This window comes from Agrococcus sp. TSP3-2-1, assembly GCF_049897585.1.
In the GTDB taxonomy this organism is placed as follows: domain Bacteria; phylum Actinomycetota; class Actinomycetes; order Actinomycetales; family Microbacteriaceae; genus Agrococcus.
The window spans coordinates 56,083-417,471 of sequence record NZ_JAFCWN010000003.1; the positions used below are offsets into that span (position 1 = coordinate 56,083).

The window sequence follows — 361,389 nt, forward strand, 5'->3', positions numbered from 1 at the left end:
CGCGACGTCCTCGCTGCCGTCGGCAGCGGTGACGACGCGGCCCGCGACGACCATGTTGAACACGGCCTGCTCGAGCTGCGAGTGCTTCGGGAACGCGACCCACTGGCCGTCGATGAGCGCGACGCGCACGCCGCCGATCGGGCCGTCGAAGGGCAGGCCCGAGAGCTGCGTCGACATGGACGCGGCGTTGATGGCGAGCACGTCGTAGAGCTCGTCGGGCTCGATCGCGAGCACCGTGATGACGACCTGGACCTCGTTGCGGATGCCCTCGACGAACGAGGGGCGCAGCGGCCGGTCGATGAGGCGGCACGTGAGGATCGCGTCGGTCGACGGACGGCCCTCGCGGCGGAAGAACGAGCCGGGGATGCGGCCGGCGGCGTACATGCGCTCCTCGACGTCCACCGTGAGGGGGAAGAAGTCGAACGAGTCCTTGGGGTGCTTCGAGACGCTCGTGGCGCTCAGCAGCATCGTCTCCTCGTCGATGTACGCGACGGCCGAGCCCTGCGCCTGCCGCGCGAGGCGGCCGGTCTCGAAGCGGACGGTGCGGGTGCCGAAGCGGCCGTTGTCGATGACGGCCTCGGCGAATGTGATCTCAGGACCTTCCATGAAGGGCCTCTCCTCTCCTGTGCCCTGCGGGGGCACGACATGTCAGTCGTGCGCCAACGCCTGCGCGGAGTGGTCATCAGTGGAGAGCGTCGAAGGATGCTTCGCCGCCCTCCACCAACGACCAGCTCAGAGCGGGTGCGAATGGGCGCACGACGACCGCGACTCGCGGTCTCGGCAAGGCTACCGCACGGATCCCCGAAACGGCAGGAACGCGCTGCGCATGACGAAGGCCGCCCCGATCGGGACGGCCTTCGCGTGAAGCGCTCGAAGCGGACTAGCGGCGGAGCCCCAGTCGCTCGATCAGCGAGCGGTAGCGCTCGATGTCGACGTCCTGGAGGTAGCCGAGCAGGCGACGGCGCTGACCCACGAGCAGCAGCAGGCCACGACGCGAGTGGTGGTCGTGCTTGTGCGTCTTCAGGTGCTCGGTGAGGTCCTTGATGCGGCGCGACAGCATCGCGACCTGCACCTCGGGGCTCCCGGTGTCACCCTCGTGGGTGGCGAACTCCTCGATGATGGACTTCTTGATCTCTGCATTCAGGCCCATGCGGAACCCCTCTCTCGTCGCAGCGCGGTGCCCATGCCCGATGCATGAGCGCTCTGGATCCGCGGCCGGTCAACGGCAACCTCACGATGCTACCAGGTCAGGGGCGGGGTGGTCGAGGCGGCATGGCGCCGTACCGCTGCACCGGCCCTTGCCCGACGGGCATCCGCTCGCCCGCGGTGAGCGGCACCGGCTGGCCGATCGCGGCGCTCGCCATCGTGCGGCGATGGTGCATGAGGTCGGCGAGCAGCGTCGCCTCGTCGGCGACGAGGCGCGAGCGGGCACGCTCGCGGCCGAGCAGCGCGTGCTGCCGGTGGTTGGCGAGCCGCGTCGCCGTCTGGATGTAGTCGCGCATCGCCCTGCGGAGGCCGCGCGAGCGCGCCCACTCCATGAGCGCCGCTCGGCCCTCGCTCGAGGCGAGCCGGTCGACCTCCTCGCTCGAGAACCAGCCGGCGCGCCCGTAGTCGTCGAGCCGCAGCCGCGTGAGCTTGATCTCCTGCCGCAGCAGCAGCCACACCGCGACCGCCGCGAGCACGCACAGCGGCACCTGCACGACGAGGTAGTAGACGAAGAAGCCGACCGTGTCGCCCGGCACCCACCAGCTCGCGGAGTTCCAGAGCGCGTGGAGCGCCGCCGAGACGAACCAGCCGGCCGGGCCGGCGACGAGGATCCACCAGCGCGAGCGCAGCCGCGCGGCGAAGCCGAGCGCGAGCCCGATGCCGACCGCGGTGAAGATCGCGTGCGTGAGCGGGCTCATGATGCCGCGCAGGAAGAAGATGAACGAGCCGTCGCCGCTCTCGGCGAGCGAGGTGCCGAAGTAGAGGATGTTCTCGGTGAAGGCGAAGCCCGCCGCCGACAGCGCCGCGATCACGACGCCATCGACGGGGCCGTCGAAGCTGCGCCGGAAGAACAGGAACATGATCGCGACCGGCACGCCCTTCCACAGCTCCTCCGTCACCGGCGCCTGGATGACGGTCGCGTAGAGCTCATACTGCTCGGGCGTCCGCAGGAAGGGCGCGACGAGCGGCTCGAGCACGAAGCCGTTGAGCGCGAGGGTCAGCAGCACGGCCGCGATGGCGCCCCACAGCGCCGCGAACCACAGCGCGACGCGCGGCTCCGGCTCCCAGCGGTCGATCGCGAGCACCGCCCACAGCACGAAGCCGAGCGGCACGAGCGCCATGACGCCGGAGAGCGCGACGAGCAGCGGGCTGCCGATCGCGCCGCCGAGGAACCAGATGACGACGAAGGAGGCGAGCGCGAGCACGCCGATGCCGACGAGGCCGAGCACGAGCCCGGCGCTCGGGCCCTCCTGGCGTCGCAGGGGCGAGAGCGACGAGGTGGCGTTCACCCCGCGACCGTACCGAGCGGCGACCTGCGGATCAGCGCTGCTCGTCGGGCACGATCACCGGGATCGCCGCGGTCGCCGGGTGCAGGCCCGACAGTCGCGCCGGCTCGAGCAGCTTCTCGACCCGCTCGCGCTCCATGAGGCCCGCCTCGACGACGAGGTCGGCGATCGACTTGCTGCCCGTGAGCGCCTCCTTCGCGAGCTGCGCGGAGGCCGCGTAGCCGAGGTAGGGCGTGAGCGCGGTCACGACGCCGACGGAGCTGCCGACCATGAGGTCGAGCCGCTCGTGGTTCGCCTCGATGCCGTCGACGCAGTTGACGCGCAGCGTGAGGCACGCCTGCGTCATCCAGTGCAGGCTCTGCAGGATCGAGTGCGCGATGACGGGCTCGAACGCGTTGAGCTGCAGCTGGCCGCCCTCGGATGCCGCGGTCACCGTCGCGTCGGAGCCGATGACGGCGAACGCGACCTGGTTGACGACCTCGGGGATGACCGGGTTGACCTTGCCGGGCATGATCGACGACCCGGCCTGCTTCGCGGGCAGGAAGATCTCGCCGAAGCCGGCCTGCGGGCCCGACGAGAGCAGCCGCAGGTCGTTGCAGATCTTCGAGAGCTTCACGGCGGCGCGCTTGAGCGTGCCGGAGACGAGCATGAACACGCCCGTGTCGCTCGTCGCCTCGATGAGGTCGGCGGCGGGCACGATCGGCAGGCCCGTGAGCTCGGCGAGGTGGCGCGAGGCGGCCTCGGCGTAGCGCGGGTCGGCGGTGATGCCGGTGCCGATCGCGGTCGCGCCGAGGTTGACCTCGCCGAGCCACTTGATGGTCTCCTCGAGCCGGTCGTAGTCCTCGCGCAGCGTCACCGCGAAGCCGCGGAACTCCTGCCCGAGCGTCATCGGCACGGCGTCCTGCAGCTGCGTGCGGCCGACCTTGAGCACGTCCCGGAACTCGACCGCCTTGCGGTCGAACGCATCCGCGAGCCTCGCGAGCTCGTCGAGCAGGCGCCGGAGCGTGAACGCCATCGCGACCTTGATCGACGTCGGGTAGGTGTCGTTCGTCGACTGCGAGCGGTTGACGTCGTCGATCGGGTGGAAGTGCTCGTACTGCCCCTTCTGGTGGCCGAGCTCGACGAGGCACGCGTTCGCGATGACCTCGTTCGTGTTCATGTTCGTCGAGGTGCCCGCGCCGCCCTGGATGACGCCGACCTTGAACTGGTCGTGCAGCTCTCCGCCGCGGATGCGGATGCAGACGCGGTCGATGAGGTCGGCCTTGTCGGGGTCGAGCACGCCGATCTCGCGGTTGGCGCGCGCGCACGCCTGCTTGACGACCGCGAGGGCGTTCACGAGGTCGGAGTAGACCGAGATCGAGCGGCCCGTGATGGGGAAGTTGATGAGGGCGCGCTCGGTGTGGATGCCCCAGTAGGCGTCGGCGGGCACCGGCAGCTCGCCGAGCGAGTCGCGCTCGAGGCGAGTGGGGCCGGCGTAGTGGCGCTCGCCCTGCGGGGCGGGGTCGAGCTTGTACTGGGGCGTGTCGGTCACGGTGGCTCCTTTGCCGTGGCGGCGCGCCGATCGGGCGCGGTGGCGTGCGTGGGGGCGGGGTTCTCCCGCTCCCCCGAGCCTAGCCCGCGACCATGGGCGGCGCGGGTATCGTGCTGGGGTGCATCGCCTGACCCTCCCCCTCGCCGCCCTCGCCGCGCTCGCGCTCGTCGGCTGCTCGTCGCCCATCCCGGAGTCGAGCGTCGAGCCGACCATGCCGACGGCGTTCGGTCCGCTACCAGGTGCGGATGAGCCAGCGGCGAGCGAGTCGCCGGTGACGGCCGAGGGCGACCCGAACGCGCCCGAGGGCTACCCGATCGCGCCGCCGACCGAGTTCCCCGAGTGCGCCGAGATCGAGGGCGCGGTCGCCGAGCTCACGAGCGGCCTCTCGTTCGACCAGGCGGCGAGCGACGCGCAGGACCAGGAGGACATCGCGGTCGAGCGGCAGTGCGCGTGGACCGCTGGCGACGACACGCTGCGGCTCACGCTCAGCGGCATCACCTTCGCGCCCGACGAGCTCATCGCGCTCTCGAGCTCGCGCCTCATCGTGCCCGACGCGGGCGCGAACGAGCGCGGCCTGTTCGTGATGGGCGTCGGCGAGCCGCCCGTGCTGAGCGAGCGGTTCGCGGGCACCGTCAACCTCTTCGACCAGTTCGAGACCGTCTCGGTCGGCTGGGACGGCGGCGAGGCCGCGTTCACGGGCCAGCAGGCCGTCGACGCCGCCGTCGCGGTGCACGAGGTCATCCGCGACTAGCGGCCCTCGCCCGGCTACGACAGCGCGCGCCGCAGCTCCTCCCCGAGCGCGGCGACGCCGAGCTCGACCTCCGCGAAGGTCGTCGAGAGCGGGGAGAGCCCGATGCGGATGCCGTCGGGCGCGCGGAAGTCGCCGATCACGCCCCGCTCCCACAGCCTCGCGTTGACCTCCCGGAACGACGGATGCGTCACCGTGAGGTGGCTGCCGCGGTGCGGCCCGGCGGGCGGGCTCGCGAGCCGCGCCCCGAGCGGCAGCACGTGCTCGGCGAGCGCCGCCTCGGCGAAGTCGGTGAGGGCGACGGACTTCGCCCGCACCGCGTCGATGCCGACGGCTTCGACGAGCTCGACCATCGCCTCGAGCGCGACGGTCGCGAGCACCGGCGGCGTGCCGCTCAGGAACCGGCCGAGGCCCGCGGCCGGCTCGTAGCGCGGCCCCATCGCGAAGACGTCGGCGGCTCCCATCCAGCCCTGGATCGGCTGCGCGAGCCGCTCGTGCAGGTCCGCTCGCACGTAGCCGAACGCCGGCGCGCCCGGCCCGCCGTTCAGGTACTTGTAGGAGCAGCCGACCGCGAGGTCGACGCCGTGCTCGTCGAGGCCGACGGGGATGACGCCGGCCGAGTGGCACAGGTCCCACAGCACGAGCGCTCCCGCATCGTGCGCGGCGCGCGTGATGCCCGCGACGTCGGCGACGAAGCCCGAGCGGTAGGCGACGTGGCTCAGCAGCACGAGCGCTGTGCGCTCCCCGACCGCCGCCTCGACCTGCTCGAGCGTCACGCCCGCTGCGGGGTCGGCCTCGATCCAGCGGATCGAGCAGCCGCGCTCGGCCGCGATGCCCTCGACGATGAACCGGTCGCTCGGGAAGTTGTCGTCGTCGATGACGACCTCGGTGCGGCCGCGCTCGGCTTGCGCGTCGACCGCGGCGCGCGCGAGCTTGTAGAGCAGCACGGTCGTCGAGTCGCCGACGAACGCCTGCCCGGGCGCGGCGCCCACGAGCGCGCCGATGCGGTCCCCGAGGTCGAACGGGCGACGCATCCACTGCTCGTCCCACGAGCGGATGAGCCGCTCGCCCCAATCCCGCTCGATGAAGTCGAGGTAGCGCTCGGGCAGCGACGCGAGCGGCCGGCCGAGCGAGTTGCCGTCGAGGTAGGCGACGACATCGCCGCCGCGGACGAAGCGCTCGACGTGCTCGGCGAGCGGGTCGGCGGCGTCGAGCTCGGCGGCGCGGCGGGCGAGATCGGTCATGCGGAGCCTTTCAGGTCGAACCACGTGTAGGGCAGCGATCGAGCGCGGTGCAGGTCGGCCAGCAGCGACTCGTCGTCGACGACGTCGGCCGCGACGACGCCGATCATCGGGCCGGGCGGGAGCAGCCGCTCGGAGAGCAGCGCATCGACGAGCGCGGTGCCGTCGATGCCCGCTCGGCGGAGCGCGGCGACCTCCGTCGGATCGAGGTCGAAGCGGTCGAGCCCGTTGCCGAGATCGGTGCCGTAGGCGACGGTTCCTCCCACAGCGGCGAAGCGGGCGAGGTTGTCGGTCGCGCGAGCGAGCGCGCCCTCGACGCCGTCGCGCTCGTGCATCGCGAGCGTCGAGATCCACGTCTGCCGGGTCGCGGCCTCGCGGATGACCGCGTCGTCGAGCCGCTCGCTCCACGGCGCGTGCGCGAGCACGGCGACGCCCGCCGCGATCGCGCGCTCGACCTGTCCCGCGCCGCGCGCGTGGGCGACGACCGGCAGCCCCGCCTCGCGCGCCTCGGTGAGGATCGCGCGGAGCACATCGTCGTCGAGCACGGGTCCGTCGTCGCTGCTGAGGGTGACCTTGATCGCGGCCGCACCGGCCCTCGCTTGCGCGCGCACCGAGCGCACCGCCTCCGCCGCGCTCGCGAGCTCGACGACGGCCCCGGGCGGCGCCCACGCGCGATCCGAGGGGTAGCCGCCGACAGCCGCGTGGAACGGCCCGGCGAAGCGCGCCTCGACGCCGCGATGCGCGGTCTCGACCGCGTCGACGAGCGCGGGCAGCTCGCTCGGCGCCCAGCCGAGGTCGAGCACGCGGCCGAGCGCGGTGGGCTCGCCCCGCGTCGCCGCGCACAGCCCGAGGTGCACGTGCGCGTCGGTGAGCGGCGGCAGCAGCGCGCCCTCGACGCGCACGACTCGCCGCGGCGCCTCGCCGTCGGGCACGAGCCGCATGCCGGTCGCGCTCAGCTCGACCACCGCATCCGTCACCCACCGACCGCCGAGGCGGGCGTGCGCGACTCGGGCGACGACGGGTGCCGTCACGTGCCGATCCGCGTGCGGATGGCGTAGAGCTCGGGGAAGAACGTCAGGTCGAGCGCGCGGGCGAGGAAGTCGACGCCGCTCGAGCCGCCCGTGCCGGTCTTGCGCCCGATCGTGCGGGTCACGGTGCGGAGGTGCCGGAAGCGCCAGAGCTGGAAGTTGTCCTCGAGGTCGACGAGCTCCTCGCACGTCTCGTAGGCGCGCCAGTCGGGCGCTCCCGGCTCGGCCGCGCCCTCGTAGATGCGCTGGAGGACGGGCACGAGCGACTCGGTGTAGACGTGCGCCTTCGTGACGTCGCGCTCGAGCACCTCGGCGGGCACGTCGTGGCCGTGGCGCGCGAGCAGCCGCAGGAACTCGTCGTAGAGGCTCGGCCGCTCGAGCTCGGCCGCGAGCGCCGCGTGCTCGTCGGGGCTCGACTCGAAGACCTGCAGCATGCGCTCGTGCTTGTTGCCGAGCGCGAACTCGACCATGCGGTACTGCGCGCTCTGGAAGCCTGATGCGCCCTCGAGCGCGCCGCGGAACTGCGCGTACTCGGTGGGCGTGAGGGTCGCGAGCACCGACCACTGCTGCGTCAGCACCTCCTGGATGTGCTTGACGCGCGCGATGCGCTTGAGCGCCGCGCCGAGGTCGTCGGCCGCGAGCAGCCGCCGCGCGTCGTCGAGCTCGTGGATGACGAGCTTGAGCCACAGCTCGGTCGTCTGGTGCTGGACGATGAAGAGCATCTCGTCGTGGTGCTCGGGGCGGCTGCGCGGATGCTGCGACGCGAGCAGCGTGTCGAGGCCCAGGTAGGAGCCGTAGGTCATCTGCTCGCGCAGGTCGGTGACGACCCCGTCCTCGATCGCTCGAGTGTTGTGCTCGACGGACACTGCAGGCCTCCTTCGGCTCGGCCTCCACGGTAGTGGCAGGGGGCGCGGTCAGCGGGTCGCGACGAGCACCGTCGCGCCGAGCTCATCGTCGGTGCGCACGCTCGAGCCGCGGAAGCCCGCCTCGGCGACGATCGCGGCGGCGGTCTCGACCTGGTGCGGCGCGAGCTCGACGAGCGCGATGCCGCCCGGCGCGAGGTGCCGCACCATCGCCGGCGCGTGCTCCGCGAGCGGGTCGAGGCCGTCGCCGCCGCCGACGAGGGCGAGCAGCGGCTCGAACTCCGCCGCCTCGTGCGGAAGGTGCACGAGGTGGGCGGTCGGCACGTAGGGCAGGTTCGCGGCGATGACGTCGAAGGCGGATGCGTCGAGGCCGTCGAGCGCGTCGAGCGAGCGCGCCTGCACCACGAGCGCGCCCGGGAGGTTCTCGCGCGCGCACGCCACCGCATGCGCGTCGGCATCGATCGCGACGACGTCGACGCCCGGCACGCGGTGCCTCGCGAGCGCCGCGATCGCGCCCGAGCCGCAGCCGAGGTCGAGCAGCCGCGGCGCACCCCCGCCTCGCGCGGCGACCTCGCGCAGCCGCTCGGCCGCGAGCGTCGCGAGCAGCTCGGTGCGCCGGCGCGGCACGAACACGCCCTGGTGCACGACGATGCGCAGCTCGGCGAAGCGCGCACTGCCGACGATGTGCTCGATCGGCTCGCCGAGCGTGCGCCGCTCGACCATCATCTCGATCGCCCACGGGTCGTCGATCCTCGCGGCGCGCTGCAGCTCGGCGAGCTCGCGCGCGGGGAAGACGCTCCCCGAGTCGCGCAGCGCCGCCAGCAGCTCCTCCGGCTCCCGCAGCTCCATCGCTCGCGACGATAGCCTGCGCTCGTGCTGATCGCCGAAGACGCCGTCGACCACCTCGTCGCGCTCGTGCGCGAGCCGACCGAGCTGCCAGGGCAGCTGCCCGCGTTCCGGGCCGCGCTCGAGGAGCGGTTCCCGCGGCTCTTCGCCGCGCTCGAGGTCGAGCTCGTCGGCGACACGATCCTCGCGCGCTGGCCGGGCCGCGGCGACGGCGGCGCGGCGCTGCTCATGGCCCACCAGGACGTCGTGCCCGCCCCCGAGTCGGGCTGGACGCATCCGCCCTACTCCGGGCACCGCGACGGCACGCACGTGTGGGGTCGCGGCACTCTCGACGACAAGGGCTCGCTCGTCGCGATCTGCGTGGGCGTCGAGGCGCTGCTCGAGGCCGGCTTCACGCCGGAGCGCGACGTGTGGCTCGTCTTCGGGCACGACGAGGAGACGATGGGCTCGGGCGCAGCCTCCGCGATCGCCGAGCTCGACGCGCGCGGCGTGCGGCCCGCGTGGGCGCTCGACGAGGGCGGCGCGATCATCGAGCCGCCCATCGCGGGGCTCTCTCGCGACGTCGCGGTCGTCGGGGTGGCCGAGAAGGGCTTCGCGAACATCCGGTTGCGCGTGGCCCAGGTCGGCGGGCACGCGTCGACGCCGCCGCGGCTGCCGGCGACGTCGCGGCTCGCGCGGGCGATCCGGCGGCTCGACCGCTCCCCCTTCCCCCGCTCGCTGCCGGAGCCGGCGCTGCGCATGCTCGAGCTGCTCGGGGCGGATGCGCCGGGCGCGCAGGGTGCGGTGCTGCGGCGGGTGCGGCGGGCGCGGCCGCTCGTCGAGCGCATCCTCGCGCGCGGCGACGAGACGCGCGCGATGCTCGCGACGACCGCGGTCGTGACGCAGCTGCAGGGCGCGGCGGTGCCGAACGCGCTCGCGGAGGAGGCGACCGCGGTCGTGAACGCGCGCATCGCGCTCGGCTCCTCGGTCGACGAGACGCTCGAGCACGTGCGGCGCGCGATCGCCGACCCGCGCGTCGAGCTCGAGGTGCTGCACGGGCACGGCCCGAGCCCCGAGAGCCCGTCTGCCGGGCCCGGCTGGGACGCGATCGAGGCGACCATCGCGCGGGCGCGGCCCGATGTGCAGACCGTGCCGTACGTCATGCTCGGCGGCACCGACGGGCGCCACGCGCACCGCATCACCGATCGCGTCTACCGCTTCGCACCGTTCGAGATGACGCGCGAGGAGCGGCTGACGCTCCACGCGCGCGATGAGCGCATCCGCGTCGACACGTGGCTCGCGGGCTGCCGCTGGTACGCCGACCTCATCGAGTCGAGCTGCTGATGACGCGCTTCGCGATCGACGCGCCGACGGCCCTGCGGATCGTGCGCGAGCGCGTCGACGTCGGCGAGCACCAGCTCGTGAGCACCGGGGCGCTGCGCTCGCACGCGATGCAGCTGCTCTACGACGAGGTGCGCGCGGGCGCGCTCGACGAGGCGGAGGGGCGCGCGCAGCTCGAGGCTGTCGCGGCGCTCAAGGTGCGACTGCTCGCCGATCGCGTCTCGCGCTCGGTCGCGTGGCGCATCGCCGCGCGGCTCGACTGGGCAGAGATCGGTGCTGCGGAGCTGCTCGCGGTCGCGTCGCTGCGGGCCGACGTGCTCGTGACCGACGACGAGCGGCTCGCGGCGGCGGCCGAGGGCGTCGCCCCGCGGATGCGGTGGGTCGACCTCGCGAGCGCGCTCCGCTGACCCGCTGCAGCAGCGCTGCGGCGACGACCATGACCATCGGCTCGCCCGCGGCGATCGTCCACGCCGTGGCGATGACGATCACGAGGAGCTGCACTCGCTGGCTCACCTGCCACGCACCCCATGGCGGGCTCCGCCACCACGAGCCGTTCGCTCGGGCAGAGAGCGGCAGCACGACGAGCGCGTACACCGCGAGCGGCGCCCAGCACGCAGCTGGCTCGCGGTCAGGAACGCCGCGGCGAATCCGACGGGCAGCAGGATCGACATCGCGTAGCGGCACAGCACCATGAGCGTCGTGACCGGTCGCTCGTCGCAGCCCGCGTCGCTGCGCCCCGAGACGGGATCGGTGGTACCGAATCGTCGCTCGCGCCCGCGTCCGAGCGACACATCCGTACCACCCAGCCGCGACGGTGGTACCGAATCGTCGCCGCTGCCCCTCGGCGAGCGGCACTTCCGTACCACCCAGCCGAGACGGCGCTCAGGCGTGGAGGTGCGGCTCGTGGTCGGCGTGGCCGGGCGGCTCGAGCTGGAACGTCGCGTGCTCGAGCGAGAGCGGGAAGTGCTCGGCGGCGCACTCCTGCAGCAGGTCGAGCACGCGCGGCGCGTGGCCGTCGGCGAAGCACGACTCCTCCACCACGACGTGCGCCGTGAGCTGGTGCAGGCCCGTGCCGAGCGTCGAGGCGTGCAGGTCGTGCACCGAGATGACGTGCTCGACCTCCATGAGGTGCGCGCGCACGTCGTCGAGGTCGAGCTCCTGCGGCGTCGACTCGAGCAGGATCCGCCCGCTGTCGCGCAGCAGCGCGATCGAGCGCGGCACGATGAGCACGGCGACGAGCGCGCTCGCGATGAGGTCGGCCTGCTGGAAGCCCCACAGCCAGATCGCGACCGCCGCCGCGATCACCGCGACCGAGCCGATCGCGTCGTTCACGACCTCGAGGAACGCCGCCCGCAGGTTGAGGCTCGAGCCGCGGCCGCCCGCGAGCACCGCGAGCGCGACGAGGTTGCCCGCGAGGCCGACGGCACCGAAGACGAGCAGCAGCGGCCCCGGCACCTCGGTCGGCTCGGCGATGCGGCGCACGCCCTCGACCACCACGACGAGCGCGACGATGAGCAGCGCTGCCGCTTGCGCGGCCGCGGCGAGCACCTCGACGCGCACGAGCCCCCACGTGCGGCGCCCGCTCGGGGCGGCGCGCACGAGCCGCTGCGCCGCGAGCGCGATGCCGAGCCCCGCGACGTCGGTGAGCATGTGCACGGTGTCGACGAGCAGCGCGAGCGAGCCCGTGACGATCGAGCCCACGACCTGCGCCGCGAACAGCGCAGCCGTGATGCCGAACGCGACCGCGAGCCGGCGCGAGCCGGCCGCGGCCGCGTGGCCGTGCCCGTGCGACGACATGCCCGCCGCTACATGCGCGACTTGGTGTGCCAGACGGTCTTCGTCTCCGTCAGGGCGAGGATGCGCTGCGGCGTCTCGGGCGCGATGCCCGGCTCGGGGCGGATGACGCGCTTGAGCGTGTCGGCCGCCGCGACCTCGAGCGCGACCCAGTCGAGGTCGCCCGCGCCCGTCAGGTCGAGCGCGTTGACGTCGGCGTGGCTCGCGAGCCACGGCGCGAGCTCGGCCGGGTCGCCCGTGAGCACGTTGACGACGCCGCTGGGGAGGTCGCTCGTCGCGAGCACCTCGGCGAGCGAGATCGCCACGAGCGGCGACGACGCGGCGGGGACGACGACGACCGCGTTGCCCATCACGAGCGCGGGCGCGACGACCGACGTGAGGCCGAGCAGGCCCTGCGACTGCGGCGCGACGATCGCGACGACACCGGTCGGCTCGGGCACCGAGATGTTGAAGTAGGGGCCGGCGACGGGGTTCGCGGAGCCCGCGACCTGGGCGATCTTGTCGGTCCAGCCGGCGTGCCACACCCACAGGTCGATCGCCTCCTCGACCTGCGCGCGAGCGCGCGCGGCCGAGAGGCCCTCGGTGCGCTGCAGCTCGTCGACGAACTGCGCCTTCCGGCCCTCGAGCACCTCGGCGACGCGGTAGAGCACCTGGCCGCGGTTGTACGCGGTCGCGCCCGCCCAGCCCGGCTGGGCCTTGCGGGCCGCGCGCACCGCCTCGCGCGCATCCTTCCGCGACGCCTTCGCGACGTTCGCGACGAAGCGGCCCTCGACGTCGCGCACCTCCGTGACGCGCCCCGACTCGCTGCGCGGGAACGCGCCGCCGATGAAGAGCTTGTACGTCTTCGGCACGTCCAGGCGCGTCGTCGTCTTCGTGGTGGTGGTCATCGCTCGCCTGCCTTCAGGTACGCCTGCATGCCCTGGACGCCGCCCTCGCGGCCGTAGCCCGACTCCTTGTAGCCGCCGAACGGGCTCGCGGGGTCGAACTTGTTGAACGCGTTCGTCCACACGACACCCGCGCGGAGCTTGTCGGCGATCGCGAGCACGCGCGAGCCCTTGTCGCTCCAGATGCCGGCCGAGAGGCCGTAGGGGGTGTTGTTGGCCTTCGCGATCGCCTCGTCGGGCGTGCGGAAGGTGAGCACCGAGAGCACGGGCCCGAAGATCTCCTCGCGCGCGATCGTCGACGACGCCTCGACGCCGGTGATGACGGTCGGCGCGAACCAGTAGCCCTCTTGCGGCAGCTCGCACGCGGGGCTCCAGGCCTCGCCGCCCTCCGCGATGCCGCGCTCGACGAGCCGCGTGATGCGCTCGAGCTGCTCGCTCGAGTTGATCGCGCCGACGTCGGTGTTCTTGTCGAGCGGGTCGCCGACCCGGAGCGTCGCCATGCGCTCCTTGAGGCGATCCATCACGGCGTCGTGCACGTTCTCCTGCACGAGCAGTCGGCTGCCGGCGCAGCACACCTGCCCCTGGTTGAAGAAGATGCCGTCGACGATGCCCTCGATCGCCTGGTCGAGCGGTGCGTCGTCGAAGACGATGTTCGCCCCCTTGCCGCCGAGCTCGAGCGTGAGCTTCTTGCTCGTGCCCGCGAGCGCCTTCGCGATCTCGCGGCCGACGGCGGTCGAGCCGGTGAAGGCGACCTTGTCGACGTCGGGGTGGCGCACGAGCGCCGCGCCCGTCGCGCCGTCGCCCGTGACGAGGTTGACGACGCCGGCAGGCAGCCCGGCCTGCTCGCAGACCTCGGCGAAGAGCATCGCCGTGAGCGGCGTCGTCTCGGCGGGCTTGAGCACGACGGTGTTGCCCGCGGCGAGGGCCGGCGCGACCTTCCACGCGAGCATGAGCAGCGGGAAGTTCCACGGGATGACCTGCGCGGCGACGCCGTGCGGCCGCGGCGCGGCGCCGAGCCCGAGGTGGTCGAGCTTGTCGGCCCAGCCGGCGCAGTGGAAGAACCACTGGGCCACGAGCGGGATGTCGGCGTCGCGCGTCTCGCGGATCGGCTTGCCGTTGTCGAGCGACTCGGCGACCGCGAGCTCGCGGGCGCGCTCCTGCAGGATGCGCGCGATGCGGAACAGGAACTTGCCGCGGTCGCGGCCCGACATCGGGCCCCACGTGTCACGGAACGCGGCACGCGCGGCACGCACCGCCGCATCCACGTCGCCCTCGTCGGCGTACGCGAAGGTCGCGATCTGCTGCTCGGTGCTCGGGGAGACGGAGGCGAACGGCTCGCCGCCGCCCGTCACCCACTCGCCGCCGATCCAGAGGCGGTAGTCCTCCCGCAGCGAGAGGATGGACGTCGACTCGGGAGCCGGCGCGTAGTCGAGGAATGCCATGGTGCCTTCAGTCGATCGTGACGTAGTCGGGGCCGGAGTAGCGGCCGGTGGTGAGCTTCTGGCGCTGCAGCAGCACGTCGTTGAGCAGGCTCGAGGCGCCGAAGCGGTAGAGCTTCGGGTCGAGCCACGCCTCGCCGCACGTCTCGGCGACCGCGACGAGGTGCTTGATGGCGTCCTTCGCGGTGGAGATGCCGCCGGCGGGCTTGACGCCGATGCGCTCGCCCGTGAGCCGCTCCCAGTCGCGCACGACCTGCAGCATGAGCAGCGTGACCGGCAGCGTCGCCGCGGGCTGCACCTTGCCGGTCGAGGTCTTGATGAAGTCGCCGCCGGCGAGGATCGAGAGCCACGAGGCGCGGCGCACGTTGTCGTAGGTGACGAGCTCGCCGGTCTCGAGGATGACCTTGAGGTGCGCGTACGAGCCGTCGCCACGGCGGCACGCCTCCTTCGTCAGCACGATCTCGTCGAAGACCTTGCCGTAGCTGCCCTCGAGGAATGCGCCGCGGTCGATGACCATGTCGATCTCGTCGGCGCCCGCGGCGACGGCATCGCGGGTGTCCTGCAGCTTGACCTCGATGCTCGCGCGGCCGGCGGGGAACGCGGTCGCGACGGCGGCGACGTTGATGCCGTCGTCCTTGCCGGCGCTCCACGCCGAGCCGAGCGCCTCGACGGCGTGGCCGACCATGTCGCCGTAGACGCACACCGCTGCGGGCCGGGGCGTCGAGGGGTCGTTCGCGTCGGGCACGAGCGCCTTCGCGACGAGCGAGCGCACCTTGCCGCGCGTGTCGGCGCCCTGCAGGGTCGTGAGGTCGATCATGCGGATCGCGAGGTCGAGCGCGGCCGCCTTCGACGAGGTCTTGATCGAGCGGGTGCCGAAGCGCGCCGCGCGGGCTTCGAGCCCGACCGCGTCGACGGCCGGCAGGCCCTCGAGGTGCTGGCGCAGCGCGACCTCGGAGAGGTCGCTGCCGAGCAGCTGGACGGCGCGCTCTGCGGGCGCGAGCGCTGCGCTGGTCGATGTCACGCTGTTCCTTCTTGCCCTGCCTGGCCACTCCCGCGGATCGGGGTGGGCGGATGGGTGCACGGCAGTCTACCGAGCGGCGCGCAGTCGCGTCCCGCGGTGGGCGCCGCCGCTCAGGCCGTCGCCGCGGCGACGAGCTCGCGCGTGCGGTCGACGTCGCGGCCCATCTGCGCGACGAGCTCGTCGAGGCTCTCGAAGCGGTGCATCGGGCGCACGAAGTCGATGAGCTCGAGCTCGATCGGGCGGTCGTAGAGGTCGAGGTCGACGTCGAGCAGGAAGGCCTCGACCGTCTTCGCCGCCACGCCGTCGAACGTGGGGTTGTCGCCGATCGAGACCGCCGCCGGGAAGGCCCCCGCGTCGACCCGCGCCATCGCGGCGTAGACGCCGTCGGCGGGCACGAAGCCCTCGACCGGCGAGCCGAGGTTGGCGGTCGGGTAGCCGAGCGCGCGGCCGCGCTGGAAGCCGCGCACGACGTCGCCGCGCAGCAGGTGCCGGCGGCCGAGCATCGCGTTCGCCTCCTGGATGCGGCCGAGGCCGAGCGCCTCGCGGATCCAGGTCGACGAGACGCGGCGGCCGTCGGCGAAGCAGATGTCGTCGATCGACTCGACGCGCGCGCCGCGCGGCTCGGCGTGCCTGCGCAGCATCGCCGCGTCGCCCGCCCCCCGGTGCCCGAAGCGGAAGTCGTCGCCGACGAGCAGCACGCGGGCGCCGAGCCCGTCGAAGAGCACGCGCTCCGAGAACTCCTCCGCGGGCTGCGCGGCCGTCTCGGCGGTGAAGGGCACGACGATGACGCGGTCGGCGCCCGCATCGTGCAGCAGCTCGACCTTGTGGCGCAGCGAGACGAGCGGCAGCGGCGCGCGGTCCGGTCGCACGACCTCGAGCGGGTTGCGGTCGAAGGTGACGACGGTCGACACGAGCCCCTCGGCCTCGGCGATCGCGCGCAGCTGCTCGAGGATGCGCCGGTGGCCGATGTGCACGCCGTCGAACTTGCCGATCGTGATGGCGCTCGGCAGCGCCTCGAGCTGCTCGACCCAGCCGAGCCCGCGCGCGGCGAGGTCGCTCACGCCGCCACCCGCTCGCTGCTCGCGCGCAGCCACCACAGGCCGAGGAACGGCAGCACGGCGGGGATGAAGAGGTAGCCCATGCCGAAGTAGCTCCACACCGAGTCGTGCGCGAAGAGCTCCGGGGCGACGAGCGAGAGCGCGCCGACCACGAGCACGCCGACGAGCTCGAAGCAGACGGCAGCGAGCGCGACGCGACGCCACGCATCCCTCGGGCTCGCGAGCGCGACGGTCGCGACGATGTAGACGACGGCGGCGACGGCGCTCAGCGAGTACGCGAGCGGCGCCTCGTCGAAGCGCTGCACGATCTGCACGAAGGAGCGGCCGGTCGCGGCCATCGCGAGCACCGCGTACACCGCGATGAGGACTCGACCGATGCCGGCGTGCTTGCGCTCATTCACTCGGTCGAGTCTAGCGATCCCGCGCCGCCGACCCTGCCGCGGGGGGCCCTCACCCGACCTGCACGAACCAGATCTGGTGCATGCGGTAGACCATCACGGCGCACGCGAGGATGCCGATGCCGACGATGAGCGTCGACCACCGGCCCTGCTTGTCGACGAGCGCCCACAGCACCGCGCCGGGCGGGATGACGAGCGCGGTGAGCAGGTAGGTCCAGTACTCGAGCAGGTCGCCCGTCGGGCCGTTGCCCGTGAACGGCGCGATGAACGACACGACCGCCTGCACGACGAGCGTCAGCAGCGAGAGCGCGGCGGCGCCGAGCACGAAGTCGTTGAACGGGCGCTTCGTGAGCCCGATGATCGCGACGATCGCGCCGATGACGCCGAGCGCGATCGCCTGCGCGAGCATGAGGGCGCTGATCACGACGCACCGCCGGTCGGGAAGTTCGTGACGGGCAGCAGCCGCCGTCCCTCGACGCGGGCGATGCCGACCAGCCGGTCGCCGTGCACGGCCGCGACGAGGCCCCGCTCCCCCTCGAGCGCGACCGTGCGGCGGCCGTGCGCGAGGTTCGCGGCCCGCTCGTCGTCGAGCTCGGCGACGGGCAGGATGCGTGAGGCGGCCAGGGCGGGCGGCTCGAGCAGCGCTCGAGCGCCGTCGGGCAGCGCGTCGGCGATCGGCGCGTCTTCGACGACGAACGGCCCGATGCGGGTGCGGCGGAGCGCCGTCAGGTGCCCGCCGACGCCGAGCGCGGCGCCGAGGTCGCGGGCGAGCGCGCGGATGTAGGTGCCGCTCGAGCAGTCGACGACCACGTCGACCTCGGCGCGGGCGCCGGGCCGGAAGCCGAGCACCTCGAAGCGCGAGACCGTCACGGGCCGGGCCGAGAGCTCGACCTCCTCCCCGGCGCGGACGCGGGCGTAGGCACGCTCGCCGTCGACCTTGATCGCGCTCACCGACGACGGCACCTGCTCGATCTCGCCCGAGAGCGCCGCCATCGGGGCCGTGAGGTCGTCGCTCGAGAGGTGGGACGCATCCGCCGTCGTCGTCACCTCGCCCTCGGCGTCGTCGGTCGTCGTCGCCGCGCCGAGCGCGATCGTGGCGGTGTAGGTCTTGTCGAGCCCGACGATGTGCGTCAGCAAGCGGGTCGAGGGGCCGACCCCGAGGATGAGCAGGCCCGTCGCCATCGGGTCGAGCGTGCCCGCGTGGCCGACCTTGCGGGTGCCGAGGGCGCGGCGCGCGCGGCTCACCGCGGTGTGGCTCGTGATCCCCTGGGGCTTGTCGACGAGCAGGATGCCGTCGGGGGCGTCGGGATCGGAGGGCACCGGATGAGTGTAGACGCCCGTCCCGGTCGGCTCCTGGGTGCTGACGGTCGGCACGGCCGGCGCCGCGCGCGGCGATAGCCTCTCGGCATGGCGATCGACGAGGCCCCGCCCGCGCGGCAGCGCGTCGCGGTGATCGGTGCGGGCGCGATCGGCGGCACGATGGCGGCACTGCTCGAGGCTGCGGGCCACGACGTCACCGTCACCGCGCGCGGCGCGAACCTCGAGGCGATGCGCGAGCACGGGCTGCGGCTGCGCGGCGGCTTCGGCACGCGCACGGCCGCCGTGACGGCGCTCGAGCGGCTCGAGGAGGCCCCCGACGTCGCGATCCTCGCCGTGAAGGCGACCGGCACCGCCGACGCGCTCGAGGCCAATCGCGCGCACCTCGCCGACGTGCCGCTGCTCGTCGCGCAGAACGGGCTCTACGGCGAGCGCGCGGCCGCGCGGCTGCTGGGGCACGAGCGCGTGGCGGGTGCGCTCTCGCTCATCGCGGCGAACTCGCTCGAGCCGGGCACGGTCACCGTGACCGCCGCGAACGCGACGATCGTCGGCGGCCCGGAGGGCGAGCGCTTCGCGGCGCTGCTCGGCGAGGTCATGACGGTCGAGCCGACGGCCGACCTCGAGGGCTCGCAGTGGACGAAGCTGCTCATCAACATGGTGAACGCGATCCCGGCGATCGTCGGCCACTCGGTGCAGGACGTCATCGCCGACCCGGGGCTGCGGCGCGTGATGGTCGCGTCGATGCGGGAGTGCGCGCGCGTCGGGCTCGCGAGCGGGGTGCGCTTCCAGCCGATGCAGGGGCTCTCGCCCGTGCTCGTGCGGCTGCTCGCGTGGGCGCCGCACCGCGTCGCCCAGCAGGTGCCGCTGCGCATCCGAGCGCGGCTCGGAGAGGTGCCCAATCTCGGCTCGACGCAGCAGTCGATCCGGCGCGGCCAGCCGACCGAGGTCGACATGATCAACGGCGCGGTCGTCGAGGCGGCGACGCGTGCCGGTCGGGAGGCCCCGGTCAACGCGGCGCTCGTCGAGCTCGTGCACGAGGTCGAGCGCTCGGGTCGCTTCCTGCCCGCGTCGGTCGTGCGGCAGCTCGCCTAGTCAGCAGGAGTCGGCGAACACCTGCACCGGGCGGCGCCAGTCGCTGTTCTCGACGATGAAGGCTGCCCGCCTCCGCGGGTTCACCGCCCGCTCGTACAGGTCGTGCGCCTCCCGGTAGCGGCGGTGCGACTCGTGGCGGAGGTCGGGATGCGCGCCGTCGCGAGCGCGCATCCGCTCGCCTCGCGTGCGGTCGTCGGCGTCGAGGTAGACGACCGCGTGCCACTTGCCCGCGAGCGCGGGCCGCTGCAGGAAGACGCCGTCGACGATGAGCACGATGTCGGGACCAGCGGTCTCCCACTCCATCTCGACGCTGCGGTCGGCGTGGAGGTCGAAGGCGCGCGTCACGAAGCCCGTCGAGCCGCCCATCCGGAACGGGTGCAGCAGCACGCGGTCGAGCAGCTCGACGTCGAAGGCGTCCTCGAAGTAGCCCTTCGGCGAGTCGCGCCCCTGCCGGTAGCGGAACGCCTGCGGCCGATGGAAGTCGTCGGCGCTCGCTCGGAACGCCTCGACGCCCGCTCGCGCGAACGCGACCTGGAGCGCATCCGCGAAGTGCGTCTTCCCGACCCCGTCGCGGCCCTCGACGGCGATGAGCCGGCGGCCGCGCGGATTGCGCCGCAGCAGCTGGTCGACGAGGTCGGTGTAGAGCGCCTTCTGCTCGGGCGTCCAGGCGGCGGCCTTCATGAGCAGCGAGCGGTCGATCATGGCGTCAGCCTAGGCGCTCACGCGACGGGCGTCGGCGGAGCGACCGGCCGCGAGCCGTAGGCAAGGCGCCGCAGCAGCGCTTCGGCGGGGCCGCGCTTGCCGCGCACGTCGAGCACGAGGGCGATGGCGACGCTCACGAGCCACACGGCGACCGCGACGCCCGCGGCGGCGAGCGGCGCCAGCGTCGCACCGAGCCCGAAGCCCCATGCCGCGAGCGTCGGCACGAGCAGCACCGACTGCAGCACGTAGCTCGAGAGCGAGCGCTTGCCGACCGCCGTGAGGGCTCGCACGACGACGCCGCGCCGCTCGCCGATCGCCGCGGCGAGGAGGGCGAAGAGCGCGGCGTAGCCGATGCCGCCCGCGACGCCCGCGAGGCTCGAGACGCCCATCGTGGCCCACGAGAGCGCCGGGTCGAGCAGGAGCCCGGCGAACTGCGCCGCGGCGAGCGCCCCGCCCGCCCAGCCGACCGCGATGCCGACGACCGCGAGCGACAAGAGCGCGCGGCGGTGCTCGCGCGGGCGGTCGAGCAGGCCGCGGCGAGCCGCGAGCATGCCGAGCACGACCGCGAGCGGCACGGTGAGCGAGAGCAGCTGCCCCGGGGTCGCGAGCAGCCAGAAGCCGATGCTCTGCAGCGCGAACCACGCGTAGCTCGGCTCTCCGGCTGGCGTCGGGAGCGCACCGCTGCCGAAGGCGGCGACGTCGCCGGCGATGCCGGAGCCGAGCAGCAGCCCGCTCGCGAGGGTGAAGGCCGCGAAGACGGCGAGCACACCGGCGAGCACCCACGCGACGATCCGGAGCACCCGGTCGGAGCGGCGCAGCAGCAGCGCGACGACGATGAGGCCCGTGAGCCCGTAGGCGCCGACGATGTCGCCGAACCACAGCAGCAGCGCGTGCACGGCGCCGATCGCGATCATCCACGCGTGCCGTCGCTGCAGGATGCGCCGCGCCTGGCGCCACGGCGTGCCAGCCGCCGACTGGCGGCTGTAGAGCTGCCAGATGCCGTAGCCGAACAGGAACGCGAACAGCGGGTAGGAGCGCCCGTCGATCGCGACGAGCGAGAAGAGCTGGTAGCCGAGGTCGGCGCCCTCGTGGCCGGGCTGGTGCGCGTTCGTGAGCGTGTGCTCGCGGCCGTAGAGCAGCCACGGCACGTTCGCGAGCGCGATGAGCAGGAGCATGAGCCCGCGCGCGAGGTCGGGCGCGAGGCTGCGGCCTCGCGGGGCGGTCGCGGCGGCCGCGAGATCGACCGCGGGCTCCTGCCACGGCGGCGGCGCAGGCCACCCGGCCGTCAGCCGAGGCCCGCCGGCCGGTGATGGCTGCAGCGGATGCGGCTGGGGCGGATGCGGCTGCGACGGCTGGGCGGGCGGCGGCGGCGGCTCAGCGTGCGTCATGCCTCGACGGTATCGAGGCGGCAGCCGACCGGTGACGACCGGCCCGCGCGTCTACGCTGGCAGGATGCTCGGCGACCGCTCCACGACCGCGCTCGCGGACTGGTATCGCTCGAGCGCGCGCGACCTGCCGTGGCGGCGGCCCGACTTCGACGCGTGGGGCACGCTCGTGAGCGAGGTCATGCTGCAGCAGACGCAAGCCGCGCGCGTCGCGGTCGAGATCGACCGCTGGCTCGCCCGTTGGCCCACGCCCGCCGACCTCGCCGACGCGCCGACCCACGAGGTGCTGCGGCAGTGGGGCACGCTCGGCTACCCGCGACGGGCGCTGCGCCTGCAGGACACGGCGCGCGCGATCGTCGAGCGGCACGGCGGCGAGGTGCCGCGCGACGTCGCGTCGCTGCTCGCGCTGCCGGGGGTGGGCGACTACACGGCGCGCGCGGTCGCCGTCTTCCACTTCGGCGACCGGCACCCCGTCGTCGACACGAACGTGCGCCGCGTCGTCGCGCGCGCCGTGCACGGCCGGGGCGAGGCGGGCCCGGCCGCCAAGCGCGACCTCGCCGACGTCGAGGCGCTGCTGCCCGAGGACTCTGCCGACGCATCCGTCATCTCCATCGCGCTCATGGAGCTCGGCGCGCTCGTCTGCACCGCCCGCGCGCCGCGCTGCCCCGAGTGCCCGATCGCCCACGCGTGCGCGTGGCGAGCGGCGGGCTACCCGCCGTTCGAGGGACGGCGCGCGCCGCGGCAGCCGAGGTTCGAGGGCAGCGACCGGCAGGCGCGCGGCACGGTGCTGCGCGCGCTCCGGGCCGTCGACGTGCCGCTCTCCCCCGCCGAGCTGCACGCGCGGTGGCACGACGCCGACCAGCTCGAGCGCGCGATCGCCTCGCTCGCCGCCGACGGCCTCGTCGTGCGCGAGGGCGACGCGGTGCGGCTCCCGCATTGACGCTCGGGCTCGCTCGGTAGGTTGAGCGGCATGCCAGCTCGACACCAGCGCGTCACCGCCCCGAGCGACGACCTCGCCGCCGCCCTCGAGGCGATCCGCGACGAGCTCGGCCTCGACGCGAGCTTCCCGCCCGCCGCGATCGCCGAGGCGGAGGCCTTCGCCGCCGAGCCGCGGCTGCCGGACGCCGACCGCACCGGCATCCCGTTCATCACGATCGACCCCGAGGGCTCGACCGATCTCGACCAGGCGCTGCACCTCGAGCGCGACGGCGACGGCTTCCTCGTGCACTACGCGATCGCCGATGTGGCCGCCTTCGTCGAGCCCGGCGGCGCGATCGACGCCGAGGCGCGCCGCCGCGGGCAGACGATGTACGCGCCCGACGGCCGCGTGCCGCTCCACCCGGCGGTCGTGAGCGAGGGCACCGCGAGCCTGCTCGCCGGCGAGGTGCGCGGCGCGTACGTGTGGTCGTTCCGGCTGGATGCGTCGGGCCGGGCCCTGCGCGTCGGTCTCGAGCGCGCGCGGGTGCGCTCGCGCGCGCAGCGCAGCTACGCCGAGGCGCAGCGCTTGCTCGACGGCGGCGACGCCATGCTCGGGCTGCTGCGGGAGGTCGGCGAGCTGCGGATCGCGCTCGAGGCGGAGCGGGGCGGGGCGAGCCTCGACATGCCCGAGGAGGAGATCGAGCGCGACGGCGACGAGTACCGCTTGACGCGCCGCGAGCTGCTGCCCGTCGAGCGCTGGAACGCGCAGCTCTCGCTCATGACCGGCATGGAGGCCGCGACCCTCATGCTCGGCGCGGGTGCCGGCATCCTCCGCACGATGCCGCCGCCGCCCGAGGGCGACGTGCGCGCCTTCCGCGCGGAGGTCGCGGCGATCGGCGAGCCGTGGCGCGAGGACGAGCACTACGGCGACTTCCTGCGGCGCCTCGACCGCTCGGAGCCGTCGACGCTCGCGATCCTGCAGGCCGCGAGGCGGCTCTTCCGCGGCGCCGCGTACCGCGTGATCACCGAGGGGGCGGATGCGTCCGACTGGGTGCAGGCGGCGATCGGCGCCCCGTACGCGCACGCGACCGCGCCGCTGCGGCGGCTCGTCGACCGCTACGTGCTCGCGCACTGCGAAGCGATCGCCAACGGCCGTGAGATCCCGGCGTGGGCCACCGAGGGGCTCGAGGGGCTGCCGGAGATCATGCAGGAGTCGAGCCGGATCGCGGGCACGCTCGAACGCGCATCGGTCGACGCCGTCGAGATCGCGGTGCTGCGCCATCGCGTCGGCGAGGAGCTCGACGCGGTGGTCGTGGAATCGCGGAAGGAGGGCGCGACGATCCAGCTCATCGACCCGCCCACCGAGGCGAGGTGCGACACGGCTGCGTCGCCGGGCGAGCGCATCCGGGCACGGCTCGTGGAGGCCGACCTCGCCGAGCGGAGCCTCCGCTTCGCTGACGCCGCCCTCGCCGGCTGAGCCGCCGTAGGACGGCTCAGCCGGCGGGAGGCGTCAGCTCGCGGCCGACTCGTCCTCGTCGGCGTCCTTCGGCTTGCGGTACGGGTCGGGCTCGCCCGCGTACTGAGCGCTCTCGGCCGCCCGCTGCGCCGCGAGGTCGCGCTGCCGCGCCTCGTCGAGCAAGTGGTCGATCGACGCCGCGCTGTCGGGCAGCGCGTCGAGGTGGAACTCGATCGTCGGGGTCAGTCGCAGCGAGAGTCCCTTGCCGATCTCGCGCCGCACGACGCCCTTCGCGCTCGAGAGTGCCTTCGCCGTCTCGTCGCGCTCCTCGTCGGTGCCGTACACCGTGTAGAAGATCGACGCGTGCTGCAGGTCGCCCGTCACCCGCACATCCGTGATCGTGACGAAGCCGAGCCGCGGGTCGCGCACCTCGCGCTCGAGGGCGCGCACGGTGATCTCCTGGATGCGGTCGGCGATCTTCCTCGCCCGGGGGTTCTCTGCCATGGGTTCCTCCTCTTGAGACGAGTGTGGGGCGGCCAGCAGCCGCCCCACACCGTACTGCGCGTCAGACGCGCGGCTTCTCGACCATCTCGATCGTCTCGATCTCGTCGCCGACCTGGATGTCGTTGAACCGGCCGAGCCCGATGCCGCACTCGAAGTCGGTGCGGACCTCGGTCACGTCGTCCTTGAAGCGGCGCAGCGACTCGATGGCGAGGCCATCGGCGAGCACGACGCCGTCGCGGATGATGCGAGCCTTGGCGTTGCGGGTGATCGTGCCGGAGCGGACGATGCAGCCCGCGATGTTGCCGAACTTCGAGGAGCGGAACACCTCGCGGATCTCGGCGACACCCGACTGGACCTCCTCGAACTCGGGCTTGAGCATGCCCTTGAGCGAGTTCTCGACATCCTCGATCGCCGCGTAGATCACGTTGTAGAACCGCACGTCGACACCCTCTCGGGCGGCGCGCTCGCGAGCCTTCGTGTCCGGGCGGACGTTGAAGCCGATGATGACGGCCGAGTCGACGGTCGCGAGGTTGACGTCCGACTCGGTGATCGCGCCGACGCCTCGGTGGATGATCCGCAGGTCGACGGTGTCGTCGATCTCGATCTTCATGAGCGACTCCTCGAGCGCCTCGACGGCACCCGACACGTCACCCTTGATGATGAGGTTGAGCGTCTCGACCTTGCCCTGCTCCATCGCCAGCTTGAAGTCCTCGAGCGAGAGGCGCTTGCGGGCCTTGGCCAGCTGGGCGTTGCGCTCGACGGCCTCGCGCTTCTCGGCGATCTGCCGAGCCGTGCGGTCCTCATCGGTGACGATGAAGGTGTCGCCGGCGCGCGGCACGCTCGAGAGGCCCTGCACCTGGACGGGCATCGAGGGACCGGCCTCGTGCACGAGCTCGCCGCGGTCGTCGACCATGGCTCGCACGCGGCCGTAGGCGGTGCCCGCGACGATCGCGTCGCCGACGCGGAGCGTTCCCGACTGGATGAGCACGGTCGCGACCGAGCCGCGGCCCTTGTCGAGCTTCGCCTCGATGGCGACGCCGCGCGCCTCCTTGTTGGGGTTCGCACGCAGGTCGAGACCCGCATCCGCCGTGAGCAGCACGGCCTCGAGGAGGTCCTCGATACCGGTGCGCGCGAGCGCCGAGACGTCGACGAACATCGTGTCGCCGCCGTACTCCTCGGTGACGAGTCCGTACTCGGTGAGCTGCTGGCGCACCTTCGCCGGGTTGGCGTCGGGCTTGTCGACCTTGTTGACCGCGACCACGATCGGCACGTTCGCCGCCTGGGCGTGGTTCAGCGCCTCGATCGTCTGCGGCATGATGCCGTCGTCGGCCGCGACCACGAGGATCGCGATGTCGGTCACCTGCGCACCACGGGCGCGCATGGCGGTGAACGCCTCGTGACCCGGGGTGTCGATGAAGGTGAGCGCGCGGTCCTCGCCCTCGTGCTCCTGCCAGACCTGGTAGGCGCCGATGTGCTGCGTGATGCCGCCGGCCTCGCCGTCGATGACGTTGGCGCCGCGGATCGCGTCGAGCAGTCGCGTCTTGCCGTGGTCGACGTGACCCATGACGGTGACGACCGGCGAGCGGTACTCGAGGTCCTCGTCCGTCTCGTCCTCGAGCTCCTGCGCGATGTCGATGTCGAACGACTCGAGGAGCTCCTTGTCCTCGTCCTCCGGGCTGACGATCTGGATCTTGTAGCCCAGCTCGGCGCCCAGCAGCTCGAAGGTCGTCTCGTCGAGCGACTCCGTCGCCGTCGCCATCTCACCGAGGTGGAACAGCACGGTCACGAGGTCACCGGGCATCGCGTCGATCTTCTCGGCGAAGTCGGCGATCGATGCACCGCGACGCATGCGGACGGTCTCGCCGTCGCCGCGCCGGACCTTGACGCCACCGATCGACGGCGCCTCGCGCATCTCGAACTCGAGCCGCTTCGTGCGCTTCGACTTGCGCGACTTGCCCTTGGCGCCGCCCTTGCCGAACGCACCGGCCGTGCCGCCGCGACCGCGACCGCCGCCGCCGGGACGACCCGCGAACGCGGGACCGCCGCGGCCGGGAGCACCGGGAGCCGGAGCGCCGGGGCGCTGGAAGCCGCCCGGACGACCGGGACCGCCGGGACGACCGGCGCCGCCGGCACGGGGAGCGCCGGGTCGCGGCGCGCCGGGACGCGGCGCACCCGGGCGCGGGGCACCGGGACGGGGAGCCGCCGGTCGCGGACCGGCCGCGCCCTGCTTGCTCGTGAACGGGTTGTTGCCGCCGCGCGGGCGGCCCATGCCCTGGGCCGACGCGAAGGGGTTGTTGCCGGGGCGCGGAGCGCCCGGGCGACCCATCGGGCGCGGGATGGCGCTCGGCGACGGCGCGGCCGCGCCGCCCTCAGCGGGCTTCTCGGGGGTCGCCGGAGCGGCCGGAGCCTCGGCGGGGCGCGCGGGCGCGGCCTGCGGGGCCTCGGCTGCCGGTGCGGGCGCTGCCGCGGGCGCGGCGGGCGCTGCTGCCGCTGCGGCGGGAGCCGCGGGCGCGGCAGGGGTCGCCTTCGCGGCGCCCGGCTTCGCGGCCGACTTGGCCGGGGCCTTCGCCGCCGGCTGCTCCTTCGCCGCCGCGGGAGCGGCGACGCCTTCCGCCTCGAGGGCGGCCTTGAGCTTGCGGGCGACCGGCGGTGCGATCGCCGAGGCGGGTCCCTTGACGAACTCGCCCATCTCCTTGAGCTTGGCCAGAGCGACCTTGCTCTCGACGCCGATCTCGGCGGCGATCTCGTGAACGCGTGGGTTTGCCACTTCTCTCCTGTCCTGGTCCGCCCAGGACAGGGCGGACGTCAATTGCTGACGGGTCTCATTTCGAGCCGCTCATCAGTTGTCCATGTGCCGTTCATTCCTTCGTTCAGGGCTCAGGCGAGCCCGTCCGCCCACCGTGCGATGGGCGAGGTGTCGAGGTGCCGCTGGCGCAGTGCCCGCGGGAGCGAGCGGATCGCGCGCTCCGCGCACTGCTGCGTCGGATGCACCCACGCGCCTCGGCCCGGGAGCCGTCGACCCTCGTCGACGACCGCGGTGCCGCCCGGTGCAGCGATCCGCACGAGTTGTGCGGGTTCGGTGCGCGCGCGACAGCCAAGACACGTTCGGATGGGTTCCACTCTACAGCACGACACGCCCGGGCGCTGGAGTTGAAGGCGTCGTCAGTCCTCGTCCATGACGGAATCCGGCTGGATGTCGATCTCTCGCTCGCGGAAGGCCCACCGGGCCTTCCGCTCCCGAGGGCTCAGAGCGACATCCGGCCGGATTCAGTCATCCATGACGGAATCCGGCTGGATGTCGATCTTCGCCCCCGTGAGCTTCGCCGCGAGGCGCGCGTTCTGCCCCTCGCGGCCGATCGCGAGCGAGAGCTGGAAGTCGGGCACGAGCGCCCGGACGGCCTTCGTCTTCGCGTCGAGCATGAACGCATCCGACACCCGAGCCGGGCTCAGCGCGCTCGCGACGAACGCGGGCAGGTCCTCGGAGTAGTCGACGATGTCGATCTTCTCGTCGCCGAGCTCGGCCTGCACGGCGCGCACGCGCGCGCCGAGCTCGCCGATGCACGCGCCCTTCGCGTTGATGCCGGGCTGCGTCGCCCGCACGGCGATCTTCGAGCGGTGGCCGGCCTCGCGCGCGATCGCGACGATCTCGACCGCGCCCGAGGCGATCTCGGGCACCTCGAGCGCGAACAGCCGGCGCACGAGCGACGGGTGGGTGCGGCTGACGGTCACCTGCGGGCCGCGCGGGCCGCGTTCGACCTTCGTGATGAACACGCGCAGGCGCTGGCCGTGCTTGTACTCGGCGCCCGGCACCTGCTCCTCGGGCGGCAGCAGCGCCTCCATGTCGTCGCCGAGCTTGACGTGCACCATGCGCGGGTTCGTGCCCTGCTGCACGACGCCGGCGATGATGTCGCCCTCGCGGTCCTTGTAGGCGCCGAGCACCGACTCGTCGCTCTTGTCGCGCAGCGCCTGGAAGATGACCTGCTTCGCGGCGGTCGCGGCGATGCGGCTGAAGTCGTCGGTCGTCGCGACCGACTCGCCGATGCGGTTGCCGTCCTCGTCGAGCTCGGGCTCGAAGAGCGTGACCTCGCCCGTGCGGCGGTCGACCTCGACGCGCGGCTGCGGGGCGGCCGGGTCGGGCTTGCCCTCGCCCGAGCGGACGTGGGCCTGCAGGATCGCCTGCTCGATGATGCGGATCAGCTCGTCCGAGGAGATCTCCCGCTCGCGCTCGACGGTCTTCAGCACGGTCAGATCGATCTTCACTTGTGGGCTCCTTGGTTCACGACTCATCCGGCATGCGATGCCGACCCAGCAGTCTACCGCCCGGGGGGCTCGGAGGAGGGCTCTCATAGGCTCTGCGCCATGGCAGCCCTCGACGACGCGATCCTGACGGCCGGCGACTTCTGGTGGACGTGGATCGTCCTGCCGGTGCTCGCCCTGCTCGGCGTCTACTTCACGATCCGCTCCGGCGTCGTGCAGCTGCGCCTGTTCCCGGCGATGCTCCGCGTGCTGACCGACAGCACGCCGCTCGCGCGCGACGGCAGCACGCAGTCGGTGTCGTCGTTCCAGGCGTTCACGATCTCGGCGGCGAGCCGGGTGGGCGTCGGCAACATCGCCGGCGTCGCGACCGCGATCGCGATCGGCGGGCCGGGCGCGGTGTTCTGGATGTGGACGATGGCCTTCGTCGGCGGCGCCTCGTCGTTCATCGAGTCGACCCTCGCGCAGCTCTACAAGCACCGCGACGCCGACGGCTTCCGCGGCGGGCCCGCGTACTACATGCAGCGGGGCCTCGGCGCCCGCTGGATGGGGATCCTCTTCGCGATCATCCTCATCGTCTGCTTCCCGTTCGCGTTCTCGTCGCTGCAGGCGAACACGATCGTCGCGACGGTCACCTCGACCGTCGGCACCGACGCCGCGTGGCTGCCGTGGGCCATCGGCGTCGTCGTCGCGGTGCTCACGGGCCTCATCGTCTTCGGCGGCGTGCGCCGCATCGCGAAGGTGACGCAGTCGCTCGTGCCGGCGATGGCGCTGCTCTACCTCGTCCTCGGGCTCGTCATCGTGGGGATGAACATCACCGAGGTGCCGCGCGTGCTCGGCGAGATCTACGCCGGCGCGTTCGGGTTCCAGCAGGTCGCCGGCGGCGCGATCGGCACGATCATCATGCAGGGCGTCAAGCGGGGCATGTTCTCGAACGAGGCTGGCCTCGGCTCCGCTCCCAACGCCGGCGCATCCGCCGCCGTCACCCACCCCGCGAAGCAGGGCCTCGTGCAGACGCTCGGCGTCTACTTCGACACGTTCCTCGTCTGCTCCATCACCGCATTCATCATCCTCGTCTCGACGCCAGACCTCGCGGGTGCGGAGGGTGGCATCGACCTGACGTTCCAAGCGGTCACGGGCGAGCTCGGCGCGTGGGCCGGCATCGCGCTCTCGCTCATCGTCTTCCTGCTCGCGTTCTCGTCGATCATCGGCAACTACTACTACGGCGAGTCGAACATCGAGTTCATCACCGAGAGCCGCGCCGTGCTCACGACCTACCGCGTGCTCGCGGTCGTCGCGGTGCTCGCCGGCTCGGTCGTCGCGACCGCGACGGTGTGGAACACCGCCGACCTGCTCATGGGCATCATGGCGATCGTCAACCTCGTCGCGATCGGCCTGCTCTCGGGCGTCGCCTTCAAGCTGCTCGAGAACTTCGACGAGCAGCGCCGCGCGGGCCAGGACCCCGTGTTCACGCGCGACATGCTGCCCGAGCTGCGCGGCGTCGAGGAGTGGCGCGACGTCGAGTCGGTCACGGGGCAGTGGACGACGGTGCCGCCGGCCGAGGAGGAGCGCCCGGCGCGCAGGCCCGGCGCCTGACCCGTCAGCGGCCGAGCGCTGCCTCGAGCTCGTCGAGGCGAGCTTGCTGCCGCTCGCCCGTCGCGCGGTCCCAGACCTCGACGACACCCTCGGCCGCGTCGCGGCCGACGACGACGATCTGCGGCACGCCGATGATCTCGGCGTCGCCGAACTTCACGCCCGGCGAGACCTTCGGGCGGTCGTCGTAGAGCACCTCGAGACCGCGCGACTCGAGGCTCGCGACGACGCCCTCGGCGATCTCGAACACGCCCGCGTCGCGGCCGGTCGCGACGACGTGCACGTCGAACGGCGCGACCTCGCGCGGCCAGACGATGCCGCGCTCGTCGCGCGACTTCTCGACGATCGCGGCGAGGTTGCGGGTGACGCCGATGCCGTACGAGCCCATCGTCACGGTGACGAGCTTCCCGTTCTGGTCGAGCACCTTGAGGCCGAGCGCCTCGGCGTACTTGCGGCCGAGCTGGAAGACGTGGCCGATCTCCATGCCGCGCTCGAGCGTGACGGGACCCGACCCATCCGGGGCAGGGTCGCCCTCGCGCACGTTCGCCGCCTCGACCCAGCCGTCGCCGACGAAGTCGCGCCCGGCGACGAGCCCGAAGACGTGCTTGCCGGCCTCGTTCGCGCCGGTGATCCAGCTCGAGCCGTCGACGACCCGCTTGTCGAGGAGGTAGCGGATGCCCGTGGCACCCTCCTCCCCCAGCACGGCGCCCGAGGGCGACCACGGGCCGATGTAGCCCTTCACGAGGGCCGGGTTGGCCTTGAAGTCGTCGTCGTCCGCCGCCGAGACCTCGGCGGGCTGGAAGGCGACCTCGACGCGCTTCTCGTCGACGTCGCGGTCGCCGGGCACGGCGACGACGACGAGCTCCTTCGAGCCGTCGAGGTGCGTCAGCCGCAGCACGACGTTCTTGAGCGTGTCGGCGGCCGTCCACGCGCGGCCGTCCTCGCGCGGGAAGCGCGCGTTGGCGTCGGCGACGAGCGTCTCGATCGTGGGGGTGTCGGGGGTGTCGCGCACGAGCGCCTCGGGCAGTCCCTCGATCGGCTGCGGCTCGGGCGCGAGCGTCTCGAACGCCTCGACGTTCGCGGCGTAGCCGCCCGCGGAGCGCACGATGGTGTCCTCGCCGACGGGCGTCGGGTGCAGGAACTCCTCCGACTTCGAGCCGCCCATCGCACCGGCGTCGGCCGAGACGATGACGTACTCGAGCCCGAGGCGCGCGAAGATGCGCTCGTACGCGTCGCGCTGGCGCTGGTAGCTCGCCTCGAGCCCCGCGTCGTCGACGTCGAACGAGTACGCGTCCTTCATCGTGAACTCGCGCGCGCGCAGCAGGCCCGCGCGGGGCCGGGCCTCGTCGCGGTACTTGTCCTGGATCTGGTAGATCGTCAGCGGCAGCGACTTGTAGCTCGAGACGAGGTCCTGCACGAGCAGCGTGAAGACTTCCTCGTGCGTCGGCGCGAGCAGGTGGTCGGCGCCCTTGCGGTCCTGCAGTCGGAAGATGCCGTCGCCGTACTCCGTCCAGCGTCCCGTGCGCTCGTAGGGCTCGCGCGGCAGGAGCCCGGGGAAGAGCACCTCCTGCGCGCCCGCCGCGGTCATCTCCTCGCGGATGATGCGCTCGATGTTGCGCCGCACCCGCAGGCCGAGCGGCAGCCACGAGTACAGGCCGGCGCCGGCGCGGCGGATGTAGCCCGCGCGCAGCAGCAGTCGGTGGCTCGCGACCTCGGCCTCGGCCGGGTCCTCGCGAAGCGTGGTGAAGAAGAGCTCGGAGAGGCGGATCACCCAGCGATCCTATGCGCGGAGCGGGGTGCGGGCCGACTCACCAGGGTCGCTCGACGTCCGAGCCGCCGCCCGGCTCGTCGCCGCCCTGGTCGTACTGGTCCTGCTGCTGCTGCTCGGTCTGGGCGCCCTGGTTCTGCTCCTCGAGCTGCTCCTCGGGCGTCTGCGGCTCGTTCCCTTCGCCCTCGCCCTCGCCCTCGCCCTCGCCCTCGCCCTCGCCCTGCTCCGAGTCCTCGATCTTCTCCTCGATGCGGGGCACGGCGGCCTCGAGCTGCGCCGCGGTGTCGGCCTCGCCCTCGCGCGGCTCATCGTGGCAGCCCTCCGGCGTCGCGGCGATGAGCGCGAGCGCCTCGTTGTAGAAGGCGTTCGCGCCCTCTCGGTCGTCGCCCTCGCGAGCCGCGTCGCCCTGCTTCTCGATCGCGGTCGCGAGCGACGCGACGATGACGCAGTGCTCGTGCGTCTGTCCCGCGGTGACGGGCTCGCCGTGCAGCCGCAGCGACTCCTCGAGCTTCGCCCTGCCCTGCTCGAGCTCGCCGCTCATCGTGAGCGAGACGCCGAGGCCGAAGGGCGCCTTCCACGGCTCGACCCAGTTCCAGAGCTCGAGCCCGCGCGCCGCCTCGGCGGCCTGGCCGTACGCGCGGCTCTCGAAGCGGTCGACCGCGGTCTGCGAGAGCGCGCTGACGCTGATGAGCTTCGCCGAGACGACGAGCACCGCGAGCGCGACGGGGATGAGCCCGAGCATGAGCCACCAGCGCAGCCTGCGGCGCTGGCGGTCGGTCAGCACGCGACGCGGCCTCGGCGGGATCGGGACGGTCACGGCGCCTCCGTCCGCAGGATGCCGCGAGTGGAGCGGAGGGAGCGAGCGAGGCTCAGCCCCTCCCACGCGAGCAGCAGCGCGATCGGCAGGCCGAGGATCCACGCGACCTCGAGCCGCGCCTCCTCGGTGCGGTCGAGGTTCGCGGCGCCGTCGAGCGCGGCCATGGGCCCGAGCGCGTCCGAGAGCGGGAGCCCGGGCTGCCGGTGCAGGTAGCTGATGCCGAGCTCGCTCGCGATCGACTGCAGCTGCCCCTCGTCGATGCGGCTGATCGCGTCGCCGCCCGCGGGATCCTGCAGGTAGCGGTCCTCGTTCGGGTTGAAGCTCGAGATGCGCATCCGCCCGCCCTGCTCCGTGCCGTAGCCGAGCACGAGGCCGCGGTCGACGAGCCCGCCGACGTCGGCGAACGACTGCGGCGGCTCCTCGGCGGTGTGCTCGCCGTCGCCGAGGTAGAAGACGATCGCGGGCGAGCCGGGATCGGCCGCCGCGGAGCGCTCGAGCTCGGTGCGCAGCAGGTCGTGCGCGGCCGCGACCGACGTGCCGCGCGACTGCTGCGCGATCTCCGGCCGCAGCGCCCGCACCATCTCGATGACCGCGGAGCCGTCGTCGGTGAGCGGCACGCGCAGCAGCGCCTGGGAGTCGAAGGAGATGACCGAGATGTCGGCGCCCGCGAACGAGCGGGCGATCTCGACGACGTCCTCCTGCATGCCCGCGAGCCGCGGCTCGCTCCCCCAGTCCTCCGCCGCGACGGACTGGGAGGTGTCGACGACGACGAAGATGCGGGCGGAGATGGATGCCGTGGGCACCTCCCCGCCGGGCAGCGCGGGGCGGAAGGCCATGGCGACCGCGAGCGCGACGAGCAGGGAGCGGCGGAGCCACGCGACCCGGCGGCCGCGCACCGCGACGAGCTGCCACACGCACAGCGCGAGCGCGAGCGCGCCGACGATCGCGACGAGCACGGGGAGCGTGGGGTGGAACGTGATCACAGCCTCGCCCTCCACGCCATCCCGACGACGCCCGCGACGAGCAGCAGCACGACGAGCGGGAGCGCCCCCGGTCGGTCGACGACCTGGATCTGCGGGGGCGTCTCGATGTAGCCCGCCTCGATCGCGTTGACGCGGTCGACGATCTGCGGCACCGTCTGCGCGAAGTCGAGCGCGAAGTACGCGCCGCCGGTGCCCTCGGCGATCTCGCGCAGCTCTTGCGACGCCATGTCGCCGCCCCAGTCGAAGGGGTTGATCGCGTACACGCGCACCTCGTTGTCGACCGCGAGCTGCCCGGCTTGCGGGAGGGTGAAGATCTGCTGCCCGTTCACGACGTTGTCGGTCGCGAGGATGATCGACCGCGGGCGCTCGCTCGCTTCGAGGTCGGCGAAGTCGAGCACGCACGACGCGAGCCCGTCGCCGACGAGCGAGGCGCCGAGGCCGCTCGCGGTGCCTGCGAGGTAGTTGAACTGCTCCTCGGGGCCGAGGGTGCCGTTCAGCGCCCGCACGTAGCGGCCCAGCTGCTCCTGGATGTAGTCGTAGTCGCTCGTGAGCGGGAACGCCATCACGCTCGAGGCGTCGAAGATGCGCATGCCGATGCGCTCGCCGTCGAGCGACGCGGCGATGTCCCGGTAGACGCCGAGGATCTCGGCGTCGACGTCGACCATCGACCCGGAGACGTCGAGGCACAGCACGATGTCGCGCTTGTAGTCGTCCTCCTGGTTCGCGTGGACCCCGGAGGGACGCGAGGCGACCGCACCGGCGACCGTGAGCCCCGCGAGCGCCGCGACGAGCGCGGCGCCGATCCAGAGCCGGTAGCGGGTCAGCGCGCCGCGGAACGCGGGCAGCGCCGTCATCCGGTCGACGTGCGCGACCGGCAGGCCGCGGTCGCGGCGACGCTTCGGCAGCAGCAGCCCGACGATCGCGAGCGCGAGCCCGACGACCACGACGATCGGCAGCAGCCACGGCCAGAGCAGGCTCACATCCACGTGGCCACCACCTGCCGCGCCGCGCCGAGCGCCGCCTCCGGGTCGTGCTTCGCCGCTCGCCGGAACGACGCCGGGTAGTACTGCGCGACCGCGCCCTCGACCGCGGGGAGGTCGGCGTCGCGCAGGTCGCGGAGGGTCATGACCTCGGCGACGACGCCGGTCGACTCGTGCGCGAAGAAGCGCAGCACGAGGCTCAGCCGCTGCGCGAGCTCGCGCGGGCCGATGTCGCCGGCCGCGTGCTCGGCGGCGACCTCGTCGATCATGCCGAGGTACTTCTCCTTGACGCTGCGCACGTCGATCGGGACGACGGGCGGGGGCGGCGGCTCGAGGATGCCCCGCGGGCGCGTGAAGAGCCAGGAGAAGGCGTAGGCGGCGGCGATCGCGGCGATCGCGAGCGCGCCGAGCAACCACCACGGGCCGTAGCCGAACGGTCCGTAGGTGTCGGGCGCGGGCAGGCCGCCGAGCTCAGCGACGCGCACGCCGGTGCCTCTCGAGCAGGCGGAAGAGGCCGCCGATCGCGGTCGCGCTCGATCCGATGCGCACCGAGGCGATGCCGAGCGAGCGCAGCCCCGCCTCGAGCCGCTCGCGCCGCAGCGCCGACTGCTCGTCGAATGCGCGGCGCAGCCCCTTGTCGCGGCGCAGGAACGACGGCAGCCCGAGCCCCGTGTCGACGCCGACGAGCTCGCGGTGGTCGCCGGCGCGAGCCATGAGGTCGGCGTCGCCGACCGAGACCCACAGCACCTCGTGGCGGGTGTGGAGGCGGCCGAGGTGCACGTCGAGGTCGTGCGTGTACGCGAGGTCATCGGCGATCACGACGATGAGCGAGCGACGACGCATCCGCCGCACCGCGTGCTCGAGCACCCCCTCGAGCCGCGAGAGCGGCCCGTCGATCGAGACCGCCTCGCCGATGCGCCGCAGCATGCGCTCGAGGTGCGCCTCGGAGCCGCCTTCCGGCATGCTCTCGGTGCGCTCCGCGTCGCCCATGAGCAGCGCGACGCGGTCGCCGTGCCGGGTCGCGAGGTAGCCGAGCACGCCAGCGACGAGGATCGCGATCTCGCGCTTCGACTCCCCCGACTCGGCGATCGCAGCCATGTTGCGCCCCGAGTCGACGACGAGCAGCACGTTGTGCTGGCGGGAGGCGATGTAGCGCTTGACGAGCGGCACGTGGCTGCGCGCGGTCGCCTTCCAGTCGATGTCCTTGACGTCGTCGCCCGGCTGGTACTCGCGCAGGTCGTCGAAGTCGTGGCTGCGGCCGTGGTGGATCGACTGGTACTCCCCCTCGAGCAGCTCGAGGGTGCGACGGTGCGCGTGAATCGACATGGTCGTCTTCACCTTGCGCAGCCGTCGCTCCACGACCGGTCCTACGGGGTCCGCACGGCGCCGAAGATGGCGTCGATGATCTGCTCGGTCGTCACGCCGTCGGCCTCGGCCTCGTAGCCGAGGATGAGGCGGTGCCGCAGCACGGGGTGGCGGAGGTCCTTGACGTCCTCCGGGATCACCCAGTCGCGGCCCTGCACGAGCGCGATCGCGCGCGCCGCTTGCGAGAACGACAGCGAGCCGCGCGGGCTCGCGCCGTACTCGATGTAGCCCGCGAGCTGCGCGCCGATGTAGTCGGCCGCGTGGCGCGTCACGTACATGAGCTGCACGACGTAGTTCGTGATCGCCTGGTCGACGTAGACGCGCTTGACGAGCCCCTGCAGGAACCGCACGTCGTCGAGCGTCGCCACCGGCTCGCCGTGCCCGTGCTCGAAGACCCCCGACTCGGCGCGCCGCACGATCTCGGCCTCCTCGGTCGGCGACGGGTACGTGAGCAACTCCTTGAGCAGGAAGCGGTCGAGCTGCGCCTCGGGCAGCGTGTAGGTGCCCTCCTGCTCGATGGGGTTCTGGGTCGCGAGCACGAGGAACGGCTGCGGCAGCGGGTGCGTCTCGCCGCCGATCGACGTCTGCCGCTCCTGCATCGCCTCGAGCATCGCCGACTGCGTCTTCGCGCTCGAGCGGTTGATCTCGTCGAGCAGCACGAAGTTCGCGTGCACGGGGCCGAGCTGGGTGCGGAACTCGCCCGTGTGCTGGTCGTAGATCTGCGTGCCGACGATGTCGCTCGGCAGCAGGTCGGGGGTGCACTGGATGCGGTGGAACGAGGCCGAGACGGATCTCGCGAGGGTCGCGGCCGCGGTCGTCTTCGCGAGCCCGGGCACCGACTCCATCAGCACGTGGCCACCGGTGAGCAGCGCGACGAGCAGCGAGCGCAGCAGCTGGTGCTGGCCCACGACCGTCGACTGGAACGACTGCTCGATCGAGCGGATGATGCCCTTCGCGCGCTCGAGCTCCTCGGGCGTGATGGGGTCCCGGCCGGGGACTGCTGTGGACACGCGCGCTCCTATCGGTGGCGGTCGGTGGGTGGCCGTCGTCGGGTGGGCCGTCGTCGGGTCTGCCGATGCTGGTCGGCGGTGCCGCCTCGGTCACGCTACCGGCTCGCGCCGTGCGCGGCCGATGACATCGCCGTGCCTACGCGGGCTGCGGCACGCGTCGCCCGGTCGCGGCGATCGCCGCGATCGCGATCGCCGCGATGAGCGGCAGCATCGCGAGGTTGAGCCCCGCGTAGCCGACGAGCCCGAGGATCGGTCCGGCCGTCGCGCCGGCGCCCGCGCCCGCGAGCCCCATCACGAGGTCGGAGCGGCCCTGCAGCGCGGGGCGCAGCGGCGGCTCGACCGCGGCGGCGACGAGCGTCGAGCCGGCGACCGTCGCCGCGCTCCAGCCGAGCCCGAGCAGCGCGAGGCCGACGGGCGCGAGGTCGACGGGCAGGGCGAGGTTCGAGGCGATCGAGAGCAGCAGGATGCCGGCACCGACGAGCACGGTCGTGCGGGCGCCGACGCGGTCGGTGAGCCAGCCGAAGACGGGCGAGAGCGCGTACATGCCGGCGGTGTGCGCGCTCATCGTGAAGCCGATGACGCCGAGGTGCTGGCCCGCGTGGTCGAGGTGCACGGGCGTGAGCGCCATGACGCCCACCATCGTCGCGTGCGCGGCGGCGACCGCGATCACGGCGGCGAGCGCGCGCGGGTGCTGGGCGAGGCGGAGGCGCGGCGCAGCGCCCCGGACGGGCACCCCGATGCGGCTCTCGAGCAGCGGGTCGGGCCGCAGCAGCGTCCAGAGCACGACCGCGACGACCGCCATCGCGGCGGCGCTGATGAGGTAGGCGCCCACGAGCGGCGGCAGCCCGAGCCCGGTGCCGAGAGCATCGCCCGGGCCGATGAGGTTCGGGCCGACCACGACGCCGATCGTCGTCATCCAGACGACGAGCGAGAGGTCACGACCGCGACGGTGCGGGGTCGAGAGGTCGGTCGCGGCGAAGCGCGACTGCAGGTTGACCGCCATCGCGCCGCCGAGCACGAGGAAGCCGGGCAGCACCATCACCGCCGAGCCGAGCGTGCCGCCGATCGCGAGCGTCAGCGCGCCGGCGAGCGCGAGCAGCGCGCCGCTCGTGAGCGCGATGCGGCGCCCGCGCCGCTGCGCGAGCCGCGCGAGCGGCACCGCGAGCGCCGCGCCGCCGAGCGTCAGGAGCGTCGCGGCGAGCCCCGCGAGCTCGTCGCGGCCCGTGACCTGCGCGACGAGCAGCGAGCCGACGCCGAGCGCGACGCCGTTCGAGAGCCCCCCGAGCGCTTGCGCGAGCGAGAGGACGGCGAGCGTGCGGCGCTGCGCCGGGTGCTGCGGCTCGCGCTGCAGCGGCTCGCCGGCCTGCTGGGGCGCGCCCACCTCAGGCGGTGACGACCTGGGCCTCGCCCGCGGGCAGGCCCTCCTCGTCGGCGATGCGGCGAGCCTCCTCGATGAGCGTGGCGACGATCTCCGCCTCCGGCACGGTCTTGACGACCTCGCCCTTGATGAAGATCTGCCCCTTGCCGTTGCCCGAGGCGACCCCGAGGTCGGCCTCGCGCGCCTCGCCCGGACCGTTCACGACGCATCCCATGACCGCGACGCGCAGCGGCACCTGCACGTCCTTGAGCCCCTCGGTCACCGAGTCGGCGAGCGAGTAGACGTCGACCTGCGCGCGGCCGCACGAGGGGCACGAGACGATCTCGAGCTTGCGCTCGCGGAGGTTCAGCGACTGCAGGATCTGCATGCCCACCTTGATCTCCTCGACCGGCGGCGCCGAGAGCGAGACGCGGATCGTGTCGCCGATGCCCTCGGAGAGCAGGATGCCGAACGCGGTCGCCGACTTGATCGTGCCCTGGAACGCGGGGCCGGCCTCCGTGACGCCGAGGTGGAGGGGCCAGTCGCCCCGCTCTGCGAGCTGGCGGTACGCCTTGACCATCACGACGGGGTCGTTGTGCTTGACCGAGATCTTGAAGTCGTGGAAGTCGTGCTCCTCGAACAGGCTCGCCTCCCACACCGCCGACTCGACGAGCGCCTCGGGCGTCGCCTTGCCGTACTTCTCGAGCAGGCGCGGGTCGAGCGAGCCCGCGTTGACGCCGATGCGGAGGCTCACGCCCGCGGCCTTCGCGCGCTTGGCGATCTCGCCGACCTGGTCGTCGAACTTGCGGATGTTGCCCGGGTTGACGCGCACGGCGGCGCAGCCCGCGTCGATGGCCTGGTAGACGTACTTCGGCTGGAAGTGGATGTCGGCGATGACCGGGATCTGGCTCTTCTTCGCGATGATGTGCAGCACATCCGCGTCGTCCTGGCTCGGCACGGCGACGCGCACGATGTCGCAGCCGGTCGCGGTGAGCTCGGCGATCTGCTGGAGCGTCGCGTTGATGTCGGTCGTCTTCGTCGTGGTCATCGACTGCACCGACACGGGCGCGTCGCCGCCGACGAGCACCTTGCCGACCTTGATCTGCCGGGTCTTGCGTCGGGGCGCGAGCGTGAGCGGCGCGGGGCTCCCGAGGTTGATGGCTGCCATGCGCTCAGCCTACGCGGCGGGGCTACGACGATCGCCTGGCGCGCTGGCAGGGGCGGGGGTGCGGCGGAGCGGGCTGCGCGCGGCTGGCAGGATCGTCGGGTGATCACGGCAGCGGCAGACGGCTCCTCCCTCGGCAACCCCGGCCCCACCGGCTGGGGCTGGTACATCGACGACGCGCGCTGGGCCGCGGGCGGGCAGCGCATCGGCACGAACAACATCGGCGAGCTCTCGGCCGTCGTCGACCTGCTGCGGCAGACGCGCGGCGTCGACGAGCTGCTCATCCTGTGCGACAGCCAGTACGTCATCAACTCGGTGACGAAGTGGATGGCCGGCTGGAAGCGCAAGGGCTGGCGGAAGGCCGACGGCAAGCCGGTCATGAACCGCGAGCTGCTCGAGGAGCTCGACCGGCTGATGGCCGAGCGGAAGGCCGACGGCGGCACGGTGCGCTTCGAGTGGGTCAAGGGCCACGCGGGCCACCCGCTCAACGAGGCGGCCGACCGGCTCGCGAACGGCGCGGCGGCCGCCTACCAGCGGGGGGCGGTGCCGGATGCGGGACCCGGGTTCGGGGGCGTGACCCCGGCGGCGGTGCCCGCGCCGCGCGCCGCCGAGGCGACCGGCGCGCGGGAGCCCGCCGACGCATCCGCCGCCACCGAGGCCCCCGCCTCGCCCGACCTCTTCGACGGCTTCGACTTCCTCACCGACACGCCCGTCGAGGCCGAGGTCGTGCGGCTCGAGCGCTCGCTGCTGAGCGACGAGGTGCGCGCCGATCCCGCGAGCGTCGCGGCGCTGCTGCACCCCGAGTGGGAGGAGATCGGCGCCTCGGGCCGCCGCTGGAGCCGCGACGAGCTGCTCGCCGAGATCGCGCCGCTGCCGGAGCGCACCGAGCTCGAGGTGCTCGCGACGCACGAGCTCGGCGACGACGCCCTGCTGCTCGTGTGGCGCTCGGTGGGCGGTCGCGGGAGCGCGCTGCGCAGCTCGCTGTGGGTGCGCGTCGGCGGGCGCTGGCGGCAGCGCTTCCACCAGGGGACGCCCGAGGCCTGAGCCCCGCTACCCGCCGAACAGCGCGATCGGCTTGACGATGTCGGCGTAGATGAGCAGCGCGCTCATGATGCCGAGCAGGCCCGTCACGACGAGCGTGACCGGCACCCACTTCGCGGTGTCGAGCGGCGCCGCGACCGTGCCGCGCAGCCTCGCCCAGCCGCGCCGCACCGCGTCGACGAGCGCGCCGAGGATGTGGCCGCCGTCGAGCGGCATGAGCGGGATGAGGTTGAAGACGAACAGCGCGACGTTGAGGCTCGCGAGCAGCTGGAGCATCGCGCTGATGCGCTCGAGCACCGGCACCTGGTCGAGCGCCGCGATCTCGCCCGCCATGCGGCCGACGCCGACGACCGACATCGGGCCGTTCGGGTCGCGCTCCCCCGGCCCGAACGCGGCCGCCGCGACGTCGACGAGCCGCTGCGGCAGGTTGACGATGAGCTGCCCGACGCGCCAGACGTTGTCGCCGACCGCCGGCAGCACCGCCGACGCGGGCTGCTGCGCGACCTCGTACTGCGGGCCGACGCCCGCGAAGCCGACAGTCTCGGTGAGCTGCCGCCCGTCGACCTCGACCGGGTCGCCGCGGTCGTCGAAGACGTAGCGCTCGGTCGCGAGCGGCGTGAGCTGCAGCGCCTGCCGGGCGCCGTCGCGCTCGACGACGAGCTCGACCCGCTGTCCCGCGAGGTCGCGGATCGCGGCCTGCACGTCATCCCAGCTGCTCGCGGGCTGCCCGTCGATCGAGACGATCGTGTCGCCGGGCTGCACGCCGGCCTCAGCGGCGGGCGCGAGCGGATCGCCGGGCTCGCACTCCGCGCGCTCCTCCGAGGCGGCGATGACGCACTCCGAGACGCTCGCGACGGTCGTCGAGGGCACGGCGATGCCGAAGCCGCACAGCACGATCGCGTAGAGCACGACCGCGAGCACGAGGTTCATGAGCGGCCCGCCGAGCATGATCGCGATGCGCTTCCACGTCGGGAGGCGCCAGAACGCCCGCTCCTCCTCGCCCTCATGGATCGTCTCGGCGCTCGAGTCGCGCGCATCCTGGACGAGCGTGTCGAAGAAGCCCGTCGACGCATCCCTCGACTCGCCGCCGACCCTGAGCGGCGGGAACATGCCCGACATCGAGATGTAGCCGCCGAGCGGGATCGCCTTCACGCCGTACTCGGTCTCGCCGAAGCGCTTCGAGAACAGCGTCGGGCCGAAGCCGATCATCCACTGGCCGACGCGCACGCCGAAGAGCTTCGCGGGCACGAGGTGGCCGATCTCGTGCAGGCCGATCGAGACGGCCAGGCCGATCACGACGACGAGCACGCCGACGAGGTACAGCAGCACGGCTTCCATATCGCCCGCCAGGCTACCGCCGGTGCCTATCAGCCGTGCACGCGGATGCGGTGGCGCGCATAGGCGACGCGGCTACCGTCACTCGCATGCCCGCTCGAGCCCGCCGCGCCGTCGCCGAGCGCGTCGCGCCCGGCGGCGACGCGCTGGGCCTCATCGCGGGACTCGTCGGCGTCGCGCTCGTGGTGCTGCTCGTCTTCGTCGCGACTCGGCCGCCCGCCGAGCCCGTGCCGCCGCCGCAGTCGGCCCGCGTCGAGGGCGAGCTGCCCGCGCGGGTCGGCGAGTGGCGCGGCGCGCAGCTCGAGAGCGCCGCGATCGTCATGCGCGCGGGCCGCGACATGGGCCTCGGCGAGCGCGACGTGCAGCTCGCGGTCATGACGGCGATGGGCGAGTCGAGCCTGCGCGTGCTCGATCGCGGCGACGAGGCGGGGCCCGACTCGCGCGGCCTCTTCCAGCAGCGCGACGGCTGGGGGCCCTACGAGGTGCGCATGGATGCGTACGGCTCGGCCGTGCTCTTCTACCGGGCGCTCGCGCGCGTCGAGGGGCGCGACGCGATGGCGCCGACGCGCGTCGCGCACGCGGTGCAGATCAACCGCGACCCCGACCACTACGCGCGCTGGTGGGACGACGCCGGTGAGGTCGTCGCGGCGATCGACGCCGCCGAGGTGCGCGTCGTGCTCGACCGCTCCGGCTGACTCCCGCCCCGTGCGCCGCGTTCAACCCCCGCTCGATCCTCCTTGGCTCGACGCAGGCGCATACCTGGACCCCATCTCCCGAACGGGACCCGAGATCTCGGGTCCGATTGCCGAGATGGGGTCCGTTGCGCGCGGCGCGGCAGCGCCGCGTCAGCCTCGCAGCCGCTGCCGCATGTGCACGTCCGTCTCCGTCGCGGCGCGGCGCACGCCGTCGCGGTCGACGTACTCGTACGTCGTCGTCGAGCGCTCTCCCGTCTCGACGTAGCCCAGGCGGCGGTAGAGCGCGGCCGCTCTCGGGTTGTCGACGCCCACGCCGAGCTCGACGAGCGTCGCCCCCATCGCCGCCGCCTCCCGCTCGGCAGCGCCGATGAGCGAGGCGCCGATGCCACGGCCGCGCGCGACCTCGTCGACGAAGAGGTGGCGCAGCTCGGGCACGTCGCCGAGCACGAGCACGCCAGAACCGAGCGGCACGCCGTCCTCGAGCGCGACGAGGAAGAGCACCTCGCCCGCCTCCTGCCGGCGCAGATGCGACGCGGCCACAGCGGCGCCGGGAGGCTCCGCCGCCGCGAGCCTCGACGCATCCGCCGCCGTCGCTCGTCGGACCTCGACCGTCACCGGCCGACGCCGCAGATCTCGTCCGCGGCACGGCGCGCCCAGCGCTCCGCCTGCAGCACGTGCTCGACCGTGAGCTCGCCCGGCTCGTGCTGCTCGAGCACGCGCTCGACCGCCGGCAGGATGTCGAGGAAGCCGATCTCGCCGAGGTGGAAGGCCTTGACCGCTTGCTCGTTCGCGGCGTTGAAGACGGCAGGGAACGTCGAGCCGGCCCGCCCCACGCGCTTCGCGAGCGCGACCGATGGGAACGCATCCTCGTCGAGCGGCTCGAACGACCACGTCGACGCGCGCGTCCAGTCGAGCGGCACGCCGACGCCCGCGACGCGGTGCGGCCAGTCGAGCCCGAGCGAGATCGGCAGCCGCATGTCGGGCGGCGAGGCCTGCGCGATCGTCGAGCCGTCGACGAACTCGACCATCGAGTGCACGATCGACTGCGGGTGCACCGTCACGTCGATGCGATCGAAGGGCACGTCGAACAGCAAGTGGGCCTCGATGACCTCGAGCCCCTTGTTCACGAGCGTCGCGGAGTTCGTCGTCACCATCGGGCCCATGTCCCACGTGGGGTGCGCGAGCGCATCCGCGGGGCTCACGGCCGCCATCCGCTCGCGCGACCAGCCTCGGAACGGACCCCCGGATGCCGTGAGCACGAGCCTGCGGACCTCGAGCGCGTCACCCGCGAGCAAGCACTGCGCGATCGCCGAGTGCTCGGAGTCGACCGGCACGATCTGCCCGGGCTCCGCGCGCTGCATGACGAGGTCGCCGCCCGCGATGAGCGACTCCTTGTTCGCGAGCGCGAGCACCCGGCCCGCGTCGAGCGCGGCGAGCGTGGGCGCGAGGCCGACGGAGCCGGTGATGCCGTTGACCACGACGTCGCACTCGACCGCCTCGATCATCGTCACCGCCGCGTCGGCCCCGAGCGCGGCCTCGCCGCCGAACTCCGCCTGCTGCGCCTCGAGGCCCGCGCGGTCGGAGCCCGCGACGAGCCCGACGACCTCGAAGCGGCCCGGGTTCGCGCGGATGACGTCGAGCGTCTGCGTGCCGATCGAACCGGTCGAGCCGAGCACGATCACGCGCCGGCGCATCAGCGCACCTCCTCGGCGTCGGCGGCCCGCTCGTGCTGCGCGACGACCTCGCCGCCCGCCACGATCGTCGGCTCGTGCAGCACCGGGAAGGCGACGGAGGATGCGATGAAGCAGTCGCGACCCGCTTGCCCGTGCGCGTCGAGCGCATCCGCCGCCTGCGTCGCGTCGGCGATCGTCACGACCGGGCGCAGCACCGCGCGCGTGAAGCGGCCGCCGGTGCCGCTCGTCTCCATCTCGCCCGTCGCCGCATCGCGGTAGGCGGTCACGACGATGCCGCGACTCGCCGCCTGGTGGAGGTAGCTGAGCATGTGGCACTGCGCGAGCGCGGCGAGGAGCAGCTGCTCGGGGTTGTGGCGCCCGCGGTCACCGCGGAACGTCGGATCGGCGGAGCCGAGGATGTCGGGGAGGCCCTCGACGCGCACGACGTGGTCGCGCGTGTAGGAGCGGTAGGTCGCGGTGCCGTCGGCTCCCGCTCCCGTCCACTCGACCTCGACGGCGTAGGCGTGGCGCATCGGCATGGCTCCAGCGTAGGCGCGGCCTGCCGGGAGCGCCCGCTCGCGCGCGCTCGGGCGTAGGATCGGCGGCATGACTGACACCGTCGCCACCGCGCCCTCCCGCTCGATCGTCACGGAGATCCCCGGCCCGAACAGCCGCGCGCTCCTCGAGCGGAAGGCAGCGGCCGTCCCCCAGGGCATCCCGCACCAGCTGCCCGTGTTCATCGCGGAGGCGCATGACGCGATCATCACCGACGTCGACGGCAACCGCTTCATCGACCTCGGCTGCGGCATCGGCGTGACGACGATCGGCCACACGAACGACGCCGTCGTCGCCGCGGTGCGCGAGCAGGTCGGGAAGCTCACCCACTCGCTCTTCGGCACGACGCCCTACGAGCCCTACGTGCGCGTCGCCGAGTACCTCGGGAAGCACACGCCCGGCGACTTCGAGAAGAAGACGTTCTTCGTCAACTCCGGCTCGGAGGCAGTCGAGAACGGCGTCAAGATCGCCCGCAAGTTCACGGGCCGCCGCGCGGTCGCCGTCGTCGAGCACGGCTACCACGGCCGCACGAACCTGACGATGACGATGAACTTCAAGCCGGCGCCGTACGCGACGGGCATGGGGCCGCTCGCCTCCGACATCTTCCACGCGCCGGGCTCCTACCCGCTGCACGACGGCCTCGACGGCGCCGAGGCGGCCGAGCGCACCCAGTACTACCTCGAGAAGCACGTCGGCGTCTCCGACCTCGCGTGCCTCGTCATCGAGCCCATCCAGGGCGAGGGCGGCTTCATCGTGCCCGCCGACGGCTACCTGCCCGCGATGCAGGAGTGGTGCACCGAGCACGGCGTCGTGATGATCGCCGACGAGGTGCAGTCGGGCATCTCGCGCACCGGCGCGACGTTCGCGTCGTCGCTGTTCGGCTGGGAGCCCGACATGGTGCTCTCGGCGAAGGGCATCGCGGGCGGCATGCCGCTCGCGGGCGTCACCGGCCGCGCCGAGATCATGGACTCCGTGCACACCGGCGGCATCGGCGGCACCTTCGGCGGCAACCCCGTCTCGTGCGCCGCGGCCGTCGCCGTCTTCGAGCAGATCGAGGAGCACGACCTCAATGCGCAGGCGCAGCGGGTCGAGCGCGTGCTGCGCCCGCTGCTCGACGAGCTCGCCGAGCGCCACGAGGAGATCATCGAGGTGCGCGGTCGCGGCGCGATGCTCGCGATCGAGCTCATCGACGCCGCCTCGGGCGCCCCGATCCCGACCGCGCCCATCTCGAAGGCGTGCGGCGAGGACGGCGTGCTCGTGCTCACCGCCGGCACCGACTACAACGTGCTGCGGTTCCTGCCGAGCCTCGCGATCACCGACGACCAGCTGCGCGAGGCGGTCGACGTCATCGATCGCGCGATCGCGAGCACGAAGGCCGCGTGATGCTGATCGGCGTCCCGCGCGAGATCAAGACCGACGAGGCGCGCGTCGCGCTCACCGCCACCGGCGCGACGGAGCTCGTCGCGCGCAGCCACGAGGTGCTCGTCGAGACCGGCGCGGGCGTCGGCAGCGGGATCACCGACGAGGCGTTCGAGGCGGCCGGAGCCCGCATCGTGGCCACGGCCGAGGAGGCCTGGAGCGCGCAGCTCGTGCTCAAGGTCAAGGAGCCGGTCGGCCCCGAGCTCGACCTCCTGCGCGACGACCTGACGCTCTTCGCCTACCTGCACCTCGCGGCGGCACCCGAGCTCGCGCAGGCGCTGCTCGACCGCGGCACGACCGCGATCGCGTACGAGACGGTGCGCGCGCCCGACGGCTCGCTGCCGATGCTCGCGCCGATGAGCGAGGTCGCCGGCCGCCTCTCGGTCGTGCAGGGCGCCTCGCTGCTCACCGCGCCGCAGGGCGGGGCCGGGCTGCTGCTCGGCGGCGTGCCGGGCACCCGCGCGGGCCACACGGTCGTGCTCGGCGGCGGCGTCGCTGGCACCGCAGCGGTCGAGATGGCGGTCGGGCTCGGCTCGCGCGTCACGGTGCTCGACGTCTCGCTCCCGCGGCTGCGCCAGTTCGACACCATCTACGGCGGCCGCGTGCAGACGCTGCACTCGAACCGCGTGACCGTCGACCAGGCCGTCGTCGACGCCGACCTCGTGATCGGCTCGGTGCTCATCCCGGGTGCGAAGGCGCCCAAGCTCGTCACGAGCGAGATGGTCGAGCGGATGCGTCCCGGCTCGGTGCTCGTCGACATCGCGATCGACCAGGGCGGCTGCTTCGCCGACTCGCGGCCGACGACGCACGGCGACCCGACGTTCGACGTGCACGGCACCGTGTTCGCGTGCGTCGCGAACCTGCCGGGCGCCGTGCCGCGCACCTCGACCGAGGCGCTCACGAACGCGACCCTCGCCGCGACGCTGCGGCTCGCCGACCTCGGCTGGCGCGACGCGCTGCAGGCCGACTCGGGGCTCGCGGCTGGCCTCAACACGACCGGCGGGCGGGTCGCGCACGAGGGCGTCGCCTCGGCGCTCGGGCTTCAGGCCGCATCGGTGGCGTCCCTGCTCGGGTAGCGCAGCCTCGCGAAGCGCCCGTCCTGCAGCAGCCAGGCGGGCGCTTCGCGCATCGGCGGCGCGGGCGGCGCGTGCCGCAGCACTTGCCGCAGCGCCCGTTCGTCGACCCCGAGCACGACGACCGGCCGCTCGGCGCGCAGCCGGTCGAGCTCGCCCCACGCCGCCTCCCACTCGGCGACGGAGCCGACGACCGCGGTCGCGCTCGTGCCGGGCGCGGGTCGCGGCGCGCCGGCGAGCGCGAGCGGGAGCTCGACCCCGGCGCCGCGCACGACGGCGATCGGACCGATCGGCATCGACACCCACGCCGGCTCGCGCCGCGGCGCTGGCGCGTCGGGCAGCGCGAGCTGGACGCGCTCGTCGGCGAGCCACCCGGCACCCGGCGGCAGGCTCGCGTCGTGCAGGGCGCCCGCACCGCCCGCGACGATGTGCTCCTGGCGGCTCGCGATGCGCAGCAGCACGCGCGTCTCTGCGAGGGCTGCGACCTGGCTCATCGCGCTCGAGACGCGCCGGGCGGTGAGTGCGACCGCGCCGCCCTCGCGCATGCGGCGCAGCAGCAGCTGCACGACGATCGCCTGCTGCGCCTCGCCGAGCCGCGCGAGCTGCAGGTCGAGGTCGTCGACGACGAGCGCCCCGTGCCCTCCCGGCGCTGCGGCCCCCTCGAGCGCATCCCACAGCGCGTCCTCGCGGTCGACGACGGCGGTCCCGAGCTCGCCGGCGATGAGGTCGGCGAGGCTCGAGCGGCCGCTGCCAGCACCGCCGATCGCGAGCAGCGGTCCGTCGGCCGCGGGTCGCCACCGCACGGGATCGATGGCCTGCCGCGCGGGCCGGTCGACGAGACCGAGCCGCACGCTGACCGCTGCGCGATCCCCGCGCGCGTCCGCACCGTCGAGCGCCACGGCAGCGAGCCGCACGCGGGCCGGTAGCGGCTCGCGCCACGGCCGCGGCGGCCTCGCCATCGCCGCGGAGGCAGCGACGAGCCGCTGCAGGAGCGCGGGCGAGGCGAGCGCCGCTTGCGCGAGCCGGGTCGCGCCACCGCTCACGCGCACGACGCAGCGGCCGCGCGCCTCGAGCGGGATCGCCGCCGCCTCCGGGCTCCCGGTCACAGCGACGGCGTCGGCCTCGGAGGTCACGCGCAACGAGATGCGGATGCCGCAGTTGGCGAGCAGCGCGTCGCGCACCGCGTCGGCGGGTCGCTGCGTGCACAGCACGAGGTGCACGCCGAGCGAGCGGCCGCGCGCCGCGAGGTCGACGAAGAGCCGGTGCAGGTCGGGCAGCTCGTCGAGCATCGCGGCGAACTCGTCGACGACGATGACGAGCCGCGGCAGTCCCGTCGCCTCCTCGATCGAGCGCGCGCCTCGCTCGGCGAGGGCGCGCTCACGCCGCCGGAGCTCTGCTCGGAGGCTCTCGATCGCGCGCCGCGCGCCCGCCTCGTCGAGGTCGGTCATGACGCCGACGACGTGCGCGAGCGCGTGCAGCGCGGCGAACGACGCACCGCCCTTGAAGTCGACGAGCAGGAACGACACGTCCTCGGTCGAGCGGCCCGCCGCCATCGCCGCGACCCACGCGACGAGCAGCTCGCTCTTGCCGGCGCCGGTCGTGCCGCCCACGACGGCGTGCGGCCCGTCGCGCACGAGGTCGAGCGGGATCGGGGCATCGGCGACGAGGAACACCGCCTCGAGTCCGCCCTCCCCCGGTGGCAGCGCGTCGAGCTCGACGCGGCCGGGCAGCCCGCTCGCGCGGCGGAGCCCAGCGTGCTCGGCGGCGAGCGCGAGCGTGCGAGCGACGCTCGCGGCCTCCCTCGCGCTGAGCGCCGTCGGCACGACCTCGCGCCCCGCGAGCCGCGCGGCGTCGAGCGCGGCGCGCACGACGACCCGGCACTCGCGCGGCAGGAGCGCCGGCGCCGGCGCGATGGCGAGCGTGACGTCGACGTCGTCGCCGACGACGCGCACGTGGTGGCCGGGCTCGCGGTGCACGGGGTGCGGGAGGGGCGCGAGCCAGTCCCAGGCCTCGTCGTCGGGCGCGATCACCTCCGCCTCGTCGGGCGCGACGGCGTCGAGCACCTGCACGAGCGCCGCGCGCGCGAGCGCGATCGCGATGACGGGCGGGCCGACGAAGCCGATCCCCTCGCGCGCGTCGACCGTCACGGGTCCCTCGACGACCGATGCTGCCGAGCGCAGCCGCGCCGCCTCCTCGGCCGCGCCCACGCGCAGCGCGGCGGGGTCGGTCGCCGGGACGACACCCTCGACGACGATCCCCGAGGGCAGCGCGCCGACGCCCAGCACGATGTCGAGCGGCGCCCCGCGCTCGCGCCGCCAGCGGTGCGGGTTGTGCGGCGGGCGCGCGGCGATCCGGCGGGCGTCGGGATGCGCGACCTCGAGCTCGCGCCGCCGCTCCGCGACCGCGCGGTCGATGCGCTCAGCGACATCAGCGACCTCCGCTCGCCAGCGCGCCGCCTCGCGGCGAGCCCGCGCCCTGCGCACGCGCCGGCCGTCGCCGAGGCTCGCGAGCGCGATCACCGGTCCGAGGAGCGCGAGCACGAGCACCGTCGGCGTCTGCTGCAGCAGCCACATCGCGATCGCACCGAGCACCGGGGCGAGGCTCGCGAGCAGCGGGAACGACGCGGGCTCCGGCTCGACGGGCGGGCGCGGGAGGTCGATGCGCGTCTCCATGGCGGCAGGGTGCCGCTCGAGCGCGGCACCGCGCACCGCCACGGCGCGGGGCTGTGGAGACGGCTCCCGGCTACCGCTTCGCGAGCGATGCGGGGTTCAGGCGCGCGAGCACCGACCGCAGTCGCCCCTCCCCCTCGTCGCGGCGCTCGAGCACCGCGTCGCTCAGCGCCCAGGCGGCATCGACCTCCGGCTCGGTCGGGGGCCTCGGCGCGAACACCGCGCGGTCCACGCGGTGCGCGAGCTCACGCATCCGCTCGTCCTCGCCGGCTTGCTCGACCCGCGTGCCGCCCTCCGGCGCCGCGTCGCCGCGGTCGCGGAGGCCGTCGACGACCTCCGCCCACGCGCCCTCGGCCCGGTCGCGCGGCTCGTCGGCGCGACGGCGGCGCCTGCGGCGCACGACCTTCGCGACCACGAGCCCGACCGGCAGTGCGGCGACGAGCGCGAGCAGTCCCAGCACCGCCGCGGCGGCGCCGAGCGCCGCGAGCAGCCTCGAGGGGCCGTCCTCGCTGCGCTCCGGCGCGTTCGGCGCCGCAGCGTCGGCGCCCTGGCGCTGCCCGCCGGGCGCTGGCGCGGGCGCCTGCTGCGCGGGCGGCTGCTCGACGATCGCCGGCGCGCCCTGCTCCTGCTCGGGGATCGGGCGCGGCGCGGGTGAGACGTCGATGCCGACCCAGCCCGCCGACGTGCGCACCTCGATCCACGCATCCGCATCGGCGCCGACGACCGCGGTCGGGAGCCCCGGCTCGATCGCATCGGGGGTGAAGCCCACCACGACGCGCGCGTCGAAGCCGAGCTGGCGCGCGAGCAGCATCGCCGCCGTGGAGTACTGCTCGGCGTCGCCGATCATGGGCTCGGTGAAGAGCTCGATGAGCCGCTCGCGCGAGTGGCCGGGGCGGGAGGGCGCCTCGTCGTCGAGCACGCCGTGGCTGATGTAGCCGCTCGCGCGCATGCCGTCGACCATCGCCTGCAGGCGCGCGCCGGGCGTCTCTGCGTCGCCCGTCCAGGCGGCGAGCGCGGTGAGCATCTCCTCCGGCAGCTCGATCGCCGCCCGCCCGGGGTCGCCGGGCACGAGCTCCTGCACCCGCTCGGGCGGGACGATCGGCGCGCCCTGCTCGACCTGCATCTGGAAGCCGTCGCCCGGCCGGAGCCCCGCCTCGACGATGAGGGTGCGGAGGCCCCGGTCGCGGTGCAGCGTCGAGCGGAGCTGCTCGGCACGCTCGCCGACGAACCGCACGCCGGTCGGCACGCCGACGGTGGGCAGCCACGCGCTCGAGAGCTCGTCGATCGTGATGCCGACGAGCCGGCCGCTGCCCTCCTCGGCGCTCGCGACGCGCTCGAAGCCGGCGCGCTCGACGGTGAGCACCTCCCCGTCGTAGCCGTCGAGGGCGGCGATGCGGATGCGGTCCCCCGGCACGAGGCCCGTGGCGGTGAGCTGGCGGGCACCGCGCCGGTCCTCGGCCCAGAACGAGCGGTAGGAGGCCATCGGCGAGGCGCCCGGCAGCTCGACGGACGACGTGCTCCCGCCGCGCAGCACGACGCGCTCCGGCAGCTCGACGAGCGCGCCCGCCGTGCCGGCCGCGATCGCAGCGACGACCGCGACGGCGACGCCCGCGCCGACGCGGCGCGCGAGCGACGAGAGCGCGCGCGGCGCGCGGCTGCGCCTCCTCGCCTGCCGCACGACGGTGATGTAGGCGCCGATCGGGACGAGCGCGATCATGCCGAGCAGCCACGGGACGGGCATCGCGAGCGGCCCCCACAGGATCGACCAGACGCCGATCACGGCGGGCACGAGCGCGGCCGACTCGGCGGTGCGCGACCGCAGCGCGATCGACACGCCGATTAGGGTGCCGAAGAGCACGAGCAGCACGGGCGCGATGAGCAGCGCGTCGCTCGTGCCGACCGGCAGCCCGATCGTCAGCAGCCGCCGCCACGACAGCACGGTCGCGGCCGCGGCGTCGAGGAGCCCCTCGCCCCACTCGCCGCGCCCTATGCGCTGCGGGGCTGTGAGCGGCACGGCGAGCACGGCGAGGGCGGCGAGCGCGACGAGCAGCATCGAGAGCGAGCCCCAGCGGCGCACCGCGCCGAGGACGCCGATGCCGGCGCCGACGAGCAGCGAGACCGACACGGCGACGACGAGCTGCAGGGTGCCGAAGATCCACCACATCGGCACGCACGCGGCCGCGATGGCGAGCATGAGCAGGCCGACGCTCGGCGCGCGGCGGATCACGCGCGCCCCGCGTCGCCGATGCCGCGCGAGAGGTCCTCGATCGCGCCGACGGTCGCGACGTCGGCGTCGCCGAGCCGCGCCCTGGTCGGCACCGCCCCGACCGCGGCGCGCACGACGACCGAGACGACGCCCTCCGGCATGCCGTTCGCCGCGGTGCGGAGCTCGCGCGGCGGCACGGTCGACCCGGTCACGAGCCACGCGACGCTGCCGCGCGCCGTGCTGCGCGCCGCGCGCGCAGTGGCCGCGATGCCGACGCCGCTCCGCGCCTCGAGCACCGCGAGCGCGTCGAGCAGCCGGTCGCGCGTGACCGCGTCGATCGGCCGCACCGGGCCGCGCTCCGCTCGCGGGCTCTCGACGATGCGCAGCGAGCGGCGGTCGGCGATCGCGGCGAGGCCGAGGGTGCCGACGATCGAGAGGGCGAGCTCGAAGTCGTCGCCGTCGTACTCGCGCGGGTCGGTCGAGAGCACGATGAGCGTGTCGGCGCGCCGGGCGGGCTCGAACTGCCGCACGAGCAGCGAGCCGTGGCGAGCGCTCGAGCGCCAGTGCACGAGCCGCCGGTCGTCGCCCGGCGCGTACTCGCGCAAGCTGTGGAACGAGACGTCGTCTGCCGTGCGCTCGGCGGCCGCCTCCCCGTCGACGTCGCGCACGATGCCGCCCGCGCCGCCGGGCAGCCGCACGACGCGCGGGTGCACGACGAGCGTGCGCGTCTCGGTGAGCCGGTGGCGCCGCTCGAGCACGCCGAACGGATCGGTGCGCATGATCGTCGCCGGCCCGATCGTGCGCAGCCCGCGACGGCTCGTGTCGAGCGGCACCGAGCGCAGCACCTTGCCGCCGACGGCGAGCGACGGGATCTCGAGCACCGCCTCCTCGTCGCCGATGTCGAGGTCGATCTGGCGCGGCGTCGCGGCGCGCGTGGGGCGCGAGACCTCGATGAGCGCGAGCGCGTCGGCGCCGACCGGCACGCGCTCGGCGCTCAGGCCGATGCGGGCGCGCGCCCAGCGCTCGCCGACGATCCACGGGATCGCGCCGAGCAGCAGGGTCGCGGCGGCGACGGCCGCGACGAGCGCCTCCGCCCAGCCGAGCGAGCGGGCGAGGAACACGCCGAGCGCGACGACCGCGAGCAGCGCCCAGCCCCACGGGGTGATGGCGCGCAGGGCGGCGTCGAGCCAGCGCATCGTCAGCGCCTGGGCGGCGCCACGGTGAGCATGAGCTGCTGCACGATGCTCTCGGGCCGGACGTCGTCGAACTCCGCCTCCGGCTGCAGCACGAGGCGGTGCGCGAGCGCCGGCACGGCGAGCGCCTTCACGTCGTCGGGCGTGACGTAGTCGCGGCCGTGGATCGCGGCCCACGCGCGCGCCGTCCGCACGAGCGCGAGCGCGCCGCGCACCGAGACGCCGAGTCGCACCTCGTCGGCCTCGCGCGTCGCGTCGACGAGCCGCGCGACGTAGTCGACGATCGACGCCTCGACGTGCACGGCGCGCACCTGGCGCGCGAGCGCCTGCATGAGCCGCACATCGGCGACCGGCTCGACCCCCTCGGGCGAGAGCTCGTCGCCCGAGTCGGCGAGGATGCGCAGCGTCGAGGCGTGGTCGGGGTAGCCGATCGACGCCTTGAGCGCGAAGCGGTCGAGCTGCGCCTCGGGCAGCTGGTAGGTGCCCGCGTGCTCGACCGGGTTCTGCGTCGCGATCACCATGAACGGCTGCGGCACGGGATGCGCGATCCCGTCGACCGTGACGCGCCCCTCCTGCATGACCTCGAGCAGCGCCGACTGCGTCTTCGGGCTCGCGCGGTTGATCTCGTCGGCGAGCACGATGTTCGCGAACACCGGACCGGGACGGTACTCGAACTCCCCGGAGCCCTGGCTCCACACGCTCACGCCCGTGATGTCGCCCGGCAGCAGGTCGGGGGTGAACTGGATGCGGTTCGACGTCCCGGAGATCGCGGTCGCGAGCGCGCGAGCGAGCGACGTCTTGCCGGTGCCGGGGTTGTCCTCGATCAGGAGGTGCCCGTTGCTCAGCATCGCGGTGAGCGAGAGCTGCACGACGTGCGGCTTGCCGACGAGCACGCGCTCGACCTGCTCGACGACCCGCTCGGCGAGCTCCTGGATGGTCGAGACGTCGACGCCCGCGTCGACCGCGCTCGCGTCTGCCGCCGCCCTCGCGTTCAGCACTGTGGGCTCCTTCCTGCCGGTCATAGCCCGCACGTCATCTCGCTCGGCAGCGGGTCAGTGTACGGTCCCGCCTGCCCATAGGTTACGACGCCCCACGCCCGCACCGCGGTCGCGCCGATCGGGACGATGCCTGGAGGCTCCGGTTCCGTCCAGGCACCGCGAACCTGGAAGCTCACGCGCACGTCGTTCTGCGCGAGAGCATTCGCGGGAGGCTGCACACCGAGCGGCAGCAGCGGCCGACACTCGGTCAGCGTCGCGACGAGGGTCAACGGCACGGCGCTGCCCGCGGCGGTCGGCGTCGAGCACGTCACATCGCCAGGCGGCGCACACGCCCGGACCTCGACCGCCACGCTGCGCCCGTACGGGAACGCTCTATCCGTCGGCGTGAGCCAGCTGCCCCGTGCCGCACGCTGCCAGTCGCTCGACGAACCGCCGACCACCACGCGTGCCTCGAGCCAGCTCTGCTGAGCTGGCTGCGGCGCCCGCACGAGACGCACGTCCACAGCGTCGTCGCGCGCGGCGTCGAAGACCGCCTCGACCGCGAGCGAGGCCGGATCGACTGGCGCCTGCCTGCCGAACACCTGCTCGGAGATCGAGACCGAGCAGTGCCAGCCGTTGTCGGCGGTGACGGCGACGACGGCGCGCGCACCCTGGGCGACGGGCAGGGTCGCGCTGAGCGCGGCGCTCCCCGCGGGGGTGCCGCCGCCCGAGCTGGCGCACGACTGCGACTCTCCGGGCGAGAGCACCCGCGCCGAGTAGCGCACGCTGGCGGCGCCCGCGCGGTCGACCTCCGCCCAGGTCACGGTGACGCTCCCGCCGTCGTGGCCCGTCACGAGCACCGGCGTCGTGCCCGGCACGCCGACGGCCGTGAACGGCACGGGTGCTGCCGGCCAGCGCCAGGCGGCATCGGGCACGCCGGCGCGGTTCGCGGCCGCGACCTCGATCGAGTAGGCGCGGCCGGGCGTGAGCCCCGTGATGACGCTCTGGCGCTCGGCGGCACCGACGCGCACGAGCTGGTCGAGGCCCGAGCCCGAGACGCGCACGAGGTACGCCTCGATCGGGGTGCCGCCCGGCGGCTGCGGCACGCCCTGCCACACGACGCGCACCGAGCCCGGTGTGCTCGCGGGCATCGCCTGCACGCCGGGCACGACCGCGGGCAGCCGGTCGGCGTGCACGGGCTCCGAGGGCTCGGACGGGAGGCTGTCGCCGACCGCGTTCGTGGCGATCGCCTGCAGCCGCAGGTCGACGCCGGCCGGCAGCCCCTCGATGCGGCAGCGGGGCGTCGGCCCGCACGCGACGTCGATGCCGCTCGCGACGTTGACGACGCGGTAGCCGGTGATGGGGCTGCCGTTGCTCGCGGGCGGCTCGATCGACATCATCACGACCCCGTCCACGTGCTCGTCGAACGCCTGCACGGGCGGGGCCGGCGCGTCCGGCACGTCCTGCACCGTCACGGTGATCGGGCTCCACACGCCGCGCTCGGGCACGCCGGCGGCATCGAGCACGAGCACCTGCACGATCGTCGTGCCGATCGCCGCGGTGGACGACGCCGCGATGCGCACCGTCGTGCCGTCGACGACCGCGGTGATGCCGCGCTGCTCGGCGCCCGTCACGCGCAGGCCGCCGATCCGCAGCGGCGTCGCGGGGAACGGGTTGGATGCCTCGTCGTTGACGAGCGGCTGCACCTCGGCGCTCGTGCCGCGCCGCACGGTCACGGCGTCGGGCTCGGGCGCGACGAGCGGGGCGGTCGTCGAGATCACCGCGAGCGAGACGGTGCCGGGCACGCCCTCGCCCGCCGCGTCGCGCACGCCGATGCGCAGCTCCGCGCGCGTGCCGCGGTCGGTGCGGTCGAGCGCCCGCACCGTGAGCGTCGAGCCCTCGATCCTGGCCTGGAAGCCGGCTGGCACGTCGTCGAGGATCGACCACGACGCGCCCTCGATCCGCGCCGGGTCGGGCGCCCGCGTGACCCGTGCGAGGTCGATCGTGCGCTCGGTGCCGGGCTCGAGCTGCACGAAGGAGCCGAGCACGGTGAGCGGCACGCCGTCGCCGGGCAGCACCTCGATCGGCAGCACGATCGTGCCGATCCGCCCCTCGGGATCGGTGGGGCTGTCGCCGTCGGTGACCTCGAACGTGATGCTCGCCGGCCCGAAGTACCCCGGCTCGGGCACGAACCGCAGCGTCTTCTCGTCGATCACCGGGTTCGAGCCGTCCGTCGGCGCGGCGCGCACGGCGCTCGCGTCGGTCAGCATCGCCCCCTCGCCGTCGACGGTGTCGACGACGTCGTCGATCGCGATCTCGAGCGTCTCGCCCGCGCGCGCCGCGAGCGGCGCGACGCCGGGCTTGAGCTGCGGCAGCGCGTCGAGGCGACCGGGCACCGCGATGACGGCCGTCGCGCTCGCGCCGCCTGCGTCGTCGCGCTCGACCGTGAACGGCACGAATCGCGTGCGGTCGGCGATGGGGATCTCGATGGTGCCGTCGTCACGGAGCGTCACGCCCTCGGCGGGCAGCGGGAGGCTCGCGCGCAGCACATCGGTGCGGCCGTCGCGCACCGTCGCCTGCGCGAGCGGATCGATGCGCACCGCTTCGGCCGACGCGATCGACTGGATGGGCACCTGCACGTCGGTGACGTCGGGCGCGGGCGGCGGCGCGTCGGGGTCGACGTCGATGCGCAGCCAGCTCGCGGCAGCGGTGCCCGCGGAGTTCTCGACCGTGACGACGATGCCGAGGTCGGATGCGTCGGGCGCGGCGGAGACGAGCACGGCACCGTCGCGGATGGACGCGGTCGCGCCCGGCGAGGCGGTGTCGACGTCGACGATCTCGAGCGGCAGCCCCGCGGGATCGCGGTCGTTGTCGAGCACCGGCACGACGAGCGTCGAGTCTGGCCGCATCGCAGCGGAGTCGGCGCCCAGGACGGGCGGGAGCGCGGGCCCCGGCTCGACGACGATGACCCGCACGACGCCCTCACCGGTCGCGCCGAGGTCGTCGGTGACGCGGTAGCGGAACTCGTCGGTGCCGCGGGAGTAGTCCCCCGCCTGGTAGCGGAGCGTCGAGCGCCCGAGCTGCGTGACGAAGCCGAGCGTCGGCGCGGTCGAGGGGCCGAGCAGCTGCACGGGATCGCCGTTCGGGTCGGCGTTCGAGAGCGGCAGCGCGAGGTCGACGGTCGCGCCGGCGACGACCCGCGCCTCGATCGGCGGCACCGCGGGAGCCGCGTTCGTCGTGCGCGCCGCCTCGGCGACCTGCAGCGTGATGCCGGCCGTCGACGACTGGCCGTCCGGTCCGCGCACGGCGTAGGTCGCCGTGAAGGTGCCGGGCTCGTCGGGCGCGACGAACCGCATCCGGTCGCCGTCGACGAACAGCAGGCCGGCCTCGGGCGGTGCGACGATCGCGGGGTCGAGCTCGAGCGCGAGCCCGTCGGGCTGCTCGTCGTTCACGAGCACCGGGATGTCGACGAGCCCGCCGGGGCGCACGGTCACCTCGTCGTCGCGCGCGATGGGCGCCTGCACCGACGCCGTGCCGGTCGACGAGACGCGCAGCTCGCCCTCGGCGCTCTGCACGCCGTTGGTGGCGGTGTAGCGCACGGTCGCCTGCTGCGCGAGCTCGTCGGTGAGCGTGAGCCGCAGCTGCTCGGCGTCGACGACCTCCGCGCGCACGGCGCTGTCGTCGCTGTCGGCAGCGGTGAGCGCGACGACGCCGCCCGAGGGGTCGAGCGCGAGGTCGTCGACGTCGAGCTCGACCGTGCCGAGCGCCGGCAGCGCCGCGCGCGCCGGCATCGTGATGGGCGGGCTCGACGCGTCGGCGGCCTCGAGCACCCGCACGACGACGCGCCCCTCCTGCGTCGCGGTGCCGTCGGTGACGACGTAGGAGAAGCGCATGAGCCCCGCCTCGGTCGGCTGCACGCGGATGGTGCCGTCAGCGAAGCTCGGCTCGACGGGGTAGTTCGGCGCGACGACGTTGTGGAGGCTCAGCTCGCCCGCGCCGCCCTGGGCCGCGAGCAGCGGCTCGAGCACGAGCTGCTGCCCGACGCGCGTGACGGCCGTGACGGGCTGCGCCGAGATCGGCACCGCGCCGGCGTGCACGGTGAGCACGATCTCCTCGGTCGCCTCCGCTTGCCCGTCGGTGACTGTGACGAGCACCCGGCGCTCGGTGCCCGTGCCGCCGTCGGTGAACTCCAGCCGGCCGTCGGCGCGCACGCTCACGCGGTCTGGGGCGGCGGCCTCGGCACTGACGAGCGCGAGCGAGTCGCCCTCGGGGTCGACCCAGCCGTCGAGGGCGTCGAGGGCGATGGTCGTGCCGGCCTCGAGCGTCGCGCGCACGGGGCGCTCGAGCACGGGCGGCTCGTTCCCCTCGCGGAGCGTCACCGTCGCGACCGCGCTGTCGCTCTCGGCGCCGTCCGAGATGCGGTAGTCGATGCGGGTCGCCCCGGCCGCGGGCGCCTCGAAGCGGATGCCGCGCCCGTCGGGGGTGATGGCGGCGGATGCGTCGGCCCGGTCGAGCTCGACGTCGGTGATGAGGATGGGGTCGCCGTTCGCGTCGCTGTCGTTGAGCAGCACGGGCAGCACCGTCACCTCCCCCGCGCGCGCGCCGAGCTCGTCGTCCTGCGCGACGGGCGGCTCGGGCGCCGCCTCGACGGCCTCCTCGACGGCCTCGCCGTCGAGCGGCGCCTCGGGCGCGGGCTCGTCGTCCTCGAGCTGCCAGCCCGTGATGCGCCGGCCGTCGCGGTCGATCGACCACGCGTCGCCGGAGCCGACGTCGGTGACCGCCGTCGCGCTCCCGCGCTGCATGATCCGCAGGCTCGCGCCGATCGGCACGCCCTGCAGCGAGAGGACGACGGGCTCCTCCCCCTCGCACGAGCGCCAGCCGGTGCCGCCCTGCCAGGCCGCGTACGCGCATCCGTCGCTCGCGACCGGCCTCGCCGGCTCGCCGCTCGCGCCCGACGCGAGGGTCGTCGCGGCCGGGACGCCGAGCTGCTGCCGCACGAGCGAGGTGTCGGTCGCGTAGAGCACGGTGGATGCGCTCGGCCCAGGCTCCTGGAGCCGCACGCCCGTCTCGTCGAGGGCGCGCTGCCACGTGCTCGTCGAGAGCACGCCGGAGCCCGCGTCGTAGAGCACCCAGTCGTCGCCGAGCGCGGTGAGCTGCAGCTCCGGCGCGGCGGGCGAGACAGGGGCGCGCTCGCTCGAGATCGTCTCGCCCTCGTCGTCGACGCGCAGCACGCGGCCGAGGCCCGGCGAGGCGGCGAGCAGGCTCTCCTCGCCGAGCACGGCGACGCCGCCGCGGCCGAGCGCCACGACGGGCTCGTCGAGCGGCGTGCCCTCCGCGATCGCGCCGGTCGTCGTGCGCCACACGTCGCCGGTCGCGGGCGACGTGATGACGACGCGGTCGTCGCGCGCTGCGACGGCGGCGCCCGCGACGATCGGCACCGCAGGGCCGGCCTGCGCCTCCCCCTCGCGCACGACGCGCACGGTCGACGCGCTGCGGTCGACGACGACGGTGCCCGACGGCGTCTGCAGCACCTCGTCGACGCCGCCGACCTGGACGGTGCGCTCGATCGTGCTGTTCGCGGTGTTGGCCAGCCCGATCGCGCCCGCGCTCGAGTTCGCGATCCACACGCTCGAGCCGTCGAGCTCGGGCTCGAGCGCCTGGTAGCCGGGGGCGAGGACGGCGCCCGCGACGATCCCCGCGGTGAGGAGTCCGCCGAGGACGAGGCCGGCCCGCGTCCTCACGGCAGCGGCTCTCCGCAGGCCTCGGTCGGCTCCCCGGTCGAGCCGTCGCGGTTGACGGCGACCCAGATGCACAGCCGCTCGCCAGCCGCGCCCGTGAGGGTGAACTCGCGGCCGCCCTGGATGACCGCATCCCCCGTCGAGGTGCGCACGTGGTAGGTGTCGGTGTCGACGAGGCCCGGGTCCTCCCAGCCGAACGCGACCCGGCCCTCCGCGGGGCTCACGGCGATCTCCTGCACGACCGGGATCTGCGACGAGACGCTCGAGAGCGCGAACGCCGCGACGGTGATGAGGCCGAGCACGACGACGGTCGCGGCGGCGATGCCGAGGCCGATCGCGAAGCGCTTCGGCTTCGGCGGCTGGCGACGGCCCGTCGACTGCGAGATGTCGACGCGGCTGCCCGTGATGCCCGGAGCGCGACGCGACCTGCGCTGGCGCAGCCGCAGCGCATCCGAGTCCTCCTCGACCTCGTCGCCGTCGACGATGGGCTCGGCGGCCCACGCGTCGACCTCGACCTCGATGGGCGTGACGTCGAAGCCGAGCTCGCGCTGCACGCGCTGCAGCTCGCCCAGCAGCTCCTCGACGCTCCCGTGCCGGTCGCCGGGCCTCGCCGCGAGCGCCTTGTCGAGCACGGGGCGCAGCGCCGCGGGGATCGCGCGCGAGGGCAGCAGGTCGTGGGCGATGATGCGGCCGGAGAGCGCGGCGTGGTCGTTCGCCCGGCCCGGCTGCTCGGCGGGGCTGCGGCCCGCGATGAGCGAGAAGAGCGTCGCGGCGAGCGACCACACCTCGGTCGCGATCGTGCCTCCCGTCTCGCCGCGCAGCACCTCGGGCGCCGCCCACGGCACCGAGACGCCCGCGGCCTCGCTCGCGTCGTGCTGGAGGCCGGCGATGCCGAAGTCGCTCAGCACCGGGTGCCCGAACGAGGTCGTGAGGATGTTGGCGGGCTTGATGTCGCGGTGCAGCACGCCGGCCCGGTGCGCGGTCTCGACCGCCGCGCCGATGCGGATCGCGACGCGCAGCGCCGCCTCGGGCGCGAGCGGCTCGGTGCGGAAGCGCTCGCCGAGCTCGGGGTTCGCGAGCTCCATCACGAGGTAGGGGCGGCCGTCGCTCGCGACCGAGGCCCCGTAGACGGTGAGGATGCTCGGGTGCGACGAGAGGCGACCCATGAGGTTGACCTCGGTGCGGAACGACCGGCGCACGTCCTCGTCGACGAGCTCGGCGAGCAGCACCTTGACCGCGACGGGTCGCCGGGGCAGCGCTTGCTCGTAGAGGAAGACGTCGGCGTACCCGCCCGTGCCGAGCACGTGGAGATGCGAGTAGCCGGGCAGGACCGGCGGCGCGGAGGGGAGCCGCCTGGCCATCAGGACCGCCGCGGCTCCTCGTCGCGGAGCGTCGTGCGCGGCACGGTCCGGTCGACGTCGTCGACGCTCGGCGCGCGTGTGACGTCGATGACGATCACCGAGACGTTGTCGCGCCCGCCGGAGTCGAGGGCCGCGGCGACGAGGGCCTGCGCGGCGGCCGCCGGGTCGTCGTGCTCCCACAGCAAGCGCTCGATGTCGACGTCGTGCACTTCCTTCGTGAGGCCGTCGGAGCACACGAGCAGGCGCAGCTGCGGCATGATCGGCAGCAGGAAGTAGTCGGGCACGGGGTCGATGCCGGCGCCGACGCCTCGCGTGACGACGTTCGCCTCTGGGTGCGTCTCGGCCTCCTCCTCGGTGAGCAGACCCGCGTCGATGAGCTCCTGCACGACCGAGTGGTCGACGGTGATGCGCGTGAGCCGCTCGCCGAGCATCGCGTAGGTGCGCGAGTCGCCGACGTTGAAGACGGCGAAGTGGGGCGCGCCCTCGTGCAGCGCGAACGCACAGCCCGTGACCGTCGTGCCCGCGGAGCCCTCGCCGACGCCGAGCAGCTCGATCGCGTCGGTCGCGCGGCGGAGCGCGTCGACGACGTCGATCGGCTCGACGGCCGGGAGCTCGCGGAGGTCTGCGAGCTGCTCGACGACCGCCTTGCTCGCGAGGTCGCCGTGCGAGTGCCCGCCCATCCCGTCGGCGACCGCGAAGACCGGCGGCTGCGTGATGAGCGAGTCCTCGTTGTGCTGGCGGCGGAAGCCGGTGTCGGTCATGCCTGCCCAGCGCACCGCGAACTGCTGGGCCTCTGGCCCCTGTGTCGCGTGCTCGCCGCTCGCCGCTCCGATGTGGGTCACGTCCTCCAGTCTCCCACGCCGCGCGCCCGCTCCTCGCACCGCGCGCTCAGCGGGAGCGGCCGAGGAGCGCTCACAAGCCGCCCTTGAGGATGCGGTGCCAGTAGATCTGCGGGAGCGCGTGGCGATCGAGCAGGTACCAGAGCGGGCTCGAGCGGATCTCGCCCCGTGCCGGGATCGGGAGCGAGCGGCGCAGGCTGAGCGCCCGGTCGTACTCGCCGAACGAGAGGCTGCGGCGCGAGGTGGCGATCGGCGCGACGGTGTAGCCGTCGTAGCGCTCGAGCGGCTCGCCGGCGCGGGCGCGACGGATGTTCTCGACCGCGATCTTCACCTGCTCGCGCAAGCCGCCGCCCGTGCGCGCGTCGCCGATGTCGGCGACGTCGCCGATGACCCAGACGCGCGGATGCGCGGGGTGGCGGAGCGTCTCGGGGTCGACGGCGGCGAATCCCCCGGTGCCGTCGGCGTCGAGGCCGGAGGCCCCGATGACGTCGGGCGCACGGTACGGCGGGTGCAGGTGGACGAGGTCGGCGCGCTCGGCGATCGCGCCGCGCGGCCCGGCGAGGTCGACCTCGTCGCCGCGCAGGGCGACGACGTGGGTCGAGGGGCGCGCCTCGATGCCGTAGCGGTCGAGGTGGCGGCGGATCTCGACCGCGATCGCGTCGACGGGGTGCAGCTCGTCGCCGTCGTGCACGAGGATCACCTCGATCGCGTCGAGCACGCCGTTCGCGCGCCACGTGTCGCATGCGATGAAGAGCGGCTTGAGCGCCGTCTCGCGACCCGAGACCGGCTGCCCGCGCAGCTCGAAGATCGCGCGGCCCGAGGTCAGGCCCGCGATGCGCTCGCGGGTGCGGGCGAGCTCGGTGTCGACGTAGGTCGTGATGGCGAGGCCGCTCGCGAGCGCCTCCGCCGCGCCGGGCAGCAGGCTCCAGTCGATGACCGCGCCGGTCGCGATGATGAGGTCGCGCCCACGGACGACGGAGCCGTCGGCGCAGCGCACCTCGCGCCGCGCCGGGTCGATCGCGACCGCCGCTGTGCGATGCCACTCGACGCCGTCGGGGATGAGCGACGCCTGCGGCCGGGACAGCTCGTCGTCGCTCGCGAGGCCGGTGCCGACGTAGTTCTGCAGCGGCTTGTAGACGTGCCGCTCGGAGGGTTCGATGAGCCCGACGTCCGGAGAGCCGCGCCGCCGCAGGTGCGCGGCCGCCGAGAGTCCGCCGTTGCCCCCGCCGACCACCAGGACGTCGTGCACTCGCTCTGCCGCCATGGCCCGACGCTACTCCCGAGTGGCTGGGCGTGCACCGGCCTCCCCGCCCGACCACAGCACCCAGTCCGGCGCGCCCTTCGCATCGACGATGTCGCGCAGCAGCGGAGCCATCGTGAGCGCGGGGTCGATCGCCATCGCGAGCTCGGCGCACCGCCCCGCGGACCGGCCGCGACCGAGGAAGAAGTGCAGGAAGCCGACGATGACGAGCACCGGCGCGCGCAGCTCGAGCGGCGTCGCCTCGGCGATCGCCGTCCAGCGGTGCAGCCGGTCGCGGAGCCGATCGACGTCGGGAGCCGGCCCCACGCCGAGGAAGCGGTTCGCGGCGGCCTCCGTCGCCGCGTCGCCCTCGATCGCGTCGAGCGTGCGCTCGGCCGACGAGGTGCCGTCGATCGCGAGCTCGATCGCGAGATCGCGCTGCGCGGGGCTCACGACGAGTGCGATCGCGAGCGCCGCTGCCTTCGTCGGGTCGATGCCGAGCGCGCTCGGCCCCTCCTCGAGGCGGTCGGCGAGCGAGACCGCGAGCTCGAGCGCGGCGATCGGGTCGTCTCGCGCGGCAGCGACGTCGCCGCCCTGCAGCTCGCCGAGCCACGCGGCGACCTCGAGCGCGGCAGCGCTTCCCCGGCCCTCGGGCACGCCGGGGATCGGCGGCGGCTCCGGCACGCCCGGCGCGGGGTCGTCGAGCAGCTCGAGCTCGGCGAGCGGACCGCGCGCGCCCGCGGGCGCCGAGTAGTCGCCCCACGCGTCGGGCGCGAGCGCGAGCACCTCGAGCACGCGCATGCCCGCCCGCTCGAGCCGTCGGGCGACGTCCCCGAGCTCGTCGGCGAGCGGCAGCCGGCCGGCACCGAGCGGCTGCGCGAGGCACGCGACGAGCACGACCGCGTCGGCCCCGCGCGCGCCGCGGCGCACCGCGTGGGCGATCGGCGCGGCCGAGCGGCGGTCGGGCAGGTCGAGCGCCATGGGCATGCCCGAGCGGCCGCGCGAGAAGGGCAGGGCGACGAGCGACGGCGCCTCCGTGTGCCCGACGAGTCGGGGCAGCATGCGCAGCAGCGACTGCGGGGTGCGGATCTTGACGGTCTCCATGCGCGCAGGGTGCGGCATCGCGCAGTCGGGCCGGGAGCGTCCCCCGCGGGCCTGTGGAGAGCCGCCGCGAGAACGCCTTGCCATATACCCCCAGGGGGTATATGTTCGCAGCATGAGCGGGACTCGACGAGACGAGCACGAGGCGCACGAGCACGGGAGCGCGCCGCTGCCGCACGAGCGTCACCAGCATCAGCACGCGGCCCACCAGCAGCACGAGCACGCGGCGCACGCCGAGCACACGCAGCACGCCGAGCACGCCGAGCACGGCGGGCACGGCGATCACGGCAGCCACGGCGATCACGCCGGCCACGCCGACCACGCCGACCACGCCGGCCACGTCGGTCACGGCAGCCACGGCGGCCACGGCAGCCATGCCGGCCACGGCGATCACGGCAGCCATGCCGGCCACGGCGACCACGTCGCCCTCTACCGGCGCCTGTTCTGGTGGATGCTCGCGCTCGCGATCCCGACGGTGCTGCTGAGCGACATGTTCGCGTCGATAGTCGGGTACGCCCTCCCGGACGCGCCCGGGCTGCGCTGGGTCTCCCCCGCGCTCGGCACCGTCATGTTCGTGGTGGGCGGCCGGCCCTTCCTGACCGGTGCGGTCGACGAGCTGCGCTCGCGCCGACCTGGCATGATGCTGCTCGTCGCGCTCGCGCTCACGACCGCGTTCATCGCGTCGTGGGCGGCGTCGCTGGGCTTCGCCGACCACCACCTCGACTTCTGGTGGGAGCTCGCGCTCCTCGTCGTCATCATGCTGCTCGGCCACTGGCTCGAGATGCGCTCGCTCGCGCAGACCTCGTCGGCGCTCGACTCGCTCGCGACGCTCCTGCCGGACGAGGCGGAGCGCGAGACGCCGACCGGCATCGAGCGCGTCTCCCCGGCCGAGCTCCGCATCGACGACGTCGTGATCGTCCGCCCCGGCGCGCGCGTGCCGGCCGACGGCGCGATCGTCGAGGGCGGCGCGAGCTTCGACGAGTCGATGATCACCGGCGAGTCGCGCGCGGTCGCGCGCAGTGCGGGCGACCGCGTCGTCGCGGGCACCGTCGCGACCGACTCGGGCGTGCGCGTGCGGGTCGACGCCGTCGGCGAGGGGACGGCGCTCGCGGGCATCCGACGCCTCGTCGCCGACGCGCAGGCGTCGACCTCGAGGGCGCAGCGGCTCGCCGACCGGGCTGCGGGCTGGCTCTTCTGGTTCGCGCTCGGCGCCGCCGCGATCACCGCCGTCGCGTGGAGCGCGCTCGGCGCCCCGGACGACGCGATCGTGCGCACGGTGACGGTGCTCGTGATCGCGTGCCCGCACGCGCTCGGCCTCGCGATCCCGCTCGTCGTCTCGATCGCGACCGAGCGCGCCGCGCGCGGCGGCGTCCTCGTCGCCGATCGGCTCGCGCTCGAGACCATGCGCCGCGTGGACGTCGTGCTGTTCGACAAGACCGGCACGCTCACGGCCGGCGAGCCGACGGTGCTCGACGTGCTCGCCGTCGACGGCGACGCCGACCGGGTGCTCGCGCTCGCCGCCGCGGCGGAGCGGCCGAGCGAGCACCCGCTCGCCCGCGCGATCGTGCGCGCGGCCGAGCGAGCCGCGCTCGACGTGCCCGACGCATCCGACTTCTCCTCCTCCCCCGCGGTGGGCGTCACCGCTGTGGTGGAGGCAGCGCGCGTGCGCGTGGGTGGCCCGCATCTGCTCGACGAGGAAGGTGTCGCCGAGCTGTCCGCCGTCGATGCGTGGCGCGCGGAGGGCGCGATCATCCTGCACGTCGTCGTCGACGGGGAGGTCGTCGGCGCGCTTCGGCTCGCCGACGCGATCCGGCCCGAGTCGAGGGAGGCCGTGGATGCGCTCCATCGGCTGGGCGTCGAGGTCGCGATGGTCACGGGCGACGCCGACGCGGTCGCCCAGTCGGTCGCGCGCGAGCTCGGCATCGACCGCGTCGCCGCGAATGTGCGCCCCGAGCACAAGGAGCGCGAGGTCGCCCGGCTGCAGGACGAGGGGCGCACCGTCGCCTTCGTCGGCGACGGCGTGAACGACGCGCCCGCGCTCGCGCGCGCCGATGTGGGGCTCGCGATCGGCGCCGGCACCGACGTCGCGATCGCCTCTGCCGACGTGATCCTCGCGAGCTCGGATCCGCGGAGCGTGCTCTCGGTCGTCGAGCTCTCGCGCGCGAGCGCCCGCAAGATGGTGCAGAACCTGTGGTGGGCGGCGGGCTACAACCTGCTCGCCGTGCCGCTCGCGGCCGGCGTGCTCGCTCCCTTCGGCTTCGTGCTGCCGATGTCGGTCGGAGCGCTCCTCATGTCGCTCTCGACGATCGTCGTCGCCCTCAACGCGCAGCTGCTCCGCCGCCTCGACCTCGACCCGGCCGCGAGCGCCGCCCGCGTGCTCGACGCAGCGCCCTCGGCGCCCGCTCGGCAGGAGGCGGATACCGTGTCGGCATGATGCGCACCCGACCGCCGCTGCAGGGATCGTTCGGAGCCGTCGCCTCGACGCACTGGCTCGCATCGTCGAGCGGCATGTCGGTGCTCGAGCGGGGCGGCAACGCGGCCGACGCGGCCGCGACGGCGGGCTTCGTGCTCCACGTCGTCGAGCCGCACCTCAACGGCCCCGGCGGCGACCTGCCCGCGATCGTGCGCGTGCCGGGCCGGGAGCCGCGAGTGCTCGCCGGGCAGGGCCCGACGCCCGACGCCGCGACGATCGAGCGGATGCGCGCCGAGGGCATCGAGCACATCCCCGGCACCGGCCTCCTCGCGGCCGTCGTGCCCGGTGCGGTGCCCGCGTGGCTCACCCTGCTGCGCGACCACGGCACGTGGACGCCCGGCGACGTGCTCGCCTACGCGATCGAGCTCGCCGAGCGCGGCCACCGGGTGCTGCCGCGCGTCGCTCGCACGATCGCCGGCCGCGCCGAGTTCTTCCGCGAGCACTGGCGCGCCTCCGCCGAGCTCTGGGCCGACCCGGCGCCCGAGCCGTGGGACGTCATCCGCAATCCCGTGCTCGCCGGCACGTACCGCCGGCTCGCCGACGCGGGCAGCGGCCTCTCGCGCGCGGCCGCGTGCGACGCGGCGATCACCGCCTGGAGCGAGGGCTTCGTCGCGGAGGCGATCGACCGGCACTCGCGGCACGCGGCGATGGACTCCTCGGGCGCGGCGCACGCGGGGCTCCTCACGGGCGACGACCTCGCCGCGTGGCGCCCCTCGTGGGAACCGACGACGTCGATGCCGTGGCGCGGCACCACCGTGCACAAGGCGGGCGCGTGGTCGCAGGGCCCCGCGATGCTCGAGGCGCTCGGCATCGTCGAGCCGCTCCTGCCCGAGCGGGCGGATGCGTTCACGGCCGACCTCGTGCACGTCGCGGCCGAGGCGATGAAGCTCGCGCTCGCCGATCGCGACGCGTGGTTCGGCGACGGCGCCGACCTCGACCGCCTCCTCGACCCCGCCTACCTCGCCGAGCGCCGCGCGCTCATCGGCGACCGGGCCTCGCTCGAGCTGCGGCCCGGCGCGCTGCGCGACGAGCCGCGCCTCGCGGCCGTGCGGGTCGCCGAGGAGGCGCCCCGCACGCCCCGCTCCGGCACGGGCGAGCCGACGCGCGGCGACACGTGCCACATCGACGTCGCCGACAAGGACGGCATGGTCGTCTCGGCGACCCCGTCTGGCGGCTGGCTGCAGTCGAGCCCGACGATCGCCGAGCTCGGCTTCTGCCTCGGCACCCGCGCCCAGATGCTCTGGCTCGAGGAGGGCCTGCCCACGAGCCTCGCCCCGCGCATCCGCCCCCGCACGACCCTCTCGCCGACGATGCTCGTCGACGACGACGGCGCGGTCGCCGCGCTCGGCACGCCCGGCGGCGACCAGCAGGACCAGTGGCAGTTCGCGATGCTGCTCGGCATGCGCGTGCTCGGCCTCGATCCGCAAGCGGCGATCGACGCGCCCTCGTGGCACCTGACGCACCTCGTGTCGTCGTTCGAGCCGCGCGTGTGGGAGCCGGGCGGCCTGCACGTCGAGTCGCGACTCGGCGAGGCGGTCATCGACGACCTGCGCTCGCGCGGGCACGTGGTGACGGATGCGGGGCCCTGGTCCCTCGGTCGCCTCTCGTTCGCGTCGCACGAGCCGGGCGGACCGGGCGAGGGCGGCACGATCCGCGCCGCCTCGAACGCGCGCGACGAGCAGGGCTACGCCGCGCTGCGCTGAGCGCTAGGCGAAGATCTCGGAGATCGCCTCGACCGTCGCGGCGTCGAGCCGGCCTTCGCCGGCCGCCGCGTTCTGCGCGACCTGCTCGGGCTTCGTCGCGCCGGCGATGACGCTCGTGACCGCCTGCTGCGCGAGCAGCCACTGGAAGGTCACCACGAGCATCGAGCGACCGGTGCCGCGCACGACCTCCTCGTAGCGCTCGAGGCGGGCCCAGTCGGCCTGCTCGAGCAGCTGCGGCTTGAGGCGCGTGAGGCGCGCGTCGGCGGGCGACGACTCCTGCGAGTACTTGCCGGTGAGCAGCCCGTTCGCGAGCGGGAAGTAGGGCAGGAAGCCGAGCCCGGCCTCGAGCACCGCGGGCAGCACGTCGCGCTCGACGCCGCGCTCGACGAGCGAGTACTCGTCCTGCGCCGTCGAGAAGCCGTTGGGGGTCGCGACGGCGGCCGCCTCGCGGATCTGCTCGGCGGAGAGGTTCGAGTGGCCGTAGGCGCGGATCTTGCCCTCGGCGACGAGCTCGTCGAGCGCCTCGACGGTCTGCTCGATCGGCGTCACCGGGTCGGGCGTGTGCAGCTGGTAGAGGTCGATGTGCTCGACCTGCAGGCGGCGCAGCGACGCCTCGACGGCCTTGCGGATGTAGCCGCGGGCCCCCTTCGCGCCCCACTCCTCGGTGCCCTCGATCGCGAAGTCCTGGTGGCCCCACTTCGTCGCGAGCACGATCCTGTCGCGTGCGGCGCTCCCGGCCTTCGAGAGGGCGACGCCCATGAGCGACTCGGAGGTCGTCGCGGGGTTGCCGTAGATGTCGGCGGTGTCGAAGAGCGTGATGCCGTGGTCGATCGCGGCGTGGATGACGGCGTCGGTGCCCGCTTGGTCCTCGGTGACCGTGCCCTTGCGGCCGAAGTTGTTGCAGCCGAGCCCGATGGGCGAGACCTCGATGCCGGAGTTGCCGAGAGTGCGCGTCATGCGCTCAAGCCTAGATCGCGCGCGGGCGGCGATCCTGCACGGCTACCGGGCGGGCTTCGCGCTCCGCGCCGCCGACGGCTTGCGCGGCTTCGGCACCTGCGTCGCCGCGATCGTCTGCACGGTCTCGTGCAGCCACTCGAGGTCGCCGAGCCGGTCGACGTCGACGATCCCGTAGGGCTTCGAGCCCGGGTACGCCTCGCCGCGCGCGAGCGGCTCGGTGAGCTCCGCCGCCTCCGGCACGAGCTTCAGCAGCAGCGTGTCGTCGCACACGAACGCGAAGATGCGGTCGTCGCAGTAGAGGGCGTGCTCCCCGAACATCGGCTGCAGGCGGATCGGCAGCGGGTCGAGGGCATCGAGGATGCGCTCGAGCGTCTCGGGCCGGTTCGGCATGCGTCGATCATGGCACCGGCCGCTGCCGGGTGTCAGACCTGCTGGAGCACTCCGGAGCGCTCGACGACCTCGAGCGCGAGGGTCTTGTAGCCCTCCTCGTCGAAGAGCACCGTGATGCGGTCGCCGTCGTCGCTCACGACACCGCCCTCACCCCACGACTCGTGCCGCACGCGCTGGCCCACGGCCCAGTCCCCTGCGGAGTCGGACGACGCATCCGCCGACTCGCGCGCCTCCTCGATGCGCTCGGCCGAGCCCGAGCGGCACGTGTCGCACGCGCCGCACAGCTCGGGCAGCTCCTCGCCGAAGTAGCCGAGCAGGAACCGCCGCCGGCAGCCGCCCGTCTCTGCGTAGCCGCGCATCATCTCGACGCGCGAGCGGTCGACGCGGCGCCGCGCCTCGGCGATGCGAGCCGCCTCCTCGACCGCGGGCTTGACCGTGCCCTCCCGCCACACGAGGTCGCCGTCGTCGGTCGTCTCGACCGCCCCCGCTTGCTCGAGGAGGTTGACCGCCGAGGTGAGCCGGCTCGCGCCGACGTCGAGCCGCTCGCGCAGACGCTCGGGTGGCACGGGCTGCTTCGCGCGCCGGACGCGCGAGGCGACCGCCGAGAGCATGTCGACATCGGCTCCGCCGCCCGTCCGGAAGCGGTGCACGCCGAAGTCCTCCTGGCGGTGGAAGAGCGCCGCGAGGGCTGGTTCGCCGTCGCGGCCGCCGCGCCCGATCTCCTGGTAGTACGAGTCGAGGGAGTCGGGCGGCGCGGCGTGCAGCACGAAGCGCACGTCGGCCTTGTCGATGCCCATGCCGAACGCCGACGTCGCGGCGACGACCTCGGCGCTGCCGTCGCTGAACGCGTCGTGGACGCGCTCCCGCTCGACCCGCGACATCCCCGCGTGGTACGACTCGGCGCGCACGCCGGCCTCGGCGAGCGCAGCGGCGTAGCGCTCGGCGTCCTTGCGCGTCGCGACGTAGATGAGCCCTGGCTTCGCCTCGGCGATCGCTCGCTCGACGATCGCGTCGCGCTTGGCGTCGTCGTCGCTGTGCCGCTGCACCTCGAGGAAGAGGTTCGGGCGGTCGAAGCCGCGCACGACCTCGCGCGGCTCGCGCATGCGCAGCCGCTCGACGATCTCCTCGCGCACGGGCGGCGCGGCGGTCGCGGTGAGCGCGACGGTCGTCGGGTGCCCGAGCGCCTCGACGACGTGGCCGAGCCGGAGGTACTCGGGCCGGAAGTCATGGCCCCACGCCGAGACGCAGTGCGCCTCGTCGACGACGAGCAGTGACGGCTGCAGCTCGCGCAGCCGCTCGAGCACCTCGTCGCGCGCGAGCTGCTCGGGGGCGAGGAAGACGAACTCGGCGTCGCCCGCCTCGAGCTCCTCCCACGCCTCGCGGTTCTCGCCGACGCGCTGCGAGGAATTGACGGCGACCGCTGGGTCGGCGCCCATCTCCTCGAGCTGCTCGACCTGGTCGCGCTGCAGCGCGATGAGCGGCGAGACGACGACCGTGAGCCCCTCGAGCAGGTTCGCGGCGAGCTGGTAGATCGCCGACTTGCCGTGACCCGTCGGCATGACGGCGAGCACGTCGTTGCCCTCGAGGGCGGCTTCGACCGCCTCGCGCTGCCCGGGCCGGAGGTCGTCCCAGCCGTACTCGCGGGCCGCGGCGAGGATGCGGTCCCCCGCCCTTCCCCGATCGGTACCGGCGGCCTGAGCGGTGCGCGAGGTGCGGGAAGGCATGCGGCGATGCTAGATCGCCCGCCTGATCGCGAGCCGCGCGGCGGACGGTCAGGGGCCCGCGCGCCGAGTCAGAACGGCGCTGGCGGCTGGTCGCCGGGCCAGGGCTCGGGCGGCGGCGGCGGGTCATCGCCACCGACGGGGGTGAGGAAGTACGCCATCCACTCGTCGAGCGGGACCTTGCCCGACATCATGCGGAGCAGCTCGGGATCCGGCGGCGGTCGATCGGCCCACGGGTGCCGAGACGGTGGCCCCGCAGGCGGCGGCAGCGCGGGCTCGAGCTCGGCGAACGTCGGCCCGATCGGCCGAGGCTCGTCGACGATCACCTCGCCGAGCGGCGACGTCCACTCGATGACGCCGTGGTCGAGCTGGCGCATGCTCCAGCGCGAGGCGTGCTTGAGCATGTGGTCGCTGCGGCACAGCGTCGCGAGGTTGTCGATCGACGTCTGGCCGCCCTGCGCCCACGCGATCGTGTGGTCGAGGTCGGCGCGACGCCCGCTGCACGCGCAGCCCGGCGTGCGACACCCGCCATCGCGCGCACGCAGCCAGCGCAGCTGCTCAGCGCTCGGCCGCCGGGAGTCGACCGTCACCGCGACGCCCGAGACCGGGTCGGTGAAGAGCCGCTCCCACATCGTCGCGCCGAGCGCGAGTCGCCGCGCGGTCTCGGGGTCGACGAGCACCCGGCCGTCGAGCGCCGCGGGGAACCGCAGCGCGGCCGGGTCGAGTGCCGGGCCGTCGCCGGGTCCGCCCGCGGCGATGAGCGTCGTCGCCGGGATGAGCACCGAGACGTTGCCGGTGAGGTTGTCGAGCCCGTGCACGCCATCGGGCACGACGCCGCCCATGACGACCTCGCACAGCGCATCGGCGCAGAACTGGTCGAACGTGCGCGGGTCGTCCTTCGGCTTGCTCCGCGCGGCCTGCGCGAGGCGGTCGACCATCGCCATGCCGCGCACGACGGGCAAGCGCGCGATGAGGTCACCCATGCCGTCGCCGACGTCGACGAACCGGACGCTCCGCTGCTCCCTGGCTCTGTCGTAGCGCTGCTGCAGCGGCTCGGTGAGCGCCGAGTCGACGATGCGCTTCGAGCGAGCCCGCAGCCGGCCGGGCGAGGTGGTCTCGGCAAGCGCGACGAGCTCTCGCTCGACCCGGCGCCGGTCGCCCTCGGGGGTGTCGCCGCTCGCGCGGAGGCCGCGCGTCTCGCCCTCGATCGCCCGCAGGTGCGCGAGCGTCATGCGGCCGGCAGCCGCCGACTCGTGAGCGGCAGGCAGCTCGGTGACGACCTGCCACGCCTCCTGCATGCGGGCCTCGACGCTCCGCCGCGACAGTCCCAGGGCGACGGCTGCGATCGACGCGAGCTCGCGCACTGCCATCGCGGTGTCTCCCGGGCCATCGAGGGCCCGCTGGACGTGCCGCGCCATGAGCGCGCGGCGCTCCCCCTCGATGCGAGCCGAGCGCAGCTCGATCGTGCGCATCCGGTGCGCGAACTCGTCGTCGGCGGCGAGCCGCGCGAGCTCCGGCGGCAGCGGCTCGTCGACGTGCGACAGCTCCCACGCGAGCATCGCGACGAGCTTGCCGCTGCGCACGAGCCCGAACGAGGCGCGCATCACGCGGAAGCCGCGTGCCTCCGCGTCGCGCTCGCGCAGCTCGAGCGCGAGCTCCTCGCCCGACCGCCCGAGCGGATCGAGCACGGCGCCGGCCCGGATGAGGGCGATCACCGCCCGGGCATCGACGCCGGCCGCAGTGAGCGCGGCGGCATCGAAGATGCCCTCCTCGTGCTCGGTGCCCTCGTGCATGCGCGCATCACATCACGGGCCACTGACATCGCCTCGAGCCTGTGGAGGACCGCCTCAGCCGGCCGCGACGAGTCGCGGATCCTGCACGACGAGCCGCAGCCCGCGCTCGCCGCGCGTGAGCGGCACGGACGCCGACGCCGCCCACTCGAGCAGCGCATCCGCCGTCTGGGCCTGCACGCCGGCGAGCGCGAGCGAGCGCACGAGCGCGCCCTTGCCCGCCTTGTTCCAGTGGTTGAGCGCCTTGCCCTCGGGCGAGACGATCTCGACCGGCTCGGCACCCGGCACGGGCGCGATCGCGGCGTACGCCTTCGAGCGCAGGTCGAGCGCGAAGCCCTCGATCGCATCGCCCGCGCACGACCACAGGTCGCGCATCCGCTCGCCCGGGAGCTTCGAGTGCTCCGACACCTTGTAGGCGGGGATGGCGTCGGGTGCGCGCACGAAGCCGAGCAGGGCCGACTGGATGACGACGTGGTCGTCGACCCATCGCCGCGCGGCAGCGGGCAGGTCGGCGGCGCCCAGCGCGTCGAAGAGCACGCCCGTGTACCGCTCGATCGCGGGCATCGTCGGCGCCGAGCGGACGGCGGCGTTGTCCGCGGCGGCGCGCGCCTTGGCGGGCGTCGAGACGTCCTGCCCCTCGGCGACGAGGCGGTCGAGGGCGGCGAGCGCCCGGGAACGGCCGACGGCCAGCCCGGGGAATCCCAGACTGGCCGTCGAGAGCGGCGCTCCCGTCCCGCCTGCCGCCTTCGTCTCGCTGGGCGGCAGCAGGACGATCACGCGAGCTTGGCGTTCCGCGCGACGATCTCGACCCGGTCGTGGTCGACCGAGAGGAAGCCGTCCTCAGCATCGACCGCGTGCACCGTGCCGGAGGCGTCGGTGACGCGCACCTGGCCCTCGGCGAGCACGGCGAGCACCGGCTCGTGACCCCGCAGGATGCCGATCTCGCCCTCGGTGGTGCGGGCGATGACCTGCGTGGCCTCGCCCGTCCACACCTCGGCCGCGGCCGACACGATGCTGACGGTCAGAGCCATCAGCCGTTCTCCTTCTGGATCTGCGCCCACTTGGCCTCGACGTCCGAGATCGCGCCGACGTTGAAGAACGCCTGCTCGGCCACGTGGTCGAACTCGCCCTTGGCGATCGCGTCGAACGACTCGATCGTCTCCTTGAGCGGCACCGTGGAGCCCTCGACACCGGTGAACTTCTTCGCCATGTAGGTGTTCTGCGAGAGGAACTGCTGGATGCGGCGCGCGCGGTTGACGACGATCTTGTCCTCTTCCGAGAGCTCGTCGACACCGAGGATCGCGATGATCTCCTGCAGCTCCTTGTTCTTCTGGAGGATCTGCTTGACCGTCGTCGCGACGCGGTAGTGGTCCTCGCCGAGGTAGCGGGGGTCGAGGATGCGGCTCGTCGACGTGAGCGGGTCGACGGCCGGGTAGAGGCCCTTCGACGCGATCTCGCGGCTGAGCTCCGTCGTCGCGTCGAGGTGCGCGAACGTCGTGGCCGGAGCCGGGTCGGTGTAGTCGTCGGCCGGCACGTAGATCGCCTGCAGCGAGGTGATCGAGTGGCCGCGCGTCGAGGTGATGCGCTCCTGCAGGATGCCCATCTCGTCGGCGAGGTTCGGCTGGTAGCCGACGGCGCTCGGCATGCGGCCGAGCAGCGTCGAGACCTCCGAGCCGGCCTGCGTGAAGCGGAAGATGTTGTCGATGAACAGCAGCACGTCCTGGCCCTGCACGTCGCGGAAGTACTCCGCCATCGTGAGCGCCGAGAGGGCGACGCGGAGGCGCGTGCCCGGGGGCTCGTCCATCTGGCCGAAGACGAGGGCGGTCTTGTCGAAGACGCCCGCCTCCTCCATCTCGTGGATGAGGTCGTTGCCCTCACGGGTGCGCTCGCCGACACCCGCGAAGACCGAGACGCCGCCGTGGTCCTGCGCGACGCGCTGGATCATCTCCTGGATGAGGACCGTCTTGCCGACGCCCGCGCCGCCGAAGAGGCCGATCTTGCCGCCCTGCACGTACGGGGTGAGGAGGTCGATGACCTTGATGCCGGTCTCGAACAGCTGCGTCTTCGACTCGAGCTGGTCGAACGAGGGCGCCTTGCGGTGGATCGACCAGCGCTCGGTGACCTCGAGCGTCTCGCCCTCGCCGAGGTTGAGCGGCTCGCCGATGACGTTGAAGACCTTGCCCTTGGTGACGTCGCCGACGGGCACCGTGATGGACTCGCCGGTGTCGCGCACCTCCTGGCCGCGGACGAGGCCGTCCGTCGGCTTGAGGGCGATGGCGCGGACGAGGTCGTCGCCGAGGTGCTGCGCGACCTCGAGCGTGATCTCCTGCGGCTCGGAGCCGTCCTGGAAGTCGACGGTCGTCTTGAGCGCGTTGTAGACCTCGGGGAGCGAGTCGTGCGGGAACTCGATGTCGACGACGGGCCCGGTCACTCGAGCGACGCGGCCGACGGCAGCCTGCTGCTGCTCGACGGGGGTGTCAGTGATGGTCATGTGCTTGCCTTTCGTGGCTACTTCGCCGAGGCGAGGGCGTCCGCGCCGCCCACGATCTCGGAGATCTGCGTCGTGATCTCGGCCTGGCGCGCGTTGTTGCGCAGGCGGGTGTAGTCGATGATGAGCTTGTCGGCGTTGTCGGACGCCGACTTCATCGCCTTCTGCGTCGCGGCCTGCTTGGCGGCGGCCGACTGGAGCAGCGCGTTGAAGATGCGGCTCTCGACGTAGACGGGCAGGAGCGAGTCGAGCACGAGCGCGGGCTCGGGCTCGAACTGGTAGAGCGGGAAGTGCTCAGCCGAATCGGCGCTCTCGGCCTCCACGATCTCGAGCGGCAGCAGCCGCACGGTCGTCGGGTCCTGCGTCATCATGCTGACGAAGCGGTTGTAGACGACGTGGATCTCGTCGACCTGCTCGGAGACGTAGGCCTCGAGCACCGCCTCGGCGATCTCCTGCGCGAGCTCGGGCGACGGCACGTCCGACTGCCCCGTCCACTCCCGGATGTACGGGCGCTGGCGGAACTTGAAGTAGCCGACGGCCTTGCTGCCGACCAGGTAGTGGTCGACCTCCTTGCCCTCCGCCTCGAGCTTCGCGCGCAGCTCACCCGCCTCCTTGAGGATCTGCGAGTTGAACGCGCCCGCGAGGCCGCGGTCCGACGTGACGACGACGATCGCCGCCCGCTTGAGCTCGGTGCGCTCCACCGTGAGCGGGTGCGGCTCGTTCGAGAACGTGGCCACCGCGCTCACGGCGCGCGTCAGCGCCCGTGCGTACGGGTTCGACGCCTGCACGCGGGCGAGCGCCTTCTGGATGCGCGACGCAGCGATGAGCTCCATCGCCTTCGTGATCTTCTTGGTCGACTGCGCAGACTTGATCTTCTGCGTGTAGACCCGGAGCTGGGCTCCCATTCCGCCTCCTCAGCGATCTCGCGTCAGCGACGGCCCTTGACGATCTGCTCCTGGTTGACGTCCTCGACCATCGGATTGTTCGCCTCGGTGCCGGGGTCGGTGATGCTCGACGCATCCTTGCCCTGCCAGTTGCGAGCGAACTCGTCGACCTCGGACTCGAGCGTCGCGAGCGTCGCGTCGTCGAGCACGTTGGTCTCGCGCAGCGTCGCGAGCACCGTGCTGTTGCCCCGCAGGTGCTCGAGCAGCTCGCTCTCGAACTGCAGCACCTGGTTGACCGGCACGGCGTCGAACTTGCCGTTCGTGCCGGCCCAGATCGAGACGACCTGCTCCTCGACGGGGTACGGCGAGTACTGCGGCTGCTTGAGCAGCTCGGTCAGGCGCGCACCGCGCTCGAGCTGACGGCGCGAGGCCGCGTCGAGGTCGGAGGCGAACATCGCGAACGCCTCGAGCGAGCGGTACTGGGCGAGCTCGAGCTTGAGCGTGCCGGAGACCTTCTTGATCGACTTGACCTGCGCGTCGCCACCGACTCGCGAGACCGAGATGCCGACGTCGACCGCGGGACGCTGGTTGGCGTTGAAGAGGTCGGACTGCAGGAAGATCTGGCCGTCGGTGATCGAGATCACGTTGGTCGGGATGTACGCCGAGACGTCGTTGGCCTTCGTCTCGATGATCGGGAGACCCGTCATCGAGCCGGCACCGAGCTCGTCCGAGAGCTTCGCGCAGCGCTCGAGCAGACGCGAGTGCAGGTAGAACACGTCACCGGGGTAGGCCTCGCGGCCCGGCGGACGACGGAGGAGCAGCGACACGGCGCGGTACGCCTCGGCCTGCTTCGACAGGTCGTCGAAGATGATGAGGACGTGCTTGCCCTCGTACATCCAGTGCTGGCCGATGGCCGAGCCCGAGTAGGGCGCGAGGTACTTGAAGCCAGCCGGGTCGGATGCCGGGGAGGCGACGATCGTCGTGTACTCCATGGCGCCGGCGTCCTCGAGCGCGCCCTTCACCGAAGCGATGGTCGAGCCCTTCTGGCCGATCGCGACGTAGATGCAGCGCACCTGCTTGTTGACGTCGCCCGACTCCCAGTTCGACTTCTGGTTGATGATCGTGTCGATCGCCAGCGCGGTCTTGCCGGTCTGACGGTCGCCGATGATCAGCTGGCGCTGGCCGCGGCCGACCGGGATCATGGCGTCGATCGCCTTGATGCCCGTCTGGAGCGGCTCGTGCACCGACTTGCGCTGCATGACGCCGGGCGCCTGCAGCTCGAGGGCGCGGCGGCCGCTCGAGGCGATCTCGCCGAGGCCGTCGATCGGGTTGCCGAGCGGGTCGACGACGCGGCCGAGGTAGCCCTCGCCGACGGGGACGGAGAGGACCTCGCCCGTGCGGGTGACCTCCATGCCCTCCTCGATGCCGTCGAACTCACCGAGCACGACGACGCCGATCTCGGTCTCGTCGAGGTTCTGCGCGAGGCCGAGCGTGCCGTCCGCGAAGCGGACGAGCTCGTTCGCCATGACGCCGGGCAGGCCGGAGACGTGCGCGATGCCGTCGGCGGCGTCGACGACGTGGCCGACCTCGGCGGTCGTCGAGGTCGACGCCTCGTAGGACGAGACGAAGTCGGCGAGGGCGCCCTTGATCTCGTCGGGGCTGATGGTGAGCTCTGACATGTGTCTTCCTGTTCGGGTTTCTTCGACCTAGGCGAGCGACAGGCGCAGGTCGGTGAGCTTGGAGCGGACGGTGCCGTCGATGACGTCGTCGCCGATCGAGACGCGCAGCCCGCCGAGCACGGCCGGGTCGACCACTTGCTGCAGCTGCAGCGTGCGGCCGTACTGGCGCTCGAGACCGGCGCGGAGCCGGTCGAGCTGGTCGGCGGGGATCTCGCGAGCCGTCGTGACCGTCGCGAGCGAGCGACCGGCCGCGGCGGCGACCTGCGTCGCAGCGGAGCGCAGGCGCTGACCGATGCGGCGGCCACGAGGGGCGCGCACGAGGTGGTCGAGGATCGCGAGCGTCGTCTCGCTCGCGCGGCCCGCGAGCAGTCGCTGCACGAGCTGCGCCTTCTCGTCGACCGAACCCTGCAGGCCGCCGAGGGCCAGCTCGAGCTGCGCGTCGGCCGAGACGATGCGGCCGAAGGAGGCGATCTCCCCCGCGACGTCGTCGCTCGTCGAGCGCACCGCGACCCGCACGGCCGCCTCGTCGATCGCGGCGAGCAGGTCAACCGGCTCGGACCAGCGCTGGCGCGCGAGGTGCGCGACGATCGAGACCGCCGCTCCACCCAGCTGCCCGAGCACGCGCTGCGCGAGCGCGGCGCGGGAGTCGGGCGTCGAGACGGGGTCGCCGAGCGAGGAGAGCACCTGCGGGCTGCGCTCGAGTGCGCGCGATGCCCGGAAGAGATCCCGCGCGTCCTCGAGCCCTGCCTGCGGCTGGGCCCGGACGGCCTCGTCGATGCCGGCTCGCGCCTGGCTGGTCGCGCTGCCCACTAGCGGTTCGCTCCCTCGCGCTCGAGGTCGGCCAGGAAGCGGTCGACGATCGCAGCCGAACGGGCGTCGTCCATCGACTCGCCGACGACCTTCTCGGTCAGGTCGAGGGCGAGCGAGCCGACCTCGGTCTTGAGCGACGAGAACGCGGCCTGGCGCTCAGCCTCGATGCGCTGGTGCGCCTGCGCGGTGATGCGCTCGGCCTCCTCGTTGGCGCGAGCCTTGAGGTCGGCCTCGATGCGCGCGGCGTCGGCGCGAGCCTGGTCCTTGATGCGAGCTGCCTCGGCGCGAGCCTCGGCGAGCTGGGTGTTGTACGACTCGAGCGCCGCAGCCGCCTCGGCCTGCGCCTCCTCGGCCTTCTTGATGCCGCCCTCGATCGCGGCAGCGCGCTCGTCGAGCAGCGCCTGCACGCGAGGCAGGACGACCTTCCAGAAGACCAGCAGGAGGACGACGAAGATGACCGCCGACCAGATGATGTCGTACGGGGCCGGAAGCAGCGGGTTCTGAGTGGTCTCCCCCGCTTCTTCCGCGAGGAAGAGAGGAGTGGTGAGCATCAGGGCGTCAGACCATGAAGAAGAACGTGGCGATGCCGATGAACGCCAGTGCCTCGGTGAAGGCGATGCCGATGAACATGAGGACCGTCAGGCGGCCCTGCAGCTCGGGCTGGCGAGCGACGCCCTCGATCGTCTTGCCGACGACGATGCCGACGCCGATGGCGGGGCCGATCGCCGCGAGGCCGTAGCCGACGGTGCCGATGTTGCCGTTGATCTCGGCGAGGATGGTCGTGGCGTTGTCCACGGTCGTTCCTTTCGGTTGTCCGGAGAGTCCGGGGTCAGTGCTCTTCAGCCAGCGCGAGCTGGATGTAGACGGTGGTCAGGATGGCGAAGACGTAGGCCTGCAGCACCGCGACGAGGATCTCGAAGACGGTGAAGGCGAAGCCGAAGGCGAGCGTGCCCACGCCGAAGAGCGTGTAGAAGCCGCCGGCCGAGAAGAAGAAGAAGTGCGTCGAGGCGAAGAACAGCACGAGCAGCAGGTGGCCGACGAACAGGTTCATCATGAGTCGCAGCGTCAGCGTGACGGGGCGCAGCACGAAGGTCGAGACGAACTCGATCGGCGTCACGATGATGTAGAGCGGCCACGGCACGCCCGAGGGGAAGAGCGAGTTCTTGAAGAACGCGCCGGGGTGCTTCTTGACGCCCGCGTAGATGAACGCGATGTACGACACGATCGCGAGCACGAGCGGCACGCCGATCACTGAGGTTCCGGCGATGTTGAGGAACGGGATGATGCCCGTGATGTTCATCGCCAGCACCATGAAGAAGATGGTGGTGATGACCGGCAGGAAGCGCCGGCCGTCCTTCTCGCCGAGGAGGTCGTAGACGATCCCGTCGCGGACGAAGCCGAGGCCGAGCTCGACGATGCTCTGGCCGCGCGTCGGGACGAGCTTCATCTTCCGCGTGCCGAGCACGAAGATCAGGATGATCGCGAGCGCCGCCAGGATGCGGATGAGCATGATGCGGTTGATGCCGAAGATCGGCTCATCGCCCCCGACCCAAGCGATCGTCGGCTCCATGAACAGGAAGACCTGCGGGAAGAACTCCGCGATCGACGGCGGGTGGAACGGCTCTGGCTCGTTGGCAGCGGAGGCCAGCATCGACAACACGGCGTTCAGCGTCTCTTCCTCAAGCTCGTGGCGCCTGGCGCCTTCTTGACGTCGGTGCGCCCCCTCACGCAGACACGCTCGGAGACGAGCGGCGCAGCTGGGGGAACGTCAACGACTCTATCAGAGGGGATCGGGATGGCTCGACGTCCTGCGGCGCTCACGCCCGGGCGCCGGAGGCCGGCCGGCCCTGGGTCTCGTCGTCGGCGGCGCTGTCGATCAGGGGCTGCCGGCTCGTCGCGATCACGACGCAGTCGATGACGAGCGAGCCGATGACGGCAGCGACGAGCGCGCCGAACGCGACGCCCCGGTGCAGCCAGTCCTGGTCCCCGAGCACGAAGACCAGCACGATGAACAGCACGAACTTCAGCAGCCAGCCGCCGAGCACGATCCCGAAGAACGCCCCGGAGACCATCTGGCCCCTCGAAGCCTTGAGCGCGAGCAGGATGCTGCCGGCGGTGAGCATGCAGAAGACGATCGCGAGCGCGGTGCCGACGAGCGCCGAGGCGAGGCCCGCGCCCTGGGCGAGCAGCCAGCCCGCGAGGCCGCCGACGACCGCGACCGCGGCCGCGAGGACCGCGCCCCACACGAGGATCCGCTGCATGATCTGGGTGGTGTTCACCGGGGGTCCCCCTGGGAGTCGATGCTGGCGCTGGTCGGCTGGAGTCCGGAGCGGCGAGCGCGACGTTCGCGCATCACCCGCAGGAACGTGCGCCAGACCCTGCGACCGACGGGCGCGGCCGTGAGCAGGGCGCACGCGAGGAACCCGAGCACCATGATACCGACGGCCACCCACCACTGGACGATAAGGAAGAGCAGGCAGCCGATCGAGACGACGGCGGTCCACGAGTAGAAGATGAGCACTGCGCCGAGGTGCGAGTGGCCCATGTCGAGCAGCCGGTGGTGCAGGTGGCGCCGGTCGGCTGCGAACGGGCTGTTGCCGTTCGCCACGCGGCGGATGACGGCGAGCGCGAAGTCGGTGAGCGGCAGCAGCAGGATCGCGAGCGGCAGCAGCACGGGGATGAAGGCGGGCAGGATCTGGCTCCGGCCGCCCATCGTGCCGACGTCGATCTGGCCCGTGACGGCGATCGCGCTCGCCGCGGTCAGCAGCCCGAGCATGAGGGCGCCGCCGTCGCCCATGAACATCCGCGCGGGGTGCCAGTTGACGGGCAGGAAGCCGACGCAGACGCCGACGATGATCGACGTGATGAGGCTCGCGAGCGAGAAGTAGGCGTTCTGCTGCGCGAAGTTCTGGCTGATCATCCAGATGTAGCCGAAGAACGCCGTCGAGCCGATGATCGTCGTGCCCGCCACGAGCCCGTCGAGGCCGTCGATGAAGTTCACCGCGTTCATGACGAGCACGATGATGAGCACGGTGAGCGAGATCGCCATGGTCGCCGATGGCACGACGATGCCGGCGATCGGCAGGCTGACGATCTGCACCCCGAAGAGCGCGACGCCCGTCGCGACCAGGATCTGGGCGCCGAGCTTGAGCATCCAGTCGAGGTCGACGAGGTCGTCGAGCACCCCGATGGCGCAGATGGCGATCGCGCCGCCGAGCAGCGTCCACACCCGCACGGGCTCGGCGAACACGCCCGCGAACTCGGGCACGAACGACGCGACCGCGAGCGCGGCGATCACGCCGATGCACATCGCCGCGCCGCCGAGCCGCGGCGTGGGGCGCGAGTGCACGTCTCGCTCGCGCACCGGCGGGTGGATGCCGTGGCGGAGCGCGAGACGGAGCACGACGCGGCTCGCGACGAAGGTCACGACGGCCGCGACCGCGGCGATGAGCAGGAAGATCACGGCATCACCCCGAGGCGAGCAGGTCGCCGAGCGCGGCGGCGATCGTCGCGCGCGGCAGCACCCCCTGGCGCACGATGCGGGCGACGCCGTCGGTCGAGCAGTCGAGGATCGTCGAGCCGTTCTGCTCCCCCGGCGCTGCAGCTCCGCCGACGGTGCCGGCGTCGAGCACGAGCGCGACGCGGTCGCCGAGCATCTCGGCGGCCGCCGCGGCCTCGGTCGGTGCGGGCATGCCGTGGAGGTTGGCGCTCGAGACGGCGAGCGGGCCCGTCTCGCGCAGCAGGCCGATCGCGATGGGGTGGTCGGGCACGCGGATCGCGACGGTGCCGCCGGTGTCGCCGAGGTCCCACGTCAGCGAGGGCTGGGCGCGGAGGATCACCGTGAGCGGCCCCGGCCAGTGCGCGTCGAGCAGCGGCTCGAGCTCGGCAGGCACGTGCTCGGCGAGCGCCGCCGCCATGTGCCGGTCGGCGACGAGCACGGGCGGCGGGAAGCCGCGGTCGCGGCCCTTCGCGGCGAGCAGCCCCGCGACGGCCTCGTGCGAGAACGCGTCGGCCGCGATGCCGTAGACCGTGTCGGTCGGGATGACGATGCTCTTCCCCGCGGCGATGGCCGTGCGAGCCGCGCGGATGCCGTCGAGGAGGGACGCGGGGTCGGAGCAGTCGTAGAGCGCGGGCACGCTCCCATGGTAGTTCGCGCGGTGGAGCTAGAAGCGGAGGCCCTTTCGGGCCTCCGCCGCGACCCCAGCGCCGAGGCCCGTCCCGGGCCTCGGAACGAGGCACCCCGCCGCCTCAGCGGATCGCGGTCGTCACCCGGTCGCGACCGGCGAGATCCTGGAGCGTCCTCGCCTGGGTGAAGCCGGCATCCGCGAGCATCTCGCGGATCGCCTCCCCTTGGTGCTCGGCGTGCTCGAACGCCACGAGCCCGCCGGGAGCGAGCAGGTCGGCGGCGAGCGGCGCGAGGCTGCGGATGAGGTCGAGCCCGTCGGCACCGGAGTAGAGGGCGGTGTGCGGGTCGAAGCCCCGCACCTCGTGGTCGAGGGGCACGGATGCGTCGGGCACGTAGGGCGGATTGCTCACGAACGCCGTGAGGGAGCCGGGCGTGACGCCGACCGAGGCGAGCGCGGCGAGATCGCGCGCGTCGGCGTGCACGAGCGCCGCGTCGGGCGCGAGCTCATCGAAGTTGCGGCGCGCCCAGACGTACGCCCCGGGGCTCCGCTCGACCGCCACGACGCGAGCGCCCGACTCCCGCGCGATCGCGATCGCGACGGCGCCGCTGCCCGTGCCGACATCGAGCACGAGCGGTGCCTCGGCTCGGCGGAGATGGCGGAGCGCGACGTCGACGAGCAGCTCCGTCTCCGGTCGCGGCGTGAAGACGCCGGGGCCGACGAGCAGGTCGACGTGGCGGAACGGCGCGGTGCCCGTGATGTGCTGGAGCGGCTCGCGGGACTCGCGACGCGCGACGGCGCGCGCGAACCGCGCCAGCGCATCCGCCTCGAACGCACGGCCCATCGCCATCTCGACGCGCAGCTCCCCGAACGACGAGCCCGACGCCCACGCCGCGAGCAGCTCGGCGTCGGGACCATCGATGCCGACCGCGGAGAGCCGGGCGCGGGCGTCGCGCACGGCGTCGGAGACGGAGGAGGGATGCACGCCATCACGCTAGCCCGAGCAGCCATCAGCGACGTACGGGAATGCGCAGGGCGATGCGAGCGGTTGCTCAGCGTGAGGCCGATACAGTGAGAATCCTGGCTTCCACCCGATGAAAGGAAAGCGAATGGCGCGCATCTTCGACGACATCACGGCCACGATCGGCGGCACTCCCCTCGTGCGGCTCGGCCGCACGAACGACACGCACGCGACGGTGCTCGTCAAGATGGAGTCCTTCAACCCCGCGGGTTCCGTGAAGGACCGCATCGGCCGCGCGATCATCGACGCCGCCGAGGCGTCCGGCGAGCTGCAGCCGGGTGGGACGATCGTCGAGGGCACGAGCGGCAACACGGGCATCGCACTCGCCTTCGTCGGCGCGGCCCGCGGCTACCGGGTGATCCTCTCGATGCCGGAGACGATGTCGGTGGAGCGGCGCAACATCCTCAAGGCCTACGGCGCCGAGCTCGTGCTCACGCCCGGGCCCGACGGCATGCGCGGCGCCGTCGAGCGCGCGCAGCAGATCGTCGCCGAGACGCCCGGCGCGATCCTCGCCCGCCAGTTCGAGAACGAGGCGAACGTCAAGGTGCACCGCGAGACGACCGCCGAGGAGATCTGGGCCGACACCGACGGCGACGTCGACGTCTTCGTCACGGGTGTGGGCACGGGCGGCACGGTCACGGGCGCGGGCGGCCGCCTCAAGGAGCTCAAGCCCGAGCTGCACCTCGTCGCCGTCGAGCCCGCGGACTCGCCGCTGCTGACGAAGGGCCAGGCGGGCCCGCACAAGATCCAGGGCCTCGGCGCGAACTTCGTGCCGGCGCTGCTCGACACCGACGTCTACGACGAGGTGATCGACGTCGAGCTCGACGACGCCGTGCGCGTCGGCCGGGAGCTCGCGGCGCGGGACGGCATCTTCGCCGGCATCTCCTCGGGCGCGATCGTGTGGGCCGCGCTCGAGATCGCGCGCCGCCCCGAGTCGGCCGGCAAGACGATCGTCGCGGTCGTGTGCGACACGGGCGAGCGCTACCTCTCGATGCCGATCTACGCCGACCTGGCCTGAGGAGCACGGTGGGCCTGCTCAACATCCGCGAGGACATCGAGAACGCGAAGCGGCACGACCCCGCCGCTCGCGGCGCGCTGACGATCGCGCTCACCTACTCGACCCTGCACGCGGTGTGGGCCCACCGCATCCATCACCGCCTCTGGCACGCCGGTGCGCGCTCGCTCGCGCGCGCCGGCAGCCAGCTCGCGCGGTTCATGACCGGGGTCGAGATCCACCCGGGCGCGCGGCTCGGGCGGCGGTTCTTCATCGACCACGGCATGGGCGTCGTGATCGGCGAGACGGCCGAGACCGGCGACGACGTCATGCTCTACCACGGCGTCACGCTCGGCGGCACGGCGAACGCTGCGGTCAAGCGCCACCCGACGCTCGGGCACCGCGTGCTCGTCGGGGCGGGCGCGAAGATCCTCGGGCCGATCGCGCTCGGCGACGACGTCAAGGTCGGCGCGAACGCGGTCGTGCTGAAGGATGCGCCGTCGGGCGTCACGCTCGTCGGCGTGCCGGCGAAGCCCGTGGGCGGCACCGCGCCCGCGGAGCTGCCGCAGATCGAGTACTCGATCTAGCCGCTCCCCCGAGCGGTCACTCCCGCGCCTGAGCGGTCACTCCCGCGCCTGAGCGGTCATCGCCGCCGGTGTTGTGGCGCTCGGTGAGCGCGAGTCCCGCGACGGCGATCAGGATCCCCGCGAGGAAGACCAGCATGAGCGGGTTCCACGGCTGCGCGCCGGTCAGGAGCGCCCACAGGACGGTGAGCGCGCCGCCCAACCCCGTCCAGACGGCGTAGCCGGTCGCGAGCGGCACGACGCGCACGGCCCGCTCGAGCCCCAGGAAGCTCAGCACGGCCGCGACGGCGAACACGGCGGTCGGCACGGGCTCGCTGAAGCCCGCCGACTCCCCCAGCGCCGTCGCCCAGACGGCCTCGAGCACGGCGCTGCCGAGCAGCAGCGCCCACGCTGTCCCGCGGCCCACGTCAGCTCACCAGCTTCAGGCCGACGAGGCACGCGACGAGCAGCACGAGCAGCAGCGAGCGCACGAGCGTGAGCCGCTCCTTGCCGCGGGCGACCTGCAGCACGACGGTCGCGACCGCGCCGACGCCGACCCACACGGCGTATGCCGTGCCGGTCGGGATCTCGAGCATCGCCCACGCGAGGCCGCCCATCGAGGCGAGCATCGCGACGACGAACAGCACGGTCGGCCGCCACTTGCGGAAGCCCTCGGACGCCTGCATCGCGGCCGCCCAGACGGCCTCCAGCAGGCCGGAGGCGATCAGGATCACCCAAGCCATGACGAGTCCTTCGCTGGCCGTCTTGTCGCGCTGCGGGTACGGCTCCCTCGTCCGCGGACCCTGCTCCGGATCCGCGAGCCAGGCTACTGAGCGACCCTCTGCGCCGGCTGTGCGGCTCGAGCCCGCAGCGCGCGCGAGCGCGTCCGGCGCGCGGCGCCGTCGCCCGATCTGCCCGCCCGTCCGTAGACGAGCCACAGCACGACGCCCTGCACGACCATGAGCAGCACCGTCATGACGAACGTGATCGACATCGCGTCGAGGTTCGCCTCGCCCTCGGTCGAGCGCTTGATCGCGATGCCGAGTGGCTCGGCGAGCGGGTGGTACAGGAACACGGCCGCGTCGTAGTCGTCGAGCAGGCTGTTGAAGTTCAGCGCGGTGATGGCGGCGACGGTCGGCGCGATCATCGGGACGACGACGCGCGCGAGCGTCTGCAGCTGCCCCGCGCCGAGGATGCGCGCGGCATCCTCGAGGTCCTGCGGCACGGATGCGAACGCCGCCTTCAGCAGCCGCAGGGTGAAGGGGAGCTTGATGATCACGTACGCGATCCCGAGCAGCACGACGGTGCCGGTGAGCACCTGCCCGCCGACGAGCCACTGGGGGCTGTCGAAGGCCATCACGAGCCCCAGCGCGATGAGGATCGTCGGCAGGATCCACGGGATGTGCAGCACGTACTCGATCGCGCTCGAGAGCCAGCCGGGGTGGCGGGTGATGACGCGCGCGACGAACACGAGCCCGACGACGGCGATGACGGATGCGACGGCGGAGTACGCGACGGAGACCAGGAAGGGCCGCAGGGCGTCGGGGTTCGTCAGCACGGTGACCCAGTGGTCGAGGGTGAGGTCGCCGAGGCCGATGCGCCCCGCGGCGATCGCGCGCGCGTCGACGAAGGAGAAGAGCAGCACGCACGCGACGGGGAAGACGTAGACCGCCCACAGCGCCCACGCCGCGACGTGGGTGAGCGCCGAGCCCCAGCGGGTCTGGAAGCGCTGCGGCTCGAGCGGCGCGGCGACCTTCGCGACGGCGAAGTAGGTGCCGCTGCGCTCGACCCGGTTCATGATCGCGAGGAGCAGGATCGTGGCGAGGCCGAGGATGATCGCGAGCAGGGCCGCGACGTCCCGCGACGTCTGCGACCGCGAGAACGTCAGGATCATCGGCGACACCGTCTGGAAGTCCTCGCCGCCGAGCACGAGCGGCGCGGTCAGCGCGCCGAGCCCGGTGAGGAACGTCAGCACCGTGACGGCGAAGATCATCGGCCGCAGCGTCGGCAGCACGATGCGGCGCAGGATCGTCCCGGTGCTCGCGCCCATGAGCCGCGCCGCCTCGACCGCGTGCCGGTCGACCTTCGCGAGCGCCGCGGAGAGGAACAGCATGTGGTTCGTGGTGGTCGCGAAGGTCATGACGAGCACGACGGCGAGGAAGCCCGAGAACCACGCGCGGTCGAGATCGGGCACCCACGTCGCGAGCCAGTTCGTGACGAACCCGAAGCGGCCGTAGATGAAGTTGTAGCCCGCGGCGAGCACGATGCCGCCGTACACGAACGTCGTCGCGTAGCCGAGCCACAGCACTCGCCGCGCGCGCATCCGGAACCACTGCGTCACGAGCACGATGAAGATGCCGACGACGTTGACGGTGATCGCGAGCGTGCACGCGAGCAGCACGCTGTTGCCGAGCGAGCGCAGGGCGCGCTCGCTCGAGAGGAGCCGCTCGACGGACGAGAGCGAGAGGGTCCCCTCGGGCGCGAACGTCTCGGCGAGCAGCGCGAGGTTCGGCAGCACGAGGAACGCGGTCGCGAACCAGATGACGGCGGCGACCACGACGAGCGCGAGCGGCGAGCGGAGGATGCCGCGCGTGCCGGCGCTGCGGCTCATGCCGGCTGCCCGTAGCGCAGCAGCGCGCCCTCGTCGATCGCGACGCGCACCTCGTCGTCGATCTCGAGCGCCGCGGCCTCCGCGCTCGTGCTCGCGGTGAGCAGCGGGGCGCCGGCGAGCTCGAGCTCGAGCAGGGTCGACGCGCCCCGGTAGGCGTGCGAGCGGACGGTCGCCGGGGCGCCGCCCTCGCGCAGCAGCACGTGCTCGGGTCGCACCCAGACGTCGCCGTGCCCGAGGCCGAGCGCCTCGAGCTGCTCGGTCGAGAGCCGCGTCGCCTCGCCGATGAAGTCGCACACGAACGGCGACGCGGAGCGCTCGTAGATGTCGCGGGGCGTCCCCACCTGCTCGAGGCGCCCGTCCGAGAGGACCGCGACGCGGTCGCTGAGCGCGAGCGCCTCCTCCTGGTCGTGCGTGACGTACAGCGTCGTCACCCCGACCTCGCGCTGGAGCCGCTGCAGCTCGCCCCGCAGCTGCACGCGCAGCTTCGCGTCGAGGTTCGACAGCGGCTCGTCGAGCAGCAGGATGCGCGGCTCGAGCACGAGCGCGCGGGCGATCGCGACGCGCTGCTGCTGGCCGCCCGAGAGCTCGGCGACGCCTCGCTCGAGCTGGCTCGCCGCGAGCCCGACCTGCGCGGCGACGCGGTCGACGAGGTCCCGCCGCTCGCGGCCCGCGCGCCGCTGCACCCGCAGCCCGAACGCGATGTTCTCGCGCACCGACATGCTCGGGAACAGCGCGTAGCTCTGGAACACCATGCCGACGCCGCGCTTCTCGCTCGCGACGCGCGTGACGTCGCGGCCGTCGATCTCGAGCCGCCCGGCGGTCGGCTCGGCGAACCCCGCGAGGGCGCGCAGCGCCGTGCTCTTGCCGCAGCCGGAGGGGCCGAGCAGGGTGAAGAACTCCCCCTCGCGGATCTCGAGGTCGAGGCCCTCGAGCGCGACGTGGCCCTCGTACTCGACACGGACTCCGTCGAACCGGATCATCGTCGTTCCTTCGCGGTGCGGGCGCGGCGGCGCCGGGGTGCGGATGCGCCGGGCCGCGCGAGCGGGCGGGCCCGGCAGGGCGGGGGCGCGGTCGGCGCCCCCGCCCCGGGGGTCACGGCAGGTACTCGAGCTCGATGCGCTCGACCCAGCTGCCCATGTGCTCGCGCAGCAGCGCGAAGTCGATGTCAGCCCGCTCGACGGACTCGACGAGCTCGACGATCTCGGGGTTCGCGCGCTCCTGCGCGACGGTGTTGACGGGCATCGAGTTGAACTCCTCGGCGAAGGCGCCCTGCACGTCGGCGGAGCCGAACCAGTCGATGAAGGCCTGCGCCTGCTCGGTCTGGTCGGTGCCGGCGATCACGCCGATCTGCTCGGTCACGAACGGCACGCCGTCGGCCGCCGGCACGATCGCGGTCGTGGTGCCGTACTCGGCGTCGCGCTTGATGATGCCGCCGGAGGGCGTGATGCCGTAGTCGACCTCGTCGCGGTCGAAGCGCGCATACAGGTCGGTGCCCTCGATCGCGGGGCTGCCGTTCGCGAAGTACGCCTCGACCTGCGCCCATCCCTCGTCCGAGACCTCGCCCGACTCGTCGACGTACGGCGCGAGGATGCCCGCGATCACGAGCTGCGGCGTCGCCTGCCCGAGCGCGGTGTTCACCTCGTAGGTGCCCGCGTAGGCCGGGTCGTTCCAGAGCTCGGTCATGTCGGCGGGCGGCGAATCGACGGCCGCCTCGTCGTAGACCATGACGATCGCCTGATCGACGAGCGGCCAGTAGGCGCCGTCGACGGGGTCGCCCGCCTCCTGCGGCACCTCGCCCGACCACGCCGGCTCGTACGCCTCGATCGCGCCCTCGGCCTTGAGGGTCTCGAAGAACATCGTGTTGAGGCCGAACACCACGTCCCCCACCGGGTTGTTCTGCTCGGCGATGATGCGGTTCGTCAGATCGGCGCCGCCGAGCCCGACGATCTCGATGTCGAAGCCGGCCTCGGCGGCCTGCGCCGTCACCCACTCGCCGCGGCCGTCGGAGTTGGAGTTCGTGTAGACGATGAGCGTCTCGCCGCTGTCGCCGGCGGCGCCCGAGCTCTCGCTCGCCGGCGCTGCGCTCGAACAGCCCGCGAGCAGCACTGCGCCTGCGCCGAGCAGGCCGGCGGCCCGGAGCGCGCGGTTCTTCGATGTGGTCATCTGGTGCCTCTTTCCAACGGGACGGATCTCGTGGATCCACGACCTTCGCGTCGCACGCACGATTGCGGGCGAGCATCGGCTCACGGTAACCCGGATCGGTGAACGGCGCGCTGTGAGGAGGTGAACCGAGGGCGACCGGCGATGGTCAGAGCGCCGCGTGCGCCCGCCAGGTCGCGAGCGAGAGCCCGACGACGAGCACGACGGCCGCGAGCACCGCGAGCACCGCCCACTCCGCGACCCCGGCTGCGAGTCCGGCGACGAGCGCGCCGAGCGCGGCGACCGCGGCGACCGAGCACGTCAGCCACGTGAGCGGCGTCGCCGCCCGGTGCGTGCGCGCGTACACGTCGGCGTCGGCCCGCAGCCGCCGCCCGGGCAGCCCGAGCGCGCCCACCCGCGCGACGCGGCCGAGGCCGATCGCGTGCACGGCGAGCGCGAGCGCGATCGCGCCGAGCGCGAGCAGCAGCGCGCCCGCCGACATCGCCACCTGTTCCATGCGGTCATCCTCGCACGCGCGCCGCGGCGCTCCGCGAGGCGGCCCGCGCTCACACCGCGGGCAGTCGTCCCCAGGTGATGGCCTCGCGCACGGCCTCGGGGGCGGATGCGTGCAGCTCGGCATCGGGCGTCGCGCCGAGGGCCGCGTTGACGGTCGAGAACGCGATCCGCGACGCGATGTACGCGGTGAGGCTTACGATCTCGGTGTCGTCGAGGCCGGCGCCGCGGAGCGCCGCGACATCCGCCGGCGTCGTGCTGCCCGGGTCGCGCGCGACGCGCCGAGCCCACGCCGCGACGACGCGCTCCGCCGGCTCGAGCTGCGCCTCCGCATCGTCGCCGAGCAGCACCGCAGCCGCCGTCGCGGGCCCGGCGACTAGCGCGAGCCGGCTGCCCCACGCATACGAGCAGTAGGAGTCGCCGAAGGCGCCCGCGAGCGCGCTCACGATCACGCCCTTCATGCGGAAGGTCAGCCCAGCCGCCTCGGCCGACGCCATCGCGAACGCCGTCCACGCGTCGTGCACGGCCGGCGCGTGCGCCCACACGCGCGTGAGGTTCATGACGTAGCCGTCGCTCTCGCGATCGCCCGCGTACATGCGCTCGACGTCGTCGCTGCGCTGCGGCTCCTCGAGGAACCCCGCTCCGCCCATCGTGCTCCCCTCGCTCGGCGCCAGCGTAGGGCGGGGGCGGATGCGTCGCCCAGGCATGCGGTCGGGTCCGACTGCCGCCGTGCCCGCTCAGGCCGTCTCGACCACCCGGTGCCGCTCCCCCGGTCCCGGCCACTCGAAGCCGGCCACGTAGGCACGCAGCTCATCCGGGTCGAGCACGACCGATTCCGGCCCCGGCTCCCGCTCGCGCAGCCGCTCGAGGAGCGTCTCGAGCGGCGCGCGGACGACGACCAGGTCCGGGTCCAGCCCCATCGCGCCGCAGCGCATCCGCCACCGGTCGCGCATCGCGCGAGTCGACAGCGACGCGTCGAGCACGACGTCACGCTCGTCGAGCACGGCCTGCTCGAGCAGCCGCAGGAAGTCGGCGTCGATCTGCTCGACGAGCTCGCGGGCCGGCCTGCCGTCGCGCACACCGCGCGCCCACGCCTCGCGGTCGTAGGAGAGCACGAGGGCGCCCGCGGCCTCGAGCTCGCGCGCGATCGTCGTCTTGCCCGCGCAGACCGGGCCGCACAGCAGCGTCATCCGCGCCATGGCGGGAGCCTACGCCCGACGCTGCTGGCTCTCCCGGGCCGGCGGCGTCGTGAGCGGCGCTCGCGCCATGCCGATCGCGGTGACGGCGAAGCCGACGGCGACGGCGAGCAGCACCGGGCCGACCCCGAGCGCGTCGGCGGCGAGGCCCGCGACGGGCGCCGCCACGACGATCATCGCGCGGTTCACGGTGCGCATCGTCGCGTTCATGCGCGACTGCATGCTGTCGGGCGTCGCCCGCTGCCGCAGTGCCATCTCGCTCGGGTTGCCGATGCCCATCGCGATGCCCGCGACCGCCAGGCCCAACAGCACGAGGGCGAGGCGGGCAGTCGGCGCCAGCTCGAGCAGCGCTGCGACCGCGATCGTGCCCCACGCCGCCGGCAGCAGCGCGTGCTCGAGCACGATCGTGCGCGCGATGCCGAGTCGCGCCGCGACCCGCCCGGCGAGCGCCGTGCCCACGAGGGTCGCCCCGCCGAGCACACCGAGGGCCAGTCCGAGCCCGCCCGGCCCGGCATCGAGGTCGAGCAGCACGAGCGGCACGAGCAGCGTCATGGCGGCGCCGTTGCAGAGGAACCACGCGTGCGTCCACCGCGCGAACGGCCCGAGGCGCGGATGCCGGTGCACGTAGCGCAGTCCGCTCGCGATCGACGCCCTCAGGTCTCGCACGAGCCCGTGCCGACGCGCTCGCTGCGGCGCCCGCCGGTCCGGCGGCAGCGTCGCGAGCACGATCGCCGAGACGAGGTGCGCGGCGGCGGCCGCGAGCAGCGAGACGGGGGCGCCGAGCCACGCGATCACCGCGCCCGAGGCGGCAGGGCCAGCCGACTGGGCGGCGTTCGAGCCGGCGTCGAGGCGCTGGTGCGCGGCGAGCAGCCGGTCGCGCCCGACGAGCCGCGGCACGAACGCCTGCGACGCGGCGTCGTTCACGAGGCTTGCCGTGCCCAGCAGCGCGACCGCCGCGAGCAGCACCGGCAGCGTGCCGACGCCCGCGAGCCACAGCGCCGCGAGCCCGCCGAGGATCACCGCGCGCGCGAGGTCGCTGACGATCATCGCCGTGCGCCGTCGCATCCCCTCGACGATCGCGCCCACGAGCAGCCCGAGCACGAGGTACGGCAGCCAGCGCGCCGACGAGAGCCAGCCGACCTCGGCCGCTCCCCCGCCGAGGTCGAGCACGACGAGCGCCTGCAGCGCGATCGCGGCGAGGCCGAGCCCCGTCTCGGTGGCGAGCTCGACGCTCCAGAAGCGCCAGAAGGCGGCCCCGAGCGGTGCGGGCCGCGCTCGCGCACGCCCGGGACGCATCCGCCCGGACGTCATGCGTCCGGCTGTCGGTCATGGTGCGCTCAGGCGTCGCCGCCGAGGGCCGCGAGCCGCGCCTCCTCGTCGGCCTGGATGCACGAGTCGATCACCGGCTGCAGCGCGCCGTCCATGACGGAGTCGAGGTTGTAGGCCTTGAAGCCGGTGCGGTGGTCGGCGATGCGGTTCTCGGGGAAGTTGTAGGTGCGGATGCGCTCGGAGCGGTCCATGCCGCGGATCTGCGAGCGGCGCGCGTCCGACGCGGCCGCGTCGAGCTCCTCCTGCTGCTTCGCGAGCAGGCGGGCGCGCAGCACGCGCATCGCAGCCTCGCGGTTCTGCAGCTGGCTCTTCTCGTTCTGCATCGACACGACGATGCCGGTCGGCACGTGCGTGATGCGCACCGCCGAGTCGGTCGTGTTCACCGACTGGCCGCCGGGGCCCGACGAGCGGAAGACGTCGATCTTCAGGTCGTTCTGGTCGATCTGCACCTCCTCGGGCTCGTCGACCTCGGGGAAGACGAGCACGCCGGTCGTGGAGGTGTGGATGCGTCCCTGCGTCTCGGTCGCGGGCACGCGCTGCACGCGGTGCACGCCGCCCTCGTACTTGAGCGACGCCCAGACGCCTTCGGCGGGATCGTTCGACGAGCCCTTGATCGCGATCTGCACGTCCTTGAAGCCGCCCATGTCGGAGGGCGTCGACTCGAGCATCTCGACCTTCCAGCCGCGGCTCGTCGCGTAGTGCGAGTACATGCGCACGAGGTCGGCCGCGAAGAGCGCCGACTCCTCGCCGCCCTCGCCGCCCTTGACCTCCATGATGACGTCGCGGCCGTCGTCGGGGTCGCGCGGGATGAGGAGCCGGCGCAGCCGCTCCTCCGCTTCGTGCGCGGCTTCCTCGAGCGCGGGCACCTCCTCGGCGAACGCGTCGTCCTCGCGGGCGAGCTCGCGCGCCGCCGCGAGGTCGTCGACGCTCGCGCGCCAGCGCTCGTGCGCCGCCTTGACCTGGCTGAGCTCGGCGTAGCGCCGGTTCACCCGGCGCGCACGCCCGGCATCGGCGTGCAGCGCCGGGTCGGCGAGCTGCGACTCGAGGTCGGCGTGCTCGGCGAGGAGGCCCGAGACCGACTCGAACACCTCAGTCCTTGTCGTGCTGGCCGGGCACCGACTTCGAGACCTTCATGAGGAACTCGACGTTCGACTGCGTCTCCTTGAGCTGCTTGAGCACGAGCTCGAGCGCCTGCTGCGTCTCGAGGCCCGCGAGCGCGCGGCGCAGCTTCCACATGACCTTCGTCTCCTCGACGCCCATCAGCATCTCCTCGCGGCGCGTGCCGGAGGCGTTGACGTCGACGGCGGGGAAGATGCGCTTGTCGGCCATGTTGCGCGAGAGGCGCAGCTCCATGTTGCCGGTGCCCTTGAACTCCTCGAAGATCACCTCGTCCATCTTCGAGCCCGTCTCGACGAGCGCGGTCGCGAGGATCGTGAGCGAGCCGCCGTGCTCGATGTTGCGCGCGGCGCCGAAGAACTTCTTCGGGGGGTAGAGCGCGCTCGAGTCGACGCCGCCCGAGAGGATGCGTCCCGACGGCGGCGCGGAGAGGTTGTAGGCGCGGCCGAGGCGCGTGATGCCGTCGAGCAGCACGACGACGTCGTGGCCGAGCTCGACGAGCCGCTTCGCGCGCTCGATCGCGAGCTCCGCGACGATCGTGTGGTCCTCGGCGGGCCGGTCGAACGTCGACGCGATGACCTCGCCCTTGACGGTGCGCTGGAAGTCGGTGACCTCCTCGGGGCGCTCGTCGACGAGCACGATCATGAGGTGCACCTCGGGGTTGTTCTCGGCGATCGCGTTCGCGATGGCCTGCATCACGAGGGTCTTGCCGGCCTTGGGCGGCGAGACGATGAGGCCGCGCTGGCCCTTGCCGATCGGCGAGACGAGATCGATGACCCGCGTCGAGAGCTTGTTCTGCGTCGTCTCGAGGCGCAGGCGCTCCTGCGGGTAGAGCGGCGTGAGCTTCGAGAACTCGACGCGGTTCAGCGCATCCTCGCTCGACATGCCGTTGATCGAGTCGACGCGCACGAGCGCGTTGAACTTCTGGCGGCTCGAGTGCTGCTCGCCCTCGCGCGGCTGCTTGATGGCGCCGACGACGGCGTCGCCCTTGCGCAGGCCGTGCTTCTTCACCTGCGCGAGCGAGACGTAGACGTCGTTCTGCCCCGGGAGGTAGCCGGAGGTGCGCACGAACGCGTAGTTGTCGAGCACGTCGAGGATGCCCGCGACGGGCAGGAGCACGTCGTCCTCGCGGATCTCGGGCTCGGCGTCCTGGCCCTGCGTGCGCTGGCGGTCGCGACCGCGGCCACGGCCGCGGCGCGAGCCCTCGTCGTCCTGCTGCTGCTTGGGCTGCTGGCCGCGCTGGTTGTTCTGGCCGTTCTGGCCGCGGCCCCGACCGCGGCGCGACGACTCGTCGTCGTCGTCCGAGTCCTGCTCGTCCTGCTGCTGCGAGCCCTTGCCGCGCGAGCGGCGACGGCGCGAGGTGCCCTCTCGCTGCTGCTCGCCGTCCTGACGGCCCTGCTGCTGCTCGTCGGCGTCGGATGCGTCGTCGGCCGTGCCGCTCCCGGCGTCGGGGCGGGGGGCGGCCTGCTCCGCGTCGCCCGCGGGTGCGTCGGCCGGCTCGGCGGGCGCGTCGGCGGACTTGCGCGAGCGGCTCGCGCGCGGCGAGCGGCGGCCGCGCGCGGGCGCCTCGGCCTGCTCGTCGGCGGACTGCTCGGTGGACTGCTCGGCAGCGCTCTGCTCGGTCGCCTGCTCCGAGCCCTGCTCGGCGGGCGCCTCGGTCTGCTGCTCGGTGGCCTGCGCGTCCGAAGCTGCGGCCTCGGCGGGCGCGGCCTCGGCCGTCGCCTCCTCGGCGGCGGGAGCCGCCTTCTTGCGGCGTGCGGGCGCGCGGCGCTTCGTCGCGGCGGGCGCCTCTGCCTCGCCGGTCGGCTCGGCAGCGGGCTCGGCGGCCGGCTGCGCGTCAGCGGCGGGCGCCTCGGCGGGCGCGTCGTCGGCCTTCGCCGGCTCAGCGGTCACGGTCGCCGTCGACGCGCGACGCGAGCGGCGCTTGGGCGCGGCGGGCGCCTCGGCGGACTGCTCGGATGCGGAAGCCTCGGGTGCGGCCTCTGCCGCGGCAATGCTGTCGGTGATCTCGCTCGTCATGTGCGAGTGCTCCTTCGATGTCGGCCCGCGCGCGATGCTCGCGGGCGTGGGACCATGTCTCGCGCTGCGCTCACGGCCGGTTCGGTCGACGGGCGCTTCAGATTGCGGAGAGTGGAGTCAGGAAGTCCCCCGGCGCGGCTAGGCCGCGGCGCTGCTGGGGATGGGCTCCACTGTACCACCGCGGATGTCGACGGCCAGCAGGCGCGCGTGCCAGCCGGCACCCGGCGCGGCGGAGCGCTCCTCGACGATCCGCGCTGCCTCGAGCCGGGCCGTGGGGTCGGAGGCGAGCACGAGCACCGAGGGTCCCGCGCCCGACACGACGGCCGCGTGGCCGGCCGCCCGCAGCTCGCCGATGAGGGCGCTCGTCTCGGGCATCGCGCTCGCGCGGTAGGTCTGGTGCAGCCGGTCCTCGGTCGCGTCGAAGAGCAGCTCGGGGCTCTGCGTGAGCGCCGCGACGAGCAGTGCCGAGCGCGAGAGGTTGAAGACGGCGTCGGCGTGCGGCACGGCCTCGGGCTGGAGGCTGCGCGCGAGCTTCGTCGACATCGTCGCGTCGGGCACGGCGACGAGCAGCGAGACGCCGCGGTGCACCGCGAGCTGCTTGTGGCGCGGGCCGGTCTCGTCGACCCAGGCGATCGTCAGGCCGCCGAAGATCGCCGGCGCGACGTTGTCGGGGTGGCCCTCGAGCTCGGTCGCGAAGCGCAGCACGTCCTCGTCGGAGACGTCGACGATGCCCTCGAGGAGCCCCTTCGCGGCGAGCACGCCCGAGACGATCGCGGCGCCCGAGGATCCGAGGCCACGACCGTGGGGGATGCTGTTGGTCGCCGTGAGCGCGAGGCCCGGCGCGGGCACGCCCACGCGGGCGAAGACGTGCAGCGCGGCGCGCGCGACGAGGTTCGACTCGTCGGTCGGCACGGCGCCCTCCCCCGAGCCCTCGCCGACGCCCGAGACCTCGACGGTCACGCCCGACGCCGTAGCCGTGACCTCGAGCTCATCGTGCACGTTGAGGGCGAGCCCGAGCGTGTCGAAGCCCGGCCCGAGGTTCGCGCTCGTGGCGGGGACGCGCACGCGCACGGCCCGACCCAGAGGCACCGTGGCCGCAGGCACGACGCCACCCGACGCATCCGCCATGCCCGAGACCGCGTCGCTCACGACAGGCCCAGGAGCGCCGCGACCTGCGCGGTGTCGGCGTCGGCCGACTCGGGCGCGGCGTCGGAGCCGTCGTCGAGCTTGAGGCCCCACTGCGCGTCCTTCAGGCCGTGGCCCGTGACCGTGAGCGCGACCGTCGAGCCGGCCGGGATCTGCCCAGCGGCGTGGCGCTCGAGCAGGCCCGCGACCGAGATCGCCGAGGCGGGCTCGACGAAGACGCCGGTCGAGGAGGCGAGCAGCCGCTGCGCGCGGAGGATCGCGGCGTCGTCGATCGCACCGATGTGGCCGCCCGAGGCGTCGCGCGCCTCGAGCGCCTGGTGCCACGAGGCGGGGTTGCCGATGCGGATCGCCGTCGCGACCGTGTCGGGCTCGCGCACGACCTCGCCGCGGACGATGGGGGCGGCGCCGGCGGCCTGGAAGCCGAGCATCCGCGGGCGCTTCGTCGCCCAGCCCTCGGTCTCGGCGAGCGAGTAGCCGCGCCAGTAGCTCGAGATGTTGCCGGCGTTGCCGACCGGGATGCAGTGGATGTCGGGCGCGTCGCCGAGCACGTCGACGATCTCGAGCGCGGCGGTCTTCTGCCCCTCGATGCGGTCGTCGTTCACCGAGTTGACGAGGTGCACGGGGTAGCGCTCGGCGAGCTCCTTCGAGATCTCGAGGCAGTCGTCGAAGTTGCCGCGCACCTGGACGATGCGCGCGCCGTGGACGACCGACTGGGCGAGCTTGCCCATCGAGATGCGGCCCTCGGGCACGAGCACGATCGCCTGGATGCCCGCGGCGGCGGCGTAGGCGGCGGCCGAGGCCGACGTGTTGCCGGTCGAGGCGCACGCGATCGCCTTCGCACCGCGCTCGATCGCGCGCGAGATCGCGACCGTCATGCCGCGGTCCTTGAAGGAGCCGGTCGGGTTCAGGCCCTCGAACTTCACGAACACGCGCGCGTCGGTCATCGCCGAGAGCGCCTTCGACTCGATGAGCGGGGTGCCGCCCTCGCCGAGCGTCACGACCGTCGACGCATCGCCCACGTCGAGCACGTCGGCCCATTCGTGCAGCACGCCGCGCCACTGGCCTCGTTGGCCCTGCTTCGCCATCGTCATTCCTCCTAGTCGATGAGCCGGATCACGCTGTCGATCCGCTCCACGTCGGGGTGCGCCTCGAGCGCGTCGAGCACGGCCGCGATGCGGGCCTCGCTCGCGGTGTGGGTGCCGAGCACGAGCGATGCCTCGCCGTCGGCCGGGTCCTGCCGCACCGACTCGACCGAGACGCCGTGCTCGGCGAAGAGCCCCGCGACGCCCGCGAGCACGCCGGAGCGGTCGGCGACGGTGAGCGCGAGCTCGTGCCGCGCGAGCACGTCGCCGAACGGCGCGATCGGCAGGTCGGCGTGCGTCGACGCGGCCGCGCCCGGGCCGCCGAGCACGTGCCGCCGGGCGATCGAGACGAGGTCGCCGAGCACGGCCGAGGCTGTCTCGGGGCCGCCCGCGCCCGCGCCGTAGAACATGAGGTCGCCCGCCGACTCGGCGGTGACGAAGATGGCGTTCTTCGCCTCGCGCACGGCGGCGAGCGGATGCGTCGCCGGCAGCGAGACGGGATGCACGCGGGCCGAGACGGCCTCGCCGCCCTCGCCCGCGAGCCGCTCGCAGATCGCGACGAGCTTGAGCACCCGGTCGTTCCGCTCCGCCTGCTCGACCATCGCATCCGTCACGCCCGTGATGCCCTGCCGGTGCACGACCTCGACGGGCACGACGGTGTGGAAGGCGAGCGAGGCGAGGATCGTCGCCTTGCTCGCCGCGTCGAAGCCCTCGATGTCGGCGGTCGGATCGGCCTCGGCATAGCCGAGCTCGGTCGCGATCGCGAGCGCCTCCTCGAGCGTCGCGCCCTCGGTGTGCATGCGGTCGAGGATGAAGTTCGTCGTGCCGTTGACGATGCCCATGACGCGCATGACGCGGTCGCCCGCGAGCGACTGCTCGAGCGGGCGGATGATGGGGATCGCGCCGCCGACCGCTGCCTCGTAGTTGACCTGCGCGCCGACGGTCTCGGCGGCTCGGAAGAGCTCGGGCCCGTGCGCGGCGATGAGCGCCTTGTTCGCGGTGACGACGTCGGCGCCCGCGGCGAGCGCGTCGAGCAGCAGCGAGCGGGCGGGCTCGATGCCGCCGAGCAGCTCGACGACGATGTCGGCGCTCGCGACGAGCGTGCCGAGGTCGTCGGTCAGCAGCGCTGCGGGCAGGTCGACGTCGCGCTTCGCGGCGACGTCGCGCACGCCGATGCCGACGAGCTCGAGCGGCGCGCCGACGCGCGCGGCGAGCTCGTCGCGGTGCTCGAGCAGCAGGCGCGCGACCTGGGAGCCGACGCTGCCGGCGCCGAGCAGCGCGATGCGGAGCGATCGGTAGTGGTCGGTGCGGTCGTGGTTCATGCGGATGCGGCTCCGGTGGTGTCGTCGTCGGGTCGCGGGGCCTCGCTGCCGGCGGGCGGCGAGGCGGCCAGTGGCGCCGACGGGTACAACCCCTCGTCGCGCGAGAGCACGTCGTCGATCGACTCGCGGCGCACGAGCACGCGCACGGCACCGTCGGCGACGGCCAGCACGGGCGGGCGGGGCGTCGCGTTGTAGTTCGAGGCGAGCGAGTGGCAGTAGGCGCCGGTCGCGGCGACGGCGAGCAGGTCGCCGGGCTCGACATCGGCGGGCAGCCACTCGGCGTCGACGACGATGTCGCCCGACTCGCAGTGGTGGCCCGCCACCCGCACGAGCGTCGGCTCGGCGTCGGAGACCCGATTCGCGAGCCGCGCGGAGTACTGCGCGTCGTAGAGCGCAGGGCGCGCGTTGTCGCTCATGCCGCCGTCGACGGCGACGTACGTGCGAGCGCCGTCCGCGAGCCGCACGGGCTTGATGGTGCCGATCGAGTAGACGGTGACGCCCGCGGGGCCGACGATCCAGCGGCCGGGCTCGATCGCGATCCTGGGCACCGGGATGCCGAGCTCGCTCGCGGCCGTGCGCACGGCATCCGCGAGCCTCGACGCGATGGCCTCGATCGGCTCGGGGCTGTCGGCGGCCGTGTAGGCGATGCCGAAGCCGCCGCCGAGGTTGAGCTCGGGGAGCGGTGCGCCCTCGCCCAGCTCAGCGTGGAGCGCGAGCATGCGGCGCGCCGACTCGGCGAAGCCGGAGTGGTCGAAGATCTGCGAGCCGATGTGCGTGTGGAGGCCCGCGAGCTCGACGCTCGGCAGCTCGCGGATGCGCGCGACGATCGCCGGCGCCTCGTCGATCGGGATGCCGAACTTCTGGTCCTCGTGGCTCGTCGCGAGGAACTCGTGCGTCGAGGCGTGCACGCCGACCGAGATGCGCAGCCGCACGCGCTGCACGCGGCCCGCGCGCTCGGCGGCGGCGGCGATGCGCTCGACCTCGATGGCCGAGTCGATGACGAAGGTGCCGATGCCGGCGGTGACGCCCGCCTCGATCTCGGCGAGCGACTTGTTGTTGCCGTGCGAGCCGATGAGGGCGGGCTCGACGCCCGCACGGAGCGCGATCGCGAGCTCGCCGCCCGTGCAGACGTCGATGCGGAGGCCCTCGCCCTGCATCCAGCGGGCGACGTCGCCGGTCAGGAGCGCCTTGCCTGCGTAGTAGACGTCGACGCCGGCGCCGCCGGCCTCGGGCGAGAAGGCGGCCTCGAAGGCCTCGCGGATGCGTCGGGCCCGGGCACGCACCTCGGTCTCGTCGACGAGCAGGAAGGGGGTGCCGTGCTGCTCGGCGACGCGTGCGAGGTCGACGCCGCCGACGCGGAGCGCGCCGTCGACGCGCTCGGCCGACGCGGGCCAGACGCCCTCGGCGAGGGCGTTGGGGTCGCCCGCGTCGGTGAGGTGCGGGGCGAGCGGATGCGGCACGGGACTCCGTCCGGGTGGGGGCTGTGGGCCTGACGGGCAGGCGGCGTCGGCGCTTGTGGCGCTCTCCCTCCATCCTAGGAGGCGCGCGCGTGCCGCTCGGCGCCCGGGGTGCGGCTCGGCGCCCGCGCGCCGTCGCGAGCAGCGGCGATCCTGCGACTCGGCCGCGAGCAGCGGTCGGGCTGCAGCCGCGCCGGCGATCGAACCGCGGCTCGCGACGAGCCGACCGGCTGGCGCGCACCCAGGGAGTCGATTCCCGGCGTCTGCCCCGCAAGGAGGCGATTCCCGCCTCCCTCCGTGACATCGACTCCCTGCGTGACCCACCGCATCCGCAAGCCGACGCTCGGGCGCGCCCGCTACGGTGCCGGTCGTGCCCACTCCTCCCCCGAGCTGGTTCGAGCGCGACCCGCTCGAGCTCGCGCCGCTGCTGCTCGGCGGCGTGCTGCGGCGGGCGGATGCGTCGGGCGCCGTCGCGGTGCGGATCACCGAGGCCGAGGCCTACCGCGGCAGCGACGACCCGGGTGCGCACACCTTCCGCGGGAGGACGGCGAGGAACGCGACGATGTTCGGGCCGGGCGGCCGCGTCTACTGCTACTTCACCTACGGCATGCACCACGCGGTGAACATCGTCGCGGGGCCGGAGGGCCACGGCTGGGGCGTGCTCGTGCGCGCGGGCGAGGTCGTCGAGGGGCACCGGCTCGCGCTCGAGCGGCGCTCCGCGCGGCGCCGCACGACGCCGACCGGCGAGCTCGCGCGGGGCCCGGGGAACGTCGCGCAAGCGCTCGGCGCGACGCTCGTCGACGACGGCGCGGCGCTCGGCGACGCGGAGCTGGGCGACGGTGTCACGGGCGCTGACGGCGTCGAGGCGGCGACGTGGTCGTTCGCGCCCGCCGAGGTGCCGCCGCCGTACCGCACCGGGCCTCGCGTGGGGGTCAGCGGGCCGGGTGGGGACGCATCCGCCTATCCCTGGCGCTTCTGGGTGCCGGGCGAGCCGAGCGTCTCGGCCTATCGGCCTGCCGTGCAGCGGCAGCGCTGAGCGAACCGTCGCCGAATCGGCCCCTGTCGCGCGGCCGTCGCTCCCCCGTGCGCGGGGAGGCGACGTGACGGCGCTCGAGACGGCGGAGGCACCCGCGACCCTGCCGGTGCCCGCCACAGGCGCACACCGAGTCGAAGGGCAGCGACCGGGGAGGCTACATGCGCTCCGGCGCCGACACCCCGACCGTCGACAGCGCCGTGCGCAGCACCTGACCCGCCGCGTCGTTCAGCCACAGTCGCGTGCGGTGCAGCGCCGTGACCTCCTCGTCGCCCTGCGGCGCGACGCGCGTCGCGTCGTACCAGCGGTGGTAGAGCCCGGCGAGCTCCTCGGCGAAGCGCGCGACCCGGTGCGGCTCCCGCAGCTCCGCGGCCTGCGTCAGCACGCGCGGGAAGTCCGCGAGCGCGCCGAGCAGCGCCGACTCGGTCTCGTGCGCGAGCAGCTCCGGCTGGAACTCCGAGCGGTCGACGCCCGCCGCGACCGCGTTCCGCGCGACCGCCGACATCCGGGCGTGCGCGTACTGCACGTAGTAGACGGGGTTGTCGTTCGTGCGCTGCGTCAGCAGCTCGAGGTCGATGTCGAGCGGCGTGTCTGCACTCGAGCGCACGAGCGCGTATCGAGCGGCGTCGACACCCACCGCATCCACCAGGTCCTCCATGGTCACGACGGTGCCAGCGCGCTTCGACATGCGCACCGGCTTGCCCTCGCGCAGCAGGTTGACCATCTGGCCGATGAGGATCTCGAGGTGCTCGTGCGGGGTGTCGCCGAACGCCGCGCACATGGCCATCATGCGGCCGACGTAGCCGTGGTGGTCGGCGCCGAGCATGATGATGTTCTGCTCGAAGCCGCGCTCGCGCTTGTTCTGGTAGTAGCCGAGGTCGCCCGAGAAGTAGGCGGGGGCGCCGTTCGAGCGCACGATGACGCGGTCGCGGTCGTCGCCGAACGTCGTGGTGCGCAGCCAGAGCGCGCCGTCCTCCTCGAAGACGTGCCCGCGCTCGCGCAGCACCTCGATCGCGCGCTGCACCGAGCCGTCGGACTGCACCTGGTGCTCGTGGAAGAACACGTCGAAGTCGACGCCGAAGTCGTGCAGGTCGCGCTTGATCTCCTCGAACATGAGCTGCACGCCGCGCTCGCGGAAGGTCTCCTGCAGCGCGGCGTCGTCGAGGTCGAGCAGGTCGCCGTCGTAGCCGTCGTCGACGCGCTTGGCGATCTCGGCGATGTAGGCGCCGCCGTAGCCGTCCTCGGGCGTCGGCTCGCCCCGGAAGGCTGCGACGAGGCTCTTGGCGAAGCGGTCGATCTGCGCGCCGTGGTCGTTGAAGTAGTACTCGCGGGTGACGAGCGCGCCCTGGCGCTCGAGCACGCGGCCGAGGCTGTCGCCCACCGCGGCCCAGCGCGTGCCGCCCATGTGGATGGGTCCGGTCGGGTTCGCGGAGACGAACTCGAGGTTGATCTTCACGTCCTTGAGCGCGTCGCCCGAGCCGTAGGCGTCGCCCGCCTCGACGATCGTGCGCGCGAGCTCGCCCGCGGCGCCGGCCGCGAGCGTGAGGTTGATGAAGCCGGGGCCCGCGACCTCCGCCTTCGCGATGCCGTCGACGCCCGCGAGCTCGGCCGCGACCTCGTCGGCGAGCTCCCGCGGCGAGGTGCCGACGCGCTTCGCGAAGCGCATCGCGGCGTTCGTCGCCCAGTCGCCGTGGTCGCGGTTGCGGGGGCGCTCGAGCACGATGTCGGCCTCGCGCACCTCGACCTCGTCCGTTCGTCGGCCCACGGCGCCCTGGACGGCGGCGAGCACGGCGGACGAGAGCGAGGAGGGCTGCATCCCTCTAGGATACTGCGCGCGCCTCGACCGCCCGGGCCCCCGACCGCCCGTAGTCTGACAGCATGCCGAGCCGTACCCAGAGCATCCGCCGTCTCCTGCCCGTCGCGATCATCGCCTCGGCGACCGCGCTCGCGCTGACCGGGTGCGAGCCGGGCGTGTTCGCGCCGAGCGACTCGCCGTCGCCATCGGCGTCGAGCTCGCCCACCGCGTCGCCCTTGCCCTCGGCGACGGCGACGCCGGTCGAGAGCCCCGAGCCGACGCCCGCGCCGACCGGCTCGGCGCTGCCGACGACCCCGCCGGTGGCGGGCGACGTGCCGTGCTCGCAGGTCTACACGGCCGACCAGCTCTACGCGTTCAACCCGAACTTCGCTCCGTCGAGCGACGCGGGCACCCTCCCCGGCGCGATCTCGGACATCGTGGATGCGGGCGGCACCGTGTGCGCGTACCAGCACGTGACGGGCGGCGACCGGCTCGTCGTCGCGGTGCTGCAGGAGGCCGCCGGCTTCCAGGCGCCAGCGTTCGAGACGGTCGGCGACCTCGGCGTCGCGACGGCGCCGTCGGGCGGCACGGTCGTGAGCGTCGCCTCGCAGTACTTCGCGAGCGAGCAGGACGCGCGCGAGGTGCTCGACCAGGTGCTCGCGAACCTCGGCTGAGCCCCTCCGACCCTCCCCGTTGGTCGAGTAGCCCGCGCAGCGGGCGTATCGAGACCGCCCCCACCCGTTGGTCGAGTAGCCCGCGGCCCCACCCGTGGGTCGAGTAGCCCGCGGTCCCACCCGCTGGTCGAGTAGCCCGCGCAGCGGGCGTATCGAGACCACCCCCACCCGTTGGTCGAGTAGCCCGCGCAGCGGGCGTATCGAGACCCGTCAGCCGATCCTGACGAGCGCCCGCACGTCGTCCACGGCACCCTCCTCGAGCGCTTCGTCCTCCGCCCGCACCGCCACCGACTGCAGCGTGATCGGGTTCCGAGCCGTCGTCGCCCAGGCCGTCTCGAGCGCATCCGCCCCGGTCGCGATGCGGATGAGGCTCTGCCGCGGCGCGAGCCCTGTGGGGTCGACGACGAACCACTCCCCGTCGATGAGCACCTCGGCGACGGCGTGGAAGTCGGGCGGCTGCAGGCGGGGCGCGTAGACGCCGACGTAGCGCGCCGGGATGCCGGCCGCGCGCGCGAGGGCGATCATGACGTGCGCGTAGTCGCGGCACATGCCGCCGCTCTTGCGGATCGTGTCGACCGCGGTGTCGTCGATCTCCGACAGCGACGGCGAGTAGGTGAAGCCGCGGGCGATCCAGTTGCGCATCGCCGCGATCTGCTCGTGGCCGCTCGCGCGACCGAAGCGCTCGTCGACGAAGCCGCGCAGCGCGCTGCCCTCGACGTAGCGCGAGTCGTCGAGGTAGCGCGCCGGGTCGCCCTCGTCGATCGGCCGCTCGAGGCCAGAGACGGCCGATCGGATCTCGACCTCGAGCTGCCCCGCGGGTGCGGTGAAGACGAGCTCGCGGGTGTCGTGGGCCGCGGGCTGGATGCGCCACTCGACGGGCGCGTCGTCGACGGTCACGTCGATGCGCTCATCGGATGCGTAGGCCGCCGCCGGGAGCACGAGGAGCGTGACGTCGGTCTCACCCACGAGCGACATCGAGAAGGTGGCGTGGGCGGTGCGCATTGCACCGATCCTCCCACACCGTCCTCTCGGAGACGGGTCGATCAGGGGCTGATACCGCTCGGCTGGAGGACATAGAGGTAGCCGACAATCTCGGCCTTGCCGGGTTCGGCGTCGGTCTCCGTAGTGATGTTCGCACCGGTGATCGAGATGAGCCGCGTGCCGAGCTGCATGCGCTGCAGGAAGTCGCGCAGCTGCGCGGTCTCCCCCGAGGCATTGACCGTGACCTGCACGGCGGCGAGGTTCTGCCCGGTCACGAGCGGGTCGCTGTACGGCATCGGGGCACTCGGGGCGGCGGCCGGGTTGGCGGGCGCCGGCGCGGCGGCGCCCCCCTCGCCGGCGGTCGCCTCCTCGCCGGTCGCCGCGTCCTCGACGACCGGCGCGCTTGACTCGTCCGCGACCGGCGCGACGTAGGGGACCGCGTCGATCGAGGCGACGGCGTCGATCGTGACGCCCGCCTCGACCGCGAAGGCGTCGAGCTGGCGCAGGAAGTCGGAGTACGCCAGCTCGCTCGGGATGCCCTGCGCGAGCTCGTCACGGGTCGCGAGGTACTCGTCCATGAGCGAGGCCGACTGCTCGAGCGCCTCGAGCCGTGCTCCGTGGATGACGTTCTGCTGCTCCACCATCGCGAGGTCCTCCCGGGCCGTCGAGGCGGTGCGGAGGTCGGGCGAGATCACGCCGAACCACGCACCGACCGCGATGCCGGCGGCCAGCACGCCCGCGCCGAGGCTCCAGAGCCGATCCGCGCCGTTCATCCCTCATCCTCCTCAGCGCCAGCGTCGGCATCCGTCGAGGGATCCTCGCTCGCCTCGGCGCCCGCCTCCGCCTCGGGCGGGAAGCGGTTGGCGTACGCCTCCTCGCCCACGTGGAGTACGAAGATCGTCTCGATCCTCCCGGTCTCGAGGGCGGTCACCACCGGCACCTGCGCATCGACGAACCCGGGCAGCGTCGCGAGCGCGTCGAGCACCTGTGGCAGCCGCGCATCGCTCTCGACCGCGAAGGTCAGTGTCGCGACTCGGGCGCCCTGCAAGGGCGCGATCGGCTGCGCGTGCAGCGCCATGGGCGAGCTGCCCTCCGCAGCGACACTTGTGAGCGTCGCGTCGGGCGGGAGCGTCGCGAGGAAGGCGTCGATCATCGACCGCCACTCGATCTCGGTGCTCGTGACGACGTGGCGGGCCGCGACCCGTTCGGCGATCTCGGCCTCGACGGCGAGCACGTCGCCGAACTCGGCCTGCTGCGCGACCAGCGCGGAGGTGCGGGCCTGCGCAGCGGCCAGCTCGACCTCGGCCGCGACCGCTTGCACCTTCGCGGCCGCCACCCCGCCACCCGCGCCGACGATGAGCACGACCGCGACCGCCACGACAGCGTGGCGCACTCCGCGGCTTCGGCGGGCTGCGAGCACCTCAGGCGGCAGCAGGTTGACGACCGGTTGCGCACCGAGCATCAGCGGCTGCGGGTCCCCGCCCGCGCCTACGGTGATCCCGAAGACCTTCATGCTGCGCTCCGCATCGCCAGCCCGAGCGCAACGGCCGACCGGTTCGCCTCCGCGCTCGTGCGCTGCCTGTCCCGCTCCCGCACGGCGATCGATGCAAGCGGGTCGCCCCAGTCGATCGGCATCCGCATGACCTCCCCGAGCGCCGCCGAGAAGCCGCCGAGGCTCGCGCCGTCGCCGGTGAGCACGACGCGGCGCACGGGCAGGTCGGGCCGTGCGCTCGCGAAGTAGGAGACGGTGTTGCGCACGCCCGTCACGAGCTCGCCCGTCACCTCGCGGATCGCCTCGATCACGGGCTGTTCGTGCGGCATGAAGCCCTGTATACCGAGCCCGAGCGCGCGCTTCGCGTCCTCGGCGACGGGCCGCTCGAGCTGCAGGCGGGAGTGGAGGGTCTGCGTCACCTCGTCGCCGCCCGTAGGGATGATGCGCACGAAGTGCGGCACACCCTCGCGGGAGATGACGACGGTGGTCGTGTGGGCGCCGACGTCGACGACCGCGATCGCGTCGCGGTCGTCGAGGCGCTGGGGCAGGGCGCGCGTGAGCGCGAACGGTACGAAGTCGACCGCGACGGGCTCGAGCTTCGCGCGCCGCACGGCCTCGATCGTCGAGAGCACGCCTTCCTTGACGGCCGCGACGAGCAGGCCGTGCACCTGCCCCTGCCCGGCGTCGCTGATCGGGTAGAAGTCGAGGATCGCCTCGGAGATCGGCACGGGCAGCAGGTCCTGCACCTGGAACGGCAGCGACTCGCGGATCATCGGCAGCGGCGCCGCTGGCACTGTCAGCTCGCGCGCGAGCACGCGATCGTTCCCGACCCCGAGGACGACGCGCTTGCTCGAGAACCTCCCGCGCTTCCAGAGCTCGCGCAGCGCGCCGGTGACGACGTGCGACTCGTTGACTTCACCGCGCACGACTGCGCCGGGTGGGAGCGCGATCGAGTGGTAGCGAGCGAGCGCGAGGCCCTTGCGGCCGCGCGTCACCTCGGCGGCGCGGATGCCCGTCGCGCCGATGTCGAGCCCGACCGTGCTATTCGCCATCGGTTCCCCCTATCCGAGTCCTACGAGGTGCAGGTAGCCGTGCCAGATCGGCACGCCTGCGAAGACGGCCACGGCGGCCGCGAGCAGCATCCACGGGCCGAACGGGATGCCGCTGCCGCGCCCCGCGCGGCCGAGGGCGACGAGCACGAGGGCGAACGCGCCGCCCAGCAGGAACGCGCCGAATCCGCCCACCGCGAGCTCGCCCCAACCGAGCCAGCCGAGCGCCATGCCGAGCAGCCCCGCGAGCTTGACGTCGCCGAGCCCCATGCCGGCCGGGTACGCGAAGGCCATCGCGAAGTACGCGATCAAGAGGATTCCGGCGCCGGCAGCCGCGCGGAGCAGCGAGCCCCACTCTCCCGTGGCCGCGGCGGCCGCCGTGAGCAGGAGCCCGACCGCGGCGTACGACGGCAGCACGATCGCGTCGGGCAGCCGCTGCGTGTCGATGTCGATCCAGGCGAGCGCGATCCCGACGGCGGCAAGCGCCGCGAACGCGAGCGTCTCGGCCACCGCCCCGATCGCCGCGAGCGACGGGGGCTCGAGCGCTTCCCACGGCGCGAAGCGCAGGGCGACGGCAGCGAACACGATGCCCGTGAGCAGCTCGATGAGCGGGTAGCGCGGCGAGATGGGCGCGCTGCAGGCACGGCAGCGGCCGCGCAGCAGCAGCCAGCTGAGCACCGGTACGTTGTCGAACGGCCGGATGCGCACGCCGCAGCCGCCGCAGCTGCTCGGCGGGCGCACGATCGAGCGTCCGGCCGGCACCCGGAAGATGACGACGTTGAGGAACGACCCGATGAGGAGCCCGAAGCCTCCCGTCACCGCGGCGGCGGCGATCATCGGAAGGCCCCGTTCGCGTCGATCGCGGGCGGCGTCTCGATCCAGGTCGTGACGCCGTAGGCGATCGACACGGGATTGAGGAAGTGCGGCGGCGACCGGTGGAGCAGTCGCGGGTCGTACTGGTAGTCCTTGATGTAGCCGCTGCCAGGGTTGCGGAAGACCACGCCGCGGAAGCGCTGCGCGATCGAGCCGCGCACGGTGAGCGTCGGCGACGAGTAGCCCGACGCGTTCTCGGTCACGGTGTTCTGCACCGTGAAGCTGCGCAGCGAGAGGATCGCAGCGTCGATGGTGAGGCTCGTCGGCCGCGTGCGGCTGCTGATGACCGGGTTGTAGACCCACACCATGTTGTTGCCGATGAGGCCGAGCATGTCACGGTCGCGGTCGGCGTACCGGGTGTTGCCCACGACGTAGACGTAGTTCTCGGCCGCGAGCGTCACCTCGCCGCGCAGCGTGCCCTGCACGAAGATGTCGCCGTTCCGGCAGCCGTAGGCCGCCACGCCGTCGATCGCGGCGGGCGCCGTCTCGTTGTTGGCGGGGTAGCCCAGACCATTGCCGGTGGTCCGCCCGTCCGCCCCGCGGCAGTTCGTCGCATCCGCCTCTCCTGCGAGGCGGCCGTTGGGGTCGCTCGACGACGCCGGGACGTTCTGCACGTAGACGGCGCCGCGATCGGGCACGGGAACGGTGACGCCGGGACCCAGCCGGTTCGTGCCCGTGCCCGGCAGGCCGCACTCGCTCGGCGTCGGGTTGGCCGCCCCCGGTCGAGTCTGCTTCGTCCACGGCGAGCGCACGGTCATCGTGCCGCCGGAGTTGAAGGTGATCGTCGTCGGGCCGGTGTAGAGGCAGCCCCCATCGAGCGCCGCGGTGCGGATCTCGGAGTTGGTCTCCGGCATGCCGAGCACGCCCATGAGCGAGGGGGAGTTGTTGCGAGCGGGATCCTTGACCCGGAAGTCAGGCGTCGAGCCGCAGCCGCTCGGCCGCAGGTAGCGCGGTCCGGAGCCCGGGTTGTACGGCGTCGTTACACGGCCGTGGAAGGTGGCCTGGCACGCATAGATGGTGTCGTTCGAGTGCACCTGCCCGCGGATCTCGTCGCCGCCGCTGAAGGCGATCGCGGTCGCGCAGGTCGACGTGCGCCCCGCCCACGCGTGCTTGACGCAGCTGCTGGAGCGGCCGTAGATCGCGGGATCCTCGATCTCGTAGTCGGTGAAGTAGAGGTAGGCGAGGAAGTCGGACTGCCGCAGGTCGGTCACGATCGTGCGCGTCTCGGTGCCGACTCGACCGGTCGAGCGCAGGCGCAGCGTGCCGTCCATCGCGTAGGTGCTCGAGTCGACCTCGTAGCGGAAGCTCGCGGTGCCGTCGCTGCCCGGTACGGTCGCCCAGCTCCCGGCGAAGCCGAAGGCCGGGTTGGTCGCGTCGTCGACCACCGTGCTGGCGGCGGTGAAGGGCGCGGCGGAGTTGCCCTGCAGCACGTAGGAGGGATCGGCGGCGAGCCGGCTCTGGTACTCCTCGACGCCCGCGTAGGCCGCGGCGAGCGCGCCCTGCCAGTCGGCGTCGTCGCGAGCGTGGCGCGTGCTCGACACCGCGATGACGATCGCGGTGGTCAGCAGGGCTCCGACCAGCGCCCCGATGCCGATGACGAGGATCAGCGCGACGCCGCTGTCGCGCTCCTCGATCATCATCCTCAGCTGCTTGCGCATCAGATCCCCGTTCTCGTGAGGCCCAGGTTGGGCAGCGACACCGTGCTCACGAGCTGCGCGGGCGCCGCGTCGGTGCCCGCGGCGGTCTGCACGACGAGCGAGACCCGCACCGCGACCACCTCGCGGCGCTGCACCTCCGTGAGCTCTCCGCTCGCCGGCAGAGCGATCGGGGCGCCCGTGGCGCCGAGGTACGTGAACAGCTCGGGCGACGGGCTCCCGCCCACCGACGTCCCTCGAGGGGCCACGTCGCGCACGACGACGCGGTTGAGGCTCGGCGTCGTGTCGTAGACCCAGTCCCCCGCCGAGCGCCTCGCGACCCAGCGGGTCTCGACGAGCTCGCCGGCGGTGTTGACCGCGAGGCGGACGCGCGTCGGGCCGACGGTGGCCGTCGCGGGATCGAGGTAGGCGTTCACGATGAGCGAGTCGGCGCGCGCGGATTCGAACGCCGGCAGCGGCTGCCACGTCGACGAGCGGGGCACCTCGGTACCGGCCCGGATGACGGTGCTGATCCGCTGCATCGCGGCGGCGGCGGTGCGCGAGCTGTCCTGCTCCGACTCCTGACGCGAGAACGTCTGTGCGAGCGCCACGATCATGGTGGTGACGAGCGTCGTCACGATCGCGAGCAGCGAGATCGCCACGAGCAGCTCCATGAGCGTGAATCCCCGGTCGCGCTCGCCTCCGCGGCGCTCGACTCCCCCGCTCACGGTGCCGGCTGTCTGGGGTCGAGGGTGACGACGTCGAGCAGCGACGAGCCGCGAGAGACGACCGTCGCGGTGACGGCCCCCGAGCTGCTCGTCAGGCGCCAGGTGCCGTAGGGCAGCGCGATCGTCGTGCCGCTCGCGACCGAGCCGAACGTGTGCGTGAAGGTCGGACCGCAGGTCGGCTCGCCGGGGCCGCCGGGGGCGGGCGTCGCCACGAGGTTGTTGGCGGTGCTGCCGATGCGCACGAGGCCGAGCGGAATGTCTCGCACAACGGCGCTGCCGGGGTCGGCGCTGACCTCGGGTGCCGCGCCGGCGCTCAGCTCGATGTCGAGCAGCGTCGTCTCCGGCCATGCGTTCGGATCGGAGGCCGTGCACTCGGATCCCGTCTCGCGTCCGTAGTTGCCCCCGAGCAGCCGGTAGGTCACGCGAGGATGCAGCGGCACGGTGAAGGTCGGGTTCGACCGGGCGGTCGTGGAGCCGCCGGTGAGGGGCGCGCTCGTCACGCCGTAGGTGCTGATGAACGACAGCCGGAAGTCACGAGGCAACAGCACCGGCCCTTCGCCGGGCGCGAGCGTCGCGCTGAGCGACGCCGCCCGGTCGTACTGGAAGCCGATGCTGGAGGTGGTGCCCGGCTGCACGCTGACGTCGGGCTTCTTCGGGGTCGTCTCGAGCGACACCCCGATGTGGTTGCTCTTGGTGATCGTCACGTCGTAGACGCCACGCGTCACTTGCAGGAAGTAGGCGCAGCCCTGGGCATCGGTCGTGGTCGCCGGCACGGGCGCGCCGTCGGACGTCGCGGTGAGCGAGACCGTCGTGCCCGGCACGCCGGCACCGGATGCGTCGATGACCGAGACCAGGATCGTGCCCTTCGCGGGGTCGTTGAGGCGCTGCGACGGGTCGACGACGGTGTCGGCGCGCACGGGAGGGACGGACGCGGGCATGTTCTCCCACGACACGGTCACATTGACGCGCTTGAAGCGGAGGTTGCCGCCGCCCGTGCCGCACGCCTCGTCGGCGGAGCTGTCGGTGACCCAGGCGGTCTCGCGGCGGATGGTGAAGGTCGTGCCGTTCACGACCTGTGATCGGGTCTCATCGACGAGGTCGAAGAGGTCGGGTACGTCGTGCGCGAGCTCGATCTCGGCCGCCGCGAGGTTGGCGGCGACGTGCTTGGCCTCGGAGGTGCGGTTGGCCGTCAGCACCTGCAGCAGAGAGGAGAGCACCATGGTCGAGATGATCGCGAAGACGAACATGGCGACCATCACCTCGATGAGCGTCATGCCGCGGTCGCCGCTGGTGGCGATGCGAAGACGCTCTCGGAGGCTGCGCATGGTGCTCTCCTCTCTGCCGTACTCGGGGGCGGCGCCTCGCCGTCCGCCCCTTGCCGACTACGGCGTGGTCGGTGCCTCAACCCACGGCTGAAGGCCGCCTGCTGCGCTGTTGTAGACGAGCGAGTCGCCGCCCAGGTCAGGGTGCAGACCAGTGATCGTGAAGTTCCGGCCCGAGTCAGTGACGGCGACGACGATGTACGTGTCGGTCGCCACACCGCGCGACTGCTGGAAGCCCTGCGCCGCAAGCGCGGTCTCGTCGAGGCCCGTGTACGTGCCTCCCTTCTCAACGCTGAAGGTCTCAGCCGCCAGTGCCGCGTTCTTGAGGTCCGACTCGACCTCGGCACGCCACGCGCTCTCGCGCTGGTTGAGGAAGACGGGGATCGCGATGCCGGCGAGGATGCCGATGATGATGACGACGACGAGGAGCTCGACGAGGGTGAAGCCGCGCTGCGACTTGCCCTCTTCCTGCAGCATTGCGCGGCGGTCGCCGAGCAGCTGAAGCATCTTCTGCATGATGGGTGGTTCCTTACTGGTTGGGGGTTGGGGTGAGGGACAGGGGTCGGATACGTGTGGGACGAGCGCGTCAGTTGATCTGCTCGAAGATGGAGAAGACAGGCATGTAGAGGGCGATGATCATGCCGCCGATGAGCGCACCGACACCCGCGATGAGGATCGGCTCGATGATCGACGTCATCTGCGCGGTCGTCGACTCGATGTCGCTGTCGTAGGAGTCGGCGATCTTCGAGAGCATGAGCTCCATCGAGCCGGCGTCCTCGCCGACCGCGACCATCTGCACGACCATCGGCGGGAAGACGGGCTCCAGCGCGAGCTGCTCGGCGACCGGACGGCCTTCGCGCACGGCGTCGGCGATGCGGTTCGAGGCTTGCAGGATGACGCTGTTGCCCGAGATCTCGCCGACGACCTGCAGCGCGAGCACGATCGGCACACCGGCCTTCAGCAGCGCCGAGAAGTTGCGGGTGAAGCGCGCGAGCGCGATCTTGCGCAGCAGGTCGCCGAAGACGGGGAGCTTCAGCAGCGCGGGGTCGAGCACCGCTCGCACCTCGGGCGCGTGCTTGTTCTTGCCCCACCAGACGCTGCAGGCGATCGCCGCGACGAAGAGCAGCGGGCCGAGCCACACCATGTTCGCCGAGATCGTGACGAGGATCTGCGTGGGCAGCGGCAACGCTCCCCCGAGGTCGGCGAACATGCCCTCGAAGATCGGCACGATGAACCAGATCATTGCGATGACGGCGACGATCGCCATGCCGACGACCACGATCGGGTAGGCCATCGCCGACTGCACGGTGCTCTTGAGCTTGACCTCCTTCTCGAAGGCCGTGGCGACCGCATCGAGCGCGTCGTCGAGGAAGCCGCCCGTCTCGCCCGCGGCGATGAGGTGGATCATGAGCGGCGGGAAGACGTTCCGGTGCTTCGCGAACGCCTGCGAGAGCGTGCCGCCCGTCTCGATGTCGCTGCGCACCTCGGTGAGCACCTTCGCGAGCGTCTTGTTGTCCGTCTGCTCCGAGAGGATGTGGAGGGTGCGGAGGAGCGACAGTCCGGCGCCGATCATGGTCGACATCTGCCGCGCCATGACCGAGAGGTCCTTGAGCTTGACCGCCTGACCGAAGCTGAGGTTGATCTCGCGGTTGAGGCCCGTGCCCATCGCCGCCTCGTCGACGCTCACGGGCGAGAGGCCCATGTCGCGCATCCGGGACAGCGCCGCCGCTTGGGTGGGCGCGTCGAGCTTGCCCTTCACGAGCCTGCCGTCGCGCTCGCGGCCCTTGTAGGCCCACGTCTTCGTCGAGGTCATCGCTGCCCCCTCGAGAAGGAGTCGCCGAAGTCGACGCCCGTGTCGAGCGCGGGCGCCATGCCGCCTGTCGCGAGCATCCCGCGCAGCTCGTCGACGTTGTGGGCCTTCTCGCGCGCCGCATCCTCCTTGATGACCCCGCGGTTCACGAGGTCGGCGAGGTGCTGGTCGAGCGTGCGCATGCCGAGCGAGGCGCCCGACTGCAGCGCGCTGCCGATCTGATGGATCTGGCCCTCGCGGATGAGGTTCGAGACGGCCGAGGTGGCGATGAGGATCTCGCTCGCGGCGACCCGGCCCTTGCCGCTCGCGCGCGGCACGAGCGTCTGGCAGACGATGCCCTGCAGCGTCGCGGCGAGCTGCGCCCGCACCTGGCCCTGCTGGTGCGGCGGGTAGACGTCGATGATGCGGTCGATCGTCTGCGCCGCCGACTGCGTGTGCAGGGTCGCGAAGACGAGGTGGCCGGTCTCGGCGGCGGTGAGGGCGACGGAGATCGTCTCGAGGTCGCGCATCTCGCCGACGAGGATGACGTCGGGGTCCTGGCGCAGCACGTGCTTGAGCGCCGCCGCGAACGAGTGGGTGTCGTGCCCCACCTCGCGCTGGTTGACGACCGCCTTCTTGTGCTGGTGCATGAACTCGATCGGGTCCTCGACCGTCACGATGTGCTCCGCGCGCGTGCGGTTGATGAGGTCGATGAGCGCCGCGAGCGTCGTCGACTTGCCCGAGCCGGTCGGTCCGGTGACGAGCACGAGCCCGCGCGGCAGGGTCGCGAAGCGCGTGATGCCCTGCGGCAGGTCGAGCTCCTCCACCGTGCGGATGCGCGTGGGGATGAGGCGGAAGGCCGCGCCCCGAGCGGAGCGCTGCTGGTAGATGTTGACGCGGAACCGCGCCTCGGCGCTCAGGTCGTAGGCGAAGTCGAGCTCGAGCTCCCGCTCGAAGATCTCGCGCTGCTCCGGCGACATGATCGCGGTGAGTGCCGCCTGCACCCGCGCGGCGGACCAGACGCCGTACTCCTCGAGCGGCAGGAGCTTGCCGTCCAGGCGCATCGTCGGATGCGCATCCGCCGTCACGTGCAGGTCGGACGCGCCGGCGCGCACGACGGTCTCGAGCGCGAGCAGCAGGTCGCCGTCGCTGCCGGTCGGGGTCGGGAAGGCGGTCGAGGCGGCAGCGGGCGCCTCGGTCTGCGCCCACTGCTGGCGCAGCGCCGCGCGCGTCGGCATGCCCTCGACGTCGATGCTCATACGATCACCCGCTGCACTTCCTCGACCGTCGTGAGGCCGAGCGTCGCCTTCTCCCACGCGTCCTGCCGCAGCGAGCGCATGCCCTGCTGCGAGGCGACGCGCGCGACCTCGGAGGTCGAGGCGCGCTCGACAGTGAGCCGCTCGATCTCCTCCGAGACCGTCATGACCTCGTGGATCGCGATGCGGCCGCGGTAGCCGGTGCCGGAGCAGTGGGTGCAGCCGACCGCGCGGTGCACGCCGAGCTGGCCGCCGATCTCGAAGCCCATCGCCGCGAACTGCTCGGGGCTGCGGAGGTCGGGCTCCTTGCAGCGGTCGCAGAGGCGGCGGGCGAGGCGCTGGGCGACGACGCAGTCGAGGGCCGAGCCGACGAGGAAGGGCTCGATGCCCATCTCGGTCAGTCGGGTGACGGCGCTCGGGGCGTCGTTCGTGTGCAGGGTCGAGAGCACGAGGTGGCCGGTGAGCGACGCCTCGATCGCGATCTGCGCCGTCTCGTGGTCGCGGATCTCGCCGATGAGCACGACGTCGGGGTCGGAGCGCAGGATCGAGCGCAGCGCGGCCGCGAACGTGAGGCCCGCCTTCGCGTGCACCTGCACCTGGTTGACCCCGGGCATCCGGTACTCGACCGGGTCCTCGACCGTGATGACGTTGACCTCGGTGCGCGCGACGGCGTGGAGGGTCGTGTAGAGCGTGGTCGACTTGCCGGATCCCGTGGGCCCGGTGACGAGGATCATGCCGTAGGGCTTCTTGTACGACGCCTGGTAGCGCTCGAAGTTGTGCGGCAGCAGGCCGAGGTCGGAGAGCTGCAGCTGCGTGCCGCCGGTGTCGAGGATGCGCATGACGACCTTCTCGCCCCACACCGTCGGCAGCGTCGCGACGCGGAGGTCGACCTTGCGGCCGCCGTGCATGACCGACATGCGGCCGTCCTGCGGGCGGCGGCGCTCTGCGATGTCGATGTCGCTCATGATCTTGAGCCGCGAGATGATGCCCTGCTGCATCGTCTTCGGTGCCGACTGCATCTCGTGCAGCACGCCGTCCACACGGAAGCGCACGCGCACCGACGACTCGCCGGGCTCGATGTGGATGTCGCTCGCGCGGTCCTGCACGGCCTGGTTGACGAGCAGGTTGACGAAGCGCACGATCGGGGCATCCTCGTCGGCGGCGTCGGCCATGCCGAAGCCGAAGGGGTCGGCGGCGGCCGCCTGCTCCTGCTCCTCCTGGATCGTGGAGGTGATGTCGCTCAGCTCGGAGTCGGCGCGGTGGAAGCGGTCGATCGCCGCGAGCAGGTCGCCGCGCTCGGCGACGACGGGCTCGACGGCGAGGCCCGAGGCCTGGCGCACGTCGTCGATCGCGAGCACGTCGGCCGGGTCGGTCATCGCGACGACGAGCCGGCCCTCCTCGTGCGCGACGGGGAGGAGGATGTGCCGGCGCGCGATCGCGCTCGGCACCCGGGAGGCCGCGACGCGGTCGACGTTCATCTCGCTCACGACGACGAACGGCAGGCCCGCCTGCTCGGCGCGCACTCGCGCTGCCTGGGCGCCGGTGATCGTGCCGTCCTCGACGAGGGCCCGCACGGCGCTCTCGTCGTCGAGGCCGGCGGCGAGCAGCTGGTCGCGGCGAGCTATCGAGAGCTCGCCGCGACGAGCCAGCAAGTACGTCAGCGACGCCATGGCGTCCGCGCATTCTTGCGCGCCGAGCGGTCGGCGCAGAGCGCAACGGCCGCACACGACTGTGCGTACATCTCAGGGACCTTCGTGACAGGGCCTTGGAGCTGGGGGCTCCGGTGCTGGGGTGCTTCGATCGATCCTGGGGAGATCGACTGCGGTGAGAGTGGCACACCGATTGCTCGCCACGCAACATTCGGGATGCTCAAGGAAACCTCAGGAAAGGGGTGCTCCCTCAGCATTCGTGCGCATCGAGCACGTTCGGCTTGACCGGCAGGCGCGCCACGCGCAGACTTGCGACGCCGTCGCGCCCGCGTCGGCACCGTACCGACGGAGCACGACTGCGCATCCGATCCCGGCCGTGCCCCAGTGGGCGGGTCGACGCGCACGAGCTGCCGATCCTCGCCCCAGTGAGGCCCCATGTCCCCGACAGCCCAGACCGGCGCCGACGATGAGCCGATGCTCGGCCTTCGCGAGCGCAAGAAGCGCCTGACCCGCCGCACGATCGCCGAAGCGGCCTTCGAGCTCTCGCTCGAGCGCGGCCTCGACCACGTGACGATCGACCAGATCGCCGAGCGCGCGTTCGTGTCGCCGCGCACGGTCTCGAACTACTTCCCCTCCAAGGAGGCGGCGGTGCTCGCCGTCGACGGCACCGCGCCGCTCGACCTGCTGCACGGCGTCGAGTCGCGGCCGGCCGACGAGCCCCCGCTGCAGTCGCTGCGCGAGACGCTCGTCGCGCACATGCGCGGCATGAGCAAGGCCGAGGCCAAGGTGCTGCGGCGGCGCGAGGAGCTCATCGACCGGCACCCCACGCTGCAGCTGCAGCGCGCGGCGCAGTACGACGCGTTCGAGGATGCGGTGCGCGCGCTGGTCGCGGAACGCGCCGGCCTCGACGCCGAGGCCGACCGCTACCCGCGGCTCGTCGCCGGCGCCGCGAGCACGGCGGTCAAGACGGCGATGCGCATGTGGATGCACGCCGACGGCGGCGCGAGCGAGATCGCCGAGCTCGTCGACCAGGCGTTCCACGACCTCGAGGCGGGCTTGAGCTCGGCCGAGTGAGCCGGCGGTCGGGCGGCTCGTCGCCTCGGTGGTAGATTGATCGACGCTGCCTCGCGCAGCCCGGCCCCCATAGCTCAGGGGATAGAGCGTCTGCCTCCGGAGCAGAAGGCCGCAGGTTCGAATCCTGCTGGGGGCACCGACAGGCGCTGTCGAAGAAGCACACACCCCGCGCCCCCGCAACACACGGTGGGCGCATCCAGTCGCCAGGACGAAAGCACATAGGGTTTGCCTCATGGGACGACCTCGCCTCCACGATGAGCACTTGCGCCAGCGCCTGCTCGAAGCCGCCACGGATCTGATGGCGGTCGAGGGCCCCGACTTCTCGCTGCGCCCGCTCGTCGCCTCGGTGGGCACCTCCACGTCGGCGGTCTACTCGCTCTTCGGCTCGCGGGGCGAGCTCGTCGAGGCGATCACCGTCCGCGCCGCCCGCTCCTTCGTCGACGCGCAGCACGCGATCGAGGCGGAGGAGCCCGCAGAGCTCGTGCCCGCGCTCGCGCACGCGATGCGCTCGTGGGCGCGCGAGCACTCCGCGATGTTCCAGGTGGTGTTCGGCCGCAGCGAGGACTCCCGCGCCGTCGACGAGGCGCGCGAGAGCACGACCGGCCCGCTGCTGCACGCCGTGACCGCAGCGATCGACGCCGGCACGCTGCACGGCGACCCCGTGACCGCGATGCGCACGATCTTCGCCGGCGTGCACGGCTTCATCACGCTCGAGCTGCTCGGCCTCTACCCCGCCGAGCAGGCCGACGAGCTCTTCGACGCGCTGCTCGCCGCGATCTGGCGCAGCTGGACCTCGCCCGAGGTGCAGAGCGCCGTCGCCTGACGCTTGTCCCGCATACCCCTCGGGGGTATGATGGGCGCATCATGATCGACCACTCGGTGCTTGCTCACCCGGTGCCTGCTCACTCGGTGCACGGCTACACGGCTGACAAGGATGCGCTCCTCAAGCGCCTGCGTCGCGCCGAGGGCCAGGTGCGCGGCGTCGCCCGCATGGTCGACGAGGACGCCTATTGCATCGACATCCTCACCCAGGTGTCGGCCGCGACGAAGGCGCTCGAGACGGTCGCGCTCCAGCTGCTCGAGGATCACCTCGCGCACTGCGTCGCCGAGGCGGCAGAGCGCGGCGGCCCCGTCGCGCAGGCGAAGCTGAGCGAGGCGAGCGCCGCGATCGCGCGCCTCGTGCGGTCGTGACCCCGATCCCCCTCCCCTAGGAAGGCAACCCATGCTGCAGAACATCGAGATCATGTCGACCCCCGCCGAGGCCGAAGCGCAGCCCCAGGCCGGCGGCTGCTGCGGCGGCGCGTGCCACGCGCCCGCACCGGCTGCCGACGGCGCCGTCTCGCAGTCCTTCGAGGTCGAGGGCATGACGTGCGGCCACTGCGTCTCGTCGGTCACCGAGGAGCTCTCGGGCCTCGCCGGCGTCGAGGGCGTCGAGGTCCAGCTCGTCCCCGGCGGCCGCTCGACGGTCACGGTGGCGTCGGATGCGGCACTGCGGGTCGACGACGTGCGCGCGGCCGTGAGCGAGGCTGGCTACACCCTCGTCTGAGTGATGGCTTCGAGAGCGCCGGCTTCCCTTGAGGGGGCCGGCGCTCTTGGTCTCGATACGACCGGCTGCGCCGGTCTACCCGACCAACGGGACAGGGGATACCCCTGGGGGGTATAGTCGTCGCATGGCTGAAGCGCAGATTGTCGAGCTCGAGATCGGCGGCATGACGTGCGCGTCGTGCGCCGGCAGGATCGAGCGCAAGCTCGGCAAGCTGCCCGGCGTCGAGGCGAGCGTCAACTACGCGACCGAGGTCGCGCGCGTGACGCTCCCGAGCGGCATGACCGTCGACGATGCGATCCGCACCGTCGAACAGACCGGCTACACCGCCGCGCTGCCCGCGCCCGAGACCGAGCGCGACGAGCACGGGACGCGCCTCGCGACGCGATTCATCGCATCCGCCGCCCTCGCCGTGCCCGTCGGCCTGCTCTCGATGATCCCCGCCCTCCAGTTCCCCGGCTGGCAGTGGGTCGCGCTCGTGCTGACGCTGCCGGTCGCTGTATGGGGCGCCTGGCCCTTCCACCGCGCCGCCGCGATCAACCTGCGGCACGGTGCCGCGACGATGGACACGCTCATCTCGCTCGGCGTGACCGCCGCGCTCGGCTGGTCGCTGTGGGCGCTCGTGCTCGGCGATGCGGGCCACATCGGCATGCGCATGGAGATGTCGTGGCTCGGCGGGCACGGCGACGAGCTCTACCTCGAGGTCGCCGCGCTCGTGACGGTCTTCCTGCTCGCCGGCCGGCTCATCGAGTCGCGCGCGAAGCGCTCGAACCAGCAGACGATGCGCGCGCTCGCGCGCCTCGGGGCGAAGGAGGTCACGCGCGTCGGCGCGACGGGCGACGAGCGCATCCCGGTGGGGCAGCTCGCGGTCGGCGACCGCTTCCGCGTCGTGCCGGGCGAGAAGATCGCGACCGACGGGGTCGTCGTCGAGGGCGCGTCGGTGATCGACGCGTCGCTGCTCACGGGAGAGTCGCTCCCCGTCGAGGTGACGACGGGCAGCGAGGTGGTCGGCGCGACGATCAACGGCCACGGCATGCTCGTCGTCGAGGCGCGCCGCATCGGCGCCGACACCGAGCTCGAGCGCATCGCTTCGCTCCTGCGGCGCGCGCAGGACGGCAAGGCCGACGTGCAGCGGCTCGCCGACCGCGTCTCGCAGTGGTTCGTGCCCGCGGTGCTCGTGCTCGCGCTCGGTGCGCTCATCGGCTGGATCGTGCTCACCGGCGACGTCGCAGCGGCCTTCACTGCCGCCGTCGCGACGCTCATCATCGCCTGCCCGTGCGCGCTCGGGCTCGCGACGCCGACGGCGCTGCTCGTCGGCACGACGCGCGGCGCCGAGCTCGGCGTGCTCATCCGCGACGCTCGCGTGCTCGAGTCGAGCCGCGGCATCTCGGCGATGCTCGTCTACAAGACCGGCACCGTCACCGAGGGCCGGATGCGCGTCGAGGGCGTCGTCGCGGCTTTCGGCGAGGACGCCGACGAGGCGCTCCGCGTCGCGGCCGCCGTGGAGCGCGCGAGCGAGCACCCGATCGCGCGGGCGATCGCGGCCGCTGCGCCGGACGCGCCGGTCGCGAGCGACGTGCGCGCCGCCCAGGGCGCCGGCGTCGTGGGCGTCGCCGAGGGCCACGCCGTGCAGGTCGGCAAGCCCGCGTGGCTCGCCGACGATTGGGGCGTGTCGATGCCGGGCGAGCTCGCGGATGCGTTCGAGCGCTTCGAGGGCAAGGGCGCGACCGCGCTCGCGGTCGCGTGGGACGGCCGGATGCGCGCCGTGATCGGCGTGCGCGACACCGTCAAGGCGACGAGCCGCGCCGCGGTCGAGCGGCTCGCGGGGCTCGGCGTCGAGGTCGTCATGCTCACGGGCGATCACGAGCGCGCCGCCCGCGCGGTCGCCGACGAGGTCGGCATCGAGCGCGTCATCGCCGGCGTGAGCCCCGCCGAGAAGGTCGACGCCGTGCGTGCCGAGCAGGCTCGCGGCGCGAAGGTCGCGATGGCCGGCGACGGCGTCAACGACGCCGCGGCGCTCGCGGCGGCAGATCTCGGCCTCGCGATGGGCACCGGCACCGACGCTGCGCAGCAGGCCGCCGACATCACGCTCGTGCACGGCGACCTCGCGGGCGCCGCCGATGCGATCGCGCTCTCCCGCCGCACGCTCCGCACCATCCGCGGCAACCTCTTCTGGGCCTTCGCCTACAACGTGCTGGCGATCCCGCTCGCGATGGCGGGCATGCTGAGCCCGCTCATCGCGGGCGCGGCGATGGCCTTCTCGAGCGTCTTCGTCGTGCTGCACTCGCTCACGCTGCGCTGGTTCCGCCCGACGGCGTGAGCGATGCGCGCGGCGTGCAGTTCTGCTCTGGCGCGCCGCGAGCGGCAGGTCTAGCATCGGCGCCACTCGACGCCGTGCCGGCGTCGCGGCTCCTCCGGGGGTGACCATGGCGCGCGAATCGCGATCGGTCGAGGGCGGGAGGTTCCTCGACCTGCCGGGCTTGCGGATGCACGTGGTCGAGGCGGGCTCCGGCACGCCGGTCGTGCTCGTGCACGGCTTCCCGCAGAGCTCGCGCGAGTGGTCGCGCGTGATGCCGCTCCTCGAGCCGCACGCTCGAGCGATCGCGCCGGATCTGCGTGGCGCGGGCCGCAGCGAGGCGCCCGACAGCCCCTACCGGCTCGACACGATGTGCGGCGACCTCGTCGAGCTGCTCGACGCCCTCGCGATCGATAAGGCGGTCGTGGTCGGGCACGACATCGGAGCGCTCGGCGCGCTCGCGCTCGCGATGGACCACCCCGAGCGGGTCTCGCGGCTCGTCGTGCTCTCGATCCCGCCCATGTACCTGAAGATGACGCCGGCGATGCTGCGCTCCGCCCGGTACTTGTGGTTCCAGTACGCGCTCGCCGTGCCGGGCCTCGGCGAGCGGCTCCTCGGCGGCGGCGGGCAGCGGCTGCCGCAGTGGCTCTTCTCGACCTTCGCGGCCCACGGCGGGGTGAGCGAGCGGGATCGCCAGGCGTACGTCGCCCGCCTGCGCGAGCCCGAACGGGCGCGCGCGGGCTCTCGCACCTACCGGCAGCTCGTCGTGCCCGAGTTCATGCGCATCGCGCGCGGCGGCTACCGCGACCGGCTGCCGGCGATACCCACGCTCGTGCTGCTCGGCGCCGACGACCCGGTCGTGCCGCGATCGGCGCTCGAGGGCCTCGATCGCCTCGCCCCGAACATGCGCGTCGACGAGGTGCCGCACGCCGGGCACTGGGTGGTCGACGAGGCGCCTGCCGAGGTGGCCCGCCGCATCCTCGAGTTCGCCGAGCTCGCGCCGACGGTCTGAGCTCGGGCCCGGCTCACCCTGCCGACTGCTCGATCCGCACGAGGTTGCCCGCGGGATCGCGCAGCGCGATGTCGCGCACCCCCCAGAACTGCTCGGTCGGCTCCTGCACGATCTCGACGCCGTCGTGCGCGGCGGCCCGGTCGAAGACGCCGTCGAGGTCGCTCGCCCGCAGGTTGACGCTGCCGAGCTCGCCCTTGGCGAGCAGCGCGGCGATCGCCTCGCCGTCCTGCTCGGAGCGGCCCGCGCGCGGATGGGAGAGGACGATCTGGATGTCGGGCTGCGACTCGAGCGAGAGCGTCACCCAGCGGTAGCCCTCGTTCTCGACCTCGCTCGTGACCGTCATCCCGAGGACGTCGCGGTAGAACCCGACCGCCGCATCCGGGTCGTCGACGATCACGTGCACTGCACTGATGGAGATGCTCATGCGCTCGAGGCTAGGGCCGGCATCGCGCGCCGCGCTTCTCGGAAGATGCTCGACGGGTCGCCCTTGCGCGGTCGCGTGAGCACCATCGCGAGGCAGCCCGGCATGCCGTCGAGCGCCTCGTGCTCGCGCGCGCGGTAGGCGCTCGGCGTCTCGCCCATGAGCTTCGTGAAGCTCGCCGAGAACGAGCCGAGGCTCGAGCACCCGACCCGCATGCACGCATCCGTCACCGACACGTCGCCCGTGCGCAGGAGCGCCGCCGCCCGCTCGATGCGGCGCGTCATGAGGTAGGCGTAGGGCGTCTCGCCGTAGGCCTCGCGGAAGCGGCGGCTGAAGTGCGCTTGCGACATGAGCGCCGTGCGCGCGATCGCGGCGACGTCGAGCGGCCGCGCGAACTCGCGGTCCATGCGGTCGCGCGCCCGCCGGAGGCGCCGCAGCTCGTCGAGGTCGGCCATGCGCCCGCTCACGCCGGGAGCGCGGCGAGGAACTCGGCCACTTGCCGCCGCACGCGGTCGCGGATGCGTCGCACCTCGTCGGTGCCGAGGCCGGCGGGGTCGTCGAAGTCCCACGCCTCGATGCGCTGGCCGTCGCGGAGGTCGAAGGGGTGCTCGATGAGCATCGTGATGATGACGTCGGCGGCGCGGGCGATGTCGTCGGTGACGGGCTTCGGGTAGCTCTCGGCGACCGGGACGCCGTCCTCCTCCATCACGTCGACGACCGTGCGGAGCACCTGGTCGGCGGGATTGATCGCCGCCGAGAGCGCCTCGACCCGGCCGTCGCCGAGCGCGTTGAGGAACGCGGCCGCCATCTGCGAGATGCCGTCGTTGCGGATCGACTCGACGAGCACGCGCACGGGCCTGCTCTCCCCCGGGCCGCCCTCCCCCGCGCCGTCGGCGACCTCGAGCGCGCGCAGCCGATCGGCGGCGAACTTGAGCGCGAGCGCCGGGAGGTGCGTGCGGCTGCGCGCCCCGCGCGCGAGCGTCGCGTGCGACTCGAAGACGATGCGCTCGATGAGGCGCGCGTCGAGCCGGGGATGCGAGTCGGCGAGGTGCCGAGCGCCGCGGCGCAGCGTCTCGTCGGGCGAGTCGGGCCCGCCGGATCGCTCGGTCATGTCGGCTCCTTCGGTCGACGTGGCGACTTCAGGCTAGGCGCGCCGCGCGCCGCCGCTCAAGGCCCCTGGCCGCTGCCGCTTCGCACGCGCACAACGCAAGCCGCGACGGCGAGCTCCGCGGCGGGCGGGCAGCGGGGCAGCCGCGCGCCGCGGATCGCGTCCCGCGGGCTTGCGTTGTGCGCAGGGCTCAGATGACCGGCGCGTGCCGCTCGAGGAACTCGTAGAGCTCCGCGTCGTCGACGCCCGGGTAGGTGCCCGACGGCAGCGGTGCGAGCGTGTGCTGGTGCATGCGCGCCGACGCCCACGAGCGCTGGCGCCACCGCTCCTGCAGGCCGTCGCTCGGGCGGATGCAGCAGCGCTCGTCGGGGCACGTCGACACCTCGCGGAACGCGGTCTGCGCGCCGCGGAAGAACTTCGCGTCGTCGAAGCGCACACCGAAGGAGATCGAGAACTCGCCGTCGGTGCCGGAGCCCGTCTGCGTCGAGCACCAGAAGGTGCCGTTCGGCGTGTCGGTGTACTGGTAGAACTCCGTCGTGCGACTCGTGCGCTCGAACGCCGTGCGGGCGGCGAACTTGCGGCAGACGAGCTGCCCCTCGGCGTGGCCGGATGCGTCGACGGGCACGGGCAGCCCGTCGTTCTCGTAGACGCGCGAGAGCGCGCCGTCCTCCTGCACGCGCAGGAAGTGCACGCGCATGTCGAGGTCGGTCGTCGCGAGGTTCGTGAAGCGCATCGCCGCGGTCTCGTGCGTGACGCCGAACGCGTCGCGGAAGTCCTCGACGGCGAGGTTCCGCTCCTTCTTCGCCTTCCGCAGGTAGTCGACGGCGCGCGAGCGCGGCATGAGCGTCGCGGCGGCGAAGTAGTTGATCTCGAGCCGCTGCTGCAAGAACTGCTGGTAGTCCTGCGGCTCTTGGTGGCCGAGCAGCCGGTGCGCGAGCGCCTGCAGCGCCATCGAGCGCAGGCCGTGGCCGCCGGGGATCGACGCGGGCGGCAGGTAGATGCGGCCGTTCTCGAGATCGGTGACCGAGCGCGTGGAGTGCGGCAGGTCGGTGACGTAGACGAGCTCGAAGCCGAGGCGGGCGGCGATCTCGCTCACGGTGCGGTGCGTGAGGCTGCCGCCCTCGTAGCCGACGGCGCGCAGCTGCTCCTCGGCGAGCTCCTCGATCTCGGGCAGCGAGTTGTTGCGCTCGCGCATCGTGTGGCGCAAGGCCGTCGCGTCGCGGCGGGCCTGCTCGGGCGTCGCGATCGCCTCGCGCGCGCGCCGGTCGAGCTCGCGGTGCAAGCCCACGAGGGCGCCGAGCACGTCGTCGCCCATCGCGCGCGTCGGCCGCACGACCGGCAGCCCGAGCCGCTTGTAGCTCGCGCCCTCCTGCAGCCGCTGCAGGTCGAGCTCCATGCGGCTGCGCTCGCTCGGCGGCTCGGGGTCGAGCAGCTGGCCGGTCGAGACTCCGAGCGTCTCGGCGATCGCCTGCAGGTGGCTGAGCTTCGGCTCGCGGTGGCCGTTCTCGATGAGCGAGAGCTGGCTGCCGGCGAGCCCGATGCGCTCGCCGAGCGCGTCGAGCGTGAGCCCCGTCGCGGTGCGGAAGTGACGGATGCGGTGCCCCAGGACTGCTGCGTCGACCATGCACCCAGCATACGAAAGAAACGTCGATCCTTGCACCGCGCCCGCCGGGGTGCGTCCGACCGAGCGTTCTCAACGCATCCGCCGCCCCGTGAGGCGTGCACGCGCATCGCGATCCGCCTCCGGCGCTGCCATCTGGTGGCCGTGCAGGCGCTCGGCCACCTCGAACGCTTGCTGATCGTGAAGGAATCGCAGAACCTTTGCGGCCGAGCGCGTGCGCAGTTGAGCGCGGCGGAGTTGACTCGAAGCATGACGATCCTCCCTCCCGCGCCGTCCCGCTCCACCTTCAAGACCGTGAAGCCCGCAACGGTGAGCGCGCCCGCCGGCGCCGACCCGGGCGTCGTCTCGTGGGTCGCGTCGATCGCCGAGCTGCTCGAGCCGAAGGACGTCGTCTGGGCCGACGGCTCGCAGGAGGAGCTGCAGCGGCTCATCGACACGATGCTCGACGCCGGCACGATCGTGCCCGTGCCCGCACGGCCGGGCAGCTACCTCGCGCGCTCGAACCCCGATGACGTCGCCCGCATGGAGGACCGCACCTTCATCTGCTCCGAGGACCGGGAGGACGCCGGCCCCACGAACAACTGGCGCGACCCGGAGTCGATGCGCCAGGTGCTCGGCGGCCTGTTCGACGGCGCGATGCGGGGCCGCACGATGTACGTCATCCCCTTCTCGATGGGCCCCGTCGGCGGCCCGATCTCCAAGCTCGGGATCGAGGTCACCGACTCCCCGTACGTCGTCGCATCCATGCACTACATGACGCGCGTCGGCACCGAGGCGCTGCAGGCGATGCACGGCACCGACGACTGGGTGCCCGCCGTGCACTCGGTCGGCGCGCCGCTCGCGGAGGGCGAGGCGGACGTGGCGTGGCCGTGCAACCCCACGCGCTACATCTCGCACTTCCCCGAGACGCGCGAGATCTGGTCGTTCGGCTCCGCCTACGGCGGCAACGCGCTGCTCGCGAAGAAGTGCTTCGCGCTCCGCATCGCGAGCGTGCAGGCGCGCGACGAGGGCTGGCTCGCCGAGCACATGCTGCTGCTGCGCATGAAGCACGAGGACGGCCGCCAGATGCACCTCGCGGGCGCCTTCCCGTCGGCGTGCGGCAAGACGAACCTGGCGATGCTGCAGCCGACGATCCCCGGCTGGACGGTCGAGACGCTCGGCGACGACATCGTGTGGATGCGACCCGGCGACGACGGTCGGCTGTGGGCGATCAACCCCGAGAACGGCTTCTTCGGCGTCGCCCCCGGCACCTCCGAGAAGACCAACGCGACCGCGATGGCGATGATGACGCACGACACGATCTTCACGAACGTGGCGCTCACCGCCGACGGTGACGTGTGGTGGGAGGGGATGACGAAGGAAGCGCCCGAGGGCCTCATCGACTGGCAGGGCCGCCCCTACGACCCGGCCAACGGCCCTGCGGCGCACCCGAACGCCCGCTTCACGGTGCGCGCCGAGCAGGCGCCGTCGATCGCCCCGGACTGGGACGCGCCGCAAGGCGTGCCGATCGACGCGATCATCTTCGGCGGACGCCGCCCCACGCAGGTGCCGCTCGTGCTGCAGGCGCGCGACTGGGAGCACGGCGTCTACGTCGGCGCGACCGTCTCGAGCCAGCAGACGGCCGCGGCCGAGGGCCCGGTCGGCGAGATCCGCCGCGACCCGTTCGCGATGCTGCCCTTCTGCGGCTACAACATGGGCGACTACTTCACCCACTGGATCGACATGGGCCACCGCCTCGGCCGGCACGCGCCGAAGATCTTCTCGGTCAACTGGTTCCGCCGCGACGACGAGGGCGGCTTCCTGTGGCCGGGCTTCGGCGAGAACGCGCGCGTGCTCGAGTGGATCGCGGGCCGCGTCTCCGGCACGGCGGCCGGCGTCGACACCGCGATCGGCGTGCTGCCGGCGGAAGGCGCGCTCAACCTCGAGGGGCTCGACATCGACGACTCGGTCGTCGACGAGCTGTTCGAGATCGACGCGAAGTCGTGGCTCGGCGAGCTCGTCGACGTCGAGGCGTTCTTCGGCCAGTTCGGCCGCGCGCTGCCGACCGGTCTCGTGCGCCAGCTCAACCACGTGCGGTGGCGCCTCGAGCACGTGCAGCAGGCGCAGCCGGTCGGCGTCTGACGCTCGCTCGCTCGCTCAGCGGCGCGGTCTCTGCGGGGGTCGCGCCGCTCGCGTCTGCTGGCGAGCCGCGTCGCGGACCCCACTTCGGCGAGCGGACCCCGGATCTCGGGTCCGCCTGCCGATATGGGGTCCGCGCCGGTTCGCGGCACAGTCCGAAGCGGCGGCGCGCGCGGCAGGGCGCGCGGAGCGCGCTCGATGCGCCACCATGGGGGCGTGCAGCCCAATCCGCTCTACCGCACCGGCGAAGCCGAGGTGCGCGACCTCATCCGCCGCGCGCCGTGGATGCTGCTCGTGTCGCATCCCGCGAACGGGCCCGTCGCATCCCCCTCCCCCGTGCTGCTCGACGAGGCCGCGCCCGAGGGCGAGCTCGCGCTCCTCACCCACCTCGGCCGTGCCGACGCGCGGCTGCACGGGCTGCTGGCGCCGGGCCCGCACGAGATGCTCGTCGTCGCGCAAGGCGCGCACGGCTACGTGTCGCCCAGCTGGTACGTCGGTGCCGACGCCGGCCAGGTGCCGACGTGGAACTTCGAGATGGCGACGATGCGCTGCGACGTCGAGGTGCTCGACGCCGACGCGAACATGCGCACGCTCCAGCAGCTCGTCGCGCACTTCGAGCAGGCGTACGCGCCCGATCGCGGCGTGCGGCTCGACATCGACGACGATGGCAACCGCGGCATGGCGATGGGCACGATCGGCCTGCGGCTCGTGGTGCGCGAGTTCGACGCCAAGTCGAAGATGAGCCAGAACAAGAGCCCCGAGACGCGAGCGAGCGTGCTCGAGCACCTCGACGCATCCAACCCCCCGCTCGCCGAGCGCATGCGCGCGGCCGGAGCCTGACCCCAACGTTCGACTGCGCTCGTGCGTCTCAAGGGGCAGAGGGAGGATCGCGTGGCAGCCAGGTGGGAACTGGTGGTGGCCGAGCTGGTCGCCGAGCGCGGCGATGCGCTCGTGCGGTACGCGATGCTCCTCAGCGGCGATGAGGAGGAGGCGCGCGACATGGTGCAGGACGCGCTCGCGGCGACGTTCGGTCGGCTGCGCAACGGCTTCGAGGTCGAGCAGGCCGAGGCGTACGTGCGGCGGGCGATCGCCAACCGCTTCCTCGACCGCGCGCGCCGCGGGCAGCGGTGGCGCCGCATCGCGCCGCTCGTCGGCGAGCGCGAGCGGCTCGACTCCGGCTCGACGCTCACGGGCGAGCGGCTCGACATGGCCGCGCGGCTGCAGCGCCTCACGCCGCGCGAGCGCGCGTGCATCGTGCTGCGCTACGACGAGGACCGCACCGTCGAGCAGATCGCGACCGAGCTCGGCATCTCGGCGGGCGCGGTGAAGCGGTACCTGTCGGATGCGCTGCAGAAGCTGCGCGGGATCCTCGAGCGCGAGCAGGGTCGCCTGCAGCGCGAAGAGCGGTCGCCGGGAGGGCTCGCGTGAGCGGCGAGGAGGAGCTGCGGCGTCGGCTGCGGGAGCTGCCCGGCCCGCGCGCCGGGCTCGACGTGGATGCGGTGGTCGAGCGGGCGCGGAAGCGGCGGCACCCGAAGGTCGCGGCCGTCACCGCCGCGGTGACGGGCGCCGGCGTGCTCATCGTCGCGCCGTTCGTCGTGCCCGCGCTCTCGCCCATGTCGCCGTCGAGCACCGTCATGTCGGATCGAGGCGCTGGGCCGGAGGCGGCGCCCGAGCAGGCGCCGGCCGAGCAGGACGCTGTCGGCGACACGGGCGCGGCCGGCGCGGCGCAGGCCGCCGAAGCCTGCGCGATCGAGGATGCAGAGGCGGCGCTCGGCGTCGACGTCGCGTTCGAGGGCGACCCGGGCGACGGCGTCGCGGACGTCTCCTTCACCTTCCTCGAGGACGCCACCTTCCAGGTCGACGGCATCGGCGTCGCGCTCGTCGAGCGCGGCACGGGCAGGATCGTCGAGGCGCCCGACCCCGCCGACGCCGCCGTCGAGCGCCTGCGGGGCTCCGCTCGCCACGGCTCGATCGAGGGCGAGGGCGGCGGCACCGACGGGACCGTCATGCTCGGTGTGCCGCTCGTGCTCGCCGCGCCGGTCGCGTGCGGCGGCGGCAGCGACCACGCCGGACCGGCCCCGATCGTCTGGCTCACCGATGCGAGCGGCGCGCAGCGCGTCGTCGTCGGCGACCCGTACCCGATCGGCTGACGGCCCCGTTCGCTGACAGCGGGCGCGCATGGGGGCCAACCCCCGGGCTGACAGACACCTGCGCTGGTTAGACTCGCGAAACGTCGGCATCGCAGGAGTGCCGCAGGCAGGGAGCGCAGATGCAGGTCCGGTTCGTTCGCCCGTTCGCCGTGGTCGCCCTCGGGGCGGCGACGTCGCTGGGGCTCTCCGCCGGCGCGCTCGTCACCGAGGACCCCGTCGACGTCGGCGGCGATCCCTTCGTCGACACGACCGGCGACTACGCGGGCGACGACGCGGAGGTGACGGCGCACCTCGAGGAGGAGAACGCATCCTCCCCCGCCGACGTCTACGTCGTGGTCGTCGACTCCTTCGACGGCATCGAGCGCGGCGACTGGTCGGTGCAGGCCGCGGAGGCCTCGGGGCTCGGCCAGGACGACCTGCTCATCGCCATCGCGATGGACGACCAGCAGTGGGGCTACGCCTACCCCGACGGCTACCCGCTCTCGGAGGCCGAGGTGAACCAGCTGGCGCAGTCGAACCTGCTGCCCGCGCTCGACAACGGCGACGTCGCGGGCGCCGCGATGGGCTTCGGCACCGCGGTCGCGCAGTTCGACCCCTCCTCCGGTGGCGACGGCGGCACGCAGGTGAACGTCGACGGCTCGGCTGTGCTGCCCTTCGTCGCGCTCGTCGGCGGCGCCGCGGTCATCGGCGGCGGCGCGTGGCTCGTCTCGCGCGGCATGCGCTCGCGGAAGAAGAAGCAGGGCGAGATCGCCGCGAAGCAGCAGCAGCAGCTGAGCCTCGACGAGCTCAAGCAGCGCGCCGACATCGCGCTCGTGCAGCTCGACGACACCGTGCAGCAGAGCGAGCAGGAGCTCGCCTTCGCGGGCGCGCAGTTCGGCGAGGATGCGGTGCGTCCGTACCGCGAGGCGCTCGAGAAGGCGAAGGGCGGGCTGCGGGAGGCGTTCGCGCTCCAGCAGCAGCTCGACGACGCCTTCCCCGACACCGATCAGGAGCGGCACGAGTGGTCGAGCCGCATCCTGCAGATCGCCGAGGGCGCGGGCACGGAGCTCGCGAGCCACGCTGGCTCGTTCGAGCAGCTGCGCGACCTCGAGCGCAACGCCCCGCAAGTGCTCGAGGCGGTCGCGCAGTCGCGGCAGTCGCTCGACGGCCGCATCGCGAACGCGCGCGCGATCCTCGACCGGCTCGACGACGTGCACTCCGGCTCGTCGATCGATCCCGTGCGCGAGAACATCGCGGGCGCCGAGCGGCAGCTGCCGAACATCGACCAGTCGATCGCGGCGGGCCGCGAGGCGGTCGCCCGCGGCGACGGCGCGGCCGCGGCGCTCGCGGTGCACGCCGCCGAGGCGGCGCTCGCGCAGTCCTCGGGGCTGCTGGCGGCCGTCGAGCGCGCCGAGCAGGACCTCGGCAACTCCGCGCAGCAGCTGCGCGGGCTCGTCGAGGACTCGATCGGCGACATCGCCGCCGCGAAGACGCTCCGCAGCACCGATCGCGTCGACCTCCGCCCGCTCATCCAGCACGTCGAGCAGCAGGTCGAGCTCGCGCAGCGCCGCCCGACCGACACCCTCGCGGTGCTCGCGAACCTGCAGCGCGCCAACCAGCGCCTCGACGAAGCGACCGCGCAGCTGCGCGAGGGCGGCATGCAGCTCGAGCGCCAGCGCACGAGCCTCGACCGCTGGATCGGCTCGGCCCGCGCGAACATCGACCGCGCCGAGGACTACATCCACACGCGCCGCATCGGCGTCGGCATGCACGCGCGCCAGCTGCTCGCGACCGCCCAGCAGGAGCTCGCGCAAGCGCTGCGGCTCGCGCAGCACGATCCGGCGACGGCGATGCAGTATGCGCAAGCCGCGTCGCAGCACGCCGAGCAGGCGATGCAGGATGCGTCGGGCGACGTCGGCGGGTGGGGCGGCATGGCGCAGAACCCCTACTACCGCGGAGGCGGCGGCGGCCGCGGGCAGGACATGCTCACGGGCGGCCTGCTCGGCTACATCCTGGGCGACATGCTGAACGGCTCGAACCACGGCGGCGGCTTCGGCGGCTTCGCGGGCGGCTCGGGCGACGGCGGCGGCGGCGGCCTCGGCGACCTCTTCTCCGGCGGCGGCGGTGGCTTCGGCGGGGGCGGCGGGGGCGGCTTCTTCGGCGGCGGCTTCGGCGGCTTCTCCGGCGGCGGCGGCGGCTTCGGCGGCGGCGGAGGCGGCTTCGGGGACTGAGCCGGCACCCGCGCGGGCTCCCCGCGCTCGCGAGCCGACGCATCCACTCATCACTTGCAGAGCATGACCAGACGACAATCGATCAGAGGCCGCCTCGGCGGCAGTGCAGGAAGGAACCCCATGTCCAAGCAGTCCATCCTCGGCCGCATCGCGCAGCTCGCGAAGGCCAACATCAACGCGATCCTCGACCAGGCCGAGGACCCGCAGAAGATGCTCGACCAGATGGTGCGCGACTACACCAACTCGATCGCCGAGGCGGAGGCCGCCATCGCGCAGACGATCGGCAACCTGCGCCTGCAGGAGCAGGACTACCAGGAGGACGTGCGCGCCGCCGAGGACTGGGGCCGCAAGGCGCTCGCCGCCTCGCAGCGCGCCGACCAGCTGCGCGCCGAGGGCAAGCCCGACGCCGAGAAGTTCGACAACCTCGCGAAGGTCGCGCTCGGCAAGCAGCTGCAGTCGGAGCAGGAGGCGCGTGCCGCCGAGCCGTCCATCCAGTCGCAGAACCAGGTCGTCGACAAGCTCAAGACCGGCCTCGACACGATGAAGCAGAAGCTCGACCAGCTGAAGTCGAAGCGCTCCGAGCTCATCGCGCGCGCGAAGGTCGCCGAGGCGCAGTCGCAGGTGCACGACGCCGTCAAGTCGATCGACATCCTCGACCCCACGAGCGAGATCGGCCGCTTCGAGGAGAAGATCCGCCGCGAGGAGGCGAAGGTGATGGGCCAGCAGGAGCTCGCCGCCTCGACGCTCGACGCGCAGTTCGAGGCGCTCGAGGACGTCGGCCGCCAGACCGAGATCGAGGCGCGCCTCGCCGCGCTCAAGCACGGCGGCTCGGCGAACCAGGGCCAGCTCGGCGCCGGTGGCAGCTCGACGCAGAGCGAGGGCGACCACGTCGAGGCGGAGGTCGTCGACCGCTGAGTCGGCGCTGCGTCGCGGCCTTCGGACTCGAGGGGGTGGGCTGCGGCCCGCCCCCTCGTCGTCTGCGGGCGGGGCGAGCGGATGCGCCGGGTCGAGTCAGGCGCGCGCGCGGACGGCGGCGCGGTAGACCGTCTCGAGCTCGAGCGCGACGTCCTCCCAGTCGCGGCGGTTCGCGGCCCGGCGACCGGCGAGGCCGAGCTCGAGCGCGAGCTCGGTGTCGCCCAGGATCGCGTCGACCGCATCCGCCCACTCCTCGGGGTCGCGGCTGTCGATCAGCACGCCGGTCTCACCGTCGATGACCGACTCGCACAGCCCGCCGACGCGCGCGGCGACGACCGGGGTGCCGCACGCGGAAGCCTCGAGCGGCACGAGGCCGAACGACTCGGTGTGGCTCGGCACGACGACGACGTCGGCGGCGTCGAGCAGCTGCGCGAGCGCGTCGCGCTCGAGGCTGCCGATGTGGCGCACGCGGCCCTCGACCCCCACCTCCCGCGCGATGTCGTGGAGCGACTCGAGGTAGCGCTCGTCGCCCGGCACCGCGTCGCCCGCGATGACGAGCACCACGTCGGGCAGGTGCTCGAGCATGCGCACGGCGAGGTCCTGCCCCTTGAGCGGCTGCACGCGGCCGACGACCGCGACGAGGCCCTGCTCGGGCAGCACGCCGAGCCGCGCGCGCAGCTCGAGCCGCGCGGGGAGCGGGCCGGGCTGGAACCGCTGCGCGTCGACCGCGGGCGGCACGAGCCACACCCGCTCGGCGCTCGCGCCGACCCCGTCGCACAGCACGTCGACCTCGGCGCGCGAGACGGCCGCGATCGCGTCGACCTGGCCGGCGAGGTAGCGCTCGGTGAGGAGCCGCCGCTCGGGCTCGGGCCGGTCGCCCTCGGCGACACGACGGTTCTTCTCCGCCGCGAGCGTGTGGAAGGTCTGCACGATCGGCATGCCGAGCGAGAGCGAGACGGGCAGCGCCGCGAGGCCCGAGAGCCAGTAGTGCGCGTGGATGACGTCGTAGGGCACGCTCGCGGTGAGCGCCGCGCGCTCGAGCTGCTCGCCGAACGCATCCGCGAGGTTCGGCAGGTCGTGCTTGCGGACGATGCCGCCACCGGTGTCGAGAGCGCGGAGCGTCACGCGCGGCGCGATCGTCTCGGCGTGCTCGGCGCCCGGGGAACGCGTGAAGAGGTCGACGTCGTGGCCGTGCGCCGCGAGGGCGAGCGCGCTCTCGAGCACGACGACGTTCATGCCGCCCGCGTCGCCCTTGCCGGGGCGGTCGGCGGGCGAGGTGTGCATCGACACCATCGCGATCCTCACGGCGTCGGCCTCGACGCGCCGCCCCGCCTGCCGCCGCGACGGCCCGGGGAGGCCGTGCTGGGCGAGACGCGGGTCATGGGCTCAGCGTATCGGCGCGCTATCGTCGGCCGCATGGCCGTCCGTCGCTCCCCGCTCGCCGCAGTCGGCGCCCGCGTCGGCGCGCTCGGCCGCTCGCTCGCCGGTCCCGCCTTCCGCGCGGTCACCGCGAGGCCCGTCGCGGCGGCGGGCCACCGCATCGCGACCGAGACGGCGCGCCTCTGGGGGCGGATGCTCGGCGGCGAGGAGCGGCAGGTGGGCGAGCTCACCGTCATCTCGGGGCTGCCGCCCTGGGCGTTCGGCCGCGGCGGCACGACGGTCGGCGCGACGTTCCTCACGCGGAGCGCGACGAGCCCGGACATCCTCGCGCACGAGGACGTGCACCGCCGGCAGTGGGAGCGCTACGGGCTGTGGTTCATCCCGATGTACTTCGCCGCTGGCCTCGACGGGCTGACGAACAAGTGGGAGATCGAGGCGGGGCTCGAGCGGGGCGGCTATCTGCCGAAGCGGAGCGCGCAGCCTCGCCCGCTCGTCGAGTAGGCGCCGAAGGCGCCGCATCGAGACGATCTAGATACGCGCGCTTCGCGCGCTGCTCGATCAACGGGTGGGGCGGCGGAGGGGACGGGGCTACTGAGCCATCTGCGACACGACGCGCTGCTCCCACGGCACGCGGCGCTCGAGCTGGCGGCCGATCGCGAGCAGCGTCGCCTCCTCCCCCGGCCGGCCGATGAGCTGCACCCCCATGGGGAGCCCGTCGGCCATGCGGTGCACGGGCAGCGCGATCGCGGGCAGGCCGGTGAGGTTGACGAACGACGTGTGCGGCGTGTGCAGCACCTGGTGCCGGAAGTCGGCCTCGCCGTCGTCGATCGGGTACCAGTCGAGCGGCCGGGGCGTGAGGGCCGTGGCGGGCGTGAGCACCGCATCCCACGGCGCGAAGGCCGCGAGCACGCGCCGCTCGAAGTCCGTCGCCCACAGCTGCGCCCTCGCGAGCCCGCCCGCGGTGAGCGCATCGCTCGACTCGACGATCCAGCGCGCGAGGGGCTCGAGCCGATCGCGCTCCTCGACGGGGATGGGGATCGTCGCCGCACCGCCTCGCCACAGGTCGGTGAACGCCTCGGGGTACCCCGCCGCATCCGGCATCGCCACCTCGCCGACCTCGTGCCCGAGCCGCTCGAGCAGCGCGACCGTCTCGGCGACCGCCGCAGTGGCCTCCGGGGCGATGCGGATGTCGTCGCTCGAGTCCCAGGGCGTGCCGCCCGTCATGACGGCGATGCGGTAGCGGCCCTCGCCGCGCATCGCCGCCGCGAGGAGCGAGCCGTCGTCGTGCTCGGGCGAGCGGAGCACGAGCTCGTGCGGCGCGACGCCGTTGACGCGGCCGATCAGCGCGTCGGTGAGGAGCGCGACGTCGATGACCGAGCGGGCGATAGCGCCGGCGGTCGCGAGCCCGCCGACCTGCCCGACGCCGCCCTGCGCGGGGATGCGGCCGCGCGTTGGCTTGAGGCCGACGAGCCCGCACGTCGCGGCGGGGATGCGGATCGAGCCGCCGCCGTCGGAGCCGGGCGCGAACGGCAGCAGGCCCTGCGCGACCGCGGCCGCGGCGCCGCCCGAGGAGCCGCCCGCGTGCAGGTCGGGCCGACCGGGCAGCGTCGTGAATCCGTGCAGGGCGGAGCGGGTGTAGCCGGCGAAGCCGAACTCGGGCGACGCGGTGCGGCCGAGCACGACGCCGCCGCCCGCATCGAGCACGCGCGGCAGCGGATCGGTCGCCTCGGCGACCGTGCCCTCGAGCCAGCGGCTGCCCATGTCGGCGGGCTGTCCCTCGCGCAGCGAGAGCGCCTTGTCGGCGAACGGCAGTCCGTGGATGATCCCGGTGCGGTCGTCGGCGTCGTCGACCTCGCGCGCGCGGCGGAGCGCGAGCTCCGGGTCGACGTGCACGAAGGCGTTCGCCTCGTCGAGCCGCTCGACGCGGTCGAGGAAGTGTCTCGCGACCTCGACGGCGCTCAGCTCGCGCGCGTGCAGCAGGCGCCAGAGCTCGAGCGCTCCGAGCTCGTGGATCGCGCTCACCCGAAGTACCGGTTCGCTCGTCGCTGCAGGCGCTTCCGCTCGGTGCGCTCGCGCATCTGGTCGCGGGTGGCGTAGTTCGTCAGCTCCCGGAAGGGATCGCGGCCGACGACGTGCGGCGGCTCCTCGAGGATCGCCGAGATCGCCCGCTCGAGCTCCCAGTACTCGCCGATGCGCGTGCCCTGGCCGGGGTTGATGTGCCGCAGCCGCGCCTCGAAGCGCAGCTCGCCCTTCACCTCGATCTGGGTGACGAAGCCGCGCGTCGCGCCCGAGACCGTCACCATCCAGAAGCCGGGGCCGAGATCGGTCACCGTCGCGTGCGCATCGCTCGCCGCTGCAGCCGCGGCCGCCGCCGCGTCGGCGCGCTGCCGGGCGTCGCGCCAGGCCTCGAAGTCGTTCACGGCTCCCATCGTGGCACCCGTCGCCGACACGGGCTCCGTCGCGCCGATCACGCGCGCGGCTGCCGCGACCGCTCGACGATGCCGGCGAGCACCGCGGCGCCCTCCGCCGCGCCGTCGACGGTGACGGCGAGGCGGCTGCCGTCGCGCGTCGTGACGACGATGCCCGGCCCCTTGCGCAGCACGATCGCGACCTGGCCCGGCAGTCCGCGATAGCCCCAGTCGACGGCCCGGATGCGCTCGGTGGCGATGGTGCGCAGCGGGACCGGCAGGAGCGCCCCACGGACGCGGACCGCCTCGCCGTCGATCGACACCCGGATGCGCGCCATCGTGAGCAGCACGAGGGGCGCGAGGAGCACGAGCAGCCACGCGCCGAGCACCGCCTCCTCGGCGCGTGGCTGCCTGCAGCGTCGCGCCGACCGAGGCGATGAACGCGCCCGCGAGCATGCCGCTCACCGCGGCGAGGCACGAGAGCAGCATCGCGCGCAGCCGCCCGTCGATCGTCACTGCGGCGAGCACGAGGGCGACGGTGAGCATCGCGCTCGTCGCGACGAGCAGCCAGGTCGCCGTCGGGATCGTGGCCGAGAAGCCGTCGGCTACGTCGGCGCCCGACCAGTGGTCGCGATGACCTCCGGCAGCCGCGGCGCGAGCGAGAGCCACGTCGAGGCGATCGCGAGCGGTGGCAGCGCGAGCACGAGCGCGGCGAGCCAGATGCGGAGGCGGGGCGACATGGTCGTCCCATCCTGGCGGATGCGCGCGTCGGCGGCGCGCGGAGGTCAGGAGCGCGGGCCGCGACGCCGCACCGCGAGCGCGACCGCGATGAGCGCGACGAGCGCGCCGGTGAGCGCGACGACGGGCACCCCGCCGGGCCGCAGCTGCACGAGCGAGAAGAGGGCGAGCGCGAAGAGCGTCGCGCCGGCGACGACGAGGGCTCCGGCGATCCACGGGTTGTAGTGGCGGCGGACGCCCGCGCGGGCGACGATCACGGCGCCGATGGTCGGCACGCCGAGCAGCAGGCCGTAGACGAAGCCCACGGGCGAGCCCTGCAGCTCGGGAGCGATCGCGGCGACGAGGCCGATGCCGACGACGACGCTCAGGCCGAGCGCGATGAGCGCGACCGTGAGCGTGCCGATCGCGAAGCTCGTGCGAGCCCGGTAGCGCGTCGCTGCCATGCCCTGCCTCCCCCGCGGTCCGTGCGGCCGCTGGCGACAGCATCGCCGAGGCGACGGGGCTTCCGCAACGATGTTGCGGAATTCCTCGGCGCCGGGCTTCCTCGCGCAGGGCTTCCCCGGCTCAGGCCCCGTCGGGGATGCGCCAGTCGACCGGCGGCGCGCCCTGCGCGACGAGCGCCTCGTTGACGCGCGAGAACGGGCGCGAGCCGAAGAACCCGCGACGTGCGCTGAGCGGCGAGGGGTGCGCCGAGACGATCGTCGGCACGCCCTCGAGCAGCGGCGCGAGCGACTGCGCCTTGTTGCCCCACAGGATCGCCACGAGCGGCGCGCGCGAGCCGTCGGGCCGCCGGCGCGCGACGAGCGCGCGGATCGCGGCCTCCGTCACGCGCTCCCACCCCCAGCCCCGGTGCGAGTCGGTGACCCCCGCCTGCACCGTGAGCACGCGGTTGAGCAGCAGCACGCCCTGATCAGCCCATGCCGAGAGGTCGCCGTGCGGCGCCGGCTCGAGCCCCAAGTCGTCGTGCAGCTCGCGGTAGATGTTCACGAGCGATCGCGGCAGCGGCCGCACGTGCCGCTCGACGGCGAACGCGAGCCCGATCGAGTGGCCGGGCGTCGGGTACGGGTCCTGCCCCACGACGAGCACCCGCACGTCGTCGAGCGGCCGTCGGAAGGCTCGCAGCACCGCATCGCCCGGCGGGAGGTACGGCCGCCCATCGGCGACCTCGGCGCGCAACCGCTCGCCCAGGTCGTGCACGACATGCTCGACCGGGCGGAGCGCATCCGCCCACGCTTCATCGATCCGGCCCGGGCCGACGAGCTCGTCGAGCGGCTCCGTCATGCGCCGAGCACGGCCACCGAGACGCGCTCGGAGTCGGCCTCGCGCTCGGCCGCCCAGACGCTCCCCTTGCCCGCGACGACGAGGCCCCCGGCGCCGATGACGAGCGACGTGCACTCGTCGATCGCGACGACCCGGTCGGCGAGGCCCGCGTGCACGATCGCGACGGCGCGCGAGAGGTTGCCGTACTGCGCCGCGTGCACGTCGACGACGAGGTCGACGAGGCCGAGGCCCGCGTCGAGCGTGACCTCGTCGAGCTGCTCGCTGCTCGCCTCGGGGCAGACGGGCACGCCGCCGATGCGCCAGCCGCCGAGCAGCGCGACGTCGCCCGCGATCATCGCGCCCGCCGAGTAGCCCGCGTAGGGGAGCCCTGAGGCGACGAGGCCGCGGATCGTGTCGGCCGCCGGCATGATCGCGCGGTGGTAGCCGGGCGTGAGCCCGCCGCCGACGAAGATGCCGTCGGCGCTGCCGAGGTCGGTCGGGCGCAGCTCGCGGTCGGGGCCGAGCTGCACGATGCGCACCTCGCCCGCGCCGAGCTTCGTGAGGTCGTCGCGGTAGTCGCCGTGCCAGCGCTCGCCCTCCGCGGCGTCCTCCGCCCACAGCACGCATGCGATGACGGGCGGCACCTCGGCGCGCTCGCGGGCCTCGGCGACGAAGCGGCCAGTCCAGGCCGACTCGTCGTCGGCCCAGCCGCCGCCCAGCAGGTGGATGCTCATGCCCCCATCCTCCCCCATCGTCTTCAACCGGACAGCCGGTGGGGCGAGGACATATGCGTCGCGCCCTCCCGGCTATCCGGTTGAAGATGCCTCAGAGCGCCGAGAAGGCGTCGTCGAGGATCTCGAGGCCGCGGCGCGCGTCGTCGTCGCCCATCACGAGCGGCGGCACGACGTGGATGCGGTTGTCGGTCGTGAACGGCACGTAGCCGCGCTCGAGCAGCGACGACTTGAGGCTCGCGACGACGGATGCGTCGACGGGCTCGCGCGAGCCGCGATCGGTCACGAGGTCGAGGGCCCAGAAGCAGCCGCGACCGCGCGCCTCGCCGATGATCTCGTGCCGCTCGGCGAGCTCGCGGAGCCCGGGACCGAGGATGTCGGCGCCGAGGTGGGCGGCGTGCTCGACGATGCCCTCCTCCGTCATCGCGTCGATCGTCGCGACGATCGAGGCCGCCGCGAGCGGGTGGCCCGCGTAGGTGAGCCCGCCGGGGATCGCGCGCTGCTTGAACGTCTCGAGCACGCGGTCGCTGATGATGACGCCGCCGACCGGCACGTAGCCGGAGTTCACGCCCTTCGCGAAGGTCACGAGGTCGGGCTTGACGCCGTCGTGCTGGTGCGCGAACCAGTGCCCCGTGCGGCCGAAGCCCGCCATCACCTCGTCGAGGATGAGCACGATGCCGTGCTCGTCGGCGATCGCGCGCAGCCCCTGGAGGTAGCCGGGCGGCGGCACGAGGATGCCGGCGGTGCCGGGGAGCCCCTCGACCATGATCGCCGCGATCGTCGACGGTCCCTCGGCCTCGATGACGCGCCGCATGTGCTGGAGCGCGCGCTCCGACTCCTGCTCCTCGGTCTCCGCCCAGAACTCGGAGCGGTAGAGGAACGGCCCGAAGACGTGCACGTGGCCGGTCGCGAACTCGTTGCCGATGCGGCGCGCATCGCCCGTCGCGTTCACGGCGGCGCCGGTGTTGCCGTGGTACGAGCGGTAGTGCGAGACGACCTTGGCCCGCCCCGTGTGCACGCGAGCCATCCGGATCGCGTTCTCGACCGCATCCGCCCCGCCGTTCGTGAAGAAGACGGCGGCCATGTCGTCGATCTTGGAGAGGATGCGCTCGGCCGCCTCGCCGCGGACGAGGTTCGTCGTGGCGGGCGCGACGGTCGCGAGCTGCGCCGCCTGCCGCTGGATGGCCTCGACGACCTTGGGGTGCGAGTGGCCGATGTTGGTGTTGACGAGCTGGCTCGAGAAGTCGAGGTACTCGCGGCCGTCGTAGTCCCACAGCCGCACGCCCTCGCCGCGCGCGACGGTGAAGGGGTTGGTCGAGCCGTGCTTCGACCACGAGTGCAGGATGAGCGGGTCGAGCTCGCGGGCACGGGCGCCGTCGGCGGGGTCGAGATCGAGCTCTGGCATGCGGTGCTCCTTCACGTGGTCCGAGGGTGCTCTCACCGTAGCGGGGTGGTGCCGATGCGCGGCCTGGGGCGCGGCTCGACACAGGGGCGGACGTCTCGGGTGGTCTCGATGCGCGGCGTGCGGCCGCGGCTCGGCCAGCGGGGAGGAGTCATGGGGCTTCGTCACCGGAACCGCGCGTCTGCCTCCTCCGCACGCTGTATCAGGAGTATGATCCATAGTGCGAATGTCGCGACCGGAAGCGAGGCGTCATGAGCCGATCCATCGAAGATGCGGAGCTTCGTGCCGCGGAAGAGGCGCTCGGCAAGCTCTCCAAGGAGCAGGTGGTGCGACTCGTCAGGGCGACCCCAGCCGACCGCAAGCGCGACGTGCTGTTGGCCCTGCGACAGGAGTCCTCCAGGGCACGGATCCTCGCCGGAGTAAGCGCGATCGATGTCGCCGTGTCCAGCGCCGCGTCGATCGAGCCGGCGAAGCGCGCCGATCTCGTGCAGCGCTTCTTCGATCTTGTGGTGGCAGCCGAGGAACAGGGTGGCGGCGACGAGCTCATCTCCGCCGTCCTCAGTGAGTCCGCGGCCGCCATCGCGGAGCGTCAACCGGTGGGCGGGGCGCTGACCGCCGATCAGGCGAAGTTCCTCATCGAATCGCGCACGCTCTCCCAAGAGAGCCTCGCCGACATCGAGCAGAGGCTACGGGAAGGTGAGCTCGCGAAGCGCGAGCGCATGACTCGCATCGCCGCAATCTCCAACTCCCTCACTGCGGATGAGGTTGCGGAGCGTCTTGGGATCTCCGCCTCGCGCGTGCGGCATCGTCAGGCCGCAGGGCTGCTGTACTCCTTCCTCTCCGGCGGCAAGCGCCGTTATCCGTCGTGGCAGTTCACCGACGCGCCGCAGCAGCCGGTACTGCCCGGGTTGCCGGCGATCGTCGACGCGATTCCCGAGGAGATGCACGCGGCGAGCGTGCGCGGCCTGATGGAGACTCCCCAGGAATCGCTGCGCGTCGATGGCGCATCCGTCACGCCCGTGGAGTGGCTGATCTCCGGTGGTTCCTCAAAGGATGTCGTCACGATCCTCGGCAGCTTCCTGCAGTCGTGACAGCGTCCGACTCGGCCTCGAAGGTCCCCGAATTCCCGCCACCCACGTTCACGACCGACAGCTCGCATCGACGCATCCACCGGGGTCTGCTCTGGCGCATCTATCGGACGGAAGGGGCGCATGCGCTGACGTGGGATGGGATGCGCCACTTCGGTCCGTTGCCCGGGATGCGGTTCGATCCTCATCCTCCTCAGCAGGGTGTGCATCCGCGATCAGGTGTCATGTACGCGGCCACCGATGCCGTCACGCCCTTCGGCGAGGTGTACCAGTCGCTGCGGGTGATATCGCGTCGTGAGGGCGGGCCAGCAGTCGTCGCCTGGGAGCCGTCCAGGGAGTTGGTGCTGCTCGACCTGACGACCAACTGGCCGGTGCTGAACGGGGCGTCCGCGGCTCTCATGATGGGAGAGAAGACGCATACGCAGACGTGGGCGCGTGCGATCGACTTCCGACTCGGGCGCGACTTCGACGGGCTGTACTCGCTCTCATCCATCACCGGGAAGCCGATGGTGACGCTGTTCAGTCGAACCGAGCGCGTTCCCGCCTTTCCCGCGCGTCCTCGCTTCCACGCGATGCTCACCGATCCGGCAGCCGACTATCTCGTGCAGCTGGCCGTCGACGACCTCGGCTACGACGTGCTCTGAGCTCGGCGTGCGTTCCCGGGCGTTCGATCGGCAGTGAGTAGGCCGCGCCGATCGTAGAGCCGGACGGTGGCCGGTGCGACGTCCGCGACCGCGACGATCTCGTGAACGCGTCACGACCTCGCGCGTTCCGTCCGGCGGAGCGCCGGGATGATGCGCTCGCTGTACTGGCGGAGCGTCTCCTCCTTGTCGTCGTGCATGACGTAGGCGGCGAACTGGTCGACGCCGAGCTCGCGCAGGCGCGTGAGCTTCTCGATGTGCTCGGAGGCGTCACCGAGCACGCAGAAGGGGTCGACGATGGCATCCGGCACGAAGTCGACGTGGTCGTTCTCGGCCTTGCCGTGCGTGTTGTAGTCGTACCCGGTGCGCGCCTCGATGTAGCTCGCGAGGTCGTCGGGGATCGCGCTGCCTGTGCCGTATCTCGCCACGATGTCGGCGACGTGGTTGCCGACCATGCCGCCGAACCAGCGCGACTGGTCGCGCTGGTGCGCGCGGTCGTCGCCGACGTACGCAGGGCCCGCGACGCAGATCTTGATCGACATCGGGTCGCGGCCCGCGTCGTCGGCCGCGTCGCGCACGCGCTGGATCATCCACTTCGTGATCTCGGGGTCGGCGAGCTGCAGGATGAAGCCGTCGGCGACCTCGCCCGCGAGCTTGAGCGCGAGCGGCCCGTAGGCGGCGACCCACACCGGCAGCTCCGAGCCGTGCGACCACGGCAGCCGGAGCGTCGCACCGCCGACGTCGACGGAACGGCTCGAGCCGAGCTCGCGGATGACGTGCACGGCTTCGCGCAGCTCGGCGAGCGTCGTCGGCTTGCCGCCCGAGACGCGCACCGCCGAGTCGCCGCGGCCGATGCCGCAGATCGTGCGATTGCCGTGCATGTCGTTGAGCGTCGCGAGCGTCGACGCGGTCACGCTCCAGTCGCGCGTCGCGGGATTCGTCACGAACGGCCCGACCGTGACGCGCCGGGTCGCACCGAGCACGGCCGAGAGGATGACGTAGGGCTCCTGCCAGAGGATGTGGCTGTCGAAGGTCCACACGTGGCTGAAGCCGTGCACCTCGGCGAGCTGCGCGAGCTGCACGACGCGGCTCGCGGGCGGGTTGGTCTGGAAGACGGCGCCGAACTCCATGGTCGTCACGTGAGGTACTGGCTCAGGCCGCGCTTGACGAACGAGCCGTCACCGGGGTGCCCGAGGTACTGCGCGTCGTCGACGATGACCCGGCCGCGGCTCAGCACGGTGTCGACGTGCCCGTCGATCTCGAAGCCCTCCCACGCCGAGTGGTTTATGTTCATGTGGTGCGTCTTGCCGACCCCGATCGACGTGTGGCCGTTCGGGTCGTAGACGACGATGTCGGCGTCGGCGCCGGGCTGGATGACGCCCTTCCGGCCGTGGAGCCCGAACATGCGGGCGGGCGTCGTGGCGGTGATCTCGACCCAGCGCTCGAGCGAGATCTGCCCATCCACCACCCCTTGGTAGAGCAGGTCCATGCGGTGCTCGACGCCGCCGATGCCGTTCGGGATCTTCGAGAAGTCGCCGCGGCCGAGCTCCTTCTGGTCCTTCATGCAGAACGGGCAGTGGTCGGTCGAGACCATCTGCAGGTCGTTCGTGCGCAGCGCGCTCCAGAGCTCGTCGCTGTGGTGCTCGTGCTTCGAGCGCAGCGGCGTCGAGCACACCCACTTCGCGCCCTCGAAGGCGCCCCACTCGTCGCTCGACGCGCCGAGCTGATCCTCGAGCGAGAGGTAGAGGTACTGCGGGCACGTCTCGCCGAAGACGTTCTGCCCCGCGCCGCGCGCCGCCGCGAGCTGGGCGACGGCTTGCTTCGCGCTCACGTGCACGACGTAGAGCGGCGCGTTCGTGAGGTTCGCGAGCATGATCGCGCGGTGCGTCGCCTCCTCCTCCATCTGCCACGCGCGCGCCACGCCGTGGAAGTACGGGTCGCGCTTGCCCTGGTCGAGCAGCTGCCGCACGAGCACGTCGATCGCGGGGCCGTTCTCGGCGTGCATCATCGTCATGAGCCCGGTGTCGGCGGCGACCTGCATCGCCTGCAGGATCTGCGCGTCGTCGGAGTAGAAGACGCCCGGGTAGGCCATGAAGAGCTTGTAGCTCGAGATGCCCTCGTCGGCGAGGCCGCGGAGCGCCGCGAGCGAGGCCTCGTCGACGTCGCCGACGATCTGGTGGAAGCCGTAGTCGATCGCGCACCTGCCGGCGGCCTTCTCGTGCCAGGCCGCGAGCCCGTCCTCGACGCGCTCGCCGTAGGTCTGCACGGCGAAGTCGACGATCGTCGTCGTGCCGCCCCACGCGGCGGCGCGCGTGCCGGTCTCGAACGTGTCGCTCGCCGCGGTGCCGCCGAAGGGCAGCTCCATGTGCGTGTGCGCGTCGATGCCGCCGGGGATGACGAACTTGCCGGTCGCGTCGATGACGCGGTCGACGGAGGCGGCGAGGTCGACGCCGAGCAGCTCGCTGCCGGGAGCGAGCACCGCGCGGATCGTCTCGCCGTCGATCAGCACGTCGGCGAGGGAGCGGCCGGTCGCGGTGACGACGGTGCCGCCGCGGATGAGCGTGGTTGCCATGGCCCGTCCCCTACGGCTTCGCGATCCGGGTGTACGAGTCGGGCCTGCGGTCGCGGTAGAACTGCCAGTCATCGCGCATCTGCCTCACCGCATCCATCTCGAGGTCGCGGATCAGCAGCTCCTCGCTCGCCTCGGAGCCGCGCTCGCCGACGAAGTTGCCGCGCGGGTCGATCACCTGGCTCGTGCCGTAGAAGTCGACCGCGAGCTCGCCGTACTCGTTGTCCTCGCGGCCGACGCGATTGGGTTGCAGCACGAAGTAGCCGTTCGCGACCGCCGCGGCCGGGCCCTCGATCTCCCACAGCCGGTTCGAGAGGCCCGGTTTCGTCGCGTTCGGGTTGAAGACCATGTGGGCGCCCGCGAGCCCGAGCTCGCGCCAGCCCTCGGGGAAGTGGCGGTCGTAGCAGATATACACGCCGAGCTTGCCGACGGCGGTGTCGAAGACCGGGTAGCCGAGGTTGCCGGGCCGGAAGTAGAACTTCTCCCAGAAGCGGTCGAGGTGCGGCAGGTGGTGCTTGCGATAGGTGCCGAGGATGGAGCCGTCGGCGTCGACGGCGACGGCGGAGTTGTAGTAGACGCCCGTCTGCTCCTCCTCGTAGATCGGCAGGATCGCGACCATGCCGAGCTCCTTCGCGAGCCTCGCGAAGCGCTGCACGATCGGGCCGTCGGCCGGCTCGGCGTAGGCGTAGTACCGCTTGTCCTGCGTGATGCCGAAGTAGGGGCCGTAGAAGAGCTCCTGGAAGCAGATGACCTGCGCGCCCTGCTCGGCGGCCTCGCGCATGAAGGCCTCGTGGCGATCGAGCATGGATGCCTTGTCACCGGTCCAGGTGGTCTGGGTGATCGCTGCACGGACCATGGTCATGGTTCCCTCGACTCTCCTCAGTGCCGACGGCAGCGCATCCGCAGCCGAGCGACGGTGCCCTGAGTCTGCTGGGCGGGGCTACAGTGGTCAAGCGCCGGGCATCACCTCCGCGCGCGGACCCATGCACACCGTTCGCGCCAGCCTGCCCGAGGAGACTGAAGTGTCCCGCCGCCCCGCTCTCGTCTCGACGATCGTCGCCGCCCTGCTGCTCGCCGGTTGCGCCGCGCCCCCCGCCGAGCCCGAAGCGACGCTCGAGGTCAGCGCCGCGACCCCGAACTGCGACGCCGAGGTCTTCCCGCTGCCGGCGCCCGCGGAGCGCATCGTCGCGGTGAAGTCGACCGCTGCCGAGCTCGTCGTCGCGCTCGGGCTCGGCGACGCGCTCGTCGCGACCGCGTTCCTCGACGGGCCGCTCGAGGGCGCCGACGCGCCGACGATCGACGGCATGCCCTCGCGCGAGGCCGTGCTCGCCCTCGAGCCCGACGCGATCGTCGCGGGCTGGGAGTCGGCGTTCGCGCCCGAGGCGATCGGCGACCGCGCGCAGCTGCACGAGCTCGGCGTGACGACGTGGGTCTCCCCCGCCGCGTGCTGGTCGACCGACGTGCCGCGGCTCGACTGGGAGGGGCTCTTCGCCGAGCTCGGCGGCGCGGCCGCCATGCTCGGCGTGCCGGAGGCGGGCGGCGACCTCGTCGACGAGCAGCGCGCGGCGCTCGCGGCGATCGAGCCGCTCGAGGGTGCGCCGACCGCGCTCTGGTACTCGTCCGGCGAGGACGCGCCCTACGTCGGCGGCGGCTCGGGCGCCCCGCAGCTCGTGCTCGAGACCGCGGGCCTCGACAACGTCGCGAGCGACCTCGACGACGGCTGGGCGACGCTCTCGTGGGAGGCGGTCGCGGCGAGCGACCCCGACGTCATAGTGCTCGTCGACGCGCCGTGGCACACGGCCGCGTCGAAGCTCGAGCGGCTGCGCGCGAACCCCGCGACCGCTGCGCTCGAGGCGGTGCGCGAGGACCGCTTCGTGATCGTGCCCTTCCCGATGGCGGAGGCGGGCGTCGGGACGGTGGATGCGGCGGCCCTCGTTGCGCGCGAGGTGCGGGAGCTGGGGCTCGGATGACGCGCACCGAGCAGCCGGCCGCCGGCCGCGAGCGCCCCGCTGCCGCAGATGTGCGGGCATCGGCTGCCACGGCTGGCGCCGAAGCGCCGATCGCCACAGAGCTGACCCGCGGGCCCCGGCGGCGTCGTAGCCCAGCGCCGCTGCTCGCGCTCGCGCTCGGCGGGCTGCTCGTCGTCGCGATCGCGGTCGCGGCGAGCGCCGGCCCCGCCGGCATCGGCGCGCTCGAGGCGCTCGGCGCGATCCTCGCGCGGCTCGGCATCGGCGAGTCGCCGCTCGGCGCCGTCGACGACGCGATCGTCGTCGACCTCCGGCTCCCCCGGGCGCTCGCGGCGTGCGCGGTCGGCGCGGGGCTCGCGATCGTCGGCGCGATCATGCAAGCGCTCGTGCGCAACCCGCTCGCCGACCCCTACCTGCTCGGCGTCTCCTCCGGCGCGTCGGTCGGCGCGGTGCTCGTGCTCATCGCCGGGCTCGGCGTGCTGCTGCCGGTCGCCGCGTTCGTCGGCGCGCTCGCGGCGCTGCTCGCGACGCTCGGGCTCGCCGCGGCCGCGGGCGGCACCACCCCGACGCGCACCGTGCTCGCGGGCGTCGTGGTCGCATCCGCCGCGAGCGCGCTCGTGAGCCTCGTCATCTTCTGGGGCGCCGACGGCGACGCCTACCGCGAGATCCTCGCGTGGCTGCTCGGCTCGCTCGCCGCGATCACGTGGCCGACGGCCGTCATCGCGCTCGTCGGTGCGGGGCTCGCGCTCGCGCTGCTGCCGACCGGGCGGCTGCTCGACGCGCTCGCGCTCGGCGACGCCGCGGCGGGCGCGCTCGGCGTCGACGCGCGGCGCACGCGCTGGGCGCTGCTCGTCGCGTGCGCACTCGTGACGGGCGTGCTCGTGTCGGTCTCGGGCGCGATCGGCTTCGTCGGGCTCGTCGTGCCGCACGCGGTGCGGCTCGCGGTCGGCGCGGCGCACGCGCGGCTGCTGCCGCTCGCGGCGCTCGCGGGCGCGCTCGTGCTGCTCGTGAGCGACACCGTCGCGCGCGCGGCGTTCGACCCGCGCGAGCTGCCGGTCGGGATCGTCACGGCGCTCATCGGCGCCCCGGTGTTCGCGGCGCTCATGCTCTCTGGACGGGTGCGCACGTGAGCGGCCCGCTCCCCGGGGGCGCAGCCCTCGAGGTCGAGTCGCTCTCGGTGCGGGTGCGCGGCCGCGCGCTCGTCGACGACGCGTCGTGGACTGCGCCCGCGGGGCGGCTGACGGCGCTCGTCGGCCCGAACGGCGCCGGCAAGTCGACGATGCTGCGGGCGATCGCGGGCGTCGTGCCCGAGCGCGCCGAGCGGACCGGCCGCGTGCTGCTCGGCGGCGAGCGCCTCGACGCGCTGCCCGGGCGCGAGCGGGCGAGGCGCGTCGCGCTCGTCGAGCAGCTCGCCGACGGCGCGCCGCAGCTCACGGCGCGGGAGGCGGTGCGGCTCGGCCGCACCCCGCACCACCGGATGCTCGGCTTCGCGCTCGGCGACGACCGGCACGTCGCGGCGGCACTCGACGCGGCGGGCGCGATGGCGCTCGCCGAGCGCCCGCTCGCCGAGCTCTCGGGCGGCGAGCTGCAGCGCGTGCACCTCGCGCGCGCCCTCGCACAGCAGTCGGGCGGCGACCCCGGCCTGCTGCTGCTCGACGAGCCGACGAACCACCTCGACGTCGCGTGGCAGCTCGAGCTGCTCGAGCTCGTCCGCCGCCTCGCGCTCGACCGCCCCGTCGTCATGACCGTGCACGACCTCGCCCTCGCCGCGACCCACGCCGACCGCGTCGTGCTCGTCGACCGTGGCCGGGTCGTCGCGAGCGGTGCGCCGTCCGACGTGCTGACGCCCGAGCGCATCCGCGCCGTCTACGGCGTCGACGCCGACATCGACGCGCGCCCTGGCGGAGTGGCGATCCGCTATCGGAGGATGGCCTCATGAGGATCACCTCATGAGGATCACGGTGCTCGCCGGCGGCGTCGGTGGCGCCCGCTTCGCCCTCGGGCTGCGGGAGGCGGCGCGCGCGCTGCACGGCGACGCCGCGGAGATCACGGTCGTCGCGAACGTCGGCGACGACATGTGGCTCGCGGGCGTCAAGGTCTGCCCCGACCTCGACTCGCTCCTGTACGCGCTCGCGGGCGTCGGCGACACCGAGCGCGGCTGGGGTCGCGCGGGAGAGAGCGAGCGCGTCGCCGCGGAGCTCGCCGCCTACGGCGTCGGCTGGCCGTGGTTCACGCTCGGCGACCTCGACCTCGGCACGCACCTCGCGCGCACGTCGATGCTGCGCGACGGCGCGAGCCTCACCGAGGCGACCGCGCGGCTCTCGGCGCGCTGGGATCTCGGCGCGCGGCTGCTGCCCGTCACGAACGACGAGGTGCCGACGCACGTCGTGACCGAAGAGGGCGTCATCCACTTCGAGGAGTGGTGGGTGCGCACGCGCGCCGAGCTGCCCGCGCGCCGCTTCGTGCAGCACGGGCTCGAGCGCTCGCGCATCTCGCACGCCGCGCGCGACGCGATCGCGGCCGCCGACGTGCTGCTCATCGCGCCGTCGAACCCCGTCGTCTCGATCGGCACGATCCTCGGCATCCCGGGCGTGCGCGACGCGCTCGAGACGGCGGCGGCACCCGTCGTCGGCGTCGCGCCGATCATCGCGGGCAAGGCGCTGCGCGGCATGGCCGCGACGTGCCTGCAGGTGATCGGGGTCGAGGCGGATGCGGCTGCGGTCGCCGCGCACTACGGCGCGCGTCGGGCGGGTGGCCTGCTCGACGGCTGGCTGCTCGCGGAGGAGGACGCCGGCTCGATCGGCGCGCTCGCCGAGCTCGGGATCGTCGCCGAGGCGCGGCCGCTGCTGCTGACGCCGGGCGGCCCCGCGCGGCAGGTCGCGGCCGAGGCGCTCGCGCTCGCGGAGCGGGTGCGCGGCGCGCGCCCCACGCCTCCGGTTGCCGACTGAGCCGGCCTGCCCTAGGCCGGCAGCGATGCCTGCGCGAGCACCGCGCGCGTGTGCGGGCCGACGCCCGCGTCGAGCGCGGTGTGCAGGTCGGCGAGCTCGTCGACGTCGAGCCGCAGCCCCGAGCCCGGCGCGATGGGCAGCTCGACGTGCCCCGCTTGCCGGTGCCGCTCGGCCGAGCCCGGTCCGAATCGCGGCCGCAGCGCATCCGCCCGCGTCGCCGTGAGCATCGTCGTGCCGACCGCGATCGCGTCGGGCACGAACGCCCGGTGCTCCCGCTCGGCGAGCGCGAGCGCGGCGTCGAGCTCGTCGGGCGTGAGCGCCGGCAGGTCGCCGAGCAGCACGGCCGCGGGCGCCGCGGGGTCGATCGTCGAGAGTCCCGCGTCGATCGCCGCGAGCAGGCCGCCGCTCGGGTCGTCGACGACGCGCACGCGCTCGAGCCCCTCCGTGACCGCCGGGTCGCACGTCACGACGATGACCTGATCGGCGGATGCGCTCCGGCACGCGGCCGTGATGGCGTCGCGGGCGAACGCGACCGCGAGCGCCGCGCGCGCGTCGCCCGCCGCGAGGCGCGACTTGCCGATCGCGCCCTTGACGGGGATGACGATCGACCACTGCACGAGGCCCAGCCTACGTCGCGCCGGATGCGCCGCCGCTCGAAGCGGGTCTCACGCCTCGATCGGCGGGACGACGCGCGCGAGGCTCGGCGGCAGCGCCGTCGTGAGCGCGCGGCGCCACAGCGGCTGCGAGCGCGCGAGCGCGCGCGCCACGAGCCGCACGTCGGCGTTGACCGCGCCTCGCGCGCGCGGCCCGGCGTCGAAGACGGCTCGCTCGGCCGCGAGCCGCACGCGATCCGCGGCGCTCCGCGCCTCGACGTCGCCACCGATGCGCGCGCCGATCGCCGCCTGCACCTCGCCCGGCGTGGCCGAGGCCGGCAGCCGCGCGCCGGCGTCGGCGAGCGCCGCGCGCAGCTCCTGCCAGCCGCCCGGCGCCCCGCGCCGCAGCCGCACGGCGCGCTGCGCTCGCCGCACGAGCCACGGGAGGGCGAGCAGCAGCGCCACGCCCGCGCCGATGAGCCACGGCCGCAGCACCGCCCAGTCGATCGCGCTCGCGCCGGGCTCGCCCGCGCCGGGCGCCGTCGGCGTGGGCGAGTCGCTCGGGGCGAGCGACGGGGCGGCGCTCTGCGTCGCGCTCGGCGTCGGGGTGGGCGCCGCCGTCTCGGCCGGCGTGGGCGTCGGCTCCTGCGTCTGCTCGTCGCCCTCGGGGCTCGCCTGGCCCGTGCCGGCGCCGGGCGTCGTCTCGACCCGCACCCAGCCGGCGCCGTCGACCCACGCCTCGGCCCACGCGTGCATGTGGTTGGTCGTGACCGAGCGCCCGCCGGTGATCTCGTCGCCCGGCAGGAAGCCGACGACGACGCGCGCGGGCACACCGGCGCCCCGCAGCAGCGCCCCGGTCGCGCTCGCGTAGTGCACGCAGTAGCCGCTGCGCGTCTCGAGGAAGCCCTCGAGCGCCTCCCAGCCGTCGCCCGAGGCGCCCGCGAACCCCGGCAGGTCGAGCTGCTCGGAGTAGTCCCACACGCCCGTCGTCATGTAGGCGTGCACGGCGCGGATGCGGTCGGCCGCGCCCATCTCGGCCGTCACGAGCGAGCCGCCCAGCTCGCGGATCGACTCGGCGGCCTCGGGCAGGAGGAGCAGCTCGTCGTGACCCGTCGACGCGTCGCCGACGAGGCTCGCGAGCTCGGGCGAGCGCGTGCCCGAGGACGTGAACTCGAGCCCGTCGGTGTCGACGCTGCCCTCGATGCGCAGCGCGTCGTTCGCGTCGTCCCAGTGCGCGCCCTCGGGAGCCGTCGCGCCGGCGACGCGCTCCGGGGTCGGCAGGCTCTCGGCGCGCACGGGGCTCATGCGCACGGTGAGCTGCATCGGTGCGCCGAGGTCGGCGCCCTCGACGAGGATCTCGGGAGTGCCCGCGGTCGGCGCGACCTGGCGGAACCCGGCCTCGCCCGCCTCGGGCAGCGTCATGAGGCGCGTGACGGTCGGCAGCCCGTCGCTCGTCGAGTAGGTGAAGACCTGCCGGGCCTCCGGCCGCCGCAGCTCGTCGCCGAGGTCGATGTCGGTCTGCAGCACGGGCGTCGGCGAGCGCAGCAGCTCCTCGAGCGTCGGCAGGTCGAGCGCGACGTCGCGCGGGCTCGGTGCGACGAGCGGCACGGCCGCCGCGAGCACCGCGGCGACGCCGACGAGCGCGAGGGGGGCGACCCATCCGCGCCCGATCGCGACGCGCTCGTCGATCGCGGGGGCCGCGAGCGCGAGCGCCGCCGCGGCGACCCCCGGGAGCGCGTGCCACCACGGGATGTCGGCGCGGAAGGCGATCGGCAGCAGGAGCGGCGCGGCGGCGATGAGCACCGCGATCGCCGGCAGCCGCATCGCGTGGCCGAGCAGGTCGACGCCGAGCGCGAGCGCGACCGCACCCGCGACGACCGCGGCGAGCACCGCCCCCTCGACCTCGATCGGCGTGCGGAGCGCCCACGCGATCGCCTGCACGCCCTCGCCGATCGCGGTCATCGAGACGCCGACCGACTCCGGGGTCGGGATGACCCCGAGGAGCGCCTCGTCGGGCGCCGAGAGCGCGGTGATCCAGCCGACGCCGACGAGCGCGGCGACGCCGGTCGCGGCGAACGCGGGCATGAGCGTGCGGGCGAGCGCGGCGACGAGCGCCATCGTGAGCACGGCGCCGAGCACGGGCAGCAGCCAGTCGTCCTCGAGCACGGTGCCCGTCGACCACAGCCAGGCGATCGGGAGCACAGCGAGCGCCGTCGTCTCGACGGGGCCGGCGTGGATGCGCGCGGTGGAGCTCGAGGGCGCCCGCCCGGTGGCAGCGGCGCTCACGCGAGCTCCCGCACGGGGCCGGCGCGATCGATCCAGCGGTGCACGGCGACGCGGGAGCCGGCGGAGATGCGCCGCGGCGGGTCGCCCGGGCGCGCGACGAGCCACAGCGTCGTGCCGGGCGCGAGCGACCACCCCTCGGGGGAGGCCTCCTCGAGCGCGACGACGTGCGCCGCGTCGGCGTCCATCGGCCGCGGCTCGTCGGCGGCGTGCGCCTCGAACGACGCGAAGGCCGCGAGCGCCGAGCGGAGGTCACGCCAGTCCGCCGCCGGGAGCGACGGCTCCCCCGTCTCCCTCACCTGCACGGCGCGGTCGCGGCCCGCGAGCGCGAGCGCGATCGAGCACGCGGCGCGCGCGAGCCGGTCCTCGGCGTCGCGGCCGCGGCCCGCGGCGCGCGCGGTGTCGACGACGACGATGTCGTCGTCGGTCGCGGGGTTCGCCTCCTGCCGCACCATGAGCTCGCCGCGCTTCGCGCTCTGCCGCCAGTGCACGCGGCGCTGCGGATCGCCCGGCCGCCACTCGCGCACCATCGCGTCGACCTCGTCGGCCGTGCGCGACTGCGCGAGCCGGCCCTCGGTGCGGTTCGAGCGCAGCTCGCTCGAGGCGACCGAGAGCACCTCCGGCCCGACGACGAGGCTCGCGCGCGGATCGATCGAGCGCGTCGTGCGCACGACGCGGAACGGGTCGAGGGTCGTCACCTCGACCGGCGCGAGCCGCCAGCGGCCGCGCGGATGCACGCCGAGGTCGACCGACGCCTGCGCCGGCTCGCCGAGGTCTCCCTCGAGCAGCAGGAAGCGCTCGGGACCGGGTGCCCACGTCGACCAGCGCGCGCCGACCTGCCGCGCATCCCCCACGATCCGGATCGTCGCCGACTGCCCCTCGGCGATGACGCCGGGCACGCCGAGCCGCACGCGGCCGACCGCGCCGATCGCCCACCACAGCCCGAGCGCGACGACGCCGAGGCACAGCGCCGCCGGCACGAGCAGCACGACCTGCCGCTCCCAGTAGGCCGCGAGCACGAGGCTGAGCCCGACGAGCACGAGCACGAAGCCGCGCGGGGTGAGGCGCGACCTCGACCGATCCTTCGCGGCCCGGCCCGAGCGCGCGGCCATCAGCGCATGACGGGCGCGACGGTGGAGGCGATCGCGTGCGCGACGACGGCGCGCGCGTCGTCGTGGCGAGCGCGCGGGTCGTGCATCACGAGGTGGTGCGGCAGCACGTGCTGCGCGAGCGCCTTGACGTCGTCGGGCGAGAGCCAGTCGCGGCCGAGCAGGTGGGCGCGCGCCTTCGCCGCCCGGACGAGCTGCAGCGTCGCGCGCGGGCTCGCGCCGAGCCGCACGTCGGTGTGCTCGCGCGTCGCGCGCGCGAGCCGCACGGCGTAGCGCTCGACGAGCTCGTGCGCGCGCACCGCGTGGGCGGCCGCGATCTCGGCCGAGAACTGCTCCTCGGTCGTCACGGGCCGCACGGCGTCGAGCGGCTGCGCCGTCTCGCGGGCCTGCACCATCGCGAGCTCGGCACCCTCGTCGGGGTAGCCGAGCTCGAGCCGCACCATGAAGCGGTCGCGCTGCGCCTCGGGCAGCGCGTACGTGCCCTCCATGTCGATGGGGTTCTGCGTCGCGACGACGAGGAACGGCCTCGGCAGCACGTGCGTGACGCCGTCGACCGTCACTTGCCCCTCGGCCATGCACTCGAGCAGCGCCGCTTGCGTCTTGGGGCTCGCGCGGTTGATCTCGTCGGCGATGACGATGTTGGCGAAGACCGGCCCGGGCTGGAAGCGCAGCTCCCCGCTCGCGCGGTCGAGCACCGACATGCCGGTGATGTCGCTCGGCAGCAGATCGGGCGTGCACTGGATGCGCCGCACGGTGCCGCCGATCGCGGCGGCGAAGGCGCGGGCGAGCTGCGTCTTGCCGACGCCCGGCACGTCCTCGAGCAGCACGTGGCCCTCGGCGAGCAGCACCGTGAGCACCGTGCGGATCTCGTCGGTCTTGCCCGAGATGACGCTCTGCACGGCGCGCTGGATGCGCTCGCCGGCCGCCATCGGCAGGTCGGGCACGTGCTCGAGCACGTGCGCCTCGCGCCCCTCAGCCGTCATGCGCAGCTCCCGCCTCTGCCAATGCGTCGATCCTGCCCGCCTCGCGCCCGAGCCGATAGGCCTCGTCGGAGCCGAGGTGGAACATGTCGCCCTCGCGCCGCACGAGCCGCGTCGCGCCGGGCTCCTCGAGGGCGGTGACGTGCCGGCCGAGGCCCCGCACGAGCACGACCGGCACGCCGTCGGCCTTGCCCGCGACGAGGTCGGCCGCGCCCGCGATCTCGTCGGCGATCGCCGGCGCGGTGACGGTGAGCGGCCTGCCGCTCGCGTCGAGCGTGCCCGTGAGCGGCTCGAGCACGCGGATGCCCGCGGCGCCGATCGCGACGTCGGTCTGGCCGACGCGCCACGCGCGGCCGAGGGTGTCGCTCACGACCACGCCGATCTCGGCACCGAAGCGCGACCGCAGCCGCTCGGCGATCGCGCGCGCCGACGCATCCGAGTCCTCCGGGAGGAGCAGGATCGTGCCGTCGTCGGTGTTCGACGCATCGACACCCGCCGCGGCGAGCACGAGGCCCGAGCGGTGCTCGACGATGCGGGTGATGCCGCCGGGGAAGGCGCGGGAGGCGACGAGCCGCACCGACTCCTCGGTGATCGCCTGCTCGCGCTCGGAGGCGGGGCGGATGCGTCCCTCGGCCTTCGAGACGACCTTGCTCGTGACGACGACGATGTCGCCGCCCTGCGGCTCGAGCGGCGCGATCGCGTCGGCGACGAGCGCCGGCAGGTCGTCGCCGGGACGGATCTCGCCCATCCCCCGCACGGCCCGCAGCTCGAGGTCGGGCTCGCTCATCGCGACTGCAGGAAGGTGGCGACCGCCCGCGGCACGTAGGGGCTGATGTCGCCGCCGAGCTCCGAGACCTGTCGCACGAGGCTCGACGAGACGTGCGCGTTCTCGGGGTTCGGGAGCATGAAGATCGTCTCGACGCCGGCGAGGTTGCGGTTCACGATCGACATCGGCGTCTCGTACGAGAGGTCGGTCGACGAGCGGATGCCCTTGACGAGCACCTCGGCGCCCACTTGCTGGCAGTAGTCGACGAGCAGGCCCATCGACCAGTTCGCGATGCGGATCTCACCCTCGACGCGGGCCTCCTCGATCGAGCGCTCGATGAGCGCCTCGCGCTCGACGACCGGCAGGAACGCGTGCTTGTCGGGGTTGTGCGTCACGACGACGTGCACCTCGTCGAAGATCTTCGCGGCTCGCCCGATGACGTCGAGGTGACCCAGGGTGACAGGGTCGAACGAACCGGGCACGACGGCGATGCGAGGCATGTCGCCAGCCTATAAGGCAGACGAGTGCGCGGACGCCGCGCGGAGGGCGAGGGTGCGGATGCATAGGCGCGGCATGGGCGGGAACGTCGCTGCGTCGGGATCGTTCGCGGACCCCGCCCCGGCACGCGGACCCGATATTCGGGGTCCGCCGCGCGAGATCGGGTCCGCGGAGAGGCGCGGCATGGGCGGGGACCCTTCGACACGGTCTGCGCCTTCGGCGCGGACCGTGTCGAAGGGAGCGGAGGGGCGGGCCGGCTCAGGGAGCGGAGGGGCGGGCCGGCTCAGGGAGCGGAGGGCGCTACGCCGTCACGAGCGCCGCTCGGGCGTCGGGGTCGAGCCGCCGGTCGACCGCGAGCCGCAGCGCCGGGTTCGCGAGCAGCTTCGGGTCGGCGTCGAGCACCGCGCGGGCGGCGTCGCGCGCGGCCTCGATGATGCCGGCGTCGCGCGCGACCCGCAGCACCTTGAGCCCGCTGCGGCCGCCCGACTGCGCGGCGCCGAGCACGTCGCCCTCGCCGCGCTGCTCGAGGTCGACCTCGGCGAGCTCGAAGCCGTCGAGGGTCGAGGCGACCGCCTCGAGCCGCTCGCGCGCCGGGCTCTCGGGATCGACCGAGGAGACGAGCATGCACAGCGCCGCGTGCTCGCCGCGGCCGACGCGGCCGCGCAGCTGGTGCAGCTGCGAGACGCCGAAGCGATCGGCCGAGAGCACGACCATCATCGTCGCGTTGGGCACGTCGACGCCGACCTCGATGACCGTCGTGGCGACGAGCACGTCGATCTCGCGATCGCGGAACGCGCGCATGACCGCATCCTTCTGCTCCGTCGTGTCGGCGCCGGTGAGCTGCGCGAGCACCTTGCCCCGCAGCTCCGGCCGCTCGCGCAGCCGCGCGAGCGTCGTGGTCACGTCGTCGACGGGAGGCAGCGGTCTCGCGCCCGCCGACGCATCCGCCTCGTCGTCGCTCCGGTCGATGCCCTCGAGCTTGCCGGGCGAGATCGCCGGGCACACGACGAACGCCTGCCGGCCCGCGTCGAGCTCCTCGCGCATCCGCGACCACACGCGCCCGAAGTGCACGGGGCGCTCGACGGGATCGACGACGAAGGTCTTGATGGGGCTGCGGCCAGCGGGCAGCGATCGGATGGTCGAGACGTCGAGATCGCCGAACGCGGTCATCGCGATCGTGCGCGGGATCGGCGTCGCGGTGAGCACGAGCGTGTGCGGATGGATGCCCTTCGCCCGCAGCGCCTCGCGCTGGGCGACGCCGAAGCGGTGCTGCTCGTCGATGACGACGAGCGCGAGCTCGGCGAAGGTCGTGCGCTCGCTCAGCAGCGCGTGCGTGCCGACGACGATGCGCGCCGAGCCGGCCGCGATCGCGAGCGCCGCGCGCTTGCGGTCGGCGGCGGGCATCTGGCCGGTGAGGAGCGTCGGCTGCAGCTCGGCGGCGAGCTCGGGACCGAGCGAGCGCACGATCGAGCGCAGGTGCTGCACCGCGAGCACCTCGGTGGGCGCGAGCAGCGCCGCCTGGCCGCCCGACTCGGCGACCGTGAGCATCGCGCGCGTCGCGACGACCGTCTTGCCCGAGCCGACCTCGCCCTGCACGAGCCGGTGCATCGCGGTGCCGCTCGCGAGGTCGGCGGCGATCGCATCGCCCGCCGCGCGCTGGTCGTCGGTGAGCTGCCACGGCAGGCCCGCGTCGAAGCGCTCGAGCAGGGCACCCGGATGCCTCGGCTGGGTCGGGAGGGTGTCGAACCACGCACGGGTCGCGAGCAGGTAGGTCTGCAGGAGGAACGCCTCCTGCCACGCGAGCGAGTGGCGGGCGCGGTATGCGTCCTGCTCGGTCTCGGGCTGGTGCGCCATGCGGAGCGCCTCGAGCAGCGACATGAGCCGGTGCTCGGCCCGCACCTCGGCGGGCACGGGGTCGCGCACGACGTCGAGCGAGTCGAGCGCCTGCGCGACCATCGCCTGGATCTTCGTCGTCGCGAGCGATTGCGTCGCGGGGTAGATCGGCACGGGCTGCTGCGCCCAGCGCTCGGCGTCGACGCCCGCCTCCTCGTCGAAGAGCTCGTAGTCGGGATGCGTCAGCTGCCGCTTGCCCTTGTAGTCGCCGACGACGCCGGAGAAGAGCGCGGTGACGCCCTGGTGCAGCTCGGCCTTCCGCCACGCCTGGTTGAAGAACGCGAGCTCGAGCTCGCTCGAGCCGTCGGTGATCGTGATGCTCGTGAGGCTGCGCGGCCGGCCGCGCGCGTCGCGCTGCAGGTCGCGCGTCTCGACGCTCCGGACCTTCGCGACGACGGTGACGTGCTCGCCGGGCACGAGGCTCCGCAGCTCGGTGAGCTCGCCGCGCTTCGCGTAGCGGCGCGGGAGGTGCCAGAGCAGGTCGCCGACCGTCTCGAGCCCGAACGCGCGATGCAGCTTCCCCGCTTGCGCCTTCCCGAGCAGCCGCTCGAGCGGGCGCTCGAGCCCCTCGGGGAGCGCTCCGCCGGCTGCCTTCGACACCACTCGCCCAGAGTAGGCGCTCCCGCCCACGCGCCCTGGCGCATCCCCCAGTCACCATGCGTCAGGATGTGTCCGTGACGCGCATCATCGGAGGGCTCGCGGGCGGGCTGCGGCTGCACGTGCCGCTGCGCGGCACGCGCCCGACGGCGGAGCGCGTGCGCGAGGCGATCTTCAGCGCGCTCGACGCGCGCGGGCTGTGCGACGGCGCGAACGTGCTCGACCTCTACGCCGGCTCGGGCGCGCTCGGGCTCGAGGCCGCGAGCCGGGGCGCGGAGTCGGTCGTGCTCGTCGAGCGCGACCGCGCGGCGGCGAAGGTCGCGGAGCGGAACGCCGCGGCGGTCGCGAAGGCGGGCGCGGCGCGCGCGGTCGTCGAGCCGGTCTCGGTCGCGCAGTTCCTGCAGCGCTCGGGGCGGCAGTTCGACCTCGTCTTCATCGACCCGCCGTACGACCTGCCGCCGGCCGAGATCGGCTTCGTGCTCGCGACGCTCGCGCCGCTGCTCTCGCATCCCGCGGTCGTCGTCGTCGAGCAGTCGAAGCGCTCGGGCGACCTCGACCTGCCGGGCGACCTCGTGCTCGAGCGGGCGCGCGACTACGGCGACACGACCCTGCACTACCTCGCGACGGCGGGCACGACGGTCGACGGCTGAGCCTCGTCTGCCCCTTCGCGCTCACCCCGTTCTGCAGGCGATCCGGGGTGGCGGAGGGAACATCCCCCTCGGATCGCCCGGATCGCCTGCGAAACGAGTCCGCTGCGCGGGGTCAGGCGCGGTAGGGGTCCCAGCCGCGGGGCTCGAGCGGCGCGCCGTCGAGGGTGACGCCCTCGCCGGTCTCGACGACGCCGAGCTCGGTGAGCGGCGCGCCCTCGACCTCGGCCGGGAGGTCGATGTCCCCGGGCAGGGCGACGAGCAGCGCGTGGTCCTCGCCGCCGTAGAGCACCGCGTCGCGGTCGATGCCCAGCCTGGCCGCGAGCGCGTCGACGGCGGCGCCGTCGAGCGCGATGCGGGCGGCGGATGCGCGGGCCACGCGGGCGGCGTCGAGCGCGAGGCCGTCGGAGACGTCGAGCATCGCGCTCGCGCCCATCGCAGCGAGCGCGGCTCCCGCCGCGACGGGCGCGGTCGGCGCGAGGTGGAGGCGAACGGTCGAGTCGTCGGCGGCGAGTCGCCGAGCGGCGCCGGGCTCGAGCGTGCCGCCTGCCGCGCCGCTCGCCGCGAGCAGGCGGCCGAGCCCCGTCGCCGACATGCCGAGGGTGCCGACGACGCACACGCGGTCGCCCGCCCGCGCGCCCGAGCGGAGCACCGCATCCGCGCCCCGCAGGTCGCCGAACGCCGTCACCGCGATCGTGACGCGCTCGGCGGTGCCGAGATCGCCGCCGACGACGCCGCAGCCGGGAGCCATCGCGGCGATGCCGTCGGCGAGGCCCTCCGCGAACAGCTCGAGGTCGGCCACTCGCGTCGCGCGCGGCACCGCGAGCGCCACGACGAGCGAAGTGGGCACGGCGCCCATCGCGGCGATGTCGGCGAGGTTCGAGGCGACTGCCTTCCAGCCGAGGTCGTGCCATTCCGACCAGTCGAGCCGGAGGTCGGCGCCCTCGAGCATCGTGTCGGTCGTGACGACGAAGCGACCGTCGGGCGCGCGCACGACCGCGGCGTCGTCGCCGGGGCCGACGATCGTCGCGTCGCCCGCCGGCAGCAGCGGCAGGAAGCGGCGGAGCGCCTCGAGCTCGCCGACGTCGGCCAGCGTCGCGTCGTCCATGCCGGCAACGCTAGCCGGGAACTCCGATCGGATCGTTCCGGGCAGCACTCGCGGCGCCCTCGGTAGGCTCGAGGGGTGCGCCTCCTCCCCCTCGCTGCCGCCGCCGCTGCGCTCCTCGCGCTCAGCGGCTGCGCTCGCGCGGTGACGCTCCCGGCCGCCGACGACGCATCCGACCCCGGGTGTGCGCGCGTGTCGGTCTCGCTCCCCGAGCAGCTCGGCGACGCGAGCCTGCCGGAGCCGCTCGAGCGCCGCGACACGACGTCGCAAGCGACCGCCGCGTGGGGCGACCCGAGCGCGGTGACCCTGCGCTGCGGCATGCCCGAGCCCGCGCCGTCGGCGAACCGATGCATCCAGGTCGGCCCGGTCGACTGGCTCGAGGTCGCGCAGGAGGAGAACGTCTGGACGTTCGTGAGCTACGGCCGCTCGCCCGCGACCGAGGTCGTCATCGACACGAACGTCGTGAGCGCGGTGACCGCGCTCGAGGGCGTCTCGAGCGCGGTCGACCGCATCGAGCGCACGGGCGAGTGCACCTAGGAGCCATCGGCACCCCAGCGCCCCAGGGCGACGATCGACTCGCGCAGGGAGAGGCCGCGCTCGGTGAGGGCGTACGCCCTCGAGTTGTGCCGGAGCGGCAGCCGCGAGAGCACGCCGGCCGCTTCGAGCTCCCGCAACCGGGTCGCGAGCATGTTGGTCGGCGCGCCGAGGTCGCGCTGCAGATCGCCGTAGCGCTGCGGCCCGTCGAGGAGCCGCTCGACGATGAGCAGCGCCCACCGCGGGCCACGACGTCGAGCGCCGCAGCGAGGTCGCTCACGCGGCCTGATCGGCTTCGGGCTTCATCCAGAACGGCGAGTAGTGGTAGCCGTCGGGGTCGTCGAACTGGCGCTGGTACATGAAGGGGTAGTCGTCGGTGTCGCCGATCCGGCCGCCGGCGGCGCCGGCGCGCTCGACGAGCGCATCGACCGCCTCGCGGCTGCCGTCTCGCGGCTGCCGAGCATGACGTACTGCTCCGGCGCGATCGCGAAGCACGACACGTTGTGATCCGACATCTCGGCATTGCGCTGCCAGCCGAGGGCGGTGTAGAAGGCGGTCGCGCGTTCGACGCTCTCGACCGGGCAGGTGATGAAGAGGCTCATGCGGGAAAACTTGCAAGATGCAAGTGCGACGTCAAGACCCGTCGTGCCGCCGCCGGACGCGGCTTCGGATCAGGCCGCGTCGCTCGCGAGCACGTCGGGCAGGAACACCCGCCCGTCGTCGTGGCCCGGGTCGAGCACGATCGCGTGCCCCTCGGGGATCGCCGCCGCGAGCTCGGCGCCTGTGAGCTTCACGTGGCGGCGCGTCTTCGTGACGAAGCCGCCGATGCGCTTCGTCGACGTGAACGCGACGACGAGCTGCAGCTCGCCGTGCGGCACGACGAGGAACCGGCCGGAGCCCGGGTCGCGCGGGTTCTCGACGACCGCGGGCACGACGAGCTCGGCTTCGCGCACGACCGCCCACGCGCCGGCGTGATCGGTCGCGTCGATGTCGTGCAGGGCGTCGAGCGTCGGGTTGGCCACGCATCCATCCTCCCGCATCCGTGAGGATCGTCTCGATACGCCGGCTACGGCGGCTACTCGACGAGCGGGGGGGGCGGATGCCGTGGGTCGGGAGGGCATGTCGGTGGCGGCTGGGAGACTGGTCACATGGCGCTCGACTTCACGGCAATCGACTTCGAGACCGCCAACGGCAGCGCGGCCTCCGCGTGCGCGGTCGGCCTCGTGAAGGTGCGGGACGGCCTCATCGTCGACCGCTTCTCGACGCTCATCCAGCCCTCCTTCCCCCACGACGAGTTCTGGGAGTGGAACACGCGCATCCACGGCATCCACGCCCACCAGGTGCTGGATGCGCCCGATTGGACCGAGGCGCAGCGGCTCATCCTCGAGTTCGGCGGCGACGACGTCTACGTCGCCCACAACGCCGGCTTCGACAAGGGCGTCATGCGCGCGGCGGCGAAGGCCGCGCGACTGCCGGTGCCCGACATGCGGTGGACCGACTCGCTGCGCATCGCCCGCAAGACCTTCGCGCTCGAGTCGTACCGGCTGCCGGTCGCGGCGCTCGCAGCGGGCTTCGACGACTTCCGCCACCACGACGCGGGCGGCGATGCCGAGGCGTGCGCGGCGATCGTGATCGGCGCCGCGAAGCGGCACGCGCTCGACGACCTCGACGCGCTCGTGAAGCGCTGCATGTCGGCCGTGCACCAGATCGGTGAGCGCCACGAGGAGCTCGCCGAGCTCGAGGCGGCACGGCGCGCGGCGCAGCGCGAGCGGCCGTGGTGGCACTAGACCGGCGAGGCCCGGCTATAACGAAACCATCACGTTTCGACGGTGAGGATCGGTCGAGATCCGCGTGATCCTGCGGAAGCCGGCGCCGGCGCCCCGTAGCTCTTCTACTGCCCTGGGGTAACGTCGATCCGCGGTGGCCACGGCTGGCCGCCCTTCCCATTGGACGCGACCGTCGGCCCCCCAGCTGTCGACGAGCGTATGGTGCCGCTTCGCAGACGACTTCCGTCGTCGATGGACGGCAGACGACACACCGCCGGTGCGGTGGCACCCGTCCTCGACTGAACGCCCTCGCGGCGTGGCAGGAGTGACCGTGACCGAACCGCAAGTGATCGCGCGCCCCGGGGGCGCCGACGAGACCCGTGGCGCCGACGACATCGCCGTGCGCGTCGAGCACCTCACGAAGGTGTTCGGCCGCCGGAGCCTCGAGGCCGCCGACCGCCTCGCCGCCGGCGCCTCGCGAGAGGACGTCGCCAAGCTCGGCACCGCCGCCGTCATCGACGCCTCCTTCGAGGTGCGACGCGGCGAGATCTTCGTCGTGATGGGGCTCTCGGGCTCCGGCAAGTCGACGCTCATCCGCATGCTCAACGGCTTGCTCGACGCGACCCACGGCACCGTCGAGATCGCGGGCGAGCGCGTGACCGGCATCGACGCGAAGCGACTGCGCGCCGTGCGCCGCTCGCAGGTCTCGATGGTCTTCCAGCACTTCGCGCTCCTGCCCCACCGCACGGTGCTCGACAACGTCGCGTACGGGCTCGAGATCCAGGGCGTCGACCGCGAGCGTCGGCTCGAGCTCGCGCGCGACGTCGTGCGCCGCGTCGGGCTCTCCGGCTGGGAGGAGCGGTTCCCGAGCGAGCTCTCCGGCGGCATGCAGCAGCGCGTCGGCATCGCCCGCGCCCTCTGCGCCGACACCCCCGTGCTGCTCATGGACGAGGCCTTCAGCGCGCTCGACCCGCTCATCCGCCGCGAGATGCAGGAGCAGCTCGTCGAGCTGCAGGCCGAGCTCGGCAAGACGATCGTCTTCATCACCCACGACCTCAACGAGGCGATGTTCCTCGGCGACCGCATCGCCGTCATGCGCGACGGCCGCATCGTGCAGATCGGCACCCCCGAGGAGATCCTCACCGACCCCGCGAACGACTACGTCGCGCAGTTCGTGCAGGACGTCGATCGCACCCGCGTGCTCACCGCAGCGAGCGTGATGGAGCCGCCCGCCGCATCCGTGCCCGCCACCGTGGGGCCGCGCGGCGCGCTCCGCGCGATGCGCGACGTGCAGAGCTCGACCCTCCTCGTCACGGGGCCGGGCCGCACCGTGCTCGGCGCCGTGCGCGACCGCGACGTGCTGCGCGCCGTGCAGCGCGGGCACCGCGAGCTGCGCCCGCTCGTCGACGCCGACGTGCACCGCGTCTCGCCCGACACGAGCCTCGCCGAGCTGCCGGAGCTCGCCGTCACGAGCGGCCTGCCGATCGCGGTCGTCGACGGCGGCGATCGCCTGCTGGGCGTCATCCCGCGCGTCATGCTGCTCGCGGCGCTCGGCAACGTGCCGACCGAGACGTCGGAGATGGCGATCGTCGACCTGCCGCCCGCGCTCGACCCGGCGCTCGTCGCCCAGACCCTCGACGATGCGAGTGCTCGCTTCGACGGACAGGAGGTGCGCGATGCTCGATGACATCCGCCTGCCGCTCGGCGACTGGGTCGAGACCGGCGTCGACTGGATCACCGACAACCTCGCCGTGCTCTTCGACGTCATCCGCACGGTCGTCGGCGGCGTCTTCGACGTCGTCGAGATGGCGTTCACGGAGCCGCCCGCGATCGTCATGATCGTCGTGCTCGCACTGATCGCCCTCCTCGTGCGGGGATGGCGGATGGGTGTGGGCACGGTGCTCGGGCTCGTCGTGATCGTGCTCGTCGACCAGTGGGACAACGCGATGGCGACGCTCGCGCTCACGGTCGTCGCGGCGCTCCTCGCGCTGCTGCTCGCCATCCCGCTCGGCATCTGGGCGGCGCGCTCCGACACCGTCTCGGCGATCATCCGCCCCGTGCTCGACTTCCTGCAGACGATGCCCGCGTTCGTCTACCTCATCCCGGCGATCATCCTGTTCGGCATCGGGGTCGTGCCCGGCATCATCGCGACCATCGCGTTCGCGATGGCGCCCGGCGTGCGCTTGACCGAGCTCGGCATCCGCGGCGTCAACCGCGAGATCGTCGAGGCGGGCGCCGCCTTCGGCGCCTCCCCCGGCCGCATCCTGCGCCAGATCCAGCTGCCGCTCGCGCTGCCGACGATCATGACGGGCGTCAACCAGATCATCATGCTGTCGCTCTCGATGGTCGTCATCGCCGCGATGGTCGGTGCCGGCGGCCTCGGCCAGGACATCGTGCAGGCGCTGCAGCGCATCGACGTTGGCCTCGGCTTCGAGGCGGGCCTGTCGGTCGTGATCCTCGCGATCGTGCTCGACCGCGTGACGAACGCGCTCGGCAGCCTGCAGGTGCACAGCCCCGTCGCGAAGCTGCGCTCGCGCCGGCGCAGCGCGGCCGCGAGCGCAGCCTCGAGCGCACCATCGCCGCACGACGTCGCCGCCGTGACGGCCGTCGAGACGACACCGGCCGGCAGCGGCCGCTGAGACTTCGGCGGCCGCGCGGGCGGTCGCCGACGGACGGAAGATACGGAACGAGAGAGGACACAGCATGCACAAGCGATTCATCCGCGCGACGGCCGTCGCTGCCGTCGGAGCGCTGGCCCTGGCCGGCTGCGCGTCGAGCGGCTCGGAGGCGGAGGCGCCCGAGGGCGACGCCGCTGCGACGAGCGACCAGACCGACCTGACGATCGGCGTCTTCAACGGCTGGCCCGAGGGCGAGGCCGTCTCCTACCTGTGGGAGGCGATCCTCGAGGAGCAGGGCTACGACGTCGAGCTCGAGTACGCCGACGCCGGCCCCGTCTTCGCGGGCGTCGCGGGCGGCGACTACGACGTCACCCTCGACGGCTGGCTGCCGATGACGCACGCCGACTACATGACCGAGTTCGGCGACGACCTCGTCGACCTCGGCTCGTGGAACGACGACGCGGTGCTGACCCTCGCGGTCAACGAGGATGCGCCGATCACGTCGATCGCGGAGCTCGCCGACAACGCCGACGCGTTCGGCAACCGCATCGTCGGCATCGAGCCGGGCGCGGGCCTGACCGGCGCGACGCAGGACAGCGTCATCCCGACCTACGGCCTCGAGGGCATGGAGTTCATCACCTCGTCGACCCCCGCGATGCTCGCCGAGCTCAGCGGCGCGATCGACGCCGGCGAGAACATCGTCGTGACGCTGTGGCGCCCGCACTGGGCCTACGACGAGTTCGCGATCCGCGACCTCGAGGACCCGGAGGGCACGCTCGGCGCCGCCGAGGGCATCCACTCGATCGCCCGCACGGGCTTCGAGGAGGACTTCCCGCAGCTCACCGCCTGGCTGCAGGCGTTCGAGATGGACTCGGAGCTGCTCTTCTCGCTCGAGAACGCGATGTTCAACAGCGACGCGTCGCAGAGCGACTACCCCGAGGTCGTCGCCACCTGGATCAGCGAGAACCAGGAGTACGTCGACTCGCTCACCGCGACCGAGTAGTCGCACGAGCACGTGAGGCCCCGCATCCAGGTGATGGATGCGGGGCCTCCGTCGTGCGGGCACCGCATGTGGGTAGCCTCCCCTACCCTGCTCGCAACGAGGTCGGGGGTGGATGTGGGTGGCCCCATCTACCCTCCTCGCAGGGGAGGCAAGGATGTCGAGCACCGAGCGGGCAGGAGCGGCGGTCGAGGCCGCTCGCGCGCTGCTCGCCGATGCTCCGTCGTTCCCTCGAGCGTCGAACGGCGAGATCGTCGAGATCCTCGGCTGCGTCGCCGAGCTGAGCCGGGTCACCGACGCGCTGCAGGTGCGGCTCGCGCACGAGGTCGAGGAGCGCTCGCAGGGCCCGACCGACGAGCCGCTGCACCTGCTGCTGGGCGCGCGGCACGCGAAGGAAGCGATCGGCAGGGCCTTCGGCATCCGGCCCGGCCGCACCCTCGAGCTGCTGCTGCTCGCCCGCGCGACCTCCCCCTCGATCGGCCTCACCGGCGCCGAGATCGCCGCGAGGTATCCCGCCGTCGCGGCAGCGCTCGAGAACGCCGAGCTCTCGTTCGCGCAGGCCCACACCATCGTCTCGACGCTCGATCCGGCCGCGGCCCGCGCGAACGGCGAGCAGCTCGCGCTCGCCGAGCAGACGCTCGTGCGGCACGCGACCGACCCCGCGATGCCGCTGCCGCCGGAGCAGCTCACGGTGCTCGCCCGCCGCTGCGTCGCGATCCTCGACCCCGACGGGGTGCTCCCCAACGACGAGAAGCAGCGGGCGCTGCGGTCGCTGCGCACCCGGCAGCAGCCCGACGGGTCGTGGCTGACGATCATCCGCTCCCCCGCCGAGGAGGGCTCGAAGATCAAGGCGTTCACGGATGCGTGGGGCGGCCCGCGCGTGAAGGTCGCCTTCCACGACGACCGCTGCGCGAAGGGCGGCTGCGACGGCACCGACTGCGACGCCGAGGGCTCGCTCGACGACCGCACCCCCGAGCAGAAGGGGCACGACGCGCTCATCGCCGCCGTCACCGCGTACGCCGCCTCCGCCGACGCGCCGCTCGCGGGCGGCGAGCCGCCCGTGCTCACCTTCGTCGGCACCGTCGAGGGCTACAGCGCGCACGTGCAGGGCCTCGCCAGCACCGACTGCACGCTCACGATCGAGCACACCGGCAGCCTCGTCCCCATCCAGGGCATCGACCAGCTGCTCTGCTTCGCCGACACGCACCAGCTCATCGTCGACGAGCACGGGCACCCGCTCTGGCTCGGCCGCGCGAAGCGCCTCTTCACGCGGGCGCAGAAGCGCGCGCTCGCCAAGCGCGACAAGGGCTGCCGCGTGCCCGGCTGCGGCATGCCCGTCGCCTGGTGCGAGACCCACCACATCATCCCCTGGCAGCTCGGCGGCAAGACCGACATCGACAACGGCATCCTCGTCTGCAGCTTTCACCACCACGAGATCCACGCGGGCCGATTGCGGGTCGAGCGAGCAGGACCGCGGCCCGGCCAGTGGCGCATCGTGCCCGAGCTCCAGCCCGCACGCACCCGCACCGCCGTCCTCTCGTTCGCGGGCCTCTCGTTCGCCGGCCTGCAGGCACCGCCCGAGATGCCGCGGAGCCTCGAAGCAACCGCGCCGGCATCGCTCGCGGTGAAGCTGCCCGAGCCCCCCGAGCCCGGCGGCGAGCCGGCGGTCGAGCCATCCGCCCGACCACCTCGGCGCCGTCGACGCCCGAGCATGCTGACCGAGCGCCGCCTCCGCGCGCTGCTCGAGCGGCACGGTCGTGCTCGGGAGCATCGTGCACGCGCCGACCTCTTGCCGAGACCGGGGCTCGTGCTCCGCCGCTGAGCAGCGGTTCAGCCCGCGGCGATGGTCCCGTCGTGCGCCTCGATGTGGCGCAGGAACGCCTCGCGGAACCGCTCCGGCTCCTCGATGTGGGGCGAGTGGCCCGCCGTCTCGAAGGCGACCTCCTCGAACGAGCCGCCCGCCGCGGCGTACTCGTCGAGCACTCGCCGCGTCTGCGCGATCATCGGCTGGGGCGGCGCCGCCTCCTCGCCCGGCCAGCCAGGCACGACGCCGTGCTTGCCGAGCGTGTTGAAGTCGAAGAACGACTCGTCCGAGACGATCGCGTCGTGCGCGCCACGCACCCACAGGATCGCGGGCTTGCGCTCGATGCCCACGATGCCGCTGAGGTCGAGGTGCACCGCCGACATCGTGTTGAGGATGCCGCGCGTGCCGGGCGCGAAGCCCGGCCACGACTCCGACGCGACCCCGTCGCCCGGCTGGTTGTCGAGCCCCGTCTTCGTCGAGAGCATCGACTCGACCCAGAGGTCCTCGTGCTCGTCGGCGAAGCCGGGCGCGACGTAGCTCGAGCGGAAGACGCTCCGCGGGCTCGTCGGCGCCTCATCGGTCGCGTCGCCGGCCTCGAGCCTCGCGACGAAGTCGGGGTTCGCTCCCCCGCCGCCCGTGCCCGCCGCATCCGGCGTGCAGCGCGAGCCGTCGAGCCGCGTGCCGAAGCCGTGCGGCGGCACGGGCGCCATGAGCGTCACCGAGCGGATGAGGTCGGGCCGGTCGAGCATGAGCTGCATGACGACGCCGCCGCCCATCGACCAGCCGAGCAGGTGCGCGTCGGCGATGCCGAGCGCATCCATGACCGACGCGACGTCGTCGGCGAAGTCGCGAAGGCCCCGGGTGGCATCGACCGGCAGCGTCTCGCTGTCGCCGTAGCCGCGCAGGTCGATCGCGATCGACGGCCGCGGCAGGGCGAGCATGAGCGGCTGGAAGAAGAGCGACGACGACACGTTGCCGTGGATGAGCACGACAGGTCGCGCATCCTCGCGCCCCGCGACCTCGCGCCGCGCGACCTCGCGGCGGACGACGGATGCGGTGAGCCGCTCCGTGCGGACGCTCGACTGCTCGATCCCCGCGAGGATCGTCGTCACTCGAGGATCTCCGGCTCGGTCTTCTCGCGCAGCTCCTCGATCGTCACGCCCGGCGCGAGCTCGACGAGCCGCAGCCCCTCGGGCGTCACGTCGAGCACCGCGAGGTCGGTGATGATGCGGTCGACGACGCCCTTGCCCGTGAGGGGCAGCGTGCAAGCGTCGAGGATCTTCGCCGAGCCGTCCTTCGCCGTGTGCTCCATGAGCACGATGACCTTCGCGGCGCCGTGCACGAGGTCCATCGCGCCGCCCGGGCCCTTGACCATCTTGCCGGGGATCATCCAGTTGGCGATGTCGCCCGAGGCCGACACCTGCATCGCGCCGAGGATCGCGGCGTCGATCTTGCCGCCGCGGATCATCGCGAACGACGTCGCCGAGTCGAAGAACGACGTGCCCGGGAGCGTCGTGACGGTCTCCTTGCCGGCGTTGATGAGGTCGGGGTCGACCGCGTCCTCGGTCGGGTACGGGCCGACGCCCAGGATGCCGTTCTCGCTCTGCAGCACGACGGTCACGTCGTCGGGCACGTAGTTCGGCACGAGCGTCGGCAGCCCGATGCCGAGGTTGACGTACATGCCGTCCTCGAGCTCCTTCGCTGCGCGCGCGGCCATCTCGTTGCGGGTCAGTGCCATGGCTGGTCTCCTCTCGCCCGTCAGTCTTCTCGCACCGTGCGGCGCTCGATGCGCTTCTCGATGTCGGTGCCGACCTCGATGATCCGGTGCACGAACACGCCCGGCAGGTGCACCGCATCCGGGTCGATCTCGCCCGGCTCGACGAGCTCCTCCACCTGCGCGATGCAGATGCGCCCCGCCATCGCCGCGGGCGGCGAGAACTGGCGGGCGGCCTTGTTGAAGACGAGGTTGCCGTGCCGGTCGCCGCGCAGCGCGTGCACGAGCGAGAAGTCGGTCGTGATCGCCTCCTCGAGCACGAACTCCGTAGGCGTGCCGTCGACGTCGAACGTCGCGGTGGGCTTGGGGGCGGATGCCTTGGCGACCGTGCCGTCGGCGTTGTACAGCTGCGGGAGGCCACCCTCCTGCACCTGCGTGCCGACGCCCGTGCGCGTGTAGAACGCGGCGATGCCCGAGCCGCCCGCGCGGAGCTTCTCGGCGAGCGTGCCCTGCGGCGTGAGCTCGAGCTCGAGCTGGCCCGTGAGGTAGCGGCGCTCGAACTCCTTGTTCTCGCCGACGTAGGACGAGGTCATCTTGTCGATCTGGCCGCCGCGCAGCAGCAGGCCGAGCCCCCAGTCGTCGACGCCGCAGTTGTTCGAGACCACCTTGAGGTGCTTGACGCCCCGCTCCTCGAGCGCGCGGATGAGCGCCATCGGGTTGCCGGAGAGGCCGAAGCCGCCGACCGCGAGGGTCGCTCCGTCCTGGATGTCGGCGACGGCCTCCGCCGCCGAGCCGTAGGTCTTGTCGATCGCCATCAGCGTGCCCCTTCCGTGCGGGATCCCTGCCCCGCTGCCTGCAGGCGCGCGACGACGGCCGCGACCGCGTCGACGCCCGAGCCCATCAGGATCGTGTAGTGATTGGTGTCCTCGACGTCGTCGACCTCGAGTCCGGGCAGCCGCGACCGCCATGTCGCGAGCCACTCGTCATCGTAGAGGCCCGGCGACTCGTCGAACAGGCCGCGCGGGCTGCGGAGCAGCGCGATCGGCGCCTCGAGCGCCTCGAGCGCCTCGGTGTAGCCGTCGCGGCCGTCGAGCTCGACGAGGTTCGCGACGACCGCGTCGGGGTTCGCCGAGGGGCGCAGGGCGAAGCCCTCCGACTCCTCCCGCTCGTCGGGCACGAGGTCGTAGTCGACGTACTCCTCGATCGCTGGGCTCCAGTAGGGCCCGAAGGCCGGGTGCTGCCGCCAGAAGTCGCGGTACGCGGCGGTGTCGGGGAAGGTCATCCGCAGCCGCTCGATCGCCGGCCCGAGCACGTCCTCGGGGCTCAGGTCCGAGCCCTCGGGCGCTGGGCGCAGCGGCAGGCCGCCGTCGACGAGCACGAGCGACGCGACGAGCTCCGGGTGCGCGCTCGCGAGCCGGGTCGCGACGTAGGCGCCCATCGAGTGGCCGACGACGATCGCGCGCTCGAAGCCGGCCGCGCGCATCGCCGCCGCGACGTCCTCGGCGTGCTGCACGATGCCGAACGGCGCGGGCGGCGCGCGCGAGCCGCCGCGGCCGCGCAGGTCGACCGCGAGCACGGGCGCATCCAGGCGCTCGGCGAGCGGCGAGAACGAGCGGTGGTTCGCCGTGATCCCGTGGATGGCGACGACGGGCGTGCCCGAAGCATCCGCCCGCCACACGGTCGCGGCGAGCTCGCCGCCGTCGACGGCGACGCGCAGCGGCCGCTCCGCCGAGGTGGGTGCATCGGTCGCGGTCGTCACCGGGCGCTCCAGCCGCCATCCATGACGTACGAGGTGCCCGTGACCATGCCCGCGTGCGGGCCGGCGAGCCAGGTCGCGAGCGAGGCGACCTCCTCGGGCTCGACGAGCCGCTTCACGGCGGCCTCGGTGAGCATGACCTGCTCGAGCACGTCGGACTCGGGGATGCCGTGCGTCTTCGCCTGGTCGGCGATCTGCGCCTCGACGAGGGCGGTGCGCACGTAGCCGGGGTTGATGCAGTTCGACGTGACGCCGTGCGGGGCGCCCTCGAGCGCCGTGACCTTCGAGAGCCCCTCGAGGCCGTGCTTCGCGGCGACGTAGGCCGACTTGAAGGCGGATGCGCGCAGGCCGTGCACGCTCGAGAGGTTGAGGATGCGTCCGAAGCCGCGCTCGTACATCCCCGGGAGCGCCGCGCGGAGGAGCAGGAACGGCGCTTCGAGCATGAGGGTGTGGATGCGCCGCCACATCTCCGGCTCGTACTCGTGGATCGGGGCGACGCGCTGGATGCCCGCGTTGTTCACGAGGATGTCGGCCTCGAGCGAGAGCGACTCGAGCGAGGCGACGTCGAGGAGGTCGACCTCCCACGACTCGCCGCCGAGCTCGGTCGCGAGCGACTCGGCGGCGGCGGCGTCGCGGTCGGCGATGACCACGTGCGCGCCCTCCGCGGCGAACGAGCGGGCGATCGCGGCGCCGATGCCCGCGGCGCCGCCCGTGATGACGGCCCTGCGGCCGGAGAGCGTGCTCATGAGTCCTCCTGTGTTGAAGCCGCGGTGGCGGCAGCGGTCATCTGCGACGGGGCGGTGCCGAGCGCGCGCTGCACGAACGCCACCATCTCGTCGAACACATCGTCGGGCACGGGTGTCGCGCCGGTGCCGTACGCGCCGTCGTCCCCCGTCGGCCACAGCACGTAGCGCATCCCGATCATCTCGCCGACGCCCATGAGCGCCCACGCGGCGACCTCGGGGTCGACGTCGCCGATCTCGCCGGCGGCGCGGGCGCGCTCGAGGCCCTCGCGGTAGCCCTCGACGATGCGCTCGTAGTGCGCGCGCATCGCGCCGGGCGAGACGATCTCGGCCTCGCGCACGACGCGGTAGAGCGCGGGGTGCTCGGCGGTGAAGGCGAAGAACTCGCGGAAGCCCTCACGCTCAGCCTCGGCGCGGTTCGAGCCGCGCGCGGCGCCGTCGCTCATCGCCTTCCGCACGCGCCGGTTGAGGTCGTCGACGAGCTGCTCGAAGAGGTCGAGCTTCGACTCGAAGTAGAGGTAGAACGTGCCTTGCGCGACGCTCCCGCGCTCGGTGATGCGCGCGATCGAGGCGGCCTGGTAGCCCTGCTCGGCGAAGACGCCCTCGGCGGCCGCGAGCAGCTTCGCCTTCGTCTGCTCGCCGCGCTTCGTCCGCGGCTGGTTCACGACACCGCTCCCTGCTGCTCGAGCGACGCGGCGAGCGCGCGGCGGAGCGGCTTGCCCGTGCTCGTGCGCGGGATGCCGTCGACGACCACGAACCGCTCGGGGTGCTTGAAGTCGGCGATGCGGCCGTCGAGGTGCCCGCGCAGGTCCTCCTCGGTCGCCACCCCCTCGAGCACGAGCCACGCGACGACCTCCTCGCCCCAGCGCTCGATGTCCTTCATGCGGTCGACGACGCGGATGCGGCCAGCCGGGTCGCGCTCGACGAGGTCGCCCGTGCGCAGCCACGACCCGAACCGCGCCTCGGCGGTCGCCGCAGGGTCGCGGAAGCAGCCCTGGACGACGGCGGGCCCGCGCACGAGCAGCTCGCCCCGGCCGGGCGCCGACTGCACGCGGCCGTCGACGAGCAGCGCGACGTCGACGTGCGGGTAGGGGCGGCCGGCCGCGGCATGCCGCTGGGGGTGAGCATCTTGAGGATGATCCTGAGCTCGTAGGCGCCGGCCGCGAAGAACATCGCGTGACCGAACGAGAGCAGCCCCACGGCCCGAAGATGAGGGGGTAGCGGAGCGAGAGCCTGCTGCGAAGCCCTGCTGGTACGCGGCGCCGTAGGCCGCGAGCGGCCCGGCGATCGACGTGATCATGCCGACGTTGACGGCGACGATCTCCTCCGCGCCCTCGGAGCTCGCGGTGGCGGGCGAGCTGGTCGACGCGGTCGGCTCGCACGCCGTGTGCGCGAGCGCGGCGAAGGCGACGCCCACGCCGGCGAACTTCGTTGTCCTGCGCATGAGTTGCCTCTCGAGCTGTGCGAGCTCCGTCAGGGCGCTGCTCGACTGGCGAGACAGCACTCCCTCGTGCGGCTTCACGGTTCCGAAACTGACAGGTGGTTCAGGTTTCGGGTTCGAGCATGCGAGAGGGGCGCTCGCATGTCAAACGGGTGCCGCTTCCGTGACCGGATCGTGATGCGGCCACGGCCGTCGGTGCGCGCGACAGCGGGCGGCGACCGGCGCTCGCCGGTGCCGCTCGCCGTGTGCCGTCAGCGCGCGCTGATGCTCGCGAAGTAGGGGTCGAGGCGATCGAAGCCCGCGTCGATCCCCTCGGCCATGCCGCTCGCGTAGGCGCCGTCGCGGTGCTCCTTCGACGCATACGTGATCACCGTCCGCATCGTCGTCACGCCGTCAGCCTCTTCGAAGGTGACGACGTTGTGCGTCGGCGGCAGGTCCATCCCGCCCATCGCCGAGCCGCCCATCCGCTCGGTCGAGACGAGCCGGCGCGGCTCGTCGGCCTCGAGCACCTCGCCGGCGATCTCGAGCTCGCCCGCGGCGTCGACCCACACCCAGCGGAACGAGCCGCCGGTGCGCATTTCCATCTCGCACACGGGGAACTCGGTCTCGGGGTCGGGGCCGAGCAGCCACGTGCGCACGATCTCGGGCTCGGTGTAGGCCCGCCAGACCTCGGCGGCCGGGGCGCGGAAGTCGCGCTCGTAGGCGATGGAGGTGTCGTCGGGCATGGTGAATCGGGTCTTCATGGTCGCTCCTGGTCTCTTCCCGACTGGAGGTGCGCCTCGAGACGGTCGAGTCGGGCATCGACCTGGACCTCGAACTGCGAGACGAAGACGGCGGCGCGGATGAGCGGCGCGAGCTCGATGATGCGGTGGATGCGCTGCGCGTCGCGCTCGGCTCGGACAAGGCCGGCCTCCTCGAGCACCTTGCAGTGCTTCGAGACGGCCGGCTGGCTGAGCCCGGCGAGCGCGGTGAGCTCGGTGACGGTCGCGGGCCCCGACCGCAGCCGCAGCAGGATGCGGCGGCGCGTGCGGTCGGAGAGCGCGGCGAAGATGCGGTCGAGCTGCTCGTCGTCGAGCCGCTGCTCTCGCATCTTTATCACCACCCAGTTCTATAACTGCTTGGCAATGTACGACTTCGCGACCGACACGTCAAGGGGCAGATGCGTCACTCGCTCGGCGTCGTCGCGGTGCGTTCGCGCTCCCCCGCGGCTCGCGTCGCCGCGGCGCCCACGAGCCGCTCGAGCGGTCCGCGACTGCGCGTCACGGCGAGGATCGCGCCGATCGCGATCGCGATGCCGAGCTGCGCCGCCCACGCGCCCCAGCCGAGCGAGAGCTCCGGCTCGGCGAGCGCGAGCGTCGAGAGCAGCACGACGTGCACGACGTAGATCGTGAGGGGCGCGGCGCCGGCGGCGCGGAGCGGCTCGAGCACGCGGAGCGCAGCAGGCGGGAGGGATGCCGCGAGCAGGCCGAGGAGCGCGATCGCGACGAGCCCGATGCCGACGGTGCGTGCCATGTCGGCGGGGGTGCCGGTATGGGGCGCGGCGACGAGCTGCCAGGCGGGCTCGGCGCCTTGCGCGGCGCCGTAGCCGTTCATGAGGATCGAGTCGCGCAACGCCTCGACCGGCAGCTCGAGCACCGTCTCGGCGACGAGCCGCACGCCGAGCTCGCTCGCCGCGACGGCCGCCGCGATGAGCGCCGCGCCGACGGCGCCGACGGTGGCGAGCGCCCGCCGCTCGTGGCCGCGCGCTCGAGCCTCGAGCAGCGCGCGGGCGAGCAGCATCCCGACGAGCAGGTACGCGAGCCAGGTCACGACCGGGTAGACGCCCGTGAGCACGACGTCGAGCGCCCCGGCGAGCAGCGCGTCGCCGGGCCCCTCGGGCTCGACGAGCTCCGCGGGCAGGCTCTCGCGGGCGATCGCCGCGAGCGAGCCGCCCGCCGCCCACAGCGCCGCCGCGAGCGCGGCGATCGCCCACGAAGGCAGCGTCAGCAGCAGCCCGGCGAGCGCGATGGAGACGCCGAAGGGCACGAGCACGACGAAGACCGAGGTCGCGAGCGGCGCCACGAGGACGCCGAGCACGGCGACGACCGCGCCGCGCGCGAGGGTCGAGCGGATCGCGCCCCGCCGATCCCCCGCCGCGAGCCGCTGCCGCGCGGCGAGCACGACGCTCACACCGCCGAGCACGGCGAACAGCGTCGACGGCGGCCCGTCGACGAGCGCGACGACGCTCGGCGCCGGCTCTTCCCAGAGGACGGTGTGCGCCGCCATCATCCCCGCGACGGCCGCGAGCCGCGCGAGGTCGATGCCCACGAGTCGCGTGCCGGCCACGGCACCATCGTGCCGCAGACGCCCCGCTGCGCCCACTGCATCCGCCCTGTTCGAGCGTGCCGGCGCGCCGATCGCTTCGGCGACTCGACCCGCTCCCGCCGACCCGACCGCTTCCAGCAGCGACTCGACCCGTCCTCGCCCACTCGACCCGCTGCAACGGCTCCACTCGGCGGGAGCAGGTCGAGTCGTCAGGCCTCGGCCCTCCGCGCGCGGCGCCCGCAGGTGCTCAGGCGATCAGGCGCGCAGGCGCGCAGGCGCTCAGGCGATCAGGCCTTCGACTCGAGCCACTTGTCGCTGCGGTGCTCGGCGATGACGCGGCGCGCGGTGCCGGTCTTCGAGCGCAGCACGAGCGACTCCGTGCGGATGAGCGGCCCCTTGCGGCGCACGCCGTCGAGCAGCTGCCCGTCGGTGACGCCCGTCGCGACGAAGTAGGTGTTGTCGCTCGCGACGAGGTCGTCGAGCCCCAGCACGCGGTCGAGGTCGTGCCCCGCGGCGACGACCTTGCGGTGCTCCTCGTCGCTCTGCGGCGCGAGGCGGCCCTCCATGAAGCCGCCGAGCGCCTTGATCGCGCACGCGGTGATGACGCCCTCGGGCGTTCCGCCGGCGCCGACGCACAGGTCGATGCGCGACTCCCAGCGCGCGGCGTTGATGCCGCCGGCGACGTCGCCGTCGCGCATGAGGCGCGTGCCGGCGCCCGCCGAGCGGATCTCGTCGATGAGCTGCGCGTGCCGCGGCCGGTCGAGGATCGCGACGACCATCTCGCCGACCTCCTTGCCGGTCGCGCGAGCGAGCTCGCGCAGGTTGTCGCCGATCGACTGCTCGAGCGAGACGACGCCGTGCGCCTCGGGGCCCGCGACGATCTTGTCCATGTAGAAGGCGTCGACCGGGTCGTACATCGTGCCGCGATCGGCGACCGCGATGACGCTCAGCGCGTTCTGCCGGCCGGCCGCGGTGAGCGACGTGCCGTCGATGGGGTCGACGGCGATGTCGCACGAGGGGCCGCGGCCGTTGCCGACGTGCTCGCCGTTGAAGAGCATCGGCGCCTCGTCCTTCTCGCCCTCGCCGATCACGACGACCCCGTCGAACGCGACGGTCGCGAGGAACGTGCGCATGGCGTTGACCGCCGCGCCGTCGGCGGCGTTCTTGTCGCCGCGCCCGATCCACGGCACCGCCCGGATCGCCGCCGCCTCGGTGGCCCGCACGAGCTCCATCGCGAGGTTGCGGTCGGGGTGCTCGAACACCGGTGCCGTCATCGAATCGGAGCTGGTCGCCACGGTGTCCTCCATCGGTTGGCCTTGCCCTTGAGCCTAGTGATGCGGATGCGTGGGCCCGGCCATGCGGGCGCGTCCCGCGCTCGCGTCACGCCTCGGCGGCGTCGCTCAGCTCGGCGATGGTCGCGGCGAGCGCGCCGAGGATGACGGCCGACGAGGTCGCGCCGGGGTCGGGGTAGCCGATGTCGGGATTGGATGCGTCGAAGCGCGCCTCGAGCGCGGCCGTCTGGAGCGCGGCCTCCTCGGCGATGCCCGCCGCGCGCGCGGCCGCGACCGTCACCGTCTCGCCGCGCACGAGGTGGTCGCGCGCGTCGTCGAGTGCGGGCACGAGCGTGTCGACGACCGACTTGTCGCCGACGTTCGCGTCGGTCATGCCGTGGAGCGCCGCGAGCGCCGCGTCGATCATCGCGACCGGCCCCTGCCGCTCGACGGAGGCCGCGGCGCCGAGCACGGTGCCCCACAGCGGGTTGGAGAAGCCCGCGCCGCCGCGCCACGCCTCGGCGGCGGCCGAGAGCGCTGCGCCCGCGGGCGCGTCGGCGGCCGCGTCGCGGGCGGCGGTCGCGCCCGAGAGCATGTGCTGGCCGTGGTTGCCGTCGCTCGCGACGGCGTCGAGCCCGTCGAGGTCGTCGCTCGCCTCCGCGAGCGCCGCGACGATGCGGTCGAGCGCCGCGCGGACGATGTCGTCGTGCTGCATGCTGACCCTCCTCGAGCTCCGGGGCTCGCCCCCGGCGGATGCCTGAAGCCTAGACTGAGACCGATCCCGCGACGCCGCGCCTGGCGGCTCGCGCCACAGACGAGTCAGGAGCCGCACGATGCCCGTCGCAACGCCCGAGCAGTACGCCGAGATGCTCGACAAGGCGAAGTCGAACGCCTTCGCCTACCCCGCCATCAACGTCTCATCCTCCTCCACGATCAACGCCGTGCTGCAGGGGCTCGCCGAGGCCGGCTCCGACGGCATCATCCAGGTCACGACGGGCGGCGCCGACTACTTCGCCGGCCAGAGCGTCAAGAACCGCGCGGGCGGGGCGATCGCGTTCGCCCGCTTCGTCACCGAGGTCGCGAAGGCCTACCCCATCACCGTCGCGCTCCACACCGACCACTGCCCGAAGGACGCGCTCGACGGCTTCGTCATGCCGCTGCTCGACGCGAGCGAGGAGGAGGTGCGCGCGGGCCGCGCGCCGCTCTTCCAGTCGCACATGTGGGACGGCTCGGCGGTGCCGCTCGAGGAGAACCTCGAGATCGCGAAGCAGATCCTCCCCCGCACGCACGCGCTCGGGCAGGTGCTCGAGGTCGAGATCGGCGTCGTCGGCGGCGAGGAGGACGGCGTGAGCCACGAGATCAACGACCAGCTCTACACGACGCTCGACGACGCGATCGCGACGGTCGAGGCGCTCGGCCTCGGCGAGCACGGCCGCTACATGGCGGCGCTCACGTTCGGCAACGTGCACGGCGTCTACAAGCCGGGCAACGTCAAGCTGCGCCCCGAGCTGCTGGGTGAGATCCAGGCCGGCATCGCCGAGAAGTACGGGACGGATGCGAAGCCGCTCGACCTCGTCTTCCACGGCGGCTCGGGCTCGAGCGACGAGGAGATCGCCGAGGCGGTGCGGAACGGCGTCGTGAAGATGAACATCGACACCGACACGCAGTACGCCTACACGCGCCAGGTCGCGCACAGCATGTTCTCGAACTACGACGGCGTGCTCAAGGTCGACGGCGACGTCGGCAACAAGAAGGTCTACGACCCCCGCTCGTGGGGCAAGGCCGCCGAGTCGGCGATGGCGCAGCGCGTCGTCGAGGCGACGCAGCAGCTCGGCTCGGCCGGCTGGTCGAGCAAGTAGCCAGACGCGCGAAGGGCCCCGCCCCGGCGGGGCCCTTCGTCATGTCTCTGGAGAGCTCAGTGCTTCGTGCCGAACTGCAGCCGGTTGCGGAGCTGGATCTCGGCATTGGCCTGCGCCGCGGGGTCGCCGTCGTGGGCGCCCGGCAGCGCGTCGTCGCCGTACGTCTGCACGCCCGAGCCGGTCAGGCCCTGCCAGAACCGCTTGAGCCGCGCCATGAAGCCCCGTCGCTCCGCCACGGTGCTACTCCCAGTCTCCCGCATCGATGATGCTGTCGGTGCCCTCGGGCATCGTGGTGTCGTCGACGCCGTTGTCATCGGAGTCGACGCCGGCCTGCGTGCCGCCGTGCTCGTCGGGGATGTCGGCGGGGTCGTCGCCCTCCCACTCCTCGTCGCGCGACTCGGCGCCCTCGGGGGCGTCGTCGTCGCCGATCTCGTCGAGCTCGTCGGTGGCCAGCACGCGGTCGTCGTCCGCCGGGTCGCCCATCGACTCGTCGAAGTCCTCGCCCTCAGCCATCTGCTCGGCCCACTGGTCGTCCTGCTGCACGTCTGCCATGCGGCGAGCGTATCCACGCAGGCTGGATGACGCCAGGAAGTCGGTCAGCCCCGACGACTCGGCCGCAGCTCCTTGGGCAGCGAGAAGATGAGGTCCTCCTCGGCGGTGCGCACCTCGGTGATGTCCTCGAAGCCCGCGTCCTCGAGCTCCATGAGCACCTCGCGCACGAGGCCCTCGGGCACGCTCGCACCGCTCGTGACGCCGATCGTGCGCACGCCCTCGAGCCACTCCTGCTCGATCTCGGTCGAGAGGTCGACGCGGTGCGCCGCCTTCGCGCCGTGCTCGAGCGCGACCTCCACGAGCCGCACCGAGTTGGAGGAGTTGGCGCTGCCGACGACGATCACGAGATCGGTCTCGGGCGCGATCTTCTTCACCGCGACCTGGCGGTTCTGCGTCGCGTAGCAGATGTCGTCGCTCGGCGGGTCCTGCAGGTTGGGGAAGCGCGCGCGCAGCCGCCGCACCGTCTCCATCGTCTCGTCGACCGAGAGCGTCGTCTGGCTGAGCCACACGAGCTTGTCGGGGTTCTGCACCTGCACGGTGTCGGCCTCGTCGGGGTTGTTGACGATCGTCACCCGATCGGGCGCGTGACCCGCGGTGCCCTCGACCTCCTCGTGGCCCTCGTGGCCGACGAGCAGGATCTCGAAGTCGTCGCGCGCGAAGCGCACGGCCTCGCGGTGCACCTTCGTCACGAGCGGGCACGTCGCGTCGATCGCGGAGAGCCCGCGGTCCTCGGCGGCCTGCACGACGGCCGGGCTCACCCCGTGCGCGCTGAAGATGACGCGCGCGCCCTCGGGCACCGCATCCACCTCGTCGACGAAGATCGCGCCCTCCGCCTCGAGCGACGAGACGACGTGCTTGTTGTGCACGATCTCCTTGCGCACGTAGATGGGCTCGTCGTACTGCTCGAGCGCCTTCTCGACCGCGAGCACCGCGCGGTCGACGCCGGCGCAGTAGCCGCGCGGCGTGGCGAGCAGGATGCGCTTGGGCGCGTCGGTCGGGACGGCCTGCAGGCGACCCCGACGGAGCACCGGACGCGGGGCGTCGAGGGGCACTCTGCCGTTCGTGATCGTCACCGGGCCAGTCTACGATGCCGACCTATGGGCTGCCCCGGCCCCCGGGCTCGACGTGGGCGGCCGCGAGGGGAGCGCGATGGCCGAGCGGATCACGGGCACGCCGGACGAGCCGTGGAGCGTCGACCGGCTCGGCGCGGAGCTGAAGTCGTACATCGGCAGGCTCGGCCACCTGTGGGTCGAGGGCGAGATCACGCAGTGGTCGGCCTCGCGCGGCAACGTCTTCGGCAAGCTCAAGGACGTCTCGGGCGACTCGACCGTCGCCTTCAACGTCTGGAGCTCGACGCTCGCGCGCATCGAGGGCGACTTCGGCCAGGGCGACCGCGTCGTGCTGCTCGTCAAGCCCGACTACTGGCCGCGCGCCGGCACGCTCTCGATGATCACGCAGCAGATCCGCCACGTCGGGCTCGGCGACCTGCTCGCGCGGCTCGAGGCGCTGCGCCGCTCGCTCGCCGCCGAGGGGCTCTTCGACGCCTCGCGGAAGCGGCCGCTGCCGTTCCTGCCGGGGCGCATCGGCCTCATCACGGGCCGCGACTCCGACGCCGAGAAGGACGTGCTGCGGAACGCGCAGCTGCGCTGGCCGGGTGTCGAGTTCCGCGTCGAGCACGCCGCGGTGCAGGGCGATGCGACGGTGCCGACCGTGCTCGCGGCGCTCGAGCGGCTCGAGGCCGACCCCGAGGTCGACGTCATCATCATCGCCCGCGGCGGCGGCGACTTCCAGAACCTGCTCGGCTTCAGCGACGAGCGGCTCGTGCGCGCGGTCGCGGCGGCGACGACGCCGGTCGTCTCGGCGATCGGCCACGAGGCCGATCGGCCGATGCTCGACGACGTGGCCGACCTGCGGGCCTCGACGCCGACGGATGCGGCGAAGCGGGTCGTGCCGGACGTCGCGGAGGAGCTCGCCCGCATCGCGCAAGCGCGGGCGCAGCTGCGGCAGCGCGTCACCCAGCACGTCGCTCGCGAGGCGGAGCGGCTCGAGGCCGTCCGCTCGCGCCCGGCGCTCGCGCGCCCGGAGTCGATCGTCGACGCGCGCGAGGAGGACCTCGCGCGGCTCACGGCCCGCTCGGACGAGCTCGTCGCGCGGCTCGTCGACGTCGCCCGCCAGCGCCTCGACCACTTGCGGCAGACGCTCCGGGCGCTCAGCCCGCAGGCGACGCTCGATCGCGGCTACGCGGTCGTGCAGACGCGGGCGGGCTCGGTCGCCCGCGACGCGGCAGCGCTCGCGGCCGGCGACGGCCTGCTCGTGACGCTCGCTCGCGGCACCGTCGACGCCGAGGTGCTCGCCGCCCACGCCGAGGCGTAGGCGGTGGTGCTGGCCGCCCGCGCCGAGGCGTGAGCGGCCGCCGCCTCACGCGAGGCGGTATCGCTTCCGCACGAAGTGCGGGCCGACGAGCGAGAGCACCGCGATCGCCGTGCAGTAGGTGCTCGGGGTGTTGAGGTTGCCGGTGACCTCGAGCAGCCGGGTGAGCACGAGCGGCGCGATGCCGCCGAGCACCGTGACGCCGACGTCGTAGGTGACCGAGAGGCCCGAGCCGCGCACCTCCGCGGGCTCGGCGAGGCGCGCGGTCGCCATCGCAGGCGCCTTCGCGAGCAGGAGGCCGAGGAACGACTTCATGTCGGCGCTGCCGCGCGCGTAGAGCCGGCCGTCGCGCTCCTCGGGCTCGAACGGCGCGCTCGACCACGCCTGGCCGTCGACCGGCACCACGACGGTGTGGGCCGAGAGCGTCCTGGCGGCCGGCGACGGGGAGGAGTCGATCCTCCCTCCCGTCCCCGATCGCACCTGCATGAGCGCTCGGCGTCGGCGGCCCGGCGGTAGACTGGCACCGTGACCATCCCCGCGAGCGACGCCGTCGCAGAGCTGACCTACGAGCAGGTGCGCGACGAGCTCGTGCGCGTCGTGCAGGCGCTCGAGTCGGGCGGGGCGTCCCTCGAGGAGTCGCTCGCGCTCTGGGAGCGCGGCAACGCGCTCGCCGACCGCTGCGAGCAGTGGCTCCAAGGGGCGAAGGCGCGGCTCGACGCCGCGCGCGCGGCAGGGTCGCCGGCCGCCGAGGGGGCCGCCGAGGCATGAGCCCCAAGCAGCCCAGGATCGTCGCGGAGCTCGGCCGCCCGGAGACGCCTGAGGAGACGGCCTCGCGCAAGGCAGCCGCGTCGAGGCGGCACCGCGAGAACCAGACCTTCTCGAACCTCCTCGTCGCGATCGCCGCGTGCCTCGGCGTCGTGCTCGTCATGGTGCTCGTCGTGCTGCGGCCATCGCCGCCGCCCCGCGAGCCCGTCGACGTCGCCGCCGCTGCCGCCTCGGCCGAGGCGAGCGTCGGTGCGCCGCTCATCGCGCCGGTGCTGCCGGAGGGCTTCGATTCGAACGCGGCCGAGATCCGCGTCGGCGCCGACGGCGTCACGACCTGGTACGCCGGCTACGTGACCCCCGCCGAGCAGTTCGTCTCGTTCACGCAGGCGCTCGACGGCAATCCGACGTGGCTGCTCACCGCGAGCGACGGCGCCCCGCAGACGGGCGAGCGCACGGTCGGCGGCCTCACGTGGACCGAGCACGACCAGCGCGACGCCGACGACCCGGGGAACTTCGCATTCGTGCTCACGACCGAGCACGACGCATCCACCGTCGTCATCGCCGGCACCGCCGCCGACGACGAGATCCAGGCGTTCGCCGAGGCCGTGAGCGCTTCGCTCACAGCCGGCGAGTGACGCGAGAATCGAGCCCGGCAGGGCGAACCCGAGTGAGAGGCACAGCGCAGTGAACGACGTCGAGTACCGGATCGAGCACGACACGATGGGCGAGGTGCGGGTGCCGAAGCACGCGCTCTACGCCGCGCAGACGCAGCGCGCGGTCGAGAACTTCCCCATCTCGGGCTCAGGGCTGGAGCCGGCCCAGATCGTCGCGCTCGCGCGCATCAAGCGCGCCGCCGCGATCGCGAACCGCGACCTCGGGATCCTCGAGGCCTCGATCGCCGATGCGATCGTCGCGGCGGCCGACGAGGTCATCGGCGGCGCGCACCACGACCAGTTCCCGGTCGACACCTACCAGACGGGCTCCGGCACCTCCTCGAACATGAACATGAACGAGGTGCTCGCGAGCCTCGCGTCGAAGCACCGCGGCGAGAGCGTGCACCCGAACGACCACGTCAACGCGTCGCAGTCGTCGAACGACGTCTTCCCCACCTCGGTGCACATCGCCGTCACCGGCGCGCTCGTCGAGCAGGCGATCCCCGCGCTCGAGCACCTCGCCGAGGCGCTCGAGGAGAAGGCTGCGCTGTGGGCCGACGCCGTCAAGCCCGGCCGCACGCACCTCATGGACGCGACGCCGGTCACGCTCGGCCAGGAGTTCGGCGGCTACGCCGCGCAGATCCGCTACGGCATCGAGCGCATCGAGGCGGCGCTCCCCCGTGTCGCCGAGGTGCCGCAGGGCGGCACGGCCGTCGGCACCGGCATCAACACGCCGCTCGGCTTCCCCGAGAAGGTCATCGCCGAGATCGCCGCCTCGAGCGGGCTGCCGATCACCGAGGCGCGCAACCACTTCGAGGCGCAGGCGAACCGCGACGGCCTCGTCGAGGCATCCGGCGCCCTCCGCACGATCGCGGTCTCGCTCACGAAGATCAACAACGACCTGCGCTGGATGGGCTCTGGCCCGAACACGGGTCTCGGCGAGCTCGCGATCCCCGACCTGCAGCCGGGCTCGTCGATCATGCCGGGCAAGGTCAACCCGGTCGTGCCGGAGGCCGTGCTCATGGTCGCCTCGCGCGTCATCGGCAACGACGCGACGATCGCGTGGGCGGGCGCCTCTGGCTCGTTCGAGCTCAACGTGCAGATCCCGGTGATGGGCACGGCGCTGCTCGAGTCGATCCGGCTGCTCTCGAACGCCTCGCGAGTGCTCGCCGACAAGACGATCGCTGGCCTCGAGGCGAACGTCGAGCGCGCCGCCGCGCTCGCGGGCATGAGCCCGTCGATCGTCACGCCGCTCAACCGCCTCATCGGCTACGAGGCCGCGGCGAAGATCGCGAAGCACTCGGTCAAGGAGGGCATCACGGTGCGCGAGGCCGTCATCGACCTCGGCTACGTCGAGCGCGGCGAGCTCACCGAGGCCGACCTCGACAAGGCGCTCGACCTGCTCTCGATGACGCACCCGGGCGTCGCGAAGTAGCCCACCCGGTCACCGAACTTCCCCGAACCGCGCGATTCGAGCCTCGAGACCCGCGGTTCGGGGAAGTTCGCCGTTGCGGGCATGGGAGGGGGTCGGCACGCCGCGGCCATAGGGTGGCGGGATGCGCTATCCCGAGGTGAGCAGAGACGGCACGGTCGAGACGATCCACGGGGAGGCGATCGCCGACCCGTACCGCTGGCTCGAGGACGGCGACTCCGCCGAGACGCGCGCGTTCATCGAGGCGCAGAACGCGTTCGCCGAGCCGATCCTCGCGGCGCTTCCCGCGCGCGAGGCGTTCCGCGAGCGCGTTGCGGCGCTGCTCACGGCGCCGACCCGCGGCTGCCCGTGGGAGCGCGGCGGCCGCGTCTTCGCGTGGCACGGCGGCGAGCAGAACCAGCCCGTGCTCGTCGTCGCCGACTCGGTCGACGGGCTCGAGGGCGCCGGTGCCGACGGGCCCCGCGTGCTGCTCGACCCCAACGAGCTCTCGGCCGACGGCACCGTCGCCGTCAACGTCGCGAGCGTCTCGCCCGACGGTGCGCTGCTCGCCTACGGCGTCTCCGACGGCGGCTCCGACTGGTGCACGATCCGCGTGCGCGACGTCGCGACGGGCGACGACCTCGCCGACGAGATCCCGTGGACGAAGTGGAACCCGCCCGTGTGGCTGCCCGGCGGCCGCGCCTTCAGCTACTGGGCCTACGACGCCCCGACGGGCGACGCGCTCACCGACGAGATGGGCGCGGGCCGGCTCATGCGGCACGAGATCGGCGCCGACCCCTCGACCGACGTCGTGCTCTTCTCCCGGCCGGAGGAGCCGCGGCTCTTCGCCCGTCACTGGCCGCGCGACGACGAGTGGTTCGTGCTCTCGACCGACACCGGCTCGTCGAGCGGCAACGACCTCGCGGTGCGCCGCCACAGCGAGGACGCGCTCCGGCAGCTCGTCGAGGGCCACGAGCACGAGTGGAGCGCGATCGGCATCCACGGCGGCCGCCTCTTCGCCGTGACCGACGAGTCGGCGCCGCGCTACCGGCTCGCCGCCTTCGACCTCGCGACCGGCGAGCAGTCGACGATCGTGCCCGAGCACCTGGAGGACGTGCTCCTCGACGCGAGCCTCACCGAGCGCGGCCTCGTGCTCGAGTACTCGCACGACGCGAGCCACCGCATGCAGCTCGCGAGCCTCGACGGCGAGCTCGGCGACGCCGTGCCGCTCGGCGACGGCGTCTCGATCACCGGCTCCGAGTCGTCGAGCGGCAGCGGCACCGTCTTCGCCTCCACCTCGAGCTTCGTCGACCGCGGCACGCGGCACGTCATCCGCGCCGACGGCGCCCGGCTCGTCGAGCACCGCGCGCTCCCCGCGCCCGGGCCGGCCGCGCCGCGCGCGGTGACCCGCCGCATCCGCACGACCTCGAGCGACGGGCAGCAGGTGCCGGCCTTCCTCGTCCGCCCTGCGGACGATGCGGGCGACGCGCCCCGCCCGACGCTCATCTGGGGCTACGGCGGCTTCAACATCCCGATGAACCCGGCCTTCCGCGCGGTGCTCGCGGCGTGGGTCGACGCAGGCGGCGTGCTCGTCGTGCCCAACCTGCGCGGCGGCGGCGAGTTCGGCTCCGAGTGGCACAAGGGCGGCACGAAGGAGCGCAAGCAGCAGGTCTTCGACGACCTCTTCGCGATCGCCGAGCACCTCATCGCCTCGGGCGTCACGACGCGCGAGCAGCTCGCGCTGCACGGCCGCTCGAACGGCGGCCTGCTCGCGGGCGCCGCGCTCACGCAGCGGCCCGAGCTCTGGTCGGCCGTGCTGCCGGGCGTCGGGGTGCTCGACATGCTGCGCTACCACCGCTTCACGATCGGCTGGGCGTGGGCGAGCGACTACGGCGACCCCGACGAGGCCGAGGCGCACGCGCATCTCCGCGCCTACTCGCCGCTCCACAACGTGGCGGAGGGCGTCGCCTACCCGCCGACGCTCATCACGACCGGCGACCACGACGACCGCGTCGTACCCGCGCACTCGTTCAAGTTCGCGGCCGAGCTGCAGCGCGCGCAGGCGGCGACCGGGGCGGATGCGCCCGTGCTGCTCTCGGTCGACACGCGCGCCGGGCACGGCATGGGGAAGCCCAAGGACGCCGCCGCGCTCGAGTTCGCCGACCAGCTCGCATTCGCGGCGCACCACACGGGGCTCGAGCTCGCCGCGGTCGGCGCCGAGGCCGCTGCATGACGGATGCGTCGGGCGCGGCTTGGGAGGACGAGGTCGCGGCGCTGTGGGACGACGCGTCGCTCGACGACGACGCGCGGATCGCGCCCATGGCGGCGCTCGCCGAGCGCGCGCCGGTGGCCGCGGTCGGGCTCTTCGAGCTCGCCGGCGCGCACGACGCCGCGGGGCTGGAAGCGGAGGCCGACGTGCTCTACCGCGCCGCCGCCGACGCCGGGCTCGCCGACGCCGACCCGGCGCGCGCCGCGCAGCTCGTCATCCAGCACGCGTCGACGCTGCGGAACCTCGGTCACATCGACGAGGCGATCGCGATGCTCGAGGCAGCGCCGCCGCATCCCTCGACCGGCGCGGCGCGCGACGCGTTCCTCGCGCTCGCGCTCCACGGCGTCGGCCGGCACGACGAGGCGCTCCGGGTCGCGCTCGAGGCGCTCGCGCCGACGCTGCCGCTCTACCGCCGGTCGGTGCTCGCCTACGCGGCCGACCTCACGCATCCGCTTGCCTGACGCGCCCCGCCGCCCGCTGCTGACGCAGGGCTGCTCTCAGCGCCGCATGATGCGGCGCGCGAGCCAGTTGCCGAGCACCTGGATGAGCTGCACGACCACGACGATCACGAGCAGCGCCGACCACGTCACGAGCGGGTCGAACTGGCGGTAGCCGTAGGTGATCGCGTAGTTGCCGAGCCCGTCGCCGCCGACGAGGCCCGCGACCGCCGACATGTCGACGATCGCGATGACCGCGAAGGTGTAGCCGAGCACGAGCGGCCCGAGCGCCTCGGGGAGGATGACGGTGCGGATGATGCGCCAGGGGCTCGCGCCGGTCGAGCGCGCCGCCTCGATGACGCCCGTCGGGATCGACACGAGGTTCTGCTCGACGATGCGCGCGATCCCGAAGGTCGCCGCGACCGCGATCGCGAAGATCGCGTACTCGGTGCCGATGCCCTTGCCGACGACGAGGCGCCCGATCGGCTGCATCGCCGCGAGGAAGATGATGAAGGGGATGGGTCGGAACGTGTTCACGAGCACGTTCAGCACCCACCAGACGACGGGCTGCTGCAGGATGCCGCCGCGCCGGGTGACGTAGAGGCCCGTGCCGATCACGAGCCCGCCGAGACCGCCGAAGATGAGCGAGACCGCCACGATCCACAGCATGATCCCGGTCTGCTCGAGCAGCGTGGGGAGGATGCTCGCGAGCTCGTTCATCGCTGCTCCTCCACCCGCACGCCGCCGCCGACCTGCTGCAGCGCCCACGCGACGGCGTCCGCGTCGCCGCGCACGGCGATCGTCAGCAGCCCGTAGACGCGGCCCTGGATGTCGTCGACGCCGCCGTGCACGAGGTTGAAGTCGACGCCGGCCTTCGCGAGCGCCGAGAACACGCGCGCCTCGGAGGCGCCCTCGTCGGTGAAGGAGATGGTGAAGAGGCGGCCCTCGTGCTTCGCGCGCAGCTGCTCGAGCTCGTCGCCGGCCGGCAGCGCGCGCACGACGGTCTGCACGAAGCGCTTCGCGACGCTCGTCGCGGGGCGGGTGAAGACGTCGTAGGTCGCGCCGACCTCGACGACCCTGCCCTCCTCCATGACCGCGACCCGGTCGGCGATGCGCGTGATCACCTCCATCTCGTGCGTGATCACGACGATCGTCACGCCGAGCTCGCGGTTGACGCGCGCGAGCAGGTCGAGCACCTCGACGGTCGTCTCGGGGTCGAGCGCGCTCGTCGCTTCGTCGGCGAGCAGCACTTGCGGATTCGTCGCGAGGGCGCGCGCGATGCCGACGCGCTGCTGCTGCCCGCCCGAGAGCTGCTCGGGATAGGCGTCGGCGCGGCCGGCGAGCCCGACGAACTCGAGCAGCTCCGCGACCCGCCGCCGCCGCTCGGCGCGCGCGACGCCGATGACCTCGAGCGGGTAGCCGACGTTTCCGGCGACGGTGCGGGAGGTGAGCAGGTTGAAGCGCTGGAAGATCATGCCGATGCCGGTCTGCTGCTCGCGCAGCCGCCGGCCGCGCAGCTCGGAGATCGGCACGTCGCCGATCGTGATCCGGCCGCTCGAGACGGGCTCGAGCTGGTTGATGAGCCGCACGAGCGTCGACTTGCCGGCACCCGAGTAGCCGATGATGCCGAAGATCTCGCCCTGCTCGATGCGCAGCGAGACGTCATCGACCGCGACGATCTCGTCGCCGCCGCGCTTCGCGGGCGGGAACCGCTTCGAGACCCGGTCGATCACGATGTGCTCGGCCATGCCGCTTCCTCTCGCTCGTGGCGCAGGAGCGGGGCGGGAGCCGAGTCGGCCCCCACCCCGCGCCGTCGGCTATCGCTGCTCGATCTCCGCCTGCACGGCCTCGAGCGCGGCCTGCAGGTCGGCCTTCGGCGTGACGGTGAAGATGCCCGAGCCGCCCGAGGCCTCGAGCGCACCCGCCTGCACGTCCTCGTTCGTCTGGTAGATCTCGACCAGGCGGTTCAGCACCTCGTCGTCGACGTTCTCGGCCGTCGTGGCGAAGATGTTGATGTAGGGCGCGGCCGCGGGGTCGTTCGGGTCGTCCTGCGCGATCGCGTCCTCGGGCGCGAGGCCCGCGTCGGTGATGAAGTCGTTGTTGATGATCGCCGCGGCGACGTCGGGCAGCGACGTCGCCGTGAGCGCCGCATCGACGGCGCGCACGGTCACGCGCGACTCCTCCTGGATGACCTCGGCGACGGTCGAGTAGGGGCTCCCGCCGCCCTCGAGCGCGACGAGCCCCGCCGACTGCAGCACGAGCAGCCCGCGCGCCTGGTTCGTGTCGTCGTTCGGCACGATGACCTCGGCGCCGTCGGGGATCTCGTCGGGCGACGCGTACTTGTCGGAGTACAGCCCGATCGGGTAGATCGCGGTCGAGCCGATCGGCTGCAGGTCGTCGCCCGCCTGCACGTTGTAGTTCGCGAGGTAGATGATGTGCTGGAACTGGTTGATGTCGAGCTCGCCCTCGCTCACGGCGGGGTTCGGCTGGTTGTAGTCGGTGAAGTCGACGAGGTCGAGCTCGATGCCCTCGGCCTCGACGGCCTCCTCGTAGGCGGCCCAGTAGGGCTCGGAAGCGCCGACGACGCCGAGCTGCACGGGGTTGTCGGCCGAGCCGAGGGCTGCGGCGGCGTCGCCGGCACCGGCGCTCGCGCTGCAGCCGACGAGGGCGGCGGCGAGGCCGATCGAGCCTGCGATGGCGAACGGGCGGATGCGTCGGGTGGACATGGGCGGACTCCTTCGTGGGATGGGACTCCCCCAACGCTAGGAATCAGACAGCACCGGCCGCCAGCCGGGGCGTCACGGATCGTCACACTGCGCCGGGCGCCCCGAGGAGCACGGCGGCGAGCGCGTGGCCGGCGAGCAGCGAGGGTCCGAAGGCGAGCGACCGCCGGCCCGCCGCGAGCGCGGCGATGCCGGCGAGGCCGCCCACGACGACGGATGCGGCGAGTGCGGCGAGCGGGACGACCCATCCGAGCGTCGCGGTCGCGAGCGCGAGGCCCGCGCCGAGCTTCACGTCGCCCATCCCCATGCCGCCCGCGAGCGCCATCGCGAGCAGCACGCCCGCGCTCGCGAGCGCCGCGAGTGGAGCGAGATCGCCCGCGACGAGCCGGGCGGCCGCGGCGGTCGCCGCGACGAGCAGGAGCGGGAGCGTCACGGCGTTCGGCAGCCGGTGCTCGGCGACATCGACGCGCCACAGCAGCGGTGCGGCGAGCGCGGCAGCGGCGAGCGCCACGGCCGCGACGGCGTCGAGCCCGGCGGCGGCCGCCGCCCACGCGGCCGCGAGCGCGAGCGGCACGCCGAGCGCGTCGACCCTCCGGAGGCGTACGGGCGGCCGCAGCGTCTGCAGCGGTGCGGTCGCGGTGCTCGTCACGCGGCCACGGTAGCCGCGGCGCCGGCGCGCTCGCGGCCGCTCTCCACAGCCCGCAGCGACGCGACACGCCCGGGATGTTTGATTTCGAAGCACCTGCAACCGATGGCGGGGTCCGCGCCGATATGGGGGCAGAGAGGGCGCACCGAGTGCCCGACCCGAGTCAAGGAGAACACCATGAAGCGCAAGCTCGCGATCGGCGCCGGCGCCGCTCTCGCTCTCGCCACGCTCGGCGGCGCCCCCGCGTTCGCCGCGGAGGGCGACTCGACCGTGTCCGTCCTGCACGGCGTGCCCGGCCTCACGGTCGACGTCTTCATCGATGGCGACGAGGCCATCAGCGACTTCGCCCCCGGCACGCTCACCGACCCGATGATGCTGCCCGCCGGCAGCTACGACATCCAGGTCTTCGCCGACGGCGGCACCCCCGACACCGCGGAGCCCGCGATCGAGGCGATGGGCGTCGAGGTGCCGGCGAACGCCAACCTCACGCTCTACGCGCACCTCACCGAGGCCGGCGAGCCCGCGCTCGCCGCCTTCGCGAACAGCACGGAGCCCGTCGCGGCCGGCGAGGCCCGCTTGACCGTCCGCCACCTCGCCGCGGCCCCCGCGGTCGACATCCGCGCGAACGAGACGGTCGTCGCGCCCGGCCTCACGAACCCGAACGAGGCCTCGCTCGTCACGACGGCCGGCACGGTGTCGGCGGATGTCGTGCTCGCGGGCACGACGGACGTCGCGATCGGCCCGGCCGAGCTCGAGCTCGCCGAGGGCGTCCACACGATCGTGACCGCGTGGGGCTCGGCCGCTGACGGCAACCTCGCGCTCGCGGTGCAGACGGTCGAGGCGCACAGCGCCCCGAGCGGCGTCCCCTCGGGCAACGGCGGTGCGGCGTCGCCGTCGGCCATCGCGCTCCTGCTCGCCCTCGCGGGCGCGCTCGGCCTCACCACCATCGCGGTGCGGCAGCAGCAGCTCGCGAAGCAGCGCGGCTGACATGAGCACCACCGACGGGCTCCCTCCGCGCACCCCGCGGCGGGAGCCCGCTCGGCGCGCGTGGCGGCCGGCAGCCGTGCTCGCCGCGATCGTGGCGGCCGCGGCCACCGCGATCGGCGTGCGGCTCCTGCTGCCCGACTCGCTCGAGCCTGCCTCGCCGACGACGTCGATGACGTCGATGGCCGAGCCCGCCCCGACGAGCGCGCCGAGCGCATCCGCCCCTCCCGATGCTGCCTCGACCGCCGCTCCCGTGCCGACCGCGGTCGGCGCTCGCGACGCGTCGATCGGCGACGCCCGAGCCACGGTCGACGCCCCCACCCGCGTGCAGGTGCCGTCGGTCGGCATCGACCTCGAGGTCATCCCGGTCGGGGTGCGCGAGGACGGCCAGATGGACGTGCCCGAGCTCGTGCGCGAGGTCGGCTGGTACCGCTTCGGTCCCGCGCCGGGCGCCGATCGCGGCTCGGCCGTGCTCTCGGCCCACGTCGACAGCGACCGGGGCCGCGCGCCGATGGCGGAGCTGCTGGGCGTCCGCGCGGGCGAGAGGGTCGAGGTCGCGACCGCGTCGGGCGCCGACCTGCGGTTCCGGATCGTCGCCGTCGAGCGGTTCTCGAAGGACGAGCTGCCGCTCGAGCAGCTCTTCGCGCGCGACGGCGACCCGCTCGTGCGGCTCATCACGTGCGGCGGCGAGTGGGATGCCGCGGCGGGCGCCTACGAGGACAACATCGTCGTCACGGCAGTGCCCGATGCGCCGTGACCCGGCTCGAGGAGTGATACGTTCTGGCCGTGTCGAGCGAGGAGGCTGCGGAGGCCGAGCGCCTCTCGAGAGCCTTCGCCCACGATCCATCGCCCGAGGCGCTGCGCCAGGCGTACGAGCGCTGGGGCGGGATGGTCTACGCGATCGCCTGCCGCGCGATGGCGCCGCACGACGCCGAGGACGTCGTGCAGCAGACCTTCGTCTCGGTGTGGCGATCGCGCGAGTCGTACGACCCGGATGCGGGACCCCTGGGAGCGTGGATCGTCGCGATCGCGCGCCGCAGGATCGCCGACCACTGGCGCTCCCGCTCCGCGAGCGAGCTCGCCGTCGACCCGGAGACCCTGCACGGGGCGCTCGAGGTCGGTGAGGGGGACCCGGTGTCGGACGCGGTCGAGGATGCGCTCACGGTGCAGGAGGAGCTCGAGCGGCTCGGCGAGCCGGCCCGCACGATCGTGCGGCTCGCCGTGATCGACGACCGCTCGACCGCCTGGATCGCCGAGCGCCTGTCGATGCCGGCCGGCACCGTGAAGAGCCACTTGTCGCGAGGACTGCGACGGCTGCGGGAGCGATGGGAGGAGTCGCATGCAGCATCTGCCTGAGGAGTCGCTCGTCGCGCTCGCCCTCGGCGAGGCCATCGAGGGCGGCGAGCACGCCGCGGAGTGCGCGACCTGCAGTGCCGAGGTCGCGGCGTTCCGCGCCGCCGCGCAGCGCGTCCGCGCTGCGGAGGTCGTGCCGGTCGCGCCGCCCGCCGGCGTGTGGGACCGCATCGCGGCGGAGCTCGACGAGCCGAGCGCGACGCTCGCCGCGCCGATCGGCGCGAGCGACGCATCCGCCGTCTCCCCCGGCGCGTCCGAGTCGGCCGGCGCTCCCGTGACGTCGATCGACGTCGCCCGCCGGCGTCGGCGCCGCTTCGGCGCCGGGGCGCTCGTCGGCGCCTCGCTCGCCTCGGCAGCGGTCGCCGCGAGCATCGCCGTGCTCGTCGTCACGCAGCTCGGCAGCGACCCCCGATCGACGAACGTCGCCCAGGCGACGCTCGACCCGCTCCAGTCGACCGTCACGGCGGCGCGCGCCGAGGTCGTCGAGCGCGACGGCCAGCGGCTGCTCGTCGTCGACGTCGACGAGCTGCCCGAGGTCGACGGCTACCTCGACGTGTGGCTGCTCGACCCCGACGCGCAGCAGATGGTGAGCCTCGGCGTCATGGACGCCTCGACGACGCAGCTCGCGGTGCCGGGCGGCCTCGACCTCGACGCCTTCCCCATCGTCGACGTGTCGGTCGAGCCGTTCGACGGCGATCCGACGCACTCGGGCGACAGCCTGTGGCGGGGAGCGCTCGAGAGCTGAGCCGCGTCAGCGGTGCGGCCAACGCTGCAGCGCCCGATCGATCGCCGCACGCGTGCGGTCGCCGACCGGCTCGACGAGCTCGAGCAGCGGCTCGCCCGGTCGGCCGCGCGTGACGGGGATGCGCCACGTGCCGACCGCGACGCCGTCGACGAGCACGAGCGGGCGGAAGACGCCGTTGCCGCCCGGCACCGCGGCGCGCAGCACCGCTTCGCTCACGCCGCGCGAGCGCCCCTCGTAGCCGAGCAGCCACTCGTCGAACGCGGGCACGAGCGTGACGCCGGCGCGGCCGCCCGGCTCGGCGCCCGCCTCGACGAGCAGCTCCTCCTGCCCGAGCCGCACGCGCTCGAGTCGGCTCGCGCGCTCGAGCGCGGCGCGCACGGGTCGCTTCGCCGCGCCGAGCCACCAGGCCGCGTCGTCGGCGCGCACGGGACCGCGGGCGATCGCGAAGCGCTCGAGCGCGGCATCGAGCGACGCCTCGGGGTCGGCGACGGCCGGCGGCGCCCCGCCGACGAGCAGCTGCTCGTCGCCCTCGAAGGGGCCGAAGCGCACGAGCCCGTCGTAGGCGCAGAGCGCGAGCAGGTGGTAGCCGTTGCCGCCGGCCGTGCCGATGTCGGCGGCCGCCCACGCCTCGAGCATCGCGCCGCGGCGCATCGGGCCGGCCTCGAGCGCGGCGACGAGCACCGCGGCGGCGCGCTCGGCGGTCGCCTCGTCGATGCCGCGCTGGGTGCACATCCGCCACTCCTGCCGTCGCATGCGCTCCGCCGTCGCGGCATGCAGGACGGCGAGGTCGTCGGGCGCCGCGACGAAGAGCGTGCCGCGCATCGCCCAAGACCGCACGAGCAGCCCCGCGTCGAACGCCGCGCGCACGTCGGCGAGCGTCGTTCCCGGCGCGGAGCGGATCGCGATCGCGCGCAGCACTCCCGGCAGGTCCTGCCCCTGCATCGCGACGAAGCGGCGCACGACCTCCACCGGAGAGAGCGTCGAGCCGAGCAACCGCTGCGAGGCCAGCCGCGAGCGCCGCGCCTGCGCCGGCGTCAGCGAGCGGGGCTCGGCCATGCGCCCACGGTAGCCCCGCCCGCCCAGGCGCACCGACGCATCCGCCGCGCGGTGCGCACGCCCGCGTGGCCGAAGGGGTCCCGCAGGCGACGGCTCGCGGGCCTCAGTCCTCGAGCAGGCTCGTCACGAGCGCGGCGATGCGGGAGCGCTCCGAGCGCTGGAGCGTGATGTGGCCGAAGAGGTCCTGGCCCTTGAGCGTCTCGATGACGCTCGCGATGCCGTCGTGCCGACCGACGCGCAGGTTGTCGCGCTGCGCGACGTCGTGGGTGAGCACGACGCGCGAGTTCTGCCCGATGCGGCTCAGCACCGTGAGCAGCACGTTGCGCTCGAGCGACTGCGCCTCGTCGACGATTACGAACGCGTCGTGCAGCGAGCGGCCCCGGATGTGCGTGAGCGGCAGCACCTCGAGCATGCCCCGGTCGGCCACTTCGTCGAGCACGTTGTCGCTCACGAGCGCGCCGAGCGTGTCGTAGATCGCCTGGCCCCAGGGGTTCATCTTCTCGTCCTTGTCGCCGGGCAGATAGCCGAGCTCCTGGCCGCCGACCGCGTAGAGCGGGCGGAAGACGATGACCTTCTTGTGCAGCCGCCGCTCGAGCACCGCCTCGAGGCCCGCGGCGAGCGCGAGCGCCGACTTGCCGGTGCCGGCCGAGCCGCCGAGCGAGACGATGCCGACCTCCTCGTCGAGCAGCAGGTCGATCGCGAGCCGCTGCTCGGCCGAGCGGCCGTGCACGCCGAACACGTCGCGGTCGCCGCGCACGAGCGAGACGACGCCGGGGCGCGTGACGCGGCCGAGCGCCGAGCCGCGCTCGGAGGAGATGACGAGGCACGTGTTGCTCGGCATGTCTGCGACGAGCGGCGTCTCGAGCCGCTCGTGCTCGTAGAGCCGGTTGATCTCCTCGCCCGAGAGGGCGAGCTGCTCGGTGCCGGTCCAGCCCGAGTCGACCGCTTGCTCGGCGAGGTACTCCTCCGCCGACAGGCCGATCGACGCGGCCTTCACCCGCATCGGCAGGTCCTTCGAGACGACGCACACGTCGAGCCCGTCGGCCGCGAGGTTCGAGGCGACCGCCAGGATGCGCGAGTCGTTGTCGCCGAGCTGCAGCCCGCTCGGCAGGATCTGCTGGTTGGAGTGGTTGAGCTCGACCCGCAGGCTCCCGCCGCCCTCGGTCGGCACCGGGAAGTCGAGCCGCTGGTGCTCGATCCGCAGGTCGTCGAGGTTGCGGAGCGCCTTGCGGGCGAAGTACCCGATCTCGGGATCGTGCCGCTTCTTCTCGAGCTCCGCGATGACGACCACCGGGATCACGACCGAGTGCTCGGCGAAGCGGTGGATGGCCCCCGGGTCTGACAGCAGCACGCTCGTGTCGAGCACGTAGGTGCGCTGGCGCGTGTCGGTCTCGGTGATCTCGACGGCGCTTCCGGAGGTGGTGGTGCGTGCAGGCACGTGGCGCTCCCTTCCGACCGGGGTCGGATCTCACGCGGCGCTCGCTCCGAGGTGCTCGCTGGCGCGAAGGCCGCTCGCTCGCCGGGCGAAGGTGCCCGACACGGCTGAATGTACGCGCGCTCCCGATGCGCCGCGTCGGAAGACACACCGCCGTCGCCCAGAGTTCACCTCGATGAGAGGTTGAGGGTTCTCAGCGCCCGTAGCGCCGCTCCCGCAGCCCGTAGGAGCGGATCGCGCGCAGGAAGTCGACCTCGCGGAGGTCGGGCCCGAGCGCCTCGACGAAGTAGAACTCGCTGTGCGCGCTCTGCCAGAGCATGAAGTCGCTCAGCCGCTGCTCGCCCGAGGTGCGGATGACGAGGTCGAGATCGGGCTGGCCGGCGGTCGAGAGGTGCTCGCCGATGAGCTCCGGGCTCAGCCGCTCGGCGATCTCGGCGGGGCTCGCACCGTCGGCGGACTCGAGGATGCGCTTGACCGCCTCCACGAGCTCGTGCCGGCCGCCGTAGCCGACCGCGAGGTTCACGACGATGCCCGGCTCCCCCTCGGTGCGCTGCGCCGCCGCGGTGAGCGCGGCGCACAGCGGCTCGGGCAGGCCGCGCGGGTCGCCCACGTGACGGATGCGTCGGCCCGGCGTGTGCGAGAGGCCGTCGGCGAGCTCGGCGATGATCTCGCACAGCTCACCGAGCTCCTCGCTCGCGCGGCCCGTGAGGTTGTCGCGCGAGAGCAGGTAGAGCGTCACGACCTCGACGCCGACCTGGGCGCACCACTCGACGAACTCGTGCAGCTTCGCGGCGCCGGCGCGGTGCCCGTGCCCGACGCTCTCGAGCTTCTGCTCGCGCGCCCAGCGCCGGTTGCCGTCGATGATCATCGCGAGGTGGCGCGGCACGGGGCTGCCCTGGAGGTCGCGCCGGAGCCGCCGCTCGTAGTAGCGGTACACGAGTCGTGACCCGGGGGCGCTGCGCAGTCGCACGCGTCGAATCTACCCGGGGCGCCGCCGGATGCCCGCACCGGCACTGCGTACGCCGTACGCTGTCGTCATGCCCATGACCTCCGATCCCGAAGCCGACGGCCTGCGGCGCGAGCCCGATCCCGCCGCGGCGGACGACGTACCGCACCTGCCGCTCATCGAGGCGGCGGGCGACGCGATCGCCGAGGCCGAACTCGAGGCCAAGCCCTCGTGGCGCGGCTGGATCCACGCCGCGACCGCCCCGCTTGCGCTCGTCGCGGGCATCGTGCTCGTGCTCGTCGCCGACGGCGCGAGCGCGCGGCTCTCGACCGCCGTCTACGCACTCTCGAGCGTACTGATGTTCGGCGTCTCGGCGGTCTACCACCGCTTCACGTGGCAGGAGCGCACGCGCGTGCTCCTCAAGCGCTTCGACCACGCGAACATCTTCCTGCTCATCGCGGGCAGCTACACGCCCATCTCGCTGCTGACGCTCCCCTCGCCGACCGACTGGATCCTGCTCACCGTCATCTGGGGCGGCGCGCTGCTCGGCATCGCCTTCCGCGTCTTCTGGATCGGGGCGCCGCGCTGGCTCTACGTGCCGATCTACCTCGCGCTCGGCTGGGCGGCCGTCGCGTTCCTGCCGCAGATCTGGGCGGCGAACGCGCTCACCGCGATGCTCGTGATCGCCGGCGGCCTCGCCTACACGGTCGGCGCGATCGTCTACGGGATGAAGCGGCCGAATCCCGTGCCCGGGCACTTCGGCTTCCACGAGATCTTCCACGCGTGCACGTTCATCGCCTTCGTGTGCCACTTCACGGCGATCCTCATCGTCGCCGTCGCGCCGCCCGCCTGACGCGCCGCTAGCTGGGTGCGGGTGCGCCTCCCCCGACTCGCGACCGCCGCGCTCGTGGCAGCGGCGGCGCTCACCGTGGGCGGCTGCGTGCTCCCCGCCCCACCCGAGCGCCCCGTCGATCGCGCGGACCCCTGGGCGCCGACGACGCCGGGCGCCGCCGCAGCGCCCGAGGTCGTGCCCGTCGAGCCCGACGCGCCCATCACGACCGCCGACGAGACCGCGAGCGACACGGGCGAGCTCTACGCGGGCTTCCCGGGTGAGACCTCCGACGGGTTCCTCCCCGACGCGGCGGTCGACGTCGTGCTGCCGCCGACGACCGGCACGCCGGTCGTGCGAGCCGGCATCGCCCTGCCCGTGCACGAGGAGGGCGACGAGCTGCTGCCCGGCACGCAGCACGAGGGCAGCCGCAACCTGCTGCTCACGACGAGCGGCCGGCTCGAGCTCGCCGCGGGCGGCGAGGAGTACACGTGCAGCGCCACCGTCATCAACAGCGCCTCGGGACTCGTCGTGCTCACCGCCGCGCACTGCATCTTCGACGACGAGACCCGCGACTGGTACGACCGCATCTCGTTCGCGCCCGCCTACGAGCGCGGCGACGCGCCCTTCGGCACCTGGGTGGCCGAGGACTGGTGGGTGCCGGAGCAGTACCTCGAGGCGAACGACCGCTGGCTCGACGGCGCCGACGACGAGGGCTGGATGGGCTTCGACTTCGGCTTCATCCGCTTCGCTCCGCAGGGATCCATGACGCTCGAGGATGCGGTGGGCGGCCAGGGCGTGAGCTTCACGGCCGAGTCGAACGGCGTCGTGATCGCCGGCTACCCCGGCAACGACCCGTTCGACAGCGAGGTGCTGCGGCACTGCGCGGAGGACCGGCTCGACTTCGGCGCGGGCGGCGACGCGAACTACGGCGCCGACTGCGCCATGGGCGACGGGGCTTCGGGCTCGGCGTTCGTCTCGAACCTCGACCCGAAGACCGGCGCCGGCCACATCACCGCGGTCTTCTCCAACGGCGGCGCGACCGGCGCCTACGGCCCGCCGCTCGGCGTCACCGCGTGGAACGGGCTGCAGTCGATCGACGACTGACGCGCGTCAGTCGTTCGCGTCGTCCTGCGACTGCCCGAAGGCACCGACCTTCTTGGGCGCGGCCTTCGCCTGCTTCTCCGCCGCGCGCCGCTGCTGCCGGTTGCCGCCCTGCGCCTGCGCCTTGGCCGCGACCGCCGGGTTGCCGCTCTTCGCGCGGCCCTTCGCCGTGGCCGTCGCGAGCTCCTTGCCGCGCGAGTCGTGCACCGACGCCTCGCCGTCCTCGTCGGGTGCCGAGTAGGTGAGCTTCGCCGTGTCCTCCTCGACCGCCTCGAGGCCGCCGCCCTCGATCGCGGGTGCCTCGGGGCTCGCGCCCTGGTGCACCTTGACCTCGAGGTTGAACAGGAACTGCACCGACTCCTCGCGGATCGCCGACATCATCTGCTGGTAGAGCGCGAAGCCCTCGTTCTGGTACTCGACGACCGGGTCGCGCTGCGCCATCGTGCGCAGGCCGATGCCCTCGCGCAAGTAGTCCATCTCGTAGAGGTGGTCCCGCCACTTGCGATCGATGACCGAGAGCACGACGCGGCGCTCGAGCAGGCGCATCGCGGGCGAGCCGAGCGTCTCCTCGCGGCGCTCGTAGGCGAGCTTCGCGTCGGAGACGAGCTGCTCGTAGAGGAAGTCGGCCGTCAGGCGCGGCTGCGCCTCGGCGACGACCTCGTCGATCGTGATGCTGACGGGGTAGAGCGTCTTCGCCTCGCTCCACAGCGCCTCGAGGTTCCACTCGTCGCTGTCGCCGCCGACCGCGTGCGTGTCGACGAGCTCGCGGATCGTGCCCTCGAGGAAGCCCTGCACGCGCCCCTGGAGGTCGTCCCCGTCGAGGATGTGGCGGCGGTCGGAGTAGATCGCCTCGCGCTGGCGGTTCATGACGTCGTCGTACTTCAGGACGTTCTTGCGCATCTCGGCGTTGCGCGCCTCGATCTGCGCCTGCGCGGAGCGGATCGTGCGGGAGAAGATCTTCGACTCGAGCGGGATCTCGTCCTCGTCGGCGTCGACGGCCATGAAGCGCTGCGCGACGGCACCGCCGAACAGCCGCAGCAGGTCGTCCTGCATCGAGAGGTAGAAGCGGCTCTCGCCCGGGTCGCCCTGGCGGCCGGAGCGGCCGCGCAGCTGGTTGTCGATGCGACGGGACTCGTGCCGCTCGGTGCCGAGCACGTAGAGGCCGCCGGCCTCCACGACCTGCTTCGCCTCCGCCTCGACGGCGGCCTTCACCTCGGCGAAGACCTCGTCCCAGCGCTCCTCGTACTCCTCCGGCGTCTCGGAGGGGCTCAGGCCCAGCTCCTGCATGCGCGTGACGGCGAGGTGCTCGGCGTTGCCGCCGAGCATGATGTCGGTGCCTCGACCCGCCATGTTCGTCGCGACCGTGACGGCGCCGAGGCGACCCGCCTGCGCGACGATCGATGCCTCGCGCGCGTGGTTCTTCGCGTTGAGCACCTCGTGCGCGACGCCGGCCTTCGCGAGCAGCCCCGAGAGGTACTCGCTCTTCTCGACGCTCGTGGTGCCCACGAGCACGGGCTGGCCCACCTGGTGGCGCTCGACGATGTCCTCGACGACGTGCTTGAACTTGCCCTCGACGGTCGAGTAGACGAGATCGGCCTGGTCGATGCGCTGCACCGGCTTGTTCGTCGGGATGGGGACGACGCCGAGCTTGTAGGTCGACATGAACTCGGCCGCCTCGGTCTCGGCCGTGCCGGTCATGCCGGAGAGCTTCTTGTAGAGGCGGAAGTAGTTCTGCAGGGTGACCGTCGCGACCGTCTGGTTCTCGGCCTTGATCTGCACCCCTTCCTTCGCCTCGATCGCCTGGTGGATGCCCTCGTTGAAGCGGCGGCCCTGCATGATGCGGCCGGTGTGCTCGTCGACGATGAGCACCTCGCCGTTCATGACGACGTAGTCGGAGTCGCGCTTGAAGAGCGCCTTCGCCTTGAGCGCGGTGTTGAGGAACGAGATGAGCGGCGTGTTCGCCGACTCGTAGAGGCTGTCGATGCCGAGCAGGTCCTCGACCCGCTCGATGCCCGGCTCGAGCACGCCGACCGTGCGCTTCTTCTCGTCGACCTCGTAGTCGACATCGGGGCGCAGCCGCTTGGCGATGCGCGCGAACTCGCCGAACCAGCGGTTCGCCTCGCCCGCGGCGGGGCCCGAGATGATGAGCGGCGTGCGGGCCTCGTCGATGAGGATCGAGTCGACCTCGTCGACGATCGCGAAGCCGTGGCCGCGCTGCACCATGGCCTCCTTCGAGTGGGCCATGTTGTCGCGCAGGTAGTCGAAGCCGAACTCGTTGTTCGTGCCGTAGGTGACGTCGGCCGCGTACTGCTCGCGCCGCACCTCGGGCGACTGGCCCGCGACGATGCAGCCGGTCGTCATGCCGAGCGCGCGGAAGACGCGGCCCATGAGCTCCGACTGGTAGCTCGCGAGGTAGTCGTTGACCGTGACGATGTGCACGCCCTCGCCGGTGATGGCGTTGAGGTAGGCGGCGATCGGCGCGACGAGGGTCTTGCCCTCACCGGTCTTCATCTCGGCGATGTTGCCGAGGTGGAGCGCGGCGGCACCCATGACCTGCACGTCGTAGGGACGCATCCCGAGCGTGCGCTTCGCGGCCTCGCGCACGGCGGCGAAGGCCTCGGGCAGCATCGTCTCGAGCGCCTCGCCGTCGGCGTAGCGCTGGCGGAACTCAGCGGTCTCCTGCGCCAGCTCCTCGTCGGTGAGCTCCTCGAACGCGTCCTCGAGCTTCGCCACGTCGGCGGCGATGCGCTCGAGTCGCCGCAGCAGCCGGCCTTCGCCGGCGCGCAGCATTTTCTCGAAGAAGTTGGCCACGAGGGATGCCTCCCGTGCGTTGGGGGAAAGGGACGGTCCTTGACCGACTGCCCATCGTAGCAACCGGCACCCGGCGGCGCCCCTGCGATGCTCAGGGGCGCCGCGGGTCGCGTCAGGAAGCGGCCGCGGGCGCGCTCTCCTCGGTGGTCTCGGGCTCGGCGATCGCGTCGTCGAGCGAGATGACGCCGTAGGACCAGCCCTTGCGGCGGTAGACGACGGCGCACTCGTCGGTGGCCTCGTCGACGAAGAGGTAGAAGGGGTGGCCGACGAGCTCCATCTGGTCGACGGCGTCGCTCACGCTCATCTTCCTGGCCGGGAAGCGCTTCTTGCGGATGACGACCGGCGACCACTCCTGGTCCTGCTCGGGCTGCTGCTCGACGACGGGGATGGAGCCGGTCGCGACCGCCTCGACGATCTCCGGGTCGGCGGGGGTGAGCGCGACCTGCTCGAACCCGGTCACGACGGCCTCGCGCAGCGGCGTGCGGCGGCGGGCGCTGTGGTCGTGCCGCTTGTCGTGCACGCGGCGGGCCCGCTCCATGATGCGGTGGAACGCGGCGTCGAAGGCGATGTACTTGTCGGGCCCGTCGGACTCGGCGCGGATGATCGAGCCCGGCCCGTGCACCGTGATCTCGACGCGGCCGCCGGCAGTCGCATGCGGGTCGGCGTGGCGCGAGAGCCTGACGTCGAGGGCGGTGGCGCGCGGCAGGAGCTGCGTGACCTTGGCGAGCTTCTCCTCCGCGTAGGCCCGGAACCTGTCCGTGATGTTCGCGCCCCTCGCGCCGAATGTGATCTCCATCGTTGCCTCCCATCAGGTACGGCGTCGGCGCCAGCGGCTGCGGGCCGACTTGCGTGGCGATCACCATACCCCGCCCGTCCGAGCGTCGGCCGGGCGGGCCGAGAGGCGTCGCTCGGTGCGCGCGACGGCGACGATCGCGACCGGTCGGCAGCCCGCGGCGCGCAGCGCCCGCACGCCCTCGCGGGCCGTCGCGCCGCTCGTGACGACGTCGTCGACGAGCACCGCGGCGGCTCCAGCCAGCCGGGCGCGATCCCGCCGGCCGAGCTCGAGCGAGCCGCGAGCGGCGAGCGCCCGCTCCTCGGCCGAGCGCTCCTTCTGCGCGCCGGGCGGGGCGCGCCCGGCGACGCGACGGAGCGGCACCGCCGTGAGGCCCGCGCTGCGCAGCACGAGCTCGACGGGGTCGAAGCCGCGCTGTCGCAGCCCTCCGCGGCTCGAGGGCACCCGCACGAGCGCCCCCGCCGGCGCGGCCGCGATCGCGAGCGCGAGGCCCGCGCCGAGCGCTCGCGCCGTCGCCCGGTCGCCGCGCTCCTTGCCCGCACCGACGAGCGCTCGCACCGGTCCCTCGTAGCGCGCGGCGGCGACGAGCGGCACGCCGTCGAGCAGCTCGTGCTCGGGGCCGGCGAGCAGCAGTCCCGCGCATGCCGGGCAGACGGGGGTGTCGAGCGCACCGCAGCCGGCGCACTCGACCGGCCAGAGCACGCTCGCGGTCTCGCGCAGCGCCGGGGCCAGCGCCGACAGCCGCACCGAGCGCATCCGCATGCCCGCACGGTCGCATCCCGGCGCGCGGGCCCGCTCAGGCGATCGGCGCCGCTGTGGAGAGGATCACTGCTGCGTCGCGACGAGCCCGATGGGGCCGAGGCCCGGCACGGGGCTCCACACGCTGCCGCGGAGCGCGAGCAGCGAGCCGTCGACGCCGAGCGCGCGGAGCGTCGCCGCGCCCTCGCTCCCGCCGACGACTGCGCGCACGGGCTCGCCCGGTGCGGGCAGCTGCTCGGAGGCGCCGCCGACCTCGAGCAGCACGACCTGCGACTGGTCGCCGGCCGCGGCGAGCACCGCGAGCTGCGTCGGGCTCGTCCACGTCACGTCGCTCGCGGCGCCGTCGATGCGCGGGAGCGCATACGGCTCGCCGAGCGAGACGGGGCGGCCCGCGGCATCGCGGATCATGGCCGCGACCCACACCTGGCTCACGCTCCCGTCGACGGTCGTGATCGCGAGCCTCGCGCCATCGCGCGAGAGCTCGATCGCCGCGATGCGATCGGCGCCCGGCGGCAGCTGCAGCTCGACGCGCTCCCCCGCGCGCCACGCGAGCAGCCGCTGCGGCGCCGCGGCCTCCTGCAGGATCACCCAGCCGCTGTCGTCGGTCGTCGCGGGCAGCGCGGCATCGGCCGAGATCGCGACCGGGCCGGCACCGGGCTCGAGCCACAGCGCGGTCGTGCCGGTGGTCGCGACCCCGCCCGCGGCACCGACGGTGTAGTCGCTCGCGCCGATCGACGCGAGCGTCGGCCCGACGTCGTCGATGACCGAGGAGCCTCCGCCGATCGGCCGCAGCGTCGAGCCGTCGAGCACGAGCGGTCGCTGGTCGACGTCGCCGTCGTCGAGCGGAGCGGCGTCGGCGCTCGACGCGGTGAGGCCGGCGAGTCCGTCGACCTCGACGCGCACCTCGCGCACGCCGAGCGAGCGCAGCGAGAGCGCGAGCTGCGCCGCGAGCTGCTGCAGGCTCCCGCTGCCGCGCTGCTCCACCTGGGCGAAGTCGAGCGTCACGGTCGCGACGGTGCCCTCGACGACCGGCTCGCCGACCCGCTGCGCCTCCGGGGCGCCGGCCGTCGTGACGGCGGGCGAGAGCCAGGTCGAGGGGCCGCCGAGCAGCGCGTCGACCATGCGGCCCGCGAGCGTCGAGGCGGTGCGCTCGAACCAGCGCACCTCCGGCACCGCGCGCGTGCCGTCGGGCGTGAGCCACGCGAGCGCGTGCGAGCGGAAGAGCTGGGCGAAGTGGAAGGCGGAGAGCACGATGCCGTCGGGCGCTTGCGCGATCCTCCACTCCCCCGCGACCCGCAGCATCCGGAACTCGAGCATCCGATCGCTGCCGACGAGCTCGAGCGCGCCGCCGGCGTCGAGCTCGGAGACCGCCGTGACGACCGCCGTCGCGGCCGTCTCGCCGCCGAGCGAGACCTCGGGCTGGCCCGAGCGCACGATGACGCCCGCCTGGGGGCGCCAGCGCTCGGCCTCGCCAGAGACGAGGTACTCGCGCGCGATCGCGAAGTCGTCGTCGGGGGTGATCGCGGCGGCGAGGAAGCCGCGCACGATCTCCTCCTGCGTTGCCCCGACGCGCGGCGACTCGGCGATGAAGACGAGGTCGCTCGCCTGCTCGGCGTCGTCGACGCGGCCAGCCGTCACGGGCCCCGAGTCGGGGATCGCGACGCAGCCGGTCAGCACGAGCAGCGCGGCGAGCGCTGCGATGGCGCGCTTCATCGCTCCACCTCCTCGGTCGTCGTGCGGGTCGCGGGGTCGACGAGCGCGATCGGCGCGCTCGCCGTGTCCTCGTCCGCCGCTCTCGCGGGCGGCTCCGCAGGCGGCGGCGCCTCGGCGGGCGGCAGGTCGATCGGCGAGACGACCGTGCGAGCGCCGGCGCGCGGGAGGGTGAGCCGGAACGCGGTGCCCTCGCCGGGCCTCGACCACACGTCGATCCAGCCGCCGTGCAGCGCCGCGTCGTCGCGGCTGATCGAGAGCCCGAGGCCCGTGCCGCCCGTGCGGCGCTGGCGCGACGGGTCGGCGCGCCAGAAGCGGTCGAAGACGCGCGACGCCTCCTCCTCGGTCATGCCGACGCCGTGGTCGCGCACGGCGATCGCGGCCGCGTCGCTCGACGAGTCGACCGTCACGACGATCGGGCGGCCCTCGCCGTGGTCGATCGCGTTGCCGAGCAGGTTCTGCAGGATCCGTCGGATGCGCCGCGGGTCGACCTCGGCCTCGAAGTGCCCGCCGGGCGCGACGAGCCGCAGCTCGCTGCCGCGCTCGGCGGCGAGCGGCTCGAGCGCCGAGATCTCGCCTTGCGCGAGCCGCACGAGGTTGGTCGGCTCGATCTCGAGCTGCGCCGCGCGCGCGTCGAAGCGGCTGAGCTCGAGCAGGTCGGCGAGCAGCCGCTCGAAGCGCTCGACCTGCGTGTGCAGCAGCTCGACCGTGCGCCCGGCGACGGGGTCGAACGCCTCCCGCCGATCGTGCAGCACGTCGCCCGCGAGCTTGATGGTCGTGAGCGGCGTGCGCAGCTCGTGCGAGACGTCGCTCACGAAGCGCTGCTGCACGGTCGAGAGCGTCGCGAGCTCGTTGATCTGCACCTGGATCGAGTCGGCCATGTCGTTGAACGAGCGCCCGAGCGTCGCGACCTCGTCGTCGCCGCGCACGGGGATGCGCACGTCGAGCTCGCCCGCGGCGATGCGCGCGGCCGAGTCGGCCGCCTGCTGCACGGGCCCGACGACCATGCGCGCGACGAACCACGTGATGAGGCCGATGAGCGCGATGAGCGCGAGCCCGCCGAGCACCATCGTGAGCTGCATGAAGCCGAGCGTCGCCTGCGTCGACTGCAGGCTCGTCTGCAGGTAGAGCTCGTAGCGGCCCGCGAGCGGCACGTCGACGGTCGTGCCGACGACGATCGCGGGCTCGGAGCCGCCGCCCTGCTCGAGCCGCACCGATTGGTAGTAGGGCGTGGTGTCGGATGCGGAGGCGACGGATGCGCGGAGCTCGCTCGAGAGCAGGTCGGTGTCGAAGGCCTGCGACTGCACGTCGTTCATCTGCAGGAGCGTCTCCCCCTGCCGGTCGCTGCGGAGCATCGCGTACTCCGTCGACGTGCGGCTCGCGATGAGCCCGGTGACGGCGTCGAGCGCCCGGTCTTGCAGCGAATCCACCTCTCCGCTCGTGAGCGTCGCGGTGACCGCCTCGTCGAAGATCTGCTGCATCTCGCCCGAGGCGCGCACCGCCTCGACGAGCGCCTCGTCGCGGCGCGTCTCGAAGAGGTTCTGCCCGACCGAGAGCGACATGTAGCCGAAGACGCCGACGAGCGCGAGCGTCGAGAGCGCCATGCTCGCCGCGACGACGCGCCACTGCAGCGAGCGCCGCAGCACGCGGGTCGCCGTCTCCCAGATCGGGCGGCGTCGCGCGGCCATGGCCTAGCCGGTGGGGGCGCCGGCGCGGTAGCCGACCCCGCGGACGGTCGTGACGACCACCGGGTTGTCGACGTCGCGCTCGACCTTGGAGCGCAGCCGCTGCACGTGCACGTTCACGAGGCGCGTGTCGGCCTTGTAGTGGTAGCCCCACACCTGCTCGAGCAGCATCTCGCGCGAGAACACCTGGTTGGGCTTCTGCGCGAGCGTGACGAGCAGCTCGAACTCGAGCGGCGTGAGCGCGATCGCCTCGCCGCCGCGCGTGACGCGGTGGCCCTCGACGTCGATCTCGAGGTCGGCGACGCGGAGGACGCCGCCGTCCTCCTGCCGCGGCACGCGCAGCCGCGTGCGCACGCGCGCGACGAGCTCCTTGGGGTTGAACGGCTTCACGACGTAGTCGTCGGCGCCCGACTCGAGCCCGAGCACGACGTCGGTCGGGTCGCCCTTCGCGGTGAGCATGATGATCGGCACGCCCGACTCCTCGCGGATCTCGGTGCAGATCTGGATGCCGTCCTTGCCCGGGAGCATGAGGTCGAGGAGCACGAGGTCGGGACGGACGTCGCGGAACCGGTCGAGCGCATCCGACCCGTCGGCGCAGTGCTCGAGCCGGTAGCCCTCGGTCTCGAGCACGATGCCGATCATCTCGGCGAGCGCGAGGTCGTCGTCGACGACGAGGATCGTCTGCTCAGCCATCGAGCGCTCCCCTCCACGGCCGCGGGACGGCGCGGCTGCCGTCAGGGTAGCCGAGTCCGCCTCGAGGATGCCTCAGGCGCCCGGCTCGCCGAGCAGCCCGCGCGATGGCAGCGTCCCGGGTCGGGCGCTGGGGCGCGTCGTCCTAGGCGGCTCAGAGGTGCGGCTAGGGTCGTTGACAGCGGGCGTCCCCCGCTTCCAGTGCAACGGCGCATGCAAAGAGAGGGAAGCCCATGGGTTCTCTGGTCCTGATGCTGATCGGTCTGGCGATGTTCGCGGTCGGCTACTTCGTCTACTCCAAGTACCTCGGGCAACGGGTCTTCCGGCTCGATGCCGCGTTCAAGACCCCCGCGCACGAGCTGCGCGACGGCGTCGACTACGTGCCGACGAACAAGTTCATCCTCTGGGGCCACCACTTCACGTCGGTCGCCGGCGCAGCCCCGATCGTCGGGCCCGCCATCGCGGTCATCTGGGGCTGGCTGCCCGCGTTCCTGTGGGTCACGCTCGGCACGGTGTTCTTCGCCGGCATGCACGACCTCGGCACGCTGTGGGCGTCGCTGCGCAACAAGGGCAAGTCGATCGGCGCGCTGTCCGGCCGCTACATCGGCAAGCGCGGCGCCAACCTCTTCCTCGTCGTCATCTTCCTGCTGCTGCTGATGGTGATCGCCGCGTTCGCCGTCGTCATCAAGAACCTGCTCATCAGCACGCCGACGGCGGTCATCCCGACGTGGGGTGCCATCATCGTCGCCCTCCTCGTCGGTGTCGCGGTCTACCGGATGCGGTGGCCGCTCATCCCCGTCACGGTCGTCGGCGTCGTGACGCTCTACGCGCTCATCGTGCTCGGCGACAGCGTGCCGGTCGTGCTGCCCGAGAGCTTCCTCGGCATGACGCCCGCGACGTTCTGGATCCTCGCGCTGTTCGTCTACGGCGCGATCGCGTCGCTGCTGCCCGTGTGGGTGCTGCTGCAGCCGCGCGACTACATCAACGGCGTGCAGCTCTTCGTCGGGCTCATCCTGCTGTTCGGCTCGGTGCTCATCGCGACCCTCTTCGGCGCCGTGAAGCCCGAGATCGTCGCGCCGATGTTCAACACCGACCTGCCAGCGGGCACGCCGAGCCTCGTGCCGCTGCTGTTCGTCACCATCGCGTGCGGCGCGATCTCCGGCTTCCACGGCATGGTCTCCTCGGGCACGAGCTCGAAGCAGATCGACAAGGAGACCGACGCTCGCTTCGTCGGCTACTTCGGCGCGGTCGGTGAGGGCCTGCTCTCGCTCGGCACGATCCTCGCGGTCATCGGCGGCATCCAGTCGGCTGGCGAGTGGCGCGAGATCTACAGCGAGTTCGGCGCCGGCGGCGTGAACGCGTTCGTGCAGGGCGGCGGCGCGCTCATGCAGAACGGCCTCGGCCTGCCCGCGTCACTGAGTGCGACGGTGCTCGCCACCATGGCGGTGCTGTTCGCGGCCACGACCATGGACACCGGCATGCGACTGCTGCGCTTCATCGTGCAGGAGATCGGCCAGACGCTGAAGGTTCGGATCACGAAGATCCCGGCGACGCTCGTCGTCGTGGTGGTCGGCCTCGGCCTGACCTTCTCGCAGGGGCTCGGCGGCGAGGGCGGACTGCGCATCTGGCCGCTGTTCGGCACGACGAACCAGCTGCTCGCGTCGCTCTCGCTCTCGATCATCGCGGTCATGCTCATCCGCAAGCGGCGCAACCCGCTGCCGGCGATCATCCCGCTCGTGCTCGTGTTCGTGCTGTCGTTCTGGGCGGCGCTCGAACAGCTCGTCGGCTTCACAGCCCCCGACAACGCCGATTGGCTGCTGTTCGCGATCGATGTCGTCATCATCATCGCGAGCGTCTGGGTCGCGGTCGAGGCGGTGCTCGCGATGCGCCGCGCCGCCAAGGCGGAGCCGGAGCCCGAGGACGAGGACGCCCAGCTCGCGGCCGAGCGCGAGACCGTCTGACGCGTGCCGTCGCACGCGCGGGCCCAGCGCCGGGAGCAGGCCTCCCGGCGCTGGGCCGCGCTGCGATCGGGGCTGCACGAGTTCTACGTCGGCCCGTACCGCCAGACGCTCCTGCGGGAGCAGCGCGACGAGGACGACCTGTTCATGGTCGTCGTGCTCGGCGAGGCGCTCGGCGTGCCCGATCCCGCTGCCTACTACTCGGCCGAGCTGCTGCCGGCGGTGTGGCAGGACTTCCACGCCTGGCACCGCCGCATCGGCATCCCAGACTCGCCGCTGGACCACATCGCATGCTGCTGACGATCGCGCGCTCGCGCCGCATCCTGTTCGTCGGCGGCAAGGGCGGAGTCGGGAAGACCTCGGTCGCCGCCGCCCTCGCGCTCGCTCGCGCGCGCGAGGGCGCTCGCGTGCTGCTGGTCTCGACCGACCCAGCTCACAACCTCGGCCACGTGTGGGGCGAGGCGGTGGCGGATGCGCCGACCCGGGTGCTCGACGTCGGCTCCGGCTTCGTCGACGCGGTCGAGATCGACCCGCTCGAGACGATCGAGCGGCACTTCGCCTCGGTCGCCGACACGATGCGGCACCTGCTGCCCGAGCGCCTGCACGCCTCGGCGAGCGCGCACCTCGAGCGGGCGCGGACGGCGCCGGGCAGCCACGAGTCCGCGGTGCTCGAGCGCATCGCCGAGCTCGTCGCGGCGGGCTTCGAGACGCACGACCTCATCCTCTTCGACACCGCGCCCTCGGGGCACACGCTGCGGCTCCTCGCCCTGCCCGAGCAGCTGACGGGCTGGACCGAGACGCTGCTCGCCAACCGCGACCGCTCCGAGAGCTTCGCCGCCGCTGCGCGCAGCATCGTCGGCACCCGCGACGAGCAGCCCTCCGCCGACGCTCGACTCCGCCGCACCCTCGTCGCCCGCCGCGACCGCTTCGCGCTGCTGCGCTCCGCGATCACCGATCGGGCGCACACCGCGTTCCTCGTCGTCGCGATCGCCGAGCGGCTGCCGGTCGCCGAGTCGATCGACGTCGTGCGACAGCTGCGGCAGCTCGGCGTCGACCCGGCCGCGATCGTCGTCAACCGCCGCTCCCCTGCCGATGCGGGCCGGCTGCTGGCCGAGCGGCGCGCGCAGGAGGAGCAGCACCTCGCCGTCCTGCGCGACGCGACGGACGGCATCCCGATCGCGCAGGTGCCGCTGCTGCCGGGCGACCTCGCCGGGGCCGAAGCGCTCGGAGCGCTCGCCGACCGCCTCGCCGCAGCGACCTGACGGGCGCCGGAGGGCGGTCAGGCCTCGAGCGCCTCGTGCGCCTCGAGCCACTGCTCCTCGAGCTGCTCGATCCGCTCGTCGACCGCCGCGAGCTCGGCCTGCAGCGCGGCGAGCGCGTCGAAGTCGGCGTGGTCGGCGTGCTCGAAGCGCTGCAGCACGCGCTCGCGATCGCTCGTCGCCTTCGCGAGCCGCCGATCGAGGCTCGCGGCCTCCTTCTCCATCGCGCGGCGCTCGGCGCCCGAGAGCGCGGTGGCGTCGGTCGCGTCGGCGTCCGGTCTCGATGCGCCGCCTTCGGCGGCTGCTCGACCAGCGGAGGTCACCGACCCCTTCCCCGATCGCTCGAGGTACGCATCCACCCCGCCCGGCATGTGCACGAGCCGCCCGTCCATGACCGCGTACTGGTGGTCGGTGACGCGCTCGATGAGGTAGCGGTCGTGGCTCACGACGATGAGGCAGCCCGCCCACGAGTCGAGCACGTCCTCCATCGCGGCGAGCATGTCGGTGTCGAGGTCGTTCGTCGGCTCGTCGAGGATGAGCACGTTCGGCTCGTCGAGCAGGATGAGCAGCAGCTGCAGGCGGCGCCGCTGGCCGCCCGAGAGGTCCTTCACGAGCGTCGAGAGCTCGCCCGAGCGGAAGCCGAGCCGCTCGAGCAGCTGGCCGGGCGTGAGCTCCTTGCCGCCGCTCGCGTAGCTCGACTTGAGCCGCCCGACGACGGTGCGCACGGGCTCGTCCTCGTGCTGCTGCAGCTCCTCGAGCTCTTGCGTGAGCTCGGCGATCTTCACCGTCTTGCCGGTCTTCACGCGGCCCGAGGTGGGGCGGATGCGTCCGGCGATGAGGGCGAGCAGGGTCGACTTCCCGGCGCCGTTGCGGCCGAGCACGCCCGCGCGCTCGCCGGGCGCGATGCGCCACGTGACGTCGTCGAGGATGGTCTTCCCGCCCAGCTCGACCGAGGCGCCCTCGATGTCGACGACGTCCTTCCCGAGCCGGGTGGCGGCGAGCTGCGCGAGCTGGATGGGGTCGCGCACGGGCGGCTCGTCCTCGATGAGCTGCGTCGCCGCCTCGATGCGGAACTTCGGCTTCGCGGTGCGCGCGGGCGCGCCGCGGCGCAGCCACGCGAGCTCCTTCTTCATGAGGTTCTGCCGCTTCGCCTCGCTCGCGGCCGCCATCCGGTCGCGCTCGACGCGCTGCAGCACGTACGCCGCGTAGCCGCCCTCGAACGGCTCCACGACGCCGTCGTGCACCTCCCACGTGCCCGTGCACACCGCATCCAGGAACCACCGGTCGTGCGTGACGGCGACGAACGCCCCGCGGCCCGTCGCGTAGCGGGCGTTCAGGTGGTCGGCGAGCCAGGCGATGCCCTGCACGTCGAGGTGGTTGGTGGGCTCGTCGAGGAAGAGCACGTCCCAGTCGCCCGCGAGCAGCTGGGCGAGGGCGACGCGGCGGCGCTGGCCGCCCGAGAGGTCGCCGATGCGCGCGTGCCAGTCGAGGTCGCCGACGAGGCCGGAGATGAGGTCGCGGATGCGCGCGTCGCCCGCCCACTCGTGCTCGGGCCGGTCGCCGACGACCGCCTGGGCGATCGTGCCGTCGGGATCGAGCGTGTCGCGCTGGTCGAGCACCCCGACCTGCAGGCCGCCGCGGCGCGTGACGCGGCCGCTCGTCGGCTCGAGCAGCCCCGCGAGCACGCGCAGCAGCGTCGACTTGCCGTCGCCGTTGCGGCCGACGATGCCGATGCGGTCGCCGTCCTCGAGGCCGAGGGAGATCGACTCGAACACGGTGCGGGTCGGGAACGCCACGCCGACGCGCTCGGCGCCCAGGAGATGTGCCATATCCCCTCCATCATCCCGCACGCCGAGCGTCGGCGCCCGCCGGCCGCGTCCGCCGCCCGGTCCGCCGCCGCATCCGCCGACCGGGGCGCTCGCGCCCGAGCGGGGCCGGCGCGCCGTGCCCGGTCGGGCGCAGCCGCCCCGGTCGACGGGGAGCGCGCGCGGGAGGGCGCGGGCGGATGCGTCGGCGTCAGTCGATGAGGCGGGCGCCGGGCACCGGGCCGGTCACCTTGAGCGCGAGCACTTGCGACGCCGAGAGCGTCACCTGCAGCTCGATCGCCGACTCGAGGCTGTCGCACAGGAACGCGACCGTCGGGCCGGAGCCCGAGACGATGCCCGCGAGCGCGCCGGAGCGCTCGCCGAGCTCGAGCGTGCCGGCGAGCCGCGGCATGAGCCGCAGCGCCGGCGCCTGCAGGTCGTTCTGCAGCACCTCGGCGAGCATCGACGCGTCGCCGGCGCGCAGGGCCTGCAGCACCCGCGCGTCCACCGTCGGCACGTCGTGCGCCGGCGCGATGTCGGCCGCGTGCAGCGCCCGGTGCTCGTCGAGCGCGCGGTAGACGTCGGGCGTCGAGAGCCCCGCGTCGGCGAGCGCGAGCACCCAGTGGAACTGGCCGCGCGCGAGCGCGGGCGTGAGCTGGTCGCCGCGGCCGGTGCCGACCGCGGTGCCGCCGGCGAGCGCGAACGGCACGTCGGCGCCGAGCTCGCGGGCGATGTCGACGAGCGCGTCGCGGCCGAGGTGCAGCCCCCACAGCTCGTCGCACGCGACGAGCGTCGCGGCGGCGTCGGCGCTGCCGCCGCCCATGCCGCCTGCGATGGGCACGTGCTTCTCGATCGAGAGCGCGACGCCGCTCGAGACGCGGCCGCGGCGCGCGAGCGCCATCGCGGCGCGGATCGCGAGGTTGTCGGCGCCCGTCGAGAGCTGCGCGTGCGGAATGGGGCCCGAGAAGCGCACCGAGAAGTCGCTCGCCTCGCTCGCCTCGACGATCTCGTAGAGGCTCACCGCCTGGTAGGCGGTCGCGACGTCGTGGTAGCCGTCGTCCTGGATGGCGCCGACGCCCAAGTGCACGTTGATCTTGCCGGGCGCCTTCGCCCGCACCGTGCTCCTGCCCATCACGCGTTCCAACCTAGTGCGAGCGCAGGGTCGCTTCCTGCGCGCCCGCGGCAGCCGCGGCGGCGCTACTCTCGCGGCATGGCGCACGCGCGCGCGTTCGACGACGACGACCCGCTCCTCGCGCGGCTGCGGGCGATCGCGCTCGCACTGCCGGGCGCGCAGGAGAAGCTCTCGCACGGCCGCCCCGCCTTCTGCACGCGCAAGGTCTTCGCCTACCTCGGCGGCTCGACGCGCGAGGAGTACGCCGCAGGGCTCCGCCCGCCGCGCGTGTCGGTGCTGCTCGAGCCCGACGAGCGGCTCACGCTGCTCGCGGAGGGCGCGGCCCTGCCGGCCTACCTCGGACCCTACGGATGGGTCGCGGTCGACCTCGAGGACGCCGACTGGGAGCGCGTGGCCGAGCTCGTCGACGCATCGTTCCGCGTCACGGCGCCGAAGCGCCTCGTCGCGGAGCTCGACGGGCGCGGCTGACGCGCGCGCCTCATCCGAACCGCGGCGCAGGAAGCCGCCGCGGTTGGGCACGGACCCGATCTCGGCAGCGGGACCCGAGATCTCGGGTCCCGCTGCCGAAGTGGGGTCCGTCTCCGACCGCGAGCGCGGGCGCCCGCGCCTCAGCGCGCGGGCCCGGCCTCGGCGATGCGGATGAAGTCGTCGAGCTCGAGCGCCTCGCCGCGCAGCGTCGGCACCACCCCGGCGCGCTCGAGCACCTCGGTCGCGGCGGCCGCCGAGCCGTACACGCCCGAGAGCGCTTGCCGCAGCATCTTCCGCCGCTGCCCGAACGCCCCGTCGATCACCGCGAACGTCGCACGGCGCAGCTCCTCCGCGCCGCGCGAGGGCCCGCGCCGGAAGCCGACGAGCACGCTGTCGACGTTCGGCACCGGCCAGAAGATCTGCCGCGACACGTCGCCCTCGAGCGCCCACTGCCCCCACCACGCGACCTTCGCCGACGGCGACCCATAGGTCTTCGAGCCCGGGCTCGCGGCGAGCCGGTGCCCGACCTCGGCCTGCACCATCACGAGCGCGCGCTCGATCGTCGGGAACCGCTCGAGCAGGTGGATGAGCACCGGCACCGAGACGTTGTAGGGCAGGTTCGCGACGATCGCCTCGGGCGGGAACGGCAGCGACTCGAGCGTGAGCGCGTCGTGGTGCACGACCTCGAGCCGCGCATCCGCCTGCTTGCGCCCCACGGTCTCGGGCAGCAGCTCCGCGAGCCGCGGATCGATCTCGACCGCCGCCACCCGAGCGCCGACCTCGGTGAGGCCGAGCGTGAGCGAGCCGAGCCCCGGCCCGACCTCCACGACATCGCGACCGGCGACATCCGCCGTCCGCACGATGCGGCGCACGGTGTTCGCGTCGACGACGAAGTTCTGCCCCCACCGCTTCGTCGGCGTCAGGTCGAGCCGCGCCGCGAGCGAGCGGATCTCGGCGGCCCCGAGCAGCGTCTCCGCGCTCCCGCGGCCCTGCGCCGCCCTGTCGCTCGACTGCCCCGACGTCTCCTCCGTGCTCACGCATCGAGCCTATGCCGAGCGAGGTGCGTGGCCGTCCGCACCCGGATGCGGCAGGATGCGACGCAGGGACGCGCGACACGACGCGCGTCGCGGCCGAGGGAGACCGCCATGGCGAGCACCACGAAGTTCCGGATGCGTCGGGGCGCGCGAGCGCGCGCGCTCGCCGCCGTCGCGCTCGCGGGGGTCGCGGCGCTGCTCGCCGCGTGCAGCAGCGCGACGCCCGGGCAATCGGACGCACCGAGCGCGCCCGGCGCCGGCAGCGGCGACGCCCCGGTCGCGATCGAGCCGGAGACGCTCGCGAGCGACCGCCTCTTCGAGCGCGTCTCCGCCGACGGCGTCGCGGTGCTGTGGTCGGAGCCCGGCGAGTCGCTCGCGGTCGTCGTCGGCGGCTCGGGCGGCGGGGGTGGCTGCATCCCGCAGCCCGACGCCGCCGAGCTCGTCGACGGGGTCGTCACCGTCGCGTTCGACCCGCCCGACCCGGCGATGATGTGCACGGCCGACTTCACGCTCCACGGCTGGACGCTCGGGCTGCCCGAGCCCGTCGACGCCGAGGCGCCGCTCGACGTGCAGCTCACCGACCTGCAGGAGCAGCCGATCGACGTGCAGGTGGGCCCCGACGACGTGCTCACGGGGCCCGCCGACCCCCAGCCCTCGCTCATCGACGACCCGCCCGGCGCGATCGCGCCGACGCCGATCCCCCAGGAGCAGCTGCCGGCGATGGACACGGTCATCCCGCCCGGCACGCTGCCGCAGGTCGCGGTCAAGTGGCTCGAGCCGGGCGCCTCGCTCGCCGTCATGACGATCGGCTCCGTCGTCGCCCCGGTCTGCAACGCGACGCCGGTCGGCGCGAAGGTCACGGGCCCCGGCTCGATCGAGGTCGCGTTCGAGCTGCCGGACGGCGACATGGACTGCCCCGCCGACGGCGGGCTCTACGGCTGGGAGTTCCCGCTGCCCGAGCGGGTGCCCGCCGCGCTCGGCGTCGAGGTGACGGTCACCGGCACGATGCACGACGGCCGCGAGGCCGTCATCGCCCTCGCGCCGGAGGACGTGCTCGGGCAGCCGTGACCGACGTGGCTCAGTCCCAGCTGCCGTAGGCGCGTAGCGTGTTCTCGGCCGTCTCGGCCGCGAGCTCGTCGGCGTCGACGCCGAGCCGCTCGGCCATGGACCGCACGGTGAGCGGCGTGAGGTAGGGGCTGTTCGGGCGCCCGCGGAAGGGCGCGGGCGTCAGGAACGGCGCATCCGTCTCGACGAGGATGCGGCTGCGGTCGGCCACCTCGAGCGCACCGTGCAGGTTCTTCGCGTTCGAGAACGTCACGGTGCCGGCGAACGAGAGGTACCAGCCGTGCTCGGCGGCGATGCGCGCGAGCGCCTCGTCGCCCGAGAAGCAGTGGAACACGGTCGTCTCGGGCGCGCCGACCCGCAGCAGCGTCTCGACGACGGCGTCGTGCGCGTCGCGGTCGTGGATCTGCAGCGCGACCCCGTGCCGCTTCGCGATCTCGATGTGCGCCTCGAACGACTCGTGCTGCGCGCGCCGGCCGTCCTCGCCCGTGCGGAAGAAGTCGAGCCCCGTCTCGCCGACCGCGCGCACGCGCGGCTCGGCCGCGAGCCGGTCGATGACCGCGAGCGCCTCGTCGAGCGTGCCGGCCTCCGCGTAGCCGGGCGCCTCGTTCGGGTGGAGCGCGACGGCCGCGAGCACCCGCCGATCCTGCTTCGCGAGCGCGGCCGACCACTCCGACGACTCGACGTCACCGCCCACCTGGATGACGCCCGCGACCCCGGCCCGGCCCGCCGCATCCAGCGCCTTCCAGTACGGGAGGTCGTCGCCGTCCTTGATCTCGAGGTGGGTGTGGTTGTCGTAGATGGGCACGCCGAGCGGTTCGGGCACGTCGGGCCGCGTCATGTCGCGCTTGCCGTCGTCGAAGCGCTCGCGGATGTACTCGCCGCCCGGCAGCGCCGTCGCGCCGGGCGTCTCGGGCACGTCGAGGGGCGCGGTTCCGTCGTGGTCGGCAGGCATGCTCCCAAGCCTACGAGGGCTCGAGCAGAGCGAATGCTTGGTTCGCGTCCAGGCCGCGCCAGGGCTCGCTTGCCAACGTGGAGCACGACCGACCACGTTCAGGAGGACCCACCGGATGCGCTTCCGCCTCGCACTGCCAGTCACGATCGCAGCGAGCCTTGCCACTGCGGGGTGCACCATGAGCGGCCAGGGGGCCGCGAGCGAGAGCCCGGTCGGCTTCCCCGATTCGTCGGTTGCGTCGTCCTCCTCGAGCGCGCAGGGCGCGTCCACGATCGCCGCCGAGGCGCTCGAAGCGGTCCGTGGCGCGGCGCCCGAGGAGCTCAACCCGGGCGAGCCCGGCGTGCCGCTCGAGAGCGGCGCCTCGGTCGACGACGTGCTGCGGCTCGGCGCGGTCGTCGTCTGGATCGAGCGGCCGAGCCTGTTCGCGGTGTCGCTGCCCGTCGCGCAGGACTGCTGGCCGGCCGCCGGCGACCCAGTGCCGAGCAGCGAGCGCTCCCTCGTCGTCGCGTTCCTGCAGGACGATGCGTGCGCGATGCCGACCTCGGCGCGCACCTACCGGCTCGAGGTGCCGACCGAGGTGGATGCCGATGCCGGCCTCGACCTCTCGGTCGTCGGGCTCGAGGAGGAGTACGCGCTGCGCCTCCCCGCCTCGTAGCGCGTCAGCGTGCGAGCTGCGCGAGCGCCTCGTCGAGGCGCTCGAAGTCCTCGTCCATCCCGCCGTCGATGCCCGACTCGACCATCGCGTCGCACGCCGCCTTCGACGCGTAGGTCGAGGTGATCCCGAGCGCGCAGCGGCCGCCCGGCAGCTCGCGGAACTCCAGCACCTCGAGCGTGGGCCTGCCGGGCTCCTGCTGGAGCTCCCACGTGTGCACGATCCGGCCCGCGACGACCTCGTGGTACGAGCCCCAGAAGCGCCACTCGCCGCCCGCCTCGCCATCGCCGGCCTCCCCACCACCGGCTTCCACCGTGTAGTCGAAGCGGCCGCCCGTGTGCGCCTCGAAGCGGTCGATGCGCAGCCGAGAGCCGCGCGGGCCCATCCACTGCGCGAAGAGCTCCGCCGTCGTGTGCGCGCGCTGCACCTGCTCGGGGCGCGCATCGAACTCGCGCCGGTGCACCACCGACTGCTCGCCGACGCGCTCGTGGGTCGTCTCCGCCATGGCGAGACCCTACGCCCCTCTCCGCTCGTCCTGCTCCCCACCCGCTCGTCGAGAAGGCGGCGCAGCCGCCGTATCGAGACGCCGCCCGCATAGGAGGCGCCGCGCACGCGTCTCGATTCGGGCACCTGCGGTGCCCTACTCGACGAGCGGGGCGGCCTACGCCGCGGGCGCCGCCTGCTCGATGCGCGGGAAGAGCGGCGGCACCGTCGTCACGCGACCCGTGCCCCGCCACTCGTGCGCCTGCCGGATCGGCTGCGCGAGCACGTCGCCCTCGCCGCCGACCGCCGCCCACAGCGCCTGCGCGCTCGCGGGCATGATCGGCGCGAGCAGGATCGCGGCCGCGCCGATGCCGTGCACGTTCGAGGCGAGCACCTGCGCGAGCCGGTCGCGCTGCGCCTCGTCCTTCGCGAGCACCCACGGCGCCTGCTCGGTGATGTAGCCGTTCAGCCGCTCGACGATCGACATCGCCGCGTCGACCGCCTGGTCGATCGCGAAGCGGTCGATCGCGCTGTCGGCGCGACCCACCGCATCCGTCACGAGATCCCGGATGTCGTCATCCGGCGCGACGTCGGGCACGACGCCGTCGCAGTACTTGTGCACCATCGCGATGACGCGCGAGGCGAGGTTGCCGAGGCCGTTCGCGAGCTCGGAGTGGTAGCGGGCGTCGAGGTCCTCCCACGAGAAGGAGCCGTCGGAGCCGAACGCGATCGCCGACGAGAAGTAGTAGCGGAAGGCGTCGACGCCGAACACGTCGGTGATCTGTCGCGGCTCGATGCCGGTCGCCTTCGACTTCGACATCTTCTCGCCGCCGACGAGCAGCCAGCCGTGGCCGAAGACGTGCTCCGAGATCGGCAGGCCCGCGGCCATCTGCATGGCGGGCCAGATGACGGCGTGGAAGCGCGCGATGTCCTTGCCGACGATGTGCACGGCGGGCCAGCGGCGCTCGAACTGCTCGTCGTCGACGCCGTAGCCGTTCGCGGTGATGTAGTTGAGCAGCGCCTCGAACCAGACGTAGACGACGTGGCTCTCGTCCCACGGCACCTTGATGCCCCAGTCGAAGGTGTTTCGGCTGATCGAGAGGTCGGTGAGGCCCTGCTTGACGAACTGCCGCACCTCGTTGCGCACGTGCTCGGGCTGCACGTAGTCGGGGCGCTCGTCGTAGAGCGCGAGCAGCCGGTCGCCGAACTCGCTCAGCTTGAAGAAGTAGTTCGCCTCGCGCACGACCTCGATCGGGCGGGAGTGGATGGCGCACACGAGCTGGCCCTCGAACTCGCCCGTGCCCGGCACGAGGTCGTTCGCGGTCTTGTACTCCTCGCAGCCGACGCAGTACTGCCCCTCGAACTCGCCGTGGTAGATGTACCCGGCGTCCTTGAGCCGCTCGAGGAAGATGCGCACGCCAGCCTTGTGGCGCTCCTCGGTCGTGCGGATGAAGTCGTCGTTCGCGATGTTGAGCAGCTCGAGCTGCGGCTTCCACGCGGTCTCGACGAGCCGGTCGGTCCACTCCTGCGGGCTCACGCCGTTCGCGGCCGCGGTGCGCATGATCTTCTGCCCGTGCTCGTCGGTGCCCGTGAGCATCCACGTGTCGTCGCCGCGCATGCGGTGCCAGCGGGCGAGGACGTCGGTGGCGACCTCGTTGTAGGCGTGGCCGATGTGGGGTACGTCGTTGACGTAGTAGATCGGCGTCGTCACCGTGAAGCGCTCAGACATGGGGTCAAGTCTAGGAGCCGCGCGGTGGAGCTGAGGGCGGAGGCCATTGCTGGCCTCCGCCGCGACCCCAGCGCCGGGGCCCGTCCCGGGCCCCGGTTAGGGCCGGTGATGCGCGAGCGCGGCCTGATACAGCGCGTTCCGCGGGTGCCCGGTCGCCTCCGCGACCTCGGCCGCGGCGTCCTTGAGCCGCATCCCGCCCTGCTTGAGCCGCAGCACCTGCTCGACAGCGGCGTCGAGTTCGGCGAGCACCGGCGCCGCGCCCTCGACGACGATCACGATCTCGCCCTTCACGCCCGCGCGCGCCCACTCGAGCAGCTCGCCGGCCGTGCCGCGCCGCACCTCCTCGAAGCGCTTCGTGAGCTCGCGCGCGACGGCGATGCGTCGGCCGGGCATCGCGCGGTCGATCGCCTCGATCGACTCGGCGAGCCGGTGCGGCGCCTCGAAGAGCACGACGGTGCGCTCCTCGCGGGCGATGGAGGCGAGCATGCGGTCGCGCTCCCCCGCCTTCCGCGGCAGGAAGCCGTCGAACGCGAAGCGGTCGGTGGGCAGGCCCGAGAGCGCGAGCGCCGTGAGCACCGCGGAGGGGCCGGGCAGGCACGTCACCTCGACGCCCGCGGCCACCGCGGCCTGCACGAGCCGGAAGCCCGGGTCGCTCACGGTCGGCATGCCGGCGTCGGTGAGCACGAGCACGTCGCCCTCGCGAGCGCGCTCGATGAGCGCGGGCGAGGCGGCCTCCTCGTTGTGCTCGTGGAGCGCGACGAGCTGCGGCTGCGCGTCGATGCCGAGGGCGCGGAGCAGCTGGCGGGTCGTGCGGGTGTCCTCGGCGGCGATGACCGGCGCGGTGGCGAGCGCTTCGCGCAGCCGCCCGCTCGCATCGCCGAGGTTGCCGATGGGCGTCGCCCCGAGGATGATCACCCGGCCAGGCTAGCCCGCGGGCCTCCTACCGCCCGCTGAGCCGCTCCGCCGCCGCAGGCGGCAGAGCGTGTCGAAGCGCGCACGGCGGCAGCCACGGGCGGCGATGCGACAATCGGGCGTGTGACCCTGCCCCGCACCGCCGACGCCGACGGCGTCGACGACCGCGACGACGTCGAGGTGGCGGTCGAGTCCGCGCCCTCGCGCCGATCCGGCCGGGTCGGCGGGCGGCTCACCGCCGCGTACGCCTCCGTCGAGCAGCGCTTGCTCGAGCCGCGCATCCGTCGCCGCATCGAGATCGGCGCGCCGGTCGCCATCCTCGCGCTCGCCGCGCTCGTGCGGCTCACGAACCTCGGCCACCCCGGTGTGCTCGTCTTCGACGAGACCTACTACGTCAAGGAGGGCTGGTCGACCTGGCAGCTCGGCTACGAGGGCGAGTGGGTCGAGGGCAGCGACGAGCGCTTCGAGGCGGGCGACCCCGGCGGCCTCACCGACGAGCCGGACTACGTCGTGCACCCGCCGCTCGGCAAGTGGATCATCGGCATGGCGATGGCCGTGTTCGGCATGGCCGACCCGTTCTGGTGGCGGCTGCCGAGCGCACTCGCCGGCATCGCCGTCGTCGGCCTGACCTACGCGGTCGCGCGCGGGCTGCTGCGCTCGGTCGCGTTCGCGAGCCTCGCGGGCTTCCTCATGGCGATCGACGGGCTCGCGATCGTCATGAGTCGCACGGCGCTGCTCGACGGGGTGCTCGCGATGTTCGTGCTCGCGGGCGCTGGCGCGCTGCTCATCGACCGGCGCGGCTCCCCCGCGCGCACCGTGCGCGCCCTCGCCGACCGGCCGCAGCGCATCCTCGCCGCCATGTGGAACCGCCCGTGGATCATCGTCGCGGGGGTGCTGCTCGGCGCCGCGTGCGCGACGAAGTGGTCGGGCGCCGCGTTCCTCGCCGCGTTCGGCCTGTGGACCGTGCTCATGGACGCGCTCGACCGCCGCCGCGCCGGCTACCGCTCGCCGTGGCTCGGCACGCTGCTCTCGCAGGCGCCGGCGAGCTTCGTGCTGCTGTGCGGGCCGGCGCTCGTCGCCTACGTCGCGAGCTACGCCGGCTGGTTCGACGGCGGCTGGGGCTCGCAGCTCATGCTCGAGCGCGCCGACCTGCGCTGGGGCGGGCTGCTCGCGTGGGTGCCGCTCGGCCTGCAGTCGCTGTGGCAGTACCACGTGCAGCAGTTCGGCTTCCACGTCGGCCTCACGAACGACCACAGCTACCAGTCGCCGGCGTTCGAGTGGTTCTACCTCGGCCGGCCGACGGGCTTCGAGATGGTCTCGGGCGCGGAGGGCACGTGGTGGGTGACCGCGCTGCCGAACCTGCTCGTCTGGTACGCCTCGGTCGTCGCGCTCGGCGTGCTGCTGTTCCACTTCGGCCGCTCGCTCGATCGCCGCGCGGGCTTCCTGCTCGTCGCCGTCGCGGCCGGCTACCTGCCGTGGCTGCTCGTGCCGGAGCGCACGATCTTCTTCTTCTACGCCATCGTCATGCTGCCGTTCATGGTGATCGGGCTCGCCCACGCGCTGCAGCTGCTCGTGGGGCCGAGGCGAGTGGCGACGGATGCGTCGACCCCGCTCGAGACGGACGTCGCCGCCGCCGTCCCGCCGCCCGCCCGGATCGACGACGGCGCCGAGCGGCGCGCGGCCGGCTGGGCCGTCGTCGCCGTGATCGTGGTCGTCGCCATCGCGGTCTCGCTGTGGTTCATGCCGGTCTGGTACGGCATCCAGATGGAGTCGGACCTCATCAGGCTGCGCTACTGGCCGCCGATGTGGCCCGGCCGCTGACGCACCTCCAGCACCTCCTCCCGCTTTGCAGGTGATTCGAGGCTGCGGAGGGAGCACTCCCCTTCAGCAGCCCGGATCGCCTGCAGAACGGAAGCCGAGGCCGGGGAGCGTCTCGGCGGCCGGTCAGTAGCGCTCCGGTCAGTAGCGCTCGAGTCAGTAGCGCTGCGGGAGCTCGCAGACGAACGCCTCGCAGCGGTAGGCGCCCGGCTCGATCTTGCCCTCGTAGAGCGAGAAGCCTGCGGCAGCGAGCTCGACCGCTCGCGCGGGCGACGCGATGACGGCGCCCGGCTCGCGCCGGTGCCCGATCGGCGGCTCGCCGACGAGCACGGTCGTGCGCGGCGGCTCGGCGAGCAGCGCCGCGACCCGGAGGGTCGCGGCGCCGGCGAGCGGGTTGCGCATCGCGAGGCTCGCGTCGAGCACGCGCTGCGCGTGCTCGAGGTGGACGGCATCGCCCGTGAGCGCGTAGAGCTGCTGCAGCGCGCCGGCGAGCGCCGACCGGCCCGAAGGGGCATCGCCGTCGGAGTCCGGCCCGCGCTCGAGGGCCGGCCCCTGCCCGGTCGGCGCGGCGGGGTCGGGTGCCGCCGCGAGGATGGCGCGCGCGGCGACCGCCCAGCGCGCCTCGCCGGTCGCGGCGGTGAGCGCGAGGAGCCCCGAGGCGAGGCAGCCGGCGTCGGCGGCCGTGGCCGAGGCACGCGAGGGGCGGCCCTCGAGGCTCGCGTGCACGAGCGCGGCGGGGTCGGCCGCGTGGTGCTCGAGCAGGAACTCGGCGGCACCCCGGGCGAGCTCGAGCGCGCGCTCGTCGTCGTCGCGGAGCGCTCGGGTCGCGAGCGCCTCGATCGCGAGCCCGTTCGCCGCGGTGACGACGAGCCGGTCGAGCGGGGGCCGCTCGACGCCGGGCGCGTCGGGGTCGGCCGCGAGGTGCCAGCCGCCCTCGACGCGCTCGCCGTCGACCGTCGACTCGGCGTCCTCGGCGATCGCGAACGCGCCGCCCGGCAGTCGCAGCACGTCGCCGAGGAAGCCGACGACGCCGGTGGCGACGCGCTCACGGCCGAGCAGCGTCGCGGCGTGCAGCAGCTGCGCGTTGTCGACGAGCATCCGCTCGAAGTGCGGCACTGTCCAGTCGCGCTGCGTCGCGTAGCGGAAGAAGCCGCCGTCGCGGCCGCGGAGGCTCGAGTAGCCGCCCGCCGCGACCACGTCGCCGTCACCCGCGGCCGCGTCGAGCAGCCGCTCCGCGAGCCCCGGTGCGAGCGCGGCCGTGCGCGGCTCGGCGAGCGCCACGATGAGACCCGGCTGCGGGAACTTCTGCCCCTCGCCGAGGCCGCCGTGCCACTTGTCCTCGACCGACTCGACGGAGGCGAGCGCAGCGCGCGCCTCCTCGGCGCTCGGCGCCTCCCCGCCGGCGCCGCGTGCCGCGTCCCGAAGCGCTTCCTGCACGCCCGCCGCGGTCGCGAGCACGGCATCCGACTGCTCCCGGTACGCCTGCCCGATCGCCGTGAGCAGCTCGCCGAAGCCCGGCAAGCCCTGCCGGCTCGTGGGCGGGAAGTAGGTGCCCGCGAAGAAGGGCAGCCCGTCGGGCGTGAGGAAGGCGCTCAGCGGCCAGCCGAGGTTGCGGGTGAAGGCGCTCGCAGCGCTCATGAGGGCACCGTCGACATCGGGCCGCTCCTCGCGGTCGACCTTGATGGCGACGAACCCCTCGCGCAGCCGCTGCCCGATCTCGGGGTCGGCGAACGACTCGCGCGCCATGACGTGGCACCAGTGGCACGTCGCATAGCCGACCGAGGCGAACACGGGCACCCCGCGCTCCCGCGCCTCGGCGAACGCCTCCTCGCCCCACTCGCGCCAGTCGACGGGGTTGTCGGCGTGCAGCCGCAGGTACTCGCTCGCGGCCTGCGCGAGCCGGTTGTCGACGGGTCGCTCCATGCGCGGGACGCTACTCCGCGAGGCTGGGCGCCGCGTGCTCGCGAAGGCGCTCGATCGCGCCGGCGCCGGCGCTGCGGTCGCCCGCGTCCGCGACCACCGGCGGCCCGCGCTGCCGCCCCTCGCCGCCGCTCACCATCGCCCGCGCCGGATCATCCGATGCCAGTTGCGGCACGGCTGCGTCGAGCCGCGCCGCACGCCGAGGCACGGCGGCATCGACTCGGGCGGCTCGGCCTCGAGCACGATCGTGCGCCCGTCGACCTCGATCTCGCGGCTCGTCGACCACAGGTGCCACGCCGGCTGCATGGCGTTGACGAGCACCTCGCAGTCGCAGTACCCGCCGGCGGACTCCAGCCGAGCGAGCAGTGCCGTCGCGCGCGGCGCGACGAGGTCGCGGTAGCGCTCGGCGAAGCGCAGGTCGCCGTCGCAGCCGCCGCCCTCGAGCGCGCGGTCGAGGTAGCAGGCGATGCACTCGCCGGGCTGCGGCGTCGCCCACTCCTCGAGCAGGCCGTGCAGGTAGGACTCCGCCTCGTCGGCGATCGATGGCTCCATGCGGCGCAGGGTGGCAGGATCCGCGCCCCGCCGGCGCGACGCATCCGCGCGGTTGTGGAGAGCGGCGCGAGCGAGGCGTGCGAGGCTCGAGGCATGGACGCCCACGCCCTCGACGAGACCAGCATCGTGCCCGTCGCGATCGAGCACCCGACCGTGCCGCACGTCGACGCGATCGTCGAGGTGCCGCGCGACCCGTGGGCGAGCCTCGTGCTCATGCACGGCGCGGGCGGCTCGGCGACGAGCCCATGGATGGTCGGCGCGGCGCGCGGGCTCGTGGCTGCCGGCATCGCCGTCGCGCGCGCGAGCTTCCCGAACGCGCAGGCGGGCAAGCGCCAGCCCGAGCGCGAGCCGAGCGCGATCGCGACCTGGCTCGCGGTGATGGATGCGGTGGCACCGCTCCTCCCGCACGCCCCGTGGGCGGGCGGCAAGTCGTTCGGCGGGCGCATGGCGGCAGCGGCGGTCGCGGGCGGCATGCCGGCGGCGGGGCTCCTCTACCTCGGTTACCCGCTGCACTCGCCCGGCAAGCCCGAGCGGCTCAAGGACGCGCACCTCGACGCGATCGCGCTGCGCCAGCGGTTCCTGCAGGGCACGAACGACCCGTTCCAGTCGGGCGATCTGCTCGACCGGCTCGTCGAGCGGCTGCCGGACGCGCGCGTCGACTGGGTCCCGGGCGGCGACCACTCGTTCCTCGTCGCGAAGGGAGACCGCGACCAGGAGCGGGTCGCCGAGGCGCTCGGTCCGCGCATCGCGGCGCTGCTGCGCTGAGCGCTCAACCCGCGCCGGCGCCCCGCGCCGCCTCCCCTGCAGGCGCAACGCGGAACGGACCCGTTCTCGGCAGCGGGACCCGAGATCCGGGGTCCGCGTGCCGAGAACGGGTCCGAATAGGACGACCGCTCGAGCGAGCGCTAGTTCGTCTCGGCGGGGTCGGCCGAGACGCGGCCGGCCGCACCCTGGTCGAGCGCGTCGATCGCGGCGATGTCGTCGGCCGAGAGCGTCACCTCGGCGGCGGCAAGGTTCTCGGCCATGCGCTCAGGGCGGTTCGACTTCGGGAAGACGATGCGGCCGGCAGCGAGGTGCCACGCGAGCGTGACCTGCGCCCACGAGACGCCGAGGCGCTCGGCGATCTCGCCGATGACCGTCGCCGAGTAGTCGACCTTGCCCTGGCCGAGCGGCCCCCACGCCTCGATCTTGATGTCGTGCTCGGCGGCGAGCGCCGTCGCGGCGCGCTGCTGGAACTGCGGGTGCAGCTCGATCTGGTCGACAGCCGGCACGATGCCGGTCTCGAGCACGCCGGGCAGGAAGCGCTCGTCGAAGTTCGAGACGCCGATCGAGGTCGTGAGGCCCTCCGAGCGCAGCTCGGCGAAGGTCTCCCACGTCTCGACGACGCTGCCGTTGGCGGGTGCGGGCCAGTGGATGAGGTAGAGGTCGACGTGGTCGAGCCCGAGCTTCTCGAGGCTCTCGCCCATCGCGGCGCGGGTCTCGGCTGCGCCCCGACGGTCGTTCCAGAGCTTCGTCGTGATGAAGAGCTCGTCGCGCGGGATGCCGCTCGCGGCGATCGCGCGGCCGACGCCCTCCTCGTTGCGGTAGATCGCCGCGGCGTCGATGTGGCGGTAGCCGGCCTCGAACGCCTCGGTGACGATGCGCTCGGTCTCGGCCGGGTCGACCTTGAAGACGCCGAAGCCGAGCTGCGGGATCGTGTGGCCGTCGTTGAGCTGCAGGGTGGGGATGGTCATGCGGTTACTCGGTCTCCTCGATCGTGGACGTGTCCTCCGGCAGCGCCTCCGCGTCGATGCCCGGCACATGCCGTTCGTCGACGCCGACGTACTCCGAGAGGGGGCGGATGAGCGCGTTGTTCGCGCGCTGCTCGATGATGTGGGCGGTCCAGCCCGTCACGCGCGCCGCGACGAACAGCGGCGTGAAGATCGGCACGTCGAAGCCGATGAGCGCGTACGCCGGCCCCGATGGGAAGTCGAGGTTCGGCTTGATCGGCTTCCGGTCGGCCATCGCCTGCTCGAGCGCGCGGTAGATCTCGAGCATGTCGGGCCGGTCGTAGTGCTCGACGAGCCGCTCGAGCGCGGCGCGCATCGTCGGCACGCGCGAGTCGCCGTTCTTGTAGACGCGGTGCCCGAAGCCCATGATCTTGCGCTTCTCGTCGAGTGCCGACTGCATCCACGCATCCGCCCGATCCGCCGAGCCGACCTCGTCGAAGACCTCCATCACGGCCTCGTTCGCGCCGCCGTGCAGGTGCCCCTTGAGCGCGCCGATCGCGCCTGTGACGGCGGAGTAGAGGTCGGCGAGCGTCGAGGTGATGACGCGGGCGGTGAAGGTGGATGCGTTGAACGAGTGCTCGGCGTAGAGCACCATCGACTGGTTGAACGCCTCGACGACGACGGGCTCGGCCTCCTCGCCGAACGACATCCAGAGGAAGTTCGCGGCGTAGTCGAGGTCGTCGCGCGGCTCGATCAGCCCCTGGCCGTTGCGGCGGCGCTGCTCGTAGCTGACGATCGCGGGCAGCACGGCGAAGAGCCGGAAGGCCTTCTCGAGATCGGCGGATGCGTCCTCGGTCGTCGGGTCGTTGGCCCCGACGATGCTGACGGCCGTGCGCACGACGTCCATGGGGTGCGCTGTCGTGGGGAGCGCATCCATGACCGTCTTCACGTTCTCGGGGAGCGCCCGGTGCTCGCGCTCCTTCGCGCGCAGCTCGGCGAGCTGCTCAGCGGTGGGCAGGTCGCCGTGCCAGAGCAGGTGCGCGACGGCCTCGAAGGGCTGGGTGAGCGCGAGCTCCTGCACGGGGTAGCCGCGGTAGAGCAGCGAGTTCGTGTCGGGGTTGACCTTCGAGACCTCGGTGGTGTCTGCGATGACACCGGCGAGGCCCTTCTTGATGTCGGCCATGGTGCTCCTAGGTCGAGAGGCGGGAACCGCAACCGACTCTAGGGCACGGTCGCTCGGAACTCGTTCGCCGGGCGAACGAGGTGCGCGATGCCGAGGCGCCAGCTCTCGACGGGCGCCGAGCGCAGGTGCACCATCGACGTGTGCGGTCTTCCGCGCCGCCGACCTCGTGCTCGTGACCGACCGCGGCCGCGAGCGCGAGAACGCCCTCAACGCATCCGCCCTCTACCAGGCCACCATCGGGTGGCTCGACCCGACATGCACGAGTTCCACGTCCGCCAGGCGATCGACATCGCCGCCCCCGTCGAGCGCGTCTGGCAGGCGCTCGTCGACGAGCCGCACCGCTGGTGGGGCTCGCCCTACCTCATGCTCGAGGGCACCGGCCGGCAGCTCGAGTTCCCGCAGCGCGCGGGCGGGGCCGTGCTCGAGCGGCGCGGCGACGCGACCGCGCTGTGGGGCATCGTCACCGCGTGCGAGCCCGGCCGCGCCTACGCCTGGACGGGGCAGATGGGCATGGGCCCCGCCTACGCGGGCGAGGCGCGCTACGAGCTCGAGTCGACGGATGCCGGCACGCGCGTCACGCTCCAGCACGACGCGGTGCGCCTGTGGGGCGACGACGACGTCGAGGGCACCGGCTCGGGCTACGACTACGGCTGGGCCGACCTCAACGCGCGGCTCAAGGCGTTCGTCGAGGACGGCGCCGAGCACGGCACGACGGGCGCGAACGCCGAGCCGGAGTTCGAGTTCGCGCCGTCGGCCTAGCAGTCAGGGGCGAGGGCTCAGGCCAGCCCGAGCGCCCTCGCCACCACGAGCAGCTGCACCTCGCTCGTGCCCTCGCCGATCTCGAGGATCTTCGAGTCGCGGTAGTGCCGCGCGACGGGGTACTCGTTCATGAAGCCGTTGCCGCCGAAGATCTGCGTCGCGTCGCGCGCGTTGTCCATCGCCGCCTCGCTCGAGACGAGCTTCGCGATCGCGGCCTCCGTCTTGAACGGCTTGCCCGCATCCCGCAGCCGCGCCGCGTGGTGCCACGCGAGCCGGGCGCCGTGCACGCGCGCCTGCATGCGCGCGATGACGAACTGCACGTTCTGGCGCGTCGCGAGCGGCTCGCCGAAGACGGTGCGCTGCTGCGCGTAGTCGATCGACGCCTCGAGGCAGCCCTCGGCCGCGCCCGTCGCGAGCGCCGCGATCGCGATGCGCCCCTCGTCGAGGATGTGCAGGAAGCCCGCGAAGCCGCGACCCCGCTCCCCGAGCAGGTTGCCGGCCGGCACGCGCGCGTCGCGGAAGGTGAGCGGATGCGTGTCGGAGGCGTGCCAGCCGACCTTGTCGTAGGGCGCCTCGATCGTGAAGCCCGGCGTGCCGTTCGGCACGATGATCGTCGAGATCTCCTTGCGGCCGTCCCGCTCCCCCGTGACGGCGGTGACCGTCACGAAGCGCGTGATGGGCGTGCCGGAGTTGGTGATGAACTGCTTCGCGCCGTTGATGACCCACTCGTCGCCCTCGAGCCGCGCGGTCGTGCGCGTGGCACCGGCGTCGGAGCCCGCCTCGGGCTCGGTGAGGCCGAAGCCCGCGAGCGCGCGCCCCTCGAGCAGGTCGGGCAGCAGCTCTGCCTTCTGCTCGTCGGTGCCGAAGAGGTGGATCGGCATCGCGCCGAGGCTCACGCCCGCCTCGAGCGTGATCGCGATCGACTGGTCGACGCGCGCGAGCGCCTCGATCGCGAGCCCGAGCGTGAAGTAGTCGCCGCCCTGGCCCCCGTGCTCCTCGGGGAACGGGATGCCGAACAGGCCGAGCTCGCCCATCTGCGCGACGACGTCCATCGGCAGCGTCTTCGTGCGGTCGGCCTCGTAGGAGGCCGGCGCGACCACCTTGTCGGCGAAGTCGCGCACGGCGCGCGCGAGGTCGAGCTCCTCGTCGCTCAAGGCGTAGGTGGTCAGGTCGATCGTCATGCCGGCTCCTCGTTCTGGAAGGGGACCGCCCTTCGAGCGCGAGGAGCCGTAGGTCGGATCGCGACCCGCTCGGCTGCGCTCCGCGCTGAGCAGTCGTCCAGCACTGTACGGCACGCACCCCTGGAGCGGCGCGGTATTACTCGTTATACTCGACGGCATGAAGACCGCGATATCGATCCCGGACGCCGACTTCGAACGCTTCGAGCGGATCGCCGCTCGGCACGGCATGAACCGCTCGGAGTTCTACCGGCGCGCCGGCCGCAGGCTCGCCGACGAGCTCGAGGGCGAGGCGGAGCTCACGGCTATGGCCGACGCGGTCGTCGCCCGCGTCGGCCAACCGTCCGCCGACAGCCCATTGCTCCGGGAGTCGGAGCGCATCATCAGCGAGGGCACCGACTGGTGATCGCCCACGGGGACGTGGTGTGGGTCGACCTCGGGTCGCCGCTCGGCTCGGAACCGGCGAAGCGGCGCCCTGCGGTGGTGCTGCAGGAGGACTGGCTGCTCGCCTCCGCGATCGCCACGGTGCTCGTCGTGCCGCTGACGTCCAACGTCGCGCTCGAGGCCTTTCCCGGCAACGTGCTCGTACCCGTGGATGCCTCGGGTCTCGACCGCGACTCGGTCGCCGTCGTCTCGCAGCTCGGGCCGGTGAGCCGGGAGTTCGTCGACCCGTACCCCGTCGGTCGAGTGCCGGCCTACGTGCTCTCGAAGGTCGCCGACGGGGTCCGCCTCGTCACCGGCGTCTGAACCGTCCGCTAGACCAGCCGCGCCCGCGTGTACTGGGGAGGCCAGACGGATGCGTGCGGGTCGTCGGCGGGGACCGCGCCGTCGAGCACGACCTCGGCCTCGAGCGCCCAGTGCGGGTTGCGCAGCCACGGGCGCGCGAGCATGACCGCGTCGGCGTCGCCGTCGGCGAGCACCCGCTCCGCGCGCTCGGGCTCGTCGATGAGGCCCACGGCGTTGACCTTCGCCCCGGTCGCCTCCCGCACGGCGCGCGCGAAGTGCACCTGGTAGCCGGGCTGGAGCGGGATCTCCTGCCGCGGGTCGAGCCCGCCGGAGGAGAGGTCGAACCAGTCGGCGCCCGCGGAGGCCGCGACCCGCACGTGCTCGATCGTCCGCGCGGTGTCGATGCCGCCCTCGACCCAGTCGGAGGCGCTCAGCCGCACCAGGAGCGCCGCGTCGGGCGCAGCCTCGCGGACGGCCTCGACGACGAGCCGGAGGAGCCTCGTCGACAGGCCCGACGCATCCGGCCCCCACTCGTCGGAGCGTGCGTTCGTGATCGGCGAGAGGAACTGGTGGATCAGGTAGCCGTGGGCGGCGTGCACCTCGAGCGCCTCGAAGCCCGCGGCGACGGCGCGACGGGCGGCGTGGGCGAACGCCTGCGGCAGCTGCGCGACCTCGTCGGTGCCCAGCGCGCGCGGCGGCGCGAAGCGGCCGAACGCATCCGACCCCGCACCCACGCTCTGCCAGCCGCCCTCGTCCGCGGGCACGGAGCCGCGCCCGCTCCAGGCACGATACGTCGACGCCTTGCGGCCCGCGTGGGCGAGCTGCATCGCGGGCACGGCGCCGTGGGCGCGGATGCGCGCGGCGATCGGCGCCCACGCCTCGGCTTGGGCGTCGTTCCAGATGCCCACGTCCTGCGGCGAGATGCGGCCCTCGGGCACGACGGCGGCGGCCTCGGTCATCACGAGGCCGGCGCCGCCGCGCGCGAAGGACGCGAGGTGCTCGCGGTGCCAGTCGTTCGGCATGCCGTCCTGCTGCTCGCAGGAGTACTGGCACATCGGCGAGACCCACGCGCGGTTGCGCGCCTCGAGCGGCCCGACCGCGACGGGCGAGAAGAGCAGGCTCACGCGCTCGCGCCGGTCGGCACGTCGAAGTTGAACACGCCCTCGTCGAACGCGTTGTAGGCGGCGTAGTCGTTGAGCTCGTAGAGCCGCGCGCGCGTCTGCATGCGCTCGACGGCACCGTCGAGCGTGCCCGTCTCCTTGAGCAGACCCAGCTCACGCTCGATCGCACCCATCGCGATGCGCAGCAGCGACACCGGGTGGATGGCGATGTTGACGCCGACATCCTCGAGCTGCTGGTGCGTGAACAGGGCGCTCTTGCCGAACTCCGTCATGTTGGCGAGGATCGGCACGTCGACGGCATCCCGGATGGCGGCGAACTCCTCGAGCGAAGCCATCGCCTCGGGGAAGATCGCGTCGGCGCCGGCGGCCTCGAGCGCCTTCGCGCGGTCCTTCGCCGCCTCGAGGCCGGCCTTTCCAGAACCGCCGACGCCGCGGATGTCGGTGCGCGCCATGATGACGAGGTCGCTGTCGCGGCGGGCGCTCGCGGCCGCCGCGATGCGCTGCACCGCCTTGTCGAGCGAGACGACCTCCTTGCCGTCGAGGTGGCCGCACCGCTTGGGGTTGACCTGGTCCTCGAGGTGGAGGCCCGCGACGCCCGCGTCCTCGAGCTCGTGCACCGCGCGAGCGACGTTCATCGCCTCACCGAAGCCGGTGTCGGCGTCGATGAGGGTCGGCAGATCGGTCATGCGCGAGATCTGCCGACCGCGCTCGGCGACCTCCGTGAGCGTCGTGAGGCCGATGTCGGGCAGCCCGAGCTCGGCCGACATGACGGCGCCCGAGATGTAGGCGCCCTCGAAGCCGAGCTCCTGGATGAGCGGCGCGGTGAGCGGCGTGAAGGTTCCGGGGAAGCGCTGGATGCGTCCCGACGCGAGGCCTGCGCGGAACGCCTTGCGCTTCTCGTTCGGGGTGACCGGGCTCGAGAGCACTAGAAGATGCCCTGCGTCGTGCCGGCGTCGACGGTGCCGGCCGGAGCGCGGAGGTTGAGCTCGCGCACCTCCGCAGGCGTCAGCTCCGGCAGTCGCTCGACGAGGCCGAGGAAGCGGTCGAGCTCGGCGTCGTCGACGATGCCCTGCGCGAGCGTGCGCAGCTTCTGCACGTACTCCGCGCGGCCGAACGGGCGCGCCCCGGCCGGGTGCGCATCCGCCACCGAGATCTCGTCCTCGACCGTCTCGCCCGAGGTCAGCTCGATGACGATGCGGCCGCCGAACGCCTTCTTGTCGGGGTCGGGGTCGTGGTAGCGCTCGGTCCACACCGCATCCTCGAGCGTGGAGATCTTGTTCCACAGCTCGACGGTGTCGGGGCGCGACGCGCGCTCGGGCGCGTAGGAGTCGACGTGGTGCCAGCCGCCGTCCTGGAGCGCGACCGCGACGATGTAGGGGATCGAGTGGTCGAGCGTCTCGCGGCTCGCGGTCGGGTCGTACTTCTGCGGGTCGTTCGCGCCCGAGCCGATGACGTAGTGCGTGTGGTGGCTCGTGTGCAGCACGATCGAGGCGATGTTCGCCGGGTCGCGCAGCTCGGGGCGCTCGGTGCCGAGGCGGCGGGCGAGGTCGATCCACGCCTGCGCCTGGTACTCGGCCGAGTGCTCCTTCGTGTAGGTGTCGAGGATCGCGCGCTTCGGCTCGCCCGGCGCGGGCAGCGGCACGTGGTAGACGCCCTCCCAGCCGTCGAGCAGCCAGGCGATGAAGCCGTCCTCGCCCTCGTAGATGGGCACGGGGCTCGTCTGGCCGCGCATCGCGCGGTCGACCGACTCGACCGCCATCTTGCCCGCGAAGGCCGGGGCGTGCGCCTTCCAGGTGGAGATCTCGCCCTTCCGCGACTGGCGCGTGGCGGTCGTGGTGTGGAGCGCCTGGCCGACGGCCTGGAAGATCGTCTCGGGCTCGAGCCCGAGCATCGTGCCGATGCCGGCGGCGGCCGACGGCCCGAGGTGGGCGACGTGGTCGATCTTGTGCTTGTGGAGGCTGATGGCGCGCACGAGGTCGACCTGGATCTCGTAGCCCGTCGCGAGGCCGCGCACGAGCGCCGCGCCGTCGCAGCCGAGGTGCTGGGCGACCGCGAGGATCGGCGGGATGTTGTCGCCCGGGTGCGAGTAGTCGGCGGCGAGGAAGGTGTCGTGGAAGTCGAGCTCGCGCACGGCGACGCCGTTCGCCCACGCCGCCCACTCCGGGCTCACGCGGTCGTCGACGCCGAAGATCGCCGCGCCCGGCGTGTAGGGGTGGCGCTGCGCCTGCTCGCGGGCCGAGACGACCGGTGCGCGGTTGAGGCTCGCGACCGCGACGGCCGCGTTGTCGATGATGCGGTTCGCGATCATCTCGACGACCTCGGCCTCGACCTCGACGGGGTCGACCGCGACCTGGGCGATCTTCCACGCGAGCTGCTCCTCGCGGGACAGGTTCTCGGCGGACTTCCGGGCGCGTACCTCGTGCGTGATCATGGCGTCTCCTTCGTTCGGTTTCGTGCGGGCGCGGACGGCTCGAGGTCGTCGGTGCCGTCGTTCGGCACGGTGTCAAGCATGGTGGTTCGAGTGAGGCGGCGCTGCGAGAGCCGCTTGATGAGCGTCGGCAGCAGCAGCACGAGAGCGAGCGTGATGTAGACGATCAGCGCGAACGGCGAGCTCACGAGCGTGAGCGGGTCGCCCGCGGAGATGTCGAGCGCACGGCGCAGCTGGAGCTCGGCGAGCGGCCCGAGGATCGCGCCGACCACGACCGGGGCGATCGGGAACCCGAACCGCCGCAGGAGGTAGCCGACGACACCGAACGCGATGAGCAGCAGCACGTCGAACGACGCGCCGTTGACCGCGTAGGCGCCGAGCAGCGCGAAGGTCGCGATACCCGCGAACAGGTAGGGCTTCGGGATCTTCAGCAGCTTCACCCACACGCCGACGAACGGCAGGTTGAGGATGAGCAGCATGAGGTTGCCGATCAACAGGCTCGCGATGAGGCCCCACACGAGGGCGCCCTCGTTCTCGAGCAGCGCCGGCCCCGGCTGCAGCCCGTACTGCTGGAACGCGACGAGGATGATCGCCGCGGTCGCGGAGGTGGGGATGCCGAGCGTCAGCAGCGGCACCATCGTGCCGGCCGCGTTGGCGTTGTTGGCCGCCTCGGGGCCGGCAACCCCCTCGATCGCTCCCCTGCCGAACTCCTGCTTGCGCTCGCCCTTCGCGAGCTTCTTCTCGAGCGAGTAGGAGAGGAAGGTGGGGATCTCGCTGCCGCCGGCGGGGATGACGCCGAGCGGGAAGCCGATCGCCGTGCCGCGGAGCCACGGCTTCCACGAGCGGCGGAGGTCGGTGCGGGTCATCCACGACTGGCCCTTGATGGATGCGACGGCGTACTTCGAAGACGTCTGGTGCGCGACGACGTAGAGCACCTCCCCGATCGCGAAGAGCGCGACGATGAGGACGACGGTGTCGATGCCGTCGAGCAGGCGGGGCATGCCGAACGTCAGGCGATCCTGGCCCGACTGGAAGTCGATGCCGACGAGCCCGATGGTGAGGCCGAGCGCGAGCGAGATGAGGCCGCGGAGCGGCGAGCCTCCCACGAGCGCGCCGACCGTCAGGAAGGCCACAACCATGAGCGCGAAGTAGTCGCGCGCGCCGAGCATCACGGCGACGTCGACGATCGCTGGCGCGAACATCGCCACGAGCACCGTGGCGATCGTGCCGGCGATGAACGAGCCGATCGCGGCGGTCGCGAGCGCCGCTGCGCCGCGACCCGCACGGGCCATCATGTTGCCGTCGATCGCGGCGACGATCGAGCCCGACTCGCCGGGCGTCTTCAGCAGGATCGAGGTCGTCGAGCCGCCGTACATCGCGCCGTAGTAGATGCCGGCGAAGAGGATGAACGCGCTCGCGACAGGCATGCCGTAGGTCATCGGCAGCAGCAGCGCGATCGTGAGCGCCGGCCCGATGCCCGGCAGCACGCCGATCATGGTGCCGACGAAGGCGCCGAGCAGGGCGAAGAGCAGGTTCTGGAGCGTGAACGCGACCGTGAACCCGTAGAGGAGTCCCTCGAGGCCTTCCATCAGAGCACTCCCATGATCAGAGGATCCCGGTCAGGATGCCCGCGGGCAGCTGGATGCGTAGCGCGAGCGTGAAGAGGTAGAAGATGCCGAGCGAGAGCACGATCGCGATGGCGCTCGTGACGAGCCACCGGCGAGCGCCGGTCGCGACTGCGACGGCGACGAACGTGAGCGCTGCGGCGATGGGGTAGCCGAGCATGTCGACGGTGAGCGCGAAGCCGACCATCGCGGCGCCCGAGAGTGCGAGCTGCCACGAGTGGAGCCGGGTGACGTCGAGGTCGCCCTCCGCCGCGTCGGGGCTGCCGAGCCGGCCGCGCAGCACCTGCACGAGCAGCAGCGCGCCGAGCCCGGCGGTCATCGTCCCGACGATGATCGGGAACTGCCCCGCACCCAGACCGGATGCCGAGCGCGACGCAGGCTGACCCATCCCGTCGATGATCGTGATCGCGCCGATCGCGACCACGGCAACCGCGAGCAGCAGCTCGGGCCAGCGGCGGGTGTCGGGAACGGGGCTCGCCTCGGGGGCGGCCGCAGGTGCGGCCGCTCCCGAGGCGAGCGGAGCGTCGGTCGTCACTGGACGACGAGGCCGAGCTGCGAGAGCACGCCCTCGACGCGCGTGTTCTCGGTAGTGAGCCAGTCGGCGAACTCGTCGCCGGCGAGGAACAGGTCGGCCCAGTCGTTCGTCTCGAGCAGCTCTGCCCACTCGTCCGACGCGGCGACCTCGGTGATGACGTCGACGTACTGCTGGCGCAGCTCGTCGTCGAGGTCGGCGGGGGCCATGACCGAGCGCCAGTTCGCGAACTCGAGGTCGGCCTGGTCGATGTCGGCGACCGTCGGGATGTCGAGGCCCTCGATGGGCTCGGCGGTCGAGAGCAGCAGGCCGCGCAGCTCGCCGGTCTCGATCTGCTGGCGGAACTCGCCGATGCCCGAGATGCCGGCGCTCACCTGGTTGCCGAGCAGCGCGGTCGTCGCCTCGCCGCCGCCCGAGTAGGGCACGTAGTTGAGGTCGCTCGGCGCGATGTCGTACTGCTCGGCGAGCAGGCCGAGGAACACGTGGTCAGCGCTGCCCGCGGAGCCGCCTGCGATCGGCACGCCCGCGGGGTTCTCGGCGATCGCGGCGAGCAGGTCGTCGACCGTCTCGAACTCGGAGGCAGCCGGAACGACGATGACCTCGGCCTCGCCGATGAGGCGCGCGATCGGCGTGACGTCGTCGAGGCTCACGCCGGTGTCGTTGGTGAGCACGCCGCTCATCATCGCGAGGCCTGATGCCATGAGCACGCCGTCGCGCCCAGGGTTGCCGGCGATCTGCGCGAGCGCGACCGTGCCGGATGCGCCGGGCACGTTCGTCACGGTGACGGAGTCCGCGAGCTCGGTCGCCTCGAGTGCGCCGCCGAGCGCTCGAGCGGTCTGGTCCCAACCCGAGCCGGGGTTCGCGGGAGCGATGATCTCGATGCGGCCGAGGCTCTCGGCCGCGACGGGACCCTCCGAGCCGGCCGGGTCCTGGCTCGCGCTCGGCTGCTGCGTCGCGGTGGTGCAGCCGGTCAGCACGAGCGCTGCGGCGCCCACGACCGCGGCGAGCTTCCAGTGCTTCTTCACGTTCACTCCTTTGTGGCGTCATCGGGCTGGACTTCGGCCCGTCCGCGACCTTTGCACAACTGCATGCAGATACGCAAGTGCGCACTTCCGTGGCAAACTATGCCCTATGGACGATCGAGGGCGACGCCGCGAGCAGGGTTCGTCGACGTACGAGCAGCTGCGCTCGCTCATCGTCGAGCGCCGGCTCGAGCCTGGCGCGGCGCTCTCGGCGCCCGAGCTCGCCGAGCAGCTCGGCGTCTCTCGCACGCCCGTGCGCGAGGCGATGGCCACGCTCGTCGTCGAGGGGCTCGCCGTGCGATCCGGCTCCAATCGGACGATGGTCGCTCCTGTCTCGGTCGAGGAGCTCGGGCACGTGCTTGATACGCGCGCCCGGCTTGAGGGACTCATCGCCTCTGACGCGGCCCGGCGCGTGACTGACGCCGACGCCGAGATCCTCGAGGGGCAGATCATGCTCATGGACCGCTTGCGCGACGACTACACGCAAGTCGTGCGCTTCGGCGCCGAGTTCCACGACGAGCTCCAGCGCATCAGCGGCAACGTCATCGCCGAGAACCTGCTGCGCATCGTGCGCGGCCACGTCGACCGCTACCGCTCCCTCACCTCGGCGCGACCCGGTCGGGCCTCCGACGCGACCGACGAGCACCGCGCTGTCTTCGAGGCGGTCGTGGCGCGCGACCCGCTGCGCGCCGAAGCGGTCATGCGCGCGCACATCGACTCGGCGAAGGCGGTCGCCATCTCGCTCATGCTCGAGCACTACGCCGCGGACTGAGCTCCGCCCGGGCGGCGGCGCATGGCGGGTCCGCCGCCGCGGCGCATCCGCTGGGGCGTGCTTGAGGCGCGCCTGCGCGAATCGAGGCCGGATCGTGACCGCCGACGCGCGCTCGTGCGAGCACACTGGATGCCACCGCGTCACGGCCGAGCGGCAGCCGGTGCCATGCCGAAGGAGCGCATGATGCCTCGGACGAACCCCGCCACCGCTCCCGCCGCTCGCGTGCGCGACGGCGCGGTCCTCGCGCTCGCCGTGCTCGCGCTCGCCGCTTGCGGCGGGCCGTCGCCCGGCGACTCCGCGCCACCGACGCCCTCGGCGTCACCGACGCCATCCGCGACGCCGACGCCTTCCGAGGCGGCGCCGGAGCCGACCTCGACCGCACGCGCGACGCCGAGCGTGACCCCGCCCCCGTCGCCGGCTCCCGCGGCCGCGAAGTACTGCGGCGACGAGTTCATCCTCGACCGCCCGCACCTCGTGTGGTGGGAGGGCACCGAGGCCGAGCAGCTCGCGGCGGCCGAGGCGAAGCCCGTCTTCGAACCCCCGGCGGTGCTCGAGGGCCTCGACGTCATCTGCGTCTCGACCTTCTCCAACCCGCTCGACGACCCGGCCGGCGGCGTCGTGCGGATCGCGGAGGCGCTCGTCGAGCGCGACGATGCCGCGTTCGACCGGCTCGAGGCGTGGGCCGCCGAGAACGGCTACGCAGCGGCCTCGGAGGGCCCGGGCTACCTGCAGTACGCGCCGCCCGCCGACCCGGACGGCTCGCAGCGGAGCCTCTTCTGGGCGCCGCTCGACAGCACGCAGCCCTCGCTCGGGAACTCGGAGACCATCATGCGCTACACCGGGGCCGACGCCGACGACATCTACGTGACGCACGCGGTGACGATGCCGCACTGACGCACGACAGATGCGTGCAGGCGGCTCGCGCGCGTCGTTGCGGGATCGTTGCGGGGACCGCCGCTCCCACCGCAGCGCCCACCGCGACCCCGACGGCCACGCCCACGGCGACGCCGACACCGACGCCCGCCGCGACCGCGAGCGCCGCGCCGACCGGGTCGCAGCTCGACTTCGTCCGTCGCGTACGTGCGCGACGCGAGCGTGCCGGCGCAGTTCGAGGCCTGGGCGGCGGCGAACGGCTACGGTCCCGCGTCCGAGTCGCAGTCGATCGGCGTCGGCAGCCTCTGGGTCACGCCCGACGGCATCGGCTACCTCTCGCTGCTCCAGCTCGACGAGCTGGAGCTCGAGCGCGAGCGGCGCGTCACGGGCGTCGACCTGCAGCCCACCGACGTCCAGGTGCTCCACCGCACCGTCGTCGAGGCCGACTGGCCCGAGCGTCAGGCCTCCCCGACGAGGGTCGCGAAGACCACGAGGTTGTTCGGGTACTCCCCGGGCCGACCGTCGACGCCGTCGCACGTGATGAGCCGCAGCTCGGCCGCCGGCACCGGGTAGTAGACCTCGCGCGTCGGGAACGCATCCTTCTCGAACGACTCCACCCGGTACACCTCGAACCGCGCGGTCGAGCCGTCCTCGCGGGTCACGGCGATCTCCTCCCCGCCTGCCAGCGAGTCGAGGGCGAAGAAGACGCCGCTGTCGTCCTCGAGCGAGTTCACCTGCCCGAGCAGCACCGAGGCGCCGCGCTCTCCCGGCGTGGGCGAGCCGTCGTACCAGCTGGCCGGCGCCCCCTCGTGCCCGGGCGGCACCTCGAGCGTGCCGTCGGCACGCATCCCCGTCTCGATGAGCGGCGAGTCGAGCTCGAGTGCCGGGATGCGGATGCTGACGGGCGCCGAGGCGCTCATGACGAGCGGGTCCGGGGGCGCGTCGGCGCCCGGCGCCGGGGTCTCGACCGGTTCGGTCGCGGCCGGGGACGCGCCGGCGGGAGCGGACGCCGAGGGGGCGGGCGCCGCCTCGCCGCCCGCCGAGGCGCATCCCGCCAGCAGGATGGCGAGGGCCGCCGCCCCCGCCGTGAGGCGGAGGCGGCGGCGGTTGCTGCGCAGCATCATCGAGCCGACGGACGACTACTCGCCGCTGACGGCGCGACGACGCACGGCGGTGACGCCAGCGACGGCCGTCGCGACGAGCATGCCGCCGAGCGCGACGAAGCCGAGCCCCGTGCCGGTCGAGCCCGTGCCCGCAGCCGCGACCTCAGTGTCGACCCAGCCGGCCGGCTGCATCTCGATCGTGCCGCACAGCGCGGGCGACGTCGCCGCGAGCGGCAGCTCGGGCACGAGGTCGCTCGGGGTCGTGCCCGACTCCGGCTGGGTCGCCGGGTCGAGCCCGTGCACGACGACGACCGCCGTGCCGGCACCGAGCGCATCCGCCGTCGCGTGGTCGAGCTCGAAGGTCTCCTCGTAGGCGATCGTCGCGCCCGACGGCGCGCTCGCGAGGTCGAGGCCGCCGGCGGGGCTCTTGTCGGCGGCGCCGACCGAGAGCGTCGTGCCGATGTCGCCGTAGAACGGCCCGCCCTCGGTCGTGCTGATGATGCCGTCGCCGTTCGTGTCGGCGCTCGGTGCCGGGCACGTGCCCTGCGCGCCGATGTGGATGTGCTGCACGTGCGGGTAGGCGGCGCCGTCGAACTCGCCCGCGAGCCCGGTCGCGTTCAGCGTGACGGTCGCGGTGGTGCCCTCGAGCTCGATCCACGCCTCGCCGGAGGCGCCGCTGCTGTTGATCTCGGCGAGCGTGCCCGCGTAGGTGCCGGTGTTGTCGTGCGCCATCGCGGGGGCGGCGCCCATCGCGACGAGGCCGAGCCCGAGCGCGGGAGCTGCGAGCAGAACTGCTTTGTTCTTCATGGGATGAACCTCTTCCGGAGGGTCTCGGACACAGGGCTTGCGTCCTCGTACACCGGTCTTCGGCGCGACCCCGTGGACGGATTGGATGCGCTCGGTTCCCATCCGCTGCGCCCGTCGCGTCGAACCCTCGTCGACACCCGCGGCTTCCTCGCCGCGCGCTCACCGACGATCGGATGGATCGCATGCCCCGCTCGACGCCCCTCGCCGCGATCGCCGTCGCCGCGCTGCTGCTCACCGGCTGCGCGAGCTCGGCCGCATCCTCGCCCGAACCGCCCGCTCCTGCGGCCTCGCACACCATGCCCGACGGCTCGACCATGAGCGGCGCGGAGCACGGCGGGCACGACGCCGCGGCCGCAGAGGGCGCACCGTCAGCGGCGGCCGAGATGATCTGCGCCGGTCAGGTGCAGACCGCGATCGCCTCGCTGCTGCAGCTCGAGCGCGTCGCCGAACCGGTTGCCTCGTGGGTCGCCCCGACCTATGCGTGCTCGTACGACATCGACGGTGCCCCGCTCGTGCTCACCGTGCACGACGCCACCGACGCCCCGGTCGGCGAGGAGCACTTCGCCGAGGTGCAGCACAGCCTCGATGCGGCCGCGATCGAGGGGATGCTCGGGCTCGGGCTGCCCTCCTTCTCCACCGGCGACGGCATCGTCGGCTTCCTGCGCGACGGCAAGACGCTCGTCGTCGACGCCACCGCGCTGCCCGAGTCGCTCGCCGGCGGCGCGCTGACGCGCGACGGCGCCGCGTATGCGGTCGCCTCGGCCGTGCTCGTCTGCTGGGTCGAGCACGACTGAGCCCGCGCGCGTCAGCGCCGGTCGACGAGTCTGCGGAGGTAGTGGATGCGGTCCCGCAGCTGCTGCATCGAGGCCTGCGCCACAGGCGGCCCGCCGCACACCCGCCGGGCTTCGGCGTGCACGAGCGCGTGCGCCTCACCGCGCCGCTTCGCGACGATCGCCACGAGCGAGTTGAGCAGCTGCCGCTCCTCGCGCATGTTGCGGTAGAGCGGCTCCGGGGCCTCCTGGCTCGGCGGCCGGTCGCGGATGCGCGCGGCCTGCCGGGCATGCCGGCGCTTCAGCAGGTCGGAGATCTCCTCCGCGTCGAGGATGCCCGGGATGCCGATGAAGTCCATCTCCTCCTCGGTCGCCGGCTCGACGAGCTGCCCGAACTCCGCATCGCCGAAGAGCACGCGGTCGAAGGTCGCGCTCGACTCGAGCGGCTCCCACGTGAAGGGTGCCGGCTCGCGGTCGTCCTTGTCGCCCTGCTCGGCGGCGGCCATGAGGTCGTCGTCGAGCAGCTGGTCGTCGGGCTGCTCCCGGTCGAGCGCGTGGTCGCGCTGCCGCTCGAGCTCGGCTGCGAGCGTGAGCAGCGGCGGCACCGACGGCAGGAAGACCGTCGCGACCTCGCCGCGATGCCGCGATCGCACGAAGCGGCCGATCACCTGCGCGAAGAACAGCGGCGTCGCCGAGCTCGTCGCGTAGACGCCCACCGCGAGCCGCGGCACGTCGACGCCCTCCGAGACCATCCGCACGGCGACCATCCACCGCTGCGTGCCCTTCGAGAACGCCTCGATCCGCTCCGAGCCGCCCGGGTCGTCGGAGAGCACGACGGTCGGCTCCTCGCCAGAGATGCCGCGCAGCAGCTGCGCGTACTGCCTCGCCTGGGCCTGGTCGGTCGCGATCACGAGACCGCCCGCATCCGGCACCGCCTGGCGCACGTGCGTGAGCCGCACATCCGCCGAGCGCAGCACCTGCTGGATCCACTCGCCGCCCGGGTCGAGGGCCGTGCGCCACGCGCCGTTCGTGATGTCCTTCGTGTCGCCGTGGCCGAGCGTCGCCTTCATCTCGTCGCCCATCGACGTGCGCCACTGCATCGTGCCGGCGTAGGCCATGAACAGCACCGGGCGGACGACGCCGTCGCGCAGCGCGTGCTCGTAGCCGTAGGCGTAGTCGGTCTGGCTCAGCCGCACGCCGCGCTCGTCGCGCACGTACTCGACGAACGGGATGGGCGAGGTGTCGCTGCGGAACGGGGTGCCCGTGAGCGAGAGGCGGCGGGTCGCGGGGCCGAACGCCTCGAGCACCGCGTCGCCCCAGCTGAGCGCGTCGCCTGCGTGGTGCACCTCGTCGAGGATGATGAGGCTCGGCGCCGAGGTGGTGATGCGCTCGTGCACGGATGCGCGGGCCGCGACCTGCGCGTACGTGACGACGACCCCGTGGTACTGCCGCGGGTAGTCGCCGTCGGCGTTCGCGAAGTCGGGGTCGAGACGGATGCCGGCCTTGTGCGCGGCGTCGGCCCACTGCTGCTTGAGGTGCTCGGTGGGGGCGACGACGGTGATGCGGCGCACCGTGCCGCGACGCAGCAGCTCGGAGGCGAGCCGGAGCGCGAAGGTCGTCTTGCCGGCGCCGGGCGTCGCGGCCGCGAGGAAGTCGCGCGGCTCCGTCTCGAAGTACTGGGTGAGCGCCTCCTGCTGCCATGCGCGCAGGGGCTGCGCCGTGCCCCACGGGGCGCGATCCGGGTAGAGCGGCGGCAGGTTGTCGGCCGCCCACGAGCCGAAGTGGCCGCCGTCTGCGGGGCCCTCGGGGCGCGCGATCGGCTGGCTGGTCACTCGCTCCATCGTAGGCGCGACCGCCGACACGGGCGCCGTCGCGCGTGTCGCGCCCGGCGTCTGGGAAGCCGCCCCGTGCCAACTCAGGCGGGCGTGCCTAGGCTGGCCGCATGCACTACCTGCTCGGCCTGGCTGCCCTCCTGATCGGTGTCGTGATCGCGACCCGCCGCACGCGGCCCACGTGGTTCGTCGTGCTCACCGCCGTGCTCATCGGCATCGGCGCGCTGCTCGCCGTGCTGAGCTACGCGCGCGTCACCGACTCGCTCGGCCTCGTCGCCAACAACGTGCTCGGCTGGAGCTACGTCGGCCTCTCGATCATCACGATGCTCTCGGCGGTGTTCGTGCTCGAGCGGCGCGGCGAGTTCGGCGAGGAGCTGCCGCCGCTCATCGGCGACAACCCGCTCGACGGCGACACCGACGACAGCGACGACCTGCCGCCCGGGCAGCCGCACCCCGACTTCGCCGACGCCGCAGCGGAGCGCGCGCAGCAGCAGGCGGGGGCTCACAGTCGCGCCGAGGCGCGCGGCTCGGCGGGCCTCTCGGCCGGGCTCGCCGGTGGTGCGGGCGCTGCGGCGGCGACGGCCGCGGCGTTCGGCGACGGCGCCGTGCCGACGGCCGACGAGCTCGGCTCCGATCCGGCAGCGAACCGCGGCGGCACGCTCGCGAGCGACGCGGTCGCCGGCGAGTCGACCGGCGCGGGCGCGGCGCAGCCGGAGTCCGGCACGCGCGGCGGCACGATCCCCGAGGTGCACCCGGGCGACACCGAGACGCCGCGCGGCTACTCCCCCGCGCCCGAGGAGGGCCACCAGGGGCGTGACGAGGACGCAGCGGACGATGGCGCCGGCTACCGGCCGGGACCGAGCGAGGAGGCGCAGGACGGCACCGCCGTCATCGGCGCCGACCCCGACATCCACACGCCCGCTGACGAGACCGACGTCGAAGCGGCACCCGAGGGCCGTGCCGTCGACGGGGCCCAGCACGGCGAGCGCGGAACGGACGCGCTCGAGCGCGACTGACGCATCCGCCCGTCTTCCGCAGGCAGCACGACGCCCGCCGGTCGACCGGCGGGCGTCGTCGCGTCGAGGGAGGCTAGGCCGTCTCCTCGCCCTTCTCGTCGACCTCCTCGACCCACGAGGGCGGCTCGTCGCGGCCGGCCTCCTCGTCCTCCTCGGCCTGCTCGGCCGTCTCCTGCACGATGCCCTGCGCGTGGTGCGTCGGCGCGTAGATCGCGTAGAGGCGCAGCGGCTCGTCGCCGGTGTTCTCGACGTCGTGCCACGTGCCCTCGGGCACCTGGATGCTCCAGCCATCGCTGACCTCGGTCTCGGTCAGGTCGTCCTTGGTGGGGCCCATCTTGGCGACGCCCTTGCCCTGGTCGATGCGCAGGAACTGGTCGGTGCCCTTGTGTACCTCGAGCCCGATCGAGTCGCCCGGCTCGATCGACATGAGCGTGACCTGGAGGTGCTTGCCCGTCCAGGCGACGTGGCGGTACGCCCCGTTCTCGACCGTGGCGGTCTCGATGTCGAAGACGTTCGGGTTGGGTCCGTTGTCCTTGATGTCCATGCTCCGCATCCTGCCTCCGGAGGCTGGGAGGAGCCAGGGCGGAGCAGCTCTCGCCCCGCCGCACTGCCTCGGTCCGATCCGATACCCGGACCCGGTTTCGGCTTGCGGACCCGAGATCTCGGGTCCCGCGGCCGAACTCGGGTCCGCGAAGCATCGCCGCCACGTCGCCGGCCCCTATCGGCTCGCGAGCCCCAGCAGCGCCGGGCGCACCCGCGGGACGCCGTGCGCGGTGAGCAGCGCGTCGAGCCTCGACGGCTGCAGCACGTCGAGCCAGACCCAGTGCGCGGGATCGCCCGTGAACAGCAGGTCGTCGTCCCGCAGCTTCTCCTCCGCGAGCGCCTTCGCGCCGCTCTTGCCTGCCTGGTTCGCGAGCGCGCCGTATTTCACCGCTCCGTCGAACTCGCCGTACAGGGGTCGGCGCCCCGGTCGCTCGAACGTCATGTCGACGCGCCACTCCTTGCCGGTCGGGCCGGTCACCCGTCGCTGCAGCTCGGGGGCGGCGAAGCCGAGCTGGAAGATGCGCACCCGGCTCCACGACTCCCCGACCGACTCGCCGCGCCCGTCGGCGAATGCGATCGCCCAGTGCGCGGCGTCGTGGCCGCGGCGGCTCTGTCGCTGCAGGGCGTCGAGCACCTGCTGCTTCGTCACGCGCCGGTCGCGCAAGGCGAAGTCGAGCGCAGAGACGGAATCCAGCGGGTCACTTCGCCGAGCGACCTCGGCGAGCGCGAACGCGAGCGAGCAGACGCGCAGGCCGCCCACCTCGAAGACATCGTCTGGCGCGAGCTCGACCGCCGAGTGCACAACGCCCGCCTTCTTGTGCGCCGTGCGCCGATCGCCCGTGGTGTACACCGCATCCGGCCGCCCGAAGGGCACGCCGTGGGCCGCGAGCGCCGACTCCCGCGCGAAGATCGGCCGGTCGCGCACCGCGTTCACGGCCTGGATGCGCGTGACGTAGCGCGCGTCGTCGGTCGACGCCTCGAGCGCGGCAGCGTCGGCGTAGACGCCGTGGCGCACGCGCGCGAGACTCGCGTCGCGCTCGGGCTGCGCTCCCGGCACCACCTGGCCGATCTCGCGCGCTCGCTGCAGCGGGACGGCCGCCGCAGGGGCAGTGCTGCGTTCCATGCGGCGCACCATGCCACCGATGCCCGGACGCGCGTGGAGGCCGACCGACCGACGGTGGACAACGCGCAACGGATGGGCACGGACCCGATCGCGGCAGCGGGACCCGAGATCTCGGGTCCCGTCGCCGAGGTGGGGTCCGTCCCCGATGTCGGCGCAGGCGCGGGGCGGAGGCGCTGCGCGCGCAGGCGCAGCGGCGCACTGCGGGAGAATGGTCGGGTGCGCATCGAGTACCCGGCTGAGCTGCCCGTCAGCGACGCGCGCGACGAGATCATGGCGGCGATCCGCGACCACCAGGTCGTGATCGTCGCGGGCGCGACCGGCTCCGGCAAGACGACCCAGCTGCCGAAGATGTGCCTCGAGCTCGGCCGCTCGAAGATCGGCCACACGCAGCCCCGCCGGCTCGCGGCCCGCACGATCGCCGAGCGCATCGCCGAGGAGCTCGGCACAGAACTCGGGCAGGAGGTCGGCTACAAGGTGCGCTTCACCGACCAGGTGAGCGCCGATACCCGCGTCAAGGTGATGACCGACGGCATCCTGCTCGCCGAGATGCACCGCGACAAGGACCTCAAGGCCTACGACACGATCATCATCGACGAGGCGCACGAGCGCAGTCTCACGATCGACTTCCTGATCGGCTACCTGCAGCGCTTGCTCCCCCGCCGCCCCGACCTCAAGGTCATCGTCACGAGCGCGACGATCGACCCGGAGTCGTTCAGCCGGCACTTCGGCGGCGCGCCGATCATCGAGGTCTCCGGCCGCACGTTCCCGGTCGACATCCGCTACCGGCCGCTCGTCGCCGAGGCGCAGCGCGTCGGCGCGCAGGACGCCGACGACGACGGCGAGCCCGACGAGCCGGCTGCCGACCTCGACCCGATCGAGGGCATCGAGGCGGCGCTGAAGGAGATCGCGCGCGACGACTCCGGCGACGTGCTCGTGTTCTTCCCGAGCGAGGCCGACATCCGCGACGCGCAGGACCAGCTGCAGGGCAAGCTCGGCCCGGCCACCGAGATCCTGCCGCTCTACGGCCGCCTCAGTGCCGCCGACCAGCACCGCGTCTTCGAGCGCTCGACCCGGGCGAGCATCCGTCGTCGGGTCGTGCTCGCCACCAACGTGGCCGAGACGAGCCTGACGGTGCCGGGCATCCGGCACGTCATCGACACCGGCACCGCCCGCATCTCGCGCTACTCCGCGCGCAGCAAGGTGCAGCGCCTGCCCATCGAGGCGATCAGCCAGGCGAGCGCCAATCAGCGCTCGGGCCGCGCGGGCCGCGTCGCGCCGGGCATCGCGATCCGCCTCTACTCGGAGGAGGACTTCGACCGCCGCCCCGAGTTCACCGACCCCGAGATCCTCCGCACGAACCTCGCTGCGGTCATCCTGCAGGCGGCGTCGCTCGCCCTCGGGCCGCTCGAGGAGTTCCCCTTCCTGCAGCCGCCGGACCCGCGCGGCATCAAGGACGGCCGCGACCTGCTCCGCGAGCTCGGCGCGATCAGCCCGAAGGGCGACATCACGCGCATCGGGCGCGAGCTCGCGCGGCTGCCCGTCGACCCGAGGTTCGGGCGGATGGCGTTGGCCGGCCGGGATGCGGACGTCGCCCACGAGGTCATCGCGATCGTCGCGGGGCTCGCGATCCAGGACCCGCGCGAGCGCCCGCTCGAGCGCCGCGAGGAAGCGGACCGCATGCACGCGCGGTTCGTCGACCCGAAGAGCGACTTCATCACGCTGCTCGCGCTGTGGCGCTACCTGCAGGAGCAGCAGGCGACGCTGTCGGGCAACCAGTTCCGCAAGCTGTGCAAGGCGGAGCACCTCAGCTTCCTGCGCGTGCGCGAGTGGCAGGACGTCGTCCGGCAGCTGACGCGCTCGATGGGGCTCAAGCCGGAGCGTTCCGCTCGCCGAGCAGGCCCGGAGGGCCGCGTCGAGACGCGGAACGGGGATGGTCTCGATACGCCGACTTCGTCGGCTACTCGACCAGCGGAGGGAGCGTCGGCTACTCGACCAGCGGAGGGAGCGTCGGCTACTCGACCAGCGGAGGGAGCGTCGGCTGCTCGACCAGCGGGAGGAGCGTCGGCTGCTCGACCAGCGGTGAGCGTCGACGCCGACGCCGTCCACAAGGCGCTCCTCTCGGGGCTGCTCGGCCGCATCGGGCGCCTCGACGAGACGCAGAAGTCCCAGCAGCCTCGACCCGGCGAGCCGGGTTCGAAGCGGCGGATGCGTCCCCGCCCCGAGTACGTCGGCGCACGTGGCGCGCGGTTCCAGATCTTCCCCGGCTCGGGCCTCGCGAAGAACCCGCCGCGCGCCGTCATGGCCGCCGAGCTCGTCGAGACGAGCCGCTTGTTCGCCCGCACCGTCGCATCCGTCGACCTCGCCTGGGCGGAGCCGCTCGCGGGCGACCTCGCGAAGCGGCAGGTGAGCGAGCCCCACTGGGAGCGCAAGCAGGGCGCGGTCGTCGCGTACGAGAAGGTGACGCTCTTCGGCGTCACGATCGTCGAGCGGCGGCGCGTGCAGTACGCGCGCATCGACCCCGAGCACGCGCGCGAGCTCTTCATCCGCCACGCGCTCGTCGCGGGCGAGTGGGACAGCCCGCAGGACTTCGACCGCAAGAACCGCGAACTGCGTCGCGAGATCGAGCGGCTCGAGGAGCGCCAGCGGCGCCGCGATCTGCTCGTCGGCGACGAGGCGGTCTTCGAGTTCTTCGACGCGCGGATCCCCGCCGACGTCGCCTCGACCCGCAGCTTCGAGGGCTGGTGGCGCAAGGCGCGCGAGGAGACGCCCGACCTGCTGACGATGACGCGCCGCGACCTCACCGGCGAGGAGCCGCAGGTCGACTCGCGCGCGTTCCCGACGAAGTGGCAGCAGGGCGAGCAGCGGCTGCGGCTCAGCTACCGCTTCGAGCCCGGTGCTGCCGACGACGGCCTGACCGTGCACGTGCCGCTCGCGGTGCTGCCGCGCCTGGGCCCCGAGGGCTTCGACTGGCTCGTGCCCGGCATGCGCGAGGAGCTGCTCACGGCGATGATCAAGAGCCTGCCGAAGCACGTGCGCAAGCACGTCGTGCCGGCCGGCGATTGGGCGCGCGGCATGCTCGCCGAGCTCCCCGACGAGCCGCTGGGCGGCGAGCGCGCCCGCTCGCTCTCGGAGGTGCTCGCGGCGCGCATCTCCCGCACCGCCTACGTGCAGGCGGCCGCGACCGATGTCGACTGGGGACGCATCCCCGACCACTTGAAGCCCACGTTCGCGGTGGAGGACGCCCGCGGCCGCCGGCTCGGGCAGGACAAGGACCTCGAGGCGCTCAAGCGGCGCTTCGCGGGCCAGGCGCGCACGCAGGTCGCGAAGGCGGCCGTCAAGGTGACGAGCGACCTCGAGCGCGACGAGGTCGCGGGCTTCGACACCGACCTGCCCGAGCACATCGACGTGCGGCAGGGCGGCAACACCGTGCGCGCCTACCCGGGCTACGCGGTGACGGGCAAGGGCACGGTCGGCATCCGGCTCGCGTCGACGCGCGAGGCGCAGCTGCGCGATCAGCGGGCGGCGGTGCGGCAGCTGCTGCTGCGGCAGGTGCCGAGCCCCGCGCCCTACGTGCAGTCGAACCTCACGAGCGCGGAGAAGCTCGCGCTCGGCGCGAGCCCCTATCCGTCGACCGACCGGCTCTTCGACGACCTCATGCTCGCGATCATCGACGCCGAGCTCGGCGCGCGGCCGCCCGCGACGGTCGCGGAGTTCGAGGCACTCCGAGCGCGCGTCGCGGACGGGCTCGTCGACCGCATGTTCGCGCTCGCGAGCCAGGTGGCGCGCATCTTGACGAGCGCCCGGCTCGCCGACCGCGCGATCCGCGACGGCGCGAGCCTCGCCCACATGGCTGCGCTCGCCGATGCGCGTGCGAACCTCGAGCAGCTCGTCTTCGACGGCTTCGTGAGCCGCACCGGGCTCGAGCGGCTCGGCCGGCTCGAGGTCTACGTGCGCGCGATCGAGCACCGCGTGAAGCGGCTGCCCGAGACCGCGAACCGCGACCGCGCGTGGATGACCGAGGTCGAGCAGGCGACGGCCCTCTACTCGGCGGCGGGCGGCACGCTGCCGCTGCCGCCCTCGGTGACGGATGCGGTGGCGGGCGCCGACGAGACCGGTAAGACCGAGCGGCTCGTCACCGCGCGTTGGCTGCTGGAGGAGCTGCGCGTGAGCCTCTTCGCGCAGCAGCTCGGCACCGCCGGACCCGTCAGCCTGCAGCGGGTGAAGAAGGCGCTCGCGGCGTAGCGCGGTCTCCGAAGGCGACAGCTTTCAGCCCCGCGAACCAGCCGGACGCGTGTCGACTTCGTCACTGGTGCGAGATCTGGTGGCGTGTCAGGATCGCTCCATCCTGTTCGAGTGAACAAGGAGGCAGCGTGGGCGCTCTCGCGGTGGTGCTCATCGGCGTCAGCCGCGCAGGGGACTTCCCTGAGCTCCGTGCCGTCGAGAGTGCGGTCGATCTGATGAACGACTGGGCTCTGACGCAGACCACCGCGGACAGGATCTTCCGATACACCGATGCCGACGGAACTGAGGTCACGGTTGACGGCGTCATCGATCGCGTCGAGATGGCCGTGAACGACCCAGGTGTCTCGAAGCTGCTCATCTACTTCTCGGGCCACGGCTTCGCGAAGGACTACAGCGAGTACTGGCTCTTGTCGAAGGCTCCTCGAAGGGCCCACGAGGCCGTCAACGTCACGGGCAGCGTGGCTCTGGCGCTGCAGCGACGCGGCAAGCACATCGTCTTCGTGTCCGACGCCTGCAGGACCTTGCCCAGCACGATCGACGTCTCGAGAGTCTCCGGGAGCCCGGTCTTCCCTAACGACCGGCATCCGCAGTCGGACGCCAGGGTCGACGAGTACTACGCGTGCCTCGTCGGGGCGCCGGCGTACGAGGTTCCCAGCTCGGATGGAAGCGGCTATGCAGCACTGTTCACTCGGGCATTCGCAGATGCATTGCGCGGCAATCCCCCCGTCTTCGTCAGCAAGAGCGCTCGTCATGGACGTGTCGTGCGATCGGGCCGACTCCGCAAGCACCTTCCCGATCGCATGATCGAGCTCTTGGACGAGTTTGACATCGCCCTGGACAAGAGTCAGGTTCCGCACGCTCGTGTGAGCTCTACCAGCACGTGGATCTCCAAACTGCCGCAATCCGACGCTGACGCTCCTGCGCGTTCTGCCGGGCCTAAGAGCCTGGGGGTCCTCACGATCCAGGAAGAGGCCGATGTCGCGCTTCGGAGAACCCTCGACTCGCTGAATGCGCTTCCCCCCTCGTGGGACGTCGAAGAGCCGGGAACCGCTGAGCCCTTGGCTCACAATGAGGTGTCCATCCGCGTCGACGGCGCATCCCTCCAGAGAGTCGCGGGTGCATCGGTCGAGAGTTCAGCAGACTCTCGGCGACACCCTTTCGCAGTTCGCCTCCGTGTGGAACCGGGAGACGCGCCTGCCCGTCCCCTCTTGCTGGAGCTCACCGACGGTGGAGTGATGTCGCTTCCGGTCATCGGCGGTTCGGCGGTCCGGATCGAATGCCACGCTCAACAGGTCGTGAATGTCTCTTACGATCGGTCCGGCGCCTTCCGCTCGTACCACTCCGCGACCGACGAGATCCTCCGTCATGCCGTCGCCGCCGCGAGTCAGCGGGGCCTGTTCGACCCGGTCGACGACGACCTGGACGAGATCGTGCAGTTGATGCGTGGCCGCAAGGAGGTCGATCCCTCTCTCGCTCTCTACACCGCGTACGCGCTCTACAAGCATCGGCGTCGCAGCGAGCTCGCGGATATGCGCTACATACTGCACGCCACGACGAGGTACGACTTCTTCGACCTCGCCCTGCTCGATGGCGGAGACGCGCACCCATACGGGGATCAGTTCGGAGCGCCGGAACCCGGCTACCCATTGCTCTCGCAAGGATGGCCCTACTTCTTCGCGATGCGCCAGCCGGGAGAACGAGAGCGAACGCTGTTCGGACTCAGGAGAGATGGACTGTGGACGTCCTTCGCTGCCGACGCGTGGGACATCCTCGTCGAAGAGGCGCGCTGATGCTCCTCGTACTGATCCACGGCCGACAGCAGCAGGGCTTGAACGCCGAGGAAGAGAAGGCCAAGTGGTTGCGAGCGCTCCATGACGGTATGGACGCGATCGGTGTGAGCATGCCACTACGCGAAGACGATGTCCGCTTCGCCTACTACGGCGACGCACTGGACCGCCTGCAACACGGCCGCCCGGGCGTGGAGGTGATCATCCGGGGAGAGGCTTCAGTGGAGGAGTTGGAGGCCGCGTTCAGCGCTCCCCTGCTCGAGCAATGGGCCGACTCGCTCTCCCACGGTGCCTTCTCGAGTGAGGTGCGGGACGAATCGTTGGAGCGCAACGTGCTCGGGCACCCACGGGTGCGTCGTGTATTGCAATGGTTGAACGACAACTGGTCGATAGCGGGAGCAGCTAGCTTGTACTGGCTGACGCGCGACGTGTACCTCTACCTCAATAGCGCACGGGTGCAACGCGCCATCGATCAAGGTGTCGAGGCGGCGCTCGCCCGCACTGAGCCGATGGTGGTGGTCGGCCACTCGCTCGGCAGCGTTGTCGCTCACTCGGTGGTGTCCAGGCTGCAGCCAGCCGACGGGTGGCAGGTGCCGCTCCTCGTCACGCTCGGCAGTCCACTCGCGATCCGTGCGGTGCGAGAGAGCCTTGCTTCTCCCGTCTACCCGCCCGTAGTCAGCGAATGGCTCAACGCGTTCGATGCCAGAGACGTCGTCGCGCTGCACCCGCTCACCCAACAGACGTTCCCCACGGATCGAGTCATCCACAACCATGATGGCGTCGACAACGCGAGCGCTGATCACCATGCCGTCGACAAGTACCTCGAGGACCCGGGTGTGGCCCGATGGCTGCACGACGCGCTGGAAGGGCTCGAGCCCCCTGACCGGCCCCTCGCACCGTAGGCGCCGAGTGCAGTCCTCTTGGGCGCTGCACACCGCGTACCGTGGGAGGCGATGACCTCCGACCGCTACGGCCCCACCTTCCAGCGCAACGCCCTCGCGCCCGGCATCCTGCTGGCCGTCGCGCTCGTCGTCGCGCTGCTGCTGCTCGAGAGCGAGTGGTACGGCACGCTCCGCTTCGTCATCTCGGTGCTGGCGCTCATCATCGCCTGGTTCGCGCTGCAGGCGAAGCACTGGTGGTGGATCCCGGTCTTCCTCGTCATCGCGATCGCCTGGAACCCGGTCATCCCGTTCGACCTGGCCGGCCAGGCGTGGGCGCTCTCCCACATGGCCGCCGCGCTCCTCTCGCTCGTCGCGGGCGTGCTCATCAAGAGCCCGCGCGTCGGCGACGGCAAGAGCTGAGCTCGACGGGTCCGCGCGCGTGCGGCGCTCAGCTCAGGCGCGCTGCTTCGCGAGCTCGACGATCCACGGTTCCGTCTCGATGCCGCGGATCTCGTCGGCCACGATGCGCGCTTGCGCTGCTGCGATGCGCTCGGCCTGCGTCACGATCTCGCCCGTGATGCGCGATCGGTAGACGGTGCGACGCGGCACCGTCGGCGCGTCGCCGCTGCTCTCGTCACGTTCTGCTTCCACCGCTGCCTCCGGATCCCATTGTGCCGCGACGCTCGTCCCCCGTCGAGGGTGCATCGCGGCTTCTTCCGCTCGCTGAAGGGAACTGCTCGGTTCCGGTGTCATCGATCTCGGTCTCCTCTGCGGTCAGCGCGATCTCCGTGGCCGCGGCGATGATGTCGGCCTCGTGCTGATCCGCCCACTCGCTGCTTCCTAGAGCCCGCAGCACCCGGAGTCCCACGACGGCGGCGTTGCCGCCACGCGCGACTTGCGACAACGCCCACTCGGCTCGCGACCACCACTGCTCCTTCCGCCGCTGCCGCTCGAGCTGCCGCCGGTCCTCCTCCGCCTGCCGCCCGGCGGAGCGCGCACTGTACGCGGCGGCGGCGAAGGCGACGAGCGCGGCGGCGACCGCCGCAGCGCCGCCGAAGCCGGCCGAGGTGAGGAACGTCGACCACGCGAGCGCGTCGCCGAGCAGCGCGACGGAGAGCGCGCCGATGATGAGCCCGACGACGACGCCGAGCGCCGCCGACAGCACGGCGAGCGCCCGCCGGTCCCCCAGCTCGTCCGTCCTCCTCGCCATGCGCGGATCGTACGCGGCGAGCGCCCGACCGCACCACGGGAGATCGCGACCCTGTGGAGGAGCGCGCGCTGCAGCATCCGCCCCCCGACCTCGAGCGGCGAGACACCGCGCTCCGGCATGCACGGCCGCAGGTCGCTCCCTCCTAGGCTGTCCTGGTGCGTCTATACGGTGAGGTGCTGAGGGTCCCGGGGCTCGCGCGCATCATGCTCGCGCAGCTCATCGCGCGCTTCCCCGCCGGGATGTACTCGCTCGGCATCCTCATGCACATGGAGCAGCAGCACGGCTCCTACACGGCAGCCGGTCTCGTGCTCGCGGCCTTCTCGGTCGGCATGGCGGCCGCCGGTCCGTTCGTCTCGCGCCTGATGAGCCGCTTCGGCACCGTCGGGGTGCTGCTGACGACCACCGTCGTCTCGATCGCGGCGCTCACGTCGATCGCGATCTTCGACCTGCCGCTCTGGGCGGATGTCCTCGCCGGCATCGTCGCCGGCGCCGCGATGCCGCCCGTCGTGCCGACGGTGCGCACGCTCTACCCGCGCATGGTGCAGCAGCGGCTGCTCTCGCCCCTCTTCTCGTTCGACGCGGCGCTGCAGGAGATCATCTGGGTCTTCGGCCCGGTGCTGCTGACGATGCTCGTCTCGTTCCTCGGCACCGGCACGGCGATGCTCGTCACGATCGCGATCCAGCTGGTCGGCGGGCTCTTCTTCCTGCTCTCGCCGGAGGTGCGGCGCCTGCGCATCCCGCCGACGACCCGCAAGCTCGGCCGCGTGCTGCGCAAGCCCCCGGTGCTCCTGTCGGTGATCGTCTCGTCGATGTTCATCGGCGGCTTCGCGGCCGTGGAGGCGGGCGTGGTCGCGACGTTCGATCACGGCTCGCTCGAAGCGGGCATCGTGCTCGGCGTCTCGGCGCTCGGCTCGCTCGTCGGCGGCTTCGCGCTCGGAACTCGAGCGATCACGCCGTGGTCGGTCGCGATCCGGCTCGGGATCGTGCTGCTCGGCATGGCGATCGCGCTGCCGATGACGGAGGTCGTCGGCCTCTCGATCGCCCTCTTCATCGCCGGCATCGGCACCGCCCCCGCGCTCGCCGCCTTCTCGGCGATCGTCGCCGGCACCGTGAAGTTCGCCGACACCCCCGAGGCCTACGCCTGGATCGGCACCGGCCAGCTGCTCGGCGCCGCCCTGGGCTCGGCGATCGCGGGCGTCGCGATCGACGCGAACGGCGGCGTCGGCGGCGTCTGGGTCGCCGTCGTCATGGTCGCCATCGCGGCAGCGATCGCCGCGATCTTCCGCCGCCACCAGCCCGACCTCCGGCAGGGCATCGGCGAGCCGCCCGACACGGCGCCGGTCGAGCTGCCCCGCTGAGCGGTGTCCAAACGCGTCTGCGCGGGGGTGCCGATGGGCTTCTCGTCCGCATAGTAGAAGAGGCTTCCGCCCAAGGCGCGAAGCGTCCGAACCAGGCCGTTGAACACTCGGATCTGTTGCGGGAACTTGGCCATCGTGTCCGGCCTGAAGATCGAGGACCCCTTGCGCTCCCACTGGCCGGGATTGGCTGCGTGCTCGATTTCTGTCTTGAAGACGCGCCGCTTCTCCTCGGTGAAGGCAGTGCCGAACCGACGTGCGTTGGTCTCGGGGATGACGAAGCCTGCGTAGCCGAACGCTGGACTCGTGTTGAAGCGGGCGTGGTCTCGTGCAACGAACGCACCGGGCTCACCGATCTCATCGATGTAGGCCAGCAGCACACCGAGATTGTGCACCGAACCGCTGACGCAACGCAGAAACCCACGCACAGGGCGTGGGCTTCTCGAATCGGCGCGCCGGAGACTCTCTCACTCCTCGCTACCGCCTTCAACGATAGCCGCCCCGGCTTCGGGCGGCAATCGGCTGCGCTCCCCACGGTGGATGATCGCGAACGGCGGTGTTTCGGTCGCCGTCGTGATGGTCGCCATCGCGGCAGCGATCGCCGCGATCTTCCGCCGCCACCAGCCCGACCTCCGGCAGGGCATCGGCGAGCCGCCCGACACGGCGCCGGTCGAGCTGCCCCGCTGAGCGGAGCTCCCGCACTCTCCTCCGCGCGACGGACGACGCCGCGCACCCCGCCTGCGATGATCGACGCGTGCCCCATTCCCTCGAGCTCAACGACGGCAGCGCGCTGCCCGCGCTCGGCTTCGGGCTCTACAAGGTGCCGCCCGCCGAGACGGCCGACGTCGTCGCCGCGGGCCTCGCCGCCGGCTACCGGCTCATCGACGGGGCCGAGCTCTACGGCAACGAGCGCGAGCTCGGCGAGGCACTGCGTCGAGCGGATGCGTCGGGTCTCGACCGCGCGACCCTCACGGTCACGAGCAAGTTCTGGGGCGAGGCGTCGCAGGAGCCCGCCGCAGTGCGGGCCGCGTTCGACGCGAGCGAGCGGGCGCTCGGCCGGATCGACGTCTACATGATCCACTGGCCCAGGCCGGCGCGCGACCGCTACGTCGACGTCTGGCGCACGCTCGTCGAGCTGCAGGCCGAGGGGCGCGTGCGCACGATCGGCGTCAGCAACTTCACCGAGGAGCACCTGCGCCGCATCAGCGGCGAGACGGGCGCCACCCCGGCGATCAACCAGGTCGAGTCGCACCCGTGGCTGCCGCAGCGCGAGCTCCGCCGAGCGCACGAGGAGCTGGGCATCGTCACCCAGGCGTGGAGCCCGCTCGGCCGCTCCCGCGTCCTCGACGACCCGGCGATCGCGCGCATCGCGGCCGCGCACGGCGTGACGCCCGCGCAGGCGATCATCCGCTGGCACCTGCAGACCGGGGGTGCCCTCGTGCCGAAGTCGACGCATCCGCACCGCTTGCAGGAGAACCTCGACGTCGACGGCTTCAGCCTCGACGACGCCGACATGGCCGCGATCGCGGCGCTCGAGACCGGCGAGCGCACCGGCACGCACCCCGACGACCGCAACTAGCGACCAACGACACGACACGAGACGCGACACCCATGACGAGCATCGGCAGCCACGACGACTCCCCGCACCTCCCGCACGCGCACGCCCTCACGTGGGGCGTCGCCGCGCTCCCGCACCGCGGCCCGAAGCGCGAGCTGAGCACCGAGCGCATCGTCGAGGCCGCGATCGAGATCGCCGACGCCGACGGGCTCGAGGCGGTCAGCATGGGTAAGGTCGCGGCCGCCGTCGGCGTCGCGCCGATGTCGCTCTACCGCTACGTCACCGGCAAGGACGACCTGCTGCTGCTCATGTTCGACGCCGCGAGCGAGGTGACGGTGCCGAGCACCGGCGGCACCTGGCGCGAGCGGGTGAAGCAGTGGGCGCTGTTCGTGCGCGCGACCTACGAGGCGCATCCGTGGCTCGCCGACCTCCCGCCGAGCTCGACGCCCACGACCCCCAACCGGCTCGCGCTCATCGAGGCGGGCCTCGTCGCGCTCGAGGACGTGCCCGCGCCCGACCGCATGAAGCTGCCGACGCTGCTGCTGCTGCTCGGCTACATCGCCCTCTACTCGCGCGCCTCGAGCAACGCGGACGTCGACGACGCGATGCTGCACGCGCTGCCCGAGCTCGTCACCGACGAGCGCTTCCCGCTGCTCGCGCCGGCGGTGCGGGAGGGCATCTTCGCCGCGCCCGAGGCCGATCCGGGCCGCGGCTTCGGCTTCGGCCTCTCGCGCATCCTCGACGGCATCGAGCGCTGGGTCGAGCGCAACGAGCCCGACGACGACTTCGAGCGCATGCCCGCGGCGATCGTCGCCGACAAGCAGGTGCGGGAGGCGGCGAAGGCGGTCGCCGACGCGCGCGAGCAGCTGCGACGTGCCGAGTCGAAGGCGGCGGATGCGGTGGCGAAGGCGACCGAGCGGCTGCGGGCCGTCGAGGCCAAGACCGAGGCCGCCGAGGCGAAGGCCGCCGCGAAGGCCGACGCGAAGGCGACGAAGGCGAAGGCGAAGCGCGCGAAGCGCGACTGACGCCTCCCCACCGCCCCACCCGTTGGTCGAGTAGTCGGCCGCAGGCCGACGTATCGAGACCCCAGACGCCCGACTCCCGAGAAAGGTTGGGCTGTGCTTCCCCGCCCCGCGACGCACCCTGGAAGCATGACCCCCAGACTCGCCCCGATGGCCGGCATCCTGATCGCCGGCGCCGTCCTGCTGACCGGCTGCGGCACGAGCGGCGCCTCGACTGGCTCCCCCATCATGCCGACGACCGACGAGGGCGGCTTCCCGGAGTCCGCGCCCGACCTCGAGGGGTCGGCGGGCGGCGACAGCGGCGGCCTGCCCGAGCAGGACGCCGAGAACGACCGCGACGTCATCATCACCGGCGACGTGTCGATGCGCGCCGAGGATCCGATCACGACGGCGGATGCGGTGGCCGACGCCGTCGAGGCACGCGACGGCTCGATCGACGCGCGCTCCGAGGGCGCGTCGACCGACTTCGAGCCGGCGTGGGCGACGCTCACCGTGCGGGTGCCGGCGCCGCAGGTCGAGGACCTGCTCACCGCGATCCGCGGCCTCGGCGACGTGACCGCCGTCGACACGAAGGAGCAGCGCGTCGGGGCCCAGGTGCGCGACCTCGAGGTGCGGGTCAACGCGGCGCGCGCGTCGGTCGAGCGCCTCACCGAGCTGCTCGGCACGGCCGCGAACACCGACATCCTGCTCGACGTCGAGGCGCAGCTGACGCAGCGCACGTCCGAGCTCGAGCAGCTCCTCTCGCAGCAGCGCACGCTCGCCGACCAGGTCGCGATGTCGACGATCGACGTCAGCATCCGCGCGACGACGGTCGAGGGGCCGACCGGCACGCCGAGCTTCTGGGACGGCCTCGTCGCCGGCTGGAGCGCGTTCCTCGCCTGGGGCGCCGCGTTCCTGTTCGGCCTCGGCCAAGCGGTGCCGACGCTCGTGGTCCTCGCGCTGCTCGCGCTCGTGGCCCTCTTCATCGTGCGGAGGGTCATGAAGCGGATGCCTTCCCGCAAGACCCCGGCTCCCCCGCTCGTCGAGTAGGCCCGCGGGGCCGTAGCGAGATGGGGTGGCCGGTCTCGATACGCGCCTCCGGCGCTGCTCGACCAACGGGTCGGGATCCGAAAGCTCTAGCCGAGGTTGAAGCCCTCCGCTACGCTCGTCGTGGCCCCAGCCTGTTCCGATACTCCGACCGTCACGAGGTCTGCTTTGTCCCGCCGCCGCTCCTTGCTCTACGCCGCCCTGGCCACGCTCGGGCTCAGCACCGCGCTCATCGTCGCCCCGAGCGGTGCGCCCGCGGCCGTCTCCTCCGAGCAGCTCGCGCAGAGGCAGGAGGCGCACCTCGCGGTCATCGACGACATCTCGATGTGGGATGCGCGCTCGCCGCACCCGCGCATCGGCGCGGTCTCGGGCGACCCGGTCGCCGGCACGATCCAGATCGGCTGGGCGGGTCCCGTCCCCTCCGAGGTTCGGGCCATGGCCGAAGCCGCCGCCACCCGCGGCATCGACATCACGTTCGTCGCGCAAGAGGCGAGCGAGGCCGAGCTGGTCGAGCTCGCCCACGCGCTCGCCGCATCCATGCCCGCCGACGGCGCGTTCGCGATCGGCATCGGCGCCGACTCGCTCTCGGTCGAGGTCCCGACGCCCGAGGCCGCCGAGGCCGCCGGCACGGAGCCGATCGCGCTCGAGGGCGAGGTGCTCGACGTCATCGACGAGACCGAGCGGGCCGCCGAGCAGCTCGGCGCGAGCCTCACGGTCGAGGAGACCGACACCGTCCCGACGACCACCGCCGCGACCGAGCTCGCGCAGGGTCAGCCGGTCGACGCATCCGCCGCCCTCTTCACCGGTCGCTCGAACGACTCGACCGAGGTCTCGGGCGGGCTGCGCGTGCAGACCCAGTTCGCGAACGGTGCCTTCGTGGGCTGCACGTCGGGCTTCACGGGCTTCCACGGCCACCAGCCGGTCATCGTCACCGCGGCGCACTGCAGCGACTTCCGCGACGGCCGCGCGGTGCGGAACGCGGCGGGCACGCGCATCGGCACCTCCGACCTCGTCGCCGAGCTCAACGACGGCGCCCGCCCGTACGACCTCGGCGCGATCGCGCTCTCGTACGACACCCGCACGCTGCCGCGCATCTACACCGGCGAGACCTCGACGGTGAACATCACCGACACGCAGCTCTCCTTCCCGCCCGCCGGCTACCAGCTGTGCTCGTCGGGCCAGGTGACGGGTTGGAAGTGCAACATGACGACGGGCGCGGCCTACGTCGCCTGCTACGGCACCGAGTGCATGAACGTGCAGGAGGTCACCGCGAGCAGCGGCAACGCCTTCTGCCGCGGCGACTCCGGCGGCCCGGTCGTCAGCACGCCCCGCTCGGGCGGCGCGATCGCGGTCGGTGTCGTCTCGGGCCTCCGCGGCAGCAACGTCACGTGCTCGGCGCGCGGCCTCATCGCGCCGATGTCGCAGCTCATGGCGACGCTCCCCGGGCTGCAGCTGCACACCGTCAGCGGCACGGTCGCGGGCGACGCCCCCATCGCGATCCTCGACCGCATCAACCGCGAGCGCAGCGCCGCGGGCCTCCGCCCGCTGTCGCAGGACGGCTGCCTGAGCAGCATGGCGCAGGGCTGGTCGGCCACGATGGCGGCGACCTCCGCGCTCGGCAGCGCGCACAACCCGAACCTGAACGCGCAGGCCCGCGGATGCGGCATGGCCGGCTGGGGCGAGAACGTCGGGCGCACCTCCGGCTCGGCCGTCTCGCCGAACGGCATCATGGACGCCTGGATGGCCTCCCCCGCCCACCGCGCCAACCTGCTGAGCACTTCGTTCACGCACGTCGGCGTCGGGGTCGAGCGGGGCGCGAACGGCTTCTGGTACTACGTGCTCGACTTCGGGCGCCGCTGAGCGTTCGCGTCGGCGCGTTCGGCGGGTCCCGATCACTCGACGTCGACGTCCACAGATGTTCATCGCGGGATTGCGCATCGCTTGGGTTGCAGTTATAACTGCAACCTCGATAGTGTCGCCGTGGATGAGGAGGCCGACACCATGGGCGATTTCATGACCCACGTGCGCCACACCGGCACGGTCCTGCTCCACGATGTGGTCGCGGAGCAGGCAACCGAAGTGCTGCGAGCTGCCGAAGACGAGACGGCACTCGTGCTATCGATCGAGCTGCCGACGGGACGTCGGATTCCTCTCCCGGGCGAGCTGGCGAGCTTCCTGCTCGACATCGTGGACGATGTCAGCCAAGGTCGGAGCGTCTCGTTGAAGACGATGCCTCGGGAGCTTTCGACGAGCGTTGCGGCGGCAGAGCTGGGGATCTCTCGTCCGACGTTGATGAAGCTCATCGATCGCGGTGAGCTCCCGGCCCACAAGGTCGGCAGCCATACTCGTGTTCTGCGAGAGGACGTCGCCTCGCTCAAGGCCGAGCGCGAGCTCCGCATCCGATCGGCAGCCGAGGAGCTGCTGCTGCTGGACGAAGACACGGGGAGCTGACGCGTGAGTGTCGCCCGCGTGTTCGTCGACGCAACGGTGCTCTTCTCGCGCACTCATCGCGACTGGCTGTTGCACGCACGCGTCGTCACCGCCGGCGACGTGTTCTCGATACAGACGTCGGAGGACGTGCTCGTCGAGGCGCTCGCTCGCTTGCGAGACAACAATCCGCGGTGGGACGGAGGAGCGCTCACTCGGGTCCGAACGGCGGTGCACGAGGTCTTCGACGAGGTCCTCACTGACTTTCCAGGAGACGTCGCTTGGCCCGGCACCGATGACGGCGATCTGCACGTGCACGCCGCTGCGGTGCACGCCGGCTCCACGATGCTGCTCACGTCGGACAGCGGCCTGCTCGCTCTTCGCGGCCTCGCGGACGGAGTGCCCTACGAACCGATCCATCCCGACGAGTTCTTCTGCTTGCTGGACGACTCCAACGAACGCCAGGTCCAGGAGATGACGCGGCGGCAGCTCGCTCACTACGCGGCGCGGAACCAACCAGCGGAGCTCGCCGACAGGCTCCGCCGAGCGCAGTGCCCGCACTTCGCTGACCGCGTGGAAGAGAGGATCGCCCAGCTTGCGGGGCCCCGAGCGCACCGACGCTTCCTGCAGCAGAAGCGCAGCGCCTCGACGCAGGCGTGACTGCCTCGTCCAGGATCGGATCCGTCTCGCCGGTATAGGGGCGTCCACTCAGCCAGCGACGGCAGACTGACCCGCATGAGCGCACCCCTCCCGTTCGACGCTCCCGAGGTCACCGAGGCGATCGCCGCCTGGATGCCCTCCACCCGCTGGTACCCGCTGAAGGGCCAGCACGCCGAGGCCGCGCTCGCGCACGCCTTCGAGCTCGGCGCCGACGCCGCGATCCTGCTCATGCGCGCCGGCGACGCCCTCCTTCAGGTGCCGGTCGCGTGGCGCGACGAGCCGGGCAGCGCCCCCATCGCGCAGCTCGACGACCGCTGGCTCGTCGACGCCTGTCACGACCCGGATGCGGTGCAGGCGATCCTCGACGTCGCCTCCGGCACGCGCGCGGTCACCGATCTCGAGGGCGACACGGCGGGCGAGCCGCCGGCCCCCGCTGGCGCGAGCCGCGTCGTCAGCGGCGAGCAGTCGAACACCTCGATCATCGGCGGCGACGGCACTTGGATCGCGAAGGTCTTCCGCGTCGTCCACCCCGGCGACAACCCCGACGTCGTCGTCACGGGCGCCCTCACGCGCGCGGGCTCGAAGCCCGTGCCGGCGCTGCTCGCCGCGCTCCGCGCCCGCTGGCCGGCTGGCGACGCGTTCGTCACCGGCCACCTGCTCGCCGTCTCGCAGTTCGTCAGCGGCGCAGACGACGCGTGGGAGCTCTACCGCCAGCACGCGCTCGCGACGCTCCGCGGCGAGCAGCGCCAGGCGCCCGACGCCCGCGCGCTCGGCGCGGCCGTCGCGACGGTGCACCGCGACCTCGCCGCCGCGCTCCGCACCTCGGCCGCGACCGACGCCGACACGCACAGCTTCATCAGCGGCCTCGAGCAGCGGCTCGGCTGGGCCCGTGAGCAGGCGGCGGGGGCGCTCGCCGACCTCGACGACGAGCTCGGCCGCGCCAAGGAGCGGCTGCGCGAGATCCGCTCGATCGGCGAGCTGCAGCACATCCACGGTGACCTGCACCTCGGCCAGGTGCTGCGCTCGAGCACCGGCGACTGGCTGCTGCTCGACTTCGAGGGCGAGCCGCTGCGGCCGATGCACGAGCGCTCCATCCGCGAGCCGCGCCTCCGCGACGTCGTCGGCATGCTGCGCTCGTTCGACTACGCCGCCGGCTCTGCGCAGCAGGAGCTGCCCGGCGCCGACCCGGCCATCGCCGATGCGTGGGTGGAGCAGCGGCAGCAGGAGTTCCTCGCGGGCTACGCGGATGCGTCGGGCCCGGTCGACGAGCACGACCCCGTCTTCCGCGCGCTCCTGCTCGACAAGGCGCTCTACGAGGTCGTCTACGAGGTGCGGAACCGGCCTGACTGGCTGCAGGTGCCGCTCGAGGCGGTCCGCCGGCTGCTGCGCCCTTCCGCTCGTTGAGCCGGTCCGCGCCCGCCCCCGCTCGTTGAGCCGGTCCGCGCCCGCAGGGCGCAGACCGGGTCGAAACGCGCGCAGCGGCTCAGCCACCGGGCGAGTCTCCTCGGGCAGCGCTGAGGCCCAGCGCGCGGCCCGTCCGCTACGGTGCCCCTAGCAGCGCCAGGGAGGAGGGGCACGGATGCTCGACGCGCGCCCTCCGCAGCCGTGCGACTCGGCGCGTTCCGCTGCCCGGGTGAGCTGAGGCCCCGCGCGTGGCGACGCTCTCCGACCGCGGCCGGCTGACCGCGCCGGCGCTCACCACCCCGGCGATCGCCCAGCGCCCCGCGCGCCGCCACGTGCTGCTGACGCTCACGATCCTCGCGCTGCCCTTCTCGTACGTGCCGCTCGAGCTGCTGCCGGGGAAGGTGAGCGTCACCCTCGTCGTCTTCGCGCTCGTCGTGGCCACGGGCATCCGCTACGGCGTACTGCGGCGCCGGCTCGTGCCGCTCGAGGGCGTCACGCTCGCGCTCTCGGCGTTCATCCTCGTGCGGCTCACGGCGGTTGCCGCGCTCGAGGGGGCCGCGATCGACTGGGCGGACGCCCTGGGCTCGGCCCTCGCGCCGCTCGGCGGCGTCGTGCTCTTCCGCATCGCGCAGCGCCCCGACTCGAAGGACGCGTGCCTGCGCGCGCTCCGCTGGATGCTGCTCCTGCTCGCGATCGTCGCGCTCTACCAGGAGGCGGCGGGCCTCGCGTGGCTGCAGGGGCGCGGCTACGCGGAGGGCTTCTACTACTTCACCTTCGAGGGCACCTATCGGCCGTTCGGCACCTTCCTCTCCCCCACGGTGTTCGGCGCCTTCCTCGCCGTCGCGGGCTCAGCGCTCGTGTGCATGTCGCCCACCGTGCGGGATGCGCTCGTCTCGCTCGCGATCGTCGCCGTGCCGCTCGCCCTCACGCAGACGCGCGCCGCGTGGATCGCGTTCGCCCTCGCCCTCGCCGTCGGCTGGCTGCTGCGCAGCCGCGCGCGCCCCGTGCACCTCACGCTCGGCATCGCGGCCGCGGTCTGGAGCGCGGCCTTCGTCGTGTGGCTCGTGCCGAGCGCGGTCGACGCGCTCGTCGAGCGGCTCGCGACCATCACCGACGCGGGCTTCAGCTCCAACCTGGCGCGCGTGCGGCTGTGGGAGGGCACGATCGAGGCGACCCTCGACGGGTCGCCGCTCGTCGGCTACCCTGCCGACCGCTTCACGTCGCTCGTCGGCGCGATGGCCGGCGAGTACGCCGACTTCGGCCACGCGCACAGCAACTACCTGCAGCTGCTGTTCCTCTACGGCGTCATCGGGCTCGCGCTCTTCGCCGCCATCCTCGTCTTCGCCCTCATCGGCGCGCTCCGCGACGTGACGCTGGCCGCCTCGACCGGCGCGCCGTGGGCGTACGGCGCGGTCGCGGCACTCGTCGCCTTCACCGTCGACTCGGCGTTCGAGACGAGCTGGACGAGCTTCTCGATCGTCGCCGCGCTCTACTTCGCGCTCGGCCTCGGCTCGACGGCGGTGGGCGGCATCGCGGACGCAGACGCGGCGGATGCGATGCCCTCGACCCGCGGTTGGGTGCGGTAGCCGCATGGTCGCTGACAGCGCGGGCCGTCCGCTGCGCGTGCTGCTCGTCACACCCGACTTCCCGCCGGGGCTCGGCGGCGTGCAGAGCCTGCTGCACCGGATCACGGCGGCGATGCCGCACGCCGAGGTCACGGTGCTCACTCCGGATGCGCCGGGGGGCGCGGTGTTCGACGCGACCGCTCCTGTCGCGGTGCGCCGCGTGCGCGTGCCCGCCGCGCCGGCGAAGCTGCGCAACGCCGCCTTCAACGCGCGCGGCCTGGTCGCGCTCCGCGGGCTGCGGCCCGACGTCGTGCTCGGCGGCCACGTCGTCGTCTCGCCGCTCGCGCTCGCCGCCGCGCGGCGATTCCGCGTGCCGTTCGTGCTCTACGCCTACGGCAAGGAAGTGCTCGGCGGGCCCCGGCTCGCGGCGTGGGCGCTGCGCCGCAGCGCAGCCGCGGTCGCCGTGAGCCGCTTCACGCGCGGCCTGCTGCTCGAGACGGTCGCCGACCGACCGCATCCGCCCGTCCACGTCGTCTACCCCGGCGTCGAGATCCCGCCCGACCCGCCGCCGGAGAGCGCCGGGCTGGCTGGGCGCCCGTTCACGATGGTCACCGTCGGCCGCCTTCGCGACCGCTACAAGGGGCACGACGTCGTGCTCGAGGCGCTGCCGCGCGTGCTCGAGCGGCTGCCGGATGCGCGCTGGGTCGTGATCGGCGACGGGCGGCAGCGCACGCAGCTCGAGGAGCGCGCCGCGCGGCTCGGGGTCGCGCACGCGGTGTCGTTCCTCGGCGCGGTGCCCGACGCCGAGCGGGACGCGAGACTGCGCGAGGCCGACGTCTTCGTCATGCCCGCGCGCTTCCCCGAGGGGGAGGTCGCGGTCGAGGGCTTCGCGCTCGTCTACCTCGAGGCGGCCGCGTGGGGCGTCCCCGCCATCGCCGGCGACGTCGGCGGCCCGCGCGAGGCGGTCGTCGACGGTGAGACCGGGCTGCTCATCGACCCCGAGTCGCCCGAGCGGGTGGCGGCGGCGATCCTCTCGCTCGCGACCGACCCCGAGCGCACCCGCCGGCTCGGCGAGCAAGCGCGTCGCCGCGCGGAGGCCGAGTTCACGTGGCAGCACGTCGCGGGTGAGCTCGAGGGGCTGCTGCGACAGGTGGCAGGGCGCTAGCGAAGCCCAGGTTTGTCCCCCATGGCTCATGGTTGGCTCAAGTGCGCTTGCGAGGGAATCCTCAGCGGTTACGCTCCCGCTCAACTGCACACCACAGCGCGGGGTCACGAACCGGCTCGAACGAAGGGCAAGCCGATGCGCGCGCTCATCACCGGCATCACGGGCCAGGACGGCGGGCACCTCGCCGAGCTCCTCCATGACAAGGGCTACGAGGTCTACGGCCTCGTGCACGGCCAGAACAACCCGAAGCGGCTCGCGGTCGAGACCGAGTTCCCCTTCGTCACGCTGCTCGAGGGCGACGTGACCGATCCGACGTCGATCGTGCGGGCGGTCGAGACGTCGCAACCCGACGAGCTCTACAACCTCGCGGCGATCAGCCACGTCGGCTACTCGTTCAAGAACCCCACGCTCACGGCGGAGGTCACCGGCAAGGGCGTGCTCAACGTGCTCGAGGCGGTGCGCCTCGCGCGACTGACCGACACCACGCGCGTCTACCAGGCGTCCACTTCCGAGATGTTCGGCGGCCTCGACTACAACCGGCCCGGCCGCGGCTACAACGAGAGCTCGCTCTTCCACCCGCGCAGCCCCTACGGCGCGGCGAAGCTCTACGGCCACTGGATCGCCAAGAACTACCGCGAGAGCTACGACATGTTCGTCAGCTGCGGCATCCTCTTCAACCACGAGGGCGAGCGCCGCGGGGTCGAGTTCGTGACGCGCAAGATCACCACCGCGGTCGCCCGCATCGCGAGCGGCCTGCAGGACCACCTCCAGCTCGGCGACCTGTGGCCCAAGCGCGACTGGGGCTACGCGGGCGACTACGTGCGCGGCATGTGGCAGATGCTGCAGCACCCCGAGCCGGAGGACTTCGTGCTCGCCTCCGGCGAGACCCGCTCGGTCGAGCAGTTCGTCGAGGCCGCGTTCGCCGAGGTCGGGGTCGACGACTGGCGGCCGTTCGTGCGGCAGAACCCGGCGCTGCTGCGGCCCGCGCAGGTCGACATCCTGCTCGGCGACGCCTCGAAAGCCGAGAGCGAGCTCGGCTGGTGCCGCGAGGTCGACTTCTCGGGGCTCGTCCAGCGGATGGTGCGGCACGACCTCTGGCTGCACGGCTCCCACGACGTGCGGCACCGGCGTCCGCGCTCGCGCGCGCTCGTCGGCGGGGCCGCCTGAGCGGTGCTGCGCCTCGCCGTCACGGGCGCCGACGGCTTCGTCGGCCGGCACGTCGCCGCGCTCGCGGCCGAGCGCGGGCACCGGGTCGTCGCGGTCTGCCGCGCGCCCGATGCGATGGTACCGGGTGCCGATGCGGTGATCGAGGCCGACCTCACCGAGGCTTGGCCGCGCACGCCGCCGGTCGACGCGGTCGTGCACCTCGCGGCGCTCGCCGCCGTCGGCCCCTCCTTCGACGAACCGGTGCGCTACATCGCCGACAACGCGGCGATGACGGCTCACTTGTGCGAGGCGCTGCTGCACGGGCCCAGGCCCGCGCCGCGCGTGATCGCCGCGAGCACCGGCGCGATCTACGCGCGGTCGGAGCGCGCGGTCGACGAGTCGGTGCCGCTCGCCTTCGCCTCGCCGTACGCCGTGAGCAAGAGCACGGTCGACAGCCTGCTCTCGTACTACCGGCACCGCGGCCTCGACACCGTCGTCGCGCGGCCGTTCAACCACATCGGCGCTGGCCAAGGCCCCGGCTTCCTCGTGCCCGACCTCATCGCCCGGCTCGACGCGCTCGAGCCGGGCGCGGCGCTCCGCGTGGGCAACCTCGATGCCGAGCGCGATTACACCGACGTGCGCGACGTCGCGATGGCCTACCTGCTGCTCGCCGAGGCGCCCGTGCTCGAGCACGACATCTACAACATCGCCTCGGGGCGTGCGCGCAGCGGCCATGAGGTGCTCGCCGCGATCTGCGCGGCGAAGGGCCGTGAACTGCCGTCGCTGCGCGCTGGCCGGCGCCGCCCGCTCGACGTGCCGCGGGTCGTCGGCGACGCGAGCCGCTTGCGGCGCGAGCTCGGCTGGGCGCCGCGCTTCGACTTCGAGACCTCGATCGCCGCGGCGATCGAGGCGCGGGTGTGAGCCGGTGCCGATGATGACCACCGTCCCGGCCGTCGCGCACCTCGACCACTCGGTCGAGCCCGGCGGCGGCGAGCTCGCGCTCCGACGGCTGCTCGAGACCGGCCCGGCGTGGGATGCGATGACCTTCGTGCCGCCGTCGTCCACCGGAGCGGGCACCTATGCGTCGCTCGGCGACGCCGTGCGCGTCGTCGGCGTGCGGCAGCCGGCCGGCGTGATCGGCGCCTCGGCGGGCGCGCGAGCGCTGATGCTCGCCCGCGTCGCGCTCCAGGCAGCCGCCCTCCGCGTCGCTCCGGAGTTCCGCCGCTGCGACGTGGTGCACACGAACACGAGCCGCGCGGCACTCATCGGCCTGCTCGCGACGGTCGGCTCCCGGAAGCGGCTCGTCGTCCACTTGCGCGACGCCGTCGACGAAGCGGCGCTCGGCGGCCTCCCCGCCCGCGCCCTCCGCGCGGCGCTGAGCCGAGCCCACGGCGTCATCGCCAACTCCGACTACACGCTCGAGTCGGCCCGCCGGTGGATCCGGCCCGACGCCGCGGTCGCGGTGATCCCCTCCCCGATCGGGATCGACCGCCGCCGTCCCGTGGCGCCGCTGCGGCCCACCGTGCGGACGATCGGGATGCTCGCCCGCCTCGCGCCGTGGAAGGGGCAAGCGGAGCTCGTGCGGGCCTTCGCGGCCGCCTGCCCCGCGGGCACCGGATCGTCGTCAGGCGGCACCGTGCGGCTGCAGCTCGCCGGCGCGGCGGCGTTCGCCGAAGCGGGGTTCGAGCGCGAGCTGCGCGCGCTCATCGACGAGCTCGGCATCGCCGATCGCGTCGACCTGCTCGGGCACGTCGACGACGTGTGGCCGCTGCTCGACGACTGGGATGTGTGCGTGCACGCCTCGACGCGCGCCGAGCCACTCGGGCAGAACGTGCTGCAGTACCTCGCAGCCGCCCGGCCGCTCGTCGCGACCGCGGCCGGCGGCCCGCTCGAGCTCGTCGACGACGGCGAGACGGGGCTGCTCGTCGAGCCGGGCGACGTCGGCGCGCTCGCCGCGGCGCTGCGCCGCCTCGTCGACGAGCCGGGCCTGCGCGAGCAGCTGCATCGCACGGTCGCCGCGTGGCGGCCGGTGCCGCCCGATAGCGCCGTGGCGCGCGCCCACGCGGAGCTCTTCGCGCGCGTCGCGGCGCCCAGCCCGGCTCAGGCCGACGTGCGCGCCGCCCGGATGGCGGCCTCGTAGTGGGCGAGCAGGCGCGCCGGCGACCCGGCCTCGAGCACCTCGTCGATGAGGCGGCGCGCCGCGTGCTGCTCGGCGGGCTCGAGCTCGGGGCCGGCCGCGAGCCGGCGTCGCAGTGCCTCCGTGAACGCCGCACCGCTCGCGAGGTCGAGCGGCACGGGCCCGTCCGCGCGCGAGCGGAGGTACTCCGATCCGGGCGTCGGGTAGGCGACGACCGGCAGCCCGTGGTCGAGGCCCTCGAGCATCGGGATGCCGAAGCCCTCGTACGCGGAGGGCGACACGAGCGCCCACGCGCGCCGCATCACATCCGCCACCTCGTGGTCGCTCAGCCCGGACCTGTGGTCGACCCACGGCGCCCACGCGCTCGCATCATCGGCTGGCCCGATGACTGTGAGCGCGACGTCACCGCGCTCCCCGCCGAGTGCGGCGAGCGCCTCCTGCGCGACGCGGCCCTGCTTGCGCCCCTCGAAGCTGCCGACGAAGACGACCGAGGGGGTCGCGCTCGGTCGCCGCTCCCCCGGCGGCACCCCGAAGTAGGGCGGCACGATCGCGTCGCAGTGCAGGAGCTCGAGCGACTCCGGGCCGATCGCGAGCTTGCGGGTCGCGCGCGCGGCGGAGCGCGCTTCCAGCCCGGCGAGCACGTAGTGGTTGAGCTTCCGCAGGCCGCTCGACGAGCGCGCCTCGCCGAGCGAGGAGCCGTAGAACGTGCGCACGAGCGGCACGCCGCGCGGCAGCAGCAGGTCGTCGCCGTGCGAGTGCACGAGGTCGGGTTGCAGGCGGCGGGTCGCGCGCGAGGCGCGCAGCGTAGCCCCGTAGTAGCGGTCGATGCGCCCGCGCGCCGCGGGGAGCGTCTCGAGGCGCACGCCCTCCATCGGCACCGCCCCCTCGAAGCAGATGACGGTCAGCTCGACGAGGTCGCGCATGCGCTCGGCGAGGCGCTGCGAGTAGCGGCCGACGCCACCCGAGTGGTGGCCTGCCCGCGGCCACTCGAGGGCGAGCCAGGTGACGCGCATCCCGCCCCCCTTCCGCGAATGCGGCAAGGCTATCCCCCAATCGGCGGCTGACCGTGGCGCGCGAGCCGCTCGTCATCGCGCACGACTACCTCACCCAGCGGGGCGGGGCCGAGAGGGTCGTGCTCGCGCTCACGCGCGGCTTCCCCGGTGCGCCGATCCAGACGACGCTCTACGACCCCGGGGGCACCTACCCCGAGCTGCGCGGCGCCGAGATCCGCACGACCGTGCTCGATCGCGTCGGGTTCCTGCGCCGGCACCACCGCTTCGCGCTGCCGTTCCTCGCTGCGGTCGTGAGCCGCGCCCGCATCGACGCCGACGTGGTGATCGCGAGCTCGAGCGGCTGGGCCCACGGCTTCCGCACCACCGGCCGCAAGATCGTCTACTGCTACTCCCCGGCCCGGTGGCTCTACCAGCCGGGCGTCTACCTCGGGCAGCACGCGGCGCTCTCGACGCGCCTCATGCTCGGCGTGCTCGGCCCGTGGCTGCGGCGCTGGGACCGGCGGCAGGCGCGCACCGCCGACGCCTACATCGCCTGCTCGTCGGTCGCCCGGGACCGCGTGCGCGCCGCGTACGGCATCGAGGCCGAGGTCGTCTATCCGCCGCACTCCTACGGCACCGACGGCGAGGAGCGCCGCCCTGCAGCGCTCGGCGGGGAGGTCGACCGGCTCGACGGCTTCGACCTGTGCATCTCGCGCCTGCTGCCCTACAAGAACGTGGATGCGGTGGTCGGCGCGTTCGCCAGCCTCTCGCACCGGCTCGTGGTCGTGGGCGCCGGGCCGGAGGAGGCGCGGCTGCGGGCGATGGCGCCGTCGAACGTCGTCTTCCTGCAGCACCTCTCCGACGCCGAGATGCGCTGGCTCTACGCGCGCTGCGGCGCGATCGTGGCCGCGAGCTACGAGGACTTCGGGCTCATCCCGGTCGAGGCGGCGTCGTTCGGCAAGCCGTCGGTCGCGCTGCGCTGGGGCGGGTTCCTCGACACGATCGTCGAGGGCGTCACGGGGGTGCTCTTCGACGAGCCGACGCCCGCGGCCATCGCCGACGCGGTGCGGCGCTGCCGCGCGAGCTCGTGGGATGCCGAGGCCATCCGAGCGCACGCGCGCCGCTTCTCGGAGGAGGCATTCCTCGAGCGCATCGGCGCGATCCTCGAGCGGGAGACGAGCGCGCTGCCGCGTCGGGCGTGAGGTCGAACATGCAGCGAGTCACGACGCTCCCGGCGCACGCGCAGCGCCTGCTCGAGCGCGGGCGTCCGGTGCTGCAGCTCGCGGGCGTCACGTACGCAGGCCTCGGGCTCAGCGTGCTCTCGGCCCCGATGCTCGCGACGGCGCTCGGCGCCGGAGGCCGCGGCCAGCTCGCCGCCGCGTTCGCCGTCATCCACGTGCTCGGCCTCGTCGCGTTCGTCGGCCTGCCGCGCGGCATCGCGGTGCAGGACCACCGCGAGGCGTCGGCGTCGCGCTCGGCGATCGTGCTCGTCGGCGTCGTCGGGCTGCTGTCGGCCTCCGCGTGCTTCCTCGCGGCGGACGTGCTCGCGGGCGGCGACGCGTGGGTCGCGGGCGCGATCCGCCTCTCGAGCGTCGTGCTCGCTCTCGCCGGGCTCTACCAGCTCGGCGTCGAGCGGATGCTCGTCGGCTTCCGCCTTGGTGCGTACAACCTCGCACGGGTGTGCAACGTCGTGCTGCCTTCGCTCGGCTACATCGTCGCGTTCCTCGCCGGCGCGCTCACGCTCGAGCTCGCGTTCGCGATCACGCTGACCGGCCAGGTGCTCGCGTCGCTCGTCGGCATCGCGGGCTCGCTCGGCGCGATCCGCCGCGCAGAGCGGCGGCCCGCGCCGTGGCGCTTCAGCCTCTCGATGTGGTCGTCGACCGTCGTCGACGGCGTCACGTGGCGCATGGATCAGGTGCTGCTCGCGATGCTCGCGAGCTCGGCGACGCTCGGCGTCTACGCGGTCGCGTCGACGCTCGCGAGCGCCTCGGGCGGGCTCACGCAAGCCATCAACGCGGTGCTCTACGGCCGCTTCGCGGCCGACGAGGCGCTGCGCATGCGGCACGGCCGGCTGCTGTCGCTCATCTCGTCGGCGCTCGCGTCGATGACGCTCATCACCGCGATCGCGCTGTGGCAGGAGGCGCTGCTCGGGCCGACGTTCGACGGGCTGCTCGCGCCGCTCGCGCTGCTGTGCCTCGCGCAGGCGCTCAACGACCAGTGGCAGCTGCAGGTCTACCGGCAAGCGGCGTCGCAGGCGCACGCGGGCATCACGGCGCCGTCGTGGATCGGGCTCGCCGCCTTCGCGACGGTCGCCGCGGCGCTCGCCGTCACCGAGAGGCTCGACGCGACGACGATGGCGCTCGCGGTGCTGTCGGGCGCGGCGACGAGGGTGGGCGTGCGACTGGTCGGCGGCGCGATCAGCGGCCGCGCGCGGCCTGCGGCGAACGCTCCGGCGCACGGCCCGATCCACTGACCACCGCGGCGCTGAGGCGAGCGCGCACTGCTCCCGGCGTCAGCGGTGCGCGCGCCTGCGCTTGCCGCCCCGAGCCCGCTGCTTGCGGTCCCGCGGCGCCTCCTCGGGCGCCCGCGCGTGCTCCGGAGCCTTCGGCGCGGGCGTCGCCGACGCATCCGCCTGCTCCTTGTCACGCCCTCCGTAGCCGTACTCGGCGTAGCGGTACGACTCCGAGGAGCCGAGCCGCGCCATCGTCATGATGAGGCCGGCGACCGAGGCCTCGACCGTCTCGAGCATCTCGAGCGAGCGCTTGAGCTGCGGTGCGTTCACGCGGTCGGCGGCGGCGACGAGCAGCACATCGGCGCCGTGCTGGGCGAGCACGACCGCGTCGGTGACGGGCAGCAGCGGCGGCGCGTCGAGCAGCACCCAGTCGAACTCGGCCCGCAGCTCCTCGAGCATGGCGTGCATCGCGCGCGAGCCGAGCATCTCGCTCGGGTTGGGCGGCACGGCGCCGGCGGGTAGCACGTACAGGCCCGACGTGCCCCACTGCTGCACCGCATCCGCCGGGGCGACGCGGTCGATGAGCACGTCGGTGAGCCCGACCGCGCCGTTGAGGTTCATGTAGTCGGCGACCTTGGGCTTGCGCAGGTCGGCGTCGACGAGCAGCACCGACTGCCCAGAGCCGGCGATCGCGAGCGCGAGGTTGACGGCCGTGGTGGTCTTGCCCTCGCCCGGGATCGACGACGTCATCACGAACAGCCGGCTCTTGCCGTCGACCTCGACGAAGTTGAGGTTGGTGCGCAGGGTGCGGAAGACCTCCGACTGCGGGCTGAGCGGCTCCGCGTGCACGACGAGCGGGCGCGCGGCGGCCTTCGGGTCGAAGTGCACGGCGGCGAGCAGCGGTGCGGAGGTGACGGCCTTCACGTCGCGCTCGGTGCGGATGCGCGTGTCGACCAGGTCGCGGATGACGATGAACGCGAGCGCTGCGACCGCGAGCAGCAGCGCGCCGAGGATGGCCTGCAGCACCGGGCGCGGGCTCTCGGGCTCGGCGGGCACGTCGGCGCTCACGATGGTCGCGAGCCGCACGGGGCTCGTCGTGCCGGTCGTCTCGAGCTCCTCGACCGCCTCCGCGAGGCTCGCGGCGGTCGCGTTGGCGAGGTCGGCAGCGAGCGCCGGGTCGTCGCTCGTGGCCGCGATCTCGAGGATCGCGGTGTTCGTCACCGGCATCGCCTCGACCTGCTCCATGAGGTCGCGCACCGGCACCTCGAGCTCGAGCCGATCGGCGACGCGCTCGAGCACCTCCTCGCTGCCGGCGAGCCGGGCGTACGTGTTCACGCGCGAGAGCGTGAAGGCATTGCCTTGCACGAGATCGGAGCTCGTATCCGCCGCTTGGGTCGAGATGAAGACCTCGGTGGATGCGCGATAGGAGGGCGTCTGCACGAACGAGATGAGCAGTCCGGCGGCGGCGCCCAGCACCGCGGCGAAGATCACGAGCAGCCAGTGCTTCCGCAGCAGCCGCGCGTATTCAAGGAAGCCCATCGTCGTACCTCCGGAGCATCATCGCGGCCATTCGTGCCGCAGTGCGCCATCGCCCCGGCTGCCGATTGGTCACATCGTAGGGGTGCTGGCGCAATGCAGAAGGGCGCCGCTGCTCAGCAGCGGCGCCCGAAACGATCATGATCTGATCAGCGGTTCTTGTATCGCTCCACGATGTCGGCGGGAATGCGGCCGCGCGAGGCGACCTTCAGGCCCTGCGACTCGGCCCACTCGCGGATCGCGGCGGTCTCGCTGCTGCCGCCGCTGCTGCGTCGGCTGCTTGAACTGCGGCCGCGGCTGCGGCCCGAGACGCGGCGCGATGCCCGCACATAGCGCTCGAGCGTGCTCGAGAGCTCTTCGATGTTGTCGTTGCTGAGGTCGATCTCGTACTCAGCTCCGTCGAATGCGAATCGCACCGTGCGACCGGCGCCATCCTCGATGGGCTCGCCCGTGAAGTCGTCGACGAGCTTGGTGAAAGTCTGCTTTGCCATGCCACGCAATATAGACCATTGTCCAGTGCGCGCAACACAGGAATGCAAAGCGAGGGAATGTACCCCTTTGCGGTGACCTCGGTCTATGCGGACTGCTCGGTGAACTGCTCCACATACTCGCGGAGCCATTCACGAAGGCCAGGGCCGAGGTCCTCGCGCTCGCACGCGAGCATCACGTTCGCCTTGATGTAGTCGAGCTTGTCACCGGTGTCATAGCGGCGGCCGCGGAAGATCACGCCGTGCACGCCGCCCTCGGCGTCGTCCTCGGCCATCGTGAGGAGCGCATCCGTCAATTGGATCTCTCCCCCGCGACCCGGCACCGTCTGCTCGAGCACCGGGTAGATCTCGGGCTTCAGCACATAGCGGCCGACGATCGCGAGGTTCGAGGGCGCCGTGCCCGGCTCCGGCTTCTCGACGAGCCCGCGCACGCGCACGACGTCGGGCTCCTCGGTCGCGTCGACGGTCGCGATGCCGTAGAGGTGCGCTTGCGCCGGGTCGACCTCCATGAGCGCGACGACGCACGTGTCGCGCTCGTCGTGCACCTGCAGCATGCGCTCGAGCAGGTGGTCGCGCGGGTCGATGATGTCGTCACCGAGCAGCACCGCGAACGAGTCGCCGTTGACGTGCGCCCGCGAGCGCAGCACCGCGTGGCCGAGCCCGAGCGGGTCGCCCTGCCGCACGTAGTGGACGTTCGCGAGCTCGGACGACTCCGCGACCCGCTGCAGGCGCTCCTCGTCGCCCTTGCGCATGAGTATCGCCTCGAGCTCGGTCGCGCGATCGAAGTGGTTCTCGAGCGCGTTCTTGTTGCGGCCGGTCACAAACAGGACGTCGGGCAGCCCGGCGCGCACCGCCTCCTCGACGACGTACTGGATCGCCGGCTTGTCGACGACCGGCATCATCTCCTTCGGCAGCGCCTTCGTCGCCGGCAGGAAGCGGGTGCCGAGCCCCGCCGCTGGGATGACGACCTTGGTGACAGAATGGCGCATGGGGCCACGGTACCCGCCGCTCGCACCGCGCACCTGAAACGAGCGGCCAGACGCTAGCCGCCGCCGGCCGCCAGCCCCCTCAGCAGACCTTGAGGGTGTTGTACCCTTGCGGCCAGGACTCGAGTCGATTGCGCGTGTGAATTCGTTGTGCGTCGCGGCGCCGGGAGATCACGGAGGAACGGTTGGAACCCAGCGCACACAGCGACGGCAGGGGCAGGTCGCTGCGCGCCAACATGCGGGTGTTCCAGTACCTCTTCGACGCGATCGCATGGCTCGTCGCGATCGTCGTCGCGGTGTGGCTTCGCTACGAGTTCGGTTTCGGAGAGACGAACTGGCTCGCGATGCTCGCACTCGTCGTGGTGGCGGCTCTTGCTCAACTGGCCGCTGGGAGCGCGCTCGCCCTGTATCGCCGCCGGTACCACGTCGGCAGCTTCGACGAGGTGCTCAGTCTTACTGGATCCGTCGCGCTGACAACAATAGTGATCGGCCTTCCGATCCTGATCGTGGGACCCGAGATTGGCATCCCTCGCAGCACTCCGCTCATCGCCGCGCCGCTCGCATTCCTCGCGATGGCGCTGACTCGCTACTTCCGCCGGGTAGTGCAGGAGCGAGCGAGCCGCCCGAAGGACGCGGCGACCCCAATCTTGGTCTACGGCGCCGGCTTCGTCGGCTCGAGCCTCATCAAGCGCATGCGCACTGACCCCCAGTCGCGTTACAACCCGGTCGGCATCATCGACGACTCCCCAAACCTCGCCAAAGCGGTGCGCTCGGGCGTGCGCGTGCTCGGCACGGGCGAGCAGCTTGCGGAGGTCGCGCAGGCGACAGGAGCGACCACCATGGTGATCGCGATTGCTCGGGCCGACGCCTCGTTGATGCAGCGCATCTCCGATCGAGCAGCCGCCGCCGACCTGCGCGTGCTCGTACTCCCGCCCCTCGACGACATGCTCGAGGGCCGCAGCGCGATGGGCGACCTTCGCGAGATCTCCATCGAAGACATAGTCGGCCGCCACCCAGTCGACACCGACGTCGAAACGGTCGCCGGCTACCTCAATGGGAAGCGCGTCCTTGTCACCGGCGCGGGCGGCTCCATCGGCGCTGAACTCTGCCGGCAGATCGCGCGCTTCGGACCTGCGGAGCTGATGATGCTCGACCGCGACGAATCTGCGCTACAAGCAGTGCAGATCTCGATCGCCGGCCACGGCCTTCTCCACACGAAGGATGTTGTGCTCGCCGACATCCGCGATGCTGACGCAATCCGCGACCTGATGCTGGAACGACGCCCCCACGTCGTCTTCCACGCTGCTGCCTTGAAGCACCTCCCCATGCTCGAGCAGTATCCCGACGAAGCATGGAAGACCAATGTACTTGGCACGCTCAACGTTCTCGAGGGCGCTCTTGCCGCCGACGTTGAGACGTTCGTCAACATCTCCACCGACAAGGCCGCGAACCCCACGAGCGTGCTGGGCCATTCGAAGCGGCTGGCCGAGCGCCTGACCGCTTCGTACGCGGAGCGCGGTGTCGGGCGCTACCTATCGGTCCGCTTCGGCAATGTCCTGGGCAGTCGAGGGTCGATGTTGCCGACGTTCACTGCGCTTATCGAGGCAGGTGGCCCCTTGACGGTCACCCATCCCGACATAACGCGCTACTTCATGACCATCCCGGAGGCATGTCAATTGGTCGTCCAGGCTGGCGGCATCGGCCGTCCGGCCGAGGTGCTCATCCTCGATATGGGCGAGCCCGTGAAGATCCTCGATGTGGCGAAGCGGATGATACGCATGTCAGGTAAGCCGATCGAGATCGTGTACACCGGCCTGCGTCCGCACGAGAAGCTACATGAGGAGCTGATTGGCGCTGGGGAGCACGATGAGCGCCCGTTCCACGAGAAGATCACGCACGCCCGTGGCGAGCCGCTCGAGCCGGACGCACTGGACAAGGCAGTTTGGGACTCGCATTGGGATCGGGAGCGCCGGCTTGATCAATCGCATGGCGACGCAGAGCAGGCTCACGTCGGCGGCGCGACGGCTCCTATCGTGCCGAGCCAGCTCGGACTGAGGGGAACCCGATGAACGACCGAATCTATATGTCGTCTCCGGATGTCGGTGACGACGAGAAGACCGCTGTCCGACGAGCGATGGACTCGGGTTGGATCGCGCCGCTCGGGCCCGAGGTCGATGCGTTCGAGCAAGAACTCGCAGGCCGCGTCGGCGTCGCCCACGGCGTTGCGTTGTCGAGCGGCACCGCAGCGATCCACCTCGGCTTGCTGGGTCTCGGCATTGGGCCTGGTGACATCGTTGTCACGTCATCGATGACCTTCGCCGCAACCATCAACGCGATCACCTACACCGGCGCGACGCCGGTTCTCGTCGACAGCCGCCCCGAAGACGGCAACATGGACATCAACCTGCTAGAAGAGGCGCTTGCTGCTCTCGAGCGGGACGGCACTCCCGCAAAGGCGATCGTTCCCGTCGACCTGCTTGGACGGGCGGTGAACTACACCGCCATCGAGCAGCTCGCCGGGCAGCGCGGAATACCGATCCTCGCGGATGCGGCTGAGTCGCTTGGAGCGCGGCACCGTGGCCGTGCGACCGGGTCATTCGGCGCAGCGTCGATCGTCTCGTTCAACGGAAACAAGATCATGACGACTTCAGGCGGCGGGATGCTGCTCACTGATGACGGGGACCTCGCGTCGCGGGCCCGATACCTCGCCACCCAGGCACGTCAGCCAGTCGCGCACTACGAGCATGTCGATGTCGGGTACAACTACCGACTCTCGAACGTTCTCGCTGCGCTCGGGAGAGCGCAGCTGCAGCGACTGGACGAGATGATGGCGCGACGGCGCAGGATCCGCGAATCGTATCGGCAGCTCTTCAGTGCCGTCGATGGCGTCGAGCTGTTTCAGGGCGTAGACGACGGCGAAGACAACTGCTGGCTCACGTCCATCATCATCGACGGCCAGGCGACCGGCATCTCACCCACTGCCGTGCAGGCGGCGCTCGCGGCTGAATCGATCGAGGCGCGCCCCTTGTGGAAGCCCATGCACCTGCAGCCGGTCTTCGCGCACCTGAAATCCTTCGTGAACGGAGCGTCGGAGGCCCTGTTCACGCGCGGCTTGACGCTGCCTAGCGGGTCAGCGCTGCGCGATGACGAGTTGGAGCGCGTGCACCGGGTACTGCGCGCAGCACTGGTCGAGCGAGTAGCGGCGTGACGACGCGCCGATACGACAGACTGAAGCGAGGTCTCGACGTCGTCGGTAGCGCTACTGGTTTGGTCGCCGCTTCTCCCCTGCTGGCCGGTGTCGCGCTCGGCGTGGCGCTGAAGCTGGGACGACCCGTGCTCTTCCGGCAACCGCGTCCCGGCCAGCACGGCCGCATCTTCACTCTGCTCAAGTTCCGCTCGATGCGGTCGCCCGATCTGGCGAAGGGGCTTGTGAGCGACGCCGATCGGATGACGCCTTTCGGCGCCGCCCTCCGTGCCGCCAGCCTCGACGAACTCCCCAGCCTCTGGAACGTGCTTAAGGGCGATATGAGTTTCGTCGGGCCGCGACCGCTTCTCGTCGAGTACCTCGACCGCTACACGCACGAACAGGCCCGTCGCCACGAGGTCAGGCCCGGGATTACAGGCCTTGCGCAGGTCCGCGGGCGCAATGCCCTTTCCTGGGAGGAACGCTTCGCGCTCGATGTCGAGTACGTCGACTCCCGTAGCCTGGCCCTCGACGCTCGAGTCATGCTGGAGACGGTCATCGCTGTCTTCCGTCGGACTGGGATTTCCGCCGAGGGGCATGTCACGATGCGCCCCTTCGAGGGCGCCGAGCAGGTGCATCGCTGATGGAACGCATCGTCGTGCTGGGAGCCGGCGGTTTCGGCCGGGAGACCTTGGATGTCATCCAGGCGATCAACAGCGCGCGCCCTCGGTGGGAAATCGTCGGTGTCATTGACGACGCGCCAGCTTCGGTGCAGCTCGACCGCCTCGAGGCGCGCGGCGTCCCCTGGCTAGGCGCCCTGGACACGTTTCTCGGCTCGAGCGCCGAGCCGGTCTGGTTTACCGTCGCGGTCGGCTCGCCGACGGCTAGGCGGCGCCTGCACGCACGCCTCGAGGGCGCCGGCCACCGCCCGGCGACGCTCGTGCACCCGGCCGCGCACGTTGGATCCCAGGTGTCGCTCGCACCCGGCACGATCGTCTGCGGAGGTGCGCAGATCTCGACGAACGTGACGATCGGCGTCGGCGGCCACGTGAACCCTAACGCCACCGTCGGGCACGACTCGACACTCGACGATTGGGTGTCGATCAACCCGGCCGCCGTCGTCTCAGGTGACGTGACAATAGGTGCGACGTCGCTCGTTGGCGCAGGTGCGGTGATCCTCCAGGGCCTCTCGATCGGTGAAGGAGCATTGGTCGGCGCAGCAGCGTGCGTTACGCGCTCGGTGGAATCTGGCCGCATGGTGAAGGGGATCCCGGCACGATGAAGATCGCCATCGTGTCGCAGTACTACCGCCCCGAACCTGTCGCGATCCCCACAACGCTGGCCGAAGAGCTTGCGCGCCGTGGGCACCAAGTCACCGTCATCACGGGCTTCCCAAACTACCCGGACGGTCGCGTGTACGCGGGCTACCGCATTCGCCGTCGCCAGGTGGATACCGTGAGCGGGGTTCAGGTGGTGAGGGTGCCCCTCTTCCCGGATCACTCCGGCCGTGCGCTGCCGCGGATGGCGAACTACGCGAGTTTCGCGGTCTCATCCACTGTCGCCATGGCAGCGCTGCGGTCCGCCGACGTCGTGTACGTCTACGCGACGCAGATGACGGCCGCGCTCGGCCCTCAGTTGTGGCGCGCTGTAGGGCGCGCTCCCTACATACTGCACGTCCAAGACCTCTGGCCTGAGTCGATTACTGGTTCTTCTCTTGTATCGGGCCGCGCATCGCGCACGATCGACGCGGTCCTCACGCCTTGGCTGCGGTCGGCGTACCGGCGAGCTTCGAACATCATCGCCATCGCGCCGACCATGGCCTCAATGCTCGAAGGCCGCGGCGTAGATCGCGACAAGCTCACCACGTTGTTGAACTGGGCAGACGAGAGTCTCATAGAGTCTCGTGTTGAGCCGATTCAGATTCGCGGCAGTGCTGAGCGACTCGAGATCGTCTACGCCGGCAACCTTGGGGATTTACAGGGCCTCGAAACGGCGATCCGAGCGATGGCGCTGCTCGAGCAGCCGGACGATGCACATCTGCATTTGTTCGGTTCGGGCGTCACTGAGCCGCAACTCCGAGAACTCGCCGCGTCGCTCGATCGCGGGAATGTCACTTTCCACGGGCGCATCCCCGCGGCGGCGCTGCCTCGCATCGCGGAGCAGAGCGACTTCCAACTCGTCTCTCTGCGGGATATTCCCATCATGCGCGGCACGATACCGTCGAAGCTGCAGGCGAGCCTGCGCGACGGTGTCCCCGTCATCGCCTCCGCGGGTGGCGATGTACAGCGCCTGGTCGAGACGCATGGCGTCGGATTCGCAGTCGCGCCCGAGGACCCCGCCGCACTCGCCGAGGCCATCCGATCGGCGATCGCGCTGGACGAACTATCGAAGCGAGCAATGGCTCGACGCGCTCGACACACCTACGAGACCACCATGTCCTTCCAGCACGGCGTCGACGTCATCGAACGCGTGCTGGCGGCTGCTGCACAGGAAGGCAGATCGTGACGCACGACTACTCGGGATCCACGGTCCTCATCACCGGCGGCACCGGATCATTCGGCCATACCGTCGCCCGCAGATTGCTTGCCACGGACGTTTCGCAGATCCGCATCTTCAGCCGCGACGAGGCAAAGCAAGACCTCATGCGACACGAGATCGCCGACCCGCGGCTTCGGTTCTACGTCGGCGACATCCGTGACTACACGAGTGTGGAGCGCGCGATGCGTGGCGTCGACTTCACCTTCCACGCGGCCGCGCTCAAGCAGGTTCCGTCATGTGAGTTCTTCCCAATGGAGGCCGTGCGTACGAACGTGGTCGGGAGCGAGAACGTTGTGCGAGCCGCGGATCACGCGGGGGTCTCGTCGCTCGTGTGCCTCAGCACCGACAAGGCGGTGTATCCCGTGAACGCCATGGGAATGAGCAAGGCGATGATGGAGAAGGTCGCGCAGTCCTACGGGCTGAACAACCGCGACGCGGCAACCACTGTGTCCTGCGTGCGCTACGGCAACGTGATGTATTCGCGCGGCTCGGTGATCCCGCTCTTCGTCCGGCAGCTTAAGGCTGGCACGGACCTTACTGTCACCGACCCCGGCATGACGCGATTCATGATGTCTCTCTCCGACTCGGTGAGCCTTGTCGAGTTCGCGTTCCATAACGCTGAGCAGGGCGACCTCTTCATCCGCAAGGCGAAAGCATGCACCATCGGCGACCTCGCGCAAGCCGTCATCAATCTCTTCGAGGCAGACGCGAAGGTTAAGGTCATTGGCACCCGCCACGCGGAGAAGCGTTCCGAGGCGCTCGCGAACCGCGAAGAGCTCGCGCGCGCGCAGGACATGGGCGACTACTTTCGGATCAAGGCGGACGCGCGCGACCTCAACTACGGCGTCTTCGTCGACGAAGGCGACCCTCGCCAGGACCAGTACGACGACTACGACTCGCACACCGTCGATCGCATGACCGTCGCGGAGGTGGAGCAGCTGCTGTTGACTCTGCCTGAGATACACCGCGAGCTTCACGCCGCGAGCGTCGAGCGGGCCACCGCATGAAAGTCGCGATGACGGGTGCCGGCGGCTTTCTCGGCTGGCACACGCGAGCTGCACTCAGGGAGAGCAACGTCGACGTCAGCCCGATCTCGATGGGTGACGCGTTCGATGATGCCGCCGCCGTTGCGGCGGCATCGAGCGAGCGATTCATCCACATCGCCGGCGTGAACCGCGGCACGGATCCCGAGGTCCAGGACGGCAATCTACGCTTCGCCCAGCAGGCAGCGTTCGCGATCACAACAGCGATCGAGCCGCCCCGTGTGGTCGTGTTCGCCAACTCAACGCAGTCGAAGAACGGGAGCGTATACGGCGAGGCGAAGGCTCGCGCTGCAGCAACCCTCGCCACTGCCGCTGAGCGAGTCGGGGCGGAGTTCATCGACTTGCAACTACCGAACCTATATGGGGAGCACGGCCGCCCGTTCTACAACGCCGTCACCTCGACCTTCTGCCGCCTGCTCGCGGACGGCGATACGCCGATGGTCGAGCAAGACAAGGAGCTCACGCTCCTGCACGCGCAGGACGCGGCGGATGCGCTCACTGGCGCGATACCGCCGTCAGGGGTCGAAGCCAAGGCCGAGCGGGAGCGAGTAAGCGGGCTCCTCGGACGCCTCGAGCAGATGGCTGCGACCTACCGCGGAGGCGACATGCCGGACGTCTCGGCCGCCTTCGACCGCAACCTTTTCAACACTTACCGCTCCTACACTTTCCCCGAGCAGGCGCCGGTGCGGCTCACACGTCACGCCGATGCCCGAGGCTCGTTCTTCGAGATCATCCGCACCCACGGCGGCACTGGACAGTCCTCCTTCTCAACGACTGCACCGGGTGTCACGCGGGGAGACCACTTCCATCGTCGCAAGATCGAGCGGTTCACGGTGCTCTCCGGTTGCGCGGTCATCCGGTTGCGACGCCTGTTCACCGATGACGTTATCGAGTTCGCTGTCGATGGTGACGCGCCCGCCGCGGTCGACATGCCGACTATGTGGAGTCACTCGATCGAGAACATCGGTGACGAGCTGCTCTACACGTCGTTCTGGACGAACGACATCTTCAACCCTGTCTCGCCCGACACGATCGCGGAGGCCGTCCGATGAGCGACAAACTCAAGGTAATGACCGTGGTAGGCACTCGACCGGAGATCATTCGACTCGCGCCCACGACGAAGCTGCTCGACGAGCTCACGGACCACGTGCTCGTGCACACGGGGCAGAACTACGATTACGAGCTCAACGAGATCTTCTTCGAAGATCTCGGCTTGAGGCGCCCCGACCACTTCCTCGAGGCCGACGTATCGTCGCTCGGGGCCGCACTGGGGTCGATCATGGCCAAGACAGAGGCTGTGCTCCAGCAGGAGCGGCCCGATGCGTTCCTCGTGCTCGGCGACACGAACAGCTGCATCTCGGCGGTCATCGCCAAGCGGCTCAAAGTGCCGGTCTTCCACATGGAGGCCGGCAATCGATCTTTCGACGAGAACGTGCCAGAGGAGACCAATCGGCGATTGGTCGATCACGTGGCGGACTACAACCTGGCCTACACGGAGCACGCGCGTCGCAACCTGCTTGCAGAGGGGATACACCCCGCTCGAGTCAGCGTCACGGGCTCTCCGATACTGGAGGTGCTCCAAGATCGGGCGGATGCGATCGCGTCGAGCGACGTACTTGCGCGTCAAGGTCTGACTGAGCATCAATACTTCCTGGTCAGCCTGCACCGAGAAGAGAACGTCGACAACCCCCGACGCCTTGAGCAAGCGCTGCAATCTCTGCAAGCGATCCGCAGCGAGTACGCTCTCCCAGTCCTGATGTCGACGCACCCGCGCACTCGCCTGCGGCTGGAGGGTCAGGCCGCGCAGCTTCGCGAAGGACTTACCCTGCACCCGCCGTTCGGCTTCAATGACTACATCCGCCTCCAGCGCTCGGCTCGAATCGTTCTCTCTGACAGCGGGACGATCGCCGAGGAATCCAGCATGCTCGGTTTCCCTGCGGTCACACTGCGCGATGCCATTGAACGCCCCGAGGCGATCGATACGGGCGCGATCATCTCCTCGGGCGTCGAACCTGAGGGAGTCCTGGACGCCGTTCGCGCCACGCTCGCTCTTCACGCGAGTAGGGGCAGGCCGGCTCAGCCTGACGACTACTCCCGAGTGGACACCGCTCGACGTGTCGTTTCCTTCATCCTCTCCCACACGAGAAGCCACCATGCTCGCGCCGGTATCCGGTTGGGTTCACGGTGACAGTTCGCGGAGCGACGGGCGGGGTCCGCGCGTCGCGAGAACTCCGGTGGCGAGGGTGACCGCCTCGCCCGCATGGCGGCTGGAGGTGCCCTCTCGGGTCACAGAAGACTCTCCGCTGCTCGTGGTGCCGACCGTCCACCCGCGGGGTGACCGCAGGATCGTCCGATGTGCTCAGGTCGCCCTCAATGCTGGGTACCGCGTGCACTTCGTGTGGCTAGGCGACGCACAGAGTTCGAGCGGCGGCCTCGTCGCCGAGACCGTACTCCCTAGCCCTAGAAGCGCGTTCGAGCGCGTTGCGCTCGTCTCGAGAGTGGCTGGCCAAGCGTCTCTGCTGCCCGCTGCCGCCTGGCACATCCACGACTTCTACTTTCTAGAGACGGCTAAGCGCTGGCGTCGCCGGACGGGTATCCCCGTGCTCTACGACGTGCACGAGTACTACGGCGAGTATTACGCTCGCAAACTACCGCTTCCGAGCGGGCTACGCCGCCGACTGGTACGGCTGCTGGACGACTACCAGGTGCGCGCGGCGCGACGACTCGGAGCAGCAAATGTCGTCTCCGCAGAGATGGCCGCGCCGTTCACGGCAGCGGGCATCCCCGTATCGATTGCGCCGAATTATCCGATGTACGCACAGTTCGGCGGCCTGCCCTCCCAGCCCTTCGAGTCGAGGCGGTGGAACGTGCTGAATATCGGCACACTCACTCCCGAGTACGGCACCGAGATGCTCATTCGGCTAGCGGCACGATCTGAACAGCGCTCATTGCCGTTCGTCTTTCAAGTGGTGGAACGATATCCGGCTCCTCGGTTCGAAGAGGAGTTCCGCAAACTTTGCGAATCGTACGGAAGCCCGAACAACCTACGCCTGCTCGCTACACGACCCACGCATGAGATGCCGGAGTTGTTGGCTACCGCGGGCTTTGGGCTCTCCTTGCTCATGGAGAACGGGCAGAACGACATAGCGATCCCGAGCAAGCTATATGAGCACGCGATGGCAGGACTTGTGAACGTCGTCACCAAGCGAGGCGCGCAGCACGATTTTTCCGAGAGGCATGCGGTGACGGTCTCAGGCAACCCCGGCGACGAGGACCGGATCCTCGACGAGATGCTCATCCTCGCCGAAGCTCCAAGGGAGACTCATTCGAAACTGCTTCAGAAGTCAGATGCGGCGAAGCAAGCTTTCACTTGGGAGCGTGGAGCCGAACCAGGGCTCGCGAACGTCTTGCGCGGGCTAACCGCGGATCGCTAGCCGCTCGACGACGAGAGGAACGCGCGGAGTACTCGGGCGGCCTCGGTGCCATCATGGACGCGCCGCACGAATTCGGGCCCCTGGGCTGCCGTTTGCCGCATCTCGTCGAGACTAGCCAGTATTCGCAGGAACGTTTCGCGGAACGAGGCCGGCGTCGCGTGAACGATAGGTGGCCGATCCTGATCAGAGAGCGCGAGATGCGCATCGATATTGGCGACAACCAGCCGCCCTGCTGCCATCGCCTCGACCCCGGTAACACCGTAAGTGCCGGTCTGCAATTGATCGACGACGATGTCTGCTGACTTCACCAATTCAACCATGCGTTCATTGGAGACGACCGGGGTCTTCATCATCACAATTCGGCCGAGCGCGTGGAGTTCTTCCAGCACAGGGATGATGTGCCGCGATCCTTTCGTCAGGTTGGAGCGCGACGACCGGTGCAGAACCCGCGGGACGCCGCGCGAGAGCGCTTGACTAGGGTCACTCCAGCGAGTTGCGTCCACGCTGATCGGAAGGAGCGTCGCACCTGGGACATGGAGAAGCATGTCCGGCGTGGTCACGAAGGTCTGGACGCCCAGCTCCTCGACCTGCGCGCGGTTCTGCGCGGCACGCTGCGCAACGCTCGCGATCCAGTCCGCGTCTGCATCCCGGAAGAAGCTGTAGTCGTGCCGACTCATCGAAAGATACGGGTCCCGCGCATCGGTGCCGTGGAACACGACGCCGGAACGCAAACCTAGATCGGCGATAAGCTTCGCGTCGCCCGACGCAAAGCTCGTGGACCTGGGATCGCCCGAAAAGGGCACGTTCCCCTCGTTGAGAAGATGCGTGAGACCCTGCAAGGACTGGCGCAACGCCACCCGACGGAACCAACTCGGTGCAAGCCGGTAGTGCGGCAAGTGAACGTCAGCCGGTGCAGTGACGCGGATCGACGAATTCAACAGGCGCGCGAACGGCCCGTCGTGCGCGAACGAAACGGATGCGATTCCCTCGCGTCGCGCTGACATAGCCCAGATCCGCGCTTGACTTGCAGCGTTCATCGGGCCGATACCGAGCGCCAGCTGACCCGAGATCGGGGAACCCATGCTCGATGCCACTTCCATAGCCTACAATGGCTGGTGCAAGCGGCGGCGGGCGGGACCAGTTTCCCACGTGGCGTCGCTCGGGTCAGGGGAGAGCGTGCGCGGCGGTTCGGAGTATTTGGGAAGAGCCGACGAAGGTCTCAGCGCCAAGGGCGCGCTCGCGGTTGTGTCGAAGGTCGCTCCTGGGCTTGGCACGCTAGTGACGAACTTGCTGATCGGGCGCTTGGGTGGGGCCGGCCTTCTCGGCCTGACCCAGACCGCTGTCTCGACGGCTGCACTTGCATCATTGGTGTACTCCTCGCCCGCAGCCGCAGCCGCCAGTCGATTCGTGGCGGCCGACGTTGCCGCGGGCTATCCGGAGCGCGCCAAAGCAGTCGCGGGCTACCTCAGTCGCCGCGTCATCTTCGCGACATCAGTGTTGTGCGCCTTGGGTGCTGTCGCGCTGTCGTGCGCTGGCGCCTCCAATCCGCAAGCAATCGCTGTCGCTTGCATCATGACACTTGGAACGTCCGCTCGGGTGTTCGTCGAAGGCCTTCACTTCGGCGGCGGGAAAGCTCGACGCCTTGCGGGATGGAGCCTCGCGATAGCCGTGGCCGGCGTCGCGGGATCCGCCCTCATGCTCGTCACGGGCGTGAGGTCAACGTGGGTGATTGCTCCCGTCGCCGTCGCAAACGTCGTTTTCGCGGTTTCGACCTGGCCGACCACTGCTCGACTCAAACTCGAGCGACAGCACCGCCTCCGCCTCAAGCGCTTCCTGATCCTCGCAGCCGTTGGAACGCTCTCCAGTGCAGGTTTCTTGCAATTGACGACTCTAGTGGCGAGCGCTGCCGGCGGTATCGCGTTCGCGGGAGCATATGCTGCCGCGTTGACCTTGACTGCTCCGCTTGCAATCGCTTCCACCGCGATCAGCTCGACTCTCTTCCCAGCGCTATCCGCGATGGGGGCGAACGGCCAGCTCAAACAGGCAAAAGCACGAGTGTCGCAGGCAACCCAGATGCTCGGTACGGTCATCGGAGCGGCCGTCTGTCTCCTCATCGTCCTGTCGGCGCCGGTTGTTTCAGTCGTCTGGGGTCAGGGGTACGCCGATACCTGGTGGATCCTGTGCTTCTTGCTTTCCGGCACGCTCGTGACTTCTATCGCGGTTCCTTCGGTGACCTCGATCACTTCAGCTTCGAACCGCGGGATGTTGGTCTCCGCAGCGTCGAGCGTCCTCGCAGCCGGGATCGGGCTCCTGATCTGGCTCTTCCTGGTGCCGAGCCAGGCGGAGCTCGGGGTTATCGTCGGCTGCACCGTCGCCACGGTCCTCACTGGCACGATCCCGTACGCCATAGCCTGGCGTCGATTCTCCATGGCGTGGTTGCGCCCGACCGCTGAGCTTGTCGGTCTGATCAGTCTCGGCTGGGCCTCCGCCGTCGCTGCGAGCGTCGGGCTCGTCGACTCTGCCATGCTCCCATTCATCGCGGCACTGCTCCTCCTGGCGTGGTGCGTGCTGCGCCGACGCGATCTGGTTCAGATCTGGCTACTAGTGGGAAATGTACGGAGACGACGTTGACGACGCCACACCGTTCTCTTGCCGCATACGGATTCGGCGGACGCTTGCCTGTTGGATCGGGACGTTCCGATGGACCGGGGAAGACCCGCGCGCGTCTATTGCATATAGCAGTGTTCATTGCGCCCGCCTTGGCTGCGATGGGCCCCTTCGCGCCGGGAATCGAATCGCTGTTCGCGTTCCGCTTGCTAGCGCTTATGCTTCTCCTCTCGCAAGTCTTCATGGCGATCCGGCGACCCCGTTCTGCAGCACGACAGATGACTGTGCTTCTGGCCATAACCTGGGCTGCCGCAACCATCTGTGCACTGATCTTCCTCGGGCCGGTGTCAACCGGGTGGGGCGAACTGCTATCCCTCGCTACTGGACTCGCACTGCTCATCGCGATAGCGCTCCTGCCCGAGCCGCTCTCCTATGCCAAGACGCTTCTCGCGGGCTGGCTCGTCGGGTACCTGATTGTGAGCGCGATCGCGCTGGTTGAACTTGCGACGGGCCGCTCGATCAGTTCCCAAGTGGCGCTTGAGCTTGCCCTCGAAGGCTGGGGCGTCTCGGCGACCTTTTTCAACCCGAACAATTACGCAACCTTCCTCCTCTACTCGTTCCTCGCGCTGTTCATGCTGTGGCGATGCGCCGAGCGCGCGCTCGTTCGATTGCTTTCCCTCGCTTCTCTGATCTCGGTCCCAGCGTTCATGATGCTGACGAACAGCCGTACCGGCGTGCTGTTGGTCTGCGTCCTCATCGTCGCCGCTGCGCTCCGGTTGCTCAGAGCGAGACCGGTGCTGGCTTCCCTGCTCGCCATAGCGATCCTCATCCTGGCGGCGATACTGGTTAATTCAGTCGCGAAGAGTCCATTCGACGAGTTCGCAAACTATCTCGGTGGCAGCAGTTTCGCGATTCATGTTCTTGGCTTTGAAGTTCGCGTCGACTCGTCTACGTACGTCCGATGGGAGTTGATTTTGGCGGGCATCGCTCTGGCCGCGACGTCACCGCTGTTTGGAGCCGGACCGGGCGCCTTCGAGGCCTTCATGAGAAGCGGTGGTGCGGGGTACCACACCCTTGGAATTCAGAGCCCGCACAACGGGGTCATTGAGGTCGTGTCCCAATATGGCGTCCTCGTCCTCGTCGCTCTGGTGCTCTGGTTCGTCACCATCCTGAGGGTTACGCGATCAAGCAAGCGGAGCACGCATGATTTGCTCGCATCAGGCTGGTTTGCTCTGCGTGCGGCCGTGATCTTGCTCCCGCTGATCGTCACTATGCACTCCTCTGCAATCGATCCGTCGACCACCTGGCTATTCCTCGGCTTGCTCCTTTGCGTCGCCAGGGCGGCAGAGGGCACGGTCAGCGAGGATCGGGGCGCTCGTCGCAGCGCAAATCAAGAACTCAATCAGCGGGTGCCCGCACGACGCCGCACTGGACTCGCCTAGCTGTTCTTCCCCGTGACGTTGTGGAGGCGTTGCATGGGGGTGAGGCCATCGATGCCGGTGTGGGGTCGGTGGTGATTGTAGTGATGCAGCCAGGTCGGATAGTCGACGGCTCGTTCGGCTTCTGAACGGTAGGTCTTCGCGTACGCCCATTCGTGTTCGAGGGTGCGGTTGAAGCGTTCGACCTTGCCGTTGGTCTGGGGCCGGTACGGGCGCGTCCTTCGATGCTTCACGTCGTTGCCGAGTGCGTCCTTGAACGCGTGGGAGCGGTAGCAGGAGCCGTTGTCGGTCATCACCGCCGTGACCTGGATACCGAGGGAGGCGTAGAACGCTCTCGCGCGCTCCCAGAACCCGGCCGCGGTGTCCTTCTTCTCGTCGTCGAGGATCTCGGAGTAGGCGATCCGGGTGTGGTCGTCGACCGCGTGGTGCAGGTAGGCGTAGCCGAGGCCCTGCTTCTTGTTGTTGCGGTTGCCGACCGTGCGGCCGAGCTTGCGATGGCCGCCGCCGTCGGGGATCCGGCCCTGCTTCTTGATATCGACATGCACCAGCTCGCCCGGTCGCGACATCTCGTAGCGGACCGGCTTGGGCTTGCGCGCAGGCAGGCCGGTGGCCTGATCGAGATCCCGCAGCCGGGGCATCTTGAACCGGGCCAGCACCCGCCCGACGGTGGAGCGGGCGATGCCCAGGTGGTAGCCGATCCGGTGCGGTCCCCAGCGGCGGTTGAAGCGCAGCGCGATGATCCGCCGCTCCAGCCTCGACGGGATCCGGTTCGGCGACGAATGCGGGCGCGAGGAGCGGTCGCTCATCGGCTCGCCGGCACGGTAGCGGCAGGCCCACTTCTGGACCGTCCCGTACGCGCACTGGAAGCGATCAGCGACCCGCTGGATCGGCCAGCCCTCGTCGACGACCAGCTGCGCGAGCTTGAGCCTGCCGAGCTCGGTGAAGGGAGCATTAGCGTGTGTCATGAAGGCCTCCGTGTGTCGACGTGAGTGTGGTTACCCACATCCTCCACGGAGGCCTTCCCTCAGCTCACACCCTCACAACCTCCCGAGGAAGAACACCTAGCTCGGGCACGGATCGCGCGCCATCCCAGCCGGGCAACGGCGACTGCATCGCTCGCGCGCGAGATCGCGCCCCGCTCAGGCACGCCCTGTCCCATAGGATTGGGGCGATGTCCTCTCACGCTCAGATTGCTCAATCCGCCGATGTGTCACTGAACGCCGCAGTGGGGGCCAACACTCGAGTCTGGCATCTTGCGCAGATACGAGAAGGCGCGACGGTGGGGCGAGAGTCGATCATCGGTCGCGGAGCGTATGTCGGATCCGGCGTACGAATCGGGGATCGTTGCAAGATTCAGAACTTCGCTCTCGTTTACGAGCCCGCCACCCTGGAGGACGGTGTGTTCGTAGGGCCGGGCGCAGTACTCACGAACGACGTGCACCCCCGAGCCATCAATCAAGACGGTTCGCTGAAGTCGGCCTCCGACTGGGAAGCGACGGGCGTCACAATCAAGCGCGGGGCCGCGATCGGCGCTCGCGCGGTGTGTGTCGCGCCCGTCACGATTGGTGAATGGGCAACAGTCGCCGCGGGTGCTGTGGTGACGCGCGATGTGCCGGCCTTCGCTCTGGTGGCCGGAGTCCCCGCACGACGCATCGGATGGGTCGGCCCGGCGGGCCGCAAGCTCGAGCAGCGCGACGACCGTTTCGTCTGCCCGGTCACCGGAGATGAATTCATCGAGAACGAAGGAGCACTCGCCCGTGCCTGAACTGATTCCAGCCGCCAAGCCCATCATTGGCGACGAGGAGCGCGAGGCGGTCGATCGGGTCATGCGCTCTGGCATGATCGCGCAGGGCCCGGAGGTCGCGGCGTTCGAACTCGAGTTCGGAGCGCAGCTGGCCGACGGCCGCGTTGCGATCGCCGTGAACTCGGGCACTGCAGGGCTGCACCTAGGCCTCCTGGCCGCCGGGATTGGGCCTGGCGATGAAGTCATCGTGCCGTCGTTCACCTTCGCCGCCACCGGCAACTCCGTGGCGCTGACAGGTGCCGCGCCCGTGTTCGCCGACATCGAGCTTGAAACCTATACGCTCGACCCCTCATCGGTCGAGGCTGCAATCACTCCGCGCACGAAGGCGATCATGCCGGTGCACCTGTACGGACACCCCGCCCGCATGCGCGAGTTGCGAGCCGTCGCCGATCGGCACGGCCTCCTGCTCTTCGAAGACGCCGCACAGGCGCACGCTGCGACCCTCGGCGGCACGCCTGTTGGCACCTTCGGCACGTTCGCGATGTTCAGCCTGTATCCGACGAAGAACATGACGAGCGGCGAGGGCGGCATGGTCGTCGTCGACAGCGAGGAGCTCGCGCGCCGCGTGCGCCTCCTCCGCAACCAAGGCATGGAGCGCCAGTACGCCAACGAGGTGATCGGCTTCAACGCCCGCATGACCGACATCCACGCGGCGATCGGACGGGTGCAGCTAACGAAGCTCGCCGGTTGGACCGCGCAGCGGCAGGCGAACGCCGCCCGGCTCGATCGGGAAATCTCCGGCGTCGTGACTCCCGTCGTCGCCCCCCGCGCAACGCACGTGTACCACCAGTACACGATCCGAGTCGAGAACGACCGCGACGGGTTCTCGCGAGCGCTGCGCGACGAGCACGGCATCGGCAATGGTGTGTACTACCCCATCCCGAACCACCGCCTTGAGTCGCTTGCGTCGTTCGCTCCCGACCTGGACCTCCCCAACACCGAGACCGCCGCTGCGACAGTGCTGTCGCTCCCGGTGCATCCGTCGCTTACCGAGAGCGACCTCGACCGGATCGTCGACGCGGTCAATACGGTCGCGACGGCCGGCGCCTGATGGCGGCGCTGCGCGCGGGCCTGATCGGCCTCGGTATGATGGGCCGGCACCACGCTCGAGTGCTGCGCGAGGTGGGTGGCGTACAACTGATCGCCGTCGCCGACGCGATGGGCGACCCGCACGGCGCCGCCAGCGGGCTGCCCGTGCTCTCGGGCATCGAGGAGTTGATCGAGACCGGCATCGACGTCGCAGTCGTCGCGGTGCCGACCCAGTACCACGAGGATGTCGCGCTGCGGCTGGCTGACGCGGGCGTGCACACGCTCGTCGAGAAGCCAATCGCGCACACCGTGGAAGCAGGCGTGCGGATGCGCGACGCGTTCGCAGCCAAGGGCCTTGTCGGCGCCGTTGGGCACATCGAGCGCTTCAACCCTGCCCTTCAGCAGTTGCGCAAACGGATCCAGGGCGGCGAACTCGGGGCTGTCTACCAGATCGCCACGCGGCGTCAAGGGCCCTTCCCCGCCCGCATCGCCGATGTCGGAGTCGGCAAGGACCTGGCCTCGCACGACATCGACCTCACCGCATGGATCGCGGGCAGCGCATACGCCCGGGTCTCGGGCCAGACCGCGATGAAGTCCGGACGCCCCCACGAGGACATGGTGCTGGTGACCGGCAAGCTCGAGAACGGCGTCAACGTCAATCACATCGTCAACTGGCTGAGCCCCATGAAGGAGCGACTGACGACCGTCACCGGAGAGAAGGGCACCTTCGTCGCCGACACCATGACGGGCGACCTCACGTTCTACGCTAACGGCACGGTCGACGTCGAGTGGGAGTCGATCTCGTCGTTCCGCGGCGTTTCGGAGGGCGATGTGACCCGCTTCGCCTTCGCGAAGCGAGAGCCGCTGCGCGTCGAGCACGAGGCATTCCGGGATGCGGTCCTCGGTCTGGACAGCGACGTGGTCACCATGGAGCAGGGGCTCCACACGTTGGAGATCGTCGAGGCGGCGCTGCAGTCGGCCCGCTCGGGCGAGACCGTCCACATCGAGCAGCACTGAAGACGACACGAGAGAACCAGAACCAGCATGCGCATCGCAGTCATCGCCCTCGGGAAGATCGGCCTCCCGCTCGCCGTCCAGTTCGCTGACGCCGGCCATGAGGTCATCGGCATCGACATCAACGAGCACGCGGTCGCGTTAATCAACGATGGCGTCGAACCATTCCCTGGTGAGGCGCAGCTGCAGGAGAAGCTTGCGGCTGCGGTCGCGGACGGGCGCCTGCGCGCGACCACCGACTACGCCGAGGGGGTGCCGCGAGCAGACGCGATCGTGCTCGTGGTGCCGCTGTTCGTCGACGATGCGTCGTGGGTGCCCGACTTCGGCTGGATGGACACCGCGACCGCGTCACTCGCGCAGCACCTGACGCCCGGCACGCTGATCTCCTACGAGACGACCCTGCCTGTGGGCACGACTCGTGCGCGTTGGAAGCCGATGATCGAGGAGATATCGGGTTTGACTGAGGGCGAGGACTTCCACCTCGTCTTCTCGCCCGAGCGCGTGCTCACCGGTCGCGTCTTCCAGGATCTGCGCCGCTACCCGAAACTGATCGGCGGGCTTTCGCCCGCCGGAGCGGAGCGCGCACGCGAGTTCTACGAGGCCGTGCTCGCATTCGATGAGCGCGCGGACCTGCCCCGAGCGAACGGCGTATGGGATCTCGGCAGCGCCGAGGCGGCCGAGATGGCCAAGCTCGCCGAGACGACATATCGGGACGTCAACATCGGTCTCGCGAACCAGTTCGCTGTTTACGCCGACTCGATTGGAGTTGACGTCTACCAGGTGATCGAGGCGTGCAACTCTCAGCCGTACAGCCACATCCACCGGCCCGGCATCGCCGTCGGCGGGCACTGCATCCCCGTGTACCCAAGGCTCTATCTATCCACTGATGCTGACGCCGAAATTGTGCGGACCGCGCGCAAGTTCAACGCGTCGATGCCGGAGCGTCTTGTGGCCCGCGCGGTGTCGACACTCGGCGGAGTCGAGGGCATGCGCGCAGTCATCCTGGGTGCGGCCTACCGCGGCGGTGTCAAGGAGACGGCGTTCTCCGGCGTCTTCGCCACCGCTGAGGCTCTGCGGAGTGCCGGGGCTGACGTCCGAGTGCACGACCCGCTGTACTCAGACCAGGAACTGGCTCGCCTCGGCTTCGAAACGTACACCATCGGTGAGGAGATCGACCTCGCCATCATCCAGACGGATCACGCCGACTACCGAATGCTTGCGGCGACGGACCTTCCGGGCGTCAAACTGCTCGTCGATGGCCGCAATATCTCCGACGCTGTGCGGTGGAGAGGGACGCCGCGGATCGTCTTGGGCAAGGGGCATGCTGCGGACTGATCCGAGCCTGACTTTCGAGCGCTGCTCAAAGCTCGATGACCTCCAGCGAGTCCCCGACCCAAGCCCAGACTTGGTCTGCGCCTCCCTCGCTCACCGCGATCGGGACGTCGGTCGGGATGTCGGTGCAGACGGACTGCAGCGCGCCGGCGCGGATGACGCCGACGGTGATGCCCTCGCATCCCTCCGCGCTTCGCAGCGCTACTGCTACGCCTCCGTCGGCCGGACCGATGGCCGTCACGTCTTGTGCGACCGGCACCCAGCCACCGCTTGAGGTGCGGGCCTGGGCGACGCCCGCGCAGAGCACGACGCCTCCGCCACTGGCTGCCGCGGCCTGCGGCTCCTCGCAGGGGGCGTCGATCGACGTACCGTCCAACGTCACGTCGCCCTGCGGGGTCACGTAGCTGCCCACCGCTTGGTCGGGAGCGGGCTCCCACCCAAGCCCGCCTGTGAACGTGCGCTGCACGATAGGTTCGCACCCGGCGTCCGCCACGACAACGAGGCCGCGCCTGCCGTCCGCGTTCGGCTCGAGCGCAAGCACGGGACCCGCCGGGTCGAGGGCGCTGGGCGCCCACGTCCGCCCGCCGTCGGTCGTCAGCTCTACCGAACCCTGCTGGCCGCACGCGCCCGCCTCGGCCCGCCATGCGACCGTGCTCGACACTGCGCTGAGTAGCCGTAGGCCGGTTGGCGCAGCCGACTCCGACGGTTCCGGCTGCGGCGCGATCGAGGACGACTCGGATGGCAGAGGATGCAGCGACGAGGCCGGCGCCGGTGGCGACTCCGGCGCGTCATGCGCCCGCAACGCGAGCGCGACGAGGACAACGTCGACCACGAGGAGGACGGCGATCGCGATCAGCCCGACCGCCAGGCGGCGCCCATTCGCCCGGTCCCCGAACAGCGCGGGCATCATCGCACCTTGGGCAACGCCAGGCGCTTCGCCTTCCGCTCCTGCTCCTTGCGCTCCATATAGCCGTAGTGACCGTAGCCGTAGTGACCGTAGCCGTAGGCATCGGCTCCGCGCGTCGGAACCATCGTCAGCACGACGCCGCCAACCTCGGAATCAACCGTGTCGAGCAGCTGCACTGCCGTCTCCAATTGGTGCTTGGTCGCCTTGCCCGCCGAGGCAACCAGCACGACGCTCTCGACGTGCTTCGAAAGCACGGCCGCGTCAGTCACAGGAAGGAGCGGCGGCGCGTCGAAGAGCACCCAATCGAACTCGGTCTGCAACTCCTTGAGCAGCGTCGCCATCGCTTTCGACCCGAGCAGCTCCGACGGGTTCGGGGGAATCTGCCCCGCCGGCAGGACGTACAGCGACTTCGTGCCCCACTGCTGCACCGCGTCCACGAGGTCAACACGACCGATCAGCACATCGGTCAAGCCGACACCGCCGTCGAGGTTCATATTGTCGGCCACCTTCGGCTTTCGGAGGTCGGCGTCGACGAGGATGACCGTCTGTCCCGCATCGGCCATCGCGATGGCGAGGTTCGCCGTCGTCGTGCTCTTGCCCTCGCCGGGCGTCGCCGAGGTGACGACGAGCGAGCGCGAGTCCTCGTCGACCTCGATGAACTGCAGGTTGGTGCGCAGCGTACGAAAGGACTCGGAGCGCGGACTCAGCGGATCGACGTGCACGATGAGCGGCCGCTGCTTCGCCTTCGGGTCGAAGGCTATGGCGCCGAGCAAAGGGGCGTCGGTGACCGCGCGCACGTCCCGCTCGTTGCGGATTCGGGTGTCCAGGACCTCGCGGAGAAGCGCAAATCCCACGGCCAGTGCGAGCCCGATCAAGCCGCCGAGCGCGATGTTGACGGTCGTGCGCGGGCTGATCGGAGACGTCGGCACCGAGGCCCGCTCGACAACTGCAAGCTGCACTGGGCTCGTCTGATCCGGCCGTGCCTCGATCGCGGATACGGTGTCGGCCAGACTCGCCGAAGTGGCGTCAGCGAGAGCAGCAGCCTCGGCCGGGTCATCGCTCGTCGCCGTAATCTCGATGATCGTTGCTTGAGGCACCGTCGTCGCGCTGATGCGATCGTCCAGCGAGGAGTACGTCTCGTCGAGCTCGAGCGCTTCGATGACTCCATCGAGTACGCGCTGCGAATCGACGAGGTTGGCGTAGGTGGAGACTCGAGACAAGGCGAACGCGTTGCCCTGAGCGAGATCGGTCGTAGTCTCCCCCGCTTGCAGCGAGACGAACACTTGCGTCGAGGAGGCGTACACGGGGCGCTGCAGTAGCGAGACGACCGCGCCGAGGCCGACTCCGACCAGGGTCGCCGCAACGAGGAGCACCCAGTACTTCCTGATGATCCGGACGTAATCCGACAGCTCCAACTTGACTCCCCGTGCGTCTACTGGCGCGACAAAGAGATGCGGCACGCCGCGATCATACTGTCACACCCGGGGTACCGATCAGCGGCCGCTCGCCAACCGCCGCAGGCCTGACGAGATACAAGTCACGTGGGCGTCCACCGCGTCTGCTGACCGTCGGTAGACCCCCGGCTCGAGCCGGTAGGGATCCTCGACGTCGAGCTCGCTGGGCGACTCGGGCGTCGGCATCATGCCGCGCGCAGTCACCGCCGCGTCGACGACGCGGCGCATGAAGGCGGCAAATCCATCATCGCCGAGAGGTGCGATCGACGACTCGACCGTGCCCTCCGCGAGCGCCTCGACGATGCGGGCGAACTCGACGAGCGTGAACGAGCGCCGATTGGCGCGCGGTACCAGGCTCGTCGCCGCCGCACGGTGCTCGCGCGCCATGCCGAGGATCAGGTCAGCCTCTTCGACGTGCGGCTCTCGGATACGTCGCGCACGATGAGCGGCGGTGTCCGGGATGCCGAGGCGCACAGCCTCTGCGACCGCGAGCTTGTCCATGGGGTCGTCGTCGAACGCCTTCGTGCCGGCGCTCGAGACTTGCAGCGCCGGGATATCCGTGCGGCCGAACGCGGCGGGAATCCGCGCTCGAAGCAGCTGCTCAGCCTGGGGAGAGCGGCAGAGGTTGCCGGAGCACACCGTCAGGATGCGAAATACCCCGTCGTTCCGCGTCGTGGTCTCCCTGGACTGTCGACTCGGCAGCGGCATGTGACAAGGGTATCGGGGGCACCTTGGCGAATGGCTAGTGTTGAGTGTCTGTCACGAGGCGAACAGGAGGTCTCAGCATGCCGCTCGAGGGGCAGCAGGGCTGGGCCATCGCCGGACTGGCCGCCGCCGCGGTCTTCGCGGCCGGGTCGCTGACGGCGGTCTCGATCGCGAACGAGCAGCGGGCAGCAGACGCCCGGGAAGCCGGCAGCGCGACCACCGTGCTCGACGAGCGCTACCGCGCCGCAGTCGCCACGATCACCGCCGCCGAGTCGGCGCGCGCTCAGGCGGAATGCGAGCTCGACGCGCGAATCGTCGAGGCGGTGCAGCTCGAGGACCGGGTCACCGCGGCGCTCGACGCGGCCGCCGTCGTGGAGGACGCCACGCTCATCCTTCCCCGCGCCGCGCGGGTGGACTTCGAGTCCGCGCGCGCCAACGCCATCGAGTCCCTCGCCCCCGGGTTCACGACCGAAGCCGACGCCGAGCTCGCCACGCGCTACGTCGACGCCACCGACGTCGTCGCCGCGTGCCTCGCGGGGCGCGTGACGGCGGAGACGCCGGCGCCGAGCCCGCTCACCGAGACGGCGGTCGCCGAGGCCGAGGCACGCGCGGCGGCCGCGCCGGCCGTTCCCGCCCTCGACACCGCTCGGCTCGACGCGCTCGACCAGACGATCACCGCGCTGGCCGGCCCAGTGCTCGCCGCCATCGACGCTCGTGTCCCGGTTGCGGGCCTCGAGGAGACGGACACGGTCGTCGCGAGCGCCGCCGACGCGGTGCGCACCGGGACCACGAGCGCCACGACCGTCGAGGCGCTCGAGGCGCTCACCGCGCACGCGACCGCCGCCGTCGACCGCGGCGCACGGCGGGTGCAACCGGCACCGTCGCCTTCGACAACTCAGCCGCAGCCCGCGCCGGAGCCAGCGCCCGCACCGCGACCGCGCCGCCCGGCGAACCCCGCCCCGCCGGCTCCGCCGAGTTCGGAACCCGCGCCCGAACCGACCGCGCCGCCCGCGGACGGCGGCGACGGCGCTGGCGACCGCGACGACGCCATCATCACCCCGCTGATTCCCTGACCCGCGGGAGCGAGCAGCGACCGCGCTCGTCGCAGTTCTCGCTCTGCCCCTCGACCCCGACCCAGGAGTGCCCATGCGCGTGCTGCTCACCGGCGGAGCCGGCTTCATCGGCTCCCACACCGCCATCGCGCTCGTCGAGCACGGGCACGACGTCGTCATCCTCGACGACCTCTCGAACGCGAGCGAGGAGGCGGTGCGCCGCGCCGAGCGGCTCGCGGGCGCGGCGATGCCGCTCATCGTCGGCGACGCGGGCGACGCCGCGCTCGTCGGCCGCGTGCTCGCCGAGCACCGCATCGACGCCGTCATCCACTTCGCCGGGCTCAAGGCGGTCGGCGAGTCGGTCGAGCGGCCGCTCACCTACTACCGCGTCAACCTCGGCACCGCGATCGCGACCCTCGAGGCCATGGCGACCCACGGCATCCGCCGCTTCGTCTTCTCGTCGTCGGCGACCGTCTACGAGCAACCGGGCGAGCTGCTGCGTGAGGACGCGCCCGTCGGCATCGACCTGCCCAACCCCTACGGCCGCACGAAGGCGATGATCGAGGCGATCATCGCCGACGCGGCTGCCGCCGACCCGGCGCTCGAGGCGGCAGTGCTGCGCTACTTCAACCCGGTCGGCGCCCACCCCTCGGGCGACATCGGCGAGGACCCGAAGGGCATCCCGAACAACCTCATGCCGTTCATCGCGCAGGTCGCGGCCGGCGAGCGCGAGCGGCTGCGGGTCTTCGGCGACGACTACCCCACCGCCGACGGCACGGGCGTGCGCGACTACATCCACGTGCTCGACCTCGCCGAGGGGCACGTCGCCGCGCTCGAGGCGCTCGAGCCGGGCGTGCTCACCGTCAACCTCGGCACCGGCCGCGGCGGCTCGGTGCTCGAGGTGCTGCGCGCGTTCGAGCGCGCGGTCGGGCGGGAGCTGCCGTTCGAGGTCGTCGCGCGCCGCACGGGCGACGCCGCCGTCTCGACCGCCGACCCGACGCTCGCGCACGAGCGGCTCGAGTGGCGCGCGACCCGCTCGCTCGACGACGCGGTGACGGATGCGTGGCGCTGGCAGGAGCGGAACCCGCGCGGCTACCGAGGCTGACCTCGACCGGGAGCCGTGCTGCCAGGGTCAGAGCGATGCCAGCTCTGTCAGCCGATGGGCAGCTCTCTCGGCTCGCGTGAGATCGGTATCGCTCATGGGTCGTGGCCATAGCCGGCTCGTGTCTTCATCGCGAGCAGGACGCTCAAGGCCTTCGCCGCCGACGGGTCGACCGTGTCGAGCAGTGCGATGGCCTCCTCGTGATCCTGCCCCTTCGCATGCTTCCCGAGCGCTCCAGCGCACAGCGCGTCGGCCGCAGCGATGCCGGCGTGGACGTAGAGCGTCACCGCTGCATCGGCAACGCCGTCGCCGTCAGCGAGCTCCCGCGCCTCGTCCGCCACGCGAAGGAACTGCTTCGCCTTCGCGAGCCGACCCTGCCGCACCGACCTGTCGGCGGGAACGGTCCTGTGATCGCGCTGCTTCGGCGTCACGCTCGAACCCCTTCGCGCAGGCGCCGACGGAGCCACGAAGGCTCACCGGCGATCTCGACCCCGTCGCGGAGGATGGACTCGAAGATGCTCGCTGGCTCGATCTCGCGGTCACTGTAGACGAGCGGCCTCACGTCGTTGCCCGTCCATGCCGCGGCACGGGCGACGAGCTGCTGCACCAGCTCGTGAGCGAGGTCGTCCGGCGCATCGTCCGGGAACACGAAGAGCAGATCGATGTCACTGTCGGATCGCATCTCGTTGCGCGCCGCCGACCCGAACATCACGACGCTGAGGGGACGCAACGGCCATGCCACGACGGCGTCGCGCAGCCGCGCCAGGAACTCCTGCTTGGCTCGGCTGATCGACGCGATCGCGTCCGCCAGCAGGTGCTCTCGGTTGATGCCGTACGCGCGACTGCGCCCGGCCACACGCTCTCGCACCGTGCCTTGCTCGAGGAGCCTCTCGACCGAGTTGCGCACGCCCTGCAACGAGCCGCGCTCCGGCAGCAGCTGCTGGATCTGATGTACCGAGAGGAACTGCTCAACGCGCGCCAGCACGGTAAGCACCTGGGAGTCGATGCCCGAAGGGGCGAGCACGGCGAACGGATTCTGCAGACGCATGCTGACCTCCTTCGACGGTCGATCATCCCACGAATGTGGACGGATAGCCACGAAAGTTGGCGTCGCCGCCAGACTGGTTCCGCACTCTCGACACTCTCAGCAACCGGGGCCATGCTGGCGCCATGGCTGAGACGTACCACCACGAACCCCCGTACACGATCGGCGTCATCTGCGGCAGCATCTCCGCGTCGTCGATCAACCGCCGGCTCGCCCGCGCGCTCATCAAGATCGCGCCCGACGACCTGCAGTGCTCGTTCATCGAGATCGACAAGCTCGACCTGTACGACCACGACCGGGACGGCGACTACCCGCCCGAGGCCCTCGAGCTCAAGCGGCAGATCACCGAGGCCGACGGCATCCTCATCGTCACGCCCGAGTACAACCGGTCGATCCCCGGCGCGCTCAAGAACGCCATCGACTGGGCCTCGCGGCCCTACGGCGAGAACGCCCTCTCGCGGAAGCCCGTCGGCATCATCGGCACCTCGCCCGGCGCGATCGGCACCGCGGTCGGGCAGCAGCACCTGAAGACGATCATGTCGTTCTGCAACGCGCCGCTCATGAACGAGGTCGAGGCGTACGTGCAGTACAAGGACGGGCTCGTCGACGACGACGACAACATCACGGTCGAGTCGACGAAGGAGTTCCTCTCGACCTACATGCGCGCGCTCGACGACTTCGTGCGGCGGGTGCTGACGGTCGTGCCGAAGCCCGACGGGTCGACCGCGGCCTGAGCGCGATGCGCGAGGGCACGTTCCAGGCATGACGCCGCCTCGCTCCCGATCGGAACGCCGGCGCGACGCGGAGCGCCGGCTCGCCGACGACGTCGACGTCTGGTCGCGACCGGAGCTGAAGGTCTGAAACTGCTCGGTCAGGGGGCGCGGCGCGAGGCGCGCTGCGCCGTGAGGTCGTCGAGCGCGCGGCGGAGGCAGCGCGACTGCGCGGGCGTGAGGGTGTCGGGATCGAGCTCGTCGATGAACGGCTCGCCGCTCGGGTAGGGCGCGGCATCGCGGTCGAGCGCGTGGAGCGAGTGCGGCTCTGCGGGGACGGCGGGCCGGCGCCGGGCGGCGAACGACATGCTCCGGACCCTAGGACGGATCCGCGCCGCGGAACCGGGTCTGCACGCACTCTTCGGCGATTCTTGAGGATCCGTCGCCCGGCCGGGGCGCTCGGGCCTCGGCGCGCAGCCAAGGTTCATCCCGGAGGATGCTTCCATGCGCAGCGTGCCCGATCCCTCCGCCACCGCGCGGCAGGACGGGACGCACCCGCAGCCGAAGCGCCGCTGGCTCGCGCTCGCCGTGCTGCTGCTGCCGACCGCGCTCACGCTCATGAGCGTCACGAGCATCAACGTGGCGCTGCCGTCGATCCGCGAGAGCCTCGGCGCAGGTCCCATCGAGCAGACGCTCATCCTCACCTCCTACACGATCGCGTTCGCGCTCGTGCTGCTGCCGGCCGGGCGGCTCGGCGACCGCTACGGGCACAAGCGCGTCTTCATCGTCGGCGTGGCCGTCTTCACGCTCGCGAGCGCGTGGTGCGCGCTCGCGCCCGACCCGACGCAGCTCATCCTCGGTCGCGTGCTCTCGGGCGTCGCCGGCGGGCTCGTGCTCACGCCGCTCAACGCGCTCATCCAGCTGCTCTACTCGGGGCAGGAGCGGGCGCGGCCCTTCGCGATCATGGGCGCAGTCTTCGGGGCCGCGAGCGCGGTCGGGCCGATGCTCGGCGGGCTGCTGCTCGAAGTGGGCGGCGAGTCGGGCTGGCACCTCGTCTTCTGGGTCAACGTGCCCTTCGGCGTCATCGCCGCGATCGCCGCGGCGCTCGTCATCCCGCGCGGCACGCCCCTGGGCGTGCGCGGCCGCGACCCGCTCGGGCTGCTGCTGTTCAGCGTCGGCATCACCGCGGTCGTGCTGCCCTTCTCGCTCGGCAGCGGTGTGACGCCCGCGAACCTCGGCGTGCTCGCGGCCGGGCTCGCGCTGCTCGTGGGCTTCGCGCTGTGGGAGCGGGTGCGCGAGCGGCGCGAGCGCTTCGCGATCGTGCCGCTGCGGCTCTTCCGGCAGCGGGCACTGCCGATCGGCATCGTCACGACCTTCCTCGGCTTCGCGAGCTTCACCGCCTCGTTCCTCATGCTCGCGCTGCTGTGGATCGACGCGCTCGGCAACGCGCCGCTCGAGGCGGGTGTCGTCGTCGCGCCGTTCGCGCTGGGCTCGGTCGCGGGGGCGCTCGTGTCGCAGCGGCTGAGCCGGCGCTTGGGCGTGCGCACCGTGACCTTCGGGCTCGCGCTCGTCGGCGGGAGCCTCGCGGTCGTCGGGGTGCTCCTCGTCGCGCTGCAGCCCTCGGCGGTCACGCTGGCGGTCATGGCGGCGCCGCTGCTTGCGATAGGCCTCGGCGTCGGGCTGTTCGTCGGGCCGAACACCAACGCCGCGTTCGTGCAGACCGAGCCGCGCGACGCGGGCATCGCCTCGGCGCTCATCACTGCGGCGCAGCGCACCGGTACCGCCGTCGGCGTCGGCGTCATCTCGGCGCTCTACGCGCTCGCGCCCGGCGGCTCGGCGGAGGTCGCGAACCACGCCGCCGCGACCTTCACGACCGCGGCCATCGCAGGCGCTGCCGTCGCGGTCATGCTCGTGAGCCGGCGCAGCCGACTCGAGCCGCAGGCTTGACGCGGACCGCCGTCAGTCGGCGGTCGGGTCGAGCGTCGTCCCGCCGACAGCAGCGCGTCAGCGACCGGGCACGCTGAGCAGCTCAGCCATCACCGCCTTGTCGTAGAGATCGACGCCTTCGCGGAGCTGCGATCGCAGGCTCGCTGAGCATTCTCCGCACGGCCTCGTCGAGCACCGATCCGATCGACTGGTTCGTGCGAGCCGCGCGCACCTTGGCGGCGGCGAGCAGCTCCGAATCGAAGCTGACCGTCGTACGCATGCGTGCATCACGGCATCACGACTTCGGCATCGGATGGTCGCGCCCTGGTGTCATGGCGCCGGCATGTCTGACTGCCCCTCCGCGATCGCGCGCAGGGCGCGGAAGTGCTCGGCGAACGCGCGGCGACCCGTGCTCGTCAGCTGGAGCCAGGTGAGCCGGCGCGCGTCGCCGCGGCCATCCGAGGCGCGCTTGTCGACCGCGAGGTAGCCGGCGTCGGCGAGCGCCTTCACGTTCTTCGACAGGTGCGCGTCGGTGATCTCGAGCGTCTCGCGCACGACGCGGAACTCGATGCGCTCGACGCCGTTCAGCAGCCCGCAGATGCGCAGCCGCACGGGCGAGTGGAGGAACTCGTCGAAGCCGTCGGCACCGTCACCGGCCACCGGTCGCCTCCCCCGCGGCGAGCTCGGCGCGCTGCGCGCGGTCGTAGGCGAGGCCGAGCAGCAGCGTCGCGCTGCAGGCGAGGGCGCCGATCCCGGCCAGCAGCCACGCAGAGCCGTCGAGCGCCGAGACGGCGCCCGAACCGAGCATGAGCACGATCAGCGTCGAGACCATCGCCGCGAGCAGCGCGCGCGTGCGGCGGCCGGTCGGATGCGCGGGCATCGCGATGCCCCTGCGCCGCGCGAGCAGCGGCACCGCGACGAGCAGGATCACGACGACCGCGAGCACGCTCGCCGTCCACGCGACATCGCCGGTCGCCGCGGGCAAGCCCGGCGCGACGCTCGCCGCGGTCGCGAGCGCTGCGACGACCGGGTGGTACCAGCGCGGCGTCGTGACGCGCGCCGCGAGCCGAGATCGGTCGTCGCCGAGGGCGTCGAGCGCGGCGCGCGCGGCAGCCGCGTCTCGCCGGGTTGCACCGAAGTCACTTGCCATGTCGACAACTCTCGCAACGAGTTGCCGAATCGTCAAGTCTCGTCGGCTCCGCCGGTCATGGGTGCCGCATGGGAGCGGGTGGGACGATGGATGCGTGCCGCGCCCGAAGTCTGACACCGCCGAGACGCTCGTGGAGACGACGGATGCGTCGGCTGGCGCAGGGCGCGAGACTCCAGCCCGGAGCGTCGACCCGTGGGTCCTCGAGGCCGAGCGCAGCGCATCCGCTCCCCGGTTCCGCCCGCCCGCGCTCGGGCCGGTGCCGAAGGGGCCCGTCTACCTGCTGGGACTCCTCGCGGCGCTGCGCGCCGCCGGCCTCGTGCTCGTCGCCGAGGCGATCGCGCGCGGGATCGGCGCGCTCGCGGCGGGCGACCTCGCGGCCGAGACGACGCGGCTCATCGTCGTGCTCGGCATCGCCGGCGCGCTGCTGCGCGCGGGCGCCGAGTGGGCGACGTCGGTCGTCGCGCGGCGCATCGCGACGTCGGTGAAGCAACGCATCCGCGGGCGGCTGTGGCGGCAGATCGCGGCGGGCGACGCCGCGGGCGGCGGCACCGCCGTGCTCGCCGCCGACGGGCTCGACGACCTCGACGACTACTACGTGCAGTCGCTGCCGGCGACGATCGCGGCCGCCGTCGTGCCGCTGCTCGTCGGGGTGCGCGTGCTCGGCGCCGACTGGCTGAGCGCCGTCATCATCGTCGTGACGATCCCGCTCATCCCCTTCTTCATGATCCTCATCGGCCGCCACACCCAGCAGCGCACCGACGAGGCGCTCACGGCGCTCACCCGCCTCGCCGACCACCTCGCCGAGCTCGCGCGCGGCCTGCCGGTGCTCGTCGGCCTCGGCCGCGTCGACGAGCAGGCGAAGGCGCTCGAGCAGCTTCAGCGCCGCTACCGCGAGCGCACGCAGGAGACGCTCCGCTGGGCCTTCCTCTCGGCGCTCGCGCTCGAGCTCGTCGCGACCATCTCGGTCGCGATCGTCGCGGTCTTCCTCGGCCTGCGGCTCCTCAACGGCACGATGGAGCTCGAGCCCGCCCTCGTCGCGCTCATCCTCGCGCCCGAGGCCTACGCGGCGCTGCGGCAGGTGGGCACCGCCTTCCACGCCTCGCAGGACGGCCTCTCGGCGCTCGACCGCTCGCGGGAGATCCTCGAGCGGCCCGCGCCCGCCGACGTGCGTGCCGCATCCGACTCCGGCCCCATCCGCCTCGAGTCGCTCTCGGTGCAGTACGCCGGCCGCGACGCCCCGACCCTCGCGGGCATCAGCGCCGAGCTCACGGGCATCGTGTCCATCGCCGGACCCTCGGGCGCCGGCAAGTCGACCCTGCTCGGCGCGCTCGCGGGCGCGCTGCCCGACGACGCCGTCGTCAGCGGCCGCGTGCACGGCGTGGGGGCGGATGCGGTGGGCTGGACGCCGCAAGCACCTCGCGCGTTCGCCGGATCGCCCCGCGCCGAGCTGGCGCTCTACGGCGCCGATCCGCTCGCCGCGCTCGACGAGCTGGGGCTGGCTCACGTCGCCGACGCGGCCGTCGCGGAGCTCAGCCCCGGCGAGCAGCGGCGCCTCGCCGTCGCGCGGGCGCTCGCGCGAGTCGATGCCGGAGCTCGCCTGCTCGTGCTCGACGAGCCGACCGCGCACCTCGACCGCGCCTCGGCCGAGCGGGTGCGCGCGGCGATCCTCCGCCGCGCCGATCGCACCGTCGTGGTGCTCGCGAGCCATGAGCCCGAGACGACGGCTCTCGCGACGATGACCGTGCCGGTCGGCGCCGCTTCTCCGGTGGGTGCCCCTCCGCTGGCTGAGGAGCGCGCGGCCGCAGGCCGCACGCGTCTCGAAGCCGCTGCTGCGGCGGACGGTCTCGATACGCCCAGCGCGCTACGCGCGCTGGGCTACTCGACCAACGGGAAGGGCGCGCAGGGCTACTCGACCAACGGGAAGGGCGGGAAGGGCGCGAAGGGTTCCTCGACCAACGGGAAGGGCGCGCGCCTCACCATCCGCTCCCTCATCCGCCCGCACTTCGCATCCTGGGCCGGCTCGATCGCGATGGCGGTCATCGCCGTCTCGATGGGCCTCGCCCTCACCGCCGTCTCGGGCTGGCTCATCGTGCGGGCGAGCATCGAGGAGCACATCATGATGCTGCTGCTCGCGATCGTGGGCGTGCGCGCGTTCGGCATCTTCCGCTCCGTCGGCCGCTACGCCGAGCGCCTGCTGACCCACGACGCCGCCTTCAAGGTCGTCGACCGGCTACGCGTGCGGCTGTGGCGGTCGATCGCGGCGCGCGGCGCCGGCTCTCGGCGGCTGCTCGAGGGCGGCGCGCCCCTCGACTACCTCGTGACGCTCGCCGACGAGCTGCGCGACCAGCTGCCGCGCGTGCTGCCCCCCATCGCGGTCGGCGTGCTCGTGATCGCCGGCACCGGGTTGACGACCGCCTTCATCGCGCCGGAGCTCACGTGGATCGTCGTGCTGACCCTCGCGATCGCGACCATCGTCGCATCGGCGCTCGCGATCTGGTCGGAGCGCGGCGCTGCCGCCGCTCGCGTCGGCGCCAGGTCGCGGATCGTGCGCGGCACCGCTGCGCTCGCCGCCGCCGCGCCGGATCTGCGCGGCAACGGCGTCGAGGGCGCGGCGCTCGCGCAGCTCGACGAGGCGAGCGCCGAGCTCTCGGCCGCCGAGCGTCGCGGCGCGTGGGCCGCGGGCCTCGGCTCGGCCGTCGTGACCGCCGCACTGGCGGCGCTCGCGTGCCTCGTGCCCGTGCTGGCTCCGACGCTGACGGCCGAAGCCGCATCCGTCATCGCCCTGCTCACGCTCGCGCTGCTCGAGCCGCTCGGCGATCTCGTCGCGGCCGCGCACCGGGTGCCGGCGCTGCGGGCGGTGCTCGCGCGGCTCGCGCCGGTGCTGCGGCCCGCGGCGCAGCCGGAGTGGGGCGACGCCGAGCCGCCCTCACCGGTCGCCGCGGTCGAGCTCGACGAGGTGAGCGTGCGCTACGCCGGCATGTCGCGCCCGGCCGTCGCCGACGTGTCTGGCCGCGCGGAGCGGGGCCGCTGGCTCGTGCTCGACGGCCCCTCCGGCTCGGGCAAGTCGACGCTGCTCTCGGCGATCATGGGTGCGCTGCCGGTCGAGCGCGGCGCCGTCCGCGCCGCCGCCGCCCCCGCCACCGTCTCCCCCACCGCAGATATAGGGCGAGTCGCTGACACGGCGGACGCTTCGGAGCGACACACCCTATACGCGGCTGCGAGCGCGGCGGGCGGCGTGCCGCTCACCGAGCTCGACGAGCGCGCGTGGCGCTCGCGCGTCAGCTGGTGCCCGCAGGACGCCTACGTCTTCGACTCGACGCTCCGCGGCAACCTGCTGCTCGCCCGCACGCGCGACGACGCGCCCGACGAGGCGGCGATGCTGGCGGCGCTCGAGCAGGCGGGGCTCACGCGGCTCGTCGACTCGCTCGGCGACGGCCTCGACACGCGCGTCGGCGCGGGCGGCTCGGCGCTCTCGGGCGGCGAGCGTCAGCGGCTCGCGGTCGCGCGGGCGCTGCTGACCCGCGCGGACGTCATCCTGCTCGATGAGCCGACCGCGCACCTCGATGCGCCAACGGCAGCGGCGATGATGGCCGACGTGCGCGAGGCGACGGCCGACCGCGTCGTCATGCTCGTCTCGCACCGCCACGACGACCGCCTGCCCGCCGACGAGATCGTCACCCTCGCGTAGACCCGCCGCTCGGGCCGACACGACGATGTGCACGGTGCTGCGGTACGAGGCTCGTCCATCGCGCAAGAGCGTGCACACCGAAGTTCGAGGCGGGTCACGAGCCGCAGCCATGTGCACCGACTTGCGGGCTGCGGCGCGTCGGAGCCGCAAGAGCGTGCACACGGATGCGCGGGGCGGTGCGCCGGCAGCTGGCCACCCGCAGCCGCGGCGACCGCCTACGCGACGAGCCGCTTGAAGCGGTCGCTCCCCCGCGACGACCCGCTCGAGTCGACCTCGGCCCCCGGCACGCCGCTCGCGCCCACCTGCAGGATCGCCCGCGCGAGCACCTCGTCGCGCACCTCGCGGCGCGCGTGGTCGTCGGCGAGCATCTCGACGAGCGCGGCGACCTCGGCGTCGGCGAGCGCCGCGACCGGGAACCACGGCAGCGCCGAGCGCCACGCGCGGAACGCGAGCAGCAGCAGGTCGTGCCGCTGCTCGACGTGCGCGCGCTCGTGCGCGATCACCGCGACGAGCTCGTCGGCGTCGAGCCGGTCGAGCAGCCCTTGCGAGAGCACCGTCACCGAGCCGGCGCCGCGCGGCAGGCAGTAGGCGACCGGCACCGCATCGTCGAGCACGCGGGTGCGCGCCCGTGTCGGGTGCGGCGACGAGAGCATGTCGAGCAGCTGCAGGTGGCGGCGCCGCTGCGCGGTGACCTGCACGATCGTCACCGCGAGGTGCGAGAGCAGGTAGATCGTGAAGACCGCCGCCGGGATCGCCGCGAGCCACGGCTGCCCCGGCGCGATCGCGAAGCCGGTGAGCGCGAGCGCGCCGATCATCGACAGCCCTCCCGCGAGCCCCACCGCTTGCCACACGAGCAGCGCGATGACGGGCGCGCGCATCGGCCACGTCGCGCGCGAGAGCCACACCGGCACGGGCCACGCGAGCATGAGCGCGACGAGCCACAGCATCACCGCGCCCCAGACGATCGCGCCGTGCGGGATCACGAGGGCTCCGCTCGGCACCGCGGCAGCGGTGATCGGCGGCACGGGCACGGGCGGTCCGCTCAGCTGTCGCCGCGGAGGAGCTTGCGCAGCACGGCCGCATCCTCTTCCGACACCGCGCCGACGAAGCGCTCGAGCACGGCCATCCGGTCGCGCGACTCGCCCAGCACCTCGTGCATGAGCTCGGCGACGTGGTCGGCGCGCGAGGCGACCGGCGAGTAGCGGTAGGGCCGCACCGTGCGGTCGGAGGCGACGAAGCCCTTCTTCTCCAGCCGCGAGAGCACCGTCAGCAGCGTCGTCGCCGCGAGCGGGCGGCCGGCAGCCTCGAGCTGCTGCTGCACGTCATACGCCGACAGGGCCTCCGTCGAGTCCCAGACGGCGTCCATCACGACGCGCTCGAGCTCGCCGAGCGCGGGCATGTTCTTCCGCATCGTGCCTCCCGGGCCAGTGTGACGCATCCGTCGTGCTCCCGATTCTACAACGAGTCGAACTTCTTCTATGCTTGGTAGAAGTGGTTCTACGCGGCGTAGAACTCAGCGGAGCAGAGGAGGGTCGGCGTGGAAGCGCTCGACATCGCCCGGTGGCAGTTCGGCATCACGACCGTGTACCACTTCATGCTCGTGCCGCTCACGCTCGGGCTCGGCATGGCGATCGCCGTGATGCAGTCGATCTGGGTGCGCACCGGCGACGAGAAGTTCCTGCGCATGGTGAAGTTCTGGGGGAAGCTCTACCTCATCAACTTCATCCTCGGCGTGGCCACCGGCCTCGTGCAGGAGTTCCAGTTCGGCATGGCGTGGAGCGAGTACTCGCGCTTCGTCGGCGACGTGTTCGGCGCCCCGCTCGCGCTCGAGGGGCTGCTCGCGTTCTTCGCCGAGTCGACCTTCCTCGGCATCTGGATCTTCGGCTGGGGGCGCCTGCGCAAGGGCCTGCACCTCATGGCGCTGTGGTGCGCGGTGATCGGCTCGTGGCTCTCAGCCTATTTCATCATCGTCGCGAACTCGTGGATGCAGCACCCCGTCGGCGTCGAGATGACCGCCGAGGGCCGCCCCGTCATGACCGACATCTGGGCGGTGCTGACCAACAACACGGCGATGGCCGCCTTCACCCACACGATCTTCGGCGCGCTCATCGTCGCCGGCATGTTCCTCATCGGCATCTCCTGGTACCACTTGTGGCGGCGCCGCCACGACGGGATCGACCGGGTGGATGCGTCGGGTCGCGTCATCGTCGGCGAGGCGGCCTCGGTGCCGGGCCGTGACCGCACCGACCACGGCGTGTGGCTCTGGTCGCTGCGCGCCGGCGCGGTCGTCGCGATCGTCGCCTTCGGCGGCACGGCGCTCACGGGCGACTGGCAGGCCAAGCTCATGTACGAGCAGCAGCCGATGAAGATGGCCTCCGCCGAGGCCGCATGCCACACCGGCTCGTCGTTCTCGGTGCTCTCGATCGGCGACCCCGGCACGACCGATTGCCGCGACGTCGTCACGCTCATCGAGATCCCCGGCCTGCTCGGCTTCCTCGGCACCGGCGAGTGGGGCGCCGACATGCCCGGCATCGTCGACCTCGAGCCGCAGTACATCGACCAGTACGGCGAGACGATCCCCGACGACGAGCTCTACGGCTCCTTCGCGGGCACCGAGGTGAACTACGTGCCGCCGATGTGGGTCACGTACTGGGGCTTCCGGCTCATGATCGGGCTCGGCGGCATCACCGCCTTCGGCGCGCTCGTCGCGCTGTGGCTCACGCGCCGCGGCACCGTGCCGTCGTCGCCGTGGATCATGCGGCTCGCGATCCTCGGGATCCTCGCCCCGTTCGCCGGCAACATCGCCGGCTGGATCTTCACCGAGATCGGCCGCCAGCCCTTCGTCGTCGCGCCGAACCCCGACCCCTCGGGCATCGACGGCGTGTTCATGTTCACCGCGGCGGCCGTCTCCCCCGGCGTCACGGTCGGCGAGCTGCTCTTCTCGGTCATCACGCTCACCGCGGTCTACGCGGTGCTCATGGTCGTCGAGATCTTCCTGCTCGCGAAGTATGTCCGCGGCGGGGTCGCGAGCGCCATGCCCGAGCTCGCGCCGCGGCACGATCGCGGCGACGACCCGGGCGACCGACCTGGCGGCGAGCGGGACGACGTGCTCGCCTTCGCCTACTGACCGCTGCATCTCCTGATCCGCCCGACCGCACTGGAGGCATCCGCCATGGAACCGCTCGCCATCACCTGGTTCGTGCTCATCGCCGTGCTCTGGATCGGCTACCTGCTGCTCGAGGGCTTCGACCTCGGCGTCGGCATGCGCATGCTGTTCGCGTCGCGCGACGAGCGCGAGCGCCGCGTCATGCTCAACACCATCGGGCCGGTGTGGGACGGCAACGAGGTGTGGCTCATCAGCGCCGGTGCCGGCACGTTCGCGGCCTTCCCGGAGTGGTACGCATCCCTCTTCTCGACGCTCTACGTGCCGCTCACGCTCGCGCTCGTCGGGCTCATCCTGCGCGCTGTGTCGATCGAGTGGCGCGGCAAGGTGCACACGCAGCGGTGGCGCTCGGCGTGGACGGCCGGCATCGGCATCGGCTCGCTCATCGCCGCGTTCTGCGTCGGCGCGATGCTCTCGCTCACGACGCTCGGGCTGCCGATCGACGGCAACGGCGACCGCGTCGGCGGCCCGTTCGCGTGGTTCGGCTGGCCGGCGATCGTCGGCGGCCTCGCGGTCGTGGGCTTCTCGCTCGCGCACGGCTCGACGTTCCTGGCACTCAAGGCGGATGGGTCGGTGCGGTCACGCGCGGCCGTGTTCGCCGAGCGGTGGGCGCCCGTGTGCCTCGTGCCCGCGGCGATCTGGGCGGTGTGGGTGCAGCTCGAGCACGGCGGCAACCTGCTCTCGTGGGCGCTCGTGCTGCTCGCGGTGGTCGGCGGCGCTTGGGGCTGGGTGCAGGCGCGGGCGCGGCGCGAGGGACGCGCATTCACGGGCTACGCGGCGTTCGGGCTCTTCGGGGTCGCGGCGATCTTCGCCGGCGTCTTCCCGAAGGTGCTGCCCTCGACGATCGACCCGGCGTTCGACCTGACGCTCATGAACGCGTCGAGCAGCCCGTACACGCTCGGCGTCATGACGGTCATCACCGCCGTGAGCCTGCCGATCATCCTCGGCTACCAGGCGTGGAGCTACTGGGTGTTCCGCAAGCGCGTGACGCCCGGCATGATCCCCGACGCGCACATCGTGCTGCCGGCGATCCTGCGCGACCGCGACGCGGACCGCGACGTCGCCCCGACCGCGTAGCCGCGCCCCCGCCCCGCGCCCGGCGGGCGTGAGGCAAAGTGCCGGAACTCTGCTGTTCTGCGGCCTCCGGACAGCAGAGTGCGGGAACTCTGCCGTGAGCGCGGCCGTTGATTCGAGCCAACACATTGCGTCTCAAGATCAGCGCGACGATGATCGACGCCGGAGGTGATTCATCCTGTCCACTTCGGAGGCGATAACGCTCCACGAAGCGATGCGGCTCGTGCTGGAAGCGCATGGACGCCCGATGAGCAGTCGTGAGATCGCGGACGCGGTCCACGCGCGCGGCCTCTACTCGCGGCGAGACGGCAAGGCTATCGGCTCGCGCCAGTACTCAGACTTGTTCGCACGGAGCGGGGGTTTGCTCCGGTTGCGCTGAGGCGCCGCGAGCTCCGCGGTCGTCGCGCTCGCCGCGCCGCGCCGCCCTGACCCGCCTCGCTACACGGACCTGTTCTCGGTAGCCGGACCCGATATCTCGGGTCCCGCTGCCGAGAAGGGGTCCGCTTCGCGTAGCAGCAAGAGCCGCGGTAGGCAATACGAGCCGCCGCAGTCACGGCTGCGGCAGCGCGGTCAGCTCTTCAGCTTGCGGAGCGCGGAGCCCTTGTGCGCCGCGAGGTGGTCGGTCTTGTCGCTCTTGATCTCGTACTGCGGCTCATCGCTCGACGCGCGCCGCGTGCGCCCCATGAACTCGAAGTCGCTCGTGTGCACCTTCGCGATCGTGCCGCGCACGCGGCCCGCCTCTGAGTTCCAGCTGACGTGGTCGCCGACCTCGAAGTCGCTCATGCCGCCATGGTGCTCCGCGCGGCTGGGAGCGCCCCGTCAGTAGGCGCGCGCGTACTGCGGCGCGTGCCGGTCCACCTTGCGCCGAGCTCGTGCGCCCCGAGACGGCGGCCGACTCAGCGCTGCTCGAAGGGGTAGCCCGGCGCCTTGACGTGCTCGTTGAAGTAGCGGCCGACGCTCTCGCCCGCGTCCGCGGCGGCCATGAGCCCCTCGAACACGCGTGCCGGCACGAGGAAGTAGCGGTAGACGTCGCCGTCCTCGAACTCGACCTCGAGCGTGCTCGAGCGCTTCTCGTAGCCGACCGAGCGGAGCACGCTGCTCGACACCGGCGCTCGCTTCACGCCGCCATCCTGCCGTGCCCTGCGGCATGCAGAAAGCCCCGCCGAAGCGGGGCTCTCCAGGATGTGGACCCGGGGGGAATCGAACCCCCGACCTTCTCATTGCGAACGAGACGCGCTACCAACTGCGCCACGGGCCCGGACTGGAACAGCGTATAGGACGCTGGGCCGCTCGACGAAATCGAGCAGTGAGCGGCCCGGCCCCTCCTCGGGAAACGCTGAGCGCTCCATTGTCGAGCAGCGTTACCGAACACTGTTGCATATGGTCATGGACCGAGCGATCCCCTTCGTCGTCAGCACCGTCGCGATCGTGAGCGGGCTCGCGCTCGCCGCGATCGTGCTCCTCGCCTGGCAGCCCTGCGCCGGCGTCGGCCTGCCCGCGACCGGTGAGAGCGCGCCCGCGTGCGCGGCGATCGGCGACGCGGCCCCCACGGGATGGATCGGCGGGCTCTGGCCGTTCGCCCTGATCGTCGCGCTCTACGCCGCCTTCCGGGCGGTCGCGACCCACTGGACGGCGGGCACGATCGCCGCCGTGCCCATGCTCGTGCTGCTCACGATCGCCGCGAACCCCGCGGTCGAGTCGACGCTGCTCGGCCTCCGGGCGACGTCGACCGGAGAGCCGCCCTGGACGGGCTCGCTCACCGCGCTCGTGCTGCTGCTCGCCGGGCTGCTGATCTCGTCGACCGTGCCGCGCCACGTCGCGACGCGACGGCCCGACGCCGCACGCGTGCAGCTCGTGCAGGCCTGAGCGTCGGCTGGAGCAGCGAGTCAGCCCACGCGGCGCGCGAACGCCGCGTGCACGTCGACCCCGTCGAGGTCGTCATCGATGAGCCCCATGGCGGCGAAGCGCGAACCGCCCGTGGCGGGCGTCCGCCGGGCGGGCTGCTCGCGGCGGATGGGGTGCTCGTCCCGCTGCGTCTCGAGCGGCTCCTCGGCGCGCACCACGTCGAGCGCCTCGGCCTGCGCGATCGCCTGCTGCACCGGCAGCTCGCGGATCGGCAGCGCGGGCTGCGTCGGCGCGAGCCGGCGCTCGGTCTCCGTCTGCGCGATCTCGCCCGTGACGATCTCCTCGAAGCTCGGCTCGAGCCGGGTGACGCGCGCGACCGGGCCCGAGAGGGCGCGACGGTCGGCGGCGAGCTGCTCGCGAGCGCGCTGCAGCAGGTCGTCGCTCGCCCTGTACTCGACGCGCACGCGCTGCTCGGGCACGGGCTGCGGCGACCACGAGCGCGACTCGAGCACCTCGGCGGTCGCGAGGCGCGCGACGCGCCCCGACTGGCGCGCGACGACCTGCTCGGCCATCCGCTCCTCCGTCGCGACCGCCTCGGCGGCCACCTTGCGCGCCTCGACGAGCGTGCGCACCTGGGGCGCCGTCGACGCCGCGACCCGACGCATCCGCTGCGCCGACGCGTTGACCGTCACGAGCCCGACCACGCCGAGCACCGCGACCACGGCCCCGACCGCGACGAGCACCTGCATGCCGGGCAGCAGGGCGCCGGCGACGACGCCGAGCAGCGCGACGAGCACGAGCGCGAAGCACGCGAGGCGCGTGCGGCGCAGGCGCTGGGTGCGCGACATCGACGACTTGACGGCCGCGCGCACCTCGCGCTCGACCGCCTTGATCTGCTCGTCGAGCTCGCGGGCGCGAGCGACGGCCTTCGCGTGCTCGAGCGCCTGCTTGAGCCGCTGCTCCTTGGCGACGGCCTTCTGCTGCACCGCGACGGTGCGGGCATCGACCTCGAGCCGCACCTCCTCGGGCGCCTCCTGCGACTCCGCCATGATGCGGAGCGTCTGCTGCAGCCGGATGGCGTTGCGCTCGGTCGCGAGGTACTCGCGCTTCCGCGTCCACACGGGCACGAGGTAGGCGACCCAGAGCACGACGGCGATGATGAGGACGATCGACGTCCCGAGACCTGCGAACTCTGGCATGGCCAGCACGGTATCTTTCCGCGACCGCAAGACCGGGGAGGTCGTGCGGCGGTTCGCGACGAGTCGAGCCGCGAACTACGCGGAGCGGTCGGCGCGCGGGTCGCCGCCGACCTCGACCGGGTACACCGAGCGGTCGAACGGCGGCACGCGGCCCGCGAGGAACCGCTGCAGCACGGGCTCGGCGAGCTCCTCGCGCACGAGCGCGAAGCACAGGTGGTCTCGCCAGTCGCCGTCGATGTGGATGTAGCGGCGACGGCAGCCCTCGTAGCGGAAGCCGAGCTTCTCGACCACGCGGAGGCTCGCGAGGTTCTCGGGCCGGATGCAGACCTCGACGCGGTGCAGGCCGAGGCCGAGCATGAGGTGGTCGGTGACGAGCGCGACCGCGATCGTCGTCGCGCCGCGGCCCGCGAACCGGCGCGCGATCCAGTAGCCGAGGGTCGACGAGGAGAGCGCGCCGCCCGAGATGTTCGCGACGTTCAGCTGCCCGGCGAACTCGCCGTCGACCTCGATCGCGAACGCGAGCCCCGTGCCCTCGCGGTCGGACTCGAGCAGCGAGCGGATCGACGACTTCGTGTCGAAGCGCCCGCTCGGCCGCGAGCCCGGCAGCGTCGCCTCCCAGGGCTCGAGCCACGGGCGATTGGCGATGAGCTCGCCCTCGAGGGCCTTCGCGTCGCGCAAGCGGATGCCGCGCACGGTCACCGGCCCGTGCGAGAGGCGGGGCGCGCTGTCGAACACGAGACCGAGCCTAGACGCACGCATCTCGATACGGCCCTGCGGGCCTACTCGATGAGCGGGTGGGGGCGGGCCTACTCGATGAGCGGGTGGGGGCGGGCCTACTCGATGAGCGGGTGGGGCGGGCCTAGTCGATGAGCGAAGAGGCGGGAGCGATGTTGAAGTTGTCGCGGAAGAGGTTCTCGGGGTCGACCTCGGCCTTCAGCGCCCGCAAGCGCGCGAGCGTCGCGGGCGGGAACGCATCCTCGAGCCTCCCCGGGCGCTGATCCGTCTCGAACGAGAGGTAGAGCCCGGTTGCGTGCGGTGCGACGAGCGTGTCCCATGCGGCGTCGAGGCGCGTGCGATCCGCCCCGAAGGCGATGACCGAGAACTTCGCATCGCGGTGCGCGAAGGCCGTGGCATCCGCCGGCACATCGGCGATCGCGCCGCCCATCGCGCGGATCTGGAAGAAGTAGTGCGCGCCGGCGTCGAGGAAGCGCGCGAGCGCTCGCGCAATCTCGGGCGTGATGGAGCCGATGAGCGCCGAGCGCGTCGTCGGCTCCCCCTGCCCCCGGTGCGCGCCGCCGGGCGCGTTGTCGATGACTTCCGCGTAGCTCGACCTCACGACCTGCTGGCCGACGAGCGGCGCCGTGGTCGCGAAGGGCTGCAGGTGGCCGACGATCGTCTCGGGGTCGGATGCGTCCACGGCGATCATCGCCTGCGCCACGCGCGGCTGCCGGGGCCGGTCGCCGCCGAGCAGCAGGAAGGGCGTCACGACGCGGTCGCTCGCCTCCGTCACCGCGCCGAAGCGCTCGAGGAAGTCGGCCGTGTCGCTCGCGTCGAAGGCGAGCTGCGCGAAGCCGATCTCGCCGACCGGCTGCGCGACCATCTCGAAGGCGACCGCGACGCCGAGGTTCGCGCCCGCCCCGCGCATCCCCCAGTAGAGCTCGGGGTGCTCGTCGCGACTCGCGCGCACGATGCTGCCGTCGGCGAGCACGACCTCGACCGCCTCGATGTGGTCGATCGTGAGGCCGTGCTCGCGGCCGAGGAAGCCGACGCCGCCCGCGGTCGCGAGCCCGCCGACCCCGACGCCGCCGTAGTCGCCGGAGGAGATCGCCCAGCCGTGCTCGTCGAGCACCGTCGCGACCCGGCCCCACGTCGCCCCGGCGCCGATGCGCACGAGGCGACGCGACGCATCCACGACGTCGATGCGGTCGAGCGCGCTCAGCTCGACCACGATGCCGCCGTCGTTCGTCGAGCGGCCCGAGATGCCGTGCCCGGCCGAGCGGATGCTGAGCGGCACGCGCTCGCCCGCGCCCTGCTCGCGCGCCCAGGCAAGGGCCTCCGCGACCTGCGCGGAGCTCGTCGGGCGCAGCACGACGCCTGGCGCGCCGCCGCGGAGGTAGGTGTTCTGCAGCTCGGGGTACTCCCACGAGCCCGGCTCGACCGCCGTCGCCTTGAGGCTCGCGGGGATCGACGCGTAGTCGAGCGCCTCGGAGCGCAGCCGCAGCGCCGCCGCCGGGAGCGAGCCGGCCGGCTCGGTGCCGCGCTCGCCGCGCTCGGCGGCGACCGCCGCGCGCACCGCGGGCGCGACCTCCTCGATGAATCGCTGCATGAGCGCCGGGTCGTCGGCCATGACGATGAAGGTGCTCATGCCGTCTTCGAGCGCGAGCTCGGTGAGCTCGCGCACCCACTGCGAGGGCGGGCCCTGCAGCGGGCCGCCGGGCACGTCGCGGAACGCACCCCCGATGTTGAGCAGCCGCCTGATCTCGCGCGGGTCGCGGCCCGCCTTCTCGGCCGCCGCGTCGATCGCGGCGTTGCCGCGCGCGAGATCGCCCGGGTGCAGGTAGCCGAGGCTCGGCAGCCAGCCATCGCCGAGCCTGCCGGTGAGGCGCAGCATGCGCGGCTTGTAGGCGCCGATGTGGATCGGCAGCCGGTGCGCGGGCCGCGGCCCGCGCTTCGCGCCCGCGACGCGGTGGTGCTCGCCGTCGAGGCGCAGCCCGCCGCGCTCGGTCGTGTCCCAGATGCCGCGGATGATCGCGATCGCCTCCGCGAGCGCGTCGACGCCCTGCCCGGGGGTGAGCCTCTCGCCGCCCATCGCGGCGATCGCGTCCCAGAAGCCGCCGGAGCCCAGGCCGAGCTCGAAGCGGCCGCCGGTGAGCAGGTCGAGGCTCGCGGCGCTGCGGGCGAGCACCGCCGGCTGCCGCAGCGGCAGGTTCGCGACGTTCGGGGCGAGGCGGATGCGCTCGGTCGCGGCACCGAGGTACGACAGCAGCGTCCACGTGTCGAGGAACGCCGGCTGGTACGGGTGGTCCTGGAATGTCGCGAGGTCGTAGCCGAGCCGCTCCGCGAGCTGCGCGAGCCGCACGGGCTGCTCGGCGGGGGCGTTCGTCGGCGTGATGAAGACGCCGAACTCGATCTCGTGGCCGTAGTCCATGCAGGGTGCAACTCGGATCGGGCCCGGACGCATCCCACGCTAGATTCACCGGCATGAGCGAGCACGATGACGAGACCGCGGTCGAGGATGCGAAGCGCGCGCTGCGCCGCCGGCTCCGCACCGAGCGGGCCGAGCGCGGCGAGGACTTCGCCGCCGAGCGCTCCCCCGGCCTGACGGCCAACCTGCAGCGCCTCACCGAGCAGCTCGGCGCCCGCACGATCTCCGCCTACCTGTCGCTGCCGCAAGAGCCCGACACCCGCGAGTTCCTGCAGTGGGCGGCGAGCGCCGGCGTGCGCGTGCTGCTGCCGGTCATCCGCGCCGACGGACTGCTCGACTGGGCCGAGCACGACGGGACCGAGACCGTCGAGGCGACCCTGGGCATCCCCGAGCCGACTTCGCAGTCGCTCCCGCCGACCGCGGTGGAGTCGATCGACCTCATGCTCATCCCCGCGACGGCGGTGGGCCGCGACGGCTCGCGGCTCGGCGGCGGGCGCGGATTCTTCGACAAGACCATCGCCGCCATGGCAGAATGTCCCCCGGTCTATGCGGTCGTGCACGACGAGGAGCTCTTCGACAGCGTTCCCCACGCGGCGTACGACCAACCTGTCGACGGCGTGGTCACGCAGTCCGGGATATTCACCACTTCGAGGAGCTGAGCCTTGCCCGTCTACGCCTACGCCTGTGCCGCTTGCGGCCACGCCTTCGACGCACGCCAGAGCTTCGACGAGCCCGCCCTCACCGTCTGCGAGCGGTGCGGCGGCGCGCTGCGGAAGCAGTACGGCTCGATCGGCGTGACGTTCAACGGCCCGGGCTTCTACCGCACCGACTCGCGCTCCACGGGCTCGAGCTCGAGCGCGGCGTCGAGCGGCAAGGGCGCGGATGCGTCGAAGGGCTCGAGCGCGACGGCCTCGGGCTCGAAGGACTCGGGCTCGAAGAGCTCGGCCTCGAAGAGCGCGGCGCCGGCGGCGACCGGCTCGAGCAGCGCCTCCTGACGCATGCTGGACGGCTTCAAGAAGTTCCTGCTGCGCGGGAACGTCGTCGAGCTCGCGACCGCGGTCGTGATCGGTGCGGCGTTCACGGGCATCGTCACCGCCTTCACCGAGGCGATCATCAACCCGCTGCTCGCGATGGCCTTCGACGCCGACGCGCTCGCCGACGCGACGCTCGGCCCGTTCAAGATCGGCCTGCTGCTCGCGGCGACCATCAACTTCCTCATCATCGCTGCGGTCGTCTACTTCGCGCTCATCTTCCCGATGGCGCGGCTCAAGGAGCGGATGGACGAGCGGCGCGGCATCCAGCCCGACGAGCCGGCCGAGACCGATGTCGAGGTGCTGCAGGACATCCGCGAGCTGCTGCGCGCGCAGCGGCAGTCGGGCCCCGCCGCCGGCTGAGCCGCGCCGCCGCCCGATCGCCGATCAGGCCACCGGCCCCGCACCACCGGGCCACATCCTGGCGGCAACAGGGCGGATGCGTCAGCCCCAGTGCGGCGGGACGTCGCCCTTCAGCCGGGCGTCGTTCTCGCTCGAGTGCTGCTGCGGCTCGGGCTCCGGCTCGCCCGTGTAGCCGGGCACCGGGGCGGTCGAGACCCGGCGGCCGCGCTTGCGGATGACCAGGCGCGCGGACTCGGCGCGATCGGCGGGCTCGGCTGACTCCGCCGGGCCCACCTCCGCAGGGCCCGCATCGATCGACCGGTCCTGTGCACCGCCGGCCGGATCATCCGGCTGGCCGCGCACGGAGCCGGTTGAACCAACGCGCGGGGCGCCGGCCGCGTCGAGCTCCCGGCCGTCAGGGGTCGGGACGTCGGCGGTCACGACCGCGACGCATCCGCCCCGACGAGCTCGGCGATGCGGTCGGCGACGCCCTCGGGGTCGGTGAAGAGCTCGAAGGCGTGCACGCGCATCGTGTGCCAGCCGAAGCGGCGGAGGATCTCGGGGCGCAGGCGCAGCGCCTCGCGCAGCGTGCGGTCGCCGTCGTCGTGGTCGGCTTCGATCGCCGCGCAGACGCCCCCGTTCGCGACCACGAGCGGCAGCTGGCCGTCGTAGGAGACGTCGGCGCGCAGGCCCCGGCGGCGGAGCCGCGTCGCGAGGTCGATCATGAGCGGATCGCCGCCGAAGAACGACTTCCGCGGCCCGTCGGCGGCCGCGTCGAGCAGGATCTCGCGCAGCATCGCCGCGCCGTGCTCGAGCCGCTCGGGGTCGAGCTCGGTCGCATCGAAGGCCGTGACGATCTGCAGCGCCTTCCGCGCGCGCGTCATCGCGACCGCGAGCAGCCGCTCGCCGCCCGGCTGGCCGAGCGTGCCGAAGTCGACGTTGCGGCCGTGCTTCGTGTGCCCGTAGCCGACCGAGAAGATGACCCGGTCGCGGCTGAGCGCTGCCGCGTGCGTGATGTCGACGATGACGAACTGCTCTTCGCGGTCGGCGACGACGAAGTCGGCCAGCTGGCTCGAGCCCGCGAGCGCCGCCATCACCGCCTGCTGCACCCGCACCGCGTGCCGCTCGTTCGCCGTCACGACCATGAGCGACTCCTGCGGCCGCGAGCGCGCGTGCTGCGTGACGAGCTGCACGACGCGGTCGACCTCGCCGTCGGGGCTCTCGACCGTCGCCGCGCCCTGCTGCGGCAGCCCGTGCGCGCCGTGCACGATCGAGGTGGTGAGCGAGCGATGCCCGAGGTAGGCGCCGGCCCACGGCAGCGCCTCGATGCGGCCCTCGTAGAAGCGCTCGTTGACCGCCGTCACGAGGTCGGCGCCGCCCGTGCGGTACGAGCGGGTGAGGCGCAGCATCGGCAGCACGGCGCCGAGCCGCGACAGCGCCGACTCGGCGTGCAGCTCGTCGGGGGTCGCGAGCTCCTCGCTCGGCCGCACGCCGAGGGTCGAGATGCCGACGTCGAACGGCGACGGCGTCTGCGTCACCGAGTCGCCGACCGCGATCACCTGCCGTGCGCGGCTGATCGCGCCTGCCGCCTCGGCGATCGTGATCGCGCCCGCGTCGGCGATCACGACGGCGTCGAAGGGGATGCGCTTGGGCACCCGGTGCAGGTCGTAGGGCGACGAGAGCCACACGGGCGCGACCGAGCGGGTGAGGTGCGGCGCGAGCCGCTGCAGCTCGTCGGCGTCGACCGGGCCCGCCTTGATGAGGCGACGCAGCGCATCCGCCTCGCCCGCGTGGTCGTCGACCGCGAGCCGCCAGCCGCGCGCGATCTGGTGCGCGAGCCGGGCGCTCGAGGCGTCGACGTGCGCCTCGTCGACGAGCGCGAAGTCCTGCTCGAGCCGCCGCAGCACGTCGGTGTTGCCGCGCAGGAGCGCGCGCTCCTTCGCGATCATCGACTGCAGCGCCGACTGCCACCACGCGAGGTCGAGCTCGTGCTCGATCTGGTCGTCGGCGACGTGCCGGTCGGCGAAGTCGGCGAGCAGCGCGTCGAGCCCGAGCCGCTCGATGCCCGTCATGAGCTCGGCGCGCTCGGTGATGTTCTGCAGTGCGTCGCTCGGCGCGGCGAGCCCGGCGATGCGCTGCTCGAGGTCGGCGAGCGGCAGGTCGACGCTCTTCGTCTCGGGGCTCAGCGCCGCGTCGAGCCGAGCGAGCTTCGCCTCGACCTCGCGCAGGGTCGCGTCGAGCGCGCCGAGGCCCGCCGGCACCGTGGGGATCGAGCCGTCGGGCGCGAACTTCGCCCACAGCCGCCGCTGCTGCTGCGCGGCGATGAGCACGTCGTGCAGGTCGGGCACGTGCGCGCCGGGCCGCACGTACTCCTCCGCGAGCTTCTTGAGCCTGCGCCGCTGCATGCCGCCGAGCGACTGGATGGCCTCGCGCCGCGGGCCGGTCGCCGCGATGAGCTCGCCGAGCGGCCGGTCGTAGATCGACGGCGTCATGACGTCGAGCGTCGCGCGCACGTCGGTGAGCAGCGCGACCTGGATCGCGAGCTCGGCGAGCGTCGCGGCGGGCCGCAGCTTCGTGTCGCCGATCACCTTGCGGGCGCTCGCGACGAGGGCAGCGAGCTCGCCGTCGCCGGCGGTGCCGGCGAGCGCCTGCGCGTCGGCGAGGGCGGCGGATGCGTCGCTCGAGCTCGAGAAGGACGCCCCGTACCAGGGCGTGTCGCTCGGCCCGTACCGGAACTGGCCGAGGGCGGCGGCCTTCCGCATCGTCGCGGCGACGCGGGGACGGTCGGTCGCGAGGGTGCGGGTCGCCTGCTCGCTGAGCCGGGCGCGCGTCGAGGGCGGCGTCGGCAGCATCGCGAGCCGCGAGAGCTCCTTGAGCGCGTCGAGCACGCTCACCTGCAGCTGCGGGTCGACGCGGCGGAGCGCGGCGCGGTAGTCGAGCAGCACCTTCCGCAAGCGCAGCATCGCCTCGTCGATCTCGGCCGTCTCGGGCCGCTGCGACTGCTCGATGCGGCGGATCCCGGCGATGAGGTCGCGGCGCAGCGTCGCCTCCGAGACGGCGAGCGCCTCGAGCTTCGTGCTCGCGAGCCGGTCGGCGATGTCGCGGAGCGTCGCGCGGCGGGGGCTCACGACGAGCACGCGCTTGTCATCGCTCACGAGCGCGGCGAGCACGTTGACGACGGTCTGCGTGAGGCCTGTGCCGGGCAGCGCCTCGACGACGATCGAGTTGCCGGCGGCGGCCTCGGCGATCACGGCGTCCTGCTCGTGGTCGGCGTCGAGCACGAGCCGGTCGATCTCGGGGTCGCGCTGGTCCTGCGGCGTCTCGTCGATGCCGCTGCGACCCTCGCGCACGCGCCAGCGGGCCTGCTCGTCGCCGCGCACGGCGTCGAGCACGTCGTGCGGCGCCTGCTGCAGGTCGACGGCCATCGGCTCGCCGACGTCGGCGAAGGTCGAGGCGAGCAGCCGCGCCTCGACGGTGAAGCCCGGGACGTGGGCCGCTGCCTGCCGCACGGCGTCGAGCACCGCGTTGGGGGTGAAGGTGCCCTCACCCGAGCCGAGCTCGATGAGGCGGCGCTCGTCGAGCTGCACGCCGTGGTGGCCGCGCAGGATGCTCGCGAGCCGCGGGTTGACGAAGGGCTGGCCGAGCAGCTGCAGCTCGAAGTCGCGGCCGCGGCGGCGCACGATGAGCGGGCGCAGCAGCACCGGCCCGTAGACCTCGCGGCTCTGCCCGTCGGGAGTGGCGTGCGGGAAGCGCGCCATGCCGATGCCGAGGTGCACGGCGTCGATCGAGCGGGCAGCGGCGAGCTCGATGCCCTTCGAGGCGATCGCGGCGGCGGCCGAGCGGGCGGCGCGGAGCGCGAGGTCGTCGCGGATGAGGCTCGACAGCGCAGTCGGCCGGCCGGTGATGAACTGCGCGAGGCCGCCCGGATGGGTCGCGGAGAGCTCGATGCGGGTCGCAGTGGTGTCGATGAAGTCGGTCAGCGGGCTCCGCCCGCCCACGCGCCGGAGGGCATCCGCCCATCCGGCCCACTCACCGTCGCGACGGCTCGCGGCGGGCTCGGGTGCGACGACGGGCGCCTCGCTCGTGAGCGAGCGATCGGGTCCGGACGCCGGCTCGACGGCCGGCTCCGGGGTCGCGGCGTCGACGGGCTCGTCGCCCTGGAACTCGATCTCGTCTTCGCGCACGCAGTCACGATAGCCGCGCGGCCCCGCCTCGACCGGGTGACACTGCGGGGAACCCGCGAACTGCCGCCTAGAACCAGGCGTCGCCCGTGCGGCGCGTGTAGACGGCGCGCAGCCAGCGGCCCGCCTTGTGCCAGAGCTGGTAGCGGCCGGTGAGCGGCAGCTCGAACGTCGGCATGTACTTCACCGGCTCGGGCGCCCACGCGGTCTTGAACGTGTAGAGGCCGCGGATGTCGCTCGACTCCCACTCGGCGGGGTCTGGGATGTTCGCGAGCTCGTAGAGCGTGACGCCCTGCGCGTGGAGGTCCTGCATGATCTTCCACTGCATGAGGTAGGGCGCGAAGATCTTCGCGTTCTCGCGGATCGAGCCCGCGTCCTTGTACCAGGCGGTGTCGCCGAAGCGCATGACGAAGGCCATCGACTGCACCTCGCCCTCGTACTCGGCGACGTAGAAGTGGCCCTGCCCGACGGTCTTGTAGACGTCCCAGATGCGCTGGAAGTACTCGGGGTGGCGGAAGTAGCCGCCCGAGCGCTCCTTCGTCTCGCCGATGAGGCGGTGCATCTCCGCCTCGTTCTCGGCGGTCATCTCGGTCTTGCGCACGGTGACGCCGAACTTGTTCTCGGCCGCGCGGTAGCTGTTGCGGGCGCGCTTCTTGAAGCGCGCGGCGACCTCGTCGAGCGAGCCCGACAGGTCGACCGCGACCGCGTGCTGGTACTGGCTCGAGGCGGCGCGCACCCAGCCGTTGCGCTCGAAGGCGGCGATGAGCTCGGGATCCTCGGTCTGGAAGGTCTCCATCTTGAGGCCGAACCAGCGCTTCGGGTAGGCCTTCGCGCGCGCCGTGATCGCGTCGACCGCGGCGGCGTCGATGCCGCTCACGCGCGGGAGGAAGAGGATGCGACCGGCGAGCGGCGCGGAGCGCTCGAACAGCTGGATCGGCAGCTCGCGCGTGCCGCCGCCCGTCGTCGGCACCGTCACGACGTCGCGCAGCGCCCTCCAGGGGCTCTCCTCACGGGTGCGCGCCCACGCATCCGACTGCATGTAGTGCGCGCGCGGCTGCCCCTCGAGCACCTGCGCGTCCCACGCGACCCCGTCGGTGGCCTTCGCGGGCGTGGGCTCGGTCGCGGAGATGCTCATGCGCTCGCTCTCGGGTCGATGGGGGCGGATGCGGTGGGGCGCTCGGGCGGATGGCCCCGGCGCGCTCGCACCGCCCTCGATCGTACCCGCGTCGAGCGCGGGAGCCGGGATCACGCGGGCTTCGTCGCCTTGCCGTCGAGCCAGAGCGTGTCGCTCTCGTCGCGGTGCGAGCCGGTGGAGCCGACGTGCTTCGCGTCGATCTGCTGGCCCTTCTTGATGACGTGCACGAGCGCCATGCCGTGCCCGCGGCCGAGGCCGTAGTCGGCCTGCAGCCACTCGAGGATCTGGCCCGCCTTGACGTCGGGGGCGTCGAAGCCGCGCTCCTTCGCGAGCTCGACGAGCTCGCGGGGCGTGAGGCCGGTCTTGTCCTCGATCGCGTCGAGGTACGCCTGGAAGGACATGCAAGCATTCTGCACGCCGCAGGCCCGCGCGTCACGCCCGTCTCGCTGCGCGCTCAAGGGCAACATCGTTGTCTCTCAAGGACCCCGCAACCCGCACCGCGAGCGGGCCGCCGTCGCTACGGTCGGCTCCATGACGATCGCGCACGGCATGGAGGGCGGCGCTGGAGACGAGGGCGTGCGACTGCGCAGCCTGCTCGAGGAGCTCCAGCTCCTGGGACCTCGACCGCGATCCGGCCCGATCGCCGAGCTCCACCAGCAGCTCTGCGCCGAGGTCGAGGCGATGCTGCACACCCGGCGGGACGCTCGCGACACGCGCCGCTCGGCTTGATGCGGCGCGCGGCCGTCGACGGCCGTGCCTTCGCGGGCGGACATTCGGTCGCCGACATGCGCATCCGCCCGCTCTCGGGTCGATGGAAGCGGATGCGGTGGGCACCCGAGTCGCGACCGCACCGCGCCCGGTGGTCCCATGGTCTGGTCGCCGCGATTGCGGGCCTTGCACACGACCTGCCGGGCAATGGTCAGCGGACGAGCCGCTGGATGGCCTGCGATGCCTCTCTGATCTTCTCGTCGGCCACGTCGCCACCCGAGCGAGCGGCATCGGCGATGCAGTGCCGGAGATGATCCTCGAGCAGCCCCACGGCGACGTTCTCCAGGGCGCCCGTCAGGGCGGAGATCTGCGTGAGGATGTCGATGCAGTACCGCTCCTCGTCGACCATCCGGTGGATGCCTCGAGCCTGCCCCTCGATCCGCCTGAGCCGAGCGAGGTATCGATCCTTGTCGGTGATGTAGCCGTGCTCTCCCTCGTCGCACTGCGAGAGGCCCTGACCGGGTTCCTTCATGTTCGCCTCTCGCTCTGTCGTGCTCATCGCTGGAGCACTGCGCGCGCAGTGGACTCGGGCCGCAGGTCCAGGCGGCGCAGGAGCTGCGCGTTGAGCGCGACGATGATCGTGGAGAGCGACATCAGGATGGCGCCCACTGACATGGGCAGCACGAATCCGATGGGGGCGAGCACGCCCGCCGCGAGCGGAACGGAGATGAGGTTGTAGCCCGCCGCCCACCAGAGGTTCTGCTTCATCTTCCGGTACGCGGCGCGCGACAGCTCGATCACGGAGAGCACGGAGCGCGGATCATCGCTGGCCAGGATCACTCCGGCTGACGCGATCGCGACATCGGTGCCGGCGCCGATCGCGAGTCCGACGTCGGCCTGCGCGAGTGCCGGAGCGTCGTTCACACCGTCACCGACCATCGCCACCTTCCGCCCCTCGTGCTGCAGCTCCTGCACCTTCGCCGCCTTGTCCTCCGGGCGCACACCCGCGAAGACCCGGTCGATGCCGAGCTCTTGCGCCACCGATTGCGCGACCGCCTCGGCGTCGCCCGTGATCATGACCACCTGGGCGCCGAGCGCGTGCAGCGCGTCGATGGCCTGTCGGGATTCCGAGCGGATCTCATCCGCGAGCCGCAGCGCACCGATGACCGCGCCGTCCTGGACGACGTGCAGGATGATCGCCCCCTGGGTGCGCCACTCGTCGGCGATGCCGAGCTCGCTCGCGGATTCCTCGGCGAGCATGTAGGGACCGCCGACGCGGACGGTCGTCCCGTCGACCCTCGCGGTGACGCCCACTGCCGCGGAGGAGGAGAAGTCGCTGCTGCGCGGCACCGCGAGCTCTTTCGTGGCGGCGGCTCCGACGATGGCCTTGGCCAGCGGGTGCTCGCTGTCGGACTCCGCGGCCGCCGCGAGCGCGAGCACGCGATCCGCGTCCTGTCCATCGACGACGGCGACCTCGGTGACCGTCGGCTCGCCCTTCGTGAGGGTGCCGGTCTTGTCGAACAGCACGGTGTCGACCATCCGCATGCTCTCGAGCGAGAGGCGGTCCTTCACGAGCACGCCGCCTCGCGCCGCTCGCTCCGTCGCGATCGAGACCACCAGCGGGATGGCGAGGCCGAGCGCGTGGGGGCAGGCGATGACGAGCACGGTGATGGTGCGGATCACGGCCGCATCCGGGAGCCCCACGACCGACCAGACGAACGCCGTGATCGCTGCCGCTGCGATCGCGAACCAGAACAGCCAACCCGCAGCGGTGTCCGCGAGGCGCTGCGCGCGGGAGGTGGAGTTCTGCGCCTCCGTGACGAGGCGCTGGATGCCTGCGAGCGCGGTGTCGTCGCCGGTCGCGGTCACCTCGACGCGGATGCCTGAATCCGTGGCGACCGTACCCGCGGTGACCGGATCGCCGACCGCGCGAGTGACGGTGCGGGACTCTCCGGTGACCATCGACTCGTCCATGGCGGCTCGGCCATCGACGATCTTGCCGTCGGCCGGCACGCTGCCGCCCGGGCGGACCACGACGACGTCGCCGACGACGAGCTCGGAGGGGGACACCACGACGACGCTGTCGCCGTCGACGCGGTGCGCCTCGTCCGGCAGCAGGGCGGCGAGCGAGTCGAGAGCGGAAGTGGTCTGCGCTAGGGAGCGCATCTCGATCCAGTGCCCCAGCAGCATGATGACGATCAGCAGCGCGAGCTCCCACCAGAAGTCGAGCTCGTGGTGCAGCACGCCGAGGCTCGCGCCCCAGGAAGCGACGAACGCCACCGTGATCGCGACCCCGATCAGCAGCATCATCCCCGGCTTGCGCGCGCGGATCTCGCTCAGCGCACCGACGAGGAACGGCTTGCCGCCCCACACGTACATCACCGTGCCGAGCACCGGGGAGACCCACGCGAGCCAGGAGACGTCCGGCAGCTCGTAGCCGAGCACGATGGCGAACATCCCAGAGAGCGCCACGGTCGGGATCGCCAGGGCGAGCATGATCCAGAACAGCCGGCGGAACTGCCCGACGTGATCACCGTGATCGCCATGATCACCGTGGCCGCGGTGCTGCTCGTGCCCGCTGTGCCGCTCGTGGCCACCGTGGCCGGCGTGCGACTCGTCGCCGTGAGCCTCGCGGACCACAGCACCGTCGGTCGCTGCCGACGCGTGCCCACCCATCCGATCGTGCGCACCATGGGACTGATGCTTGGGGTGCGCGGTGCCCTCCGAGGGATCCGTCGGGTGGCCTTGATGCGCGTGCGGGTGGGTCATGGTCTCATCCTCTCGAGTTCGAGGAAGCCGTGCCGGACCTCTCTCGCAACAGGTCCGGCACGACGCGGCTCAGGCTACGGAAGCGTACTTCGCGGGATCGGCGTCGAAGAGCGGTCCGCAAGCGGCGCAGCACAGGTAGTAGCGCTCGCCGTCGTGGTCGCGGACGAGGCCGGCGGCCTCGGCGTCGCCCTTCAGGATCGTGCTGCCGGGCATGACCGGGCACTCGGCGATGTCACCGGCCGCGGCACCTTGCCCGTGCGCATCGGCGCTGTGGCTGTGGCTGTGAGCCGCGTGGTCGCCGGCGTGGTCATGGTTGCCGTGGCTGTGAGCCTCGTGGTCGCCGGCGTGGTCATGGCTGCCGTGGCTGTGGTCGTGACCGGTGTCGCACATGGAGTTCCTCTCAGTGATGGGTGGTGACGGCTGCCGACCGAGCTGCAGGCTCCGGCTCGGTCGTGGCTGTCGGTGTGGGGTCCACCGCCTCGCTCTTGAAGCGGCGGAGGCGGAGGCTGTTGCCGACGACGAAGACGCTGGAGAACGCCATCGCCGCGCCGGCGAGCATGGGGTTGAGCAGGCCGAGCGCCGCGAGCGGGATCGCCGCGACGTTGTAGGCGAAGGCCCAGAACAGGTTGCCCTTGATGGTGGCGAGCGTCTTCCGGGAGAGCCGGATGGCGTCGGCGGCGCTGCGCAGGTCGGCGCGGACGAGCGTGAGGTCGGATGCTTCGATCGCGGCATCGGTACCGGTGCCCATCGCGAGACCGAGGTCGGCCTGGGCGAGGGCAGCGGCGTCATTGACGCCATCGCCGACCATCGCGACGGACTTGCCCTCTCGCTGCAGCTGCGTGATGACGTCGACCTTGTCCTGCGGCAGCACCTCCGCGATCACCGAGGTGATGCCGACCTCGGCCGCGATCCGCTCGGCGACCGCCTGGTTGTCGCCGGTGAGCAGCACCGGCGTGAGCTCGAGGCGCTTGAACTGCGCCACGGCGGCCGCGCTCGTCGGCCTGACGGTGTCTGCGACGACCAGCACGCCGCGCGCCTGACCGTCCCAGCCGGCGGCGATCGCGGTCTTCCCCTGCTGCTCGGCGGCGTCCTTCGCCTCGGCGAGATCGGCAGGCAGATGCATGGACCAGTCGGCTAGCAGCGAGGGGCGTCCGACGATCACCGCATGTCCATCGACGACGCCCTGCACGCCCTTGCCCTCGATGTTCGTGAAGCCTTCCGGGGTGGACAGTGCGCCGAGCTCCTGCGTGGCGGCCTTCGCGATGGCCTGCGCGATCGGGTGCTCGGAGGCGTCCTCCAGCGCGCCGGCGAGACGCAGCAGCTCGCTCCGGTCGGTGCCGACGGCGGTGTGCACATCGGTGAGCGTCATCTTGCCCGCGGTCACGGTGCCGGTCTTGTCGAGCACGATGGTGTCGATGCGGCGCGTGGACTCGAGCACTTCGGGTCCCTTGATGAGGATCCCCATCTGCGCGCCGCGGCCGGTCCCGACCAGCAGCGCGGTCGGGGTCGCGAGCCCGAGGGCACATGGGCAGGCGATGATGAGCACGGCGACGGCGGCGGTGAAGGCGGCCGCCGCGGGGAACCCCGCCCCGAGCCAGGCGCCCAGTGTGCCCACGGCGATGACGATCACGATCGGCACGAAGATGCCGGAGATCTTGTCGGCCAGGCGCTGCACCTCGGCCTTCCCGGACTGCGCGTCCTCCACGAGCTTCGCCATCTGGGCCAGCTGCGTGTCGGAGCCGACGCGCGTCGCGCGCACGACGAGTCGGCCGCCGGCGTTGACGGTGGCTCCCGTGACGGTGTCGCCCTCCCCGACCTCGACGGGCACGGATTCGCCGGTCAGCATGGAGGCATCGACGGCCGACGTGCCGGAGATGATGGTGCCATCGGTGGCGATCTTCTCGCCCGGCCGGACGACGAACTCGTCGCCGACCACGAGATCCCTGGTCGGGATCCGGATCTCCACGCCATCGCGGAGCACTGCGACGTCCTTCGCGCCCAGGTCGAGCAGCGCGCGCAGCGCGGCGCCGGCCTGCCGCTTCGAGCGCTTCTCGAAGTAGCGGCCAGCCAGGATGAACATCGTCACCCCCGCGCCGACCTCGAGGTAGATATTCGCGGCACCATCACTGGGTGCGACGGTGAGCTCGAACGGGTGCGTCATGCCGGGTATGCCCGCGGTGCCGAAGAACAAGGCGTAGACCGACCACAGCAGTGCGGCGCTCGTCCCCATCGAGATGAGCGTGTCCATCGTCGCGGCTCCGTGCCGCAGGTTCGTCCACGCCGCCTTGTGGAACGGCCATGCTCCCCACACGATGACCGGCGCCGCCAGCGCGAGCGACAGCCACTGCCAGTAAGTGAACTGCAGCACCGGCAGCATCGCCATCGCGATCACCGGGACGGTGAGCACAACCGACCCGATCAGCCGGTGCCGCAGGCTCATCAGCTCCGCATCCGGCGTCTCGCCGTCGTCGTCTGACGCGGCGGGCTGCTCAGGGGTGGGAAGCGCTGCGGTGTAGCCGGTCTTCTCCACCTCTGCGATCAGCACCGCAGGGTCGAAGTCGGCGGGCGCCGAGACCTTCGCCTTCTCCGTCGCGTAGTTCACGGTCGCGGTGACACCCTCGAGCTTGTTCAGCTTCTTCTCGATCCGCATCGCGCAGGACGCGCATGTCATCCCGCCGATCTCCAGCTCCACGCTGGAATCCGCGGCCGTCGGCTGCAAGTCGGTCATGAACGTCTCCTCGTCGGTGCACCGGGCGCAGCGCGCATCCGGAACGGATTCCTAGTCAGTGCTCGTCGTGCTCAGCGTCGCCGTCGGTGTCTTCCGGACCATCAGTGCCAACGGGTTCCTCCGTGGCGACCGCGGTGTCCGTCGAAGCGATCGCGTCGAGCACGAACTGCGCAGTGTGCACCTGTCCATCGACCTGGAAATCGAGATACAGCAGATACCGGCCGACGGTCGGCGTCTCTGCGGTGAACGCCACCTCCGGGCCCGCGACATCCCCGGGCTGCGGCTCGTCGCCGTGGGCATGCACGTGCATATAGGCGAGGTCGCCCTGGCGGAGCGCCACCAGATGGCCAAACGCTCCGAGATACGGTTCGAGGTCGGTGACGGGATCACCGTCTCGGGTCACTTCGACGCTCAGGTCGCTCGCACCGCCCGCCGCGAGCTCGCCGGTGATCGTCACGTCGAAGCCGTCGACGGTGTCGCGCTTGCTGACGGCGGCCGCAGGCTGCGGCTCGAGGGTGCCTGCGACGTCGACCATGCGGGAGAGCGTGACGGCGGTCCCGTCAGCGGTGACGAAGTCCGCGTACGCCCGGTAGCTGCCAGCGCTGTCCCAGCTCCACGGCAGCGACCAGGTCCCTGTCGTCCGATCGAGCCCCGGATGCACGTGACGGTACTGGCTGCCGTCGGCACGGACCGTGATCAGATGCAGATCCTTCCCGTGAGCGGTCTCGAACTCGGTCAGCGGTTCGCCGACGCGGTCGAGGATCTGGAACGAGAGCGAACCCGTCTCGCCCGTCGCCGCAGGCGCTGCGATCGGTCCCATGGTGAGACCCGATCGGGCGATGGTCACGCCGGTCACGTCCACCTCCTCTGCTCGCTGCGCCGTCTGCGATGGTGTTGCCATACCGGAGGATGGATCACCGTGGTCGGCCCGGTCGCCGTGCGACCAACTGGCGGCGGCGTCATCGGGAGCCAATGCGCCGGCGATGGTGAACGTCGCACCAAAGGCGAGCACGAGGCCAGCTCCGTACATGCCCAACCGGGCCGGTGCATTCATCGCAGCGGGGCTGCCTCATAGCCAGCCTCGTCGACCGCGGCGAGGATCGCTGCGTCGTCGATGGACTGCGAGCCGGCGACCACCAGCCGGCCGGTCTGTGCACTCACCTGGACGTTCTCGACCCCCGCAACCTGCTCGACTTCCCCGCGGATCGCGACCTCGCAGTGGCCGCAGGTCATGCCGGTGACCTTGAACTCGGAGCTGCTCATGGTGTCTTCCCTCTCGCTTGACAAGGTACCCCTGGGGGGTATTGATTTGCCTTGACCATATACCCGGTCGGAAATGCGGTCAAGGAGTGACCATGATGTCGATGCTCGAGCCTGACGTGCTGATCGTTGGAGCCGGGGCCGCCGGTCACTCGGCAGCGGTGATGTTGCGCGACCTCGGCTTCGCCGGCTCTGTGCACGTCGTCCATGGCGAGCCGCATCCGCCATACAACCGCACCCTGGTCGACAAGGGGATCTTGCCCGGCCTGCTCACCGTGGGACAGGCTGCGCTCAAGGATCTGTCACCGCTCGGTGTCGAGCTCGAGCACGGGCGCGCAACCGCAGTTGACGCAGATCGGTGCGCCGTCCGCCTGCAGGACGGCCGGACGCCGACCTACCGCGCCCTGCTGCTCGCGATGGGGAGCACGCCACGGCCGCTGCTCGACCGCGAACGGACAGGCGTCTTCCAACTGCACAGCGCGGACGACGCCATGCGGATCCGCGACCACGTCGGCGGTGATCCAACGGGGCGCACCGTGACGGTGCTCGGCGCCGGGCTGGTGGGGTCGGAGGTCGCGAGCTACTTCGCCACGGCAGGAGCCGACGTGCATCTGGTGGCGCGATCCGACGTGCCACTCGCGCGTGTGCTCGGGCGCCCGATCGCAACGCGGCTCAGCGACCTGCACGCCGAGCACGTCACCGCGCACTTCGGCCGTGCCGTGATCGTCCTGCCGCCGTCGGGGTCGCGAACCCGCGTGCGGCTCGACGATGGCAGCGAGCTGCCCTCTGAACTGGTGATCGTGGCCCAAGGGACAGCGCCCGATACGTCATGGGCGTCCAGCGATGCTGAGGGCATCAGGGTCGACGACCGCCTGCGGTCGATCACGATCCCCCGGGTGTACGCGGCCGGCGCGGCCTCAGCGCACACGATGCCGGACGGCACATTGCGCCGCATCGACCACTGGGACGACGCAGTTGCGCAGGGCGCCCATGCCGCGCGGACGATCATGCACGATCTCGGTGAAGGTGAGGACCCGGGCCCGTATCGCCCGGTATCCGGCTTCAGCTTGCAGGTGCACGGACTGTCGATCATGGGTGTCGGCGCCGCGGCTCCGGATCCGGTCATCGATACGGCATCGTCCCCCGACGGCAGCCTCATCACGACCTTCCGTGACAGGGAGGGCAATCTGACGGGCGCGGTCGGGCTCTCGACCGCACCCGAGATCCTCGCCATCAAGACCCAGCTCGCGGGCGGCCGGTAGGAACCGACCGCACCGCGGCCTGCGCTCAGGGGATGAGTGACTGCCAGGTCTGGCCGAGGTCACCGGTGCGCTGCAGTCCGGACTCGGTCGCCACGATCACCTCGCCGTCGGGCAGGAGTGTGAGGGCGTGGATCTGCTCTGGAGTCGTGCCCTCGGCCGTCCACCGCTGCGCAGGGCCGGATCGCCACAGCGTGCCGACGAGGTCGACACCGATGACCGTGTCCTCGGAGCCGGCGAGCAGCACCAGGGGCGGGGCGCCCTCGACCGGCTGGAAGCTCTGACCCATGTCGGTGCTGACGCCGAGACCGGCGATGCTCGTCATCAGCAGTCCGTCGCTGGTGGCCAGCAGGTCGTAGGGTTCCTCGGCGGCGCCCTCGCGCCAGGACACGCCCATATCGTCGCTGATCAGGATCTGACCCGCGTGCGCACCGACGACCGCACCCGCGAACCGGTCGTACGTGAGCGCGTGGAAGTCAGCCACGCCCTCGAGCGCCACGGCCTCCCAGCGCTCGCCCTCGTCGGAGCTCCTGATCAAGCCGAGGTTCGGCCCCTGCAGATGCTGTGGCCCGGAGGCTCCGGGATGGCCGGAGGCGAGCAGTTCACCATTGGCGCGGGTCAGGCCCATGAGGTCGATGACGTGCTCGCCCATTGGGCCGACCACATCACCGGAACCGAGGTCGACGGTGAACAGTCCGTTGTGGGTGCCGACGAGCAATGACAACCCGTCCTCGCTCGGGATGAGCTTATGGATGTGGTTGTCCGTCGTGAGGGACGCCGCGGTCGCGCCCGTGGCGGCGCACGCAGTGGTGGCCAGCACGATCGCGGCGGAGAGCGCAGCGGCCGCACCGACGCGCCGGCGGCTCGGTGATCGATGATGCTGCACAGACCCATCCTTCTCGAAGCGGTTGCTGAAAGGGGCGGGGGCGCCGGCGCCCTACTCGGCATCAATGCCTGCATGGTGCAGGAGCAGAGCCTTGCGCCAACCACGCGGTCGATGCTGCAGTCAGCTCGCGCACTGGCGCTCTGCCGGCTCCTCATATGCCGGCACGGGACGAGCCTCGGCCTCTCCCTGCGTGCTCGCCACGCCATTGGTCTCGATGTCTCCGATGAGCCAGTCCATCTCGAAGATCTCCCGCCGCTGCGCCTCGCTGATCTCGACCGCCAGCTCGCACACCCGCACGTCTTCGATGCCGGCGCGCTCGGAGCGCGTGATGGCAAGGGAGTGGTGCGGGATCATCGCGCTCATGAAATCAGTGTCATCGACCGTGGCCTGCGTGCGGTCGAGGACGATGCCACCCCGAGCAGCAGCACGCTGACCGCGATCACCGCGATGTTGCCCTTCGGGTTCTTGTACATCCGCAGCATCCACGCGAGCATGACGAGCGCCATCGCGCCGCCCATGGTCAATGCCATGAACAGGCGGCTCTCGCTCCAGCGGACGTCGCCCCACTCCCAGGAGCCGGCGTACATCGCCCCGTACATGATGACCATGCCGGTAAGGATCATGGCGGCGAAGCGGAGGTATGCCTTCGCACCGGTGCTGGACTGATGCTTGTCCTCGACGTGACCTCCTCGCTCATGCTGGTGCTCATCGTCGTGCTTCATCGTCGCCATGATCGGCACTCCCTTCTCGTCTTCGCACCGACGCCGAAGACTCCCGGTCTCCGGCTCATAGGCTGGAACCGGCGGTTTCTGGGCCATCGGAGCTCATGCCGTGGGCATGCCTCCACCATCCCACGGAACGAGCGACCCGCCAGCGCCGAGTGTTCGCGGTGCAGGCTCGCCGGTCGATGTCGCCGCAGCTGTTCGGACCGGGCTCCAGCATGGTGCTCTGGCTGCAGATAGGCGAGGTGAACCTCGAGTAGCACTCGAGTGACAGCGTCGCCCTGGTCGCGCGGGGGCTTCACCAGCGTGCCCCAAGCGCATCTGCGAGGGCAGCTCGCTCTCGCGCGCCTCTTGCGCTTCGCGCTCATTTCGAAGCCGCTCCTGGTCGGCTCACCACGATCGCGCAGCGATCTACGACGAACACTGAGGCTGCGCTTCATTCCTGTGGGCGTCTGGGCTGTCGCACGGCTTGAATACCCGCCGTCTGGCTTCGATTCCGAAGCCCAGCAGCAGCCCGCCGCGACTCGTCGTCGGGAGCTCGCAACGCGCGATTCGATCAGATGCTTCGCATTCTTCGTGTTCCCGTGTACCGTCGTGGCATACCCCCGGGTGGTATCAAGCAAGCGGCTCGATGACGAACCGAATGTTCGCTGGACGAGCCGGCTCGACACGAGCCCGATCTTCGAGATGCAAAGGACTGCGATGCTGAACCCGGAAGCAGATGCGTACTCGACGACAGCGCTGGCTCACCGCCCCGTGGCGTTGGAGATCACTGGTTTGAGTGTTTCCTTCCACACCGGCGGCGAAGAGATCCACGCTGTGCGCGACGTCAGCATCAACGTCCGTGCCGGCACGACGCATGCGATCGTCGGGGAGTCTGGATCCGGCAAGAGCGTCACGATGATGAGCGTGCTCGGACTGCTGCCGACTGAAGCGCGCGTCACCGGCTCGATCCAGTATCAGGGAGCGGAGCTGGTGAACGGCACCGATGCCGAGCTGCGAGCGGTGCGCGGCGCCGAGATCGGCGTGATCTTCCAGGATCCGCTCTCGTCCTTGAATCCGGTCAAGACCGTCGGAGCGCAGATCCTGGAATCCATGACCGCGCATCGTGGCACGGCGGCGCGGGCGACCTGGAAGCGGGCCGCTGAACTGTTGGCGGAGGTGGGCATCCCAGAGGCGGAGCGGCGCGTGAAGGAGTATCCGCACCAATTCTCTGGCGGCATGCGCCAGCGCGTCATGATCGCGATGGTCCTCGCCGCGGAACCGAAGGTGCTGATAGCCGATGAGGCAACGACAGCTCTGGACGTGACGGTTCAGGCGCAGATCCTCAAGCTGGTGCAACGCATCACAGCGGAGCGGTCCATGACGACCATCTGGATCAGCCACGACCTCGGCGTGGTGGCGCAGATCGCCGATGAGATCACCGTCATGCAGAGCGGGCGCGTCGTCGAGCACGGGACGTGCGTCGACATCTTCGCCAACCCACAGGAGCAGTACACGTCCGAATTGCTTCGGAGCATGCCGCGCCTGGACGCGCCGCTGCGCGAGCTGCCCACACCGAGCACGGCCGCCGCAGCCGCGTCAGTCGAGGTCCGAGATCTCGAGGTCGCCTACCAGATGAAGCGCAGCCTGCGCGGAGGCGATCGCGTCGTGCGAGCGGTCGACGGCGTCTCTCTCTCGATCGGGGCCGGTGAGACGTTGGGGCTCGTAGGAGAGAGCGGTTCCGGCAAGTCGACGTTCGCGCGAGCGCTCCTGGGCCTGGAGCCGACGCGTCATGGCACCGTGCGAGTCGCCGGGAACGACATCGTCGGCGCCAAGCGGGCGTCCCTGAGCGCCCTCCGGCGGAACGCGCAGCTGGTGTTCCAGGATCCCTCATCATCGATGAACCCGGGACTCCCCGTGCGAGAGATCGTGACAGAGCCGTTGCTGATCAACCACAGGATGTCGGCATCGGACCGCCGGACTCGCGCTGCCGAGCTCCTCGAGCTCGTCGAGCTCGACCCGCAACTGGCCTCGCGGTATCCGCATCAGTTGAGCGGCGGGCAGCGGCAACGGGTCGCGATCGCAAGGGCGCTCAGCCTAGAGCCATCACTGCTCGTTTGCGATGAGCCGGTCTCTGCTTTGGATGTGACTGTCCAGACCCAGATCCTCGAGCTGCTGCGTCGCCTTCAAGCGGATCTCGGCATCTCGCTGCTGGTGATCTCGCACGACCTTGCGGTGATCCGTGACATCGCCCATCGGGTGGCCGTCATGTACTTGGGCAAACTCGTGGAGGTCGGGGATCGCGCTGCCATCTTCGACTCCCCCCAGCATCCGTATACTCGCGCCCTGCTCGCCGCCGTGCCGGTCCCGGATCCCAGGCGGAGAACTCCGCCGACCCCGTTGCAGGGCGATCCTCCGAGCCCGCTCGCGCCGCCGGCTGGCTGTCGCTTCCACACGCGATGCCCCGCCGCGGTCCTCGGGCGGTGCGATGCGGCCGTGCCGGCGCTCAGGCCACGGGCACCGCGTCACGATGTCGCGTGTGTTCGCCTCGGTGAGTCAGACCTCTCGGACGCCAGACCTGGTTTGAGAACACCGAGCGCCTCGACCGAGGCACGACATGAGAGAACGGAGTGAAGGCAATGCATCGAATCAACCGACGACGACGTTGGGCACTGATCGCCCCCGTGGCCGCTACCGCCACCCTGCTTGCAGGCTGTTCCGCCGGGGGCGGCGCGACGCCGACGGACGATCCCGCAGCGGAGGGCCCGAGCGGCGCGGAGATCGTCCGGATGGCGAACTTCGGACAGGAGGGCAACATCACTCCTCACACCTACGAGACCGCAACCGGCTACAACCTGCTCGGCCTCGTCTACGACTCCCTACTGCAGATCGATGAGGACGGCGTTCCCCAGCCCTGGTTGGCCGAGGAGCTCACGATCTCGGACGACGGTCTCACCTACACGATGCCGATCCGCGACGACGCCGTCTGGCACGACGGTGAGCCGCTGACAGCGGAGGACGTGGCGTTCAGCTTCGACTACTACCAGAATGGCCCTCCCGGCCGATTCCGGACCGCCGTCTCGGCCGTCGAGTCGGCCACCGCCGACAGCGACACGGTGACCGTGCAGCTGACCCAGCCAGCAGCCTCGTTCGAGCTCCGCACGCTCGCCGAGGTACCGATCCTGCCAGAGCACATCTGGTCCAGCATCCCCGCTCCGGACGAGGCGCCGTTCGACGATTCGACGAACGTCGGGTCCGGCCCGTACCAACTCGTCGAGTCGGACCCGGGAACGAGCTACATGTTCGAGATGAACCCTGACTACTTCGCCGGCACTCCCACGGTCGAGGAGATCAGGGTCATCCAGTTCGCGAACGACGCCGGCGCGGTCGCCGCGCTCCGATCCGGCGAGGTCGACATGATCACTCGTTCTGTCACCCCGGAGCAGATCCCGGTCCTGAACTCGCAGGAGGGGTTGTCGGTGCTCGAGGGCCCGGAGTACGTCACCACGCTCCTGGTGTTCGACACGCAGAAGGAGCCCTTCTCGAACGTCGCGGTCCGTCAGGCGATGGATCTGGCAACCGATCGCGAGCTGCTCGTCTCGGATGTCTATCTCGGCGCTGCGATCCCTGGGAACGCGGGTTGGGTGCACCCCGAGTCGCCCTTCTTCGATGAGAGCGTCGAGACGACGTTCGACGTCGACGCGGCGAATGCGCTGCTCGATGACGCCGGCATCACGGACAGCGACGGCGACGGCGTCCGCGAGCTCGACGGCGAACCGCTCGAGGTCGAGCTGCTCGCCGTGTCGAGCAACGCGCTTCGGATGAGGATCGCCGAACTGCTGGCATCGCAGTATGCCGAGATCGGGATGAACATCGAGGTCGCATCTCTGGACCAGGAAGCCTTCGACCAGTTGACGTGGCCGGAGTACGACGTCGCGCTGGGACGCAACTACGACATGGCCGTGTTCGGGTGGTCCGCACCCACCCAGGCGGACATCGGGCAGATGGGGGCGCTCGTGGACAGCGACCCGACCCTCGGAAACCTGAACATCATGGGCTATGTCAGCGACGAGGCTGATGCTCTGGCCGCCGAGTTGCGCACCGAGTCGGATCCGGATGCGCGCGCGGCAGTCGCCGATGAGCTCCAAGCGCTCATCGCCGAGGAGCTTCCGCTGATCACGCTGCTCTACCCGAACGGGCTCTACGGGCACTCGCCTGCCGCATTCGACGGCTGGACTTCGATCACCGGTCAGGGTCCGATCAACAAGCTGTCCTTCATCCCCGCCGACGCGCGGCCCTGACGGTCGAGCACTGACGAGAAGGAGGTGGCCACTGTGGGCCCCTGGCGATTCTTCCTACCCCGAGTCGGGCAGTACGCGATCGTGCTCGCGGTGGCCATCTCTCTCAACTTCTTCCTCCCCCGGCTGATGCCGGGAAGTCCGCTCGCGCTGCTCGCCGGCGTCGAGCCGTCTGAGCTGACCCAGGAAGAGCGCCAGGCGCTCATCAGCGAAGCAGGGCTGGACCAGCCGATGATCGTCCAGTACTTCCGGTACTGGGGCAACGTTCTGACATTCAACTTCGGCAAGTCGTTCCGCATGAACGAACCGATCGGCGAGCTCATCCTCGATCGCTTGCCGTGGACCTTGCTGATCACCCTGACCGCGCTGCTGCTGTCGTCACTCATCGGCATCGCATTGGGGGTCCTTGCGGCCTGGCGGCGCGGCCGCGCCTCGGATGTCGCCAGTCTCAACACGATGATCGCCCTGGAATCGACGCCGTCGTTCTGGCTCGGGATGCTCTTCGTCGCGCTGTTCTCCGTGACACTGGGCTGGCTCCCCTCGTATGGAGCTGTGACACCCGGAGCGACGCTGTCGCCATGGGAGACGATCGTCGATGTCGCCGCGCATGCCGCTATGCCCATCCTGACCCTGACGATCCTCAGCGTGCCGGGCATCTTCCTCACGATGCGGTACTCCACCCTGTCGGTGATGGGTGAGGACTTCATCAGGACAGCGCAGGCGAAGGGGCTCACGAACACCCAGGTGCTCTCCCGCCATGTGGTCCGCAACGCCATCGTCCCCGTCAGCACAGTCATCGCACTGCGGCTCGGATTCGCATTCGGCGGCACTGTCGTGATCGAGACGGTGTTCTCGTACCCAGGGCTGGGCCGGCTCGTCTTCGAAGCTGTCTCATCGCGGGACTACCCGGTGATGCAAGCGACCTTCCTCGTGTTCACCATCGCCGTGCTCATCGCCAACACCCTGGCCGACCTGCTGTATCCGCGCCTCGACCCAAGGACTAGGACATGACGCCCAAGACCCCATCCCCGGCACGACCGAAGACGAGCGGGGTTCCGACGGTCAGCATCCGCACGTTCATCACCCCGCGCGACTCCACGCGCCTTGCCCCACGCGACTTCACTCGGGTCATAGGCACCGTGGGCGCCATCATCGTGAGCACGCTCGTGCTCGTGGCGATCTTCGCGCCGCTGATCGCTCCGTACGACCCCTCGATCCGTGCCGGTGCACCCTTCTCGCCGCCGAGTGCCGAACACCTGCTCGGCACGAACGACGTCGGACAGGACATCCTCAGCGAGCTGATCTTCGGCACGCGGGTGTCACTCATGGTCGGCGTCGTCGCCGCGAGTGCCGCCATGCTCATCGGCACGACCATCGGGCTCGTGGGCGGCTACTTCCCGCGGGTGGGGGGGATCATCATGCGCGGCGTTGACGTCGTCCTCGTGCTGCCCTTCCTGCCGTTGCTCATTGTGCTCTCCACGTACCTCGGACGCAGCGTGCTCAACACGATCCTCGTGATCGCGTTCCTGATCTGGGCGCCGACAGCACGGGTCATCCGCTCGCAGGTGCTCAGCCTGTCGCGTCGCGACTACGTCACCGCGGCGCGCTCCATGAATGCCGGGGACGCCTACATCATCCGGCGGCACGTGATTCCGCGCACGTTCCTGCTGGCGATCGGGGAGTTCGTCGCGGCGACGAGCGCGGCGATCCTCTTGGAGTCGTCGCTGTCGTTCCTCGGGCTCGGCGACCCTCTCCAGAAGAGCTGGGGATCCGTCCTGTACTGGGCGCAGGCTCGCGGAGCCTTTCTCACCCCGGCCTGGCAGTGGTGGGTGCTCCCACCGGGCGTGCTGATCATGCTCGCCGCCCTCGGCTTCGCGCTTCTCGGCTATGCCTTGGAGCAGAAGATCAATCCACGACTTCGCCGTGCTTGACGGCGTCCGTTAGAAAGGAACAGGATGACAAGAGTTCTCATGATGGCCAGCTATGGTCTCGAGATCGTCGAGTGCGGAGGTGCAATCGCGACCGCGCTCGCAGCCGGAGACTCGGTTCACGCGGCCGTGCTCATGTGCCGCGACGAGAGTCGCCCGCAGGTAGGCCGATCCGCCGAAGCACTCGGCATCACCACTGAGGTCGACTTCTTGGACGTCGCGTTCGGCGAGGTCGACTTCCTCGGCGATGCGAAGACGAAGGTCGTCTCGCTCATCCGTCGGGTGAAGCCCGACATCATCATCATGCAAGACCCGGAACACGCGCAGCATGACCTTGACCCCGACCGAAGAGTGATCGCAATTCTCTACGCAGAAGCGCTCTCGGTGGCGGGGCGCGACTGGCGGATCGAGGAGTGCGGCGGACATCAGCCGCACCCTGTGCCCACGATCTACTACATGACGCCGGAGCGCCCCAATTGCGTCGTGGAGATCGGCGAGCACCTGCCGAAGAAGCTCGACGCCCTCGCGACGCTGACATCGCAGAACACCTTCAGTGCCGAGCATTGGCTGGCGGACACGAGCCCGGAGATCCTCAAATCCATCGTGCCCGCGTGGACGGATGGGAAGACCGACACACTTGGCCTCGAGGGGCAACGCGCGCTCTTCACCGCGCTCGCCATCAGCAATGGACTCGCCTCCCATTCCGGCGCTGTGCTGGGCGAGCCGTACCGACGGGAAGGCACCTTCCTGCTCGACCGCCTCGTGAAGTGACGGGTGTGGTCGTCTCGTAACGGGACGGCTACAAAGCCGGAACTCAGCACGGCACTCAAGCGGCTCGTCAAGGGCTGGAGTTCCGCAAGCTGTCGTAGCAGCGAGCTTCGCCGGTCAGCGCTCCCGGGAGTTGAACGAGACGCTTAGTTCGATCCCGGGAGCGCCGTGGCAACGACGCGCACGCGATCGCTTCTTCCGGCAGAGGCTGCTCCGAATCGGTGGTTCAGCGGATGAGACGACCGATGGCTTGAGACGCCTCGCGGATCTTGTCCTCGGCGACGTCGCCGCCAGACAGAGCGGCGTCCGTCACGCAGTGGCGTAGGTGGTCCTCGAGAAGTCCGACGGCGACATTCTGCAACGCGCCCGTGAGAGCGGCGATCTGCGTGAGGATCTCGATGCAGTACTGCTCCTCGTCGACCATGCGTTGGATGCCGCGCGCCTGTCCCTCGATCCGTCGGAGTCGCGCGAGATACCGCGCCTTGTCAGTGATGTAACCGTGCTCCCCCAGCTCGCAGGCGGTCCCTGTCGTCGTGATGCCTGTCATGGTTCCCTCCGGTCCGGATGCTCTCATCGATGCTGAACGACTCGGGTCGTGGCGTCACTCCGCAGATCGAGACGGCACAACTGAGAACTCGGCGCAACGACAATTGTAAGACAGCTTCATCTTGCGGGCGCGGCGCGAGAGCGCTCGATCACGGAGACAACCGTTCTCCCAATCGCTGGCGAGAGTCACGTCTGCGCATGCGATCGCGACATCGGTGCTGATCCCGAGCGCGGACCCGACATCGGCTGGCGCAAGGGGTGCGTCGATGACGTCTCGTCGAGCATCGCGATCGTCCGGCCTTGGCGCTGCAACTGCGGCACATCCGCAACCTTGTCCATTCGCGTTGACTGACCGGGCGCCACGAGACACGCGCAGCCCCGCACAGCGGCCGAGGAGGGAGCACGGCCGAGCAGCCGGCCTGGCGGCGCTTCACCCTGCCGCTCTTCAGGAGCGATCGCCGATCAGCCGAGCGCGGCGAGAGATCGGCGCACGCGCGCTCCCAGCGCCGACATGCCTCGGCGCACACCCGGGAGTGCTCGTGTATCGCCGCCTGCTGCTCGCATCTCATCCGCGCAAGCCTTGCATGCCGCCCGCCAGGCCTCCAGGAACGCGCAGACGGCGCCTGCGTCGGAACCGGTCTGACGCCAGAGCACTCGACCAGTCGTCTCGCAAGCGTCGGCGCAGTCGAGGTTCATGCGGATGCATATGGTAAGTCGGCGACGAGGCACGCGTCAACTTACGCCGCGCAGGTCTGCGCACACTCGAAGCACGCTTCGATACAAGCTGCGAGCGCTTGCTCGTCGATACCGCCGAGGTCCTTCGGGCACGTGTCGAGCATCGCTCCTACGTGGTGAGTCATGGCTCTCTCCTTCGATCGTCGTCAGTGTTGCGCGGCATCGGTCAGCGCAGAGGCATGCCTCCCGCTCTCAGGAAGGCTCCGGGATTCGCCAGCGTGCCGCGCGGCGACGCAGCCTCGCGACGCCGTCGGCAGCGGCATCGTTTGCGCGCCGCGGCCGGCGGCGATGTCGACTCCGGCGTGCAGCTCGGGACGGAGCCGACCGAGCCGACCGTTTCGCATGCAGTCAGGCGAAGTGAACCGGCCCTGGAGGGACGAGCGCCAACCGCTCTCACCACCGCGGGAACCCGAGACGGCACCAGCGAGGACGCTACTGCGGCCGCGACACGCGCAGGGACGGCCGCATCGTCGCGAGCTCCGGCCACACCAGCACCTTTGAGGAGGCGCAGTCTCGGTCGGATGCGCTATCCCAGTACGGCGCAACAGGTTGCACTGCGGCGATGTAGAGTTTGCGCATGAATGCAAGTCTGCAAACGACAAGTGCCGAAGCCCACGTCGAGCTCGCTGTCGAGATCTTCTCGATGCTGGCGGATGCGACTCGCGTGCGTATCCTGCTCGCCCTGCGAGGCGGCGAGCTGGCGGTCGGAGAACTGTCCGAGGCCGTGGGCAAGACGGCGCCCGCGGTTTCGCAGCATCTCGCAAAGCTTCGGCTCGCTCGGATGGTTGTTGCACGGCATGAAGGGACGCGCGTCTTCTACCGGCGCAGCGATGATCATGCTTTGCAGCTCGTCCTCGATGCGATGCATCAGGCCGGGCATTCACTCGGGCTCGCAGTCGCTCACGCGGAAGAGCGCGCGAATGGTTGAAGTGCTGCGGAACTCGTCATACCGGAACCTGTTCACGGCGCAGGTGGTCGCGCTTCTGGGCACAGGTCTACTGACGGTCGCGCTCGGCCTGCTGGCCTTCGACCTGGCCGGCGTCGACGCCGGGATCGTGCTGGGTACTGCGCTGACGATCAAGATGCTGTCGTACGTGTTCCTCGGACCGGTCATCACAGCGCTGACCTCCCGAGTGCCGCGAAAGACCTTGCTGATCTCGGCGGACGCGGTGCGTGCCGGCGTCGCGCTGCTGCTGCCGTTCGTGACCGAAGTCTGGCAGATCTATGTGCTGATCCTGCTGCTGCAGGCAGCGTCGGCGACGTTCACGCCTGCCTTCCAAGCGGTGATTCCAGAGGTGCTACCGGACGAGCGCCAGTACACGCGCGCGTTATCGCTCTCGCGTCTTGCGTATGACCTGGAGTCTCTTGCGAGTCCCGCGGTAGCTGCAGCATTGCTGACCGTGATGAGCTACAACAATCTCTTCCTCGGTACGATGGCTGGCTTCGCCCTCTCTGCGCTACTGGTCGCCGTGACTCGTTTTCCGAGGATTGCGCACGAGGAGGGCGCGAGCTTCCTCGAACGGCTCACGCGAGGCGCGCGGGTGTTCTGGCGCAGCACGGAGTTGCGAGTCCTCCTGGCACTCAACATGGTGGTCGCGGCGCCGACGGCGATGGTGATCGTCAATACGGTCGTCGTCGTGCAAGGCGACCTCGGTCGAGGTCAAGCAGATGTCGCGCTGCTGCTCGCCTGTTACGGCGCAGGGTCGATGGCCGTGGCGCTGCTGCTGCCAAAGCTCCTGGATCGCCTGCCGGAGAAGCCGGTGATGCTCTCCGGCGGGATCGCCGCCGTGTCAGGGCTCGCCCTTACGGCACTGGTCATGAGCACGAGTGTTGTCGCGGTGTGGCCTATCCTGCTTGCCGTGTGGGCGTTGATGGGCGCGGGGAACGCCTGCATCCTCACAGCCGCGCCCCGACTGGTTCGTCGCAATGCCTCGACGCCCGAACGTCCCGCAGCCTTCGCCGCTCAGTTCGCACTGTCGCACGCATGCTTCATCGCGACCTATCCCCTTGCGGGCTTCCTCGGCTCGGCGATCGGCGTAGGCTGGACGGCGCTCTTGCTCGGCATCGTCACCGCGGCCGCTACCGCCACCGCCGCGCTTCTCTGGCGCCGCCACTCCATCGTCCATCCGCAGGCCTGACCACCATGGTTCGCCGGTTCGGGCCGATGTTGCCGACCTGAGTGACCCATCGCCGGGCGTCGTGCGCTCGACGTCTGACTCTTGGCGGCTGCGCCGAGCAGGACGGAACTGGTGCAGCTCTATCCTGATCGCCAGCGCGGCGACTTCGGCGCACTTGAGCACATCAGCACGGGTTGCGCGCAACCGTTGGCGAGGCTCCCGCCTGCGTAGGCGATCGCGACATCGGTGCGTCGGCCCGCGCAAGCGGGGCGTCGTTGCCTCCTTCGCCGCCCTGCCCACTGCTGGGGCCTCCGCAACTCGTCCCTTCGCGTCAAGCCAGCGAGCGCAGTCACCTTCGTAGAACCATCGCTGCGAGCGGAGACGCTGGAGGGCGGTCGCTTCAGCCGAGCGCGGCCAAGAGATCGGCGCACGCGCGCTCACAGCGTCGGCACGCCTCCGCGCACACGCGGCAGTGCTCGTGCATCTGCGCGTGCTGCTCGCACTCATCCGCGCAAGCCTTGCACGCCGCCCGGCATGCCTCCAGGAGCGCGCGGATGACGGCTGCGTCGGAACCGGTCTGACGCGAGAGCACTCGGCCCGTCGTCTCACATACGTCAGCGCAGTCGAGGTTGATCCGGATGCACTTGGTGAGCTCAGCGACCATGTCCTCCGCCAAGCAGGCGTCAGCACATGCCGTGCATGTCTGTGCGCACTCGAAGCACGCCTCGATGCAGGCTGCGAGCGCTTGCTTGTCGATGCCGCCGAGATCGCTCGGGTAGGTGTCGAGCATCGCTTCTACGTGGTGAGTCATGGTTCTCCCCTTCTAGCGTGGTGAGTGATGCAATCCATCCAACCCACCGGGGCGGTGCTCGTCACCCCGTGAACTCACAGGGTCCGTTCCCACTCGGGCGCCCAAGCCACCCAGGTGGCGAAATCGTTACCCATCCGTTACATTTGAGCGGTTCGCGCGCTCTTCGACTGCCTGGAGCGTCGCATGCGCCGACAGCTCGTGCGGCTCGCGAACCCCGCCTGACGCCGATCGAGGACCCGCCCAGCGTGACCAACCCCGCCCCAGAACCGTCGGTCGAGTCGTGCGCTCCCGCCGAGGGCGCAACCACCCGCCGAGCGCTGCGCGAGCGCGAGCGTGCCGCCCAAGCCATCGCCATGACGGGCGCCGAGGCTCGCGCGAGTGCACGAGTCACCGTGCGTCACGGCGCTCCGCCCCTCTACACGACTCGTGCGGCGCTGCGCGCGCGAGCAACGCAGACCGCGCGTGAGCTGCACGTCACCATGGCGGAAGCCGTCCCGGCGCAACGGGCGGCATCGGCCCCGAACCCCGCTCTCGGCGCCGACGAAGCCCCGTCGGCGAGGGCGCCGGCCCGACGCCCCGTGCGGCTGACCGCGCACGAGGTACGGCAGACGCCCCACGCGTCCCCACGCCCGCGGCGCATCGGGAGCGCTCGAGGAATCGCGAGGAAGGTCACCGCTGCGAGCGCGCTCGCGTTCATCGGAGCACTCGTCGTGGTGACGACGCTCCCGGCGCAAGCGATGCAGGCGCCCGACCGGCTCGATCCCCAGGTGGCATCGATCGAGCCGGAGTCGCAAGAGCTCGCACCGATCGATGCCGAGGGCGAGACCGTGTTCACGCGCGACGACATCATCGTCACCGATCCCGTCGCGGCCGCCACGATCTCCGACGACGAGCTCGCGCGGTACCAGTCGGTGGCCGATGCAGAGCCCCGCGGATCCTCCTACGGTGGCGACCCGGCGCTGCCCGACGTCTGGAGCATGCTCCGAACGGATTACGTGCAGAGCCCGTTCCCGGGCCTCGCGCAGCTGCGGATCACGAGCCCGTTCGGCAACCGGGCCGGTGGATTCCACGGAGGCACCGACATCGCGCCGGGACTCGGCACCGAGATCCGACCGATCGCGAACGGCGTCGTCTCCGAGGTCTGGCAGGGCGACAACCCCGGTGGCGGCGGATACGTCGTCTTCATCGATCACAACATCGACGGCCAGTTCGTGCAGTCCTGGTACGCGCACATGGTGCCCGGCTCGATCCAGGTCGAAGTGGGTCAGGTCGTCGACGTCACGACCGTCATCGGCCAGGTCGGGAACTCCGGCCGCTCCACCGGTCCCCATCTGCACCTCGAGCTGAAGAACGCGGACTACGTCTCCTTCGACCCGATCCTGTGGCTGCAGACTCGAGAGCTCAGCCTCGAGCGGCCCTGAGCGACCGCTGCCCCGGCTGGTCGTTGCACGTCAGGCGTCCGTGATCGACGTCTCGACGTCGAGCTCCTCGCGGTTTCGTCGCGTGGCGCGGAACTGGCGCAGCTCGAGCTCGATCGGGAGGTCGGCGATTCCTGGCCCTCCCGATCGGACGTACTCGCAGAGCGCCGCGTTGACATCCGAGTCGTTCACGTCCCCGATCCACACCGGCTCGCCCTCCGATGCCGCGGCCGCTGGGACGACGACCACGACGTTCGAGTGCTCGCAGGCATCCAAGCACTTGCTCGGCGCGACCTGCGCCGACCGCCCGACCAACTCCCTCGTCTCGCGCAGGAGTCCGACGTGGTCCACGCCGGGATGCTTCGCTCGACTTCCGCAGTCGCCGCCCCTGCACACCACCACGGTGAGTGCGTGCCCGTCAGCTGCACGCTGCCGCCGCTTGTTCCTCGCGCGTGTCATGACGACACCGTATTGGTCGTGGCTGGTCAGCGGCACGCTGGCGGACCTCATAGGCTCACCCGGTAGCGTCTCCGATGCAGATCGGAGGAGGTGGCCATGGATGCCTTGCGCAGCATGACCATGCCCGCTCCGATCCGAGCCCGCACGATGCTCGCCATGGCGGTCGCCGTGGCCGCGGTCATCGCGGGCCTCCTGGCCATGCACGTGCTCGGCGGTGGATCGCACCATTCCCCGCACGCGAGCGCGCCCGCGGTCGTGCACACGACGGCGGCGGCAGAACAACCTGCTCCCGTCGGGCTCGATTGCGGCATGGTGGCATGCGATGAGCTCGGTCTGATGGTGGTGACTTGCGTCATCGCCCTACTGGCCGTCGTGGCGCTACTTCCGCTGGCCCGCGTTCGATGGACGATCCGGGCTGGCGCGCCGCCTCTGCGAGCGACTGCTGCTGCAGCTCGTGCAGTGCCGGGACCGTCCCTCATCCTGCTCTCGATCAGTCGGACATGATCGCGCGACTCGGTTGCCCTGTGCATCCGAGCTCCGAACCGACCATGCTCCACCACTGAAAGAGATGCAAGACATGACCATGAAGTTCCGCGCGCTCGCACTGAGCGCCGTCGCGATCCCGCTGGTGCTCACCGGCTGCGCGACCAGCAGCAACCCGGCTCCGAGCAGCGAGCCGACGACCCCTTCCGCCTCCGCGACGGCGCAGGCGGCCTTCAACCAGGCCGACATCGTGTTCGCGAGCGGCATGATCGTGCACCACCAGCAGGCGATCGACATGTCAGAGATGGTGCTGGCGAAGGACGATGTCGATCAGGGCGTCCTCGAGCTGGCAGAGCGGATCCGAGCCGCGCAGCAGCCGGAGATCGAGACGCTCGAGGCGATGCTCGCCGAATGGGGAGTGGATTCGTCTGAGCACGCCGGCATGGATCACGGCGGTGACAGCGGGATGATGTCGGAATCCGACATGGCACTGCTGGAGGAAGCCCCGGGGCCCGAGGCGTCGCGGCTCTTCCTCGAGCAGATGATCATGCACCACGAGGGCGCCGTGGAGATGGCGCGCACCGAGGTGACCGACGGCCAGGACGCCGAGGCGGTCGAGATGGCCGAGCGGATCATCGCCGACCAGTCCTCCGAGATCGCCGAGATGGAGTCGATGCTCTCCGAGCTTTGACCCTTCGCTGATCGGGGCGGCGGGTGTCGCCGCCCCGATCAGTCGTGCGGGCGGTGACGCCTGCCGCCGCGCCGCCATGCGCGCTTCAGCTTCCGGATGCCACGAAGGACACATCATGCCCACCAATATTCGAATCGGTCGCCGCCTGCTCGCGGCCGCCGCCCTCTCGACCTCGATCGGCGCTCTCGCCTCCTGCGCCGCGCCCCCACCCTCGGTTGCCCTCACCGAGGACAATCACGTGCACGAGCTCGCCACCAGCCCTGACGGCCAGTCATTGCTGGTCGCGACGCACAACGGACTGTTCACCGTCGACCTCGCCGACGGTGATGTCCGCGGTCCCGCCGGGGACCTGAGGATCGACCTCATGGGGATGGCTGTCGCCGAGCACGCTCTCCTCGCGTCGGGCCACCCCGGCACGAGCGGACCTCAACCCCTCCGCGGCCCCAATGTGGGCCTCATCCGCAGCGACGACCTCGGCGAGAGCTGGGATGCCGTCTCGCTCGAGGGTGTGGCCGACTTCCACGCGCTGACCTACGATCCGAAGGCGGAGACGATCGTCGGATCGCACGCCGGACAGCTGCTGATCAGCGAAGACATGGGTGTCAGCTGGCGCGAGGGCACTGCCGTCGACACGTACGACCTGCTCGCCGCCGACCGAGGCCTGCTGATGACGAGCTTCGCCGGGCTCTCGAGCAGCCTGGATGGAGGCGGGACCTTCGAGCCGGTTGCCGATGCCCCGGCGCTCGTGCTGCTGGGCGGCTCAGGCGACGCCATCGTGGGCGTCGACCAGCAGGGCGCGCTGTGGGAGTCCGGCCCTGACGAGGCGTGGCGCGCGATGGGAACAACGCCGGAGCAGGTTTCCGCGCTCACGCGACTGCCCGATGGCGACGTCGTGGTCGCCGGGGAGTCAGGACTTCAGCGGACGAGCGACCAGGGACAGACCTGGCGTCCGTTGCAGTCCTGACCGCTGCTGAGAGCCGATCGGAGGAAGCATGCTGGGTTCGATTCGTCGGGGTCTTGTCGCGGTCGGCCCAGCCGCCGCGCTGCTGCTCAGCGGCTGCGCGGAAGGGCCCGCGGGGCAAGCGGGCGATGCGGGCTACATCGCGGGCGACGGCATCGTCACGGAGATCCCGCTCGACGAGCGCACGAAGCCCGGATCGTTCAGCGGGCCGGTCGCGACCGGCGGCGAGTTCGACTCGGCGGAGCTCGACGGGGTCGCGCTCGTGAACTTCTGGTACGCCGCCTGTCCGCCCTGCCGCGTGGAGGCTCCCGTGCTGGCTGAGCTCCACGCCGAGTACGGCGACCAGGTGGACTTCATCGGCATCAACGTCCGGGACGGCGGCGCGCAGGCGACGGCGTTCGAGGAGGAGTTCGCGATCGAGTACCCGTCGGTCCTCGACGACGTCTCCGCGCAGGGTCAGCTCGCGTTCGCAGGCGTCGTGGCCCCCAACGCGGTCCCGTCGACGATCATCCTCGACGCCGAGGGGCGCGTCGCCGCGCGCGTCTCGGGCGCGGTCAGCGACACCAGCATCCTGTCGACGCTGCTGCGGGAGGAGCTCGAGCGATGATCCAGATGCTCGCGCAGCGAGCGCTCGACCCCGCCGCGGCGGTGCTGAGCGGCGAGCTGCTGCTCTCCGTGCCGGTGGCCCTGCTGGCCGGCATCGTGTCGTTCGCCAGCCCGTGCATCCTCCCGCTCGTGCCGGGCTACCTCGGCCTGATGGGATCGCTCGTCGGCGAGGACGGCGGACGCGGTCGGCTCATCGCGGGCGTGGCGCTGTTCGTCGGCGGCTTCACCACGGTGTTCGTGCTCGGCACCGCGCTCGTCGGCGCTGTGAGCTCGTTCCTCCTCGTGTGGTCGTCGCTGCTCGTCCGGGTGCTCGGCGTGCTGCTCATCGTGCTGGGGCTGGTGTTCATCGGTCAGATGCGCTTCCTGCAGCGCGTCTGGAAGCCGCAGCAGCTGAAGGCGGGCGGCATGTGGACGGCGCCGCTCGTCGGCGTGATCTTCGCGCTTGGGTGGACCCCCTGCTCCGGCCCGACGCTCGCCGCGATCAGCGCCCTGACGGTCACGACGGGCAGCGCGGGGCAGGGGGCCGTGCTGGGACTCGCATACGCGCTGGGCCTCGGAATCCCGTTCTTGCTGCTCGCGGCCGGACTCGGGTGGATGGGCTCCACGATCGCGTGGATGCGACGCCACGTGCGAGCGATCAACATCGCGGGGGGCGCGATGCTGATCCTCATCGGCCTGCTGATGGTCACGGGCGTCTGGGACCTCATCATGAACGAGATGCAAGGGTGGATCGCGTCGTATGCCACGGTCATCTGAGTCGGGCCCGCTGCGGCCGGGAGACCACGTGGATGCGCCCGACCGTGCTGCGCCGATCGCCGGGGTGCCGCGTCTCGGACCCGCGGGATGGGCGCGTTTCCTGTGGCGCCAGCTCACCTCGATGAGGACCGCGATCGTCCTCCTGCTGCTGCTCGCACTTGCCGCCGGGCAGCCTCGTGCCGCAGCGATCGAGCGACCCGAACGGAGTCATCCAGGTCCGCTCCGACAATCCGGAGCTCGTCTGGCTGTACGACGTGATCTCGCTGCACGGCGTCTACACGAGCCCGTGGTTCTCGGCCATCTACATCCTGCTGTTCACGTCGTTGGTGGGATGCGTCATCCCCCGTCTTGTGCACCACTCGAAGGCCATGCTTGCCGCACCGCCGAAGACGCCCGCGCGACTGTCGCGGCTCGTCGGATTCCAGACCGCGCCGGGGACCGTGGACGATCTGGATCGCGCAGAGCGCATGCTGCGGCGCCTGGGGTACCGCACCGCGCGATACGGGCAGAGCGTCTCTGCTGAGCGCGGCTACCTCCGCGAGACCGGCAACCTGCTGTTCCACACGTCGCTGCTCGCGATGATCCTCGTCGTGGGCATCGGCTCAGGCTTCGGCTACGAGGGGCAGCGGCTCCTCGTCGAGGGTCGCGGCTTCGCGAACACGCTCTCGAGCTACGACACCTTCTCGGCTGGGCAGTGGTTCGACGACGGCTCGCTGGAGCCGTTCGCCGTGCGTCTCGACGACCTCGAGGTGGAGTACGAGACCGAGAACCGCCACGCGGTGGGCGCCCCGCTCGACTTCACCGCGCGAGTCGCCGTCAGCGAGCCGAGCGGTGAGCGGCCCGCGCAGATCAAGGTCAACGAGCCGCTCTCGGTTGCAGGCGCTGATCTCTACCTGATCTCGAACGGCTACGCACCCCGCATCTCGGTGCGCGACCCCGATGGGAACGTTGTCTACGACGAGTACACGCCCTTCCTCGCCCAGGACGACTTGATGACGAGCCTCGGCGTGATGAAGCTGCCCGACGGCCTCGAGCAGCAACTCGGCCTGCGCGGATTTTTCTACCCGACAGCCGTGCAGTTGAGCAGCGGAGCACTCGCCTCCGGCTACACCGACGTGCTGAATCCGGTGCTCTCCCTGCAGGCGTTCACGGGAGACCTGGGACTCGATGCAGGCATCCCGCGCTCGGTCTACTCGCTCGCGACGGACGAGATGACGCCGATCGCCGGTGGCGACTCGGCAGCGGAATCCCTGATCCTCGTGCCCGGCCAGTCGCTCGAGCTCCCCGGCGGGCTCGGCACGATCGCGTTCGAGGACGTCCTGCGGTACGGGGTGATCGAAGTGCACGTCGACCACACGCAGACCGCGGTGCTCTGGATCACGATCGCGCTCATCCTCTCGCTGCTCGCATCGCTGCTCATCCCACGTCGCCGGATGTGGGTCAAGGCGACCGATGCGGGACTCGAGCTGGCAGGACTCGCGCGCGGAGAGGACCCGATGCTCGAGCGCGCGGTGGACGCCCTCGCGGTCCGCCTGCGTGACCGGGCCGCAGCGACGCATCCACCCGGAGAGAGGATCACGACGTGACGATGGATCAATGGGACGCGGCAGCGCTGCTGGCCGTCTACTCGGCGATGGCGGTCTACACGCTCGCCTTCGCGGCGTTCGCCATCGATGTGGCGAAGCGATCGGCAGCCAGGTCCGCCGCTGACCGCGAGCTGGTGAGCATCGGCGGCGGCTCCTCGGTGGGCGGGCAGACATCGCCCTCGATCGCTGCGGCCGAGGCTGGCCGCGGCGCTCGGATCGGCTTCGTCCTGACGGTGATCGGCTGGACTGTGCATGTCGCGGGCGCCGTCTTCCGGGGACTGGCCGCCGGCCGCGTCCCGTGGGCGAACATGTACGAGTTCGCACTGACGGGCGTCGCGATCATCGTGGGCGTCTTCGTCTTGTCCCGGCTGTGGCGAGACCTCAGGTTCCTCGGCGTCTTCATCACCGGTCTCGCCGTGGTGTTCCTCGGCACCGCGACGGTCAACTTCTACGTGCCGCCGGTCCCCCTCCCTCCGGCCCTCCAGACCTACTGGCTCGTCATCCACGTCTTCGTCGCCACGCTCGCGACAGGGTTCTTCGCCCTGGGCGCCGGATTGAGCGTCGTCCAGCTCGTGAAGGAGCGGCGGACCAACGGCTTCCTCCGATCGCTGCCGAGCGCTGAGCAGCTCGAAGACCTGGGCTACCGCGTCGGCGTGATCGGGTTCATCTTCTGGACCTTCGCCCTCGTGGCAGGCGCGATCTGGGCGGAGCACGCGTGGGGGCGCTACTGGGGCTGGGACACGAAGGAGGTGTGGACCTTCATCATCTGGGTGCTGTACGCCGGCTACATCCACGCGCGAGCGACTCGCGGTTGGCGCGGCTCCCGCTCCGCCTGGCTGCAGATCATCGGCTTCGCGGCCGTGGTGTTCAACTTCACGGTCGTCAACCTCTTCTTCAAGGGTCTGCACGCGTACTCCGGACTCACCAGCGACTGACGAGGACTGCTCGGAGGGCAGAGCGATCCGCGCTTGTCGGACGCGGATGGCGCCGCAACCGCGGGCACCGCCAGTCTGGTGGCGAGGCACCGAACTGCCGCGGAGTTCTGCTCCGCCGCCTCCATCAGGTGGCGGGTGCCCAACCGCCTTCCCGCTGCGCTCCGACGATCACCACGCTGGCGAGGTGCTTCCTGGCCGGGAACCGGGCGATCGCCATGGGCAGCCCGATCGGACAGCGAACGCTATCCCGCTGGGAAGTGTCGCCATGGGCCGCCGACTCCTCGAGCGAAGCTCGCACGCGACTCACCGCAACGGTGCCCCTGGAGGTGTGCTGGTTCACGACATCGTTCACATATGAGTCGGGACATCGTTCACATATGAGTCGGGACATCGTTCACATTGAGGCGTGTCGAAGTCGCGCGTCATCGTCCTCTCCGTCGTCCGCCAGGGCCTGAGCAAGGCGGAGGCCGCTCGGCGCTTCGGCGTCACCTGGCGGTGGGTGCACGAGCTCGTCCGCCGCTACGAGGCCGGCGGCCTGGACGCGCTCGAGCCGCGCTCGAGACGTCCGCGCTCGAACCCAAACCGCGCCACCGACCCGGTGCGCGAGCGGGTCGTGGCGCTGCGGCAGGAGCTGACCGCGGCGGGCTGGGACGCCGGCCCCGCATCGATCGCCGCCCGGCTCGAACGCGAGGGCACAACGGCGCCGGCGACTTCCACCATCCGCCGCATCCTGCTCGAGGCGCAGCTGATCGCGCCCGAGCCGAGCAAGCGGCCGCGGTCGGCGATGATCCGCTTCGAGGCGCATCAGCCGAACGAGCTCTGGCAGTCCGACTTCACCCACTGGCGCCTGGCCGACGGCACCGACGTGGAGATCCGGGGCTGGCTCGACGACCACTCCCGGCTGCTGCTGTCCTGCACCACCCACCGCCCCGTGACCGGTGCCGCCGTGATCGAGACGTTCACCGCCACCGTCGCCGCCCACGGCGCGCCCGCCGCGACCCTGACCGACAACGGCCGCGTGTTCACCACCCGCGCCACCGGCACCCGCAACGGCTTCGAGCAGCTCCTCGCCTCGCTCGGCATCCAGCAGCTGGGCGGCCGCCCCTTCCACCCGCAGACGCAAGGCAAGGTCGAACGCTTCCACCAGACCCGGGGGCGCTGGCTCGCCGCCCAACCACTCGCCGCCGACCTCGCCGCGCTGCAGACGCAGCTCGACACCTTCCGGCACCACTACAACCACGACCGGCCCCACCGCGCGCTCGCCAGACGCACCCCGCAGACCGCCTACGACGCCACCCTCAAAGCCACACCCGCCGACAACCCCGACCACGGCTCCTGGCGCATCCGCCACGACCGCGTCGACCGCTTCGGCAAGCTCACCCTCCGCCGCGCCGGCCGACTCCACCACCTCGGCATCGGCATCGACCACGCCCGCACACCCGTGCTCATCCTCATCGACGAGACCACCGTCACCGTCAGCAACCGAGCCACCGGCGAAGTGAACCGTCCCCGGTTCTCTGCCGCTCCTATGCGGGTGCCAGCACCGGGTGTGATGGCGTTTCGAGGTCAGCGTAGTACGCGGCCTCGAACTCCTCGGGAGGGACGTCGCCGAGGGTGGAATGCAGGCGCCTGGCGTTGTACCAGTCGACCCATTCAGCGGTGACCCATTCGACGTCCTCCAGCTGCTTGAGCGGACCGGTCCGGAAGGGCGAGTCGTCGCGAATCGCTTCGGTCTTGAACAGCCCGATCGTCGACTCGGCGAGGGCATAGTCATACGCGTCGCCGATCGAGCCGATCGACGCAGCGATGCCCTCCAGGGCGAGCGTCTCGGCGAAGCTCACGGACGTGAATTGAGACCCGGCATCGCTGTGATGGACCAGTCCGTCGAGCGCCGGGCGGCCGGCTCGATCGCGCCGCCACAGGCCCATCCGCAGCGCCGTGGTCACCAACGGTGTCGTCTTCGTGGTCGCGGCCTGCCAGCCGACGATCGCGCGTGAGAAGCAGTCGATCACGAACGACACGTACGCGAACCCGGCCCAGGTGCGCACGTAGGTGAAGTCCGCCACCCAGCGCTGGTTCGGCGCGGGCGCGGTGAACTCCCGCTCGAGCAGATCCGGTGCGCGCTCGGCGTTCCGATCCGGGACGGTCGTGCGCACGCCACGCCCGCGCACCCGGCCGTTGAGGCCGAGATCCCGCATCAGCCGGTCCACCCGCCGCTGGGACACGTCGTGGCCGGCACGTCGCAGATGCGTGGTCATCTTCCGCCGCCCGTACATGCCCTCCGGCGTGCCGACCGTCGCCCGCAGCGCGTCGATCACCACCGCGTCACCCACAGCGCGGCTGCTGGGCTGGGCGCGCTTCCACGCCCGGTAGGTTCGCGCGGCGACCTCCACGCCCTGCTCCCGCAGGACCTGGCAGACCGACTCGACCGCGCGGCCCTTGGCCCGCTGCTCGTCGATGAAGCCGACGGTCAGCGGCGTCGGGGGTCGGGTTCCCCGGCGAAGAAAACCGCCGCGTCGCGCAGGATCGCGTTCGCCTCACGCAGCTCACGGTTCTCCCGCTCAAGCCGCCGCACCCGCTCCGACTCGCTCGTCGAGGCACCCTGCCGTTCGCCGGCGTCGATCTGAGCCTGCCGCACCCATCGGCGCAGCGACTCGGCCCCGAAGCCGAGCCGTTTCGAGACCGTCTCGCACGCGGTCGTCAGGTTCGGGTACTCATCGAGATGGTCGAGCACGAGCCGGATCGCTCGCTGCTTCGTCTCCTCCGGGATCTGCTTCGGCATGATGACTATCTTCCTTCCAGACTCGAAAGGAACCGGCATTAAACCGGCTCATCGCATTTGAGGGTGTAGCGCCGGTCTGAAGCCGCCGGCTTCGAGCAGGGATCGGGCGATGTAGTTGGCGAGGTTGCGGAAGCCGAGCGCGGAGCCGCGGAGGTGCTCGAGGC

At 72.2% G+C, this 361,389-nt stretch carries 344 protein-coding genes, 2 tRNA genes, 5 pseudogenes and 1 riboswitch (1 of these 352 only partly in view); of the genes and pseudogenes, 139 read left to right on the forward strand and 212 right to left on the reverse strand.

Annotation, left to right across the window (positions count from 1 at the left end; translation table 11 throughout):
• The 4 genes from ACP7BI_RS05030 to ACP7BI_RS05045 form a co-directional block, all read right to left on the reverse strand.
• Positions 1 to 606 carry the start of a polyribonucleotide nucleotidyltransferase gene (locus tag ACP7BI_RS05030; protein ID WP_425844145.1) on the reverse strand. The gene continues 1,686 nt to the left of window position 1, outside the view, so the window shows 606 of its 2,292 coding nt (coding positions 1-606); the start codon lies at positions 604 to 606; the stop codon falls past the left edge of the window.
• Positions 607 to 880: 274 nt separating this feature from the next.
• Positions 881 to 1,150: a 30S ribosomal protein S15 gene (gene rpsO / locus ACP7BI_RS05035; RefSeq protein ID WP_021011779.1), complete on the reverse strand. Its 270-nt coding sequence runs from the start codon at positions 1,148 to 1,150 to the stop codon at positions 881 to 883.
• A gap of 97 nt (positions 1,151 to 1,247) precedes the next feature.
• Positions 1,248 to 2,495, reverse strand: a complete 1,248-nt coding sequence (locus tag ACP7BI_RS05040; protein WP_425844146.1) for a PrsW family intramembrane metalloprotease — start codon at positions 2,493 to 2,495, stop codon at positions 1,248 to 1,250.
• 31 nt (positions 2,496 to 2,526) lie between these two features.
• A complete protein-coding gene (locus ACP7BI_RS05045) occupies positions 2,527 to 4,023 on the reverse strand; it encodes an aspartate ammonia-lyase (protein ID WP_211449740.1) in 1,497 nt (498 codons plus the stop codon).
• A 118-nt stretch (positions 4,024 to 4,141) separates the two neighbouring features.
• Between ACP7BI_RS05045 and ACP7BI_RS05050 the strand changes: the two genes are divergently transcribed.
• Complete coding sequence (locus tag ACP7BI_RS05050) at positions 4,142 to 4,774, forward strand: hypothetical protein (protein WP_425844147.1); 633 nt, start codon at positions 4,142 to 4,144, stop codon at positions 4,772 to 4,774.
• 14 nt (positions 4,775 to 4,788) lie between these two features.
• Here ACP7BI_RS05050 and ACP7BI_RS05055 read toward each other — a convergent pair whose 3' ends face one another.
• Genes ACP7BI_RS05055 through ACP7BI_RS05070 form a run of 4 tightly spaced genes read right to left on the reverse strand, consistent with a single transcriptional unit; the run spans position 4,789 to position 8,752 of the window.
• The gene (locus ACP7BI_RS05055) at positions 4,789 to 6,015 is read right to left on the reverse strand and encodes a kynureninase (RefSeq protein ID WP_425844149.1); all 1,227 of its coding nucleotides are present in this window, start codon (positions 6,013 to 6,015) and stop codon (positions 4,789 to 4,791) included.
• On the reverse strand, positions 6,012 to 7,043 hold the full coding sequence (locus ACP7BI_RS05060) for a hydrolase (RefSeq protein WP_425844151.1): 1,032 nt from the start codon (positions 7,041 to 7,043) through the stop codon (positions 6,012 to 6,014). Before ACP7BI_RS05060 ends, ACP7BI_RS05055 begins: the two co-directional genes overlap by 4 nt.
• Positions 7,040 to 7,906: a tryptophan 2,3-dioxygenase gene (locus tag ACP7BI_RS05065; protein ID WP_425844153.1), complete on the reverse strand. Its 867-nt coding sequence runs from the start codon at positions 7,904 to 7,906 to the stop codon at positions 7,040 to 7,042. Before ACP7BI_RS05065 ends, ACP7BI_RS05060 begins: the two co-directional genes overlap by 4 nt.
• Positions 7,907 to 7,954: 48 nt before the next feature.
• Complete coding sequence (locus ACP7BI_RS05070; RefSeq protein WP_425844155.1) at positions 7,955 to 8,752, reverse strand: N5-glutamine methyltransferase family protein; 798 nt, start codon at positions 8,750 to 8,752, stop codon at positions 7,955 to 7,957.
• A 24-nt stretch (positions 8,753 to 8,776) separates the two neighbouring features.
• On the opposite strand from ACP7BI_RS05070, the gene ACP7BI_RS05075 reads away from it, so the two are divergent.
• Positions 8,777 to 10,072: a M20/M25/M40 family metallo-hydrolase gene (locus ACP7BI_RS05075; protein ID WP_425844157.1), complete on the forward strand. Its 1,296-nt coding sequence runs from the start codon at positions 8,777 to 8,779 to the stop codon at positions 10,070 to 10,072.
• Positions 10,072 to 10,476 (forward strand): hypothetical protein, encoded by a 405-nt coding sequence (locus tag ACP7BI_RS05080; RefSeq protein WP_425844158.1) that lies wholly within the window; start codon positions 10,072 to 10,074, stop codon positions 10,474 to 10,476. The genes ACP7BI_RS05075 and ACP7BI_RS05080 overlap by 1 nt, the downstream gene beginning before the upstream one ends.
• A gap of 475 nt (positions 10,477 to 10,951) precedes the next feature.
• Here ACP7BI_RS05080 and ACP7BI_RS05085 read toward each other — a convergent pair whose 3' ends face one another.
• The 8 genes from ACP7BI_RS05085 to truB form a co-directional block, all read right to left on the reverse strand.
• Positions 10,952 to 11,866: a cation diffusion facilitator family transporter gene (locus ACP7BI_RS05085; RefSeq protein WP_425844160.1), complete on the reverse strand. Its 915-nt coding sequence runs from the start codon at positions 11,864 to 11,866 to the stop codon at positions 10,952 to 10,954.
• A gap of 8 nt (positions 11,867 to 11,874) precedes the next feature.
• The gene (locus ACP7BI_RS05090) at positions 11,875 to 12,750 is read right to left on the reverse strand and encodes an aldehyde dehydrogenase family protein (RefSeq protein ID WP_425844162.1); all 876 of its coding nucleotides are present in this window, start codon (positions 12,748 to 12,750) and stop codon (positions 11,875 to 11,877) included.
• Complete coding sequence (locus ACP7BI_RS05095) at positions 12,747 to 14,189, reverse strand: aldehyde dehydrogenase family protein (RefSeq protein WP_425844163.1); 1,443 nt, start codon at positions 14,187 to 14,189, stop codon at positions 12,747 to 12,749. The genes ACP7BI_RS05090 and ACP7BI_RS05095 overlap by 4 nt, the downstream gene beginning before the upstream one ends.
• Positions 14,190 to 14,196: 7 nt before the next feature.
• Positions 14,197 to 15,207: a deoxyribose-phosphate aldolase gene (deoC, locus tag ACP7BI_RS05100; RefSeq protein WP_425844164.1), complete on the reverse strand. Its 1,011-nt coding sequence runs from the start codon at positions 15,205 to 15,207 to the stop codon at positions 14,197 to 14,199.
• Positions 15,208 to 15,317: 110 nt separating this feature from the next.
• Complete coding sequence (locus ACP7BI_RS05105) at positions 15,318 to 16,268, reverse strand: bifunctional riboflavin kinase/FAD synthetase (RefSeq protein WP_425844165.1); 951 nt, start codon at positions 16,266 to 16,268, stop codon at positions 15,318 to 15,320.
• Positions 16,265 to 16,603 carry a hypothetical protein gene (locus ACP7BI_RS05110; protein WP_425844568.1) on the reverse strand — a complete coding sequence of 113 codons (339 nt, stop codon included), beginning with the start codon at positions 16,601 to 16,603 and terminating at the stop codon, positions 16,265 to 16,267. The genes ACP7BI_RS05105 and ACP7BI_RS05110 overlap by 4 nt, the downstream gene beginning before the upstream one ends.
• A 112-nt stretch (positions 16,604 to 16,715) precedes the next feature.
• Positions 16,716 to 17,087 (reverse strand): hypothetical protein, encoded by a 372-nt coding sequence (locus tag ACP7BI_RS05115; protein ID WP_425844166.1) that lies wholly within the window; start codon positions 17,085 to 17,087, stop codon positions 16,716 to 16,718.
• Entirely contained in the window at positions 17,084 to 17,983 is a 900-nt protein-coding gene (gene truB / locus ACP7BI_RS05120) for a tRNA pseudouridine(55) synthase TruB (protein ID WP_425844167.1), read from the reverse strand. Before truB ends, ACP7BI_RS05115 begins: the two co-directional genes overlap by 4 nt.
• Before the next feature lie 87 nt (positions 17,984 to 18,070).
• Here truB and ACP7BI_RS05125 point away from each other — a divergent pair, with 87 nt between their 5' ends.
• Entirely contained in the window at positions 18,071 to 19,072 is a 1,002-nt protein-coding gene (locus ACP7BI_RS05125; protein WP_425844169.1) for a ketopantoate reductase family protein, read from the forward strand.
• Here the strand turns inward: ACP7BI_RS05125 and ACP7BI_RS05130 are convergent, their stop codons facing one another.
• Together ACP7BI_RS05130 and ACP7BI_RS05135 are read right to left on the reverse strand one after the other, a co-directional pair.
• Entirely contained in the window at positions 19,073 to 19,774 is a 702-nt protein-coding gene (locus tag ACP7BI_RS05130) for a uridine kinase (RefSeq protein ID WP_425844170.1), read from the reverse strand.
• A gap of 17 nt (positions 19,775 to 19,791) precedes the next feature.
• Positions 19,792 to 21,162 carry a DUF418 domain-containing protein gene (locus ACP7BI_RS05135; RefSeq protein ID WP_425844172.1) on the reverse strand — a complete coding sequence of 457 codons (1,371 nt, stop codon included), beginning with the start codon at positions 21,160 to 21,162 and terminating at the stop codon, positions 19,792 to 19,794.
• A 64-nt stretch (positions 21,163 to 21,226) separates the two neighbouring features.
• On the opposite strand from ACP7BI_RS05135, the gene ACP7BI_RS05140 reads away from it, so the two are divergent.
• Both ACP7BI_RS05140 and ACP7BI_RS05145 read left to right on the forward strand, forming a co-directional pair.
• Positions 21,227 to 22,099 carry an A/G-specific adenine glycosylase gene (locus ACP7BI_RS05140; protein WP_425844173.1) on the forward strand — a complete coding sequence of 291 codons (873 nt, stop codon included), beginning with the start codon at positions 21,227 to 21,229 and terminating at the stop codon, positions 22,097 to 22,099.
• 30 nt (positions 22,100 to 22,129) lie between these two features.
• Positions 22,130 to 23,554: an RNB domain-containing ribonuclease gene (locus ACP7BI_RS05145; protein WP_425844174.1), complete on the forward strand. Its 1,425-nt coding sequence runs from the start codon at positions 22,130 to 22,132 to the stop codon at positions 23,552 to 23,554.
• A 33-nt stretch (positions 23,555 to 23,587) separates the two neighbouring features.
• Here the strand turns inward: ACP7BI_RS05145 and rbfA are convergent, their stop codons facing one another.
• From rbfA to nusA, 4 genes are all read right to left on the reverse strand, one after another.
• The gene (gene rbfA, locus ACP7BI_RS05150) at positions 23,588 to 24,037 is read right to left on the reverse strand and encodes a 30S ribosome-binding factor RbfA (RefSeq protein WP_211449774.1); all 450 of its coding nucleotides are present in this window, start codon (positions 24,035 to 24,037) and stop codon (positions 23,588 to 23,590) included.
• A 61-nt stretch (positions 24,038 to 24,098) separates the two neighbouring features.
• Positions 24,099 to 26,804, reverse strand: a complete 2,706-nt coding sequence (gene infB, locus ACP7BI_RS05155) for a translation initiation factor IF-2 (protein ID WP_425844175.1) — start codon at positions 26,802 to 26,804, stop codon at positions 24,099 to 24,101.
• A 110-nt stretch (positions 26,805 to 26,914) separates the two neighbouring features.
• On the reverse strand, positions 26,915 to 27,172 hold the full coding sequence (locus ACP7BI_RS05160) for a YlxR family protein (RefSeq protein ID WP_425844177.1): 258 nt from the start codon (positions 27,170 to 27,172) through the stop codon (positions 26,915 to 26,917).
• A 132-nt stretch (positions 27,173 to 27,304) separates the two neighbouring features.
• On the reverse strand, positions 27,305 to 28,297 hold the full coding sequence (nusA, locus tag ACP7BI_RS05165) for a transcription termination factor NusA (protein ID WP_425844178.1): 993 nt from the start codon (positions 28,295 to 28,297) through the stop codon (positions 27,305 to 27,307).
• A 99-nt stretch (positions 28,298 to 28,396) separates the two neighbouring features.
• Between nusA and ACP7BI_RS05170 the strand changes: the two genes are divergently transcribed.
• Positions 28,397 to 29,887: an alanine/glycine:cation symporter family protein gene (locus ACP7BI_RS05170; RefSeq protein ID WP_425844179.1), complete on the forward strand. Its 1,491-nt coding sequence runs from the start codon at positions 28,397 to 28,399 to the stop codon at positions 29,885 to 29,887.
• Between the two features lie 4 nt (positions 29,888 to 29,891).
• On the opposite strand, the gene ACP7BI_RS05175 is transcribed toward ACP7BI_RS05170, so the two are convergent.
• From ACP7BI_RS05175 to ispG, 9 genes are all read right to left on the reverse strand, one after another.
• On the reverse strand, positions 29,892 to 31,655 hold the full coding sequence (locus ACP7BI_RS05175) for a proline--tRNA ligase (protein ID WP_425844180.1): 1,764 nt from the start codon (positions 31,653 to 31,655) through the stop codon (positions 29,892 to 29,894).
• 37 nt (positions 31,656 to 31,692) lie between these two features.
• Positions 31,693 to 32,469 (reverse strand): hypothetical protein, encoded by a 777-nt coding sequence (locus tag ACP7BI_RS05180; RefSeq protein WP_425844182.1) that lies wholly within the window; start codon positions 32,467 to 32,469, stop codon positions 31,693 to 31,695.
• The gene (locus tag ACP7BI_RS05185; protein WP_425844184.1) at positions 32,466 to 33,467 is read right to left on the reverse strand and encodes a VWA domain-containing protein; all 1,002 of its coding nucleotides are present in this window, start codon (positions 33,465 to 33,467) and stop codon (positions 32,466 to 32,468) included. The genes ACP7BI_RS05180 and ACP7BI_RS05185 overlap by 4 nt, the downstream gene beginning before the upstream one ends.
• A complete protein-coding gene (locus tag ACP7BI_RS05190; RefSeq protein WP_425844186.1) occupies positions 33,449 to 34,438 on the reverse strand; it encodes a vWA domain-containing protein in 990 nt (329 codons plus the stop codon). The genes ACP7BI_RS05185 and ACP7BI_RS05190 overlap by 19 nt, the downstream gene beginning before the upstream one ends.
• Positions 34,429 to 34,917, reverse strand: coding sequence for a hypothetical protein (locus ACP7BI_RS05195; RefSeq protein ID WP_425844188.1), 489 nt, complete (start codon positions 34,915 to 34,917; stop codon positions 34,429 to 34,431). The genes ACP7BI_RS05190 and ACP7BI_RS05195 overlap by 10 nt, the downstream gene beginning before the upstream one ends.
• Positions 34,904 to 35,758: a DUF58 domain-containing protein gene (locus tag ACP7BI_RS05200; RefSeq protein WP_425844189.1), complete on the reverse strand. Its 855-nt coding sequence runs from the start codon at positions 35,756 to 35,758 to the stop codon at positions 34,904 to 34,906. Before ACP7BI_RS05200 ends, ACP7BI_RS05195 begins: the two co-directional genes overlap by 14 nt.
• Positions 35,759 to 35,799: 41 nt before the next feature.
• Positions 35,800 to 36,807 (reverse strand): AAA family ATPase, encoded by a 1,008-nt coding sequence (locus ACP7BI_RS05205; protein WP_425844191.1) that lies wholly within the window; start codon positions 36,805 to 36,807, stop codon positions 35,800 to 35,802.
• A gap of 136 nt (positions 36,808 to 36,943) precedes the next feature.
• Positions 36,944 to 38,188: an MFS transporter gene (locus tag ACP7BI_RS05210; RefSeq protein WP_425844193.1), complete on the reverse strand. Its 1,245-nt coding sequence runs from the start codon at positions 38,186 to 38,188 to the stop codon at positions 36,944 to 36,946.
• A 1-nt stretch (position 38,189) separates the two neighbouring features.
• On the reverse strand, positions 38,190 to 39,332 hold the full coding sequence (gene ispG, locus ACP7BI_RS05215; protein WP_425844194.1) for a flavodoxin-dependent (E)-4-hydroxy-3-methylbut-2-enyl-diphosphate synthase: 1,143 nt from the start codon (positions 39,330 to 39,332) through the stop codon (positions 38,190 to 38,192).
• A 99-nt stretch (positions 39,333 to 39,431) separates the two neighbouring features.
• Between ispG and ACP7BI_RS05220 the strand changes: the two genes are divergently transcribed.
• Positions 39,432 to 40,373, forward strand: coding sequence for an RNase H family protein (locus ACP7BI_RS05220; protein ID WP_425844196.1), 942 nt, complete (start codon positions 39,432 to 39,434; stop codon positions 40,371 to 40,373).
• Between the two features lie 6 nt (positions 40,374 to 40,379).
• Here ACP7BI_RS05220 and ACP7BI_RS05225 read toward each other — a convergent pair whose 3' ends face one another.
• Positions 40,380 to 41,708 carry a M50 family metallopeptidase gene (locus tag ACP7BI_RS05225; protein ID WP_425844197.1) on the reverse strand — a complete coding sequence of 443 codons (1,329 nt, stop codon included), beginning with the start codon at positions 41,706 to 41,708 and terminating at the stop codon, positions 40,380 to 40,382.
• A gap of 86 nt (positions 41,709 to 41,794) precedes the next feature.
• Here ACP7BI_RS05225 and ACP7BI_RS05230 point away from each other — a divergent pair, with 86 nt between their 5' ends.
• Positions 41,795 to 42,400 (forward strand): hypothetical protein, encoded by a 606-nt coding sequence (locus tag ACP7BI_RS05230; protein WP_425844199.1) that lies wholly within the window; start codon positions 41,795 to 41,797, stop codon positions 42,398 to 42,400.
• A 150-nt stretch (positions 42,401 to 42,550) separates the two neighbouring features.
• On the opposite strand, the gene ACP7BI_RS05235 is transcribed toward ACP7BI_RS05230, so the two are convergent.
• From ACP7BI_RS05235 to ACP7BI_RS05245, 3 genes are read right to left on the reverse strand one after another with little or no spacing between them, the layout of a single operon-like run.
• Positions 42,551 to 43,015: a GNAT family N-acetyltransferase gene (locus ACP7BI_RS05235; RefSeq protein WP_425844201.1), complete on the reverse strand. Its 465-nt coding sequence runs from the start codon at positions 43,013 to 43,015 to the stop codon at positions 42,551 to 42,553.
• On the reverse strand, positions 43,012 to 44,094 hold the full coding sequence (gene dxr / locus ACP7BI_RS05240; protein WP_425844202.1) for a 1-deoxy-D-xylulose-5-phosphate reductoisomerase: 1,083 nt from the start codon (positions 44,092 to 44,094) through the stop codon (positions 43,012 to 43,014). The genes ACP7BI_RS05235 and dxr overlap by 4 nt, the downstream gene beginning before the upstream one ends.
• Positions 44,094 to 44,612, reverse strand: a complete 519-nt coding sequence (locus ACP7BI_RS05245) for an OsmC family protein (protein WP_425844204.1) — start codon at positions 44,610 to 44,612, stop codon at positions 44,094 to 44,096. The genes dxr and ACP7BI_RS05245 overlap by 1 nt, the downstream gene beginning before the upstream one ends.
• A 67-nt stretch (positions 44,613 to 44,679) precedes the next feature.
• Between ACP7BI_RS05245 and ACP7BI_RS05250 the strand changes: the two genes are divergently transcribed.
• Together ACP7BI_RS05250 and ald are read left to right on the forward strand one after the other, a co-directional pair.
• Complete coding sequence (locus tag ACP7BI_RS05250) at positions 44,680 to 46,011, forward strand: aminotransferase class III-fold pyridoxal phosphate-dependent enzyme (protein ID WP_425844205.1); 1,332 nt, start codon at positions 44,680 to 44,682, stop codon at positions 46,009 to 46,011.
• On the forward strand, positions 46,011 to 47,123 hold the full coding sequence (gene ald, locus ACP7BI_RS05255; RefSeq protein WP_425844206.1) for an alanine dehydrogenase: 1,113 nt from the start codon (positions 46,011 to 46,013) through the stop codon (positions 47,121 to 47,123). The genes ACP7BI_RS05250 and ald overlap by 1 nt, the downstream gene beginning before the upstream one ends.
• Here ald and ACP7BI_RS05260 read toward each other — a convergent pair.
• The 9 genes from ACP7BI_RS05260 to ACP7BI_RS05300 all read right to left on the reverse strand — a co-directional run bounded on the left by ACP7BI_RS05260 (position 47,090) and on the right by ACP7BI_RS05300 (position 64,447).
• A complete protein-coding gene (locus tag ACP7BI_RS05260; RefSeq protein WP_425844208.1) occupies positions 47,090 to 49,792 on the reverse strand; it encodes an FtsK/SpoIIIE domain-containing protein in 2,703 nt (900 codons plus the stop codon). The genes ald and ACP7BI_RS05260 overlap by 34 nt on opposite strands.
• Positions 49,793 to 49,862: 70 nt before the next feature.
• A complete protein-coding gene (locus ACP7BI_RS05265) occupies positions 49,863 to 52,016 on the reverse strand; it encodes a transglutaminase-like domain-containing protein (RefSeq protein ID WP_425844210.1) in 2,154 nt (717 codons plus the stop codon).
• Entirely contained in the window at positions 52,013 to 53,191 is a 1,179-nt protein-coding gene (locus tag ACP7BI_RS05270) for a DUF58 domain-containing protein (RefSeq protein WP_425844211.1), read from the reverse strand. The genes ACP7BI_RS05265 and ACP7BI_RS05270 overlap by 4 nt, the downstream gene beginning before the upstream one ends.
• A 2-nt stretch (positions 53,192 to 53,193) precedes the next feature.
• The gene (locus ACP7BI_RS05275) at positions 53,194 to 54,186 is read right to left on the reverse strand and encodes an AAA family ATPase (RefSeq protein ID WP_425844213.1); all 993 of its coding nucleotides are present in this window, start codon (positions 54,184 to 54,186) and stop codon (positions 53,194 to 53,196) included.
• Positions 54,187 to 54,206: 20 nt separating this feature from the next.
• Entirely contained in the window at positions 54,207 to 59,906 is a 5,700-nt protein-coding gene (locus ACP7BI_RS05280; protein WP_425844215.1) for an Ig-like domain-containing protein, read from the reverse strand.
• Positions 59,903 to 61,264, reverse strand: coding sequence for a serine/threonine-protein kinase (locus tag ACP7BI_RS05285; protein WP_425844216.1), 1,362 nt, complete (start codon positions 61,262 to 61,264; stop codon positions 59,903 to 59,905). The genes ACP7BI_RS05280 and ACP7BI_RS05285 overlap by 4 nt, the downstream gene beginning before the upstream one ends.
• A complete protein-coding gene (locus ACP7BI_RS05290; RefSeq protein WP_425844218.1) occupies positions 61,264 to 62,106 on the reverse strand; it encodes a PP2C family protein-serine/threonine phosphatase in 843 nt (280 codons plus the stop codon). Before ACP7BI_RS05290 ends, ACP7BI_RS05285 begins: the two co-directional genes overlap by 1 nt.
• Positions 62,107 to 62,176: 70 nt before the next feature.
• On the reverse strand, positions 62,177 to 63,367 hold the full coding sequence (locus ACP7BI_RS05295) for an NAD(P)/FAD-dependent oxidoreductase (RefSeq protein WP_425844219.1): 1,191 nt from the start codon (positions 63,365 to 63,367) through the stop codon (positions 62,177 to 62,179).
• A 9-nt stretch (positions 63,368 to 63,376) separates the two neighbouring features.
• Positions 63,377 to 64,447, reverse strand: a complete 1,071-nt coding sequence (locus ACP7BI_RS05300) for a DUF4192 family protein (protein ID WP_425844220.1) — start codon at positions 64,445 to 64,447, stop codon at positions 63,377 to 63,379.
• A 112-nt stretch (positions 64,448 to 64,559) separates the two neighbouring features.
• Here ACP7BI_RS05300 and ACP7BI_RS05305 point away from each other — a divergent pair, with 112 nt between their 5' ends.
• Both ACP7BI_RS05305 and ACP7BI_RS05310 read left to right on the forward strand, forming a co-directional pair.
• A complete protein-coding gene (locus ACP7BI_RS05305) occupies positions 64,560 to 66,878 on the forward strand; it encodes a heavy metal translocating P-type ATPase (RefSeq protein ID WP_425844222.1) in 2,319 nt (772 codons plus the stop codon).
• Positions 66,875 to 68,620 carry a gamma-glutamyltransferase family protein gene (locus ACP7BI_RS05310; protein ID WP_425844224.1) on the forward strand — a complete coding sequence of 582 codons (1,746 nt, stop codon included), beginning with the start codon at positions 66,875 to 66,877 and terminating at the stop codon, positions 68,618 to 68,620. Before ACP7BI_RS05305 ends, ACP7BI_RS05310 begins: the two co-directional genes overlap by 4 nt.
• Before the next feature lie 3 nt (positions 68,621 to 68,623).
• On the opposite strand, the gene ACP7BI_RS05315 is transcribed toward ACP7BI_RS05310, so the two are convergent.
• The 17 genes from ACP7BI_RS05315 to prmC form a co-directional block, all read right to left on the reverse strand.
• On the reverse strand, positions 68,624 to 69,577 hold the full coding sequence (locus ACP7BI_RS05315; protein ID WP_425844226.1) for an aldo/keto reductase: 954 nt from the start codon (positions 69,575 to 69,577) through the stop codon (positions 68,624 to 68,626).
• Between the two features lie 42 nt (positions 69,578 to 69,619).
• On the reverse strand, positions 69,620 to 69,967 hold the full coding sequence (locus ACP7BI_RS05320) for a TfoX/Sxy family protein (RefSeq protein ID WP_425844227.1): 348 nt from the start codon (positions 69,965 to 69,967) through the stop codon (positions 69,620 to 69,622).
• A gap of 32 nt (positions 69,968 to 69,999) precedes the next feature.
• Complete coding sequence (locus ACP7BI_RS05325; protein ID WP_425844228.1) at positions 70,000 to 71,691, reverse strand: RecQ family ATP-dependent DNA helicase; 1,692 nt, start codon at positions 71,689 to 71,691, stop codon at positions 70,000 to 70,002.
• Positions 71,692 to 71,759: 68 nt separating this feature from the next.
• On the reverse strand, positions 71,760 to 73,481 hold the full coding sequence (locus ACP7BI_RS05330; protein ID WP_425844229.1) for a DUF222 domain-containing protein: 1,722 nt from the start codon (positions 73,479 to 73,481) through the stop codon (positions 71,760 to 71,762).
• 54 nt (positions 73,482 to 73,535) lie between these two features.
• Entirely contained in the window at positions 73,536 to 74,255 is a 720-nt protein-coding gene (locus tag ACP7BI_RS05335; RefSeq protein WP_425844230.1) for a YaaA family protein, read from the reverse strand.
• The gene (locus tag ACP7BI_RS05340; RefSeq protein WP_021011161.1) at positions 74,252 to 74,509 is read right to left on the reverse strand and encodes a F0F1 ATP synthase subunit epsilon; all 258 of its coding nucleotides are present in this window, start codon (positions 74,507 to 74,509) and stop codon (positions 74,252 to 74,254) included. Before ACP7BI_RS05340 ends, ACP7BI_RS05335 begins: the two co-directional genes overlap by 4 nt.
• Entirely contained in the window at positions 74,509 to 75,969 is a 1,461-nt protein-coding gene (gene atpD, locus ACP7BI_RS05345) for a F0F1 ATP synthase subunit beta (protein ID WP_211449840.1), read from the reverse strand. Before atpD ends, ACP7BI_RS05340 begins: the two co-directional genes overlap by 1 nt.
• Positions 75,970 to 75,986: 17 nt before the next feature.
• Complete coding sequence (locus ACP7BI_RS05350) at positions 75,987 to 76,871, reverse strand: F0F1 ATP synthase subunit gamma (protein ID WP_211449842.1); 885 nt, start codon at positions 76,869 to 76,871, stop codon at positions 75,987 to 75,989.
• Positions 76,872 to 76,894: 23 nt separating this feature from the next.
• Positions 76,895 to 78,529, reverse strand: a complete 1,635-nt coding sequence (gene atpA, locus ACP7BI_RS05355) for a F0F1 ATP synthase subunit alpha (protein WP_211449844.1) — start codon at positions 78,527 to 78,529, stop codon at positions 76,895 to 76,897.
• Positions 78,530 to 78,556: 27 nt separating this feature from the next.
• Complete coding sequence (locus ACP7BI_RS05360; protein WP_425844232.1) at positions 78,557 to 79,339, reverse strand: F0F1 ATP synthase subunit delta; 783 nt, start codon at positions 79,337 to 79,339, stop codon at positions 78,557 to 78,559.
• The gene (locus ACP7BI_RS05365; protein ID WP_211449847.1) at positions 79,339 to 79,890 is read right to left on the reverse strand and encodes a F0F1 ATP synthase subunit B; all 552 of its coding nucleotides are present in this window, start codon (positions 79,888 to 79,890) and stop codon (positions 79,339 to 79,341) included. Before ACP7BI_RS05365 ends, ACP7BI_RS05360 begins: the two co-directional genes overlap by 1 nt.
• A gap of 7 nt (positions 79,891 to 79,897) precedes the next feature.
• On the reverse strand, positions 79,898 to 80,134 hold the full coding sequence (atpE, locus tag ACP7BI_RS05370) for an ATP synthase F0 subunit C (protein WP_092667153.1): 237 nt from the start codon (positions 80,132 to 80,134) through the stop codon (positions 79,898 to 79,900).
• A 34-nt stretch (positions 80,135 to 80,168) separates the two neighbouring features.
• A complete protein-coding gene (gene atpB / locus ACP7BI_RS05375; protein WP_425844570.1) occupies positions 80,169 to 80,990 on the reverse strand; it encodes a F0F1 ATP synthase subunit A in 822 nt (273 codons plus the stop codon).
• A gap of 166 nt (positions 80,991 to 81,156) precedes the next feature.
• Positions 81,157 to 81,618, reverse strand: coding sequence for a hypothetical protein (locus ACP7BI_RS05380; protein ID WP_425844234.1), 462 nt, complete (start codon positions 81,616 to 81,618; stop codon positions 81,157 to 81,159).
• Positions 81,615 to 82,802, reverse strand: coding sequence for an MraY family glycosyltransferase (locus tag ACP7BI_RS05385; protein ID WP_425844236.1), 1,188 nt, complete (start codon positions 82,800 to 82,802; stop codon positions 81,615 to 81,617). Before ACP7BI_RS05385 ends, ACP7BI_RS05380 begins: the two co-directional genes overlap by 4 nt.
• 4 nt (positions 82,803 to 82,806) lie before the next feature.
• Positions 82,807 to 83,475, reverse strand: coding sequence for an L-threonylcarbamoyladenylate synthase (locus ACP7BI_RS05390; RefSeq protein ID WP_425844238.1), 669 nt, complete (start codon positions 83,473 to 83,475; stop codon positions 82,807 to 82,809).
• A 112-nt stretch (positions 83,476 to 83,587) separates the two neighbouring features.
• Positions 83,588 to 84,448 (reverse strand): peptide chain release factor N(5)-glutamine methyltransferase, encoded by an 861-nt coding sequence (gene prmC, locus ACP7BI_RS05395; RefSeq protein ID WP_425844240.1) that lies wholly within the window; start codon positions 84,446 to 84,448, stop codon positions 83,588 to 83,590.
• Positions 84,449 to 84,572: 124 nt separating this feature from the next.
• Here prmC and cysK point away from each other — a divergent pair, with 124 nt between their 5' ends.
• Positions 84,573 to 85,502 (forward strand): cysteine synthase A, encoded by a 930-nt coding sequence (gene cysK / locus ACP7BI_RS05400; protein ID WP_425844241.1) that lies wholly within the window; start codon positions 84,573 to 84,575, stop codon positions 85,500 to 85,502.
• An 8-nt stretch (positions 85,503 to 85,510) separates the two neighbouring features.
• Positions 85,511 to 86,065 (forward strand): serine O-acetyltransferase EpsC, encoded by a 555-nt coding sequence (epsC, locus tag ACP7BI_RS05405; RefSeq protein ID WP_425844242.1) that lies wholly within the window; start codon positions 85,511 to 85,513, stop codon positions 86,063 to 86,065.
• A gap of 16 nt (positions 86,066 to 86,081) precedes the next feature.
• Here epsC and ACP7BI_RS05410 read toward each other — a convergent pair whose 3' ends face one another.
• From ACP7BI_RS05410 to lysA, 15 genes are all read right to left on the reverse strand, one after another.
• Complete coding sequence (locus tag ACP7BI_RS05410; protein WP_425844244.1) at positions 86,082 to 86,468, reverse strand: DMT family transporter; 387 nt, start codon at positions 86,466 to 86,468, stop codon at positions 86,082 to 86,084.
• Position 86,469: 1 nt separating this feature from the next.
• The gene (locus ACP7BI_RS05415) at positions 86,470 to 86,784 is read right to left on the reverse strand and encodes a DMT family transporter (protein WP_026374016.1); all 315 of its coding nucleotides are present in this window, start codon (positions 86,782 to 86,784) and stop codon (positions 86,470 to 86,472) included.
• A gap of 12 nt (positions 86,785 to 86,796) precedes the next feature.
• A riboswitch (guanidine-III (ykkC-III) riboswitch) is annotated at positions 86,797 to 86,861 on the reverse strand.
• Between the two features lie 6 nt (positions 86,862 to 86,867).
• Positions 86,868 to 88,652, reverse strand: a complete 1,785-nt coding sequence (locus tag ACP7BI_RS05420; protein WP_425844246.1) for an ABC transporter permease — start codon at positions 88,650 to 88,652, stop codon at positions 86,868 to 86,870.
• A complete protein-coding gene (locus ACP7BI_RS05425; RefSeq protein ID WP_026374015.1) occupies positions 88,649 to 89,632 on the reverse strand; it encodes an ABC transporter ATP-binding protein in 984 nt (327 codons plus the stop codon). The genes ACP7BI_RS05420 and ACP7BI_RS05425 overlap by 4 nt, the downstream gene beginning before the upstream one ends.
• 112 nt (positions 89,633 to 89,744) lie before the next feature.
• Positions 89,745 to 90,815: an extracellular solute-binding protein gene (locus tag ACP7BI_RS05430; protein ID WP_425844248.1), complete on the reverse strand. Its 1,071-nt coding sequence runs from the start codon at positions 90,813 to 90,815 to the stop codon at positions 89,745 to 89,747.
• 145 nt (positions 90,816 to 90,960) lie between these two features.
• On the reverse strand, positions 90,961 to 91,308 hold the full coding sequence (locus tag ACP7BI_RS05435) for a hypothetical protein (protein ID WP_026374013.1): 348 nt from the start codon (positions 91,306 to 91,308) through the stop codon (positions 90,961 to 90,963).
• A 49-nt stretch (positions 91,309 to 91,357) separates the two neighbouring features.
• A complete protein-coding gene (locus ACP7BI_RS05440) occupies positions 91,358 to 91,954 on the reverse strand; it encodes a carboxymuconolactone decarboxylase family protein (protein ID WP_425844249.1) in 597 nt (198 codons plus the stop codon).
• Positions 91,955 to 92,041: 87 nt separating this feature from the next.
• Positions 92,042 to 92,503, reverse strand: coding sequence for an AAA family ATPase (locus ACP7BI_RS05445; RefSeq protein ID WP_425844250.1), 462 nt, complete (start codon positions 92,501 to 92,503; stop codon positions 92,042 to 92,044).
• A gap of 9 nt (positions 92,504 to 92,512) precedes the next feature.
• Positions 92,513 to 93,811, reverse strand: a complete 1,299-nt coding sequence (locus ACP7BI_RS05450) for an MFS transporter (protein ID WP_425844251.1) — start codon at positions 93,809 to 93,811, stop codon at positions 92,513 to 92,515.
• Between the two features lie 26 nt (positions 93,812 to 93,837).
• Positions 93,838 to 94,917: a peptide chain release factor 1 gene (gene prfA / locus ACP7BI_RS05455; protein ID WP_425844252.1), complete on the reverse strand. Its 1,080-nt coding sequence runs from the start codon at positions 94,915 to 94,917 to the stop codon at positions 93,838 to 93,840.
• A 1-nt stretch (position 94,918) separates the two neighbouring features.
• Positions 94,919 to 96,964 carry a transcription termination factor Rho gene (gene rho, locus ACP7BI_RS05460; protein WP_425844253.1) on the reverse strand — a complete coding sequence of 682 codons (2,046 nt, stop codon included), beginning with the start codon at positions 96,962 to 96,964 and terminating at the stop codon, positions 94,919 to 94,921.
• Between the two features lie 138 nt (positions 96,965 to 97,102).
• The gene (thrB, locus tag ACP7BI_RS05465) at positions 97,103 to 98,092 is read right to left on the reverse strand and encodes a homoserine kinase (RefSeq protein WP_425844572.1); all 990 of its coding nucleotides are present in this window, start codon (positions 98,090 to 98,092) and stop codon (positions 97,103 to 97,105) included.
• 17 nt (positions 98,093 to 98,109) lie between these two features.
• Positions 98,110 to 99,195, reverse strand: a complete 1,086-nt coding sequence (gene thrC / locus ACP7BI_RS05470) for a threonine synthase (protein ID WP_425844254.1) — start codon at positions 99,193 to 99,195, stop codon at positions 98,110 to 98,112.
• Positions 99,196 to 99,206: 11 nt separating this feature from the next.
• Positions 99,207 to 100,514 (reverse strand): homoserine dehydrogenase, encoded by a 1,308-nt coding sequence (locus ACP7BI_RS05475; RefSeq protein WP_425844256.1) that lies wholly within the window; start codon positions 100,512 to 100,514, stop codon positions 99,207 to 99,209.
• Positions 100,511 to 101,974 (reverse strand): diaminopimelate decarboxylase, encoded by a 1,464-nt coding sequence (gene lysA, locus ACP7BI_RS05480; protein WP_425844257.1) that lies wholly within the window; start codon positions 101,972 to 101,974, stop codon positions 100,511 to 100,513. The genes ACP7BI_RS05475 and lysA overlap by 4 nt, the downstream gene beginning before the upstream one ends.
• A 367-nt stretch (positions 101,975 to 102,341) precedes the next feature.
• Between lysA and ACP7BI_RS05485 the strand changes: the two genes are divergently transcribed.
• The gene (locus ACP7BI_RS05485) at positions 102,342 to 103,007 is read left to right on the forward strand and encodes a DNA-3-methyladenine glycosylase (RefSeq protein WP_425844258.1); all 666 of its coding nucleotides are present in this window, start codon (positions 102,342 to 102,344) and stop codon (positions 103,005 to 103,007) included.
• 154 nt (positions 103,008 to 103,161) lie between these two features.
• Here the strand turns inward: ACP7BI_RS05485 and argS are convergent, their stop codons facing one another.
• On the reverse strand, positions 103,162 to 104,820 hold the full coding sequence (gene argS / locus ACP7BI_RS05490) for an arginine--tRNA ligase (RefSeq protein ID WP_425844259.1): 1,659 nt from the start codon (positions 104,818 to 104,820) through the stop codon (positions 103,162 to 103,164).
• A gap of 62 nt (positions 104,821 to 104,882) precedes the next feature.
• Here argS and ACP7BI_RS05495 point away from each other — a divergent pair, with 62 nt between their 5' ends.
• Positions 104,883 to 105,473, forward strand: a complete 591-nt coding sequence (locus tag ACP7BI_RS05495) for a hypothetical protein (protein ID WP_425844260.1) — start codon at positions 104,883 to 104,885, stop codon at positions 105,471 to 105,473.
• 210 nt (positions 105,474 to 105,683) lie between these two features.
• On the opposite strand, the gene ACP7BI_RS05500 is transcribed toward ACP7BI_RS05495, so the two are convergent.
• The 12 genes from ACP7BI_RS05500 to ACP7BI_RS05555 all read right to left on the reverse strand — a co-directional run bounded on the left by ACP7BI_RS05500 (position 105,684) and on the right by ACP7BI_RS05555 (position 118,267).
• Positions 105,684 to 106,475 (reverse strand): transglutaminase-like domain-containing protein, encoded by a 792-nt coding sequence (locus ACP7BI_RS05500; RefSeq protein ID WP_425844261.1) that lies wholly within the window; start codon positions 106,473 to 106,475, stop codon positions 105,684 to 105,686.
• 41 nt (positions 106,476 to 106,516) lie between these two features.
• Complete coding sequence (locus ACP7BI_RS05505) at positions 106,517 to 107,227, reverse strand: hypothetical protein (RefSeq protein WP_425844263.1); 711 nt, start codon at positions 107,225 to 107,227, stop codon at positions 106,517 to 106,519.
• Complete coding sequence (locus ACP7BI_RS05510) at positions 107,224 to 107,967, reverse strand: hypothetical protein (protein ID WP_425844264.1); 744 nt, start codon at positions 107,965 to 107,967, stop codon at positions 107,224 to 107,226. The genes ACP7BI_RS05505 and ACP7BI_RS05510 overlap by 4 nt, the downstream gene beginning before the upstream one ends.
• Positions 107,964 to 108,998, reverse strand: coding sequence for a type IV pilus assembly protein PilM (pilM, locus tag ACP7BI_RS05515; RefSeq protein WP_425844265.1), 1,035 nt, complete (start codon positions 108,996 to 108,998; stop codon positions 107,964 to 107,966). Before pilM ends, ACP7BI_RS05510 begins: the two co-directional genes overlap by 4 nt.
• A gap of 9 nt (positions 108,999 to 109,007) precedes the next feature.
• Complete coding sequence (locus tag ACP7BI_RS05520; protein ID WP_425844266.1) at positions 109,008 to 109,832, reverse strand: prepilin peptidase; 825 nt, start codon at positions 109,830 to 109,832, stop codon at positions 109,008 to 109,010.
• Entirely contained in the window at positions 109,829 to 111,526 is a 1,698-nt protein-coding gene (locus ACP7BI_RS05525; RefSeq protein ID WP_425844267.1) for a hypothetical protein, read from the reverse strand. The genes ACP7BI_RS05520 and ACP7BI_RS05525 overlap by 4 nt, the downstream gene beginning before the upstream one ends.
• A complete protein-coding gene (locus tag ACP7BI_RS05530) occupies positions 111,526 to 112,230 on the reverse strand; it encodes a PulJ/GspJ family protein (RefSeq protein ID WP_425844268.1) in 705 nt (234 codons plus the stop codon). The genes ACP7BI_RS05525 and ACP7BI_RS05530 overlap by 1 nt, the downstream gene beginning before the upstream one ends.
• Positions 112,227 to 113,555 carry a carboxypeptidase regulatory-like domain-containing protein gene (locus ACP7BI_RS05535; RefSeq protein ID WP_425844270.1) on the reverse strand — a complete coding sequence of 443 codons (1,329 nt, stop codon included), beginning with the start codon at positions 113,553 to 113,555 and terminating at the stop codon, positions 112,227 to 112,229. Before ACP7BI_RS05535 ends, ACP7BI_RS05530 begins: the two co-directional genes overlap by 4 nt.
• 57 nt (positions 113,556 to 113,612) lie before the next feature.
• Entirely contained in the window at positions 113,613 to 114,068 is a 456-nt protein-coding gene (locus ACP7BI_RS05540) for a type IV pilin protein (protein ID WP_425844271.1), read from the reverse strand.
• Positions 114,069 to 114,138: 70 nt separating this feature from the next.
• The gene (locus tag ACP7BI_RS05545; protein ID WP_425844272.1) at positions 114,139 to 115,365 is read right to left on the reverse strand and encodes a type II secretion system F family protein; all 1,227 of its coding nucleotides are present in this window, start codon (positions 115,363 to 115,365) and stop codon (positions 114,139 to 114,141) included.
• Positions 115,362 to 116,600, reverse strand: coding sequence for a type IV pilus twitching motility protein PilT (locus ACP7BI_RS05550; RefSeq protein ID WP_425844273.1), 1,239 nt, complete (start codon positions 116,598 to 116,600; stop codon positions 115,362 to 115,364). The genes ACP7BI_RS05545 and ACP7BI_RS05550 overlap by 4 nt, the downstream gene beginning before the upstream one ends.
• Positions 116,597 to 118,267 carry a GspE/PulE family protein gene (locus ACP7BI_RS05555; protein WP_425844274.1) on the reverse strand — a complete coding sequence of 557 codons (1,671 nt, stop codon included), beginning with the start codon at positions 118,265 to 118,267 and terminating at the stop codon, positions 116,597 to 116,599. The genes ACP7BI_RS05550 and ACP7BI_RS05555 overlap by 4 nt, the downstream gene beginning before the upstream one ends.
• A gap of 414 nt (positions 118,268 to 118,681) precedes the next feature.
• On the opposite strand from ACP7BI_RS05555, the gene ACP7BI_RS05560 reads away from it, so the two are divergent.
• From ACP7BI_RS05560 to ACP7BI_RS05590, 7 genes are all read left to right on the forward strand, one after another.
• The gene (locus ACP7BI_RS05560; protein ID WP_425844275.1) at positions 118,682 to 119,320 is read left to right on the forward strand and encodes a TetR family transcriptional regulator; all 639 of its coding nucleotides are present in this window, start codon (positions 118,682 to 118,684) and stop codon (positions 119,318 to 119,320) included.
• 63 nt (positions 119,321 to 119,383) lie between these two features.
• A tRNA-Arg gene (locus ACP7BI_RS05565) sits at positions 119,384 to 119,456 on the forward strand.
• Positions 119,457 to 119,552: 96 nt separating this feature from the next.
• A complete protein-coding gene (locus tag ACP7BI_RS05570) occupies positions 119,553 to 120,143 on the forward strand; it encodes a TetR/AcrR family transcriptional regulator (RefSeq protein ID WP_425844277.1) in 591 nt (196 codons plus the stop codon).
• 86 nt (positions 120,144 to 120,229) lie between these two features.
• Positions 120,230 to 120,511 (forward strand): metal-sensitive transcriptional regulator, encoded by a 282-nt coding sequence (locus ACP7BI_RS05575; RefSeq protein WP_425844574.1) that lies wholly within the window; start codon positions 120,230 to 120,232, stop codon positions 120,509 to 120,511.
• A gap of 31 nt (positions 120,512 to 120,542) precedes the next feature.
• Positions 120,543 to 120,866, forward strand: a complete 324-nt coding sequence (locus tag ACP7BI_RS05580) for a heavy-metal-associated domain-containing protein (protein WP_425844279.1) — start codon at positions 120,543 to 120,545, stop codon at positions 120,864 to 120,866.
• A gap of 124 nt (positions 120,867 to 120,990) precedes the next feature.
• A complete protein-coding gene (locus ACP7BI_RS05585) occupies positions 120,991 to 123,183 on the forward strand; it encodes a heavy metal translocating P-type ATPase (RefSeq protein ID WP_425844281.1) in 2,193 nt (730 codons plus the stop codon).
• Positions 123,184 to 123,289: 106 nt separating this feature from the next.
• Positions 123,290 to 124,171 carry an alpha/beta fold hydrolase gene (locus tag ACP7BI_RS05590; RefSeq protein ID WP_425844283.1) on the forward strand — a complete coding sequence of 294 codons (882 nt, stop codon included), beginning with the start codon at positions 123,290 to 123,292 and terminating at the stop codon, positions 124,169 to 124,171.
• A gap of 13 nt (positions 124,172 to 124,184) precedes the next feature.
• Here the strand turns inward: ACP7BI_RS05590 and ACP7BI_RS05595 are convergent, their stop codons facing one another.
• The 4 genes from ACP7BI_RS05595 to ACP7BI_RS05610 all read right to left on the reverse strand — a co-directional run bounded on the left by ACP7BI_RS05595 (position 124,185) and on the right by ACP7BI_RS05610 (position 127,324).
• On the reverse strand, positions 124,185 to 124,595 hold the full coding sequence (locus ACP7BI_RS05595; RefSeq protein WP_425844284.1) for a VOC family protein: 411 nt from the start codon (positions 124,593 to 124,595) through the stop codon (positions 124,185 to 124,187).
• Positions 124,592 to 125,047 (reverse strand): helix-turn-helix transcriptional regulator, encoded by a 456-nt coding sequence (locus tag ACP7BI_RS05600; RefSeq protein ID WP_425844575.1) that lies wholly within the window; start codon positions 125,045 to 125,047, stop codon positions 124,592 to 124,594. The genes ACP7BI_RS05595 and ACP7BI_RS05600 overlap by 4 nt, the downstream gene beginning before the upstream one ends.
• Before the next feature lie 8 nt (positions 125,048 to 125,055).
• A complete protein-coding gene (locus ACP7BI_RS05605; protein WP_425844285.1) occupies positions 125,056 to 125,703 on the reverse strand; it encodes a three-helix bundle dimerization domain-containing protein in 648 nt (215 codons plus the stop codon).
• Positions 125,704 to 125,890: 187 nt separating this feature from the next.
• The gene (locus ACP7BI_RS05610) at positions 125,891 to 127,324 is read right to left on the reverse strand and encodes a helix-turn-helix domain-containing protein (RefSeq protein ID WP_425844286.1); all 1,434 of its coding nucleotides are present in this window, start codon (positions 127,322 to 127,324) and stop codon (positions 125,891 to 125,893) included.
• Positions 127,325 to 127,570: 246 nt separating this feature from the next.
• Between ACP7BI_RS05610 and ACP7BI_RS05615 the strand changes: the two genes are divergently transcribed.
• The 6 genes from ACP7BI_RS05615 to ACP7BI_RS05640 all read left to right on the forward strand — a co-directional run bounded on the left by ACP7BI_RS05615 (position 127,571) and on the right by ACP7BI_RS05640 (position 134,714).
• The gene (locus ACP7BI_RS05615) at positions 127,571 to 129,442 is read left to right on the forward strand and encodes a phosphoenolpyruvate carboxykinase (GTP) (RefSeq protein WP_425844287.1); all 1,872 of its coding nucleotides are present in this window, start codon (positions 127,571 to 127,573) and stop codon (positions 129,440 to 129,442) included.
• Positions 129,443 to 129,655: 213 nt separating this feature from the next.
• Positions 129,656 to 130,279 (forward strand): FMN-binding negative transcriptional regulator, encoded by a 624-nt coding sequence (locus tag ACP7BI_RS05620; protein WP_425844288.1) that lies wholly within the window; start codon positions 129,656 to 129,658, stop codon positions 130,277 to 130,279.
• A 75-nt stretch (positions 130,280 to 130,354) separates the two neighbouring features.
• The gene (locus tag ACP7BI_RS05625) at positions 130,355 to 130,867 is read left to right on the forward strand and encodes a sigma-70 family RNA polymerase sigma factor (RefSeq protein ID WP_425844289.1); all 513 of its coding nucleotides are present in this window, start codon (positions 130,355 to 130,357) and stop codon (positions 130,865 to 130,867) included.
• The gene (locus tag ACP7BI_RS05630) at positions 130,864 to 131,589 is read left to right on the forward strand and encodes a hypothetical protein (RefSeq protein WP_425844290.1); all 726 of its coding nucleotides are present in this window, start codon (positions 130,864 to 130,866) and stop codon (positions 131,587 to 131,589) included. The genes ACP7BI_RS05625 and ACP7BI_RS05630 overlap by 4 nt, the downstream gene beginning before the upstream one ends.
• Before the next feature lie 119 nt (positions 131,590 to 131,708).
• Entirely contained in the window at positions 131,709 to 133,799 is a 2,091-nt protein-coding gene (locus ACP7BI_RS05635; RefSeq protein WP_425844292.1) for a TPM domain-containing protein, read from the forward strand.
• Between the two features lie 120 nt (positions 133,800 to 133,919).
• Entirely contained in the window at positions 133,920 to 134,714 is a 795-nt protein-coding gene (locus tag ACP7BI_RS05640) for a PspA/IM30 family protein (protein WP_425844293.1), read from the forward strand.
• A gap of 96 nt (positions 134,715 to 134,810) precedes the next feature.
• Here the strand turns inward: ACP7BI_RS05640 and ACP7BI_RS05645 are convergent, their stop codons facing one another.
• Positions 134,811 to 136,007, reverse strand: a complete 1,197-nt coding sequence (locus ACP7BI_RS05645; protein ID WP_425844294.1) for a glycosyltransferase — start codon at positions 136,005 to 136,007, stop codon at positions 134,811 to 134,813.
• 123 nt (positions 136,008 to 136,130) lie between these two features.
• Here ACP7BI_RS05645 and ACP7BI_RS05650 point away from each other — a divergent pair, with 123 nt between their 5' ends.
• A complete protein-coding gene (locus ACP7BI_RS05650; protein ID WP_425844295.1) occupies positions 136,131 to 136,595 on the forward strand; it encodes a hypothetical protein in 465 nt (154 codons plus the stop codon).
• Between the two features lie 87 nt (positions 136,596 to 136,682).
• Here the strand turns inward: ACP7BI_RS05650 and ACP7BI_RS05655 are convergent, their stop codons facing one another.
• The 3 genes from ACP7BI_RS05655 to ACP7BI_RS05665 are packed head-to-tail and all read right to left on the reverse strand — an operon-like array spanning position 136,683 to position 138,891.
• On the reverse strand, positions 136,683 to 138,116 hold the full coding sequence (locus ACP7BI_RS05655; RefSeq protein ID WP_425844297.1) for an amidase: 1,434 nt from the start codon (positions 138,114 to 138,116) through the stop codon (positions 136,683 to 136,685).
• The gene (locus tag ACP7BI_RS05660; RefSeq protein WP_425844298.1) at positions 138,113 to 138,514 is read right to left on the reverse strand and encodes a hypothetical protein; all 402 of its coding nucleotides are present in this window, start codon (positions 138,512 to 138,514) and stop codon (positions 138,113 to 138,115) included. The genes ACP7BI_RS05655 and ACP7BI_RS05660 overlap by 4 nt, the downstream gene beginning before the upstream one ends.
• A 47-nt stretch (positions 138,515 to 138,561) precedes the next feature.
• Positions 138,562 to 138,891 (reverse strand): hypothetical protein, encoded by a 330-nt coding sequence (locus ACP7BI_RS05665; protein ID WP_425844299.1) that lies wholly within the window; start codon positions 138,889 to 138,891, stop codon positions 138,562 to 138,564.
• A 14-nt stretch (positions 138,892 to 138,905) separates the two neighbouring features.
• On the opposite strand from ACP7BI_RS05665, the gene ACP7BI_RS05670 reads away from it, so the two are divergent.
• Positions 138,906 to 139,139, forward strand: coding sequence for a hypothetical protein (locus tag ACP7BI_RS05670; protein ID WP_425844301.1), 234 nt, complete (start codon positions 138,906 to 138,908; stop codon positions 139,137 to 139,139).
• Here ACP7BI_RS05670 and ACP7BI_RS05675 read toward each other — a convergent pair.
• The 5 genes from ACP7BI_RS05675 to ACP7BI_RS05695 form a co-directional block, all read right to left on the reverse strand.
• The gene (locus tag ACP7BI_RS05675) at positions 139,108 to 139,242 is read right to left on the reverse strand and encodes a hypothetical protein (protein WP_425844302.1); all 135 of its coding nucleotides are present in this window, start codon (positions 139,240 to 139,242) and stop codon (positions 139,108 to 139,110) included. The genes ACP7BI_RS05670 and ACP7BI_RS05675 overlap by 32 nt on opposite strands.
• 45 nt (positions 139,243 to 139,287) lie before the next feature.
• Complete coding sequence (locus ACP7BI_RS05680) at positions 139,288 to 139,683, reverse strand: hypothetical protein (protein ID WP_425844303.1); 396 nt, start codon at positions 139,681 to 139,683, stop codon at positions 139,288 to 139,290.
• A 121-nt stretch (positions 139,684 to 139,804) separates the two neighbouring features.
• Positions 139,805 to 140,521 carry a uracil-DNA glycosylase gene (locus tag ACP7BI_RS05685; RefSeq protein WP_425844304.1) on the reverse strand — a complete coding sequence of 239 codons (717 nt, stop codon included), beginning with the start codon at positions 140,519 to 140,521 and terminating at the stop codon, positions 139,805 to 139,807.
• Positions 140,518 to 141,234: a Type 1 glutamine amidotransferase-like domain-containing protein gene (locus tag ACP7BI_RS05690; RefSeq protein WP_425844305.1), complete on the reverse strand. Its 717-nt coding sequence runs from the start codon at positions 141,232 to 141,234 to the stop codon at positions 140,518 to 140,520. Before ACP7BI_RS05690 ends, ACP7BI_RS05685 begins: the two co-directional genes overlap by 4 nt.
• Before the next feature lie 91 nt (positions 141,235 to 141,325).
• Entirely contained in the window at positions 141,326 to 142,636 is a 1,311-nt protein-coding gene (locus tag ACP7BI_RS05695) for an aspartate aminotransferase family protein (RefSeq protein WP_425844306.1), read from the reverse strand.
• A 248-nt stretch (positions 142,637 to 142,884) separates the two neighbouring features.
• On the opposite strand from ACP7BI_RS05695, the gene ACP7BI_RS05700 reads away from it, so the two are divergent.
• Complete coding sequence (locus ACP7BI_RS05700; RefSeq protein ID WP_425844307.1) at positions 142,885 to 143,724, forward strand: hypothetical protein; 840 nt, start codon at positions 142,885 to 142,887, stop codon at positions 143,722 to 143,724.
• Positions 143,721 to 144,365 carry an RES domain-containing protein gene (locus ACP7BI_RS05705; protein WP_425844309.1) on the forward strand — a complete coding sequence of 215 codons (645 nt, stop codon included), beginning with the start codon at positions 143,721 to 143,723 and terminating at the stop codon, positions 144,363 to 144,365. Before ACP7BI_RS05700 ends, ACP7BI_RS05705 begins: the two co-directional genes overlap by 4 nt.
• On the opposite strand, the gene ACP7BI_RS05710 is transcribed toward ACP7BI_RS05705, so the two are convergent.
• From ACP7BI_RS05710 to ACP7BI_RS05725, 4 genes are read right to left on the reverse strand one after another with little or no spacing between them, the layout of a single operon-like run.
• Entirely contained in the window at positions 144,350 to 144,463 is a 114-nt protein-coding gene (locus tag ACP7BI_RS05710) for a MerR family DNA-binding transcriptional regulator (protein WP_425844577.1), read from the reverse strand. The genes ACP7BI_RS05705 and ACP7BI_RS05710 overlap by 16 nt on opposite strands.
• Positions 144,464 to 144,475: 12 nt before the next feature.
• Complete coding sequence (locus ACP7BI_RS05715) at positions 144,476 to 145,492, reverse strand: TIGR03842 family LLM class F420-dependent oxidoreductase (protein ID WP_425844578.1); 1,017 nt, start codon at positions 145,490 to 145,492, stop codon at positions 144,476 to 144,478.
• 5 nt (positions 145,493 to 145,497) lie between these two features.
• A complete protein-coding gene (gene hydA, locus ACP7BI_RS05720) occupies positions 145,498 to 146,934 on the reverse strand; it encodes a dihydropyrimidinase (protein WP_425844311.1) in 1,437 nt (478 codons plus the stop codon).
• Positions 146,935 to 146,944: 10 nt separating this feature from the next.
• Entirely contained in the window at positions 146,945 to 147,793 is an 849-nt protein-coding gene (locus ACP7BI_RS05725) for a nitrilase-related carbon-nitrogen hydrolase (RefSeq protein ID WP_425844312.1), read from the reverse strand.
• Positions 147,794 to 147,953: 160 nt separating this feature from the next.
• Here ACP7BI_RS05725 and ACP7BI_RS05730 point away from each other — a divergent pair, with 160 nt between their 5' ends.
• The 4 genes from ACP7BI_RS05730 to cofD are packed head-to-tail and all read left to right on the forward strand — an operon-like array spanning position 147,954 to position 151,846.
• On the forward strand, positions 147,954 to 148,901 hold the full coding sequence (locus ACP7BI_RS05730; protein ID WP_425844314.1) for an ABC transporter substrate-binding protein: 948 nt from the start codon (positions 147,954 to 147,956) through the stop codon (positions 148,899 to 148,901).
• The gene (locus tag ACP7BI_RS05735; protein WP_425844315.1) at positions 148,898 to 150,028 is read left to right on the forward strand and encodes an iron chelate uptake ABC transporter family permease subunit; all 1,131 of its coding nucleotides are present in this window, start codon (positions 148,898 to 148,900) and stop codon (positions 150,026 to 150,028) included. The genes ACP7BI_RS05730 and ACP7BI_RS05735 overlap by 4 nt, the downstream gene beginning before the upstream one ends.
• Entirely contained in the window at positions 150,025 to 150,837 is an 813-nt protein-coding gene (locus tag ACP7BI_RS05740; RefSeq protein ID WP_425844317.1) for an ABC transporter ATP-binding protein, read from the forward strand. Before ACP7BI_RS05735 ends, ACP7BI_RS05740 begins: the two co-directional genes overlap by 4 nt.
• Positions 150,838 to 150,847: 10 nt before the next feature.
• On the forward strand, positions 150,848 to 151,846 hold the full coding sequence (gene cofD / locus ACP7BI_RS05745; RefSeq protein WP_425844318.1) for a 2-phospho-L-lactate transferase: 999 nt from the start codon (positions 150,848 to 150,850) through the stop codon (positions 151,844 to 151,846).
• 11 nt (positions 151,847 to 151,857) lie between these two features.
• Here the strand turns inward: cofD and cofC are convergent, their stop codons facing one another.
• The 7 genes from cofC to ACP7BI_RS05780 all read right to left on the reverse strand — a co-directional run bounded on the left by cofC (position 151,858) and on the right by ACP7BI_RS05780 (position 160,571).
• Positions 151,858 to 152,463 (reverse strand): 2-phospho-L-lactate guanylyltransferase, encoded by a 606-nt coding sequence (gene cofC, locus ACP7BI_RS05750; protein ID WP_425844319.1) that lies wholly within the window; start codon positions 152,461 to 152,463, stop codon positions 151,858 to 151,860.
• Positions 152,464 to 152,511: 48 nt separating this feature from the next.
• A complete protein-coding gene (locus ACP7BI_RS05755) occupies positions 152,512 to 154,725 on the reverse strand; it encodes a transglutaminaseTgpA domain-containing protein (RefSeq protein WP_425844320.1) in 2,214 nt (737 codons plus the stop codon).
• A complete protein-coding gene (locus ACP7BI_RS05760) occupies positions 154,722 to 155,834 on the reverse strand; it encodes a DUF58 domain-containing protein (protein ID WP_425844321.1) in 1,113 nt (370 codons plus the stop codon). The genes ACP7BI_RS05755 and ACP7BI_RS05760 overlap by 4 nt, the downstream gene beginning before the upstream one ends.
• Positions 155,834 to 156,814 (reverse strand): AAA family ATPase, encoded by a 981-nt coding sequence (locus tag ACP7BI_RS05765; RefSeq protein ID WP_425844323.1) that lies wholly within the window; start codon positions 156,812 to 156,814, stop codon positions 155,834 to 155,836. Before ACP7BI_RS05765 ends, ACP7BI_RS05760 begins: the two co-directional genes overlap by 1 nt.
• Complete coding sequence (cofE, locus tag ACP7BI_RS05770) at positions 156,804 to 157,598, reverse strand: coenzyme F420-0:L-glutamate ligase (protein WP_425844325.1); 795 nt, start codon at positions 157,596 to 157,598, stop codon at positions 156,804 to 156,806. Before cofE ends, ACP7BI_RS05765 begins: the two co-directional genes overlap by 11 nt.
• On the reverse strand, positions 157,595 to 158,077 hold the full coding sequence (coaD, locus tag ACP7BI_RS05775) for a pantetheine-phosphate adenylyltransferase (protein ID WP_425844327.1): 483 nt from the start codon (positions 158,075 to 158,077) through the stop codon (positions 157,595 to 157,597). Before coaD ends, cofE begins: the two co-directional genes overlap by 4 nt.
• Positions 158,078 to 158,375: 298 nt before the next feature.
• On the reverse strand, positions 158,376 to 160,571 hold the full coding sequence (locus tag ACP7BI_RS05780; protein WP_425844329.1) for an ATP-dependent DNA helicase RecG: 2,196 nt from the start codon (positions 160,569 to 160,571) through the stop codon (positions 158,376 to 158,378).
• 71 nt (positions 160,572 to 160,642) lie between these two features.
• Here ACP7BI_RS05780 and rsmD point away from each other — a divergent pair, with 71 nt between their 5' ends.
• A complete protein-coding gene (gene rsmD / locus ACP7BI_RS05785) occupies positions 160,643 to 161,215 on the forward strand; it encodes a 16S rRNA (guanine(966)-N(2))-methyltransferase RsmD (protein ID WP_425844331.1) in 573 nt (190 codons plus the stop codon).
• 112 nt (positions 161,216 to 161,327) lie between these two features.
• Here the strand turns inward: rsmD and thiL are convergent, their stop codons facing one another.
• Positions 161,328 to 162,320, reverse strand: a complete 993-nt coding sequence (thiL, locus tag ACP7BI_RS05790) for a thiamine-phosphate kinase (RefSeq protein WP_425844333.1) — start codon at positions 162,318 to 162,320, stop codon at positions 161,328 to 161,330.
• Positions 162,321 to 162,395: 75 nt separating this feature from the next.
• On the opposite strand from thiL, the gene ACP7BI_RS05795 reads away from it, so the two are divergent.
• On the forward strand, positions 162,396 to 162,854 hold the full coding sequence (locus ACP7BI_RS05795; RefSeq protein ID WP_425844334.1) for a DUF3515 family protein: 459 nt from the start codon (positions 162,396 to 162,398) through the stop codon (positions 162,852 to 162,854).
• Here ACP7BI_RS05795 and ACP7BI_RS05800 read toward each other — a convergent pair.
• The 3 genes and pseudogenes from ACP7BI_RS05800 to ACP7BI_RS05810 form a co-directional block, all read right to left on the reverse strand.
• Positions 162,851 to 163,131, reverse strand: a pseudogene (locus ACP7BI_RS05800) (winged helix-turn-helix transcriptional regulator). The gene ACP7BI_RS05795 and the pseudogene ACP7BI_RS05800 sit on opposite strands and share 4 nt — an antisense overlap.
• Positions 163,128 to 163,453 (reverse strand): annotated as a pseudogene (locus tag ACP7BI_RS05805) (VOC family protein). Before ACP7BI_RS05805 ends, ACP7BI_RS05800 begins: the two co-directional pseudogenes overlap by 4 nt.
• A gap of 69 nt (positions 163,454 to 163,522) precedes the next feature.
• Entirely contained in the window at positions 163,523 to 163,873 is a 351-nt protein-coding gene (locus tag ACP7BI_RS05810) for an SseB family protein (protein ID WP_425844336.1), read from the reverse strand.
• A gap of 126 nt (positions 163,874 to 163,999) precedes the next feature.
• Here ACP7BI_RS05810 and ACP7BI_RS05815 point away from each other — a divergent pair, with 126 nt between their 5' ends.
• The 5 genes from ACP7BI_RS05815 (at position 164,000) to ACP7BI_RS05835 (ending at position 170,057) form a co-directional block, all read left to right on the forward strand.
• Entirely contained in the window at positions 164,000 to 164,638 is a 639-nt protein-coding gene (locus tag ACP7BI_RS05815; protein WP_425844337.1) for a 3'-5' exonuclease, read from the forward strand.
• A gap of 328 nt (positions 164,639 to 164,966) precedes the next feature.
• Entirely contained in the window at positions 164,967 to 166,304 is a 1,338-nt protein-coding gene (locus ACP7BI_RS05820) for a quaternary amine ABC transporter ATP-binding protein (protein ID WP_425844580.1), read from the forward strand.
• Complete coding sequence (locus tag ACP7BI_RS05825) at positions 166,294 to 167,256, forward strand: ABC transporter permease (protein ID WP_425844339.1); 963 nt, start codon at positions 166,294 to 166,296, stop codon at positions 167,254 to 167,256. The genes ACP7BI_RS05820 and ACP7BI_RS05825 overlap by 11 nt, the downstream gene beginning before the upstream one ends.
• 64 nt (positions 167,257 to 167,320) lie before the next feature.
• Positions 167,321 to 168,238 (forward strand): glycine betaine ABC transporter substrate-binding protein, encoded by a 918-nt coding sequence (locus ACP7BI_RS05830; protein WP_425844341.1) that lies wholly within the window; start codon positions 167,321 to 167,323, stop codon positions 168,236 to 168,238.
• A 154-nt stretch (positions 168,239 to 168,392) separates the two neighbouring features.
• Positions 168,393 to 170,057, forward strand: coding sequence for a DUF222 domain-containing protein (locus ACP7BI_RS05835; RefSeq protein WP_425844342.1), 1,665 nt, complete (start codon positions 168,393 to 168,395; stop codon positions 170,055 to 170,057).
• Between the two features lie 8 nt (positions 170,058 to 170,065).
• Here the strand turns inward: ACP7BI_RS05835 and ACP7BI_RS05840 are convergent, their stop codons facing one another.
• From ACP7BI_RS05840 to ACP7BI_RS05895, 12 genes are all read right to left on the reverse strand, one after another.
• Complete coding sequence (locus ACP7BI_RS05840) at positions 170,066 to 171,151, reverse strand: alpha/beta fold hydrolase (RefSeq protein ID WP_425844343.1); 1,086 nt, start codon at positions 171,149 to 171,151, stop codon at positions 170,066 to 170,068.
• Positions 171,148 to 171,777 carry a CoA transferase subunit B gene (locus ACP7BI_RS05845; protein WP_425844344.1) on the reverse strand — a complete coding sequence of 210 codons (630 nt, stop codon included), beginning with the start codon at positions 171,775 to 171,777 and terminating at the stop codon, positions 171,148 to 171,150. The genes ACP7BI_RS05840 and ACP7BI_RS05845 overlap by 4 nt, the downstream gene beginning before the upstream one ends.
• Positions 171,778 to 171,797: 20 nt before the next feature.
• The gene (locus ACP7BI_RS05850; protein WP_425844345.1) at positions 171,798 to 172,568 is read right to left on the reverse strand and encodes a CoA transferase subunit A; all 771 of its coding nucleotides are present in this window, start codon (positions 172,566 to 172,568) and stop codon (positions 171,798 to 171,800) included.
• Positions 172,568 to 173,512: an alpha/beta hydrolase gene (locus tag ACP7BI_RS05855; protein WP_425844347.1), complete on the reverse strand. Its 945-nt coding sequence runs from the start codon at positions 173,510 to 173,512 to the stop codon at positions 172,568 to 172,570. Before ACP7BI_RS05855 ends, ACP7BI_RS05850 begins: the two co-directional genes overlap by 1 nt.
• Entirely contained in the window at positions 173,509 to 174,255 is a 747-nt protein-coding gene (locus ACP7BI_RS05860; RefSeq protein ID WP_425844348.1) for a 3-hydroxybutyrate dehydrogenase, read from the reverse strand. Before ACP7BI_RS05860 ends, ACP7BI_RS05855 begins: the two co-directional genes overlap by 4 nt.
• The gene (locus ACP7BI_RS05865) at positions 174,252 to 174,917 is read right to left on the reverse strand and encodes a TetR/AcrR family transcriptional regulator (RefSeq protein ID WP_425844349.1); all 666 of its coding nucleotides are present in this window, start codon (positions 174,915 to 174,917) and stop codon (positions 174,252 to 174,254) included. Before ACP7BI_RS05865 ends, ACP7BI_RS05860 begins: the two co-directional genes overlap by 4 nt.
• Positions 174,914 to 175,696: an AMP-binding enzyme gene (locus ACP7BI_RS05870; protein ID WP_425844350.1), complete on the reverse strand. Its 783-nt coding sequence runs from the start codon at positions 175,694 to 175,696 to the stop codon at positions 174,914 to 174,916. The genes ACP7BI_RS05865 and ACP7BI_RS05870 overlap by 4 nt, the downstream gene beginning before the upstream one ends.
• Positions 175,697 to 175,944: 248 nt before the next feature.
• Positions 175,945 to 176,436 (reverse strand): SRPBCC domain-containing protein, encoded by a 492-nt coding sequence (locus ACP7BI_RS05875; RefSeq protein WP_425844351.1) that lies wholly within the window; start codon positions 176,434 to 176,436, stop codon positions 175,945 to 175,947.
• Positions 176,433 to 176,783: an ArsR/SmtB family transcription factor gene (locus ACP7BI_RS05880; protein ID WP_425844582.1), complete on the reverse strand. Its 351-nt coding sequence runs from the start codon at positions 176,781 to 176,783 to the stop codon at positions 176,433 to 176,435. The genes ACP7BI_RS05875 and ACP7BI_RS05880 overlap by 4 nt, the downstream gene beginning before the upstream one ends.
• Positions 176,784 to 176,857: 74 nt before the next feature.
• On the reverse strand, positions 176,858 to 178,018 hold the full coding sequence (locus ACP7BI_RS05885) for a heparan-alpha-glucosaminide N-acetyltransferase domain-containing protein (protein WP_425844352.1): 1,161 nt from the start codon (positions 178,016 to 178,018) through the stop codon (positions 176,858 to 176,860).
• 266 nt (positions 178,019 to 178,284) lie between these two features.
• Positions 178,285 to 179,271 (reverse strand): class II fructose-bisphosphatase, encoded by a 987-nt coding sequence (glpX, locus tag ACP7BI_RS05890; protein ID WP_425844584.1) that lies wholly within the window; start codon positions 179,269 to 179,271, stop codon positions 178,285 to 178,287.
• Between the two features lie 106 nt (positions 179,272 to 179,377).
• Positions 179,378 to 179,983: a DAK2 domain-containing protein gene (locus ACP7BI_RS05895; protein ID WP_425844353.1), complete on the reverse strand. Its 606-nt coding sequence runs from the start codon at positions 179,981 to 179,983 to the stop codon at positions 179,378 to 179,380.
• A gap of 118 nt (positions 179,984 to 180,101) precedes the next feature.
• On the opposite strand from ACP7BI_RS05895, the gene fbaA reads away from it, so the two are divergent.
• The gene (fbaA, locus tag ACP7BI_RS05900) at positions 180,102 to 181,127 is read left to right on the forward strand and encodes a class II fructose-bisphosphate aldolase (protein WP_425844354.1); all 1,026 of its coding nucleotides are present in this window, start codon (positions 180,102 to 180,104) and stop codon (positions 181,125 to 181,127) included.
• 56 nt (positions 181,128 to 181,183) lie between these two features.
• Here fbaA and ACP7BI_RS05905 read toward each other — a convergent pair whose 3' ends face one another.
• Genes ACP7BI_RS05905 through ACP7BI_RS05915 form a run of 3 tightly spaced genes read right to left on the reverse strand, consistent with a single transcriptional unit; the run spans position 181,184 to position 182,746 of the window.
• Entirely contained in the window at positions 181,184 to 181,363 is a 180-nt protein-coding gene (locus ACP7BI_RS05905) for a hypothetical protein (RefSeq protein WP_211449995.1), read from the reverse strand.
• A 4-nt stretch (positions 181,364 to 181,367) separates the two neighbouring features.
• The gene (locus ACP7BI_RS05910; RefSeq protein WP_211449997.1) at positions 181,368 to 181,679 is read right to left on the reverse strand and encodes a hypothetical protein; all 312 of its coding nucleotides are present in this window, start codon (positions 181,677 to 181,679) and stop codon (positions 181,368 to 181,370) included.
• Positions 181,680 to 181,723: 44 nt separating this feature from the next.
• Positions 181,724 to 182,746 carry a 4-hydroxy-3-methylbut-2-enyl diphosphate reductase gene (locus ACP7BI_RS05915; RefSeq protein WP_425844586.1) on the reverse strand — a complete coding sequence of 341 codons (1,023 nt, stop codon included), beginning with the start codon at positions 182,744 to 182,746 and terminating at the stop codon, positions 181,724 to 181,726.
• An 82-nt stretch (positions 182,747 to 182,828) separates the two neighbouring features.
• On the opposite strand from ACP7BI_RS05915, the gene xseA reads away from it, so the two are divergent.
• Positions 182,829 to 184,052 (forward strand): exodeoxyribonuclease VII large subunit, encoded by a 1,224-nt coding sequence (gene xseA / locus ACP7BI_RS05920; RefSeq protein WP_425844356.1) that lies wholly within the window; start codon positions 182,829 to 182,831, stop codon positions 184,050 to 184,052.
• A gap of 45 nt (positions 184,053 to 184,097) precedes the next feature.
• Here the strand turns inward: xseA and ACP7BI_RS05925 are convergent, their stop codons facing one another.
• Positions 184,098 to 184,535 (reverse strand): M20/M25/M40 family metallo-hydrolase, encoded by a 438-nt coding sequence (locus ACP7BI_RS05925; protein WP_425844357.1) that lies wholly within the window; start codon positions 184,533 to 184,535, stop codon positions 184,098 to 184,100.
• 39 nt (positions 184,536 to 184,574) lie between these two features.
• On the opposite strand from ACP7BI_RS05925, the gene ACP7BI_RS05930 reads away from it, so the two are divergent.
• The 5 genes from ACP7BI_RS05930 to ACP7BI_RS05950 all read left to right on the forward strand — a co-directional run bounded on the left by ACP7BI_RS05930 (position 184,575) and on the right by ACP7BI_RS05950 (position 189,608).
• Positions 184,575 to 184,817 carry an exodeoxyribonuclease VII small subunit gene (locus ACP7BI_RS05930; RefSeq protein ID WP_425844358.1) on the forward strand — a complete coding sequence of 81 codons (243 nt, stop codon included), beginning with the start codon at positions 184,575 to 184,577 and terminating at the stop codon, positions 184,815 to 184,817.
• Positions 184,814 to 185,449 (forward strand): DUF4245 family protein, encoded by a 636-nt coding sequence (locus ACP7BI_RS05935; protein WP_425844359.1) that lies wholly within the window; start codon positions 184,814 to 184,816, stop codon positions 185,447 to 185,449. Before ACP7BI_RS05930 ends, ACP7BI_RS05935 begins: the two co-directional genes overlap by 4 nt.
• A 49-nt stretch (positions 185,450 to 185,498) precedes the next feature.
• Positions 185,499 to 186,902: a class II fumarate hydratase gene (locus ACP7BI_RS05940; RefSeq protein WP_425844360.1), complete on the forward strand. Its 1,404-nt coding sequence runs from the start codon at positions 185,499 to 185,501 to the stop codon at positions 186,900 to 186,902.
• A 121-nt stretch (positions 186,903 to 187,023) separates the two neighbouring features.
• Positions 187,024 to 189,111 carry a prolyl oligopeptidase family serine peptidase gene (locus ACP7BI_RS05945; RefSeq protein WP_425844362.1) on the forward strand — a complete coding sequence of 696 codons (2,088 nt, stop codon included), beginning with the start codon at positions 187,024 to 187,026 and terminating at the stop codon, positions 189,109 to 189,111.
• A complete protein-coding gene (locus ACP7BI_RS05950; protein WP_425844363.1) occupies positions 189,108 to 189,608 on the forward strand; it encodes a tetratricopeptide repeat protein in 501 nt (166 codons plus the stop codon). The genes ACP7BI_RS05945 and ACP7BI_RS05950 overlap by 4 nt, the downstream gene beginning before the upstream one ends.
• A 36-nt stretch (positions 189,609 to 189,644) precedes the next feature.
• Here ACP7BI_RS05950 and ACP7BI_RS05955 read toward each other — a convergent pair whose 3' ends face one another.
• From ACP7BI_RS05955 to ACP7BI_RS05970, 4 genes are all read right to left on the reverse strand, one after another.
• The gene (locus ACP7BI_RS05955) at positions 189,645 to 190,304 is read right to left on the reverse strand and encodes a methionine ABC transporter permease (RefSeq protein WP_425844364.1); all 660 of its coding nucleotides are present in this window, start codon (positions 190,302 to 190,304) and stop codon (positions 189,645 to 189,647) included.
• Positions 190,301 to 191,332, reverse strand: coding sequence for a methionine ABC transporter ATP-binding protein (locus tag ACP7BI_RS05960; protein WP_425844365.1), 1,032 nt, complete (start codon positions 191,330 to 191,332; stop codon positions 190,301 to 190,303). Before ACP7BI_RS05960 ends, ACP7BI_RS05955 begins: the two co-directional genes overlap by 4 nt.
• A gap of 69 nt (positions 191,333 to 191,401) precedes the next feature.
• Positions 191,402 to 192,310: a MetQ/NlpA family ABC transporter substrate-binding protein gene (locus ACP7BI_RS05965; protein ID WP_425844366.1), complete on the reverse strand. Its 909-nt coding sequence runs from the start codon at positions 192,308 to 192,310 to the stop codon at positions 191,402 to 191,404.
• A gap of 82 nt (positions 192,311 to 192,392) precedes the next feature.
• Positions 192,393 to 192,956 carry a prepilin peptidase gene (locus ACP7BI_RS05970; RefSeq protein ID WP_425844367.1) on the reverse strand — a complete coding sequence of 188 codons (564 nt, stop codon included), beginning with the start codon at positions 192,954 to 192,956 and terminating at the stop codon, positions 192,393 to 192,395.
• A 174-nt stretch (positions 192,957 to 193,130) separates the two neighbouring features.
• Here ACP7BI_RS05970 and ACP7BI_RS05975 point away from each other — a divergent pair, with 174 nt between their 5' ends.
• From ACP7BI_RS05975 to ACP7BI_RS05990, 4 genes are read left to right on the forward strand one after another with little or no spacing between them, the layout of a single operon-like run.
• The gene (locus ACP7BI_RS05975; protein ID WP_425844368.1) at positions 193,131 to 193,940 is read left to right on the forward strand and encodes a DUF4397 domain-containing protein; all 810 of its coding nucleotides are present in this window, start codon (positions 193,131 to 193,133) and stop codon (positions 193,938 to 193,940) included.
• A gap of 1 nt (position 193,941) precedes the next feature.
• Positions 193,942 to 194,694, forward strand: coding sequence for a sortase domain-bontaining protein (locus ACP7BI_RS05980; protein WP_425844369.1), 753 nt, complete (start codon positions 193,942 to 193,944; stop codon positions 194,692 to 194,694).
• Positions 194,695 to 194,723: 29 nt separating this feature from the next.
• Positions 194,724 to 195,293 carry an RNA polymerase sigma factor gene (locus tag ACP7BI_RS05985; RefSeq protein ID WP_425844370.1) on the forward strand — a complete coding sequence of 190 codons (570 nt, stop codon included), beginning with the start codon at positions 194,724 to 194,726 and terminating at the stop codon, positions 195,291 to 195,293.
• Positions 195,277 to 196,035, forward strand: coding sequence for an anti-sigma factor (locus tag ACP7BI_RS05990; protein WP_425844371.1), 759 nt, complete (start codon positions 195,277 to 195,279; stop codon positions 196,033 to 196,035). The genes ACP7BI_RS05985 and ACP7BI_RS05990 overlap by 17 nt, the downstream gene beginning before the upstream one ends.
• Before the next feature lie 6 nt (positions 196,036 to 196,041).
• On the opposite strand, the gene ACP7BI_RS05995 is transcribed toward ACP7BI_RS05990, so the two are convergent.
• The 3 genes from ACP7BI_RS05995 to uppS form a co-directional block, all read right to left on the reverse strand.
• Positions 196,042 to 197,091 (reverse strand): winged helix DNA-binding domain-containing protein, encoded by a 1,050-nt coding sequence (locus tag ACP7BI_RS05995; RefSeq protein WP_425844372.1) that lies wholly within the window; start codon positions 197,089 to 197,091, stop codon positions 196,042 to 196,044.
• Between the two features lie 103 nt (positions 197,092 to 197,194).
• On the reverse strand, positions 197,195 to 198,529 hold the full coding sequence (locus tag ACP7BI_RS06000; RefSeq protein WP_425844373.1) for a PhoH family protein: 1,335 nt from the start codon (positions 198,527 to 198,529) through the stop codon (positions 197,195 to 197,197).
• Positions 198,530 to 198,719: 190 nt separating this feature from the next.
• Positions 198,720 to 199,496, reverse strand: coding sequence for a polyprenyl diphosphate synthase (gene uppS / locus ACP7BI_RS06005; protein WP_425844374.1), 777 nt, complete (start codon positions 199,494 to 199,496; stop codon positions 198,720 to 198,722).
• A 73-nt stretch (positions 199,497 to 199,569) separates the two neighbouring features.
• On the opposite strand from uppS, the gene trhA reads away from it, so the two are divergent.
• Complete coding sequence (trhA, locus tag ACP7BI_RS06010) at positions 199,570 to 200,325, forward strand: PAQR family membrane homeostasis protein TrhA (protein WP_425844587.1); 756 nt, start codon at positions 199,570 to 199,572, stop codon at positions 200,323 to 200,325.
• A gap of 21 nt (positions 200,326 to 200,346) precedes the next feature.
• Positions 200,347 to 201,408, forward strand: coding sequence for a trypsin-like serine peptidase (locus tag ACP7BI_RS06015; protein ID WP_425844375.1), 1,062 nt, complete (start codon positions 200,347 to 200,349; stop codon positions 201,406 to 201,408).
• 6 nt (positions 201,409 to 201,414) lie between these two features.
• Here ACP7BI_RS06015 and secA read toward each other — a convergent pair whose 3' ends face one another.
• The 6 genes from secA to mtrA form a co-directional block, all read right to left on the reverse strand.
• Positions 201,415 to 204,216: a preprotein translocase subunit SecA gene (gene secA / locus ACP7BI_RS06020; protein WP_425844376.1), complete on the reverse strand. Its 2,802-nt coding sequence runs from the start codon at positions 204,214 to 204,216 to the stop codon at positions 201,415 to 201,417.
• A gap of 112 nt (positions 204,217 to 204,328) precedes the next feature.
• Positions 204,329 to 205,012: a ribosome hibernation-promoting factor, HPF/YfiA family gene (gene hpf / locus ACP7BI_RS06025; protein WP_425844378.1), complete on the reverse strand. Its 684-nt coding sequence runs from the start codon at positions 205,010 to 205,012 to the stop codon at positions 204,329 to 204,331.
• A gap of 60 nt (positions 205,013 to 205,072) precedes the next feature.
• Positions 205,073 to 205,771 carry a ComF family protein gene (locus tag ACP7BI_RS06030; protein ID WP_425844379.1) on the reverse strand — a complete coding sequence of 233 codons (699 nt, stop codon included), beginning with the start codon at positions 205,769 to 205,771 and terminating at the stop codon, positions 205,073 to 205,075.
• Between the two features lie 63 nt (positions 205,772 to 205,834).
• On the reverse strand, positions 205,835 to 207,481 hold the full coding sequence (locus ACP7BI_RS06035; RefSeq protein ID WP_425844380.1) for an LpqB family beta-propeller domain-containing protein: 1,647 nt from the start codon (positions 207,479 to 207,481) through the stop codon (positions 205,835 to 205,837).
• Positions 207,478 to 209,166 carry an MtrAB system histidine kinase MtrB gene (mtrB, locus tag ACP7BI_RS06040; RefSeq protein WP_425844381.1) on the reverse strand — a complete coding sequence of 563 codons (1,689 nt, stop codon included), beginning with the start codon at positions 209,164 to 209,166 and terminating at the stop codon, positions 207,478 to 207,480. The genes ACP7BI_RS06035 and mtrB overlap by 4 nt, the downstream gene beginning before the upstream one ends.
• Before the next feature lie 3 nt (positions 209,167 to 209,169).
• Positions 209,170 to 209,856, reverse strand: coding sequence for an MtrAB system response regulator MtrA (gene mtrA, locus ACP7BI_RS06045; protein ID WP_425844383.1), 687 nt, complete (start codon positions 209,854 to 209,856; stop codon positions 209,170 to 209,172).
• A 230-nt stretch (positions 209,857 to 210,086) separates the two neighbouring features.
• Here mtrA and ACP7BI_RS06050 point away from each other — a divergent pair, with 230 nt between their 5' ends.
• Genes ACP7BI_RS06050 through ACP7BI_RS06060 form a run of 3 tightly spaced genes read left to right on the forward strand, consistent with a single transcriptional unit; the run spans position 210,087 to position 213,073 of the window.
• Positions 210,087 to 211,814: a carbon starvation CstA family protein gene (locus ACP7BI_RS06050; RefSeq protein ID WP_425844384.1), complete on the forward strand. Its 1,728-nt coding sequence runs from the start codon at positions 210,087 to 210,089 to the stop codon at positions 211,812 to 211,814.
• A gap of 3 nt (positions 211,815 to 211,817) precedes the next feature.
• Complete coding sequence (locus ACP7BI_RS06055) at positions 211,818 to 212,111, forward strand: cory-CC-star protein (RefSeq protein ID WP_425844385.1); 294 nt, start codon at positions 211,818 to 211,820, stop codon at positions 212,109 to 212,111.
• Complete coding sequence (locus ACP7BI_RS06060; protein WP_425844387.1) at positions 212,102 to 213,073, forward strand: ArsA family ATPase; 972 nt, start codon at positions 212,102 to 212,104, stop codon at positions 213,071 to 213,073. Before ACP7BI_RS06055 ends, ACP7BI_RS06060 begins: the two co-directional genes overlap by 10 nt.
• 17 nt (positions 213,074 to 213,090) lie before the next feature.
• On the opposite strand, the gene ACP7BI_RS06065 is transcribed toward ACP7BI_RS06060, so the two are convergent.
• Together ACP7BI_RS06065 and ACP7BI_RS06070 are read right to left on the reverse strand one after the other, a co-directional pair.
• The gene (locus ACP7BI_RS06065) at positions 213,091 to 214,899 is read right to left on the reverse strand and encodes an ABC-F family ATP-binding cassette domain-containing protein (protein ID WP_425844389.1); all 1,809 of its coding nucleotides are present in this window, start codon (positions 214,897 to 214,899) and stop codon (positions 213,091 to 213,093) included.
• A 187-nt stretch (positions 214,900 to 215,086) separates the two neighbouring features.
• Positions 215,087 to 216,007: a 4-(cytidine 5'-diphospho)-2-C-methyl-D-erythritol kinase gene (locus tag ACP7BI_RS06070; RefSeq protein WP_425844588.1), complete on the reverse strand. Its 921-nt coding sequence runs from the start codon at positions 216,005 to 216,007 to the stop codon at positions 215,087 to 215,089.
• Positions 216,008 to 216,085: 78 nt separating this feature from the next.
• Between ACP7BI_RS06070 and ACP7BI_RS06075 the strand changes: the two genes are divergently transcribed.
• Entirely contained in the window at positions 216,086 to 216,475 is a 390-nt protein-coding gene (locus tag ACP7BI_RS06075; protein ID WP_425844391.1) for an MmcQ/YjbR family DNA-binding protein, read from the forward strand.
• A gap of 140 nt (positions 216,476 to 216,615) precedes the next feature.
• Here the strand turns inward: ACP7BI_RS06075 and rsmA are convergent, their stop codons facing one another.
• The gene (gene rsmA / locus ACP7BI_RS06080; protein ID WP_425844590.1) at positions 216,616 to 217,443 is read right to left on the reverse strand and encodes a 16S rRNA (adenine(1518)-N(6)/adenine(1519)-N(6))-dimethyltransferase RsmA; all 828 of its coding nucleotides are present in this window, start codon (positions 217,441 to 217,443) and stop codon (positions 216,616 to 216,618) included.
• 177 nt (positions 217,444 to 217,620) lie between these two features.
• Here rsmA and ACP7BI_RS06085 point away from each other — a divergent pair, with 177 nt between their 5' ends.
• Positions 217,621 to 218,577, forward strand: a complete 957-nt coding sequence (locus ACP7BI_RS06085) for a hypothetical protein (protein WP_425844393.1) — start codon at positions 217,621 to 217,623, stop codon at positions 218,575 to 218,577.
• Positions 218,578 to 218,587: 10 nt separating this feature from the next.
• On the opposite strand, the gene ACP7BI_RS06090 is transcribed toward ACP7BI_RS06085, so the two are convergent.
• Positions 218,588 to 219,412 carry a TatD family hydrolase gene (locus ACP7BI_RS06090; protein WP_425844591.1) on the reverse strand — a complete coding sequence of 275 codons (825 nt, stop codon included), beginning with the start codon at positions 219,410 to 219,412 and terminating at the stop codon, positions 218,588 to 218,590.
• 292 nt (positions 219,413 to 219,704) lie between these two features.
• On the opposite strand from ACP7BI_RS06090, the gene ACP7BI_RS06095 reads away from it, so the two are divergent.
• Entirely contained in the window at positions 219,705 to 220,181 is a 477-nt protein-coding gene (locus ACP7BI_RS06095; RefSeq protein ID WP_425844394.1) for a hypothetical protein, read from the forward strand.
• 4 nt (positions 220,182 to 220,185) lie between these two features.
• Here ACP7BI_RS06095 and ACP7BI_RS06100 read toward each other — a convergent pair whose 3' ends face one another.
• The 3 genes from ACP7BI_RS06100 to rsmI all read right to left on the reverse strand — a co-directional run bounded on the left by ACP7BI_RS06100 (position 220,186) and on the right by rsmI (position 223,305).
• Positions 220,186 to 220,683 (reverse strand): SRPBCC domain-containing protein, encoded by a 498-nt coding sequence (locus ACP7BI_RS06100; protein WP_425844395.1) that lies wholly within the window; start codon positions 220,681 to 220,683, stop codon positions 220,186 to 220,188.
• 156 nt (positions 220,684 to 220,839) lie between these two features.
• On the reverse strand, positions 220,840 to 222,390 hold the full coding sequence (metG, locus tag ACP7BI_RS06105) for a methionine--tRNA ligase (protein ID WP_425844397.1): 1,551 nt from the start codon (positions 222,388 to 222,390) through the stop codon (positions 220,840 to 220,842).
• A gap of 96 nt (positions 222,391 to 222,486) precedes the next feature.
• A complete protein-coding gene (gene rsmI, locus ACP7BI_RS06110) occupies positions 222,487 to 223,305 on the reverse strand; it encodes a 16S rRNA (cytidine(1402)-2'-O)-methyltransferase (RefSeq protein WP_425844398.1) in 819 nt (272 codons plus the stop codon).
• A gap of 120 nt (positions 223,306 to 223,425) precedes the next feature.
• Between rsmI and ACP7BI_RS06115 the strand changes: the two genes are divergently transcribed.
• Positions 223,426 to 225,123: a dolichyl-phosphate-mannose--protein mannosyltransferase gene (locus tag ACP7BI_RS06115; protein ID WP_425844399.1), complete on the forward strand. Its 1,698-nt coding sequence runs from the start codon at positions 223,426 to 223,428 to the stop codon at positions 225,121 to 225,123.
• 153 nt (positions 225,124 to 225,276) lie between these two features.
• On the opposite strand, the gene ACP7BI_RS06120 is transcribed toward ACP7BI_RS06115, so the two are convergent.
• On the reverse strand, positions 225,277 to 227,043 hold the full coding sequence (locus ACP7BI_RS06120; protein ID WP_425844400.1) for a thioredoxin domain-containing protein: 1,767 nt from the start codon (positions 227,041 to 227,043) through the stop codon (positions 225,277 to 225,279).
• A 129-nt stretch (positions 227,044 to 227,172) separates the two neighbouring features.
• The gene (locus tag ACP7BI_RS06125; protein WP_425844402.1) at positions 227,173 to 227,592 is read right to left on the reverse strand and encodes a DUF2695 domain-containing protein; all 420 of its coding nucleotides are present in this window, start codon (positions 227,590 to 227,592) and stop codon (positions 227,173 to 227,175) included.
• 93 nt (positions 227,593 to 227,685) lie between these two features.
• Between ACP7BI_RS06125 and ACP7BI_RS06130 the strand changes: the two genes are divergently transcribed.
• Positions 227,686 to 228,357, forward strand: a complete 672-nt coding sequence (locus ACP7BI_RS06130; protein WP_425844404.1) for an alpha/beta family hydrolase — start codon at positions 227,686 to 227,688, stop codon at positions 228,355 to 228,357.
• A gap of 140 nt (positions 228,358 to 228,497) precedes the next feature.
• On the opposite strand, the gene ACP7BI_RS06135 is transcribed toward ACP7BI_RS06130, so the two are convergent.
• The gene (locus ACP7BI_RS06135) at positions 228,498 to 229,325 is read right to left on the reverse strand and encodes an aldo/keto reductase (protein ID WP_425844405.1); all 828 of its coding nucleotides are present in this window, start codon (positions 229,323 to 229,325) and stop codon (positions 228,498 to 228,500) included.
• Positions 229,326 to 229,329: 4 nt separating this feature from the next.
• Positions 229,330 to 230,484 (reverse strand): bifunctional 2-methylcitrate synthase/citrate synthase, encoded by a 1,155-nt coding sequence (locus tag ACP7BI_RS06140; RefSeq protein WP_425844407.1) that lies wholly within the window; start codon positions 230,482 to 230,484, stop codon positions 229,330 to 229,332.
• A gap of 240 nt (positions 230,485 to 230,724) precedes the next feature.
• On the opposite strand from ACP7BI_RS06140, the gene ACP7BI_RS06145 reads away from it, so the two are divergent.
• Positions 230,725 to 231,243, forward strand: coding sequence for an SRPBCC family protein (locus ACP7BI_RS06145; protein WP_425844408.1), 519 nt, complete (start codon positions 230,725 to 230,727; stop codon positions 231,241 to 231,243).
• Between the two features lie 17 nt (positions 231,244 to 231,260).
• Here the strand turns inward: ACP7BI_RS06145 and ACP7BI_RS06150 are convergent, their stop codons facing one another.
• A complete protein-coding gene (locus ACP7BI_RS06150) occupies positions 231,261 to 232,424 on the reverse strand; it encodes an acyl-CoA dehydrogenase family protein (protein ID WP_425844409.1) in 1,164 nt (387 codons plus the stop codon).
• 157 nt (positions 232,425 to 232,581) lie between these two features.
• On the opposite strand from ACP7BI_RS06150, the gene ACP7BI_RS06155 reads away from it, so the two are divergent.
• The gene (locus tag ACP7BI_RS06155; protein WP_425844411.1) at positions 232,582 to 232,827 is read left to right on the forward strand and encodes a ribbon-helix-helix protein, CopG family; all 246 of its coding nucleotides are present in this window, start codon (positions 232,582 to 232,584) and stop codon (positions 232,825 to 232,827) included.
• Positions 232,824 to 233,168: a type II toxin-antitoxin system PemK/MazF family toxin gene (locus ACP7BI_RS06160; RefSeq protein ID WP_425844413.1), complete on the forward strand. Its 345-nt coding sequence runs from the start codon at positions 232,824 to 232,826 to the stop codon at positions 233,166 to 233,168. Before ACP7BI_RS06155 ends, ACP7BI_RS06160 begins: the two co-directional genes overlap by 4 nt.
• 8 nt (positions 233,169 to 233,176) lie before the next feature.
• On the opposite strand, the gene ACP7BI_RS06165 is transcribed toward ACP7BI_RS06160, so the two are convergent.
• From ACP7BI_RS06165 to ACP7BI_RS06190, 6 genes are read right to left on the reverse strand one after another with little or no spacing between them, the layout of a single operon-like run.
• Positions 233,177 to 234,271, reverse strand: a complete 1,095-nt coding sequence (locus tag ACP7BI_RS06165; protein WP_425844415.1) for an oxidoreductase — start codon at positions 234,269 to 234,271, stop codon at positions 233,177 to 233,179.
• Entirely contained in the window at positions 234,268 to 235,194 is a 927-nt protein-coding gene (gene prpB, locus ACP7BI_RS06170) for a methylisocitrate lyase (RefSeq protein ID WP_425844416.1), read from the reverse strand. The genes ACP7BI_RS06165 and prpB overlap by 4 nt, the downstream gene beginning before the upstream one ends.
• On the reverse strand, positions 235,194 to 236,699 hold the full coding sequence (locus tag ACP7BI_RS06175; protein ID WP_425844418.1) for an MmgE/PrpD family protein: 1,506 nt from the start codon (positions 236,697 to 236,699) through the stop codon (positions 235,194 to 235,196). Before ACP7BI_RS06175 ends, prpB begins: the two co-directional genes overlap by 1 nt.
• On the reverse strand, positions 236,696 to 238,285 hold the full coding sequence (locus ACP7BI_RS06180) for a tripartite tricarboxylate transporter permease (RefSeq protein ID WP_425844420.1): 1,590 nt from the start codon (positions 238,283 to 238,285) through the stop codon (positions 236,696 to 236,698). The genes ACP7BI_RS06175 and ACP7BI_RS06180 overlap by 4 nt, the downstream gene beginning before the upstream one ends.
• Before the next feature lie 16 nt (positions 238,286 to 238,301).
• A complete protein-coding gene (locus ACP7BI_RS06185; RefSeq protein ID WP_425844421.1) occupies positions 238,302 to 238,856 on the reverse strand; it encodes a tripartite tricarboxylate transporter TctB family protein in 555 nt (184 codons plus the stop codon).
• Positions 238,853 to 239,878 carry a Bug family tripartite tricarboxylate transporter substrate binding protein gene (locus tag ACP7BI_RS06190; RefSeq protein WP_425844423.1) on the reverse strand — a complete coding sequence of 342 codons (1,026 nt, stop codon included), beginning with the start codon at positions 239,876 to 239,878 and terminating at the stop codon, positions 238,853 to 238,855. The genes ACP7BI_RS06185 and ACP7BI_RS06190 overlap by 4 nt, the downstream gene beginning before the upstream one ends.
• 106 nt (positions 239,879 to 239,984) lie before the next feature.
• Here ACP7BI_RS06190 and ACP7BI_RS06195 point away from each other — a divergent pair, with 106 nt between their 5' ends.
• From ACP7BI_RS06195 to ACP7BI_RS06205, 3 genes are all read left to right on the forward strand, one after another.
• A complete protein-coding gene (locus tag ACP7BI_RS06195; RefSeq protein ID WP_425844424.1) occupies positions 239,985 to 240,647 on the forward strand; it encodes a GntR family transcriptional regulator in 663 nt (220 codons plus the stop codon).
• Positions 240,648 to 240,830: 183 nt separating this feature from the next.
• Positions 240,831 to 241,541, forward strand: a complete 711-nt coding sequence (locus tag ACP7BI_RS06200; protein WP_425844426.1) for a hypothetical protein — start codon at positions 240,831 to 240,833, stop codon at positions 241,539 to 241,541.
• 186 nt (positions 241,542 to 241,727) lie between these two features.
• Complete coding sequence (locus ACP7BI_RS06205; RefSeq protein WP_425844427.1) at positions 241,728 to 242,093, forward strand: hypothetical protein; 366 nt, start codon at positions 241,728 to 241,730, stop codon at positions 242,091 to 242,093.
• On the opposite strand, the gene ACP7BI_RS06210 is transcribed toward ACP7BI_RS06205, so the two are convergent.
• Together ACP7BI_RS06210 and ACP7BI_RS06215 are read right to left on the reverse strand one after the other, a co-directional pair.
• Positions 241,979 to 242,644: a class F sortase gene (locus ACP7BI_RS06210; protein ID WP_425844428.1), complete on the reverse strand. Its 666-nt coding sequence runs from the start codon at positions 242,642 to 242,644 to the stop codon at positions 241,979 to 241,981. The genes ACP7BI_RS06205 and ACP7BI_RS06210 overlap by 115 nt on opposite strands.
• 15 nt (positions 242,645 to 242,659) lie before the next feature.
• Complete coding sequence (locus tag ACP7BI_RS06215) at positions 242,660 to 243,430, reverse strand: hypothetical protein (protein ID WP_425844430.1); 771 nt, start codon at positions 243,428 to 243,430, stop codon at positions 242,660 to 242,662.
• 173 nt (positions 243,431 to 243,603) lie between these two features.
• Here ACP7BI_RS06215 and ACP7BI_RS06220 point away from each other — a divergent pair, with 173 nt between their 5' ends.
• Positions 243,604 to 244,224: a hypothetical protein gene (locus ACP7BI_RS06220; RefSeq protein ID WP_425844432.1), complete on the forward strand. Its 621-nt coding sequence runs from the start codon at positions 243,604 to 243,606 to the stop codon at positions 244,222 to 244,224.
• 11 nt (positions 244,225 to 244,235) lie between these two features.
• On the opposite strand, the gene ACP7BI_RS06225 is transcribed toward ACP7BI_RS06220, so the two are convergent.
• Positions 244,236 to 246,041 (reverse strand): DEAD/DEAH box helicase, encoded by a 1,806-nt coding sequence (locus ACP7BI_RS06225; RefSeq protein WP_425844433.1) that lies wholly within the window; start codon positions 246,039 to 246,041, stop codon positions 244,236 to 244,238.
• A gap of 101 nt (positions 246,042 to 246,142) precedes the next feature.
• On the opposite strand from ACP7BI_RS06225, the gene ACP7BI_RS06230 reads away from it, so the two are divergent.
• Positions 246,143 to 247,048, forward strand: coding sequence for a hypothetical protein (locus ACP7BI_RS06230; protein WP_425844434.1), 906 nt, complete (start codon positions 246,143 to 246,145; stop codon positions 247,046 to 247,048).
• Positions 247,049 to 247,121: 73 nt separating this feature from the next.
• Here the strand turns inward: ACP7BI_RS06230 and ACP7BI_RS06235 are convergent, their stop codons facing one another.
• Both ACP7BI_RS06235 and ACP7BI_RS06240 read right to left on the reverse strand, forming a co-directional pair.
• Positions 247,122 to 247,592, reverse strand: a complete 471-nt coding sequence (locus tag ACP7BI_RS06235; RefSeq protein WP_211450113.1) for a cupin domain-containing protein — start codon at positions 247,590 to 247,592, stop codon at positions 247,122 to 247,124.
• Between the two features lie 174 nt (positions 247,593 to 247,766).
• On the reverse strand, positions 247,767 to 248,714 hold the full coding sequence (locus ACP7BI_RS06240) for a hypothetical protein (RefSeq protein WP_425844435.1): 948 nt from the start codon (positions 248,712 to 248,714) through the stop codon (positions 247,767 to 247,769).
• 216 nt (positions 248,715 to 248,930) lie between these two features.
• Here ACP7BI_RS06240 and hrpA point away from each other — a divergent pair, with 216 nt between their 5' ends.
• The 4 genes from hrpA (at position 248,931) to ACP7BI_RS06260 (ending at position 256,044) form a co-directional block, all read left to right on the forward strand.
• Entirely contained in the window at positions 248,931 to 252,956 is a 4,026-nt protein-coding gene (gene hrpA, locus ACP7BI_RS06245; RefSeq protein WP_425844436.1) for an ATP-dependent RNA helicase HrpA, read from the forward strand.
• A gap of 128 nt (positions 252,957 to 253,084) precedes the next feature.
• The gene (locus ACP7BI_RS06250; protein ID WP_425844437.1) at positions 253,085 to 254,746 is read left to right on the forward strand and encodes a hypothetical protein; all 1,662 of its coding nucleotides are present in this window, start codon (positions 253,085 to 253,087) and stop codon (positions 254,744 to 254,746) included.
• The gene (locus ACP7BI_RS06255) at positions 254,746 to 255,645 is read left to right on the forward strand and encodes a hypothetical protein (protein WP_425844438.1); all 900 of its coding nucleotides are present in this window, start codon (positions 254,746 to 254,748) and stop codon (positions 255,643 to 255,645) included. The genes ACP7BI_RS06250 and ACP7BI_RS06255 overlap by 1 nt, the downstream gene beginning before the upstream one ends.
• 51 nt (positions 255,646 to 255,696) lie before the next feature.
• Positions 255,697 to 256,044, forward strand: a complete 348-nt coding sequence (locus ACP7BI_RS06260; protein WP_425844439.1) for a DUF6804 family protein — start codon at positions 255,697 to 255,699, stop codon at positions 256,042 to 256,044.
• Between the two features lie 33 nt (positions 256,045 to 256,077).
• On the opposite strand, the gene ACP7BI_RS06265 is transcribed toward ACP7BI_RS06260, so the two are convergent.
• On the reverse strand, positions 256,078 to 256,275 hold the full coding sequence (locus ACP7BI_RS06265) for a hypothetical protein (protein WP_425844440.1): 198 nt from the start codon (positions 256,273 to 256,275) through the stop codon (positions 256,078 to 256,080).
• Positions 256,259 to 256,834, reverse strand: a complete 576-nt coding sequence (locus ACP7BI_RS06270; protein WP_425844441.1) for a hypothetical protein — start codon at positions 256,832 to 256,834, stop codon at positions 256,259 to 256,261. The genes ACP7BI_RS06265 and ACP7BI_RS06270 overlap by 17 nt, the downstream gene beginning before the upstream one ends.
• A gap of 155 nt (positions 256,835 to 256,989) precedes the next feature.
• On the opposite strand from ACP7BI_RS06270, the gene ACP7BI_RS06275 reads away from it, so the two are divergent.
• The 14 genes from ACP7BI_RS06275 to ACP7BI_RS06340 all read left to right on the forward strand — a co-directional run bounded on the left by ACP7BI_RS06275 (position 256,990) and on the right by ACP7BI_RS06340 (position 272,302).
• Entirely contained in the window at positions 256,990 to 258,192 is a 1,203-nt protein-coding gene (locus ACP7BI_RS06275; protein WP_425844442.1) for an MFS transporter, read from the forward strand.
• A 537-nt stretch (positions 258,193 to 258,729) separates the two neighbouring features.
• Complete coding sequence (locus ACP7BI_RS06280; RefSeq protein WP_425844444.1) at positions 258,730 to 258,876, forward strand: hypothetical protein; 147 nt, start codon at positions 258,730 to 258,732, stop codon at positions 258,874 to 258,876.
• Positions 258,877 to 258,943: 67 nt separating this feature from the next.
• Entirely contained in the window at positions 258,944 to 259,768 is an 825-nt protein-coding gene (locus ACP7BI_RS06285) for an aldo/keto reductase (protein ID WP_425844446.1), read from the forward strand.
• Positions 259,769 to 259,800: 32 nt separating this feature from the next.
• Entirely contained in the window at positions 259,801 to 260,772 is a 972-nt protein-coding gene (locus ACP7BI_RS06290; protein WP_425844448.1) for a TetR/AcrR family transcriptional regulator, read from the forward strand.
• A 126-nt stretch (positions 260,773 to 260,898) separates the two neighbouring features.
• Positions 260,899 to 261,798: a DUF4349 domain-containing protein gene (locus ACP7BI_RS06295; RefSeq protein ID WP_425844450.1), complete on the forward strand. Its 900-nt coding sequence runs from the start codon at positions 260,899 to 260,901 to the stop codon at positions 261,796 to 261,798.
• A gap of 165 nt (positions 261,799 to 261,963) precedes the next feature.
• On the forward strand, positions 261,964 to 263,655 hold the full coding sequence (locus tag ACP7BI_RS06300; RefSeq protein WP_425844452.1) for a CAP domain-containing protein: 1,692 nt from the start codon (positions 261,964 to 261,966) through the stop codon (positions 263,653 to 263,655).
• A 120-nt stretch (positions 263,656 to 263,775) separates the two neighbouring features.
• Positions 263,776 to 264,246, forward strand: coding sequence for a helix-turn-helix domain-containing protein (locus ACP7BI_RS06305; RefSeq protein WP_425844453.1), 471 nt, complete (start codon positions 263,776 to 263,778; stop codon positions 264,244 to 264,246).
• A gap of 207 nt (positions 264,247 to 264,453) precedes the next feature.
• Positions 264,454 to 264,882, forward strand: a complete 429-nt coding sequence (locus ACP7BI_RS06310; protein ID WP_425844454.1) for a hypothetical protein — start codon at positions 264,454 to 264,456, stop codon at positions 264,880 to 264,882.
• Between the two features lie 75 nt (positions 264,883 to 264,957).
• Positions 264,958 to 266,286: a maltokinase N-terminal cap-like domain-containing protein gene (locus ACP7BI_RS06315; protein WP_425844455.1), complete on the forward strand. Its 1,329-nt coding sequence runs from the start codon at positions 264,958 to 264,960 to the stop codon at positions 266,284 to 266,286.
• 248 nt (positions 266,287 to 266,534) lie between these two features.
• Complete coding sequence (locus ACP7BI_RS06320) at positions 266,535 to 267,872, forward strand: O-antigen ligase family protein (RefSeq protein WP_425844456.1); 1,338 nt, start codon at positions 266,535 to 266,537, stop codon at positions 267,870 to 267,872.
• Between the two features lie 4 nt (positions 267,873 to 267,876).
• Positions 267,877 to 269,016, forward strand: a complete 1,140-nt coding sequence (locus ACP7BI_RS06325) for a glycosyltransferase family 4 protein (RefSeq protein ID WP_425844458.1) — start codon at positions 267,877 to 267,879, stop codon at positions 269,014 to 269,016.
• 135 nt (positions 269,017 to 269,151) lie between these two features.
• Complete coding sequence (locus tag ACP7BI_RS06330) at positions 269,152 to 270,183, forward strand: GDP-mannose 4,6-dehydratase (RefSeq protein WP_425844459.1); 1,032 nt, start codon at positions 269,152 to 269,154, stop codon at positions 270,181 to 270,183.
• A gap of 3 nt (positions 270,184 to 270,186) precedes the next feature.
• Entirely contained in the window at positions 270,187 to 271,083 is an 897-nt protein-coding gene (locus ACP7BI_RS06335) for an NAD-dependent epimerase/dehydratase family protein (RefSeq protein ID WP_425844461.1), read from the forward strand.
• 10 nt (positions 271,084 to 271,093) lie between these two features.
• The gene (locus tag ACP7BI_RS06340) at positions 271,094 to 272,302 is read left to right on the forward strand and encodes a glycosyltransferase (protein ID WP_425844462.1); all 1,209 of its coding nucleotides are present in this window, start codon (positions 271,094 to 271,096) and stop codon (positions 272,300 to 272,302) included.
• Here ACP7BI_RS06340 and ACP7BI_RS06345 read toward each other — a convergent pair.
• Entirely contained in the window at positions 272,263 to 273,312 is a 1,050-nt protein-coding gene (locus ACP7BI_RS06345) for a glycosyltransferase family 4 protein (protein WP_425844464.1), read from the reverse strand. The genes ACP7BI_RS06340 and ACP7BI_RS06345 overlap by 40 nt on opposite strands.
• A 53-nt stretch (positions 273,313 to 273,365) precedes the next feature.
• On the opposite strand from ACP7BI_RS06345, the gene ACP7BI_RS06350 reads away from it, so the two are divergent.
• Both ACP7BI_RS06350 and ACP7BI_RS06355 read left to right on the forward strand, forming a co-directional pair.
• Positions 273,366 to 274,493 carry a glycosyltransferase gene (locus ACP7BI_RS06350; protein ID WP_425844465.1) on the forward strand — a complete coding sequence of 376 codons (1,128 nt, stop codon included), beginning with the start codon at positions 273,366 to 273,368 and terminating at the stop codon, positions 274,491 to 274,493.
• An 8-nt stretch (positions 274,494 to 274,501) separates the two neighbouring features.
• The gene (locus ACP7BI_RS06355) at positions 274,502 to 275,764 is read left to right on the forward strand and encodes an oligosaccharide flippase family protein (RefSeq protein WP_425844467.1); all 1,263 of its coding nucleotides are present in this window, start codon (positions 274,502 to 274,504) and stop codon (positions 275,762 to 275,764) included.
• Positions 275,765 to 275,803: 39 nt separating this feature from the next.
• Here ACP7BI_RS06355 and ACP7BI_RS06360 read toward each other — a convergent pair whose 3' ends face one another.
• The 3 genes from ACP7BI_RS06360 to galU form a co-directional block, all read right to left on the reverse strand.
• On the reverse strand, positions 275,804 to 277,282 hold the full coding sequence (locus tag ACP7BI_RS06360; RefSeq protein ID WP_425844468.1) for a polysaccharide biosynthesis tyrosine autokinase: 1,479 nt from the start codon (positions 277,280 to 277,282) through the stop codon (positions 275,804 to 275,806).
• Positions 277,283 to 277,428: 146 nt separating this feature from the next.
• A complete protein-coding gene (locus ACP7BI_RS06365) occupies positions 277,429 to 277,770 on the reverse strand; it encodes a histone-like nucleoid-structuring protein Lsr2 (protein WP_425844469.1) in 342 nt (113 codons plus the stop codon).
• Positions 277,771 to 277,853: 83 nt separating this feature from the next.
• Positions 277,854 to 278,756 (reverse strand): UTP--glucose-1-phosphate uridylyltransferase GalU, encoded by a 903-nt coding sequence (galU, locus tag ACP7BI_RS06370; RefSeq protein WP_425844470.1) that lies wholly within the window; start codon positions 278,754 to 278,756, stop codon positions 277,854 to 277,856.
• Positions 278,757 to 278,938: 182 nt separating this feature from the next.
• Here galU and ACP7BI_RS06375 point away from each other — a divergent pair, with 182 nt between their 5' ends.
• The 9 genes from ACP7BI_RS06375 (at position 278,939) to ACP7BI_RS06415 (ending at position 288,952) form a co-directional block, all read left to right on the forward strand.
• The gene (locus ACP7BI_RS06375; RefSeq protein ID WP_425844472.1) at positions 278,939 to 280,822 is read left to right on the forward strand and encodes a polysaccharide biosynthesis protein; all 1,884 of its coding nucleotides are present in this window, start codon (positions 278,939 to 278,941) and stop codon (positions 280,820 to 280,822) included.
• A complete protein-coding gene (locus tag ACP7BI_RS06380; protein ID WP_425844474.1) occupies positions 280,819 to 281,961 on the forward strand; it encodes a DegT/DnrJ/EryC1/StrS family aminotransferase in 1,143 nt (380 codons plus the stop codon). The genes ACP7BI_RS06375 and ACP7BI_RS06380 overlap by 4 nt, the downstream gene beginning before the upstream one ends.
• The gene (locus ACP7BI_RS06385; protein WP_425844475.1) at positions 281,958 to 282,581 is read left to right on the forward strand and encodes a sugar transferase; all 624 of its coding nucleotides are present in this window, start codon (positions 281,958 to 281,960) and stop codon (positions 282,579 to 282,581) included. Before ACP7BI_RS06380 ends, ACP7BI_RS06385 begins: the two co-directional genes overlap by 4 nt.
• Positions 282,581 to 283,219 (forward strand): acetyltransferase, encoded by a 639-nt coding sequence (locus tag ACP7BI_RS06390; protein WP_425844476.1) that lies wholly within the window; start codon positions 282,581 to 282,583, stop codon positions 283,217 to 283,219. Before ACP7BI_RS06385 ends, ACP7BI_RS06390 begins: the two co-directional genes overlap by 1 nt.
• Positions 283,216 to 284,442 carry a glycosyltransferase family 4 protein gene (locus tag ACP7BI_RS06395; RefSeq protein WP_425844478.1) on the forward strand — a complete coding sequence of 409 codons (1,227 nt, stop codon included), beginning with the start codon at positions 283,216 to 283,218 and terminating at the stop codon, positions 284,440 to 284,442. Before ACP7BI_RS06390 ends, ACP7BI_RS06395 begins: the two co-directional genes overlap by 4 nt.
• Positions 284,439 to 285,482 (forward strand): polysaccharide biosynthesis protein, encoded by a 1,044-nt coding sequence (locus ACP7BI_RS06400; RefSeq protein ID WP_425844479.1) that lies wholly within the window; start codon positions 284,439 to 284,441, stop codon positions 285,480 to 285,482. The genes ACP7BI_RS06395 and ACP7BI_RS06400 overlap by 4 nt, the downstream gene beginning before the upstream one ends.
• Positions 285,479 to 286,570 (forward strand): NAD-dependent epimerase/dehydratase family protein, encoded by a 1,092-nt coding sequence (locus ACP7BI_RS06405; RefSeq protein ID WP_425844481.1) that lies wholly within the window; start codon positions 285,479 to 285,481, stop codon positions 286,568 to 286,570. The genes ACP7BI_RS06400 and ACP7BI_RS06405 overlap by 4 nt, the downstream gene beginning before the upstream one ends.
• Positions 286,567 to 287,706 carry a non-hydrolyzing UDP-N-acetylglucosamine 2-epimerase gene (gene wecB / locus ACP7BI_RS06410; RefSeq protein WP_425844482.1) on the forward strand — a complete coding sequence of 380 codons (1,140 nt, stop codon included), beginning with the start codon at positions 286,567 to 286,569 and terminating at the stop codon, positions 287,704 to 287,706. Before ACP7BI_RS06405 ends, wecB begins: the two co-directional genes overlap by 4 nt.
• A 124-nt stretch (positions 287,707 to 287,830) precedes the next feature.
• Entirely contained in the window at positions 287,831 to 288,952 is a 1,122-nt protein-coding gene (locus ACP7BI_RS06415) for a hypothetical protein (RefSeq protein ID WP_425844484.1), read from the forward strand.
• On the opposite strand, the gene ACP7BI_RS06420 is transcribed toward ACP7BI_RS06415, so the two are convergent.
• Positions 288,949 to 290,046 carry a hypothetical protein gene (locus tag ACP7BI_RS06420; protein WP_425844486.1) on the reverse strand — a complete coding sequence of 366 codons (1,098 nt, stop codon included), beginning with the start codon at positions 290,044 to 290,046 and terminating at the stop codon, positions 288,949 to 288,951. The genes ACP7BI_RS06415 and ACP7BI_RS06420 overlap by 4 nt on opposite strands.
• On the opposite strand from ACP7BI_RS06420, the gene ACP7BI_RS06425 reads away from it, so the two are divergent.
• Complete coding sequence (locus tag ACP7BI_RS06425; RefSeq protein ID WP_425844488.1) at positions 290,033 to 291,583, forward strand: lipopolysaccharide biosynthesis protein; 1,551 nt, start codon at positions 290,033 to 290,035, stop codon at positions 291,581 to 291,583. The two genes, ACP7BI_RS06420 and ACP7BI_RS06425, sit on opposite strands and share 14 nt — an antisense overlap.
• 110 nt (positions 291,584 to 291,693) lie before the next feature.
• Entirely contained in the window at positions 291,694 to 293,001 is a 1,308-nt protein-coding gene (locus ACP7BI_RS06430) for an O-antigen ligase family protein (protein WP_425844489.1), read from the forward strand.
• Here ACP7BI_RS06430 and ACP7BI_RS06435 read toward each other — a convergent pair.
• A complete protein-coding gene (locus tag ACP7BI_RS06435; protein ID WP_425844490.1) occupies positions 292,998 to 293,963 on the reverse strand; it encodes an IS481 family transposase in 966 nt (321 codons plus the stop codon). The two genes, ACP7BI_RS06430 and ACP7BI_RS06435, sit on opposite strands and share 4 nt — an antisense overlap.
• A 206-nt stretch (positions 293,964 to 294,169) precedes the next feature.
• On the opposite strand from ACP7BI_RS06435, the gene ACP7BI_RS06440 reads away from it, so the two are divergent.
• The 4 genes from ACP7BI_RS06440 to ACP7BI_RS06455 are packed head-to-tail and all read left to right on the forward strand — an operon-like array spanning position 294,170 to position 298,180.
• Complete coding sequence (locus ACP7BI_RS06440) at positions 294,170 to 294,763, forward strand: acyltransferase (protein ID WP_425844491.1); 594 nt, start codon at positions 294,170 to 294,172, stop codon at positions 294,761 to 294,763.
• Positions 294,723 to 295,853, forward strand: a complete 1,131-nt coding sequence (locus tag ACP7BI_RS06445) for a DegT/DnrJ/EryC1/StrS family aminotransferase (protein WP_425844592.1) — start codon at positions 294,723 to 294,725, stop codon at positions 295,851 to 295,853. Before ACP7BI_RS06440 ends, ACP7BI_RS06445 begins: the two co-directional genes overlap by 41 nt.
• The gene (locus ACP7BI_RS06450) at positions 295,853 to 296,848 is read left to right on the forward strand and encodes a Gfo/Idh/MocA family oxidoreductase (protein ID WP_425844492.1); all 996 of its coding nucleotides are present in this window, start codon (positions 295,853 to 295,855) and stop codon (positions 296,846 to 296,848) included. Before ACP7BI_RS06445 ends, ACP7BI_RS06450 begins: the two co-directional genes overlap by 1 nt.
• Before the next feature lie 27 nt (positions 296,849 to 296,875).
• Positions 296,876 to 298,180, forward strand: a complete 1,305-nt coding sequence (locus ACP7BI_RS06455; RefSeq protein WP_425844494.1) for a nucleotide sugar dehydrogenase — start codon at positions 296,876 to 296,878, stop codon at positions 298,178 to 298,180.
• A 25-nt stretch (positions 298,181 to 298,205) separates the two neighbouring features.
• Here the strand turns inward: ACP7BI_RS06455 and ACP7BI_RS06460 are convergent, their stop codons facing one another.
• Genes ACP7BI_RS06460 through ACP7BI_RS06470 form a run of 3 tightly spaced genes read right to left on the reverse strand, consistent with a single transcriptional unit; the run spans position 298,206 to position 301,246 of the window.
• Positions 298,206 to 299,084, reverse strand: a complete 879-nt coding sequence (locus ACP7BI_RS06460) for a hypothetical protein (protein WP_425844495.1) — start codon at positions 299,082 to 299,084, stop codon at positions 298,206 to 298,208.
• On the reverse strand, positions 299,084 to 300,544 hold the full coding sequence (locus ACP7BI_RS06465; RefSeq protein WP_425844497.1) for a polysaccharide biosynthesis tyrosine autokinase: 1,461 nt from the start codon (positions 300,542 to 300,544) through the stop codon (positions 299,084 to 299,086). Before ACP7BI_RS06465 ends, ACP7BI_RS06460 begins: the two co-directional genes overlap by 1 nt.
• Positions 300,545 to 300,577: 33 nt before the next feature.
• On the reverse strand, positions 300,578 to 301,246 hold the full coding sequence (locus tag ACP7BI_RS06470; protein WP_425844499.1) for a low molecular weight phosphatase family protein: 669 nt from the start codon (positions 301,244 to 301,246) through the stop codon (positions 300,578 to 300,580).
• A 77-nt stretch (positions 301,247 to 301,323) separates the two neighbouring features.
• On the opposite strand from ACP7BI_RS06470, the gene ACP7BI_RS06475 reads away from it, so the two are divergent.
• Positions 301,324 to 302,316: a hypothetical protein gene (locus ACP7BI_RS06475; RefSeq protein WP_425844500.1), complete on the forward strand. Its 993-nt coding sequence runs from the start codon at positions 301,324 to 301,326 to the stop codon at positions 302,314 to 302,316.
• A gap of 73 nt (positions 302,317 to 302,389) precedes the next feature.
• Positions 302,390 to 303,400, forward strand: a complete 1,011-nt coding sequence (gene galE / locus ACP7BI_RS06480; protein WP_425844501.1) for a UDP-glucose 4-epimerase GalE — start codon at positions 302,390 to 302,392, stop codon at positions 303,398 to 303,400.
• A 92-nt stretch (positions 303,401 to 303,492) separates the two neighbouring features.
• Here galE and ACP7BI_RS06485 read toward each other — a convergent pair whose 3' ends face one another.
• Together ACP7BI_RS06485 and ACP7BI_RS06490 are read right to left on the reverse strand one after the other, a co-directional pair.
• A complete protein-coding gene (locus ACP7BI_RS06485) occupies positions 303,493 to 303,828 on the reverse strand; it encodes a hypothetical protein (RefSeq protein ID WP_425844503.1) in 336 nt (111 codons plus the stop codon).
• The gene (locus ACP7BI_RS06490; RefSeq protein WP_425844504.1) at positions 303,825 to 304,445 is read right to left on the reverse strand and encodes a nucleotidyltransferase domain-containing protein; all 621 of its coding nucleotides are present in this window, start codon (positions 304,443 to 304,445) and stop codon (positions 303,825 to 303,827) included. The genes ACP7BI_RS06485 and ACP7BI_RS06490 overlap by 4 nt, the downstream gene beginning before the upstream one ends.
• A gap of 122 nt (positions 304,446 to 304,567) precedes the next feature.
• Between ACP7BI_RS06490 and ACP7BI_RS06495 the strand changes: the two genes are divergently transcribed.
• On the forward strand, positions 304,568 to 305,176 hold the full coding sequence (locus ACP7BI_RS06495; RefSeq protein WP_425844505.1) for an NADPH-dependent FMN reductase: 609 nt from the start codon (positions 304,568 to 304,570) through the stop codon (positions 305,174 to 305,176).
• A gap of 137 nt (positions 305,177 to 305,313) precedes the next feature.
• On the opposite strand, the gene ACP7BI_RS06500 is transcribed toward ACP7BI_RS06495, so the two are convergent.
• A complete protein-coding gene (locus ACP7BI_RS06500; protein WP_425844506.1) occupies positions 305,314 to 305,520 on the reverse strand; it encodes a hypothetical protein in 207 nt (68 codons plus the stop codon).
• A 136-nt stretch (positions 305,521 to 305,656) separates the two neighbouring features.
• On the opposite strand from ACP7BI_RS06500, the gene ACP7BI_RS06505 reads away from it, so the two are divergent.
• A complete protein-coding gene (locus ACP7BI_RS06505; RefSeq protein WP_425844508.1) occupies positions 305,657 to 307,099 on the forward strand; it encodes an MFS transporter in 1,443 nt (480 codons plus the stop codon).
• A 309-nt stretch (positions 307,100 to 307,408) separates the two neighbouring features.
• Here ACP7BI_RS06505 and ACP7BI_RS06510 read toward each other — a convergent pair whose 3' ends face one another.
• Together ACP7BI_RS06510 and ACP7BI_RS06515 are read right to left on the reverse strand one after the other, a co-directional pair.
• Positions 307,409 to 307,738, reverse strand: a complete 330-nt coding sequence (locus ACP7BI_RS06510) for a transcriptional regulator (RefSeq protein WP_425844510.1) — start codon at positions 307,736 to 307,738, stop codon at positions 307,409 to 307,411.
• On the reverse strand, positions 307,728 to 308,228 hold the full coding sequence (locus ACP7BI_RS06515; protein WP_425844511.1) for a hypothetical protein: 501 nt from the start codon (positions 308,226 to 308,228) through the stop codon (positions 307,728 to 307,730). The genes ACP7BI_RS06510 and ACP7BI_RS06515 overlap by 11 nt, the downstream gene beginning before the upstream one ends.
• A gap of 94 nt (positions 308,229 to 308,322) precedes the next feature.
• Here ACP7BI_RS06515 and ACP7BI_RS06520 point away from each other — a divergent pair, with 94 nt between their 5' ends.
• A complete protein-coding gene (locus ACP7BI_RS06520) occupies positions 308,323 to 311,916 on the forward strand; it encodes an ATP-binding cassette domain-containing protein (RefSeq protein WP_425844513.1) in 3,594 nt (1,197 codons plus the stop codon).
• Between the two features lie 215 nt (positions 311,917 to 312,131).
• Here ACP7BI_RS06520 and ACP7BI_RS06525 read toward each other — a convergent pair whose 3' ends face one another.
• Positions 312,132 to 312,947: a M56 family metallopeptidase gene (locus tag ACP7BI_RS06525; protein ID WP_425844514.1), complete on the reverse strand. Its 816-nt coding sequence runs from the start codon at positions 312,945 to 312,947 to the stop codon at positions 312,132 to 312,134.
• Positions 312,948 to 312,958: 11 nt separating this feature from the next.
• Complete coding sequence (locus tag ACP7BI_RS06530) at positions 312,959 to 313,315, reverse strand: BlaI/MecI/CopY family transcriptional regulator (RefSeq protein WP_211450537.1); 357 nt, start codon at positions 313,313 to 313,315, stop codon at positions 312,959 to 312,961.
• 138 nt (positions 313,316 to 313,453) lie between these two features.
• On the opposite strand from ACP7BI_RS06530, the gene ACP7BI_RS06535 reads away from it, so the two are divergent.
• The 3 genes from ACP7BI_RS06535 (at position 313,454) to ACP7BI_RS06545 (ending at position 316,532) form a co-directional block, all read left to right on the forward strand.
• The gene (locus tag ACP7BI_RS06535; protein WP_425844515.1) at positions 313,454 to 315,043 is read left to right on the forward strand and encodes a cytochrome ubiquinol oxidase subunit I; all 1,590 of its coding nucleotides are present in this window, start codon (positions 313,454 to 313,456) and stop codon (positions 315,041 to 315,043) included.
• 45 nt (positions 315,044 to 315,088) lie between these two features.
• Positions 315,089 to 316,156 (forward strand): cytochrome d ubiquinol oxidase subunit II, encoded by a 1,068-nt coding sequence (cydB, locus tag ACP7BI_RS06540; RefSeq protein WP_425844516.1) that lies wholly within the window; start codon positions 315,089 to 315,091, stop codon positions 316,154 to 316,156.
• Between the two features lie 193 nt (positions 316,157 to 316,349).
• Complete coding sequence (locus tag ACP7BI_RS06545) at positions 316,350 to 316,532, forward strand: HTH domain-containing protein (RefSeq protein WP_425844594.1); 183 nt, start codon at positions 316,350 to 316,352, stop codon at positions 316,530 to 316,532.
• 191 nt (positions 316,533 to 316,723) lie between these two features.
• Here the strand turns inward: ACP7BI_RS06545 and ACP7BI_RS06550 are convergent, their stop codons facing one another.
• The 3 genes from ACP7BI_RS06550 to ACP7BI_RS06560 all read right to left on the reverse strand — a co-directional run bounded on the left by ACP7BI_RS06550 (position 316,724) and on the right by ACP7BI_RS06560 (position 317,411).
• Positions 316,724 to 316,936, reverse strand: a complete 213-nt coding sequence (locus ACP7BI_RS06550; protein ID WP_425844518.1) for a DUF2945 domain-containing protein — start codon at positions 316,934 to 316,936, stop codon at positions 316,724 to 316,726.
• 113 nt (positions 316,937 to 317,049) lie between these two features.
• A complete protein-coding gene (locus ACP7BI_RS06555) occupies positions 317,050 to 317,274 on the reverse strand; it encodes a KTSC domain-containing protein (protein ID WP_425844519.1) in 225 nt (74 codons plus the stop codon).
• A gap of 64 nt (positions 317,275 to 317,338) precedes the next feature.
• Positions 317,339 to 317,411: transfer RNA gene (locus ACP7BI_RS06560), tRNA-Ala, on the reverse strand.
• Positions 317,412 to 317,539: 128 nt separating this feature from the next.
• Here ACP7BI_RS06560 and ACP7BI_RS06565 point away from each other — a divergent pair.
• Positions 317,540 to 318,019 (forward strand): hypothetical protein, encoded by a 480-nt coding sequence (locus tag ACP7BI_RS06565; RefSeq protein WP_425844521.1) that lies wholly within the window; start codon positions 317,540 to 317,542, stop codon positions 318,017 to 318,019.
• 20 nt (positions 318,020 to 318,039) lie between these two features.
• On the opposite strand, the gene ACP7BI_RS06570 is transcribed toward ACP7BI_RS06565, so the two are convergent.
• The 3 genes from ACP7BI_RS06570 to ACP7BI_RS06580 all read right to left on the reverse strand — a co-directional run bounded on the left by ACP7BI_RS06570 (position 318,040) and on the right by ACP7BI_RS06580 (position 322,345).
• Positions 318,040 to 319,197, reverse strand: coding sequence for a hypothetical protein (locus tag ACP7BI_RS06570; RefSeq protein WP_425844522.1), 1,158 nt, complete (start codon positions 319,195 to 319,197; stop codon positions 318,040 to 318,042).
• Positions 319,198 to 319,272: 75 nt separating this feature from the next.
• Entirely contained in the window at positions 319,273 to 319,956 is a 684-nt protein-coding gene (locus ACP7BI_RS06575; protein ID WP_425844524.1) for a GNAT family N-acetyltransferase, read from the reverse strand.
• Positions 319,957 to 320,056: 100 nt separating this feature from the next.
• The gene (locus tag ACP7BI_RS06580) at positions 320,057 to 322,345 is read right to left on the reverse strand and encodes an LLM class flavin-dependent oxidoreductase (protein WP_425844525.1); all 2,289 of its coding nucleotides are present in this window, start codon (positions 322,343 to 322,345) and stop codon (positions 320,057 to 320,059) included.
• 53 nt (positions 322,346 to 322,398) lie between these two features.
• On the opposite strand from ACP7BI_RS06580, the gene ACP7BI_RS06585 reads away from it, so the two are divergent.
• Together ACP7BI_RS06585 and ACP7BI_RS06590 are read left to right on the forward strand one after the other, a co-directional pair.
• Positions 322,399 to 323,001 carry a 5-formyltetrahydrofolate cyclo-ligase gene (locus tag ACP7BI_RS06585; protein WP_211450190.1) on the forward strand — a complete coding sequence of 201 codons (603 nt, stop codon included), beginning with the start codon at positions 322,399 to 322,401 and terminating at the stop codon, positions 322,999 to 323,001.
• 3 nt (positions 323,002 to 323,004) lie between these two features.
• A pseudogene (locus ACP7BI_RS06590) lies at positions 323,005 to 323,145 on the forward strand (FmdB family zinc ribbon protein); the annotation flags it as partial.
• 14 nt (positions 323,146 to 323,159) lie between these two features.
• Here the strand turns inward: ACP7BI_RS06590 and ACP7BI_RS06595 are convergent.
• Positions 323,160 to 323,342 carry a hypothetical protein gene (locus tag ACP7BI_RS06595; protein WP_425844598.1) on the reverse strand — a complete coding sequence of 61 codons (183 nt, stop codon included), beginning with the start codon at positions 323,340 to 323,342 and terminating at the stop codon, positions 323,160 to 323,162.
• Here ACP7BI_RS06595 and mscL point away from each other — a divergent pair.
• Positions 323,341 to 323,736 carry a large conductance mechanosensitive channel protein MscL gene (mscL, locus tag ACP7BI_RS06600; RefSeq protein WP_425844528.1) on the forward strand — a complete coding sequence of 132 codons (396 nt, stop codon included), beginning with the start codon at positions 323,341 to 323,343 and terminating at the stop codon, positions 323,734 to 323,736. The two genes, ACP7BI_RS06595 and mscL, sit on opposite strands and share 2 nt — an antisense overlap.
• 81 nt (positions 323,737 to 323,817) lie before the next feature.
• Here mscL and ACP7BI_RS06605 read toward each other — a convergent pair whose 3' ends face one another.
• The 4 genes from ACP7BI_RS06605 to ACP7BI_RS06620 all read right to left on the reverse strand — a co-directional run bounded on the left by ACP7BI_RS06605 (position 323,818) and on the right by ACP7BI_RS06620 (position 329,432).
• Positions 323,818 to 324,156: a hypothetical protein gene (locus ACP7BI_RS06605; RefSeq protein ID WP_425844529.1), complete on the reverse strand. Its 339-nt coding sequence runs from the start codon at positions 324,154 to 324,156 to the stop codon at positions 323,818 to 323,820.
• Positions 324,153 to 327,899, reverse strand: coding sequence for an AAA family ATPase (locus tag ACP7BI_RS06610; protein WP_425844530.1), 3,747 nt, complete (start codon positions 327,897 to 327,899; stop codon positions 324,153 to 324,155). The genes ACP7BI_RS06605 and ACP7BI_RS06610 overlap by 4 nt, the downstream gene beginning before the upstream one ends.
• 67 nt (positions 327,900 to 327,966) lie before the next feature.
• On the reverse strand, positions 327,967 to 329,031 hold the full coding sequence (locus ACP7BI_RS06615; protein WP_425844532.1) for a lipid II:glycine glycyltransferase FemX: 1,065 nt from the start codon (positions 329,029 to 329,031) through the stop codon (positions 327,967 to 327,969).
• Between the two features lie 110 nt (positions 329,032 to 329,141).
• The gene (locus ACP7BI_RS06620; RefSeq protein ID WP_425844534.1) at positions 329,142 to 329,432 is read right to left on the reverse strand and encodes a DUF4287 domain-containing protein; all 291 of its coding nucleotides are present in this window, start codon (positions 329,430 to 329,432) and stop codon (positions 329,142 to 329,144) included.
• A 130-nt stretch (positions 329,433 to 329,562) separates the two neighbouring features.
• Between ACP7BI_RS06620 and ACP7BI_RS06625 the strand changes: the two genes are divergently transcribed.
• The gene (locus ACP7BI_RS06625; protein ID WP_425844536.1) at positions 329,563 to 329,760 is read left to right on the forward strand and encodes a hypothetical protein; all 198 of its coding nucleotides are present in this window, start codon (positions 329,563 to 329,565) and stop codon (positions 329,758 to 329,760) included.
• A gap of 190 nt (positions 329,761 to 329,950) precedes the next feature.
• Here ACP7BI_RS06625 and ACP7BI_RS06630 read toward each other — a convergent pair whose 3' ends face one another.
• The 6 genes from ACP7BI_RS06630 to ACP7BI_RS06655 form a co-directional block, all read right to left on the reverse strand.
• On the reverse strand, positions 329,951 to 330,271 hold the full coding sequence (locus tag ACP7BI_RS06630; RefSeq protein ID WP_021009501.1) for a metal-sensitive transcriptional regulator: 321 nt from the start codon (positions 330,269 to 330,271) through the stop codon (positions 329,951 to 329,953).
• A gap of 23 nt (positions 330,272 to 330,294) precedes the next feature.
• Complete coding sequence (locus ACP7BI_RS06635) at positions 330,295 to 332,508, reverse strand: heavy metal translocating P-type ATPase (protein WP_425844538.1); 2,214 nt, start codon at positions 332,506 to 332,508, stop codon at positions 330,295 to 330,297.
• Between the two features lie 69 nt (positions 332,509 to 332,577).
• On the reverse strand, positions 332,578 to 332,898 hold the full coding sequence (locus tag ACP7BI_RS06640) for a hypothetical protein (protein ID WP_208063772.1): 321 nt from the start codon (positions 332,896 to 332,898) through the stop codon (positions 332,578 to 332,580).
• Between the two features lie 10 nt (positions 332,899 to 332,908).
• On the reverse strand, positions 332,909 to 335,236 hold the full coding sequence (locus ACP7BI_RS06645; protein ID WP_211450217.1) for a heavy metal translocating P-type ATPase: 2,328 nt from the start codon (positions 335,234 to 335,236) through the stop codon (positions 332,909 to 332,911).
• A gap of 55 nt (positions 335,237 to 335,291) precedes the next feature.
• Positions 335,292 to 336,290, reverse strand: coding sequence for a heavy-metal-associated domain-containing protein (locus tag ACP7BI_RS06650; protein WP_425844539.1), 999 nt, complete (start codon positions 336,288 to 336,290; stop codon positions 335,292 to 335,294).
• On the reverse strand, positions 336,287 to 336,499 hold the full coding sequence (locus ACP7BI_RS06655) for a heavy-metal-associated domain-containing protein (RefSeq protein WP_425844540.1): 213 nt from the start codon (positions 336,497 to 336,499) through the stop codon (positions 336,287 to 336,289). The genes ACP7BI_RS06650 and ACP7BI_RS06655 overlap by 4 nt, the downstream gene beginning before the upstream one ends.
• A gap of 92 nt (positions 336,500 to 336,591) precedes the next feature.
• On the opposite strand from ACP7BI_RS06655, the gene ACP7BI_RS06660 reads away from it, so the two are divergent.
• Entirely contained in the window at positions 336,592 to 337,758 is a 1,167-nt protein-coding gene (locus tag ACP7BI_RS06660) for an NAD(P)/FAD-dependent oxidoreductase (protein ID WP_425844541.1), read from the forward strand.
• 25 nt (positions 337,759 to 337,783) lie between these two features.
• Here ACP7BI_RS06660 and ACP7BI_RS06665 read toward each other — a convergent pair whose 3' ends face one another.
• The 3 genes from ACP7BI_RS06665 to ACP7BI_RS06675 form a co-directional block, all read right to left on the reverse strand.
• The gene (locus ACP7BI_RS06665) at positions 337,784 to 338,641 is read right to left on the reverse strand and encodes a WD40/YVTN/BNR-like repeat-containing protein (protein ID WP_425844542.1); all 858 of its coding nucleotides are present in this window, start codon (positions 338,639 to 338,641) and stop codon (positions 337,784 to 337,786) included.
• Positions 338,642 to 338,761: 120 nt separating this feature from the next.
• Positions 338,762 to 339,004: a hypothetical protein gene (locus tag ACP7BI_RS06670; protein ID WP_425844543.1), complete on the reverse strand. Its 243-nt coding sequence runs from the start codon at positions 339,002 to 339,004 to the stop codon at positions 338,762 to 338,764.
• Positions 339,001 to 339,363, reverse strand: a complete 363-nt coding sequence (locus tag ACP7BI_RS06675; protein WP_425844545.1) for a hypothetical protein — start codon at positions 339,361 to 339,363, stop codon at positions 339,001 to 339,003. Before ACP7BI_RS06675 ends, ACP7BI_RS06670 begins: the two co-directional genes overlap by 4 nt.
• 702 nt (positions 339,364 to 340,065) lie before the next feature.
• Here ACP7BI_RS06675 and ACP7BI_RS06680 point away from each other — a divergent pair.
• Genes ACP7BI_RS06680 through ACP7BI_RS06700 form a run of 5 tightly spaced genes read left to right on the forward strand, consistent with a single transcriptional unit; the run spans position 340,066 to position 346,342 of the window.
• Positions 340,066 to 341,979 (forward strand): dipeptide ABC transporter ATP-binding protein, encoded by a 1,914-nt coding sequence (locus ACP7BI_RS06680; protein WP_425844547.1) that lies wholly within the window; start codon positions 340,066 to 340,068, stop codon positions 341,977 to 341,979.
• A 5-nt stretch (positions 341,980 to 341,984) separates the two neighbouring features.
• A complete protein-coding gene (locus ACP7BI_RS06685; RefSeq protein WP_425844548.1) occupies positions 341,985 to 343,646 on the forward strand; it encodes an ABC transporter substrate-binding protein in 1,662 nt (553 codons plus the stop codon).
• 33 nt (positions 343,647 to 343,679) lie between these two features.
• Positions 343,680 to 344,654, forward strand: coding sequence for an ABC transporter permease (locus ACP7BI_RS06690; protein WP_031223215.1), 975 nt, complete (start codon positions 343,680 to 343,682; stop codon positions 344,652 to 344,654).
• Positions 344,651 to 345,574 (forward strand): ABC transporter permease, encoded by a 924-nt coding sequence (locus tag ACP7BI_RS06695; RefSeq protein ID WP_425844549.1) that lies wholly within the window; start codon positions 344,651 to 344,653, stop codon positions 345,572 to 345,574. Before ACP7BI_RS06690 ends, ACP7BI_RS06695 begins: the two co-directional genes overlap by 4 nt.
• Positions 345,575 to 345,616: 42 nt before the next feature.
• On the forward strand, positions 345,617 to 346,342 hold the full coding sequence (locus tag ACP7BI_RS06700) for a PIG-L deacetylase family protein (RefSeq protein ID WP_425844550.1): 726 nt from the start codon (positions 345,617 to 345,619) through the stop codon (positions 346,340 to 346,342).
• Between the two features lie 223 nt (positions 346,343 to 346,565).
• Here ACP7BI_RS06700 and ACP7BI_RS06705 read toward each other — a convergent pair whose 3' ends face one another.
• Both ACP7BI_RS06705 and ACP7BI_RS06710 read right to left on the reverse strand, forming a co-directional pair.
• Positions 346,566 to 346,886: a metal-sensitive transcriptional regulator gene (locus ACP7BI_RS06705; RefSeq protein ID WP_021009515.1), complete on the reverse strand. Its 321-nt coding sequence runs from the start codon at positions 346,884 to 346,886 to the stop codon at positions 346,566 to 346,568.
• Between the two features lie 478 nt (positions 346,887 to 347,364).
• Positions 347,365 to 347,745 (reverse strand): annotated as a pseudogene (locus ACP7BI_RS06710) (four-helix bundle copper-binding protein); the annotation flags it as partial.
• A 452-nt stretch (positions 347,746 to 348,197) separates the two neighbouring features.
• On the opposite strand from ACP7BI_RS06710, the gene ACP7BI_RS06715 reads away from it, so the two are divergent.
• Together ACP7BI_RS06715 and ACP7BI_RS06720 are read left to right on the forward strand one after the other, a co-directional pair.
• Positions 348,198 to 348,548 (forward strand): ArsR/SmtB family transcription factor, encoded by a 351-nt coding sequence (locus ACP7BI_RS06715; protein WP_425844551.1) that lies wholly within the window; start codon positions 348,198 to 348,200, stop codon positions 348,546 to 348,548.
• Positions 348,541 to 349,758 carry an MFS transporter gene (locus tag ACP7BI_RS06720; protein WP_425844553.1) on the forward strand — a complete coding sequence of 406 codons (1,218 nt, stop codon included), beginning with the start codon at positions 348,541 to 348,543 and terminating at the stop codon, positions 349,756 to 349,758. Before ACP7BI_RS06715 ends, ACP7BI_RS06720 begins: the two co-directional genes overlap by 8 nt.
• 379 nt (positions 349,759 to 350,137) lie before the next feature.
• On the opposite strand, the gene ACP7BI_RS06725 is transcribed toward ACP7BI_RS06720, so the two are convergent.
• Positions 350,138 to 350,548 carry a four-helix bundle copper-binding protein gene (locus ACP7BI_RS06725; RefSeq protein WP_026374351.1) on the reverse strand — a complete coding sequence of 137 codons (411 nt, stop codon included), beginning with the start codon at positions 350,546 to 350,548 and terminating at the stop codon, positions 350,138 to 350,140.
• Positions 350,549 to 351,258: 710 nt separating this feature from the next.
• Between ACP7BI_RS06725 and ACP7BI_RS06730 the strand changes: the two genes are divergently transcribed.
• Complete coding sequence (locus ACP7BI_RS06730) at positions 351,259 to 351,969, forward strand: M23 family metallopeptidase (RefSeq protein ID WP_026374350.1); 711 nt, start codon at positions 351,259 to 351,261, stop codon at positions 351,967 to 351,969.
• Positions 351,970 to 351,999: 30 nt separating this feature from the next.
• Here the strand turns inward: ACP7BI_RS06730 and ACP7BI_RS06735 are convergent, their stop codons facing one another.
• Positions 352,000 to 352,425 (reverse strand): hypothetical protein, encoded by a 426-nt coding sequence (locus ACP7BI_RS06735; protein WP_026374349.1) that lies wholly within the window; start codon positions 352,423 to 352,425, stop codon positions 352,000 to 352,002.
• A gap of 96 nt (positions 352,426 to 352,521) precedes the next feature.
• Here ACP7BI_RS06735 and ACP7BI_RS06740 point away from each other — a divergent pair, with 96 nt between their 5' ends.
• The 8 genes and pseudogenes from ACP7BI_RS06740 to ACP7BI_RS06775 all read left to right on the forward strand — a co-directional run.
• Entirely contained in the window at positions 352,522 to 352,929 is a 408-nt protein-coding gene (locus tag ACP7BI_RS06740) for a DUF6153 family protein (RefSeq protein ID WP_026374348.1), read from the forward strand.
• A gap of 13 nt (positions 352,930 to 352,942) precedes the next feature.
• Positions 352,943 to 353,599: a DUF305 domain-containing protein gene (locus tag ACP7BI_RS06745; RefSeq protein WP_425844555.1), complete on the forward strand. Its 657-nt coding sequence runs from the start codon at positions 352,943 to 352,945 to the stop codon at positions 353,597 to 353,599.
• Positions 353,600 to 353,714: 115 nt separating this feature from the next.
• On the forward strand, positions 353,715 to 354,563 hold the full coding sequence (locus ACP7BI_RS06750) for a WD40/YVTN/BNR-like repeat-containing protein (protein ID WP_425844557.1): 849 nt from the start codon (positions 353,715 to 353,717) through the stop codon (positions 354,561 to 354,563).
• A 28-nt stretch (positions 354,564 to 354,591) separates the two neighbouring features.
• Positions 354,592 to 355,167 carry a TlpA family protein disulfide reductase gene (locus ACP7BI_RS06755; RefSeq protein WP_425844558.1) on the forward strand — a complete coding sequence of 192 codons (576 nt, stop codon included), beginning with the start codon at positions 354,592 to 354,594 and terminating at the stop codon, positions 355,165 to 355,167.
• Positions 355,164 to 355,922, forward strand: a complete 759-nt coding sequence (locus ACP7BI_RS06760) for a cytochrome c biogenesis CcdA family protein (protein WP_425844559.1) — start codon at positions 355,164 to 355,166, stop codon at positions 355,920 to 355,922. The genes ACP7BI_RS06755 and ACP7BI_RS06760 overlap by 4 nt, the downstream gene beginning before the upstream one ends.
• Positions 355,923 to 356,080: 158 nt before the next feature.
• Positions 356,081 to 357,508: a cytochrome c biogenesis protein ResB gene (gene resB, locus ACP7BI_RS06765; protein ID WP_425844560.1), complete on the forward strand. Its 1,428-nt coding sequence runs from the start codon at positions 356,081 to 356,083 to the stop codon at positions 357,506 to 357,508.
• A gap of 2 nt (positions 357,509 to 357,510) precedes the next feature.
• Entirely contained in the window at positions 357,511 to 358,443 is a 933-nt protein-coding gene (gene ccsB, locus ACP7BI_RS06770) for a c-type cytochrome biogenesis protein CcsB (RefSeq protein WP_425844596.1), read from the forward strand.
• Positions 358,444 to 358,849: 406 nt separating this feature from the next.
• Positions 358,850 to 360,052 (forward strand): annotated as a pseudogene (locus tag ACP7BI_RS06775) (IS481 family transposase); the annotation flags it as partial.
• Here ACP7BI_RS06775 and ACP7BI_RS06780 read toward each other — a convergent pair.
• Positions 359,970 to 361,225 (reverse strand): IS3 family transposase gene (locus ACP7BI_RS06780; protein ID WP_425844562.1). Its coding sequence is split into 2 segments (ribosomal slippage): positions 359,970 to 360,955 and positions 360,955 to 361,225, totalling 1,257 coding nucleotides; the frame shifts between segments, so codons are not numbered across the junction. The pseudogene ACP7BI_RS06775 and the gene ACP7BI_RS06780 overlap by 83 nt on opposite strands.
• Positions 361,226 to 361,389 lie beyond the last annotated feature (164 nt).

What these genes read in the sequence shown, in the direction of transcription:
- ACP7BI_RS05250 (WP_425844205.1), top strand. Translation starts at nt 44,680, where the DNA reads ATGACTGACACCGTCGCCACCGCGCCCTCCCGCTCGATCGTCACGGAG.
- ACP7BI_RS06635 (WP_425844538.1), bottom strand. Translation starts at nt 332,508, where the DNA reads ATGACCCACCCGCACGCGCATCAAGGCCACCCGACGGATCCCTCGGAG.
- ACP7BI_RS05080 (WP_425844158.1), top strand. Translation starts at nt 10,072, where the DNA reads ATGACGCGCTTCGCGATCGACGCGCCGACGGCCCTGCGGATCGTGCGC.
- ACP7BI_RS06680 (WP_425844547.1), top strand. Translation starts at nt 340,066, where the DNA reads ATGCTGAACCCGGAAGCAGATGCGTACTCGACGACAGCGCTGGCTCAC.
- dxr (WP_425844202.1), bottom strand. Translation starts at nt 44,094, where the DNA reads ATGCGCCGGCGCGTGATCGTGCTCGGCTCGACCGGTTCGATCGGCACG.
- mtrA (WP_425844383.1), bottom strand. Translation starts at nt 209,856, where the DNA reads ATGGCTGAGCAGACGATCCTCGTCGTCGACGACGACCTCGCGCTCGCC.
- ACP7BI_RS05140 (WP_425844173.1), top strand. Translation starts at nt 21,227, where the DNA reads ATGCTCGGCGACCGCTCCACGACCGCGCTCGCGGACTGGTATCGCTCG.
- ACP7BI_RS05590 (WP_425844283.1), top strand. Translation starts at nt 123,290, where the DNA reads ATGGCGCGCGAATCGCGATCGGTCGAGGGCGGGAGGTTCCTCGACCTG.
- ACP7BI_RS06195 (WP_425844424.1), top strand. Translation starts at nt 239,985, where the DNA reads ATGGACGATCGAGGGCGACGCCGCGAGCAGGGTTCGTCGACGTACGAG.
- ACP7BI_RS06630 (WP_021009501.1), bottom strand. Translation starts at nt 330,271, where the DNA reads ATGAAGGAACCCGGTCAGGGCCTCTCGCAGTGCGACGAGGGAGAGCAC.
- ACP7BI_RS06150 (WP_425844409.1), bottom strand. Translation starts at nt 232,424, where the DNA reads ATGACGATCGACCTGACCACCTACGCCTTGAGCGACGAGGAGCTCGAC.
- ACP7BI_RS06750 (WP_425844557.1), top strand. Translation starts at nt 353,715, where the DNA reads ATGCCCACCAATATTCGAATCGGTCGCCGCCTGCTCGCGGCCGCCGCC.
- hydA (WP_425844311.1), bottom strand. Translation starts at nt 146,934, where the DNA reads ATGGCAACCACGCTCATCCGCGGCGGCACCGTCGTCACCGCGACCGGC.
- ACP7BI_RS05735 (WP_425844315.1), top strand. Translation starts at nt 148,898, where the DNA reads ATGACGCGCACCGAGCAGCCGGCCGCCGGCCGCGAGCGCCCCGCTGCC.
- ACP7BI_RS06095 (WP_425844394.1), top strand. Translation starts at nt 219,705, where the DNA reads ATGAGCGGCCAGGGGGCCGCGAGCGAGAGCCCGGTCGGCTTCCCCGAT.
- ACP7BI_RS05980 (WP_425844369.1), top strand. Translation starts at nt 193,942, where the DNA reads ATGAGCACCACCGACGGGCTCCCTCCGCGCACCCCGCGGCGGGAGCCC.
- ACP7BI_RS05435 (WP_026374013.1), bottom strand. Translation starts at nt 91,308, where the DNA reads ATGGAACAGGTGGCGATGTCGGCGGGCGCGCTGCTGCTCGCGCTCGGC.
- ACP7BI_RS06450 (WP_425844492.1), top strand. Translation starts at nt 295,853, where the DNA reads ATGGCGGCGCTGCGCGCGGGCCTGATCGGCCTCGGTATGATGGGCCGG.
- ACP7BI_RS06435 (WP_425844490.1), bottom strand. Translation starts at nt 293,963, where the DNA reads ATGACACACGCTAATGCTCCCTTCACCGAGCTCGGCAGGCTCAAGCTC.
- ACP7BI_RS05600 (WP_425844575.1), bottom strand. Translation starts at nt 125,047, where the DNA reads ATGGCCGACCTCGACGAGCTGCGGCGCCTCCGGCGGGCGCGCGACCGC.
- ACP7BI_RS05425 (WP_026374015.1), bottom strand. Translation starts at nt 89,632, where the DNA reads ATGATCCGGTTCGACGGAGTCCGTGTCGAGTACGAGGGCCACGTCGCG.
- ACP7BI_RS05990 (WP_425844371.1), top strand. Translation starts at nt 195,277, where the DNA reads ATGCAGCATCTGCCTGAGGAGTCGCTCGTCGCGCTCGCCCTCGGCGAG.
- ACP7BI_RS06585 (WP_211450190.1), top strand. Translation starts at nt 322,399, where the DNA reads ATGAGCGAGCACGATGACGAGACCGCGGTCGAGGATGCGAAGCGCGCG.
- ACP7BI_RS05560 (WP_425844275.1), top strand. Translation starts at nt 118,682, where the DNA reads ATGTCCCCGACAGCCCAGACCGGCGCCGACGATGAGCCGATGCTCGGC.
- ACP7BI_RS06210 (WP_425844428.1), bottom strand. Translation starts at nt 242,644, where the DNA reads ATGATGCTGCGCAGCAACCGCCGCCGCCTCCGCCTCACGGCGGGGGCG.
- hpf (WP_425844378.1), bottom strand. Translation starts at nt 205,012, where the DNA reads ATGGAGATCACATTCGGCGCGAGGGGCGCGAACATCACGGACAGGTTC.
- ACP7BI_RS06515 (WP_425844511.1), bottom strand. Translation starts at nt 308,228, where the DNA reads ATGGCAAGTGACTTCGGTGCAACCCGGCGAGACGCGGCTGCCGCGCGC.
- metG (WP_425844397.1), bottom strand. Translation starts at nt 222,390, where the DNA reads ATGTCTGAGCGCTTCACGGTGACGACGCCGATCTACTACGTCAACGAC.
- ACP7BI_RS06180 (WP_425844420.1), bottom strand. Translation starts at nt 238,285, where the DNA reads ATGGAAGGCCTCGAGGGACTCCTCTACGGGTTCACGGTCGCGTTCACG.
- ACP7BI_RS06255 (WP_425844438.1), top strand. Translation starts at nt 254,746, where the DNA reads ATGCTCCTCGTACTGATCCACGGCCGACAGCAGCAGGGCTTGAACGCC.
- ACP7BI_RS05700 (WP_425844307.1), top strand. Translation starts at nt 142,885, where the DNA reads ATGAGCCGATCCATCGAAGATGCGGAGCTTCGTGCCGCGGAAGAGGCG.
- ACP7BI_RS06290 (WP_425844448.1), top strand. Translation starts at nt 259,801, where the DNA reads ATGACGAGCATCGGCAGCCACGACGACTCCCCGCACCTCCCGCACGCG.
- thrC (WP_425844254.1), bottom strand. Translation starts at nt 99,195, where the DNA reads ATGGCGAAGCAGGGCCAACGAGGCCAGTGGCGCGGCGTGCTGCACGAA.
- ACP7BI_RS05650 (WP_425844295.1), top strand. Translation starts at nt 136,131, where the DNA reads ATGGCCGTCCGTCGCTCCCCGCTCGCCGCAGTCGGCGCCCGCGTCGGC.
- ACP7BI_RS06220 (WP_425844432.1), top strand. Translation starts at nt 243,604, where the DNA reads ATGGATCGCATGCCCCGCTCGACGCCCCTCGCCGCGATCGCCGTCGCC.
- pilM (WP_425844265.1), bottom strand. Translation starts at nt 108,998, where the DNA reads ATGGCGAATAGCACGGTCGGGCTCGACATCGGCGCGACGGGCATCCGC.
- ACP7BI_RS05270 (WP_425844211.1), bottom strand. Translation starts at nt 53,191, where the DNA reads ATGCGCTGGCTCGACGCCGCCCTGCGCGCCATCACCCCGTGGGGCTGG.
- ACP7BI_RS05475 (WP_425844256.1), bottom strand. Translation starts at nt 100,514, where the DNA reads ATGAACCACGACCGCACCGACCACTACCGATCGCTCCGCATCGCGCTG.
- ACP7BI_RS06330 (WP_425844459.1), top strand. Translation starts at nt 269,152, where the DNA reads ATGCGCGCGCTCATCACCGGCATCACGGGCCAGGACGGCGGGCACCTC.
- ACP7BI_RS06470 (WP_425844499.1), bottom strand. Translation starts at nt 301,246, where the DNA reads ATGCCGCTGCCGAGTCGACAGTCCAGGGAGACCACGACGCGGAACGAC.
- ACP7BI_RS06460 (WP_425844495.1), bottom strand. Translation starts at nt 299,084, where the DNA reads ATGCCCGCGCTGTTCGGGGACCGGGCGAATGGGCGCCGCCTGGCGGTC.
- ACP7BI_RS06625 (WP_425844536.1), top strand. Translation starts at nt 329,563, where the DNA reads ATGACGATCGCGCACGGCATGGAGGGCGGCGCTGGAGACGAGGGCGTG.
- ACP7BI_RS05860 (WP_425844348.1), bottom strand. Translation starts at nt 174,255, where the DNA reads ATGAGCACGCTCTCCGGCCGCAGGGCCGTCATCACGGGCGGCGCCGCG.
- ACP7BI_RS05245 (WP_425844204.1), bottom strand. Translation starts at nt 44,612, where the DNA reads ATGCCGATGCGCCACGCCTACGCCGTCGAGGTCGAGTGGACGGGAGCG.
- ACP7BI_RS05085 (WP_425844160.1), bottom strand. Translation starts at nt 11,866, where the DNA reads ATGTCGTCGCACGGGCACGGCCACGCGGCCGCGGCCGGCTCGCGCCGG.
- ACP7BI_RS05690 (WP_425844305.1), bottom strand. Translation starts at nt 141,234, where the DNA reads ATGAGCATCCACCTGCTGGGCGGCGGCTGGGCCGACGACGAGTCGGCC.
- ACP7BI_RS06085 (WP_425844393.1), top strand. Translation starts at nt 217,621, where the DNA reads ATGGCGAGCACCACGAAGTTCCGGATGCGTCGGGGCGCGCGAGCGCGC.
- ACP7BI_RS05835 (WP_425844342.1), top strand. Translation starts at nt 168,393, where the DNA reads ATGTCGAGCACCGAGCGGGCAGGAGCGGCGGTCGAGGCCGCTCGCGCG.
- ACP7BI_RS05950 (WP_425844363.1), top strand. Translation starts at nt 189,108, where the DNA reads ATGACGGATGCGTCGGGCGCGGCTTGGGAGGACGAGGTCGCGGCGCTG.
- ACP7BI_RS05535 (WP_425844270.1), bottom strand. Translation starts at nt 113,555, where the DNA reads ATGCGCAGCCTCCGAGAGCGTCTTCGCATCGCCACCAGCGGCGACCGC.
- ACP7BI_RS06135 (WP_425844405.1), bottom strand. Translation starts at nt 229,325, where the DNA reads ATGACCATCCCCACCCTGCAGCTCAACGACGGCCACACGATCCCGCAG.
- ACP7BI_RS06090 (WP_425844591.1), bottom strand. Translation starts at nt 219,412, where the DNA reads ATGACGCGGCCCGACGTGCCCGAACCGCTCGGCGTGCCCATCTACGAC.
- cofE (WP_425844325.1), bottom strand. Translation starts at nt 157,598, where the DNA reads ATGAGCGAGCCCGACCTCGAGCTGCGGGCCGTGCGGGGGATGGGCGAG.
- ACP7BI_RS06225 (WP_425844433.1), bottom strand. Translation starts at nt 246,041, where the DNA reads ATGGAGCGAGTGACCAGCCAGCCGATCGCGCGCCCCGAGGGCCCCGCA.
- rho (WP_425844253.1), bottom strand. Translation starts at nt 96,964, where the DNA reads ATGACGAGCGAGATCACCGACAGCATTGCCGCGGCAGAGGCCGCACCC.
- ACP7BI_RS06455 (WP_425844494.1), top strand. Translation starts at nt 296,876, where the DNA reads ATGCGCATCGCAGTCATCGCCCTCGGGAAGATCGGCCTCCCGCTCGCC.
- ACP7BI_RS06740 (WP_026374348.1), top strand. Translation starts at nt 352,522, where the DNA reads ATGGATGCCTTGCGCAGCATGACCATGCCCGCTCCGATCCGAGCCCGC.
- ACP7BI_RS06760 (WP_425844559.1), top strand. Translation starts at nt 355,164, where the DNA reads ATGATCCAGATGCTCGCGCAGCGAGCGCTCGACCCCGCCGCGGCGGTG.
- ACP7BI_RS05615 (WP_425844287.1), top strand. Translation starts at nt 127,571, where the DNA reads ATGACGATCCTCCCTCCCGCGCCGTCCCGCTCCACCTTCAAGACCGTG.
- ACP7BI_RS06260 (WP_425844439.1), top strand. Translation starts at nt 255,697, where the DNA reads ATGACCTCCGACCGCTACGGCCCCACCTTCCAGCGCAACGCCCTCGCG.
- ACP7BI_RS06075 (WP_425844391.1), top strand. Translation starts at nt 216,086, where the DNA reads ATGGCGCACGCGCGCGCGTTCGACGACGACGACCCGCTCCTCGCGCGG.
- ACP7BI_RS05445 (WP_425844250.1), bottom strand. Translation starts at nt 92,503, where the DNA reads ATGGCGCGGATGACGCTGCTGTGCGGCCCGGTCTGCGCGGGCAAGACG.
- ACP7BI_RS06240 (WP_425844435.1), bottom strand. Translation starts at nt 248,714, where the DNA reads ATGGAACGCAGCACTGCCCCTGCGGCGGCCGTCCCGCTGCAGCGAGCG.
- ACP7BI_RS05695 (WP_425844306.1), bottom strand. Translation starts at nt 142,636, where the DNA reads ATGCCAGAGCTCGATCTCGACCCCGCCGACGGCGCCCGTGCCCGCGAG.
- ACP7BI_RS06360 (WP_425844468.1), bottom strand. Translation starts at nt 277,282, where the DNA reads ATGGGCTTCCTTGAATACGCGCGGCTGCTGCGGAAGCACTGGCTGCTC.
- ACP7BI_RS05350 (WP_211449842.1), bottom strand. Translation starts at nt 76,871, where the DNA reads ATGGGAGCCCAGCTCCGGGTCTACACGCAGAAGATCAAGTCTGCGCAG.
- ACP7BI_RS05870 (WP_425844350.1), bottom strand. Translation starts at nt 175,696, where the DNA reads ATGCGCAGGACAACGAAGTTCGCCGGCGTGGGCGTCGCCTTCGCCGCG.
- ACP7BI_RS05825 (WP_425844339.1), top strand. Translation starts at nt 166,294, where the DNA reads ATGCTCGATGACATCCGCCTGCCGCTCGGCGACTGGGTCGAGACCGGC.
- ACP7BI_RS06345 (WP_425844464.1), bottom strand. Translation starts at nt 273,312, where the DNA reads ATGCGCGTCACCTGGCTCGCCCTCGAGTGGCCGCGGGCAGGCCACCAC.
- ACP7BI_RS05520 (WP_425844266.1), bottom strand. Translation starts at nt 109,832, where the DNA reads ATGATCGCCGCCGCCGCGGTGACGGGAGGCTTCGGGCTCCTCATCGGG.
- ACP7BI_RS06575 (WP_425844524.1), bottom strand. Translation starts at nt 319,956, where the DNA reads ATGCGTGCGTCTAGGCTCGGTCTCGTGTTCGACAGCGCGCCCCGCCTC.
- ACP7BI_RS06570 (WP_425844522.1), bottom strand. Translation starts at nt 319,197, where the DNA reads ATGCCAGAGTTCGCAGGTCTCGGGACGTCGATCGTCCTCATCATCGCC.
- ACP7BI_RS05610 (WP_425844286.1), bottom strand. Translation starts at nt 127,324, where the DNA reads ATGGTCGACGCAGCAGTCCTGGGGCACCGCATCCGTCACTTCCGCACC.
- ACP7BI_RS06565 (WP_425844521.1), top strand. Translation starts at nt 317,540, where the DNA reads ATGGACCGAGCGATCCCCTTCGTCGTCAGCACCGTCGCGATCGTGAGC.
- ACP7BI_RS06230 (WP_425844434.1), top strand. Translation starts at nt 246,143, where the DNA reads ATGCACTACCTGCTCGGCCTGGCTGCCCTCCTGATCGGTGTCGTGATC.
- ACP7BI_RS05680 (WP_425844303.1), bottom strand. Translation starts at nt 139,683, where the DNA reads ATGGCAGCGACGCGCTACCGGGCTCGCACGAGCTTCGCGATCGGCACG.
- ACP7BI_RS06120 (WP_425844400.1), bottom strand. Translation starts at nt 227,043, where the DNA reads ATGGAGCGACCCGTCGACAACCGGCTCGCGCAGGCCGCGAGCGAGTAC.
- ACP7BI_RS06365 (WP_425844469.1), bottom strand. Translation starts at nt 277,770, where the DNA reads ATGGCAAAGCAGACTTTCACCAAGCTCGTCGACGACTTCACGGGCGAG.
- wecB (WP_425844482.1), top strand. Translation starts at nt 286,567, where the DNA reads ATGAGCGACAAACTCAAGGTAATGACCGTGGTAGGCACTCGACCGGAG.
- ACP7BI_RS05510 (WP_425844264.1), bottom strand. Translation starts at nt 107,967, where the DNA reads ATGAAGGTCTTCGGGATCACCGTAGGCGCGGGCGGGGACCCGCAGCCG.
- ACP7BI_RS06720 (WP_425844553.1), top strand. Translation starts at nt 348,541, where the DNA reads ATGGTTGAAGTGCTGCGGAACTCGTCATACCGGAACCTGTTCACGGCG.
- ACP7BI_RS05055 (WP_425844149.1), bottom strand. Translation starts at nt 6,015, where the DNA reads ATGACCGATCTCGCCCGCCGCGCCGCCGAGCTCGACGCCGCCGACCCG.
- coaD (WP_425844327.1), bottom strand. Translation starts at nt 158,077, where the DNA reads ATGCCTCGCATCGCCGTCGTGCCCGGTTCGTTCGACCCTGTCACCCTG.
- atpD (WP_211449840.1), bottom strand. Translation starts at nt 75,969, where the DNA reads ATGACCATCACTGACACCCCCGTCGAGCAGCAGCAGGCTGCCGTCGGC.
- ACP7BI_RS06065 (WP_425844389.1), bottom strand. Translation starts at nt 214,899, where the DNA reads ATGGCACATCTCCTGGGCGCCGAGCGCGTCGGCGTGGCGTTCCCGACC.
- ACP7BI_RS05095 (WP_425844163.1), bottom strand. Translation starts at nt 14,189, where the DNA reads ATGGCATTCCTCGACTACGCGCCGGCTCCCGAGTCGACGTCCATCCTC.
- ACP7BI_RS05305 (WP_425844222.1), top strand. Translation starts at nt 64,560, where the DNA reads ATGAGCGGGACTCGACGAGACGAGCACGAGGCGCACGAGCACGGGAGC.
- ACP7BI_RS05830 (WP_425844341.1), top strand. Translation starts at nt 167,321, where the DNA reads ATGCACAAGCGATTCATCCGCGCGACGGCCGTCGCTGCCGTCGGAGCG.
- atpB (WP_425844570.1), bottom strand. Translation starts at nt 80,990, where the DNA reads ATGCTGGCCTCCGCTGCCAACGAGCCAGAGCCGTTCCACCCGCCGTCG.
- ACP7BI_RS05685 (WP_425844304.1), bottom strand. Translation starts at nt 140,521, where the DNA reads ATGACGGAGCCGCTCGACGAGCTCGTCGGCCCGGGCCGGATCGATGAA.
- ACP7BI_RS05440 (WP_425844249.1), bottom strand. Translation starts at nt 91,954, where the DNA reads ATGGGCGGAGCGGGGTTCCTCGAGGAGCCGCAGCGCAGCGACGACGTC.
- ACP7BI_RS05965 (WP_425844366.1), bottom strand. Translation starts at nt 192,310, where the DNA reads ATGTCCACCCGACGCATCCGCCCGTTCGCCATCGCAGGCTCGATCGGC.
- ACP7BI_RS05925 (WP_425844357.1), bottom strand. Translation starts at nt 184,535, where the DNA reads ATGCAGGTGCGATCGGGGACGGGAGGGAGGATCGACTCCTCCCCGTCG.
- ACP7BI_RS06695 (WP_425844549.1), top strand. Translation starts at nt 344,651, where the DNA reads ATGACGCCCAAGACCCCATCCCCGGCACGACCGAAGACGAGCGGGGTT.
- ccsB (WP_425844596.1), top strand. Translation starts at nt 357,511, where the DNA reads ATGGATCAATGGGACGCGGCAGCGCTGCTGGCCGTCTACTCGGCGATG.
- ACP7BI_RS05415 (WP_026374016.1), bottom strand. Translation starts at nt 86,784, where the DNA reads ATGGCTTGGGTGATCCTGATCGCCTCCGGCCTGCTGGAGGCCGTCTGG.
- ACP7BI_RS06215 (WP_425844430.1), bottom strand. Translation starts at nt 243,430, where the DNA reads ATGAAGAACAAAGCAGTTCTGCTCGCAGCTCCCGCGCTCGGGCTCGGC.
- ACP7BI_RS05635 (WP_425844292.1), top strand. Translation starts at nt 131,709, where the DNA reads ATGCAGGTCCGGTTCGTTCGCCCGTTCGCCGTGGTCGCCCTCGGGGCG.
- ACP7BI_RS06670 (WP_425844543.1), bottom strand. Translation starts at nt 339,004, where the DNA reads ATGAGCGCGATGATCCCGCACCACTCCCTTGCCATCACGCGCTCCGAG.
- ACP7BI_RS06645 (WP_211450217.1), bottom strand. Translation starts at nt 335,236, where the DNA reads ATGACCGACTTGCAGCCGACGGCCGCGGATTCCAGCGTGGAGCTGGAG.
- ACP7BI_RS05585 (WP_425844281.1), top strand. Translation starts at nt 120,991, where the DNA reads ATGGCTGAAGCGCAGATTGTCGAGCTCGAGATCGGCGGCATGACGTGC.
- ACP7BI_RS06725 (WP_026374351.1), bottom strand. Translation starts at nt 350,548, where the DNA reads ATGACTCACCACGTAGAAGCGATGCTCGACACCTACCCGAGCGATCTC.
- argS (WP_425844259.1), bottom strand. Translation starts at nt 104,820, where the DNA reads ATGCAGCCCTCCTCGCTCTCGTCCGCCGTGCTCGCCGCCGTCCAGGGC.
- ACP7BI_RS05300 (WP_425844220.1), bottom strand. Translation starts at nt 64,447, where the DNA reads ATGGAGACCGTCAAGATCCGCACCCCGCAGTCGCTGCTGCGCATGCTG.
- ACP7BI_RS06035 (WP_425844380.1), bottom strand. Translation starts at nt 207,481, where the DNA reads ATGAAGCGCGCCATCGCAGCGCTCGCCGCGCTGCTCGTGCTGACCGGC.
- ACP7BI_RS05135 (WP_425844172.1), bottom strand. Translation starts at nt 21,162, where the DNA reads ATGACGCACGCTGAGCCGCCGCCGCCGCCCGCCCAGCCGTCGCAGCCG.
- ACP7BI_RS05910 (WP_211449997.1), bottom strand. Translation starts at nt 181,679, where the DNA reads ATGGCAGACGTGCAGCAGGACGACCAGTGGGCCGAGCAGATGGCTGAG.
- ACP7BI_RS06315 (WP_425844455.1), top strand. Translation starts at nt 264,958, where the DNA reads ATGAGCGCACCCCTCCCGTTCGACGCTCCCGAGGTCACCGAGGCGATC.
- ACP7BI_RS06490 (WP_425844504.1), bottom strand. Translation starts at nt 304,445, where the DNA reads ATGCGTCTGCAGAATCCGTTCGCCGTGCTCGCCCCTTCGGGCATCGAC.
- ispG (WP_425844194.1), bottom strand. Translation starts at nt 39,332, where the DNA reads ATGGCAGCCATCAACCTCGGGAGCCCCGCGCCGCTCACGCTCGCGCCC.
- ACP7BI_RS06060 (WP_425844387.1), top strand. Translation starts at nt 212,102, where the DNA reads ATGCTGCTGACGATCGCGCGCTCGCGCCGCATCCTGTTCGTCGGCGGC.
- ACP7BI_RS05525 (WP_425844267.1), bottom strand. Translation starts at nt 111,526, where the DNA reads ATGCGCAAGCAGCTGAGGATGATGATCGAGGAGCGCGACAGCGGCGTC.
- ACP7BI_RS06100 (WP_425844395.1), bottom strand. Translation starts at nt 220,683, where the DNA reads ATGGCGGAGACGACCCACGAGCGCGTCGGCGAGCAGTCGGTGGTGCAC.
- ACP7BI_RS06495 (WP_425844505.1), top strand. Translation starts at nt 304,568, where the DNA reads ATGGCTGAGACGTACCACCACGAACCCCCGTACACGATCGGCGTCATC.
- ACP7BI_RS06640 (WP_208063772.1), bottom strand. Translation starts at nt 332,898, where the DNA reads ATGTGCGACACCGGTCACGACCACAGCCACGGCAGCCATGACCACGCC.
- ACP7BI_RS06655 (WP_425844540.1), bottom strand. Translation starts at nt 336,499, where the DNA reads ATGAGCAGCTCCGAGTTCAAGGTCACCGGCATGACCTGCGGCCACTGC.
- ACP7BI_RS05495 (WP_425844260.1), top strand. Translation starts at nt 104,883, where the DNA reads ATGCCGAGCCGTACCCAGAGCATCCGCCGTCTCCTGCCCGTCGCGATC.
- ACP7BI_RS06295 (WP_425844450.1), top strand. Translation starts at nt 260,899, where the DNA reads ATGACCCCCAGACTCGCCCCGATGGCCGGCATCCTGATCGCCGGCGCC.
- ACP7BI_RS05325 (WP_425844228.1), bottom strand. Translation starts at nt 71,691, where the DNA reads ATGCCTTCCCGCACCTCGCGCACCGCTCAGGCCGCCGGTACCGATCGG.
- ACP7BI_RS05815 (WP_425844337.1), top strand. Translation starts at nt 164,000, where the DNA reads ATGGCGCTCGACTTCACGGCAATCGACTTCGAGACCGCCAACGGCAGC.
- ACP7BI_RS05330 (WP_425844229.1), bottom strand. Translation starts at nt 73,481, where the DNA reads ATGCACGAGGGCACCGAGCACGAGGAGGGCATCTTCGATGCCGCCGCG.
- ACP7BI_RS06425 (WP_425844488.1), top strand. Translation starts at nt 290,033, where the DNA reads ATGCTCGATGCCACTTCCATAGCCTACAATGGCTGGTGCAAGCGGCGG.
- ACP7BI_RS05315 (WP_425844226.1), bottom strand. Translation starts at nt 69,577, where the DNA reads ATGACGCGCACTCTCGGCAACTCCGGCATCGAGGTCTCGCCCATCGGG.
- ACP7BI_RS06130 (WP_425844404.1), top strand. Translation starts at nt 227,686, where the DNA reads ATGGACGCCCACGCCCTCGACGAGACCAGCATCGTGCCCGTCGCGATC.
- ACP7BI_RS05645 (WP_425844294.1), bottom strand. Translation starts at nt 136,007, where the DNA reads ATGGTGTCGATGCACACCTCGCCCGCCGACCGCCCCGGCAAGGGCGAC.
- ACP7BI_RS06270 (WP_425844441.1), bottom strand. Translation starts at nt 256,834, where the DNA reads ATGGCGAGGAGGACGGACGAGCTGGGGGACCGGCGGGCGCTCGCCGTG.
- ACP7BI_RS05555 (WP_425844274.1), bottom strand. Translation starts at nt 118,267, where the DNA reads ATGGCGTCGCTGACGTACTTGCTGGCTCGTCGCGGCGAGCTCTCGATA.
- cydB (WP_425844516.1), top strand. Translation starts at nt 315,089, where the DNA reads ATGGAACCGCTCGCCATCACCTGGTTCGTGCTCATCGCCGTGCTCTGG.
- ACP7BI_RS05580 (WP_425844279.1), top strand. Translation starts at nt 120,543, where the DNA reads ATGCTGCAGAACATCGAGATCATGTCGACCCCCGCCGAGGCCGAAGCG.
- ACP7BI_RS06395 (WP_425844478.1), top strand. Translation starts at nt 283,216, where the DNA reads ATGAAGATCGCCATCGTGTCGCAGTACTACCGCCCCGAACCTGTCGCG.
- ACP7BI_RS05420 (WP_425844246.1), bottom strand. Translation starts at nt 88,652, where the DNA reads ATGAGCCGCAGCGCCGGCACGCGCGGCATCCTCCGCTCGCCGCTCGCG.
- ACP7BI_RS05545 (WP_425844272.1), bottom strand. Translation starts at nt 115,365, where the DNA reads ATGACCTCGACGAAGACGTGGGCCTACAAGGGCCGCGAGCGCGACGGC.
- ACP7BI_RS05945 (WP_425844362.1), top strand. Translation starts at nt 187,024, where the DNA reads ATGCGCTATCCCGAGGTGAGCAGAGACGGCACGGTCGAGACGATCCAC.
- glpX (WP_425844584.1), bottom strand. Translation starts at nt 179,271, where the DNA reads ATGACGGCACCGGTGTTCGAGCACCCCGACCGCAACCTCGCGATGGAG.
- ACP7BI_RS05285 (WP_425844216.1), bottom strand. Translation starts at nt 61,264, where the DNA reads ATGGCCAGGCGGCTCCCCTCCGCGCCGCCGGTCCTGCCCGGCTACTCG.
- ACP7BI_RS06500 (WP_425844506.1), bottom strand. Translation starts at nt 305,520, where the DNA reads ATGTCGTTCGCCGCCCGGCGCCGGCCCGCCGTCCCCGCAGAGCCGCAC.
- ACP7BI_RS06325 (WP_425844458.1), top strand. Translation starts at nt 267,877, where the DNA reads ATGGTCGCTGACAGCGCGGGCCGTCCGCTGCGCGTGCTGCTCGTCACA.
- ACP7BI_RS06175 (WP_425844418.1), bottom strand. Translation starts at nt 236,699, where the DNA reads ATGATCACGCACGAGGTACGCGCCCGGAAGTCCGCCGAGAACCTGTCC.
- ACP7BI_RS06125 (WP_425844402.1), bottom strand. Translation starts at nt 227,592, where the DNA reads ATGGAGCCATCGATCGCCGACGAGGCGGAGTCCTACCTGCACGGCCTG.
- mscL (WP_425844528.1), top strand. Translation starts at nt 323,341, where the DNA reads ATGCTGGACGGCTTCAAGAAGTTCCTGCTGCGCGGGAACGTCGTCGAG.
- ACP7BI_RS06280 (WP_425844444.1), top strand. Translation starts at nt 258,730, where the DNA reads ATGATCGCGAACGGCGGTGTTTCGGTCGCCGTCGTGATGGTCGCCATC.
- ACP7BI_RS05090 (WP_425844162.1), bottom strand. Translation starts at nt 12,750, where the DNA reads ATGACCACCACCACGAAGACGACGACGCGCCTGGACGTGCCGAAGACG.
- ACP7BI_RS05715 (WP_425844578.1), bottom strand. Translation starts at nt 145,492, where the DNA reads ATGGAGTTCGGCGCCGTCTTCCAGACCAACCCGCCCGCGAGCCGCGTC.
- ACP7BI_RS06050 (WP_425844384.1), top strand. Translation starts at nt 210,087, where the DNA reads ATGGGTTCTCTGGTCCTGATGCTGATCGGTCTGGCGATGTTCGCGGTC.
- ACP7BI_RS06660 (WP_425844541.1), top strand. Translation starts at nt 336,592, where the DNA reads ATGATGTCGATGCTCGAGCCTGACGTGCTGATCGTTGGAGCCGGGGCC.
- ACP7BI_RS06440 (WP_425844491.1), top strand. Translation starts at nt 294,170, where the DNA reads ATGTCCTCTCACGCTCAGATTGCTCAATCCGCCGATGTGTCACTGAAC.
- ACP7BI_RS05130 (WP_425844170.1), bottom strand. Translation starts at nt 19,774, where the DNA reads ATGATCGACCGCTCGCTGCTCATGAAGGCCGCCGCCTGGACGCCCGAG.
- ACP7BI_RS05550 (WP_425844273.1), bottom strand. Translation starts at nt 116,600, where the DNA reads ATGAGCATCGACGTCGAGGGCATGCCGACGCGCGCGGCGCTGCGCCAG.
- ACP7BI_RS06475 (WP_425844500.1), top strand. Translation starts at nt 301,324, where the DNA reads ATGCCGCTCGAGGGGCAGCAGGGCTGGGCCATCGCCGGACTGGCCGCC.
- ACP7BI_RS05070 (WP_425844155.1), bottom strand. Translation starts at nt 8,752, where the DNA reads ATGGAGCTGCGGGAGCCGGAGGAGCTGCTGGCGGCGCTGCGCGACTCG.
- ACP7BI_RS05725 (WP_425844312.1), bottom strand. Translation starts at nt 147,793, where the DNA reads ATGACCATGGTCCGTGCAGCGATCACCCAGACCACCTGGACCGGTGAC.
- rpsO (WP_021011779.1), bottom strand. Translation starts at nt 1,150, where the DNA reads ATGGGCCTGAATGCAGAGATCAAGAAGTCCATCATCGAGGAGTTCGCC.
- ACP7BI_RS05340 (WP_021011161.1), bottom strand. Translation starts at nt 74,509, where the DNA reads ATGGCTCTGACCGTCAGCATCGTGTCGGCCGCGGCCGAGGTGTGGACG.
- ACP7BI_RS05955 (WP_425844364.1), bottom strand. Translation starts at nt 190,304, where the DNA reads ATGAACGAGCTCGCGAGCATCCTCCCCACGCTGCTCGAGCAGACCGGG.
- ACP7BI_RS05295 (WP_425844219.1), bottom strand. Translation starts at nt 63,367, where the DNA reads ATGGCGGCAGAGCGAGTGCACGACGTCCTGGTGGTCGGCGGGGGCAAC.
- ACP7BI_RS05605 (WP_425844285.1), bottom strand. Translation starts at nt 125,703, where the DNA reads ATGACCGAGCGATCCGGCGGGCCCGACTCGCCCGACGAGACGCTGCGC.
- xseA (WP_425844356.1), top strand. Translation starts at nt 182,829, where the DNA reads ATGGCCGAGCGGATCACGGGCACGCCGGACGAGCCGTGGAGCGTCGAC.
- ACP7BI_RS05450 (WP_425844251.1), bottom strand. Translation starts at nt 93,811, where the DNA reads ATGACGTCCGGGCGGATGCGTCCCGGGCGTGCGCGAGCGCGGCCCGCA.
- ACP7BI_RS05145 (WP_425844174.1), top strand. Translation starts at nt 22,130, where the DNA reads ATGCCAGCTCGACACCAGCGCGTCACCGCCCCGAGCGACGACCTCGCC.
- ACP7BI_RS05595 (WP_425844284.1), bottom strand. Translation starts at nt 124,595, where the DNA reads ATGAGCATCTCCATCAGTGCAGTGCACGTGATCGTCGACGACCCGGAT.
- ACP7BI_RS05170 (WP_425844179.1), top strand. Translation starts at nt 28,397, where the DNA reads ATGGCAGCCCTCGACGACGCGATCCTGACGGCCGGCGACTTCTGGTGG.
- ACP7BI_RS05500 (WP_425844261.1), bottom strand. Translation starts at nt 106,475, where the DNA reads ATGCGCACCGCCCACGCCACCTTCTCGATGTCGCTCGTGGGTGAGACC.
- ACP7BI_RS06505 (WP_425844508.1), top strand. Translation starts at nt 305,657, where the DNA reads ATGCGCAGCGTGCCCGATCCCTCCGCCACCGCGCGGCAGGACGGGACG.
- ACP7BI_RS05875 (WP_425844351.1), bottom strand. Translation starts at nt 176,436, where the DNA reads ATGAAGACCCGATTCACCATGCCCGACGACACCTCCATCGCCTACGAG.
- ACP7BI_RS05230 (WP_425844199.1), top strand. Translation starts at nt 41,795, where the DNA reads ATGCCCGCTCGAGCCCGCCGCGCCGTCGCCGAGCGCGTCGCGCCCGGC.
- ald (WP_425844206.1), top strand. Translation starts at nt 46,011, where the DNA reads ATGCTGATCGGCGTCCCGCGCGAGATCAAGACCGACGAGGCGCGCGTC.
- ACP7BI_RS06380 (WP_425844474.1), top strand. Translation starts at nt 280,819, where the DNA reads ATGAACGACCGAATCTATATGTCGTCTCCGGATGTCGGTGACGACGAG.
- ACP7BI_RS06405 (WP_425844481.1), top strand. Translation starts at nt 285,479, where the DNA reads ATGAAAGTCGCGATGACGGGTGCCGGCGGCTTTCTCGGCTGGCACACG.
- ACP7BI_RS06070 (WP_425844588.1), bottom strand. Translation starts at nt 216,007, where the DNA reads ATGGGCAGGAGCACGGTGCGGGCGAAGGCGCCCGGCAAGATCAACGTG.
- ACP7BI_RS05895 (WP_425844353.1), bottom strand. Translation starts at nt 179,983, where the DNA reads ATGCAGCACGACGACATCGTCCGCGCGGCGCTCGACCGCATCGTCGCG.
- thrB (WP_425844572.1), bottom strand. Translation starts at nt 98,092, where the DNA reads ATGGCGGATGCGTCGGGTGGCGTCGTGCCTGCGGCCACGGTGCCTCTG.
- ACP7BI_RS05430 (WP_425844248.1), bottom strand. Translation starts at nt 90,815, where the DNA reads ATGACCACATCGAAGAACCGCGCGCTCCGGGCCGCCGGCCTGCTCGGC.
- ACP7BI_RS06705 (WP_021009515.1), bottom strand. Translation starts at nt 346,886, where the DNA reads ATGACAGGCATCACGACGACAGGGACCGCCTGCGAGCTGGGGGAGCAC.
- ACP7BI_RS05995 (WP_425844372.1), bottom strand. Translation starts at nt 197,091, where the DNA reads ATGGCCGAGCCCCGCTCGCTGACGCCGGCGCAGGCGCGGCGCTCGCGG.
- ACP7BI_RS06685 (WP_425844548.1), top strand. Translation starts at nt 341,985, where the DNA reads ATGCATCGAATCAACCGACGACGACGTTGGGCACTGATCGCCCCCGTG.
- ACP7BI_RS06615 (WP_425844532.1), bottom strand. Translation starts at nt 329,031, where the DNA reads ATGAGCATCTCCGCGACCGAGCCCACGCCCGCGAAGGCCACCGACGGG.
- cysK (WP_425844241.1), top strand. Translation starts at nt 84,573, where the DNA reads ATGGCGCGCATCTTCGACGACATCACGGCCACGATCGGCGGCACTCCC.
- ACP7BI_RS06200 (WP_425844426.1), top strand. Translation starts at nt 240,831, where the DNA reads ATGCCTCGGACGAACCCCGCCACCGCTCCCGCCGCTCGCGTGCGCGAC.
- ACP7BI_RS06140 (WP_425844407.1), bottom strand. Translation starts at nt 230,484, where the DNA reads ATGGCCGACATCAAGAAGGGCCTCGCCGGTGTCATCGCAGACACCACC.
- ACP7BI_RS05760 (WP_425844321.1), bottom strand. Translation starts at nt 155,834, where the DNA reads ATGGCCGCGCGCTCGGGCCGGGCCGCGAAGGATCGGTCGAGGTCGCGC.
- ACP7BI_RS06675 (WP_425844545.1), bottom strand. Translation starts at nt 339,363, where the DNA reads ATGAAGCACGACGATGAGCACCAGCATGAGCGAGGAGGTCACGTCGAG.
- galU (WP_425844470.1), bottom strand. Translation starts at nt 278,756, where the DNA reads ATGCGCCATTCTGTCACCAAGGTCGTCATCCCAGCGGCGGGGCTCGGC.
- ACP7BI_RS05110 (WP_425844568.1), bottom strand. Translation starts at nt 16,603, where the DNA reads ATGGCCGCGACCGGCCGCTCCTTCGTGCAGATCGTGCAGCGCTTCGAC.
- mtrB (WP_425844381.1), bottom strand. Translation starts at nt 209,166, where the DNA reads ATGGCCGCGCGACGCCGCCCGATCTGGGAGACGGCGACCCGCGTGCTG.
- ACP7BI_RS06235 (WP_211450113.1), bottom strand. Translation starts at nt 247,592, where the DNA reads ATGGACATCAAGGACAACGGACCCAACCCGAACGTCTTCGACATCGAG.
- rbfA (WP_211449774.1), bottom strand. Translation starts at nt 24,037, where the DNA reads ATGGCAGAGAACCCCCGGGCGAGGAAGATCGCCGACCGCATCCAGGAG.
- ACP7BI_RS06755 (WP_425844558.1), top strand. Translation starts at nt 354,592, where the DNA reads ATGCTGGGTTCGATTCGTCGGGGTCTTGTCGCGGTCGGCCCAGCCGCC.
- ACP7BI_RS06595 (WP_425844598.1), bottom strand. Translation starts at nt 323,342, where the DNA reads ATGCGTCAGGAGGCGCTGCTCGAGCCGGTCGCCGCCGGCGCCGCGCTC.
- ACP7BI_RS05640 (WP_425844293.1), top strand. Translation starts at nt 133,920, where the DNA reads ATGTCCAAGCAGTCCATCCTCGGCCGCATCGCGCAGCTCGCGAAGGCC.
- ACP7BI_RS05845 (WP_425844344.1), bottom strand. Translation starts at nt 171,777, where the DNA reads ATGGCACTGACCCGCAACGAGATGGCCGCGCGCGCAGCGAAGGAGCTC.
- ACP7BI_RS06700 (WP_425844550.1), top strand. Translation starts at nt 345,617, where the DNA reads ATGGCCAGCTATGGTCTCGAGATCGTCGAGTGCGGAGGTGCAATCGCG.
- ACP7BI_RS06155 (WP_425844411.1), top strand. Translation starts at nt 232,582, where the DNA reads ATGAAGACCGCGATATCGATCCCGGACGCCGACTTCGAACGCTTCGAG.
- ACP7BI_RS06030 (WP_425844379.1), bottom strand. Translation starts at nt 205,771, where the DNA reads ATGCGGATGCGCTCGGTGCGGCTGTCGGCGCTGGCCCCGGCGCTGCGC.
- ACP7BI_RS05850 (WP_425844345.1), bottom strand. Translation starts at nt 172,568, where the DNA reads ATGGCGATCGACAAGACCTACGGCTCGGCGGCGGAGGCCGTCGCCGAC.
- fbaA (WP_425844354.1), top strand. Translation starts at nt 180,102, where the DNA reads ATGCCCGTCGCAACGCCCGAGCAGTACGCCGAGATGCTCGACAAGGCG.
- ACP7BI_RS05880 (WP_425844582.1), bottom strand. Translation starts at nt 176,783, where the DNA reads ATGCGAGAGCAGCGGCTCGACGACGAGCAGCTCGACCGCATCTTCGCC.
- atpA (WP_211449844.1), bottom strand. Translation starts at nt 78,529, where the DNA reads ATGTCAGAGCTCACCATCAGCCCCGACGAGATCAAGGGCGCCCTCGCC.
- ACP7BI_RS06340 (WP_425844462.1), top strand. Translation starts at nt 271,094, where the DNA reads ATGATGACCACCGTCCCGGCCGTCGCGCACCTCGACCACTCGGTCGAG.
- ACP7BI_RS05320 (WP_425844227.1), bottom strand. Translation starts at nt 69,967, where the DNA reads ATGCCGAACCGGCCCGAGACGCTCGAGCGCATCCTCGATGCCCTCGAC.
- ACP7BI_RS06355 (WP_425844467.1), top strand. Translation starts at nt 274,502, where the DNA reads ATGCAGCGAGTCACGACGCTCCCGGCGCACGCGCAGCGCCTGCTCGAG.
- trhA (WP_425844587.1), top strand. Translation starts at nt 199,570, where the DNA reads ATGACCTCCGATCCCGAAGCCGACGGCCTGCGGCGCGAGCCCGATCCC.
- ACP7BI_RS06530 (WP_211450537.1), bottom strand. Translation starts at nt 313,315, where the DNA reads ATGCCCGCGCTCGGCGAGCTCGAGCGCGTCGTGATGGACGCCGTCTGG.
- ACP7BI_RS06550 (WP_425844518.1), bottom strand. Translation starts at nt 316,936, where the DNA reads ATGAGCGACTTCGAGGTCGGCGACCACGTCAGCTGGAACTCAGAGGCG.
- ACP7BI_RS06650 (WP_425844539.1), bottom strand. Translation starts at nt 336,290, where the DNA reads ATGAATGCACCGGCCCGGTTGGGCATGTACGGAGCTGGCCTCGTGCTC.
- ACP7BI_RS06620 (WP_425844534.1), bottom strand. Translation starts at nt 329,432, where the DNA reads ATGTCCTTCCAGGCGTACCTCGACGCGATCGAGGACAAGACCGGCCTC.
- ACP7BI_RS05200 (WP_425844189.1), bottom strand. Translation starts at nt 35,758, where the DNA reads ATGTCGATTCACGCGCACCGTCGCACCCTCGAGCTGCTCGAGGGGGAG.
- ACP7BI_RS05125 (WP_425844169.1), top strand. Translation starts at nt 18,071, where the DNA reads ATGGCGATCGACGAGGCCCCGCCCGCGCGGCAGCGCGTCGCGGTGATC.
- ACP7BI_RS05975 (WP_425844368.1), top strand. Translation starts at nt 193,131, where the DNA reads ATGAAGCGCAAGCTCGCGATCGGCGCCGGCGCCGCTCTCGCTCTCGCC.
- thiL (WP_425844333.1), bottom strand. Translation starts at nt 162,320, where the DNA reads ATGGACGACGCGACGCTGGCCGACGTCGGCGAGCTCGAGGCGCTCCGC.
- ACP7BI_RS05675 (WP_425844302.1), bottom strand. Translation starts at nt 139,242, where the DNA reads ATGTCGCCCCGCCTCCGCATCTGGCTCGCCGCGCTCGTGCTCGCGCTG.
- ACP7BI_RS06445 (WP_425844592.1), top strand. Translation starts at nt 294,723, where the DNA reads ATGAATTCATCGAGAACGAAGGAGCACTCGCCCGTGCCTGAACTGATT.
- ACP7BI_RS05935 (WP_425844359.1), top strand. Translation starts at nt 184,814, where the DNA reads ATGAGCCCCAAGCAGCCCAGGATCGTCGCGGAGCTCGGCCGCCCGGAG.
- ACP7BI_RS06735 (WP_026374349.1), bottom strand. Translation starts at nt 352,425, where the DNA reads ATGACACGCGCGAGGAACAAGCGGCGGCAGCGTGCAGCTGACGGGCAC.
- ACP7BI_RS06715 (WP_425844551.1), top strand. Translation starts at nt 348,198, where the DNA reads ATGAATGCAAGTCTGCAAACGACAAGTGCCGAAGCCCACGTCGAGCTC.
- ACP7BI_RS06580 (WP_425844525.1), bottom strand. Translation starts at nt 322,345, where the DNA reads ATGGACTACGGCCACGAGATCGAGTTCGGCGTCTTCATCACGCCGACG.
- ACP7BI_RS05540 (WP_425844271.1), bottom strand. Translation starts at nt 114,068, where the DNA reads ATGCAGAAGATGCTTCAGCTGCTCGGCGACCGCCGCGCAATGCTGCAG.
- ACP7BI_RS05260 (WP_425844208.1), bottom strand. Translation starts at nt 49,792, where the DNA reads ATGGAGACGCGCATCGACCTCCCGCGCCCGCCCGTCGAGCCGGAGCCC.
- ACP7BI_RS05505 (WP_425844263.1), bottom strand. Translation starts at nt 107,227, where the DNA reads ATGAACGGCGCGGATCGGCTCTGGAGCCTCGGCGCGGGCGTGCTGGCC.
- ACP7BI_RS05225 (WP_425844197.1), bottom strand. Translation starts at nt 41,708, where the DNA reads ATGGAAGCCGTGCTGCTGTACCTCGTCGGCGTGCTCGTCGTCGTGATC.
- ACP7BI_RS05310 (WP_425844224.1), top strand. Translation starts at nt 66,875, where the DNA reads ATGATGCGCACCCGACCGCCGCTGCAGGGATCGTTCGGAGCCGTCGCC.
- galE (WP_425844501.1), top strand. Translation starts at nt 302,390, where the DNA reads ATGCGCGTGCTGCTCACCGGCGGAGCCGGCTTCATCGGCTCCCACACC.
- ACP7BI_RS05960 (WP_425844365.1), bottom strand. Translation starts at nt 191,332, where the DNA reads ATGGCCGAGCACATCGTGATCGACCGGGTCTCGAAGCGGTTCCCGCCC.
- ACP7BI_RS06390 (WP_425844476.1), top strand. Translation starts at nt 282,581, where the DNA reads ATGGAACGCATCGTCGTGCTGGGAGCCGGCGGTTTCGGCCGGGAGACC.
- cofD (WP_425844318.1), top strand. Translation starts at nt 150,848, where the DNA reads ATGAGGATCACGGTGCTCGCCGGCGGCGTCGGTGGCGCCCGCTTCGCC.
- ACP7BI_RS05365 (WP_211449847.1), bottom strand. Translation starts at nt 79,890, where the DNA reads ATGCTCACCACTCCTCTCTTCCTCGCGGAAGAAGCGGGGGAGACCACT.
- ACP7BI_RS05765 (WP_425844323.1), bottom strand. Translation starts at nt 156,814, where the DNA reads ATGACGGCTGAGGGGCGCGAGGCGCACGTGCTCGAGCACGTGCCCGAC.
- ACP7BI_RS05570 (WP_425844277.1), top strand. Translation starts at nt 119,553, where the DNA reads ATGGGACGACCTCGCCTCCACGATGAGCACTTGCGCCAGCGCCTGCTC.